This window comes from Natrinema salinisoli, from assembly GCF_020405205.1.
In the GTDB taxonomy this organism is placed as follows: Archaea; Halobacteriota; Halobacteria; order Halobacteriales; family Natrialbaceae; genus Natrinema; species Natrinema salinisoli.
In genome coordinates this window covers 3,715,285-4,162,876 of the sequence record NZ_CP084469.1, presented here as the reverse complement: position 1 = coordinate 4,162,876, position 447,592 = coordinate 3,715,285, and the positions used below count along the sequence as shown (strand labels likewise).

At 65.1% G+C, this 447,592-nt stretch carries 449 protein-coding genes, 5 tRNA genes and 4 pseudogenes (2 of these 458 running past the window's edge); 223 read left to right on the top strand and 235 right to left on the bottom strand.

Going from position 1 to position 447,592, the window contains the following annotated elements:
• A protein-coding gene (locus tag LDB05_RS20675; protein ID WP_226005853.1) for a type II/IV secretion system ATPase subunit crosses the window boundary here: on the bottom strand, positions 1 to 553 show its 5' end (the start). It extends 1,346 nt beyond the left edge of the window; only the first 553 of its 1,899 coding nucleotides appear in the window; it begins with the start codon at positions 551 to 553; the stop codon falls past the left edge of the window.
• A gap of 169 nt (positions 554 to 722) precedes the next feature.
• Between LDB05_RS20675 and LDB05_RS20670 the strand changes: the two genes are divergently transcribed.
• From LDB05_RS20670 to LDB05_RS20650, 5 genes are all read left to right on the top strand, one after another.
• Complete coding sequence (locus tag LDB05_RS20670; RefSeq protein ID WP_226005852.1) at positions 723 to 1,193, top strand: DUF5793 family protein; 471 nt, start codon at positions 723 to 725, stop codon at positions 1,191 to 1,193.
• Between the two features lie 193 nt (positions 1,194 to 1,386).
• Entirely contained in the window at positions 1,387 to 2,559 is a 1,173-nt protein-coding gene (locus LDB05_RS20665; RefSeq protein WP_226005851.1) for an ABC transporter ATP-binding protein, read from the top strand.
• A gap of 111 nt (positions 2,560 to 2,670) precedes the next feature.
• Positions 2,671 to 3,351 carry a DUF998 domain-containing protein gene (locus LDB05_RS20660; protein WP_226005850.1) on the top strand — a complete coding sequence of 227 codons (681 nt, stop codon included), beginning with the start codon at positions 2,671 to 2,673 and terminating at the stop codon, positions 3,349 to 3,351.
• 69 nt (positions 3,352 to 3,420) lie between these two features.
• Positions 3,421 to 3,699 carry a UPF0058 family protein gene (locus tag LDB05_RS20655; RefSeq protein WP_006429684.1) on the top strand — a complete coding sequence of 93 codons (279 nt, stop codon included), beginning with the start codon at positions 3,421 to 3,423 and terminating at the stop codon, positions 3,697 to 3,699.
• A 57-nt stretch (positions 3,700 to 3,756) separates the two neighbouring features.
• Entirely contained in the window at positions 3,757 to 6,345 is a 2,589-nt protein-coding gene (locus LDB05_RS20650; RefSeq protein ID WP_226005849.1) for a DUF7527 domain-containing protein, read from the top strand.
• A gap of 229 nt (positions 6,346 to 6,574) precedes the next feature.
• Here LDB05_RS20650 and LDB05_RS20645 read toward each other — a convergent pair whose 3' ends face one another.
• Complete coding sequence (locus LDB05_RS20645) at positions 6,575 to 6,880, bottom strand: hypothetical protein (protein ID WP_006429686.1); 306 nt, start codon at positions 6,878 to 6,880, stop codon at positions 6,575 to 6,577.
• A 455-nt stretch (positions 6,881 to 7,335) separates the two neighbouring features.
• Between LDB05_RS20645 and LDB05_RS20640 the strand changes: the two genes are divergently transcribed.
• The 3 genes from LDB05_RS20640 to LDB05_RS20630 all read left to right on the top strand — a co-directional run bounded on the left by LDB05_RS20640 (position 7,336) and on the right by LDB05_RS20630 (position 9,578).
• Positions 7,336 to 8,700 carry an adenylosuccinate synthase gene (locus LDB05_RS20640; protein ID WP_226005848.1) on the top strand — a complete coding sequence of 455 codons (1,365 nt, stop codon included), beginning with the start codon at positions 7,336 to 7,338 and terminating at the stop codon, positions 8,698 to 8,700.
• Between the two features lie 77 nt (positions 8,701 to 8,777).
• A complete protein-coding gene (locus tag LDB05_RS20635; protein WP_226005847.1) occupies positions 8,778 to 8,972 on the top strand; it encodes a methytransferase partner Trm112 in 195 nt (64 codons plus the stop codon).
• 15 nt (positions 8,973 to 8,987) lie between these two features.
• Entirely contained in the window at positions 8,988 to 9,578 is a 591-nt protein-coding gene (locus LDB05_RS20630; RefSeq protein WP_226005846.1) for a DUF7524 family protein, read from the top strand.
• A 52-nt stretch (positions 9,579 to 9,630) separates the two neighbouring features.
• On the opposite strand, the gene LDB05_RS20625 is transcribed toward LDB05_RS20630, so the two are convergent.
• The 4 genes from LDB05_RS20625 to LDB05_RS20610 form a co-directional block, all read right to left on the bottom strand.
• Positions 9,631 to 10,038, bottom strand: a complete 408-nt coding sequence (locus LDB05_RS20625) for a hypothetical protein (protein WP_226005845.1) — start codon at positions 10,036 to 10,038, stop codon at positions 9,631 to 9,633.
• A gap of 92 nt (positions 10,039 to 10,130) precedes the next feature.
• Positions 10,131 to 11,303, bottom strand: coding sequence for a DR2241 family protein (locus LDB05_RS20620; protein WP_226005844.1), 1,173 nt, complete (start codon positions 11,301 to 11,303; stop codon positions 10,131 to 10,133).
• Between the two features lie 3 nt (positions 11,304 to 11,306).
• Complete coding sequence (locus LDB05_RS20615; RefSeq protein ID WP_226005843.1) at positions 11,307 to 12,206, bottom strand: CbiX/SirB N-terminal domain-containing protein; 900 nt, start codon at positions 12,204 to 12,206, stop codon at positions 11,307 to 11,309.
• Between the two features lie 95 nt (positions 12,207 to 12,301).
• Positions 12,302 to 12,646 carry a BsuPI-related putative proteinase inhibitor gene (locus tag LDB05_RS20610; protein WP_226005842.1) on the bottom strand — a complete coding sequence of 115 codons (345 nt, stop codon included), beginning with the start codon at positions 12,644 to 12,646 and terminating at the stop codon, positions 12,302 to 12,304.
• Positions 12,647 to 12,822: 176 nt separating this feature from the next.
• Between LDB05_RS20610 and LDB05_RS20605 the strand changes: the two genes are divergently transcribed.
• Both LDB05_RS20605 and aroC read left to right on the top strand, forming a co-directional pair.
• A complete protein-coding gene (locus LDB05_RS20605; protein WP_226007947.1) occupies positions 12,823 to 13,575 on the top strand; it encodes a DUF2797 domain-containing protein in 753 nt (250 codons plus the stop codon).
• A 130-nt stretch (positions 13,576 to 13,705) separates the two neighbouring features.
• Positions 13,706 to 14,857: a chorismate synthase gene (gene aroC, locus LDB05_RS20600; RefSeq protein ID WP_226005841.1), complete on the top strand. Its 1,152-nt coding sequence runs from the start codon at positions 13,706 to 13,708 to the stop codon at positions 14,855 to 14,857.
• 64 nt (positions 14,858 to 14,921) lie between these two features.
• On the opposite strand, the gene LDB05_RS20595 is transcribed toward aroC, so the two are convergent.
• Positions 14,922 to 15,578 (bottom strand): lactate utilization protein, encoded by a 657-nt coding sequence (locus LDB05_RS20595; RefSeq protein ID WP_226005840.1) that lies wholly within the window; start codon positions 15,576 to 15,578, stop codon positions 14,922 to 14,924.
• A 217-nt stretch (positions 15,579 to 15,795) separates the two neighbouring features.
• On the opposite strand from LDB05_RS20595, the gene LDB05_RS20590 reads away from it, so the two are divergent.
• The 3 genes from LDB05_RS20590 to LDB05_RS20580 all read left to right on the top strand — a co-directional run bounded on the left by LDB05_RS20590 (position 15,796) and on the right by LDB05_RS20580 (position 19,651).
• Entirely contained in the window at positions 15,796 to 16,572 is a 777-nt protein-coding gene (locus tag LDB05_RS20590; protein WP_226005839.1) for a PHP domain-containing protein, read from the top strand.
• Between the two features lie 238 nt (positions 16,573 to 16,810).
• Positions 16,811 to 18,712 (top strand): 2-oxoacid:acceptor oxidoreductase subunit alpha, encoded by a 1,902-nt coding sequence (locus LDB05_RS20585; RefSeq protein WP_226005838.1) that lies wholly within the window; start codon positions 16,811 to 16,813, stop codon positions 18,710 to 18,712.
• 3 nt (positions 18,713 to 18,715) lie between these two features.
• A complete protein-coding gene (locus LDB05_RS20580; protein WP_226005837.1) occupies positions 18,716 to 19,651 on the top strand; it encodes a thiamine pyrophosphate-dependent enzyme in 936 nt (311 codons plus the stop codon).
• Between the two features lie 174 nt (positions 19,652 to 19,825).
• Here LDB05_RS20580 and LDB05_RS20575 read toward each other — a convergent pair whose 3' ends face one another.
• On the bottom strand, positions 19,826 to 20,140 hold the full coding sequence (locus LDB05_RS20575; protein WP_226005836.1) for a hypothetical protein: 315 nt from the start codon (positions 20,138 to 20,140) through the stop codon (positions 19,826 to 19,828).
• A gap of 156 nt (positions 20,141 to 20,296) precedes the next feature.
• Between LDB05_RS20575 and lrpA1 the strand changes: the two genes are divergently transcribed.
• The 5 genes from lrpA1 to LDB05_RS20550 all read left to right on the top strand — a co-directional run bounded on the left by lrpA1 (position 20,297) and on the right by LDB05_RS20550 (position 23,403).
• A complete protein-coding gene (gene lrpA1 / locus LDB05_RS20570; protein ID WP_226005835.1) occupies positions 20,297 to 20,725 on the top strand; it encodes an HTH-type transcriptional regulator LrpA1 in 429 nt (142 codons plus the stop codon).
• A 78-nt stretch (positions 20,726 to 20,803) separates the two neighbouring features.
• A complete protein-coding gene (locus LDB05_RS20565) occupies positions 20,804 to 21,286 on the top strand; it encodes an SRPBCC family protein (protein ID WP_226005834.1) in 483 nt (160 codons plus the stop codon).
• A gap of 88 nt (positions 21,287 to 21,374) precedes the next feature.
• Positions 21,375 to 21,983 (top strand): nitrous oxide reductase accessory protein NosL, encoded by a 609-nt coding sequence (locus tag LDB05_RS20560; protein WP_226005833.1) that lies wholly within the window; start codon positions 21,375 to 21,377, stop codon positions 21,981 to 21,983.
• A 117-nt stretch (positions 21,984 to 22,100) separates the two neighbouring features.
• The gene (locus LDB05_RS20555) at positions 22,101 to 23,003 is read left to right on the top strand and encodes a DMT family transporter (RefSeq protein ID WP_226005832.1); all 903 of its coding nucleotides are present in this window, start codon (positions 22,101 to 22,103) and stop codon (positions 23,001 to 23,003) included.
• A gap of 100 nt (positions 23,004 to 23,103) precedes the next feature.
• Complete coding sequence (locus tag LDB05_RS20550) at positions 23,104 to 23,403, top strand: DUF4242 domain-containing protein (protein ID WP_226005831.1); 300 nt, start codon at positions 23,104 to 23,106, stop codon at positions 23,401 to 23,403.
• 67 nt (positions 23,404 to 23,470) lie between these two features.
• Here the strand turns inward: LDB05_RS20550 and LDB05_RS20545 are convergent, their stop codons facing one another.
• The 5 genes from LDB05_RS20545 to LDB05_RS20525 all read right to left on the bottom strand — a co-directional run bounded on the left by LDB05_RS20545 (position 23,471) and on the right by LDB05_RS20525 (position 29,908).
• A complete protein-coding gene (locus LDB05_RS20545) occupies positions 23,471 to 24,811 on the bottom strand; it encodes a cupredoxin domain-containing protein (RefSeq protein ID WP_226005830.1) in 1,341 nt (446 codons plus the stop codon).
• A 30-nt stretch (positions 24,812 to 24,841) separates the two neighbouring features.
• Positions 24,842 to 26,551, bottom strand: a complete 1,710-nt coding sequence (locus tag LDB05_RS20540) for a pyrroloquinoline quinone-dependent dehydrogenase (RefSeq protein ID WP_226005829.1) — start codon at positions 26,549 to 26,551, stop codon at positions 24,842 to 24,844.
• A 6-nt stretch (positions 26,552 to 26,557) separates the two neighbouring features.
• Positions 26,558 to 27,457 carry a hypothetical protein gene (locus tag LDB05_RS20535; protein ID WP_226005828.1) on the bottom strand — a complete coding sequence of 300 codons (900 nt, stop codon included), beginning with the start codon at positions 27,455 to 27,457 and terminating at the stop codon, positions 26,558 to 26,560.
• Between the two features lie 212 nt (positions 27,458 to 27,669).
• Positions 27,670 to 29,598, bottom strand: a complete 1,929-nt coding sequence (locus tag LDB05_RS20530; RefSeq protein ID WP_226005827.1) for an aldehyde ferredoxin oxidoreductase family protein — start codon at positions 29,596 to 29,598, stop codon at positions 27,670 to 27,672.
• Between the two features lie 154 nt (positions 29,599 to 29,752).
• Entirely contained in the window at positions 29,753 to 29,908 is a 156-nt protein-coding gene (locus LDB05_RS20525; RefSeq protein ID WP_226005826.1) for a hypothetical protein, read from the bottom strand.
• A 2-nt stretch (positions 29,909 to 29,910) separates the two neighbouring features.
• On the opposite strand from LDB05_RS20525, the gene LDB05_RS20520 reads away from it, so the two are divergent.
• Entirely contained in the window at positions 29,911 to 30,750 is an 840-nt protein-coding gene (locus LDB05_RS20520) for a DUF8054 domain-containing protein (RefSeq protein ID WP_226005825.1), read from the top strand.
• A gap of 20 nt (positions 30,751 to 30,770) precedes the next feature.
• On the opposite strand, the gene fdhF is transcribed toward LDB05_RS20520, so the two are convergent.
• Complete coding sequence (gene fdhF / locus LDB05_RS20515) at positions 30,771 to 32,954, bottom strand: formate dehydrogenase subunit alpha (protein ID WP_226005824.1); 2,184 nt, start codon at positions 32,952 to 32,954, stop codon at positions 30,771 to 30,773.
• A gap of 219 nt (positions 32,955 to 33,173) precedes the next feature.
• On the opposite strand from fdhF, the gene LDB05_RS20510 reads away from it, so the two are divergent.
• The 3 genes from LDB05_RS20510 to LDB05_RS20495 all read left to right on the top strand — a co-directional run bounded on the left by LDB05_RS20510 (position 33,174) and on the right by LDB05_RS20495 (position 37,067).
• Positions 33,174 to 33,728 carry a hypothetical protein gene (locus tag LDB05_RS20510; RefSeq protein WP_226005823.1) on the top strand — a complete coding sequence of 185 codons (555 nt, stop codon included), beginning with the start codon at positions 33,174 to 33,176 and terminating at the stop codon, positions 33,726 to 33,728.
• Between the two features lie 69 nt (positions 33,729 to 33,797).
• Entirely contained in the window at positions 33,798 to 34,445 is a 648-nt protein-coding gene (locus tag LDB05_RS20505; protein ID WP_226005822.1) for a molybdenum cofactor guanylyltransferase, read from the top strand.
• Between the two features lie 423 nt (positions 34,446 to 34,868).
• Positions 34,869 to 37,067, top strand: coding sequence for a GH32 C-terminal domain-containing protein (locus LDB05_RS20495; RefSeq protein ID WP_226005821.1), 2,199 nt, complete (start codon positions 34,869 to 34,871; stop codon positions 37,065 to 37,067).
• A 23-nt stretch (positions 37,068 to 37,090) separates the two neighbouring features.
• Here the strand turns inward: LDB05_RS20495 and LDB05_RS20490 are convergent, their stop codons facing one another.
• Positions 37,091 to 38,473 carry a glycoside hydrolase family 68 protein gene (locus LDB05_RS20490; RefSeq protein WP_226005820.1) on the bottom strand — a complete coding sequence of 461 codons (1,383 nt, stop codon included), beginning with the start codon at positions 38,471 to 38,473 and terminating at the stop codon, positions 37,091 to 37,093.
• A 355-nt stretch (positions 38,474 to 38,828) separates the two neighbouring features.
• On the opposite strand from LDB05_RS20490, the gene LDB05_RS20485 reads away from it, so the two are divergent.
• From LDB05_RS20485 to LDB05_RS20475, 3 genes are all read left to right on the top strand, one after another.
• The gene (locus tag LDB05_RS20485) at positions 38,829 to 39,791 is read left to right on the top strand and encodes a ring-cleaving dioxygenase (protein WP_226005819.1); all 963 of its coding nucleotides are present in this window, start codon (positions 38,829 to 38,831) and stop codon (positions 39,789 to 39,791) included.
• Between the two features lie 59 nt (positions 39,792 to 39,850).
• Complete coding sequence (locus LDB05_RS20480) at positions 39,851 to 40,774, top strand: 2-dehydropantoate 2-reductase (protein WP_226005818.1); 924 nt, start codon at positions 39,851 to 39,853, stop codon at positions 40,772 to 40,774.
• A gap of 98 nt (positions 40,775 to 40,872) precedes the next feature.
• Positions 40,873 to 42,099, top strand: a complete 1,227-nt coding sequence (locus tag LDB05_RS20475; protein ID WP_226005817.1) for an iron-containing alcohol dehydrogenase family protein — start codon at positions 40,873 to 40,875, stop codon at positions 42,097 to 42,099.
• A 9-nt stretch (positions 42,100 to 42,108) separates the two neighbouring features.
• Here LDB05_RS20475 and LDB05_RS20470 read toward each other — a convergent pair whose 3' ends face one another.
• From LDB05_RS20470 to LDB05_RS20460, 3 genes are all read right to left on the bottom strand, one after another.
• Positions 42,109 to 42,597, bottom strand: coding sequence for a hypothetical protein (locus LDB05_RS20470; RefSeq protein ID WP_226005816.1), 489 nt, complete (start codon positions 42,595 to 42,597; stop codon positions 42,109 to 42,111).
• Between the two features lie 63 nt (positions 42,598 to 42,660).
• Positions 42,661 to 43,716, bottom strand: coding sequence for a DUF2249 domain-containing protein (locus LDB05_RS20465; protein ID WP_226005815.1), 1,056 nt, complete (start codon positions 43,714 to 43,716; stop codon positions 42,661 to 42,663).
• 116 nt (positions 43,717 to 43,832) lie between these two features.
• Complete coding sequence (locus tag LDB05_RS20460) at positions 43,833 to 44,747, bottom strand: hypothetical protein (protein WP_226005814.1); 915 nt, start codon at positions 44,745 to 44,747, stop codon at positions 43,833 to 43,835.
• A 209-nt stretch (positions 44,748 to 44,956) separates the two neighbouring features.
• Between LDB05_RS20460 and LDB05_RS20455 the strand changes: the two genes are divergently transcribed.
• The 3 genes from LDB05_RS20455 (at position 44,957) to LDB05_RS20445 (ending at position 46,851) form a co-directional block, all read left to right on the top strand.
• Complete coding sequence (locus tag LDB05_RS20455) at positions 44,957 to 45,964, top strand: hypothetical protein (RefSeq protein ID WP_226005813.1); 1,008 nt, start codon at positions 44,957 to 44,959, stop codon at positions 45,962 to 45,964.
• On the top strand, positions 45,957 to 46,241 hold the full coding sequence (locus LDB05_RS20450) for a sulfurtransferase TusA family protein (RefSeq protein ID WP_226005812.1): 285 nt from the start codon (positions 45,957 to 45,959) through the stop codon (positions 46,239 to 46,241). The genes LDB05_RS20455 and LDB05_RS20450 overlap by 8 nt, the downstream gene beginning before the upstream one ends.
• 136 nt (positions 46,242 to 46,377) lie before the next feature.
• Complete coding sequence (locus LDB05_RS20445; RefSeq protein WP_226005811.1) at positions 46,378 to 46,851, top strand: redoxin domain-containing protein; 474 nt, start codon at positions 46,378 to 46,380, stop codon at positions 46,849 to 46,851.
• A 33-nt stretch (positions 46,852 to 46,884) separates the two neighbouring features.
• Here the strand turns inward: LDB05_RS20445 and queC are convergent, their stop codons facing one another.
• The 4 genes from queC to LDB05_RS20425 all read right to left on the bottom strand — a co-directional run bounded on the left by queC (position 46,885) and on the right by LDB05_RS20425 (position 49,491).
• Positions 46,885 to 47,622 carry a 7-cyano-7-deazaguanine synthase QueC gene (gene queC / locus LDB05_RS20440; RefSeq protein ID WP_226005810.1) on the bottom strand — a complete coding sequence of 246 codons (738 nt, stop codon included), beginning with the start codon at positions 47,620 to 47,622 and terminating at the stop codon, positions 46,885 to 46,887.
• Positions 47,623 to 47,639: 17 nt separating this feature from the next.
• Entirely contained in the window at positions 47,640 to 48,428 is a 789-nt protein-coding gene (locus LDB05_RS20435) for a 7-carboxy-7-deazaguanine synthase QueE (RefSeq protein WP_226005809.1), read from the bottom strand.
• A 1-nt stretch (position 48,429) separates the two neighbouring features.
• A complete protein-coding gene (locus LDB05_RS20430) occupies positions 48,430 to 48,918 on the bottom strand; it encodes a 6-pyruvoyl trahydropterin synthase family protein (RefSeq protein ID WP_226005808.1) in 489 nt (162 codons plus the stop codon).
• Between the two features lie 216 nt (positions 48,919 to 49,134).
• Positions 49,135 to 49,491 carry a winged helix-turn-helix domain-containing protein gene (locus LDB05_RS20425; protein ID WP_226005807.1) on the bottom strand — a complete coding sequence of 119 codons (357 nt, stop codon included), beginning with the start codon at positions 49,489 to 49,491 and terminating at the stop codon, positions 49,135 to 49,137.
• A 184-nt stretch (positions 49,492 to 49,675) separates the two neighbouring features.
• Between LDB05_RS20425 and LDB05_RS20420 the strand changes: the two genes are divergently transcribed.
• Positions 49,676 to 50,359, top strand: a complete 684-nt coding sequence (locus LDB05_RS20420) for a competence/damage-inducible protein A (protein ID WP_226005806.1) — start codon at positions 49,676 to 49,678, stop codon at positions 50,357 to 50,359.
• A gap of 10 nt (positions 50,360 to 50,369) precedes the next feature.
• Here LDB05_RS20420 and LDB05_RS23450 read toward each other — a convergent pair whose 3' ends face one another.
• Positions 50,370 to 50,498 carry a hypothetical protein gene (locus LDB05_RS23450; RefSeq protein WP_284145781.1) on the bottom strand — a complete coding sequence of 43 codons (129 nt, stop codon included), beginning with the start codon at positions 50,496 to 50,498 and terminating at the stop codon, positions 50,370 to 50,372.
• 159 nt (positions 50,499 to 50,657) lie between these two features.
• On the opposite strand from LDB05_RS23450, the gene LDB05_RS20415 reads away from it, so the two are divergent.
• From LDB05_RS20415 to LDB05_RS20390, 6 genes are all read left to right on the top strand, one after another.
• Complete coding sequence (locus LDB05_RS20415) at positions 50,658 to 51,806, top strand: ATP-NAD kinase family protein (RefSeq protein WP_226005805.1); 1,149 nt, start codon at positions 50,658 to 50,660, stop codon at positions 51,804 to 51,806.
• Positions 51,807 to 51,955: 149 nt separating this feature from the next.
• The gene (locus LDB05_RS20410) at positions 51,956 to 52,987 is read left to right on the top strand and encodes a phosphate signaling complex PhoU family protein (protein ID WP_226005804.1); all 1,032 of its coding nucleotides are present in this window, start codon (positions 51,956 to 51,958) and stop codon (positions 52,985 to 52,987) included.
• Between the two features lie 129 nt (positions 52,988 to 53,116).
• The gene (locus LDB05_RS20405; protein ID WP_226005803.1) at positions 53,117 to 53,302 is read left to right on the top strand and encodes a DUF7525 family protein; all 186 of its coding nucleotides are present in this window, start codon (positions 53,117 to 53,119) and stop codon (positions 53,300 to 53,302) included.
• Positions 53,303 to 53,403: 101 nt separating this feature from the next.
• Positions 53,404 to 53,628 carry a DUF7123 family protein gene (locus LDB05_RS20400; protein ID WP_226005802.1) on the top strand — a complete coding sequence of 75 codons (225 nt, stop codon included), beginning with the start codon at positions 53,404 to 53,406 and terminating at the stop codon, positions 53,626 to 53,628.
• A 131-nt stretch (positions 53,629 to 53,759) separates the two neighbouring features.
• The gene (locus LDB05_RS20395; protein ID WP_226005801.1) at positions 53,760 to 54,194 is read left to right on the top strand and encodes an SRPBCC family protein; all 435 of its coding nucleotides are present in this window, start codon (positions 53,760 to 53,762) and stop codon (positions 54,192 to 54,194) included.
• Between the two features lie 27 nt (positions 54,195 to 54,221).
• Complete coding sequence (locus LDB05_RS20390) at positions 54,222 to 55,067, top strand: carbon-nitrogen family hydrolase (RefSeq protein WP_226005800.1); 846 nt, start codon at positions 54,222 to 54,224, stop codon at positions 55,065 to 55,067.
• 44 nt (positions 55,068 to 55,111) lie between these two features.
• Here LDB05_RS20390 and LDB05_RS20385 read toward each other — a convergent pair whose 3' ends face one another.
• The 6 genes from LDB05_RS20385 to LDB05_RS20360 all read right to left on the bottom strand — a co-directional run bounded on the left by LDB05_RS20385 (position 55,112) and on the right by LDB05_RS20360 (position 60,734).
• Positions 55,112 to 55,255, bottom strand: a complete 144-nt coding sequence (locus tag LDB05_RS20385; RefSeq protein ID WP_226005799.1) for a hypothetical protein — start codon at positions 55,253 to 55,255, stop codon at positions 55,112 to 55,114.
• Between the two features lie 64 nt (positions 55,256 to 55,319).
• On the bottom strand, positions 55,320 to 56,042 hold the full coding sequence (locus LDB05_RS20380; RefSeq protein WP_425498612.1) for a hypothetical protein: 723 nt from the start codon (positions 56,040 to 56,042) through the stop codon (positions 55,320 to 55,322).
• Positions 56,043 to 56,205: 163 nt separating this feature from the next.
• Positions 56,206 to 57,396: a bifunctional sugar-1-phosphate nucleotidylyltransferase/acetyltransferase gene (glmU, locus tag LDB05_RS20375; RefSeq protein WP_226005797.1), complete on the bottom strand. Its 1,191-nt coding sequence runs from the start codon at positions 57,394 to 57,396 to the stop codon at positions 56,206 to 56,208.
• Between the two features lie 233 nt (positions 57,397 to 57,629).
• Positions 57,630 to 59,165 carry an aldehyde dehydrogenase family protein gene (locus tag LDB05_RS20370; RefSeq protein ID WP_226005796.1) on the bottom strand — a complete coding sequence of 512 codons (1,536 nt, stop codon included), beginning with the start codon at positions 59,163 to 59,165 and terminating at the stop codon, positions 57,630 to 57,632.
• Between the two features lie 154 nt (positions 59,166 to 59,319).
• The gene (locus LDB05_RS20365; RefSeq protein ID WP_226005795.1) at positions 59,320 to 59,841 is read right to left on the bottom strand and encodes a hypothetical protein; all 522 of its coding nucleotides are present in this window, start codon (positions 59,839 to 59,841) and stop codon (positions 59,320 to 59,322) included.
• Between the two features lie 83 nt (positions 59,842 to 59,924).
• Positions 59,925 to 60,734 carry an RIO1 family regulatory kinase/ATPase domain-containing protein gene (locus LDB05_RS20360; RefSeq protein WP_226005794.1) on the bottom strand — a complete coding sequence of 270 codons (810 nt, stop codon included), beginning with the start codon at positions 60,732 to 60,734 and terminating at the stop codon, positions 59,925 to 59,927.
• A 181-nt stretch (positions 60,735 to 60,915) separates the two neighbouring features.
• Here LDB05_RS20360 and LDB05_RS20355 point away from each other — a divergent pair, with 181 nt between their 5' ends.
• Both LDB05_RS20355 and LDB05_RS20350 read left to right on the top strand, forming a co-directional pair.
• A complete protein-coding gene (locus LDB05_RS20355) occupies positions 60,916 to 62,052 on the top strand; it encodes a DUF7544 domain-containing protein (RefSeq protein WP_226005793.1) in 1,137 nt (378 codons plus the stop codon).
• A 69-nt stretch (positions 62,053 to 62,121) separates the two neighbouring features.
• Positions 62,122 to 63,264, top strand: coding sequence for an acyl-CoA dehydrogenase family protein (locus LDB05_RS20350; protein ID WP_226005792.1), 1,143 nt, complete (start codon positions 62,122 to 62,124; stop codon positions 63,262 to 63,264).
• An 87-nt stretch (positions 63,265 to 63,351) separates the two neighbouring features.
• On the opposite strand, the gene LDB05_RS20345 is transcribed toward LDB05_RS20350, so the two are convergent.
• The 5 genes from LDB05_RS20345 to LDB05_RS20325 form a co-directional block, all read right to left on the bottom strand.
• Entirely contained in the window at positions 63,352 to 64,113 is a 762-nt protein-coding gene (locus LDB05_RS20345) for a DUF6517 family protein (protein ID WP_226005791.1), read from the bottom strand.
• 157 nt (positions 64,114 to 64,270) lie between these two features.
• Complete coding sequence (locus tag LDB05_RS20340) at positions 64,271 to 65,527, bottom strand: Glu/Leu/Phe/Val family dehydrogenase (protein WP_226005790.1); 1,257 nt, start codon at positions 65,525 to 65,527, stop codon at positions 64,271 to 64,273.
• A 108-nt stretch (positions 65,528 to 65,635) separates the two neighbouring features.
• The gene (locus LDB05_RS20335; RefSeq protein WP_226005789.1) at positions 65,636 to 66,493 is read right to left on the bottom strand and encodes an HpcH/HpaI aldolase/citrate lyase family protein; all 858 of its coding nucleotides are present in this window, start codon (positions 66,491 to 66,493) and stop codon (positions 65,636 to 65,638) included.
• Between the two features lie 201 nt (positions 66,494 to 66,694).
• Positions 66,695 to 68,197 (bottom strand): right-handed parallel beta-helix repeat-containing protein, encoded by a 1,503-nt coding sequence (locus LDB05_RS20330; protein WP_226005788.1) that lies wholly within the window; start codon positions 68,195 to 68,197, stop codon positions 66,695 to 66,697.
• Between the two features lie 504 nt (positions 68,198 to 68,701).
• Positions 68,702 to 68,947 carry a DUF8106 domain-containing protein gene (locus LDB05_RS20325; protein WP_226005787.1) on the bottom strand — a complete coding sequence of 82 codons (246 nt, stop codon included), beginning with the start codon at positions 68,945 to 68,947 and terminating at the stop codon, positions 68,702 to 68,704.
• Positions 68,948 to 69,068: 121 nt separating this feature from the next.
• Between LDB05_RS20325 and LDB05_RS20320 the strand changes: the two genes are divergently transcribed.
• The 4 genes from LDB05_RS20320 to LDB05_RS20305 all read left to right on the top strand — a co-directional run bounded on the left by LDB05_RS20320 (position 69,069) and on the right by LDB05_RS20305 (position 72,315).
• Positions 69,069 to 70,469, top strand: coding sequence for an NAD-dependent succinate-semialdehyde dehydrogenase (locus LDB05_RS20320; RefSeq protein ID WP_226005786.1), 1,401 nt, complete (start codon positions 69,069 to 69,071; stop codon positions 70,467 to 70,469).
• Between the two features lie 103 nt (positions 70,470 to 70,572).
• Positions 70,573 to 71,082 (top strand): MaoC family dehydratase, encoded by a 510-nt coding sequence (locus tag LDB05_RS20315; protein WP_343232881.1) that lies wholly within the window; start codon positions 70,573 to 70,575, stop codon positions 71,080 to 71,082.
• Between the two features lie 5 nt (positions 71,083 to 71,087).
• Positions 71,088 to 71,714: a PH domain-containing protein gene (locus tag LDB05_RS20310; protein ID WP_226005784.1), complete on the top strand. Its 627-nt coding sequence runs from the start codon at positions 71,088 to 71,090 to the stop codon at positions 71,712 to 71,714.
• On the top strand, positions 71,692 to 72,315 hold the full coding sequence (locus tag LDB05_RS20305; RefSeq protein ID WP_226005783.1) for a PH domain-containing protein: 624 nt from the start codon (positions 71,692 to 71,694) through the stop codon (positions 72,313 to 72,315). Before LDB05_RS20310 ends, LDB05_RS20305 begins: the two co-directional genes overlap by 23 nt.
• A gap of 213 nt (positions 72,316 to 72,528) precedes the next feature.
• Here LDB05_RS20305 and LDB05_RS20300 read toward each other — a convergent pair whose 3' ends face one another.
• Positions 72,529 to 72,879, bottom strand: a complete 351-nt coding sequence (locus LDB05_RS20300; RefSeq protein ID WP_226005782.1) for a DUF5658 family protein — start codon at positions 72,877 to 72,879, stop codon at positions 72,529 to 72,531.
• A 214-nt stretch (positions 72,880 to 73,093) separates the two neighbouring features.
• The gene (locus LDB05_RS20295) at positions 73,094 to 74,896 is read right to left on the bottom strand and encodes an acyl-CoA carboxylase subunit beta (RefSeq protein WP_226005781.1); all 1,803 of its coding nucleotides are present in this window, start codon (positions 74,894 to 74,896) and stop codon (positions 73,094 to 73,096) included.
• Between the two features lie 537 nt (positions 74,897 to 75,433).
• On the opposite strand from LDB05_RS20295, the gene LDB05_RS20290 reads away from it, so the two are divergent.
• Both LDB05_RS20290 and LDB05_RS20285 read left to right on the top strand, forming a co-directional pair.
• The gene (locus LDB05_RS20290; RefSeq protein ID WP_226005780.1) at positions 75,434 to 76,606 is read left to right on the top strand and encodes a hypothetical protein; all 1,173 of its coding nucleotides are present in this window, start codon (positions 75,434 to 75,436) and stop codon (positions 76,604 to 76,606) included.
• Between the two features lie 5 nt (positions 76,607 to 76,611).
• Positions 76,612 to 76,863: a DUF8119 family protein gene (locus LDB05_RS20285; protein ID WP_226005779.1), complete on the top strand. Its 252-nt coding sequence runs from the start codon at positions 76,612 to 76,614 to the stop codon at positions 76,861 to 76,863.
• A 10-nt stretch (positions 76,864 to 76,873) separates the two neighbouring features.
• Here LDB05_RS20285 and LDB05_RS20280 read toward each other — a convergent pair whose 3' ends face one another.
• The 14 genes from LDB05_RS20280 to LDB05_RS20215 all read right to left on the bottom strand — a co-directional run bounded on the left by LDB05_RS20280 (position 76,874) and on the right by LDB05_RS20215 (position 90,700).
• The gene (locus LDB05_RS20280) at positions 76,874 to 77,743 is read right to left on the bottom strand and encodes a class 1 fructose-bisphosphatase (protein WP_226005778.1); all 870 of its coding nucleotides are present in this window, start codon (positions 77,741 to 77,743) and stop codon (positions 76,874 to 76,876) included.
• 1 nt (position 77,744) lies between these two features.
• Complete coding sequence (locus tag LDB05_RS20275) at positions 77,745 to 78,539, bottom strand: class I fructose-bisphosphate aldolase (protein ID WP_226005777.1); 795 nt, start codon at positions 78,537 to 78,539, stop codon at positions 77,745 to 77,747.
• A gap of 218 nt (positions 78,540 to 78,757) precedes the next feature.
• Positions 78,758 to 79,492 carry a DUF7409 domain-containing protein gene (locus LDB05_RS20270; protein WP_425498581.1) on the bottom strand — a complete coding sequence of 245 codons (735 nt, stop codon included), beginning with the start codon at positions 79,490 to 79,492 and terminating at the stop codon, positions 78,758 to 78,760.
• Positions 79,493 to 79,675: 183 nt separating this feature from the next.
• A complete protein-coding gene (locus LDB05_RS20265; RefSeq protein ID WP_226005776.1) occupies positions 79,676 to 79,957 on the bottom strand; it encodes a hypothetical protein in 282 nt (93 codons plus the stop codon).
• Positions 79,958 to 80,026: 69 nt separating this feature from the next.
• The gene (locus LDB05_RS20260) at positions 80,027 to 80,299 is read right to left on the bottom strand and encodes a DUF2061 domain-containing protein (RefSeq protein ID WP_226005775.1); all 273 of its coding nucleotides are present in this window, start codon (positions 80,297 to 80,299) and stop codon (positions 80,027 to 80,029) included.
• A complete protein-coding gene (locus LDB05_RS20255) occupies positions 80,283 to 81,452 on the bottom strand; it encodes an XdhC family protein (RefSeq protein ID WP_226005774.1) in 1,170 nt (389 codons plus the stop codon). The genes LDB05_RS20260 and LDB05_RS20255 overlap by 17 nt, the downstream gene beginning before the upstream one ends.
• Complete coding sequence (locus LDB05_RS20250) at positions 81,449 to 82,351, bottom strand: Rossmann-like domain-containing protein (protein WP_226005773.1); 903 nt, start codon at positions 82,349 to 82,351, stop codon at positions 81,449 to 81,451. The genes LDB05_RS20255 and LDB05_RS20250 overlap by 4 nt, the downstream gene beginning before the upstream one ends.
• Positions 82,348 to 83,766 carry a VWA domain-containing protein gene (locus LDB05_RS20245; RefSeq protein ID WP_226005772.1) on the bottom strand — a complete coding sequence of 473 codons (1,419 nt, stop codon included), beginning with the start codon at positions 83,764 to 83,766 and terminating at the stop codon, positions 82,348 to 82,350. The genes LDB05_RS20250 and LDB05_RS20245 overlap by 4 nt, the downstream gene beginning before the upstream one ends.
• Entirely contained in the window at positions 83,766 to 84,803 is a 1,038-nt protein-coding gene (locus tag LDB05_RS20240) for an AAA family ATPase (RefSeq protein ID WP_226005771.1), read from the bottom strand. Before LDB05_RS20240 ends, LDB05_RS20245 begins: the two co-directional genes overlap by 1 nt.
• Positions 84,800 to 85,957, bottom strand: coding sequence for an XdhC family protein (locus LDB05_RS20235; RefSeq protein WP_226005770.1), 1,158 nt, complete (start codon positions 85,955 to 85,957; stop codon positions 84,800 to 84,802). Before LDB05_RS20235 ends, LDB05_RS20240 begins: the two co-directional genes overlap by 4 nt.
• 129 nt (positions 85,958 to 86,086) lie before the next feature.
• Positions 86,087 to 88,570: an aerobic carbon-monoxide dehydrogenase large subunit gene (locus LDB05_RS20230; RefSeq protein WP_226005769.1), complete on the bottom strand. Its 2,484-nt coding sequence runs from the start codon at positions 88,568 to 88,570 to the stop codon at positions 86,087 to 86,089.
• Positions 88,567 to 89,226, bottom strand: coding sequence for a (2Fe-2S)-binding protein (locus tag LDB05_RS20225; protein WP_284145780.1), 660 nt, complete (start codon positions 89,224 to 89,226; stop codon positions 88,567 to 88,569). The genes LDB05_RS20230 and LDB05_RS20225 overlap by 4 nt, the downstream gene beginning before the upstream one ends.
• Complete coding sequence (locus LDB05_RS20220) at positions 89,223 to 90,110, bottom strand: FAD binding domain-containing protein (protein WP_226005768.1); 888 nt, start codon at positions 90,108 to 90,110, stop codon at positions 89,223 to 89,225. Before LDB05_RS20220 ends, LDB05_RS20225 begins: the two co-directional genes overlap by 4 nt.
• On the bottom strand, positions 90,107 to 90,700 hold the full coding sequence (locus tag LDB05_RS20215) for an SRPBCC family protein (RefSeq protein WP_226005767.1): 594 nt from the start codon (positions 90,698 to 90,700) through the stop codon (positions 90,107 to 90,109). The genes LDB05_RS20220 and LDB05_RS20215 overlap by 4 nt, the downstream gene beginning before the upstream one ends.
• A 164-nt stretch (positions 90,701 to 90,864) precedes the next feature.
• On the opposite strand from LDB05_RS20215, the gene LDB05_RS20210 reads away from it, so the two are divergent.
• The gene (locus LDB05_RS20210; protein ID WP_226005766.1) at positions 90,865 to 92,094 is read left to right on the top strand and encodes a molybdopterin molybdotransferase MoeA; all 1,230 of its coding nucleotides are present in this window, start codon (positions 90,865 to 90,867) and stop codon (positions 92,092 to 92,094) included.
• Positions 92,091 to 92,762: a nucleotidyltransferase family protein gene (locus LDB05_RS20205; RefSeq protein WP_226005765.1), complete on the top strand. Its 672-nt coding sequence runs from the start codon at positions 92,091 to 92,093 to the stop codon at positions 92,760 to 92,762. Before LDB05_RS20210 ends, LDB05_RS20205 begins: the two co-directional genes overlap by 4 nt.
• A gap of 104 nt (positions 92,763 to 92,866) precedes the next feature.
• Here the strand turns inward: LDB05_RS20205 and LDB05_RS20200 are convergent, their stop codons facing one another.
• On the bottom strand, positions 92,867 to 93,019 hold the full coding sequence (locus LDB05_RS20200) for an AbrB/MazE/SpoVT family DNA-binding domain-containing protein (protein WP_226005764.1): 153 nt from the start codon (positions 93,017 to 93,019) through the stop codon (positions 92,867 to 92,869).
• Positions 93,020 to 93,076: 57 nt separating this feature from the next.
• A complete protein-coding gene (locus LDB05_RS20195) occupies positions 93,077 to 93,370 on the bottom strand; it encodes a hypothetical protein (RefSeq protein ID WP_226005763.1) in 294 nt (97 codons plus the stop codon).
• 136 nt (positions 93,371 to 93,506) lie between these two features.
• Between LDB05_RS20195 and LDB05_RS20190 the strand changes: the two genes are divergently transcribed.
• Together LDB05_RS20190 and LDB05_RS20185 are read left to right on the top strand one after the other, a co-directional pair.
• Positions 93,507 to 94,361, top strand: coding sequence for a 3-hydroxyacyl-CoA dehydrogenase family protein (locus tag LDB05_RS20190; protein WP_226005762.1), 855 nt, complete (start codon positions 93,507 to 93,509; stop codon positions 94,359 to 94,361).
• Between the two features lie 103 nt (positions 94,362 to 94,464).
• The gene (locus LDB05_RS20185) at positions 94,465 to 95,787 is read left to right on the top strand and encodes an ABC transporter permease family protein (protein WP_226005761.1); all 1,323 of its coding nucleotides are present in this window, start codon (positions 94,465 to 94,467) and stop codon (positions 95,785 to 95,787) included.
• A 30-nt stretch (positions 95,788 to 95,817) separates the two neighbouring features.
• Here LDB05_RS20185 and LDB05_RS20180 read toward each other — a convergent pair whose 3' ends face one another.
• The 3 genes from LDB05_RS20180 to LDB05_RS20170 all read right to left on the bottom strand — a co-directional run bounded on the left by LDB05_RS20180 (position 95,818) and on the right by LDB05_RS20170 (position 99,280).
• The gene (locus LDB05_RS20180) at positions 95,818 to 96,240 is read right to left on the bottom strand and encodes a thiol-disulfide oxidoreductase DCC family protein (RefSeq protein WP_226005760.1); all 423 of its coding nucleotides are present in this window, start codon (positions 96,238 to 96,240) and stop codon (positions 95,818 to 95,820) included.
• The gene (locus LDB05_RS20175; protein WP_226005759.1) at positions 96,240 to 97,856 is read right to left on the bottom strand and encodes an HTTM domain-containing protein; all 1,617 of its coding nucleotides are present in this window, start codon (positions 97,854 to 97,856) and stop codon (positions 96,240 to 96,242) included. Before LDB05_RS20175 ends, LDB05_RS20180 begins: the two co-directional genes overlap by 1 nt.
• A 377-nt stretch (positions 97,857 to 98,233) precedes the next feature.
• Complete coding sequence (locus LDB05_RS20170; protein ID WP_226005758.1) at positions 98,234 to 99,280, bottom strand: phytoene/squalene synthase family protein; 1,047 nt, start codon at positions 99,278 to 99,280, stop codon at positions 98,234 to 98,236.
• Between the two features lie 161 nt (positions 99,281 to 99,441).
• Between LDB05_RS20170 and LDB05_RS20165 the strand changes: the two genes are divergently transcribed.
• From LDB05_RS20165 to LDB05_RS20150, 4 genes are all read left to right on the top strand, one after another.
• On the top strand, positions 99,442 to 100,083 hold the full coding sequence (locus tag LDB05_RS20165; protein WP_226005757.1) for an SDR family oxidoreductase: 642 nt from the start codon (positions 99,442 to 99,444) through the stop codon (positions 100,081 to 100,083).
• A 260-nt stretch (positions 100,084 to 100,343) separates the two neighbouring features.
• Positions 100,344 to 101,996 carry a long-chain fatty acid--CoA ligase gene (locus LDB05_RS20160; protein WP_226005756.1) on the top strand — a complete coding sequence of 551 codons (1,653 nt, stop codon included), beginning with the start codon at positions 100,344 to 100,346 and terminating at the stop codon, positions 101,994 to 101,996.
• A gap of 163 nt (positions 101,997 to 102,159) precedes the next feature.
• A complete protein-coding gene (locus LDB05_RS20155) occupies positions 102,160 to 103,305 on the top strand; it encodes an acyl-CoA dehydrogenase (RefSeq protein WP_226005755.1) in 1,146 nt (381 codons plus the stop codon).
• A gap of 94 nt (positions 103,306 to 103,399) precedes the next feature.
• Positions 103,400 to 103,630, top strand: coding sequence for an antitoxin VapB family protein (locus tag LDB05_RS20150; RefSeq protein WP_226005754.1), 231 nt, complete (start codon positions 103,400 to 103,402; stop codon positions 103,628 to 103,630).
• Positions 103,631 to 103,643: 13 nt separating this feature from the next.
• Here LDB05_RS20150 and LDB05_RS20145 read toward each other — a convergent pair whose 3' ends face one another.
• The gene (locus tag LDB05_RS20145; protein ID WP_226005753.1) at positions 103,644 to 103,943 is read right to left on the bottom strand and encodes a PadR family transcriptional regulator; all 300 of its coding nucleotides are present in this window, start codon (positions 103,941 to 103,943) and stop codon (positions 103,644 to 103,646) included.
• Between the two features lie 31 nt (positions 103,944 to 103,974).
• Entirely contained in the window at positions 103,975 to 104,892 is a 918-nt protein-coding gene (locus tag LDB05_RS20140) for a DUF3267 domain-containing protein (protein ID WP_226005752.1), read from the bottom strand.
• Positions 104,893 to 104,999: 107 nt separating this feature from the next.
• On the opposite strand from LDB05_RS20140, the gene LDB05_RS20135 reads away from it, so the two are divergent.
• Positions 105,000 to 105,296: a DUF7111 family protein gene (locus LDB05_RS20135; protein WP_226005751.1), complete on the top strand. Its 297-nt coding sequence runs from the start codon at positions 105,000 to 105,002 to the stop codon at positions 105,294 to 105,296.
• Between the two features lie 3 nt (positions 105,297 to 105,299).
• Here the strand turns inward: LDB05_RS20135 and LDB05_RS20130 are convergent, their stop codons facing one another.
• Complete coding sequence (locus LDB05_RS20130; RefSeq protein ID WP_226007944.1) at positions 105,300 to 105,572, bottom strand: DUF7410 domain-containing protein; 273 nt, start codon at positions 105,570 to 105,572, stop codon at positions 105,300 to 105,302.
• Between the two features lie 208 nt (positions 105,573 to 105,780).
• Here LDB05_RS20130 and LDB05_RS20125 point away from each other — a divergent pair, with 208 nt between their 5' ends.
• Both LDB05_RS20125 and LDB05_RS20120 read left to right on the top strand, forming a co-directional pair.
• On the top strand, positions 105,781 to 107,205 hold the full coding sequence (locus tag LDB05_RS20125; RefSeq protein ID WP_226005750.1) for a heme o synthase: 1,425 nt from the start codon (positions 105,781 to 105,783) through the stop codon (positions 107,203 to 107,205).
• A gap of 179 nt (positions 107,206 to 107,384) precedes the next feature.
• The gene (locus LDB05_RS20120; protein ID WP_226005749.1) at positions 107,385 to 108,248 is read left to right on the top strand and encodes a hypothetical protein; all 864 of its coding nucleotides are present in this window, start codon (positions 107,385 to 107,387) and stop codon (positions 108,246 to 108,248) included.
• Between the two features lie 134 nt (positions 108,249 to 108,382).
• On the opposite strand, the gene LDB05_RS20115 is transcribed toward LDB05_RS20120, so the two are convergent.
• Positions 108,383 to 109,450, bottom strand: a complete 1,068-nt coding sequence (locus LDB05_RS20115; protein ID WP_226005748.1) for a M42 family metallopeptidase — start codon at positions 109,448 to 109,450, stop codon at positions 108,383 to 108,385.
• A gap of 164 nt (positions 109,451 to 109,614) precedes the next feature.
• Between LDB05_RS20115 and LDB05_RS20110 the strand changes: the two genes are divergently transcribed.
• Complete coding sequence (locus LDB05_RS20110; protein WP_226005747.1) at positions 109,615 to 110,781, top strand: thiolase C-terminal domain-containing protein; 1,167 nt, start codon at positions 109,615 to 109,617, stop codon at positions 110,779 to 110,781.
• Positions 110,778 to 111,170 carry a Zn-ribbon domain-containing OB-fold protein gene (locus LDB05_RS20105; protein ID WP_226005746.1) on the top strand — a complete coding sequence of 131 codons (393 nt, stop codon included), beginning with the start codon at positions 110,778 to 110,780 and terminating at the stop codon, positions 111,168 to 111,170. The genes LDB05_RS20110 and LDB05_RS20105 overlap by 4 nt, the downstream gene beginning before the upstream one ends.
• A 106-nt stretch (positions 111,171 to 111,276) precedes the next feature.
• On the opposite strand, the gene LDB05_RS20100 is transcribed toward LDB05_RS20105, so the two are convergent.
• The 3 genes from LDB05_RS20100 to LDB05_RS20090 all read right to left on the bottom strand — a co-directional run bounded on the left by LDB05_RS20100 (position 111,277) and on the right by LDB05_RS20090 (position 113,870).
• Positions 111,277 to 112,221, bottom strand: coding sequence for an alpha/beta fold hydrolase (locus LDB05_RS20100; protein ID WP_226005745.1), 945 nt, complete (start codon positions 112,219 to 112,221; stop codon positions 111,277 to 111,279).
• 141 nt (positions 112,222 to 112,362) lie between these two features.
• Positions 112,363 to 113,451, bottom strand: coding sequence for a methylmalonyl Co-A mutase-associated GTPase MeaB (meaB, locus tag LDB05_RS20095; protein WP_226007943.1), 1,089 nt, complete (start codon positions 113,449 to 113,451; stop codon positions 112,363 to 112,365).
• A 2-nt stretch (positions 113,452 to 113,453) separates the two neighbouring features.
• Complete coding sequence (locus tag LDB05_RS20090) at positions 113,454 to 113,870, bottom strand: cobalamin B12-binding domain-containing protein (protein WP_226005744.1); 417 nt, start codon at positions 113,868 to 113,870, stop codon at positions 113,454 to 113,456.
• Positions 113,871 to 114,203: 333 nt separating this feature from the next.
• Here LDB05_RS20090 and LDB05_RS20085 point away from each other — a divergent pair, with 333 nt between their 5' ends.
• Together LDB05_RS20085 and LDB05_RS20080 are read left to right on the top strand one after the other, a co-directional pair.
• Positions 114,204 to 114,878 (top strand): HD domain-containing protein, encoded by a 675-nt coding sequence (locus LDB05_RS20085; protein WP_226005743.1) that lies wholly within the window; start codon positions 114,204 to 114,206, stop codon positions 114,876 to 114,878.
• Positions 114,879 to 115,073: 195 nt separating this feature from the next.
• Positions 115,074 to 115,601, top strand: coding sequence for a DUF7332 family protein (locus LDB05_RS20080; RefSeq protein WP_226005742.1), 528 nt, complete (start codon positions 115,074 to 115,076; stop codon positions 115,599 to 115,601).
• A 67-nt stretch (positions 115,602 to 115,668) separates the two neighbouring features.
• Here LDB05_RS20080 and LDB05_RS20075 read toward each other — a convergent pair whose 3' ends face one another.
• From LDB05_RS20075 to LDB05_RS20055, 5 genes are all read right to left on the bottom strand, one after another.
• Complete coding sequence (locus LDB05_RS20075) at positions 115,669 to 116,349, bottom strand: LysE family translocator (protein ID WP_226005741.1); 681 nt, start codon at positions 116,347 to 116,349, stop codon at positions 115,669 to 115,671.
• A gap of 151 nt (positions 116,350 to 116,500) precedes the next feature.
• Positions 116,501 to 117,133 (bottom strand): class I SAM-dependent methyltransferase, encoded by a 633-nt coding sequence (locus tag LDB05_RS20070; protein WP_226005740.1) that lies wholly within the window; start codon positions 117,131 to 117,133, stop codon positions 116,501 to 116,503.
• Positions 117,134 to 117,195: 62 nt separating this feature from the next.
• Complete coding sequence (locus tag LDB05_RS20065; RefSeq protein WP_226005739.1) at positions 117,196 to 121,395, bottom strand: sister chromatid cohesion protein PDS5; 4,200 nt, start codon at positions 121,393 to 121,395, stop codon at positions 117,196 to 117,198.
• A gap of 279 nt (positions 121,396 to 121,674) precedes the next feature.
• The gene (locus tag LDB05_RS20060; RefSeq protein ID WP_226005738.1) at positions 121,675 to 124,155 is read right to left on the bottom strand and encodes a DNA topoisomerase I; all 2,481 of its coding nucleotides are present in this window, start codon (positions 124,153 to 124,155) and stop codon (positions 121,675 to 121,677) included.
• A 166-nt stretch (positions 124,156 to 124,321) separates the two neighbouring features.
• Positions 124,322 to 125,671, bottom strand: coding sequence for an acyl-CoA thioester hydrolase/BAAT C-terminal domain-containing protein (locus tag LDB05_RS20055; protein WP_226005737.1), 1,350 nt, complete (start codon positions 125,669 to 125,671; stop codon positions 124,322 to 124,324).
• A 267-nt stretch (positions 125,672 to 125,938) separates the two neighbouring features.
• Here LDB05_RS20055 and LDB05_RS20050 point away from each other — a divergent pair, with 267 nt between their 5' ends.
• Together LDB05_RS20050 and LDB05_RS20045 are read left to right on the top strand one after the other, a co-directional pair.
• Positions 125,939 to 127,405, top strand: a complete 1,467-nt coding sequence (locus LDB05_RS20050; RefSeq protein ID WP_343232921.1) for an MATE family efflux transporter — start codon at positions 125,939 to 125,941, stop codon at positions 127,403 to 127,405.
• 166 nt (positions 127,406 to 127,571) lie between these two features.
• Positions 127,572 to 128,501 (top strand): sulfide-dependent adenosine diphosphate thiazole synthase, encoded by a 930-nt coding sequence (locus LDB05_RS20045; RefSeq protein ID WP_226005735.1) that lies wholly within the window; start codon positions 127,572 to 127,574, stop codon positions 128,499 to 128,501.
• A 195-nt stretch (positions 128,502 to 128,696) separates the two neighbouring features.
• Here the strand turns inward: LDB05_RS20045 and LDB05_RS20040 are convergent, their stop codons facing one another.
• Positions 128,697 to 130,676 (bottom strand): PKD domain-containing protein, encoded by a 1,980-nt coding sequence (locus LDB05_RS20040; RefSeq protein ID WP_226005734.1) that lies wholly within the window; start codon positions 130,674 to 130,676, stop codon positions 128,697 to 128,699.
• A 244-nt stretch (positions 130,677 to 130,920) separates the two neighbouring features.
• Here LDB05_RS20040 and LDB05_RS20035 point away from each other — a divergent pair, with 244 nt between their 5' ends.
• Together LDB05_RS20035 and LDB05_RS20030 are read left to right on the top strand one after the other, a co-directional pair.
• Complete coding sequence (locus LDB05_RS20035; RefSeq protein WP_226005733.1) at positions 130,921 to 131,811, top strand: NAD-dependent epimerase/dehydratase family protein; 891 nt, start codon at positions 130,921 to 130,923, stop codon at positions 131,809 to 131,811.
• A 120-nt stretch (positions 131,812 to 131,931) separates the two neighbouring features.
• Positions 131,932 to 132,154, top strand: a pseudogene (locus LDB05_RS20030) (IS5/IS1182 family transposase); the annotation flags it as partial.
• Positions 132,155 to 132,314: 160 nt separating this feature from the next.
• Here the strand turns inward: LDB05_RS20030 and LDB05_RS20025 are convergent.
• A complete protein-coding gene (locus LDB05_RS20025) occupies positions 132,315 to 132,563 on the bottom strand; it encodes a hypothetical protein (RefSeq protein WP_226005732.1) in 249 nt (82 codons plus the stop codon).
• A gap of 78 nt (positions 132,564 to 132,641) precedes the next feature.
• The gene (locus LDB05_RS20020; RefSeq protein WP_226005731.1) at positions 132,642 to 133,733 is read right to left on the bottom strand and encodes a hypothetical protein; all 1,092 of its coding nucleotides are present in this window, start codon (positions 133,731 to 133,733) and stop codon (positions 132,642 to 132,644) included.
• 595 nt (positions 133,734 to 134,328) lie between these two features.
• Between LDB05_RS20020 and LDB05_RS20015 the strand changes: the two genes are divergently transcribed.
• The 3 genes from LDB05_RS20015 to LDB05_RS20005 all read left to right on the top strand — a co-directional run bounded on the left by LDB05_RS20015 (position 134,329) and on the right by LDB05_RS20005 (position 138,727).
• Complete coding sequence (locus LDB05_RS20015) at positions 134,329 to 136,938, top strand: AAA family ATPase (protein WP_226005730.1); 2,610 nt, start codon at positions 134,329 to 134,331, stop codon at positions 136,936 to 136,938.
• A gap of 220 nt (positions 136,939 to 137,158) precedes the next feature.
• Positions 137,159 to 137,920 (top strand): DUF7001 family protein, encoded by a 762-nt coding sequence (locus tag LDB05_RS20010; protein WP_226005729.1) that lies wholly within the window; start codon positions 137,159 to 137,161, stop codon positions 137,918 to 137,920.
• A 396-nt stretch (positions 137,921 to 138,316) separates the two neighbouring features.
• Positions 138,317 to 138,727 (top strand): acyl-CoA thioesterase, encoded by a 411-nt coding sequence (locus LDB05_RS20005; RefSeq protein ID WP_226005728.1) that lies wholly within the window; start codon positions 138,317 to 138,319, stop codon positions 138,725 to 138,727.
• A gap of 30 nt (positions 138,728 to 138,757) precedes the next feature.
• Here LDB05_RS20005 and LDB05_RS20000 read toward each other — a convergent pair whose 3' ends face one another.
• From LDB05_RS20000 to leuS, 6 genes are all read right to left on the bottom strand, one after another.
• Entirely contained in the window at positions 138,758 to 139,444 is a 687-nt protein-coding gene (locus LDB05_RS20000; RefSeq protein ID WP_226005727.1) for a class I SAM-dependent methyltransferase, read from the bottom strand.
• Between the two features lie 30 nt (positions 139,445 to 139,474).
• Complete coding sequence (locus LDB05_RS19995; protein WP_226005726.1) at positions 139,475 to 140,374, bottom strand: thiamine-phosphate synthase family protein; 900 nt, start codon at positions 140,372 to 140,374, stop codon at positions 139,475 to 139,477.
• A 99-nt stretch (positions 140,375 to 140,473) separates the two neighbouring features.
• The gene (locus LDB05_RS19990) at positions 140,474 to 141,079 is read right to left on the bottom strand and encodes a DUF420 domain-containing protein (RefSeq protein ID WP_226005725.1); all 606 of its coding nucleotides are present in this window, start codon (positions 141,077 to 141,079) and stop codon (positions 140,474 to 140,476) included.
• Between the two features lie 132 nt (positions 141,080 to 141,211).
• Positions 141,212 to 141,982 carry a J domain-containing protein gene (locus tag LDB05_RS19985; protein WP_226005724.1) on the bottom strand — a complete coding sequence of 257 codons (771 nt, stop codon included), beginning with the start codon at positions 141,980 to 141,982 and terminating at the stop codon, positions 141,212 to 141,214.
• Positions 141,983 to 142,075: 93 nt separating this feature from the next.
• Complete coding sequence (locus LDB05_RS19980) at positions 142,076 to 142,369, bottom strand: HalOD1 output domain-containing protein (RefSeq protein WP_226005723.1); 294 nt, start codon at positions 142,367 to 142,369, stop codon at positions 142,076 to 142,078.
• A gap of 126 nt (positions 142,370 to 142,495) precedes the next feature.
• Entirely contained in the window at positions 142,496 to 145,261 is a 2,766-nt protein-coding gene (gene leuS / locus LDB05_RS19975) for a leucine--tRNA ligase (protein WP_226005722.1), read from the bottom strand.
• Between the two features lie 212 nt (positions 145,262 to 145,473).
• On the opposite strand from leuS, the gene LDB05_RS19970 reads away from it, so the two are divergent.
• Positions 145,474 to 146,088, top strand: a complete 615-nt coding sequence (locus tag LDB05_RS19970) for a cell surface protein (protein ID WP_226005721.1) — start codon at positions 145,474 to 145,476, stop codon at positions 146,086 to 146,088.
• 106 nt (positions 146,089 to 146,194) lie between these two features.
• On the opposite strand, the gene LDB05_RS19965 is transcribed toward LDB05_RS19970, so the two are convergent.
• From LDB05_RS19965 to LDB05_RS19935, 7 genes are all read right to left on the bottom strand, one after another.
• Positions 146,195 to 146,653: an SPW repeat protein gene (locus LDB05_RS19965; RefSeq protein ID WP_226005720.1), complete on the bottom strand. Its 459-nt coding sequence runs from the start codon at positions 146,651 to 146,653 to the stop codon at positions 146,195 to 146,197.
• Positions 146,654 to 147,069: 416 nt separating this feature from the next.
• On the bottom strand, positions 147,070 to 148,938 hold the full coding sequence (locus tag LDB05_RS19960) for a multicopper oxidase family protein (RefSeq protein WP_226005719.1): 1,869 nt from the start codon (positions 148,936 to 148,938) through the stop codon (positions 147,070 to 147,072).
• 429 nt (positions 148,939 to 149,367) lie between these two features.
• Positions 149,368 to 149,440, bottom strand: a tRNA-Gln gene (locus LDB05_RS19955).
• A 40-nt stretch (positions 149,441 to 149,480) separates the two neighbouring features.
• Positions 149,481 to 150,215, bottom strand: coding sequence for an HNH endonuclease (locus tag LDB05_RS19950; RefSeq protein ID WP_226005718.1), 735 nt, complete (start codon positions 150,213 to 150,215; stop codon positions 149,481 to 149,483).
• Positions 150,216 to 150,385: 170 nt separating this feature from the next.
• Positions 150,386 to 151,531 (bottom strand): pyridoxal phosphate-dependent aminotransferase, encoded by a 1,146-nt coding sequence (locus LDB05_RS19945; RefSeq protein ID WP_226005717.1) that lies wholly within the window; start codon positions 151,529 to 151,531, stop codon positions 150,386 to 150,388.
• On the bottom strand, positions 151,528 to 151,962 hold the full coding sequence (gene ribH, locus LDB05_RS19940) for a 6,7-dimethyl-8-ribityllumazine synthase (RefSeq protein WP_226005716.1): 435 nt from the start codon (positions 151,960 to 151,962) through the stop codon (positions 151,528 to 151,530). The genes LDB05_RS19945 and ribH overlap by 4 nt, the downstream gene beginning before the upstream one ends.
• A gap of 138 nt (positions 151,963 to 152,100) precedes the next feature.
• A complete protein-coding gene (locus tag LDB05_RS19935; protein ID WP_226005715.1) occupies positions 152,101 to 152,934 on the bottom strand; it encodes a DUF4097 family beta strand repeat-containing protein in 834 nt (277 codons plus the stop codon).
• A 131-nt stretch (positions 152,935 to 153,065) separates the two neighbouring features.
• Between LDB05_RS19935 and LDB05_RS19930 the strand changes: the two genes are divergently transcribed.
• The 17 genes from LDB05_RS19930 to LDB05_RS19850 all read left to right on the top strand — a co-directional run bounded on the left by LDB05_RS19930 (position 153,066) and on the right by LDB05_RS19850 (position 170,992).
• Positions 153,066 to 154,313 (top strand): 5-(carboxyamino)imidazole ribonucleotide synthase, encoded by a 1,248-nt coding sequence (locus LDB05_RS19930; RefSeq protein ID WP_343232920.1) that lies wholly within the window; start codon positions 153,066 to 153,068, stop codon positions 154,311 to 154,313.
• Positions 154,314 to 154,410: 97 nt separating this feature from the next.
• Positions 154,411 to 155,049, top strand: a complete 639-nt coding sequence (locus LDB05_RS19925; RefSeq protein WP_226005713.1) for an AIR carboxylase family protein — start codon at positions 154,411 to 154,413, stop codon at positions 155,047 to 155,049.
• 282 nt (positions 155,050 to 155,331) lie between these two features.
• On the top strand, positions 155,332 to 155,739 hold the full coding sequence (locus LDB05_RS19920; RefSeq protein WP_226005712.1) for an NADH-quinone oxidoreductase subunit A: 408 nt from the start codon (positions 155,332 to 155,334) through the stop codon (positions 155,737 to 155,739).
• Positions 155,736 to 156,443, top strand: coding sequence for an NADH-quinone oxidoreductase subunit B (locus LDB05_RS19915; protein ID WP_226005711.1), 708 nt, complete (start codon positions 155,736 to 155,738; stop codon positions 156,441 to 156,443). The genes LDB05_RS19920 and LDB05_RS19915 overlap by 4 nt, the downstream gene beginning before the upstream one ends.
• Positions 156,440 to 158,098 (top strand): NADH-quinone oxidoreductase subunit D, encoded by a 1,659-nt coding sequence (locus tag LDB05_RS19910; RefSeq protein WP_226005710.1) that lies wholly within the window; start codon positions 156,440 to 156,442, stop codon positions 158,096 to 158,098. The genes LDB05_RS19915 and LDB05_RS19910 overlap by 4 nt, the downstream gene beginning before the upstream one ends.
• A gap of 1 nt (position 158,099) precedes the next feature.
• On the top strand, positions 158,100 to 159,221 hold the full coding sequence (locus LDB05_RS19905) for a complex I subunit 1/NuoH family protein (RefSeq protein WP_226005709.1): 1,122 nt from the start codon (positions 158,100 to 158,102) through the stop codon (positions 159,219 to 159,221).
• Complete coding sequence (locus LDB05_RS19900) at positions 159,218 to 159,679, top strand: NuoI/complex I 23 kDa subunit family protein (RefSeq protein WP_006181257.1); 462 nt, start codon at positions 159,218 to 159,220, stop codon at positions 159,677 to 159,679. Before LDB05_RS19905 ends, LDB05_RS19900 begins: the two co-directional genes overlap by 4 nt.
• Before the next feature lie 39 nt (positions 159,680 to 159,718).
• Entirely contained in the window at positions 159,719 to 159,991 is a 273-nt protein-coding gene (locus LDB05_RS19895) for an NADH-quinone oxidoreductase subunit J (protein WP_226005708.1), read from the top strand.
• A complete protein-coding gene (locus LDB05_RS19890; RefSeq protein WP_226005707.1) occupies positions 159,988 to 160,413 on the top strand; it encodes a hypothetical protein in 426 nt (141 codons plus the stop codon). The genes LDB05_RS19895 and LDB05_RS19890 overlap by 4 nt, the downstream gene beginning before the upstream one ends.
• A complete protein-coding gene (gene nuoK / locus LDB05_RS19885; protein WP_226005706.1) occupies positions 160,410 to 160,715 on the top strand; it encodes an NADH-quinone oxidoreductase subunit NuoK in 306 nt (101 codons plus the stop codon). The genes LDB05_RS19890 and nuoK overlap by 4 nt, the downstream gene beginning before the upstream one ends.
• Position 160,716: 1 nt before the next feature.
• Complete coding sequence (gene nuoL / locus LDB05_RS19880) at positions 160,717 to 162,765, top strand: NADH-quinone oxidoreductase subunit L (protein ID WP_226005705.1); 2,049 nt, start codon at positions 160,717 to 160,719, stop codon at positions 162,763 to 162,765.
• On the top strand, positions 162,762 to 164,285 hold the full coding sequence (locus LDB05_RS19875) for a complex I subunit 4 family protein (protein WP_226005704.1): 1,524 nt from the start codon (positions 162,762 to 162,764) through the stop codon (positions 164,283 to 164,285). The genes nuoL and LDB05_RS19875 overlap by 4 nt, the downstream gene beginning before the upstream one ends.
• Complete coding sequence (locus tag LDB05_RS19870; RefSeq protein WP_226005703.1) at positions 164,285 to 165,823, top strand: NADH-quinone oxidoreductase subunit N; 1,539 nt, start codon at positions 164,285 to 164,287, stop codon at positions 165,821 to 165,823. The genes LDB05_RS19875 and LDB05_RS19870 overlap by 1 nt, the downstream gene beginning before the upstream one ends.
• 55 nt (positions 165,824 to 165,878) lie before the next feature.
• Positions 165,879 to 167,378 (top strand): DHH family phosphoesterase, encoded by a 1,500-nt coding sequence (locus tag LDB05_RS19865; protein ID WP_226005702.1) that lies wholly within the window; start codon positions 165,879 to 165,881, stop codon positions 167,376 to 167,378.
• Between the two features lie 150 nt (positions 167,379 to 167,528).
• The gene (locus LDB05_RS19860; RefSeq protein WP_226005701.1) at positions 167,529 to 168,347 is read left to right on the top strand and encodes a CBS domain-containing protein; all 819 of its coding nucleotides are present in this window, start codon (positions 167,529 to 167,531) and stop codon (positions 168,345 to 168,347) included.
• Positions 168,348 to 168,462: 115 nt separating this feature from the next.
• Positions 168,463 to 169,203, top strand: coding sequence for an SDR family oxidoreductase (locus LDB05_RS19855; RefSeq protein ID WP_226005700.1), 741 nt, complete (start codon positions 168,463 to 168,465; stop codon positions 169,201 to 169,203).
• Positions 169,204 to 169,291: 88 nt separating this feature from the next.
• Complete coding sequence (locus LDB05_RS19850) at positions 169,292 to 170,992, top strand: acyl-CoA mutase large subunit family protein (protein ID WP_226005699.1); 1,701 nt, start codon at positions 169,292 to 169,294, stop codon at positions 170,990 to 170,992.
• Between the two features lie 22 nt (positions 170,993 to 171,014).
• Here the strand turns inward: LDB05_RS19850 and LDB05_RS19845 are convergent, their stop codons facing one another.
• Complete coding sequence (locus tag LDB05_RS19845) at positions 171,015 to 171,281, bottom strand: DUF7520 family protein (RefSeq protein ID WP_226005698.1); 267 nt, start codon at positions 171,279 to 171,281, stop codon at positions 171,015 to 171,017.
• Between the two features lie 60 nt (positions 171,282 to 171,341).
• On the opposite strand from LDB05_RS19845, the gene LDB05_RS19840 reads away from it, so the two are divergent.
• Positions 171,342 to 171,644: a hypothetical protein gene (locus LDB05_RS19840; RefSeq protein WP_226007952.1), complete on the top strand. Its 303-nt coding sequence runs from the start codon at positions 171,342 to 171,344 to the stop codon at positions 171,642 to 171,644.
• Between the two features lie 16 nt (positions 171,645 to 171,660).
• Here LDB05_RS19840 and LDB05_RS19835 read toward each other — a convergent pair whose 3' ends face one another.
• The 4 genes from LDB05_RS19835 to LDB05_RS19820 form a co-directional block, all read right to left on the bottom strand.
• On the bottom strand, positions 171,661 to 171,921 hold the full coding sequence (locus LDB05_RS19835) for a DUF6684 family protein (RefSeq protein WP_226005697.1): 261 nt from the start codon (positions 171,919 to 171,921) through the stop codon (positions 171,661 to 171,663).
• 51 nt (positions 171,922 to 171,972) lie between these two features.
• The gene (locus LDB05_RS19830; RefSeq protein WP_226005696.1) at positions 171,973 to 172,392 is read right to left on the bottom strand and encodes a DUF7541 family protein; all 420 of its coding nucleotides are present in this window, start codon (positions 172,390 to 172,392) and stop codon (positions 171,973 to 171,975) included.
• 103 nt (positions 172,393 to 172,495) lie between these two features.
• Positions 172,496 to 173,182 carry an HAD family hydrolase gene (locus tag LDB05_RS19825; protein ID WP_226005695.1) on the bottom strand — a complete coding sequence of 229 codons (687 nt, stop codon included), beginning with the start codon at positions 173,180 to 173,182 and terminating at the stop codon, positions 172,496 to 172,498.
• Positions 173,183 to 173,218: 36 nt separating this feature from the next.
• Positions 173,219 to 174,283 carry a polyprenyl synthetase family protein gene (locus LDB05_RS19820; RefSeq protein ID WP_226005694.1) on the bottom strand — a complete coding sequence of 355 codons (1,065 nt, stop codon included), beginning with the start codon at positions 174,281 to 174,283 and terminating at the stop codon, positions 173,219 to 173,221.
• A gap of 151 nt (positions 174,284 to 174,434) precedes the next feature.
• Here LDB05_RS19820 and LDB05_RS19815 point away from each other — a divergent pair, with 151 nt between their 5' ends.
• Both LDB05_RS19815 and LDB05_RS19810 read left to right on the top strand, forming a co-directional pair.
• A complete protein-coding gene (locus LDB05_RS19815) occupies positions 174,435 to 175,745 on the top strand; it encodes a M28 family peptidase (protein ID WP_226005693.1) in 1,311 nt (436 codons plus the stop codon).
• Positions 175,746 to 175,823: 78 nt separating this feature from the next.
• On the top strand, positions 175,824 to 176,630 hold the full coding sequence (locus LDB05_RS19810; RefSeq protein ID WP_226005692.1) for an NAD(+)/NADH kinase: 807 nt from the start codon (positions 175,824 to 175,826) through the stop codon (positions 176,628 to 176,630).
• Between the two features lie 72 nt (positions 176,631 to 176,702).
• On the opposite strand, the gene LDB05_RS19805 is transcribed toward LDB05_RS19810, so the two are convergent.
• Both LDB05_RS19805 and nth read right to left on the bottom strand, forming a co-directional pair.
• Positions 176,703 to 176,963, bottom strand: coding sequence for a hypothetical protein (locus LDB05_RS19805; protein ID WP_226005691.1), 261 nt, complete (start codon positions 176,961 to 176,963; stop codon positions 176,703 to 176,705).
• Positions 176,964 to 177,064: 101 nt separating this feature from the next.
• Positions 177,065 to 177,748: an endonuclease III gene (nth, locus tag LDB05_RS19800; protein WP_226005690.1), complete on the bottom strand. Its 684-nt coding sequence runs from the start codon at positions 177,746 to 177,748 to the stop codon at positions 177,065 to 177,067.
• Positions 177,749 to 177,952: 204 nt separating this feature from the next.
• Between nth and LDB05_RS19795 the strand changes: the two genes are divergently transcribed.
• The 3 genes from LDB05_RS19795 to LDB05_RS19785 all read left to right on the top strand — a co-directional run bounded on the left by LDB05_RS19795 (position 177,953) and on the right by LDB05_RS19785 (position 181,418).
• Positions 177,953 to 178,897 (top strand): hypothetical protein, encoded by a 945-nt coding sequence (locus LDB05_RS19795; RefSeq protein WP_226005689.1) that lies wholly within the window; start codon positions 177,953 to 177,955, stop codon positions 178,895 to 178,897.
• Positions 178,898 to 178,966: 69 nt separating this feature from the next.
• Positions 178,967 to 179,950 (top strand): phosphomevalonate decarboxylase MvaD, encoded by a 984-nt coding sequence (gene mvaD, locus LDB05_RS19790; RefSeq protein WP_226005688.1) that lies wholly within the window; start codon positions 178,967 to 178,969, stop codon positions 179,948 to 179,950.
• 292 nt (positions 179,951 to 180,242) lie between these two features.
• Positions 180,243 to 181,418: an NAD(P)/FAD-dependent oxidoreductase gene (locus tag LDB05_RS19785; RefSeq protein ID WP_226005687.1), complete on the top strand. Its 1,176-nt coding sequence runs from the start codon at positions 180,243 to 180,245 to the stop codon at positions 181,416 to 181,418.
• Between the two features lie 70 nt (positions 181,419 to 181,488).
• On the opposite strand, the gene fen is transcribed toward LDB05_RS19785, so the two are convergent.
• The 4 genes from fen to LDB05_RS19765 all read right to left on the bottom strand — a co-directional run bounded on the left by fen (position 181,489) and on the right by LDB05_RS19765 (position 184,262).
• Complete coding sequence (gene fen, locus LDB05_RS19780) at positions 181,489 to 182,466, bottom strand: flap endonuclease-1 (protein ID WP_226005686.1); 978 nt, start codon at positions 182,464 to 182,466, stop codon at positions 181,489 to 181,491.
• A gap of 6 nt (positions 182,467 to 182,472) precedes the next feature.
• Positions 182,473 to 182,610 (bottom strand): hypothetical protein, encoded by a 138-nt coding sequence (locus LDB05_RS19775; RefSeq protein ID WP_226005685.1) that lies wholly within the window; start codon positions 182,608 to 182,610, stop codon positions 182,473 to 182,475.
• 59 nt (positions 182,611 to 182,669) lie between these two features.
• On the bottom strand, positions 182,670 to 183,218 hold the full coding sequence (locus LDB05_RS19770) for a GNAT family N-acetyltransferase (protein ID WP_226005684.1): 549 nt from the start codon (positions 183,216 to 183,218) through the stop codon (positions 182,670 to 182,672).
• Between the two features lie 321 nt (positions 183,219 to 183,539).
• A complete protein-coding gene (locus LDB05_RS19765; protein WP_425498580.1) occupies positions 183,540 to 184,262 on the bottom strand; it encodes a ZIP family metal transporter in 723 nt (240 codons plus the stop codon).
• 27 nt (positions 184,263 to 184,289) lie between these two features.
• Here LDB05_RS19765 and LDB05_RS19760 point away from each other — a divergent pair, with 27 nt between their 5' ends.
• Positions 184,290 to 185,384 (top strand): DUF7972 family membrane protein, encoded by a 1,095-nt coding sequence (locus LDB05_RS19760; protein ID WP_226005682.1) that lies wholly within the window; start codon positions 184,290 to 184,292, stop codon positions 185,382 to 185,384.
• Between the two features lie 230 nt (positions 185,385 to 185,614).
• Here LDB05_RS19760 and LDB05_RS19755 read toward each other — a convergent pair.
• The 4 genes and pseudogenes from LDB05_RS19755 to LDB05_RS19740 form a co-directional block, all read right to left on the bottom strand.
• Positions 185,615 to 185,685 (bottom strand) — tRNA-Gly (locus LDB05_RS19755).
• Positions 185,686 to 185,860: 175 nt separating this feature from the next.
• Positions 185,861 to 186,805: pseudogene (locus LDB05_RS19750) on the bottom strand (beta propeller repeat protein).
• A gap of 301 nt (positions 186,806 to 187,106) precedes the next feature.
• Positions 187,107 to 187,808 (bottom strand): class I SAM-dependent methyltransferase, encoded by a 702-nt coding sequence (locus LDB05_RS19745; protein ID WP_226005681.1) that lies wholly within the window; start codon positions 187,806 to 187,808, stop codon positions 187,107 to 187,109.
• A gap of 90 nt (positions 187,809 to 187,898) precedes the next feature.
• Positions 187,899 to 188,108, bottom strand: a complete 210-nt coding sequence (locus LDB05_RS19740) for a hypothetical protein (protein ID WP_226005680.1) — start codon at positions 188,106 to 188,108, stop codon at positions 187,899 to 187,901.
• Positions 188,109 to 188,485: 377 nt separating this feature from the next.
• Here LDB05_RS19740 and LDB05_RS19735 point away from each other — a divergent pair.
• Positions 188,486 to 188,557, top strand: a tRNA-Ala gene (locus LDB05_RS19735).
• A 114-nt stretch (positions 188,558 to 188,671) separates the two neighbouring features.
• On the opposite strand, the pseudogene LDB05_RS19730 reads toward LDB05_RS19735, so the two are convergent.
• Positions 188,672 to 188,949 (bottom strand): annotated as a pseudogene (locus LDB05_RS19730) (site-specific integrase); the annotation flags it as partial.
• A gap of 118 nt (positions 188,950 to 189,067) precedes the next feature.
• Positions 189,068 to 189,274, bottom strand: coding sequence for a hypothetical protein (locus LDB05_RS19725; RefSeq protein ID WP_226005678.1), 207 nt, complete (start codon positions 189,272 to 189,274; stop codon positions 189,068 to 189,070).
• A 615-nt stretch (positions 189,275 to 189,889) separates the two neighbouring features.
• On the opposite strand from LDB05_RS19725, the gene LDB05_RS19720 reads away from it, so the two are divergent.
• On the top strand, positions 189,890 to 190,213 hold the full coding sequence (locus LDB05_RS19720) for a hypothetical protein (RefSeq protein WP_226005677.1): 324 nt from the start codon (positions 189,890 to 189,892) through the stop codon (positions 190,211 to 190,213).
• A 25-nt stretch (positions 190,214 to 190,238) separates the two neighbouring features.
• On the opposite strand, the gene LDB05_RS23445 is transcribed toward LDB05_RS19720, so the two are convergent.
• From LDB05_RS23445 to LDB05_RS19700, 5 genes are all read right to left on the bottom strand, one after another.
• Positions 190,239 to 190,367 carry a hypothetical protein gene (locus LDB05_RS23445; protein WP_284145779.1) on the bottom strand — a complete coding sequence of 43 codons (129 nt, stop codon included), beginning with the start codon at positions 190,365 to 190,367 and terminating at the stop codon, positions 190,239 to 190,241.
• A gap of 278 nt (positions 190,368 to 190,645) precedes the next feature.
• Positions 190,646 to 191,041: a helix-turn-helix transcriptional regulator gene (locus tag LDB05_RS19715; protein WP_226005676.1), complete on the bottom strand. Its 396-nt coding sequence runs from the start codon at positions 191,039 to 191,041 to the stop codon at positions 190,646 to 190,648.
• A 346-nt stretch (positions 191,042 to 191,387) separates the two neighbouring features.
• The gene (gene surE / locus LDB05_RS19710) at positions 191,388 to 192,194 is read right to left on the bottom strand and encodes a 5'/3'-nucleotidase SurE (protein ID WP_226005675.1); all 807 of its coding nucleotides are present in this window, start codon (positions 192,192 to 192,194) and stop codon (positions 191,388 to 191,390) included.
• A 47-nt stretch (positions 192,195 to 192,241) separates the two neighbouring features.
• Entirely contained in the window at positions 192,242 to 193,798 is a 1,557-nt protein-coding gene (locus tag LDB05_RS19705; RefSeq protein WP_226005674.1) for a small ribosomal subunit Rsm22 family protein, read from the bottom strand.
• On the bottom strand, positions 193,795 to 194,577 hold the full coding sequence (locus LDB05_RS19700; RefSeq protein WP_226005673.1) for a prephenate dehydrogenase/arogenate dehydrogenase family protein: 783 nt from the start codon (positions 194,575 to 194,577) through the stop codon (positions 193,795 to 193,797). Before LDB05_RS19700 ends, LDB05_RS19705 begins: the two co-directional genes overlap by 4 nt.
• A gap of 163 nt (positions 194,578 to 194,740) precedes the next feature.
• Between LDB05_RS19700 and LDB05_RS19695 the strand changes: the two genes are divergently transcribed.
• The 3 genes and pseudogenes from LDB05_RS19695 (at position 194,741) to LDB05_RS19685 (ending at position 197,593) form a co-directional block, all read left to right on the top strand.
• Positions 194,741 to 195,475 carry a histidine kinase N-terminal 7TM domain-containing protein gene (locus LDB05_RS19695; RefSeq protein ID WP_226005672.1) on the top strand — a complete coding sequence of 245 codons (735 nt, stop codon included), beginning with the start codon at positions 194,741 to 194,743 and terminating at the stop codon, positions 195,473 to 195,475.
• A 319-nt stretch (positions 195,476 to 195,794) separates the two neighbouring features.
• Positions 195,795 to 196,415 (top strand): heme NO-binding domain-containing protein, encoded by a 621-nt coding sequence (locus LDB05_RS19690; protein ID WP_226005671.1) that lies wholly within the window; start codon positions 195,795 to 195,797, stop codon positions 196,413 to 196,415.
• Positions 196,416 to 196,556: 141 nt separating this feature from the next.
• Positions 196,557 to 197,593: pseudogene (locus LDB05_RS19685) on the top strand (NAD(P)/FAD-dependent oxidoreductase).
• 12 nt (positions 197,594 to 197,605) lie between these two features.
• Here the strand turns inward: LDB05_RS19685 and trkA are convergent.
• Positions 197,606 to 198,943 (bottom strand): Trk system potassium transporter TrkA, encoded by a 1,338-nt coding sequence (gene trkA, locus LDB05_RS19680; protein ID WP_226005670.1) that lies wholly within the window; start codon positions 198,941 to 198,943, stop codon positions 197,606 to 197,608.
• 235 nt (positions 198,944 to 199,178) lie between these two features.
• Positions 199,179 to 199,700: an SRPBCC family protein gene (locus LDB05_RS19675; protein WP_226005669.1), complete on the bottom strand. Its 522-nt coding sequence runs from the start codon at positions 199,698 to 199,700 to the stop codon at positions 199,179 to 199,181.
• A 187-nt stretch (positions 199,701 to 199,887) separates the two neighbouring features.
• On the opposite strand from LDB05_RS19675, the gene LDB05_RS19670 reads away from it, so the two are divergent.
• The 3 genes from LDB05_RS19670 (at position 199,888) to LDB05_RS19660 (ending at position 203,439) form a co-directional block, all read left to right on the top strand.
• Positions 199,888 to 200,625 (top strand): NAD(P)/FAD-dependent oxidoreductase, encoded by a 738-nt coding sequence (locus tag LDB05_RS19670; protein WP_226005668.1) that lies wholly within the window; start codon positions 199,888 to 199,890, stop codon positions 200,623 to 200,625.
• Positions 200,626 to 200,722: 97 nt separating this feature from the next.
• Positions 200,723 to 202,837: an IucA/IucC family protein gene (locus tag LDB05_RS19665; RefSeq protein ID WP_226005667.1), complete on the top strand. Its 2,115-nt coding sequence runs from the start codon at positions 200,723 to 200,725 to the stop codon at positions 202,835 to 202,837.
• Between the two features lie 407 nt (positions 202,838 to 203,244).
• A complete protein-coding gene (locus LDB05_RS19660; protein ID WP_226005666.1) occupies positions 203,245 to 203,439 on the top strand; it encodes a hypothetical protein in 195 nt (64 codons plus the stop codon).
• A gap of 21 nt (positions 203,440 to 203,460) precedes the next feature.
• Here the strand turns inward: LDB05_RS19660 and LDB05_RS19655 are convergent, their stop codons facing one another.
• Positions 203,461 to 204,393, bottom strand: coding sequence for a Vms1/Ankzf1 family peptidyl-tRNA hydrolase (locus tag LDB05_RS19655; RefSeq protein WP_226005665.1), 933 nt, complete (start codon positions 204,391 to 204,393; stop codon positions 203,461 to 203,463).
• Between the two features lie 29 nt (positions 204,394 to 204,422).
• On the bottom strand, positions 204,423 to 204,818 hold the full coding sequence (locus LDB05_RS19650) for a DUF5802 family protein (protein ID WP_226007942.1): 396 nt from the start codon (positions 204,816 to 204,818) through the stop codon (positions 204,423 to 204,425).
• 248 nt (positions 204,819 to 205,066) lie between these two features.
• Between LDB05_RS19650 and LDB05_RS19645 the strand changes: the two genes are divergently transcribed.
• Both LDB05_RS19645 and LDB05_RS19640 read left to right on the top strand, forming a co-directional pair.
• Positions 205,067 to 205,831, top strand: a complete 765-nt coding sequence (locus LDB05_RS19645; protein WP_226005664.1) for a hypothetical protein — start codon at positions 205,067 to 205,069, stop codon at positions 205,829 to 205,831.
• Between the two features lie 155 nt (positions 205,832 to 205,986).
• The gene (locus LDB05_RS19640) at positions 205,987 to 206,646 is read left to right on the top strand and encodes an ArsR/SmtB family transcription factor (protein ID WP_226005663.1); all 660 of its coding nucleotides are present in this window, start codon (positions 205,987 to 205,989) and stop codon (positions 206,644 to 206,646) included.
• 17 nt (positions 206,647 to 206,663) lie between these two features.
• Here the strand turns inward: LDB05_RS19640 and LDB05_RS19635 are convergent, their stop codons facing one another.
• Positions 206,664 to 207,308, bottom strand: a complete 645-nt coding sequence (locus LDB05_RS19635; protein WP_226005662.1) for a DUF456 domain-containing protein — start codon at positions 207,306 to 207,308, stop codon at positions 206,664 to 206,666.
• 82 nt (positions 207,309 to 207,390) lie between these two features.
• Between LDB05_RS19635 and LDB05_RS19630 the strand changes: the two genes are divergently transcribed.
• Positions 207,391 to 207,600, top strand: coding sequence for a hypothetical protein (locus LDB05_RS19630; protein ID WP_226005661.1), 210 nt, complete (start codon positions 207,391 to 207,393; stop codon positions 207,598 to 207,600).
• Between the two features lie 114 nt (positions 207,601 to 207,714).
• On the opposite strand, the gene ppsA is transcribed toward LDB05_RS19630, so the two are convergent.
• The 4 genes from ppsA to thiC form a co-directional block, all read right to left on the bottom strand.
• Positions 207,715 to 210,063: a phosphoenolpyruvate synthase gene (gene ppsA, locus LDB05_RS19625; protein WP_226005660.1), complete on the bottom strand. Its 2,349-nt coding sequence runs from the start codon at positions 210,061 to 210,063 to the stop codon at positions 207,715 to 207,717.
• Positions 210,064 to 210,352: 289 nt separating this feature from the next.
• Complete coding sequence (locus LDB05_RS19620; protein WP_226005659.1) at positions 210,353 to 211,252, bottom strand: PhzF family phenazine biosynthesis protein; 900 nt, start codon at positions 211,250 to 211,252, stop codon at positions 210,353 to 210,355.
• A 50-nt stretch (positions 211,253 to 211,302) separates the two neighbouring features.
• Positions 211,303 to 212,649, bottom strand: a complete 1,347-nt coding sequence (locus tag LDB05_RS19615) for an alpha/beta hydrolase family protein (RefSeq protein ID WP_226005658.1) — start codon at positions 212,647 to 212,649, stop codon at positions 211,303 to 211,305.
• Between the two features lie 91 nt (positions 212,650 to 212,740).
• Positions 212,741 to 214,186: a phosphomethylpyrimidine synthase ThiC gene (gene thiC / locus LDB05_RS19610; RefSeq protein WP_226005657.1), complete on the bottom strand. Its 1,446-nt coding sequence runs from the start codon at positions 214,184 to 214,186 to the stop codon at positions 212,741 to 212,743.
• Positions 214,187 to 214,322: 136 nt separating this feature from the next.
• On the opposite strand from thiC, the gene LDB05_RS19605 reads away from it, so the two are divergent.
• Positions 214,323 to 215,021 carry a phosphoribosyltransferase gene (locus LDB05_RS19605; protein WP_226005656.1) on the top strand — a complete coding sequence of 233 codons (699 nt, stop codon included), beginning with the start codon at positions 214,323 to 214,325 and terminating at the stop codon, positions 215,019 to 215,021.
• An 82-nt stretch (positions 215,022 to 215,103) separates the two neighbouring features.
• Here LDB05_RS19605 and LDB05_RS19600 read toward each other — a convergent pair whose 3' ends face one another.
• A complete protein-coding gene (locus LDB05_RS19600) occupies positions 215,104 to 216,564 on the bottom strand; it encodes an MATE family efflux transporter (RefSeq protein WP_226005655.1) in 1,461 nt (486 codons plus the stop codon).
• 148 nt (positions 216,565 to 216,712) lie between these two features.
• Here LDB05_RS19600 and mtnP point away from each other — a divergent pair, with 148 nt between their 5' ends.
• On the top strand, positions 216,713 to 217,573 hold the full coding sequence (gene mtnP, locus LDB05_RS19595) for an S-methyl-5'-thioadenosine phosphorylase (RefSeq protein ID WP_226005654.1): 861 nt from the start codon (positions 216,713 to 216,715) through the stop codon (positions 217,571 to 217,573).
• Here the strand turns inward: mtnP and LDB05_RS19590 are convergent, their stop codons facing one another.
• The 4 genes from LDB05_RS19590 to LDB05_RS19575 form a co-directional block, all read right to left on the bottom strand.
• Entirely contained in the window at positions 217,574 to 218,224 is a 651-nt protein-coding gene (locus LDB05_RS19590; RefSeq protein ID WP_226005653.1) for a DUF8108 domain-containing protein, read from the bottom strand. It lies immediately after the preceding gene.
• 166 nt (positions 218,225 to 218,390) lie between these two features.
• On the bottom strand, positions 218,391 to 219,557 hold the full coding sequence (locus LDB05_RS19585) for a segregation and condensation protein A (RefSeq protein ID WP_226005652.1): 1,167 nt from the start codon (positions 219,555 to 219,557) through the stop codon (positions 218,391 to 218,393).
• A complete protein-coding gene (gene smc, locus LDB05_RS19580; protein ID WP_226005651.1) occupies positions 219,550 to 223,122 on the bottom strand; it encodes a chromosome segregation protein SMC in 3,573 nt (1,190 codons plus the stop codon). The genes LDB05_RS19585 and smc overlap by 8 nt, the downstream gene beginning before the upstream one ends.
• An 85-nt stretch (positions 223,123 to 223,207) precedes the next feature.
• The gene (locus LDB05_RS19575) at positions 223,208 to 223,522 is read right to left on the bottom strand and encodes a DUF7518 family protein (protein WP_226005650.1); all 315 of its coding nucleotides are present in this window, start codon (positions 223,520 to 223,522) and stop codon (positions 223,208 to 223,210) included.
• Positions 223,523 to 223,766: 244 nt separating this feature from the next.
• Here LDB05_RS19575 and LDB05_RS19570 point away from each other — a divergent pair, with 244 nt between their 5' ends.
• From LDB05_RS19570 to LDB05_RS19550, 5 genes are read left to right on the top strand one after another with little or no spacing between them, the layout of a single operon-like run.
• Positions 223,767 to 225,095, top strand: coding sequence for an ABC transporter substrate-binding protein (locus tag LDB05_RS19570; protein WP_226005649.1), 1,329 nt, complete (start codon positions 223,767 to 223,769; stop codon positions 225,093 to 225,095).
• A gap of 28 nt (positions 225,096 to 225,123) precedes the next feature.
• Positions 225,124 to 226,044 (top strand): branched-chain amino acid ABC transporter permease, encoded by a 921-nt coding sequence (locus LDB05_RS19565; protein ID WP_226005648.1) that lies wholly within the window; start codon positions 225,124 to 225,126, stop codon positions 226,042 to 226,044.
• Entirely contained in the window at positions 226,041 to 227,183 is a 1,143-nt protein-coding gene (locus LDB05_RS19560; protein ID WP_226005647.1) for a branched-chain amino acid ABC transporter permease, read from the top strand. Before LDB05_RS19565 ends, LDB05_RS19560 begins: the two co-directional genes overlap by 4 nt.
• A gap of 1 nt (position 227,184) precedes the next feature.
• Positions 227,185 to 227,958, top strand: coding sequence for an ABC transporter ATP-binding protein (locus LDB05_RS19555; RefSeq protein ID WP_226005646.1), 774 nt, complete (start codon positions 227,185 to 227,187; stop codon positions 227,956 to 227,958).
• Positions 227,955 to 228,719, top strand: coding sequence for a branched-chain amino acid ABC transporter ATP-binding protein (locus LDB05_RS19550; protein WP_226005645.1), 765 nt, complete (start codon positions 227,955 to 227,957; stop codon positions 228,717 to 228,719). Before LDB05_RS19555 ends, LDB05_RS19550 begins: the two co-directional genes overlap by 4 nt.
• Positions 228,720 to 229,061: 342 nt before the next feature.
• Here the strand turns inward: LDB05_RS19550 and LDB05_RS19545 are convergent, their stop codons facing one another.
• On the bottom strand, positions 229,062 to 229,775 hold the full coding sequence (locus LDB05_RS19545) for a helix-turn-helix domain-containing protein (protein WP_226005644.1): 714 nt from the start codon (positions 229,773 to 229,775) through the stop codon (positions 229,062 to 229,064).
• A gap of 276 nt (positions 229,776 to 230,051) precedes the next feature.
• Between LDB05_RS19545 and LDB05_RS19540 the strand changes: the two genes are divergently transcribed.
• Positions 230,052 to 230,909 (top strand): SDR family NAD(P)-dependent oxidoreductase, encoded by an 858-nt coding sequence (locus LDB05_RS19540; protein ID WP_226005643.1) that lies wholly within the window; start codon positions 230,052 to 230,054, stop codon positions 230,907 to 230,909.
• A gap of 2 nt (positions 230,910 to 230,911) precedes the next feature.
• Positions 230,912 to 232,936, top strand: coding sequence for an AMP-binding protein (locus tag LDB05_RS19535; RefSeq protein WP_226005642.1), 2,025 nt, complete (start codon positions 230,912 to 230,914; stop codon positions 232,934 to 232,936).
• A gap of 76 nt (positions 232,937 to 233,012) precedes the next feature.
• Here the strand turns inward: LDB05_RS19535 and LDB05_RS19530 are convergent, their stop codons facing one another.
• Positions 233,013 to 233,762 (bottom strand): DUF4897 domain-containing protein, encoded by a 750-nt coding sequence (locus LDB05_RS19530; protein WP_226005641.1) that lies wholly within the window; start codon positions 233,760 to 233,762, stop codon positions 233,013 to 233,015.
• Positions 233,759 to 235,339 carry a DUF4198 domain-containing protein gene (locus LDB05_RS19525; protein WP_226005640.1) on the bottom strand — a complete coding sequence of 527 codons (1,581 nt, stop codon included), beginning with the start codon at positions 235,337 to 235,339 and terminating at the stop codon, positions 233,759 to 233,761. Before LDB05_RS19525 ends, LDB05_RS19530 begins: the two co-directional genes overlap by 4 nt.
• Before the next feature lie 172 nt (positions 235,340 to 235,511).
• On the opposite strand from LDB05_RS19525, the gene LDB05_RS19520 reads away from it, so the two are divergent.
• The gene (locus LDB05_RS19520; protein WP_226005639.1) at positions 235,512 to 236,660 is read left to right on the top strand and encodes a helix-turn-helix transcriptional regulator; all 1,149 of its coding nucleotides are present in this window, start codon (positions 235,512 to 235,514) and stop codon (positions 236,658 to 236,660) included.
• A 69-nt stretch (positions 236,661 to 236,729) separates the two neighbouring features.
• On the opposite strand, the gene LDB05_RS19515 is transcribed toward LDB05_RS19520, so the two are convergent.
• From LDB05_RS19515 to LDB05_RS19480, 8 genes are all read right to left on the bottom strand, one after another.
• The gene (locus LDB05_RS19515) at positions 236,730 to 237,971 is read right to left on the bottom strand and encodes a hypothetical protein (protein ID WP_226005638.1); all 1,242 of its coding nucleotides are present in this window, start codon (positions 237,969 to 237,971) and stop codon (positions 236,730 to 236,732) included.
• Positions 237,968 to 239,245 carry a Glu/Leu/Phe/Val family dehydrogenase gene (locus LDB05_RS19510; RefSeq protein WP_226005637.1) on the bottom strand — a complete coding sequence of 426 codons (1,278 nt, stop codon included), beginning with the start codon at positions 239,243 to 239,245 and terminating at the stop codon, positions 237,968 to 237,970. Before LDB05_RS19510 ends, LDB05_RS19515 begins: the two co-directional genes overlap by 4 nt.
• A gap of 157 nt (positions 239,246 to 239,402) precedes the next feature.
• Positions 239,403 to 239,792 carry a helix-turn-helix transcriptional regulator gene (locus tag LDB05_RS19505; RefSeq protein WP_226005636.1) on the bottom strand — a complete coding sequence of 130 codons (390 nt, stop codon included), beginning with the start codon at positions 239,790 to 239,792 and terminating at the stop codon, positions 239,403 to 239,405.
• Between the two features lie 85 nt (positions 239,793 to 239,877).
• A complete protein-coding gene (locus LDB05_RS19500) occupies positions 239,878 to 240,204 on the bottom strand; it encodes a hypothetical protein (protein ID WP_226005635.1) in 327 nt (108 codons plus the stop codon).
• A gap of 188 nt (positions 240,205 to 240,392) precedes the next feature.
• Positions 240,393 to 241,934, bottom strand: coding sequence for a cytochrome c oxidase subunit I (locus LDB05_RS19495; protein WP_226005634.1), 1,542 nt, complete (start codon positions 241,932 to 241,934; stop codon positions 240,393 to 240,395).
• Positions 241,931 to 243,301 carry a transporter gene (locus LDB05_RS19490; RefSeq protein ID WP_226005633.1) on the bottom strand — a complete coding sequence of 457 codons (1,371 nt, stop codon included), beginning with the start codon at positions 243,299 to 243,301 and terminating at the stop codon, positions 241,931 to 241,933. The genes LDB05_RS19495 and LDB05_RS19490 overlap by 4 nt, the downstream gene beginning before the upstream one ends.
• A 157-nt stretch (positions 243,302 to 243,458) precedes the next feature.
• The gene (locus LDB05_RS19485; protein WP_226005632.1) at positions 243,459 to 244,967 is read right to left on the bottom strand and encodes a permease; all 1,509 of its coding nucleotides are present in this window, start codon (positions 244,965 to 244,967) and stop codon (positions 243,459 to 243,461) included.
• 258 nt (positions 244,968 to 245,225) lie between these two features.
• Positions 245,226 to 245,669: a hypothetical protein gene (locus LDB05_RS19480; protein ID WP_226005631.1), complete on the bottom strand. Its 444-nt coding sequence runs from the start codon at positions 245,667 to 245,669 to the stop codon at positions 245,226 to 245,228.
• Between the two features lie 208 nt (positions 245,670 to 245,877).
• Between LDB05_RS19480 and LDB05_RS19475 the strand changes: the two genes are divergently transcribed.
• The 12 genes from LDB05_RS19475 (at position 245,878) to LDB05_RS19420 (ending at position 261,845) form a co-directional block, all read left to right on the top strand.
• Positions 245,878 to 246,444, top strand: a complete 567-nt coding sequence (locus LDB05_RS19475; RefSeq protein ID WP_226005630.1) for a hypothetical protein — start codon at positions 245,878 to 245,880, stop codon at positions 246,442 to 246,444.
• Between the two features lie 50 nt (positions 246,445 to 246,494).
• Positions 246,495 to 247,505: a TIGR00341 family protein gene (locus LDB05_RS19470; protein ID WP_226005629.1), complete on the top strand. Its 1,011-nt coding sequence runs from the start codon at positions 246,495 to 246,497 to the stop codon at positions 247,503 to 247,505.
• A gap of 30 nt (positions 247,506 to 247,535) precedes the next feature.
• Positions 247,536 to 249,023: a DUF7972 family membrane protein gene (locus LDB05_RS19465; protein WP_226005628.1), complete on the top strand. Its 1,488-nt coding sequence runs from the start codon at positions 247,536 to 247,538 to the stop codon at positions 249,021 to 249,023.
• Complete coding sequence (locus LDB05_RS19460) at positions 249,020 to 250,003, top strand: WD40/YVTN/BNR-like repeat-containing protein (RefSeq protein WP_226005627.1); 984 nt, start codon at positions 249,020 to 249,022, stop codon at positions 250,001 to 250,003. Before LDB05_RS19465 ends, LDB05_RS19460 begins: the two co-directional genes overlap by 4 nt.
• Positions 250,004 to 250,250: 247 nt before the next feature.
• Complete coding sequence (locus LDB05_RS19455) at positions 250,251 to 254,015, top strand: PAS domain-containing sensor histidine kinase (protein WP_226005626.1); 3,765 nt, start codon at positions 250,251 to 250,253, stop codon at positions 254,013 to 254,015.
• Positions 254,016 to 254,160: 145 nt separating this feature from the next.
• Positions 254,161 to 255,657 carry an Asp-tRNA(Asn)/Glu-tRNA(Gln) amidotransferase subunit GatB gene (gene gatB, locus LDB05_RS19450; RefSeq protein ID WP_226005625.1) on the top strand — a complete coding sequence of 499 codons (1,497 nt, stop codon included), beginning with the start codon at positions 254,161 to 254,163 and terminating at the stop codon, positions 255,655 to 255,657.
• A gap of 290 nt (positions 255,658 to 255,947) precedes the next feature.
• On the top strand, positions 255,948 to 256,913 hold the full coding sequence (locus LDB05_RS19445; RefSeq protein ID WP_226005624.1) for an MBL fold metallo-hydrolase: 966 nt from the start codon (positions 255,948 to 255,950) through the stop codon (positions 256,911 to 256,913).
• Positions 256,914 to 257,070: 157 nt separating this feature from the next.
• On the top strand, positions 257,071 to 258,432 hold the full coding sequence (locus tag LDB05_RS19440; protein WP_226005623.1) for an ABC transporter substrate-binding protein: 1,362 nt from the start codon (positions 257,071 to 257,073) through the stop codon (positions 258,430 to 258,432).
• 15 nt (positions 258,433 to 258,447) lie between these two features.
• Positions 258,448 to 259,320 carry a branched-chain amino acid ABC transporter permease gene (locus LDB05_RS19435; protein ID WP_425498579.1) on the top strand — a complete coding sequence of 291 codons (873 nt, stop codon included), beginning with the start codon at positions 258,448 to 258,450 and terminating at the stop codon, positions 259,318 to 259,320.
• Positions 259,313 to 260,404 (top strand): branched-chain amino acid ABC transporter permease, encoded by a 1,092-nt coding sequence (locus tag LDB05_RS19430; protein ID WP_226005622.1) that lies wholly within the window; start codon positions 259,313 to 259,315, stop codon positions 260,402 to 260,404. Before LDB05_RS19435 ends, LDB05_RS19430 begins: the two co-directional genes overlap by 8 nt.
• Entirely contained in the window at positions 260,401 to 261,129 is a 729-nt protein-coding gene (locus LDB05_RS19425) for an ABC transporter ATP-binding protein (RefSeq protein WP_226005621.1), read from the top strand. Before LDB05_RS19430 ends, LDB05_RS19425 begins: the two co-directional genes overlap by 4 nt.
• On the top strand, positions 261,129 to 261,845 hold the full coding sequence (locus LDB05_RS19420) for an ABC transporter ATP-binding protein (RefSeq protein WP_226005620.1): 717 nt from the start codon (positions 261,129 to 261,131) through the stop codon (positions 261,843 to 261,845). Before LDB05_RS19425 ends, LDB05_RS19420 begins: the two co-directional genes overlap by 1 nt.
• A gap of 93 nt (positions 261,846 to 261,938) precedes the next feature.
• Here the strand turns inward: LDB05_RS19420 and LDB05_RS19415 are convergent, their stop codons facing one another.
• On the bottom strand, positions 261,939 to 262,415 hold the full coding sequence (locus LDB05_RS19415) for an acyl-CoA thioesterase (RefSeq protein ID WP_226005619.1): 477 nt from the start codon (positions 262,413 to 262,415) through the stop codon (positions 261,939 to 261,941).
• 102 nt (positions 262,416 to 262,517) lie between these two features.
• Positions 262,518 to 263,312: an N-acyl homoserine lactonase family protein gene (locus tag LDB05_RS19410; protein WP_226005618.1), complete on the bottom strand. Its 795-nt coding sequence runs from the start codon at positions 263,310 to 263,312 to the stop codon at positions 262,518 to 262,520.
• A 139-nt stretch (positions 263,313 to 263,451) separates the two neighbouring features.
• Between LDB05_RS19410 and LDB05_RS19405 the strand changes: the two genes are divergently transcribed.
• The 3 genes from LDB05_RS19405 (at position 263,452) to LDB05_RS19395 (ending at position 265,404) form a co-directional block, all read left to right on the top strand.
• Entirely contained in the window at positions 263,452 to 263,589 is a 138-nt protein-coding gene (locus LDB05_RS19405; protein WP_226005617.1) for a transporter, read from the top strand.
• 159 nt (positions 263,590 to 263,748) lie between these two features.
• On the top strand, positions 263,749 to 265,059 hold the full coding sequence (locus tag LDB05_RS19400) for an NAD(P)/FAD-dependent oxidoreductase (RefSeq protein ID WP_226005616.1): 1,311 nt from the start codon (positions 263,749 to 263,751) through the stop codon (positions 265,057 to 265,059).
• 156 nt (positions 265,060 to 265,215) lie between these two features.
• Positions 265,216 to 265,404 carry a hypothetical protein gene (locus LDB05_RS19395; protein ID WP_226005615.1) on the top strand — a complete coding sequence of 63 codons (189 nt, stop codon included), beginning with the start codon at positions 265,216 to 265,218 and terminating at the stop codon, positions 265,402 to 265,404.
• Positions 265,405 to 265,444: 40 nt separating this feature from the next.
• Here the strand turns inward: LDB05_RS19395 and LDB05_RS19390 are convergent, their stop codons facing one another.
• A complete protein-coding gene (locus LDB05_RS19390) occupies positions 265,445 to 266,161 on the bottom strand; it encodes a metallophosphoesterase (protein WP_226005614.1) in 717 nt (238 codons plus the stop codon).
• Positions 266,158 to 267,204: an archaeosortase A gene (artA, locus tag LDB05_RS19385; RefSeq protein WP_226005613.1), complete on the bottom strand. Its 1,047-nt coding sequence runs from the start codon at positions 267,202 to 267,204 to the stop codon at positions 266,158 to 266,160. The genes LDB05_RS19390 and artA overlap by 4 nt, the downstream gene beginning before the upstream one ends.
• 130 nt (positions 267,205 to 267,334) lie before the next feature.
• Between artA and LDB05_RS19380 the strand changes: the two genes are divergently transcribed.
• On the top strand, positions 267,335 to 268,114 hold the full coding sequence (locus tag LDB05_RS19380) for a DUF7839 domain-containing protein (RefSeq protein WP_226005612.1): 780 nt from the start codon (positions 267,335 to 267,337) through the stop codon (positions 268,112 to 268,114).
• Positions 268,115 to 268,243: 129 nt separating this feature from the next.
• On the opposite strand, the gene LDB05_RS19375 is transcribed toward LDB05_RS19380, so the two are convergent.
• From LDB05_RS19375 to LDB05_RS19355, 5 genes are read right to left on the bottom strand one after another with little or no spacing between them, the layout of a single operon-like run.
• Positions 268,244 to 269,011 carry a proteasome assembly chaperone family protein gene (locus LDB05_RS19375; protein ID WP_226005611.1) on the bottom strand — a complete coding sequence of 256 codons (768 nt, stop codon included), beginning with the start codon at positions 269,009 to 269,011 and terminating at the stop codon, positions 268,244 to 268,246.
• A gap of 6 nt (positions 269,012 to 269,017) precedes the next feature.
• Complete coding sequence (locus tag LDB05_RS19370; RefSeq protein ID WP_226005610.1) at positions 269,018 to 269,197, bottom strand: RNA-protein complex protein Nop10; 180 nt, start codon at positions 269,195 to 269,197, stop codon at positions 269,018 to 269,020.
• On the bottom strand, positions 269,197 to 269,997 hold the full coding sequence (locus LDB05_RS19365; RefSeq protein WP_226005609.1) for a translation initiation factor IF-2 subunit alpha: 801 nt from the start codon (positions 269,995 to 269,997) through the stop codon (positions 269,197 to 269,199). Before LDB05_RS19365 ends, LDB05_RS19370 begins: the two co-directional genes overlap by 1 nt.
• Positions 269,994 to 270,167: a 30S ribosomal protein S27e gene (locus LDB05_RS19360; protein ID WP_097378458.1), complete on the bottom strand. Its 174-nt coding sequence runs from the start codon at positions 270,165 to 270,167 to the stop codon at positions 269,994 to 269,996. Before LDB05_RS19360 ends, LDB05_RS19365 begins: the two co-directional genes overlap by 4 nt.
• Positions 270,168 to 270,172: 5 nt before the next feature.
• Positions 270,173 to 270,454, bottom strand: coding sequence for a 50S ribosomal protein L44e (locus LDB05_RS19355; RefSeq protein WP_226005608.1), 282 nt, complete (start codon positions 270,452 to 270,454; stop codon positions 270,173 to 270,175).
• Positions 270,455 to 270,694: 240 nt separating this feature from the next.
• On the opposite strand from LDB05_RS19355, the gene LDB05_RS19350 reads away from it, so the two are divergent.
• The 3 genes from LDB05_RS19350 (at position 270,695) to LDB05_RS19340 (ending at position 271,840) form a co-directional block, all read left to right on the top strand.
• Positions 270,695 to 270,973, top strand: coding sequence for an HAH_0734 family protein (locus tag LDB05_RS19350; RefSeq protein ID WP_226005607.1), 279 nt, complete (start codon positions 270,695 to 270,697; stop codon positions 270,971 to 270,973).
• A gap of 279 nt (positions 270,974 to 271,252) precedes the next feature.
• Entirely contained in the window at positions 271,253 to 271,705 is a 453-nt protein-coding gene (locus LDB05_RS19345) for a GtrA family protein (protein ID WP_226005606.1), read from the top strand.
• 60 nt (positions 271,706 to 271,765) lie between these two features.
• A tRNA-Met gene (locus LDB05_RS19340) sits at positions 271,766 to 271,840 on the top strand.
• A 273-nt stretch (positions 271,841 to 272,113) separates the two neighbouring features.
• On the opposite strand, the gene LDB05_RS19335 is transcribed toward LDB05_RS19340, so the two are convergent.
• From LDB05_RS19335 to coaBC, 11 genes are all read right to left on the bottom strand, one after another.
• Complete coding sequence (locus tag LDB05_RS19335; protein WP_226005605.1) at positions 272,114 to 272,902, bottom strand: acetoacetate decarboxylase family protein; 789 nt, start codon at positions 272,900 to 272,902, stop codon at positions 272,114 to 272,116.
• 13 nt (positions 272,903 to 272,915) lie between these two features.
• A complete protein-coding gene (locus tag LDB05_RS19330) occupies positions 272,916 to 274,283 on the bottom strand; it encodes an alpha/beta fold hydrolase (RefSeq protein WP_226005604.1) in 1,368 nt (455 codons plus the stop codon).
• Positions 274,284 to 274,472: 189 nt separating this feature from the next.
• Positions 274,473 to 275,003 carry a DUF7974 family protein gene (locus tag LDB05_RS19325; protein ID WP_226005603.1) on the bottom strand — a complete coding sequence of 177 codons (531 nt, stop codon included), beginning with the start codon at positions 275,001 to 275,003 and terminating at the stop codon, positions 274,473 to 274,475.
• 7 nt (positions 275,004 to 275,010) lie between these two features.
• Complete coding sequence (locus LDB05_RS19320) at positions 275,011 to 276,333, bottom strand: ABC transporter ATP-binding protein (RefSeq protein WP_226005602.1); 1,323 nt, start codon at positions 276,331 to 276,333, stop codon at positions 275,011 to 275,013.
• Positions 276,330 to 277,424: an ABC transporter ATP-binding protein gene (locus LDB05_RS19315; RefSeq protein ID WP_226005601.1), complete on the bottom strand. Its 1,095-nt coding sequence runs from the start codon at positions 277,422 to 277,424 to the stop codon at positions 276,330 to 276,332. Before LDB05_RS19315 ends, LDB05_RS19320 begins: the two co-directional genes overlap by 4 nt.
• Positions 277,424 to 278,545 (bottom strand): ABC transporter permease, encoded by a 1,122-nt coding sequence (locus LDB05_RS19310; RefSeq protein WP_226005600.1) that lies wholly within the window; start codon positions 278,543 to 278,545, stop codon positions 277,424 to 277,426. The genes LDB05_RS19315 and LDB05_RS19310 overlap by 1 nt, the downstream gene beginning before the upstream one ends.
• A 3-nt stretch (positions 278,546 to 278,548) precedes the next feature.
• Positions 278,549 to 279,496 carry an ABC transporter permease gene (locus tag LDB05_RS19305; protein WP_226005599.1) on the bottom strand — a complete coding sequence of 316 codons (948 nt, stop codon included), beginning with the start codon at positions 279,494 to 279,496 and terminating at the stop codon, positions 278,549 to 278,551.
• 12 nt (positions 279,497 to 279,508) lie between these two features.
• Complete coding sequence (locus tag LDB05_RS19300) at positions 279,509 to 281,149, bottom strand: ABC transporter substrate-binding protein (protein ID WP_226005598.1); 1,641 nt, start codon at positions 281,147 to 281,149, stop codon at positions 279,509 to 279,511.
• 194 nt (positions 281,150 to 281,343) lie between these two features.
• A complete protein-coding gene (gene hpt / locus LDB05_RS19295; protein ID WP_226005597.1) occupies positions 281,344 to 281,913 on the bottom strand; it encodes a hypoxanthine/guanine phosphoribosyltransferase in 570 nt (189 codons plus the stop codon).
• Positions 281,914 to 282,024: 111 nt separating this feature from the next.
• Positions 282,025 to 282,669, bottom strand: coding sequence for a DUF7344 domain-containing protein (locus LDB05_RS19290; RefSeq protein WP_226005596.1), 645 nt, complete (start codon positions 282,667 to 282,669; stop codon positions 282,025 to 282,027).
• 115 nt (positions 282,670 to 282,784) lie between these two features.
• Positions 282,785 to 283,957, bottom strand: coding sequence for a bifunctional phosphopantothenoylcysteine decarboxylase/phosphopantothenate--cysteine ligase CoaBC (gene coaBC / locus LDB05_RS19285; protein WP_226005595.1), 1,173 nt, complete (start codon positions 283,955 to 283,957; stop codon positions 282,785 to 282,787).
• Between the two features lie 192 nt (positions 283,958 to 284,149).
• Between coaBC and LDB05_RS19280 the strand changes: the two genes are divergently transcribed.
• Complete coding sequence (locus LDB05_RS19280) at positions 284,150 to 285,121, top strand: type IV pilin domain-containing protein (protein ID WP_226005594.1); 972 nt, start codon at positions 284,150 to 284,152, stop codon at positions 285,119 to 285,121.
• Positions 285,122 to 285,127: 6 nt separating this feature from the next.
• On the opposite strand, the gene LDB05_RS19275 is transcribed toward LDB05_RS19280, so the two are convergent.
• The 4 genes from LDB05_RS19275 to LDB05_RS19260 all read right to left on the bottom strand — a co-directional run bounded on the left by LDB05_RS19275 (position 285,128) and on the right by LDB05_RS19260 (position 289,061).
• On the bottom strand, positions 285,128 to 286,456 hold the full coding sequence (locus LDB05_RS19275) for an MFS transporter (RefSeq protein WP_226005593.1): 1,329 nt from the start codon (positions 286,454 to 286,456) through the stop codon (positions 285,128 to 285,130).
• 84 nt (positions 286,457 to 286,540) lie between these two features.
• The gene (locus LDB05_RS19270) at positions 286,541 to 287,104 is read right to left on the bottom strand and encodes a YqaA family protein (protein ID WP_226007940.1); all 564 of its coding nucleotides are present in this window, start codon (positions 287,102 to 287,104) and stop codon (positions 286,541 to 286,543) included.
• A gap of 97 nt (positions 287,105 to 287,201) precedes the next feature.
• Complete coding sequence (locus tag LDB05_RS19265) at positions 287,202 to 287,630, bottom strand: GtrA family protein (protein WP_226005592.1); 429 nt, start codon at positions 287,628 to 287,630, stop codon at positions 287,202 to 287,204.
• Positions 287,631 to 289,061: a sulfatase gene (locus tag LDB05_RS19260; protein ID WP_226005591.1), complete on the bottom strand. Its 1,431-nt coding sequence runs from the start codon at positions 289,059 to 289,061 to the stop codon at positions 287,631 to 287,633.
• 318 nt (positions 289,062 to 289,379) lie between these two features.
• Here LDB05_RS19260 and LDB05_RS19255 point away from each other — a divergent pair, with 318 nt between their 5' ends.
• Both LDB05_RS19255 and LDB05_RS19250 read left to right on the top strand, forming a co-directional pair.
• Positions 289,380 to 290,399, top strand: coding sequence for an N-acetyltransferase DgcN family protein (locus tag LDB05_RS19255; protein ID WP_226005590.1), 1,020 nt, complete (start codon positions 289,380 to 289,382; stop codon positions 290,397 to 290,399).
• Between the two features lies 1 nt (position 290,400).
• The gene (locus LDB05_RS19250; RefSeq protein WP_226005589.1) at positions 290,401 to 291,441 is read left to right on the top strand and encodes a dipeptide epimerase; all 1,041 of its coding nucleotides are present in this window, start codon (positions 290,401 to 290,403) and stop codon (positions 291,439 to 291,441) included.
• Between the two features lie 43 nt (positions 291,442 to 291,484).
• Here the strand turns inward: LDB05_RS19250 and LDB05_RS19245 are convergent, their stop codons facing one another.
• The gene (locus LDB05_RS19245) at positions 291,485 to 292,654 is read right to left on the bottom strand and encodes an outer membrane protein assembly factor BamB family protein (protein WP_226005588.1); all 1,170 of its coding nucleotides are present in this window, start codon (positions 292,652 to 292,654) and stop codon (positions 291,485 to 291,487) included.
• 585 nt (positions 292,655 to 293,239) lie between these two features.
• Here LDB05_RS19245 and LDB05_RS19240 point away from each other — a divergent pair.
• Positions 293,240 to 294,067 carry a response regulator gene (locus tag LDB05_RS19240; protein WP_250160929.1) on the top strand — a complete coding sequence of 276 codons (828 nt, stop codon included), beginning with the start codon at positions 293,240 to 293,242 and terminating at the stop codon, positions 294,065 to 294,067.
• Between the two features lie 122 nt (positions 294,068 to 294,189).
• Entirely contained in the window at positions 294,190 to 295,068 is an 879-nt protein-coding gene (locus LDB05_RS19235) for a hypothetical protein (protein ID WP_226005586.1), read from the top strand.
• Between the two features lie 137 nt (positions 295,069 to 295,205).
• Here LDB05_RS19235 and arsN2 read toward each other — a convergent pair whose 3' ends face one another.
• From arsN2 to LDB05_RS19205, 6 genes are all read right to left on the bottom strand, one after another.
• Positions 295,206 to 295,652, bottom strand: coding sequence for an arsenic resistance N-acetyltransferase ArsN2 (gene arsN2 / locus LDB05_RS19230; RefSeq protein WP_226005585.1), 447 nt, complete (start codon positions 295,650 to 295,652; stop codon positions 295,206 to 295,208).
• Between the two features lie 84 nt (positions 295,653 to 295,736).
• Positions 295,737 to 296,027: a hypothetical protein gene (locus LDB05_RS19225; protein WP_226005584.1), complete on the bottom strand. Its 291-nt coding sequence runs from the start codon at positions 296,025 to 296,027 to the stop codon at positions 295,737 to 295,739.
• Positions 296,028 to 296,179: 152 nt separating this feature from the next.
• On the bottom strand, positions 296,180 to 296,551 hold the full coding sequence (locus LDB05_RS19220) for an ArsR/SmtB family transcription factor (RefSeq protein ID WP_226005583.1): 372 nt from the start codon (positions 296,549 to 296,551) through the stop codon (positions 296,180 to 296,182).
• 153 nt (positions 296,552 to 296,704) lie between these two features.
• Positions 296,705 to 297,151 (bottom strand): AAA family ATPase, encoded by a 447-nt coding sequence (locus tag LDB05_RS19215; RefSeq protein WP_226005582.1) that lies wholly within the window; start codon positions 297,149 to 297,151, stop codon positions 296,705 to 296,707.
• A gap of 77 nt (positions 297,152 to 297,228) precedes the next feature.
• A complete protein-coding gene (locus LDB05_RS19210; protein WP_226005581.1) occupies positions 297,229 to 298,260 on the bottom strand; it encodes a DUF7972 family membrane protein in 1,032 nt (343 codons plus the stop codon).
• 203 nt (positions 298,261 to 298,463) lie between these two features.
• Positions 298,464 to 299,513, bottom strand: coding sequence for a DUF7972 family membrane protein (locus LDB05_RS19205; RefSeq protein WP_226005580.1), 1,050 nt, complete (start codon positions 299,511 to 299,513; stop codon positions 298,464 to 298,466).
• Positions 299,514 to 299,748: 235 nt separating this feature from the next.
• Between LDB05_RS19205 and LDB05_RS19200 the strand changes: the two genes are divergently transcribed.
• Positions 299,749 to 300,258 (top strand): FxLYD domain-containing protein, encoded by a 510-nt coding sequence (locus tag LDB05_RS19200; RefSeq protein ID WP_226005579.1) that lies wholly within the window; start codon positions 299,749 to 299,751, stop codon positions 300,256 to 300,258.
• A 45-nt stretch (positions 300,259 to 300,303) separates the two neighbouring features.
• Here LDB05_RS19200 and LDB05_RS19195 read toward each other — a convergent pair whose 3' ends face one another.
• A complete protein-coding gene (locus LDB05_RS19195) occupies positions 300,304 to 300,663 on the bottom strand; it encodes a hypothetical protein (RefSeq protein WP_226005578.1) in 360 nt (119 codons plus the stop codon).
• A gap of 159 nt (positions 300,664 to 300,822) precedes the next feature.
• The gene (locus LDB05_RS19190; protein ID WP_226005577.1) at positions 300,823 to 301,662 is read right to left on the bottom strand and encodes a PspA/IM30 family protein; all 840 of its coding nucleotides are present in this window, start codon (positions 301,660 to 301,662) and stop codon (positions 300,823 to 300,825) included.
• A gap of 253 nt (positions 301,663 to 301,915) precedes the next feature.
• Here LDB05_RS19190 and LDB05_RS19185 point away from each other — a divergent pair, with 253 nt between their 5' ends.
• The 3 genes from LDB05_RS19185 (at position 301,916) to LDB05_RS19175 (ending at position 304,433) form a co-directional block, all read left to right on the top strand.
• Positions 301,916 to 302,539: an alpha/beta hydrolase gene (locus LDB05_RS19185; RefSeq protein ID WP_226005576.1), complete on the top strand. Its 624-nt coding sequence runs from the start codon at positions 301,916 to 301,918 to the stop codon at positions 302,537 to 302,539.
• A 141-nt stretch (positions 302,540 to 302,680) separates the two neighbouring features.
• Positions 302,681 to 303,583 (top strand): FRG domain-containing protein, encoded by a 903-nt coding sequence (locus tag LDB05_RS19180; protein ID WP_226005575.1) that lies wholly within the window; start codon positions 302,681 to 302,683, stop codon positions 303,581 to 303,583.
• A 73-nt stretch (positions 303,584 to 303,656) separates the two neighbouring features.
• On the top strand, positions 303,657 to 304,433 hold the full coding sequence (locus LDB05_RS19175; protein ID WP_226005574.1) for a YihY/virulence factor BrkB family protein: 777 nt from the start codon (positions 303,657 to 303,659) through the stop codon (positions 304,431 to 304,433).
• Positions 304,434 to 304,450: 17 nt separating this feature from the next.
• Here the strand turns inward: LDB05_RS19175 and LDB05_RS19170 are convergent, their stop codons facing one another.
• From LDB05_RS19170 to LDB05_RS19160, 3 genes are all read right to left on the bottom strand, one after another.
• Complete coding sequence (locus tag LDB05_RS19170; protein ID WP_226005573.1) at positions 304,451 to 306,304, bottom strand: ATP-binding protein; 1,854 nt, start codon at positions 306,302 to 306,304, stop codon at positions 304,451 to 304,453.
• Positions 306,305 to 306,360: 56 nt separating this feature from the next.
• Entirely contained in the window at positions 306,361 to 307,170 is an 810-nt protein-coding gene (locus LDB05_RS19165; RefSeq protein WP_226005572.1) for a cohesin domain-containing protein, read from the bottom strand.
• A 125-nt stretch (positions 307,171 to 307,295) separates the two neighbouring features.
• Entirely contained in the window at positions 307,296 to 307,922 is a 627-nt protein-coding gene (locus tag LDB05_RS19160) for a DUF7344 domain-containing protein (protein WP_226005571.1), read from the bottom strand.
• 419 nt (positions 307,923 to 308,341) lie between these two features.
• On the opposite strand from LDB05_RS19160, the gene LDB05_RS19155 reads away from it, so the two are divergent.
• Complete coding sequence (locus tag LDB05_RS19155) at positions 308,342 to 308,686, top strand: DUF7113 family protein (protein WP_226005570.1); 345 nt, start codon at positions 308,342 to 308,344, stop codon at positions 308,684 to 308,686.
• A 296-nt stretch (positions 308,687 to 308,982) separates the two neighbouring features.
• On the opposite strand, the gene LDB05_RS19150 is transcribed toward LDB05_RS19155, so the two are convergent.
• On the bottom strand, positions 308,983 to 310,260 hold the full coding sequence (locus LDB05_RS19150; RefSeq protein WP_226005569.1) for a DNA double-strand break repair nuclease NurA: 1,278 nt from the start codon (positions 310,258 to 310,260) through the stop codon (positions 308,983 to 308,985).
• 125 nt (positions 310,261 to 310,385) lie between these two features.
• On the opposite strand from LDB05_RS19150, the gene LDB05_RS19145 reads away from it, so the two are divergent.
• From LDB05_RS19145 to LDB05_RS19110, 8 genes are all read left to right on the top strand, one after another.
• On the top strand, positions 310,386 to 310,661 hold the full coding sequence (locus tag LDB05_RS19145; RefSeq protein ID WP_226005568.1) for a hypothetical protein: 276 nt from the start codon (positions 310,386 to 310,388) through the stop codon (positions 310,659 to 310,661).
• 139 nt (positions 310,662 to 310,800) lie between these two features.
• Positions 310,801 to 312,354: an HTTM domain-containing protein gene (locus LDB05_RS19140; RefSeq protein ID WP_226005567.1), complete on the top strand. Its 1,554-nt coding sequence runs from the start codon at positions 310,801 to 310,803 to the stop codon at positions 312,352 to 312,354.
• Between the two features lie 117 nt (positions 312,355 to 312,471).
• Positions 312,472 to 313,992 carry a 2,3-bisphosphoglycerate-independent phosphoglycerate mutase gene (gene gpmI, locus LDB05_RS19135; protein WP_226005566.1) on the top strand — a complete coding sequence of 507 codons (1,521 nt, stop codon included), beginning with the start codon at positions 312,472 to 312,474 and terminating at the stop codon, positions 313,990 to 313,992.
• 33 nt (positions 313,993 to 314,025) lie between these two features.
• Positions 314,026 to 314,487, top strand: coding sequence for a hypothetical protein (locus LDB05_RS19130; protein ID WP_226005565.1), 462 nt, complete (start codon positions 314,026 to 314,028; stop codon positions 314,485 to 314,487).
• A gap of 163 nt (positions 314,488 to 314,650) precedes the next feature.
• Positions 314,651 to 316,384, top strand: a complete 1,734-nt coding sequence (locus LDB05_RS19125) for a histidine kinase N-terminal 7TM domain-containing protein (protein WP_226005564.1) — start codon at positions 314,651 to 314,653, stop codon at positions 316,382 to 316,384.
• A gap of 221 nt (positions 316,385 to 316,605) precedes the next feature.
• Complete coding sequence (locus LDB05_RS19120; RefSeq protein WP_226005563.1) at positions 316,606 to 317,619, top strand: sodium:calcium antiporter; 1,014 nt, start codon at positions 316,606 to 316,608, stop codon at positions 317,617 to 317,619.
• 108 nt (positions 317,620 to 317,727) lie between these two features.
• The gene (locus LDB05_RS19115) at positions 317,728 to 319,020 is read left to right on the top strand and encodes an O-acetylhomoserine aminocarboxypropyltransferase/cysteine synthase family protein (RefSeq protein ID WP_226005562.1); all 1,293 of its coding nucleotides are present in this window, start codon (positions 317,728 to 317,730) and stop codon (positions 319,018 to 319,020) included.
• A 95-nt stretch (positions 319,021 to 319,115) separates the two neighbouring features.
• The gene (locus LDB05_RS19110; protein ID WP_226005561.1) at positions 319,116 to 319,505 is read left to right on the top strand and encodes a DUF7522 family protein; all 390 of its coding nucleotides are present in this window, start codon (positions 319,116 to 319,118) and stop codon (positions 319,503 to 319,505) included.
• Here LDB05_RS19110 and LDB05_RS19105 read toward each other — a convergent pair.
• Positions 319,483 to 319,686 (bottom strand): hypothetical protein, encoded by a 204-nt coding sequence (locus LDB05_RS19105; protein WP_226005560.1) that lies wholly within the window; start codon positions 319,684 to 319,686, stop codon positions 319,483 to 319,485. The two genes, LDB05_RS19110 and LDB05_RS19105, sit on opposite strands and share 23 nt — an antisense overlap.
• A 188-nt stretch (positions 319,687 to 319,874) precedes the next feature.
• Here LDB05_RS19105 and LDB05_RS19100 point away from each other — a divergent pair, with 188 nt between their 5' ends.
• The gene (locus tag LDB05_RS19100) at positions 319,875 to 320,411 is read left to right on the top strand and encodes a DUF5813 family protein (protein WP_226005559.1); all 537 of its coding nucleotides are present in this window, start codon (positions 319,875 to 319,877) and stop codon (positions 320,409 to 320,411) included.
• A gap of 304 nt (positions 320,412 to 320,715) precedes the next feature.
• On the opposite strand, the gene LDB05_RS19095 is transcribed toward LDB05_RS19100, so the two are convergent.
• The 4 genes from LDB05_RS19095 to tmk form a co-directional block, all read right to left on the bottom strand.
• Positions 320,716 to 320,946 carry an Lrp/AsnC family transcriptional regulator gene (locus tag LDB05_RS19095; RefSeq protein ID WP_226005558.1) on the bottom strand — a complete coding sequence of 77 codons (231 nt, stop codon included), beginning with the start codon at positions 320,944 to 320,946 and terminating at the stop codon, positions 320,716 to 320,718.
• Positions 320,946 to 321,704 carry a potassium channel family protein gene (locus LDB05_RS19090; RefSeq protein ID WP_226005557.1) on the bottom strand — a complete coding sequence of 253 codons (759 nt, stop codon included), beginning with the start codon at positions 321,702 to 321,704 and terminating at the stop codon, positions 320,946 to 320,948. Before LDB05_RS19090 ends, LDB05_RS19095 begins: the two co-directional genes overlap by 1 nt.
• Before the next feature lie 166 nt (positions 321,705 to 321,870).
• On the bottom strand, positions 321,871 to 322,101 hold the full coding sequence (locus LDB05_RS19085) for an Lrp/AsnC family transcriptional regulator (protein WP_226005556.1): 231 nt from the start codon (positions 322,099 to 322,101) through the stop codon (positions 321,871 to 321,873).
• 106 nt (positions 322,102 to 322,207) lie between these two features.
• Positions 322,208 to 322,810, bottom strand: coding sequence for a dTMP kinase (tmk, locus tag LDB05_RS19080; RefSeq protein ID WP_226005555.1), 603 nt, complete (start codon positions 322,808 to 322,810; stop codon positions 322,208 to 322,210).
• 103 nt (positions 322,811 to 322,913) lie between these two features.
• Here tmk and LDB05_RS19075 point away from each other — a divergent pair, with 103 nt between their 5' ends.
• The 5 genes from LDB05_RS19075 (at position 322,914) to cofG (ending at position 328,514) form a co-directional block, all read left to right on the top strand.
• Positions 322,914 to 323,834 carry a complex I NDUFA9 subunit family protein gene (locus LDB05_RS19075; RefSeq protein WP_226005554.1) on the top strand — a complete coding sequence of 307 codons (921 nt, stop codon included), beginning with the start codon at positions 322,914 to 322,916 and terminating at the stop codon, positions 323,832 to 323,834.
• Between the two features lie 229 nt (positions 323,835 to 324,063).
• Positions 324,064 to 325,245, top strand: a complete 1,182-nt coding sequence (locus LDB05_RS19070; RefSeq protein WP_226005553.1) for a tubulin/FtsZ family protein — start codon at positions 324,064 to 324,066, stop codon at positions 325,243 to 325,245.
• A 131-nt stretch (positions 325,246 to 325,376) separates the two neighbouring features.
• Complete coding sequence (gene cofC / locus LDB05_RS19065) at positions 325,377 to 326,066, top strand: 2-phospho-L-lactate guanylyltransferase (RefSeq protein ID WP_226005552.1); 690 nt, start codon at positions 325,377 to 325,379, stop codon at positions 326,064 to 326,066.
• A gap of 65 nt (positions 326,067 to 326,131) precedes the next feature.
• Complete coding sequence (gene solA / locus LDB05_RS19060) at positions 326,132 to 327,265, top strand: N-methyl-L-tryptophan oxidase (RefSeq protein WP_226005551.1); 1,134 nt, start codon at positions 326,132 to 326,134, stop codon at positions 327,263 to 327,265.
• An 82-nt stretch (positions 327,266 to 327,347) separates the two neighbouring features.
• Positions 327,348 to 328,514, top strand: coding sequence for a 7,8-didemethyl-8-hydroxy-5-deazariboflavin synthase subunit CofG (gene cofG / locus LDB05_RS19055; protein WP_226005550.1), 1,167 nt, complete (start codon positions 327,348 to 327,350; stop codon positions 328,512 to 328,514).
• A gap of 95 nt (positions 328,515 to 328,609) precedes the next feature.
• Here cofG and LDB05_RS19050 read toward each other — a convergent pair whose 3' ends face one another.
• The 3 genes from LDB05_RS19050 to LDB05_RS19040 form a co-directional block, all read right to left on the bottom strand.
• Positions 328,610 to 328,966 carry a DUF7344 domain-containing protein gene (locus LDB05_RS19050; RefSeq protein ID WP_226005549.1) on the bottom strand — a complete coding sequence of 119 codons (357 nt, stop codon included), beginning with the start codon at positions 328,964 to 328,966 and terminating at the stop codon, positions 328,610 to 328,612.
• A gap of 197 nt (positions 328,967 to 329,163) precedes the next feature.
• Complete coding sequence (locus LDB05_RS19045) at positions 329,164 to 329,679, bottom strand: Lrp/AsnC family transcriptional regulator (protein ID WP_226005548.1); 516 nt, start codon at positions 329,677 to 329,679, stop codon at positions 329,164 to 329,166.
• Positions 329,680 to 329,797: 118 nt separating this feature from the next.
• On the bottom strand, positions 329,798 to 330,022 hold the full coding sequence (locus tag LDB05_RS19040; RefSeq protein ID WP_226005547.1) for a hypothetical protein: 225 nt from the start codon (positions 330,020 to 330,022) through the stop codon (positions 329,798 to 329,800).
• Positions 330,023 to 330,459: 437 nt separating this feature from the next.
• Between LDB05_RS19040 and LDB05_RS19035 the strand changes: the two genes are divergently transcribed.
• Complete coding sequence (locus LDB05_RS19035; RefSeq protein WP_226005546.1) at positions 330,460 to 330,885, top strand: hypothetical protein; 426 nt, start codon at positions 330,460 to 330,462, stop codon at positions 330,883 to 330,885.
• A gap of 24 nt (positions 330,886 to 330,909) precedes the next feature.
• Here the strand turns inward: LDB05_RS19035 and LDB05_RS19030 are convergent, their stop codons facing one another.
• From LDB05_RS19030 to LDB05_RS19015, 4 genes are all read right to left on the bottom strand, one after another.
• The gene (locus tag LDB05_RS19030; RefSeq protein ID WP_226005545.1) at positions 330,910 to 331,362 is read right to left on the bottom strand and encodes a nucleoside deaminase; all 453 of its coding nucleotides are present in this window, start codon (positions 331,360 to 331,362) and stop codon (positions 330,910 to 330,912) included.
• Positions 331,363 to 331,413: 51 nt separating this feature from the next.
• On the bottom strand, positions 331,414 to 332,172 hold the full coding sequence (locus LDB05_RS19025) for an SDR family NAD(P)-dependent oxidoreductase (protein WP_226005544.1): 759 nt from the start codon (positions 332,170 to 332,172) through the stop codon (positions 331,414 to 331,416).
• Between the two features lie 98 nt (positions 332,173 to 332,270).
• Positions 332,271 to 333,284, bottom strand: coding sequence for an agmatinase (gene speB / locus LDB05_RS19020; protein ID WP_226005543.1), 1,014 nt, complete (start codon positions 333,282 to 333,284; stop codon positions 332,271 to 332,273).
• Entirely contained in the window at positions 333,281 to 334,621 is a 1,341-nt protein-coding gene (locus tag LDB05_RS19015; protein WP_226005542.1) for an aspartate aminotransferase family protein, read from the bottom strand. Before LDB05_RS19015 ends, speB begins: the two co-directional genes overlap by 4 nt.
• 243 nt (positions 334,622 to 334,864) lie before the next feature.
• On the opposite strand from LDB05_RS19015, the gene LDB05_RS19010 reads away from it, so the two are divergent.
• Positions 334,865 to 335,830, top strand: a complete 966-nt coding sequence (locus LDB05_RS19010; protein WP_226005541.1) for an NrpR regulatory domain-containing protein — start codon at positions 334,865 to 334,867, stop codon at positions 335,828 to 335,830.
• Positions 335,831 to 335,905: 75 nt separating this feature from the next.
• On the opposite strand, the gene LDB05_RS19005 is transcribed toward LDB05_RS19010, so the two are convergent.
• Together LDB05_RS19005 and LDB05_RS19000 are read right to left on the bottom strand one after the other, a co-directional pair.
• On the bottom strand, positions 335,906 to 336,133 hold the full coding sequence (locus LDB05_RS19005) for a hypothetical protein (RefSeq protein WP_226005540.1): 228 nt from the start codon (positions 336,131 to 336,133) through the stop codon (positions 335,906 to 335,908).
• Positions 336,130 to 337,704 (bottom strand): sodium:solute symporter family protein, encoded by a 1,575-nt coding sequence (locus tag LDB05_RS19000; protein WP_226005539.1) that lies wholly within the window; start codon positions 337,702 to 337,704, stop codon positions 336,130 to 336,132. The genes LDB05_RS19005 and LDB05_RS19000 overlap by 4 nt, the downstream gene beginning before the upstream one ends.
• Positions 337,705 to 337,860: 156 nt before the next feature.
• Here LDB05_RS19000 and LDB05_RS18995 point away from each other — a divergent pair, with 156 nt between their 5' ends.
• A complete protein-coding gene (locus tag LDB05_RS18995) occupies positions 337,861 to 338,502 on the top strand; it encodes a cyclase family protein (RefSeq protein ID WP_226005538.1) in 642 nt (213 codons plus the stop codon).
• A gap of 332 nt (positions 338,503 to 338,834) precedes the next feature.
• On the top strand, positions 338,835 to 339,704 hold the full coding sequence (locus tag LDB05_RS18990; protein WP_226005537.1) for a cupredoxin domain-containing protein: 870 nt from the start codon (positions 338,835 to 338,837) through the stop codon (positions 339,702 to 339,704).
• A 64-nt stretch (positions 339,705 to 339,768) separates the two neighbouring features.
• Here LDB05_RS18990 and cofH read toward each other — a convergent pair whose 3' ends face one another.
• Positions 339,769 to 341,148 (bottom strand): 7,8-didemethyl-8-hydroxy-5-deazariboflavin synthase subunit CofH, encoded by a 1,380-nt coding sequence (gene cofH / locus LDB05_RS18985; RefSeq protein WP_226005536.1) that lies wholly within the window; start codon positions 341,146 to 341,148, stop codon positions 339,769 to 339,771.
• Positions 341,149 to 341,290: 142 nt separating this feature from the next.
• Complete coding sequence (locus LDB05_RS18980) at positions 341,291 to 342,292, bottom strand: potassium channel family protein (protein ID WP_226007939.1); 1,002 nt, start codon at positions 342,290 to 342,292, stop codon at positions 341,291 to 341,293.
• Between the two features lie 240 nt (positions 342,293 to 342,532).
• Here LDB05_RS18980 and LDB05_RS18975 point away from each other — a divergent pair, with 240 nt between their 5' ends.
• The 5 genes from LDB05_RS18975 (at position 342,533) to LDB05_RS18955 (ending at position 345,529) form a co-directional block, all read left to right on the top strand.
• Positions 342,533 to 342,823, top strand: coding sequence for a hypothetical protein (locus tag LDB05_RS18975; protein WP_226005535.1), 291 nt, complete (start codon positions 342,533 to 342,535; stop codon positions 342,821 to 342,823).
• A 138-nt stretch (positions 342,824 to 342,961) separates the two neighbouring features.
• On the top strand, positions 342,962 to 343,981 hold the full coding sequence (locus tag LDB05_RS18970) for a phosphoribosylaminoimidazolesuccinocarboxamide synthase (RefSeq protein WP_226005534.1): 1,020 nt from the start codon (positions 342,962 to 342,964) through the stop codon (positions 343,979 to 343,981).
• Between the two features lie 130 nt (positions 343,982 to 344,111).
• Positions 344,112 to 344,321, top strand: coding sequence for a hypothetical protein (locus LDB05_RS18965; protein ID WP_226005533.1), 210 nt, complete (start codon positions 344,112 to 344,114; stop codon positions 344,319 to 344,321).
• A 76-nt stretch (positions 344,322 to 344,397) separates the two neighbouring features.
• The gene (locus LDB05_RS18960) at positions 344,398 to 344,670 is read left to right on the top strand and encodes a MoaD/ThiS family protein (protein WP_226005532.1); all 273 of its coding nucleotides are present in this window, start codon (positions 344,398 to 344,400) and stop codon (positions 344,668 to 344,670) included.
• Positions 344,671 to 344,728: 58 nt separating this feature from the next.
• On the top strand, positions 344,729 to 345,529 hold the full coding sequence (locus LDB05_RS18955; RefSeq protein ID WP_226005531.1) for a hypothetical protein: 801 nt from the start codon (positions 344,729 to 344,731) through the stop codon (positions 345,527 to 345,529).
• Positions 345,530 to 345,753: 224 nt separating this feature from the next.
• Here LDB05_RS18955 and LDB05_RS18950 read toward each other — a convergent pair whose 3' ends face one another.
• Entirely contained in the window at positions 345,754 to 347,061 is a 1,308-nt protein-coding gene (locus tag LDB05_RS18950; RefSeq protein ID WP_226005530.1) for an acetamidase/formamidase family protein, read from the bottom strand.
• A 404-nt stretch (positions 347,062 to 347,465) separates the two neighbouring features.
• Here LDB05_RS18950 and LDB05_RS23660 point away from each other — a divergent pair, with 404 nt between their 5' ends.
• The 3 genes from LDB05_RS23660 to LDB05_RS18935 all read left to right on the top strand — a co-directional run bounded on the left by LDB05_RS23660 (position 347,466) and on the right by LDB05_RS18935 (position 349,697).
• Positions 347,466 to 347,636 carry a DUF7576 family protein gene (locus tag LDB05_RS23660; RefSeq protein WP_425498611.1) on the top strand — a complete coding sequence of 57 codons (171 nt, stop codon included), beginning with the start codon at positions 347,466 to 347,468 and terminating at the stop codon, positions 347,634 to 347,636.
• 106 nt (positions 347,637 to 347,742) lie between these two features.
• Positions 347,743 to 348,399, top strand: a complete 657-nt coding sequence (locus LDB05_RS18940) for a helix-turn-helix domain-containing protein (protein WP_226005529.1) — start codon at positions 347,743 to 347,745, stop codon at positions 348,397 to 348,399.
• 56 nt (positions 348,400 to 348,455) lie between these two features.
• Positions 348,456 to 349,697, top strand: a complete 1,242-nt coding sequence (locus LDB05_RS18935) for a sensor histidine kinase (RefSeq protein ID WP_226005528.1) — start codon at positions 348,456 to 348,458, stop codon at positions 349,695 to 349,697.
• Positions 349,698 to 349,739: 42 nt separating this feature from the next.
• Here LDB05_RS18935 and LDB05_RS18930 read toward each other — a convergent pair whose 3' ends face one another.
• A complete protein-coding gene (locus LDB05_RS18930) occupies positions 349,740 to 350,690 on the bottom strand; it encodes a formyltetrahydrofolate deformylase (protein WP_226005527.1) in 951 nt (316 codons plus the stop codon).
• Positions 350,691 to 351,067: 377 nt separating this feature from the next.
• Here LDB05_RS18930 and LDB05_RS18925 point away from each other — a divergent pair, with 377 nt between their 5' ends.
• The 4 genes from LDB05_RS18925 (at position 351,068) to LDB05_RS18910 (ending at position 355,761) form a co-directional block, all read left to right on the top strand.
• Positions 351,068 to 351,382 carry a HalOD1 output domain-containing protein gene (locus LDB05_RS18925; RefSeq protein WP_226005526.1) on the top strand — a complete coding sequence of 105 codons (315 nt, stop codon included), beginning with the start codon at positions 351,068 to 351,070 and terminating at the stop codon, positions 351,380 to 351,382.
• A 122-nt stretch (positions 351,383 to 351,504) separates the two neighbouring features.
• Positions 351,505 to 351,756: a phosphoribosylformylglycinamidine synthase subunit PurS gene (purS, locus tag LDB05_RS18920; RefSeq protein ID WP_226005525.1), complete on the top strand. Its 252-nt coding sequence runs from the start codon at positions 351,505 to 351,507 to the stop codon at positions 351,754 to 351,756.
• On the top strand, positions 351,757 to 352,449 hold the full coding sequence (gene purQ, locus LDB05_RS18915) for a phosphoribosylformylglycinamidine synthase I (RefSeq protein WP_226005524.1): 693 nt from the start codon (positions 351,757 to 351,759) through the stop codon (positions 352,447 to 352,449).
• Positions 352,450 to 352,566: 117 nt separating this feature from the next.
• Positions 352,567 to 355,761: a PAS domain S-box protein gene (locus tag LDB05_RS18910; protein WP_226005523.1), complete on the top strand. Its 3,195-nt coding sequence runs from the start codon at positions 352,567 to 352,569 to the stop codon at positions 355,759 to 355,761.
• 10 nt (positions 355,762 to 355,771) lie between these two features.
• On the opposite strand, the gene LDB05_RS18905 is transcribed toward LDB05_RS18910, so the two are convergent.
• The gene (locus LDB05_RS18905; protein WP_226005522.1) at positions 355,772 to 355,936 is read right to left on the bottom strand and encodes a hypothetical protein; all 165 of its coding nucleotides are present in this window, start codon (positions 355,934 to 355,936) and stop codon (positions 355,772 to 355,774) included.
• Between the two features lie 57 nt (positions 355,937 to 355,993).
• Positions 355,994 to 357,094 (bottom strand): archaeosine biosynthesis radical SAM protein RaSEA, encoded by a 1,101-nt coding sequence (locus LDB05_RS18900; protein WP_226005521.1) that lies wholly within the window; start codon positions 357,092 to 357,094, stop codon positions 355,994 to 355,996.
• A gap of 172 nt (positions 357,095 to 357,266) precedes the next feature.
• Between LDB05_RS18900 and LDB05_RS18895 the strand changes: the two genes are divergently transcribed.
• Both LDB05_RS18895 and tgtA read left to right on the top strand, forming a co-directional pair.
• On the top strand, positions 357,267 to 358,232 hold the full coding sequence (locus LDB05_RS18895) for a hypothetical protein (protein WP_226005520.1): 966 nt from the start codon (positions 357,267 to 357,269) through the stop codon (positions 358,230 to 358,232).
• Between the two features lie 348 nt (positions 358,233 to 358,580).
• Entirely contained in the window at positions 358,581 to 360,056 is a 1,476-nt protein-coding gene (gene tgtA, locus LDB05_RS18890) for a tRNA guanosine(15) transglycosylase TgtA (RefSeq protein ID WP_226005519.1), read from the top strand.
• An 81-nt stretch (positions 360,057 to 360,137) separates the two neighbouring features.
• Here the strand turns inward: tgtA and ddfA are convergent, their stop codons facing one another.
• A complete protein-coding gene (gene ddfA / locus LDB05_RS18885) occupies positions 360,138 to 360,458 on the bottom strand; it encodes a DdfA family disk-determining factor (RefSeq protein ID WP_226005518.1) in 321 nt (106 codons plus the stop codon).
• Between the two features lie 170 nt (positions 360,459 to 360,628).
• Positions 360,629 to 361,102, bottom strand: coding sequence for an Lrp/AsnC family transcriptional regulator (locus tag LDB05_RS18880; protein ID WP_226005517.1), 474 nt, complete (start codon positions 361,100 to 361,102; stop codon positions 360,629 to 360,631).
• Positions 361,103 to 361,224: 122 nt separating this feature from the next.
• On the opposite strand from LDB05_RS18880, the gene LDB05_RS18875 reads away from it, so the two are divergent.
• From LDB05_RS18875 to LDB05_RS18860, 5 genes are all read left to right on the top strand, one after another.
• On the top strand, positions 361,225 to 361,581 hold the full coding sequence (locus tag LDB05_RS18875; protein ID WP_226005516.1) for a TRAM domain-containing protein: 357 nt from the start codon (positions 361,225 to 361,227) through the stop codon (positions 361,579 to 361,581).
• Positions 361,582 to 361,755: 174 nt separating this feature from the next.
• Entirely contained in the window at positions 361,756 to 363,507 is a 1,752-nt protein-coding gene (gene arcS / locus LDB05_RS18870; protein ID WP_226005515.1) for an archaeosine synthase subunit alpha, read from the top strand.
• Between the two features lie 688 nt (positions 363,508 to 364,195).
• Positions 364,196 to 364,795 (top strand): HdeD family acid-resistance protein, encoded by a 600-nt coding sequence (locus LDB05_RS18865; RefSeq protein ID WP_226005514.1) that lies wholly within the window; start codon positions 364,196 to 364,198, stop codon positions 364,793 to 364,795.
• An 81-nt stretch (positions 364,796 to 364,876) separates the two neighbouring features.
• A complete protein-coding gene (locus tag LDB05_RS23440) occupies positions 364,877 to 365,008 on the top strand; it encodes a hypothetical protein (protein WP_284145778.1) in 132 nt (43 codons plus the stop codon).
• Positions 365,005 to 365,415 carry a metal-dependent transcriptional regulator gene (locus LDB05_RS18860; protein ID WP_226005513.1) on the top strand — a complete coding sequence of 137 codons (411 nt, stop codon included), beginning with the start codon at positions 365,005 to 365,007 and terminating at the stop codon, positions 365,413 to 365,415. Before LDB05_RS23440 ends, LDB05_RS18860 begins: the two co-directional genes overlap by 4 nt.
• A gap of 59 nt (positions 365,416 to 365,474) precedes the next feature.
• Here LDB05_RS18860 and dpsA read toward each other — a convergent pair whose 3' ends face one another.
• Positions 365,475 to 366,020 carry a DNA starvation/stationary phase protection protein DpsA gene (gene dpsA, locus LDB05_RS18855; RefSeq protein ID WP_226005512.1) on the bottom strand — a complete coding sequence of 182 codons (546 nt, stop codon included), beginning with the start codon at positions 366,018 to 366,020 and terminating at the stop codon, positions 365,475 to 365,477.
• Positions 366,021 to 366,254: 234 nt separating this feature from the next.
• Between dpsA and LDB05_RS18850 the strand changes: the two genes are divergently transcribed.
• Complete coding sequence (locus LDB05_RS18850; protein WP_226005511.1) at positions 366,255 to 367,286, top strand: LLM class flavin-dependent oxidoreductase; 1,032 nt, start codon at positions 366,255 to 366,257, stop codon at positions 367,284 to 367,286.
• A gap of 82 nt (positions 367,287 to 367,368) precedes the next feature.
• On the opposite strand, the gene LDB05_RS18845 is transcribed toward LDB05_RS18850, so the two are convergent.
• The 7 genes from LDB05_RS18845 to LDB05_RS18815 form a co-directional block, all read right to left on the bottom strand.
• Positions 367,369 to 369,060, bottom strand: coding sequence for a bacterio-opsin activator domain-containing protein (locus LDB05_RS18845; protein WP_226005510.1), 1,692 nt, complete (start codon positions 369,058 to 369,060; stop codon positions 367,369 to 367,371).
• Entirely contained in the window at positions 369,057 to 369,521 is a 465-nt protein-coding gene (locus tag LDB05_RS18840; RefSeq protein WP_226005509.1) for a response regulator, read from the bottom strand. Before LDB05_RS18840 ends, LDB05_RS18845 begins: the two co-directional genes overlap by 4 nt.
• A gap of 241 nt (positions 369,522 to 369,762) precedes the next feature.
• A complete protein-coding gene (locus LDB05_RS18835; protein ID WP_226005508.1) occupies positions 369,763 to 371,946 on the bottom strand; it encodes a type B DNA-directed DNA polymerase in 2,184 nt (727 codons plus the stop codon).
• Complete coding sequence (locus LDB05_RS18830) at positions 371,943 to 372,224, bottom strand: DUF8156 family protein (RefSeq protein WP_226005507.1); 282 nt, start codon at positions 372,222 to 372,224, stop codon at positions 371,943 to 371,945. Before LDB05_RS18830 ends, LDB05_RS18835 begins: the two co-directional genes overlap by 4 nt.
• The gene (locus LDB05_RS18825) at positions 372,224 to 372,916 is read right to left on the bottom strand and encodes a P-loop NTPase family protein (RefSeq protein ID WP_226005506.1); all 693 of its coding nucleotides are present in this window, start codon (positions 372,914 to 372,916) and stop codon (positions 372,224 to 372,226) included. Before LDB05_RS18825 ends, LDB05_RS18830 begins: the two co-directional genes overlap by 1 nt.
• A gap of 148 nt (positions 372,917 to 373,064) precedes the next feature.
• Positions 373,065 to 373,928, bottom strand: a complete 864-nt coding sequence (locus LDB05_RS18820) for a VOC family protein (protein WP_226005505.1) — start codon at positions 373,926 to 373,928, stop codon at positions 373,065 to 373,067.
• Between the two features lie 74 nt (positions 373,929 to 374,002).
• The gene (locus LDB05_RS18815; RefSeq protein ID WP_226005504.1) at positions 374,003 to 375,031 is read right to left on the bottom strand and encodes a Cdc6/Cdc18 family protein; all 1,029 of its coding nucleotides are present in this window, start codon (positions 375,029 to 375,031) and stop codon (positions 374,003 to 374,005) included.
• A 1,366-nt stretch (positions 375,032 to 376,397) separates the two neighbouring features.
• Here LDB05_RS18815 and LDB05_RS18810 point away from each other — a divergent pair.
• The 11 genes from LDB05_RS18810 (at position 376,398) to LDB05_RS18760 (ending at position 381,584) form a co-directional block, all read left to right on the top strand.
• On the top strand, positions 376,398 to 377,252 hold the full coding sequence (locus LDB05_RS18810) for a GNAT family N-acetyltransferase (protein ID WP_226005503.1): 855 nt from the start codon (positions 376,398 to 376,400) through the stop codon (positions 377,250 to 377,252).
• A complete protein-coding gene (locus LDB05_RS18805) occupies positions 377,243 to 377,512 on the top strand; it encodes a hypothetical protein (protein ID WP_226005502.1) in 270 nt (89 codons plus the stop codon). Before LDB05_RS18810 ends, LDB05_RS18805 begins: the two co-directional genes overlap by 10 nt.
• A gap of 128 nt (positions 377,513 to 377,640) precedes the next feature.
• The gene (locus LDB05_RS18800) at positions 377,641 to 378,027 is read left to right on the top strand and encodes a DUF7971 family protein (RefSeq protein ID WP_226005501.1); all 387 of its coding nucleotides are present in this window, start codon (positions 377,641 to 377,643) and stop codon (positions 378,025 to 378,027) included.
• Positions 378,028 to 378,092: 65 nt separating this feature from the next.
• Positions 378,093 to 378,443, top strand: a complete 351-nt coding sequence (locus LDB05_RS18795) for a hypothetical protein (RefSeq protein ID WP_226005500.1) — start codon at positions 378,093 to 378,095, stop codon at positions 378,441 to 378,443.
• A 91-nt stretch (positions 378,444 to 378,534) separates the two neighbouring features.
• Complete coding sequence (locus tag LDB05_RS18790) at positions 378,535 to 378,813, top strand: ubiquitin-like small modifier protein 1 (protein WP_226005499.1); 279 nt, start codon at positions 378,535 to 378,537, stop codon at positions 378,811 to 378,813.
• A gap of 73 nt (positions 378,814 to 378,886) precedes the next feature.
• Entirely contained in the window at positions 378,887 to 379,096 is a 210-nt protein-coding gene (locus LDB05_RS18785) for a hypothetical protein (protein ID WP_226005498.1), read from the top strand.
• A 92-nt stretch (positions 379,097 to 379,188) separates the two neighbouring features.
• The gene (locus tag LDB05_RS18780) at positions 379,189 to 379,983 is read left to right on the top strand and encodes an AzlC family ABC transporter permease (RefSeq protein ID WP_425498610.1); all 795 of its coding nucleotides are present in this window, start codon (positions 379,189 to 379,191) and stop codon (positions 379,981 to 379,983) included.
• Positions 379,973 to 380,293: an AzlD family protein gene (locus LDB05_RS18775; RefSeq protein ID WP_226005496.1), complete on the top strand. Its 321-nt coding sequence runs from the start codon at positions 379,973 to 379,975 to the stop codon at positions 380,291 to 380,293. The genes LDB05_RS18780 and LDB05_RS18775 overlap by 11 nt, the downstream gene beginning before the upstream one ends.
• A gap of 56 nt (positions 380,294 to 380,349) precedes the next feature.
• Positions 380,350 to 380,610: a MoaD-like domain-containing protein gene (locus tag LDB05_RS18770; protein ID WP_226005495.1), complete on the top strand. Its 261-nt coding sequence runs from the start codon at positions 380,350 to 380,352 to the stop codon at positions 380,608 to 380,610.
• The gene (locus LDB05_RS18765) at positions 380,611 to 381,024 is read left to right on the top strand and encodes a DUF8048 family protein (RefSeq protein WP_226005494.1); all 414 of its coding nucleotides are present in this window, start codon (positions 380,611 to 380,613) and stop codon (positions 381,022 to 381,024) included.
• 107 nt (positions 381,025 to 381,131) lie between these two features.
• Entirely contained in the window at positions 381,132 to 381,584 is a 453-nt protein-coding gene (locus LDB05_RS18760) for a pyridoxamine 5'-phosphate oxidase family protein (protein WP_226005493.1), read from the top strand.
• Between the two features lie 34 nt (positions 381,585 to 381,618).
• Here the strand turns inward: LDB05_RS18760 and LDB05_RS18755 are convergent, their stop codons facing one another.
• Both LDB05_RS18755 and LDB05_RS18750 read right to left on the bottom strand, forming a co-directional pair.
• Complete coding sequence (locus LDB05_RS18755; RefSeq protein ID WP_226005492.1) at positions 381,619 to 381,768, bottom strand: DUF7560 family zinc ribbon protein; 150 nt, start codon at positions 381,766 to 381,768, stop codon at positions 381,619 to 381,621.
• 175 nt (positions 381,769 to 381,943) lie between these two features.
• The gene (locus LDB05_RS18750) at positions 381,944 to 382,603 is read right to left on the bottom strand and encodes a helix-turn-helix domain-containing protein (RefSeq protein ID WP_226005491.1); all 660 of its coding nucleotides are present in this window, start codon (positions 382,601 to 382,603) and stop codon (positions 381,944 to 381,946) included.
• Between the two features lie 199 nt (positions 382,604 to 382,802).
• Here LDB05_RS18750 and LDB05_RS18745 point away from each other — a divergent pair, with 199 nt between their 5' ends.
• Positions 382,803 to 383,195 carry a winged helix-turn-helix domain-containing protein gene (locus LDB05_RS18745; RefSeq protein WP_226005490.1) on the top strand — a complete coding sequence of 131 codons (393 nt, stop codon included), beginning with the start codon at positions 382,803 to 382,805 and terminating at the stop codon, positions 383,193 to 383,195.
• A gap of 162 nt (positions 383,196 to 383,357) precedes the next feature.
• Here LDB05_RS18745 and LDB05_RS18740 read toward each other — a convergent pair whose 3' ends face one another.
• The 4 genes from LDB05_RS18740 to LDB05_RS18725 all read right to left on the bottom strand — a co-directional run bounded on the left by LDB05_RS18740 (position 383,358) and on the right by LDB05_RS18725 (position 388,570).
• The gene (locus LDB05_RS18740; protein ID WP_226005489.1) at positions 383,358 to 383,954 is read right to left on the bottom strand and encodes a YIP1 family protein; all 597 of its coding nucleotides are present in this window, start codon (positions 383,952 to 383,954) and stop codon (positions 383,358 to 383,360) included.
• 253 nt (positions 383,955 to 384,207) lie between these two features.
• Entirely contained in the window at positions 384,208 to 386,133 is a 1,926-nt protein-coding gene (locus LDB05_RS18735; protein ID WP_226005488.1) for an aldehyde ferredoxin oxidoreductase family protein, read from the bottom strand.
• Between the two features lie 241 nt (positions 386,134 to 386,374).
• Positions 386,375 to 386,563 carry a DUF1328 family protein gene (locus LDB05_RS18730; protein ID WP_226005487.1) on the bottom strand — a complete coding sequence of 63 codons (189 nt, stop codon included), beginning with the start codon at positions 386,561 to 386,563 and terminating at the stop codon, positions 386,375 to 386,377.
• A 111-nt stretch (positions 386,564 to 386,674) separates the two neighbouring features.
• The gene (locus LDB05_RS18725) at positions 386,675 to 388,570 is read right to left on the bottom strand and encodes a bacterio-opsin activator domain-containing protein (protein ID WP_226005486.1); all 1,896 of its coding nucleotides are present in this window, start codon (positions 388,568 to 388,570) and stop codon (positions 386,675 to 386,677) included.
• 106 nt (positions 388,571 to 388,676) lie between these two features.
• Between LDB05_RS18725 and LDB05_RS18720 the strand changes: the two genes are divergently transcribed.
• On the top strand, positions 388,677 to 388,868 hold the full coding sequence (locus tag LDB05_RS18720) for an HVO_0649 family zinc finger protein (RefSeq protein ID WP_226005485.1): 192 nt from the start codon (positions 388,677 to 388,679) through the stop codon (positions 388,866 to 388,868).
• A 293-nt stretch (positions 388,869 to 389,161) separates the two neighbouring features.
• Complete coding sequence (locus LDB05_RS18715) at positions 389,162 to 390,286, top strand: hypothetical protein (protein WP_226005484.1); 1,125 nt, start codon at positions 389,162 to 389,164, stop codon at positions 390,284 to 390,286.
• A 68-nt stretch (positions 390,287 to 390,354) separates the two neighbouring features.
• On the opposite strand, the gene LDB05_RS18710 is transcribed toward LDB05_RS18715, so the two are convergent.
• Positions 390,355 to 390,927 carry an NUDIX hydrolase gene (locus LDB05_RS18710; RefSeq protein ID WP_226005483.1) on the bottom strand — a complete coding sequence of 191 codons (573 nt, stop codon included), beginning with the start codon at positions 390,925 to 390,927 and terminating at the stop codon, positions 390,355 to 390,357.
• 200 nt (positions 390,928 to 391,127) lie between these two features.
• On the opposite strand from LDB05_RS18710, the gene LDB05_RS18705 reads away from it, so the two are divergent.
• Positions 391,128 to 391,403: a PadR family transcriptional regulator gene (locus LDB05_RS18705; protein WP_226005482.1), complete on the top strand. Its 276-nt coding sequence runs from the start codon at positions 391,128 to 391,130 to the stop codon at positions 391,401 to 391,403.
• Positions 391,404 to 391,545: 142 nt separating this feature from the next.
• On the opposite strand, the gene LDB05_RS18700 is transcribed toward LDB05_RS18705, so the two are convergent.
• Positions 391,546 to 392,274 (bottom strand): profilin-fold protein, encoded by a 729-nt coding sequence (locus LDB05_RS18700; protein WP_226005481.1) that lies wholly within the window; start codon positions 392,272 to 392,274, stop codon positions 391,546 to 391,548.
• 152 nt (positions 392,275 to 392,426) lie between these two features.
• Positions 392,427 to 392,732: a hypothetical protein gene (locus tag LDB05_RS18695; RefSeq protein WP_226005480.1), complete on the bottom strand. Its 306-nt coding sequence runs from the start codon at positions 392,730 to 392,732 to the stop codon at positions 392,427 to 392,429.
• A 177-nt stretch (positions 392,733 to 392,909) separates the two neighbouring features.
• On the opposite strand from LDB05_RS18695, the gene LDB05_RS18690 reads away from it, so the two are divergent.
• Positions 392,910 to 393,299 carry a pyridoxamine 5'-phosphate oxidase family protein gene (locus LDB05_RS18690; protein ID WP_226005479.1) on the top strand — a complete coding sequence of 130 codons (390 nt, stop codon included), beginning with the start codon at positions 392,910 to 392,912 and terminating at the stop codon, positions 393,297 to 393,299.
• Between the two features lie 143 nt (positions 393,300 to 393,442).
• Positions 393,443 to 395,023, top strand: a complete 1,581-nt coding sequence (locus LDB05_RS18685) for an acetolactate synthase large subunit (RefSeq protein WP_226007938.1) — start codon at positions 393,443 to 393,445, stop codon at positions 395,021 to 395,023.
• 60 nt (positions 395,024 to 395,083) lie between these two features.
• Here the strand turns inward: LDB05_RS18685 and LDB05_RS18680 are convergent, their stop codons facing one another.
• Entirely contained in the window at positions 395,084 to 395,332 is a 249-nt protein-coding gene (locus LDB05_RS18680; protein WP_226005478.1) for a hypothetical protein, read from the bottom strand.
• Between the two features lie 186 nt (positions 395,333 to 395,518).
• Here LDB05_RS18680 and LDB05_RS18675 point away from each other — a divergent pair, with 186 nt between their 5' ends.
• The 4 genes from LDB05_RS18675 (at position 395,519) to LDB05_RS18655 (ending at position 404,970) form a co-directional block, all read left to right on the top strand.
• Positions 395,519 to 399,493 carry an Eco57I restriction-modification methylase domain-containing protein gene (locus LDB05_RS18675; protein ID WP_226005477.1) on the top strand — a complete coding sequence of 1,325 codons (3,975 nt, stop codon included), beginning with the start codon at positions 395,519 to 395,521 and terminating at the stop codon, positions 399,491 to 399,493.
• Between the two features lie 221 nt (positions 399,494 to 399,714).
• Positions 399,715 to 401,799, top strand: a complete 2,085-nt coding sequence (locus tag LDB05_RS18670; protein WP_226005476.1) for a hypothetical protein — start codon at positions 399,715 to 399,717, stop codon at positions 401,797 to 401,799.
• Positions 401,800 to 402,550: 751 nt separating this feature from the next.
• Positions 402,551 to 403,060 carry a hypothetical protein gene (locus LDB05_RS18660; protein ID WP_226005474.1) on the top strand — a complete coding sequence of 170 codons (510 nt, stop codon included), beginning with the start codon at positions 402,551 to 402,553 and terminating at the stop codon, positions 403,058 to 403,060.
• Positions 403,057 to 404,970, top strand: coding sequence for a hypothetical protein (locus LDB05_RS18655; RefSeq protein ID WP_226005473.1), 1,914 nt, complete (start codon positions 403,057 to 403,059; stop codon positions 404,968 to 404,970). Before LDB05_RS18660 ends, LDB05_RS18655 begins: the two co-directional genes overlap by 4 nt.
• A 279-nt stretch (positions 404,971 to 405,249) precedes the next feature.
• On the opposite strand, the gene LDB05_RS18650 is transcribed toward LDB05_RS18655, so the two are convergent.
• Entirely contained in the window at positions 405,250 to 405,714 is a 465-nt protein-coding gene (locus LDB05_RS18650) for a type IV pilin domain-containing protein (protein WP_226005472.1), read from the bottom strand.
• Positions 405,714 to 406,109: a type IV pilin domain-containing protein gene (locus tag LDB05_RS18645; RefSeq protein ID WP_226005471.1), complete on the bottom strand. Its 396-nt coding sequence runs from the start codon at positions 406,107 to 406,109 to the stop codon at positions 405,714 to 405,716. The genes LDB05_RS18650 and LDB05_RS18645 overlap by 1 nt, the downstream gene beginning before the upstream one ends.
• Before the next feature lie 974 nt (positions 406,110 to 407,083).
• Here LDB05_RS18645 and LDB05_RS18640 point away from each other — a divergent pair.
• The 3 genes from LDB05_RS18640 (at position 407,084) to LDB05_RS18635 (ending at position 407,913) form a co-directional block, all read left to right on the top strand.
• Positions 407,084 to 407,317 carry a hypothetical protein gene (locus tag LDB05_RS18640; RefSeq protein WP_226007950.1) on the top strand — a complete coding sequence of 78 codons (234 nt, stop codon included), beginning with the start codon at positions 407,084 to 407,086 and terminating at the stop codon, positions 407,315 to 407,317.
• A gap of 83 nt (positions 407,318 to 407,400) precedes the next feature.
• Positions 407,401 to 407,532: a hypothetical protein gene (locus tag LDB05_RS23435; RefSeq protein WP_277521060.1), complete on the top strand. Its 132-nt coding sequence runs from the start codon at positions 407,401 to 407,403 to the stop codon at positions 407,530 to 407,532.
• Between the two features lie 114 nt (positions 407,533 to 407,646).
• Positions 407,647 to 407,913: a HalOD1 output domain-containing protein gene (locus LDB05_RS18635; protein WP_226005470.1), complete on the top strand. Its 267-nt coding sequence runs from the start codon at positions 407,647 to 407,649 to the stop codon at positions 407,911 to 407,913.
• Between the two features lie 28 nt (positions 407,914 to 407,941).
• Here the strand turns inward: LDB05_RS18635 and LDB05_RS23655 are convergent, their stop codons facing one another.
• Positions 407,942 to 408,226 carry a DUF7344 domain-containing protein gene (locus tag LDB05_RS23655; RefSeq protein WP_425498609.1) on the bottom strand — a complete coding sequence of 95 codons (285 nt, stop codon included), beginning with the start codon at positions 408,224 to 408,226 and terminating at the stop codon, positions 407,942 to 407,944.
• Between the two features lie 73 nt (positions 408,227 to 408,299).
• The gene (locus LDB05_RS18630) at positions 408,300 to 408,506 is read right to left on the bottom strand and encodes a hypothetical protein (protein ID WP_226007949.1); all 207 of its coding nucleotides are present in this window, start codon (positions 408,504 to 408,506) and stop codon (positions 408,300 to 408,302) included.
• Positions 408,507 to 408,677: 171 nt separating this feature from the next.
• Between LDB05_RS18630 and LDB05_RS18625 the strand changes: the two genes are divergently transcribed.
• On the top strand, positions 408,678 to 408,899 hold the full coding sequence (locus tag LDB05_RS18625) for a hypothetical protein (protein WP_226005469.1): 222 nt from the start codon (positions 408,678 to 408,680) through the stop codon (positions 408,897 to 408,899).
• 193 nt (positions 408,900 to 409,092) lie between these two features.
• Here LDB05_RS18625 and LDB05_RS18620 read toward each other — a convergent pair whose 3' ends face one another.
• From LDB05_RS18620 to LDB05_RS18605, 4 genes are all read right to left on the bottom strand, one after another.
• Positions 409,093 to 409,332: a DUF7563 family protein gene (locus LDB05_RS18620; protein WP_226005468.1), complete on the bottom strand. Its 240-nt coding sequence runs from the start codon at positions 409,330 to 409,332 to the stop codon at positions 409,093 to 409,095.
• 180 nt (positions 409,333 to 409,512) lie between these two features.
• A tRNA-Pro gene (locus tag LDB05_RS18615) sits at positions 409,513 to 409,585 on the bottom strand.
• A 107-nt stretch (positions 409,586 to 409,692) separates the two neighbouring features.
• Positions 409,693 to 410,295 (bottom strand): tRNA (pseudouridine(54)-N(1))-methyltransferase TrmY, encoded by a 603-nt coding sequence (gene trmY, locus LDB05_RS18610; RefSeq protein ID WP_226005467.1) that lies wholly within the window; start codon positions 410,293 to 410,295, stop codon positions 409,693 to 409,695.
• Between the two features lie 67 nt (positions 410,296 to 410,362).
• Positions 410,363 to 410,920, bottom strand: coding sequence for a metal-dependent hydrolase (locus LDB05_RS18605; RefSeq protein ID WP_226005466.1), 558 nt, complete (start codon positions 410,918 to 410,920; stop codon positions 410,363 to 410,365).
• Positions 410,921 to 411,028: 108 nt separating this feature from the next.
• Here LDB05_RS18605 and LDB05_RS18600 point away from each other — a divergent pair, with 108 nt between their 5' ends.
• Complete coding sequence (locus tag LDB05_RS18600) at positions 411,029 to 411,214, top strand: HVO_A0556 family zinc finger protein (protein ID WP_226005465.1); 186 nt, start codon at positions 411,029 to 411,031, stop codon at positions 411,212 to 411,214.
• Between the two features lie 72 nt (positions 411,215 to 411,286).
• Here the strand turns inward: LDB05_RS18600 and LDB05_RS18595 are convergent, their stop codons facing one another.
• From LDB05_RS18595 to LDB05_RS18580, 4 genes are all read right to left on the bottom strand, one after another.
• On the bottom strand, positions 411,287 to 411,445 hold the full coding sequence (locus LDB05_RS18595) for a hypothetical protein (protein ID WP_226005464.1): 159 nt from the start codon (positions 411,443 to 411,445) through the stop codon (positions 411,287 to 411,289).
• Between the two features lie 123 nt (positions 411,446 to 411,568).
• Complete coding sequence (locus LDB05_RS18590) at positions 411,569 to 411,757, bottom strand: DUF8028 family protein (protein ID WP_226007937.1); 189 nt, start codon at positions 411,755 to 411,757, stop codon at positions 411,569 to 411,571.
• 7 nt (positions 411,758 to 411,764) lie between these two features.
• The gene (locus LDB05_RS18585) at positions 411,765 to 411,956 is read right to left on the bottom strand and encodes a DUF7511 domain-containing protein (RefSeq protein ID WP_226005463.1); all 192 of its coding nucleotides are present in this window, start codon (positions 411,954 to 411,956) and stop codon (positions 411,765 to 411,767) included.
• 284 nt (positions 411,957 to 412,240) lie between these two features.
• On the bottom strand, positions 412,241 to 413,356 hold the full coding sequence (locus LDB05_RS18580) for a S1C family serine protease (RefSeq protein ID WP_226005462.1): 1,116 nt from the start codon (positions 413,354 to 413,356) through the stop codon (positions 412,241 to 412,243).
• Positions 413,357 to 413,476: 120 nt separating this feature from the next.
• Here LDB05_RS18580 and LDB05_RS18575 point away from each other — a divergent pair, with 120 nt between their 5' ends.
• From LDB05_RS18575 to rnhB, 4 genes are all read left to right on the top strand, one after another.
• The gene (locus LDB05_RS18575; protein WP_226005461.1) at positions 413,477 to 414,829 is read left to right on the top strand and encodes a tRNA pseudouridine(54/55) synthase Pus10; all 1,353 of its coding nucleotides are present in this window, start codon (positions 413,477 to 413,479) and stop codon (positions 414,827 to 414,829) included.
• Between the two features lie 186 nt (positions 414,830 to 415,015).
• Positions 415,016 to 415,528, top strand: coding sequence for a GNAT family N-acetyltransferase (locus tag LDB05_RS18570; protein ID WP_226005460.1), 513 nt, complete (start codon positions 415,016 to 415,018; stop codon positions 415,526 to 415,528).
• A 140-nt stretch (positions 415,529 to 415,668) separates the two neighbouring features.
• Positions 415,669 to 416,217: a carboxymuconolactone decarboxylase family protein gene (locus LDB05_RS18565; RefSeq protein ID WP_226005459.1), complete on the top strand. Its 549-nt coding sequence runs from the start codon at positions 415,669 to 415,671 to the stop codon at positions 416,215 to 416,217.
• Positions 416,218 to 416,261: 44 nt separating this feature from the next.
• A complete protein-coding gene (gene rnhB / locus LDB05_RS18560) occupies positions 416,262 to 416,954 on the top strand; it encodes a ribonuclease HII (protein WP_226005458.1) in 693 nt (230 codons plus the stop codon).
• 48 nt (positions 416,955 to 417,002) lie between these two features.
• Here rnhB and LDB05_RS18555 read toward each other — a convergent pair whose 3' ends face one another.
• From LDB05_RS18555 to lonB, 3 genes are all read right to left on the bottom strand, one after another.
• On the bottom strand, positions 417,003 to 417,347 hold the full coding sequence (locus LDB05_RS18555) for a hypothetical protein (RefSeq protein WP_226005457.1): 345 nt from the start codon (positions 417,345 to 417,347) through the stop codon (positions 417,003 to 417,005).
• A gap of 123 nt (positions 417,348 to 417,470) precedes the next feature.
• Complete coding sequence (locus LDB05_RS18550; RefSeq protein WP_226005456.1) at positions 417,471 to 418,511, bottom strand: CPBP family intramembrane glutamic endopeptidase; 1,041 nt, start codon at positions 418,509 to 418,511, stop codon at positions 417,471 to 417,473.
• Positions 418,512 to 420,668 carry an ATP-dependent protease LonB gene (lonB, locus tag LDB05_RS18545; protein WP_226005455.1) on the bottom strand — a complete coding sequence of 719 codons (2,157 nt, stop codon included), beginning with the start codon at positions 420,666 to 420,668 and terminating at the stop codon, positions 418,512 to 418,514.
• 330 nt (positions 420,669 to 420,998) lie between these two features.
• Between lonB and LDB05_RS18540 the strand changes: the two genes are divergently transcribed.
• Together LDB05_RS18540 and LDB05_RS18535 are read left to right on the top strand one after the other, a co-directional pair.
• Positions 420,999 to 421,517: a nicotinamide-nucleotide adenylyltransferase gene (locus LDB05_RS18540; RefSeq protein WP_226005454.1), complete on the top strand. Its 519-nt coding sequence runs from the start codon at positions 420,999 to 421,001 to the stop codon at positions 421,515 to 421,517.
• 91 nt (positions 421,518 to 421,608) lie between these two features.
• The gene (locus tag LDB05_RS18535) at positions 421,609 to 422,451 is read left to right on the top strand and encodes an SAM hydrolase/SAM-dependent halogenase family protein (protein ID WP_226005453.1); all 843 of its coding nucleotides are present in this window, start codon (positions 421,609 to 421,611) and stop codon (positions 422,449 to 422,451) included.
• 42 nt (positions 422,452 to 422,493) lie between these two features.
• Here the strand turns inward: LDB05_RS18535 and LDB05_RS18530 are convergent, their stop codons facing one another.
• Together LDB05_RS18530 and thsA are read right to left on the bottom strand one after the other, a co-directional pair.
• A complete protein-coding gene (locus LDB05_RS18530; protein ID WP_226005452.1) occupies positions 422,494 to 422,865 on the bottom strand; it encodes a HalOD1 output domain-containing protein in 372 nt (123 codons plus the stop codon).
• 124 nt (positions 422,866 to 422,989) lie between these two features.
• Positions 422,990 to 424,534 (bottom strand): thermosome subunit alpha, encoded by a 1,545-nt coding sequence (thsA, locus tag LDB05_RS18525; RefSeq protein ID WP_226007936.1) that lies wholly within the window; start codon positions 424,532 to 424,534, stop codon positions 422,990 to 422,992.
• Between the two features lie 189 nt (positions 424,535 to 424,723).
• Here thsA and LDB05_RS18520 point away from each other — a divergent pair, with 189 nt between their 5' ends.
• Both LDB05_RS18520 and LDB05_RS18515 read left to right on the top strand, forming a co-directional pair.
• Positions 424,724 to 425,557: an amidohydrolase family protein gene (locus tag LDB05_RS18520; protein ID WP_226005451.1), complete on the top strand. Its 834-nt coding sequence runs from the start codon at positions 424,724 to 424,726 to the stop codon at positions 425,555 to 425,557.
• A 318-nt stretch (positions 425,558 to 425,875) separates the two neighbouring features.
• Positions 425,876 to 427,237: a GntP family permease gene (locus LDB05_RS18515; protein WP_226005450.1), complete on the top strand. Its 1,362-nt coding sequence runs from the start codon at positions 425,876 to 425,878 to the stop codon at positions 427,235 to 427,237.
• On the opposite strand, the gene LDB05_RS18510 is transcribed toward LDB05_RS18515, so the two are convergent.
• On the bottom strand, positions 427,234 to 428,577 hold the full coding sequence (locus LDB05_RS18510; RefSeq protein ID WP_226005449.1) for a glycerate kinase type-2 family protein: 1,344 nt from the start codon (positions 428,575 to 428,577) through the stop codon (positions 427,234 to 427,236). The genes LDB05_RS18515 and LDB05_RS18510 overlap by 4 nt on opposite strands.
• A gap of 405 nt (positions 428,578 to 428,982) precedes the next feature.
• Positions 428,983 to 430,623 carry a bifunctional phosphoribosylaminoimidazolecarboxamide formyltransferase/IMP cyclohydrolase gene (purH, locus tag LDB05_RS18505; RefSeq protein WP_226005448.1) on the bottom strand — a complete coding sequence of 547 codons (1,641 nt, stop codon included), beginning with the start codon at positions 430,621 to 430,623 and terminating at the stop codon, positions 428,983 to 428,985.
• 177 nt (positions 430,624 to 430,800) lie between these two features.
• Here purH and purB point away from each other — a divergent pair, with 177 nt between their 5' ends.
• Positions 430,801 to 432,186 carry an adenylosuccinate lyase gene (gene purB / locus LDB05_RS18500; RefSeq protein WP_226005447.1) on the top strand — a complete coding sequence of 462 codons (1,386 nt, stop codon included), beginning with the start codon at positions 430,801 to 430,803 and terminating at the stop codon, positions 432,184 to 432,186.
• Between the two features lie 73 nt (positions 432,187 to 432,259).
• A complete protein-coding gene (locus LDB05_RS18495; protein WP_226005446.1) occupies positions 432,260 to 433,039 on the top strand; it encodes a CPBP family intramembrane glutamic endopeptidase in 780 nt (259 codons plus the stop codon).
• A gap of 57 nt (positions 433,040 to 433,096) precedes the next feature.
• Here the strand turns inward: LDB05_RS18495 and LDB05_RS18490 are convergent, their stop codons facing one another.
• The gene (locus LDB05_RS18490; RefSeq protein WP_226005445.1) at positions 433,097 to 433,930 is read right to left on the bottom strand and encodes a DUF8173 domain-containing protein; all 834 of its coding nucleotides are present in this window, start codon (positions 433,928 to 433,930) and stop codon (positions 433,097 to 433,099) included.
• Positions 433,931 to 434,080: 150 nt separating this feature from the next.
• Between LDB05_RS18490 and LDB05_RS18485 the strand changes: the two genes are divergently transcribed.
• Complete coding sequence (locus LDB05_RS18485; RefSeq protein WP_226005444.1) at positions 434,081 to 434,503, top strand: EamA family transporter; 423 nt, start codon at positions 434,081 to 434,083, stop codon at positions 434,501 to 434,503.
• Position 434,504: 1 nt separating this feature from the next.
• Entirely contained in the window at positions 434,505 to 434,921 is a 417-nt protein-coding gene (locus tag LDB05_RS18480; RefSeq protein WP_226005443.1) for an EamA family transporter, read from the top strand.
• Between the two features lie 35 nt (positions 434,922 to 434,956).
• Here LDB05_RS18480 and LDB05_RS18475 read toward each other — a convergent pair whose 3' ends face one another.
• From LDB05_RS18475 to lysA, 4 genes are all read right to left on the bottom strand, one after another.
• Positions 434,957 to 436,030, bottom strand: a complete 1,074-nt coding sequence (locus tag LDB05_RS18475) for a DUF7972 family membrane protein (protein WP_226005442.1) — start codon at positions 436,028 to 436,030, stop codon at positions 434,957 to 434,959.
• Between the two features lie 91 nt (positions 436,031 to 436,121).
• Positions 436,122 to 437,288: a M20 family metallopeptidase gene (locus LDB05_RS18470; protein WP_226005441.1), complete on the bottom strand. Its 1,167-nt coding sequence runs from the start codon at positions 437,286 to 437,288 to the stop codon at positions 436,122 to 436,124.
• Positions 437,285 to 438,115 (bottom strand): diaminopimelate epimerase, encoded by an 831-nt coding sequence (dapF, locus tag LDB05_RS18465; protein WP_226005440.1) that lies wholly within the window; start codon positions 438,113 to 438,115, stop codon positions 437,285 to 437,287. Before dapF ends, LDB05_RS18470 begins: the two co-directional genes overlap by 4 nt.
• Positions 438,116 to 438,119: 4 nt before the next feature.
• Positions 438,120 to 439,469 (bottom strand): diaminopimelate decarboxylase, encoded by a 1,350-nt coding sequence (lysA, locus tag LDB05_RS18460; protein WP_226005439.1) that lies wholly within the window; start codon positions 439,467 to 439,469, stop codon positions 438,120 to 438,122.
• A gap of 174 nt (positions 439,470 to 439,643) precedes the next feature.
• Here lysA and LDB05_RS18455 point away from each other — a divergent pair, with 174 nt between their 5' ends.
• Positions 439,644 to 440,438 carry a hypothetical protein gene (locus tag LDB05_RS18455; protein ID WP_226005438.1) on the top strand — a complete coding sequence of 265 codons (795 nt, stop codon included), beginning with the start codon at positions 439,644 to 439,646 and terminating at the stop codon, positions 440,436 to 440,438.
• A gap of 40 nt (positions 440,439 to 440,478) precedes the next feature.
• Here the strand turns inward: LDB05_RS18455 and LDB05_RS18450 are convergent, their stop codons facing one another.
• The 3 genes from LDB05_RS18450 to dapA are packed head-to-tail and all read right to left on the bottom strand — an operon-like array spanning position 440,479 to position 443,002.
• Positions 440,479 to 441,315, bottom strand: a complete 837-nt coding sequence (locus LDB05_RS18450; RefSeq protein ID WP_226005437.1) for a 2,3,4,5-tetrahydropyridine-2,6-dicarboxylate N-succinyltransferase — start codon at positions 441,313 to 441,315, stop codon at positions 440,479 to 440,481.
• Positions 441,312 to 442,079 (bottom strand): 4-hydroxy-tetrahydrodipicolinate reductase, encoded by a 768-nt coding sequence (dapB, locus tag LDB05_RS18445; protein WP_226005436.1) that lies wholly within the window; start codon positions 442,077 to 442,079, stop codon positions 441,312 to 441,314. Before dapB ends, LDB05_RS18450 begins: the two co-directional genes overlap by 4 nt.
• A complete protein-coding gene (gene dapA / locus LDB05_RS18440) occupies positions 442,076 to 443,002 on the bottom strand; it encodes a 4-hydroxy-tetrahydrodipicolinate synthase (protein ID WP_226005435.1) in 927 nt (308 codons plus the stop codon). The genes dapB and dapA overlap by 4 nt, the downstream gene beginning before the upstream one ends.
• A gap of 355 nt (positions 443,003 to 443,357) precedes the next feature.
• Between dapA and LDB05_RS18435 the strand changes: the two genes are divergently transcribed.
• Positions 443,358 to 444,182, top strand: a complete 825-nt coding sequence (locus LDB05_RS18435; protein WP_226005434.1) for a M48 family metallopeptidase — start codon at positions 443,358 to 443,360, stop codon at positions 444,180 to 444,182.
• An 86-nt stretch (positions 444,183 to 444,268) separates the two neighbouring features.
• On the top strand, positions 444,269 to 444,766 hold the full coding sequence (locus LDB05_RS18430) for a LabA-like NYN domain-containing protein (protein ID WP_226005433.1): 498 nt from the start codon (positions 444,269 to 444,271) through the stop codon (positions 444,764 to 444,766).
• A gap of 133 nt (positions 444,767 to 444,899) precedes the next feature.
• Here LDB05_RS18430 and LDB05_RS18425 read toward each other — a convergent pair whose 3' ends face one another.
• Positions 444,900 to 445,088: a hypothetical protein gene (locus tag LDB05_RS18425; protein WP_226005432.1), complete on the bottom strand. Its 189-nt coding sequence runs from the start codon at positions 445,086 to 445,088 to the stop codon at positions 444,900 to 444,902.
• A 196-nt stretch (positions 445,089 to 445,284) separates the two neighbouring features.
• Here LDB05_RS18425 and LDB05_RS18420 point away from each other — a divergent pair, with 196 nt between their 5' ends.
• From LDB05_RS18420 to LDB05_RS18405, 4 genes are all read left to right on the top strand, one after another.
• Entirely contained in the window at positions 445,285 to 445,773 is a 489-nt protein-coding gene (locus tag LDB05_RS18420) for a PUA domain-containing protein (RefSeq protein WP_226005431.1), read from the top strand.
• A gap of 136 nt (positions 445,774 to 445,909) precedes the next feature.
• Entirely contained in the window at positions 445,910 to 446,755 is an 846-nt protein-coding gene (locus LDB05_RS18415; protein ID WP_226005430.1) for an SDR family oxidoreductase, read from the top strand.
• Between the two features lie 148 nt (positions 446,756 to 446,903).
• Positions 446,904 to 447,293, top strand: coding sequence for a nascent polypeptide-associated complex protein (locus tag LDB05_RS18410; protein WP_226005429.1), 390 nt, complete (start codon positions 446,904 to 446,906; stop codon positions 447,291 to 447,293).
• Positions 447,290 to 447,592, top strand: partial view of a methyltransferase domain-containing protein gene (locus tag LDB05_RS18405; protein ID WP_226005428.1) — the start only. 483 nt of this gene lie beyond the right edge of the window; 303 of the gene's 786 nt are visible here — the first part of the coding sequence; its start codon is at positions 447,290 to 447,292; the stop codon falls past the right edge of the window. Before LDB05_RS18410 ends, LDB05_RS18405 begins: the two co-directional genes overlap by 4 nt.

Below are 447,592 nucleotides of genomic sequence, written 5' to 3'. Positions count from 1 at the left end.
CATCGCGGATCGTCTCTCGGAGCAGCGTCTCGATGTCGCCACCCTCGTCCTCGCGGTACAGCAGGGGATCGCGAACGTCTTCGAACAGCGCCTCGAGCAGGACCGTCTCGTCCTCGCTGAGCGTCGGTTCGACGGTGTGATACCGGTGTTCGTTGGCGTCGTGATCGTAGCCGATCGAAACGAACGAAAACGGGGCGTCGACCCAGTAGCGGTCGACTTCCTCGAGACCGTCCGGGCCGTCGAACGTGACCAGCGGCCCGTGAGCGTCCGGATCGTAGTCGTCGATATCGACGGTCGAGCCGCGGACCGTTTCGACGACACGTCGAACGGCGCGTCGAACGGCGTCGATCGTCGACTCGCCCTGTGGACCACCGGACGCGGCCGAATTCGACTCGGTGTCGACGGCCGCCGTCGGATCGCCGTCGGAGGCCGGTGTCGACTCGGTGTCGGCTGCGGGGGCCGCCTCGTCTCGAGCGGACCCGTCGGCTCCGCTATCGCGTCCGAGGGTACCGTCTCGATCCGCGTCCGACTCGGTGGATGGTGGTGGGTCCATTGCGTACAGGTTTCGTGACACCTCCGGACGCAATCGGCATAAATGGGATGGCCGACCGACGCCCCGATCGGCGACCGGGCGCGGTCGTCTGGTTCGATGACGTCCCTCTCGGGCGGTATCCGTCGTGCGTTACGTTCATACTGCGGGAGTCCGAAGGACGACGTACGGAATGAGGCGCGAGCACTTCACGTTAGACGTTACCAATATCGACTGGGTCGAAACCGGCGGCGAACCCCAGAAACCCGCTGTATCGATCGATTTCACCGGCCCAGCGACGCTGCTCCGCGAGCGCCTGACTGGTCCCGACGGGAACGTTCTCGACGCGAGCGAAACGGACGTCGCCCTTCGTCTCCAGGGGCCGCTCGGGAACGATACCACGGGAGTAGTGAGCGTGACCAACCGCGTCACCGGCGAGTTCATCCTCGAACTCAACGAGGACGCCGAGGACGTCCTCCAGTTCATCCGAGCGGCTCGAGGCTACGGGGAGGACGCCGGCGACGACGAGGGCCGGTACGAGGTGGCACTCACACTCGATGGCGACTCGTTCGTCACTTACGACAAAGGGACCTTTCTCGTCTACGACGAGGAGGGCAGTCTCCTCCGTCAGCACAGTCTGATTCCGAGCGGCGTCGAACTGTAGCTCCCGACGAGTCCACTCCTTCACCTCGCTTCGCTCGTTCAGTCGTGGATTCGTCGAACATCGCAAACCGGAGGGTTTGCTCATCCCCGACGAGTTCCCGCTTCGCTCCCGGCGGTTGGGACCGGATCGGCAATTATAAGTGTTTTAGGCACGCCTAAAGGGAATAGACGGCGGCAGACGCCGGAGTCGATTCATGGCGAGCGAACAACTACTCACGACGACGGCCGAAGGAAGGGATCGAGAACCGGCGACTGGAGACCCCGTTCTCGAACTCGACGGAATCGCGAAGGGCTTCGGCAGCGAAGACGTCATCGGCGACCTGTCACTGTCCGTCCGCGACGGCGAGATTCTGACGCTACTCGGTCCGTCGGGCTGTGGCAAGACCACGACGCTCCGGCTGATCGCCGGGCTGGAGAAACCCGATACCGGACGAGTCCGGCTCCAGGACGAGACCGTCGCCGGTGAGGGTCGCTTCGTACCGCCCGAGGAGCGGGGCGTCGGTGTCGTCTTCCAGGACTTCGCGCTCTTTCCCCACCTGACTGCCCGCGAGAACATCGCCTTCGGGCTGCAAGACTGGAACGAGGCAGACCGCGACGACCACGTCGACGACCTCCTCGAGCTGGTCGGCCTCGCGGATCACGGCGAGGACTATCCAGACGAACTCTCGGGTGGACAACAACAGCGGATCGCCCTCGCGCGGTCGCTGGCCCCCGAACCGGAGATGCTGTTGCTCGACGAGCCGTTCTCAAATCTGGACGTCGATCTGCGGGTCGAGATGCGCGAGGAGGTCCGGCGGATCATCAAGGAGACCGGCGTCACCGCCGTCTCCGTCACACACGATCAGGAGGAAGCGCTGTCGATCTCCGATCGAGTCGCCGTGATGAGCGACGGAGACATTGAACAGATCGATACCCCACAGCAGGTGTTCCAGCAACCGGAATCCCGGTTCGTCGCCGGCTTCCTCGGTCACGCCAGTTTCCTCTCCGGCGACGTCCGCGGCGACCACGTCGACACCGCGCTCGGGCGCGTGCTCCGCGGCGACGTCAACGGGCTCGCCCACCAGTACGACGGCACCGCCGTCGACCTGCTCGTGCGTCCGGACGACGTGACGGCCTACCCCGCCGAGGAATCCGAGGCCGACGGCCGCGTCGTCTACCGACGATACCTCGGTCCGACCGTCCTCTACCGCGTCGAGCTCGACGGCGGCGAAACCATCGAGTGCATGCACAACCACTCCGATCGGATCAACCTCGACGAGCGCGTCGGCGTGCGCGTCACCGCCGACCACGACCTCGCGTGGTTCCCCGCGGATCACCGCGAGGAGCTCGACGAGGACGCCGACGCAACCGCTGCCGGGGCTGACTGATCAACCGGCGACGCACCCGCTCGAGACCCGTCCTCCCCCTCTCGTAACGCGTCGATTCGGTCAGTATTCAAAACAGTCACTTTGATACACAAGCACACTCGAATCAGTGGCATGGCTAATCAGAAACGGATCGCAACGTACCGGGGGACCGCTAATCAGAAGCGGATCGCGACGTACTGTGGAATCGCCGCGGCGCTCGTCTCGCTGGGTGCGATCCTCCTCGCGACGCTCGTCGCTCCACCCGAGACGTTCACCTGGCAGGGGAAAGCGCTCTCGGACATGGGTCGATACGGCGCCCCGACCTTCCCGATATTCAACGGCGGACTGATCCTCAGCGGACTTCTCGGATTCCCCTTCATCTGGCTAACCTGGATCATGAGTCGAAACGCCCTCGAGCGCCTCGGCGTCGCCTTGCTCGCACTAGCGGTCGTCGGGATGATCGGTGTCGGGGTTTTCTTCCTCGATCACACGGCGGTTTACCTCGAGACGAGTCTGCACGGGGTCGCCGCGCTGGCCGTGTTCGGGATCGCGCCGTTCGCGAGCTGGGTCTACGGAACCGGCGCCGCACTGGCCGGGGACAGCCGCCTCGCGATCGCGTCGTTCTGGTTCGGAAACGTCCACCCACTCGCCTGGCTGGGATGGATCTTCTCGGTTGGCGGGACGGCCACTAGCAGCGCGTGGTTCGCTGTCCCCGAGTTCGTCGTCTCCGTTGCCTTCTCCGGGTGGATCGTCTCGCTGGCGTTCACCATCCGGCAACGGGATGACGGGGAACTGGACGCACCGAACCGCTGAGCGCTTCAGGTCGGTTTTGCGACCCGTGGCCACACAACGCTTAAATCGAAACCGTTCGTAACGATGTGTATGCATAAAGACGAACTCCTCGAGCTCCACGAAGAACTCGTCGTCATTATGGAGTACTTCTCGGACCGCGAGGAGGTCGACGAAACGCTGTTCGACCACTACCGCCAGCTCGACGTGGATCCCTCCCACGTCCACAAGTCCAAGAGCGAACACAAACACGCCGTCTTCGTCCTCGGCAACGCGCTGGCCAGTGCGATGAGCGAAGACGAGTTCTCGAGCGCCGGTCGGATCGGCAAGCGCATGAAGGAACTCGCCGAGGACGCCGAATCGAAAATATAGAAAATATAGGTCGTTTCTAGGCGAAACGTATTTGGTGTGGTTCCCGCTTGTTGACGTATGGACTCGCGCACGCAAGAGCGCGTCGAGGAGTGGGACTCTCGCCCCTTCGACGGCGGTTTCGACGGACTCTCCGATCTCGCTGCGGCCGATTTCTCGGGTGCCGTCACCGCAGTCGGCACGTGGCTCTTTATGCTCAACGGCCGGATAATCGGCGTCGTAGACGGCGATATCGAGGACTTCGAAACAGCTTCTGGCACGCAGTACCAGGCCCCGCATCCGTCGCTCCCCTTGCTCTGTGCAATGGAGGAACGCGGCGGCGAGACGCGGGCGAACTACTACACCAACGAGACGCCGCTTCGCGAAGTCGACAACACCCTCCAGAGCGGCTCGTTTACGGGGTACATCGAACTGAGCGAGAACGTGCTCAGCGGCGACTATTACGCCGTCTACTACGGCGGCCGCCGGATGGCAGCGGCCTACATCGGCAACGCCGAACGCCTGCTCACCGGCGACGAAGCCTTCGAGCGAGCGGCCGACGAGGTCGGCATCTACGAAGTTATCGACGTCGACATCACCGTCACCGACGTTCCGGGAACGGCCGGGGGTGCACCCGGCACGAATACCGATTCCGGGGTCGACTCGAGTCCGGACTCGGGATCGTCGGTGGGAACCGGACCCGGCGGGTCCGAGCCCGCCGTGTCCGGTCAGGACGCCGCGGGGACCGACCCGACCGCCGATCCGACGGACGCCGCGATCGATCCGATCGACGTCTCGAGTACCGACCCGGCCGGGAGCGACCCGATCGAGGACGTTACCGTGGACGACGAGTCGGCGCTCACGTCGGACATCGACCTCACGGGCGAGCATTCGGGCATCACCGCGCCGGACGACGACGGGCCCGAACCGGAGCCGACCTCGACCGGAATTACCGAGTCCGAGTCCGCCGCCGATCCCGATCCGGCCCTCGATGCCGATCCCGATTCGATCACGTCGGGCGAGGAGGCCGAACCGACGGACGAACGCTCGACCGAACCGGCGGATAACGCGGCGGATGGGTCCGTTGTCGACGATTCGGCGTCCGCAGCGACCTCGAGCGACGAAACCGGAGCCGAAGCGGACACCGACACCGCTGGCTCGGACGAGACGACCGCCGGAACCGACACCGAACTCGTTTCGGGTTCGAACCCCGATTTCGAGGAGGTCAAGGCGGCGGCCGAGGAACTGGAGCGAAACGACATCTCCTGGGTCGACGACGAAGACGAGGACGACGTCGCCGACGAGGCGACGGACGACAACGCCACGTCGCCGTCCGACGACGCAGCACCGGAGGGCGAGGAGGGAGATCTCGAAGAGCAGTTCGAACGCGAGGAAGCGTGGCGGGAGACGCGACGCATTCCGTCGATCGATCCCGACAACAGCGACTCGTCGGACGCGGCGAACGCCAGCGCGAGCGGCCGTGACGAACGATCGAGTCAGTCGTCGCCGTCGACGGCGAGCGCGGAGTCCGTCGAGTCCCCTCCATCGGGCGCCACGGGGGCCGACTCGAACGCCACAGGGCGAACCGCATCGACCGCGTCGTCGGGTACACAGGAGACTCGATCCCGGACGCAGCCGAGCCAACGGAACGCGGAACGAACCCAGAGCGGAGAACCGGCTGCCGAACAGAGTCACAGCCAGGATCAAAAGCGCGTCGCGGCCCTCTCGGAGAAAGTCGAAACCCTTCAGGAGCAACGCGACGCCCTCGTGGCAAAAGCCGAGGAGCTCGAGGCCGAACGAGATCGACTGCGGTCGGAAAACGACGAACTGTCGTCGACGGTCGAGCGACTCCAGTCTCGAATCGACGAACTCGAGACAGAACTGGACCGCGAGCGCGCCCGCGCGGGAGACGCCGACGCGACGGGAGCGGCCGCGAGCGCCGGAACCCAGCTCTCGCCCCAGCAGGCGCTCTCGGGAACGAACCTCTTCGTCCGATACGCCTCGAAGAGTCAGCCGACCCTCGAGACGGCCCACGACGGCGACGCCGATCGTAGCGAGGTCGCGTCGAACATCCAGCTCGAACACCACACGCAGTTCGACGCGGCCGACGCGGCGGTCAACGGAACGCCGTACGAGGACTTCCTCGCGTCGTCGATGGAGCACCGGTTCGTCGACTGGCTCACCGAGATGCTCCTCTATGAAATCCGCGACACCGGCAACGCGGACGGTCTGGGGGACCTCTACGACGCCATTCCGCGGATCGACCGGGCCGAGATCGGCGCGACCATCTCGCTCGAGGACGACGACACCGAGGACGTCCCCGATCAGGTGACGTTCGACATCGTCGCGTACGACAAGATGGGGAATCCGTTAGTCCTCGTCACGCTCAACGACTCGCGAGAGCCGGCGACGGAAGGGATGCTCGAGCAACTGGAGGAAGCCGCCTCCGCGGTGAAGGCGAACTATCCGGACCTCGCGGCCGCGATCGCCGTCACGTCGAGTTACTTCGAACCCGGCGCGCTCGAGGTGGCCGAGCAGGCGACCAGCGGCGGTCTCCTCAGTCGCGGCTCGAAGCTGAGTTACGTCAACCTCTCGCGCAAGGAGGGGTACCACCTCTGTCTGGTCGAGTCCCGCTCCGAAGGGTTCCACATGAACGTGCCCGAGTTGTAGGTCGTCGAACGGCCGTCTCCGGTTTTTCGGACACCAGTCAACGGGACCAGCACACCGTCCGCATCTACCGAGCGCGCGGCTCGAGCGATTCGACCCACTCGGCGAGAGGCACCCTCGGAGTCGGGCGGGACGCTCGAGCGTGAAAAACGGCGAGAAAACACCTAACAGTCAGTCATACATCGGTCGCTGGTCACGGGGACGGGCGATAGCGTCCGAACCGGACGAGAGACTACCCTTCGATCTCCGCGACGTCTTCGATCTTCATGCCGTCGAGCTTGTCGACGATGTCGTCGATTTTGCCGTCGAGTTCGTCGACGAACTCGGCGGTGCGTTCGGTCTTGATGGCGCCCTGGCTCGAGGGCTCGATCAGGTTCTCTTCCTCGAGGACCCGAAGCGAGTAGCGAACCTTGTGGTGGGGGTAGCCAGTCTCGTTGGACATTTTGACGATCCCGATCGGTTCGTTCTCGATGACCATCTTCAGGACCTGGAGATGACGTTCCAGCATATCGACTTCCTTCTCAAGTCTATCTATCATGGCATTTGTTAACTTGTCGTTGGACCCTTTAAAAGTTACCCTCGGCGGCTGAGTAGTCCACTCTCAACTAGATGTCAGTTCCTGTCAGTAGTTAACGCTTCCGATCGCGGCGATCGACGGGGACGTCGGAGGCGTCGGATTCGGACAGTGACGTGAACCGCGCGCCAGCCCGAGAGAGGTCATTTCGTCGATCATCCCTCAGTCCGGGACTCGGAAACGGGTCGTCGGAGCCGTCTTCATTGACCGTTCTCCCTGCTCGTATAAATATTGGTAGCCATGCCCGCCGCCGTTCGTGGTGAATCGTTTCCCTCCGCCGGCCGTCGAGCCCCGGAGCCAGCGGATCGCCAGCCCCGCTGAGAGGTGAGATTCGATCGCCATCCGTCGACTCGGTCGGTGGTGGCGGCCACCCGTATACCGAAATCTGTTTATCGGCCCGGCAAGAATCCGCCGCTGTTATGACCGTCACTATCGTCGGGTCGCAACTCGGCGACGAAGGCAAGGGTGGTGTCGTCGACCTCTACGGCGACGCCGCCGACGTCGTCGCCCGCTATCAGGGCGGGGACAACGCCGGACATACCGTCGTCCACGACGGTACGAAGTACAAACTGTCACTCGTCCCGTCGGGCGCCGTCCGAGGAAAAGTCGGCGTACTCGGCAACGGCTGCGTCGTCAACCCCGAGACGCTGTTCGATGAGATCGATACCCTCCGCGAACGCGGCCTCGAGCCCGACGTCCGCGTCGCCGAGCGCGCACACGTTATTCTCCCCTATCACCGCGCGCTTGACGGCATCGAAGAGGAAGAGAAGGAGGATCTCGCCGCCGGCACGACCAAACGCGGCATCGGACCGACGTACGAGGACAAGGCCGGCCGGCGCGGCGTTCGGGTAGGCGACTTACTCGACCCCGACACGCTCCGCGAGCGCCTCGAGTACGTCGTTCCCCAGAAGAAAGCCCTCGCCGAGGAGGTCTTCGACAAGGAGACCGGCGAGGAGTTCGATATCGATCACCTCTACGAAACCTACCGTGAGTACGGCGAGCGCCTCGCGGAAGAGGACATGACCGTCGACTGCGGCACCTTCCTTCAGGAGCGAATCGACGCCGGCGACAACGTCATGCTCGAGGGCGCGCAGGGAACGTCCCTCGACATCGACCACGGCGTCTACCCCTACGTCACGTCCTCGAACCCGACCGCGGGCGGCGCGACCGTCGGCACCGGCCTCGGCCCGACCGTTATCGGCGACGGCGAAGTCATCGGCATCGTCAAGGCCTACCTCTCTCGAGTCGGAACCGGCCCGCTGCCGACCGAACTGGGCGGTGTCGAGGATCAGACGCCCGGTTACGACGTCGACCAGCCCGAAAGCGACGACGATGAGGAACTCGCCACGTACATCCGCGACGAGGGCGGGGAGTACGGCACCGTCACCGGCCGCCCGCGACGGGTCGGCTGGCTCGACATGCCCATGTTGCGCCACGCGGCCCGCGCGAACGGCTTTACAGGTCTCGCAGTAAATCACATCGACGTGCTGGCTGGCCTCGAAACTGTCGAGGTCGGACACAGCTACGAGTTCGACGAGGAGGAAATCTTCACGATGCCCCCGACGACCGAACAGTGGGGCCGGTGCGAAGCGACGTTCAAATCGTTCGACGGCTGGCCCGAGGTCGACTGGGCCGCAGTTGCCGAGGAGGGCTACGAGGCGATCCCCGAGAACGCCCGCACCTACCTCGAGTACATCAGCGACGAACTCGACGCGCCGATCTACGCCGTCGGCGTCGGTCCCGGCCGCGGGGAAACCGTCGTCGTCGAGAACCCGTACGAATAGGCGATCACACGCGGTCGCGGGCGACCCGCTCGCGCCGTTCCCGAAACCTTTTGCTGCAGGCGGCAAGCCTACGTAGTATGAAGGAGTCGTTGCTGGACATTCTCTGCTGCCCGCTCGACAAACACGACCTGGAACTCGAGGACGCCGAGTACGACGACGACGAGGTCGTCGGCGGCGAACTCGTCTGTACCGAGTGCGGCGAGGCGTACCCGATCGAAGACGGGATTCCGAACCTGCTGCCGCCGGATATGCGCGAGGAGACCCCGGCCTAATCGGCCTGACAGATCGTGCCCGGAACAGAGGTTACCGTCCACGTCAACCGCGGGACCGCCACCCCACTCGAGGCGACGAGCGAGTCGCTCGAGACGAGCGACTCGTTCGCACTCCTCTTGGAGGGCCACGAGACGCCCGCGCACGTTCACTGTCGCCTCGCCGGCGATCTCGAGCAGGTCGCAACGCTCGGGGAGACGAACTACTACGTCGAACCGGACAGCGTCACCGCCGTTCCGGTCACCGTCACGACCGACAGTCTCGACCGCCCCGTCGCCGGCGATCTCGAGGTCGTGACCGGCTACGGGTCCGAATCGGTTTCGATCGCCGTCACCGCCGTCCCCGGGACGCCGAACGTCGACGTCGACGAGTCGCTCGCCGAACCGGCTCGGTCGGAGCCCGACCCGACGATGCTCGAGCGACTGGTCGGCCCGGTGGCCACAGCGGGCGGGTTCGATCCGGGGACGCTCGTGGTCCTCGCGCTCGGACTGGTGGCGATCGGTATCGCGACGGTGACGACGGCGACGATCGGCGGCCCGATCGCCACGGTGGGGTTAGGAGTCGTCGCCGGCGGCGTTCTCGTCGCGCTGGTTCTGCTACTCCGGTAGCGCATCGCCGACGTCGGCGGTGTCGCCGGGAGTCGGATGACGTCGCCCGCACTCAGGCGACGTCGACGACCGCCCGATAGCGGCGACCGTCGTACCGGCTCGGCGTTTCAAACGACGTTTCGCTGTCGACCTTCGGATCCCGATCGACGTGGCGGGCGATCAGCTGGATGACCATTCGAAACGCCATCGTGATTCCCTGTTGCCCCGGAAGGGAGTCCCAGGTGACGTTTTCTTCGCTGTAGGATCCGGTTCGAGCCGCTTCTGCGACGATATTTTCCTGACTGGGTGCCAGTCCCATTCTGTCGAAATCGAGTCGGTCAGCCACCACGTCGTCGTCGGTCTCGGAGAAGGTGAGCGTATACGTGTAGCCTCTCGTGTCGTCCTCGTCGCTCGAGCACCCGGCAATCGCCGGGAGAGACGTCGTCGCCGTCGCGGTCGTGAGAAATGTGCGACGCTTCACGAACCGAACACGTGTCTACCGGACTACCAAGGTTGTGGCCGGCGGGCGAATCCTCGTGGTCGACCTGCCGACCGGAACCGACGAGACGACGGCTACTCGTCGACCCGCGTCGCTTCGAGGCTGCCGTCGTCGTCGAACCGCTTGGCTCGGAGGTAACGCGCACGGTAGCGGTTTGCACCGTCGTACACGTCGGCCTCGCGGATCTCGTCGATGCGACCGTCCGCGACCGCGTCGATCAGCTCCTCGAGCTGATTCAGCTCGCTGGTCGTCAACTCGAGTTCGTACGTGTGTTCGGTCTCGGACTCGAGGGTCGTACACTTGCGAGCGGCGGCGACCACGAGCGAGCACGGTTCGCGACAGGGGAAGGGGCCGTCACCGCCGTCGGCGTCGAGCTCGTCGCCCTCCTCGTACTGCCACTCCCGGCGGCGGAGACACTGCGAATCGGCGCAGCAGGCTTCGGCCATCCACTCGACCGCCTCCCGCGGGAGTTCGTCGATCACGTCGTAGATCCCCGTCTGTCGCTCGGCCGTCTCGAGCCAGTGGTCGACGTCGAGGGTCCCCTGCAGTTCGCGGTGCCAGTTGGCGACCGTCGCGGGATAGAAGAACTCGACCGTCTCGACGAGGTCGGCTCCCGAGAGCCCGGTGAACGCCCAGCCGGCGGGGAGCGTCGGCGCGGTCTTCAGCGGCCGATAGCGGCCGTCGTCGTCGTAGGTCGCGAGGTCGCGCGCATCGCGGGGGTCGTCGTAGACCTCGAGGTCCGCGATGTCGCTGTCGGCGTCGTCGACGTGCCACAGGTCGTAGACGCGTTCGCCGTCCGGATCGTCGACGTCGACGAAGCGGGCCGTGATAGACAATTGGCCCCACTCGCGGTCGATGCCGTCGCGGAGCGCGTCGTAGCGTTCGGGCACTGCGAGGGGAGCGTCACCGGCGTCCGCATCGCCCTCCCCGCTCTCGCTCCAGGGACCGGTCGTTGCTTCGTCAGTCTCGGCGTCCGCGAGCGGCGCTCGCTCGCACCAGCGGAGGAACGCGCGGCGAGCAGTCCCCTCCCCGCCGATTCGCTCCTGCCAGTAGCGCCAGTTCGTGGCGTACTCACCGGCCGCGTCGAGCGCGCGCCGCAGTTCGTCTTCATCGAGGCCGGTCCACTCGTTCGCCGGCGTCTCGAGGCGGTATCCGTCGTCCGATTCGTCGACGTGCAGGCCGTCGAACGCGATCCCCGAAGATGCGTGGTCGAGCAGCGTCTCGAGGTCGTCCGTCGCCACAGTCACGCGTTAGTCCCCCGCACCCGCTCCCGCGCTCGGTTCCGGATCGGCGACCGAGGCGGCCAGTTCGCGAACCGCCTCGCGAGCGTCGCCGATGTCGGCACCGGCGTCGGCCGCCCGCTCGAGGACGACGTCCGCCATCAGGTCCTCGGTACCGACTGCGCCCGTGTACCAGACTCGGTGGCCGTCGACCTCGGCCGGTACGTCCCATCCGAGCCGGTAGTCCTCGGTCAGGCCCATGTCTTCGGGGATGTCCTCCTGGGTGTGGTAGCCGTCGGCGATGAAGAGCGGCACGACGACGATGTCCTCGCTCTCGAAGTAGTCGGTGACGTCGTCGACCTCCGGCTCCTCGTCCATGAACAGGGCTTTCACCTCGTCGAAGCGGTCGCGCTCGGCGATGCGGTCGCTGTGGTACTCGATGGCCTTCGCGGAGTTCTCGTTTCGGTCGGTTCCGTGGCCGACGACGGAGAGGCCGAACCCCTCGCCGACGTCCGGATCCTCGGTCGCGGTCTCGGCGCGCTGGACGATCACGTCGGTCATCGCGTCGTGGGTCCCGACCGGTCCGCAGTAGTGGATCGTCTTCCCGACGTCTTCGGCCTCGAGTGTAGCCTGTGACGCGCTGGTACCGTCGGACTCCCACTTGTCGGGGTCCCAGTCCTCGAGGCGCAGTTCCCGGGGAATGACCTCCTCGGTGAAGTAGCCCTCGCTGATGAAGAGAGGGACGACGAACACTTCGTCGGACTCGAGGGTGCGGATCACCTCGCGGAAGTGCGGTTCTTCCTTCCAGAACGCCTCGCGGACCTCGTCGAACGCGCCCGTCTCGCGGATGGTATCCGCGTGGGCGTAGGTCGGATCCGAGGCGTCCGGATTCAGGTGCGATCCGTGTGCCGCGATGACCAGCGCTTGCATGGACGGCGCTTAGGATGGAGACGGTATATGGACTTCGCTGCCGGTTCGCGTCGCCGGGTCCGGTGAGGCGCGGGGCGAGCGCCGATCGGGGCCGATCAGGGGGAGACCGACACGTCGGTCCGGGCGTCACAGGTCGTATCCTGTGCCCGCAACTCCGCGATCGCGGTGTACTCGCCGGGGTCCGGATCGGACCACTCGGCTTCGTACGTCGCCGCTTCTCCGGGACCGAGCGTCTTCGAACTGAGTACCTGGGCGAACATGCGGCCCTCGGTAAAGCGCCAGACCTCGTCCGCGTCGTCTTCGACCACGAACTCCGCCTTACACGAGTCCGAAAACTGGAGGTCGACCGCCTCGTCGCTCGTATTGGTGACGGTGAACACGAACATCACCGCGTCTCTGCCGCCGTCTGCCGCCGTCTCGAGTGCTCCCTCGAGGCTCATGGGTCCGTGGTTCGACCCGCTCGCTGATAGGTCTTTTCCGTTCGCTGGCGGCGAAAGAATCGACTCGGTCGTCGTATCCGGCTCGAGCTGGAGAGACATCTCGGTAGCGAGCGACCGATCGCTCCCTCGGTGCCGAGAGCGCTATGCCTATTTGCGCCCAACTCGAACTCGAACCCGTGCAACTGGTCGGCTACCAGCCGAGCGGACGGGGGTCGGCGCTGCTCGTGAGCGACGGCGGCGACGTCGAGGCGCGCCCGCTCGAGCCCGGCGACGAGCTCGCCTACTCGCTGGGCGACCGCCACTGTGCCGGCACCATCGACGACGGCGGACACGTCTCCTGCGACCGACAGTCGACGCCGTACTGCGACTTCCACACCAGCACGTGGGTGTGCGCGCGCTGTACCGGCACCTGCCTGAAAGACGAGATGGACTGCCACGAGGAGCACGCCGTCTACATCGCCGCCTTCGCCCCCGACACGTTCAAAGTGGGCGTCACGAAGCGCCGGCGCCTCGAGACCCGCCTGCGCGAACAGGGAGCCGACCGCGGTACCCACGTTCATACGGTCCCGAACGGCAAAATCGCCCGCGAGCTCGAGGCCGAGATCGCGAATCGACTGGTCGATCGCGTTCGAACCGGCCCGAAGGTCGCGTCGCTCGCGGCCGCAGTCGACGACGACGCCTGGGAATCCGCCCTCGCAGAGTTCGACGTCATCGACCGCTACGAGTTCGATTACGGGATCGATCTCGAGGCCCGACCGGTCCGAGAGACGATGGCATCAGGAACCGTGGTCGGCGTGAAGGGCCGACTTCTCGTCCTCGCGAACGGCGGGACGACCTACGCCGTCGACATGCGCGACCTCGTCGGCTACGACCTCGAGACGGGAGCGACGGACCGGAACCTCCAGTCGTCGCTCGGATCGTTCGGATAGCGCTCTTCTCGTCGGTACCGTTTGCCGATGTGGAGGGTGTCGGAGTCGCTCGAGGAGCCGACGGCGGGCCGCTCGCGGTTCTCGCACGAATCCTGCACCGCTAAGTGTCCGCGTCCCAGAGGACGTGGTAATGAACGGCAACCGCTTCGGTCGCCTCTTTCAGGTGACCACGTTCGGCGAGAGCCACGGGGAGGCGATGGGCTGTACGGTCTCGGGCTGTCCCGCCGGCCTCGAGCTCTCCGAGGAGGACATTCAGGAGGATCTCGACCGGCGAAAGCCGGGCCAGTCGATGATCACGACCAGCCGCGGCGAACCCGACGCCGTCTCGATCAAGTCGGGGGTTCAGGACGGCTACACGACGGGGACGCCGATCGGGTTGATCATCCAGAACAAGGACGCCCGTTCGGGCAAGTACGAGCCCTTCATCACCGCGCCCCGGCCCAGTCACGGCGACTTCACCTACTCCGCAAAGTTCGGCACTCGTAACTGGGGCGGCGGCGGCCGCTCGTCGGCCCGCGAGACCGTCAACTGGGTCGCGGCCGGCGCGATCGCGAAGAAAATCCTTGCTCGAGAGGGGATCGAACTCAAGGCCCACGTCAACCAGATCGGCGACATCGAAGCGCCGGACGTGAGTTTCGAGGAGATCAAAGAACACAGCGAGGAGAACGACGTCCGCTGTGCACATCCCGAAACCGCCGAGCGGATGCAAGAGCGGATCGCGGAGTACCAGGAGGAAGGCGACTCCATCGGTGGCAGCATCTACTTCGAGGCGCAGGGCGTTCCCGTCGGCCTCGGCGCACCTCGGTTCGACTCGCTGTCGGCTCGGCTGGGGCAGGCGATGATGTCGGTGCCGGCGACGACGGCCTTCGAGTTCGGCCTCGGAACGGACGCCGCCGAATGGACCGGCAAGGAGCGAAACGACGACTGGGAGTTCGACGACGATGGCAACCCAGTTCCCGTCGAAAACGACCACGGCGGTATCCAGGGCGGTATCAGCTCCGGCGAGCCGATCTACGGCGAAGTGACGCTCCACGCGCCGACCTCGATCCCCAAGTCCCAGCAGACCGCCGACTGGGAGACGGGCGAACTCAAAGAAGAGAAAGTCATCGGCCGGCACGACCCCGTCCTGCCGCCGCGGGGGGTCCCCGTCGTCGAGGCGATGCTCGCGCTGACGCTGGTCGACTTCATGCTGCTATCCGGTCGGATCAACCCCGACCGCGTCGACGACCAGCCCGGCGAGTACGACACTGACTACCACCCGAGAAATCCGCGCAACGAATAATTCGCAAGTCAGTGCGCTGTTCGGTTTCTGTATTCGACGAGCCTGCGTCCTGAGCCCGACCGAGTTAGTATCCCAGCTGATCGCGGATCAAGACGACGGTCGTGCGCCCCTCTTCGAGTTCCTGTCGGAAGATGAGTTGCTTGGCGATAGCGGAATCGACCCCATAGGCCTCCTGCGCTCGCTCGTTCTCGAGGGGGTAGGCAACCGACTCGAGGCGCTCGAGCGCATCGTCGAGCGTCGGTACGATCTTGTTGACGCCACTGACGATAACGAGGTTGCTCGCAGCAAAGGGATACGCGCCGATTCGACTGCCGGAGCGATCGGCCGCGACGAGTTCACCGGTCTGGGCGATCGCGTTGATGCCGCCGAGGAAGTAGTCGGCAGTCTGTGACTCGCGACGAGCGGCCTGACGCTTCGCATCGTCGTCGATACTCCAGATCTCGTCCGCCAGGCTCTCCCACTCGTGATCGCCCTCGGAGAGGTACTCGGCGAAGCCGATCTCTTCGAGCGTCGTGGAGTGGCCGTTCATCACCGACGCGCCGGTGGGAATCTGTGACTGGACCGTTTCGAGGGCCTCTTCGGCCGAGTCGGCGACGACGACGTCGAAGCCGTTGGCCTCGAGGTTTTCGACGGTTTCCTCGATGGCCGCATCGGTCGGAAGATCGTCGAGCCCTGCGTCGATTTCTGTATCGGCGACGTAATCTGATTTCTGTTGTGACATTTCGGATGTATCTGTACGTTCGTCTGGGGGAGAGACCGACTTAAGCGCTCGCGGATACCGGGGTTAGCTGATTACTCCGGTGTTACTCCGTCCATTCAGCGAGCTATCCGCATCGTCTGACGGGAACGAAAAACACCGTCTCACCGCCCGCGGATCCCACGATTCGGACTTGTTCCGCGAGCAAAACGACTAACACGTCGCCCGTGGTCGACGACGTATGCGGGATTTTCACGTGCACTCGAACTACTCGGACGGCGACTTTCTTAGATCGATGGTTCGGGCCGCGGAATCGGCCGGTCTCGAGGGCGTCGGCTTCGCAGACCACTGCAACGTCGCCCGACGCGAGCGCCCGGAATCGATGCGGAGCGTCTACGGGTTCAATCTCGACCTCACCTACGAACGGCGCAGACGGGGAATCGAACGGCTGCGGGACGACTTCGATATCGAGATCTACGACGCCGTCGAGATGGACTACGATCCCCGCGACGAGGCGGCCATCGATGGTTTTCTCTCGGAGGCGGGCTTCGACTACGCGATCGGGAGCGTTCACGACGTCGACGGACACAACGTACAGATCGCCTCGCACTTCGAAGACATGTCCGAGGCCGAACGCGATGCGGTCGTCGATGGGTACTTCGAGCAGCTCGTCGCGCTCGTCGAATCGGAACTGTTCGATATCGCGGCGCACGTGGACTTGCTCGAGCGGACGCCGCCGTTACGGGGACGGGCGACCGAGGACCACTACCGGCGAGTGGCACAGGCAGTTGCCGACTCGCGGACGGTTCCGGAGGTCAACGCCGGACGAGCGCTGGCCGACTCCGCCGTCGTCCATCCGTCCGAGTCGTTCCTGACCGTCCTCCGCGAACACGACGTCGCCGTGACTGCCGGGACGGATTCCCACGACCCGACCGAAATCCCCGAGCGCGTCGACTTTCTCACCGAATTCTTCGACGAAACCGGGCTCGAGCCGGCTGCACCCGACGGCCTGAAGTGATCATCTCAGGAATTTTGGAGGCGTATTTCACCCTTCGCGAGGGAGAAACGGGCCGTCGGTTCCCCACAGTTGTAGACAATTATGAACGCGTTTCCCTCCAATAGTAATGATCTTTCATACATATTCTTCAATGGATGTCCATTCTTCACGAAAGATCCTTGGTAATCTATAGCAAAGGCTTTAGGCACGGTAGTCCGAAATTCCGGGTACGGTTGGCCCATCGGCCACTGATCCATCTATGAGCGACGAACTCATCTGGCGAATCGCGGGCGGTTCCGGCGACGGGATCGACTCGACGAGCCAGAACTTTGCCAAGGCGCTGATGCGCTCGGGGCTCGACGTATTCACACACCGCCACTATCCGTCGCGGATCCGCGGTGGCCACACGTACGTCGAGATCCGAGCCGCAGACCACGAGGTACAGTCACGCGGTGACGGCTACAACTTCCTGCTCTCGCTGGGCGACTCCTTCGCCCGCAACCCTCAGGAAGAGGCCTACTACGGGAACGAAGAGATCAAACCCCTGTCAGAGAACCTCGACGATCTCCGCGAGGGCGGGATCATCGTCTACGACGAAGGTCTCGTCAGCGAGGAGGACGTCGAAGCGATCGATCTCGAGGCCCGTGCCGAGGAGAACGACTGGCACGTCTTCCCGATGGACCTCCGCGGACTCGCTCGGGAACACGGCCGCGAGGTCATGCGCAACACCGCCGGCGTCGGCGTGACGGCGGCGCTGCTCGACATGGACCTCGAGCACATCGAGGACCTGATGTCGGACGCCATGGGCGGCGACGTCCTCGAGGCGAACCTCGAGATCCTCCACGAGGCCTACGATACGGTCAACGAGGAGTACGAGTTCGAACACGAACTGCGCGCCCCCGAAGGCTCTCACGAGACCGAACAGGCGCTCCTGTCGGGTTCGAACGCGATCGCCTACGGTGCCATCGACGCCGGCTGTCGGTTCATCGCCGGCTACCCGATGACGCCGTGGACGGACGTGTTCACCATCCTCGCCCAGAACTTCCCCGACATGGGCGGCGTCTCCGAGCAGGTCGAAGACGAGATCGCCGCCGCGGCGCTCGCGCTCGGTGCGAGCCACGCAGGTGCGAAGGCCATGTCCGGCTCCTCCGGCGGTGGCTTCGCGCTTATGAGCGAACCGCTCGGACTGGCGGAGATGACCGAGACGCCGCTCGTCCTCGTCGAATCGATGCGGGCCGGCCCCTCGACCGGGATGCCGACGAAACCCGAACAGGGCGACCTCGAGTTCGTCCTCTACACGAGCCAGGGCGACTCCTCGCGGGTCGTCTTCGCTCCCAGCAGCATCGAGGAAGCCTACGAGCAGACCAGGCTCGCCTTCGAAATCGCGTGGGACTACCAGCTTCCGGCGATCGTCATCTACGATCAGAAGCTCTCGGGCGAGAACAAGAACGTCGACGTCGAGTTCTTCGACCGCCAACCGAAGCCGGATCTGGGCTCGACGCTGACGGAGGACGAACTCGCGGAGGCCGCTCACGACGCGAGCGGCAAGTTCAAGCGGTTCAACTACGAGGACGCCGAGAACAACGTCGCCCCGCGGTCGCTGCCCGGCCAGAAGGACGGGCGCTACCTCGCGACCGGGAACGAACACTCGCCCGTCGGCCATATCAGCGAGGACCCCGACAACCGCGTCGCACAGATGACGCGGCGCATCGAGAAGCTCGACTCCATCCGGGAGGAGCTCGACGAGGAACGCGACTCCAATCAGACCTACTACGGCGACGAGACGGCCGACTACGGTATCATCACGTGGGGCTCGTCCCACGGTGCCGTCAACGAAGCCGTCGAACGGCTCAACGAGAACGGCCACTCCGTCAAGGGGGTCAGCGTCTCCGACATGATGCCGTTCCCCGAGGCCGAGATGACCGAGTTCCTCGAGAGCGTCGACGAGGCGATGGTCGTCGAGATGAACGCCACCGCGCAGTTCCGCGGCCTGATCCAGAAGGAACTGGGCCGGTACGGCGAGAAGATGACCAGTCTGCTGAAGTACAACGGCAACCCCTTCGAGCCCGCCGAGATCGTCGAGGGCTACGAGGTCAACGTCGCCGACGAGGACCGCCAGCCGACCGCACAGGTGCGAATCGAACCCGCTGCAGGTGACTGAACTATGAGTGCATTCAACGCCATCGGAGAGGAACGGGAGATCGACCGGGACGAGTTCACGCCCGGCGTCGAACCGCAGCCGACATGGTGTCCTGGCTGTGGCGACTTCGGCGTCCTGAAGTCGCTCAAACAGGCCCTGCCGGAAGTCGGCAAGACGCCCGAAGAAGTGCTGACCGTCACCGGAATCGGCTGTTCCGGTAAACTGAACAGCTACCTCGACACGTACGGCTTCCACACGATCCACGGCCGCTCGCTGCCCGTGGCCCGCGCCGCCAAGCTGGCGAACACGGACCTCGAGGTCATCGCCGCCGGCGGTGACGGCGACGGCTACGGCATCGGTGGAAACCACTTCATCCACACGGCTCGGGAGAACCACGACATGACCTACATCGTGTTCAACAACGAGATCTTCGGCCTGACGAAGGGCCAGACCTCGCCCACGAGCCCGAAAGGTCACAAGTCCAAGACCCAGCCTTCGGGCAGCGCGAAGACGCCGCTACGGCCGCTCTCGCTGTCGCTGACCGCCGGTGCGAGCTACGTCGCCCGCACCGCTGCGGTCAACCCGAATCAGGCGAAGGAGATCATCGCGGAGGCCATCGAACACGACGGCTTCGCTCACGTCGACTTCCTGACCCAGTGTCCGACCTGGAACAAGGACGCGCGGCAGTACGTCCCCTACATCGACATTCAGGAGTCCGACGACTACGACCACGACGTCACCGACCGGCGCGAGGCCGCCGAGATGATGCACGAGACCGAAGACGTGCTCAACGAGGGCACCGTCCTGACCGGCCGCTACTACGTCGACGAGGATCGGCCGTCCTACCAGGAAGAGAAGTCGGCCGTCGGCGAGCTGCCCGAGCAGCCGCTGGCCGAGCGGTACTTCGACGAGGACGCCGAGTGGGAGCGCAGCTACGACCTGCTCGAGCGCCACACCTGAGCAGGCCGACCCGCGTTCCAGCCGTCCCATAGCCGACGGTCGGCGACGCGGCCGCCGATCGTCTCAGCGGTTCGGATTTCGTTTTCGATGCACCGGTTCGGAGAGTTGAGCGGTGCGTTCGGTTCTGTGAGCGCGTCGCTCCATCAGCGTCCTGTGAGGAGCGACCCGGCCCAGTCACTCACCGGCACCCAATCCGCCGGCGAATAGCTTCGAGAGGTAACTCAGGACGAGCAAGACGACGACCAACCCGGCGAGCAGACGGGGCTGGAACCCGTAAATCGTCTCGCGGACGCCGTAGGCGACGACGAGCAGTCCCATGAGTAGGGCCGTGCCGCCGGCCCACCGCGAAACGTGTGCCGGGTCGACCGACTCGTCGTAGTTCGCGTGCAGGTCCGCCCGCCCGCGAAACGCGATCAGGTAGCCCAGACCCAGAATCGCGAGGCCGCACACGATCCAGACGGAACCGCTAATGAGGTTTGGATCGACCATTCCGGTGCCGAATCTGTGCCCAGCGGGAGAATAAGTCCGGCGGTTACGCGACCCAAATCCTCGATTTTCGAGCGCGCCACTCGGCCGCCTACCGTTCGGATATCCGTCGTTTTCGTATACAAAAGATATTTTTCCGCCCGAGCAAAACATACTCTCATGAGTACCCAGGCGACGGAAGATCGTATTCTCGATGTTCTCGAAGAGGACGCTCAGGCGTCCTATGCGGAGATCGCGGAGCGGGCGAACGTCTCGAAACCGACCGTCCGAAAGTATATCAACCAACTCGAGGAGGAGGGCGTCATCGTCGGCTATTCCGCCGACGTCGACCCCAAGAAGCTCTCGAGTCAGACGATTGCGCTGGTCGGAATCGACGTGGCGAGCGAGCGCTACGTCAAGGCGACGAAGGCCCTGAAGGATCTCGACGAGGTCGAGGCGCTGTACAGCTCCAGCGGTGATCACATGCTGATGGCCGAAGTGCGCGCCGAGGACGGCGACGCCCTCGGCGAAACGATCTCCGAGGAAATCCTCGAGATCGAGGGCGTCACCGCCGCGCATCCGTCCTTCCTGCAGGAGCGCCTGAAGTAGTCTCGCACGGAACCGATCCGTCGTCACCCATCGGTGGGATTCACGTTTTCCGGCTGGCCCTCGTACGGAGAGATACAGATGCAGACGTACGAACGCGAAACGACCGTCGATTCCCCGTTCGAAGACGTCTGGGAATTCAACTCGCGGATTTCCGGACTCGAGGCGGTGACCCCCGACTGGATGAACCTGCGCGTCGAACGCGTGATCGGGCCGGACGGCGAGCCGGACCCGGACGTGCTCGAGCCCGGCTCGGAGATCGCCCTGTCGATGCGGCCCTTCGGTGTGGGACCGCGCCAGCACTGGACCTCGGTGATCACGGCTCGCGAGCGCGAGGACGGCTCGGCGTACTTTCGCGACGAGATGGTTCACGGCCCGTTCGATCACTGGGAGCACACCCACACCTTCCACGCCGACGGCGAGCGGACGAGGCTCCGGGACCGCGTCGAGTACGAACTCCCGCTGGGCGGGCTCGGCGATGCGGTCGCGCCCGTTTCGAAAATCGGGTTCGAAGCCATGTTCCGAGCGCGCCACCGGCTGGCGAAGGCACGGTTGGAAGGATGACGGCGGCCTGGCGAGCCGACGAGCAGCAGCCGTCGAATTCGAGAGGTGTACCACGGTCGTTTTGATCGGTGGGCCGCTAACGGAGTGTATGACTGAACGCGAGGGGCTCGAGCGGCGGGGGCTGCTGGGCACGCTGGGCGTGGGGATCGCCACCGGTATCGCGGGCTGTCTCGGCGGTACCCAGTCCGGAAGCGACGAGGACGACACTGACGACGAACCTCCGGCACAGGTGTACGAGCCGACGCTCGAGGACGTCGACGAGCCCCCCGTCGAGATCCCCGACGGACATCGGTGTGCAGTCTGTGGGATGACTGTAAACAACTACTTCGGCAAAGGACAGCTCGTCCACGAGAACGGCTTGGGGGCGGCCTTCGACTCGCCGGGCTGTCTGTTCGCCTACGTCGTCTCTTCGACGCCCGACTCGCCGGTCACCGGTGCCTGGATAACCGATTACGAAACGGGCGACCTGGTCGACGCCACCGAAGCTCACTTCGTTCTCATCACCGACAAAGAGGCCGCCGAGGATCCGATGGGGATCGATCCGCGGCCGTACGCCGACCGCGAGGATGCAGTGGCCTTTCTCGAAGAGTGGGAGGCCGAGGACCTCTCCCCCGAGGAGGACATCGTCGTCGGACTCGACGAGGTCGATCTCGAGCTCGCCTCGATCTACCGCGGAACGCGCCTGCCGGACGAGTAGAACGGACTCCGACCGGCGTCGCGGCCGGCAGCCTCGGCCAGAACAGCGGCCAGCGCCACGGGCCCTCCTCGAGCGGTACCGGAACCAGTTTGACCACGCGAACGAGTGCGATAGGACGTGAACGTCGACCACGAGGTCACGCCGACGCTCGCGCTCGCGTTCGCGGTCTTCGCGGCGAGCACCAGCGCTGTTCTCGTGCGCTGGAGCGCGGCACCGAGTTCGGTGGCGGCCTTCTACCGCGTGCTCTTCACGACGGTGCTCGTCGCGCCGATCGCCCTGACTCGGCATCGTGCAGCCTTCGCGCGGCTGTCGCAACGTGACCTCGCCGGTGCCGTCGTCGCCGGCGTCGCGCTGGCAATCCACTTCGCCGCCTGGTTCGAGAGCCTCTCGCACACCAGCGTCGCCGCGAGCGTTACGATCGTCCAGGTCCAGCCGGTCTTCGTGGCGCTCGGCGCGGGCCTCTTTCTGGGCGAACGGATCAGTCGCGCGACGGTGGTCGGCATCGCCGTCGCGATCACGGGGGCCGCCGCGATGTCGCTGGGCGGTGCGGATCACGCGGCCCTCTCCGGCGCGACGGTGTACGGCAATTCGCTCGCATTGCTGGGTGCAGGGACCATCGCCTGCTACACGCTCGCCGGCCGCTCGATCCGCCAGCGCGTCCCGGTCTTTCCCTACGTGACCGTCGTCTACGGTGCCTGCGTGTTCACGCTGTTCCTCCTCGTGGGTGTGCAGGGTCACTCCTACGTCGGCTACCCCCCTCGAGAGTGGCTCCTCTTCCTCGGGCTGGCCGTCGGTCCGGGCGTCCTCGGTCACACGGTGAGCAACTGGGCCCTCGAACACCTCGAGTCGGTCGTCGTCAGCGTCGCCTGGCTCGGCGAGCCGGTGGGCGCGACCCTGCTCGCGCTCGTCTTGCTCGCGGAGGTTCCCGACGCGATCACGGTCGTCGGCGGTCTCGTCGTGATCGTCGGCGTCGCCGTGACGACGCTCGAGCGGGAGCGTCGCGGCGAGGCGGTGGACTGAGGGGCCTGAACGGGATCGAGCGAGCCGTTCCTGACAGCGGTGATAGTCGTTCGTCCCACTTTCATTACCATGGGGACTGAAGACATGGGTGGTGGAGCCAATGTCCAACCAGGAGCTGACCGACTTCCTGATACTGCGATCGCTCGACGAACCGATTACCGAGGACGAACTCGAGGCCGCGGGCGAACAGTCCGGACGGGCCCTGGAAGAGCTACGAGACGAGGGATTCGGGATCCGCTGGGTCGAGTCCGAGGTGATGACGAACGAAGACGGGCACGTAACGGGGACGTTCTGTCACTACGAGGCAGACGACGAGGAGACGATCCGCGAACACGCGGATCGGGCCGGCCTCCCCGCGACGCGAATCGATCGGCGAGGGGAGCCCCTCCAGGGTGAATAAACGGGAAATCGATCCGGAGATCCGATCCCCGGAGTAGTCGCGACCGGCCGTTTCTGTTTCGCTTCGGCTAGCCTGTCTCGTTACCGCTCGTCTCGTTGCCGTCCGCCGTGATCGTCTCGTTGTCACCCACTTCGTCCGTCTCGTTGCCGTCCGCCGCGACTGTCTCGTTGCCACCTACTCCATCCGTCTCGTTGTCACCCACTTCGTCTGTCTCGTTGCCGTCCGCACCGTCCGTCTCGACTGTCACGTCGCCCGCGTCGGTCGTCGACTCGCCGCTGACGGAGATCTCGCCGACGGCATCGAGTTGCGCCTGATCGAGATAGACGGCCATCTCCTCTTTCGCGACGAACGTGACGGTCTGTGTCTCGCCAACCGCGTCGGTGAAGTCCGATCGGAGGTACGTGTTCCACTCGTTGGTGTCGCCGCCGGTGGCGATCACGAAGTTGTGTCCGGGGAGCGGTTCGTAGTGTCTATTCTCTCCCTCCGGCTCGAGGCGACCGATCGTGTTCTCCCACTCGACGGCGTAGGATTCGCCCGCCTCGAGTTCGAGCGTCGGATTCGTCTCGTCGGCGATCGCGTCGGGATGCTGACCGACCCACTGGCCCTCCTCGAGGCGCATCGAGTAGGTGGCGGTCGGTTCGCCCGGATCGGTGGTCGGCACCGTGACGGTGACTTCCTGATCGTCGCCGTCGATCGTTACCGTGTCCGTAACCCGTTCGTGGCCGTACGTCCAGGCCTCGAGTTCGTACTCGCCGTCCTCGAGCATGTCGAATCGGGCGACCGCCATCTCGTCTTCCGCCTGCTCCGTCGGGTCCGGCCGAGCGGCGATGTTCGAGAACGAGTGCATCCCGTCGATGTAGACCTCCGCACCGAGGGGTTCGCCCGCTTCGTTCTCGACGTGGACTACCAGTTCGTGGACCTCGTCGGGCTGAATCAGCTCGATCGGGCCGCGCATCTGGGCCGGATGGGGCATGCAGAAGTACTCCTCCATCTCCTCGCTCGCGGTGAACTGGAGAGAGGTCGTCTCGCCCTGTTCGGTCAGCGATTCCGTGGTCTCGAGTATCTCGGCGTCATCGTCGACCGCGCTGCCCGCGGTGATGTTGAAGTTGTGCGTCGCGCCGTCGCCGTTCGTCCAGATGACCTCGTGTTGTTCGCCCTCGATCAGCCGGAGCGAGGGGTTGGACTTGGCGTCGATCTCGTGAGGTGCGACGCCGACCCACCCGCCGACGATGCCGAGCATCTGGAACGTTCGCCCCTCGCCGTCGTTCTGCGTCGTCGGAAGCAGGAAGTCGATCTCGTCGCGGTACGCGCTCGCGTTGCCGACGGCAGCTGTTCCGGCGAGCGCCGCCGTCCCTTGCAACAGCCTACGGCGCGAGACGTCGTCGCGTGAACGTTGTTCGTTCGTCATGGTTGTATCGTGTATTCGGTTGGTCGTCTCTCAGTTCTCCATCGAGAACACGGCGAGCGTGTCGCCGCGTGGCCCCTGGCGGAGCCAGCCGCTGCCGCCGACCTGGACGGCGACGTACTGTTTCTCCTCGCCGGGATCGTACCAGCTCATCGGCGAGGCGCTGATCGGCACGTCGAACTGGTGTTCCCAGAGGCGCTCGCCGCTCTCGCCGTCGTAGGCGACGAAATTGCCGTTCTGCGTGCCGTTGAACACGAGTCCCGTCGCGGTCGACAGCGAGCCGCCCCACATGTAGCGTTCCTCCTCGCTCTCGATCCAGTCGCGCCAGACGCGTTCGCCCGTCGCGGGATCGACCGCCGCAAAGGCGGTGATCGCGCCGTTCCACTCGTCGGGGAACTCGCTGGCCGGGTCGTCCAGTCCGCCGCCCCAGTAGGGGTGCCCTTGATCGTACTCCTCGTAGCGCCAGTAGAGATCCTGCGGGTAGTTCTGGTGAACGACGTACACCAGCCCCGTCGCCGGATTGTACGACGGCGGCTGCCAGTCGTTGCCGCCCGGCGCGCCGGGAACGAATGGCGTCCGTTCGTCCTGGCTAATGTGAGGTATCATCTGCCACATATTGATATGCTGGCAGATCTCCTGACTGCGCTCGTGGAGTTGGCCGGACTCGGCGTCCAACATGTAGACCCAACCGGCCTTGTCGGAGCCGACGACCATGTCCATCGACTCGCCGTCGACTTCCACGTCGCGGACCAGAACCCGCGGCGCGGCCGCGTCGTAGTCCCAGACGTCGTGGGGACTGCTCTGGAATCCCCACTCGACACTGCCGTCCTCGAGATTCATCGTGATCGTCCCGCAGGTGGGGAAGTTCGGCCCCGGCCGCACCGTCCCGTCGAAGTCGGGACCGGGGTTGGCCACCGGCGAGTGGAGCACCCCTCGCTCCTCGTCGATCGTCGGCGTCATCCAGCTCGTCCCGCAGCCGTGTTCCCGGCTCGAACCGATCCACTCGTCTTCGGGGAGCGTCGCCGTCTTCCACCCCATCTCGCCGCTTTCGGCGTCGAGACTGGCGATGAATCCCAGAACGCCGTACTCGCCGCCGGCGCTGCCCGTGTAGATCGTCCCGTCGTGGATCACCGGTGCCCACGTCGCGGAGTAGCCCTCTTCGTGGTCGGCCGTGCTCGTGTGCCAGACCTCCTCGCCGGTGTACCGGTCTAGCGCGACGACACCCGAATCGAGCGTCGTCATGTACACCTTGTCGCCGAGAACGGCCGCCCCGCGGTTGTTGTCGTCACAACAGAGTTCGACCCCGATCGGGGGCGCGTATGTGTAACTCCAGAGGACCTCTCCCTCGCGGGGGTCGATCGCCTTCATGTGGTTCGGCCCGTTCGTCTGGTACATGACCGGCGGGTCGCCCGGAACGACGATCGGCGTCCCCTCCATGCTCGAGCCCGTCCCGACCGACAGCTCGTACTCGAGCTCGAGGTCACCGACGTTCTCGGGCGTGATGGTGTCGGCGGGCGTCGCGCGGTGCTGTTCGTAGTTCCCGCCGTACATGAGCCAGGATTCGGGATCGTCGCCCGTGTTGCTCAGCATCTCCTGATTGACGTCGATCTCCGGAATCCGGTCGGTGTCGTGTTGTTCGGTAATCGATTCCTCCGGCCCCCCGACCAGCGTGTAGCCGTCTTCGATCTCTTTCAGTTCGATATCGCGTGCGGCCTGAACGGCCCTGTCGTTGCGTAGTGCCATGGAGGATCACCTCAGTTCGCTCGGCGCGCGCATGTCGTCCGTGATGTAGAAGACGTCGTGCAGCAGGTCTTCCTGACTCACGATCTGAACGGCTGCGCCGGCCGTGAACGCGGCGGTCAACTGTTCGTCCGTGAACCGGCCGTCCCCGGCAAGGTCGCACGCAGCGGTCGCAGAGACGAACAATCCACCCAACATCGCTTTCACGTACCTGACCGCGTCGTCGAGGATTGCATCGGTTATCATCACCTCGTTCTGCCAGAGGTGCCTGTCGAGTCCGTGGATCCACAGCAACGCCCCGCCCATCGCGCGCTGATGGAGCGGCGGGACGGTTTCGGTCTCGAACTCGACCCCGTCCGGAATCTGGTTCGACGGCACCCAGCGGGCGAGGCGCTCGTCGTTGTTCGCGACCGCCGTCAGCAGCGCCGTCTTCTCTGACTCGTCGAACCCGACGTCGTCGAGCGCCGACGACAGGGGGTCTGCGAGGATCAGTTCGCGCGTCGTGGTCTCGATCTGGTCCGCCGTGAACCGCGGCAGGTTCTCGTCGAGACTCTGGAAAAAACCGATCTCGAGCAGGTGGTCGTAGAGACGCCACCCCGGTTCGGAAACCGTCGTATACAGCCCGTCCGGCCCGTCCGGTACCCCGACATCACGCACGGCTGGCAGGCGACCGATTTCGTCCGCGATGTTCTCGCGTTCTCGCTCGAGTACGTCGCGATCGAGTCGGCCGGCCAGATCGGTCCGAATCGCCTCGCCCCGCGAGCCGAACGCCGAGTCGGTCCGCGGTTCGACCTGCCCCGCGAGCAGGTCCCACGTTACGTCCCCGCTTTCGGGCGCGTCGACGCCGAGCGTCGTCGCCAGATCACGGTGTTCCGTGCTCGTCGCGTCTGGTATGGTGTATTCTACCATGGTGTAGGACCACGTGCTACTCCAGTGGCAGATTTGATAATACTTACCAATGATACCCGCATTCAGATACGATATCTAAACCGATATGCTTGAAACAGAAATGAAACTCAGGAAAAGTGTATAGAGATGCGCTAGAAATCAAATTTGTCTAGAGAGCGGCGGTCGCGTCCGCCGTCTGCCGTCCGCTCCGACGCGAGCTCGCCGCCGCGGAGTCAGTCGTCGCCCGATGCAGTCACACCACCCTCGCTGCTGACGCCGGTTCCGGGTCCGACCTCGATCCCGAGGTCGTCGAGTTTCTCGTCGGGGACGACGCCGTCGACCCAGCCCCGGTACTCGTAGTACTCGTCTTTCATCTCCTCGAGTTCGCAGTACTCGCCCTCGCTGGCACCCTGGCCGCGGATGCCGTCCTCTAGGAAGCGCTCGGGCAGCGAGTCGTCGCTCCCGTCGAAGCCGACGAGGTTGTTGTAGTAGCGCTCGAGGTTGTAGACGCGTTCGCCCGCTTCCATGAGTTCGTCTTCGGACACGTCCAGTCCGGTCATGCCGTTGTACTGGAGGACGTACTCCTCGATCCCTTCCGCGAAGGCGTTGAACTTGCAGATGTCGAAGGAGTCGCTGATCGCGTGGAGGTCCTGGAACTGGGCGGTGAGTTCGCCCTTGCCCTCCCACTCGTACGGATCGACCTTCTCCGGGATGCCGAGGATCTCCGCGGCGGGCGTGTAGCCGCGCAGGTGGCAGGCCCCGCGGTTCGAGGTGGCGTAGCCGATGCCCATCCCCTTCATGCAACGGGGATCGTACGCGGCGATGGTCTCGCCTTTCACGTCCAGTCGGGAGTCGTGAGCGTCGAACGCCTCGCCGATCCGTTCCGCACCCTCACCGAGCGTGTGGGCGAGGTCGTCCTCGCGATGGGCGATCCGCTCGATCATGTCGAGCATCTGCTCGGTGTCGCCCCAGTCGATGTCCTCGTCGATGTCCCCGTTCTCGCTCATCTCCATGGCCATCGCGAGGATGTTGCCCGTATCGATGGTGTCCATCCCGAAGTCGTTACACCGGTCGATCATGACGGCGATCTTGTCGCGGTCGTCGTTCGCGGAGTTGGTCCCGAGCGCCCAGGCGGACTCGTACTCGAACGACTCCATGCGGACGTTCATCTCCTCGCCCTTGTGCATCACGTCGACTTCGACTTCCTTCTTGCAGGCGACCGGACAGGAGTGACAGGTCGGCTCGTCGACGAGGATGTTCTCGCGGACGTTCTCGCCGCTGATGCGTTCCGCATCGAGGTCGTGCGGTCGATCCGCTTCGCCCTCGTTGTAGGAATCGCCGGAGGTATAGACGCCGTTTTTCGTCGGATGGCCGTCCATCTCCTCGGTGATGTTCATGAGCACGTTCGTTCCGTACATCGAAAGCCCGCCCTCGTTGGGTGCGGTGACCTCCGACTCCTGGATGGCCTGCATCGCCTGCATGTGCCCCTCTTTGAACGTCTCCTGATCGGCCGGTTTGGGCATTCTGGTGCCCGATTTGACGACGACCGCCTTGAGCTTCTTCGACCCGGCGACACAGCCCGTGCCGCCGCGTCCCGAGGCGCGGTCGTCCTCGTTCATGATGTTGCCGTAGCGGACCAGGTTCTCGCCCGCGGTCCCGATCCCCATGATGCTCAGGTTCTTGCCGTATGAGCCCTCGACCTCCTCTTCGATCGCATCTCGGGTCTCGTGGAATCCCTTCCCCCAGAGGTGGGAGGCGTCTCGGAGTTCCACTTCCCCGTCCTCGACGTAGGCGTAGACCGGCTCGTCGGCTTGCCCTTCGAACAGCAACCCGTCGAAGCCGGCCCACTTGAGCCGGGCACCGGACCAGCCGCCGTGGTGGCTGTCGGTGACCGTGCCGGTCAGCGGCGACTTCGTACAGATGGCGATCCGACCGCTCATCGTTACCTGCGTCCCCGACAACGGGCCGTTCATGAAGGCGAGCAGGTTGTCGGGCCCGAGCGGATCGACGTCCGGTCCCTGATCGAAGACGTACTTCACCCCGAGTCCCCGTGCCCCGATATACTTCTTCGCGTCCTCGTCCGGGATCGATTCGTAGGCGACGTCCCCGTCTGAGAGATCGATTCGTGCGACGCGGTCCTGGAAACCGCCGAGTTCAGTCATGGTTCCTCTGACTCGGACACTTGATTCCGTACTATGTTAATTGTTACCACAAGCCAATAATAGCCTACTGATTCGTTCACTAATACTACTATATTTGAGACATTCGTTTGACGGTACCGAGTCATAAAGCAACGCGAGACACGGTAACCGATCGTCAGCGGCGCGGAACTCGGATCAGCGAGATCGTATCGGCGCGTTCGGACCACCGGTCGGCGGGATCGTACCACTGCGTTCGGACCACCGATCGGCGGGCGTCGCCGGGCGAAGGCGTTTTTTGGTCCATCCCCACGTACCGTGCCGCAGTGGTCATCGGTGATCGACTCCCCCAACGTGCTCGCACGCCTCGAGGAACCCGAATACACCGGTGAAAATCGGTGTTGGCCGTGTACGGCGGTCAACGTCGTCCTCGGGTTCGCTCTGGCGGTCGGTCTCGGCGTCGCAGTCTCCGCCCCCGTCGGCGCTCTCGCGCTTGCAGCGTCGCTCCTCCTCATCCGCGTTCGGGGCTATCTGGTCCCAGGGACGCCGACGCTCACCCGGCGCTATCTCCCCGAGCGCGCGCTCGAGTTGTTCGACAAGTCGCCGGAAACGGGTCCGACGATCGAGACGGTGTCGCCCGACGAGCTGGCGACCGTTCTCACCGCCGCCGGCGTCGCGACCGCTCGAGGCGAGTCCATCCGCCTGAGCCCCGCCTTCGAAACCCGATGGGACGAACGACTCTCGAGCGAGGGCGCAGCGGAGCCGAGTCCCGACGAGGTACGATCGATGCTCGGTGCGGACGAGGTCGACTGTCTCGACGACACATCCTTCGTTATTGACGGCTCCAAGCGGGTTCGATGGGAATCGACCGCGGCGCTCGCCGCCGACGTGACCGCAGCCGCCGAGCTTCGACCCAGGATCGACGGCTGGGACGACCTCGCGGTCGACGAGCGCCGCGACCTCCTGACGGGGTCACGACTGCTCCGCGAGCGCTGTCCGGGCTGTGGGAACGGGGTGAGGACGACGGCGGAGCGCCTCGAGCACTGCTGTCGGCGGCCCCGGATCGGGATTCGCTCGGTCTGTGCGGGGTGTGACCACCCGCTGGTCGAACTCGTCGCGTCCGAATCGAGCGCCGACCCGTGGCTCGAGCTGGCCGGTGTAACTGACGACCTGTGAAACGGAGGCGCGACGAGGCGTCAGTCGTCGTCGGCCGCGGGATCGGCGGTCTCGTCGAGCGGTTCGATATCGACGTCGATCTCCGCGGCGGCGGCCTTGTACTCGGGGATCTTCGCCCGCTCGTCGAGCACGTGGTTCGTGAGCTTGTTCGCCGATGCGGCGGCGAAGTGCGGCGTCGTCCAGACGACGCCCTCCTTGGTGTCCTCGGTGACCTGTGCCTCGAGCGTGATCTCCCCGCGTCGCGAGCGGAGTTGGACGGACTCGCCGTCCTCGATGCCGTAGCGCTCGGCGTCGGCGGGATGGACGTCGACGAAGTTCTCTGGCGTCTGCCGGTTGAGCGTCGGCGATCGCGTGCTCATCGTCCCGGTGTTGTAGTGTTCCTCGAGCCGGGCCGTCGTGAGGATCAGCGGGTACTCGTCGTCCGGCGTCTCGGCGGGCGGCTGGTGGTCGACGCCCTCGATGTGGCCGCGCCCGCTCTCGGTGTCGAACTCGTGTTCGTAGAGGAAGGGATCGCCCTCGTCGCCGGGTTCGTAGCAGGGCCAGTGGAGTCCCTCCTCGCCGAGCAGGTCGTAGGTCATCCCGTGGTAGCTCGGGCAGACTTGCCGGAGCTCCTCGAATATCTCCTCGGGGTCCTCGAAGTCGAATTTCCCGCCGGACTCCGTCCGGCTCTCCGAGGAGCTCCGCTCCTCGCTGCCGAACAGACGCGTTCCGATTTCACTCAGGATCTCGCGATCGTGCTTCGTGTTCTCGTGGACTTTCCCCACGCCGCGCATCCGCTGGACCCGACGATCGGTGTTCGTGACGGTGCCGCCGCGCTCGGCCCAGGTCGTCGCGGGCAGGATGACGTCCGCGTAGTCCGCCGTCTCGGTCATGAATATGTCCTGAACGACCGTGAACTCGAGTTCTTTCAGGCGTTCGGCGACGGCGTTGGCGTCGGGCTCGCTCATCACGGGGTTCTCGCCCATGACGTAGAGTCCCTTGATCGAGTCGCCGGCCTCGTAGGAGATCTCGACGTTCGTCAGGCCGGGCTCGGCCGGGATTTCGAAGCCCCAGACTTCCTCGACCGACTCCCGGGCCTCGTCGTCGTCGACCAGCTGGTAGCCCGGCAGGACGTTCGGCATCGCGCCGACGTCACAGGTCCCCTGAACGTTGTTCTGGCCCCGCAGCGGGTTCACGCCCGTTCCGGGTCGCCCGAGATTGCCCGTGATCAGCGCCAGGTTGATCTCGTTTTGCACGTTGTCGACGCCGCACGTGTGCTGGCTCATCCCCATCCCGGTGAAGATGGCCGCGTTGTCCGCCGTCGCGTACTTCTCCGCCGCCAGTTCGATCTCCTCGAGCGGGACGCCACACTCCTCGGCCGCCGCTTCTTTGTCGAACTCCTCGAGCGTCCCTTTGAGGTGGTCGAACCCCTCGGTCCGTTCCTCGATGAATTCCTCGTCGATCCAGCCGTCCTCGGGGTTCACCTCGTGGTGCTCGAGGATCGTCTTGAGGACGATGTTCAGCAGCGGGATATCCGTACCCGGATTCAACTGCAGGTGCTGATGGCGGTCGGTATCGTCGATCTGGAACGACCGCGTCGTCTTGTTCGCGTGGGGATCGACCTGGATGACGGTCGCACCCTCCAGCACCGCCTGCCGGAAGTACTGGCTGTTGGCGATGGGATGTTGCTCGCCGGGGTTCGCCCCCTGAATCCAGAACACGTCGGCCTCCTCGCGGAGGTCCCGCATGCTGTTCGTCATCGCTCCCGCACCGAGACTCGTGCGCAGCGCCCAGACCGTCGAGGCGTGGCACATCCGCGTGCAGTTGTCGACGTTGTTCGTGCCGTAGCGACGAGCCAGCTTCTGGAGGAGGTAGTTCTCCTCGTTCATCACCTTCGAAGAGCCGAAAAAGCCCATCGCGTCCGGGCCGTACTCGTCGCGAATCCGCTCGAGCTCGCCGACGATGTACTCGTAGGCCTCTTCCCACGAGGCCTCGCGGAACTCGCCGTCTTCCTTGATCAGCGGGTCGGTGAGTCGGTCCTCGTGGTCGACCACCTCTGTCGCGGCCCCGCCTTTGATACAGATGCGTCCCTCGTTGACCGGGGCGTCGCCCCAGGGCATGAACTGGACGTCGCCGGGTTCTTCGCCGGGCTGTACCTTGATTCCGCACCCGACACCGCAGTACGGACAGATCGTCTTGACCGGCTCTCGTTGATCACTGGACATTGTGTCGTCCCTCCAGGTGTCGCACCCGTTAGGCTAACCCCACGACCTGTGCGTGCATGAGGTTTTCTACCATACAAACTGTAAGTAGTATCGAGCGAGAGATCGATCGAGGAAGCGAACGAGCGGCGGCGCGTGTCCACAGGACCCGGTGAAACCGATCTCGGTCGTCCCCCATCGACGGGGAAACGCTGACGGTTTCACGTGTGAAACGTCCGCACGATGGAGCTTACGCCTTCGCTCGTGGACTCCCGGGCCCGCGAGTATCGGAAGGAAGAACCTCTGTACGCGGTCGAACGGGAGCAACTCGAGACCCTCCCGGCCGCGTTCGCGTCGGGCGAGTACGGCCGGCGAGACGCGGCCTGGGTCGTTCGGTGGTACTACCGCCGGTTCCTGGGTGCCTATCCGGACAGGGATCGACGGGACGCGGAGGAACGCTTCTGGAGCAACGACTTCGAAGCCGTCCGGGACGCCATCGCTGGCGCCGTCGGCGCGACTGACGCTGCCGACGGAATCGACCCGCTGACCGATCTCGAGGCAGTCGACGTCCCCGTCGCGTCAGCGTTTCTCATGTTCGTCGACCCCGAGGAATTCGTCGTCGTCGGCCCCCGCGAGTGGGCGGCGCTCCGGGAGGCCGGGGAACTCGCCCGGGACTATCCCGATCCACCGTCGGTTTCCGAGTACGAGACCTACCTCGAGCGCTGCCGATCGCTCGCCGGCCGTCTCGAGTGCGACCTGTGGACCCTCTATCGAGCGCTCTGGCGGCTGTCGAAATGAGCCGCCGTCACCCGTTCCCGCTGGGACTTCGACCGGGTATTTTTCCCATCGGTCCACGAACGGTCGTTCATGTCCCACGAAACCGGCGGAGGGATGCGTACGGGCGTGGTCCTCGCGGGCGGCCACTCGACCCGCTTCGGCGCGGAGGACAAGGCCGTCGCCGACCTCGCCGGGACGCCCATGATTCGTCGCGTTGTCGACCGGATCGAGCCAGTCGTCGACGAGATCGTCGTCAACTGCCGGGAGGAGCAGGTTCCGGCGATCCGAGACGCGCTCGAAGGCGGACCGACCACGTCCTTCGCAGTCGATCCGGTTCCTGACCGCGGGCCGATGGCAGGGATCATGACCGGGTTCCGAGCGGCCGCCGGGGAGTACGCGTTCGTCGTCGCCTGCGACATGCCGTTCGTCGATCCCGCCCTCGTCGAGCACCTCTTCGACCGAGCGGCGGGCCACGAGGCCGCGGTCCCGCGGCTCGACGATCAGTGGTTCCAGACGACTCAGGCTGTCTACCGTACCGAACCGATGATCGAGGCCTGCGAACGCGCCCTCGAGCGAGACGAGCGGCGAGTCGTCGAGCCGCTGTTCGAGCTCGACTACGTCGTCGTCGACGAGGACGAAATCCGCGACCACGCCGCGCTCGAGACCTTCGAGAACGTCAACACCCGCGAGGAGTTCGAGGACGCGACCGAGCGGCTCGAGGGGGAGCGATCCAGCTAGGATTCGAGCACGTCGACCATCGGTTCGTCGGCGACCATCCGCGCCAGCACGACGCGCCTCACGGCCGGCGCTCGCTCGAGAAGCGCCGTCGCGATCTCTTCAGCGACGGCCCGTCGGGCGGCGTCGTCGACCTAGTTGAGCAGCGGGACGACGGTCGCGCCGTCGGGAACGCCTTTCAACCCGCCTCGCTCGCTCGCGAGCACGGGAGCCACGTCCTCGGGTCGGATCGTCTCGCCGCGTTCGCAGCCGGGGACAGGCGCTAATCCTTTGGGTCCGCCGCGGTATCGCTCGTCCGACTCGGCCGTGACGGAGACCCGGCGAAGGCGGTTTCAACGAGTTCATCGAGCCAGTTTCGGTGATGTCGGCGACTCCGCCGCCTCGCACCGGGAGAGTTTTTACTCGCAACACAAGAAATATGAGGAAATGAGCGACGCACCGCGGATCGCATGTCTCTACCTCGAGCAGTGCTCGCCGAGGCAGCGGACGGCCTACGACTGGGCGCGGACGGCCGACGTCGGCACCGTCGACCTGATTTCGATGGCGGCGGTTCGAACGGGTGACGTCGAGCTGGACGACTACGACGTCTGCTGGTGGCATCGCAACGAACGGCTTGCGATCACGGAGCGGGTCGCCGATTGTAGGGAATCGATCGAACCGTTCGTCCGCGACGGCGGCGGATTGTTACTGAGCGTTCATGCGCTCGCTGCGGTCGCGGCATGGGGGATCGATCAGGTTCCACCGGAGCACACCGGCGTCGACGAGCCACCGGGGTCCGGCGGCTACCTTCGGAAATCCATCTACGCCTCCCATCCGCTGTTCGACGGACTCGACGGTCGCCGGCTGCTCACTCACGGTCCGTCGCGCCCGGCACCGTTCGCACGGTATCAGGAACTGTTACCCGAGCGTGCGGACGTCCTCGGTTCGACCGTCGTCGACGATGCCGACGTTCCCGACGAGGCGTCGCTCCTCTCGTGGGCCATCGGCGACGGAACCGTACTCGGCGCCGGTGTTGCACTCTCGTTCGACGGTTCTCCGGACGCGGACGAGACCGACGAGTTCACCGAGACCACGACGCGGCTCGTCGAAAACGCCCTCGGTTATCTCGCGAGTTCCGGCAGCGAAACGGGGACGAACGCGACCACGAACCCGGATTCACGTCCGGGCTCGAGTGACGACCTGCTAACCGGCCGACCGAAGTCCGCCGACGAACTCGCCGCGCATCGCGAGGCCCTCTCGAGCGACCCACACCGGCCGCGCTATCACATCAGCCCGCCCGCGAACTGGCTCAACGACCCGAACGGGCTCGTCGAGTGGAACGGCCGGTACCACGTCTTCTACCAGTACAATCCCGGCGGCCCCTACCACCACGCGATCCACTGGGGCCACGCCGTGAGCGACGATCTCGTCCACTGGCGCGACGAACCCGTCGCGTTGACGCCCTCGCCCAACGGTCCCGATCGCAGCGGCTGCTGGTCGGGGTGTACCGTCGTCGACGACGGTACGCCGACGCTGTTGTATACGGGCGGCCGCGGCCGGCGACAGCTCCCCTGTCTCGCGACCGCGGGCGACGAGGAGCTCCGAACGTGGACGAAACACGTCGAAAACCCGGTCATCGAAAGCGCTCCGGTCGATCCGCCGATCCTCGAGACGGAGCACTGGGAGGCCGAGTTCAGGGACCACTGCATCTGGTCCGAGGACGATCGCTGGTACCACGTCATCGGCTCCGGCGTCCAGGACGTCGGTGGAACGGCCTTACTCTACGTCGCCGACGAGCTGACGGAGTGGGAGTACGTCGGCTCGCTGCTCGTGGGTGACTGGGAGGGGGCCGGCGACGTCTGGGAGTGTCCCGAACTGCTCGACCTGGGCGAGAAGCGTCTCTTGCACGTCTCCAACTACGATACCGTCCTCTACTTCCTCGGAGAGCTCGACCTCGAGACGGGCTCGTTCGAGTCGGACGCGACCGGGATCCTCGACTACGGCGACTTCTACGCGCCCCAGTCCATGGACCTCTCCGACGGGCGGACCCTCACGTGGGGGTGGCTCCCCGAAACGCGGACGGCCGAGGCCCAGTGGGACGCGGGCTGGTCGGGGTCGCTCTCCGTGCCGCGGGAACTCACCCTCGCCGAGGACGGAACGCTCCGCCAGCGGCCGGCCGACGAACTCGTCGACCGACGGGCCGACCGCCTCGGCACCGAAACAGTCGCGCTCGAGGGACCCGACGCCGTCTCGATCGCCGACGGGAGGGCGCTCGAACTCGACCTGGAACTCGACCTCGCCGACGCCGACGCCGTCGAACTGCGGCTGCTCGAGACGCCGGACGGCGAGGAGCGGACGACGGTCCGCTACGACGGCGACTCGGTCGCGATCGACCGAACCGACTCGAGTCTCGACCCCGACGCGGCAAGTGAGGAGCTGTCGATGCCGATCGACGAACCGGGGCCGCTCTCGTTGCGCGTTTTCCTCGACGGCTCCGCGATAGAACTCTTCGCGAACGAGCGGCGGTGTCTGACCGGTCGCGTCTACCCGACTCGGGAGGACGCGACCGGCGCGTCGCTGGCGGCACACGAGGGAGCCGCACGCGTCGAGTGGTCGTGCTGGGAGATGGGATCGGCCTGGGAGTAACGAGCGGCCACGTATCGGGACGGTTACTCCGCGGACGCCGCCGGCGAGTCCGCGCCGGTATCGTAGCCCTCCGTCCCGTCCTCCTGTTCGTCCGTCGCGTCGACTAAATCGGTCAACAGCGGCGGCAACGCGTCGTCACCCGCCGGAAGCTGCCAGTGGTCGAGCGTGCCCCTCACGCGGGTGCGATCGCCCTCGAGCGCGAGCCGAACCGTCGGCGCGAGCGTCCCGCCGAACCGGCTGAACTGTTCCTCGGCGGGAAGTGATCCGACGTCGTCGATGTGCAACGACCCGAGGTCGTAGTAGTTGAAGAAACTCGAGACGAGGATCTCCCCGTCGTGGGGGTAGGCGAGCCACGAATACGCCTGGTAAGGCGCGCTCTCGGGGTTCGTGAGAACGAGCCCCGAATCGTTGAGCGGCCGGTACTCGCCCTGGAGGGAATCGGCGACGAATCCGTAGAGCCCGTCGGGGCCGTCCAGTCCCGGCGCGAACGTGTGCCGATGGCTCGAGAAGAACAGGTGATAGCGGCCGTCGCGGTAGATCACGTGCGGGCGCTCGAGCTCCTGGTTGACGCGGACGGCGTCGACGAGCGGGCGTTCGAACTCCCAGTCGGTCGGATCGCCGGTGGGCGAGGTCGCGAGACCGATCGACCCGTTGAACTCGAGACTCGACGGGTCGTCGTCCTCGAGATCCGCTCGGTCGCGAACGGGGGTGTTCGCTTCGAAGAGGAGGTGCGTCCGTCCGGTCTCGGGGTCCTCGAAGAACCAGGGGTCCCGGAAGGTGTAGATCGGACCGCGGGACTGCGCTTCGGTTTCGTAGCGGTCGCCGTCGGGCGTCAACAGGATCTCGTGGTCGAAGGGGCCGGCGATCCCGAACTCGTCGTCGGTGACGCGAACCCGGCCGCCGGAGGCCGCAGCGATACGCTGCCGGTAGGAAAGCTCCGACTCGCCGCGGTGGCCGGCGGCGGTGTAGAACAGATAGATCTCGCCGCCGGACCGGGAGCCGTCGCCCGCCTCGCCCGCGCCGTCGTACAGTGCCGAGCCGGCCCACTGCCGAGATCCGAGGGGGTTCCCCGCCTCGAAAACCGGCCCGCCGTCGTGCCATCGCTTCCCGTCTCGAGAGTAAAAGTACCGGATCGTGGCGACGTCGTGTCGCTTCCCGGGCAGGCGGTCGGCGGGGGCCGTCAGCGAGAAGACGACCCGCCAGCCGTCGATCTCGGCGATCGAACCGTCGCGGTTGCGGAGAAACCACGTGTCCCAGACGTGGACGTCCGGTGCCGGATCGACCGACGGCGGGTAGATGATGGGGGCAGTCGTCGCCGCCGTCCGTTCGATACGTTCGGCCTGTATTCGGCTCCATCCCGATCGGGTGCCGAAACCCGTCACCGAGACTGATTCACTTCGACGCATGACGTTCACTCCGAATTGAGTAACTATACCAGTTGCTCTCCGGAACGACGGTCGGCCCGAGCTCGAGCCTTCTCGGACGCTGCGTTTCCGGTCGCTGGGACCGGCGTCGCGATGTCCCTGCCCGATTCCTCGAGGACCCGGACGACGCGTTCGACGAGGGTGTTGGTGTTCTCGCTGGTGAGGTGGTCGGTCCGGTTCAGTGATCTGGATACTGACGTCGTCAGCGTCGCGGCGGACGGCGAAGCGGACTCGGAGCCCTCGGGGCGATGGCGACACCACTACCGTGGTAACCCGCGCGTCCCCCGGTGACGCGAACGCGAGCAAACGATTCAAGCGGTGCCTCCCTAGAACAGCTATGTCACTGCACACGCCCGGGCTCCATCACGTCACCGCGATCGCCGGCGACCCGCAGGCGAACGCCGACTTCTACGTCGGCACGCTCGGACTCCGATTCGTGAAGAAAACGGTCAACCACGACGACACGGGCACCTATCACTTCTACTTCGGCGACGGGGAGGGCTCTCCCGGCACGAACATCACCTTCTTCCCGTGGACGGACCAGGGGCGGGAGGGCCGATTCGGTGCCGGCCAGACGCAGACGACCGCCTACGCGATTCCGCCGGAGTCGGTCGACTACTGGCGCGACCGCCTCGAGTCCGAGGGAGTCGACGTCGAGTCGGAAGCCCGATTCGACGAGACGGTCCTCCGATTCGCGGATCCGGACGGGATCGAACTCGAGCTCGTCGCGGCCGACGACGCCGAATTCGACGCCACGCCGTGGGAGGGCGGGCCGGTTCCGACCGAACACCAGCTGCGCGGGTTCTACAACGTGACGCTGGCCGTCGACGGGTTCGGTCCCACCGAGACGATTCTGACCGACGTGCTCGGGTACGAGCGCGAGGGCGGGATCGACGGCCGGCGTCGCTACCGGAGCGCGACCGGTGGTCCCGGCTCGATCGTCGATCTGGTCGAAACCGACGCCGGGCGCGGGCGAATGGGCGTCGGAACGGTCCATCACGTCGCGTTCGTCGCCGAGAGCGTCGAGGAACAGGAACAGTGGCGAGCGGCCTACGCCGAGGCGGGACTGTCCCCCTCGGAGGTCATCGACCGGAAGTACTTCCAGTCGATCTACACCCGCGAACCCGGCGGAATCCTCTTCGAGATGGCGACGACCGGGCCCGGATTCACGGAAGACGAGGCGCTCGACGAACTGGGTGAGCGGCTCGCCCTTCCCGAGTGGCTCGAGGACGAGCGCGAGGAGATCGAAGCGAAACTACCGGCGTTCGACGGCCCGCCCGTCGGCTCGAGCGAGGACTGACTCGCGTCGTCGAGATCCCCCGCCACAACCTCTTTGACCGATCTATCCGTACGACGCGTATGAAATTCGCTGTCTTCGGTGCCGGCGGCGTCGGGGGCTATCTCGGTGCGCGACTCGCCGACGCGGGCCACGATGTCCACCTCGTCGCGAGGGGCGACCACCTCGCTGCGCTCGAGTCCAACGGAATGCGCGTCGAGAGCATCCACGGGGACACGAATGTCGAATTGCCCGCGACCGACGATCCGGCCGACATCGGTCCCTGTGATTACGTCCTGTTCTGCGTGAAGGCCCACGATACGCGAGACGCAGCGGCGGATATCGAGCCGCTGCTCGGCGACGAGACGGTCGTCGTCTCGTTCCAGAACGGTGTGGACAACGAACGATGGCTCGCCGAGGAGATCGGCGAGGAACACGTCGTCGGCGGCGTGGCCTACATCTTCTCGACCATCGGCGACCCCGGCGTCGTCGAACACACCGGCGGCCCGGCCAGATTCATTTACGGTGAACTCGACGGCGAACGGTCGGATCGAGTCGAAGCGCTCGACGCCGCTCTCTCGGAGAGCGAAGGGATCGACGCGGTGCTCGCCGAGGACATCCGCGTCGAGCTCTGGCGGAAGTTCGCGTTCATCTGTGCGCAGGCGGGGATGACCGCCGCGAGTCGGCTTCCGATCGGTGAGATTCGCGAGAGCGACGCGTCGTGGGCGATGTACCGCCGGATCGTGGAGGAGGTCTGTACCGTCGCTCGAGCGGAGGAGGTCGACCTCCCCGACGACACCGTCGACGAGTGGCTCACGTTCGCGCGGGAGCTCGATCCGGAAATGTACTCGTCGCTGCACTACGACCTGACGCACGACAAGCGGCTGGAACTCGAGGCCCTCCACGGCTCCGTCGTTCGGCACGCGGACGACGTCGGCGTCGACGTGCCGATGAACGAAGCGGTTCACGCGATTCTCCGTCCGTGGGCCGACCGGAACGAGCAATAGATCGGCTCCGATTCGCCGGCGCTGATGACGGTGACCGCGGCCGTGAGCGAATCGCCGCAGATCGCGCTTTTAACACGCGGCGATCCGTACGGGAGTCCATGACACGATCCGAGTCGAGCGACCGCGACCCCGCGTTTCGATTCGAGTACGAGCCCGCGACGATCCGATTCGGTACCGGCTGCGTCGCCGACCTCGAGGCCGAACTCGAGGAACGGAATCTCGAGCGAGCCCTGGTCGTCTGTGGCTCGACGGTCGGCAGCACGCCCGAGGTGATCGACCCGGTCAGGACGGGACTGGGCGATCGGCTGGCCGGCGTGTTCGACGAGACGACGCCGAAAAAGCGACTCGCGACGGCGATCGACGGGCGCGAGCGGCTGCGGACGGAGGGGGCCGACGTCCTCGTCAGCCTCGGCGGCGGCAGCAGCCTCGACGTCGCGAAAATCATCAGCACCCTCGCGGCCAGCGACCGCACGGCTGGGGAGGTGGCCGCCGAGTTCGCCGAAACGGGGACGATTTCTGTCCCCGAGGACGGCCTGATTCCGATCGTCGCGATCCCGACCACGCTCGCGGGTGCCGACCTCTCGACCGTCGCCGGGGTCACCGCCGCGCCCGAGTCGGGACTGGTCGACGAGGAAATCGGCGGCGGCGTCTCCGACCCGGGACTGATGCCCGATGCTGCGGTCTACGATCCGGAACTGGTCGCGACCACGCCCGAATCTGTGCTCGCGGGCTCGGCGATGAACGGCTTCGACAAGGGCCTCGAGACCGTCTACGCGAGCAACGCGACGCCGGTGACCGACGCGACGGCGAGACACGGTCTCGAGAAACTCGCGGACGGCCTCCGGGCCTACGGCGACGGCGACCGCGATACCGAGACCTTCGAGACGATCCTCGAGGGCATCGTGCTCGTCCAGTACGGCATCTCGCGACCCGGCGAGACGACGCTCTCGATCGTCCACGCGTTCGGCCACGGCCTGACACGGACGTACGACGTCCAGCAGGGGGCCGCCCACGGCGTCGTCGTCCCGCACGTCCTCGAGTACTGCTTCGAACAGGAGGAGGTAGACGCACGGTCGGGGCTGCTCGCGAACGCGCTCGGCGTCGACGACGCCGCGGATCGCGAGGCTGCGGTCGTCGACGCGGTCACCGAGATCCGGGACGGACTCGGGCTCCCGTCGCGCCTGCGGGACGTCGACGGACCGGAACCCGAGGAGTTCAGCGCGGTCGCGGAGGCCATCCTCGCCGACCCGTTTATGGCGAACGCCCCGCCGGGGCTGGACCCCACCGTCGGCGAAATCGAGGGCGTCCTCGAGGCGGCGTGGTAGCCCGATCGCTCAGCCGTCGCCTCCGCTGGCCGGTGCGTTGGTCTCGACGGCTGTCGGCGGGGACCCGCCGCGCCGAGGCGGCTCGAGACCGGGGTGAAGCGGCGAGCAGAGCCTGACGAGGTAAATCAGCAGGACCGTTCCGCCGGCAGTGAGGACGAACAGGACCGTCGGATCGGCGACGTGGATGGCCTTGAGAACCGTGAAACCGAACCCGCCGGCCAGGAGGGAGACGACCTGCCCGATAGAGGCCCACTCGGGAATCCGCTCGACGAGCGCGGTTCGATAGGAGGTCGCGTAGAGGAAGCCACACCAGACGCCGAGGATCGCCGCCGGCCGGTTCTCGGCGATCCGCGGAAGTCCCACATCGAAATGGACGTATACGGCGAGCGCCGGGAGGCAAATACCCAGCGCGACGAGTTCGCCGCGACGTCCCTCCGGCGACTGCCAGCTTCCGTCCTCGTCTCGAAACCACTCGAGTAGCCGATGCCGGCGGGCCATCGGTTTTCAATTCATGCCCCCGGAAAGTGAATCTTTCCGTCAGATCCGACACCGGTCTCCGGATCAGAACGGCGCACGAGGGCCGCTGGTCTCAGTCGATCCCCTCAAGGAATCGCCCGTCGACGTCGGATCTCCGGAGTCGGCTTTCCCGATCAGCACGCGGAACTCGCCGGGTTCTCGTACCAGGTACTCCCAGCGGAACGCCGGGCCGGCATCGGCGTCGAACTGGTGGTACAGCGGCTTCGGATCGTGGTCGTTTACCAGCACGAACCCCTCGCCGGCCTCGAGGTCGGCGTAGGAGTCGAAGATGCGCTCATGGCGCTCGGCCGGCGGCCGGTCGCGGACGTCCAGTTCGGTCGTCACCGCGAGATCGGCCCCGTCCGCGTCGGCCCCGTCGGCCGCGCCCGGTTCCTTGGTGATGCGGACCCGGACCTCGCCGGGCGATCGGTCCATCACCGCCCACTCGAAGGCGTCGCCGTACTGCTGTTGGAACTCCTGGTGGAGCGGCTTGGGCTCGTGGGGGGCGACGATCTCCATCGCGTCGCCCGCCTCGAGGTTGCCGTACCGGTGGTGGATCGTCGGATGCCAGTCCGGCTTGGGGATCTCGCGGACGTCGAAGGTCGCGGCGACGCCGTCGGCGGATTCGCCCTCGCTTTCGCCCGTTTTCGCGATTTCGACGCGCCACTCGCCCGACTCGCGGCTCTCGTACGTCCAGCCGACGATGTCGCCGTGGGTCGATCGCAGTTCGTGATACAGCGGCTCTGGATCGTGGTCGTTGACCAGGACGAACCCCTGGCCCGGCTCGAGGCGATCGAACGTGTCGGTCAGGACCTCGTGTCGGCGCTTGGGCGAAATCTCCCGGACGTCGAAGTCGGGCGATTCCGCCGCCGACGCGTCCCGTATCGTCACGCGGACCTCCCACGCGTCGGGGCCGTCCCGCTCGACCGTCCACTCGAGGGCCGTCTCGCGTTCGATGCGGTACTGGGCCACGGTCGGGCGGACGTCGGTATCGGCGGTGATCGCCACCGTCTTGCCGGGATCGGCCCGGTCGAGGCGGTCGAACACGCTGTCTCGTCGCTCGGCTCGAGGCTGGTCGCGGACGTCGAGAAGGTCTCCCATCGGAACGAATCGACGGACCGAATTCGAATAGGGGCTCTCCCGAATTTATTCGGCCTCTCATAACCGTCGTGGAGCGTCGACGGCCGGGCTCGCGACGGTGATCGACGGCGACGGTATCACGCCGTCGCCGGGTTCTCGAGCCGAAGCAGGTCGTCATTCGGCTGCGACAGCCGCGGCTCCGTCTCCCGGTGGGGATCGAACGCGCCGTACGCGAAGGCCTGCCAGAGGACGCGCTCGGGATAGGGGCGTTCCGAGAGGTCGACGCCAAGGGCGGCCGCCAGGCTGCGGTCGTCCAGTTCGCCGGTCGCGGTCGGCACAGGAACGGGGTTCGACAGGGTCTCGAGGCCGAGCCCGAACGAGGGAAAGACGGCGGCGTCGGCACCGCGAGCGGGGTGATACACCGTTCGACGACCGGGGTAGCGGACGCGAAGCCGCGGCGTCACGGTTCGGGACTCGCCGTCGGTCGCCAAGCGGACGGACTGGGGCGGCAACTCGACCGTCGTCCGCTCGCCGGGGGCCACCGTCCTCGAGCCGGCGGGCGTCTCGAGGGCGACCCCGTCGGCGTCGACGGACCGGACCGCAATCGAGGGCTCCGAATAGTCACGGACTGCGGCGAGTGTCGAGTCGCCCCCGACCGTCCCGTCGACGACGATTTCGCGGACGGCATCGATACCGGAGACGCTCCCGTCGCCGGTCGTCACGTCCCGCGTCCACAGCGGCGGCGATCGAGCACCGTCGCCGGTGAGCGCGCGGAGGCCGTGGGTCGTCGCGCAGACGCCGGTCCAGTCGGCGGGTGCCGGCCCGTCGGGAGGGAGCACCGACCGCCAGTAGAACACGCGCCGGTCGTCCCGGTACTCGTAGGGGACCGCGTCCGGGAAGAACGCGTCGCCGAACCGATCGGCCTCGGGCGACGGATGCTCGAGGCGGAGTTCGACGTACGGCACCCGTTCCGCGATGGGAGCGGGGCGATCCCGTCGCCCCCTCGTCCACGAAATCGGCGTCGTTGTGTCTCGAGTGTCGGTTCCGGTCATGGCGGTTCGGGCGACCGTAGGCGGCCGGGACGCTAAGGTTCGGAGCCGAACTGGTTCGTCCGTGCGGGTCCGAAGCGGACCGGGTGTCGGGCCAGCCAGCCCGTTGCGGAACCGAACCTGTTCGGCCAGCAGGCGGCTCGAGAGCGAATATGTCCGCGATCAGCCCTTAGTGGCGATCGGCCCAACGACCGGACGGGTGACCCCACAGTATGGCCGGCTCCACGCGACGGTCCGTCGAGACGACCGCGGACGACCTCTTCGACAAGTACACGCTTCCGAAAATCGCGCTCTCGATCATCCTGGCCGCGTCACTTCTCGGCACGGTGGTGACCAGCCGACTCGCCGGCCACGGGGGCCTGGCGGTGGCGCTCGCCAAGTGGGGTTACTTCGTCGCCCTCGGCGTGCTGGCCGGCGGCCTTCTCTGGAAGCACGGCTTCGTCCGCCCGGACGACCTCGAGACCGGGTCCGACGCCTACTGCGCGCGGATGTACGACCGGTTCGATCGGGTCGCGATCGGATCGCTGGTCGTCCTCGTCCCCGGGGCCGCCGTCGCGATCGACCGGTACGCCGTAGTCGTCTCGCGGCCGCTCCCCGTGCTCGTTCTCGGGGCGGCGGTCCTCGGACTCGTCGCGACCGCCGGCATCCAAGCGCTGCGTTCCGCATCGGTCGACGCCCGGTTCCGCGGCCCGCTCGGGCTGGCGGCGCTCGGACTGGCGCTGGGTGCCATCGTCCTGACGGCCGCGCTCGAGGTCGCGGTCCGGGCCGGCGACGGCCTCGCGGTCGGGGTCCGGGTCCTGCATCTGCTGGCATTCGCGGTGTGGGTCGGCGGGGCCGTCTGGAACATCTTCGTCGCCGTCCCGACCGGCCAGGAGTACCCGACGACGGCCGTGATCCGGGCCGCCGGCCAGCAGCTCGAGCGGTTCCGGTGGGCCGTCCGGGTCATCATTCCGACGCTAATCGCGACGGGGCTCTATCAGGCCGTCGACGCCCTCGGCACGGACGTCCCGACCTATCTGGGATCGTTCCTCGGGCTCGCAGTCGCGGCGAAACTCGGCTCGATCGGCGTCCTCGTGGTCATCTTCAAGCTCTGCCCGATGTGGCGGGCGTGTTCGCCGATCGACGGCGTCTGCGATCTCGAGGAGGTGGGCGGTCAACGGGACGGACCGACGACCGACGCCGCCGATCCGACGCCGACGGAGGGGGCCGGCGATGACTGACGCGGCCGTGCCGACGGAGCTGCCGGACGTCGATCCCGACCGGACCGTCGACAACCGCGGGCGCGGCTGTGCCAACGGCATTGCCGCCGTCCAGCGGGCGCTCGAGGATCTACCCGACGAGGCCGTCCTCGAGATCCGGAGTACGGACAAGCGGGCGAAGCGAGAGTACCCGCAGCTGGCGGCACAGACTCCTCACGAACTGCTCGGGATCGAGAGCGAACGTACCGGCCTGCTGACGACGGTTTACACGACGTATCTCCGCGTTCGCGACGCGTGACCGCGGGGGGACGCCGTCGCGATGCGCGAGTGACTCATCACCTGTTCGATCGGTACGCCGTAGAATCGTCCGTTCGGAGCGCAAACCGACTATATTAGCACGTAGCTTTATCCGGTTCGTGACAGACATCTATCCGATGGTCTCCAACGGCGACACCGCGCCGCGGTTCACCGCGACCGTCGGCACGAGCGATCACGAATCGTTCGACCTCGAGGATCGGTTGGGCGACGGCCCGGTCGTCCTCGCGTTCTTCCCGGGGGCGTTCACGCCGCCGTGTACCAACGAGATGGTGGCGTTTCAGGAGCGACTCGACGAGTTCCGAGAGGCCGGCGCGAGGATTATCGGCGTCAGCGCGGACTCACCGTTCTCGCTCGGCGCGTTCCGAGAGGAACACGGTCTCGAGTTCGAACTGGTCAGCGACATGGACCGCGAGGCGATCGAGGCGTACGAGCTCGAGATCGAGATCCCGGACCTCGGCCTGCACGGGATCGCCAACCGCGCCGTGTTCGTCCTCGGCGACGACGGCACGATCACGTATAGCTGGGTCGCCGACGACCCGACGAACGAGCCGGACTACGACGACCTCTTGTCGGCGGTGGACGCGGCCTGAAACGGTCGCGAGGCGACGCCCACGACGCCGGCGCTACTCGTCGACGTACGACGGCCGCTCGGCGTACTCGATCGGATCGCGGACGCCGATGTTCTGGAACGCCTGCAGCCGGAACGCACACGCGTCGCAGGTGCCGCAGGCGGGCTCGTTCTCGCGGTAGCAACTCCAGGTGTGTTCGTAGGGGACCTCGAGGTCCACTCCGCGGTCGGCGATGTCGGTCTTCGACCACTCGACGAAGGGCGCTTCGATCGAAATATCGGTCTCGGGTTTCGTTCCGACGTCGACCACCCGTTCGAAGGCGTCGAAAAATTCCGGGCGGCAGTCGGGATACCCCGAGAAGTCCTCGCTGTGGGCACCGATGAAGACCGCCTCGCAGTCGTTGGCCTCGGCGTAGGAGACCGCCATCGAGAGCAGGTTCGCGTTCCGGAACGGGACGTAGGAAGTGGGGATCTCGTCGCTCTCCATGTCGGCGTCCGCGACGGCCATCTCGTCGTCGGTCAGACTCGAGGCACCGATCGCCGAGAGGTGTCCCGTCTCGATCCGCAGGAAATCGGCGGCGTCGAACTCGTCCGCCAGCCGGCGAGCGCACTCGAGTTCGCGGTCCTCGGTGCGCTGGCCGTAGGAGGTGTGCAGGGCGTAGATTTCGTATCCCCGGTCGCGGGCCACGGCGGCGGCGGTGGCGCTGTCCATGCCGCCCGACAGGAGGACGACGGCGCGTTTAGAAGTCTGTTCGTCGGTCGCGGAATCGGTGGTCGTGGTGGTATCGGTCATCGTAGATCGAGCGGTGGTTACGTTTCGGGCGCGTCGTTCCAGAGGTCGACGTGGAGCCGCGGCGTGTACCGGAAGCCGTACTCCATCGCCAGCTCGGCGACGCGGTTGCGGGTCTCTTCGAGGCGCTCCCGGGTCGCGCCCTCGGGCATCAACAGGACGTCGTCGTCGCTGACCGGGCCGTCTGCGACGTCGCGGAGGTCCGCGAGCAGGTCGAGGATCTCCGGCATGTCTTCGTCGTCGGTCACGACGAACTTCAGCTGGAACTCGTAGGTCTCGACCAGCCGAGCGAGCGAATCCATATCGATCCGGTCGCGCTCGTGGCGCGCTTCCCACTCGCCGTCGCCCTTGGGATCGCGCTCGGCCGTCGGCGTACTGCTCTCCAATTTCGGGCTCACGGAGGCGAGGTCGATCGGCGCGTCTCGGTAGATCGTGCCGTTGGTCTCGACCGTCGTGTGATACCCCCGTTCGTCGAGGGCTTCGAGCAGGCCGACGCTCTCCTCGTGGAGCAGCGGCTCCCCGCCCGTGAGGACCACGTGATCGGCGTCGTGGGACTCGATCTCGGCGAGGATCTCCTCGAGCCCCAGCCACGCGTGGGTCGGCTCCCAAGAGGTGTGATAGGAGTCGCAGAACCAACACCGGAGGTTACAGCCGCTCGTGCGGACGAAGACCGAGGGAACGCCGGCGAGGGTTCCCTCGCCCTGCAGGGAGTAGAACAGTTCGTTGATCGGCAGTCCCGCGGGCGAGTCACCGTCCTCAGCATCGCTGTCGGATCCGGACTCGCGATCGACGGAATCGGAGACGGGCATCTCAGATCTCGCTCCCGCCGCAGAGTTCGCTCGTCTCGCTGACCTGTACTGCGACGTCGGTAACGGTCTCGGGCAGCGCCGCCTCGAGTTTTCGTTCCAGAAGCACGCTCATCACCTCGGCCGTCGGTGGGTGCTCGAGGACGACCACGCCATCGTCGTCCCCCGCCGCTTCGAAGGCCTCGACAAGGGGGTCGTCGGCCTCGAGGAGAAACATATGGTCCCACTCGGAGATCACGTCGGTAATATCACCCTTGTCCGCGACCCACCCTTCCTCCGTCAGCTCGCCCGCGACGGTGACGGCGATCTCGTAGTTGTGGCCGTGGGGGCGCGAACACTTGCCGTCGTGGTGCTGGATCCGATGGCCGGCGCTGATCCGTATCGGTCGGTCGCGTCCGACGTGGAGGATTCGTCGGGTTCCGACGACCGATCCGTCGACGGAACTGGCGTCGACTGTCTCTTCGGTCGCCTGGCTTCCGATGCGTTCAGTCATACTGGAGTATTCCTTCGAGAATACTTAAAGCTGGAGGATCGAGCACGGGGATGTCCGAGCCGTGTCGATCCGTCCTACCGGATCTGGTTAGTCGGGTTTCTGTTTGCGCAGAGGATCTTATGCCAGAATCAGCGAGGTAGTGCAGTTCGTTCGAACACGACTTCGACAGACGGAGGACCGCACGGAGGGGCGACCACGCGGGGTTCGGATTCGGACTCAGTCCTCGAGTTGATCCTGCAACCTGTTCTTGGCCTCGGTGCGGCGTTTCCGCGAGAACGTGGGGACCTCGTCTGAAAAGTCGACTTCTATCTTATCGAGCGTTCGTCGATAGATATTCGTTCGTCGGCCTTCGTCGGAGAGCTGGCGACCTTCGCAGGTCAACAGGCCGGCGTCGACGAGTTCTTCGATCCGGCGATAGCAGGTCGCGATCGGAATCTCGATATCGTCGCTCAGCGCCTGTGCCGACTTCGGCGTTCCAGCCGCACAGAGAATCTCCGCGCTGTATTTACTGCCCAATGCAGAGAGAACCGTCGCCGAATCTGCGTCGTCGTGTTCTGTCCGACTCCGAGACATACTGTCTCCGTTACCAATTATCAGAATTGAATCTTATGGTTACCGAGAGTACTACTTTATATGATAGTCCGCCAAAGCTGTTAATATATTTGACGTATAGATCGGCGGCCGGAGATTGGGATGGAATCGTATCGACACCACCGATGGCGAGACGCATTTGAGGTCCCGGCTCGAACGAATCGGTATGAACGTCGCGGTCGTGACTGTCGGGGACGAACTGCTCGCCGGACGGACGACGGATACGAACGCCACGTGGCTCTGCGAACGGCTCGCCGATCGCGGCGTCACCGTCGACCGCGTGACCACCGTCCCGGATCGGGTCGCCGACATCGCTCGCGTCGTCAACGAGTACCGCGCCGAGTACGACGCCGTCGTCGTCACCGGCGGGCTCGGGCCGACCCACGACGACGTGACCATGGACGGCGTCGCGGCCGCGCTCGGTCGATCAGTCGAAGAACACGACGCCGCCCTCGCCTGGCTCGAGGAGGACGGCTACACCCGCGACGACCTCGCATCGGGGACGGCGGACCTGCCGGCGGGCGCACGAGCGTTGCACAACGAGGCGGGCGTCGCACCCGGTGCGGTCCTCGAGGGCGTCTACGTCCTTCCCGGCGTCCCCTCGGAAATGAAAGCGATGTTCGAGTCGATCGCCGAGGAGTTCACCGGCACCGCGACCTATCGGGACGCGGTCGTTGCAGACGAGCCCGAAAGCGCACTACTCGATCGGATCGCCGAACTCCGCGAGCGGTTCGACGTCTCGGTCGGAAGCTATCCAGGCGAGTCGGTCCGGATCGAACTGAAGGGAACCGACGAGGCGACCGTCACGGAAGCGACCGCGTGGCTCCGCGAGCGTGTCGAATCCCCGTAACGTGGGGCGCTCAGCGGTAGAGGGAGGCCGCCCAGGCCACCGTCACCGCCACCGCGAGAAGGAGCGTTCCCCAGCCGACGGCGCTCATCGGCAACTCAGTTTCCGTCGCGAGAACCGCAGCGTCGATCAGTTCGTTCATGCTCGGGGCTCAGTTCGCGTCCCTCTTAGTCTTTCAGAAACCGAGTGAGTCGCTGGCAGACCCACCCCCGGCCGACGACGAGTCGATCGCGCGTTCCGGAGCCGAGGCCCGCGAACGCGCTGCGATATGGCTTTGCCACTGGCGTCCTCATATCCCGCCATGGAGTCCATCGGTGTCGTCGTGAACCCGATCGCGGGGATGGGCGGTCGGGTCGGACTGAAGGGAACCGACGGAAAACTCGAGGAGGCCCGCCGGCGCGGTGCCGAACCGAGAGCGCCGGATCGGGCGCGCGAGGCGCTGCGATCGCTGCACCGTCGCGCACCCGACGTCACCGTCTACACGGCTGCGGGCGTAATGGGCGAACACGCGGCTCGAGACGCCGGCTACGAGCCGACCGTCGTCTACGATCCCACGGATCGAACGGACCAGTCATCCCCGACCACCACCGACCCCGCGACCGCGGACACGACGGCAGCCGATACGCGGGCAGCCGTCGAGGCGCTGCTCGAGCACGACGTCGACCTCGTCTTCTTCGTCGGCGGCGACGGAACTGCGGTCGACGTCGCCACGGTCATAGAGGAGAACGACGACGAGACCCCGATGCTCGGCGTCCCGGCCGGCGTCAAGATCTACTCGTCGGTGTTCGGCGTGACGCCGGCCGACGCCGGCCGAATCGTCGCCGAGTTCGATCGCGTCGAACCCCGCGAAGTCAACGACATCGACGAGGACGCGTATCGCGAGGGGGAGGTCAGGACGGAGCTTCAGGCGGTCGTCAGCGTCCCGGTCGCACCGGCGGTCCAGTCCGGGAAACAGGTCTCGAGCGGCAGCGTCGACTCGTTGGCCGCGGGGTTCGCACGCGAGGTCGAACCCGGTCGAACCTACGTCTTCGGACCCGGCAGTACGGTCGGCGCGATCGAGACGGTGCTGGGACTCGACCCGTCGCCCCTCGGTGTAGACGTCTGGCGCGCGCGTTCCGAACCGGACGACGGCGGGACAGCGGGGCGCGGAGAACTGCTCGCCCGCGACGCCGCCGAATCGGAGATTCTCGAGGCGCTCACCGACCCGGTAACGATCGTCGTGTCGCCGATCGGCGGACAGGGGTTCATTTTCGGCCGCGGCAATCACCAGATTTCCCCCGCAGTGATCCGGCGGGCGGACGATATCGCGGTCGTCGCTGCCGGCGAGAAACTCGACGACATCGATTCGTTGCGCGTCGATACCGACGACGAGGAGATCGACGACCGACTCCGAGGCTGGCTGCAGGTCAGGACGGGCCGCTTTACTACCCGACTCGTCAACGTCGTCTGAGGCGGTCCGGACGATCTAGGGACTACCCTATAGACCTAATTATTTAAGGAGACGTTCAAGACCGTCACTGAAATCAACCATATAACGATTCGTTCTTTGATAATGACCATATAGTCAAGATTAAGGTCGGGTCGATCCTAGAGCCTCGCATGGAAACGCGGAAAGTGCAACGACTCGGTCCGTCGACGCTCGCCATGACGCTCCCCGCGGAATGGGCGTCCGAACACGGCGTCGAGAAAGGTGACGAGGTCTCGCTCCGGACCAGCGGGAAGGGGACTCTGACCGTCATGCCCGAGTCCGCGAGCTCGGAGGAGACCGAAGCGATCATTCACACCGACGATCTCGACGCCGACGCCGTCGAACGCGCGATCGTCGCCCAGTACGTCCTCGGACGGCGCATCATCCGCATCGAACGCGAGGACGGCGCGCTCGAGTCCGACCACATCAACGCGGTCTACCAGGCCGAAACGCAGCTGATGGGACTGGGCGTCATCGAGGAGACGCCCGAGAGCATCTCGATCCGCTGTTCGGTCGATCCCGAGGACTTCACGCTCGACAACTTACTCGAGCGCCTCGAGCGAACCGGGCAGACGATGCGCGGCGAGGGTATCAAGGCGCTGGCCCACGGCAACCCCGATCTGGCCCAGCGCGCCCTGAACCGCGAACGACAGGCGAACAAGATCTTCGTCCTCCTCCTGCGACTGATCTTCACGGCCTACCAGAACCCCAACCTCGCGCGAGCGGTCGGCCTCAACACCGGCTTCCCGCTGATCGGCTACCGCTCGATCGCGAAGAACCTCGAGTTGACCGCCGACAACGGCGAGGACATCGCCGATATCGTCATCGAGACCGAGGGCCACAGCCTCAACGTCGACAGCTCCGTCATGCGCCAGATCCGAGAGCTGAACGAACTGGTCGACGAGATCACGTCTCGAGCCGTCGAGGCAGCCGTCGAACGCGATTACGACAAGTCCAACGAGGTCCGAGCACTGTTCCACGAGATTTCCGACCTCGAGCAGGAGATCCTCTCGGGGCTCCCGGAGATGGACAACGAGGACCTGCTCCGGGTCCGGGAAGTGCTCGTCAGTCTGCAGCAGACGGCACAGTACGCGATGCGAAACGCCGAAATTGCGGCGAATCTGGCGCTCAACGAGGAGTCCGAGCACACGACGATCAAGTGACAGAGGCGTCGAGAGCCGGGTCACAGCGATAGTCCGCGGCCACCGAGAGAGTGCAGAGAGCCGGGTCGTCGCCCGGCAGTTCGCTCAGGAATGAACGAAGTTAAGACACCCCACACACAACGCTCGAGCATGGCTACTGAATCCGAGGCGACGGACAAGGGCGTCGGACTGACGCTCGCACTGAGCGTGCTCGCGGTGATCGGCGCACTGTTGATGCTAACTGGCGCACCGGACGTGACGGCTGCGTGGGGCTTCGCCGCGGCCGTTCTCTTTAGCTCGCTGGCGGTCGTCGGTATCCATCTCTACTGGGAGTAACGACGAGCAGGGTCACGGATGACCGCCGATCCGCGTCGGACCGCGCCCGTACCGGCCGTTAAGAGTTAAGACCACTGACCACCTAGGCGGACGCACGGACGATGACCGACTACTCCGACGAAGAGCAGCGAATTCTCTCGTATCTCCGCGAGAGTGCCGCCCGCGGCGAGCAGTACTTCCGGTCGAAAAACATCGCGGACGCGATCGGACTCTCGTCGAAACAGGTCGGCGTTCGTCTCCCCCATCTCGCGGAGAAGACGGACGAAGTCGACATCGAAAAGTGGGGCCGAGCACGGTCGACGACCTGGAAAGTAACGATCAGTTGATCGACATCGACGTCGTGGTCGCCCGCACCTTCTCCCCGTCCAGTCTGTACCCCGATCAGCGCCGCTCGAACGAAACGGGCTATCGCCCGCGGTCCACGGTCTTTTTATCCGACAATCGCTCACGTACGGGCATGACTGTACGGGTCGACCGGTCGTTCGACGTGGCGGCGCCGCCCGAGCGGGTCTGGGAGTTCATCGCCGATCCGGAAAACCGCGCCCGGGCGATCAGTGTCGTTCAGGAGTTCTCGGTGGACGATCCGGAGGGACGGCGCGTAACCTGGCAGGTGAAACTCCCGATTCCGCTCGTCCGAAAGACGGTGACCGTAAATACGGAGGACGTCACGCGGAGACCCCCGGAGTACGTCAAATTCGTCGGGAAATCCAAAGTCATGACCGTCACCGGCGAGCACGAGATCGTCGAGACCGACGACGGAACCCGCCTCGAGAATCACTTCGTCGTCGACGGTAAGCTGCCGGGCGTCGAGAAGTTCTTCAAACGCAATCTCGATTCGGAACTCGACAACCTCCAGCGCGCGCTCGAGCGGGACTTGCAGACGACACAGTAACGGTGGTGGGGTGGCGACAGTGTGACGATGAATGACACCGCGAATACCGAACGCAACGCTGGCGACCCGCTCACGCTCGCGCTCGCACAGATCGGGGTGGAGGCCGGCGAGGTCGAGGCGAACGTCGACCGGGCGCTCGAGGCGATATCGCGGGCTGCCGACCGCGGCGCGGACCTGGTCGCGCTGCCGGAACTGTTCAACGTGGGCTACTTCGCGTTCGACCTCTACGCGCGCAACGCGGAGCCGTTCGGCGGCGAGACCTTCACCAGGATCCGTGAGGCGGCGGCCGATCACGACATCGCCGTCCTCGCGGGCAGCATCGTCGAAGACCTCGCGGCGACCGAAACGGTCGCGACGCCCGGGGACGAGGGGCTCGCGAACACCGCTGCGCTGTTCGACGCCGAGGGCGAGTGTCGCCTCGTCTATCGCAAACAGCACCTGTTCGGCTACGAATCCGCGGAATCCCAGCTGCTCGTCCCCGGCGAACGACTCGAGACGGCGACGATCGGGGACTTCACCGTCGGCGTGACGACCTGCTACGACCTGCGATTCCCGGAGCTCTACCGACGATTGGTCGACGACGGCGTCGAACTGGTCCTCGTCCCGAGCGCGTGGCCCTATCCGCGCATCGAGCACTGGAAGACGCTTTCGCGAGCCCGCGCGATCGAGAATCAGGCGTACGTGGCGACGATCAACGGCTCCGGTGAGTTCGAGGACGCCACGCTACTCGGTCGCTCGAGCGTCTACGATCCGTGGGGCGTCTCGCTGGCCTCGAGCGGCGACGAGCCAGCGCTGGTCACGGCCGAGCTCGAGCCGGAAACGGTCGGGGACGTCCGCGAGGAATTCCCGGCGCTACGGGATAGGCGGCTGTAGTACCCGCGGTACCGCGGCCCGTCCCGACGCCGACCGCTGACTTTTTACTTCGCCACGTCTTTGTTGCTGATGCCGGTACAGGCGCTTTTCACGTCTACCCGGCATAGCGCGTCGCTCCGGCCCGTCGCGCGCTCGGTTCCCGGGAACCGAGCGACCACGCCCGCGCCCGTCTCCTCGCCTCGTCCCACTTTTCAGTTCGATTCCGTGCCAGATTGCCGAGAGAGCTTCTCCTCCTCGGAGGCCTCACTCGTTCTAAAACGGAAAGCCCCCGTAGCGGAGATAGACCATGTCGAGAATCAAGAGTAGCTGGAAGAACCCCTGAACGCCCCCGAGCATCGCGTTCTGCTGACCGATCGCGGCGATGACCGAGTGATCCGGGTTCGCCGAGCGCATTTCCCTGTACATTCGGAGTTCGCCGGGCAGCAGGAAGCCGAAGCCTTGCACGGAGAGGATCGTCACGATGCCGAGCGCGACGGCGACCGTCGGTTCGGTCATCGCGAACTCGCCGACGGTGGACGCGACCCAGACCAGCGAGCCGACGGTCGCGAGTGCGAAGGGGACCTGCCAGCGCCGATCGTCCCACGCGTTCAATCGCCACCCGAGGAGCAGGAGGATCGGAATCAGGTTCGCCGCGGTGAACAGTGCCAACCACGGTTCGGCGTGCGGAAAAATTTCGATCCGCTGGGCAAGCGTGATGCCGCCGGCGATGGTGACGAACGCCAGTGACGGGAGCAGAAACGCCGTCTTCGGCGTGAGACGCTGGAAGACGGCCGAGCTCTGTTCGTCGTCGAGCCCGCCGATGACCGGCCCGAGTACGGTCCCGATGAAGATATCGATGCCCGTCCAGAGAATCCCCGCCATCACGTGGATGTAGGTGTGTTGCTCGACCGTTGCGATCGTCAGTGCGTAGCCGAGTGCGGCCACCGGAAGCAACACGACGGCCACGGCGAAGGCCGGATTCGCCTGCTCACCCATTCCCCTGATCGTTCCGCGAACGGTCGCCGTCGACATGTATGCGTGTTAGACTTTACCACTGACAAATAGATGACGGCCGTCGAGTAGCTGCGACCTGATGACCCTCAGTGTGCCAGTAACGAGCTACTCCAGTGCTCGAGGAAGTTCCATTCTCCTCGAATCCTTACCGATCGCGCTCGACGGTTTCGCCGGGGCGAGTTGTCGCACCGGGCTCGAGTTTCAGGCCGGGCGTCAGACTCGTGTTGATACCGGTCTTCGCCCCGTCACCGGCGACGACGCCGAACTTCCGGCGGCCAGTGGTGACGCGCTCGCCCTTGACGGTGAATTTGATAGCCGCATCGTCGTGTCGCAGATTCGCGACGTTCGTCCCCGCACCGAGGTTGACGTCTCGCCCGAGGACGCTGTCGCCGACGTAGGAGAGGTGACTGACCGACGTCCCGCGCGAAACGACGCTGTTCTTGATCTCGACGGCGTGACCGACTTCGGCATCACGTCCGACCAGCGTCGCGCCACGCACGTAGGCGTTCGGACCGACTTCCGCGCCCTCGCGGATCAGCGCCGGTCCCTCGATCACGACGCCCGGTTCGACCGTCGCGCCGTCCTCGACGACGACGCCACCCTCGAGCGTCGCGTCTTCGCTCACGTCGCCGTCGATTCGCCGGTCGAGGTCGGCGAGTTTCCACTCGTTGGCTTCGAGTAATTCCCAGGGGCGGCCGATGTCGAGCCATCGCTCGAGGGTGACGGGGGTCATCTCGTACGCCTCGATGACCCGCGCGACGACGTCGGTGATCTCGTGTTCGCCGCGCTCGCTCGCGGGCACCTCGAGCCACTCGCGGGCCTCGGCCGGGAACGCGTACGCGCCGGCGTTGGCGAGGTTCGTCGGCGGTTCGGCGGGTTTCTCGACGATTCCCGTTACGTAGTCGCCGCCGCTCTCGTCGGTGCTGAGAACGCCGTAATTGCTCGGCTCGTCGACCTCGATCGCGCAGACGGCCGGGCACGCCTCGAACAGCCGATCGATAGCGGCCTGATCGTAGAGGTTGTCACCGTTCAGGACGGCGAACGGACCGTCGAGGTGGGATCGAGCGGCGTTGACGGCGTCGGCGGTTCCGGCCTGCTCCTCCTGCACGGCGTAGGAGACGGGAACGCCCCGGTACTCCGAACCGAAGTAGTCACGAACCGTCTCGCCTTCGTAGCCGATCACGAGGACGACCTCGTCGGCCCCGGCGGTGACCGCCGCGTCGACGGTGTGCGCCACGAGCGGTCGATCGGCGACCGGGAGCATCGGCTTCGGGACCGATTCCGACAGTGGTCGCATCCGTGTCCCCTGGCCCGCCGCGAGAACGACTGCCTTCATGTACTCGCCCCTTCCACGAATCGTCGGATAAGCGATTCGTTCGCGAGTAGAAACTGAGACTCGATCGACACGACGGTACTGATTCGGAGTTCGACACGACTGTCACCGTTCGTCGTCACTTCGCGGGTGAGTCGAGCGGGACCGAGACTCGGTCGTTCGTGGGATCCTAGCCGGTCAGTCCTGGCCGTCACTCGAGCGGGACCGCAGCTTCGTCGCTGACCCGACGGCGCCGGTCAGTCCTCGCTCGAGGTCTTGATATCCGCCGACAGCCCCTGTGCCATCTCGATCTCTTTCGAGTTGTTCAGCGTCCAGGCGGTGCGTTCGGTGACTGCTTCGATGGCCTCGCGCGCGCTGGGGTAGCCGTTACCGGACTTCTTGACGCCGCCGAAGGGGAGCTGGACCTCCGCGCCGATACACGGCAGGTTCCCGTACGCGAGTCCGAGGTCGGCGCGGTCGCGGAAGTAATTGATCTGGCGGTAGTCTTCGGAGATGATCGCCCCGGCGAGTCCGTACGGCGTATCGTTGTGAATGTCGACCGCGTCCTCGATATCGCCCTCGTATTCGATCAGGGCGACGTGGGGGCCGAAACACTCCTCGTTCAGACAGCGCAGGTCGGACTCGTAGTCGATCTCGTAGACGAACGGGCCGACCCAGTGGCCGTCGTCGTGGTCGTCGGGGATCTCGCTGTCCTCGAGTTCGAACCGATCGACGAGGACGTTTGCACCCTCCTCGCGGGCGAGGTCGTTGTGCTGGCGGATCTTCTCGACGTGCTCGGCCTCGATCGCCGGCCCCATGAACGTGTCCTCCTCGAGCGGATCGCCGACGGCGATGTCCTCGGCGATATCGACGAAGCGCTCTTTGAACTCGTCGTAGACGTCCTCGTGGACGATCAGGCGCTCGCTCGAGACGCAGCGCTGGCCGGTCGTCTTGAAGCTCGACATCACCGCCGAGTGGACGGCGAGGTCCAGGTCGGCTTCCTCGGTGATGACGATCCCGTTTTTGCCGCCCATCTCGCAGGCTGCGAGCTTGCCGGGTTCGCCGCCGACCTTGCTCGCGATTTCGTGTCCAACCTCCGCGGAGCCGGTAAAGAGGACGGTGTCGACGCGTCCGTCGTCCGAGAGCGCCGCGCCGGCGTCGCCGAAGCCCTGAACCATGTTGAAGACGCCGTCCGGGATGCCGGCGTCCTCGAACATCTCGGCGATGATCTGGCCGCACCACGGCGTCTGTTCCGCCGGCTTCCAGACGACCGTGTTCCCCTCGACGAGGGCGATCGCCATGTGCCAAAAGGGAATCGCGACCGGGAAGTTCCAGGGCGTGATGCAGCCGACGACGCCCCGCGGTTTACGCCGCATGTACGCGTCTTTGCCCGCGACCTCGGAGGGGACCAGGTCTCCGTGGGGGTGACGGGCGTTGCCCGCCGCCCACTCGACCATGTGCCAGGCCTCGGTGACGTCGGCTTTCCCCTCCGAAATCTCCTTGCCGCACTCCTTCGAGACGATCTCTCCGAGTTCCTCGTGTCGCTCCCGCAACTCGTGATAGATGTCCCAGAGGTACTCCGCGCGGTCGATGTACGACAGGGAGCGCCACTCGTCGAAGGCGTCCTCCGCCGCCTCGAGGGCCGCGTCGACGTCGGCCTCCGTCCCGCGCTGGAAGGTCGCCAGCGTTTTACCCGTCGCGGGGTTCTCGCTCTCGAACGTCTCTTCCGCAGCGTCGGTCCACTCGCCGCCGATGTAGTGGCCGTGTACCTGTTCGGTGATTTGCTGACTCATACTCGGACGGACGACGGGAACTGTGAAAAATCATACTGGTCGTTTACAGATTTCGAGTGAATTACCGAGTTTGTGACACTGTGTCAGCCGATTCGTTCATCGACACCGCTGACCGGTCGACGTATGTACGAATGCGGAGGTGAGCCGCGTTGTCCTATCGATCCTCCTCCTCACCGCGGTCTTTCGTCACGGTCCGGTCGCCCTCCGGCGGGGCCTGCTCGGTATCCGGGTGGCGCTCCCCACCTGACTCGGTCATCTCTTCCTCCGACGGCTCGAGTCCCTCTCCCGTCCGCCCCTCCGCATCCGCGGCCGGTTCGTCGGGCGTCCCCGACGGTGGACCCATGGTCCGCTGCTCGTCGCTGTCGTCCCGATCTTCGGTGCTCTCGGTTCGCTCGATGACGGAATCGGTACCCGCCTCGGCCGGTTCGTCCGGCGACGAACGGTCGTCCTCGAGCCGGATTGCGGTCTCGGTACGCTCGCTCACGGCGCTCGCGTCCATCGGGACGATATCCTCGTCGGTCTCCCACTCGAGGATCGCCCGTATCGTGTCCCTCGTGTCGTCGTTCACGTCGACGTACGCCGTGTGCGGCTCGGTCAGTTTGATGGTCCCGAGGAGGTCGCCGCTCGCGGTTTCGACCCGCTTGCCGACGTCGTCGTCGGTGAACGGTGGGCACATGCGCGAGCGTAGCGCTCCCTCGCGAAAGCGCATGGTGCCTGCACTGGCCTGTCGGACGGTGACCGATCGCCGTCCGATTCCGGCTACCCTCCGCCCAAATCGGCCGCCTTCTCGAGTTCGCTGCGCAACGTCGTCGAATCGAACTCGTGATCGGGGCGGAGCCGGACGAAGTCGAGAAACTCCCGCGCGGAGAGCAACGCGTCGGGATCGTAGGCCGTTGCAGCCGCGTTGACGGCCTCCCGCGGCCCGATGCGGGGCTCGAGGACGGCCAGCGCGCAGGCCAGGTCGTAGGCCGTCGTCTCGTCGACTCGGTCGTCGTGAACGCTGGTCGCGTCGATGAAATAGAACTCGCCGTCACAGAGCAGGATGTTCTCCGCCCGCAGATCGCCGTGAGCGAGCCCGTGGTCGTGAAGGGTTGCGAGCATCGAGAAGAGTTCCGGCGCTCGCTCCGTCACGACGTCGTCGGAGACGTCGCCGAGCGACCGGAACTCCGGCAGGTACTCGAGGACGAGGACGCCGAGCCCGTTGACCTCGAAGGCGTCGATCGGCCGCGGGGCGTTGATGCCGATCTCCTGCATTCGCTCGGTCGCCTCGTACTCGTGTTCGACCATCTCGCGGGGGGTATCGAACCGATCGAAAAAGCCCTCGGTCCCCGAGGAGAACGCGCCGACGTTCCGGCCGGTCGTCAACACGGCGTGAACCAGGGCGTTCTGTCGGGAGACGATCTTGACGAACCACTCGTCGTCGATGACACAGGGCGTCGAGAGCCAGTTGTCCGCCTCGAGGAACTCGACGCGGACTTCCTCGCGGTCGTAGCGATCCGCCAGCGTGCGGACGACACGCTCGATGCGGCTCCACTCGATGGATCCTCGTGCGAGCCGGCGGATGTCCATACCGAACGTATCGCCGGTTGGCGTTAAATGCTCCTCGAAGTGTTACCGGGGAGAGAGATCACGTCCGGCGAGCGTCGTATCCACCGATTCGTTCCGTTAGTACTAGCAAATACTACCGTATCTAAAACTGACTGATACGTAAATAGATAATATTAACAGGGAACGATTTCTATCCGAAAACATGTATGCGACAAAAGACCTGAGTGACGCGATCGACGTGACTCGTGGGTTCCTGGCGGGGGCCAGTTTCTGGACGTGGATCAAACTGGCAATCATCGTCTTTTTCGTGGGCGGCGTCGTGTCCGGAGGACCGCCGACCCCCGGCGGCGGTGGCGGCGAATTCGGCGGCGAGCCGACACCCGGTACCGGTACTGACCCCGGAGCGGCAGTCGGTTTCGGCGAAATGCTGCCGGCACTCATCGTCATCGCGGCCATCGGCCTGACGATCTACCTCGTGTTCGCCTTCAGTGGCTCGCTCCTCGAGTTCGCGCTGCTCGAGTCGCTGCGCTCCGGCGAGGTTCACGTCCGTCGGTACACGAAGCGTAATCTCGAGCTCGGGGTTCGACTCTTCGGATTCCGACTCGCGCTGGGCCTGATCGCGCTCCTCGTGTTCGGCGTCCCCGCGTACGCCTTGTATACGACGATGGAGACCGATTCGGCGGCGTTCATCGGGGCACTAGCACTTCTCGCGATCCCGATATATCTCGTCTACGCCGTCGTCAATCGGTTCACGACCGTCTTCGTCGCGCCGACCATGCTCCAAGAGGACGCGGGAGTCGTCGCCGCCTGGAAGCGGTTCCGGCGGACGCTGACCGCCAACTGGAAGGAGTATCTCGTCTACCTCCTGCTGGTCTGGGTGGTACAGTTAGGATTCGGCATCGCGCTCGGAGTCATCTTTTTCATCGGGTTCTTCATTCTCGCCATCCCGCTCATTTTGATCGCTTTCATTCCAATCATCGGGATCTTCATCATTTTCCTCGCCATTCCGTTCGTTCTCCTGCTCTCTTCACTGATCCAGGTCCCTTTTGTCGTGTATCTACGCTACTACGCGCTGTTGGTGCTCGGTGATACGGACGCGGAACTCGACCTCGTTCCCGACCAGCGAGCGAGGGTTCGCGGCGACGCAACGACGGAGTCCAGCGGATCCGACGACTGGGACTCGAACGACGGCCAGCCCGACGACGACCGACCCGACGACCGCCCCGCCGGCGAGGACGGTGACGACGGGACCGATTCCTGGGGCGGCCCCGATCACTGGGACTCGAGCGATGAGGACGACTCGGACACCGACCGCGACGACGACCGATCCGGCCGGTAGCGACGCGACCACCCTCCGATCGATGCAGTTCTCCGGTGCGTTTATTTCGCGCCTCGGCAAGTATTGCGTATGCCCCTCGAGCTATCCGACGAACACCGGATGATTCGAAAGACCGTCAGGGACTTCTGCGAAACCGAGATCGAACCGATCGCGCAGGAAATCGAAGACGAGCACCGCTTCCCCGCGGAGATCTTCGACCAGCTCGCGGATCTCGATATGATGGGCGTCCCGATCACCGAGGAGTACGGCGGCCTGGGCGGCGATACCCTCATGTACGCGCTCGTCGCCGAGGAACTCGGCCGCGTCTCCGGCGCGATCGGGCTCTCCTACGTGGCACACACCTCGCTCGCGTCGAAGCCGATCGAACTGTTCGGCAGCGAAGCCCAGAAAGAACGCTGGCTCCGGCCCCTCGCGGAGGGCGAGTACCTCGGCGGCTGGGCGCTGACCGAACCGAGCAGCGGCTCCGACGCCTCCGATATGGACACCACCGCGGAGCGAGACGGCGACGAGTGGGTTCTCAACGGGACCAAGCAGTTCATCACGAACGCTTCCGAAGCCGGCTCGATACTCGTGAAGGCCGTCACCGTCCCCGAGGCGGGCTACGACGGTATCTCGACGTTCATCGTCGACCCGGCCGAAGACGACGGCTTCGAGGTGACGACGATCTGGGACAAGATGGGGCTCAACGCCTCGCCGACCTGTGAAATCGCACTCGAGAACGTGCGCCTACCGGAAGACCGCCTGCTCGGCGCGGAGGGCGACGGCTGGGACCAGACGAAGAAGACGCTCGACGGCGGTCGCATCTCGATCGCCGCGCTCTCCACGGGGCTCGCGCAGGGAGCCTACGAGCACGCGAAGCAGTACAGTACGGAACGCGAACAGTTCGGGCAGCCGATTTGCGAGTTCGACGCGATCCGGGATACGATCGTCGACATGCACCGAAAGACCGAGCGGGCGCGACTGCTCACCCACGACGCTGCGCGGAAATACGACCGAGGCGACCCCGTCACGCGAGAGTCCGCCCTCGCGAAACTCGACGCCAGCGAAGCCGCCCGCGAGGTCGCCGAAGACGCCGTGCAGGTGCTGGGCGGCTACGGGTATACGACCGACTTCGCGCCGCAGCGGTTCTATCGCGACGCGAAGCTCATGGAGATCGGCGAGGGAACGAGCGAAATCCAGCACCTGGTCATCGGTCGCGAACTCGGACTCTAACGTTCGCGGCCGCGTTCGGAGACGGTCCGGAGTTGAAAACTGTTCGAATCCGAGCGACGAAGTGACTCTCCGCGAATTCGGTCGGCCTCAGCCGAGGACGCCGTCGTCACTCTCGTTGTCGTCGGTTTCGTTGTCACTGCTTCCGTCGGTTTCGTTGTCACTACTTTCGTTTCCGCCGTCGTCGGACCCGGAATCGCCGGTCGAGGCGTCCTCATCAACCTCCGTCGTCACCGCCTCCGTGACCGTCTCGATGTTCGGCTCCTCCTGATCTCTCGCGTACTGCGGATAGACGCCGATGGTCACGAGCAAGTCTTCGTCGGCCTCGACGGCCTCGGTGATGTGGATGTCGACGTCGACGCTCCGCCCGTCGAACTCGGCGTCCGCGGTAAACATGGAGCGAGTCGTCGTTTGCTCGAGGATCGTAACGTCGGAGTCCTCCTCGTGGGATATGTTGCTGATTTCGTCGTAGTTGCTCCTGACGAGATCCATGAGTTCCTGCGTCGACATCTCTCCGACGGGGTTGAGCTCCTTGCCGACGATGCTCACCTGCGGCGTCGTCAACACGTTGAAGATGGCGCCGCGTCGGCTGCCGAGCGGCCCCATGTCGATCGTCTTCTCGTGTTTGGTCATGTGATTGGTGACGGTGACCGTCTCGTTCGTCGGTCCGACGTCCCGCTCGACCGGGAGCGCTTCGATAGCGGTCTGCTCGTAGCCCGTCTCCTCGCGAGCGGCGGCTTCGACGCCGGCGGGGGACGACTCGTGTTCGGCCAGCCCGAGCATACCCAGACAACCCGATAGCCCAGCGAAACCAGCGGCGCCGACGCCTGCGATGAGGGTTCGTCGTTTCATCTCCCTGCAAATGACGGGGGAGTTGGTAAGTGTTTGTTGGAACGCCGACTGTCTGTCAGACGAGAAGGAAATCGGTGGTGCGAAACGGAATCGCCGAGAGAAACAATGGCTCGAAAGATACCGTCCGTCGGGTCGCCCGAATCGATCGCTCCTCGAGTCAGGGCCAGCTGCCGGCTTCCTCGAACGCGTCGGCGACGCGCTGGATCGCGACGACGTAGGCCGCGGTTCGCGGGTTCTCGAGGTCGTGTTTCTCGTAGGTCTCGACGAGTGCGTCAAAGGCGTCGACGATGACCCCCTCGAGTTCCTCGTTGACGCGTTCCTCCGACCAGGAGAACCGCTGGCGGTTCTGGACCCACTCGAAGTAGGAGACGGTGACACCGCCCGCGTTCGCGAGGATATCCGGGATGACGAAGACGTCCTTGTCCTCGAGCACCGCGTCGGCAGTCGGCGTCAGCGGCCCGTTCGCGGCCTCCGAGATGACGTCAGCCTCGACGTCCTCGGCGAGGTCAGCGTCGATCGCGTTCTCGAGCGCCGCCGGGATCAGCAGGTCGACGTCGAGGGTGAGGACGTCCTCGTTGGTGAGCTCCTCCTCGCTTCCCTCGAAGCCGACGACGCTGCCGGTCTCGTTCTTGTGGTCTTTCGCCGCGACCGGATCGAACCCGTCGGGGTTGTAGATGCCGCCGCTCGAGTCGCTGGCGGCAACGACCGTCGCGCCCATCTGTTCGATCAGTTTGGCGGCGATCCAGCCGGCGTTCCCGTAGCCCTGCACGGCGACGGTCGCGCCCTCGAGGTCCTTGTCGAGGTAGTCGAACGCCTCGCGCGCGGCGAGGACGGTCGAGCGGCCGGTCGCCTCGACGCGGCCCTCGCTGCCGCCCGAGTCGAGCGCCTTGCCCGTAATGACTCCCGGCTCGGTCGTGTTCTCGAGGGTCTCGTAGGTGTCTTTGATCCAGTTCATCTCCCGCTGACCCGTGTTCACGTCGGGCGCGGGAACGTCCCGGTCCTCGCCGATCATCGGGCGGATCTCTTTCGCGAACGAGCGCGTGAGTCGCTCGAGTTCGCTCTCGGAGTAGTCGTCCGGATCGAGGATGATCCCTCCCTTGCCGCCGCCGAGCGGAATGTCGACGATGGCGGTCTTGTAGGTCATCCAACCGGACAGCGCCTTGACCTCGTCCCGGGAGACCCCCGGGTGGTAGCGGATGCCGCCTTTGTAGGGCCCGCGGTCGCCGTTGAACTGGGACCGGAAGGCTTTGAACCGCTCGAGGTCGCCGTCGTCGCGTTCGATCGTGAGATTCGTCTCGAGGACTCGCTCGGGGTGTTTGAGTCGCTCGATGACGTCGCCGCCGATGTCGAGGTACTGTGCGGCCTCGTCGATCTGTGACTGGAGACTTTCGAACGGGTTGGTATCCTCGCTCATACTCGGTTGGTTCCGGCACCCGGGGCATAAGCGTAGCGAATATCTATCATGGGAGGCGATACCTGTTCACTTTAATTATGATATTTACCTTGTATACTGGGCATTCGGTCAGCTTTCGTCGGCAGCCGCGGCCCGTTCCCGAATCCGTTCGGCACGTGCGATCAGCGGCGCGTCGATCATCTCCCCGTCGACTGCGAAGACCCCTCGCCCCTCTGCATCAGCCTCGCGTTTGGCCTCGAGGACGCGGTCGGCCCACTCGCGTTCCTCGGCGGAAGGTGTGAACGCCTCGTTGATCGGACCTATCTGCGCGGGATGAATCGCCAGCTTTCCGTCGTAGCCCAGTTGGATCGCGAAGTCGACGTCCTCCCGCAGTGCGGCCTCGTCCTCGAAGTCGGTGACGAGGGTGTCGATCGCCGCACACTCGTTCGCCGCCGCCGCGAGCACGACGCGTTCCCGCGCGTAGAGTACTTCCGTCCCCTCGGCGGTCCGCGTCGCTCCGATATCCGCCGAAAGGTCCTCCGCGCCGAACGCCAGCGCATCGGTTTCGGGCACGGCCGCGATCTCCGGCGCGTCGAGGATGCCGTCGGCGCTCTCGAGCAAAGCCAGGACGGGCAGGGACGCGTCGTAGTTACCCACTTCGTCGGCGAGTGTCCGAACGTCGTCCGGTGACCCGACTTTCGGAAGCATGAGGCTCTCGAGGGACTCGCTGTGGTCATCGGCGAACAGCGCGTCCAGGTCGTCCGCTCGAGTCGCGTCCGTCGCGTTGACGCGAACGCACACCTCACAGTCGGGATCGAACTCGGGATCGGAAAGCACGTTCCGCACCGCCTCGCGGGCCTCCGTCTTGCGCCGCGGGGCGACGGCGTCCTCGAGATCGAAGACGATCACGTCGGCTCCCGCGTCGGGCGCTTTCCGGCACATTTCGGGTCGGTCACCGGGGGTAAAGAGTACGCTTCTACGGACCATGGTGGTGTGTCGGACAGCCAGGATCAAAACCGTCCGTGTGGCGGCGAGCCGTCACCGCCCGCTCCGTCGGCATCTCTCCGCCCGGCGATACTGCGAGGGTGACGGTGTCGGCCGGATCGGCCTCAAGAGAGGTACGACAGCGTGGGAACGGGCACCCCCGATTTAGAGTGAAACGCGACCGTTCACGACGAGTGAAAACCGCTACGAGGATGCCTTCCACTCCCGCAACTCACCATCGACGACGACGTCGCTGCCGACATCCTCGAACGCGACACCACCGTAGGCGACGCTGCTACCCGGCCCCGCGTAGACGCCCGCGTCGCCACAGTCCGCCGCTCGAGCGGTCGTCAGCGTCGCATCGACGTTCTCTCGGAACCGGAACGCCTGACTCGACGCTCCCTTGGCCGTCACGGTACTCAGCTTCAGGTCGTCCATATCGTCGAAGAGGATCGAGTTCGTGAACTCCCCGTCGACGATGGTGTTCGATATTTCCGCTCCGTCGAACCCGGCCGCGTAGATTCCCGATCCGGCGGCCAGTCCACGGTTGTCGGTCCTGATCGTGACGTTGGTGATCGTCAGCTCCCGTCGGCCGCTCTCGAGCTGTCCGAGCGAGATCCCCCTCGCGTTCTCGATACACGACACGGAGTCGATCGTCAGATCTGCGATCTCGTCACCGGTGTCACCCCTGATCGCCGCGTACAGGCAACCGGTGATGTAGCCGTCTCTGATCGTAATCGACTCGTTGCCGTTCCGGTGCATGTGGACGCCGTAATCGGGGCCGTTCTCCGGATCGATCTCGAAGTTCTCGAGCGTACAGTTCCGCGTCCGCGTCCCGTCGCTTCCGGTCAACAACTCGTCAGTGCCGTCCCAGATGCTGTTCGACGCAATCTCTGACGTCTGGTTGTCGAACTGAATCGGCGCGTTCGATCCGGCATCGCCCCCTCGAGTCGCCCAATAGCCGTCGATAGTGACGTTCTTGGACGACACGACGTCGATGTGATGGTAGTAGATGCGGTCGCCGTAGACGTCTTCTAGTCGAACGTTTTCCGCATGTGCGAGCATGATGCCGTTCGTGTCCGGCGAATCGATTCGAACGTTGCAGATCCCCCAGTTCGATGCGCCATCGTACTCGACTCCGTCGTAGCCCCTGTTGGAGAGCAGGGCTCGTCCCTCTTCGCCGTCGGGACGCGATCCCTCGAAGACCGTCGAACGACCCGCGCCCAGCAGAATCGTATCATCGCCGATCAACGGCGTCCGCTCGAAGACGTACCGTCCGGGCGGGAAGTAGACGATTCCGCCGCCAGCTGACTCGACTTGCGCGAGAAGGTCGTGGACATCCCGACCGACCTCGGTCTCGCCGTCACCCTCGATCCCGTGGGCTTCGACGTTCCAGACGGGCGTTTCCGCGGTGCGCGCGTCGACGAACTCCGCCGCCTCGAAGTGGCTCGTTCCGGGTACCGGCTGATCAGAATTCCCCCGTCCGCTGAAGTACACCCAGTCCTCGTCTGAGGCGTCCCAGCGCCACGTGATTCCCTGATCGGTCGCGTGGTAGAGTTCGTCGTCGTACTCGCCCTCGGCGGGGCGGTCGCCGATCGGTCCCCGAACGATCGCGTGTTCGTCGACGGCCTCGACCGTGTCGGTATGGTCCCACTCCTCGCCTTCCTCGAACGTGCCCAGGTCGAGTCGCGGTGTTCGCTCACCCACGGTTACTCACTCCCGACACCGTATTCGCGCCCGTATTGGGCCCCATAGTCGGTAGTGACCGACGACTCACTTTCCGTACAGCCTGCCAGCAGAAGGGACGTTCCCGAGACCGCGACGAGAACGTCCCGTCGGCGAAGTCCAGAATAGATCATACAGCCAGACTGTCTTACCATAGTATAAATATACTGTCTCGACTGTGGATCGGCCCACTCAGGATTCGAAGTGCGGTTTGCCGTAGAAATCTCGACCACCACCCGGAAGGCCGGGAGGTAGTGACCACCGAGCAGGGCCGGAACGGCAGGTGAGGTCGGATCTGCCAGATCACGCGGTAAGAGCGCGACAGTGAATATCGCTAGCGCAGAGAGTAGCAACTTCGTCCCGATTCTCTCGTTCCGGATCTTTCACTCTGAATCGGGGGAGGGGGTCCTCCGAAAACGAGTGTTGAGCGAAAGACGGTTGGTCCAGGTACGAAAATTCGACCGACCCAAAACCGCGAACTTCGGTTTAGGTAGCTTCGACGAGTTCGGAGTGGCGTCGTGATCGGCGGTCGACGACCGAGCCGCAGTCGGTACAGACGAGCAGTCGATCGCCGTCGGCCGTCATCGTCTCCCAGTCGTCGGTGATCGGGCTCTCGTGGCCACACTCCGGACAGAAGAGGACGGTCTTTCGTCGTTCGGACGGTGGATGCGAGTCGTGCGTTCCCCGCTCGGGCGGCGGCTGCGAATCGTCGTGGTACGTGCGAATTGCCATTGCCGCTGCTATGAACTCGACTGGGATAGGGGTTGTGCGGCACGAACTATCGTGACGGACCGGGGCGTGCCTTTGGTAGGCAGCCCCGCGTACTAAGCAGTTCGTCGTGGTCGGTCACTGCATGTCCATCGAGAGTACCAATCCGGCGACGGGAGACGTCGTCGACAGCTTCGAGGAAACCTCCGACGAGGAGCGAGACGACCACCTCGAGCGGGCGACCGAGACCTTCGAGGAGTGGAGCGAGACGCCGATCGAAACGCGACAGCGGCTGCTGGCGAAGGCCGCCGACATCCTCCGGGAGAGCGAGGACGAGTACGCGGAACTAATGACTGAAGAGATGGGGAAACCCATCGGACAGGCGCACGCCGAGGTCGAGAAGTGCGCGTGGGTCTGTGACTACTACGCCGAGACCGCCGCGGAACACCTCCAGGACGAGGTCGTCGCGAGCGACGAGCGCGCGAAGACGGTCGTCGCCTACCAGCCGATCGGCCCGGTGCTCGCGATCATGCCGTGGAACTTCCCCTTCTGGCAAGTGTTCCGCTTTGCGGCCCCGAACCTCGCAGCGGGTAACGTCGGCCTGCTGAAACACGCCTCGAACGTCCCCGGCTGTGCGCGGGCTATCGAGGACGTCTTCGAGCAAGCGGGCTTCCCGGAGGGCGCGTTCACGTCCCTGCTGATCAGCTCTAGCGAGATCGACGAGGTGATCGAGGACGACAGAGTACGGGCCGTCACCATCACCGGCAGCGACGGTGCCGGTCGAGCAGTCGCCGAGTCCGCCGGGAGCCAGCTCAAGAAGACCGTCCTCGAGCTCGGCGGGAGCGATCCCTTCGTCGTTCTCGAGGACGCGCCGATGGAACAGACCGTCGAGACGGCGGTCCAGGCGCGGCTCATCAACAACGGCCAGTCCTGTATCGCGGCCAAGCGGTTCATCGTGGTCGACGACGTCTACGACGAGTTCGTCGACCGCTTCGTCGACGAGATGGACGCACAGACCGTCGGCGATCCGATGGACGACGAGACCGACATCGGACCGCAAGCCCGCGAAGACCTCATGGAGGAACTCCACGAGCAGGTCGAAGAGACGGTCGAACAGGGCGGCGAGATCGAACTCGGCGGCGCGCCGATGGACCGCGACGGCGCGTTCTACCCGCCCACGGTGATGACGGACGTTCCCGAAAACGCGCCCGCAGACCAGGAGGAACTGTTCGGCCCGGTTGCGACAGTGTTCCGGGTGCCCGACGAAGAAGCCGCCATCGAGAAAGCCAACGACACCCGATTCGGGCTCGGCGCGAGCGTCTGGACGGAGGACCTCGAGCGCGGCGAGCGGGTCGCCCGCCAGTTCGAGTCGGGACTCGCGTTCGTCAACGAACTCGTCAAGTCCGATCCCCGACTCCCCTTCGGCGGCGTGAAGGACTCTGGCTACGGACGGGAACTCTCGCGTCAGGGAATTCGGGAGTTCGTGAACACGAAGACGATCTGGGTCCAGCAGGACGCCGGCGAAGAGCCTGACATGGTCGAATAACGTCGGATCGGTCACCCGAGAGTGCGTCTGCGGCGGTGTCTGCTCTCGAGTACCGAACGAGCGCCGACCCCTCCCACATACCTTTCGAAGAGACGACACGTTTTTGTGCGTACTGCGTGACTCCGAACCTATGACCGGACTGTACTACGAGGAGTTCGAGGTCGGCGAGACCATCGAGCACGAACGCCGGCGGACGATCTCCGAGAGCGACAACCAGCGCTTTTGCGACATGACGATGAACCAGCAGCCGCTCCACCTCGACGCCGAGTTCGCGGCCGACACGGAGTTCGGCGAGCGACTCGTCAACGGCCTCTACACGATGTCACTCGCCGTCGGCGTCTCGATTCCCGAGACGACCGACGGGACCATCGTGGCGAACCTCTCGTACGACAACGTCGAACACCCGAACCCGGTCTTCCACGGGGACACGATTCGCGTCCAGTCGACGGTCACGGACAAGCGCGAGACCAGCGACGGCGAGCGCGGGATCGTCACGATGCACGTCGAGGCGTTCAAGGTGAACGATTCGGACGAACCGCTCGTCTGCGAGTTCGACCGAACCGCACTCTCGCTGAAACGGGAGCACGCTGAGACTGACGAAAACGGGGAGTGACGACGATGAGCACCGAACCCACGGACGATGACGTCGGAGTCGACCTCGAGTGGCTATCGCTAGACGACGGCGAAGACGTGATCTGGGCCGGCGGTCCGGATCGGCGGACGCTCATTCCGGCGTTCGCGATCGGGATTCCGCTCTCGATCGTGCTGATCGGGCTCGTCATCATCGCCAGCGAGTACCTCCGCGTGACGAACACCCACTACGTCGTGACGACCCGCGCGCTGTACAAGAAGACGGGCGTGCTCTCGCGGGACGTCAAGCGGATCGAACACGCGAAAGTCCAGGACATCTCCTACAGCCAGAGCGCGCTGGGGACCCACTTCGGCTACGGCTCCGTCGAGGTCAGTACCGCCGGCGGCTCCGGCGTCGAGATGGCCTTCACGTCGGTGCCCGACCCGAAGGCCGTCCAGCAACGGATCAGCGAGCGGATCAAACGCGAACGCGGCGAGTCGGGGGACGAACGCACGAAAGACGACGTTCTCGAGGAAATCCTCACCGAACTCCGGGCGATCCGGACGGCCGTCGAGGGGAGCGCTTCGGCTCGGTCGAACACCGAGACCCGTACTACTAACCAGCGAAGCGACGGCAGCCAGTCCTACGAGTATGACGAAGACCGATCCATCTGAGCCCGACTCGGAGCGGCCCGAGACCGGAGACGTGCCCATTCCGGGCGGTGAGCCGGCCGCGGCGGAGCCTCGATGGCTCCCGCTCGAGGAGGGCGAACGGATCCGCTGGCAGGGCGGCCCGCGGATCCAGACCGTCTTGCCGTGGGTCGCGGTCGCCCTCGTCGGGACAGCGGTCCTGCTGGCAGCGATCGCTCTCGATGTCTTACCGACCATCGCCGTCGTGGGCGTGGTGCTCGTCGTCGCCCCGGCGCTCTGGCAGTACGCCCGCGTCTCACGGACCGCGTTCGTCGTCACGAACACGGTCGCCGCGACCCGACACGGCGTCCTCGGGCGGACCGTTCGAACCGTCTCGCTCGGGCGAATTCAGAACACGACGGTCGAACAGAACCCGATCGGCCGGCTCGTCGGTCACGGGACCGTCACGATCGAAGCCGCCAGCGGCTCGGAACTCGCCTTCTGGAACGTCGACGACCCGGGAGACATCCGGGACCGGCTCGAGGCCGAACGCGAGCGTCTGACCGGGCAGGAGGTTCCGGGCCGCCGCGACCAGTGGGAAGCGGTCCTCGCCGAGGTCCGGGAGTGGCGGCGGGCGCTCGAGTGAAGTACCTCGGGGTCAAGTGGTTCGAAAGGCCGGAGGCCTTTCGCGGACCTCGCGAATTCTGGCGGGACGTACGTCCCGCTGATCTCGCGGGAGCTTCGCTCAGTCACGAGACGGCAAAGCCGTCTCGAACGACCCCGAGACACTCGCCCTCTTCCACCTGTCGAGTCAGTCGGTCGGACGCTCGAGGCGACCTCCGACAGTTCTCGCGGCGACTTAAACGACGGTCGAGATCGTGTAGACGTTGAGAATCGCGGCAATCAACCACGGACCCGCGAGCCCGGCCGGGACGATCGCCCGATACTCCCGCTCGAGCAGCGGCCGACAGACGAGCCCGACGCCGATCGCGCCCGCCTTCAGGGCGACCATCCCGCCGAAACCGTAGCTCTCGATCGCCCCACGGGCGGCCGGATTCGACTCGGAGAGACCGAGGTGGAGCCCGACGAACGTCGTGGCGATATCGGCGACGAGGGAGAGGAGTACGACCCCCCAGAGCAGTCGCTCGAGGTCGACGGGCGTCACGTCGCCGGGGAGCCGATGGTGAAGGGTTGTGCCCTCGGAACTCATAGGCTCCCCGCCGGAGTCGAACCGGATCGCCGTGCCATCGGGAGCACGCGCCGCTTCCACTCTGTGGGGTTTTGTTATGCCAAGCGTAGCCGCTGCTCCGACGGTGGTAAGGAATGATAACTGGTCGGGATTGTCGGCCTCTCGACCGCTCGAGAGCAATGGATTTCGGACGGATCGACCGAGGCGGTGGGACGGGTCGGTAGAAAGACGCCGATCAGAGTATCGTCCCGTGTTTCTTGTCCGGGAGGGACTTCTCGAGGTCGGCGTAGAAGTCGAAGCGGGCGGCTAACTCCTCGCGCAGCGTGCTCGGTGGGACGATCTCGTCGATGACGACCTCGCTGGCCATTCGGTGGACGTCGATGTCCTCGCGGTACTCCTCCCGGAGCTCCCGTTCCATTCGTTTGCGTTCGTCGGGATCGTCGATCTCGGAGAGCTTGCGCGCGTAGACGGCGTTGATCGCCGCTTCGGGCCCCATGATCGCGATCTCGCCCGACGGAAGCCCGATGACGCTCTCGGGGTCGTAGGCGGGGCCGCCCATCGCGTAGATGCCCGCGCCGTAGGCCTTGCGGACGACGACGGTCTGTTTGGGGACCGTCGCCGAGGAGGTCGCGTAGATCATCTTCTTTCCTTGCTCTAAGATGCCGTCTTTCTCGACCTGGGAGCCGGCCATGAAGCCGGGCGTGTCACAGAGGTAGAGTAAGGGGATGTTGAACGCGTCCGATTTCCAGATGAACTCCGCGGCCTTCTCGGCCGCGTCCGGGAAGATCGCACCGGCGCGATGGGCGGGCTGGTTGGCGACGATGCCGACCGGACGGCCGTCGATCCGGGCGTACGCGGTGAGTATCTCCGGGCCGTAATCGGGACGTAACTCGAAGTACGACCCCGCGTCGACGATTCGATCGATCACGTCGGTCATGTCGTACCCCTTGTTCGGCTCCTGTGGGACGATGGCGTCGATACCCTCCGGAGACTTCGCGGGCGACTTCGGCTCCCGTTTCGGCGGGTCCTCGTCGGCGTTGTCGGGGAGGTAGGTGATCAGCTGGGCGACGAGCTCGCGGGCGTGTTCCTCGTCGGACGCGATCAGGTCGGCCGAGCCCGACTCCTGCATGTGGACCGCCGGTCCGCCGAGTTCATCGAGACTGATCTCCTCGCCGGTAACCATCTGGACCATCCGCGGCGAGGCGATCGCCATCGCCGACATCCCCTCGACCATGATCGTGAAGTCCGCGAAGACCGGCGTGTAGGCCGCGCCGGCGATGGAAGGCCCGTAGAGGACGCAAATCTGGGGCACCCGCCCCGAGAGCATCGAGTGATTGTAGTAGTACTTGCCGATGCCCTCCCGGTTGGCGAAGAATCCGGTCTGCTGGTCGATGCGGCCGCCCGAGGAGTCCATCAGGTAGAACACCGGGTTCCCCGTCTTGAGCGCGCGCTGTTGCATCCGGAGGAACTTCTCGACGCCCTTGGCGGCCATGCTGCCTCGCTTGACCGTGTAGTCGTTGGCCATGACGTGGACGTCTCGCCCCTCGAAGGTGGCCGCCGCCGTGATGAGTCCGTCCGCCGGCAGTCGGTCGTCATCGTCCTCGTCGGTATTCGCACCGTCGGGATGCCAATCGTCGAACGCGGCGAACTTTCCGTCCTCGAAGTGCAACTCGCTGTCCTCGCCGGAAAACCACAGATCGAGTCGATCCCGGACGAACAGCTTTCCGTCCTCCGAGAGCTGGTCTCTGTACTTTTTCGGGCCGCCCTCGAGGATGTCAGCGATCTCGTCCCGCAGTCGTCGCTCGCGCTCCGTCGGTCCGAGGTCGGCGACGCCGGACTCGCCGGCCTCCTCCCCGCCGCCTGCGGACGATTCTCCGCCGGCCGTTCTACCGGATTCCTGCTCGACGTCGTGAACGACCGCCGGGTCCGTCTCGTCGCCGAGATACACCTCTACCGTCTCGCCGACGTGGTCGGCGAGTGCGGCTCCGATCGCCGCCGCTTCGTCGTCGTCGGCACCAGCCGTAATACGAACGCGCATGCTGTTGCCTGCGACGGGCGATCAAATACCGTTTTCGACGAGTAGCGATCGCTCGGGCGAGGCCGGTTCCGACGGATCGGCCGTCGCAGAAGTGTCTACACGGAGTTTCGAAGGCAGAGAGGGGAAGAGGAGAGATCGAGTCCCACCGGATGATCGCCGGAGCTCGCCGCGAGTAGACGAGGAGGGCGGTTTCGCGGCCCCGGTGTGACCCGATCGAGAGGGATCGTCGCCTCCGTGGTCACCAGCACGGAGACAGTACGTACTGAACCGGTGTCCGACACGAACGCTCGCGTTCAGTCGTACAGCTATTATATCGAGGGCGATTCTCCGAGGAACGCTGCCGAATAGTCTCAGTCTCACCGATCCACGCGAAGTCTGTCAGAGCGATCGATCCGGCCGCGAACCCATCGGCGGCACCTGCAGGCAGAATTGCTTTTATCGAATTCATCGTCCATTCCAACGGTTATCGAGCCCGTGTCCGTGAATAGACGGCTTGGCGGAACGGGAAGCACAGCAATCGAACAGCTCTGTCGCGGTATGTCGGGAAGGCACACCGACCGTCTCGTCCAACGGCTCGCAACGCTTCGCGATCGGCTCGAGACGGGAATGGATCGGCGAGAGTTCGTGCGAACCGTCGTTAGCGGCGGCTTCGCCATCGGGATGGCTCGGTGGCTCGGCGTCAACGACTTCCTCGCCGCCGACGACGGGGAGGTCCCTATCGTCACGGCGCTCGTCAGGGATGACCCGGACGACCCGTGGACCGTCCGTGAACGAACGCGGTACGTCCCCGCGGAGTGGTACGCCGCCGTCGAGAAAGCCTTCGAGGTGAACAGGCGATTGGCTCGGTTCGCTTTTACAGGTTACCTGGGCAGCGCAGTCATCCCCGGCGACTACGGGAGCGGGACCGCCACGGTTTCCGTCGGCCTCTCGAGCGACGGTCACTCCGTCGGCGAGCTGCTCGGAGAGTTCGCCGAGGGAATCGACATCGATCCGGAGACGATCATCGACGTCGAAGAGATTCAGGACGGTCCCGAAGCCTACGAGCCCCGCTTCGCCGACAGTCTCGCGGACGGCTCGGTCCCGAGCGGCGTCGCCTGCGAAACCCCCTCGAGCATGGCGACGCTCGGCCCGGCGCTGTACCATCCCGAGAGTGAGCAGCGGTTCTTCGTGACGGCAGACCACGCGTTCGGCGAGGACCGCGATTCGTCCGAGGACGCGCTGTCGTTGCCGCGTCAGGAAGCCGACGCCATCGAACTCGGGGACGTCGTCCACTACCACCCCGTCGAAGACGTCGCCGCCGTCGAACCGAACGGCTGGCTCGAGCCCGCGAGCAGGATCGACGCGCCGTCGCGACCCCGCGTCCGCGGCCAGTTCACCAAGTTCGGGCTCGCCGACCTCGTCGCTCGAGATCGGGAACTCGAGAAGGTCGGGGCCATGACCGGCCACACGACGGGGAAGATTCAGGGCGTCGATGCCGTCACGTGCTTTACCGACGAGTTCTGTCGCCGCGGGCAGATCCGCTGGGGCGGCGAAATGGACCTGACTGACGGCGACAGCGGCTCGGTGAGCTACCACTCCGACCCCAAAGGCGAGGACGGCGACGTCCTCGTCGCGGGGTTCAACAACGCCCGTACCTGGTGGCCCGGACAGAGTTACGTCTGGGGGGTCGGTGCCTATCGATTGACCGAGAAACACGGTTATCTCTTCTGAGACGAATGAGCAACGATACGACACGCGCCACGAAAACGGAATCCGGCCGGGCTCCCGGCACCGCCAGCGCCGCCATCAGCGGTATCGTCCGATTGCTTCTCGACCTGCTCGCCGTCTCGCTGTGGGTCCTCTTCCTAACGCTGCTCTTCCTCGAGACGGGCTGGCCGCAGTGGGCGTTCTACACCCTCCTCGTCGCTGGCGTCGGGGTCTACGTCACCGTAACTGCGGCCTGGATACGATCCGGCACCGAGAACTGATTCGACTCCGCTACGCGAGCGCCGCCTCAAGTCGCTCGATCAGGTCGTCGTTCCCGACGTGAACCGGCGTTCGGTCGTGTAGGTCATCAGGGTCGACGGTAAGCAGCGACTGAGAGCCGTTCGAAGAGCGCCCGCCGGCCCGCTCGACGACGTAGCCGATCGGGTTCCCCTCGAACTGGAGCCGCAGTTTGCCCGTCGGGCGGGACTGGAGGGCGGGATAGCCGAAGGTGCCGCCGTACGTGAGCACCTGATTGACGTCGCCGATCAGCGCGCCGCCGTAGCGGAGTTTGAGCTCCGATTCGATCTCGCGGGCGTACTCGCGGAAATCGTCCGGCCAGTCGGGGACGCGACCGCCGAAGCCGTAGACCACCGGCTCCGCGGGGAGGGTGACGTCGCGTTCGATGAGCGTTCGCTCGCCGCCGGTGAGTTCGTACTCGGAAACGGTCTCGTCGGTGGCGAGCACCAACGTCGTGATCGGGCCGTAGAGGACGTACCCCGCGGCGACGAGGGTGTCGCCACGGGCCGGCAGCGCGGCGTCGTAGACCCCGAAGATCGTCCCCATCGCGTTGTTGGATTTCAGGTTCGACGACCCGTCGAGTGGGTCGACCGCGACGGCGTAGGCCGACGACGTGGCGGGATCGTCGCCGCAGGCAACGACGTCGGCTCGTTCCTCGCTCGCGTACTGGCCGACCCCGTCGATTCCGGCGACCCGATCGCTGAGCAACTCGTCGGCCCAGACGTCGGCTTCCGCCTGCGTCTCGCCGCTGGGGTTTTCCTCGTCGACCGTTCCACGCCGACCGATCAGCCCCTGTCGGATTTCGGTCGCCGTCCGGCTGATCGTCGCCACGACATCCTCGACGACTGGATCGGACACCGTCATCCTATTCGGTCGCCTCGAGCGCCGCGTCGGCGGTCGCTTCCTCGTAGATGACCTCCTCGAGGGCGTCGAGGATCCGGGTCGGATTCTCGCGCTGCCAGACGTTGCGGCCGACCGCGAGCCCGCTCGCACCGGCGTTGACGGCGGACTCGACCGTCGAAAGGAAGTCGTAGTCGGAGGTCTTCGACCCGCCGCTCATGACGACCTTCATATCGCCCGCAGCCTTGCAGGCGTGTTCCATGGCGTCGGAACTGCCGGGATACTTGACCTTCGCGATGTCGGCACCGACCTCGAGGGCGATACGAGTCGCGTAGGAGATGGTGCTCGGCTTGGTATCGTTCTTGAGCCCCTGGCCGCGCGGATAGGACCACATGACGACGGGGAGGCCGTACTCGCGGGCTTTCTCGTGGATCTCTCGGAACTCCTCGTACATCTCGACTTCGTGATTCGAGCCGCTGTAGACCGTAAAGCCGACGGCATCCGCCCCGATCTCGGCCGCGTAGTCGACCGAGCAGTTGATCGCGGAGTCGGGTTCGCCCATCCACATGTTCGACGTGCCATTGAGCTTCAGGAGGAGATTGACGTCGTCCTCGTAACTGGGGTAGTACCCCTCCGCGATCCCCTTCTGGACGGCTATCGAGGTAACGGCGTCGTGGGTCGCCGTCTCGAAGACCGTCACCGGATCGAGTTTCTCCGGTACCTCATCGAAGTCGACGGGGCCGTGCTCGAGCCCGTGGTCCATCGCCAGAATCAGTGACTTGCCGTCGCGAACGATCGGAGAGTCGTCGATCGGGATCATCTGTTAGACGGTCCAACAGGCCGCTATAAATCTCTAATGATCCGGATTATCGAAATTGAGTATAAGAGTAGTAATACCTCCGGATTTCGGGGGACGGCGGTCCGATCCGGATACTCCATCAGTGAGCCGTTCCGGTGTCGAACCCGGCCGCTCGCCGTCGGGCTCGTGACCGAGACTCAACGGCTGCGTCGCTCCGAACGAAGCTGCGTTTCGAACGATCAGTCGACGAGTTCACGCGCGTTGTGCCGCCACGTCCGGACGTGCAGCACGTTGAGATCGAGCGCGTTGGCGACGCCCATCGCGTCCACCGTCGCCAGTCGCTCCGCCGAGCGGATACCGGCCTCGGCCAGTACCTCGGCGTCGTCGGGTCCGACGCCCATGACGGCCGTGATCGGCGTGGGCCTCGGATACGGCCGCTCCGACGGTCGCTCCCGCTCGACTGCGATCGGTTCCGAATGTTCGTACTCGAAGGCCTGCCAGTCCTCGTCGCCGCTGACGGCGATCCACTCGCGTTCGGCGTCACCGAGCCCGCGGACTTCGCTCGAGCGCCGATCGAGATCCCCCTCGCTCTCGAACGACCACGGCAGCGAAAATCGCCGGCGGAGCGTGGCCGCAATCGTTTCGTCGACGCCCGCGTCCAGCAACATCCGGTAGGAGTACTCCTTGTCGGCGACGGTGTCGGGATCGATATCGGCCGCCTCGAGCGCCGCGCGCTCGTCGGCATCGATCCCCGCGTCGCGCTCGACATCAGAGGAACCGTCTGTCTCGCCCTCACCGTCGGCCGCCTCGGCCAGGTCCGTTTCGTCGAACGCGAGCTCGACCCCGTCGTCGACCGGATCGCTGATGTCGCTGACGTCGACAGTGATACCGATGTCGACGATAGTGCTCTCTTCGCCGTCGACGTCGCTAGTTTCCCCCGAACCGATCTTCCCACCAACGTGTTTCTTACTCACGCGATTCACCGAGTCTGTCTTGAACTCACATCCATCGCCCTTGAAGGTTTCTCCGTTCCGTCAGCTACCCACCGCTGAAGCGGTGGGGGGACTTCCGCGCTGAATCGCTGTGATTCCAGCGATTGACGGAACCGCGGCGGCGAGGAGCGAGAGAACGCCTTCGGAAACGAGACTCGCGATTCGCTATGGCTCTCGAGTCCAGCCGACTAACGCCCGAACGGCCAGTGGTGATCCCGTCTCGTCCCGACCGTCCCCGCGACGACCCTCCTCCGTACGCGAGGGTGACGACGACTGCACGGCGTTCTCGAGCGTTCGGCCGACCTCGGGACACCCCTGACAGCAAAAGCGACCCTCGAGCGCCGGATCGGTAATCGGCCGTGTGGCCGGGAGCGAACACAGCGAACAGTTCGAACTCGAGTCGGGCTGGCGGTCGCCGTGGCAGCGACAGTAGTCACTGGAAGTCACTGTACACCCGATCGCACGACACCCGTGCGATCAACGTGTGAATAGTTGCAGTGACTACTATATCGCGGCTCATCGCGTGTTTCGAGTGCCGCTCGCTCCGGTGGTCCGAGCGCCCCACTCGATGCGGTCCCACAGCCGCTCGTAAGCGTAATAGGTCCCGGTTTTCACCAGGTTGGCGGCGATCCCGATGTTGAGCGCGTCGCCGACGTCGCCGACGAACAGCCAGGCGATCGTGACCGTGATACAGAGCATGACGAGCCGGTAACAGACGGTCTTCACGATCACCCGGGACCGGCCCTGAAGCGGCCGGCCAGTGAGGACCGAGCTACTGCGGAGCGACATCGCCCTCCGACTCGACGGTCACGCGGTCGTGAATGTGCCCCTCCCGGGTTCGCAGGTGGCGCGGCGTCCGATCGTTGGAGACCGCCAGTACCTCCGCGACGATACTGTGTGCGATCTGGTAGGGTGAGCCGCCCCCGAGATCGAGCCCGATCGGCGTGTACAGCGACGACAGCGTCGCCTCGTCGAACGTCCGCCCTTCGTCTTTGAACGCCGCGAGCATCTCCTGGAACCGCTTTTCCGGCCCCATCAGGCCGACGTACGGAACGGGCGAGTCCAGCAATCCCTCGAGCGCCAACCGATCGTCGACGAAGTTGTGCGTCATGACGACCGCGTACGTGCGCTCGTCGAGGTCGATGGCGTCGTCGACGGCTCCCGGCGAGGTCGTCAGCGTCTCGTCGGCGTCCGGAAACCGATCGTCGAGGTCGACGCTTCCGCGGAAGCCGACGACGGTGACCCGGAAGTCGTTCTTCGCGGCCAGTTCCGTGACCGGTCCGACGTCGTGACCCGACCCGAACACGACGAGATCCGTCGGCGCAGCGATCCCGTCGATAAAGACCTCGAGCGATCCCCGCTCCGACTCGAGTTCGACGACGTCGGCGCGGCCGCGCTCGGCCAGCTCGCCCGCAGGCCCCGAGAGTTCGGCGGGCCAGTCCGACGCCGGCGCTCCCGTCGGCGTCGTGAGGTCCCCCTCGTCCGGATGGTAGTACGCGCGGTCACCTTCCTCGAGCCGGCCGTTCCGCCCCTCCAGAACGGTGAGGACGGCGACGTTCCGTCCGTCCGCGAAGGCCTCGACGGCCGGCCGATAGGCCTCGGTCAGCGGCTCCAGCAGGACGTCGATGATCCCGTTGCAGCCGACGCCGAGCCCCCAGACGTCCTCGTCGTCCTCCATCAGATCGTACGTCACCAGCTCCGGGCGGCCGCGTTCGCGGACGGACTCTGCCGCCGCGAGCAGTTCGTCCTCGAGGCAGCCGGCCGTAATGCTCCCGACACCCTCGCCCGCGTCGTCGAGGAGCATCTTCGCACCCGGCCGCCGGTACGCGTTCCCCTCGACGTCGATGATCGTGGCGAGGACGTCCGTCCCGTCCGCGTCGAGTCGCTCGTGAATCCGCTGTACTACCTCGGTTTCCGGAACGCTCCAGTTGTTTCGTGTCATTGTCTGGTCTGTAACGAGTCGATATCCCGGTCGTTCACCGCGTACACTTTGCGGACGCCGATGTCGTGCAAGTCCGTCCCGCACGCGCCGGCCTCGACGGCCTCGCGAACCCGGTCGCGGTCGGTCACCGACGCCCCGGCGACGACGTCGACGCCGGCGTCGAACGCCGGTTCAGGAAGCACCGACGCCGTCGCTCCGATCAAGACCACCGTTGCCGACGCCGGCGCGACCTCGAGATACGCCTCGAGCCCGCCGTAGACGAACGCGGAACCCGTGACGAAGATCACGTCGGCGTCCGCCATCGCCGCGCTCGCTTCTGTCGGCGGGAACGTCGTGACGCGGACGCTCTCGGGTGCCGAGATCGTGCCGACGTCCCGCCGTTCGATGACCCGAACGTCGACGTCGGCGAATTTCCGGAACGCCGGACGAAAGAGCCCGACCGTCGCGATTACGTCGACGTCCGGGTCCAGGAGGGCCATCGGATCGCCCGGCTCCCAGTCGACGAACGGCGCCGACAACGCGTTGACCGCCGCGACGCCGAGCGCAGTCTCGACCGACGGTTTCGCCTCCCCGTCGCCGGAACCGCCGGTGGCCTCGCCCGACGAGTCGCTCCGCGGTCGCGTCGCCCACTCGAGGAGCGTGTCGAGGTCGACGCCGTCGGCGGGCTCCTCGAGGGGACCCCTGATCTCCGCGTCCCCGGACGGGCGGTGAGCGAGGCCCGCACTCCGTCGGTCCTCGGGTGTCGTCCCGGCGCCGGCCGCGTCCTCGTCCGCGGGGCCGACGCTCGCTTCCACCATGACCGCCGCCGTACCGATCGTGACGCGCTCGCTGCACGCTCCGTCGAGTGCGCTCATCGACCGGAGACGGTCGACGACGGCCGGGAGGATCGGCTCGATCATTCGGCATCGCCTCCGTCGGTTTCGGCCCCGATCCGCCGCGGATCGTGTTCGTATCCGATCGGCCCGTCGATCCCGCGGCGCTCGAGCTGTCGCGCGGCCTCGGCGAGATCGGCCGGTCCCGCGAAACCGAACAGCCCGTCGACGTACGGGAGACAGGTCGCCATCCCCCGTGAGCTGGGTTCGTAGGCCGGCGAAACCGCCAGCGGATTGAGCCAGACGACCGCGTCGGCCCGGCGGGCCAGCCAGGTGACGCCATCCTCGAGGGTTTCCGGGTCTCCGACGTCGAGGCCGTCGCTGACCACGACGACGACGGTTCGGCGATCCACCGCGTGGGGGTGGCGTCGCCGGAGCGTCTCGAACGCGCCGCCGATCCGCGTCCCGCCGCCCCACTCGATCTCGGCCTCTCGGAGCGCGGTGGCGGGATCGCCGTCCGCACGCTCGAACTCCCTGGTCGCGTCGATCAGGTCGGTATCGAACAGGAAGACCGAGCCTCTGCGAGCGGTGTCCTGTAACCGCTCCGCGACGGCGAGTAGCGTGTCTCGGTCGATGGTATCGAGAACGGAGCCGCTGACGTCGATCAACAGGCAACAGCGGAGTTCGCTCGGGATCGGTTCGCGCGTCGGGAGTTCCATCGCGGTCCCGCCGGTCCCGAGGCTCGCCCGGAGGGCCCGCCGTGCGTCGACGCGGTTGCCGCGCTCGGCCCGCCGGGTGCGCCGTCCCGGGATCGTCGCGAGCGCGGCGACGAACCGGTCGATCGCCGCGCCCTCGCTATCGGACAGCGACGCGCCGTCGGCGGCTACGGGCTCGCGGTCGCCGACGGCGCTATACCGACGCGCGGCGCCGTCGTCGGCGTCGACCGCCATTTCGCCGGTGGCGTGCCGGCGACCGGTCGAAATCCTGACGTCGACGCTCTCAGTCCCCTCGCTCGCGTCGGGTGTCGACGCTTCGGCGTCGGACAGGAACTCGGACTCGGCGTCCGACTCGAGGGTGGCCGCCGGCTCCGTCTCGGACTCGTCGCCGTCGGTCGCGGGACTCCCCTCGTGGGTCGCGATCCGGTCGAGTCCGGTCCGCAACCGGTGCCAGAACGTCGGGAACTCCTCGTCGAAGACCGCACCGTCGTCCGCGCCGGTCAGCAGCGTCGCTCGCAACGCGTCCGCGGCGGGATCCCGGTCGGCGAGACCGACCACGGAGAGCGCGCGCGCTGCCTCGAGCGTTCCGTCCGCCGCCACCGTCGCGCCCTCGCGGCGGAGCCGCCCAACGAACCGAACGAGTTCCGTCAGGGCGTGCTTCCGGGCGCCCTCGAAGTCCGGCACGGCGTCCCCGCTCGCTCGGTCGAGGGCCCGCGCCTCGCGCCGCTCGGCGTCGGCTCGGGAGCCGTCGTCGACGGGGTTCGAGGGGGTCCGGTTTGGAGACATCAGTTGGTCGGTTCGATTCGGTCGTCGGCGGCGGCCGCGGCCGCCTGCAGGCGCTCCAGCAGCTCGGTATCGACGCGCGTGACGTCCTCGACCTCCTTGAGGAGACAGCCGATCGTCCGTTCGATTTCGTCGGTCGAGAGCGATTCGGCCTCGCCGTCGGCTCGAAGCGAGGCGACCGCTCGTGCCCAGTCGAGCGTCTCTGCCACGCCCGGCCGTTTGAGGAACGATTCCTCCCGGAGCCGTTCGACGACGGCACAGACTTCGGCCGCGATCGCCGCGTCGAGTTCAGGAACTTTGCGGGAGACGATCTCGTACTCCGTCTCGAACGACGGCGGTTCCACGTGCAGGTACAGACACCGCCGCTTGAGCGCGTCGCTGAGTCCCCGCGTTCGGTTCGACGTGAGGACGACGATCGGCGGGTTCTCGGTGCTGACCGTCCCCAGCTCCGGAATCGACACCTGATAGTCCGACAGGAGCTCGAGCAGGAAGGCTTCGAAGGCCTCGTCGGCGCGGTCGATCTCGTCGATCAACAGGACCGGCGACCGGTCCCCGCCGGCGGTGAGCGCGCGCAGGAGCGGCCGCTCGAGCAGGAACTCGTCGTCGAAAACGGACTGGGGGCGCTCTCCGTCGGCAGCGGATTCGGAGTCGGAACTGGGGTCAGTGTCCGCGGCGTTCGCCGCGCCCGCTCCGTCCGCCGGTCCGGGCTCGGCCCCGCCACCGACCGTTCCCTCGTTCGACTGCACCGCGAGCAGCTGTTTCGTGTAATTCCACTCGTAGAGCGCGTTCTCGGCGGTGAGTCCCTCGTAACACTGGAGGCGGATCAGCTCGGTGTCGAACCCCTCGGCGAGGACTTTGCCGAGTTCGGTCTTCCCGCTGCCCGGTGGCCCCTCGACGAGCAGCGGCCGCCCGAGCTGTAGGGCGAGCTGGACCGTCGTGACCACGCGGTCGTCGGCGACGTAGTTCTGGCGCTCGAACCGCTCCCGGATAACGGATTCGGACAGCGTCTCGACGGGCGTCCGGGGCGTCTCTCCCGTCATGCCGATTCCATCGCCCCCTCGTCGGTCGTGAGATACTCGTCGGGATCGGTTTGGAAAGAGTCGGCACAGCCGTGACAACAGAAGTAGTACGTCGTCCCGTCGTGGGTGACGCTCGCGGAATCCGCCGGATCGACCGTCATTCCGCAGACGGGGTCGGTGGGCTGCTCGTCGGCCGATGTCGAGTCGTCGACCTCGTCAGTGACACCGGAATCGGTAGCTTCGCTCGTCGATTCGGCGTCCGCGGCCCCAATCCTCCCGTTGTCCGAGCCGGTACTCGAACCGCCCGCGGAGGCGACGATCGTCTCGGTGTCGGCTCTCACGTCGACCAGTTCGGCGAGCAGACTCGTCGCGATCTCCGGCCCGGTGGTCGCCGAGATGTCGACCCCCGCCGGATTGGTGATCGCCTCCCGAACGTCGTCGGGATCGCGATCCAGGAGGGCGGCGGCCCGCTCGACGACCTCCTCCGCGCGGCTATCGCTCGCGACGAGGCCGACGTACGGTGCGTCCGCGAGCACGCCGGCAGCGACGCCGCGTGCGTCGTACTCCCCCATCGAGGCCACGACGACGAGCGGCCCCGCACCGACCGCGTCGGCGATCTCGTCCGGCTCGAGGGTAGACAGCACGGTCGTTCCGTCGGGGACGTCGGCCGTGGTCGCGTCGGGGTCGACGACCGCTATCTCAACGTCGAGTTCGGTCGCCAGCCTGACCAGCGACCGCGTGATCGGCGAGTCGCCGACGACGAGGAGCCGCGTCGTCGGGATCATCGGTTCGACGAATATCTCGAGCGTTCCCTCGCTGTGACACAGCATCGGAAAGGCCGCGAGGCCGGGGCGATCGACGTCGTCGGGATCGGGTGCGAGGCCGATCAGTCGAGGCTCGCCGTCGGAGATGGCCGCTCGCGCCTCGCTGGCGACCCGCGACTGGGCACAGGCCGCACCGCCGACCCACCCGTGAAGGTCGCCGTCCGCCGTTACCAGCGCGCGATCGCCGACGTTCGCGGACACCGGTGGCTCCCGGCGGACGACCGTCGCTCGGGCGTAGGGCTCCTCGCGGTCTCGCAGGGCGCGCTCTCGCTCCGCGAGGTCGCCGTCGGTCGCGACGGCTGCTCGATCGCTGGACGTCTCGTCGGCATCTGGTGGTGTATCTGCCGTCATTTCGGTGGTATCATATCCGCGGTGGCACCTGCGGCACGGGCGGAGGGGCGGCTGGTTTCGACCGACCCGGTATCCCCTCCCTGCGGCCGGTCGGCGTGGTGGCTGTTCGCGATTCGGGGTCCGCTCGAGTCAGTCGTCCGCCGTTCCGTCGCTTTGCTGGCCATCGAACTCGAGGGCGACGTTATCGGCGGGGTCCATCGAGAGCCCCGCTTCGTCGAGCTTCTCCCAGACAGTATCGGGCGTCATGGGCATCTCGACGTGGCTGATCCCGCCGTGTGACATCGCATCGACGACGGCGTTGACGATCGCCGGCGGCGAGCCGACGGTCGGCGATTCGCCGACCCCCTTCGCCCCGATCGGGTGGTGGGGCGACGGCGTGACGGTGTGTCCCGTCTCGAACTCGGGAATCTCCATGGACGTCGGCAGCAGGTAGTTCATGAAGTCGCCGCCGGTGACGTTGCCGTTGTCGTCGAAGGTGACGTGTTCGAGCATCGCCGTCCCGATCCCCTGAGCGAGACCCCCGTGGATCTGGCCCTCGATGATCATCGGGTTGATGCGGTTCCCGCAGTCGTCGACCGCGACGAACTTCTCGAACTCGACCTCGCCGGTCTCGCGGTCGACCTCGACGATCACGATGTAGGAGCCGAACGGGTAGGTCATTTCCGGCGGATCGTAGTAGTTGATCGCCTCGAGGCCGGGCTCCTCGCTCGAGGGGTGATTCATGTACGCGCCGGCGGCGATCTCGGTAATCGAGATCGAGCGGTCCGGCGCGCCGGTGACGTGGAACTGGCCGCTCTCGCGGTCCCAGTCGATGTCCTCCTCGGCGGCCTCGAGTTCGTTGGCCGCGATGGCTTTGGCCTTCTCGCGGACCTTCCGGGAGGCGACGGCGGCAGCCGCGCCGGCGACCGGCGTACTTCGGGAGCCGTAGGTCCCGAGGCCGTAGGGATCGGTGTCGGTGTCGCCGTGTTCGACGGTGATGTCGTCGACGTCCATCCCGAGCTCCTCGGCCACGATCTGCGCGAACGTGGTTTCGTGGCCCTGGCCCTGCGTCTGAACGCCGACCCGGACGGTGGCGTTCCCGGTCGGGTGGACCCGGATCTCCGCGGAATCGAACATTTCGACGCCCGCGATGTCACAGGACTGGCCGGGACCGGCCCCGACCACTTCGGTGAACGAGGAAACCCCGATGCCGAGCAGCTTGTCGGCGTCCTCCTCGATCCGGCGCTGTTGTTCCTCGCGGTAGTGATCGTAGTCGGCCATCTCGAGGGCCTTGTCCAGCGCCTTCTCGTAGTCGCCGGAGTCGTAGTTCCACCCCGTCGCGCTCTCGTAGGGGAACTGGTCGGGCTGGATGAAGTTCTTCCGCCGGACCTCGGCGGGGTCCATGTCGAGTTCGTCCGCGAGTACCTTCACCATCCGCTCGATGAGGTAGACCGCCTCCGTCACGCGGAACGAACACCGATAGGCCACCCCGCCCGGCGCGGTGTTGGTATAGGCCGCCGTCAGCGTCCCGTAGGCCGTGTCGATGTCGTAGGAGCCGGTGAAGATGTTGAAGAACCCGGCGGGGAACTTCGAGGGCTGGGCGACGGCGTTGAACGCGCCGTGGTCGGCCAGCACGTCGGTTCGGACCGCCTGAATCTCGCCGTCCTCGGTCGCGGCGATCTCGCCGGTCATGTCGTAGTCACGGGCGAACCCGGTCGACTGGATGTTCTCCGAGCGCTCCTCGACCCACTTGACCGGCTCCTCTAAGACGTACGACGCCGCGGCGGCGACGACGTAGCCCGGGTAGATCGGCACCTTGTTGCCGAACCCACCGCCGACGTCGGGGCTGACGATCCGGATCTTGTGCTCGGGGATCCCCGAAACCTGCGCGAAGAGCGTCCGGTGGATGTGGGGCGCCTGCGAGGTCATGTGGACCGTCAGCTTGTCCTTGCCGGGATCGTAGTCCCCGACCGCACCGCAGGTCTCGATCGGCGCAGGATGGAGTCGCTGGTAGAGCATGTCCTCCTTGACGGTCACGTCGGCTTCCTCGAAGGCCTCGGCGGTGGCCTCCTCGTCGCCGGTCTCCCAGTCGAGGCAGTGGTTGTCCTCCTTCCCCTCGATGTCGTCCCTGATCACCGGCGCGTCGTCTTCGAGCGCGTTCTCCGCGTCGATAACCGGATCGAGCACGTCGTAGTCGACGACGACCTTCTCGGCTCCGTCTTTGGCCGTGTACCGGTCGGTCGCGATGACGGCGGCGACCTCCTGGGATTGGAACTTGACCTTGTCGTTGACCAGGACGTCCTGCGTGTCGTCCATCAGCGTCGGCATCGTCGCGAGATCGTGCTCGAGCAGGTCCTCGGCGGTGAGGACGGCGACGACGCCCTCGACGTCCAGCGCTCGCGACTTGTCGATGTTTTCGATGCGGGCGTGTGCGTGCGGACTGCGAACGATCTCGCAGTGGAGCATCCCCGGCTTCTTGATGTCGTCGACGTAGTTGCCCCGGCCGGTGATGAAGCGCTGGTCCTCCTTTCGAGTGACTTCCTCGCCCATCCCGCCGCGGCCGTGTCCGCAGTGCTTTTCGGGCTGTGGTCCGCCGTCTTCGGCCTCCGCGAATCGTTCGGAATCGCTGCTCATTCGCGCTCACCTCCGGAAACGGAGTCGTGTTCGCGATCGGTCGTCGGCCCGCCACAGCAGTTCTCGACGCCGCAGTCGAACTCGCCGTCCTCGTCGGTCAGCTCGGCCGGCGTAATCGTCGAGCCGTCGGCGTCCGTGACGACGCCGCCGTCCGCGGCCGCGATCTCCCCTTCCTCGAGTTCCTCGGCCGCGTACTCGATCGAGCGGACGATGTTCTGGTAGCCGGTACACCGACAGAGGTTGCCGCTGATGGCCTCGCGGATCTCCTCCTCGTTCGGGTCCGGATTCTCGTCGAGCAGTGCCTTGCCGGACATGATCATCCCGGGCGTACAGTACCCACACTGCAGGCCGTGTTCCTCGCGGAATCCCTCCTGCAGCGGGTGCAGGTCGTCGCCGGCCTCTGGGAGGTCCTCCATTCCCTCGACGGTCATGAGCTCGCTTCCGTCGGCCTGCGTGGCAAACATGAGGCAGGACTTGATCGGCTTCCCGTCCTTGAGGACGGTACAGGCCCCGCAGTTGCCGGTGTCGCACCCGATGTGCGTGCCGGTCAGGTCCAGTTCCTCCCTGATCGCGTGGACGAGCAGCTGCCGCGGTTCGACGTCGATCGTGTGTTCGGTGCCGTTGACCGTCAGCGTGATTTCTCGCGTGTCTGTCACTGTGATACCCTCCGTTTGACCAGTCCCGCGCGTTCGGCGGCGTCGCCGAGCGCGCGCTGGGTGAGGACGTTTACCATGCGTTCCTTGTAGCCGGCGTCGCCGTGCTCGTCCGATTCGGGGTTGGACTGCTCGGCCGCCAGCTCGCCGGCGCGTTTGAACACCTCGCTGCCGGGCCGCTCGCCCTCGAGGTGGTCCTCGGCGTCGGTCGCCCGGACGTTCGTGATGTCGACGGCCGTGAGACCGATGGTGGCAGTCTCGATCCGCCCGTCCTCGTCGAGGACGAGCCGTGCGGCCGACCCGGCCATCGCGTAGTCGCCGACCTTCCGCTTGAGCTTGTGGTAGGCGCTGCCCTCGCGAGGGGCCGGCGTCGGGACTCGGATCTCGGTGATGAGCTCGTTCTCGTCGAGGGTCGTATCGTAGGGCAAGAGGAAGAAGTCCGCCGCTGGGATTACCCGCTCGCCGTCCGGGCCCTGCGCCACGATTTCGCCCTCGTGTGCGAGCAGGACGCTCCCCCAGTCGCCCTTCGGGTCGGCCTGTGCGATCGCACCGGCGACCGTGCCGCGGTTTCGGATCTGGGGATCCGCGACCAGCGGTGCCGTGTCCGCGAAGCTGCCGTACTGTTCGGCGACCAGATCGGATTCCTCGACGTCCGCGTGGCGCGCGAGCGCGCCAATCCTGAGCCACTCGTCGTCCTCCTCGAGGTAGTCCAGCCCGTCGATGGCGTTGATGTCGATGACGGTCTCGGGAACGGCGAGTCGGAACCGAAGCATCGGTACCATGCTCTGCCCGCCGGCCAGGATCGCCCGATCGTCGAGGCTCTCGAGGAGGCTCACGGCCTCCTCGACGGTATTAGGCTCGTGTGTCTCGAACTGAGCCGGTTTCATAGCATCCCGCGGATCCGGTCCGTGATGCCCGAATCCGTCTCGTCGACGTCGCTCATCTGCGTCTCGATGTCGCTGAAGAAGTTATTCACGATCTTGTTGGCGACCGGGTTGATGACTCGCGAGCCGAGCTGGGCGATGCGTCCCGAGATGTCGGCCTCGGTCCACCACTCGATCCGCGATCCCTCGCCGTTCTCGAGCGGGTGGATCTGCATTCCCGACTCCATGCTGAAGCTACTGCCGCTGGCGGTTCCCGTTCCCGTCGCGGTCATGATGAAGTTCTCCTCGTCGCGTTCCTGGATCGTCACCGACGTCTCGAAGCGAGGCTTGACGCTCCCGACGCCGACCTGCATCAACGCGGCGTACTCCTGGCCCTCGACGAACGCTCGTGCGGCCACGTCTTCCGGATCGGCCTCGGGGAGCGTCTCCGCGTCCTCGTCGGCCTCGTAGTCGTCGTAGCTGAAGTCGTCGTCCATCGGCGTGATGTACTGACAGCCCTTCAGCGAATTTCGGACGGCAATCGGGTCAGAGAGGACGACCCACGCCTTCTCCGGCGGGACGTCCTCGAGTTCGAATTCCCCGTCGAACTCCATTATGACCACCCGCGTCGGAGCCGCGATGGTCGTGTGTCGGTCACCGTCATCTTTTATAACCCTGCACTATGTGCATACTATTTACCACAGTACATGATATCCCCTACCACACAAATAAACATGAGTGTTTGCCGACAAACACGTTTAACCGTTTATTTAGGTTTATGACGAGAGACAAACCCCATGCCGGCGACGATCTGATCGAACTGGATGCGGCGGTCGACCGCGTCAGAGCGCTCCGAACGGAGTGGCTGCCGTCCCTCGAGACGGAACGCGTCTCCCTCGACGGCGTCGCCGGACGGACGCTCGCGGAACCGATCCGCGCGCCGGTCGACGTGCCGGCGCAGAGTCACGCGACGATGGACGGCTTCGCGTTCGACGCGACCGACGAGTATCCCCTGAGACTGGTCGACGACCCGGTATACCCGGAGGACGAACCTCCAGCGCTCGAGTCCGGAACGGCGATCCGGATAGCGACCGGCGCGCCGGTACCCCGGTCGGCGAACGCGGTGCTCAAGCGCGAGGAAGCGACCGTCGACGACGGCCAGCTTACGGGGACGCCAGTCGAGTCGGGACAGTACGTCTACCAGCGGGGCAGTAACGTCAGTGAGGGAGAGGAGCTGTTCGAGGCGGGGGAGCGGCTCGGGGCGAAGGACGCGCTGTTGCTCGGCGATCTCGACGTCGACGACGTCGCCGTCCGCGAACGTATGTCCGTCGGACTGCTCGCGACCGGCACGGAGATCCACGAGGGACGCCACCGGGATCTCGATTCATCGATGCTGGCCGGACTCGTCCGCTCGTGGGGGCACGAGGCGACGTACGAAGGGTCGGTCCCCGACGAGAACGACCGAGTCGAGTCCCGAATCGACGAGCTGGCCGGCGAGTACGACGTCGTCGTCACGACGGGCGGCACGAGCGTCGGCGACAAGGACTACGTAATCCGCACCCTCGCCGAACTCGGCGACGTGCTGTTCCACCGCGTCCGACTCCGGCCGGGTAAACCGATCGCAGTCGCGCGGCTCCCCGACCACAATGCGGTGGCGATCGCGGTCCCCGGAAAGCCCGTCGGTGCCTATCTGGTGACGGCACTCGTCACTCGCCCGTTCTTTACGGGCGACGCGTCGCTGCCGACGGTGTCCGCGCGGATGGCCAGAGACGTCGGGATCGCCACCCCCGGCTTCACCTACGCGATTCCCGTCACGCTGTCGGACGGCACCGCGATGCCGCTGGGCCACGCCGACTCCGCACTGCCGATCTACGGGGAGACGTTCGACCCGAGCGTGCTCTCCTCGAGTACGCGCGCCAGCCGCGCCGACGGGTTCGTGCTGACGGAGGAAGCCGTCGCCGCCGACGAGACGGTCGCCGTCGTTCCGTCCACGGTTCTGGAACAATGACGGAGGAGACGTCCGAGGGGGAACCGGAACGGCCCGCCACCGGCGAACTCCCGATCCTCGAGCCGGCAGCGCTGTCCGGTGAGTCCGGGTCGCCGACGGTCGCCGGCGTGTTGCTCGCCGCCGGGACGAGCACCCGCTTCGGTGCGGCAAACAAGCTGCTGGCGACGGTCGACGGCGAGCCGGTGGTCCGTTACGCCGCACGAACGCTGATCGAGAGCGACGTCGACCCGGTCGTCGTCGTCCTCGGGCACGAGGCCGATCGGGTTCGAACCGCACTCGAGGGGATCTCGGTCGAGACGGCCGTCAACGAGGCCTACGACACCGGACAGGCGTCCTCGCTCCGGACCGGTATCCGGGCGATTCGACGGCACGACGTCGACCCCGACGCCGCCCTCGTCGCGCTCGGCGACATGCCCTTCGTTTCGCCGACGACGATCGACGCGCTGGTGACCGCTTACGCCGCAGACGCCGGAGACGCGATCGCGGCGGCGTTCGACGGGAGCCGCGGCAATCCGGTGCTGTTCGACGAGCGATTCTTCGACGTGCTCGCCGACGTCGACGGCGATATCGGCGGTCGAGAGATACTGCTCGAGGACGATGCGAGCGTGCTCCTGTCTGTCGACGACCCCGGTGTACGCCGTGATATCGACGTGCCCGAGGATCTTTAAGCGGCATTCTCGAGGACAAGTGGGTGGCACTCGAGGACGCGTAGGCGGCGTTCTCGAGGACCCATTGTCACAGAGGGGAGCGCGAACGGACGCTGACCGACGCGCTACTCGGACTCGACTTTCTTGACGACGATCTTCCCGTCTTCGACGTGCCACTCGATGCGATCTCCTTCGCCGACGTCGAGGAAATTACGAACCGGTTTCGGGACCGTCGTCAGGTTCTTTTCCGAGACTTTCGTATCCGTGAGATTGCCCATTACCGGCACGTACACGCCTAGTCGATACATAGTTTACGCTATGGCAAGCGCGACGGATCAGCCGCTCGAGCGCCATCGGTGAGCGCCCCCGTCGGACGCCTTACTGAAGTCCAGGTTGTATCGATCGGATTCGACGAGCACCGGGCCCGGGACGTACCGGTCGTCGGCCCCGTCGACGGGCTCGAGGAGGTTTCGGTCCGCCATCGTCGAGAGGACGTCTCGAACCGTCCCCTCGCGGCCGGGAATCAGATTCGCCTCTTCCATCACGCCGTCGACGTCGACCTGCCCGCGAAGGAACGCCAGCCGGATGGCGGATACCCACGCCGGCTCGCGCTTCGTTTCCCGACACATGAAGGGTACGTCGAGGGCGACGTTGTTATAGTTTCTGACGGGAACGTAAAAGCTGTCTTTCACCATCGACGCTGCTACAGTGGACGGCACCGACAGCCATCGCCAGCCTTACGCCGGTCTTCGGTATACGTGGCGTATGGTTCGCGAGCAGATCGATCGAATCGGCGTCGTCGGCGCGGGAACGATGGGCAGCGGCATCGCACAGGTCGCGGCGACCGCCGGCTACGACGTCGTCATGCGCGACATCGAACGGGAGTTCGTCGAGAACGGATTCGACACTATCGACGACAGCCTCGGACGCCTCGCAAACCGGGGTGATCTCGAGTCGGAGCCGTCGACGATCCGCGATCGAATCGAGGGAACGACCCACCTCGAGGACCTCGCGGAGTGCGACCTCGTCGTCGAGGCCGCCCTCGAAGAACTGGACGTCAAACAGAGCATTTTCGCCGGCCTCGAGCGGGTCTGCGATCCGGACGTCCTGCTGGCGACGAACACGAGCACGCTCTCGATCACCTCGATCGCCTCCGACCTCGAGCATCCCGAGCGAGTGATCGGACTGCACTTCATGAACCCCGTCCCGATCATGGAGGGGGTCGAGGTCGTCGTGGGGGAGAAGACGACCGACGACGCGACCGAACTGGCCCACCGGCTCGCCGAGGACCTCGGGAAGACGACGTGGGAGGCCGACGACAAGCCCGGCTTCGTCACCAACCGCATCCTGATGCCCTGGATCAACGAGGGAATCCGCGCCTACGACGAGGACGTCGCCTCGAAGGAGGACATCGACACGGGAATGGAACTCGGGACGAACGTCCCGATGGGGCCGCTGACGCTGGCTGATCACATCGGGCTCGACGTCTGCCTCCACGCCTCGGAGACGCTCCACGAGGAACTCGGGGACCGATACAAGCCCGCCTACCTCCTCAAGCGGAAAGTCGAGGCCGGCGACCTCGGGAAAAAGACCGGGAAGGGGTTCTACGAGTACGAATGACGGCCGTTTCGACGGCTTTCTCCGTTTGAAAGGGCGGTGCGCGACTTCGCGGATTACTCGAGCGGAGTAAATTATTTATTTTTGATACTCGAGTGTCGATACGATGCGAACAACCCGCCTCGTATTCGCCCTCTGTTGTTGTGCCGCCCTCGGAGTGGCCGGCGTCACCGCCGTCGCCGGCGCACCGCCTCCGATGCAGCTCTGCGGCGTCTGCGGTCCCGGGGTCGCGAACGACGCCGAGATCACCGGGGCGACGGGTCAGGGAACGCTCGATATCTACGTCGACGAGGCCGGCGACTCGCGATGGCACGCTCGCGTGCCCGTCAACGAATCCGCAGCCGAACGATATCGGACGAACGAGACCGCGCTCGAGGCCGCGGTCGACGACGCCTGGGCGTGGTCCCACGCGGCAGAGGGTGACGTTCGGGCCGTCGAGCCGACGCTCGAGGGAGACACGGTCGTCGTGAACTACACCGTGGCCGACGTGGCCAAACGCGGCGTCGGAGACACCTGGCTCCTCGACTACTTCATGACCGGGACCTCGACCGCACGCTACGAGGTCGTGGCCGAGCGAGTGACGATCCACACCCCCGACGGGACGACGATTACGAATCGCGTCTCCGACGCCGACGTCGACGGGAACGCCGCGACGTGGACCGGCGACGAATTCGACGATCAGACGTCCGTCACCTACGGCAGCGGCGGCGTCCTCGACATCGCGAGGGGCTACGCGACGATCGGTCTCGAGGTCGGTCCGACGGCGCTCGTCAACGGGGTAGCCGTCGGGTTCGTCCCCGGCGTATTGATCGGCCTCCTCGGCGTCGTGATCGGTCGTGGCACCGCCGGACGTGCTGCGTACGACGCAACGGCGGGCCGCCTCGGCCTCCAGCGACCGACGGTCGACGGGGTGACGCTCGATCGACTGATCGTTGCCGTCGGTATCGTCGGTGCAGTCGGGCTGCTCGTTTTCGGGGCGGTGACGACCAGTCGGACGTTCCCGCCGGGCGCCGTCGCGTTGTCGTCGCTGGGAGTCGGATACGCGCTGCTCGGAGCGCTCACGTCCCGCTTCGGCGCTCGGTTCGAGACGCGCGGACTGGTCGGCCTCGCGCTACTCGCGACGATCACCGCCGCCGGCTACACCGGACTGTTCGCCGCGGCGGTGCTGTCTCCGTGGGTGTTTCTGTTCGGATTCGCCACCGCACTCTTCGTGCCGATCGGCTACGCATTCGAGCGCGGTCGGCGTCCGGTTGCACTCCTCGCGGCCGTTGCAATCCTTCCTAGCACCGTGCTCGCCCTCGGTGGTCCGGTGAGGGTGAACGTTATGACTGGCGTGATCGTCATCCTCGTGCTTTTCCCGTGGTTCGTCGTCCTCGCGCTGTTTGGCTCTCCGCTCGCGGTGCTCGGACGACGACTGGCGACGACCTGAACGAAGCACCCACGCGAGACGCGAGAATCGTCACTCGAGGAACCGGGCATTGACGTCGACGTCCGCCGGCGGCATCGCACACTGATCCTTTTTGCCGAACCACCGATAGCGGCGGGCGGCGACGAAGTCGTAGCAGACGTCCCGAAACCGACGGGGCAGGAATCGAGAGGGTCCGAGAAGCGCGTAGACGCCGCCGAGACGTCTCGCGATTCGAATGGCCGCGTCCGACTTCACGTAGCAGTCGTCGCCCTCGATCAGGACGATCGACTCGAGTTCGTCGGTCGGGAGGCCGTGCTCGGCGAGCAACGCCGTTCCCACGTCGGACTGCAGCGACGCGAAGCGAAAGATTCCCTCCGTATCCCGCGGGAGGATGAACTGGACGAACCCGTTACAGAGGTTGCAGACGCCGTCGAACAGGATGATCGGGTTGTCGTCAGGGATCGTCTCGCTCATCAGTTACGGTGATTCGGGGCCGGCCCAAATTCAGCGTTCCGATCATGGTCGGCAACCTCCGCCGGACACGACCGTTCGACGACAGTCTTCGTCGTCGGCGTTTCGGCCTCGCCCTCGAGGCGAATCGGCTGTTCCGTGTACGTTAGGGTGACGTTCTCGACGAACGCGTCGGTCTGCGTGCGGGCTCTCTCACACATGTGCGCCGCGAATCGATCGGCGCGGTCGTCGTCGCCGGACAGCGAGTCCATGTACTTGCGCCAGCGGAAACTCGGGAGCGTCTCGGCGGCGTCCGGCGGCGGGGCGTCTCGGAGCGTCGACCCCTGCAAGACGTCGCGGTTCTCCTCGTCGACGACTCCTGCTTCGACCACGTACCAGCCGTAGCTCGCGGGCGGATCGGGAGCGAACATCGTCCACTCGTGCTCCTCGGGATCGATCTCTTCTATCGGTTCGAACGCGTTCGCGACACCGAGGAGCCCGACACTCCAGAGCGCGACGACGAGCAACAGACAGCCGAGGTGGATCGACCAGTACCGTTGCGTTCGTCGCCGAGTCGGTTCCGAGAGCGATGATCCCAGCGTTTGCGGCCGACTCAGCGTACTGGTACGAGCCCGGAACGCTGTGGCACCACGCTCGAGGACACCTACCCGGTCGACGGCAACGCCCGCGACGGACTCGAGGGCGTCCCAGACTCGCGGCGGGAGAAACAGGAGGAGGCCGCCGATCAGGACGGCGGGGAAGAGGCCGACGGCCATCGAGAGCGCCATTCCGACGACCGTCGCGATAAACGCGGTGGCGTACGCGGTTCGGAGGCGACCGGTAAGCACTATCAGGAGCGGTGCGCCGGTCACCAGTCCCGCCCAGATATAGGTCCCCAGGGTGAGGAAGAGCGGATAGTCCACGAGGTGGGTTCCGAGCAGGACCGTCAGCTGATCCTGCCGGAGCGCGTAGTGGAGCGCCTCCCCACTGTGCCAGGTGTCGCCTTCCGCTTTCAGGAGCGCGTTACTGACGAAGACGACGACGACGGAGCCGAGCATCGCAGCCGTCGCGGGCGTGACGATCCGGGGGTCGGTTCCGGATCGGGTTCTGGGTTCCGCATCCTCACTGTCAGCCCCGGACGCATCGGGATCGCCCAGCGCGTCGAGCGCCCAGCGGGTTCCGAGCGGCAGGAACACGGCCAGCAACACCAGCTGGCTGAGGAGCTTGTCGCCCCCGTTCAGGAGGTGCGGATTGCGAGCTTGCACCGAAACGAGCAGGAGCAGGGAGAGAACGGTCGCGGTCCGCGTCCGATAGCCGACGAGGAGTGCCACGGCGGCGATTGCCGCACAGGCGAAGAGAACGGCCTGTGCCCACGGTTCTCCAGACAGGGTGTGAAGCGAGTACCTCGCGGCCGGGTACTGGTTGACGAGCAGCGCCCGCGGAAGCACCCCGTCGTCGGTGTAGAACGTGACGAGATCCCGTGATCGATGGAATACGTCAAACAGTAAAACGAGTCCGAGCACGATGCGAAACGCAGCGAGCGCACGCGTGTCGATACCGAACCGACGGGCGAGCGCGTCCCGTACGCGCGCTCGCAACTGAACTCTCGAGATGGAGGAATCGGTATCGGTCAGTAGCATTGGTCTCGATCGGTCTGTTCTCGAAACCGACGGTCGAAGTGATTCATGGCTTCGGGTGCCGATGGGAACACTCCATCGGGACAGATATCCGTCGGCGTACGGGTCGGCGGTTTCCCTTCAATAGATAGCTCCGTGATATATTCTTTGTGTCTCTCATCGACGGCTCCGTCGGTCACTGCGACGGCTTCGAAGCGATCGTCGCGGATCGCTCGAGGTCACCGTGGACGCCGATCGCGTCTGGGCCGGTGTACTCGGACGGGTGCACCGATGGACTGAAGGAAACAGCAGCAGGGTACGCAGCGTCACACCAGTCGGTGCCGGCTCTCGGGCGGCCGACCGTTCTCGCCGGACGGACTCCGCGTATCAGCACCGACCGGTCATTGATGGAGCGGCTGTTCCGACATCGTGCGCCGGAGTTCCTCGAGTCGCGAGCGAGAGACACCCTCTTCGAACTGCTGGAGGAGGGCGAACACTTCCGCGCGAGACACCTTGACGTCGCCCTCGCGGACGACGTCCTCGGGACGCTCGCGCAGTTCGCGAAGCGTCCCGACCGCGAGGAGGTACGGAATCGCCCACGCGGAGAGTCGGTTGCCGTGCTGTTCCGGTACGATCTCGAGGTAGCGCTGGGCGTCGTCGAGGTAGCGTTCGGCGCGGCCTGTCACCCGCTTGATGACGTTCGTGACGCCACCGTGGTGGGCCTCGTCGGTAACTGCCTCGACGTCGACGTCCTCCGCCGCGAGCCACTCGGCGGGGAGATAGACGTTGTTTTCGTCGTGATAGTCGTCCTGGACGTCCTTCGCGATGTTGACCAGCTGGAGGAGCAGGGCGAACGAACGGGCGTTCTCCCGCATCTCCGTCGCTCGCTCCTGTGAGGTCCCACGGGCGACCAGCCCCGTGATCAGGGTGCCGACGGTCCCGGCAGCGTACCAGCAGTACTCCTCGAGTTCCTCGATCGTCTGCAGCCGCAAGCCGCCCTCGGTAGCGTACCGATCCGTGAACATCGCCATCCCGTCGACGAGTTCGCGGACCGGTTCCCGCATGATTTCGCGGGGCTCCTCGTCGAGCGATTCGAACGTTCGCAACACCCGGGGCGTCTCCGCGACGACCTCCCAATCGTCGTTTCGGTCCTCGGGAATCCACGGCTCGACGTCCTCCATGAAGGCTTCGACCGAACCCGCCGACTCCGGATCGAGCAACCGATCGTACTCCGCGAGTAGTTCGGTCTGCGCGTCCGGCGGAATGTGTCCCGCATCCTCGATCGTGTCGGCAATTCGACAGAGGAGGTAGCCGATACAGATGTGTCTCGCCATCGGCTCCTCGAGCCGATCGATCGTGATCGAAAAAGTCCGCGAAACGCCGTGAACGGCGTCGTAACACCACTCGAGGTCGGCGTCAATTGTGGATTCGGTCTGGCCCGTGGTCATCTACTCGAGATAGTTTAGGTAGCATCCGGGAAAAACGCCGCGGTCGCGGCGTACTCTTCCGATCGGTGTCGAACGGGGGCCGCAGACGGATCGTGTGACCCCCGTCCGTCCCGTCGATAGCCGACGAAATTCGTATGGGATCGGCGGTCGAAGCCGCGCCTATGACTCGAACCGTACTCGTCGCCGGGGCACACGGACAGGTCGGACGACACGTGACGGAATCGCTCGCCGAGCGTGGCGATACCGCTCGAGCGATGATCCGCGAGGCGTCACAGGCCGACGAGATGGAACGACTGGGCGGGGAGCCGGTCGTGGCGGACCTGACCGAGACGGTCGACCACGCTGTCGAAGGCTGTGATGCGATCGTCTTCGCGGCCGGCTCCGGCGGCGAGGACGTCTACGGCGTCGACCGCGACGGAGCCATCCGCCTGATCGACGCCGCGAGTACGGCCGGCGTCGACCGGTTCGTCATGCTCAGTTCGATGGGCGCCGATGACCCCGACGCCGGCCCCGAGCCGCTTCGAGACTACCTGATCGCGAAAGCCGAGGCGGACGAATACCTCCGCAACAGCGAGCTGGTCTCGACGATCGTTCGCCCGGGCGAGTTGACCACCGAATCCGGAACCGGCGAGATTCGGGCGGGGACCGGGCTCGAGCTCGGCTCCGGCGACATCCCCCGCGAAGACGTCGCCGAGACGCTCGTGACCGCGATCGACTTCGAACCCGTTTACGGGGCAACGTTCGAGATCCTGTCCGGTGACGAGTCGATCGAGGCGGCCCTCGAGACGATTGGTTCACAGTGAATCGATGGCGGAGCGGGCTTGGTGTCCAGGTCCATGTCATCCGGCAGAACACCTGATTTGGCTTGCATGGAACGGCCAGATGACCGGCCCCCATCGTGATCCCTCTCACCGCTCTGAAAACGGCCGGGAGATATCTATAATACATTTTATCATTCAGGATTCCACACCCTCGAGAATCGGGGACGACCGTGTCTCCCACGGAATCAGTGGCATATGTATGGAAAGAATAATACAGTCTTTGTGCCACAGTATAAGACGAGATGCCAGCAGGAACAGACCAAACACTTCGGCCGTTTTTGTGGCGAGCGAGCAAGCTGTATTCCGACACAGAGATCGTCTCCCGGAATCACGACGGGATGCAGCGATACACCTACAGCGAGTACGCGGATCGAACGAGCCAACTCGCGAATGCCCTCGACGAGTACGGAATCGAGGAGGGTGACCGGGTCGGAACCTTCTGTTGGAACCACTCCCGCCACTTCGAGACGTATTTCGCCGTGCCGTCGATCGGCGCGCAACTCCACACGATCAATCCGCTCCTCCCCGACGCCCACATCCAGTTCATCGTCGACAACGCCGACGACGAACTGATTTTCGTCGACCAGTCGCTCGCACCGAAGCTCGCGGGCGCCGTCGCCGACGCCGACGACGAGTTCGACGACGTCGACTTCGTCGTCATGGGCAGCCAGCCGGCCGACGACCTCGAGGCGACGCCCTACGAGTCCTTCATCGAGGGCCACGAGCCGGAGTACGACTGGCCCGACGTCGACGAGGAACAGCCCGCAGGGATGTGTTACACCTCCGGGACGACCGGCAACCCGAAAGGCGTCGAGTACACCCAGCAGATGCTCTGGAGCCACACGATGGCCACCCAGACGCCGCAGGGGATCCCGATGGCCGACGACGACGTCGTCATGCCCGTCGTGCCGATGTTCCACGTCAACGCCTGGGGGATGCCGTTCACGGCGACCGCAGGCGGCGCCAAACAGGTCTTCCCTGGCCCCTCGCCCGAACCCGAAGACCTCGCGAACCTCATCGAAAACGAGGGCGTGACGATCAGCGCCGGCGTTCCCACCGTCTGGCTCGGCCTGATGGAGTACTGCTCGGAGAACGACGTCGACCTCTCGACGCTCGACACCGTCATCGTCGGCGGCTCGGCCGCACCGAAGTCGATGATCGAGTGGTTCGACACGCAGGGCGTCGAAGTGCTTCACGCCTGGGGGATGACCGAAATGTCCCCGATCGGCTCGGTCTCGCATCTCAAAGCCGACCTGGAGGACGCCGACTACGACACCCAGCTCGAGAAACGGGGCAAACAGGGGCTCGTAGTTCCGGGACTCGAGTTCAAAGTGATCGACGAGAACGGCGAGGAGATCGCCTGGGACGGCGAGGAGTTCGGCGAGCTGTGGATCCGCGGCCCGTGGGTGACGAAGGAGTACTTCAAGCGGCCCGAAGCGAACGAGGAAGACTTCGAGGACGGCTGGCTCAAGACCGGCGACGTCGTCACCGTCGACGAGGACGGCTACCTCAAGATCGTCGACCGGGAGAAGGACGTGATCAAATCGGGCGGCGAGTGGATCTCGTCGGTCGAACTCGAAAACGCGATCATGGCCCACGACGATGTCGCCGAGGCGGCCGTCGTCGGTGTGCCCCACGAGCGCTGGCAGGAACGACCGGTCGCGTTCGTCGTTCCGGTCGAGGGCGCCGATCGGGAGACGCTCGTCACCGAGATCAACGAGATGCTCGCCGACGAGTATCCCAAGTGGTGGCTGCCGGACGAGATCGAGTTCATCAAGGAAGTGCCCAAGACGGCGACGGGCAAGTTCTCGAAGAAGGACATCCGCGAGGAGTACGCCGACCAGTCCCTCGTTGAAGGGCAGGTTCCGGAAGACGCTGCGCCGGACAGTAACTGAGGCCTCCGGCTTCGATTTTTTGTGGCGTCGCGTTCGTACTGGGAGAGATAGCGGTTCGTCATCGGTCGACAGAGTAGTGCGCAACGCTCCCGTAGCGTGGTACCGAGGGACACGATCGAGGGAAGAGAGAACAGTAAAGGGTCATGATTCCTAATTTCGTGATATGGACTTCGCACTCTCGGCCGAGCAACAGCAGATTCGTGACATGGTCTCGGAGTTCGTCGACGAGGAGGTCGTCCCCGTCGCCGACGAGATCGACCACGAGGACGAGTTCCCCGCCGACCTCGTGAGCGAGATGGCCGATCTGGGACTGATGGGGATGCCGTTCCCGGAGGAGTACGGCGGTGCCGGGCTGGACTATCACTCGTACGCGATCGGCCTCGAGGAGATCGCCCGGGGCTCGGGCGGCCTCGGAACCATCGTCGCCGCCCACACCTCGCTGGCGGGGAACATGCTCTACGAGTTCGGCGACGAGTCCCAGAAGGAGGAGTTCCTGACGCCGGTAGCCGAAGGGAGGGACATCGGGGCGTTCGCGCTCTCTGAGGCCGGCGCGGGCAGCGACGTGCCGGCGATGGAGACGACCGCCCGGAAAGAGGGTGACGAGTACGTCATCGACGGCGGCAAGCTCTGGATTTCGAACGGATCGGTGGCCGACACGGTCACTCTCTTCGCCAAAACCGATCCCGACGCGGGGAACAAGGGCATCTCCTCTTTCATCGTCCGACCCGAGGAAGACGACGGCTTCATCGTCGAGGGGACGGAGGACAAGCTCGGCGACAAGGGCTGTCCGACCGCCGAACTCCGGTTCGACGGCCTCCGGATACCCGAGGACCGGCTGCTCGGCGAGGAGGGCGACGGCTTCGTCCACGCGCTGAAGACCCTCAACGGCGGACGCATTACCATCGCCGCCCGCGGCGTCGGCATCGCCCGCGCGGCCTTCGAGGAGGCCCGCGACTACGCCAACGAGCGCGAGCAGTTCGGCCAGCCGATCGGCGAGTTCCAGTCGATCAAACACAAGCTCGCGGACATGGACACCAAGATCCAGGCCGCGAAGATGCTCATGCACAAGGCCGCCGACAAGAAGATCCGCGGCGAGGACTACATCAAAGACGCCTCGCAGGCCAAGCTCTACGCCTCGGAAGTGAGCCGCGAGGTCGCCAACGAGGGCATCCAGATCCACGGCGGCTACGGCTACACAAAGGACTTCGCCGCCCAGCGCTTCTACCGAGACGCCAAGCTCAACGAGATCTACGAGGGCACCAGCGAAGTGCTTCGGAACACGATCGGCGACCAGCTGCTCGACGAGTAAGCGGTCTGCCGTCGCGTTCGCGCGTTCCGTCGCTCAGCTCGATTTCGGGTACCCACATATTGATTCGGTTGCAGCGCTACCGTTGTCACCAGAGATGTCAGAGCAGGTTCGCCTCGAGGATCGCGTCTACGAACGGATCGAATCGAAGCAACGAAGCGACGAGTCGTTCAGCGAGGCGGTCGAGCGGCTCATCAGCGGCCCGACGCTCGGCGAGCTTCGGGCCGTGTTGGACGAGGAACAGGTCGAACAGATTCGCGACGCGATCGACGACGTCGACCGAGCCGACCTCGAGGAGGTCCGCGAGGTAAGCGAGTGGTTCGAATGATCGCAGGGAGGGATTACGGCGACTCGGCGTCCGTCTCGAGACAGGCCCCCGCCCACTCGTAGTGCTCTCGAACTCGTCGTTCGCCGCCGTCGGTCAGTGCGTACACGTCGTGGAGACCCTCGGTCCGTTTCTCGACGAAGCCGGCGTCGACCAGCGCCGACAGCGAGCCGTAGAACGATTTGGGGTCGAGCCGGTCGTCGTAGTGTGACTCGAGGCGGGATTTGAGCTGTTGGCCGCGCGCTTCGCCGTCCTCGGCGGCCGCGAGCAGGAAACAGACGTCTCGTCGGCGGCCGCTGCGGAGAAACTTGCTCATACGTCGCGGTCGACGCGCACACGCTCGAGCGTTACGGTTCCTCGCGACCGCGGCTGACTCGTCGGCGAACGGTCGTCACGAGCGTCCAGACGAGGCCGCCGAGGGTAGCCAGGACGAGGAGGGCGCCGTCACCGATTTCGAGGAGCGCGCTGCCGCCGGGCTGGCGGTCGTGACGGAAGAGCAGCCAACCCCGGTCGGGGTCGCCGAGGACGACGTCGCCGGAGCCGAAGGCCAGCGAAAGGAATACCGCGAGCAGCGCGTACGCCGCCACCGCGGCGAGGGTTCCGACGCTTCCGGTCACGAATCGCGACAGGAGCGCCATCCCCGGACGTCGGCTGACCGGGCGGTCGCCCGAGCCGTAGAGTCCGAATCCGCGGACCCCGCCGGGCGGGTCGCCCACGCGCACGTCGGCGGGATACTGACACAGGACGGCGGCCATCCAGAGGTCACCGATCGAACCGGCCGCGTTCGCCGCGAGCGGGACGAGCAACAGGGACGTCGGGGCGACGACCATCGCGGCGAGTCCGACGGCAGTGATCACCACGAACGGGGCGAGCAGCGCGACGAGGAGTTGGTTTCGGGTGTAGCTCGCGCCGCTGGTCTCGGCGTAGGCGTACGGTAACACGAAGTACGAGATCCCGATCCCGTAGGTCGGTGACTCGCCGTAGCGGGCCATGAACACGCCGTGGAGCAGCTCGTGGGGAACGACCACGCAGACGAGCAATCCCAGCGAGACGGCACCCCAGCTGAGCACCGTCGGTGGCGAGGACGGCGCGATCACGATCGGCTCGAGCGGAACGCCTCGAAGCCACGCGAGGACGTGCCCGAAGCAGTAGACGAACCCGAAGAACCCCACGGCGGAGACGACGAGCCACTGCAGCGCGACCGATCGCGTCAGTCGAAACGTCGCGAGCGGGCGACTTGCAGTGACGGGCTCCGAACGGCTCACTGGCCGAACCCTCGGAGGCGACCGAAAAATCGGTGTCGATGTTCGCCGTCCCGGCTGTCTCGACCGGAACCGACAGGTTCCCGGTGATCGATTCCCGAGTGCCGACTATGACCGACGATCGGACGGCCGAAGCCAACGGGATCAGGGCGATCTACGACGAAACCGAGACGGAACGAGTCCTCGCGTTCGAACGTGACCCCGGCGAGTACGGCGCGGGCGGGACGGCGGCGATCGCACAGAACATCGACGGGTACGCGATGTTGAAGGTGCGGCCGTCCGCCGACGGCGATGAACTCGAGCGCTACTACGGGTTCGACATGGCGCTCGATCACGCCGGAGAGTTGCTGGGCGTCTCCCCCCACGAGCTCCCAGTGCCGGACGCCGCCGAAGACATGGGAATGTGACCCTCAGACGACGAACGCGGCGGTGATCAGCAGTCCGAAGTAGAGCGCGACCAGAGTACCGAGCGCGTACAGCCGAAACCGCCGCAGCTCCGTGCGTTCTTCGCGAGCGGCCCGCTCGAAGACTGCGCGTTCGCGGTCGGAGAGGCGGTCCGGATGCTCGCGGCCGCGGTGGAGGGACTCGAACCGATCGCGCCGAAACGGTCGGTCGCAGTAGGGGCACCGAGCGGAGGACTGGTCATCGCGGGCGTCGAACGCGGCTCCATCGATAGAGGGGATCGCTTCGGTCGGCTCTTCGACCGCAGACGATCTGGCGCGCGGTTTGCCGGGCACGCGAACGCCTACCACTGGAGACCGGATCGTTCTTTGGTCGGCGCTCGAACACTGTCTCAACAACTGACACTACTCGCGATTGCGATAGCCAGATCGGTGGGAAAAAGCGGGATCCATAAATACGCGGAGTCGAAGACTGTAGACGAGAATAGCCGTGGTAACAGAGTCGTTTCCCCGTCCGATCGGCACGCGCCGTCGCTTCTCCGCACTGCTCGCAGCGACCGCGCTGGGCGTCTACCTGCTCTTGATCGTCGGCGCGACGACGTCGCTGACGAACGCCGCCGCGTCGTGTTCGACGTGGCCGACCTGTCACACCCCGGTCGACCCGCTAAACCAGACGGAACTGGCGATCGCGTGGGGCCACCGGATCGCCGCCGTCGTCGTCGGCCTGCTCGTCGCGATGACGGCGATCGCCGCAGCCCTCGGTGACGTATCGCGTCGCGTCCGAGCGACGCTCGTCGTCGCCGCCGTACTCTACGCCGTTCAGGTCGGCGTCGGTGCCGTCACTGCGACGACGGGGCCCGACGCAATCCTTCCCGGTCTCCACCTCGCGCTCGGGCTCGTGATCTTCACGGGGGTCGTTGTCGCGCTCGCGTGGGACCTCGAGATCGCCACCGGAACCGAGGACGATGCCATCGACTCGCCAGAGCCGATCGAGGAACTCGAGGATGGCCCGGCCGCACCCGAACGGACGCTCCCCACGAGTCGCCTCGCTCGCGGTCGACTCACCGCGGTCGCCTACTTCCGGATGATGAAACCGCGGCTGATGTGGCTGCTCTGTCTCGTCGCCGCCGCAGGGATGGCGCTGGCTGCCGGCGATAGTCTCGAGATCTACACCATCGTCGCGACGCTCGGCGGCGGCGTCCTCGCGATCGGGGCGAGCGGCACGTTCAATCACGTCCTCGAGCGCGACGTCGACCAGAAGATGTCGCGCACTGCGGATCGACCGCTGGCGGTCGATCTGATTCCCGTTCGAAACGCGTTGCTGTTCGGTGCCGCACTGACCGCGGCGTCGCTGGCTGCATTCCTGACGATCAACCGACTCGCCGCGGCGCTCGGGCTGGCCGCGATCGTGTTCTACAGCGTCGTCTACACGCTCCTCCTCAAGCCGAACACGGTCCAAAATACGGTCATCGGCGGCGCTGCGGGCGCCCTGCCGGCGCTCATCGGCTGGGCCGCCGTCACGAACACGATCGGCTGGCCGGGGCTCGCGCTGGCGGGCGTCATCTTCCTCTGGACGCCGGCGCACTTCTACAACCTCGCGCTGGCGTACAAGGACGACTACGCCCGCGGCGGGTTCCCGATGATGCCGGTCGTCCGGGGCGAGACCGTCACCCGGAAGCATATCCTCTACTACATCGCCGCGACGCTCGTGAGTTCGATCGCGCTGGCCCTGCTCACCGACCTCGGCGTGTTGTACGCCGGCACCGTCGTGATCTTCGGCGGCGTCTTCCTCTGGGCCGCGGTTCGGCTCCACTTCGAACAGACGGAGGCCGCCGCCTTCCGGTCGTTCCACGCCTCGAACGCGTTCCTCGGTGCCGTGCTCGTTGCGATCCTGATCGACGCGCTCGCATTCTGAGGGCGTTCGCCGCACGTCGGCCGCAGGGCACGGGACTCGATGACTCCATCCCCGATCTCCTCACTCTCGTCACCCGCGGATCTACCCCGGAAACGACATAAATATTATGAGTACGCGGCGATTATATTTAATTCTAATAATAGAAATTACTAAATATATGACCAGTGATCGATTGTGATATGGATCTGGGGGCGAAAGTAGCGGTCGTCGGGGTCGTCATCGTACTGATCGCAGGGGCAGCGTTCGTCGGGGTAATAGGTTTCAATATGGCTCAGGACGCTGGATCGGGGGAACAAGTAACGAACACTCACGCACAGTCGACGAACCCTGATACAGGGAACGGCAACGAGTCCGACGGTGGGACCGACGGCGACGCCGATGCGACGAGTCCGGAGGGACCCGCCGACGATTCCTCGACGGAGAACGACACTACCGATGCCAGTAGCGACGATTCCGACGATACCAGCACTACTGGCAGCGACGACGGGAACGACAGTACGGACACGGACAACAGGGGGAGAGGTAGTGGGGACGATAGTACTGATACCGGTGACAACAGCGTGGACGACGGAGACGACGATACGGATACTGGTAACGACGGCGGGGACGGAGGGGACGACGAGACGAGCGGTGACGAAAGGGAAGCTTCGATCGCTGTCGGCTCGGCTACCATCGGCTCCGCGGAGCGCACGGAGGTCCCGTTCACCCTCGAGTCGGCCCCCGACGGGATGGCGGGGTTCCGAAGTACGATCACGGTCGACACCGGCGTTGCCACCATCGAGAGCGGGACTATCGCTAACGAGTTCGCCAACATCTCGAACGTCAGCGTGGCCGACGACGGCTCGTCAGTGACAGTCAAGGCCGTCGATGCGAACGAAACCGTCGATAACGGGACGGGGGACGTTCGTCTCGCCACCCTGACGATCGAGGGCGTCGAGTCGGGGTCGACCCGTCTCGAGGTGAGGAGCGAGCGGTTCGAGGACGACGACGGCAATCCGCGTCCCGTTTCGACGACGGACGGCGAGGTAACCGTGAGCTCCTAACAGTCGTTCGATCAGTGGTATCGACACAGTGGGAAGCGCCGAGATCGTCCGCAGACGTCGATCGACGACCGGATTCGATATCGACCGGGCGACAGTCGTGATCGCGGACACTGCGGGACCGACCGAGACGGAACTTACAGCGTGTAGTCGTACTCTCCGTCTTCCGTCGCCAGAAACGCCTCGAGCAGGTCGATGGTCGCCGCGATATCGTCGACGTGAGCGGTCTCGGTGACGGTGTGGAGGTATCGCGTCGGGATCGAGATCGCGCCGACGGGCTTCGCGCCGGCAGTGTGCTGGAAGCCGGCGGTGTCGGTCCCGCCCGCGGGGAGGATCTCGAGCTGGTAGTCGATCTCCTCGTCCTCGGCGATGGACTGGAGTCGTCCGTGGAGTTTCGGATTGGTGATGACGCTCGAGTCCTTGAGCTTGATCGCGGTGCCGTCGCCGAGTTCGGTGACGCGCTCGCCGTCGTCGAAGCCGGGGATATCGTTGGCGACGGTGACGTCCAGCGCGAGCGCGAGGTCGGGGTCGATGTCGACGCCGAGCGCGCGGGCACCGCGGAGGCCGACTTCCTCCTGGACGGTCGCACAGAAGTGGATCGTCACGTCGGGGGTCGTCAGTCGACGGGCGGCCTCGAGCATGGCGAACAGGCAGACCCGATCGTCGAGGGCCTTGCCGGTGATCGTCTCGCCGACGCGTTCGGTCGTCTGCGACATCGTCACGAGGTCGCCGGGCGAGACGCGCTCCGCGAGTTCCTCGTAGGGAAGCCCGGGGTCGACGACGGCATCCTCGACGTCCGGGGTTTTCTCCCGTTCCGTTTCGTCCAGGGTGTGGGGCGGCGGCGAGCCGATAACGGCGGGGATGTCCTCGTCTGCGGCGTGGATCGTCACCCGCTGGGCCTTGAGTACCCGCGCGTCCCAGCCGCCGAGGGCGTCCAGTTCGACGAAGCCGTAGCCGTCCTCGTCGCCGCGGACGTGACGCACCATGAAGCCGATTTCGTCCATGTGGGCTGCCACGGCCACGGAATACTCGCTCTCGCCCTCGAGCGTCCCGACGACGTTGCCCATCGCGTCGGTGCGAACGTGATCGACGGCCTCCTCGAGTTCTCGAACGACGAGGTCGCGAACGCGGTCCTCGTATCCGGGGACGCCGCTCGTCTCCGTCAGTTCGGTCAGGAGCGCCGAATCGAATGGAACGGTTGGCATGCATTGCCGTGTAACGTAATATCATATAAGCGCGTGGAAACGATCCAAGCGCTGCCGCGAACTGTGTCGCCAGTGGTTGTCTCGCGGCCGGATAAGTTCAATTAGTCGACGCTCCGTGTCGCAACCACGGAGTATTAACCGACCGATCTCTTACACGGATATACATGAAAGACGTACGTGTCGCAGGTACGGGGCTGACCCCGTTCGGGAACACTCCCGAGCGCACCAGCCGTGATCTCTTTGCCGAAGCGAGCATCGCGGCCTTCGAGGACAGCGGCGTTCCTCGGGACGATGTCGAGGCGGTTCTGTATGGAAACTTCATGGGCGAACTCGCCGAACATCAGGGCCACCAGGGACCGCTGATGGCCGAAGCGGCGGGCGTCCAGGCCCCCGCGACCCGCTACGAGTCAGCCTGCGCCTCGAGTGGCACCGCGGTCCGCGAAGCGGTCAAACGAATCCGTAACGGCGAGAACGACGTCTTGCTCGTCGGCGGCGCAGAGCGGATGACCAACCTCGGCACCGCGGGCGCGACCGAAGCGCTCGCAATCGCCGCCGACGACCTCTGGGAGGTGCGAGCCGGCGTGACCTTCCCCGGCGCGTACGCGCTGATGGCCCAGGCCTACTTCGACGAGTTCGGCGGCGAGCGCGAGGATCTGGCCCACATCGCGGTCAAGAACCACGCGAACGCCCTGAACAACGAGAAGGCCCAGTACCAGAGCGCGATCGAAGTCTCGGACGTCCTCGAGGCTCCGCCGGTTTCCGAACCGCTCGGCCTCTACGACGCTTGCCCGATCTCCGACGGCGCGTCCGCACTGGTTCTGACCAGCGAGACGTACGCCGACGAGCACGACCTCGAGGCCCCGGTCGCGATCACCGGCACCGGACAGGGCGGTGACCGAATGGCGCTGCACGACCGCGAGCACCTCGCCCGCTCGCCCGCTGCACGCGAAGCCGGCGAGGAGGCCTACGCCGACGCCGGCGTCGACGCGGGCGACGTGGACTTTGCGGAAGTCCACGACTGCTTTACTATCGCCGAAGTGCTCGCGCTCGAGGCGCTCGATCTCGAGCCGATCGGCGAAGGAATCTCGGCAGCCCGCGACGGCCGGACGACGGCGGACGGCGAGACGCCGATCAACCTCTCGGGCGGGCTGAAGGCCAAGGGCCACCCGGTCGGCGCGACCGGCGCGTCCCAGATCGCCGAAGTCACCGATCTGCTGGCCGGCGAGCACCCCAACAGCGACCACGTCGAGGGCGCGACGACCGGCGTCGCCCACAACGCGGGTGGCACGGTCGCGAGTGCGACCGTTCACGTGCTGGAGGTGAACCGATGAGCGACTCCGAACACGTCCCCGACGCCGGTTTCGACGAGTGGCTCGCGGCCGCCGAAGACGGCGAGGGCTACTACCTCGAGTGTGCGAACGGCCACGGCTCCCTGCCGCCCCGTCGGGTCTGCCCCGACTGCGGTTCGACCGACCTCGAGGAGGTCGACCTGCCCGAGACGGGCGAAATCCAGACGTACACCGTCACGCACGTCCCGACGCCGGCGTTCGAGGAGGACGCCCCCTACGCGACGGCCGTCGTCGACTTCGGTCCCGTTCGGCTCACCGGACAGGTCGTCGACGTCGATCTCGAGGACGTCGAAACCGGGATGCGGGTAGCACTCGAGATCACGGTCTCGGAGACGACGGGCGAGCGCGTGATCGGGCTCCGTCGAGCGTAATTCGTCGGCTCGGCCCCGGCGTTCGCGCGCCTTTTTTGCCGGGAGACGCCATTTTCGATCGTTCGACTGCGACAGCGCTGCGAACGCGGAAAACAGGTATTTTCGACTAGTCGCCGGTACCGATATCGGCTCGCGGGAGTTCGGCACGCAGGTACTCGACGAACTTGTCGGGGTGTTCGGCGTGGGGCAACTGGGTCGCGTAGTCGATGACGACCAGATCGAGGTCTGCGGCCTCGGCGAGGTCCCGGCCGTCCCGGAGCGGGACGAGTTCGGCGTCGCGGCCCCAGACGAGCGTGGTCGGGGTTTCGAGGGCGGCCAGCTCCGTCGCGAGGTCGAAGTCGGCGTTGAGGGAGCCGGCGGCGAAGGACGCGGGGGCGTAGCGCGCACCGGGCTGGTGGGCGCTGTCCCAGGCGTAGGTGACTTCGTCCGGGTCGATCCGGTCAGAGTCGTAGTAGCCGTCGCGATCGTAGAAGTACCGGATCGACGGCTTGCTCGCGAGCAGGTTGTACAGCGTCGTCCCAACGATGGGCGTCCGCAGGAGGGTCCGGACCCACGGCCGTTCGTCGGTCGTTTTGGCAGTCGGACAGATCAACACGAGGCGTTCGAACTCGGTCTCGTCGGCGGAGTCGACCGCGAACGCGCCGGTGAGCGACGACGCGAGGACGATCGGCTCGTCGGTCACGTCGGCCGTGAAGTCGCGGAGGAATTCGGCGTACAGCGTCGCGGAGTAGACCAGCGGCGGCCGTTCCGAGCGGCCGAAGCCGGGGAGATCGACCGCGTACACGTGGTAATCCTCGGCCAATCGCTCGACGATCGGCTCGAACTCGTGACTGCTCGCGCCCGTGTAGATCCCGTGAAGGAGGAGCATGTCCGGATCGTTCGGATCGCCGGCGACGGTGTAGGTCGTCTCGATTCCGCGCCAGCGATACGTCCGTTCGATACCGGGGAGGGGGCTCTCGAGGTCGCTCGCCCGTCGCTCGAGGAGGCGATTACCGAGGACCGCACCGCCGACGGTTCCGAGGGCTGCGCCGAGGATTGTTCGGGCTTTCATACGGGACGATAAGTCGCCAACGCTCTTAGGTTTCGGGTTCGGTTCGGATCCCGTGCGAACCGGTCGGCGTAGCGAGGGGGACCCGACGCCCAGCGATCAGGGACCGACCACCCGGCAGCCCCCGTTCCCGGAGACTCGATGCTACTCAGCGCCCGAGTCCGCATCGACGTCGGTCTCGAGGTTCTCGACGCAGGCCTCGACGGGCCCGAGGACGTCGCTGGCGATCGAGTAGGGGTCGGTCTCGCCCCGGCGGACGGCGTCGGCGAGGTCGTCGATCCCGCCGCTCGCTGCGAGTTCGTCCTCGAGCAGGGAGTGGACGTCCTCGCGAAGCAGGGTGCGGATCTCTTCGGCGTAGCGCTGGCGGACCTTCTCGGCGCGGGTGCCGGAGTCGACGAGGTACGTGCGGTGATTCGCGAGTTCGTCGATGAAGGTCTCGACGCCGGTCCCCTTCGTGGCGACCGTTTCGACGATGGGTGGCGTCCAGCTCTCTTCCGAATCGTCTCCGGTGTCGGCATCGCTCCGATCGTCTCCGCCGCCCATCGCGCCGGCACCGTGGTGGCCGTCACCGCCGAGTCCGCCCTCCTCGCCGAGGTGAACCATCTCCCGCAGTTCCTGCACTGTTCGATCCGCGCCGTCCCGGTCGGCCTTGTTGACGACGAAGACGTCGGCGATCTCGAGGATCCCCGCTTTCAGCGTCTGGATGTCGTCGCCGGAGCCGGGCGGGACGAGGACGGCGACGGTGTCGGCCGTGCGGACGATGTCGATCTCGTTTTGCCCGGCACCGACGGTTTCGATGATGATCTTGTCCTTGCCGAAGGCGTCCATCGCCTTCACGGCGTCGGCGGTCGCCGTCGAGAGGCCGCCGAGCGTCCCGCGAGCGCTCATCGAACGCACGAAGACGTCCATGTCGCCGACGGTCGAGGCCATCCGGATCCGGTCCCCGAGGACCGCACCGCCGGTAAAGGGCGAGGAGGGATCGATCGCGATAACGCCGACCGTCTCGCCGCGGTCGCGGTACTCCTCGGCGAGTTTATCGACCAGCGTCGACTTGCCCGCGCCGGGGCTGCCCGTGATTCCGATCACGTCGGCGTTGCCCGTGTGTGCGTACAGCTCCGACACGAGATCGCGGTAGCCCGGCGACCGGTTCTCGATCTTCGAGATGACCCGGGCGAGGGCGCGGTGTTCACCCGCCAGTAACGCCTCGAGGAGCGCTTCGTCGTCGGGATCCATACTCATCGCTGCGGCGCGTTCTCCCGGACGAACTCGATGGTCTCCTCGATCGAAGTCCCGGGCCCGAAGATCGCCGCGACGCCGGCGTCTTTGAGCCCCGCGCGGTCCTCCTCCGGGATGACGCCGCCGGCGAGGACCAGCGTGTCGTCTTTGGCGCCGTACTCCTCGAGCCCGTCCATGATCTTCGGGACGAGCGTGTCGTGCGCACCCGAGAGAATAGAGATTCCGAGGACGTCGACGTCCTCTTGCACCGCCGCCTGAACGATTTCCTCCGGGGCTTTGTGCAGCCCGGAATAGATGACCTCGAAGCCGGCGTCTCGGAACGCCCGCGCGATGACGTGGGCACCGCGATCGTGACCGTCGAGCCCGACTTTGGCGACGAGACACCGAATCGACTCCGCTTCCTGTTCGCTGCTCATACGCACCTCTTCTGGGGCCGACTGTTTGACTTTAACGGACATTGTTGAGAAATAGCCGTCCGTCGGTGTCGTCGGCTGTCGCATATTCGTCCATCGCGAAGTCACCGAGATGGCTATCCGATAGCGCGAGCGGTGAGTGAACGCAGGCCGCATCGGGTGCGGAGAGAGCGGGCGACGGCTCGAGAAGGGGTATGCAGGGCCCGGCGACCGGTAACTTCCGTCCGCTCGTGACTGTCACAGCCGTCCGAAACCGAGACGAACCAAAGGCTAAAGAACGAAACGACCGAACATTCCGTTAATGACTATCGTTCGTCTATTGCGGAGGGATCTATCGTGGGCGTTGAAATAAAAGAAACCCGAGTGAGCGACGCCGAGTTCGAGGAGATGAAGGGGTTCGTCTTCGAGTATCTCGCGGCCAGCGTCGAGAAGGAAGAGGAAGGCGGCCGCATGCGGTGGTATCCCTGGCACTCCGCGGAGTACCGGCACAACCACATCCTCAACGTCGTCGACATCGCGACCGATATCGCCGAGGAAGAGGGCGCGGACATCGACGTCACCCGCGTCGCCGCCCTCTTCCACGACGTCGCCAAACTCGAGACCGATCAGGAACTCCACGCCGAAGCCGGCGCTCGCGTCGCCCGCGAGTACCTCCAGTCCCGCGCCGACTACCCCGAATCGTTCATCCAGCAGGTGTGTCGCGCCATCGAACACCACTCCTATCAGGGCGATCTGACCGACCTCGCGCTCGAGACCCAGTGTCTCATCGAGGCCGACCTGCTCGACAAGGTCGGCGCGAACGGGACCGCACTGATGCTGTTGCGGATGGGCTACGAGGCCCGAACGCACATGGACTGCGACGAGATGGTCGAGCGCGTCCTCGAACGCGGCTACGACGCCGCCTCGCGCGTCCAGAGCGACACCGCGGAGAGCATCGCCCATCAGCGCCTGAAACGCGTCAAATGGTTCAGCGAGTGGCTAGAGGACGAGATCGCCGCGCTGGGCGAGTAAGCACCGGTGGGGAGACGGTCCGACCGGGACCTCCCGGTCGGGGGTGATTCCGAGCGGCCGCTCCGAGGGCAACCGGCCGATTCGATCGGACGGCTGTCACCGATTCTGCCGGTCGCGCGCCGTCCATCGTCTCGGTAGCCGTCACCGCGGCCGGACGGCCAGTGCGTTCATATCGATCTGGGCTCGAGAAGATGTATGGGTGCCTCCCGTCCTTCGAGTGCCATCGCAGTCACGATGCTATGCTGCATCGCTCTCCTCGCCGTCGTGCCGGCCGCGACGATCGCCCAGCAGTCCGTACCCAGCGTTCAGACCGCTGCCGATTCGAACGGCCAGCCCGTATCGACGTGTCTCACTGGGACGGGAACGTCGTTCACCGTCGGATCGTCGAACAGCACAAACATCTGGATCCGACTGCACGCTTCGATACTGACCGGCTCCGGCGGCTCCCTCGGTGCTGAACTCGTCGGGTCGACCAACGGAACGTCGATCATCGAGGTCGCAGCCGGCGTACAGTACGTTGCTGACGGAATCTTTGACTTCCTCACGAACCCCATTGGATCGTTCGACACGGTCAGCGGATTCTCCCTCCGGCTCCCGATGCTCGAGGACGTGAGGACGGGACTCGGTGCCGACGAGCCGCCCCAGTCCGGCGACCAGTCGGCCGAGGACGACGGCGATACCACGGGCACCGAGGACAGCCCCTTCGAGATGCTCAGGTGTTAGCCAGTTTCGGTTCGAGGGGCTGCGAGGGAACGACCGGTAGAACGGACGCTAGTCGACCAGGGCTCCCTCAGGTGAGCCGAAGCGTGCCCAAGACGAGAAAGAGCGCGCCGAACCCGACGAGGACGACGGCGCTCAGCGCAGCGACCGCGGGGGCGAACGCGTCGACGCGCCGGCCCGCTGCAACCAGCGCCGCTGGATAGGCCACGATCCAGACGGCGATCCCCCCGAAGAACCCGAGCAACAACGCCGGAGAGCCGGTCTGGACGACCAGGGTTCCCGCGAGCGCCTGCCCGACCGCCGGCGCGTACGCGAGCACGTCGAGGGTGCCGGGCTCGAGCAGGCCGACGCCGACGGTGAGCCAGAAGCCGATCTGATAGGGGTTGGTCAGGGAGAGGACGAGCGTCTTCCGAAACCCCGTGGCAGCGGTCCGGCTGGCTTCGGTAAACGACGTGGCGGCCCTGGCCTCCCGAACCGCACCGAGGGCGAAGTACAGCATCAGACACCCGCCGGCGAGATAGAGCACGGGGCGGACGATCGGGGCGCGGTCGAGTACGGCGACGATGCCGGCGAGCGTGAGGACGAAGAAGATCGCGTCCGCGAGCATCGCACCGAGTCCGGCCCGAAAGCCGGCCGACCACCCGCGAACGACGCTCTCCTCGGCGATAATCGCATTCATCGGTCCCGGGGGAGCCGCGAGTGCGAGTCCGAAGATCACGCCGGCCAGTGCTGTGATCGGGAGGGAAGCCATGAATTCTGATCCGAAGGAGGCGCGCTGGCGTGAAAAAGACGGTGAGTTCGGCCGAAGCGTACTCGTTCAGTATCAGTCTGCCCACCCGGCCTCCGGGTGTGCGACCGATCGGCCGACCGGAGCCGACCGATCGACGCGACCCACCACCTATTCACGGGGTCCGCTCGACCGGATACGACTGCGTGCCGCCACTCGAGCGACGCGCGACGAGCGTCGCGACTGCGACAGCGCCGTCGCTGCTCCCATCTCCTTCGCCATCGCCGACCGGCCGCCGTCGCTCCTCGTAGGAGAGGATCGTCAGATCCAGACACGCCCGGAGCAGGTCGTTCGACCGGTAGCGGTAGCGATCCGTCGAGGGGCCGGCGACCGGATCGCTCGAGCGGAGGTGATGTTCGTAGACGAGCACGCCGCCGGGGGCGAGCGCCTCTTTGAGGTCCGGCAGGTGCTCGAGGGCGGCGAAGAAGCTCACGGTGATCACGTCGTAGCGCTCACGGCCGGGGTCGAACTCGGCCAGATCGGCGCGGGTCCAGTCGACGTCGACGCCTCGCTCGGCGGCCCGATCGCGGGCGCGCTCGAGTCCGGCCTCAGCGATGTCCACTGCGTCCACGTCGTACCCGTGTTCGGCCAGGAACAGCGCGTTGCGTCCGGTTCCGGTCGCGACGTCGAGCGCGCGACCGTTCGGGAGCGTCCCGATGCGACGCTCGAGTTCGGGAACGGGATCGTCGACGGGATCGAACTCGGCCGCTCCGTACCGCTCGTTCCATCGATCGCGGTCGTCGGTCATGCGGACGACGACGACCGGGAGGCGCTTAATTCGTGTCCAACGAGACGGCCGTCCGAACTGGTCTACGACGATCCGGTTCCGAACCGGGTGAACAGCCTCGAAATCGAATTCCTCCAGGAGGAGTCCGCGTCTCCGATAGCGGTGATCCCGTCGGGTCCGACGAGACAGAGCAGCCCGCTCGCGACGGCGATCGACGTGATCTCCGTGACGCCGTCGATCGCGAGCTCCCACCGTCGAGCGCCGTCGTCGGTCGCCAGGATGGTGACGTGACCGTCGGCGGTCCCCAGACAGACGGTATCGTCGATGATGACCGGATCCGTCGTCGCCTCGCCGAGAGCGACCCGCCAGCGCTCGGCGCCCGTTTTCGCGTCGATGGCGTACACGCTCTCGTCCCCGCTCGCCGCGTAGACGACGCCGTCCGCGACGGCCGGTGAGCCGGCGAACCGGCCCCCAGTGTCGAACCGGAACCGTCGCGAGCCGTCGACCGTCGACAGCGCAGTGAGCGTCCCGCCGCAGCCGACGAAAATCCGTCCGTCCGCGACCGCCGGCGCCGTCCGTACCGTTCCCTCGAGATCGAGCGTCGTCTCCCAGCGCCGGTTCCCGTCGGCAGCCGCGAGCGCGAATACGCGCTCCTCGCAGGCGGCGTAGACGGCGTCGTCGGCGACTGCAACGCCGACGAGGGTCTCCTCGAACGGTGCCGTCCAGACCTCGTGGCCGGTGTCGGCGTCGATCGCGTGGAGGGTCTCGTCGCCAACGTAGACCGTTCCCTCGGCGACGACCGGCGGCGTTCCGACGGTGGCGTCCGTTCGGTAGCGCCAGCGTCGCTCGCCCGTCTCGCGGTCGAGCGCGTGGACTGCGGCGTCACTCCCGACGTAGACGGCGTCGTCGACGACGGCGGGAGCGGTCGTGATCGGGCCGTCCGTCTCGAACCGCCAGCGTTCGCTTCCGTCCTCGAGTGCGATCGCCTCGACGTGGCCGTCGTCGCTCGTGGCCAGAACGGCGTCGCCGACCAGCGCCGGCGGTGCATCGACGGTGCCGTCGATTTCGACGCGCCACCGTTTGGTCGGTCGGCGTTCGAGCGCGCCCCCGTCTCCGACCGCGCCCGTTCTCGCCGGCCCGGCACCAGCCATCGGCCACTCGACTTCGTCGTGTGTGCTCTCTCGGCCGGTCCCGAGACGTTCCGTCGCAGTCGCCGCTGCCCTCGAGACCGACGGGACGGGATCGTCGACAAGCGGTCGCACGGCCGACAGCGAGTCGGCGGCCTCGAGCGCCGTCAGCGTCCGAATCGCACGGGCGCGAACGCGGCCGTCGGGATCGGCGAGACGGGCCCGGAGTTCGGCATCGAGACGGTTCGACGCGTCCTCGAGATGCCCGGTGGCGTCGGCGAGTTCGGACAGCGCAGTCAGGGCGGTCGCCTGGACGTCGGCGTCCGGATCCGACAGCGCTGCGAATAACTCGTCGGTCGCTGTCTCGAGCCCCGCCGGATCGGCCGCGGCCATCGTCGCGAGCGTCCGTCCGGCGGTGGCTCGGACAATCGGGCTGTCGACCTCGAGCCCGGCCGCGATCTCCGAGACAGCCGTCGATCGCAGGTGTTCGGACTCGTCGGCGAGCACCGAGAGCGCGAGGACGGCCAACCCGCCGGCCCACGGGTCGTCCTCGAGTCGATCCCCGAATCCCGAGAGCTGGGACTCGATTCCGTCAGCGTCGCTCGGCGTTTCGCCGCCGCTGACGAGCGAGACGGCGTCGCGCAACCGTTGGTCCCCGATATCGAGCATGGCGGCCAGCGCGGAGCCGTCGTCGCGATCCGTCACCGCGAGCGTTCCGAGCGCCAGCGCCGCGTACCCGCGGACCGCCTCGTTGCCAGCAGCGAGCAAGTCGGTGAGGCGATCCCGGCTGGCCGCGACGTCGTCCGGCGCGGCGGCCGCCAATCTGGCGACCTCACCGATGCTCGACGCGCGATCAGCCCCGTCCGACTCGACCTCCTCGAGCAGGAGCGCCGAGACGGGTCCCCGTTCGGTCCCCGCGACCGTCGTCGTCAACGCCCGCAGGAGCGCTCGTCGCTGGTCGGCCGGCGCTTCCCGCATCCGATCGACGAGCGGCGTCGCGGCCCCGGCGATACACTCCGGCTCCGCTCTGGCGACGTCGGCGAGCGCGGTCGCGACCGCCGCCGCGCGCTCGTCGTCGGCCGAGAGGATTTCGACGAGTACCTCTAGCGGCGTCGGCTCGGTTTCGGCGTTCCCCGCCAGCAGCGTCTCCAGCGTCTCGAGAGCCGCCGCACGGACGGGCGGCGTCGGGTCGATTAGGGCGTCGCAAACGTCACCAACCGCTGCCGTCGTCTCGGCGCCCGTCTCGAGGTCGAGGCGAGCCAGCGCCTCGCAAGCGGCAACCCGGATCGCTTCCTCCTCGGCAGCGGTCTCCGTGGCGGCGACTCCAACCGGTGGCCGACAGGCGCTCCGCGAGGCGGGCGCAACGGTCGTGAGCGTCTCGCGGACCGTCCTGCGGACGCTGCCGTCGGGATCGTCGATCGCGCCGAACAGTCCCTCCAGCGCCGGCCGAACGGCGTCGGGAGACGCGGTCGCGATCCGCTCGAGTGCGAGCGCAGCGTTGTTTCGAACGGTAGGGTCGTCGTCCCCCAGTCGCACGCCGAGCGACGGAACGGCCGCGCGGGCCTCGTGGGGCCGCTCGGCGGCGATCGTGACGAGGTCTCTGGTGGCCGACCGCCGCACTGCCGGGCTGTCGTGATCGAGCCGTCGACGCAGGGAGCGAACCGCCGGATGCGGATCGGCCACCCGCGACTGGGCGATCCCCGCCAGCCTGCGCGCCGCGTCGCCCCGAACCCACTCGTCGCCGTCCTCGAGCCGGTCGATCAGCGCTGTGACGTCGGCGTCGTCGGCGGCGTCCTCGAAAGCGAGTTCGCTCAGCGCGTCGGCCACGCGGTGGCGGACGGGTTCGTGAGGATCGTCGAGTCGATCGGCGAGGGAACGGACGATCGGCCGCACTGCTCCGGGCGCAGTCGTCGAGACGGTCGCGATGGCGCGGGCAGCCTCGGACCGGACCTCGTCGTCCTCGTCGTCGAGGACGCCGGCGAGTTCGGCGACGACGGGAGCGACGGCCTCGGGCGTCGCGTCGGCGACGGCCGCGATGGCCGCAATGCCGTGGCGTCGGATCGGCGGCTCGTCGTCCGCCAGCCGATCGGCGAGCGGTTCGACGGCGGGTTCGACCGCGACGGGGCGCGCCGTCGCCAGCGTCTCCAGCGCGGCGGCCGCATCGACGCGCACCGTCTCGAGCGGATCGGCGAGTCGCTCGACGAACGCGTCGACGGCGGATTCGACCGCGTCGGGCGCGACCTCGGCCACGTTCCGGAGCGCGCCCACGGTTTCCTTGCGGACGGCGGCCTCGGCGTCGAGGCTCGCGGCGAGCTCGTCGACGACATCGCTGACGGAATCGGGACGGTCCGCCGCGACGGCCGCGAGCGTCGCTGCGACGTCGCGACGGACGGCCTCGCGCTCGTCCGACAGCCCGGCCGCGACAAGTTCGACCGACGGCGTGACTGCCGACGGCTCCTCGGCTGCGACGGATCGAATCCCTCGGGCGGCGTGTTCACTGATAGTCGGTTCGTCCTCGAGGCGGTCGACGAGTCGATCGACGGCGTCGAGAACGGCATCGGGATCGTGATCGGCGACGGCCGCGAGGATCGCTGTCGCGTTCTCCCTGACCGTCTCGCTCTCGTCGTCGGTCGCCGCCGAGACGTCGTCGACGACGGCGACGACCGGTTCGGAATGGGCCTCGGCGATCGCAGCGAGCGCGTCCGTGGCTCGGATCCGAACGCGGTCCTCGGCGTCCGTGACGTAGGTCGCGAGTTCAGTCGCAGATTCGGTGACGGCACCCGGATCGTCGGCCGCGATCGATGCGAGCGCGTCCGCTGCATCCCCTCGCACTGACGCTGACCCCTCGAGGCGTTCGGTCAGCGCCGGCACGGCGTCTCGCGTTTCCGCCGGAACGCTGGCGGCGACGGCCGACAGCGCCGCGGCCGCGTGCGATCTGATCGCCGGTTCGTCCTCGAGACAGTCGGTCAACGCCCCGACCGCCGATCGGACGTCCGCCGGCCGATCCGACGCCTCGTTCGCCAGCGTCTTGGCCGCGTACTCCCTGACCTCCGGATCCGCTGCCCGCAGAAACTCCTCGAGTCGATCGATCCCGACGGTGACTTCGACACCCTCTCCCTGCACCGCTCCGTCCGGTATATCGTTCAGCTCAGACATGATCCCTCCCCGGTTCGCGGTGCGTGTGATCGAACCACACGCAATCACGTTGGTGGTTGCCCCACCGCACACACTCAATTGAGTCTACCTCCATGAAAACGAGATCCAAGCGCTGGGGCTCTTGTAATCCGTCTCCTACCGCCCGTCACGTTCGGGCCAGTCAGACACGTACGTTCACCATAGCTTCCACGACCCCTTCTCGGACGGGTGCCGAATTCCAGCGCGAAAGACAGCGTAGGTCGACAGTAGCCGATCCGAAAAACGAGTCTGCGCCTGCGCCTACGCCTTCGCCTGCCAGCCCCGGATGCGATCGGCGCTGACGCCCTCGACGTCGTCCGCAACGGCGTCGGGATCGGCATCGGTCAGGTCGTCGAGGTCCTCGATCCCCGCGTCGGCGAGCTTCTCGACGGTCTTCGCACCGACCCCCTCGAGCGCCTCGAGGTCCGAGCCCGTTTCGCTCTCGCGGGCCTGGAACTCCTGGTAGTTGCAGATCGGGCAGCCCAGTTCCCAGGGCTCGTCGCCGCTGTGGACGACGATCTCGGGGAGCTCGTGTTCCTCGCAGTGCTCGTCGGTGACCTCGATGTCGCCCCGTCGGGGCAGCGGCAGCGAGTACTCGCAATCGGGGTAGCGCGTACAGCCGACGAGCCGCGACCCGCTCTGGAGGGTCTTGACGGCGAGTTCACCGCCGTGCTCTTCTCCACAGTCCGGACACTCGCCCAGCACCGGCCCTTCGCCGGCGTCTTCCGCCTTGCAGAGCGGGCAGCCGTGGACGAACGTCTGGCGGCCCGCGAGCATCTTGACCTCGTTCAGGCCGTGGTCCTCGCACTCCTCCTCGAGGATGAGCGGCTTGCCGGTCGACGGCAGCGGCAGTGTGTTCTCGCAGTCGGGATAGCCGTCGCAGCCGATGAAGTACGAGCCGTGGCGGCTCCGGCGCACGAGCAGATCCTCGCCGCACTCGGGGCAGGGGCCGAGGCGCTTGTCGTCCTTGAGCGACTTGCGCAGGTGGTCGCCGATCTCGTCCCGGGAGTCGCCGAGGTTCGCGAAGATCTCCTCGAGCATCTCGCGGGAGTCGTCGGTCACGTCGTCCAGCGTCGCCTCGCCGCTCGCGATGGCGTCCATGTCGGCCTCGAGCTGGGCCGTCATCTCCTCGCTGACGATGCGATCGGCGTAGTCCTCGGCGGCCTCGACGACGGCCATGGCCAGCCGCGTCGGCCGCGGCGGGTCGCTCTCGACGTAGCCGCGGTCGTAGAGCTTCTCGAGAATGTCGTGGCGGGTCGACTTCGTCCCGATGCCCAGGTCCTCCATGGTCTCGATGAGCCGCGACTGGCCGTACCGGCGGGGCGGCTGGGTCTCCTTGGCCTCGAGTTCGACGTCGGAGAGGCCGAGTTCCTCGCCCTCGTCGACGTCCGGCACGTAGTTCTCCTTCGTGGAGAAGTAAGGGTAGACGTCGTGGTAGCCGGCTTCGACGAGGCGCTTGCCGTTCGATTTGAGTCGGTAGTCGTCGACTTCGGCGACGACCTTGAGGTGTTCCCAGACCGCGGCGTCGGCGACGGTCGCGTAGAACCGGCGCACGACGAGTTCGTAGATCTCCCACTCGTCGTCGCTGATTTCGCCGCGGGACGGGATCTCGCCCGTCGGATGAATCGGCGGGTGGTCGGTCGTCTCCTCGTCGCCCTCCGTCGGGACGATCTCGTCGGCCTCGAGCAGCGACTCCGCGGAGTCGCCCAGCGTTGGATGACCAACGAACTCGTCTAGCAGTTCTTCGGGGTCGAGATCGTCGGGGTAGACGGTGTTGTCCGTCCGCGGATACGTCATGTAGCCGGCGGTGTAGAGATCCTCGGCGATCGACATCGCCCGCTTGGCGGAGTAGCCGATCGCGCTGGCCGCGCGGATGAACTGGGTCGTATTGAACGGCGTCGGCGGCGAATCGGTGCGAGTCCGACGGTTGACGTCGACGACGGTCGCGGCGTCGCGGTCCGCGAGCGTCTCGTAGACCTCGTCCGCGACGGCCTCCTCCCAGACGCGTTCGGCCTCGTTGTCGTCCTCGTCGCGGTAGAAGTACTGGGCCTCGAACGTAGTTTCGTCCTTTTGGAGATCGGCAAAGAGTTCCCAGTAGTCCTCCGGATCGAACGCCTCGATCTCGCGCTCGCGGTCGACAATGAGCTTCAGCGTCGGCGACTGCACCCGGCCGACGGAGATGAAGTCCTCGCCCAGCTGGCCGGCAGAGAGCGAGAGGAAGCGGGTGAGTGCAGCGCCCCAGATGAGGTCGATGATCTGGCGGGCTTCGCCGGCGGCGGCGAGATCGAAGTCGAGCTCGTCGGGCTCGTCGAAGGCGCTCTGCACTTCGTTTTCCGTGATCGAGGAGAACCGAACGCGGCGGATCGGCACCTCCTCGTCGACGTTTCGGACGATGTCGTACGCTTCCTTCCCGATCAGTTCCCCCTCGCGGTCGTAGTCCGTCGCGATCGTTACCCGCTGGGCGCGCCGGGACAGCAATCGCAGCGTCGCGACGATGTTCTCCTTCGTCGCCGTCTTCTCGACGCTTGCGTCGATCAACTCGACCGGCTCGACGTCCCGCCAGTCGGAGTACTCCGAGGGGAAGTCGACGCCGACGACGTGGCCCGACAGCCCCACGCAGCGCTTGCCGCCCCACTCGTAGACGTTGACTCCGTTTTCGCGACTCGAGTCGTAGGTCCCGCCGCTCAGGATGTCTGCGATCCGGCGGGCTGCGTTGTCCTTCTCCGTGATTATCAGCTCCACAACGGATCACCCCCTCGAGCGAGCGGTGCCAGTACCAGCGGACGAGTGTCGGTCATCGTGGCTCGTTACGATTGAGTGTTTGATAACGCTTTCGCCAAAACCGACCGACAGCGCGGGTGTGCGTGCGGTCGCGGGCTCGCGCAGGCGACGCGCGTATTCGTCCGTGCTACGACTGCCGCAGCGTCTCGAGCGCCCGCGGCCAGTACTCGGCGTCTGCCTCCGCGTACCCTGCTGGCGTTCCGCCCATCACGTACTGCTCTGATTCTGCCCGATTGGCGGTCGGGACGTAGGGGTAGTGAATCGCGTGGCCCGCATCCTCGAAGATCAGATGGTCGTACTCGTATTCGAAATCGTGTGCCTCGAGGCGATCGATCGCTAGTGACGACAGTTCGGCGGCGTTCCACAGCCTGTCGTCTCCCCCGGAAACGAGCAACACGGGGCCGTCAATCTCCTCGACGGGGATCGTCGCCGCGTCGATTCGATCCTCGGATGCGGCGTCGAGCGATGCCGCGAACTCCGGTTCGTGTTCGTAAGGCCGCTGTTGATCCCAGACGGACGGGTCGTCGACTTGCGGGACGTACGAAACTGGCTCGCCATCGAGCGTCCAGGTGGATCTGGGAGCGGAGTCCGTCTCCGAATACCCTTGCCAGCCGACCCCGCTCGCGCTGATCCCGACGACGGCACCGGTCGAATCGAACTCGCTCCCGGCCAGCAACGCGAGTTCCCCGCCTCTCGACGAGCCGATGAGGCCGACTCGCGAGCCGGCGACTCGATCGCGCTCGAGGAGCCACGTCGCCGCCTCGTCGACGATTTCGACCGGTACCTCGAAGAGTTCCTCCGGCACGCCCTCGGTACCGAAATACTGGAGCGCGAAGGCGACGAATCCGTTCGCCGCGAGCAACTGTGCCATGCCGAGCAAGGGTTCGCCGCCGGATCCGTGCAACACGACGACGGCAGGCGCGGGTTCCGTCCCCGACGGTTTGAAGATCCGTCCGGCGAGTCGGCCGTCGTCGACGACCCTCGAGCTAACGTAGGGGCTACCGAAAGGACGCGTGATCGTGGTCGAGCCAATGACGTCCCCGTCGGCGATTACCTCCACCGAGAGCTGTTCTTCCGATGAGGAGACGTATATGCTGGAACCGCCGTTTGCTGGTTCCATGCGCTGGATCAACCGCATGGTATCGGCCTTGTCGTAATCGCCCGCCGTCGGGGCGTCGGTGTCGAGGTCGATGGTCCCATCGGTCACCTCGTAGGTCGCACTCGCCGACCAGGTTACACTGCGACGGTCCTCGGCCGTCGCAGCGATTTCGACGGTCCCCGTCGGTAGGCCCTCGATCTCGAGCGTGAACGGCTCGTCGATCAGGACGCTATCGGGATGGTGGAACGTCGGCTCGGGTTCGTCGGTCTGCACGGTCTCCATGCAGCCGCCGACCGATGCTGTAATGCCGGTCCCGAGCGCCTCGAGAGCGCGTCTCCGGGATAGTTCCGTCCGATAGTGGTCCTCGTTTGACACCATCTATAGAACACAGTATGCGAGGTGTGGAATATATTATTTGTGAATATATTTTCGGAAGGATATCGAATATAGGGGCTGTTCCATCTATACGGGGAAGAAACCGGACAAATGAATAATCACAACATGTAGTTCAATGTCGCCAACGGGGACTCGTTGTCACAAGCCGGCAACCCGCGCCCGCGAGCCGAGTCCTTTTGTCGTGTCCGGGCGAGGCTCCGGTGAGAGCCATTCGTGACAACGACGGATCAGGAGCGCTCACGCGTCGACATGACGACGGGGGCGATCTCCCCCAAGCTCCTCCGCCTCGCGTGGCCGCTGGTCCTGGGGAACCTCCTCCAGACCGCCTACAACCTCGCCGACATGTTCTGGGTCGGCCGCGTGAGCAGCGACGCCGTCGCCGCTATCTCGCTGATGTTCCCCCTCTCGTGGCTGTTCGTCTCGACCGCGATGGGGATCACCGCCGCCACGATCGCGCTGGTCTCCCAGTACGTCGGTGCCGGTGACGACCGGACGGCCGACCGCGTCGTCGCCCAGACGATCCTGCTGACCCTTTCCGTCTCGAGCGTCCTCGCCGTCCTCGGCTACGCCGCCCGGCGGCCGCTGCTCTCCCTGATCGGCGCTCGCGGGCAGGTCTTCGTCGAGGCGCTCGCTTACATCGAGGTCATCTTCCTCGCGTTGCCCTTTACCTTCCTCTTCTTCGCGTTCCGGGCCTCGCTGCAGGGCGCGGGCGACACGAAGACGGCGATGTGGCTCGTGTTCGTTTCGGCAGGGCTCAACGTCGTCTTCGATCCGTTCCTCGTGCTCGGCTGGGGCCCGTTCCCGGCGATGGGGACGCGAGGAGCAGCGATCGCAACGTTTTGCTCGCGTGGACTCGCGACCGCCGCGGGGATCGCCATCCTGTTGGACGGCGGGTTCGGCGTTCGACTTCGACCCGGTGATCTCAGGCCCGACGTCGGGCTCCTGAAACGACTGGTCGACATCGGTTATCCGGCCACGTTCGACGGCTGGGCCCGAAGCTTCGCCGCGGTCGCGATGGCCGGGTTCGTCGCCCGGTTCGGGCCCGCACCCACCGCGGCGTACGGAATCGGCATCCGACTGATGTCGGTAACGTGGGCCGTCGCCGGGGCAGTCGGCCAGGCGACCGCGACCGGCGTCGGGCAGAACCTCGGCGCAAAGACGCCCGATCGAGCAGTCGCGGTCGCGCGAACTGCCACCGCGGCGACGATGGTGTTTATTTTCGCCGTCGCGGCCCTCCTGTTCGCGTTCCCAGCAGCGGCCATGAGAATCTTCGTCGCCGATCCCGCCGTCATCACTGAAGGTATCGTCTTTCTCCGGATCACCGCCCCCTTCTGGGCACTGTTCGCCGGCGTGATGGTCATTCAGGGTGCGTTCCGGGGGGCCGGAAACACCCGCGAGGCGATGGTCCTATCCGTCCTCTCGCGGTGGGTCTTCCGGATTCCCCTCGTCGTCGTCCTCGCCTTCTCGTGGTCCGTGACGATTCCCGGTACCGGCGTGACGGTCGCCGCCCTCGAGTGGGGCGTCGAGGGCATCTGGTGGGCCTTCGCCGTCGGCATGATCGCGGCCTTCGTCGTCGCCGTCGCCTGGTTTCGCCTCGGAACATGGACGGAGGGCGTCATCGACGGCGAGAGTGTGGAGACTCCCGGCGGTGGGACGGATCCTCGAGACGGGTCGGCGTCCGGCACCGCGACCGAGACGGATTTCGTCGACGACTGACCCCTCGGAGGTCCGCCGATGGGCGGGACCTCGACGCCCCGACGACGGCGATCCCGACGTTTCCCCTCTCAGACGTATTCGTCCGCGAGAACCCCACGAAAGTTGATTATGTCTCGAACCGTGACGACGATAGACTTAACACTACTTGGTGATACCACCTAGTTGTATGAGCGACTTCGAGCAGTTCAGCCAGGTCGGTGAAGCGGACGTGACTCGTGCGATCGGACAGGAGTGGACCGAGGAGTTCATGGACTTCTCGGACTCGGACGTCATCATCGTGGGCGGTGGCCCCTCGGGGCTGACGGCCGCGAAGGAACTCTCCGAGCGCGGCGTCAAGACGATGGTCGTCGAGAAGAACAACTACCTCGGTGGCGGCTTCTGGCTCGGCGGCTTCCTGATGAACAAGGTCACGGTTCGCGACCCCGCCCAGCAGGTCCTCGACGAACTCGAGGTCGATTACAAACAGTCCCAGGACAGCGAGGGGCTCTACGTCGCGAACGGGCCGGAGGCCTGTTCCGGCCTGATCAAGGCCGCCTGCGACGCTGGCGCGAAGATGCAAAATATGACCGAGTTCACGGACATCGTCATCCGCGAGGACCACCGCGTCGGCGGCATCGTCATGAACTGGACGCCGGTCCACGCGCTGCCCCGCGAGATCACCTGCGTCGACCCGATCGCCGTCGAGGCGGATCTGGTCATCGACGCGACCGGCCACGACGCGATGGCGGTCAAGAAACTCGACGAGCGCGGCGTGCTCGACGCGCCGGGTATCGCGGACGCCGAGGAGTCCGCGACGGGGATGGACCAGACCGGCGACGACTCCTACGGCGCGCCCGGCCACGACTCGCCCGGCCACGACTCGATGTGGGTCGGCAAGTCCGAGGACGCCGTCGTCGAACACACCGGTCTCGTCCACGAGGGCCTCATCGCGACCGGGATGGCGACCGCGACCACCTACGGCCTGCCGCGCATGGGCCCCACCTTCGGTGCCATGCTCGTCTCTGGCAAGCGCGCCGCCCAGGTCGCACTCGACGAACTCGAGGTCGACGCCGAGCCCGTCGAACTGACCTCGCGGGCCGCGCCAGCCGACGACTAAGAACTGCGCGTATCCCGAGAGTCAGCGGACCACGCGAGCCGCGCCAGCCGACGACTAAGAACTGCGCGTATCCCGAGAGTCAGCGGACCACGCGAGCCGAGGAAACCGCCGCCCCCGAACCCCCCGATTCGAACCGCAACGCTTCTCGAGTGCGAAAAAACGACGTGGTGTGGCAAGCGGTTCGCCGCGGATGGCTCACCGTCCGTTTTCGGTGATCGTCACGGTGTACTCGCCCCGGCCGCTGTACCGGTCGACCAGGATGCCGACGTCGGTCTGGCCGTCCAGGGCCGACTCGATGCTCTCGTCGGCGTCGGAGCTGGTCGCCCGGTCGTCGTAGTCTCCGGGCGTCGGTTCACGGCCGTCGTACGTTACGTACAGGTCGAAGTCCGCGAAGTAAGTCGGGCCGTCCAGCACGATTTCGATATTGCAGGGACTGGTCGTGCTCGTCTCGTAGGTGTAGACGTCGCCGTCGTCCCACCACGAGAGCCGCCCGTTCTCCGTGGTGCTCTCGGTTTCGTCGCCGCACTCGCCGCCGCCGTCGTCTTCGACCGTGATCCGTTCCGACGCCGTGTCGCTGTTTCCGTCGTCGTCGGTAACCGTGAGTTCCACGTCGTAGGTACCCGTCGCATCGAACGTGTACTCGGCCGTGTCTCCAGTGCCGACCTCCTCGCCGTCGACGACCCATTCGTAACCGGTGATCGTCCCGTCCGGGTCCGAGGAGCCGCTCCCGTCGAACGTAACCTGTTCGCCCACCGAGGGCGAGGCAGGGATCACCTCGAGACGCGCAATCGGTGCCTCGTCCGATTCCTCCTCGACGGAGACGGTCGCCGTCGCCGTATCGCTGTTCCCGTCGTCGTCGGTCACCTCGAGCCGGACCGTGTACTGGCCGGTTTCGTCGTACGCGTGAGAGACCGTCTCGCCACTCGCGGTCGCGCCGTCGCCGAAGTCCCACTCGTAGCCCGCGATCGTCCCGTCCGGATCGGCGGAATCGGCGCCGTCGAAGGTGGCGGACTCACCGACCGTCACGGCGTTAGGCGCGTCGATCCGCGCCGTCGGCGGCTGGTCGGAGTCCGCCCGCGGGTCCGGGAACGTGTACAGTCCCCCGTTGCCGCTCGCGATCGATTCGTCGCTGGCGATGACTGTCTCGCCCTCGACGGCGACTTCTGCGGTCCAGAACGAAGCACCATCGCCCCGCCAGGAGGCGATTTCCTCGGGTTCCGACGGATCGCTGATATCGTGGACGCGAATGCCGCCCTCGTACCAGGAAGTGTAGACGTAGTCACCGACGATGTCGAGGTTGTGTGAGGTCCGTTCGCCACCCGACGGTTGGGACGGTGGGTCTATCTCAGCGAGGAATTGCGTGTCAGTCTTGTCGGAGACATCCCAGAGCTCGACGCCGAGGTGGCTACGGGATCCGATCTGTTCCTTGCCGATCGCGCAGATGGATGCGTCCGCGTCGAGGGTCACGTAGTGGTCGTTGTTCCCGGATCGCGAACTGCCGTCGCGGACCGTGCCGATCTGGGAGGGGTTGTTCGGGTCCGATACGTCCAGCATCACCGTTCCGTCGTCCCAGTAGCAGAGATAGGCGATCCCATCCTGGATCCAGAGGTCGTGGAGGGTCGACGCGCCGGACAGTCCCCACCGGTTGATTTCGGAGGGATCGTCGCCGCTAACGTCTATCATGACGACCTCGGCCGAACCGTTGTCGATGAGGTAGGCCACGTCCTCGGTCAGATAGGCGTTGTGAATCGCGAAGTCCGTGTCGTGGAACGCGAGCGACGTTGGATTCGACGGATCCGAGACGTCGTACAGGCCCATCCCGTTGACGCTCCCCGTGGAGTTGCCGGGACCGACGACGATCACGCGGTCGCCGTCTTCCTTGACGTCCATGACGCCCGACAGGCCCGTATCCGTCCGCTCTGCGATTACGGACGGGGCGGCGGGATCCGAGATGTCGACGGACACGAACCCCGCGTCGATCGCGACGTACGCGGTTTCCCCGTCGTCGCTGGCGACGGCCTCCGCTACTCCCCCGGATATGTCGACCGAGCCGAGCGGTTCGAACTGGGCACGCACCCCCGCTGCCGTTCCGATTCCGGTGACCCCGAGCGCTCCGAGGGCACCGAGCGATTGCAGGACTGATCGTCGATTCGGCGTCGATTGCTGTGATGGCATGCACCCCCCTGTTTTTCATTTTTATATATAAAATTAAATTTGGTATTAGCTATAGATAAACAGGTGAAACGATTTATTAAGTCGTGGATAACAGCCCTCCGAGCAGGACCGGCCGGATGAACGCCTGCGACACTGGCCGCGATACCGACTCCGGGCGCACTTTTTCGACGTGATCGCTGTCGTCGGGAGGGCACCCGGCGAGGAAATCCCCACCGTTTTCGCGACCCGTGCGTATCGTTCCGACGTGAATCTCGTCGTCACCGGTGCGACCGGCGGTGCGGGCAGTTGGATCGTCGATCACTTCGCGAGCGAGGGCCACGACGTGCTGGGCGTCGACCTCGAGCGCCCGCCGCGCGAGCGCGATAACGTCACCTTTCTCGCGACCGATCTCACCGACCAGGGACGGGCCTGGGAAGCGATCCTCGACCACGAACCGGACTCGGTGATTCACTTCGCCGGAATCCCGAAGATGGGCATCGCGACCGGGACCGAAACGTTCCTGACGAACGTCACGACCACCTACAACGTGTTCGAGGCCGCTGGGCGAGCGGGCGCGGACGTGATCTGGGCCTCGAGCGAGAGCCTCTACGGGATGCCCTTCGCCGCGGAGCCGTTCCTTCCCGATTACCTGCCGATCGACGAGTCCCACCCGATGCGGCCGGAAGACGGCTACGGCACCTCGAAGCTCGTCGGCGAAGAAATCGCCGCGAAGACGGTCCGGCGATACGGCGTCTCGGTCGCCTCGATTCGCCCCTCGTGGATCCAGTATCCGGGGACGTACCCCGTCGCGGACGAACGAGCGTCGTTCGACCCCGAGACGGCCGACCGGAGCGGTAACTTCTGGTCGTACGTCGACGTCCGCGACGTCGTGTCGATCGTCGACGCCGCGCTCGAGGCCGATATCGACGGCCACGAGCCGTACCTGGCGGTGGCCGAGGAGAACTATCTCGACCGCCCCACTGCCGAGGTCATCGAGGCCGTCTTCGGCGACCTGCCCGACGAGTGCGACCTCGAGGGGGACGAGTCGGCGTTCTCGACGGCGAAAGCCCGCGCGGAACTGGGGTGGGAACCTAAACACTCCTGGCGCGAGGCCGAGGACGAAGCGCTCGCGGAGCCCGACTTTTTAGAGAATTAACCGCCAGCCGCCCGGATCTCGTTAACTGAGGATCGGCTCGAGGGATTTAGTGAATCGTCAGATTGCGCCGACTTGATCCGTTACAACTAGGGAATTGAAGTGGGAAACAGCGGATGGTCTCTGCCCAAAATCTCCCGCTTCACTGGGAAAATAGCGAGGTTGTCTAAAAGTGCTGTTGGTAGCCGAGGTGAACCCGCACCCTACGAGGTGGCGGATTCACTGACTACGCCGTCGTGTCGCTGTATTGTCTGCAGATTTACCTGGAGAAATCCTCCCGCGAAGCGCTCGATCTCTCGGCGAGATGCCACAAATACTGGCAGAGATCGGCCTTGAAAATTCGGAATAGATGGTTAGAAGAAGAGTGAATGCAAAACCGTTCTGCATATTGTCTTCTTAACAAATTTCTCCTACGGACCCACAACCATACTCATGACTTGTCATATTATAGAATAGGTATGAATGATAGATAATATTAAAATATTAATAGATATGGAGATTTAACATTATTCAAGCCTATATAAATAATAATTGCTGAAAATTTGTATATACAATATCACCAATACTATTGTAACACTTGCTTCTGCTAATGAATAAATGAGATTTGATCCATCTATTGAAATAAATATATCTGCGATTGTCATGACTGCATAAGCAACAGCACCTCCTGTAATTCCCCCTGCTGCAATGAATAGAAAAGCCCCTATAGCACTCTCGCTCGATTCTTTCTTTTCATTAGTATCTACTTCTTCCATGTTAATACTCCTTGGTCCGTTCACATATATTCTTTGGTCCAGTGGGGAAAATAATGTGTTGTATGGTGTTTTCTAATTCTACAAGGCGAATGGGTTCGATATGTCTATATCGAGGTCACCAGCATTATCAATGAACCATTCGACGAGTTCTCGGGTGGTGTTGATCGGGAATCCTGGTAACGCTGTCTCCCCAACTGCACTCACAATCGTCTCTTGGTCTCTCATATGACCAGGGTGTTTGCCGAATGACCCGATGTCCTCCGATTCATCGAGATAGTGCCCATTTCCGAAGATTCGCATACCGGGCACACAGGTTTCGAACCTCCAAGCATCTGCACAAAAATCAGTATCTTGGTAACCAAATGTGAGATACTTCGATTCCTTTGTGTTGTCCCACACTACGCTTGCTACGGATCCAGTAACTGCTCCGATCACTCCACCTGCTTTACCTGCTACCACTGCACCTGGTCCCGTAATTGATCCTGCTGCGGCACCCAAGCCTGCGCCGACTAGAAGACCTAGGATTGTTCCAAACACAACATTTGAAATCAAATCATCCATAAGGTCTGTCCATTCGACACCGATCCCAAACTGCCAATGAGTCGGAGCTTCCCAGAAATCAGCCTCACAATCTTCCTCCAGGTCGTTCATATACCATTCGGCACGCACGATGTAATCTTCGGCCTCAGTAGGAAGGTCCTGAATCACTCCTTCCCATCCGCCTGGAGCGTGATCCAGAGTGCCAACATCATTTCCATCGAGTTTCCGAATCACTTCTTTCACCTTTTCTGGATCACTTCTCTTCAGGAGCGAAGCATCGTCTGCTTCTGCGGTTTGGGCCCCAACAGCTGGCTCTGTCGCCGGAGTCAACTCTCCTTTGAGTTTGCCTTGCGTCGATTGGACTCCTGCCTCTGAAGTTTCAATCTCGGAAACAAACGCTGCTTCCTCTCCAGTTTCAGTGTCTTCACAAACAGAAAGGATAGCGGTCTTCCCATCGAGTTCAACCGTTTCGACTGTCAGATCGAGATTGCCTTCATCTCGATCGTAATCGTTTGCTCTTGCTTCGTCTCCATTGGTTCCATCAGCAAGTGCTGTACCTGGAATAGCCAGGGATGCAGTTCCAATGCCGATACCACGAAGCCATTTCCGTCTGCCATGGTTTTCAACCATTGCAAATAGTTATTTCCCCTTAACAAAAAAGAACGTTTCGATTTCACCGTCCACTAATAATAATATACTATTCTAATAAAATGCGCGCTGTGAACTAGTTGTGAAAATGGATGAAATATGGAATTATTTTAGGGTTGCTTAGATATTCGTATCAATACAGTCTGATTTTATTCTCAAGCCCAGACCATCGCCATCGAGGAACTCGGGCCAGGCGTGCCGATCGAAGCCATCGACGACGTTGTCACCGCCTACTTCGGGGAACAGGGCGTCGCCGACCTCGACCACTAACAGCGTTTTTGGCAAGTGCTTCGACTTTTACAGTGAAGCGGGGGATTTTAGACAGTGATCATCCCCAGTCTCCCGCTTTTACTCCCAGTCGTACCGGTTTGCCTCGACGTAGTCATGCGATTCACCGGAGGCGTCTCGAGCGAAACCCGCCCGTCAGTCACGGGCCAAATCATTAATTGTTGGCAGGTAGTAACTAAATCCAACCGATACTGTCATTTCGGTCCAGTATGTATCAGTTGGTAATGACGACACACCGAACGGGCCGGGCACACCGTCGGCCCTTGCGACTGGGGGGAGACGAAAACGAATGATTCCGGACACCGTCGAGATCGACCGGATGGTACCGGCCGCGGGAGCGATCAAGCACTCGCTCGAGGCCTACGCGACGGAAGCCGTCGGACCGGATGCAGAGCTCACGAGGCTCCACCGCGTTCTCTACCCGGTGTTCCGGGTCGAATACCGCTACGAACGGGAGAGTCGGCTCCCGTGGGGGGACGAAACTACCCACGGCGTGACATTGCTCGACGGGCTCTGGGCCGACAATCACGCCGCGCTACAGCGGTACCGGTCGGAAACGGACTCGCTCGAGTCCGTGTCGCTCGACGCGTACGACCTGGGGCTGGATCGACCGGGACTCGGCCGGACGGTCCTGCTCGATTTTCAGGTTCCGACCCAGCGAGCGCGCCGGTTGCTCCCGGAGCGGCTCGCTGACGTGGCCGAGTCCCACCGGTTCGACGATCCCGCGTCGATCACGTCGTCGTACGTCGAGGGACTGGTCGACACGTTCGGGCTGCCGTCGGATCTCGATCCCGCGGCGTTCGACGGCATCGCGGACGTGACGCGACTCTATCTGCCGTTCTGGGTCTGTGAAGTGTATCGACCCGACGAGCGCGACCTCATCGGCGTCGTACGAGATCCGGAGGACACACGCGAGGACAACGATTCGCCACACGAGTGGCTCTCCGCGTTTTTCCGCACGGATAAGAGCCGCCTCGCCCGGTACGCCCACACGTCGATTCGGCAGCCGACCGATCCGTCGGGGGCCGACGATTCCGGCTCCGACTCGAGCGATAGCACTGACCCGGACGGACAGACCGGCGACCCCGGGGACGGACGCGACGATAGCGCGTCCGACGCGGCAGAGACAGCGGACGAGCGGTCGACTGCCACCGGCGGAGCCGACGATCGCGGCGAACCGCAATCCGGCAGCTCCGAACCCGTCCAGCCCGAGACCGCGGAGCTCGACGCCGAGACGCTGGTGGACCCGGCCCCGGATCGCTGTTTCGCCGACATCGGCGGCATGGCCGATCTCGAGCAGACGTTACGACGGACCGTCATCGGCCCGGTCGAACGCCCCGACCAGTTCCGGGAGTACGGGCTCGACCCCGTCTCCGGCGTCTTGCTCCACGGACCGCCCGGCTGTGGCAAGACCTACGTGGCCGGTGCGCTGGCCGGGGAACTCGACTATTCGTTCCTCAAGGTGACCCCTGCCGACCTCTCGAGCAAGTACATGGGCAAACCCGCCGAGAACGTCCAGGACGTTTTCGCCATCGCCGAGGCGAACCGGCCGTGCGTGCTCTTTCTGGACGAGATCGACGCCATCGCGAGCGCCCGGGAGGACCAGTCGAGCACGAGCGAACGGGGAATGGTCAACCAGCTCCTGACCGAACTCGAGGCCGTTTCGGACGGCGTATTGGTGCTCGCGGCGACGAACCTGCTCGAAGACGTCGACGACGCGATCCTGCGGACCGGCCGGTTCGACGAGCGGATCGAGGTCCCGCCGCCGGACGCGGCCGCTCGCGAGGAGATCCTCGAGATACACCTCGAGGAGCGACCGGTCGTCGACGATCTGGCGCTCGAGTCCGTCGTCGACCGCACCGCCGGATACGCGGCGAGCGACCTCGAGTACATCGCGACGGACGCGGCGCGCCGGGCGCTTCGAGACGACGACCTGATCGATTCCGAGCACCTGCTCGCCGCCGTCGAGGCCGTCGATTCGAGCGTTCCCGACTGGGCGGGCGGAGCGCTGGGCGACGGGAAGACGATTACCCAGCCCGACGGTGTCGATCTGAGCGCCCGGTCGCTCGTCACCCCGACGGTCGACCGCGGATTCGACGACGTCGGCGGGATGGACGACCTGAAAGAGCGGTTGCACGACACGGTGATCGATCCCCTCGAGAACGCGGATCGGTACGCCGAGTACGGACTGGGCGTCACGAGCGGGCTCCTGCTACACGGCCCGCCGGGCTGTGGGAAGACGCACGTCGCCGGTGCGTTCGCCGGCGAACTCGACTATTCCTTCCTCGAAGTGGCCCCAGCGGACCTGACGAGCAAGTGGATGGGCAAGCCTGCACGGAACGTCGCCGATCTCTTCGAGATCGCCCGCCAGAACGCCCCCTGCGTGGTCTTTCTCGACGAAATCGACGGCATCGCCGGCGCGCGAACCGACGGTGGGAACGCCAGTCAGCGCCAGCTGGTCAATCAGTTGCTCACCGAACTCGAGTCCCTCGGGGACGAGGCGGTCGTGGTCGTCGCCGCGACGAACCGCATCACCGATATCGACGACGCCGTCTTGCGGTCCGGCCGCTTCGACGAGCGGATCGAAGTACCGCCGCCGGACGCGACCGCGCGCAGGGAGATCCTTCGGGTTCACCTCGCGGACCGGCCGGTCGCCGCCGACATCTCCTGGGAAGCGGTCGTCGACGCCACCGACGGATACGCGGCCAGCGATATCGCCCTGCTTGCCGACAACGCGGCCCGGCGGGCGATGCGGGCCAGCGATCGCGTCCGCGAGCGACACCTCCTCGAAGCGGTCGCGGAGACGGACTCGAGCCTTGGCTCGGACAGCGCCGAGACCGGTGGCGACGGTGACGCTGGCGATCAGCGGAATGACGACGATACTTGGTATCACCACTGATCCGGTGAGACGATCGACTTCCGTCCCACGGGCCGTTCCGGACGAATCACCGACTCGAGCGAGCCGCTCGAGTCACTTGGTCGAACCACCGAACCGCAATCCGTTTTAACCACCGAGTAATACAATCGGGATATGACTGCGGGTTGCCCCGACGAACCGTCGATCCGCGCCGCTCGAGGGACCGATCGACCGTTCGAATCGTCTCCACTCAGTACGCACCATGGTCGATAGCGTCGTCCTCTATCGAGCACCGACGACGGTCTGCGACGTCGACGCGATCGCTGACTGGCTTACGGAACGGATCGACGCCGACGTGACCGTCCGCGATCGCTTTTTCGAGGTCCACCGCACCGAAAACCTCCCCGAACGCTTCGCCGAGGCGCGGGTCCCCTCGCCGTACGAGCGCGAAACTGGTAATACGATGCTCGGGACGATCCGCTACGAGGAGCGCGCGCTCGAGCACCCCGAGCGCGAGGGCGGCGTCCTCTACGACGGCGTCCAGATTCAGCGAGCGCTCAATTCCGCGCTTCCCGCGGCGGAACGGGGGCTCGAGACGCTGCACGTCCCGATTCTCGATCGGGCCGTCGGGACCTGGGGCGACCACGACGGCCGCTGGCACAAGCGCGTGAACATCCTCGGGCAGCCGGCGCTGGTCTCGGTACCGGGGCTCTACGAAGCGCCCGCCAAACCCGAGGCCTACTACAAAGAAAAGCAACGTCACGCCCTCCTATCCGGCGACGCGCCGCCGCGAGAGGTCCTCGAGAACCAGGTCGAGGGCGACTTCCTCGTGGAAGACGATCCGCGAACGACCGACGCGCTGCGGGGATACGTCCTGCAGGCGTACCACTACCTCGAGACGGGCGAGGCCTTTTGCGATCGGGAGGTGTGTCGACTGTTCAACGCCCACTACCACGAAGACCTGATCGACGCCCAGCTGCGTGAGCCCGCGTTCTGCAGCGATCATGCGCGGCTGTACGAGTGACAACGGAGCGGCTGATGTGTACGGAAAATGCTCTATCGATTTCAGCTACCGAACTGATATGCGGTGGCGCGCGCTGTCGGCTGTCTGAGCGCTAGCGAAGGCAGCCGACAGCGCGAGGGATGAGTGAGCGAAGCGAGGGGGAACGGAGTGAACCCCTCGCAAGCGAACGAATCGGCTGGGGAGGGCGTGGCGATTCCCTGCCGCCACGATAGCAGGGCACTCTTCTCGAAGGGGGTCGCTCCTCGATCACCGATCCCATTCACGGGTTCATTCGGCATCATTCCCAGATAATTGGCGCAATATCTGTCTTTCCCGCCGCTTCCCTTCCCTGAAGCAGGAGGCAAGAGTACTCGAACCGGTGCGTACTTTTGTCTCAGCCCGCTCGTAAAACATACAATGAGTGCCGAGTTTACCGTCGACGTTCCCGTCCGCTATCGCGACCTCGATCCGCTCGACCACGTCAACCACGCCGTCTACGCCAGCTACCTCGAGATCGCCCGCACCAGCTACCTCCGTGAGGTCGCGGCACTGCCCTCGGAAGAGATCTCCTTCGTCATGGCGAACCTCGAGATCGCCTACGACCGCCCGGTCAGAATGGGCGACGACCCCACGATCGCGCTCTCCGTATCGCGGCTCGGCAATTCGAGTTGCACCATGAGCTACGAGATCCGGGCCGACGGCGCAGTCGCGGCGACGGCCGAAACCACGATCGTCCACGTCGACCCCGAGACGGAGCGACCGAGCCCGATCCCCGACGGGATGGCGCGGCGGATTCGGGAGTACGAGGGGCTCGAGGCGACGGCGTAACCGGTCGGAACGGCGCGGTTATCACTTCCCTCACTCGAGCCGACCACCCGTAAGCCGAACCACGCCGAAGACGTGCGTCTCGTCCGCGACGGCGACGGCGCGCTCGCGGAGGCGGGCGTGTGCGGCGTCGATCTTCTCGTCGAGCCGTACGTGGGGATCGTCCTTGTACCGGAATTTCGTCGTCGGCGGCGTCGAGAGGACGACGATTGCCCGGAAGAGGGCGTTGACCGGCGGGGCGTACCACTCCTGGCTTCGGGCCGCGTTGGCGAGGACGACGGTGCCGTCGGGACCGACGAGATCGCACCAGTCGTCGACCGCGCCCGCCGGGTCCTCGAGCATCCCCACGACGAACGTCGCGAGGACGGCGTCGATCTCGCCGGCTTCTCCTTCGAGACCCTCGCTGCCGACCGGCGGCCGCGTCGCATCTCCCCGCAGGACGTGGACGTTGTCGTACGCCGCGGTGGCCGCACGCGCCCGCTCGAGCACCGGCCCCGTGAAGTCGATCCCGATCACGGTTCCCTCGGGACCGACTCGCTCCCGGAGATACGGAAGGTTCGCACCCGTGCCACAGCCCATCTCGACGACGGTGTCGCCGGGCTCGAGTCGACAGGCGGCGGCCGCCCGTTCACGGAGCCGTGCGATACCGGGGGTTCGGCGTGCGATCAGATCGTAGAGACGCGCCCAACGGCCGTAAAAGTCCTGTGCTGATTCAGACATGACCTGCGTTCACTACCGCCGACCGGCGGCTCAGATGATTGACCGGACCGTGTCCGCGACGGACTCCGCGTCCGGACCGAGTACGTAGATGAGCGGTTCGATCCCCATGCCACCCGTCTGGTACAGGACCGTCGCGTCGGGCTCGTCCTCGATCGCCGCGCCGGCGCTCGAGGCGACGTCGCCCGATTCGTCGAACTCGGCGGCGACGTGACCCCGCTCGGTCAGGTCGTCGATCAGTTCCGGCTCGTACGTGATGTTGATCCCCGCCGAAACGTCCGCGCCGTGGCGGCGTGCGGCCAGCAACACGCGTGCGACGTGCTCGGAGACGCCGAACTCGGGATCCGCAGGGACCGTCATTCGCCCTTTCACGTCGAAGATGCGCCCGGGGACGCCCGCGACGTCGTCGACGTCTTCGGCATCCGGCGTACAGGCGACCAGATTCGAGCCGACCGCGGGGATCAGGTTCGTGAATCCGCTGGCGGTCTCGAGCATGCCCAGCCCGCGCCGGAGCGACGAGAGGACGCGCTCGCTCGTCCGGAGATCGCTCTCGGGGTCGTGAACCCGGAATCCGGAGCCGTGATCGGCGAGCTCCGGCACGGCCTCCTCGTGGAGCTGTGCGAGGAGGTCGCCGCCGGACTCGAGGTCGCGGATCAGGACCTCGATCTCGATCAGGGCCTGCACGGGCGAGATATCACCGGCCGCCAGCCCGGTACCGAGTTCGTCGACGAGCGTCCGGACCCGCTCGTCCTCGGCGATACGGTCGTTGATCGTGACGTCGCCGTGGGCGTACTTCGAGACGGCGCTCTGGCTGATGCCGAGCACCTCGGCGACGTCGCTCTGCGTGAATCCGCGGTCCCGAAGATCGCCGGCGAGAAGCGACCTGATGGTGGGAAGGAACTCGTCTACGACGATTTCTTCGACGAATTGCATTCGTTGCTCGGGAATAGGAACGGCCAGCGGGATAACTTGTCGGTCCCAGCGGTGTGTCTTTCTCGACGTAGGGGAAGGAACGAACCCGAGACGAGTCGGTTAGAAGCCAACTGGACCGATCATCGACGCGAACTCGTAGCTGAAAGCGTGGTTGAGCAGGACGTACGTGACGACTCCCAGGAAGAGACTCAGAATCCACGAGCCCGCGGCGATCCGACCGACTCGAGCGTGGGACGTGTTCCGGAGCTCGGCGGGCGTGTGGGTCACTCCGAGCACCAGCGCGTAGAGGACGACCGGAACCGAGACGATCGAGAGAATGATGTGGATCGCTAACATGATGAGGTAGGGGTAGTAGACCACATCGGGGCCGACGAACTCTTTCGTCCCGCCGCCGCCGACCTTGAGCAGGTAGACGACCAGGAATCCGAGGATCAACACGAACCCGCTACTCATCGCAGCCCGGTGTTTCGCGACCTCGCCGGCGCGGATCCAGTACCAGCCGAGCACCAACACGACCGTCGCAGTGGTGTTGATGACCGCGATCACGTGGGAGAGCAGGTTGACCTGCGCGTTCGTCAAGTCCGGATAGAGCGGGATGTCCAGGAGGAACGTCCCGAGCACCAGCGCGTATCCGACGATCGTCAGGACGATCGTTGCACCGATCGGCTGCTCGCGGAGCCGGCGTCTCGCGTCAGCGGTTGCCATTATCCGACGTTAGGAACACCACCGTATCACCCTTGCTGTTCCAGCACGCTCGCATGGGGAATTAACCGCGGCCCGCATTCGGGACTCGAGTCAGTCCGCGACTCGACGCACCGGGAGTCGAACCGATCCGGCTCAGTTCCGATCGAACGGGAACCGGTTGAGTCGCTCGCGAACGAGCGGTTTCAGTTCGAAGATGTACCGTTCGGTGTCCGCGAAACCGCCTTCGTCGGACCCTTCGTCGGGAACGTGTTGCGTGTAAATGACCTGTTCGACGTCGACGTCGTCCGGGATTTCCTGGGCGACGACGACCCCGTCCACTGCTCGACCCGGCTCGAGTTCGACGTCGGTCCCGACCCATCGCTCCGGGAGGTCGGTGGCGTGGGCAGCGACGATACTCGAGCCCTCGTAGAGGAACCCGTCGTCGCCGATGAAACTCGTGTTCGTCTTGCCCTGCCAGGAGAGGGATCGTGCGCTCGTATTGTGGAGGCGGACGAACGCGACCGTCCGCTCGGTCGCGGCAGTAACGGGGCCGTCGACCAGCGCCGCGAGGTCGACGTCGTGAACCAGCCCGGCGAGCGTCACCGTGAGGTATTCGCCGCTGACCGTCAGTTCGTGGGTGCGATCGCGGTCGTCACTATCGTCGCGCTCGTCCGGGTCGTAGGTGGGCTGTTGACGGCGGTGTGATCCCCGGTGTCCTCGGGTAATCGCACCCCCGTCCGTTTCGCGTTCGCCCGGAACCCGCTCGCCGAGGATCGCTTCGTACGCCTCCGTGATCCGTATAAACTGCTCTCGAGAGCCACCCTGATCCGGATGGTGTTCCTTCAGTAAGGACCGGTAAGCCCGCCGAACTGCCTGTTCGTCGGCATCGACGGACAGTCCGAGGACCTCGTAGTGGCTCTCCATCGTGGCGGTAATCGATCCTTCGTCGAAAAGAGTCTTTCCGTGTTCGTTCTCAGTTGGTCCGTCGAACAGCCGATACCACCTCCCGATACGTTGTCAGTTGCCCCGTTCGTTCCGTTCCTCGAGCGATACCGATCCGTCTCGCTCGACGGTGACGTCGTAGCCACAGAAGGGAAAGGTGACGGTCCCGCCGGGTCTGCTCGCCCCGTTGGATCGATCCGCGAAAAGCGCGTCGAGCGCCGTCGGGTCGGCGACGGCGTGGAGCGACTCGTACTCCGGCGGCGAGACCGTCGTCGGTGGAACGCCTTCCGCCTCGGCGACCGCTTCGATCACTGCCTGGCTCGGCGGCGTTCCGGCCGCTTTATCAATGCTATCCCGTCCCCTCGACATGTATTCGGCCCTTTCGAAGCCGGTCGAATAAAGCTGTCCTTCCGGGCTCAGTCGCACTCGTGGCCGGTCACGGTCGCGGACGCAGACGGACACCGCGGTCGGGTCGAAGGACGCCCGAACGGATGGTCACCTGATGTGAATCGCGGGTTTGCCGGGCCGGGCTCGAGCCGCGTGCTCGTCGTCCGTGCTCGCCTGTCGGACGACGACGTCCGCACCGAACTCGTCGGTGACGAGCCAGGACGCGCGGTCGAGGATCGCCAACTCGCGATCCCCGGTGAGGGTCTGTCCGCTTTCGTCGCCGTCGTGGCCGGCCAGTTCCCCGACGAAGGCGCTGACGGTCTCACGGTCGGCATCGATCACGTCATCCTCGATCACGCGGTCGACCACAGAACCGGCGTCGTCGATCCCGTCGCTCTCCTCACCCGCGTTCCGGCTTGCCAGGTGGGCAGCACGGTACTTCCACTTCGGAGCGACGACCAGTTCGATCCGTTCCGGTTCGTCGATCGCGGCGACGTCGACGATATCTCGCACGTCTTCGAGCGTTCGCTCGATCAGCTGCCGCTCGAGCCGGTAGGACGACGCGTCGTGGGTCGGTTCGGGCCAGTCGGCCTCGACGGCGAGCCCCTCTCCGCGGAGTTTATTCCAGAGTTCTTCGCCGAGGTGGGGTGCCATGGGAGCGATCGATGCAGCGAGCGTGAGCAGTCCTCGCCGGTAGACGTCGCCGTGTGGGTCGTCGTACTCACGATACCGTCGAAGCAGTCGTGCCAGCTCTCGGATCTCGGTCGCAGCTCGGTGGAACCGGAACCGCTCGTACTCCTCGGTGACCGCTGCGATCGTTCGGTCGATCTCTCGGGCCACGTAGTCGTCGTGCTCGCGCCGCTCGACGCGGGGCGTGCCCTCGTCGACGAACTCGGTCGCCATCCGATAGAGCGTTTGCTGGAGGTCGTACGCCCCGCGGACGTTGTTGGCGGTCCACTCGAAGTCCTGTTCGGGGTGGGCCGCCGAGAGCACGAACAGTCGAGTCGTCTCCGCACCGTACTCCTCGGGGGTGACGACGTTCCCCTTCGAACTGGACATCTTCTCGCCGTCGTACAGCACCGTCCCCTGACTCATGAGCTCCCGAATCGGTTCTCGCCGCTCGAGAAGCCCGATATCGGCCAGCGCCTTCGTAAAGAAGCGGGTGTACAGCAGGTGGAGGATGGCGTGTTCGTCGCCGCCGACGTAGACGTCGATCGGCAGCCAATCGTCGGCGAGATCCGTGTCGAACGGTGCATCCGCGAGGTCCGGCGAGAGGAAGCGCAGGTAGTACCACGAGGAGTCGACGAACGTGTCCATCGTGTCCGTTTCGCGGCGCGCGGGCCCGCCGCAGTCAGGACAGGTCGTCTCGCGGAACGACTCGTGGGCCTCGAGCGGGTTGCCCGTGGTCCGAACGAACTCGGGGAGTTCGACGGGCAGCTCCTCGTCCGGCACGAGGACGTGGCCGCAGTCGTCGCAGTGGACGACCGGGATCGGCGTCCCCCAGTAGCGCTGCCGGGAGATCAGCCAATCCCGCAACCGGTAGGTGACGTCTTCCTCGAGCGCATCGTGTGCCGCCACGAGTCGTTCGCCGGCGACCTCGCTCGCGAGCCCGTCGTACTCGCCGCTGTTCTCGAGGATCCCCTCGCCGGTGTAGGCCGGCGTTTCGTCGGTTTCGTCGCCGTTACCGTCGTCGGTTTCGGGGACGATCACGCGCTCGACCGGGAGGTCGTGTTCGCGTGCGAAAGAGCGATCGCGCTCGTTGTGGCCGGGAACGCCCATGACGGCCCCGGTTCCGACGTCCTCGAGAACGTAGCCGGCGACGTAGACGGGAAGTTCCTCGCCGGTCAACGGGTGGATCGCTGTCGCGTCCGTTTCGACGCCCGAAAAGCCGACTTCGTTGGGGTCCTGTTCGCGGGCGGTATCGACGTATTCGGTGACTGCGCTATTGGATTCGGCCAGTTCCCGAGCCAGTTCGTGTCCCGGCGACACCGCGAGGTAGGTCGCCCCGTAGATCGTCTCCGGCCGCGTGGTGAACACGTCGACGGGGTTGCTCCCGTCGGTATCGTCACCGTACCCGGTCACGTCGAACGTGATCCGCGCGCCTTCCTGCCGGCCGATCCAGTTGCGCTGGATCTCGCGAACGCCCTCCGGCCACCCCTCGAGATCGGCGAGCCCCTCGTGGAGCTCCTCGGCGTAGTCGGTGATCGTGAAGAACCACTGATCGAGTTCGCGCCGCCCGACGGGAGTCTCGCAGCGCCAGCAGACGCGGGCGCCGTCGCCGCTCTCCCGATCCGAGGCCTCATCGTGTTCGGCCTCGCTGCTCGCCTGATTCGAGGACTCGCTGCGCTCGTCCTCGCGATCGACGACCTGGGCGTCGGCCAGCACCGTCTCGCAGTCGGGACACCAGTTGACCGTCGCCGCCTCGTACTCGACGAGCCCCGCCTCGTAGAGGCGCTTGAACAGCCACTGGTTCCACCGGTAATACTCCGGCTCGCAGGTGGTGATCTCTCGAGACCAGTCGTAGCCGAAGCCCATGGTCTCGAGTTCCTCGCGCATCCGCCGGATACACGCCTCGGTCCAGGATCGCGGGTCCGTCTTCCGCTCGAAGGCGGCGTTTTCGGCGGGAAGCCCGAAGGCGTCCCAGCCCATCGGGTGGAGGACGTCGTCGCCCTGCATGCGGCGATAGCGTGAGTACGCGTCCGTAATCGCGTAGTTTCTGACGTGCCCCATGTGGAGCGTGCCCGACGTGTAGGGGAACATGCCGAGCACGTAGGTCGGATCGTCGGCGTCGGCATCGAGCGCGTAGACGTCGTCGCGCTCCCAGACGTACTGCCAGAACTCCTGTACCTGCGCGTGATCGTAATGACTCGTCATTGTCGGCGAGGTCCGTTGTCACCCACTGAGTGGGCCGGCTATATCATTGTTCGGCCGTGCGGTCGAGCCGTCCCGCGTCGTGATCGAAATCGTCCGGCTCGACTCGAGCATTGGGGCCGCATACCGGTCCCGTCGCAGCCCCCGGTGCCGCCCGCGCCTACTGTGGGCCGAGATTAACAAAGCGCATCGATCGTCTCCGATCGACTGGTACCATGTCCCGCATTCGAGACGACCTCCCGTCGGCGTTCGCGATGCTGCTCACCATCGCGGCCGTTGCCCTCGCGTTCGGCGCCCTCACGGTCGTTTTCGCCCCGGATATGACGGCCGAAGAGACGGATTCGCCCGCCACAGCCGTGGAGGGCGACGGCGTATCGGCCACGGAACCCACCGAGGGGAGTGACGAGGTCGAGACGACTGCCACCGATACCGATGGCTCGGACTCCGATGGTGACGAGAGCGAATCGCCGTCCGAACCCGATCCACCTACCGACGGCGGGTCGTCTATCGACGACGATTCCGCAGAGCCGCCCGAACCGGAAGCCGAGTCTTCCGACGACCCCGAAGAATCGTCCGAACCAACGGCTGATTCCGACGATGACGATGGCGACGATAGCGACGATGGCGACGACACGCCAGACGACCCCGAAGAACCGGTATCTGACGATGACGCTGACGACCCCGGTATCGACGAATTCGAGCGGATACTCGAGGATGTCGGGCTGACGGACGACGCGGACGAGGACGAGCCTGAAGAGAGCGACCGTGGGGTGCCGGATGACGACGAGCGAGGGCCGCCGGAGGATGCTGGCCCGCCGGACGACGACTAACTGCGAGCGTCTCTCGGCTGGACCCGCTCGATGGGACACGTCCCGTTGAAACCGAACGATATCCGCCGTTGAAACGAGAACGACAACGGGCAGCGATCGGTGGAGATCAGGTTCCCGTGGCCGTACCCCGCGGGACGTCGCGGCCGGCGGTGTACGCGATATACGCCGACAACGCCGCAGCGATGAGGCCCGATACGACGTTACTCCAGGCGAGGCCCTGGCCCACGTCCTCGAGGCCGCTCATCGCGACTTCGCCGCTCATCGCGAAGTGAGAAACGGCCGTCCACAGCGCCAGCAGGGCGACCAGTGACATCACGCCGGTACTCGTCGAGTGGCCGTTGCTGATTCGGTAGTAATTGTAGCCTGCCAGTAGGAAGATCGCGGTACCGATCAACACGTTGTTCCACAGCACCGACGCGGTTTGTTCGTAGAAAACCGGAGAAACGGCAATCCAGAGCCCGATCAGCGAGACGAAACCGCTCAACCACTTCTGACCGTCCGGTTCACCCTGATCGTGGGTGCGCGATTCACCGGTCGTCGGATCGTCGGTCGTGGACTCACTCATAGTTCCCCCGGTCGCTGCTCGCACGGGGACACTGAAAAAGAGCGACGACCGTTCCATTCACTCGGCCGGACATTCGCTCAAGGACCGGTCGTCTGTCGAGCCGTCAACGAGACGTGAGAACGTCCAAAACCCGGTTTTGGGAGGTTCAATGGGTCACTATCAACCCCCATCTAGACCGGGTAATACGTTATTACTCCAGTATAGAATGTGTCGAAATAAAAACCCAAATACGCTGTGAACGAGCAGTTTCGGTCGATTCATCGGGACCGCGTATCAGGAATACTCCCTCTGTGAGACCGAACCGGAACACAGGAGTCCCGGATTCAACCGAACCGACGTGGTCGACAGCGGTGGATCCACCGTTGCCGTCTTCACGCGACCTTGGTGTCGGTGACTCGAATCGGTAGTACCGGGTATTATCTGCCGCCGTCCTGATCGGCGTTCGAATCGCCGCTTCCCCCCGGATTGTCGTCCGCATTTCCTTCGACGACCTCGAACATGCGCATCATGGCGTGTTCTTCGTGCTCGAGGATGTGGCAGTGGAAGGGGTACTTGCCGGCGAAGTCGCCGAACTGCGCGGCGACCCTGACCGTCTCGCCGGGATTGACCCGAACGGTGTCCTTGCCGCCCCGTTCGTTCGGAAGCGGGGGCTGTGGACCCTCGTGGCTGTCGTGGCGCTCGCGTTCGAGAACCTCGAACTCGACCAGGTGGATGTGGATGGGGTGGGTGTGAGCGTCGTCGTTGACGAGTTCCCAGATCTCGGTCGTCCCACGCTGGGGTTTGTACTGTATCTCGTCGCCCCAGGTCCGGTCGTTTAGCTTGTGGATCATAAGGTCGTGCTCGTCCATCCCCATGCCCATCGTCACCTCCCGGGTCGTTTTAGCAGCGGCCGGGTTCGGTCCGGTGCGATTCGGGAGTCGCAGATCGGCCGGGTGGGTGCTGGTGTCAGGTTCGGTGGTCTCCTCGGCCACGCGGATCTGCATGATCTCGTCGATCTCGGGATATTCCATGTCCCCGTGGTCCATCCCACCGTCGCCCATGTCCATGTCGTCGTCACCCATGTCCATGCCATCCATGTCGTCACCGCCGTGATCCATCCCACCGTCGTCGTGATCCATGCCGCCCTCGTAGGGGAACTCGGCATCGTTCCCGACGGTGAACGTCTTACCGGCGTGGTCGGAGAAGTCGACGACGATCTCGGCGCGCTCGAACGGTGCCACTATCAGCGATTCCATGTCGCCGCCGTGCCCGATCGAGACGACGTCTTCCAGGAACCCGTGGTCGGGCGCGACCTGGTACATGGTCGGAACGTCGCCGGACTCGTGTTCGTGGTCGTCGTCCTCGTTCTCGAGACTGAGATCGTACGTTCGGCCGTTGGAGACGTTCGCGATCCGGAATCGGTACTTGCGCGGCTCGACCTCGAGATAGGGCCACACTTTGCCGTTGACGGTAGCTGTATCGCCGGCGAAGTTCGCGACGAACTCGTCGGGGTAATGCAGCGACCCGTCGTCCTCGAACGAGCGATCCGCCAGCACCAGCGGAATGTCGTACTCGTCCTCCGGCAGGTCGAGTTGCTCCTCCGTTTGACTGTGGATTACGTAGGGACCGACCAGGCCGGCGTAGTTGTTGAGCCGGCTGATCCCGCGGGCGTGATCGTGGTAGACAGTCGTCGTACTCGACTGTCGGTTCGGCATTTCTTGGACAGCTCGCTGGAACCGGGGTCCGGTTACCCCGTCCGGGGACGTCCACATATCGGCCTGCCCGTCGCTCTCCGTGGCAGTGTTGAGCCCATGGAAGTGAGTTACCGTCCGCACGTCCGGGACCGGACCGTCGTAATCGACGTAGTTCTCCGACGTCGTTCCCTCGATGCGGTCGTCGATCTCGAACAGGTGGTCGTCCGGCAGCTGACTGTTGTCGAATTCGATCGCCAGTTCCTCGTTCCGGTCGCCCGCCAGCAGCGGGCCCGGGAACTGCCCGTCGAATCCCCAGATCGTCGTGTCGTCGAGGTCCGGGTGGAAGCTGTGCGTGGTCTCTTTCACCTGAATCTCGTGGTAGTCGGCACCGTTTCGCGTGCCGTCCGGCGTTCGTTCCTCCGGGATCGGCAGTTCCTGTTTGTATTTCTCGAGATGCGGTGAGACACCCGCGTCGGACGAGTGCTCTCCGTCCTCTTCCGAGTGATCACCGTCGTGCTCGTCCTCCGCCGCCAGTGCACCGCTCGGGACTGACCCCGCGATACCCAGCGTCGCACTAGCCCGAAGCAACAGCCGCCGCGAAAGGTCCCGCATTAGCGACACCCCCGTTCCGATTCACTCCGATTCGATAGCGCTGACTCCCCTTCGACTGCTACCGCCCTCCCCTCTCTGAATACCATCGCTATACTGTTCGGAAACTATTATATATAAAATCTTTGGCCTATAATCCCCCCTCATTTAGTTGCTGAGCCGCGGTAACGGAACAGAAGTAATCCTTCATTCTACTCGGGCTATGGTTTTACAATAATAGAGCGAATATGGGCTCGGTTTGCAAGAACTGATCGCTAAGAGAGTATGCATCGGTACACTCGCCAGACACAGTGGCTGAATCAGTGATTGACCGTATGCTCGAGTCGTTTGAGGGCCGTATTCGGTCGGGGTTGCTATGGTTCTGATGTGCTTTCGATCGTGGAGAGTACTCATTCGTGCGACAGTCTCCTCAGAAAGATGAAAATTTTGTCATAGTCCCGGGCAGATTCGAACTGCCGTCATGGGCTCCAAAGGCCCATATGATTGGCCACTACACCACGGGACTTCGCCTTCAACTCCGGGTAATCGACAGAGCGGCTTATGAGTTATTGTTTGCGTCGAGAGGAAGAGAGTTCGTCTATCGACTCAATTTCGGCGTATCGATGACAACTTCGGCAGAGACAGATAACGTTATCTAGGGTGTGTGCGAGCTGTGGATCACTGAATTTCCGTACCGGGATAATATGGTGGACATCCGGTTCGTGCCCGATTTCTTCACGGGTACTACCACAGTGTTGGCACGTATGGTCGTCTCGCTCGAGTGCTTCCCGTCTCACCTCTCTCCAACGACCGTTGTACGCGTTTTCAGTGTCTTCCCACTGGTCAGATAACCAACGACTGAGACAGTTTCGACTGCAAAATCGAACCGGTTCGCGTTGTGCTTTAGATCTGAGAACAGTCGAAATTCGCCCACACCACTCGCAAACTTTCTGTACTCGGTCTATCTCGTGGTATTCGTAATAGGGTACTCCGAGGAATTCGTCGGCGTTCTCGACGCACTCTGAACAGTACACACCCTGTTTATCCGACGGATAGAATTCGAACGACGACTCACAGCGGTCGCACGTGGTCGTCTCCGTTCCGCCCTTCCAGTTACCGTTGTGCTCGCCGGCGTTCGGATTGCAGCCGTCGCAATACTCGCGCCGCGCTTTCGGATCGTAGAAATCGACTCCACAGCTGTTACACGTACGGTTCGGAAGCGGATCTCCGTGGACCTTCGTATGATGCTGTCGCATTCCCTGTTCCGTCCGGAGCGCTTTTCCACACGTCGGACAGTCCATGCGACCGTTGGCCGCGGCATCACGTATAAACTCGAGGCGTCTCGTACCGGAACCGAATTCCGAGTCCGGATACCGCCGCCCGAAACGAACCCGGAGCTGATCGCAACGGTAAATCAACGGAAAACAGTCGCAGCCGGCCGGAAAAGCGATCGCGAGCCGCGAAAACCGGCTTACAGGTAGCCTTCCTCGGCCAGTCGCTCGATGCCCTCCTCGAGCCGCTCCTCGCTCGCCGCGTACGAGATCCGCGCGTAGCCGGGCGTTCCGAACGCGCTGCCGGGCACCGTCGCGACGTGGGCGTCTTCGATCGCGCCCTCACACCACGCCTGATCGTCCTCAGCTACCGGGAGCATCATGTAGAACGCGCCCTCCGGCACGGCGACGTCCACGCCGTGGTCGTCGAGCAGGTCCACGACGAGGTCACGGCGCTCTTCGAAGGCCTCCACCATCTCGGTGACGGCGTCCTCGGTCTCGAGCGCCTCGAGCCCGGCGTGCTGGACGAAGTTCACCGCGGAGGAAACGGAGTGGCTGTGGAGCTTACCCGCCTGGTCGATCAGCTCCTCGGGGCCGGCGAAGTAGCCGAGCCGCCAGCCGGTCATCGAGTAGGCCTTCGAGAAGCCGTTGACCGTGACGGTCCGGTCGGCCATGCCCTCGAGCGTGCCCAGACTCGTCGGTTCGACGCCGTAGGTAATCTCCTTGTAGATCTCGTCGCTGATGACGGTGATGTCGTGTTCGACGGCGAGATCGCGGACGCCCTCGAGTGCCGCATCCGAGTAGACGGCACCGGTGGGGTTCGACGGCGAGTTGACGATCAGCAGCTCGGTCTCGTCGGAGACGGCGGCCCCGAGGTCGTCGAGTGCCGGCTCGAGCTGGAACTCCGAATCGGAGAGGTCGACGCGAGTGAGGTCGCCGCCAGCCATCTTCACCATGGCCTCGTAGGAGACCCACGCGGGGTCGAGCAGGACGACTTCGTCGCCCTCGCCGACCAGTGCCTGGACGATCTCGTAGAGTGCCTGCTTCGCGCCGGGCGTGACGATGATCTCGTCGGCGTTGTGATCGAGGCCGTCGTCGGCCAGTTTGTCGGCGATCGCCTCCCGCAGCTCGAGGATGCCGGCGGAGGTCGTGTAGCCGGTGTGGCCGGCGTCCATCGCGTCCTTGCCCGCCTTGACGATGTTCTCGGGCGTGGGGAAGTCGGGCTCGCCGACGCTCAGGTCGACGACGTCTGCGCCCTCGGCCTCGAGTTCGGTGGCGAGCGCGGAGATAGCGAGCGTTGCGGACGGTTCGACTCGGGATACGCGGTCGGTGAATTCCATCGTCATTGTTGGGAATCGGTCGCTGAACTGGGGTTGGGTAGTTCGTCGACGAGACTGAGCGCCCCGTCGACGGCTTTCGCCGCGTTTTCGACGCGTTCGCGCGATTCGGCGGCCGACATGCCGGGCCCGGTCACGCCGAGGGTCACGGGCGTGTCGCGTTCGAGACTCACGTCGGAGAGCCGCTGGGCGGTGGCGTCGGTGATCACCTGATCGTGGTCCGTGTCACCGGTGATGACGGTTCCGATGACTGCGACGGCGTCGACGGCATCGAGGCGCGCGAGTCGATCCGCGGCCAGCGGGGCATCGTACACTCCCGGGACGTGGACCGTCTCGTACACCTCGGCACCCGCGGCAGTGGCCGCCTCGAGTGCCTCCTGCTCCATCTGCTCGGTGATCGGTCGGTTGAATTCCGCGACCACCAGTCCGAGCGTGGTCATAGGCGTGGGGTGGAGAGGGCAGGTAAAAGAGGTACCGTTCTCGGGTGAGCCGACGGGAACCCGCGGAGCCCGACGCCGCGGATCGATCGAGGATTCGCCGTCTCGAGAGACCACGCCTCACCCGGCCGGTTAGCCGTCTCACGCGCCGTCTTCGTTCCGAACGGTTACGCCGCCGTTAGTCGTCTCGACGCGAATACTGCGCGTCCCGTCGCCGAGCGTCATCTCGAACGAGCCGTCGCTCGAGGCGGTTTCGCCGTCGAACCCCTCGACGGCGGTCGCTCCGTTCGTCGTCGAGACGCTGACGGTCGCATCGAGCGAGGGGGGTGCGCGAACGGTGATCTCGCCGTTCGTGCTTTCGGCAACCAGATCACCGCCCCCGCCGCTCTCGAGCGTGATATCGATCCCGCCGTCGGTCGTCGACGCGCGAACGTCACCGCTGACGCCGGCCACCCGAACCGATCCGTTGGTGGTCTCGGTGACCAACCCACCGTCGACGCCCTGAACGTCGATATCCCCGTTGGTCGTGTTCGCTTCCAACTCGCCGGTCACGTCGCGGACGTCGATGTCCCCGTTCACCGTCGCTGCACGTGCGACTCGCGTTCCGTCGGGGACCGTCGCCTCGAGGTCCAGTTTCGGATCGGGACCGAACAGGAACGGCGGCTCCTCGCCCCGTCGTGCGTCGACGGCGAGGCGGCCATCGTCGAGACCGGTCGCCATCGTCATCGATTCCAGGGAGTCCTCGGTCGGCGCGGCCTTGTGGCCGTGAATCTCGATCGCGTCACTTCCCGTTCCCGCGACGGCGACCGACCCGTGTTCGGTCGTGAGCGAAACCGCGTCGACGTCGTCGGGGCCGTACGTTTCCGTAACGGTCTCCGTTTCCCCTCGGCCGGTCGCGAGGCAGCCGGCGAGCGACGCGAGCAGACACACACCGCTACCGGCGAGCACCCGACGCCGCGATATGCTCGATCTCATGTTCGTGTCTGTACGTTGCCATCTATGTATATAATAGCGCCCAGTTTCCGGCGCGATTTCTCTGCACAACGAATTTATACGAGAACGCACGTCGCCTAGGTTCGGCGGTTCGATCCAGAGACAGAGAACCGATCGATCGAGACGAGACAGCGCGTTCGCCTCGAGCGCAGGCCGTTTGGGAATTCTTAACCGCGGGCGACGAGAACCGCCGCGTAATGACGACGCTACGGACGCCGGGACCGACGATCGGCGTAGTCGGAGGGGGACAGCTCGGACGGATGCTCGCCGAGGCGGCCGCGCCGCTGGGCGTCGAGGTGGTCGTGCTCGATCCGACGCCGGACTGTCCCGCGGCGCTCGTCGCCCGCGATCAGATCGTCGCCGGGTTCGACGACGAAGCGGGGATCCGCGAACTCGCCGCGCGCGCCGACGTCCTCACGTTCGAAATCGAACTCGCGGATCAGGACGTAATGGAGCGCGTGAGCGAGGACACCGGAACGCCCGTCCACCCGAAGCCGTCGACGCTGGAGACGATTCACGACAAACTCGTCCAGAAGCGAGAGCTCGAGGACGCCGGCGTTCCGGTGCCGCCGTTTCGCGAAGTCGAGGACGCCGACGACGTCCGCGAGGCGATCGACGACTACGGCGCCCCGGTGATGCTCAAAGCCCGGACCGGCGGTTACGACGGCCGGGGCAACGTCCCCGTCGAGTCGAAAGCCGACGCGGAGGAGGCTCTCGAGTCGGTCGCCGGCCCCGCGATGGTCGAGTCGTTCGTCGACTTCGAGCGCGAGGTGTCGGTCATCGCCGTCAAGGGAGCCGACGAAGTCGCGACCTTCCCGATCGGGGAGAACATTCACGAAGAGGAGATCCTCCGGGAGACGGTCGTTCCCCCGCGCTCGAGCGAGGCCGTCACCGAGCGGGCTCACGCGGTGGCGCGTGACGTCCTCGAGGTGATGGACGGACGCGGCGTGTACGGGATCGAGCTCTTTGAAACGCCAGACGGAAAGATACTGCTCAACGAGATCGCGCCGCGGCCGCACAACTCCGGCCACTGGACGATCGAAGGGGCGCAAACCTCGCAGTTCGAACAGCACGCCCGCGCCGTCCTCGGCTGGCCGCTGGGCTCGACCGAACTGCGCTCGCCGACCGCGATGACGAACCTGCTCGGCGACGTCGACGAAGAGCAGTCCGCACAGTTGGAGGACATCGACGAGATCCTCGAGACGCCCGGCGCGACCCTCCACTGGTACGGCAAGCGCCAGGCCCGGCCGCTGCGGAAAATGGGCCACGTGACGCTCTCGGCGGTCGAGGAGAACGAATCGGTCGAGGATTTGCTCGAGCGTGCGCGCGAACTCGAGGACGCCGTAACCTTCCGAACGTAAACGCCGTGACGTTCCCAACGTAGCGTCGGCTGCGCGGTCACCCGTCGTCCGTCTCGTTTGCTATCGTTTCAAGTCGATCGCCCGACCACCTTCACGCATGAGCGACAGCGTTAGCGACCTGATCGACCGCCTACAGGACGAAGCGAGCCAGGATCGTCCCGCCGAGGAAACGCCCGACGTCGGGATCGTCATGGGGAGCGACTCCGACCTCGAGACGATGATGACCGGCGGCAAGCGCCGCGGAGCCTACGACGCCTTCGTCGACGAACTCGGCTTCGCCGAGCAGACCGATTACGAGAACTCGCCGGCGGAGCAGTTTACCTTCGAGACCTACGTGACCTCGGCCCATCGAACGCCGGACTTGATGACTGTGTACGCCGAAACCGCGGAGGAACGGGGCCTCGAGGTGATCATCGCCGGTGCGGGCGGCAAGTCCGCGGACCTCCCGAACATGACCGCGTCGATCGCGTATCCGTTGCCGGTCATCGGCGTCCCGGTCCAGGAGAAATCGGTCGACAGCGTCATCGGCATGCCGACCGGCGCGCCGCTGGTCGCGGTCGACGCCGGGAAATCGTTCAACGCGGCACTGTCGGCCGCGCAGATTCTCGCTCGCCAGCACGACGAGGTCCGCGATCGACTGGTCGCCTACCACGAGGACTTACGCGAGGGCGTCGGTGCTGTCTCTCGAGAGCTTCACGATAGCGGGACGCCGGCGTTCCGGAACCGCGATCGCTAGGCGGACGCCGGTGAACGTGGCCATCGGCGACGGGAAACTGTTCGATCGAGCGAATTCGCGGGGGTAGCAGGGAAAGCCGTCTCGAGCGTGCGTAGCCCCTGATTTCGGCAGCGAATGATACTCTATTATCGATCCGGTTACGTTCTCCACGAGCAGCTATAGTTTCACGTGATTATTCACGAAGGATGCCTCCCGCAGAACCGCGTCTCGGCCCGTGTTTCCCCGAATAACGAAGAATCAACCCTTATGTGCGTGCGGTCTGAAGCCTCGAACGTTACCGAGATGAATGATTGGATCGCCATCGGGGCGCTGGCGCTCGTCGGAGTGCTGATACCGTTCGGGATGATGACGGTATCGTACCTCCTGCGGCCCACCGTGCCCGAAACGAGCAAACGAGCCACCTACGAGAGTGGCGAGATTCCGACCGGCGGAACGCGCATCCGGTTCAATATCCAGTACTACATGGTTGCGCTGCTGTTCGTCGTCTTCGATATCGAGACCGTCCTGTTGTTCCCGTGGGCGGTCGCCTATCAGGATGCGCTCGCCGCGCCGGAGATCTCGCTGGTCCGCGCGCTCGGACCGATGCTGTTGTTCGTCGCCATCCTGCTCGTCGGACTCGCGTGGGCGTGGCGCACGGGCGCAGTACAGTGGGCACAGACACCGCGCCAGCTGGAAACTGACAGACAATGAGTAGCGAACAACCGCGCAAGCAAATCTACGACAGCACCGCACCGTCGACGGACACCCGGGATTCGCGGATCGGTGAGGGTGCCGACGACCGCTTCAACTCCAAGCTCCGGGAGGCGTTCGGGTCGACCCCGTTCATCCTCACGAAGTTCGACAAGTTCATGAACTGGGTGCGGGGCAACTCCATGTTCATGCTCCAGTTCGGGATCGCGTGTTGCAGCATCGAGATGATGCACACGTACGCGATCAAACACGACCTCGACCGCTTCGGGGCCGGCGTTCCCCGCGCTTCACCCCGGCAGGCCGACGTGATGATCGTCCCCGGGACGATCGTCTCCAAGTTCGGCCCCCGCATGAAGCGGGTCTACGACCAGATGCCCGAACCCAAGTTCGTCGTCGGCATGGGCTCGTGTACGATCTCCGGCGGCCCCTTCCAGGAGGGATACAACGTCGTCAAGGGTGCCGAGGAGATCATCCCCATCGACATCCACGTCCCCGGCTGCCCGCCGCGACCGGAAGCGCTCGTCTACGGCATCGCCAAACTCCAGGAGCGGATCCGCAACGGCGAATCGACGCCCGTCGTGGTCAAGCCGTACGAGCTCGAGGAGTTCGGCGACCTGCCCAAGGACGAGCTCGTCCAGAAGCTCGCGGACGACATCGACGAGGAGGACCTCGTCATGCGCTACAACTGGGCTGATTCGCCATGAGCACGGGACTCGAGCGAGGCCAGCCGTCGATCGAGGTCACGGAAGACGAGCTCGCGGCGCTGATCGGCGATCGCGCGCTCGCACGCGACGACCACCTGAACGCGCCCGGATTCGTCATCCGGCCGGACGACGTGCAGGACGTCCTCACGGATCTTCGCGACGAGGCGGGGTTCGATCACCTCGCCAATCTCACCGCACAGGAGTACGCGGACCGCTACGAGTCGATCTATCACCTCCGAAAGTACGCGGATCCGACACAGGAGGTGTCGGTCGTCGTTCCGACGACCACCGACGAGCCGGTCAGCCAGACTGCCGAGCCGGTCTTCCGAACCGCCGACTGGCACGAGCGGGAGGCGTTCGACCTCGTCGGCATCGACTACGAGGGGCACCCCGATCCGCGACGGATCCTCCTGCCAGAAACCTGGCAGGGTCACCCGCTCTCGCGGGGCTACGATCAGGAGAAACCCCAGCTCGTGACCCTGACCGAACACGCCAACCCGGTCCAGCCGGACCACCACGACGACGAGTCGGACACGATGTTCCTCAACATCGGTCCCCACCACCCGGCGACCCACGGCGTGCTCCACATCGAGACGGTACTCGACGGCGAAACGGTCGTCGACGTCGATCCCGATATCGGCTATCTGCACCGCTGCGAGGAGCAGATGTGTCAGCAGGGGACCTACCGCCACCAGATCATGCCCTACCCCGACCGCTGGGACTACGTCTCCGCCGGCCTGCTCAACGAGTGGGCGTACGCGCGCACGGCCGAGGACCTCGCGGACATCGAGGTCCCCGAGTACGCGCAGGTCATCCGGACGATGGGGGCCGAACTCTGTCGGATCGCCGCGCACATGCTCGCGCTCGCCACGTTCGCGCTGGACGTCTACGGCGACTTCACCGCCATCTTCCAGTACGGCATGCGCGACCGCGAGGTCGTCCAGGACATCCTGGAGGACCTCACCGGCCAGCGGCTCATGTTCAACTACTTCCGGCTCGGCGGGGTCGCCTGGGACCTGCCCGAACCCCGCGAGGAGTTCTTCGAAAAGACGCGGGACTTCCTCGACGGGCTCCCCGCGAAGGTCGACGAGTACAACGACCTGCTGACGGGCAACGAGATCTTCCAGGTTCGGTGTCACGACACCGGGATCCTCGAGCCCGAGGTCGCCAAACAGTACGGCTGTACCGGCCCCGTCGCCCGCGGCTCCGGCATCGACTACGACCTCCGCCGGGACGACCCCTACGGCTACTACGACAACCTCGAGTGGGACGTCGTCACCGAGGACGGCTGCGACAACTACAGCCGCGTCCTCGTTCGCATGCAGGAGGTCGAGGAGTCCGCGAAGATCATCGAGCAGTGCGTCGATCTGCTCGAGGACTGGCCCGAAGACGAGCGGACGGTTCAGAGCAACGTCCCCCGGACGCTCAAGCCGGACGCGGACACGGAGATTTACCGCAGCGTCGAGGCCGCGAAGGGCGAACTCGGCATCTACATGCGTTCGGACGGGACGGACAAACCGGGCCGGTTCAAGATCCGGAGTCCGTGTTTCCACAACCTCTCGGCGCTGCCCGAGATGGCCGAAGGGGAGTACGTGCCGGACCTGATCGCGTCGCTGGGCAGCCTCGACATCGTCCTCGGGGAGGTGGACAGGTAGTATGAGCGGCACGACCGTCACCGGCGCGACCGATGTGACGCCGGCACTACCGGCAGTGCCGCTGCAGGATACCGTCTTGCTTCCCGAGCGGATCGGCGAGCTGACCGGCCTCGACGGGCTCGGACTCGGCGGTGAACTGCTCGCGACCTTCCTCGCGGCCTTCATCGTCGGCAACCTGATGCTCGCGATGACCGGCGTCGCTGGACCGTGGGCGAAACGGAAGATAACCGCCGCCTTCACGGACCGGATCGCCGTCAACCGGCTCGGACCGGCCGGAATCCTCATTATCGTCGCCGACTCCGTGCGGCTCCTGTCGAAGGAGCTCGTCATCCCCGAAAACGCGGATCGGCCGGCGTACGACCTCGCGCCGATCGTCGTCGCGTCGTCGGCGCTGCTCGGGTTCGCCGTCATTCCGATGGGAAGCGGGATTCACCTCGCCGACCCCGAAGTCGGACTCGCGTACGTCTTCGCGGTGTCGGGCATCGCGAGCCTCGGCCTGGTGATGGCCGGCTACGCGTCGGCGAACAAGTACTCGATGCTCGGCGGGCTCCGCGCGGTGGCACAGAACATCGCCTACGAGATCCCGCTGGTCATCACCGGGATGTCGGTCGTGATCTTCGCCGGCACGCTGCAGCTGGGCGAGATCGTTTCGGCTCAGGCGGAGCCGCTGGTGACGATCGCGGGCGTTTCGATCCCCTCGTGGTACGCGCTGGTCAACCCCTTCGCGTTCGTCCTGTTCCTCGTCGCGAACTTCGCGGAAGTCGGCCGCAACCCCTTCGACACGCCGGAGGCACCGACCGAGATCGTCGCCGGCTACCAGACCGAGTACTCCTCGGTCTACTTCGTACTGATCTACCTCGGGGAGTTCCTCCACATCTTCCTCGGCGGTGCGATCATCGCGACGATCTTCCTCGGCGGTCCCGCCGGTCCCGGACCGGCGGCGCTCGGGATCGTCTGGTTCATCATCAAGATCTGGGGCGTCTTCTTCGCGACGCAGTGGCTGCGATCGGCGGTTCCCCGGGTTCGGATCGACCAACTCATCGAGATCGGCTGGAAGGGACTACTCGTCCTCTCCTTCGCCAATCTCATTCTGACCGCGATAATCGTGGGGCTGATAACATGATCGGGATACTCAAATCGATGGCGACGACGATGAAGCACGCACTGGACGGCTCTACCTTCACGGTGGAGTACCCGGAGACCGCACCCGACGTCTCGCCGCGCTTTCGCGGCGTCCACAAGTTCAGTCAGGAGCGGTGTATCTGGTGTCGCCAGTGCGAGAACGTCTGCCCGAACGACACGATCCAGATCGTCACGAACGATCAGCGACAGGGCGAACAGTACAACCTCCACATCGGGCAGTGCATCTACTGCCGGCTCTGCGAGGAGGTCTGCCCCGTCGACGCCATCCTGCTCACGGAGAACTTCGAGTTCACCGCGGACACGAAACACGACTTCGTCTACAACAAAGAGCAGCTGAAAGCCGTCCCGTGGTACAAGGACATCGACCCGCTCGCGTCCCGCGAACCCGATCGGGGCGCGTGGGTCGGTGAGGGAGAGGGAGAGGTCGACTACCAGTAACGGGCTCGCCCGTCCCGCAAACGGGCACTACCAACAAACATGAACTACGAGCTGATCGCGTTCGCGCTGTTCGCCATCGTCACGCTGGCCAGCGCGGTGGGTGTCGTGCTCATGCAGGACCCGTGGCATTCGGCGCTCCTGCTGGGCGTGGCGCTGCTCAGCGTGGCGGTGCACTACGTGATGCTGGCGGCGGAATTCGTCGCCATGATGCAGGTCCTCGTCTACGTGGGCGGGGTCCTCGTCCTCATCACGTTCGCCGTCATGCTGACCCAGCGCGACGACGCCAGCACGGAAGAGGTGGTACAGGCATGACGACCGGTCCGAAACTCCGACTCGGCAAGACGCTCGTGCCGGGACTGCTCGCCGTCGGGCTGTTCGCGGTGATGGCGCTCATCACCCTGAACACGGCGTTCGAGCCGATGTCACAGGGCGGCTTCCCGGACGTCTCGATCACCGCCGAACTCGGCTACGCGCTGTTCGGCTTCGACGAACTCCAGACGATCGGCGGCACGGAACCCTTCCTCGCCGCCGTCCTGCTCGTCGCCGTCGCGCTCGACGCCGCGCTCGACGCCTCGCTCGTCCTCGCGAAACGCGAGGAGGGTGGCGAACCCGTTTCCGCGCTCTCGAGCGCCGGCGAGGCCTCGAGCAGCAGCGAGGGCGCCGAACCGGCAGTCGCAGACGGCGGGACGCGGTCGGAGGGCGGTTCGACCGAGACGGGAGGTGAGGACCGATGACCGTCGACGTGCAGTACTACGTGCTGCTGTCGATGGCAGTGTTCTGTATCGGCCTCTTCGGGGTGCTGACGCGTCGCAACGCACTGTTGTTCCTGATGTCCGTCGAACTCATGCTGAACGCGGCGAATATCAATTTGATCGCGTTCTCGTTCTATCACGGCAACCTCACGGGGCAGTTGTTCGCGCTGTTCACGATGGCGCTCGCCGCCGCCGAGGTGGCCGTCGGACTCGGGATCATCCTGGTGTTGTACCGCAACTTCCGTGACGTCGACGTCACGGTTCCGACGACGATGAGGTGGTAAGATGGCAGGAATAGCAACAGATCCGTTCGGATTCGCACCGGCGATCGCAGTGTTCCCACTCGTGGCGTTCGTGGTCGCGCTTCTCTTCGGCAAGCACTTGCCGAAGAAGGGCGCGCTCCCGGGTATCCTCGCGACGGCGGGTTCGCTCGTCATCTCACTGGTGATGTTCGCGGCCGTCGGCGGCGGTAAGACGCATCACGCGACGCTGTACGAGTGGACGAACGGTGCGGCCCAGAGCGCGACCGGCGTCGAAACGATCGCATTCAGTTTCGGAATCCTGATCGATCCGCTCTCGGCGCTCATGCTGGTGATCGTCTCGCTCGTCGCACTGCTCGTCCACGTCTTCAGCCTCGGCTACATGAACGTCGAAGGCGAAACCGGGTTGCCGCGGTACTACGCCGAACTCGGGCTCTTTACCTTCAGCATGCTCGCGTTCGTCTTCGCGGACAACCTGCTGATGGCGTTCATGTTCTTCGAGCTCGTCGGACTGTGCTCGTACCTACTGATCGGGTTCTGGTTCCGCACGAAGTCGGCACCGTCGGCCGCGAAGAAGGCGTTCCTCGTCACCCGCTTCGGGGACTACTTCTTCCTGATCGGCGTCGTCGCCATCGCGGCGACGTTCGGCACGGTCGGCTTCGCCGGCGAGGAATCGTTCGTCACCGCCGCCGAGACGGCGATCGACAACGAAGCGACCCTGTTCGGCTTCGACGCCCAGACCTGGGTGACGATCACCGGACTGCTCGTCCTCGGCGGCGTCCTCGGCAAGTCCGCGCAGTTCCCCTTCCACACCTGGCTCCCCGACGCCATGGAGGGTCCGACCACCGTCTCCGCGCTCATCCACGCGGCGACGATGGTCGCGGCCGGCGTCTACCTGGTCGCCCGGATGTTCGGCTACTACGCGCTGAGTCCGACCGCGCTGGCGATCATCGCCTTCGTCGGCGGCTTCACGGCGCTCTTCGCCGCGACGATGGGCGTCGTCAAGGACGACGTCAAGCAGGTACTGGCGTACTCGACCATCAGCCAGTACGGCTACATGATGCTCGGACTCGGCGTCGGCGGCTACGTCGCCGGCGTCTTCCACCTGATGAATCACGCCTTCTTCAAGGCGCTCCTGTTCCTCGGTGCCGGGGCCGTCATCATCCTCATGCACCACGAACAGGACATGTGGGAGATGGGCGGCCTAAAGGACAAGGCACCCGTCACCTACTACACGTTCCTCGCCGGCGCGCTCGCGCTCGCGGGGATCGTCCCCTTCTCGGGCTTCTGGTCGAAAGACGAGATCCTCTTCGACGCGCTGATCGTCGGCCTCGAGCAGCCGGTCATCCTCGCGGCCTACGCGATGGGACTGATCGCCGTGTTCTTCACCGGCTTCTACACGTTCCGGATGGTCTTCTTGACCTTCCACGGTGAGCCCCGCTCGGAGACGGCCGAGGACCCGCATCCGGTCGGCTGGGCCGTCAAAACCCCGTTGATCGTACTCGGCGTCCTCGCGGCGCTCACCGGTCTCGCGAACATGGCACCCATCGCCCACGTTCTCGGGGTCGACATCACGTTCCTCGAGTTCTGGCTCGACGGCGAGTACGGTTACGTCGAGGGGCTGACCTACCACGCCTACCACGAGACGGTCGCCTTCGAGGAGGGCGTGATCGGCTCGGAGACGGTCACTATGCTACTGAGCGCGGGCCTGTCGCTGGGCCTCGCGCTGGCCGGCGCGTTCACGGCGCACACGCTGTACAACGTGCCCGAGCCGACCCGCCACACGGCGAAGCTCGGCGGCGCGTACAGCCTCCTGCGGCGCAACTACTACCAGGACGAGTACCAGGTCTGGCTCGCGGAAGGCCTGACGCTCCCGCTGGCTCGAGCGGCCGACCGGTTCGATCAGACCGTCATCGACGGCGTCGTCAACGGGACGTCGACGATCAGCCTGTTCGGCAGCGATCGGCTGAAACGGATTCAGACGGGTATCGTGACTAACTACGCGGCGCTGTTGGTGGGCGGGTTCATCGGCTTACTGCTCGTCCTCGGCTATCTCGGAGGGTGGTTCGCATGATGATAGAAGCGCTCATCGCGGTCGCACTGCTCGGCGCGCTGATCACGTTCGTCGCGCCGAATCGCATCGCCGGCAAGCTCGCCTTCGCCATCAGTCTCGTGCCGGCGGCGATCAGCCTGTGGCTGTTCACCGCCTTCGACGGCAGCGGGAACGCCTTGCTCGATGGCGAGCTGGCGTTCGAATCGCAGCTGGCGTGGCTCGAGATCGGCGACTACTCGATCTCGTGGTTCGTCGGTCTGGACGGTATCAGCCTGCCGCTGGTCGTTCTGACGACGATCCTCTGTACGCTGGCGACCGTGAGTTCGTGGACGCCGATCGACGAACGGGAGTCCCAGTTCTACGGGCTCATCCTGTTCATCGAGGCGAACCTGATCGGCGTCTTCTCGGCGCTCGATTTCTTCGTCTGGTTCATCTTCTGGGAGGCGGTCCTGATCCCGATGTACCTGCTGATCGGTATCTGGGGCGGCCCGCGACGGAAGTACGCCGCGATCAAGTTCTTCGTCTACACGAACGTGGCGTCGCTGGTGATGTTCGGGTCGTTCATCGCGCTCGTCTTCGGGCTCGGCGACTCGGTGACGTCCTTCGCCCTGCCAGAAATCGCGACGGCGATGGTCAACGGCGGGCCCGAGGGACTCTTCGGTCTCGGTGGGACGGCACTCGCGTCCGTCGTCTTCATCGGGATGTTCCTCGGTTTCGCGGTGAAGGTGCCGATCGTCCCCTTCCACACGTGGCTACCCGACGCCCACGTCGAGGCCCCGACCCCGGCCTCGATACTGCTGGCCGGCGTCCTGCTGAAGATGGGGACCTACGCCCTGCTCCGGTTCAACTTCACGATGTTCCCGGACCAGGTCGAGGCCTACGCGGTCCCGATCGCGGCGATCGCGGTGATCAGCGTCATCTACGGCGCGATGCTGGCGCTCGCACAGACGGACCTGAAGCGGATCGTCGCCTACTCGTCCGTGTCCTCGATGGGATACGTCATCCTCGGACTGGTCGCCTACACCCAGTTCGGGATCGGCGGCGCGACCTTCCAGATGATCTCCCACGGCCTGATCTCGGGACTGATGTTCATGGCCGTCGGCGTCATCTACAACGCGACCCACACCCGGATGGTCACCGACATGTCCGGGATGGCGGATCGGATGCCGATCGCGGTCGGAATCCTCATCGCCGGTGCCTTCGGCTACATGGGACTGCCGCTGATGAGCGGCTTCGCCGCCGAGTACTTCATCTTCTTCGGCTCCTTCGGCTCCGAGTTGCTCGCGTACTCGGCCGTGTTCACCTCGCTCGCGATGTTCGGCATCGTCATCGTCGCCGGCTATCTGCTGTTCGCGCTCCAGCGGACGGTGTTCGGACCGTATCGACTCGAAACCGACTACGAGGTGGGCCGTGCGCCCGTGCACGACGTCGCGTCGATGGTCGTGTTGCTGGGGCTCATCATCGCCCTCGGCGTGGCCCCCGACCTGATCTTCGACATGATAACCGACGCAATCGATCCGATCATCGGAGGTGAGCGCTGATGGCGGTCTTCGAGCTCCCCGACTGGATGGCGCTCGCGCCGGCACTGATCCTGGCGGGGACGGCGCTCGTGTTGTTCCTGCTCGACAGCATCGACCCGCACTCGACGAATCGCTCGCTGCTCGCCGGCACCGCGATCGTCGGCTCACTGGCGTCGCTCGCCGTCGCGGTCTGGTACACCGCCGCCGGCGTCGGCGCGACCGGAATCGAGAACCACGGCGTCATCGACGTCATGAACGGCCAGTTCGTCGTCGACCAACTGGCGCTGTACTTCATGATCATCATCGCCGTCGTCACCGCCCTCGTCGCGGTCGCGAGCTACGACTACCTGCGGGATCACACCTATCAGGCCGAGTACTACTCGCTGGTCATCCTCGCCGCGACCGGGATGTCGATGATGGCCGCCTCGAACAGCCTCGTGACGATCTTCATCGCGCTCGAGCTGACGAGCCTCCCCTCGTACGCCCTGGTCGCCATCCTGAAGGACAACCGCGGCAGCGTCGAAGCCGGGCTGAAGTACTTCCTGATCGGCGCGCTGTCGTCGGCGATCTTCGTCTACGGCGTCTCGCTGGTCTACGGCGCGACCGGCTCGCTGCAACTCGAGGCGATCGCCGGGGCGCTCGAAAGCTCCGACCAGAACGTCGTCGAGATGGGCGGCCTCCTCGGACTCGGCATCCTCATGCTGATCGGCGGGATCGCGTTCAAGACCGCGAGCGTCCCGTTCCACTTCTGGGCCCCCGAGGCCTACGAGGGCGCGCCCGCGCCGATCTCGGCGTTCCTCTCCTCGGCCTCGAAGGCCGCCGGCTTCGTGCTCGCCTTCCGCGTGTTCGCGACGGCGTTCCCGCTCGAGGCGACGACCGCCGTGATCGGCGTCGACTGGACGCTCGCCTTCGGCATTCTCGCGATCGTCACGATGACGGTCGGGAACTTCGCGGCGGCGACCCAGGAGAACGTCAAGCGGATGCTCGCGTACTCCTCGATCGGGCACGCCGGCTACGTGCTGATCGGACTCGCGGCCCTCTCGGCAGACGGCGGCGACGCCGTCATGGGGGCCGCCATGATGCACCTGCTGGTCTACGGCTTCATGAACACGGGCGCGTTCCTGTTCGTCGGGCTGGCGGAGTACTGGGGCGTCGGCCGGACGTTCGAGGACTACAACGGCCTCTCGAAGCAGGCGCCCTTCGCCTGCGCCGCGATGGCCGTCTTCATGTTCAGCCTTGCGGGCGTCCCGCCCTTCGCCGGCTTCGCGAGCAAGTACCTGCTGTACACCGCGACCATCGAAGCGGCCGCGGACAACACGATCTTGCTCGTTCTCGCCGCCGCGCTGGTGATCAACAGCGCGCTCTCGCTGTACTACTACTCGCGGCTCGTCAAGGCACTCTGGATCGAGGAGCCGATTCTCGACCGGGAGCGGCTCGCACAGCCGACCGGGCTCTACGCGGCGATCATCGCTGCGGCAGTGCTGACGGTCCTGATCCTGCCAGCATTCAGTCCGATCGCCGACGCCGCGACCGAGGCGGCGACCGCGATCATCGTCTGAGGATCCCGCGGGCGACCCGGTAGCTTTTACCCGCAGGGGTTGCAAGCCGCGACAAATGGTTTTCCGGCTCGTGCTCGGCTGCGGGACGATCTGCCGACAGGTGACGGAGCGGCTGCCCGAGCGCGACGGCGACCGGCGACTCGTCATCACTGACGACGAGACCGTCGTGGAAACGTTGCGCGAGGAAAGCGTGCCGGCTCGCAGTGCCGATCCCGCCGATCCCGACGCGATCGAGAACGTCGATCACCCGGACGTTATCTTCGTCGCCAGCGACCGTACCGACGTCAACCGAGCCGCCCTCGAGGCGGCCCGAGAGCGGTTCCCGGCGGCGTCGATCGTGGGGTATCTGGGCGGCAACGCGACGGCGGCCGACCGACAGCGGTTCGACGAGCTGGCGGACCACGTCGTCGATCCGACGGCCGCCATTGCCGATCGAGTGATCGGCGGAACGGCGATGCCGACGGCCGAATCCGCGATCGAACTCCGGAAGCAGCTCGTTGGGATCGACGGCCGGCTCGCGGTCGTCGCCCACGACAACCCGGATCCGGACGCGATCGCGAGCGCGGTCGCGCTGGTCGCCATCGCCGAGTCGGTCGGCGTCGACGCCGACGCCTGCTATTTCGGGAACATTTCCCACCAAGAGAACCGGGCGATGGTCAACCTCCTCGGCCTGAACCTGCGAAACCTGGACCGAAACGACTCGCTCGGGGAGTACTCGGCCTTCGCACTCGTCGATCACTCTCGGCCCGGTGTCAACGACCAGCTCCCGGCGGATCTCCACGTGGATATCGTCATCGACCACCATCCGCCTCGCGGACCGGTCCCCGGCGAGTTCGTCGATCTGCGCCAGCAGGCGGGCGCGACCAGCACCGTCCTGACCGAGTACCTCGATCACGTCGATCTCGACTTCGATCCGGCGACGGCGACGGCCCTGCTGTACGGAATCCGGGTCGACACGAACGACTTCTCCAGGGAAGTCTCTCCCGCCGACTTTCGTGCCGCGTCGCTACTGTGGCCCCACGTCGATACCTCGCTGCTGGATCAGATCGAACAGCCCTCGCTCGAGGGCGATACTCTCGAGACGATCGCACGAGCGATCAAGAACCGGGTCCAGCGGGATTCGGTCGCCGTCGCCAGCGTCGGTCGAATCGGCGACCGGGATGCGCTCCCCCAGGCGGCCGACCAGTTACTCGCGATGGAGGGCATCGATACGACGCTGGTCTTCGGATTCGCCGACGAGATGGTCTTCCTGTCGGCCCGATCCCGGGCCGCGGACGTCGATCTCGGGGAGACGCTTCGCGACGCGTTCGATCGAATCGGGAGCGCCGGTGGCCACGCCGATATGGCCGGCGCGCAACTCGAGATCGGTATTCTGGGCAGTGCGGACGACGAGGAGGAGATCGAGTCGATCGTCAGCGTCGTCGAGGAGGTCATCACCAACCGATTCTTCGAGTCGATCGACTCGCGGCCGGGAGTCCCGGTCGGCGCCTACACGCAGACCAGCGAGTGGCTGTTCACCCAGCGCGGCGAGCCGGAAGACGGCGAGTCGGCGTAGGAACGCTGGCGCACCGAGCGGGCGCTGACTCCCGGGTTCGTCGATGGGGACGAAATTTCGCGCGACCCGGACGACAGTGTCGGCTCTCGAAGCGAGTCTCCGACCGCGGGGAAGCCAGTACTTTTGCGCGCCGGCCCCGTGTGTCCCACTATGGAGGTCGCGTCGGATCGGACGAAGCCCAAGGTCAAGGACTACATGACACGCGATGTCGCGACGGTATCGCCCGACGAAACCGTCGGGCAGGTCGCGACGCGGATCGCGGAAAGCGAGGAACACAGCGGCTTCCCCGTCTGCGAGCGACGCCGCGTCGAGGGCTTCATCAGCGCCCGCGATCTGTTGCTCGCGGACGACGGCGATCCGATTTTCAAAGTGATGGCGACCGATCTCCTGGTCGCCCACCCCGATATGAAGGTGACCGACGCCGCGCGCGTCATCCTCCGATCGGGGATTCAGAAGCTGCCCGTCGTCGACGACGCTGGCAACCTCGTCGGGATCATCTCCAACGCGGACGTCATCCGCAGTCAGATAGAACGCGCGACGCCCGAAAAGGTCGGCAAGCTGATGCGAACCCTGGAACAGATCCACGAGATCGACCTGACCGAAGAGCGCCGCACCGTCGCGCTCGCTGACCTGACCCCCACACAGGGTCGGGTCTACGCGGACGAGCTCGAGGGCCGGCGATACGAGCTCGAGCGCGGGCTCGCTGAGCCGCTCGTCGTGATAGACAACGGCGGCACTCTCTTGCTGGCGGACGGCCACCATCGCGTGCTCGCGGCCGATCGGCTGGACATCGACGAGATGGACGCCTACGTCATCGTCATCGATCACGAGATCGATCTGGGGATGGCACGGACGGCCGAAAAAGAAGGGCTGGAGCGGATCGACGACATCAACGTCGTCGACTACGCGCGACATCCGCTGGTCCAGACGACGAAGCGACTGCAATCCGACGGCGGCGAGGACGAATAGCGGACCAGAAGGAGGGTATCGGTAGCGCCCAGCGTTATCACAGTCGTTTCCGACGGATAGTCGGCTCGATTGATCGCTGATGAGCGTTTTCCGTGTCCGGGCAGTACCTCGTGCGATGACTGGTTCACACACGTCCGACCGCGTCCTCGTCGCCGGTGGCAGCGGAGCGACCGGCGAGGAGTTACTCTCCGTCCTGCGACCGACCGACCTCACCGTTCGCGCGACGACGCGATCGTACGCGAGCGTCGACACGCTCGAGCGACACGGGGCCGACGAGGTTGCCGTCGTCGATTTTTTCGAGTCCGCCGACGCCGTCAGGGCGGTCGAAGACTGTGATATCGTCTACTGTGCGCTCGGAACGCCGCCGAGCCTGCGTCACGTGACCGGCGGGAAACTGGTCGATCGAACCGGCGTCATCAACCTCGTGACTGCTGCCGTCGCGGAAGGGGTTTCGTACGTCGTCTTCGAGAGCGCGATCGGCGTCGGGAACTCGAAGGCGGGGATGTCCCTGCCGGCTCGGCTCGTGCTTCGGGGCTCGCTCCGGGCGAAAGGAGACGCGGAGACGGCGCTGCGGCGCTCGGGACTGGCGTACACGATCCTCCGCCCCGGAAAACTGACGAACGAACCGCCGACCGGTCAGGTAGTGGTCGGTGAAGGCGGCGATACAGTCTCGGGATCGATCCCGCGTGCAGACGTCGCGCGGGTGATGGCTGCGGCCCCGTTCACGCCCGACGCGCGCAACCGAACGCTCGAGATCGTCAGCCGCGAGGGACTGTCGAGCAGGCCGACTCACCGCGTCGACATCGACTGGGCGGAGGATCTGCACCCGGTCGAACGAGAACGAGAGCGTCTCTGAGTATCGTTATCCGCTCCATAGCGCCCGCGTTCTCAGGACCGATGGTCGCTCCCGAACCTTCATTGCGCTGTCGGCAAATATTACGACCATGTACGACGACGAGGATCTCGAGGAGATCCGTACTGCAGGCGATCGGTGGGAGACGGAGACGCTCGAGCCGACCCTCGACCGTCACGGCGAGCGTCAGGATCGGTTTGCGACCGTTTCGAATCACGAAGTCGATCGACTCTACACCCCCGACGACGTCGGCGATCTCGACTACCTCGAGGACCTGGGATTTCCGGGCGAGGAGCCCTACACCCGCGGCCCGTATCCGGCGATGTACCGGGGACGGACGTGGACGATGCGCCAGTTCGCCGGCTTCGGCACCGCGGAGGAAACCAACGAACGGTTTCACTACCTGATCGACGAGGGCCAGACCGGGCTCTCGGTGGCCTTCGACATGCCCTCGCTGATGGGACTCGATTCGGACGACCCCATGAGCGAGGGCGAGATCGGGAAGGAGGGCGTCGCGGTCGACACGCTTCGAGACATGGAGATCCTCTTCGACGGGATCGACCTCGAGAAGATCTCGACCTCGTTTACGATCAACCCCTCCGCACCGGTGATCTACGCGATGTACGTCGCGCTGGCCGACCAGCGGGACGTCCCGCGCGAACAGCTGCGCGGAACCCTCCAGAACGACATGTTCAAGGAGTTCATCGCCCAGAAGGAGTGGGTGATCCCGCCGGATCCGTCGCTCGATCTCGTGACGGACGTTCTCGAGTTCAGCACGGCGGAAACCCCGAAGTTCCACCCGATCTCGGTCTCGGGGTATCACATCCGCGAGGCGGGCTCGACGGCGGTCCAGGAACTGGCCTTCACTCTCGCGGACGGCTTCGGTTACGTCGAGGACGCGCTCGATCGGGGCCTCGAGGTAGACGACTTCGCACCACGCCTCTCCTTCTTCTTCAACTGCCACAACTCCTTCTTCGAGGAGATCGCGAAGTTCCGTGCGGCCCGCCGGATCTACGCGCGGGTGATGGACGACTGGTACGGCGCCGAGGCCGACGAGTCCAAGCGACTCAAGTTCCACACGCAGACTGCAGGTCAGTCCCTGACGGCCCAGCAGCCGCTGAACAACGTCGCTCGGGTGACGATTCAGGCGCTGGCCGGCGTCCTCGGCGGCACCCAGTCGCTGCACACGAACAGCTTCGACGAGGCGCTGGCGCTGCCGAGCGAAAAGGCGGTTCGGGTCGCGTTGCGGACCCAGCAGATCATCGCCGACGAGTCCGGCGCGGCGGACATCGTCGATCCGATGGGGGGCTCCTTCGCCGTCGAGACCCTCACGAACGAGATCGAGGAGCGGACGATGCGCTACATCGAGGAAATCAAAGAGATGGGCGACGGCTCGGTTCGCGACGGCATCCTCACCGGAATCGAGGACGGCTACTTCCTCCGGGAGATTCAGGACGCCTCCTACGAGTACCAGGAGCGCGTCGAGCGCGGCGAGGAAGTCGTCGTCGGCGTCAACAAGTACACCCTCGAGGAGGACACCAGCCCCGACACCCTCAAGATAGACGAGACCACGGCCGAACGCCAGCTGGGCCGGCTCGAGGAGGTGAAAGCCGACCGGGACGACGCGGCGGTCGAGGACGCGCTCGAGGCGCTCCGCGAGGCTAGCGAGCGCGGCGAGAACACGATGCCCTACATCGTCGACGCGGTGAAGGCCTACGCGACGATGGGCGAGATCATGGGCGTCTTCGAGGAGCAGTACGGGGCGTACAGCGAGAACCTCGGACTGGCCTGAGCGGCGGCAGTTACGTCACCGATTACACGCCGTTTTCGTCGAATCGGGAGAGAACGATGACGACGATCCCGAGCGTTGCGAGGACGCTACCGACGGCGAGGGCTCCGTAGATGGCGAGCGTGAACGGAGTGACGGGGACTGCGACTGCGAGGATGGAGATCTCCTCGAGGCCGGTTCGGCCGGGGAGGGTCGCACCGAGCAGTGCCCCGAAGGCGGCGGTCGCGGCGATGAGCGCGAGGCCGAGGCCGGCGACGGCCCGACGGCCCGCCACTCGCTCGTCGTCGAACACAGTCGGTCGTACGCCGTCCCGAGTGGAGGCTCTTTCGTCGGGCGTCGTTGTAGCAGGTGGTTGTCCCTCGGAATCGAACGGATCGCGAAGAAAGTCGATCCGGGCTCGTTTTTCGGGGGTCCCGAACGAAACGACCGCGACGAGGGCGCAGAGATCGGCGAGCGACCGGGAACGACGGCCCGGGAAACGTTCTTCCGTAAGTGCGGTGTAGCGCCGATAGTGGTTCCCGTGAGTCCCGATAGATCCGAGTCCGACGGGTCGGTGTTCCGGCGACGACTGTCCGAAAAGGAGCTGTTCTTGCTACTGCTGGTCGGGATCGCGGTCATGATGGCGGTGACCGGATTCGTCCTCATCGTCAACTGAGTCCGACGGCCGGCAGCTACCGATCGGACGACGTCTCGGAGGTATCGTGTCGCGTTCGATCGTCGGTTTCGATCACCCTGGCTGCGAGCCAGGTCACGACCCCGAGCGTCCCCATCGTCACCAACAGGATCGCGAACTGGATCGTCGACTGGAGCGGATCGAACCCCCACGGATTGAAGACCGCGAAAACGGCGACGAAGAAGCCGATGATCGCGAACGGGATCAGGTTGACCGCGAGGTCGAGCGTGATTTCCGCGTCGAAGGCGCGTCGGCTCATAGCTGTGTGATGAGTGCGATAGTTCGGGGTATGGTCGGCCGAGTGAGTCGGTCAGTCATCGTGTGGGTCGCTCGGTCGCTGCGTCGGCTCTCGTGCCCGCACCAGACCGGCCCCGACGACCGTCACGAGGCCGGCGAGGACGAGCGCGATGCCGCGACTCGTCAGCCCGGAGAGCGGCTCGAGAGGGGCGATCGGGAGCGTCCCAGTCCCGTGGGCAGCCAGTACGCCACCGACGACGACGAACACCGCGCCGAACGTAGTGACGAGCGTCAACGGCCGGTCGACGTACTCCGCATCCGCCAGAACCCCGGCGACGCTCGCGGCGAACACGACGAGCCCGGCGACGGCGACGGGAACGAGGTCGACGACGATGCCGACCTCCGAGCCGGCGAGCCCGACGGCCACCAGAAGGGGCCACGGCCTCGCGGCGTCGGTCCGCTCAGTCGTCGCCCGGCTCGAGTGGTCGGCCATACTCGGCGTTCCACGTCGAGGGGATTGTATCTGGCCCTACTGACCGTCTCTCGAGAGAGTCTCGAGTACCGGAGTGTTGGAACCGGTGGCCGGACGAACGCCGTCAGGAGTCCGATCGGTTCCACGGGGCCGGCAGCAGGGTCCCGATCGTCTCGATCCGATAGGTCGGCGTCGGTCCGTCGGCATCGGTATCACCGCCGGATACCCAGACGGAGTGCAACCCCGCGTCCGCCGCACCCCTAACGTCCGATTCGAGCGAATCGCCGACGTGAACGGCCGTCTCTGGGATTGCGTCGAGCGCATCGAGCGCGCGTTCGAACGGTTCGGGGGCCGGTTTCGGCGGGACGTCCTGTCCGGCGATGACGATCGTATCAGTCCAGCGCTCGAGTCCGACGGCGTCTATCTTCCGTCGTTGGGCGTCTCGCGCCCCGTTCGTCACGATGCCGACCGCGTACTGTTGGTGTATCGTCTCGAGTACCTCCCGGGCGCGAGGGTACAGTTCCACGTTCGACTGGTCGCGTTCGGCGTCGAACGCCGTCGCCACCGCTCGTCCGAGGGCTGCATCGTGCCCGTTTTCGGCGGCGAGGGCGGCGAAGCATTCAGAGCGAAGCTCGGCCATCGAATCACACCGGCGAGCGAACTCGTCGAACCGGTCGTAGTAATCTTCGACCGAAAAGAGGGGGTCGGTCCCGACTCGGTCTAAGCTGGCCCGTAGTACCTCCCCCGGAGATCGCTCGTATCGAAGGAGAGTCCCGTCGAGATCGAAGAGAACCGTTTCGATGCGTCCCATAGCGTATTGTATATACGAGCGGATGAGTTCTACGCGCTACTCGTCGCGTTCGATGACGAACTCCGTGAACTCGTTCAGCTTCCGGGTCGTCTCCGCGTCGAAGTCCAGCCCGTCGATCGCCGCGCGGGCCTGTGCAGCCAGCTCGAGTGCGCGTTCGCGCGCGTACTCGAGGCTCCCTGCGTCCTCGAGGATCGAGAAGGCCTCGAGGACCTCGTCGTCGGTGTTCTCGTCCGTCTCCAGGATTTCCTGCAGCCGTCGGGCGCGCTCGGGCTCGCTCTCCCGGATCGCGTGGATGACCATGAGCGTCTTCTTGCCCTCGCGGATGTCGTTGCCGAACTCTTTGCCGAACTCGCCGGCCCGACCCAGCGAGTGCTCGACGTCGAGGATGTCGTCGCCGATCTGAAAGGCGACGGCGGTCAGTTCGGCGTACTCCGCGACGGCGTCCTCGACCGCCGGGGGTTGGTCGGTGACGATCGCGGCGAGGCGGGCGACGATCCGACCGAGACAGCCGGTTTTGCACGCACACATCTCGAGGTACTCCTCGGTACCGACCCGGACCTCCCGTTCGTTGTGCCAGGCGATATCCATTCCCTGGCCCAGATGGGTCCGGTTGAGTTCGTACATCAGCATCTCGTAGGCGGCCAGCCGCCGGTCGGCCGGGAGGTCGGCCGGATCCTGCGCGATGATCTTCAGCGGCAGGAAGTACATCGCGTTGCCGACGTTGAGTGCGATATCTCGGCCGTAGATGCGATGCAGTGCCGGTTCACCGCGTCGGATCGTGGCCTCGTCCTCGACGTCGTCGACGATGATCGTCCCGTTGTGTAGAATCTCCGGAATGCAGGCGTAGGGCAGATACTCGGCCGGGTCCGCTCCGAACTCCTCGACGAAGACGAGAAACAGTACCGCACGCCACCGTTTTCCACCCCGGTCGAGCAGATCCCACAGCGGCGTCGACAGCGCTCGCTGAAGTCCGATGGGATCGTACTCGTACGTCGGCACACCGAAGAACGACTCGAGGTAGGCGGCGTCGATTTCGCGTGGAACCAGGTCGGCGATCGCCTCGTCGATGGCCGGCCGCCAGTCGGCAAGCGTCTCCCGCATATCGAGTCCGAGAGGGACCGGCGTAAAAAAGATTCGCAGTTTGTCGTGTCAAACAGTGATAATTACTAACATGCAAAATTTCGAGCTGTGAATAGATCTCGACCTCCACTCGAGCGATACAGTTACACGGCCGTCCATCCACGTTCCAGCCATGACAGCCTGGATCGGTACCGTCTTCGAGAGCGACGTCGGTTGGAACCACCTCGAGGGACTCGTCGATATCGGAAACCGAATGGCCGGGAGCGAGGGTGAGCGGGAAGCCGCCGAGCTGACCCGAGACGCGCTGGCCGACGCCGGCGCGCGAAACGCTCGGCTCGAGCCCTTCGAAATACAGGGCTGGACTCGTGGCGACAGCGCGATCGTGGCGGCCGACACGACGCAGGACTGCATCGCTCTGCCGCGCAGTCCCGACGACCGCATCCGCGCGCCGCTGATCGATCTCGGCTACGGGCTGCCCGCGGACTTCGAGGAAACCGACGTCGAGGACGCGATCGTCATGGTCCGAAGCGACGTTCCCGGCTACTACGATCGGTACCTCCACCGCCGGGAGAAGTACCACCACGCCGTCGAGAACGGTGCAGCGGGATTCGTTTACCGAAACCACGTCGAGGGGTGTCTCCCGCCGACCGGGAGCGTCGGCTGGAAGGACGAGCCGATCGGCCCGATTCCGGCCGTCGGCGTCTCGAGCGAGGTCGGCGCGCGGCTCGGTCGCCGGTTCGACGGCGAATCGGTTACGCTCTCCGTCGAGGCCGACGTCCACCCCGCGGAGAGCCAGAACGTCCGGGCCGAACTCGGACCGGACACGGACCAGCGCGTCCTCGTGACGAGTCACGTCGATGCCCACGATATCGCGGAAGGTGCGATGGACAACGGCGCCGGAACCGCGATGGTAGTCGAACTCGCGAACGCGCTCGCAGAGCGGGAAGACGAACTCGAAACCCGCGTCGAGTTCGTCGCCTTCGGAGCGGAAGAGGTCGGTCTCCTCGGCTCGACGCGGTACGCCGAGGGGGCAGATCGGGAGGCGATCAAAGCGGTGGTCAACAGCGACGGCGTCGTTCGTGACCGAACGCTCTCGATCATCACGCACGGGTTCGACGCGCTCCAGGACGTCGCCAACGACGTCGCAGAGCGGTACGATCACCCGATCGGTACCGTCCCGAAGGTCGGTCCCCACAGCGATCACTGGCCGTTCGTCGAACGGGGGGTTCCGGGCTGTCACGTCAAGTCGATATCGGACGGGCCGGGCCGCGGCTGGGGCCACACGTACGCCGACACGATCGAGAAACTCGAGCCCCGGACCCTGCGCGAACAGGCGATCCTCCTGACCGAGTACGTCGTCGCGCTCGCTCGCGAAGACGTGACGGTCGACCATCGAGAACGCGAGGAGATCGCGGCGGACCTCGAAGCACAGGATCTCGCGGCGGGGATGCGAATTACTGGTGACTGGCCGTACGACGAGTGAGGCGTCCGCCGGAGAGATCGATCGCGCGCGGCGATCGACAACCGTACGCTTTTGAGCGGGCCGTGTGAACTGGCGGCCATGGATGCGGCGTGGAACGCGGGCGACTCCCCCGTCGTCGGCGTCGTCGATCACGAGGCGACCGCGAGCGACGCCAGCGAGATCGGCGACTCCCTCGAGTCGACGGTCACCGACGGGACGATCACGAGCGGCGACTTCGAGGACGTTCTCGCGGCGGAGCCGTCGATACTGGTGGCAGTCGGCGAGTCGACGCTATCGGCGGCCGCTCGTGCCGGCGTCGACGTTCCCGTGCTCCCGGTCGGCTCGATTCCCGGAATCGACGGGGTCGACCGCGACGACGCGCCCGCTGCGCTCGAGGCCGCGCTCGCGGGCCGCGCCGTCCGTCGCGAGCGGTCGGTGCTGGGCGTGAGCCTCGAGGCGGACGGCGACACCGACTCGGCGGAGGCTGCAACGCGAGTGCGTGCCCTCTTCGACGTGACGCTCATCACCGACGAACCGGCCCGGATCTCCGAGTACGGCGTCCGAGATCGCGGTCGGTCCGTCGCGACCTTTCGCGCCGACGGCGTCGTGACGGCCACGCCGGCAGGGAGCCACGGCTACGCGAGCGCAGTCGACGCGCCACACCTCTCGCGGGCCGTCGACGCGGTCGCAGTCTCGCCGATCGGTCCATTCGTCACCCAGACTCGGCAGTGGGTCCTGCCGACCGACGACCTGACGTTCACGGTCGAACGCAACGAGGGCGACGTGACGCTCGTCGTCGACGGACGACCGGTCGGCACGGTCACCGTCGACTCGCGGGTGTCCGTCTCCCTCGCGGGGACGCTCGCGACGCTGATCGTTCCGGACGAGCGACTCGAGGGCGAGTGAGAACGACCGAGAATACCGGTGTCGACGGATGCGTAACGGACCGGAGTCGACCGCCGTCCCTCGACGCTCCCGTTAACTGTTGTGCGGTTCCTCGTCCCGATGATTGTCCGGGTTCTCGTTCTCGAGGGCATCGTCCTCCCGGTCGACCGACCCCTGTTCGATGTCCTGTCGCCGCTGCTCTTCGTCCGCCCGTTCGCGGGCCGCTTTCTCCTCCTCGGTCAGCCCCTCTTCGTCTCGCGCCTCCTCGGGATCGGTCTTCTCTTGGTCAAGCTGGACGTCTCGCCCGTGTTCGTCTTTGCCGGTGTTATCGCGCTCGTCAGTGGTGTCGGACATTGTGATCCCGATCGGGGGTATCGCCGGTTTCTGAAAAGGCGTTGGGCTTGCGAGCGTCGGCGTGACGGATATTTCGGGGACTCTGGCCATCCAGCCGCCAGTTACCAGGCGTCACCGGAAGCGAGGTCGATCTCGCTGTCACCCTTCTCGGAGGGACAGATGTCCGCCAGGACGCAGTCGACACAGTCGGGGTTCTGTGCGGTACAGACCGCCCGCCCGTGATCGATACAGAGGTGTGTAAACTGCTGCCAGTCGTCTTCGGGGACGATCTCGATCAGGTCCTGCTCGATCCGTTCGGGATACTCCTCCTCCGTCAGCCCGAGCCGCCGCGAGAGCCGCTGGACGTGCGTATCGACGACGATCCCTTCGACGATATCGTGGCCGTGCTGGAGGACCACGTTCGCCGTTTTCCGACCGACGCCCGACAGTTCGGTCAGCTCGTCCATCGTATCCGGCACCTCGCCGTCGTGTTCCTCGAGGATCGTCTCGCAGGCGCTGCGGATGTATTTGGCCTTGTTGTTGTAGTACGTTATCGAGTTCAGGTCTTCGGCGAGCTCGTCCTGCTCCGCGTTCGCGTAGTCCTCGGCTCCGTCGTACTTCTCGAAGAGGTGCTTCGTCTCCTCGTTTACCCGTTCGTCGGTACACTGCGCCGAGAGGATCACCGCGATCAGCAACTCCAGTCGGTTCGCGTACCGCAGCGAAATCGTAGAATCGGGGTATTCCGCCTCGAGCCGGTCGACGACCTCGGTGGTCTGCTCCCGGCGGGTCTCCAGTGGGGTTCCCATGCGCATCCGCTAGGCGCGTCGTCGTTTGAGCGTTCGGATTCCGCGCTCCGTCGACCGCGTCGGATATCAGCCCGATATGTTTTCGCCGGTTAGATACTATTATTATGAACGAGAAACTATGATTGAATAACTCATACCAGACAATTCTCGCCGGTCGTCCGGACGCTGCCGAATTCGGCGGAATCGGTTCGGGGGTGATCGACCATGACCATTCAGAACGACACCGGAAACGTCGAGGGGGAATCGTCACGAGACGGGGCCATCGTCGACGCACTGCTGGCCGAACTCAAGGACGATCAGGGTGGTACCAAGCAGGCTGCGCTCAGACGAGCGCTCGACGTCGACGACGCAGCCGGGCTGGGTCCTCAAGACGAATCGACCGACACCGACGACGCCCGCGTCAGCAACGACGTTCGCATCGAACGGTTACAGGCGACCGTCGAGTCGCTCGCCGCCTACACCGATTCGCTCGAGGCGTTTCTCGACGAGAACGGAACGGCCGAAACCGTCCTCGCGGACGTGCAGACGGGACTCGACGACACCCGCGACGAACTCGAGACGCTGTCGGCGTCCGTCGCGGACCTCGAGGCCACCGACGCCGATCACGCGGAGCGCCTCGCCACGACAGAGGCACGCTGTGACTCGATCGAAGACGCAGTCAAGACGCTCGCAGGGCAACTTGCGGACCTCGAGAAAGCCACCGAGGCGGCGGTCAAGACCCTGGACGACCAATGGATCGCCCTCGAAGGACGCGTCAACACGTTCGAGCAACGCCTCGATATCCTCTCCGAGCGGGTCGACGACGCAACGTCGACGGTCAATTCGCGAACCAGGCGGCTCGAATCGGCGCTCGAGGACCTCGAATCGGCGGTCGACGAGCAGTTCGCCGAACTCGATGGCGATCTCGAGCGGGAGCTCGACGCGCTCCGGGACGACCTCTCCGCGACCGACGACGAAGTCGACGCGAAGATCGACCGCCTCGCGTCCCGTTTCGAGGACCGGATCGCCAATCTCGAGGCCGACCTCTCCGACGAGATCATGGAGGTCGAAAAGACGCTGGTCTACACGTCCAACGACCTCGAGGAGGAAATCGAGTCGCTGGCGGCCGAGATCGACGATCTCGAGTCGCAGTCCGGCGACCGGGAGTAGATCCGGCTGCGGACGGGTGTGGACGACGATGCCGTGACATTTAAGCGGTCGTCATCCAGCTATGTGGGTATGAAAGCCACGGCCATGGCCCACCCCATCCAGGGGCTGGTCAAGTATCACGGGATGCGAGACGAGATCGAGCGGCTCCCCTATCACGACAGTATCAGCGTCTGTACGGCCCCCAGTCACACCCGAACGACCGTCGAGTTCTCGATGGACCACGAGGATGACACCTTCATCGTCGACGGCGAGGAACTCGAGGGACGCGCCCACGAACGCGTCGAAGCCGTCGTCGAGAAGGCCCGCTCGAAGTCCGACGCCGCCCACACCGTCTACCCGGTGCGCCTCGAGAGCGAGAACAGCTTCCCGACGAACGTCGGACTGGGATCGTCCTCGTCGGGCTTCGCGGCCGCGGCGATGGCGCTGGCCGAGGCGGCCGAGCTCGACGCCACGAAGCAGGAGATCTCGACGATCGCCCGCGTCGGGTCGGCCTCGGCGGCTCGAGCGGTCACCGGCGCCTTCTCGCATCTCCGAACCGGGATGAACGACGAGGACTGTCGCTCCGAGCGGATCCCGTCGAACCTCCACGAGGACCTCAAGATCGTCGTCGGCCTCGTCCCCTACCACAAGGACACCGACGACGCCCACCGCGAAGCCGCCGACAGCCACATGTTCCAGGCCCGCAACGCCCACATCCACGAGCAGATCGCGAAGATGCGTGATTCCCTTCGCAACGACGATTTCGAGGGCGTGTTCGAACGCGCCGAACACGACTCGCTGTCGCTCGCGGCGACCACGATGACCGGGCCCTCGGGGTGGGTCTACTGGCAGCCCGCCACCCTCGCGGTCTTCAATACGGTCCGCGAACTCCGCGAGGAGGAGGACATCCCGGTCTACTTCTCGACCGATACCGGTGCCAGCGTCTACGTCAACACCACCGAGGAACACGCCGAGGAAGTCGAAGAGGCAGTCTCCGACTGCGGCGTCTCCACGACCACCTGGGACGTCGGCGGTCCCGCGAAACTGCTCGACGAGGACGAGCACTTGTTCTAAAAACCGAAATTTTACTCTGCGGGCTCGCCTACGGCTCGCCCTCGGTAAAATTTCGATCAAAAGCACTCCTCCCTCCGTTCCGAGCGCTTCGCGCTCTCCACATCGGTCGTCGGCCCGCTCGCTCGTTTCACTCGCTCGCGGTCGATAACTGGGCAAGTGCCTGCCCTCCCCCGGGTCGCGGACTCCTCGCGATGCTCGGAGCCCGCTCCCGGCCACAGTTTCGATCGCTGTGCTTCAGTCGCCTCCGTCTTTCTCGAGCACAACTATACCCCTCGAGCCCCTACCCCGACCCATGCACGTCGTCGTGCTCGGAGCGGGGTATGCGGGGCTGACGCTGACGCGCTTGCTCGAGCGGGACCTCCCCGACGAGGTCGACATCACGCTGGTCGACCAGTCGCCGGATCACCTCGTCCAGCACGAACTCCACCGGGTGATTCGCCGGCCGGAGCTGGCCGCGGCGATCACGGTTCCGTTGCCGCAGGTTCTCGAGCGGGCGAGTGTCCGCGTCGCTCGCGTCGAGGCAATCGATCGGGGCGAGCGAGTCGTGTCCCTCTCCTCTGGCTCGCTGTCCTACGACGTCGCGGCGATCTGTCTCGGCGCGCGGACTGCCTACTACGGGCTCGAGGGCGTTCGCGACCACGCGACCCCGTTGAAACGACTCTCGCACGCGAGTCGAATTCGATCGGGAGCACTCGGGGCGCTCAGGACTGACCACTCCCGGATCGTCGTCGGCGGAGCCGGCCTCTCGGGCGTGCAGGTCGCCGGCGAGTTGGCGGCGCTCGCACGCGACGAACACAGCGACGCGACGATCACGATCCTCGAGCAACTCGACAGCGTCGCGCCGAGCTTCGACGAGAACTTCCAGCGGGCGGTTCGGACCGCGCTGGAAGCACAGGCTATCGAAATCCGGACCGGCGCAGCCGTTTCGGGAGCCGACGAGACGCACGTCCACCTCGAGTCCGGCGAGCGGGTTCCCTACGACCAGTTCGTCTGGACGGGCGGCATCCGCGGCCCGGATCCACTCGCGGGCGAGCGCCCGACGGTCGAGAGCGACCTCCGACTGGACGATCGAACCTTCGCCCTCGGCGATGCGGTTCGCGCCGTCGACGCCGACGGGCAGCCGGTCCCGGCGAGTGCGCAAGCGGCCGTCCGAGAGGCGCGGACGGTCGCCGCGAACATCACCGCCCTCGTGACCGACGACCGCGAGTCCGCGGTCGGTACCGGATACACAGCCGAACCTTTCGAGCAGTTCACCTTCGAATCGCCCGGCTGGGTCGTCAGCGTCGGCGACGACGCGGTCGCGACGGTCGGCTCGCGGGTTCTCACGGGACGACCGGCAAAGGCGTTGAAGACGAGTATCGGCCTCGGCTACCTTTCCGGAGTCAGTAACGTCGAAAACGTGGCCGAGCTCGCCTATCGAGAGCTCGTTCCGGAGCGGTTGCAGCGCGACCGGTATAGAAGTCAGTGACAGTCACTGCAAACCGGATCGCACGACTGCGTCGCGAGTAGTGTGTCAATCGCTTCAGGGGCTACGAGAACTACGTCCAGCGATCCAGCCCCGTCTGCGTGACGCTCTCCTCGATGCGTTCGAAGCCGCGTTCGACCTCGCCGGCGTCGACGCCCCACTCGTCGGTGACGTACGCCCGCGCGGCCTCGAGGTCCGGATCGATCGCCGCGTCGAACTCGTACTCGTCGGTGACGTCGGGGTCGCGGAACAGCTGTCTGACGCGGTCGCCGTACTCGATATGGTCTCCGCGGGCCTCGAGGACGTTCCAGAGGTCGCCGTGTTCGGTGATCGCCGAAATCGCCGTCTTCGGGCCGATACCCGAGACCCCCTCGTTGAAGTCCGTCCCGATGAGGATCGCCGCGTCGATCAGCTGCTCGAGGGTGAGTTCGTGGTGGTCGAGGGTGGCCTCGAGATCCATCAGCTCGGGGTCGCCCTTGCTCGTCAGCTGGCGCAGCGTCAGCGGGGAGCCAAAGAGCAGCGCGTCGTAGTCCTCCGAGCCGACGTAGTCGGCGTCACCCCGCTTGACCATGTGAGCGGCCTGCGCCTCGCCCTCCGCGGGCGCTTCGACGACGGGCACGTCGAGCAGCTCCAGGAGCTCGCGGCTGGTCTCCTGGATCGTCGGCGTCAATCGTTGCGTTCGAGACTCGAGCTGGGCGATCGCGACCGCGTCGCCCTCCTCCCGGGCGGTCTCGAGTTGGTCCTCGTAGCTCCGTCGCTGTTCGCGGCGGGACTCGATCTCGTCGTCCTTGAGGACGGATGGGCCGCCGTCGAAGACCATTACCGGCGTGATGTCGTGTTCGAAGAACTTGGGTAGCCCCTGGACGATGCCGACGAGGTTAGCGACCTCGGTTCCGTCGGTAGTCGTGTATTTGCCGCTGTCGGTCCACTTGACGGTCGTCGTCAGGTACCGGTAGAGCCAGTTGTGTGCGTCGACAGCGACGACGCCCTCGATGTCCTCGAAGGGGATGTCCTCGATGACGGCGATGTCCCGAAGTGCAGCGTTTCCCATTGGAGACTACTTGGGAAAGCTGGGATTTGAATCGTTGGCTTCCCGATCCACTCGCTCGTGCTCCGGCTCGAGCACGTCGGCAATGCGCTCACTGGCATCGCCACCGCCGCAGTCGTCGATCACGGACGTTGTCCTGGGCACCATCGAAGGGGTTCGAGTCCCAGTAGGTGTCAGTCTCGACGCCACCGTTCACGTGACGACTGTCATTCAGTTCGAGAGCCCGGCGGCTCGCTCTCACGTCGTGAATCGAGAAACGCCTCCTCCTCGTCGGAAAGGTCACGGTCGCGAAACTCCTCGAGACCGGCCTGATACCGCTCCCGTTCGTCCCACTTCGTGTCCGCATCGGTACTCGGTGCCGGATACTCGAGAACCAGTTCCGCGATCCCGGTCGTCTCGCCGGTGTAGGCGAATCCCGTCCGGTAGAGCGCCTCGTACGCGAAGGGGTTGTTGACCGCGATCCGGAGCCGCTCGTACCCCCGATCGATGGCGCGATCGCGGACCAGCCGACAGAGCCGGGGCCCGATCCCCTCGCCGCGACGCTCGCGATCGACCGTCACGTAGCGCAGCCACAGCGTGTCCGCGTCGGTGCGATCCTCGTTGAACGCGACCGCGCCAACGATCCGGCCGTCGTCCGCTCGCGCCACCGCTTTCCCCGTGTTCGTCATGACGAATTTCCCGGCGTAGCTGAACCGTTCGTGATCGAGTCGGAGTTTCGGTCCGTCCGGCGGCCACTCGAGCAGTTCGTACTCCACGGGACGACTTCGCGACCGAGTCACTACAGTCCACGGTATCGGAACGTTCCGTCCGTCCTGAGATGCCGACTGTGCCATCGACGAAGTCTTGCCCAGTGTCGACGATGCCTCGGAAGAGCGTGCGTCAGGTGCCCAGGTTGGGATACGAGGACGGCAACGCAACGGATCAGCCCATGCGAGTGACACCGACCGATACAGGGACGTAGGAAGTGTCTGTACTCGATCCGAACGACGACTCGGGAGAGGCACAGAAAGCGACGACTGGTCCAAACGTCTTGGCCGGCACTGGACCCGAGTCAGCGGTACGTACACTCTCGAAACTCAGTGCAACATATCGAGGAGAAAGATGAGGAGAAATCCGACGAAGAACAGCGTCGTGGACGTCGGTGTTTCCGGCACCTTCTGGGCTTTGACGAGAAGTTCCTCGGTCACCAGATACAGAAGGGCAGCAGATCCGAACGCGAGTACGAGCGCGATCGGAGCGCCCGTAACGCCGTCGAACACGAGTACCCCGGCGGTCACTCCGCTCAGCAGTAACATTCCGAACCCGGCGGGGACGGCGAGTTTCTTCAGCGTACTCGTCTCCTCCGGGAGTGCTATGACGCCGGTGACGCCGAGAAAGAGGACCTCGATCGCGAGTGCCACTGCGATGAGAACACCCGTGGCCGCCTCCGCGAGGAACGTCACGCCGATCAGGACGCCATCGATCAGCATGTCGATACTCACGGTGATCAGCAGGCCAGCGGCACCCGCCATCTTTCCGCCGATTCCGCGCTTTTCGACGTAGGTACTGAGTCGATGGATGCCGAGCATCGTGGCGACACCGATCGCGAATCCGATGACAACCACAACCGGAGCACGTGTATGGACATCCGGGAGGAGTTCGGCGGCGACGGCGGCGAACACGACGCCAGCCGCGAAGTGCTGGACGTTACTCTCCATTTGCGGTCCTGGCGTACGGTAGACAGCCAGAATCCCTCCGACGAGTGCGGCGACGACCGCCAACATCGTGTACGAAAGCGCTTGAACTAGGGTCCCAACCATTCGACTAGTGATTGTACCTCGAACCGGGTGAATGTACCCACCGTCAAATTCGGGGTGAAGAAATACCCCGCTCGAGAGCCGATCTTTGAATCGTACTTCCTCGACAAGCGTATACACACCCGAAATATAATGGATAACGGACGATCAGTCAGAGACTGGGTCTTGTTCAGCGCGAGCCGCGTGACCGTCACGGGAATACTGGCGCTCATTTGTTTCGTTCTCCTTACGGTTCTCAGTATGCTTCCCATCCCTTTCCAGTCGATATTGAGTGAGGGAGACACGGTCGAGACGCTGTTTCAGACGCTCATCGGTGTTCTCATAACCGGAATGACGCTCGTCGTCTCGATCAATCAGCTCGTCCTCTCCGAAGAATTCGGATCACTGGGTCGACAGCGCGAGCGGATGGATAAATCGATGGCGTTCAGGAAGGAGGCCGAACGAGAGTTTCAATGGACTGGTCCCCCGAAGCCGGAGCGGTTCCTCAGTACGCTCATCAACACGAGCGTCGATCGTGCCCGGACAGTTCAGGAGGCCGTGAACGAGAATTCCGATCACCTCCTTCGGAACCGGGTCGATCAGCTAGTCGACCGGATCGCTACGAGCGCCGACGAAATCACCGACGAGTTGGAAGACGCGCCGTTCGGAGAGTTCACGATAATGCAAGCCGCCCTCTCGTATAATTACTCGTGGAAGATTTACCTCGTTCGTCGACTGTACTGGGAGCATCGAGAGAGTTTGAGCGACGATGAACGAGAGGCAATCGATGATCTGGTCGACATCTTGGAGCTGTTCGGCCCTGCAGAGGAGTTCTTCAAGGCCCACTATCTCCAGTGGGAACTGGTCAATCTCTCCCGACGGATTCTCTATACGGGGATTCCAGCGCTCCTGTTCGCGATCTATGCGGCGCTCTATCTGAAACCTGAAACTGTGTCAGGGACGGTACTCAGCGTCCCCGTACTCGTCTGGATAATCAACGGCGGCGTAACGTTTGCGCTGATTCCGTTCTTTATATTCACTTCGTACGTCCTTCGAACGGCCTCAATCGCGAAGGAATCGGGGGCTATCGGCCCGTTCGTCCTCCACGAATCTGAGCGAGACCCACTTATCGACTGGGACGAGTAACACTTCGCTACGGTCGTTCACTCGTACTCGTTCCCAGATCATTCGCTACTCGGACTGTGACAGATGAGCTTCGCTCGAGTGGACGCTGACGATGCGGAAAACGGTGATGTGCGGACCGGGATTTGAACCACGCGAAGACGGTCGCGTTCGCTCCGCTCACACGTTGGGACTTCTCTCATTCAAATTCCTCTTTCGATTGCTGTCGCTCGCGGATTTGCTCGCGACAGTAATGCGCGGACCGGGATTTGAACCCGGGCCATGAGCTTGGAAGGCTCAGGTCCTACCACTAGACCATCCGCGCGCATCACCGAGTTTTCGTTCCACGTTTAAGGCTCTTCCTTTTCCGTTCGGTCCCCGGCTATCGATTAACCCCGTGTCGATTCCGTTGCCACGCGAAAAATCGCCGTCGCGTTGCTCAGTGGTCGAGTCGCTTCGAGCGAGTCGAATGTGGTCACAGCCGCCGAGGACGTGGCGTCCTATCGCTCGAGGAGCGTTCCGGAGGAGCCGACGGCGATGTCGACGGACCCGGTTGCGACGGCCTTGAGATTCTCGCCGACGGGAGTCTCGTTTCGGACCCACTCGCCCCCCTCGAGTTCGAAGACGGCACCGCCGCTGCCGACGGTGTAGCCGGTTCCACTGTCGGTTTCGATGTCGAACAGGGCAGCGTCGCCGAGGCTCTCGGGGACCCATCGGCTGCCGTCGTAGGCGAAGACGGAGGCGTTACCGCCGCTAACGTAGACATCGTCCGCGGCGTCGCTGTCGAGGCCGTAGTAGGTGACGCCGGCGTCCTCGATCCCGATCGGGTTCCAGGTGACGCCGTCGTCGGTGGCGAAGACCTTCCCGTTCGTGTCGATGACGTGGCCCGCGCCGTCGTCGTAGAACTCGATCGCGTTGAGACCCGAGCCGCTGCCGGGCACTACGTAGTTTCAGGAGCCCTCTTTTCCATTGTCGAAGCTGTAGTGGACGGCACCGGAGTCGTCGGCCACGTACACGTCGGCCTCGCCTGCGGGACCGGTGACGGCGACGTCGTTGAAATTCGACGTGTAGTCGTTGGGAGCCGAGCGGTCGACCAGGTTGCCGGTCGTGACGTCGTACTCGGCGATCGCACCGCTCGCGCCGACGATCCACAGCCGCTCGCCGTCGTCCGTGGTATCCGCACCGTAGAGGTCGTTCCCGTTTCCGGTGGGGCCGCCCTGTACGACGACCTCCCAGCCGTTCGCAGTGCGTTCGATCACTAGTCCACCGCCCGCGACCGCGTGTGGGTTCGTGGACGTGTACGCGACATCGTGGAGCGTGTTGTCGACCGGGGTCTCGACGACCGTCCAGTCGGATTCGGAGGCGGATACCGTCGCGGGAACGGTAGCTGCGGCAAGCGATGCGCCTGCGGCCTTCAGCGCCGAACGTCGGGTGAAGCGCGTCATAGCGCATCCGGGTCTGGCGGCGAGACGTTCATAAAACCTGAACGTACTTAACGGAGTTAACGTCCATTTCGATCGTTTTACTCCATTTTGTTCCGTTCCCAGCAGCTGACACTGGGAGGAATTTCGACCGTCCGACCGGGTTAAAACAGCCGATCCGTTCCGTATGGTAATATACGGCAAGAATTCTGGTCGACACTACCCATCAGTCTCAAAACGAGTCTCGAGTCCGCATCCCACTCGCTCGAGCCGCGGACTGACGTCCAAAACCTGCCGACGCGGTTGTGAGGAGGGCCGATGGCGACTACGCGTCCGACCGCGTACCGGCTACCGTCGCGTAGCAGTTGCCACTCGAGAGCTCCCACTCGCGGAGCGCGATGTCGCTGGCGGTGAGATCGGCCTCGAACTCGTCGGGCGAGTAGATGTGGTAGAAGCGGTCGACCGGCTCGCCGCCGGGGAGGGTCCACTCGACCGTCGTGTCGAACCCCTCGGTCTCGTCGAACCGGTCGTGGGCGGTCGACCACGCGCTGACCAGTGCGCGGCCCTCGGGGGCGAGCACGCGCGCGAGTTCGTCCAGACTCGCCCGCCGGGCAGCCCGCGTCGGCAGGTGGTGGAGCGTCGCGACGTAGACTGCAACGTGGACGCTGTCGGCAGCAAGCGGCAGCGTCGCAGCGTCTCCCTGAACCAGCTCGACGTCGAACCCGCGCTCGAGCGCTCGCTCCCGGCCCGTCTCGAGCAATCCGCGACTGACGTCGAGGCCGACGACGGACTCGAGGTCCGCGGCGAGGAGCTCGGCGTGGCGGCAGTTTCCGCAGCCGAGATCGAGGCCGACGCTGCCGGTGCTCGAGCCGGTCGCGTGGGTCTCGACGAAGGACTCGACTTCCGGCCAGGCGTACTCCCGCGTGGACGCGAAGTGGTCGGCGATCCGGTCGTAGGTGTCGCGTACGTCGGCGCGGCGAGCCTGCTCGTCGTCTCGACTGTGGGTTCGGTCCCGATCCCCGGCCATCGTCGGGTTTCGTCGCGGGACGCGCAAAAAGCGTTCGCAAACCCACCGAGCGGTGGGCGGTCACTGCCGTGTCGATCGGAGACGGCGACCTCAGAGTCGCTTCACTTCGCCGCGAGTGAGCTGACAGCCACACGGCCCGGCCACGTGATCCCGCGGCCCGCGAGACGTAACGGTGATGACCCGCTCGCCACACCGCGGACACGGCGGGAAGATCAGACGATCCCCGGACTCGGCGGCCTCGGAAACGACGGAGTCACCCGTAGCGACGGGATCGGACGAGCGAGGATCGCCGTCCGTCATCGGTGACCACCGTCGAAACCGTTGGCGGGCCGACTCGAGGTGTACCTGTGCTGGCGATACTGCCGTCGTGCGAGACGTTTATGTCGCGGTAGGATGAACTGAATCATGGCTTGCAAACGGGTCGTGTTTGGAAGCCACGTCTCGGGTGTTGTCGCACCCGGGGCATTTCGGCGCATGCCCCCGCGGCGGATTCGGAAACGTCGCTTCCGTTCGAATACTGTCTATACTATAACTTATAGCTACTGGAATTATCGGTAGTCGTGGTTTTGGTCGGGTGCTCGAGGTGCGGCTCGGAAGACGAGTGTGGAGGCGTGACGGGGACTCGAGGAATTCGAGGGGTTTATCTATTCCCGTCGGGAACTGTGAGATGCGTACGAGGGCTCGTAGATCAGGGGTAGATCACTCCCTTGGCATGGGAGAGGCCCCGGGTTCAAATCCCGGCGAGTCCATCGCTGAATTGGCGTTTCAGACCCTCTACTTCGTGAATTCGACTGTTTGAGGGTGTTCTGACGACTACCGGTGAGTCGACGCTTACAGCTGCTTGCTTCTGGGTCATGTTTCTGTTATAGATCTTCGATGAAGTTGCGTCGCTGTTCCATCTTCTCGCGGTCTGTACGCCGGTCGTAGTGGCGCTCGAGGACTTCCGAGGACACGTCACAGCGATCGCTGACGATTTTCTCGGGAAAGTCCTCGCGGAGCCGGTGGGTGATCGACCCTCGCCGGATCGTGTGCGAGGAGAGGCTGCTCGGACACTGTGAGTAGTGGCCGTATTCTTTCGCCTCACAACCCATCGGTTCGCGCTCGTTGGACAGTCTTCAATCGAGGAGAGTTGCGTTGAGCGTTAGGACTGCGAAGACGGGGGGCGATCACCGACACCAAGCGATGCCTTTTGACCGCGAAATTGTAGCGTGCGAGGGACTGACGCCCAAGGATAAATATCGCATGCAGAGAAGTAGATTTCACTCGCGATCACCTAGTATTGGCTTCCCCGGTGGTTCAAGTATTACAGCCAGTGTGTGAATAAGCAAGTAAAATGGAATTCCAAGAAGAATTGCTAAAACGGAAAGTACGATAAATGTCGGAGTAGTATTTCCATCTGCGGTCACAAATATCTGAGCCGCCAAGAGATACGTGATCAGAGCAAGAAACCAATCAGTGCGATCCATATGCGTCGATGGGTCCATATATACTTAGACATTTGTGTCGAAAATATTCTTTTCCCTCAATCTACTACACCGCGTTCGTGATGCTGTGTCTCTTATTTGTCGATTTCTAAATAGTGACTGAGAACCGTCTCGAGATCGTTCTATCCATTCCAATCACACACCAAGAGCGAATCGACGTCGGCAGAGGCGAGTGCGGTCGCCCGGGCTTGCCGGAGATCGTGGAACCCGAGGGGAGAGGGTGCTCTCCGACCTCTTCCATCTCGTCATACAACTGGTCGGTCGCTGATCGAATTTCACTTCAACAGGCTGAGCCGACCGACGGCGACGGCCACTCGAGGACGCTGAAAAACTGCCGGTTCGCTCGCCACGGCACCGGATCCTACCAATGACCGAGCGGACAAAGTTCGAAACGAAAGCGGCGGCCGACGATTTCCGCGCATTGCTATCCGAATTCGGCCGGCTTGCACACCGGTCGAATCGTAATCGCTAACAAACTATCCGGACTGTACAACGAGTTCCAACGGGAGCGGACGTAATCGAAGAGGCCAAGAGAGTTGGATATAACTGCTGAGCATCATGCAATCAAGTCGAAGGGCGATACTCGGGGGAGCAGGTGTGGCGACGATAGCAGCGCTGGCGGGATGCTCCGAAAGTCTTAGCGGGGTTACCGGCGGATTGGAGATCGAAAACGTCGACTCTCGGACCACCTCACTCGGGGATATCGTTCTCACTGTCACGATCACCAACGACAGCGGCTCGTCGAAATCCAGCACGCTGATCGGTCAGGTCGATATCTCCGGGGGAGACACCTATACGAAACGCCGAGACGTGACGGTCACCGGAGACAGTTCGAATACGTTCGAACTCGGGTTCGATATCAGTTTTTCAGATTCGCTCTCTGCCAATCAGTACGAATACGACACGGAACTCGAGGAGTAGAGTCGATCGAGGAGTTCGATTTCGGTCAAAACAGTCCTCTGAACAGTACCAGCGCGACCCCGGAAAGGACGACGAAACTGAGGAATCCGATGAAAACCAGTCCCGCCTGTCGACCGGTGAGCGACTCTCCGTCGAGGAATTCGTTAATGTCCATATCTCGTGATCGGAACTCGTCCGCTTAAACGTGATGGTCTGCCTAAGGAAACAGTCGTGATGGAGGGGGGTGTCCCGAGGGTGGACGAGCGCGCAGTATCAGTTCGGTCGTTCGAATGTGCAAAAGCAGGTCGGTGCTCGAGACCTACTGGTCGCGTCCGATCTCGGGGCTCGCCTGGGGTACGACCGGAAAGTAAACAGCGGCGATCGATTCCGAGCGGCTCGAGCCGAACTACCGGTCAGGAACGGGGCCCATCGCTGGTCGCGGACAGGTCGCTGTTACTCGTTGAGATGCCCACGATAGCCTTTCGGTTCGAATCCGCGCCGACAGATCACGCGCTTTCGACCGACGGTAATCGCGCTGATCTGGTCGTCGTCTTCCATGCGATCGATGACGTCGGCGAGACGGTCCTGGGACCAGCCGGTTTCCTCCCGGACGGTCGATTGGTCGACGCGGCCGCCGCGTTTGACGAGTAATCTGAGAATCTTGTCCTCGTCGGGGAGTTCGCGTTCGTCGACGCCGTATTCGATGTCTTCGGCGTAGCTCAACGTCTCGTCGTCGGCGTCTGTACTCGGTTCATCGGCTGCTGTCGCGGTGGACTCACCCGATGGGGACTCGCTGGTCGATCCGTTCCAGAGAGACGAAAGGCGAGCCCAGAGTGAATTGAATACCATCTGTTAATCACGCTCCGTTGGGACTGTTGTAGCTTGAACGCCCACCTACCTTGCTTTTATGCTCTTCAAATAACATGTTTGGAGTCCGTTGGTTACGCCGTGACTATCGTGACGGTGCGAGGCTCGAATAGCGGCGACCTTGCGACCCGCAAGTCTGTTATCACTTTCTGCGACCGACAGGCTCGTCGACAACCGGAAAGCGGCCCCGTAAAGACACGTGCTACGCGCGTGACACTCCGGTAGTCATCGGTTTCGTCGATTCGAGTCGTCCCGAGAGATCGTTCGTGGCCGCGTCGCGGCTCGGAGAGGAACTCTCGAGCGCTACTGCGTCGGATCGGCGCGGTCCTCAGCCGTCGGTCGGCTCCACGGTCTCACGGTAGGATCTGGCGAGTGCGTCGAGCGCATCGTGGTGGTTCGTCGAATGGGGTGCGGTCAGCGGCGAGACGCTGATGCGCCCCTCGACGACGGCGCGGCGGTCGGTTCCCTCGGGGTCGGGGAGCGAGTCGGGATCCATGTCGTTCCAGACGCGGTCGTGGAGCGTGACGCGTGCACCGTCGCGTTCGGCGTCCATCTCGTAGCGCTTCGAGGGGCGCGTGATTTCGATGGGGGCGGGCTCGCCGTCCGGCAGGGGAACGTTGACGTTGAGATAGGCTGCGTGGTCGAACACGCCCGCCTCGAGCGCGTGCTCGGCCAGATAGCTCGTCACGCGTGTAGCTTCGGCGTACTCCTCGGCCGTCACCTCGACCTCGTCGAACGGCGTGTCGTCGACGGGCACGTACAGCGACGTCGCGATGGCGGGAACGTCGAAGAAGGCGGCCTCGACGGCTGCACTGATCGTGCCCGACCGTCCGAGGACGTATTCGCCGAGGTTCGCGCCCTTGTTACAGCCCGCGACGACTAGGTCGGGGAACGGGCCGAGTTCGGCGAGGCCGGCGACCACGCAGTCGGCGGGCGTTCCGTGGACCGCATATCCCAGTTCTCGCTCGTCGACGTCGACCTCGTGTGAGAGCGACCGGCCGCAGGCGCTTCGGTCGTCGGCCGGGGCGACGACGGTCACGTTGGCGTGGTCCGAAAGGGTATCGTACAGCGCCCTGATACCGGTGCTGTCGATCCCGTCGTCGTTGGTCAACAGGATCTCGAGGTCGTCGCTCATGTCGTGCCGGTTGGCCGGCGTCGCGAAAAGCCCACCGCTTTCCCGTCTCACGCGATCCGATCGACGATCGTCTCTCCGTCGACGACCAGATTGTACGCCCCCTCGTCGTCGTTCCAGAGCGCGAGGACGTTTTCGAACGAACAGACGTCGCCGTAGTCGGCCTCGAGCAGCGGCCGGTTGAGTGCGGTTTCCTTCGTGACGACGGCGTAGTGATCGGTGGCCTCGCTGCCGTCGCTGATCTTGAACAGGGGGTTCGACCGTCCGCTGCCGCGACCGGCGGCCCCATCGTCGGAGAGCGACCGGCTGAGCTTCGCCGCGATCAGATCGATCCGCTCGGTGACGTGGCGCTCCATGTCGGCCATCTTCGCCCACTCGTTCGTCTCGAGCGCCATGTCGATCCGCCGACGGCCGTCGAGCCGAAGCTGCGAGTACGAAAACTGCACGTCGACGTTGACGAACTCGCCCGGCGCGTGCTCGTCGTCGTCGCTCGGCGCGGCCTCGTCGAGCCGCCGCTGCACCGACGGGACCGCCAGATCCGGTCGGACGTCGAACGACCAGCCCCGATCCGAGGGGGTTTCGCCGGGCCAGAGCCGAACCGCGGGGCCGTAAACCGTTACCTCGCCGCGTCGGTAGCGTCTCGGGCTCTCGTCATCCGGCTCGTCGAAATCGACCGCCGACCGCTCCCAGAGTCGCTCGCCCTCGAGTTCCCGTTCGACCTCGCGCAACTGCACGCTCGTGTTCTTGTCCGCGGGCGCCATCGCGAGGAAGGTACCCTCCGGTGCGAGCGTCTCGAGGAGCGATCGCGCGACTGCGATCGGATCGTCGAGTTCGCTCAGGACGTTACAGGCGAGGACGAGGTCGAAGCCGTCGCCCGGTGTGGTCGGATCGAATCCGTCATCGTCGCCGGTGAGAGCGTCACTCGCGTCGAACTCCTCCGCGGTCGTCCTGTGAACCGTCGGGTGGACGTTCCGGCCCGTCTCCGCGAGGAGTTCCTCGAGCACGTCCGCGGCCGCGCTCGGCTCGACCGCGTGGTACTCGATCAGGGCGTCGTCGGGGAGGTAGTCACAGAGCCCGAGGGCGGGGCCGCCCACGCCCGCACCGACGTCGAGGACGCGCAGGTTGCGGCCGAGCAGTCCGCGATCCGCGAGGTCGTCGAGCGCGTACTGGATCGCCGCGTAGTAGCCCGGCAGGTGGTAGATCGCGTACCCCGCCGCGACGTCGTCGTCGTACTCCACGGCTCGGCCGTCGAGATAGTCGGCTTTGAACCGGCGGATCGTCGACCGGAGCAGGTCGCCGGACGCGCCGTCTTCCCAGTTCGGGCCGTAGCGGTCGACCAGCAGGTCCTCGAGTCGACGTTCGTATTCGGTCGGAAACCGCTCGACTGGCCCCCGGCGCGGACCGACCGGGTCGTCGTCGACGGGGACGAAGGTACCGTCGTCGCGCTCGATCAGGCCGAGATCGGCGGCGTCCTCGCGGAGATGTTGTCGAACGACTGCGGGATGGGGGGTTCCCTCGACGTACTCGCAGATCTCGTCGGGGTCGACCGGGCGGACGTTGCGCAGGTACTTCGCGTTCGATCGAATCGATTCTCGTTGATCGGTCATTCGGAATCCTCCTCGGATTCGACGTCGCGTCGATCGTCCCGTTGCTCCTGCCAGCCCGCCGTCGCCTCCCGGTATAGCGCCTCGAGTTCGTCGGCGTCGGCGGCCGCGATCGCGGCAGCGGCGTCGGCGACCGCCTCCGCACCGTCGTATGTTTCCTGAATGTCGGCGTAGACTCGCGGCGTGCCGCCGGTCACCTGTCTGACGAGTTGTCGGAGCCCGTCGTAGATCGGCGTCTCGAACCCGTCGGGAACCGACTCCGCAGCCAGTGCGAAGGAGAGGACGGCGGCGTGGGCGGCCGCCTGTACCGATTCCATGGCCTCGTCGTGGTCGACGGCCGTCGTCTCGAGTAACTCGTTTCCGCGCGCTTCGAGGGCCGCGAGGAGCTCGTCCGTTACCGGCCCCGATCGATCCCGGACGACCGCGATCGAGCCGGGGGCGCGCTCGGGTGCGAAGAGCGGGTGCAGGCTCGCCCGTTCCAGGTCGGGGACGTGACGCCGCATGGCCTCGATCGCGGGTTCCATCACGCCCGAGACGTCGACGACCGCCCGCTCGGCACGCGCTGCTTGCTCGGCGATCGCGTCGGTCACGTGGGTCATCGGGACCGCGAGGCAGACGATATCGTACGTCGTCCCGGCCTCGAGGTCGGTCACGTCGCCCCCAACCCGTTCGGCCGCGGCTGCCGCCACCTCCCGGTCGACGTCGGCGAACGTAACTCGGGCGTCGACGGCCTCCCCGAACCACGTCCCCATCGACCCCGCGCCGACGATCAGTACGTCCATTGCCCGCTTCTACCTGCCGGCGTTGCAAAAGCCGTTCGATCGACCGACTCGCACGACTGTCAGCTCGCTCGAGCGGAACGGGATCGCCACCACCCGCCGACCGCTCGAGAGGGTGCCGGTGAACCGTCGGAATATACAAGTTACCTCCACGGAGTGTTGTCGTATGAACGTCTCCCAGTTGGTTCCCGTCGCGCTCGCAGCTGGGGCTCTTCTCGTCGTCCTGACGTCCTATCCGTATCTGGCGACGGCCATCGCCTACCGGGATCGGGACAACGGGCTCGCGTACATCGTGTTCCTCATGGGAGTCGCGGTCTGGAACGGTCTGTTCGCGGCACAGGTACTGGACCCGCGACCGATGGTGAAGGGGTTCTTCTTCAGCATCGCGACGTTGGGTGCCGTGCTGGCCGGTCTCGGCTGGTTGCTGTTCGCCAGCACGGCGAGCAGCACGCCGTTGCTCCCCTACCGGCGAACGGTCTACCGGGTCGTCGCGCTGGTGGCCGGACTCGACATCGCCCTCGCGATCACGAACCCGGCACACGCGATCTACTGGACCGTGCCCGACAGTTCGCCCGTCTCGTCGGCCTTTACCGTAATCGAACCCGCCGTCGGCTACTGGGTGCACACGACGTTTCTCGTCGCACTGTTCGTGGCCGGCGCAGTGCTCTTCGGACTCGCGTGGCGAAACGAGACGGACGTTCGATACACGGCCGGCTACGCCGTCGCCGGAAGTGCGACGGCCGTCGCGATCCTCGTGAGCGCCGTCTTCCTCGCCGGGACCGCCTCGATCGCCCCGCTGATCGCCGGCAGCCTCACCACGATCGGCTGGGTACAGGCCCAGCAGAAACGGTACCTGACGCTCCCGCGCCCGTACCGCTGGGTCGTGGACTTGCTGCATTGACGGTCCGTTCTCCGCTCTCGATTGGCAGCAAGCGACGGGGTCGGCCGACGTGATTTCAACGCTCGAATCCCACCGTCGGCATGCCGCGAGTCGAAATCGTCGATGCGGAGGCACCCGCCGTGACCACAACGCTCGCAGAGCCGGAAACGGACCGACCAACGTGATTTGGGAGTAGAATTATACTAATTCCGTACTTTCTCGAGACATGAACGGCAGCAGGCGGATCTGACTAGGAGTCGCCGTATTCACCGAACAGCCACGGTGTGAATCGATATCGGTGACGCGAGCGGGACGATTCGAATCCGATTCGACACGATACATGCACGGAATCATATTCGTCGGGCTCAAGGAATTCGTCGTCGACACGTACGACAAATCGACCTGGGACCGAATTCGAGAGGAAGCCGGCGTCGAGGGGAAGCGATACACCCCCGTCGCCTCGTATCCGGACGAGGAACTCCTCGCACTCGTCGAGACCGCCGTCGAGATATCCGGCATCGAGGAACCCCGACTCCTCCGATCGTTCGGTCGATACGTCGTGCCGACGCTCGTAGACATGTACGGCGTCTACATCGAGGACTCGTGGACGTGGCTCGATCTGATCGAGAACGTCGAAGAGACCATCCACCAGGCCCTCCGGACCGGTGACTCGCTGGAGTACGAACCGCCCGCCATCGCCGCGACGCGGATCGACGACGGCGTGGCGCTGGTCACCTACGGCTCCGCGAGGGAGCTGTGTGACGTGGCGATCGGACTGGTCGAAGGAATCGGTGACTACTACGACGAATCGCTCGAGGTCTACGAGCGTCGCTGCATGCACCACGGTGCGTCGCAGTGTGAGATCGTCGCCGTCGATAGCACGACGACTCGACGACGGGCGAACCGGCTGATCGACAGGGAGACGGACCGAAACGAAGCCTCGGTCGGATCGAAACGCTAGTCGACGGACCGAGACGGCTCCCCCGCCGCCACGCGTCGTCGGCAGCTACCCCCCCCCCCCCCTCCGCCACAGGGTGTCGGCTACTACTCCCCTCCGCTGTTTGGGTCGGATTACTTCACGCCACGAGTCCGAACTGCGACCATGACGCGAATCGGAATCGTCGGTGCGGGCGCAGCCGCCGCTGCCGCAACGTACGCCCTCGAGGAGACGCTCGAGGAGCCAGCGATAACCGTCCTCGAGAAGTCCCGCGGGGTCTGTGGCCGCGCCGCGACGACGTCGTCTACGACTACGGCGCGAATTACGTCAAATCCGACGACGAGCGGGTCGTCGAACTACTGACTGAGACGCTGGATACCGAGGGCCTGGTCGACATTACGGATCCGGTCTGGACCTTCGACAGCGACGGCGACGTCTCCGAGGGGGAGGATCGAGACGAGCACAAATGGACCTACCGGCAGGGGCTGACACAGATCGCGAAGCGACTGTTCGCACGCACCGACGCGACCGTCGAACGGGAGACGCGGGTCGAGACGGTGATCCGGACCGACGAAACCGACGACGGCAACTGGCGCCTTGAGGATACCGACGGAGCCCGCTGGGGGCCGTACGACGCGCTCCTGTTGAACCCGCCCGCCCCGCAGACCGCCGAGCTACTGCGATCGGCCCGCTGGGAGGCCGACGTCCGCGACTCGCTCGTCGACGCGATCGACGCGATCCCGTTCCGAACGATCTGGACCGGAGTCTTCCATTATCCCTTCGAACTCGAGCGACCCTACTACGCGCTCGTCAACACTGACAAGGACCACGAGGTGGGCTGGGTCGGCCGCGAGGAGTGCAAACCCGGCCACGTGCCCGACAGCGAGTCGCTGCTGATCGTGCAGGCCAACCACGAGTGGTCGGTCGAGCGCTACGACGAGCCGCCGGCCGTGAACTGCGAGCGCCTCGCGGCCTTGACCGCCGATCTCCTCGACGACGACCGGCTGCGCGACCCTGACTGGACCGACGACCAGGGATGGCGGTACGCCTTGCCCGAGGACGGCGTCGCCCGCGATCCCCTGCAGCTGGCCGAATCCGACGACCTGTACTGTCTCGGGGACTGGGTCGCCGGCGAGGCCCGCCTCCACGCGGCGCTTCGGAACGGTCTCGAGGTCGCCGACCGGGTTGCGAACATCGACTGAATGGACGGGGACTCACACCACCGACGTGACCTCGTCGAGGACCGCGGTATCGACGAAGACGACGACGTGGTCGCCGCCTTCGACGACCGTTCCTCCCCGCGGCGTGATCAGTTCGCCGTCGCGGCTGATCGCGCCGACGACGACCCCGCCGGGCAGGTCGGCCATCGCGTCCCGGATCCGCGTCTCGAAGAGCACGCTGTCGGCGTCGACCTCGATCTCGAGGACCTCCGCGCGATCGGACTCGAGCATCGCGACGTTCTCCGTCGGCTGGTCGCGGGTGAATCGGGTAATCTCCTCGGAGGTGACGAGCCGCGGGTTGACGCCGACGTCGATCCCGACCGTCTCGAAGAGGTCGACGTACTCGCCCGACTCGACGATCCCGATCGTGCGCTCGACGCCGAGACGCTTTGCCAGCAGCGAGACCAATAGATTCCGTTCGTCGCCCTCGAGCGCGGCGACGACGATGTCGGACTCGTCGACGTGCTCCCGAACGAGGAAGTCGATATCGGTCGCGTCGCTCTCCAGAACCAGCGTTCCCGGCAACCGTTCGGCCAGATCCCGGGCTCGTTCCGGATCCTGTTCGACCAGTCGCGGCTCGAGACCCTCCGCCTCGAAGAGTCGGGCCGCCTGATACCCGATTTCGGTGCCGCCCACGATGACGACCTCGCGGGCGTCCTCGAGCGTCGGCTCGGTCGTCAGCGACCCCGCGAACGCCCTGACGCTCTCCCGCGAGCCGATGACGACGACCCCGTCGCCCTCCCTGATGACCGTGTCTCCCTGCGGGATGACGACGTCCTCACCGCGCATCAACGCGGCGAACGTGAGCGATTCGAATCGGTCGGCTTCGGAGACCGTCTCGCCGGCGATCGGGCTGTCCGCCTGGATCTCGAACTCGGCCATCTGAACGAGTCCGTCCGCGAACGTTTCGACGTCGTGTGCACCGGGGAGGCCGGCGATTCGGACGATCGTCTCGGCCGTCTGCAGATCCGTACAGACCATGAAATCGACGCCGAATGCCCCTTTCGACTGCTCCCAGGTCCGGAGGAGGTTCGTCTTCTTGACGCGAGCGATCGTGAACGGGTCGCCGACCGCTTTCGCCGCGCCGCAGACGACGATGTTCGTCTCGTCGATGTCGGTGCTCGCGATGACCAGATCCGCGTCTTCGATGCCGGCCTCGAGGAGCGTCTCGATCGAGGTCCCGTCGCCGCGAATCGCCAACACGTCAGCGGAGTACGTGATCGACTCGACGCGGTCGGGGTCCGTATCGATGACGACCACGTTGTGGTCGTCGTCGAGACTCTCGGCGATATTCGATCCGACTTCGCCCGCTCCGACGACGAGCACTCGCATCAGGATCTCACCCCCCAGTACCGCGGACGGAAACCGATGCCACTCCCGGTCATATCACGAGTGACACCGTCGGACAGTAAGTGGGTTTGCCATGATCGAGGGGGCTGGAGTTCGTTGTTCTCGTGCGGCCCCTCGGACTCGAGAGTACAGGTGAATATGGAACCGACGGATCTGGCCGCATCCGTCGTAGCCGGCGGCGACCGATCGGACGAGAAACTGTACTCAAACGGTACGTTCAGGGCATCTCGTGAACCGTCAACTCGACGTCTCGAGGACGGCCCTCGATGTCCGCGACCAGCCGCTCGACGACGGTTTCGGCCTCTCCGAGCAGTTTCGGCTGGACCTTGTCGACGACCCAGTCCAGCGAGACGAACCGCGGGAGCGAGATGGCGTTTTTGTCCGCCGAGTAAGGATCGTAGACGGCCTCGAAGTAGATCCGACTCGCCGTCTCCGCGTCCGCCGGCGCTGACTCCGGTTCCGGTTCGACGCGCCACTCGCCGCGGGCGTCGATATCGTTGACCAGTTCCCACGTGAGCGACTCGGGCGCAGAAATATCGGTCACTCGCGAGCGGGCGGTGTAACTGAGCTTCCACCAGACCAGCCGCAGGTCGTAGACGGAGCCGACGCCACCGTCCCCGTTGACCCGGACGTCCTTCAGGTGATCCGTGTACCGCGGATACTCCCGGAAGGACTGCACGTACGGAAAGACCTCCTCGGGCGACCGATGGGCGAGCGTACTGAGGAGAATTCTGTCCACACCGGTGGTAGAACGGGTCGGAAAGTAAGGATTGCTATACTATCCGTCTCGATCGCCGCGGAGCCGATCCGTTCTTCTATCGATTCGACGCGCCGGGTAAAAACACGGTCCGTTCCGGTACTCGGAGCGTACGCCGACCCAACGGACACCGGCAACCTTCTATACTCCCGACGGTCAACGAGGTGCCATGCGAGACGTCTGTATCGTCGGCGGTGGCGTCGCCGGCCTCACCGCCTCGGTTTTCACTGCTCGCGCGGGACTCGATACGCTCGTCGTCGACGGCGGAGAGTCCATCCTCGCGCGAAACGCCAGCCTCGAGAACTTCCCCGGCTTTCCGAACGGCGTCGACGCGCGCCGCCATTTGCAACTGACGCGCGAACAGGCGCGAAACGCGGGTGCCGACTTCGAACTCGGGCGCGTGACCCACGCCGAACCGGCCGTCGAGGACGACCTGAAGGCCGGGTTCGTCCTCGAGACGGCGGGGGGCGAGCCACTCGAGGCGCGTCGCGTCGTCGCCGCCTCGTGGCCGAACAGCGACTACCTCGAGCCGCTGGACGTCGGCCGCATGCAGCGGGGGAACAAACACTTCGTGAGCGTCGACGAGGGCGGGCGAACGGCCGTCGACGGGGTCTACGCCGCGGGCCGAATCGCGGACGAACCCCACCAGGCTATCATCGCGGCCGGTCACGGAGCGAAAGTCGCACTCGCAGTCCTCTACGATGCCGACGTTCCCTTCTATCAGGACTGGGTCGTCCCCGAGGGGTACTTCACCGGCCGCGACCGCGAGGTCCCACCGGGCTGTGAAGAGATCGACGCGGCCGAACGGCGGGAGCGGGACGAACGTGCTCGTGAACGCATGCTCGAGGCGTTTTCGTCCCCGCTCGAGGAGGAGCCGACCATGCACCCGAGCGTCGATCGGGACTGACTGGGGACCGACGCGTTTGCAGGCGTTCACAGCGGTCGGACGCCCCCGGTGAGTTAACACGGTTCGTATCGAAGCCCGTACTGGCTGTTTTGAACCCATGAACGGGACGAATCAATCGGATCCGGGTCGCAGTCCCCTCGTCACGGCCGCGGAACGAGCCGCGTTCGGCGTCGCGACGCGATACGTACGGACGAACTATCTCGCGATGCCGGCCGAACGGGCTTATTTCGAGGCGCTCGAGGAGTCGCGCCGCGAGATCCTGCATCGATTCGTTCGCGGGCTGTTGCGCGGCGATCCGGCCGAGCTTCCCGACGTGCAGTTCGTCTCGCTCGAGTCGTCGGCAGCTCGGCCTCTTCCGGACGGGCCCGAACCGCTCTCTGCGCTCGATCGCGACCGGTTGGGACCGGTCGTCGCGTCGCTCCCCGAGGAGTGTCGGCAGGTCGCGTTCGTCCCACTGCCCGCGAGCGAGAGCGCGCTGTGCGCCGGGATCGCGGCGACGCACGGCTACGATCGGTTTCGGTTGACGGGGCCGGTCAATCGCTGGTCGCCGACCGGGACTGTTCTCGAGCGCGTCTCGCACCCGGTCGATCTCGTCCCACCGCTCGAGTGCGAGGGTGCGTTCAGCGACGCGGAGCAGGCCGAGCGGATCCGGGCGGAAGTCGCCGAGAGCGTCGCCAATCTCGCGCTCGCACGGCTCGGGTCGGCCGTTCAGGCGCGTGGCGTTCCGGACGACGAATCGAAATCGCCGCTCGAGGGTATCCCAATCCATATTTCGGCCGCGACGGCCGCCGCGTCGTTCGAACGGATCGTCACCGACGGGCACCCGTTCCATCCCAGTGGCAAGATCCGGCGCGGGATGACTCCCGGTGACGGACTCGCGTACGCACCCGAGTTCACCGACCGGATCGATCTCCGGTTCGTCGCGATCGACCGTGCATACGCCCTCGAAACGCGTACGCCGGGGTTCGATAGCATGACGCGGCGGCTGCTCGAGACGTTCGACGGGCTCGCGGGCGCGCTCGAGCGGGCCGCGCCCGCGACGCGCGATCCGAGCGAGTACGCCGTCGTTCCCGTCCATTCCCTCCAGTACCATCGCACGGTTCCGGATCGCTACGCCGGTCAGCGCGCCGACGGCCGCGTCGTTCCGATCCCCGAGTACGCACGTCCCGCGACGCCACAGCTGAACCTCCGAACGGTGGTGCCACACGGAACCGACCGAACCGGAGACGGCCCGCTTCCTCACTGCAAGCTCGCGATTCCCGTCCAGACGACGAACGTCGTCCGAACGCTGTCGCCGCAGGCCGTGGCCAACGGCCCGCGGGTGACCGCCGTCCTGCGATCGATCGAGCGACGGGAATCGTTCGAGCGGCTGGGACTGCTGGCCGAACCCGCCGCGACGTGTTACTATCCGTCCGGCGGCCCCCACACGAGCGGCGAGGCGTTCGACGACGCCCGCCACCTTTCCGGACTGGTGCGGACGCCGCCCAGAACGCACCCGCTCGTCACGGAGGACACCATGCCGGTCGTGGCCTCGAGCCTCGTCGCCGACTCGCCCGCCAGCGGACGGCCACTCGTCTGCGATCTGATCGATCGATACGGGGCGAACGCGGCGACGGGCACCGGAGAGGTGGCACTCGAGTTCGTCGCCGACTACGCCCGCGTCGTCGTCCCCGAACAGCTCCGACTGCTCTGCGTGTACGGGATCGCCCTCGAAAGTCACCTCCAGAACAGCCTGGTCGTCTTCGACGTCGACGACGCACGCCCGATCGCAACGCTGGTTCGCGATCTGGGCGGGATCCGCGTTCACCGCGACCGACTCGCGGAGCACGGGTTCTCGCTCGAGCCGTATCCGGAGTCGGATCTGGACGCCGACGGGTCGGAAGCGCTCTACCGGAAACTGTACTACGCACTCTTCCAGAACCACCTCGCGGAACTCGTCGCAACGATCGGCCACGAGTCGGGCGTCGACGAGCGGGCCTGCTGGCGGCTGATCCGCGAGCAGTGCGACCGCGCGTTCGAACGGATTCGCGCGGAAGCGGATGTTCCCGAATCGAGGGTTCGCCGCGACGAACGGGCGCTGTTCGGTGAGCGAGCGATTCACAAAGCACTGACCGCGATGCGACTCGGGGGCAAGCGCCACGAGTACGTCACGAGCGACGTGTCGAACCCGCTCTCTTCCGCCGGTCGGAACCGAATCGACGTCTCGGAATAGACGGGCTAATCGATGCAGTCTGGACGGATCTGGCCCGCCCGTCGCGTTCGAAAACGATAGCTGGCAGCTGCTCGTCGATCAGGTCGCCTCGAGGGCGCACGTGGGACTACCGAATCCGCGGTCGGCCGCCTCGGAGTCCGGATATGTCGTGAAATCGTCACCACACTGTTCGCACGTGACGGTTTCGAAGTCGGACATACTCGGCCGAGGTATGGTGATTCGGACCGGAAAACGTATCGGAATCGGTTCAATTCCGCGGCTTATCGACCGCATCGTTCCGGTTTCCCACTGCAACCCGTTTTCGTTCGCGGCACCGTCACCCCACCCCCGAACGGCTCACCAGCGGATCGATACTCATCGAGTAACGGACGACGTTCTTATATAGATGGCGAATGACAACATTGGACATGGACGGTGTCCTGAACGAAACGACAAACAAGATCCACAAGTACGAGTCCGGCCAGTCGGACTTCCAGACGAGCTGTGGGGCGACCTCCCACGTCGCACACGAGCACCTGCGACTGATCACCGTCGAGCAGGCGACCGGCGATAATGACGTGAACAGATGCGGCCGTTGCTTCGACGACGGCGGCGGGTACTAGCGAGCGACGAGGGCACGGCGCTCAGACCACCCGTAACTCGGTCGTCCAGAACGAACGGACTGCATCCTCGAGTGCGGGTTTCGGGTCGCCGGTCGCGTCGACGGCGGCCGTCGCGGTCGGCTCGAGAGCTGATTCTTCGACGAGCGCGTCGACGGTGCCGCGCTGTCCGACGAGGTACAGCGGCGTGTCGGCGGACTCGCCGCCGGGTTCGTACGCGGCGAGGGCGTCTCGACAGCGCTCGAGGTGGTCGTCTATCTGCCCGTCGCGGATCCGCTCGAACCGCGCCTGCGAGAACCCGCCTTTCGAGTGACTTCCCTTCACGTCGCTCTCGAAGCCGCGGTAGTCGACGCGTTCGTCGCCCTCGTAGACCCCGATGGCGAACAGATCGGTTCGGACGAGTGCGACTGCGTGTCGCCCGGTCGGCAGGAACCGCTCGCGCTCGAGCTCGAACCGGTCGCTCCAGGTCGCGTCGCGGTCGGGAGCGATCGGCGGCTCGAGGGTCACCGCGAGCACGCCGGCGTCGTCGACGCAGCAGAGACACGGCGCGGCGTCGTCGACGAGCGTGATCCGATCACCGAGAACGTCCGTCAGGTCGTCGCGAACGGACTCGGATAGTCCGTCCTCGCCCACGCCGACGGTCAACGCCCCTTCGGGACCCGTTCGGAACGAGGCGAGTCGGTCGAGCACCGCCTCGAGGCGAGCACCGCGCAGGAAATCGCGCCGACGGACGGAGACTCCGGATTCGGCGTCGGAACCCCGTTCGAGATCCCCCTCGAGTTGGGCGATCCGGTCCTCGAGCCGGTTGACCCGCTCTTCGGCATCCTGTCTGGCGGTCGCAGCGTCGGCTCGCCGTTCGGATTCCGCCTCGTATCGGTTTCGTAACCGCTCGTTCTCCGCCTCGAGCTCGTCGATTCGGTCCTTGAGCGATGCGCGGCCGAGCAGCTCATCGAGCATCCGGCCGAACACGCGCAGCGCGCGTACTTTTAGGTTCCGGCGTTGGGCAGGTCGTCGTCGGTCGGTCCGACGCTCCCGCCGTCGCGCCACGCGCCGGTGAACGCGAGCAACTGCTGGGCGCGCTCTCGCCTGGCGAGGAAGACCTCCCGAAGCGAGGGCGGGTTCCTGACCTCGGTTCCCTCGAGCATCGATTCCGGGAGCGCGAGCGTGTTCGCCGGGACGTTCGTCCCTCCGTGAACCGGGAAGTGCCGCGACTCGAGCTTCATCACGAGCGGCGTATCGAGGCGCTCGAGCCCGTCACCGGTCGCGTACACCGCCTCGTTGATCCGCTCGTGTTGCTCGCTGTCCATGAGTGCGTGATCCCCGTGGGTGGGCGTCACGTAGAGTCGTCCGAGATAATAGCTTCGCGAGAACACCTCGAACATGCTACTTGGTATCATGGACCGAACAGGTATAACTGTTTGCGGATACGTTTAAATCGTCGCGCTAACAGACCGATCTCTCGAACGCACCGCGCCGATCGGTGATCGGTTGCCGATCGGTTTCGCGATCCGATCACGGAAATTGTGGCCTTCTTGAACGCTCAAAACGGATTTCAACCGCCAGCAGAACCGAGTAAACGGTTCGAACGAAGGTTCGCCTTTTTATTATGTACCGGACAACGAGGAACTCGATGACAACCACTCGGTCGGTCGCCCTCCTCGTAACCCTCACCGTCGTCGGGCTGACGATCGCACCGCTCGCGAGCGGTGCCGTCGTGGGTTCGTTAGTGGCCGAACCAACCCAATCCGACCAATCCGAGACGACAACGACGAACGCGTCCGTCGGGACGTTGATGCAGGCGAACGCGGCCGACACCGAGAACACGGTCGAGTCCGAGATGTTCGACGCAGCGTACGAAACTGCGGACAACGATAGTCGAGCCGCCGTCGTCAGTGATCGAACCGCCGAACTGGACGATCGATTGTCCGAGCTCGAGGCCGAACGCGAAACGCTCCGGGACGAGCGAGAGAACCTCTCCCGTGGCGAGTACCGATCCCGAATGGCGAAGCTGACGGTCGAAATCGCGAGCCTCGAGCGGTCGATCGATAGAACCGCGCATCGGGCCAGCGAGGCTGGCGTCAACGAAACCGAGCTCGAAGAGCTTCGAGGAGACGCACAGTCCATTCGACAGAACGCCTCGGCGGACGCCGGCCCCGGAACCGCAGCGGTCGCTCGAGGACTGTCGAAGTCTAACAAGTCACCCGGCGTCGGCGCCGGACCGCCGGACGACCGCGGTCCATCTGCCGGCGAGGGGGCATCCAAAAAGGACGACACCCGTGGAAACAACGGGGCAACGGGAAACGGCCCTGACAGCGAGGGAACGGGAAACGGCCCTGAGAAAGGATCGACAGGAACGTCGTCCGGTTCGTCGAACGGCGGCCCTCCCGACAAGTAAATCGAACGTCGGACGTCCCGCGAGGACGGTACTGGACGCGTCTGATCCGACCGGTGGTGGCAGCGATTTTTCATCCGACGGCCACGGAACGGAGTCGATAGCTCGCGCCCGGCGAGCAGACACGCTTTTCAGCGGCGATCACTTACCAGCGTTCGATGGACTCCGCCGCGTTGTTGGATTTACTTGGGAACGAAAACCGAAGACGGATCCTTCGGCTGCTCGCCCGCAAACCCTGTTATGTCACCGAAATCTCGGAATACCTCGGCGTGAGTCCCAAGGCGGTGATCGAACACCTCCGGAAACTCGAGGAGGCCGGACTGATCGAGAGCCGCGTCGACGACCAGCGGCGGAAGTACTTCCACATCGCTCGAAACGTCCGGCTCGAGGTGAACGTCTCGCCGTACGGATTCGCGAGCAAGAGCGCCTATCCGGCGAACAGCAGCTTCGACATCACGACGTGTCGACACCTCTCCTTCGACGACTCCTGGGACGAAACCGACGATCTCGACGAACTCCTCGCCGCGCTGGAGGACCTCGAACAACTCGAGAACGAACTCTCACTCGCTCAGCGATGGGTGCAGGGCCGGCTTCACGACGTGCTCGATAGTATTTCCGAGACCGTCGGCGCCGGCCCGGAGAGCCGGATCTACGCCGATCTCCTCGCGAGCGTTCGTACGAAGCCGAAATCCGTCGGCGAACTCAGCGAGGACATCGACGCGCCCCGCGAGGTCGTCGCGGAACTGCTCGAGGTGATGGCCGACAACGGCGTCGTTCGCCGAACGGAGCGCGGCTGGGAGTTGACGACGAGCGGGTAGGAGAGCCGTAACGCGAATCACTCGATATCCTTCGAGAGTCCGTCGCGGAGATCCCGGCCGAAGTAGTAGCCCACGAGGGACGCGAGGAGTCCGACAGTCGCGCCCACCGCGACGACCCGCTGGCCGGAGCCGGCGGCGGCGATGAACACGTGATTGAGCACTGCTGCAACGCCGCCGACCGAGACCCCGGCTGCGCCGACCTCGAGGTAGCGCCGCTTCGAGGCGAGCAGGCCGACGGTGAAGGCGGCGGCGAACATGCCGATCATGCGACCGGCGATCGGCAACACGGTGTCACCGGCCAGCAGGCTGGCACTGAGGACACCCACGAGTGCGAGGAACGCCTTCGGCGAAAAGTACCGTCCGAACGAGAGTCGCGACGTAAGCGGGGAGAGCCACGAGCGCGACGACCCCGTCTCGGTCTCGCCGTCGGAGTCGGCGACGGGTTCGGGACCGTCGGCCGGTCGGTGATCGACGCCGACGGACGAATCACGGAGGTCGCTATCGCCGTCCCGATCCGTCGACCCGTCCACGGACTCGGGCGATCGGTTCCCGGCGTCGACGTCCGAGTCCGAGAGCAGCCGCTCCGTCTCCTCGAGGAGGTCGTCGGTAGCAGGAGCGTCTCGGTCCCGGGTCTCGGTCACCTCGTCCGAGCGGTCGCTCATATGTCAACTGAGGTCAGCCTCCGTCATGGGCCTTTCCCCACGCGGCCGGAGGGTATAGGGGAATCGCAATCCCACTGTGACCATGACCTGGGCCGCGACGGCCGTGTTCGGGCTGTGTTCCGTCGCGACCGGCCTGTTCATCTACGTGCTCGTGGCGAACCTCGAGCCCCAGCCCGAGTATCCGGAATTGATGACTGACCTGCTGCGAGTGCTCGGGCTCGCGATCGCGGTCTGTGCCGTCGCGATCGGGGTCGTCTTTCTCGTCGCCGCCGGACACGCGTACCCGTGGTGACGACATCGCTCGGCGAGGGGTTCGATCCGGAACGGCGACTCGAGGGCAGTCGTAGAAACTGGATCAATCGAACGGAGTGCCACTTCTCCCCGGTAAAAAAACGCCGTCGACCCGTTAGCGAACTGAGTCGAGCAACAGCTTCTGCTCGACCCGTTTGACCTCGTGTTGGACGTCGCGAACGGCGTCGATGTTCGCGGAGATCGACGTGATTCCCTCGTTTGCGAGGAACTGGACCATCTCGGGTTTCGAGCCGGCCTGCCCGCAGATGCTCGTGTCGACGTCGTGTTCTCGGCAGGTCTCGATGACGTCGCCGATCAGGCGCAACACGGCGGGGTGGAGTTCGTCGAAGCGATCGGCGACGTGTTCGTTGTTCCGGTCGACCGCGAGCGTGTACTGGGTCAGGTCGTTGGTCCCGAAGGAAGCGAAGTCGATGCCCGCTTCGGCCATCCCCTCGACGGACAGCGCGGACGCCGGCGTCTCGATCATCGCACCCCACTTTCGCTTCTCGGGATCGATTCCCGCCTGTTTCATGCACTCCTTGGCCCGGTAGATGTCCTCCGCGTCGTTGACCAGCGGGAACATGATCTCGACGTTGTCGTACCCCAGCTCGTAGAGCCGGCGGAACGCCTCGAGTTCGTGGGCGAAGACGTCCTGCCGATCGAGCGAGCGCCGGATGCCCCGGTAGCCGAGCATCGGGTTGTGCTCTGCGGGCTCGTCGTCGCCGCCCTCGAGCTGCCGGAACTCGTCGGTCGGGGCGTCGAGCGTGCGCACGCGGACCGGACGCGGGTAGAACGCGTCGGCGACGCCGCGGATACCCTCCACGAGTTCGGTGGTGTAGGCGTCCGTGCCGTTTTCCTCGATGAACTTCTCGGGCGTCTGATTCAGCGAGAGGATCATGTGTTCCGTCCGCAGCAGGCCGACGCCGTCCGCACCCGTCGCGGCCGCGCGCTCGGCGGCCTCCGGAATGGAGACGTTGACCTTGACTTCCGTCGCGGTCATCGGTTTGACCGGCGACTGCGGCCGGACTTCCTCGACCGGCTCGGTCTCCTCGTCGGGGTCGACCGTCTTCCCCTCGAGCACCGCGCCCTTGTCGCCGTCGAGCGTGACGACCTGCCCGTCCTCGAGGACGGTCGTCGCGTTGGTCGTGCCGACGATGGCGGGGACGCCGAGTTCCCGGGAGACGATGGCGGCGTGGCTGGTCATGCCGCCCTCGTCCGTGATGATGCCCGAGGCTCGCTTCATCGCGGGCACCATGTCGGGCATCGTCATCTCGGTGACGATGATGTCGCCCTCGCTGACCTTCGCCAGGTCGTCGAGTTTGGTGACGATCTTCGCGGGGCCGCTGACCGTCCCCGGACTCGAGCCGAGTCCGTCGACGATGACGTCGCCGGTACCAGTCGCACCTGCGTCCGAGCCGGCACCGGCGCTGTCGGTGTCGGCCGACTGAACGCCGCCGCTGCCGTCGGTCAGGCCCGTCGCAGTGTCGACGCTGCCGGTGGGGTCCGCGGCGTCGCTTTCGTCCTCGTCGATCGTCGTGATCGGGCGGGACTGGAGCATGTAGACGTCACCGCCGACGATCGCCCACTCGACGTCCTGCGGGTCGCCGTAGTGGTCCTCGACGCGTTCGCCGAGGTCCATCAGATCGTCGATCTCGTCGTCGGAGACGACTCGCGCGGTGCGCTTGTCCTCGGGGACCTCCCGTTCGACGGTCTGGCCGGTCGCCTCGTCTTTCTCGTGCATCACCTTCTTTTCGGCGACGGTGACGTCCATCGACCGATCCTCGCGGTCGATGACGTAGTTGTCCGGCGAGACGGCGCCGGAGACGACGGCCTCGCCCAGTCCCCACGCCGCCTCGATGATCATCGTCTTGTCACCCGTCGAGGGGTGGCTCGTGAACATCACGCCCGACTTCTCGGCGTCGACCATCTGCTGGACGACGACGGCGATGTTCACCGCCGAGTGATCGAAGCCCTGCTCCTGGCGGTAGTAGATCGCTCGCTGGGTGAACAGCGACGCCCAACACTCCCGGACGCGGTTCAACAGGTCTTCCTCGGTGACGTTGAGGAAGGTCTCCTGTTGGCCCGCGAACGAGGCGTCGGGCAGGTCCTCGGCCGTCGCCGAGGATCGAACGGCGACAAACGCCTCCCCGTCGCCGACCTCGCGGTAACTCTCGAGGATTTCCTCGCGCAGTTCGTCGGGGAACGGCGTCTCGATGATGAGTTCCTGTGCGCGATCCGCGGCATCGGCCAGCGCCGCCGAGTCGTCGACGTCGACGTCGACGGCCGCGAACAGCTCCTCGTCGATTTCCGCTTCTTCGATAAACGATCGATAGGTCCCGGCAGTCACGACGAATCCCGGCGGAACGGGCAGCCCCGCACCCGTAAGTTCGCCCAGGGAGGCACCTTTACCGCCGACCTTCTCGAGGTCGCCGGAACTGATCTCGTCCAGCCAGAGTACAGCCATCTCTACTGAGATGGTCACCGGAGCGAATAAAGAAGGTTGCGAACAGCGGCGCCCAATCGCAACTCGAAAGCGAATTAATCCCTGTATTTTGCGGCGTCTGCGGGGCGCTTCCGGAGCTGACGGGCCCGGACGAATCGGGGCTTACCGGCTCCGATACGCGACAATCGGCCCGCGACTCGAGGCGACCGAACGAGGCGGCCACAGAAATCGACCCCGTCGAACGCCGCGGCGATGCGACCGACCGGCGGTCACGACCCGCCGGATCCGCTCCCCGAGAACGTACCCTGACTCACGCCTCGAGGATCTCCTCGTCGTCGTCTTCGGGGACGACGATCGAGCCCTCGAGGACGGTTACACCCCGACCGCCCACCCGTACCGCATCGTCGAGGCGCACGCGAACCTGGCCGGGGCGGTCGACGTAGTGCCCCTGCTCGAGCAGGAGTTCCTCGGGCATGTCGTCGTCGAACGCGCCGAAGCGGTCGAGGTACGCGCTCACGGCTCCGCTCGCGGTGCCGGTGACGGGGTCCTCCGGAACGCCCGCTCCCGGCGCGAACATTCGACCGTGGAGAGTCGATTCGGGCTCGAGGGCGTCGAACGTAAAGAGATACACGCCAGTCGCATCGACCGCGTCGGTGAGCGCCTCGATCGCGGCCATATCGGGCTCGGCGTTGCCGACGTCCGAGAGGTAGGTTATCGGGACGATCAGGAAGGGAAGGCCGGTCGAAGACACCGCAAGCGGGATATCGTCGCTCGCGCCCTTGAGCGCGGCCGCGTCGACGCCGAGCGCGTCGGCGACGCGGTCGTAGCCGACCTCGACCTCGCGAACGGTCGGCTCGTCCTGCGTCATCCAGACCGTTCCGTCTTCCTCGACCTCGATATCGAGCGTCCCGACGTTCGTCTCGAGGGTCGTCATCCCCGGCTCGAGACCCTCGTCGGAAAGGTGAGCGAAGCTCCCGATCGTCGCGTGACCGCAGAGGTCGACCTCCTGCGTGGGAGTGAAGTAGCGGATTCGACGGTCGGCCGTCTCGCTCGAGCGGAGGAACGCCGTCTCGCTGACGGCCATCTCGGCGGCGATCGCCTGCATCTGCTCGCTCGAGAGCCCGTCCGCGTCCGGGACGACGCCCGCCGGGTTTCCGGTGAGGGGTTCGTCGGTGAAGGCATCGACCTGCAGGATCCGAGTCGTCTCCATACGACGTGGATCGGGCGACCGGCGTATGAAACCTCGGTCGTCCGATGGCGTTACAGTCCCCCGATCCAATCTGCGAGATCGACGACGACGTCCTCCGCGACGTTGTTCCGGACGAGGTACGCGAACTCCACCACCGGCCGCTCCCCCGGCATGAACAGGTGATCGAGCCCGTCGTACGTCTCGACGGTCGCGTCCGATCCGTCACCGAGTTTCGCCTGCCACCGCTCGAGATCGTCCGCAACGCTGACCTGGAAGTCGCGCTTCCCCTGGAGGAAGGAGAGCGGAACGTCGATCTCCGCCGCGGTGCCGAGGTGGTCGTAAGCCTCGAGGCTCTTCCAGAACGCCCCGGGCTTCCCGAGCAGCGTTTCGTCCGAACCGTACTCGCCGGACCGGATCGATTCGATTTCGTCCGTCCACTGCTCGTACACCGCCGACAGGTCGTCCCACTCGTGGGAGCCGACCGACACCTTGTGCTCGAGTTGCTCGAGCGTCAGTTCGTGGTACGGACGCGCCGGCGCGGCCAGCCCGACGATGCCGGCGAGGTCCCCGTCTCGAGCCGCGATTCGGGGCGCGGCCCGGCCACCGAAGCCGTGGCCGACGACGGCGATCCGATCCGAGTCGACGCCGTCGGTCCCCCGGAGCCGCTCGATCGCGACCAGTGCGTCGTCGACGGTGACGCGATCGAGCGTATACTCGGCGGGCTCAACCTCGCACGCAGGAACGCGCTTGTCGTACCGAAACGTCGCGATCCCCTGCGTGGCGAGCCCCTCCGCCAGATCGGTAAACGCCTGCGTCCCGCCTCGGGCGGCATTTTGGGTGACGGGGCCGGAATCGTGCACCAGAACGACTCCGGGGGCATCGCCCTCGCCCTCGCCGTCCGCAGGCGTCGTGACGGTCCCGGACAGCGAACACCCGTCGACCGCGAGGGTCACGTCCTCGCTGACGACCGCGTTCGAGTCGACGTACGACGGACGTTCGTACTCGTCGGCGATCCCGACGTTGCGGACTTGCGAGTCGCCGTCGACGATGACGCGACAGGCGTGGTCGCCGCGGGCGAACGCCAGCATCAGGTCGACCGCCGTGCGACTGCCCCCCTCGGTCACGGCCGTCTCCGCGATCTCCTCGAAGTCGCCGCCGACCGCTCCGTACCCCAGCCAGATCCGCTCGAGTCGACCGGGATCGCCGTACCGATTCCGACCGTCCGAGGCGAATCGCTCACTGGCTCGTTCGAACCGCTCGTTCGCGAGGTCCTCGACCAACGCCGTCGCTGCGTCCTCGGGACTGTCTGGTCCCGATTCGTCGTTCGTTTCCTGGGCGAGCAGATCGGTACAGCCGGCCACTGTCGACGCCGTCGCCGCCGACACCGCCGCTAGTAGAGTTCGCCGTCGGGGAGTCATCTACCGGACCGACCACAGTCTGTCAGATAAAGACGAGGTCGTTTCTCTGTGACTGTATTCGATCGTGATACGCGGCGGTCGAACTCGCGGCTCAGTCGTCTCCCGGCTCCTCGAGCGGGTCGGCGTGATCGTGATCCGCCATCGGTGGAAGTTCGCCCGACTCGTGCGTTCCGACTGGAGGTCGATTGACTTCCGCAGCGGGGGACGACTCGAGGTCGGTTCGCACGTTGCCCTCGATCGCCTCCATCTCGCCGTCTTCTCTCGCGTCTTGATCGATCCGCATCGAGCAGAACTCGACGCCGCACATCGAGCAGAAGCGAGCTTCCTTGTAGTTGTCACCGGGCAGGGTCTGGTCGTGGAACGACCGGGCGCGGTCGGGGTCGAGCGCGAGTTCGAACTGTTCGCGCCACTCGAACTCGTAGCGGGCTTCCGAGAGGGCGTCGTCCCAGTCGCGCGCGCCGGGACGTTCGTTGCCGACGTCGCCGGCGTGGGCGGCGATTCGATAGGCAGCGAGCCCGTCGCGAACGTCTTCCTCCTCGGGGAGGCCGAGGTGTTCCTTCGGGGTGACGTAACAGAGCATCGCGGCACCAGCCTGTGCCGCCATCGCCGCGCCGATCGCGCTCGTGATGTGGTCGTAGCCCGGCGCGATGTCGGTCACGAGCGGGCCGAGCACGTAGAAGGGCGCGCCGTCGCAGACTTCCTGCTGGCGCTCGACGTTCTCCGCGACCTTGTGCATGGGGACGTGGCCCGGCCCTTCGACCATCACCTGGACGCCGTGGTCCCAGCCGACGCGAGTCAGTTCGCCCAGCGTGTCGAGTTCGGCGTACTGGGCCTCGTCGCAGGCGTCGGCCAGACAGCCGGGTCGCAGGCTGTCCCCGAGGCTGAAGGTGACATCATGCTCGGCAAAAATCTCACAGATTTCGGGGAAGACCTGATAGAGCGGGTTCTGCTCGCCGTTCTCCTCCATCCACCTGGCCATGATCGACCCACCTCGCGAGACGATCCCGGTTTTCCGGCCGTCCGTCAGCGGAAGGTGTTCGGCGAGGATGCCGGCGTGAATCGTCATGTAATCGACGCCCTGCTCGGCCTGTTTCTCGATGATCTCGAGCAGCAGGTCTTTCGTGATATCTTCGGGACTCCCCGCCTGCTTAACGGCCTCGTACAGGGGCACCGTTCCGAGCGGCACCGGCGAGTGCTCCACGTGGGCCTCCCGAATCTCGTCGAGATCGCTCCCGGTGCCGAGATCCATCACCGTGTCCGCGCCGTAGTGGACGGCGGTGTGGAGCTTCTCTAGTTCCGTCTCGAGGTCGCTGGTCGTCTCGCTGTTGCCGATGTTGGCGTTGACTTTCGTCGCGAACTCGCGGCCGATGATCATCGCGTCCAGCGCGTCGTGGTGTCGGTTGGCCGGGATCACGGCTTGTCCATCGGCGACCTGCTCGCGGACGAACTCCGGATCACGGGTCTCTCGCTCGGCAACTCGCTCCATCTCGGCTGTCACCGTTCCCTCGCGGGCGGCCTGGATCTGTGTCTCCACCATGTATAACTAGGTTGTATTACTGAATCATAAACCCTCGCCGGTTTCGTTCCGAACGGTGACGACCGCTCGAGCGGCGCGACCCGTTTCAGCCAACTTAAGGGGACCGCGCTCAAGACATCGGGTAGGTGGCCATCAGATGTCCGATCTACCGGACGATTTCGACTGTACGATCACTAACTGGGACTACATCTACAGCCTGTGTCGGGACGTCAGCGACGACGTTCGCGACGACGAGTTCGAACCGGACGTCGTCGTCGCCCTGGCTCGAGGTGGCTGGTTCGCCGGTCGGTGTCTCTGTGACTTCCTCGGGCTTGACGACCTGACGAGCCTGAAGATGGAACACTACGTCGGCACCGCCGAGAAGTCCGGCGAGCCGACCGTCCGCTATCCGATGCCCGAGGGCAGCGTCGAAGACAAGGACGTGCTCATCATCGACGACATCGCCGACACAGGCGGCTCGATCAAGCGTGCCTACGAGTACGTCGACGATCGCGACGCCGGCGAGGTCCGGACTGCAACCCTGCAGCTCCTCGGAACCAGCGAGTTCCAGCCCGACTACGTCGGCGAACGACTCGAGGAGTGGACCTGGATCGTCTACCCGTGGAACTTCATCGAGGACATGGTCGACCTGATCTCCGGTGCGATGGAGACAGCCGACCAGAAGACCTTCACGAACGAGGAGATCCGCCACTACCTCACGGAACACCACGGCATCGAGCGCATCGAGATGGAGATCGCCCAGCCCGACCGCCTCTCCGAAGTGCTCGCCGAGATGGAACGACGCGAGGTGCTCGAGTCGGTTGATACCGACCAGTGGGCGCTCGTCGACGAATAATCCGTTTCTGCAGGCTGTTTTCGTTCGATCGACATGAGAGACAGCGACGGCAAACTATTCGCGTCAGCGCCCGTTCGGGCAATTACTCGGCAGTTGGTTCGACTTCGGTCGTCTCCGCTGGCCCGTCAGTCGTCGTCTGCTCGCCGTCGTCGTCCGCCTCGACGATCGACTCTTTCCACGTGCCCCGCGTGAACCACGCGACGGCTGCGACCGCGCCGACGATATCACCGACTACGACCCCCGTCCAGATGCCCGTCGGCCCCCACTCGGCGACGAAGAGCAGGTAGTACGTGACGGGAACGCGCACGACCCAGAGCCCGAACACCGCAAACGCGAGCGCCGTCTTCGTGTTGCCGGCCCCCCGGAACCCGCCCTGAATCACCTGAAGCACGCCCATGAAGGCGAAGCCCACCGCGGCGAACCGGAGGTAGGTCACGCCGTAGTCGATCGTCGCCGCTTTCCCCGCCGCATCGGCCGTAACGAATACCGAAACGAACGGCTCCGGGAAGAGGACGGCGAGGAGACCGGCCACGAGCATGACGCCCGCGATCACCACCGCGGCGATCCGGACCGCCCTCGCCGCCCGGTCGGGCTCGCCCGCACCCAGGTTCTGGCCGACGATCGTATCAGTGGCCTGTCCTAGGCCCATCGCCGGGAGAAAAGCGAGCGAAACCAGCCGGTTGCCCAGCCCATAGGCGGCGACAACCGCCGGCGGGAAGGTCACGACCATCGCCGTCATCGCGACCAGCGCCAGTGCCGTCATCGACTGCTCGAGCGCCGTCGGAACCCCCAATCGCGTGATCTTCGCGACGTACTCGCGTCGCGGCCGAAGGTGGGCTGCCCGAATGTCGGGGCCGACGTCGGTGTAGTACAGCAGGTAGAACCCGATCACCGTCGCGATTCCCCGCGAAATGAGGGTCGCGACGGCCGCTCCCTGTACCTCGAGGCGCGGAAGCGGGCCGACGCCGAAGATGAGCAGCGGGTCGATCACGAGGTTGATGACGACGCTGACGAGCATCACCCGCATCGGGGCGCGCGTGCTGCCGTAGCCGCGCATGAGCGCGACGAAGACGAAGAAGCCAAAGAGGAGGGGGAGCCCGAGGAAGAACACTTGCAGGTACTCGGCGGCCAGCGGGATGATCGCATCCTCGGTTTCGGCGTCGGCCGGCAACGCGGCGAGCATCGGCTCGGTCGCCACGAACCCGAGCGCGCTCAGGCCGATGGCGACGAGCGAGACGAACGACAGCGTCTGGCCCGCTATGAGGCCCGCATCGCCGCTCTTCGCACCGGTGTGCTGGGCGATCAAGATCGCGCCAGCCGACGTGAAGCCGGCGCCGATCGAGATCAGGAGGAAGAGGAGCGGAAAGGCGAGGCTCACCGCCCCGACGGCGTCCGGGGAGAGCGCGCCCAGCCAGAAGGTATCGCCAACGTTGTAGGCGACTTGCAACAGTTGGATGACCACCAGCGGCCACGCCAGCCGGATCATCGGCCGAACGAGGGGGCCGTCAGTGAGCCCGCCCGTCGATTCCTCGTCGAACGACATATTCGACCAGTGTTGGCGACTCTATTTGGGTTCTCGTGAAGTGTGATATCGACAACCACTGCCCACCAGAGCTGACGGCGGCGATTTCGAATCGGTCTCGAGAACGGGAACCAGTCCGTTTACGGTACTGGTGCGCCGAAGTGCTTCCATGACCATCGGCGTTATCGGCGGTAGCGGTATCTACGAGGCACTGCCACTCGAGAACACGCGCAAAGAGGAGATTTTGACACCGTACGGCGAGCCGAGCGAGGCGGTTACCCTCGGCGAACTCGGCGGGCGGGAGGTCGCCTTTCTCCCGCGTCACGGGTCGGACCACCAGCATCCGCCGACCGACGCGGCGTATCGGGCCAACATCTACGCGCTCAAGTCGGTCGGCGTCGACCGGGTGATCGCCACGAACGCGGTCGGGAGCCTGCGCGAGGACCTGCCGCCGCGGACGCTGGTCGTCCCCGACCAGATCTTCGACCGGACCAAACACCGCACGCCGACCTTCTTCGGCGACGGCATGGTCGTCCACATGGGCTTCGCCGATCCCTACTGTCCCGAGATGGTTTCTCATCTCGCGACGGCGGCAGAGGAGGCGACGGACGACGGGACGAAAACGCAGGAGGACGGCACCTACGTCTGCATCGAGGGTCCGCAGTACTCCACGCGAGCCGAGAGCGAGTTCTACCGCGATCAGGGCTGGGACATCGTCGGCATGACCGCCATTCCGGAGGCGAAACTCGCCCGCGAAGCCGAGCTGAGCTACGCCACCGTCGCCGGCGTCACCGACTACGACGTCTGGAAGGACGACAACGAAGTCACGCTGGACGAGGTCCTCGAGAACGCCGCGGCCAACCAGGACGCGATCAACGCGGTCGTCGAACGCGCCATCCGAACGATGCCCGACGACTTCGAGAGCGACGCCTGGAGCGCGCTCGAGGGGACGATCAATACCCCACAGGAGGCGATCCCCGAGGAAACGCTCGAGCGCGTCGACCTGCTCGCCGGTGAGTATCTGGACTGATCACTCGAACGCGCGTCTGAGTTCCAGCGCGGTCTCTTCGTCACTCGGGTCGATTCGACGGGCCCGCTCGAGGCGGGGGATCTCGTCGTCGACGTGGGTCGTGACAGTTGCGGACGATTCGGTCTCCTCGTGCGAGTGTTGATTTCGATCGCGATCTCGGTGCCGGTTCGGTTCCGCTGTCGCCGGCCCGCTCGGCGTCGGGTCCGGGTCCGCCGTTCGCTCGGCGTTCGGACTCGAGTCGACGCGGTCCGCGTGGGCGACACAGTCGCCGCAGAAATCGTTCTCTCCCCACTCGAGGGTGTGCAACGGCACGCCGAGGACCACGATCTGTCTGGCGTAGCGGCGATGGGTCCCCGAGTCCGTCCGTTCGTCACAGCGAACGCAGCGGCGGTCGGTCTCGAATCGCTCGTCCTCGAACCGATACTCGATCCCGAACGTGTGGGCCGGATACAGCGGCAGCCGACTCACGAGATGGAGCCCGACCAGCACGACCAGGAAAGACAGCGCCGAGAGCCACATCCCGATCGCCGGGTCGACGACGACTATCGGCCCGACTAACGCCGCCACCAGCAGGGCGATCGGGACGAGCTTGCGGATCACCGCGAACGTCTCGACCCGGCTCCGAAAGAGGACATCGTCCGGCCTCGTCATCGACCCGACGTTTCGCCGGTGCGGGCTAAATGCTTGTGGGCGCTCGAGTCGATGCCACCCGGCCCGCTCTCGGGCACGGACTACCGGACAGCAGCCGTCGACGATAGTGCCCGCCTCGAGCGATCGACCCGTCCCGGGTCAGGATATCGACGCTGGTTTGGAATCCTCAACCGGCGATCGCTTCGCTCGCCTCCGACTCCACCGTCGCGTCTCTGACCCAGAGGTCGCCGAACAGTTCGTCCTGTTCGAGGGTCACTCGGCCCCGATGGGCCAGAAAGAGCAATGCGAGATACGTCATCACGCGTGACCCGCCGACCTCGTCGATCTCGGCGTACAGCACCTCGTCGCGCCCCTTCTCGTACTGGTGTTCGAGTTCGCCTTCCACGTCCTCGATGACCGCCTCGATGTCTTCCTCGTGAGTCGTGTGGGTGACGTCGTCGCTGGTCGGCTCGTCGTCGACCCGGAAGTCGTCGCCGGAGTGGTAGTTCAGCTCCTGAACGCCGCGGTCGTACCCCTTCGGCGAGTCGCTCGTGTCGTAACTGCGCGACTCCTTCCACCAGCTGTCGCGCTCGGCGGTCCGAAGCTCGCGAACGAGTTCGTCCAGCGTCTCCGGCTTCCCCCGGGCGTGTTTCCGCTCGAGGCGGCGCTCCATCTCCGCCTCGAGATTCTCGACGGGATCGAACCCCGGCGGGTACTCCCGCTCGTCGTCGCCGTCCGCGTCCATCGCCCCGTCGTCGGCGAAGGGCGCTTCCCACGGCGGGAGGTCCTCCTCCTCGGGCTCGTCGACCGCGAACAGCTCGTCGCTTTTCATCCGCAGGAGAACGCTCGCGTAGAACAGCGCCCGTCCGGAGGTCCGCAGGTCGACATCGTCCAGCGCGTCGAGGAATTTGTCGGTCACCGCGACGATGTCGATGTCCCACGGGTCGATCTCGCCGTCTTTCGCGAGCTGAACGAGCAGCTCGACCGGTTCGACTTCCTCCTCGTCCTCGTCGGAATCGTCACCATCGGCCGTCTCGACGTCCGTGAACTCGAGGACCGATTCACCGGACTCGTCCCCGAGTTCGCGATCCCTATCGTCGCCGTCGTTCGATTCGGCGTCCGGGCTCGAGTCGCCCGGCCGCTCGCGGTCCTCGTGGCCGGCGATGTTCAGCGGAATCTCGTCACCGCCGTCGGTTCGGAGGGTCCGCTCGGGGGCTCGCGGGTCGCTTCGCTCCCCGCTCGGCTTTGTGGAGTCGCTTCGCGACTCCCGCCGCTCACGGGTCACTTCGTTCCCCGTTCGCGTTTCCGAGGAGCCTTGCGTCGCCTCCGGCTCCTCAGGCTCCTCGCTAGTCATCAGCAGGAACCTCTCCACTACTCAGGTCGATCCCGGTCACCGCACTCACGTTGTCCTGTTGCATCGTCACGCCGATCGCCCGTTCGGAGCGATCGAGCATGGCCGAGCGGTGGGAGACGACGACGAACTGGGCGTCGCCCGCGAGTTCCTCGACCATCTCGCCGACCCGCTCGGCGTTGACGGCGTCGAGAAAGGCGTCGATCTCGTCGAGCGCGTAGAACGGGGCCGGATTGTGCCGCTGAATCGCGAAAATGAATGCCAGTGCGGTCAGTGACTTCTCGCCGCCCGACATCGCGTCGAGGCGCTGAATCGGCTTGTCGCCCGGCTGGGCCTTCATCGTCAGCCCGCCGTCGAACGGATCCTCCTCGTCCTCGAGGTGCAGCGACCCGGTCCCCTCCGAGAGTTTCTCGAAGATCTCGGTGAAGTGGGTGGCGATCGCATCGTAGGCGTCCATGAACGTCTGCTTCTTCTGGGTCTCGTACTGCTCGATCCGGTCGCGGATCCCGTCGGCTTCCTCGACGAGGGTCGCCTTCCCCTCCTCGAGGTCGTCGAGGTCGCTGCGGACCTCGTCGTACTCGTCGATCGCGAGCATGTTCACCGGCTCCATCGCCTCCATGTCCGACTGGAGGATGTCGATCATCTCGAGGACCGTCTCGTGGTCGGGCACGTCCTCGGGATCGTAGTTGCCGACTTCGGACTCCAGCGACTCGATCTCCCACTCGAGGCTGCTCGCGCGTTCCCGTGCATCCTCGAGCTTGCTTTCGACGGTGTTGACCCGATCCTGTTGTTTGTCGCGCTCCGTCCGGGCCTCGGAGAGTTCCTCCTTCAGATCGCTACGCTCGCCTTTCAGTTCGGTGAGCTCTTCCTCGAGTTCCGCGACGGCCTCGCGTTTCTCCTCGAGCCCCTCGCGTTTCGTCTCGATCTCCGCTTCGTACTCCTCGATCCGATCCTCGTGCTCCGCTTTGCGGTTCTGGGCCGCCTCGATGTCGTCGTGGAGGTCCTCGATGGCGTCCTCGGCGTACTCCTTCTCGAGGCTCAACTCGTTGAGTTCGTTGTCGAGTTCCTGAATCCGATCCTCGCGCTCGTCGATTTCGGCCTCGAGTTCCTCGATCTGGTCGGTCAGCTCGGGGATCTTCGAGTCCGCGAGTTCGGTCTCGAGGTCGTCGATCTCGGCCTCGAGTTTCTCGACCGTTGCGGTCTTGGCGTCGATCTCCGCGGAGATCTCGTTCATCCGCTCGTCGACGGATTCCCGTTCCTCGCGGAGGTCCTCGAGATCGTCCTCGAGACGCTCGATCTCCGCCTCGATCGACTCGCGGTCGTCGTCGAGCCCCTCGAGTTCGGACTCGATCGAGCGGACCTCGTCGGCCGCGTCGCTCTTGCGATCGCGGGCGTCGTCGAGGCGCTCCTCGACGCCGCGGAGGTCCTCACGAAGCGCCTCGCGTTCCTCTTGGAACTCCGTGATCTGTTTGGCGACGCGCTCGAGTTGCCCCTCGCCGCCGCCGGTGAAGGAGTAGCGCGAGCCGCCGCCCGACCCGCCGGTCATCGCGCCGCTCTTCTCGACCAGGTCGCCGTCGAGGGTGACCATCCGGTAGTCGCCCATGTACGAGCGGGCGGTCTCGATGTCCTCGACGACCAGCGTGTCGCCGAGGACGTACGAGAAGATCCCCTCGTACTGGTCGTCGAAGTCGACGAGGTTGTACGCGAAGTCGACGACGCCCGGATCGCTGGGGGCCGACGGGAGCCGGCGCTGGCTCATGTCCGTCATCGGCAGGAAGGTCGCCCGACCCGCGTTACGGGACTTGAGGTGCTCGATACACTGCTGGCCGATGACGTCGTCGTCGACGACGACGTTCGCCAGCCGGCCGCCCGCGGCGGTTTCGCAGGCGACCGCGTACTCGCCGGCGACGGTCCCCAACTGCGCGACCGCGCCGTGGACGCCGTCGATCCCCGAGTTGAGGATCGTCGTCACCGCGCGACCGAACGAGGAGTCGCCGCTCTCGCCCGCGTTGGCCTCGAGTTCCGCGTACTCCTGCTGTTTCGCCTGAATGTCGTCGTCCAACTCGTCGATATCCGACTGGAGCCGGCGCTTCTCGCTTTTCAGGTCGTCGACGACCTCGGCGATGTTCTCGCGGTTCCGTTCCGCTTTCTCGAGTTCCCGCTCGAGATCGCTTCGCTGGCTCTCGATCTCGGGGATTTTCTCGCGTCTCTCCTCGATCGTCGACTCCTTCTCCTCGATGGCGTTCGAGCGTCGGCGAGCCTCGTCGAGCAGGCGATCCTGCTCGCGCTGGAGGTCGTTGCGCTCGGTCTTGGCCTCCTCTAACTCCTCCTTGCGCTCCGCGAGGTCGGCCTTGAGCTCGTCGAACTCGGTGTCGACGGCCTCGATTTCGGCCTCGAGCTCGTCGCGTTCGGCCTCGCGTTCCTGAATCTCGCTCTTGATCGAGGCCTTCTCGAGTTTGTGCTCGCGCATTTCGTCCGCGAGGTCGTCGATCGTCTCCTGTTTGCGGTCGATCTGGACGAACGCCTCGCGGCGCTCGGACTCGGCGTCCTCGATCTGGTCCTCGCTGGCCTCGATCTTGTCCTCGAGCCGCGAGATATCGCCTTTGATCTCCTCGATCTCGCTTTTGATCCGGAGCTGTTCGTCCTCGCCCTTGCGCTCGATCTCGGCGTTGAGATCCTCGAGGTCCTCCTGCAGGCGGACGACTTTCCCCTCGCGTTCGTCGAGTTCGCGCCGGAGATCCGCGAGTTCGTCGTTGAGGTCGTCGACCTCGGTCTCGACGGACTCGAGTTCGGCGCGTTTCTCCTCGAGCTCGCTGGCTTTCTTGTAGCCTTCGTACTCCTCCTTCTCGCGGCGGAGCCGGCGGTAGCGCATGGCCTCCCGCCGCTCGTCGGCAAGCTGGTCGAGCCGGTCGCGTTTCTCCTCGATGCGGAGTTCGGCCTCGTCGATCCGTTCCTGGACCGTCTCGAGTTCGCCGAAGGCGTCCTCCTTCTTCGCGTCGAACTCCGCGACGCCCGCGATCTCGTCGATGATCTCCCGGCGGGCGTGGGGCGTCATGTTGATGATCTCGGTGACGTCGCCCTGCATGACGACGTTGTACCCCTCGGGTGTGATGCCCGCCTGCGCGAGCAGGTCCTGAATGTCCGAGAGGTTGACCGAGCGGTCGTTCAGATAGTAGTAGGAGTAGTAGTTGTCCTCGGTCTCCTTGACGCGGCGACGGATGCGGATCTCGTCGACGTCGCCGACGTCCTCGCTGCCCGCGGCGTTGACGACCTGCGATCGCTCGAGCGTGCCCTCGGAGTTGTCGAGGATCACCTCGACGGTCGCCTCGCGGGGGCCGCTCGAGGTGTCGTCGCCCTCGTGGCCGGGGTTATAGATGAGATCGGTCAGTTTCTCGGCGCGGATTCCGCGGGTCCGTGCCAGGCCGAGCGCGAAGAGGACGGCGTCGATGATGTTCGACTTGCCGGACCCGTTCGGGCCCGTCACGACGGTGAAGTCCTCGTAGAACGGGATCTTCGTCTTTCGCCCGAAGCTCTTGAAATCGTCGAGAACGATCGCCTTAATGTACATTCTTTGGACGAAGCCTCCGTATCGCCGTCAGCCGCTGGACGGCCGGTACCGTCTCTCCGGCTCCCGAACGACGGCGGTGTCGCAGTTATGCAACGATGATGTCGTCGCTACCTGAGTCTTCCGTTTCGTCGCCGGTGGTTTCCGTCTCTCCGTCGGCGTCGGCCGCCGCTTCGGCGACGTCGTCCGGTTCGGCTTCGGGCGTTTCGCTCCCGTCGACTGCGGACGTCCCCGTCTCTTCGTTGCGTCGCTCGGGAACGCGCGTCGGCGTGTCCGCGTCGAGCTCGGCCTCGAGCACGCGGATCCGTTCTTTCGCCTCGATGAGTTCGTCCGTCAGCCCTTGGACCGTCGACTCGAGTTCCGCAACCGTCGATTCGAGCTTCTCGACACGGTTGTTCGACATATCAACTAGGGATCCGTCCGGCCACATAAACGTACGTCAGACACAGCTAGTTATTCTGGCAACTTTCGGGACGGGCGGTCGATCGACGGAGGTACATGACGATTCGAACCGCCGTCGTCCCCCGCTTCGGTCGATCGCATTCCGCGATCTCTGCGGACGGTTAACATGTACACATTCGCCTATTTGCAGTGGTAGTGAGTCTCATGTGTATGGTGCGACACCAACTGGACGGTGCATACTAGCTATGACAACTGAACCACTTGCGGGAACGGAATCGAGCGGCATCGACAGGCGAACGCTCCTGAAGACGGTCGGCGGCTCGGCGCTCGCGGTCGCGCTGGCCGGCTGTACGGAACTACTCGAGGGCGAACAGGAGTCGGCGGCGGACGCCGACGTACCGGACGAGCCGATCGAGTCGGGACTGCAAACGTTCACCGAAGGGGCGCCGTCAGTACTCGGTATTCAGGCCGAATACGGAGCGGAAACCGCGGTCCGTCGGATCAACGAGAACGGCGGGATCGCGGGCCGGGAGATGGACCTCGACGTCGTCGAGGAGGGCGGTGCGTATCTCACCAACTACCAGCAGTTCGTCGACGAGGGGAAAGACGTCACCTTCGGTCCGATCTCGAGCAGCGGCCACGCGGAGATGGTCCCGGAGATCGAGGCCCAGGAGGTAATCAACGTCTCGACCGACGGGACGGTAACGACGCTGTACGAGGAAGACTTCCCGGACGTGACCTACTCGTTCCGGTTCCAGAACCACGACGTGATGGAGGCGCTCGCGGCCGTCAATCAGGCGGTCGAGGTTCTCGGCGCGGATTCCATCGACACGTACGCGGGAATCAACCCCAACTACGCGTTCGGACAGGACGAGATGAATCTGTTCTCGCAAGGGATCGAGAAGCTCACGGGGGCAGAGCAGGTGTATAGCGGGTTCCCGGACCTGGGTACCAGCGACATGTCCACCCACATCACCGAGATCAACGGGGAGGAGCCCGACGTCGTCTTCTCGAGTTGCTGGGGCGGTGACGCGACGCTGTTGCTCGAGCAGGGCCACGCCAACGACATGTTCGACAACACCGAACTACTGGTCGGGACGGTCCTGTACGGCTCGGCCAACGATATGGAGGAGGATCTCGTCGACGGTCCGATCTACTCGGGATCGCGGAACTTCTACTGGGGCGAGCCCTCGACCGACCGATGGAGCCCGGCCGCCGACTTGGTCGACGAGGTACAGAGCGAGTACGGGGTCGTGCCGACGGCCCACTTCATGAGCGGCTACGGCGCGGTGACGGCGTGGGCGACGGCAGCCGAGAAAGCAGTCAGCCTCCTCGGTCGCTGGCCCGAGCAGGAGGAACTCGCAATGGTCCTCGAGAATCACGGCTTCTTCACGCCGGCCGGCTACCACACGATGGGGTCGGACCACCAGGGCTACTCCAACGCTCACTTCGGTGAACTGACCTGGTCGGACGAGCACGATGCCGCAGCGCTTCAGGACGTGAACGTCTTCGCCGCCAAGAACGTGTCGCCGCCGCCGGGCGAGATCTCGAGCGATTGGATCGGAAGCTGGTGAGTGACGTGCGAGACGGTATTCAATAATTATGCTCGAACACGTACTCAACGGGCTGTACTACGGCTCGATCCTGTTCATGATCGCGTCGGGGATGACGATCATCTTCGGCGTGCTCGGGATCCTTAACCTCGCCCACGGCGAGTTGTACGCGCTGGGCGCGTTCAGCGCGTTCAGCGTCATCGGCTTCATCGCGGGACAAGTCGCGGCGCCGACCGGCCCAGTGACGGCGATCGTCTTCGGCCTCGTCGTCCTCGCCGGCTCGCTCGCGACCGCCGCCGTGTTGCTGCCGGTCGGCGGCGCGCTCGAGGCGGCGTTCATCAGGCCGATCTACGACCGGGACGAGGTCTATCAGCTCCTGCTGACGTACGGACTGCTGCTGGTCCTCACCGACGTCATGAAGTTCGTCTGGGGGCCGTCGCCGGTCGACCTGGGGGTCTTCGGCGGCATCAACGAGATTCCGACGACGGAGCTCGTCGGCATCAACTATCCCTCGTACAACGTCTTCGTCATTTTGATCGGCGTCGCAGTGTTCGCCTGGCTCGTCTGGTTCTTCGATCGGACGAAGACCGGTCGAATCGTGCGAGCGACGGCGATCAACCGGGAGATGTCGACCGCGATCGGCATCAGTACGGACCGCATGTTCACCCTCGTGTTCGCCATCGGCGCGTTCTTCGCCGGCTTCGGCGGTGCGATGGTCAGCATCGGACCCGGCTCGGCCTCCCTCGGAATGGGACTCGACTGGCTGGTGCTTTCGTTCGTCGTGATCGTCATCGGCGGGCTCGGCAGCCTGAACGGTGCGTTCGTCGGCTCGATTCTGGTCGGCGTCTCCAGTCGCGTCGTGACGCCGTACTATCCGCAGCTCGAGCTGGCCGTTCCGTTCCTCCTGATGGTGCTCGTCTTGCTGCTCAAACCGGAGGGGCTCTACGGGGCGTGGGGTGAGATCCAATGAGTCGCTTCCTCGTCGACCGCGACGGCGAAACGCACGTTCGTCTCGCGGAGGGGATGGAACTGACGAAGAGCCAGGCGGTCCTCGCTGCCGTCGGATTCGTCGCCCTCTTGATCGTCCCCGACATCACGCGGTTCACCCCGCTCTCGTTCACCGCGATCCACCGCGGGATCCTGTTCGGGCTCGCGGCGGTCGGGTTGAACCTCCTCTTGCGCCACACCGAACTCGTCTCGTTCGGTCACGCGGCGTTCTTCGGCGTCGGGGCCTACGCCGCCGCCGTATTAGCGTCTCAGTTCGACGTCTCGAGCGGCCTCCTCTTGCTGCTGGGAGGCGTCCTCGCGGCGACGACGATTTCGGTGCTGATCGGCTACTTCGTCGCCAGCTACCTCGACATCTACTTCGCACTGCTGACGCTCGCGTTCAACCAGGTGCTGTACGCGTTCGTCCTGCAGAGCGGCTACTTCAACTACAGTGACGGGCTCAACGTCCGCCCCGACGGGCTGAACCCGCCCGCGCTGTTCGGCCTTCAACTGAGCTCGACGGGGTACGAGCTGGTCCTGTATTACTTTACGGTCGTCGTGCTCATCGTCTCGCTGCTGGTGATGTGGAAACTCGTCAACTCGCCGTTCGGCAGGGCGTTAGACGCCATCGGGCAGAACCGGACGCGAGCGAGGTTCGTCGGCATCCCGGTCGAAAAGTACGTCTGGGTCGCGTTCGTGATCTCGGGTATCTACGGCGGACTCGCCGGGGGGCTCTTCGCCCTCCTGCAGTTGCACGTCAGCCCAGAGGCGACCCTGTACGCGTTCGTGTCGGGCGAGATCCTCTTCATGGCGATCCTCGGCGGGTTCGGCACGCTCGTCGGCCCCGTAATCGGCGGCGTCGTACTCGTCTACCTGCTGGTCCAGGCACCGTTCTACATCGAGTATTACAACGCCTTGACCGGCCTGACGCTGCTCGCAGTGGTGCTCTTCCTGCCGGAAGGAATCCTGGGATCGATCCCGAAGATCGGCACGGGACTGTCGCGACGCCGTCGCGACCCCGGCCTGCTTCGGGAGGACCTCGCGACGATCGGTTCGTCGCTCCGTCGGGGCGTGTCTCGCGCCGTAACTACCGTCCGAATCATCGTATTCGGGGTCAACTGATATGCTCGAAGCACGAGATCTTCGCAAGGAGTTCGGAGAACTGCGCGCCACGGACGACGTCTCGCTGACCTTCGGCGAGACAGACGGCGAGATGGTGTTCATCGTCGGCCCGAACGGGGCCGGCAAGACGACGCTGATCAACCTGCTGACCGGGCTGCTCGAGCCCGATCAGGGGTCGGTCGTCGTTCACAGGGAGGAAAACGGCGACACTGTCGAGGAAGACATCACGGAGATGGCTCCCGAGGACCGGGTCGGAGAAGGGCTCGTTCGGAGCTTCCAGATCGTCCACGTCTTCGAAGAGATGACCGTTCGCGAGAACGTTCGCATCGCCGTTCTCTCGAAACACGGCAAGACGCTGAGCATGGGCTCGGTCGACGACGGCCACGAGGACGTCGAGCGCGAAATCGACGAGCTGCTCGCGCAGTTCCGTCTCGAGGACGTGCAACACGAGGTGGCCGAGACGCTGCCCCACGGCGATCGGAAACTGCTCGACGTGGCCATGTCGTTCGGCCTCGACCCGACCTATCTGTTGCTCGACGAACCCACTGCCGGCGTCGCGACGCGAGAGAAGGAGTACGTCATCGAGACGGTCGTCGAGGCCAGCGAGGCCGACGGCGTGACGACGGTGACGATCGAACACGACATGGACCTCGTCAAGGAGTACGCGGACCGCCTCGTGGTCCTCCACGAGGGGCGCGTCTTCCGGGAGGGCGATCCCTCCCTACTCGAGACCGACTCGGAACTCCGGCGGGTGCTGCTGGGGGTGGACGAATGAGCGCTCCCGGTTCTAACGACGGGTACGATCCGTCGAGCCCGCTACTCGAGGTATCGAACCTCTCGGCGACCGTCGAGGGGTTCGAGGTTACGCACGGCCTCGACCTCGAGGTCAAGGAGGGCGAGGCCGTCGCGCTCGTCGGTCGCAACGGTGCCGGCAAGACCTCGACGTTCCGATCGATCATGGGGCTCACGCCGGTCGCGAACGGCTCGATCCGGCTGCGCGGCGAGGAGTTGCTCGACATGCGGCCCGAACTGATCCCCAAGCGGGGGATCGGGTACCAGCCGGAGAGTCGCGACCTCTTCACCGGAATGACCGTCGAGGAGAACTTCCGGCTCCCGATCTGGACCGCCGGCGAGGCACGCGGCGTCGAGGACGAGGACGCCCTCGTCGAGGACATCTTCGACCTCTTCGACGAGCTCGAGGATCGACGCGACGCCGAAGTACAGAACCTGAGCGGCGGGCAGGGGAAGATGACCGCGATCGGGCGGGCGCTCGCGCTCCAGCCCGATTTGCTTATCCTCGACGAACCGCTCGAGGGACTGGCCCCAGTCGTCGTCGAGAACGTCAAGTCCTACATTCACGAGATCATCGACCGAGATATCTCGGTGCTGATCGCCGAGTCGAACGCGAGCCACGTTCCGGAGATCGTCGACCGAATGTACGTGATCGAACGCGGCGAGATCGTTGAAAGCGGCGATCCCAAGGCGCTCTCCTCGGACGAGGAGATCCAGATGCTCATGCAGGGCGGCGGCGAGTAATCCGGTCGTCGTCGCGATTTTCTCCGGCGATGCATTCCGTATCCGACGGTATCGCCGCTCGGGTGCTCGGTCCGACACCACAGCAGTCGTGTCGATAAATCGAACTGATCCACAAAGCGTATTATCCCGACACCCAACCGATTCGGTAGGAAGGCGGACAGCGGGTAGGGGTACTCGCAGTTCCTGTCCGCCGATATATCGATCGCACAGGGGCACGTATCGCCGCTGTTCGGTGGCCGCCCCGCGAGGGCAGTGGCTTCACACCGCTCGCCAACTACACGCGCCGCTATCGTACAACGATTCGAAGCCAAGTACGTCGACCAGTCGTTCCGACCGCAGTTCTCAGAGCTGGTCGTCGTCCATCCGCTCGATCGCGCCGAGTACTCCCTCGAGCACCTTTCGCTCGCTCCGGCGGAGATTCATCGAGACGGCCGTCTTCGAGATATCGAAGTGGTCCGCGAGTTCGTCGAGCGTCGTCTCCCGCGGCGTCTCGTAATAGCCGTTCCGAGACGCGACTTTGAACGTTTCGCGTTCGGTGTCGGTCAGCGCTCGACAGCCCTCGAGCAACTGCATCGCGCTCTCGGAATTCTCGAGCAGGTCGAACAGCGTCGACGGGCCGAACTGGTCGCGGTCCTGGACGCTGAAATCGTTGTGTCGCTCGAGCGCCGCGAGCGCTCGATCCTCGTCTTCGTCCGCGTCGAAGCCGACGTGCCACCGTTCTCGTCCGTTCTCGATCTGGAAGGGGCCGGTGATGTAGCCGCCGTTGTTCTGAATCGTCCGCATAGCGTTCGTCTGCTCGATCTTCGTGCCGATCTCCGCCGTGGTATCCCGCTTCGAGAGGATATAACAGTTCGTCATGTTCGGGTGCTCCCGAAGCGCTCGAAGGCCGTCCTCGAGTGCGCCCCTCGACTCCGTCTTGGCGATGAGACGCGTCTCGAGTTTCTCCGCGTCGGTGTCGAGTTGCCACTGGACGGCCGAGAACGCGATGTCGACGTCGTCGGTCGTATCGATGAACGGACAATCGTACTGCCGCATGTCGATATCGAGGTCGATCATCGCTAGGGAGAGAGAGACTGACATACAAGGTCTTAATAGTTGCTATTATAAACTGGAATTCACGTTAGAATGCGGAAGCCATTGATTATATCCTAGTCCAAACGTTAAATAAATAGTCAATTAAGCACTCTAGAACTCGACTTGCGAACGTTCGTTCGATACGACATCATCGACAGTCGTCGACGACATTCCCGCTGACAACCGCCCGATACGACGCCGTTGATATGTTAATGGCGACGTTTTAGCACGTGCATTGCTACCTACTAGCCGTGTAGAATGTCTCAGAATCAAGTGACGCCACCGACGGTGACCCGCGAAAATATACACACGATACCCGACGAGGGGTTTACGGGCCGGAACGTCTGTCTCGTAACGGGTGCGGCCTCGGGTATCGGTCGGGCGACCGCGCTGGCCGCCGCCGGAAACGGGCTTACCGTCGCGGCGACCGATATCGACGACGAGGGCCTCGAGGGAACGATCGACCGCCGCGAAGAGCTCGACCTCGAGGGGACGATCGAATCGATTCCCGGCGATCTCACAGACGACGAAGACCTCGAGCGGATCGTCGACGATGCCGCTCGGCTCGGCGACCTCGCGTATCTCGCGAACGTCGCGGGGATGCAACACATCGATCCGATCGACGAGTTTCCGATGGAGGCCTACGATCGAATGCACGACGTCATGCTCCGTGCGCCGCTCTATCTCTCGAAGCTCTGTATTCCCCACTTTCGGGAGACTAAGGACGGCGAGGGCTGCGTCGGCAACATGTGCTCGGTTCACGGCCACTACGTCACCAGCGACAAGGTCGCGTACAACGTCTCGAAGTTCGGCCTGCGCGGTCTCACGCAGTCGATCGCCGCCGAAGGCGAGGGGAAGATCCGCGCCTTCTCGGTCAGTACCGGCTACGTAAAGACGCCGCTGGTGACGGCTCAACTCGAGGACACCGCCGAACAGCGCGGGATCAGCGTCGACGAGGTGATCGAGGACGTCATGCTCGGCCAGTCCCGCGTCACGGAGATGATGGAACCGATCGACGTCGCCAACCTCTTCCTGCTCGGCTTCTCGGATCTGGGCCGACACCTCGACGGCGGCGACCTGTTGTTTGATGGGGGCATGAGTCTAACCTACGAGTGACTATGCCCGGAAACACAAGCCCCAGTCTCGAGGACATCGACGAGATCGTCCACGAGCCCAGTCAGGAGTTCGTCGAGTCGACGAACGTCTACGACTTCATGCAGACGTACGGGATCGACGATTACGAGGAACTGATCGAGCGGACGACGACGGACCTCGAGGGCGAGCCCGACAGCGGCGTCGACTGGTTCTGGGACGAACTCGTCGACTACCTCGGGATCGAGTTCTACGAGGAGTACGACGAGATCCGGGACGACAGCGACGGGCCGCAGTTCTCCGACTGGTACCCCGGCGGCGAACTCAACATCGCTCACAACGTCGTCGATCGCCACGCCGAAGTCGACGAGGAGCGCCGGAACAAAGTCGCGACCATCTGGGAGGGCGAGGACGGCGACGTCCGGGAGGTGACCTACCACGAACTCCACCGGCAGGCGAATCAGGTCGCGAACGCGCTCGAGGAGCGCGGCGTCGAGACCGGTGACACGGTCGGGCTCTACATGCCGATGGTGCCGGAGGTCGTCTCGATCCTCTACGGCTGTTTCAAAGTGGGCGCGATCGCGGTCCCGATCTTCTCCGGCTTCGGCGTGGACGCGGCCGCGACTCGGATCGCGGACTCGGAGTGTTCCGTATTGTTCACGGGCGACGGCTTCTATCGCCGCGGCGATCCGGTCTTCCTCAAATCGGCGGCCGACGAGGCGATCGCGGAGGCCGGCCACGTCGAACACACGATCGTCTTCGACCGACTGGGCTCGAGCAGTAAAACCAGCGAACGCGAAATCCCGTGGACCGACGCCCGCGACGAGTGGTGGGACGACGCCGTCGCGGAGGCGGACGACGACTACGAGACGAAGTCGCTCGACTCGAGTCAGGAGTCGATGCTCCTCTACTCCTCGGGGACGACGGGCAAGCCGAAGGGGATCGTCCACACCCACGCGGGCGTCCAGGTCCAGTGTCCGAAAGAGGTCTACTTCGGCATGGACCTCAAACCCGCCGACCGGTTCTTCTGGGTCTCGGACATCGGCTGGATGATGGGGCCGTGGTCCCTGATCGGCACGCACACCTTCGGCGGCACCGTCTTCATGTACGAGGGCGCCCCCGACCACCCCGACCCGGACCGCTTCTGGGAGATGATCGACCGCCACAAGCTCACGCAGTTCGGCATCTCGCCGACCGCGATCCGCGCCCTTCGGAAGCACGGGGACGACTGGCTCGAGGGCCACGACCTCTCGAGTCTGCGGATCCTCGGCTCCACGGGCGAACCCTGGGACCCCGAGTCCTGGCACTGGTTCCACGAGAACGTCGGCGGCGGCGACGCCCCCATCATCAACATCTCCGGCGGCACCGAGATCTGCGGCTGCTTCCTGATGCCGATGCCGACCGAGCCGCTCAAGCCCTGCACGCTCGGCGGCCCCGGTCTCGGGATGGACATCGACGTCGTCGACCGCGAGGGGAACTCGGTCAGAGAGGACAACGAACGGGGCTACCTCGTCGCTCGCGACTCCTGTCCCTCGATGACCAAATCCCTCTGGTCGGGCGACGAGCGCTACCTGAACGAGTACTGGTCGACGTTCGAGGACATGTGGGATCACGGCGACTGGGCCCAGAAGGACGACGACGGCTTCTGGTTCCTCCACGGGCGGGCCGACGACACCCTCAACGTCGCCGGGCGCAAGGTCGGGCCGGCGGAGGTCGAAGGCGCGCTCATCGACCACGCGGCCGTCAACCAGGCCGCCGCCATCGGCGCGCCCGACGACACCACCGGGACCGCCGTCGTCGCCTACGTCGTCCTCGAGGACGGGGTCGAGGAAACGGACGACCTCCGGGAGGAACTGCGCGCACAGGTCGGTGAGGAACTCGGGAAACCGTTCCGCCCGCGCGAGGTGCTGTTCGTCGACGAGTTCCCCAAGACCCAGTCGGGCAAGATCATCCGCCGGGCCATTCAGGCGACCTACACCGGCGAGGATCTCGGCGACATGAGCAGCATCGAAAATCCGGGCGCGTTAGAGGACCTCGAGGACGCTCGATAAACGGAAAATCGGGGGCCGTGTTCAGCGGGGACCGAACAGGGCTACTACGGTTCGGTTTCCGTGCGGGGCACCGCCTTCACCGACGGCAGTGTAACCACGCACCGCCAGCGATCGCGATCACTGCCGCACCGAGTCCGAACCCGGGCTGAGAGTCACCGTCGTTCGCCCCACCCGACGGGGCGATGACTGCCTCGAACCCGTCGAGAGAGGTGGTCGCATCCCAGCTGATGTGCCCATCAACACGCTCCGACGGCTCCGGCGTCGACTCCGCGAGCGCGTATCCGTCGGGCAGCTCGAGGACGACCGCCTGATCCGCCGTGAACCCGCTTGTGAACGGTTCCGCGACGGTCAGCCGCCCGTCTTCGGTGGCTGCGAACCCGCGCCAGGTCGCCGAGACGGAGACGACACCGCGATCGGCCGCCTCGTCCGTCTCGAAGGAGACGCCAGTGTTCTCGATCGCCATCTCGCGGTCGGTTTCGTTGGCTACATCGGCCACGACCGTCTGCAATCGCCGTTCAGTGCGGGACTCGAGTTCCCGTCGTTCCGTTTCGTTCTCCTCGAGCGACCGGAAGGCCGCTCGATCCGCCTCGTCGGTCAGGTCGAAGGTGACGGCCACGGTCACCGTCGCGTCGCCGTCGTCCTCGAGGGCGACCACGAACGCCGAGTCCGAGTCCGTCTCCTGTGAGTGAGCGTCGATCGCACTCGCGCTATCGGCCGTTGCGACGACGCTTCCGGTCAGGAGGAGCGCGACCAGCACGACGGCGAAGAGCCGCGACGTGTATGCACCCAGCCGCCGGAGTCGGGGTCGGTTCGATCCTCGATTCATCGATCGTCGTCTTCCGTTTCGTCCTCGTCTTCAGTTTCGTCCTCGTCTTCAGTTTCGTCCTCGTCTTCGTCTTCAGCTTCGAACTCGAACTCGAGCTCGGTCTCGAGTTCCCCCCGAACCACGTCGATGTCGAGTTCGTCCGCATCAGCGGGGAGGGCGAACGAAACCGTGCCGTCGTCCCCGGTCGTACCGACCGACTCGTCGTTTGCGATGACGTTTGCGCCCGACACTGAGCTCCCGTTGAACGTCGCGGAGACGGTCACGGTTCCGTTGTCGATCGTCGCCTCGGCGTCGAACTGCGATTCGGCGTCGTCGTCCATCTCGTCCGAATCGTCGTCGAATTCGAACTCTCGTTCGCCCTCCGCCTCACCGTGTTCAGCCTTGATATCGGCCTCCTCGCGTGGCAGGGTGACGGTGAGTTCGCCGTCGCCGTCCGTCTCGCCGACGGTCTGGTCGTTGACGGTGACCGTCACGTTAGCTGCCGGCTGTCCGTCCGCGAGCACCCGCAGCGTCACTTCTTCGCCGGGTCCTGGCGATCCGGACGCGACCAGAATAACCAACCGCTCGTCGTCATCGTCCTCTTCGTCTTCCCGCTCGTCACTATCGTCGTTATCGTCCTCTTCGTCCTCCCGCTCGTCACCATCGTCGTCATCGTCCTCGTCTTCTTCCGCCCCTCGGGCCTCGATTTCTTCCTCGAGTTCGAAGACGGTTCCCGTTTCGCCGTCGACGCTGACCTCGGCCTCGCCGGTTTCGGTTCCCGTCAGAACGAACTCGAACTCGTAGACGCCGTCGTCGTCGGTTTCGGCCTCGACGAGGCTCCAGCTACTGTTTCCGTCGACGTCGGAGAGGGCGTCGGTCGCTGCGGTGAGCGCCTCCGTCTGGGAGAGCACCAGCGATCCGTTCCCGTCGCGGGGCCGCTCGTACTCACGGCTCCGTTCGCCGTCCTCGTTCTCGACTTCGATCGACAGGCCGCCATCGACCTCGACCTCCGCGTTTCCGCGCGCTTCACCCGTGAACTGCTGGAGCAGCGCGTCGGTTCCGGAGCTCGTGAGCTCGGCCACCGCCGCTCGCTCGTCTGCGAGCTCGGACGGCGTCACGCCAGCAGCGCGACGGTCGACCTCGTCGATCGACTCGAGGCGGTCCTCGAGCGCGTCGTAACTCGAGACGACGCTCTGGGCACGCGCGTTCAGCGACGCGAGTCGCTGGGCGTACGTCGACTCGTCGATGTCGCCGGCCTCGTAGGCCGCGGTGGCTTCCTCGTACTCCGCCTGGAGAGTTTCAGACCGGTTCTCGAGGACCGCCGCACGGTCCGCGATCGCCGTTGCGCGATCGCTATCGTTACCTTGCTCCATGCGTTCCTCGAACACCGTGTTCTCGAAGTCGGTCCGAACTTCGTCGCTCGTCGCGGTGACGACCGTCGACAGCTGTGCGCCGGTCGTCACGGTCACGGTGTCTTCGGTAGTGTCGTCGCTGTTCGTCTCGTCCTGCGCCACCGTCCCGGCGGCGACCGCCGGGCCGAGGACGCTCGTACAAAGCGCGATCGCCAGCAAGGCGATCAGTAGTCGTCGGGGTATCATCCGATCACGCCTCGGAACGTATCAGACATAAACCGGACCGATCGTGGCATCGGCTCCTACCGAATTGCGCGAGTTGGATCCAGTTCGCGCGGTCGTTTGCAGCGATTTGCGGCGGTTTGCAACGTTCAAGACAGTATCCTTATACAACCCCTCTCGAAAATAAGTGGTAACCGTGAGTACAGCATTCGATCGCACCGCCGTGATCCTCGCAGTGATACTCACGCTGGGGGCGGTTCCGCTCGGGACGACGGCGTCGACCGGGCAATCTGAACCGACAGGTATCGACGAAGGGGCCGCGATCACAGCAGCCGAGACACCAGCTGCCGATACGACGGTGACGCGAATCGCACTGGACGAGAACGGCACCGCTCACTGGTCGGTGACCGTCCGGACGCGCCTCGCCAACGACTCCGAAGTGGACGACTACGAGGCCTTCCAGGAGCAGTTCCGTGCCGACCGAGAGACCTACGTCGAGCAGTTCGAACGGCGGATGACCGGCGTCGTCTCGAACGCGGCGGAGTCGACCGATCGAAACATGACGGCGTCGTCGTTTCGGGCGGAGACGTCCATTCAGGAGGTGCCGAGACAGTGGGGAAGAGTCACGTACTCGTTCACGTGGACGAACTTCGGGGCGGTCGACGGCGACGAAGTCGCCGTTGGTGACGTGTTCGAGGGTGGGTTCTATCTCGACGACGACGACCGATTGCAGATCGCCCCGCCGAACGGGTACACGCCGACGGCGACGGCACCGCCACCGGACGAGCGGGACGGCACGACCGTCGTCTGGGCCGGGCCCGAAAGCTTCGCCGATCACCGTCCCACGGTCCGCTTCGAGCCGGCCGACTCGGCCGTCGACAGCGACCGCGAGGGAACGAACTCGTGGGGTCGGATGCCGCTCGTGGTCGGCGGCAGTATCCTGCTCGTTGCGATCGCCGCGATCGCCGTGTCCGTCACGTCGCAACGCGGTTTCCGTCGGCGGTTGCGCTCGAGCCTCCCCGTACTGACCGACGGGGCGACCGACCCCGCCGCGACCGGGACTGACGACGGCCTCGGAGCGGAACGTGACGGCGACGAGTCGGCGGGGACGCCAGCGAGCAGTCCCGCATCGCCGGCGTCCGACCTCGCGACCGACGAGGATCGCGTTCGGACGCTCCTCGAGCGAAACGACGGTCGCATGCGCCAGGCCGCGATCGCCGACGAACTCGACTGGTCGGCGTCGAAGACCTCGCGGGTCCTCTCGGGAATGGCCGAAGACGACGCGGTCGAAAAACTCCGGATCGGGCGCGAAAACGTGATCGATCTGCTCGAAAACGCGGACTGATTCGGTCGGCGGTCAGATGCGAACGCTGCGCCGATCGCCCCCGAGAGGGTTCCGTCGTAGCGATCGCACTCAGTCAGTGCGTTGGGCGTCAGTGTTCGAACGATCCCGCCGATCGCGCTCGAGGATCGTTCCCCCGGCACCGACGGCGACGTCGACGGGGACGGTCCCGAGTCCGCTGTCGACGTCGGCACTCGAGCGGGCGAGCGCGAGGTCCAGGAGCGATTTCTCGGTGGGGGTCTCGAGTTCGGCCCAGCGGACGCTCTCGTTGCGTTCGTAGATTCTCCCGCCGGTCGCGACGGCGACCGCGTCGGCTCCGACGGATCGAATCGTCTGGAGTGCCCCCTGGCCGACGTAGAGCGGGGTCCAGTTCTCGCAGTCGGGGCTGTACCGGTAGGCGATGCCGTCTGCACCGGCGATGAAGACGGACTCCTCGCCCGCCCAGATGTCCTGGAAGTCGACCTGTGCGTTGCGGACGCCGATCCGTTCCCACGCGTTCGCAGCGTCGTCGCCGCTGGGTTCGGTATCCGCCGCGTCGTCGTCGGCGGATTCGTCGGTCGTCGAGCCGTCCGTCGAATCGGCGTTCGTCGATGCGCTATCCGTCGACCCGCCCTCCGGTGGTTCGACGTACGCGCCGCCGCTGGTGTCGACGGCGTAGAACCCGTCCGGCCCGGCGGTTACGCCGGGTATCGTCGATCCGCCGCCGGGTTTGACCACGTCGCCCCAGACGGGACAGCCGTCCTCGACGGTGCAGTCGAGGACCTCCCCGGATCCGTTCGCGATGCGGACCCGCTCCTCGCCCGTCTTTCCGGTGACGGCGATCGCTTCCCAGGTGCTCGTCTTCTCCATGGGTGCGGAATGATCGCTGAGATGGCCGTCAGCTACGTCGTAGAACCCGAGCGCACCGCTGTCGCCGGCGAACCAGAGCCGACAGCCGTCGTCGGTCGTGGCGATCGACCGTAGCGTGTTGTCCGACACGCCCGGCCCACGTTCGAGGAGCGTCCGCCACCCGTCGGGCGTCCGGTGGAGGAAGATGCCGCCCTCGCCGCACGCGTACGGCCCGTCCTGTCCGTGAGCGACGCCGTGCAGGGTTCGTGAGGTCGAGGACTCGGCTGCTATCCAATCGCCCCGACTCCCGTCTCCGTCGCTGCCCTCGCCACGAGCCCGCTCTTCGTCGGTGTTCTCTCCCCCGTCGGATGGGGGGTCGTCGCTGTGCGTTCCGCTCGTCGTACCGTCTTCGTTCGGGTTCATCGGATTGAGTTGCGTGAGCCAGTCGAGCGCATTCGTTTTGGATTCCTCTAGCGGACCGATCATCGAACCACCTCGTGGGCGGCCGCGACGCGGGAGATACCGACGCTGTAGGCGGCCTCGCGCCAGCTCAGGTTACACCGCTCGCGGCGGTCTCGGACGTCGTCGACCGCCTCGGTGAGCGCGTAGCCGAACTCGTTGCTCACGCGGGCGTCACCCAGCCGGTCGCGACCGACGCTCTGGACCCACTCGAGGTGGGCCGCGACCATCGTTCCGGCCGTCGCCAGGACATCCGGGACGACGGTGATTCCGCGATCCTCGAGGACGCGCTGACCGCCGGGAGTAACGGCACCGGTCGCGCCTTCGACGACGATATCAGCGCGAATGGCGTCCGCGTTCTGAGCGGTCACCGCGGTCGCGGGTGCCGCGAGAAGCAACACGTCGACATCCTGCTGGAGGACGTCCTGGGTGCCGATCATCGTTCCGTCGTCGTACTCGGCGAGGGCACTCGGTCGCTCGAGATAGCTCGGGACGAGGTCCGTGTCGAGTCCGTTCCCGTCGCCGGAAGCGGTAAGCCCGGCCTGATCGCTGCACATCGCGACGACGGTGCCGCCCTGGAACTCGAGCAGCCGCGCGGCCGTCGCGCCGAGGGTTCCGGCCCCGTAGACGGCGATCGTCGCGTCCGACAGCGGGCAGTCGTGGTCGGTCTCGAGGACGTCCTGGGTCACGTGCGCGATACTGTCGCCGCTCGCCCTGGGCATCTCCCGGAAGCCGCCGATGGCAGGCGGTTTGCCGGCGACTGCCGCATTACGGGGCCCGTCGACTCGGTCGGCGACGGCATCGACGAACCGTGCCATCGTCCGCTCGTCGGTCCCGACGTCCGGGACCAGGACGTCGCTGTCGGGTCCGACGCCGGTCACGCTGCCCGCGTAGGACCGAGTGAGTCGGACGCGTTCGTCCCGCGAGAGCGTCGTCGGATCGACGGCGATTCCGCCCGCCGCACCACCGAATTGGATGCCGGCGAGCGCGGCGCTGACGGTCGTCGCAGCCGCGAGTCCGGCACAATCGTTGCCGGTCAGTTCGGAGGCGTACCGATGCGGGCCGAGATACGGGCCGCGAACGTCGTCGTGGCGGACGCGGTAGCCGTCGCAGACGCCGAGCGTGCCGTCGTCGCGTTCGAACTGAACCGTGATCCGCTGACGGTGGTCGGGATACAGGATTCGCTGCTCGATCTCGTCGGGTAGTGCGAGCCGATCCGCGGCGGTCGTCGCGTACGTCCACGGGGCATCGAGATCGGGATCTGTTCGACTGAGTTCGTCGCTGGTGGTGTTTCTAGTCATTGTGGATCGAGTACGCACGTCAGGTCGACTGAGCGGGGCGATCGATCGGGACTGCCGACGTTGCAGTAGTCGGATCAGTCGACGCGACCGACCCGCCCGTGATCGAAAGAAAACGACCGTCCGCGACAGTCGCCGGCTGCAACCGCGGACGGCTCCCTCATGGGAGCTCACAAAAGAGACAGCGCCGCTCCCACTCGTAGTGTTCCTCGAGCCGCTCGTTCGCGCGCTCACTCGGTCGATAGGCGTTCGTTCGGCCGTCGACCGGGAGTTTCTCGACGTAGCCTTCGTCGACGAGCTCCGCCAGGTTCTGGTAGAGTCGCCCTTGCGTGATCTCCTCGTCGTAGTAGCAGTCGAGTTTGTCCTTGATAACGAGGCCGTGCGGATTGCGGTCCGCGAGCATCCGAATGACGAACAGTTGGTCGCGTTTGAAGCCGGTCAGATTCGTCAGCGGACGAGGATCCGTGATCTCGTGGGTACGCCGTTCGGTCCGGTCATCGGAGTTCGATTCGCCACCGTCGTCGGTATTCTGTGACGTGTGATTGGACATCGGTTCGGTATCGGCGGCGAAGCCGCCGAAGCTACGCGCGGGGATCGAACCCGCAGCCGGCCGGATCCGGGCGTAGCGAGCGGCTTCAGGGACCGAACTCTTTCCGATGTTCTCGATAGAGAACGGCGATGAACGCTCCCAGCGGGAGCAGGCCGAGGATCACGAGCAAGAGTCCGGCGTAGATGGTGTTGGGAAGTTGCAGTTGAATGATGAAATACGACAGGACGGTGATAGCGCCCGTGATCAACAGCGTGATACACGAGCCCACGAGCCCGAAGCTCAACTGCCGGAATCGCCACTGGAGGTTGTCCGATTGGCGCAACTGTTTGACCAGGACGACGGTCGACGGGATCGTAATCGCGATCAGTTGGATCAGCATCAGTGCGACGTCAGTACTTGGCGTTGTTGACATGGTGGTAATCTAGAGTGTCACGAAGGTGGTCGGACTGCACGCAACTGCGGTGGTCGGAATCGATGCGTCCGTCCGGTCGGCTCGCGGGACGACTGATACCCGTCAGTCGTCGGTTCGATCGGGGGATGATCGGGTTGGCATCCGCCGACCGCGCGGGCGGCGAGCCCGGCCCTCTCACGGGCCGAACTCTACCGCCATTCGCGCGCGTGGGAGGGGCCGTCCTCGAGGTCCCACGGATCCTCGGGAGCGGGGTCGCCGATCCACAGCGACCGTCCGAGGTTCAGGAGGAACGCGAGCTGTCCGGCCGCGATGACGTACGCGCCGACGGTCGCGAGCTGCTGGAGCGGCGCGTAGACCGCCGGATAGGTCGCGACCCGCCGGGGAAGCTGTGCGAGCCCGAGGAGCAGGAGAGCACCGAAGGTCACTGCGACGCCGACGATCGTGAGCCAGCCGTGCAGGCGGGCGAGGCCGGGCTCGAGCCGCCGACCGGTAAGCAGGGGGTACCAGTAGTAGGCGCCGGCGACGAGCGAGAGGCCGACGAAGCCCGCGAGCAGGAAGTGGAAGTGCGCGACGACGTAGTAGGTCCCGGTGTAGCGGACGTTGATCGGGACGACGGCGAGGAAGACGCCGGTGACGCCGCCGACGACGAAGAAGCCGACGGCGGCCAGCACCGCGATCATCGGCGCGCTGTACCGAACTGCACCGCCCCACAGCGTCACGAGCCACGTACACAGCTTCGCGGAGCTAGGCACGGCCACCGCCAGCGTGGTGAACATGAAGACGGTCCGAACCGACGGGCCGACGCCGGTCACGAACATGTGGTGCGCCCAGACGGTGAAGGAGACGACGCCGATCGCGAGCGTCGAGTACACGGACGACCGGCGGCCGAACAGTCGCCGACCGGCGAAGCGCGGGAGGACGTGCCCGACGATTCCCATCGGCGGCAACACCAGCACGTACACCAGCGGATGGGCGAAGAACCAGAACAGGTGCTGCCAGACCAACGGCCCGCCGCCGCCGAGGAGGAACGCGGTGCCGAGCGTTCGGTCGGCGAGCAACAGTGCGATCGCGACCGCCAGCACCGGGAAGGCGACGATCGCCATCCAGCCGGCCGTCAGCACCGTCCAGGTGAACGTGTCGACGTCGAGCCACCGGATCTCGCGACGCCGCTGGATCGTGACGACGAGGTTCCACGCCGTCGCCGTAGTGCCGACAGCGACCAACAGCAGGCCGACGAGAACGGCGTCGACCGCCGGATTCGGTGACAGAACGCTCAGCGGCGGGTAGAGCGTCCAGCCGCTCGCGATCGGCTCGAGTCCGGCGACGCCGAGAATACCGCCGATCGTTCCCGACCGAACCGCCAGCGCGGCCGGCACCTGCAGCCAGAAGGCCCAGACGCCGAGGTTGGGGTAGGCGAGGTCGTCGGCCCCGATCAGCGGGGGCACCGCGGCGTACGCGAAGCCCCAGATCGCCGGCAGCACGAACAGGAACAGCATCGTCAGCCCGTGGGTCGTGAAGAAGGCGTTGTAGGTCTCGGCCGGCCACTGCTCGAGCCCCGGCGTGACGAGCGCGGTTCGGAGGAACAGGGCGTCGAGCCCGCCCCACAGCCCCATCACCAGCGCGAGCGCGAGGTGCCAGCGAGCGAGTCGCCGGTGATCGACGCTCGAGAGTTCCGCGAGCGAATCCCCCGCTCCCTCGAGCGTCCGCCGCGGGGTCGACGATCGGGTCATGCGTCCCGTCCGAACGGGAACGCGCGACCCAGTTCGCGGACGCCGAGCAGGCCGACCGTCGTCGCGACGGTGAATGCCACCAGAGGGTTGACGGCGTAGAGGATCCCGCCGAGCAGCGGCGCGGGAACGACGGCGACTCGAACCGCCGTTCGGATCTCCTCGGGGAGCCGCGGGCCGGGGACCGGGGCCGCTCGAGCGCTCGCGCCGACGGTGGGCCGGAGCGGCTCGATCACGGTGCGAAAGCCGAGGAGTCCGAAGAGGACGGCGACGACGGCGGCGCTGGCCGGTGCGGCCACGAGTGCCATCGGGAGCAGCGAGATGCCGGTGAGGCCGACCGCGAGGAGTATCCGCCGATCGACGCGCGAGGCGAGTGCCGGGGACGCGATGGCACCGACGATGGCACCCGCGCCCTCGGCGAGGACGAACAGTCCGAAGACGGCGGCGGGCGCGAGCGACAGGCCGCCGATCGAGAGCGCGATCGCTCGGTAGTCGACGATCAGGAGGACCAGAAACGGGACGGTCCCCGCGATCGCGACCCGGACGAGCGCGTCGCCGATGACGGCCCAGCGCCGGCGGTCGGGGAGCCGGGAAACGGCACGCCGGACGACCCTGAGCGATGGATCGACGTCGATCGACGCAGTACTCGGTCGATCCTCCCGCTCCGATCGGTCGCCGAAGAGCGATGGGAGAACGCCGACCGTCCCGAGTGCGACCGCCCCGACGATCGCGACCGCAGCGCCGGTCGCGGCGACGAGCGCGAACCCGCCGCGGATGCTGTCGGCGCTCGCGACGGCAATCGTCGCGAACACCGCTGCGGCGACGATACCGAGCGCGCCGAGCACGATGTGCGTCCGCTGGTCGGGTACGAGTCCCGTTCGGTTCGATCGGGCGCGTTCGTCGTCGGCCGAACTCGAGGGGAGCGGCCCGGCGCGGGTGTCCGTCGGCCACAGGCGCTGGGTCGGGCCGCGAACGTGCCACGCCTGGAGGAGGACGACGCCGACAACCAGCCAGCCCAGCGCCGTCAGGGGGGTACCCAGCAGCGTATCGAGCGTCGGCGCGCCGGCCCAGGCGAGCAGGCCGACCGCGGCGAGCAGTGCCGCCAGTACCGCGACCGTCGTCGACTCGAGGGCCGGCGTCGCGTCGCCGCCGAGATCGCCGCCCGAAAACTCTGACGCGGCGACGGCGAGTCCGAGGCCGAGGCTCACCAGCAGGCCGACGACGATCGGCCCGTAGCCGAGCGCCGACAGGAACTCGGGGAGGTAGCGTTCGGCCAGGCGAACCAGCCCGTGGGTCGACACGATCGTTGCGAGGCAGATGAGTCTGACCGGATCGCTCCGTTCGACGGCGTCTCTCGGGTGTGGTGTCATGAGTACTGGAGTGGGAATCAGCGGGGAAGTGGGCGTTTCGAGCGGTCGATCGGAACTTCGGTGGGTGGCATCTCGAGTCGCCGAGACTGCGGTGACGGTCGTCTCAGCCCGTCACTGACGGACCTCGATGGATAGCGGGGACCGGATCACGCGGCCCTCATTTCAGCCCGCGATCCTCGAGCGCGTAGGCGATCCGCTCGAGGGCCTTGTGGACGTGATAGACGACGCCCGCGACGTGGGGCGCGAGTCGATTCCCGATTCGAACGCGCTGGTCGCGCTCGAGGGCGACGTAAACCTGAATCGCGAGGAACGGAATTGCGATCGCGTTGAAGAGGGCCGTGAACGTCCCGGAGATCGTGCCGCCGGCCTCGCCGGGCGGCGGGACGAGGCCGAGCCCGCCGAAGAGGAGCTCGACGACGAGGCCGGCGACGACCGCCGCGAGGAAGAACGTGACGAAGATGACGCCGGCCATCCGGGTGCCGTAGTATCGGCGGTAGGTGCGGACCAGCGGCAAGATGAGCAGGTCCGCGAAGATGAACGCCAGGACGCCCCCGAAAGAGACGCCGTTCTGCCAGAGGACGAGCGCGAACGGGACGTTGCCGACGGAACAGAGGAACGTCAACACCCCGACGATAGCGCCGAGGAAGACGTTCGAGGTGAGTCGCGTGACGCTCCCCTCGGCACCGACGCCGAAGAGCGCGGTCCACCACGAGGTGGGAACGAGCGCGGCCAGCAATCCGGCGATGAGGAACCCCAGCAGGATGTCCCGCCAGAGCATGTCCCACTCCCGGATCGCGTTCGTGGTCGCCGACTGCCAGCGATCGCCCCTGAGGAGTTCCGGGCCGGCGGTGACCGCCTCCCGGTCGGTTTCCGGATCGTACGCGTTCCGACACCCTCCACAGCAGAAGTACTGTCGTTCACCGTCGATGGTTGCCTCGAGCGTTTCCTCGTCGGTCGGCTCCGCGGCCATCCCGCACATCCCACACTCGTTTTCTTCGAGCGCCCGCGCGTGGGTTCTGGCTCGCTCGACCCACGCCTCGGGGACGAACCGGCGGTAGATCACGGCGACGACGAGGATGGCGACGAGTCCGCCGACGATCTCCGCGGCGGCGAACTGCCAGCCCAACAGGAGCGTGACGACGAGGGCGAGCTCGAGCACGAGATCCGTGCTCGCGAACTGGAACGCGCCGAGACTGGACGCGGCCGAAGCGCCTTTCGTGAACAGCGTTCGCGTCGTCGCGACCGCCGAGAACGAACAACTCGAGGAGGACGCCCCGAACAGGGCACCGTAGCCGACCTCCCGCCAGCCGTCGTCGCCGAGGTAGTCAGTTAACTGGTCCTCGTCGACGAACTCCTGTACTGCGCCGGTGATCGTGAAGCCGAGCACGAGCGCCCACCAGGTGTCCCAGGCCATCTCGAACGCGATGACCACGCCCTCGACGACGCCCAGAATGACGGCTCCGAGCAGGCCGACGAGCCGGGCCGCGAGATCGAGACCGCCGCCGTCCGGGGGAGCGATCCCCGGATCGACCGACTGTGCTACCGGAATCCGACCGCCGAGGAACGGTCCGTGATCGATCGCCGTCAGCGCCAGCGATGCGAGCGGACGTCCACCTGCGAGCGCGGGGCTGGACGCGTCGGTGATGGCGTGTAGTACTGAGAGCATAATGGGTGTCGGCGTAATCGCAGCGTGTCGACGAGTAGACGTGTACTGCCCGGAAAGTCGGCGAGCGGACAGTAGCGGCTGTGCTATCGGGCCGGGATGTCATCCGCGCCGGGTGCGCGTCGTCCGGGCCAACCGACAGCAATAACCAATGGCTTGTGACCTATAAATACGGACGAAACCTAGAGAATGTACACCGAGAACGGGTGATCGACCTACGGTTCGATCGGGCTCGGAAACGCTTCGCTTACCCGGTCAGTCTCAGCGGTACAACAACCCGATCTCCCGATGGCGATTGTAGAGGTACGTTACGCAAACCGTTACCGACGACAGGAGAAACGTGAAGACCGCGGTCGCGATCGCGATACCGAAGCCGCCTACCAGCCCGGCGAGAACGCCGAGAGCCAGCGGCGCTGCGATCGCCGCACCGACGTAGACCTGCCTGTCGGGTCTCCAGGTGTCGCTCTCGGTCGCGACGAACTCGCCGTCGCGCCAGATGGCAGGGAGCACGAGCGCGCCCGCAGCGGCGACGAGAATCAAGAGACCGATGCTCCCCAGACTCGAGGCCAGAACCGACCCGCCTCGGGTGAGGCGGGCGAGCGAAACGATCCCGAACAGACTCAAGACGGGATAGCCGATCAGAACGTACCAGTACCACGGCGCACGATCAGTCGAATCGACGGCTGTGAGTGAACCACGTGCCATGACGCATCCGCCGTATGAACCGGCTACTGATAAGCTATCTAGATACGTAAGAAAATTCCACAAAATAATCTAGACATACGTCTAGAGCCCCCGACGAGTCCGTTTCTTTATTCTAAATACTCTCAGTATTATGTCACCTTATCCCGCTGGCACCGCTAGCCGGGATGCACGGTCGGACCGAACTGACGGTTCGATCGCACATAGACAAATGATCGGTAAACATGCCTTCTGTCCGACCAGCGGTGCATCTCTCTCGCGGGAGGTCCACTACGACGAACGCGGCCGTCCGGAGCGCGTTCCACAATCAGACGACCTCTCGCCGAACGCGGCCCTCGAGGAACCACTGACGACGGGGAAACGTCGGTCCTCGAGGCGTGCGCTCGCAACGTACTTCCGGCGGTGTCATCGGCGACACGGTGACGCGAACGACGACCTCTACTGTCGCGCCGCGCTCGTCCTCCGCCGGCTCAAACGAGTGGCGACGGGCGATCAGGAGCGCGACCATATCCTCTGGTACGCGCTGGGCGACCGACTCGCCCGCGACGGGTTCGACGTCGACTGGATGAGCATCCACGCCGAGCCCCGGTGTCCGGACTGTGGCGGACGCCTGACCTACGTCGACGGGCCGGACGGCCCGATCGGCCGCTGTGGCGGATCGTGTACCGGCACCCGTGACGACCGGCTCGTCACGATCCGGGAAACCGTCTGTACGCTGCTCGCTCGAGCATTCCCCGACGAACCCACCCTCGATACCGATGCACTCGCGCTACTGTGACCGACAGCGACGGATATCGCCGGTCGGACTCTCCCACGGAAACGTCGAATATGCGCCTCCTGACGGTGCTTGCCTCCTCACAGTCGAACGCCGACGAGGTGACGGCCATCCTCGAGCGCCACAACCTCGAGTACAGTCTCACCGACCACACCAACGGCGAGAAACGGACGATCACGGTTCCCGCCCCCGAACACGCGATCGAACCGCTCGAGGACGACCTCGCGTCGGTCGGCAACGTCACCATCATCGTCGAAGAACCGATGGCGATCATCGGGAGCGACTGGGACGAGTCCCCGGCCGACGGCCGCCGCGAGTGGCTGTCCTTCGAACGAATTTCCCGGAGCGAGCTGCGGTCGAAAGCCCAGTCACAGCTGCCCTCCCTGGTCATCTTCGCCGCGATGACCGCGATCAGCGGGATCGTCGCCACGACCGGCGTCCTCCTCGATTCGCTTGCGGTCCTGGTCGGTGCGATGGTGATCGCCCCCCTGCTCGGCCCGGCGATGGCCTCGAGCGTCGCGACCGTCCTCGACGAGCGCCAGCTGTTCGTTCGCGGCGTCAAGCTCCAGCTCGTCGGGATCGGCGTCGCGATGTCGAGTGCCCTCGCGTTCGCACTCTTCGCGCGAACGTCGCGGGTCATCACGACCGCGGTCGATCTCGAGGCGAGTCTCGGACTCGGCAGCCACGGCCTGCCCCCATCCCTGCTCGTGACCGTCGCGGTCTGTTCGGGTATCGCCGGCGGCCTCGGGATGGCGACGACCGGGATCACGGATCTCATCGGCGTGATGATCGCCGCCGCGATCATGCCACCGATCGGCGTCATCGGCGTCGGCATCGCCTGGAACGCCCCCGAAGCCGTCATCGGCTCGTTCGTCGTCGTCGCGGTCAACGTCATCGCGATCAACGTCGGCGCGATCGCGACGCTGTGGACCGTCGGCTTTCACCCGACCGATCGCTCCCGGATCAGAACCACCAGAGGCGCGATCCTCAGACGGGTCGTCCTCCTGACCGGACTATTGCTGGTCGCAACGCGTCTCCTCGAGATCGTCTCCGACGGTCTCTGAGTCACTCGCCGATACCGCGCTCAGTATCCCATGACTGACGATCCATCACCGCCAGATTCCGAACGCGACTCCGACTCGCCCCTGCCCTCCGAGGCACGTACCACGTCTGATTCCGGAGCCGACTCCGACACGGACCGCTCGAACGCCGCTGCGAGCACCGATACCAGCAGCGATGACACTGTCACTGACAGCGACGACACCGCCACTGGCAGCGACGAGACAGGTGCCGACGACACTGACGACGACGTCGACGGCGAGGATCACGATACCGAAGCCCATGAGAAGGATCCCGCATCGCTCGGGCTCTCTCTCGTCAGTTCCGTCCTCCGACTGCTGGTCACCGCACTGGTGGTCGGCGGCCGCCTCCTCTGGAGCGGCGTCCGAATCGCATCGCGGTACCTCACCGACACCCAGTCGCGTCGCCGAGCACAGCGGTGGCTCTCGCTCGAGGGCGATCGCCGGGTTATCGTCGGCGGGTTCGTCGCCGGCGTCTTCGCCCTCGCGCTCCTCCTGGGCATCAACGACGTCATCGGCGTCCGCGAGAGCCGGTTCGTCACGACGATGTTCAGTACGATGATCGCGGGTCTGTTCTCCTTCATCCCGATCGTCGTCGCGGTCAACCAGTTGATCATTTCGCGACTGTTCGGAACGCCCGATCGACTCACCGAACGCATCGACGGCGTCCAGGCGTTCCGCACCCGCGTCGAGGCCCAGACCGAGGGCGACGGTATCAGTCCGACCGATCCGGCCCCGTTCCTCGCCCGGCTGGCCGGCACGCTCGGCAGCCGCGCGGACGAACTCGCCACCGAGGCCGGCTGCACGGATCGGAACTCCGACGGCGGGAGCGAGCGCAGCCGAGTAGATACCAACTGGTCCGACGGAACGCCGATCTCCGCCCTCGAGTCGGTCTGCCGCTTCGCCGAACGAACCCGCGAGCACACGGGCGCGCTCTCCTCGCAGCTCACCGGCGAGACGACGTCGGTGTTCGCCGTCGTGTTGCCGACCATCGACCACGACTACGCCGGCGCTGCGAACGAGGCGCGGCGACTCGAGCGCCGGTTCGACGAGGAACTGTCGGACCGAGCGGCGTCGCTGCTCTCGGAGCTCCGCGAACTGTTCGTCACCGCGGACGCGACGCGACAGTACTTCACGACGATCTACCTCCAGCGGGAGCTCGCGCGGCTGTCGCGGCTGATCACCTACAGCGGCACGGGCGCGATCCTGCTCTCGACGCTGGTCATCATGATCTACGCCAGCGGCTACCCCCCGGTCGCCTTCGAGGGGTGGCTGCTCGTGCTCGTGAGCGTCGCGCTCGCGATCGCGTTCAGCCCGCTCGCGGTGCTGTTCGCGTACGTCGTCCGCATCTCGGCGGTTCTCAAGCGGACCTCCGCACCGGGCGCGTTCACCCCGCCGGGTGAGTTCCACCAGTCGTACGATACTCGCAGCGCCGCCCGAGTATCGGACGGCCCGCGGAGCCAGCCGACCGACGCGGACTCCGCGATGCGTGACGACGAATGACGAGTCACGGCTACCACACGTCCCGCCGCGCCCTCCTCGCAGCGATCGGCACTGCGGCCGGGTCGCTGTCACTCGCGGGCTGTATCGACGCCGACAGCGAGTGGGTCGCCGCCGACGTTCCCACCGACGCGACGCTGTACGACGTCGTCCCGACCGCCGTCGGCGCGTACGCCGTCGGCGAGAACGGGACCGTCCTCGCACGCGATGACGATCGCGACGAGTGGACCGTCGAACTCGAGGGCGGCCTCGGCGGTCGGGGCGACGGCCTGCGCTCCGCGGCAGTCACGAGCAACGGGCGCGCGATGTGGGTCGCCGGCGACAGCGGTGCGCTCGGGCTCTACGACGTCCTCGCCGACCGCACGATAGACTTCTCGGCGCCGAAGGGGAAGACGACCTCTTGGACGGCGATCGCAGTCGCCGGGCTGGCCGGCGACGAACGGCTCACCGCCATCAACAGCTCCGGCGAACTCCTGCGCGGTCGCCGCGACGGCCCGACCATCGAGTGGAGCGAGGTGATCGAACCGGGCTCGGGCTCGAGCGTGACGGACATCGACCTCACGCCGCTGGGCTACGGCTACGTCGTCGACACCGACAGCGGCGTCTTCGAGTCCCGGGACGCCGGGGTCTCGTGGAGCCGCATCGGGATCGGCGGCGCGGGCGTCGATTTCGCGGCGGTCGCGGCGACAGACAGCGGCCACGTCTCGGTCGCGGGCGGCAACGGCATCGTCTACACCTACGACGGGCTCGACTGGTCACGGACGACCCTCGGCGAACAGCCGATCGCCGCGCTCGCCCGCGACCGCGACACCGCGCTGGCGGTCTCTTCGACCGGTACGCTCTTCGAACGCCGCTACGGCGACTGGACGACGCTCGTCGACCTCCAACCTGGTAACGAACTGCTCGCGGTCGCGCTCGAAACCGCCCGATCGCCACAGCTCGTCGTCGGCCAGTCGGGAACGATATTCGAGCGGCGGTACTGAGGAGCTGACCGATCTCGAGTCCGCGCGACCGTTTTCGTATCGTCCCGACACCGAGATACCACGGTCTCGGTCTCCGATCTCGAGTCGCCGGCGCACGTACCGATCTCGTTCGCCGACGTTCTCTTTGTTGCTGGGTGGCTTGCATCTCCGATCCGCAGTACCTTGGCGCACTCCACGAACGAGCGCGGTATTCGCTGCAGAGCCGTGACCATCAGGGTTTTATCCTCGATGCCGCTACTCAACGGGCATGAGTAAACGAGCGGATGCCGCAGAGGCGATCTTCTGGGCGGACGAGGTCGACGATTCTGTGGCGATTCAGCGCTACCAGACGCTCGTGAACACGGTCGACGACGGAATCTACCAGCTCGATACCGACGGCCGGTTCGTCGCGGTCAACGATATCATCGTCGAGATGAGCGGCTACGCGCGCGACGAACTCCTCGGCGAACACGTATCGATTCTGCTCGCGGACGACGACGTCGAACGAATTGCGCGCGAAATCGAGCGGAGCGTGGCGAACGACGACCGGCTGACCGAAACATTCGAGATCGCAGCGCGAACTGCCGCCGACGAGACGCGGTACTGTGAGCTGCGGGTGAGTCTGCTCGTCGAGGACAGTGACTTTCAGGGATCGGTCGGGATCGTCCGCGACGTCACCGACAGAAAGCGAACGGAGGAAACGCTCGACGAACACGAGCGACAACTCGAGCGCGAGCGCGACCTGATCGACCGAATTCTCGAGACCAGTCCCGTCGGCGTTCAGGTGCTCGATACCGACGGACGGGTCACGCGAATGAACGAGCGGATCAGAGAAATTCTGGAGATTCCCGAAGACGAAACCGGGGAGTACGATCCGTCGGATCGGACGGTCTACGACGAGAACGGTCGCGAGGTCACGGTCGACGAACACCCCTTCACTCGAACGCTCGAAACTGGTGATCCGGTGTACGAGGAGATACTCCGGGTCGAACTACCGAGCGGCGACTCGCGCTGGCTGTCGGTCAATGCGGCACCCGTCTTCAACGACGCCGGCGAGATCGATCGCGTCGTCACGACCGGCGAGGACATCACCGCACTGAAAGAGCGCGAACGGGAACTCGAGACCGAACTGGACGAGATTTTCGGTCGGATCTCCGATGCGTTCTACGCGGTCGACGACCAGTTCCGGTTTACCCACGTCAACGAGCGGGCCGCGGAGTTCATGGGGCGAACGCGGGACGAGTTACTCGGACGGAACGTGTGGGACGTGTTTCCGGAAGCCGCCGATTCTCCCCTCTCCGACCGATTCCGCGACGCGATGGAGAGCCAGGAACCCGTCTCGTTCGAACGGTATTCCGAGCCCTTCGGAATCTGGGCGGAGGTGAACGCGTACCCCTCCGAAACGGGGCTGTCGGTGTACTTCCGCGACATCACCGAGCGCAAGGAGCGCGAACGCAAACTCAGGGAATCCGAACGCCGCTCTCGGACGCTCGTCGAGCATTTCCCGAACGGAGCGGTCGCACTGTTCGACGAGAAGCTGCAGTACACGACCGTCGGCGGTGAGATAATCGAAGACCTGGAGGACTCTGCTGACGAAATCGTCGGGCAGGACATTCTGGAGCGGTATCCCGAGGAATTGGCCGACAGGCTCGAGCCGAAGTACCGAGCCGCGCTCGCCGGCGAGCGCTCCACCTTCGAGTTCGAGTTCCGCGACCGTCACTGGTACGCACACACCGTCCCCGTCGAAGACGACGAGGGCGACGTTTCCGGGGGGATGGTGATGGTCCAGGATATCACGGATCGAAAGGAGGCGGAACGGGACCTCCGCGAGAGCGAGGCCAAATTCCGGACGGTCACGGAGAACTTGGACGAGATCGTCTGGATGATGACTCCGGACACCGAGGAGTTCCTGTACGTCAATCCGGCCTACGAGGAGGTCTACGGGCGCGACCGCGAAGCGCTCTACGAGGACCCGTACGCGTTCGCGGAGGCGCTCCATCCCGAGGACCGTGACCGCGTCCTCGACGCGTGGGCGAAACTTCCGGAGGAAGAGTACGAGGAAGAGTTCCGGATCGTCCGGCCCGACGGCGAGGTCCGGTGGGTCAACGCGCGGACGGCCGAAGCTAACGACGAGAGTCGCGAGGTGACCCGGATCGTCGGCATCGCCGAGGACGTCACCGAGCGCAAGGAGCGCGAACGCGAGCTCGAGACCCTGTTCGAGGTACTCCCGGTCGGCGTCGTGGTCGCGGAAGCGGACGGCGAGATCGTCGAAGCCAACGATACCGCGCGTGCGATCTGGGGAGGGGACGTGTTCGACGCCAGTTCCGTCGACGAGTACGAACGATACCCAGTACGGTGGGCCGATTCGGGCGAGCGAGTCGAACCCGAGGAAATGACGTTGGCGCGGGTCGTTAACGGGGAAGCGGTCACCGACTCCGACATCTTCGAGATCGACGCCGTCGACGGCGAGCGCCTGATCGTCGAGCTGGAGGGCATGCCGATCCGAGACGAGGCCGGCGAGGTGACACGCGGGGTCGTCACCTTGAGCGATATCACCGAGCGCAGGACGGCCCAGCGACGGCTCGCGGAATCGGAGCGGCGCTACCGAACGTTAGCCGAACACTTCCCGAACGGCGTGGTCGGCGTCTACGACCGCGATCTCCGATACACGCTGGCGGCGGGCGAGAAAATCGGCGACCCGGCGCCGAGCAAAGAAGAAGTCGAGGGGGCGCGGATGCCGGAGCTCTATCCGGACGACGCCGTGGCGGACCTCGAGCCGCTGTTCCGGGCCGCTATCGAGGACGGAGAGACCGGCAGCGTTCAGACCGAGGTCGTCGGTCGCCACTGGCAGGTGTGGGCGACGCCGCTGCGAGACGCCGACGGCGAGATCTTCGCCGGACTGAGCTTCGCTCAGGATATCACCGAGCGCAAAGCGCGCAAACGCGAACTCGAGCGGGCGCTCGATCTGCTCGAGAAGACCGAGCGCATCGCAGACGTCGGCGGCTGGGAGATCGACACGGAGACGAGGGACGTGTTCTGGACCGACCACATCTTCGAGCTCCTGGCGGTAGACGGCGACGAGGAACCGCCACTCGAGGAGGCGATCGATATGTATCACGAGAAGGACCAACCGATCGTCGAGGCCGCCGTCGAGGAAGCGCTCGCGTCCGGGGAGTCTTTCGACGTCGAGGTGCGGGTCCACACGGAAAGCGGCGAGATGCGGTGGCTTCGGCTGCAGGGGGTTCCGGAGACCGACGACGGCCACGTCGTTTCGCTCCGCGGGGCGGCCCACGACATTACCGAGCACAAAAAACGCGAACGACGGCTAGAAAAGGTGATCGAGCGGCTCGAGGAATCGAACGAACGCCTCGAGCAGTTCGCCTACGCCGCCTCCCACGACCTCCAAGAGCCCCTCCGGATGGTGTCGAGCTACCTGCAGCTGCTCGAGAGCCGCTACGCCGACGACCTTGAGGAGGATGCACAGGAGTTCGTCGAGTTCGCCGTCGACGGGGCTGAACGGATGCGTGCGATGATCGACGGGTTGCTCAAATACTCCCGCGTCGAGACGCAAGGCGAACCGTTAGAGCCGGTCGAACTGGGAGACGTCCTCGATGAGGTCCGCGACGACTTGCAGCTAACGATCGAAAGAAGCGGCGCCGAGATCACCGCTGAAGAGCTTCCCCCCGTCGAAGGCGACGCCAGTCAACTCCGACAGGTGTTTCAGAACCTGTTGGAGAACGCCATCGAGTACAGCGGCGACGCCGCTCCGCGGATTCACGTTTCAGCCGAACGCGATGGGCCGGACTGGGTCGTGTCGGTACGCGACGAGGGAATCGGCATCGACACCGAGGACGCGAACCGCATCTTCGACGTGTTCCAGCGCTTGCACAGCCGCGAGGAGTATTCCGGCACGGGGATCGGGCTGGCCCTGTGCGAGCGGATCGTCGAACGACACGGTGGCGACATCTGGGTCGAGTCGGAACCCGGCGAGGGATCGACGTTTTCGTTCACGCTTCCGTCTACTGACGCGTAAATTCCCGAGATGAGCGGTTCGAGGCTACGGAGTACGGATCCACTCGGGGACGGCGCCACTAGACGAGCGAATTTCGCGACCAGCATCGAACGCTCGCGAGCCCGTCCCGTTACGTTTTACCCCCGTGGGGCCGAACCGGTTTTCAATGACTGCCCAGACCGTCCAGCAGGGCGACCTCGTGACCGTCATCGGGCTCGAGGTCCACGTCCAGCTGGAGACCGACACGAAGATCTTCTGTGGCTGTTCGACCGAGCCGAGCGACGAGCCGAACGACAACGTCTGCCCCGTCTGTCTCGGGCTCCCGGGGGCCCTACCGGTACTCAACGAGGCCGCCGTCGAGGCCGCGGTCAAGATCGGCAAGGCGATCGACGCCGACATTCCAGAGGAGACCCGCTTCCACCGGAAGAACTACTACTACCCCGACCTGCCCAAGAACTTCCAGATCACCCAGTACGACGAGCCGATCTGTCAAGAGGGCGAGCTCGAGATCGCCGTCGAGGGGCAGCGCCGGACCGTCGCGATCGAACGCGCCCACCTCGAGGAGGACCCGGGCAGCCTCCAGCACGTGGGCGGCGGTGGCGGCATCGATTCGGCGGAGTACACCCTCGTCGACTACGACCGCGCCGGCACGCCCCTGATGGAGATCGTCACCGCACCGGACTTCCGCAGTCCGAGCGAAGTGCGGGCGTTCCTCGCCGAACTCGAGGAAGTGCTCGAGTACCTTGGCGTCTTCGACGCCGAACGCGACGGCAGCCTGCGGATCGACGCCAACCTCTCGATCATCCCCGAAGAAGATATCGACGGCGACGACACCGACGAGATCGGAATGGACGCGCTCGAGGCCGCGAATCGGACCGAGGTCAAGAACATCTCGAGTCACAAGGGGGCTGAGAAGGCCCTGGCCTACGAGGAGACTCGCCAGAAGAACGCCATCCAGCGCGGGCGGGCGGTCGAGCAGGAGACCCGCCACTGGGACGAAAGTCGGGGAATCACGGTCTCGATGCGCTCGAAGGAAGAGGAGAAGGACTACCGGTACTTCGAGGAGGCCGACCTGCCGCCGCTGCGCGTCTCGAACTGGAAAGACGAGATCGCGATTCCGGAACTGCCCTCGGCCCGCCGCGAGCGGTTCCAGGCGGAGTACGGACTGAGCGAGGAGGCAGCCTCGAAACTCACCTCGACGAAACAGGTCGCGGACTTCTACGAGGACGTCGCCGGCGAGTACGACCCCGACCTCGCGGCGACCTGGGTCGCGGACAACCTGCTGGGCGAACTCAACTACCGCGACATCGAAATCACCGGGATCGAGGGACGGCTCGAGGAGATCAAACGGCTCGTCGAACTCGTCGCCGACGACGAGATCACGGCGAAAAACGCCCGCGAGACGGTATTGCGTTCGATGCTCGACGACGGTCGGACTCCCGACGAGATCGTCGCGGAGGAGGGACTGGGCAAAACCGGCGAGGACGAAGTCCAGCAGGCCGTCGTCGAAGCGATCGACGAGAACCCCGACGCCGTCGACGACTACGAGTCCGGCGACGACGGCGCGATCAACTTCCTCGTGGGCCAGGTCATGCAAAAGACCGACGGCAGTGCGGACCCCGGCGACGTGAATCAGCTACTGCGCGCCGAACTCGAGGGCTAATTCGGACTCTCCAGCAGTTCCTCGTTGATCACGGTTGGCAACTCGTTGATTACGTCGAGTGAGGGGGAGAATACCGACATCTACGACCCGAATCCGTAATCGTAGCGAAGGGTATCACCGATGTCCGAGACCTGAACGGATCGTCCCCGGTTTCGAAACCGTATTTTCCCGCCTGTCGTGAGCCCCATCGCTATTCGATTGCGTCGAATGGCCACCGCCCGCTCCCGTCGATCCGGCCCCTCGTTCCGATACCGCGCGAATTATTAACGCGAAACATGTCGGTAGCGGACATGGACCGCATTTCGCTCGGCAACGACGAATTCGAGGGCCGGAACAACGCCTACGTCCTCGCCGACGACGCCGAAGACGAACTCGCGCTGGTCGATACCGGCATCGCGCTCGAGTCCGTTCGCCGGGACCTCCGCGACGGGCTCGCCGAACGGGGCTACGAGTTCGCCGACGTCGACGACATCGTCCTCACGCATTTCCACGTCGATCACGCCGGGTTGGCCGGCGAGATTCAGGCCGAAAGCGACGCGACGGTCTACGTCCACGAGGCCGACGCGCCACTGGTCGCGCAAGACCCCGACGCCGTCGCCACCGTCGAGGACCGCCGCCGGGAACTCCTCGAGCAGTGGGGCGTTCCCGACGAGGCTCGAACCGAACTCCTCGAATTCCTCGAGTCGGCGGATATCGAAGGGCGCCCGGCCGATCCGACGCCGATCCAAGACGGGGACCGGCTCGACGTCGGGGGTCGAACCCTCGAGACGGTTCACGCACCGGGGCACGCGGCGGGGCTGTGCTGTTTCGAAATCGAACGGGGCGACGAGGCGTTCGTCGGTGACGCCGTCCTTCCGGTGTACACGCCGAACGTCGGCGGTGCCGACGTCCGCGTCGAGCACCCCCTGGAGAAGTACGTCGCCACGTTGGAACGGCTCGTCGATCGCGACTACGACCGCGTCTGGCCCGGGCACCGCGATCCCATCGAGGAGCCGACCGAGCGGATCGAAACGATCCTCGAACACCACCGCGAGCGGACGGAAACGATCCTCGAGATCCTGAACGAGCGCGGGCCGGCCGACGCCTGGACGGTCAGTGCGGAACTGTTCGGCGACCTCGAGGGGATTCACATCGTTCACGGGCCCGGCGAGGCGTTCGCCCACCTCGATCACCTTCGTCATGAAGGTGTCGTAGAATACGAAAACGGAACGTATAGGCTTCAAAAGGAGACGATTGTACTCGAAGACGTTTTTTGACGTTTCGTTCTGACGGCAAAATTGGTCCCAAACTGGTCGACAGCATGCTGAAACTTTACAACTGTGTGTTGTTGTCAATGGGCTTGCTAACTTCCCTCATCTTTATTAAGTGGGAATCGAAAGAGGTGGATGAGAATCGGTAACTCACTGACACACAATGGCTAACGAAGATAACAATAATCTCGAATCGCATAGAACTGGAAACGATTCTGTTGGACGACGGACATTTCTCGGTGCTGCGAGTGCAGGTGCGCTGACGACGACGCTCGCCGGTTGTATGGGTGGGGTCGGCAGCGGCGGGGGTGGCGACGACGTGTTCAAAATCGGCCACCTCGGCCCGACGGAACTCCAGATGGGCCGCGGTGCAGAACGAAGTGCGGAGCTCGCGGTCGCCGAACTGAACGACAACGGTGGGGTTCAGGGGCAAGACGTCGAACTCCTGTCGGAAGACACCGGCGGCTCCCCGTCGGAGGCCGAACGGGTGACGCAAAATCTGGTCGGTTCCGATAACGTCGACCTGCTCGTCGGTACCTTCGTCAGCGAGGTCACCCAGGGAATCATCGACTACATCGCGGAGCGGGACGTGCCGTTCATCATTACGGGCTCCGCCGATCCGGCGACGATTACCGAAAACCACGGACAGGATTACGAACAGTACAAGAACATCGTTCGGACCGGTCCGATCAATTCAGATCTGCAGGCGGAAGGGATGGCCGGCTACGCGAGCCACCTCAACGACCTCCACGGCTTCGAGAACTTCTCGATTCTGGCCGACGACGCCGCCTGGACCGGCTCTTTCCGCGACATTCTCCCCGATCTGATCGAGGAGGACAGCGACCTCTCAGTCGTCCACGAGGACAGAATGGCGCTCGATACGGACAATTTCAATCCGTTCCTCGACGACGCTGCCGACGCAGACGCCGACGTCGTCATGCGGTTCATCGCACACGGCGGTGCGGCGACCTTCACCAGTACCTGGGCCCAGAACGAGTACCCGTTCGCCCTCGAAGGGATCAGCGTCCCCGGAATGTCCCCCGAGTTCTGGGGCGCGACCAACGGCACCTGTCTGTACGAAACGACGTCTCAATCCGGCGCAGGTGGTGTCTCACCCCTGACCGACAAGACGATGCCGTTCGTCGAGGCCTACGAGGAGGAGTTCACTGGCGACGGTCAAGACCCGCCGAGCAAGCCGATGTACATGGGATTCAACTCCTACGATGGAATTCTCTTCTACGCGAAGGCGGTCGAAGAGGCCGGTACCACCGATTACAACAGCGACCTCGACGCCATCGTCGACGCCATGCTCAACACCGAGTTCACCGGTGCTGCGGGCGAGATCTCTCTCTACGGAGAGGATTCGGACTACCCGAACGACCTGAAGGAGTCCAGGAACGAGGACGGCATCATTTCGAACTTCCCGGTCACGCAGTGGCACGAAGACGGGGACGACGGTGTCGTCGAGTGCGTCTACCCCGAACAGGACGCAACTGCAGAGCACGTCGTCCCAGAGTGGATCTAAGCCGAACACGAAGGAATGATAGAGCAATTACTCTCGATACTAGTGGTGGGAGCGATGATCAGCGCGGTCTATGCGCTGATTGCAATCGGATTCACCATGATCTTCGGCGTCGGCGGCGTGTTGAACCTCGCACACGGTGCGTTGATCATGATCGGCGCGTTCACGTACCTCGCAGCCACGTCGGCCGCCGTCCCGCCCTTCGTGGGATTCCTCCTCGCGGTCGCCGTCACAGCCGCTGCATCCTACGCGCTGTACGCGGGACTCGTCAAATACATCGAAGACAACATCGTGATCACGTTCCTCGCGACGGTCGTCGTCGCGTTGCTGTTGACCGAACTGGTCATCATCCAGTTCGGCAGCGCGCCGTCACAGCTCCTTCCCGTGATTTCGGGGAATATATACCTCGAGGCAGTGGGAACCCGGATCCGGTACGTCCAGCTGCTGGCGTTCGTCGTCTCGTGGATCGCGATCGGCTCCCTCTGGTACTACGTGACGAAAACCGACGAGGGGCGATCGATCCTCGCGACGTCGATGAGTACGCGCGGTGCGGAACTCACCGGGGTCGACCTGCAGAAGGTCAAATCTCGAACCTGGCTGATCGCCGGCGCGTTCGCCGGAATCGCCGGCGTGTTCATCGGGACCCTGCAGTCGACCTCACCGCATATGTGGCTCAGCCCGCTCGCACTCGCCTTTATCATCGTCGTGATCGGCGGCATCGGCAGTATCAAGGGGTCCGTCATCGCGGCGTACCTCATCGGCTACCTCGAGACGGCGTCGGTCGAATTCCTCGGGCCGAGCTTCCAGGGGGTCCTGTCCTTGGTCGTCCTCGTCGCGATCTTGCTGCTCAAACCGAACGGTCTCTTCGGGAGGGAGCTCGTCCATGAGTAGCGCAACGGATCGGTTGAACGCTGCGACGAGTCGCGCAACGGACCGGTTGAGCACCGTGACTGGGCCCGTCGATCAGTTGCTCCAGCCGCTGGCGGACGTCTACAACCGTCTGTTCGGTGACTACTTCGGTGAGATGAACGGGCTCCAGTTCGTGTTGATCTTCGGAACGGCCGCCGCGCTGTTGACGGCGCCGTTCTGGGGGAACTTCGGGCTCGTCAGAGCGATGACCGTCGCAGCGATCTGGGCGATCTTCGCGATGAGCTGGGACATCCAGAGCGGCTACACCGGCTACATCAGTTTCGGTCACTCCGTCCTCTCGGGTGCCGCGGGATACACGACCGCGATGCTCATTCACAACGTGAACCCGGAGCTGTCGATGATGATCACGATTCCGGTGTCGATCCTCGCCGCACTCGTGGTCGGGCTACTCGTCGCCCTGCCGTCGCTCCGGCTGACCGGCCCGTACTTCTCGTTGATCACGTTCGTCGCCGTGTTGATCTTCTACCGATTGATCCCTTCCTTCAGCCAATACACTGGCGGGGAAACGGGAATCCAGTCGGTGGAGGTCTTCACGTACGCCCCGGTCGCTCGGTACTACTACATGGTCGTGCCGATGCTCCTGATCGCGGTCGTGCTGACGCTGATCGCCCGCTCGAACATCGGGCTGATCCTCATGTCGATCCGCGAGAACGAAGCCGCGGTCAACGCTGCCGGGATCAACGCGACGAAATTCAAGATCTTTTCGTTCGCGCTGAGTTCGATCCCGATGGGGATCGGCGGCGTGTTGCTGGTCCACTTCAGCGGCGGCGTCGATCCGACGACGTTCATCGTGGTCGACCGGAGTATCGAAATGATCGCGATCGCCGTCCTCGGCGGAATGAGTTCGATCCTCGGCCCGCTCGGTGGGGCCTTCTTCCTCATCGTGCTCCGGGATTACATCCTCACCGATATCGCCAACCTCGGATCGTCCATCCGCTGGACGGTCTTCTGGGCGCTCGTGTTACTCGTGTTAGTGTTCGCCCGCGACGGCGTGTTCCGGAAACTCTGGCACGGTCTCGATCGCCTCGGAGGTGATCGCCGATGAGCCTGCTCGAGGTCGACGGCCTCACCAAGAAGTTCGGTGGGCTGGTCGCCGTCGATGACTTCTCGTTCGACGTCGAGGAAGGCGAAATCGTCGGCCTGATCGGACCGAACGGATCGGGCAAGTCCACGGTGTTCAACTGCATCATGGGCCGCTACGACGTCACCGACGGTTCGATCCAGTTCAACGGTGACGACATCACCGACGACGCGACCCACGAGGTCGTCAACAAGGGCCTCTCGCGGGTCTCGCAGGAGTCGAACCCGATCCAGGAGATGCCGGTGGCGGGCAACATCAAGCTGTTCACGCTCCCGAACAGCATCCGCTCGTTCTACGGCGGCGCGAGCGAGGAGGAGATCTACGAGTACGCCGCCCGCATCGACATCGAGGACAAACTCCACGAGATGCCGAGCGAACTCCCGCACGCGGACGTTCGCCGGCTCGAGATCGCCAAATCGCTGGCGACCGAGCCCGAGCTCATGCTGCTCGACGAGCCCTTCGCGGGGATGAACCAGGCCGAAATCGCGGAACTGGCCGATCAGATCGAGGGATTCCGCGAGGAGGGGATGACGATGATCGTCGTCGACCACAACATGGGCGGGCTGATGGAGCTCGTCGATCGAATCGTCGTCCTCAACAACGGCGACTTCCTCGCGGAGGGAACGCCCGAGGAAATCGCCGAGAACGAACGAGTCCAGGAGGCATACCTCGCTGGGGAGGGACTGTAATGACCGATCCGATACTCGAGGTCGAAGACCTCAACGTCTACTACGGCAAGTCGCACGCACTGAAAGGCGTCTCGCTGTCGATCGACGAGGGCGAGATCTACGGCGTCATCGGGCCCAACGGGGCCGGCAAGACGACCATGCTCAACGCCATCGCCGGCTTCGTCGACTACGAGGGGACCATCCGGTACCGCGGAACGGACCTCGCGACCGTGAACCCACAGCAGATCGTCAGGGACGGCCTGATCTACTGTACCGAGGATCGGGACCTGTTCCCGTTCTTCTCGGTCCACGAGAACCTGCTGATGGGCGCGCAGTTCCGCGAGGACCGCGACGCAGTGCAGGACGACCTCGACATGGTCTACGAACTGTTCCCGCGGCTGGACGAACGCCGCGAGCAGGAAGCCGAGACCATGAGCGGCGGCGAACAGCAGATGCTCGCCGTCGGCCGCGCGCTGATGAGCGATCCCGACATGCTGATGCTCGACGAGCCCACCCTCGGGCTCGCGCCGGTCATCATCCAGGACATCAGCGACGCGCTCGAGCGCCTCTCGGATCAGGGGCTGACCATTCTGCTCGCCGAGCAGAACTCGACGTTCGCGCTGCGCCACGCCGAACGGCTCTCGCTGATCGAAACCGGCGAGATCGAACTGGCGGGCACGTACGAGGAGTTCCACGACAACGAGTACGTCCGCGAAGCCTACGTCGGCGTCCACTGAGGACCCGCCGTTCGGATTCGAATTTTTCGGTGAAAAACGGAGATTCGAGGCGTATAGCGACGGCGCTCGTCGCCGGAGACGGACATCGGTGCCCTATTCGGCCGTCTCGAGCCCGCCCTGGAACGACGCGACGGCGTCCCGGAACTCGTCGGGGATTCGCGTCGGCTCTTCGGTCTCGAGGTCGACGGCGACCTGCGTGACGGTTCCCTCCGCCAGGATCTCGTCGTCGCGCTTTCGCTTCGCCCGGTACTCGTACTCGAGGCTGGCCGATCCGATATCGCTGACTCGCAACTCGTTGACGACCACGTCCTCGAATTCGGCCCCGGTGCGGTAGTTCAGTTCCGTGTTGACGACGTGGATCTGCCAGCCGTCCTCGACCATTCGATCGTAGCCGTAGTCGACCGCCCGGAGGAAGGCCGAGACGGCCTCGTCCTGAAACGTGAAGTACTCGCCGTAGAAGACGATGCCTTGCTGGTCGGTTTCGGCGAACCGGACGCGGTTCTCGAAGACGGGCTGGAATGCGGGCCCGTCGGAGTCTTGATCGGACCCGTTCGTCTCGTGAGTTTCCATATCAGCTACGCCGTCGCAACGTTCAAAACCGTACCGGCCACGGCAAGCGGGCAGGCCCGAAGCACCGAACCAGTCGAAGCGCGTAGGAGCGCCGGGCCCGGGCTATAGTCCCTCCCGCATCGCCTCGAGATCCTCCGCGGCGTGACCGCAGATCACGCGGGCGTCGTGGCGGCGCTCGAGGTCCTCGAGCGTCCGCAGGCTCTCGAGCCAGTCCCGCTTGCTCCAGAGGAGGGTGCCGCCCATCGGGAGTCCGTGTTCGTAGTTCGCCCGCGTGTAGGCCTGATCGCCGGCGAGGATCACCGTGCCGACGTCGTCGAGGTCGAGTTTTACGCCCAGCAAGCCGGGCGTGTGACCGGGGAAGTGGACGAGCTCGAGGCCGTCGAAGAGCTGCCGGCGGTCGCGGTGAACGATTTCCCACGCGAGGTCGCGATCGAAGTCGCCGCGGACGTAGGCGTCGTCGCCTTCGTCGGTCGTGACGCTATAGTAGGCGTGTTTCAGTTCCGCCTCGTGGACGAAAATCGGCGTCTCGGTCCCCTCGAACGCGTAGAGGCCGCCGGCGTGGTCGAGGTGGAGGTGACTTTGGATCACGGCATCGATGTCCCCGAGCTCGTAGCCGGCGTCGGCGAGGTCGTCCTCGAGCGGCCGGAGGTCGGTGTGCTCGAAGGTGGCGTAGAGGTCGTCCGGCCAGTGACCCGAATCGGCATCGGGATGGGAGCCGGTGTCCCAGAGGATCGTCGCCTCGGGGTGATCGATGACGACGTTGTAGACGGGGCCGTCGCCCATCATCGTCTCGGGGTTCGGATCGTCGGCGGTGCCGCGAACGTATCCCTCGATGATATTGTTGACGTCGCTGGTGACCGTGCCGCGATCGATCGGTGTGAGCGTCGCGTCGACCATGGGCCGAACACGGCCGCCGAGCGCTTAATACGTGTGGGAAATAGTGACGTATTCAATATCCGGACCGTGGGATCGAGAGGGGGGTCGGTACTGTGAATGCTTGCCATAGCACTACCCTTCGTCCCATCGACTGGGCGGTATGGTCAAACTCTCGACCCTCGTCATCCTCGCCGGCGTGGTGATGCTCGTGTTCCCGATTCCCCCCGTCGCGACCGCGGTCGGCGGCTTCGCAGTCATCGTCGTCGGGGTTTTGCTCCGCCTCCTGACCGATAAGTGACCGAGTATCGCTGGGTACCGGCAACCAAAAATCCGAGCAGTAACGCGCTCGGAGACTCAGTTCCTCGGTGCCCATTTCAGTCATGCCCTCCTCGAGCGCCGTGTTTCACCTGCACTGTTTGGTCGACGATTTTATTCGCCGCCGCCCGGACGTTCGCCTATGTCCTCGACTCCGCAGGTCGTCGTCGCCGGCGGCGGGTTAGCCGGACTCGTCGCCACCCGCCACCTCGCCGCCGGCGGCGTGGACGCGACGCTGGTAGAACGCAACGAGACGGTCGGCGGTCGGGTCAGAACCATCGAGCGAGACGGGTTTCGGTTCGATCGCGGCTTTCAGGTCCTCTTCACCGCCTATCCGGCCGTGAAACGGGAACTCGATCTCGAGGCGCTGGACCTGCGCCGGTTCGCGCCGGGCGCGACGATCGCCGGTGAAGACGGCCGGTCGACGCTCGCGGACCCGCTTCGGGAACCGGGGACGATTCCGTCGACGCTGACCAGCTCGTACGTGTCCGTCGGCGACGCGCTCCGAGTCGCCCGGCTCTGGCTGGGGATCCGGCGAACCGATCCGGACGAGATATTCACGGGCAGCGACGAGCGGATCGACGAGTTCTTCCGGGATCGCGGCTTTTCGACGGCCTTCATCGAGGGGTTCGTCGCCCCGTTCTACGGCGGCATCACGCTCGATCGATCGCTGGCAACCTCCAGACGCGTTTTCGAGTACACGTTCCGAACCCTCGCTGCGGGCGAAATAGCGGTTCCCGCCGCCGGCATGGAAGCGATCCCGTCCCAACTGGCCGCCCGCGTTCGCGAGACCGGCGGAACGATCGAGACGGGCGTTACGGTCGAGTCGGTCGCGACGGCCGGCGGTAACTCGAGCGCGGCCGACCCTGCTACTGACGCGCCCGTCACGGTCGAGACCGACGACGGGACCGTCGAGGCCGATGCGGTCGTCGTCGCGACCGATCCGCCGGCGGCACGAGAACTCACCGACGTGTCCTCGGTCCCCACGGACGCGCGGCGCTGCGTCACGCAGTACTACGCCGGCCCTGCCGACCTCGACCTCGAGACCGGCCGTCGTCTCCTGTTGAACGCGAGCGAGAAGGGGCCGAACCACGTCGTCCCGCACAGCACGGTCGCGCCCGAGTACGCCCCCGACGACGCGACCCTGCTCAGCGCGACCTATCTCGGAAACCCTGAAGACGACGACGCGGCGCTGGCAGACCGAACGCGACGGACCCTCGAGTCGTGGTATCCCGACGGGCGGTTCGACGAACTCGAGACGCTCCACACCGAGCGGGTGCCGTTCGCACAGTTCGAACAGCCGCCGGGGATCCACGACCGGCTCCCCGACGCTCGCGCTCCCTCGGGTCCCGTCTATCTGGCGGGCGATTACACGCAGTGGTCGTCGATTCAGGGTGCGATGGAAAGCGGTCAAGTGGCGGCGAAAGCCGTGATCGACGATCTGTCGCGCTGAGTCGTCGCGGCTAGCCGATATCCCTCGAGTCGAGCGATTCCGTGTGCCGTCGCGGGGAGTCGGCAGTACTGTCTCGATACGATGACAGTGAGACGAATAGCGGACAAATACTAATTCCGCGGGCCTCGTTAGCCGGACCACGGAGAGAGAACGGCTATGGCCATGGACGAACTCCTCGAGGGGACGTCGCTGACCGGGCGACAGGCGGCGATCATCTTCTTTAGTTTCCTCTCTCTGATCATCATCGCTGCGGTTTTGCTGATCCTGTTCAGTGACTTCTTCAGAAATCTGTTCGTCTTCGCACGGGCGGCCGGCATCGAATACCACGCTCCACTTCCCGCGTAGTCGGCCGTCCCGCGCTCGCGCCCGCGGGGGCGGTCCGTGATTACAGTAACTGCCGACACTCGCCCAGCGGCGGGAACCACAGCGTCTCGCCGCTCGAGTCGTCGACGACGGCGGGGTGGAACGCGTCGGCGGTCCGGACGAGCGGCGTCTGGAAGTCGCGACTGTGCATCCCGTTGACCGTCGATCCGGCAGCGAGCCGCGTAAACGCCGGGAGCACGAGTACGTCCGCACCCTCGTAGCTGTCCGGTCCGTAGAGGAAACACGGCAGTTTGCGGCCCTCGATCGACAGGGCGGGGTGGTCGTGGCCCACGATGTAGCGCTCGGCCGTCGTCTCGGGGGGCTCGTGCCCGTGGCAGACCACCCAGCCGTCGGCCAGCGCGTACTCGTCGCTCGCGTCGCCGTCGAATACCTCCTCGAGCATCGTATCGTGGTTGCCGGGCGTGACGATCAGGTCGGCACCGCTCTCGTCGACGGTCTCGACGAGTCGAGCCACGTCCCGCTCGACCCCGCGCGGGAGCCGCGAAAACGAGTGCAAGAGATCCCCGGCGACGACGACGGTGGCCGGCTCGAGCTCGGCGAGGAGGCCATCGAGGCGGTCGACGACGTCGATCCCGTCGTCGATCGGCGCGTCGACGCGCGAGGCGGCCGCTTTGCCGAGGTGGACGTCCGCGAGGACGAGCGTCTCGGCGGCGGGAACGAAGACGGCACGGTCGTGGAGTGAAAACGGAACGTCGATCTCGACGTCGGTGGCGGTCATCGCTCGGAGTCGGTCTCGGAGGCCGGCACCGCGTCGGGCTCGCCGCTGGTGCCCGACTCCGCGGTCGATTCCGACGCCGACGCAGCCGACGTCGACGTTCCGCCGTCGGCCCGCATCTCCTCACCGAGCGCGTCCGACAGATCGTACTCCGTGCCCGTCAGGATGAACAGCACCTCCTCGAGGGGGTCGAGGACTTCGGGCAGGATGCGGACGACGAGATAGGTGATTCCCAGCAGGGCGATGATCGACAGCGACTGGGCGACGAAGTTGTGGGCGACGATGTAGGACGTCCGGTCGGCGGGTGCCCCCATGAATTCAGTGGCGATATGCACGAGGATGTCCTGTTGGAACCAGCCCCACGGCGAGGCGATCCCGATGAAGACGTTCCGGACGAGATTGAGGAACCAGATAACGCCGACGGCGATCGCGAAGGCCGCCACCTTCCGCTTGAGCGGGGCTTTGACCGCGGAGATGAGCCCGCCGAAGATCGCCATACTGCCGATACCGGTACAGGACATGATGATGTAGGTCGTCCGCCCGGTCACCGTGACGTCGGGATCGAACGCGAAGCGGCTCTGGTACCCGTTCGACCCTTCCTCGATGCCCGGACTGTGCCCCATCAGTTCCATCCCGAAATGGGTCTGCCTGGCGGTCGTCTCGATCAGCCAGGTTTTGACGAACGGAATCGTCTCGGCGGGCAGGTAGATCAACCCCATGAACGCGATCGCCTTCGAAAGCAGCAGTAGCGACTCGCGGCCCTGCACGAGCAGATACCCGGCGTAGACACACAGCGGCAGCGCCGCCAGCGTCAGGAGCGTCTGAATCGGGCTCTTGACCTCGAGGTAGTAGTGGGGAACCATCGTCAGCCAGAAGACGCCGAAGACGACCCACGCCGCTGCGGCGAGATACCGTGCCGGGTCGGCGGCGTCGAGCCACTCGAGGATCATCGCGACGACGAACGCAGCGATCGCTGTCCAGGCCAGCACGTCCCCGAGCGGGATCGAACCAATGCTCACCGCAGTCGTCGCTGGTAGGGCCGGCATACTCACGTAAATCCGAAGGACTCTCACGCTATCAACTTGACGCCTCGGACCGAGCGACTGACTCGAGGACCCGCGAGCGACGATCCGACGACCGCGTACCTTTTTGCATCGCTCGCGAAAAGGCTACCATATGGTCGACGTCCTCGATAACAAGCGGGCCGCGACGCGATTTCGGATCCTCGTCCAGATCGCGGAGCGCCAGCCCGCGGTCAGCCAGGGGGAGATCGCCGGGGAAGTCGGCGTCACGAGCCAGGCCGTCAGCGAGTACATCCGCGAGCTCGTCGACGACGGCCTCGTCGAGAAGGAAGGCCGGTCGCGGTATCGCGTCACCCGCGAAGGCGTCGACTGGCTCTTCAGAGCCGCGGACGACGTCCGCCGGTTCGCGGATCACGTCACCGGCGACGTGCTGGGCGCGATGAGCGAGGACGCCTACATCGCGACCGCCGACATCGAAGAGGGCGAGACCGTCTCGCTGACGGTCAAAGACGGCCTCCTCCACGCCACCCCGGACACCGAGGGGCCGGCGACCGGTATCGCGACGACCGACGCCGAGGCCGGCACCGACGTCGGCGTCACCAGCTTCGAGGGCGTCATGGAACTCGAGCCCGGCTCCGTCACCGTTTTGCAGGTGCCGTCGATCCGCACCGGCGGGAGCCGCGGGATCGACGACGAGACCGTCACCGATGCCTGCGACGACGCCGACGTCGTCGTCGCCGCCGGCGTCGAGGCCGTCGTCGCCTGTCGACAAGCAGGCACCGATCCCGACGTGACCTTCGCCGTCGGCGACGTCGCGGCGGACGCCGCGAATCACGGCCTCGAGGTGACCGCCGTCGCCACGACCGACGCCGTCGGCCGAGTGACCGACGCGCTCCGGGACGCAGACGTTTCCTACGAAGTACTCGAGGGGTGAGTCAGCCGACCGCGATCGACCAGCTACTCGGTTCATCGTTCTGCGACCGATAGCGGCCGCTTCCCAGAAAGAGTCAGAACGGATAGAACCCACATCGATCGAGCCGACGGCAGCGACGCCGTCCCTCCCTCAGCCGATGTAGCGCAGGTCGTCGTCGGTCGGCACGTCCATCTGCTGTTGTTGCTCCATCTCCTGAATCTTGCCGATGACCTCCTCCATCTCGTCGGCTCGCTCGTCCAGAGACTCGTACTCGAGGTCGAATCCGAGCACGTCCTCGAGGACCTCGAGGACGGCCCGAGCGCTCTTCGGGTCGACGAGGTAGCCGCTGGTCTCGCCCATCAGACAGCTGGCCTCGAACCCGCGGCGCTCGCCCAGTCCCAGCAGGAGGCCGGAGACCCCGACGATGCCGCCGGCGGGCTCGTCCTCGCGGAACTCGACGCCCGCGTCCTCGAGGCGCTCGAGCAGCGACTCGTCGCTGACGGCCCCGACGACGGCGTACTCGTCGATGAGCTCGCCGGTCGGGACGCCGCCGAGCGCGTACACCTCGCTCGCGCCGAACTCCTCGGCGACGTCGAGGAAGGCGTCGGTCAGCGTGTAGTGCCCGTCGTTACTCTGAGCCTGATGATCGCCTGTCAACAAGAGGAGATCGCGACCGTCGGACCCCTCGACGGCGTGAATTTCCGCACAGGTCAGCTTCGAGACGCCGTCCTCGACGCTTACCTGCGGCGGGAACTCACGGGAGTAAATCCGACGTACGAGCGTGCTTTCGCCCTCGAGTTCCTCAAGCAGGTGCTCGACGGCGAGGGTGCCGACGTGTCCGACTCCTGGCAACCCCTCGACGAGGACGGGGTCGTCCAGTTCGACCTCGGCGACTGCGTCGATCTCGAGTTCGTCCATACCGTATCAGCGGTTGCGACGTTTAAGAGCGCGTCGGTACTCGCCGTGCGGATCGGTCGGATCGAACGGTGCCGGGGCGCTGTTCGCCGTTTCGGCACCGCAGTCGGGACAGGTGTCAGAAAGCGTATACACCGGGCCGTCGTGGGCCTCGCGCCACGCCGAACACACCCGGATGTCGGATTTCATTATTCGTCGTCGGTGCGGCGCTCGCGGTGGTACTGCCCGGAGCCACCGTGGCCTTCGATCGCGGCGACCGCTCGCTGTGCGCTCTCCTCGAGCTGGGACTCGGCGGTCTTGTAGTTGGGCGCCTGCACTTTGATTCGATACTCGGGTGCGCCGACGTAGCTCACCTCGAGATCGACTTCCTCGGGGACTTCGCCGTTGCCTTCGGCCGCTTCGAGTGCCTCGCGGATCCCGTCGACGCCGCTGTCGGTGGGGTTCTCGAGGTCGACGTAGCCGGTGACGTTGACGTAGGGCACCGAGACGTTCTCGCGGGCCGTGTCGACGATCGCTTCGATCTCGTCGTCGTCGAGATCGGTGTCCTCGAGTGCCTCCTCACCGTGGATCGCGGCCTGCTTGAAGCCCTCGTAGAGCCCGCCGTGGATGGCGATCAGTTCGTTGGCGATGGCGGTGTAGACCTCGTCCTCCATCTCCTCGCCGAAGGCCAGCTCCATCCAGTTGTCGGCCTTCTGCTCGTTTTTCCAGTCCTGGATCTTGTCGGAGCGCTGGTGGTCGTTGACGTCCTTCAGCGAGAGATCGATCTGCTGCGAGCTCTCGTCGACGTCGAGGACCTTGCAGACGGCGATCTGGCCCTCACGGACGTGATCACGGACGTTCTTGATCCAGCCGCTCGCGACTTCGGAGATGTGGATCAGACCGCGCTTGTCCTCGTACTCCTCGAGATCGACGAAGACGCCGAAGTCCTCGATTTCGTCGATCTTGCCGACGACGAGTTCGCCGGGATCGGGCCAGCCGCTGTACTTCATCGTGACTCGACTGTTTCGAGGATCTCGTGTTCGATCTCGGCTTTGCCGCCGGTCGGTCGCACGAGCGTCGTCCCGCAGACGGCACAGGCGACCTCCGAGGAGGCCTTGCCGAAGACGGTCTGTTCGTTCTCGCAATCACTGCATCGAACGCTGTAGAAATTTCCTGCCATTGGTATCACTCCTGGAACTCGAGTCGGCCGGCGCGCCATCCCTCGCGGAGGTGGGCCTTGCCGCATTCGCTGCAGCGGTACTTGAGGTCGGTCTTCTTGGTCGGCTTTTCGCCGCCGGGCACTTTCGAGAAGCGACCGGAGTTCCCGATGGTCGAGCTGTTGCGTCGGGTACGGCGAGCGTCCCATTTCATGCCGGAGGAACGGCCCGTTCGGGACTTCTCGACTTCGTGTTCGTGGTGCTCGTTACAGAACGGACAGTACGTATTGAATCGGCGTGGCATCTGCATGGTTATCTCACTTGCCGTGGGCTAAGATAGCGCCGTTTAAAAAGCGTTTGATAGCCGGCCGTCCCGGTCACCGTACGGGAAAATGACGGCTCGCTCGAGTCGCTCACGTCCGAAACCGTCGGACCGCGATCAGTGACGCCGTCTGCTCGTGCGCGTACTGGCGTCCGCAGGCGGTCGCCGGGATGCTCGAGGCGACGGGTCTCCGAAGCGTTTAATCCGCTCTCCTGTGAAGTCAGGGCCATGAAGCAGCTTATCATCCACGGGGATCCCGGCATTCGGAACGGGGCCATCATCCGATACGAGGGAGACGAGGCGGAATCGGAGGTGGTCTGCTTCGGGATCAACAGAAACGGCGAGTACCACGGGCCCGATCGCGTCCAGCTCTGGTGTACCGTCGGGTCCGAGGACGAGTACGAGGACTACGAGAAGCGAAACTTCACGCCACACTTCCTCGACGTCGATCGCGTCGACGCCGAGGACGTCGAGGTCATCCGCCCGAAGAGCGATCTCGCGATCTAGTATTCTCGTCGGTCGATAACGGAGGCCGGACGCCGCGCTCGGTTCTGGGCGGTAGTTTCGGAGACCACTGACGTGGGTCGTCGGTCGCTTCATTTCACTCGTCCAACTCTTGTCCGAATCTTTATGGTTCTCTGCTGGAAGAATATTGACGAATGCTCGGGACAGGGGGACTGGAGGGGAGCGTATTCCACGATCGCGTTCCAACTATCCATGCAGTAATCGTAAGACCGAAAGTGGTGCCGTCGGCAGTGACCGGTAGGCTCGAGGACGGAGACGACGATGAGTAACTCCCTCCCAGAGACGATCCGAACGCGGGTTCGTGCGCTGTGCTCGACGACGCGGGTCGGACTGTACGTCGGGGTCGGGACCTTCGGTGCGGCCATCGACACTGCTGCGCTCGTATTCCTGGTCGAGGCTATGTCCCTCGGAACGGTCGTCTCAAAGCTCCTCTCCTGGGAGCTCGGTATTGCAGTCATCTTCGTGATCAACGAACAGTGGACGTTCGCGAGCTACGGCGAGGGCGGACTGCGAGCGCTGTGGCGCCGATTCATGCTCTCGAACGTGGTCCGCTTCGGCGGGTTGCTGGTGACGCTGGTAGTATTAATGGTGCTGACCGGGCACTTCGGCGTCGGACTCATGCTGGCGAACGTGATCGGTATCGGAGCCGGGTTCTTCGTCAACTACATCTGTGAGTGCCTTTACACCTGGCAGGTGTATCAGGACCAGCGGTAGAAACCCGCATACGGCTACCGAATCACAACCCTTAACTAGGGCACTCGGGTATGAAGTGATAGCGGGATGGGATAGCCAGGAGATTCCGGCGGGCTCATAACCCGCAGATCGGTAGTTCAAATCTACCTCCCGCTACTTTTCAGGGATTCAACGACGAACGACGGGCATGGCGAGGAGTGAGTGCTGAATCCCTGAAAATAGTGTCGAGTAGATTTGAACCAGACGGCACCCGAACGTAGTGAGGGTGACGGCGTGGTTCAAATCTACCTCCCGCTTTGTTCTGGTGTAAACTAACTCGAGAGCGCTGGCCATAGCAACTCTCCTTCTCGGACACTTCCGAGGCACGTCTCGATAGCAGCTGCAGCCCTGTCCGTCCAATGAGGCCACGAAAGGAGTGAGAGAGGCGTCTTACGAGTCCGCAGCGAGGTAGTCCCGGATCCGGCGCCCCTGCGGGTACGTGAACGTGACCGTCCCGTGGAGAACCGACGGCGTCGAAAGCGGTTCGACCGGGGCGAAGCGCTGGAACGGCGACTCCTCGGGGAACTCGAAGTCGATGCGATCGACCTCGGCCTCGTACAGCTCGCTGACGAAGGGGATCGGGAACTCGAGGAGTTCGCTGACCTGCGCTCGGCCCCCCGCAGGATCCGGGAACTGGCGGTGCGCATAATAGTTGAGGTGGCCGGTGAGCGTGTCGATTTGCTGGTCACCGACGGTCGCTTCGGCCTCGAGAACCGGGTCACCGTCGACCGAGAGCGTCGAGATCAATTGTCCGCCGGCTTCGTCCCACTCACACGACCCGGCGAGACTCGGGATCCCGCCGGCCTCGCGGGTGAACGTTCGCATCTGCGGGGAATCGGTCCAGTAGCCGACCCAGAAGCGGCCGGGAACGGGCATCTCGCCTTGAGCAGTGCTGATCGCGCGGCTGTCGTGGTCCGCGACTTCCACTGTCAGGTAGGTGAGCGTGTACGGCTCGAGGTGACTCGTTCGCTCGGCCGACGGCACCCGATACGTGTTCAGCTGGACGAGGGTGTTCGGGTGGGGCTCGAGCCCGGGCGGCAGTGCGTCCGCGAGCACGTCGGGATCGGCCTCGTAGCCGACGATGAGCATGCGCGCGTTCTTGATCAGCTGGGGCGGCGAGACGGCCGTTCCCTCGGGCATTCCGGTGTACGTCTCGGGGGTGAACTGGTGATCGCTCATGGCTGTGGCAGTGTTACTTGTTCGCTTCCACGCCGAAATCTTCGGGCGCGAAGACCTCGGTGATCGGCTCGTCTCGGACGCCGCGGATATCGTCGAGGACCGGCTCGAGGTAGGCCCGGAACAGCTCCGGACGCTCGCTCATCGGGAAGTGGCCGGTCGCCTTCATCTCGTGGGCGGTCGCGCCGTCGCCGATCGCCGCGGCGGCCTCGCGGGCGGCGGCGGGGTTAGTCAGGTAATCGTACTCGCCGTTCATGAGGTACATCCGGACCTGTGTGGCGTCGATCTGGTCGGCGGTCTCGCTGTAATCGTGGTCCATCGAGTAGTAGTGGAGATCGCCCTTGAGGACGCCGTTGGCTCCTTGTTCGTACAGGTACAGCGTTTCGCGGCGCGCCCACTCCGGCCCGTGGGGAGCCATCAGCCCCCACGTCGCGTGGGAGTTGACGTCGTTCGCGTTGACGTGCGGGTGGTCGAGCCACTGGATGTAGAATCCGGGCGTGAACAGGCCCGCCTCGAGGCCGATCAACGCCCGGAACCGGTCGGCGTGCCAATCCGCGAGTTCGAGCGTGATCGTCCCGCCCATGCTCGAGCCGATGAACACGGGGTCCTCGAGCTCGAGGGCGTCGGCGATCGAGACGATAGTATCGGTGAACCGCTCGGCGGTGAGGTCGTACTGGTCGGCCCACCACGATTCGCTCGACGGTGGAACTGACTTCCCGTGGCGTGGCAGGTCGTAGGCGACGACCCGGAAGTGCTCGGTTATCTCGGGGTCGTTCAGCACGTGCCGCCACTGCTGGTTGTTACACCCGGCCGTGTGCTGGCAGAGGAGCGGGATGCCGTCCGCCGGGCCGGCCGCTTCGTAGTAGATGCGGTGGTCGACCCCGTCGAGATCGATCGTGACGTACTGGCCCGTGATGGGCTCGTCCGTCGCTTCCCGCGGCCGATGGGTGCCTTCAGTGCGCGGTTCGCCGCCGTTGTGGGCCGTCCGCATCAGGTCGAGCGCGCGCTGGAATCCTCGAAAGTTCTGGAAGATCTTCTTGTGGTTGCCGATCAGGTCGAAGTAGCCCTCCTCGCCCTTGACCGCGGTCCGGTAGAAGGAGGCGAACACCTCGTTGTGGTGGGCCGCCGGAACCTCGCTGACGAACTCCTCCCACGCCTCGCGCGGCCCGACGACGCCGAACGACCACGCGTCGTCCAGTCCCGGCGTCCGGACGTCCTGTACCTCGCCATCGTGCATCTCGAGCAGGAAGTGCTCGTCACCGATCCCGACGAGGAAGTCCTCGTCGAACGCGTCGCGACCGTGCTGAGTCATCTCCGGGTCCGCGTTCACGACGTCTCGATACTCGCTCCACCACGCCTCGCTGGCCAGCGTTCGATCTGCCATACGTCGCACTCCATCATCCAGCCTATTAGTGTGGTATGCTAACTATGATCGTTATCTGAACGAGCGGCGCACACGATGCCGAAACGGACGGGGATCGGGTCCCAACGGAGCGAGTAGCGTCGGACGAACGAAACGATACTCGGAGCCGTTCCGTGCCCGAGAAGAGGACGACTCCGGGACGACGGACTCTCAATCCACGATCTCGATCGCGGTACGAGCAGCGAGCCCTCGATCGCTCGCATCGTCACGAGTGACTCGCACGTCGATCGCGTAGCTGCCCGGGTCGACGGGTTCCCACTCGTCGTCCGCGACCTGCACGCGCTGTGGCCACCGGCGACGGAAGCGCTTGCACTCGTTTCGAGCGAAGGAGAAGGCGGCGGGCCGATCGGGAACCGCTCGCGGAACCTGCGAGGCGTTGCGATGGCCGTCGACGGCCCAGTGCCAGCGCTCCGGCGAGTCCGTTCGGATTCGGACCGGGAACGGGATCCGGTTGCGAAACTCGACGGTTATCTCGACCGGTTCGCCGGGCGCGTACCGTCGTTTGTCGGTCGAGATGCTGACGTCGATCGCGCGGTGGCGCACCACCGTCGGCGCGAACGCGTGGCTGAACGCCGCCCAGTCGATCGCTCGCGAACCGCCGTCGTCTCCTCCCGAACGCTCCGGCGCGAACGGATCGTCGTCAGTCCGCTCGAGCGCGGCGGAGTCGTAGATTCGTTTCATTGGGTGTTCAGTCGGTTCTATTGGATGAGATGTCGTCGACGGCTGCTTCGGCGTCGCCCGCGAACCGCTCGTCGAACCGGTGGCAGGCGATCGGATGCTGTGCCGTTCCGTCGGTCAATTTCGGCTCGACCGTCTCGCAGGGCGTCTCGAACGCCGACGCGAGCCGGTCCCGTGCGGCCTCGAGATCGCCGGCAGCGGCGGCCTCGAGCGCGTCCGAGAGAGCGGCGTCCGCGTCCGGATCGCGCAGGTGGTGGGGAATCCCGTGGACTTCCCGGATTCCGTCACCGACGGGTTCGGAGTCGTCGGATCGCGGGAGGAGTGTCTCGGGCTCCGCGTCGGCGTCCGCCTTCGCGAGTCGGGTTCGGAGTCGCATAATAGCACGGAACGAATCGTCCGTCAGGTCGTATTCCGCGGGCGGAACGACCTTCGGACAGCGCGTGTGGAACCGACAGCCCGAGGGGGGATCGGTCGGTGAGGGCACGTCTCCCTCGAGGACGATCCGGTCGCCCTCCCAGCAGGGGTCGGGTTCGGGGATGGCCGACAGCAGCGCCTCAGTGTAGGGGTGTGACGGGGCGTCGAAGACCTCGGCGGTCGTTCCGGTTTCGACGATCTCCCCGAGATACATCACCGCCACCCGATCGGCGACGTGCTCGACCACCGAGAGATCGTGGGCGATGAACAGATAGGAGAGGTCGAACTCGTCCTGCAGGTCGGACAGCAGGTTGAGGATCCGCGCCTGTACCGAGACGTCGAGCGCGGAGACGGGCTCGTCACAGACGATAAAATTCGGTTCGACGGCGAGCGCGCGAGCGATGGCGACTCGCTGGCGCTGGCCGCCCGAAAACTCGCGGGGGTACCGGCTCGCGTGTCCGGCCTGCAGTCCGACCGTTTCGAGCAGTTCCCGAACGCGCTCGTCGCGTCGCTCGGCGGGCACGATATCGTGAACCTCGAGGGCTTCCCCGACGATATCGGCGACCGTCAACTGCGGGTTGAGACTGGCCATCGGGTTCTGGAAGACGTACTGGATCTCGGTCCGAAGCTCCCGGAGTCGCGACCGGGAGCAGCCCGTCACCTCGGTTCCCCGGTAGGTGATCGTGCCGGCAGTCGGCTCGAGCAACCGGACGAGCGTTCGGCCGAGCGTCGTCTTGCCGCAGCCGCTCTCGCCGACCAGTCCGAGGGTCTCGCCCGCGCGGATTTCGAGGTCGACGCCGTCGACCGCTCGAACCGTCTCCGCGCGCCCGAGGAGCCGATCGAGGAAGCCGTCGGCGGTGGTGTAGTGCTTCTCGAGGCCCGCCGCCCGGATCAGGGGCTCGTCGTCGACCGTCGTCACTCCGGCTCACCTCGCTCGGTCCGTTCCCGCTCCCGTTCGTGATACTCGCCGCCCGTCTCGTCCCGTACCTGTACCTCGTAGTCCAGACCGTCCTCGAGGTCGCCGGTGTACTCGAGGCAGGCCGCGAGGTGTGACTCGGGACCCGCGTCGGCCGCCGGCGTCTCCGAGTCCGTCTCGACGAGCCGCGGGTGACGTCTGGCACACGCCGGCTCGGCATAGGGACAGCGGGGGTGAAATCGACAGCCGGTCGGCGGGTCGACGAGGCTCGGCGTCGTTCCGGGAACGGTCGCGAGGCGATCGCTGTCGGCACCGAGCCGGGGGATCGAGGCAAGCAGTCCGACGGTGTAGGGATGCTTGGGATCGTAGTAGAGCTCCTCGACCGGTGCGCGCTCGACGATCTCGCCGGCGTACTGGACCAGGACCCGATCGCACAGCTCCGCGACGATCCCGAGGTCGTGGGTGACGAGCTGGATCGCCGTCTCGGACTCCCGAGCGAGGTCCGCGAGCAACTCGAGGACGCCGGCCTGAACGGTGACGTCGAGCCCCGTCGTCGGCTCGTCACAGACGAGCAGCGCTGGGTCGCAGGCCAGCGCCATGGCGATCACGACCCGCTGTTGCATCCCGCCGGAGAACTCGTGCGGGTAATCGGCGTAGCGCGTCGCCGGCTCCGGGATTCCGACCCGCTCGAGGAGCGCGATCGCCCGGTCGCGGGCGGCGTCGTCGGTGACGTCTTCGTGGGCGCGCACTGCTTCGGCGATCTGTTCGCCGACGGAGTAGACGGGATTGAGCGCCGCGTCGGCGTCCTGAAACACCATCGCGATGTCGTTCCCCCGGAGTTCCCTGAGTTCGCGATCCGAGCACTCGAGGAGGTTCCGGCCGTCGAACCGGATCGCCCCGCTGACGATCTCACCGGGTGACCGGATCAGGCGGAGGAGCGCGAGGCTGGCGACGCTCTTGCCCGCCCCGCTCTCGCCGACCAGCCCGACCGTCTCGCCCGCGCGGATCTCGTAGCTGATGCCGTCGACCGCCCGGACGACGCCGTCGTCGGTGTAGAACTGGACGACCAGATCCTCGACCTCGAGCAGCGCCATCAGCGCATCCGCCTCCGGTCGTCGCTCGCGTCCTCGCGGGGATCGATCGCGTCGTTGATCCCGTCGCCGACCAGGTTGATCGCCAGCACGAACAGGAAGATCGCGAGCCCGGGGAAGACGGTGACGTGCCAGTGGCCCTGCAGGAGCGAGTCGCGACCGCGCGACAGCATCGCACCCCACTCCGCGCTGCCGGGTTCGAGGCCGAGCCCGAGGAAGCCGAGCGCCGCCGCCGCGAGAACGACCGTGCCGACGTTGAGCGTGGCTTGGACGACGACGGGTGCGATCGCGTTCGGAACGACGTGTCGCCGGATGATCGTCCGATCGGGGACGCCGAGCGCGGTCGCAGCCGTCACGTATTCGCGCTCGCGAATCGAGAGGATCTCGCCGCGTAACAGTCTCGCGTAGCCGATCCAGCCGGTAACGGTGAGTGCGAGAACCACCTCCCAGAACCCCCGCCCCGGGATCGGGATCGGATCGAGGATCGGGACGATCGCGATCGCGAGGACCAGGAACGGAAAGGCGTACAGCACGTCGACGATGCGCATGACGAGTTCGTCGATCCGGCCGCCGAAATAGCCCGCGACTGCGCCGAGGGGAACCCCGACGCACAGCGCGAGCAGGACCGCGACGAGGCCGATGCTCAGGGTGTAGCGGCCGCCGACGAGCACCCGGGCGAACTGATCTCGCCCGGCCCAGTCGGTTCCGAACGGGTGGTCCCAGGAGGGCGGGGCGTTCGCCGCGCCGACGAACGGCTCGTGGGGATCGTGCGGAGCCAGCGCGAACGGCTGGAGCGTGATCGTATACTCAGCCGTCGAAACCTCGATCGGTCGTGCGAAGATCGCGAGCACCGCCATGACGGCGATGACTGTCACTCCCAGCATCGCCGTTCGGTTGCGACGGAACCGGCGGACGGCGTCCTCGAGTCGCCGTCTGTCCGGTCCCTCCGCCGTCGTCTCCGTCGCCGCCGCTGCCGTCGGCGAACGCGGTTCGGTCTCGGTGCTCGCCTCCCCCGTTGGAGTACTCGAGGCCTGCGAGTCACCGTCGCGGTCGTCCGATTCCGGCTCGTCGAAGCCGACGATGCGAATCCGGCCGCGTTCGGTAGTGGGATGTCGGTCGCTCATTCGTTAGTATCGAATTCGTGGGTCGAGGAGCGCGTAGACGATGTCGACGAGCAGGTTCGCGAGGACGATCGAGACGCCGATGACCAGGACGGCGGCCTGGATGACGGGGTAGTCTCGCTGCAGGATGGACCGAACCAGCAGCCGCCCCATGCCCGGCCACGAGAAGATCTGTTCGACGACGACGGCGCCGTCGACCAGAAACGCCAGCTGGAGGCCGGCGACGGTCACGACCGGCAACAGGGAGTTCCGCAGGACGTGTTTCAGGATCACCGTCCGCTCGCGGAGCCCCTTCGCGCGGGCCGTCCTGACGTAGGGCGCGTCGAGTTCCTGCCGCATCGAGGATCGCAACAGTCGCGTGACGAGTGCGGCCGAGGCCGTCCCAAGCGTGATCGTCGGCAGGATCATGAACTTCGCCATCGCGAGACTCGCCAGCGGTGCGTCCGGCGGAATGACGCGGAACCAGCCCAGCCGGACGCTGAACACCAACAACAGGATCAGGCCGAGCCAGAAGTTCGGCGTCGCGATCCCGGCGAGTGCCCCGAGCCGAGTGAGTTCGTCGGCCGGCTCGCCCCGCTTGACCGCAGCGACGATCCCGGCCGGCACGCCGATCGCGAGCGCGAGGAGCCACGCCGCCCCGCCGAGTGCGACCGTCGCGGGAAGTCGCCGACCGATCGTCGCCGTGACGCTCCGGCCGGAGATCGGCGAGCGCCCGAATTCGAGCGCGATCGCGTCCCGCAACCACAGCAGGTACTGTTTCCACAGCGGCTCGTCGAGGTGGTACTCGGCTCGGATCGACGCCTCGGTCGCGGGACTGACGGTCCGAAAGCCGACGATCACGTCGATCGGGTCGCCCGGGAGCACGTGGAGAAACGAGAACGTGAGCGCGGTGACGCCGAGCAGGACTGGAACCGTGACCAGCACTCGCGTGAGAACGTATCGACCCAGCGACATTGGTGATCCAGGTCAGGTCGGCTGAACGTACGTTTCGGCGATTCGCTCTTCGAACGCTTCGTCCGTGTAGTCCTCGAGGAGCGGCGAGATCGGGACGTACGCCGGTTGCCCGAGACCGTGATACACGTCCTCGAGAATCGTTTGACGGGGAATCAGCATGTTACACCCCCGGCGGACAAGCTCGTTGGTAAACGGGCCGTGGTAGAGCGGATAGATCACCATATCGAATCCGCCGCCGATCCGGCGATCGACGCCGTACGCGTCGTCGGCCGCCAGGTCGGACAGACTCGCAGACGGAACGCCGGAACTGAAGTCGATATCGCCGACGTCGAGTGCGCCCTGCCGGGACGCAGCTTCGGTGATGATCTCGAGCCGCACCGTCTCGGCCGGTGGCGTCGCGGGGACTGCCTCCGAGCCGCCGAACCAGTAGTCGTCGAACCGTTCGAGCCGCCAGTGATTGCCGGATTGGTAGTCGGCGAACCGGTAGGGGCCGGTTCCGATCGGTTCCGACTCGAGGTCGCGGTCGCCGTCGATGGCCGCCATCGGGACGATCGGAAGGTCGAACAACCGTTTTTCGAAGGGGCCGTACTCCCGCCAGCAGTGAATGTCGATCGTACGGTCGTCGACGATATCGATGGTCTCGTACCAGTCGTAGACGTCGGACTCTCGAGGGGTGCCCTCGTACCGTTCGAACGATCGTTTGACGTGGTCGGCGGTCAGCTCCTCGCCGTTGTGGAACTGCACGCCGTCTCTGAGGGTAAACCGGTAGGTCATCGGGTCGAGCCGCTCCCACTCGTCGGCCAGGACCGGCTGGACCGCGCCGTCGAAGTCTACCCCCGTGAGGCCCTCGTAGACGAGTTGGGTCGCCTGACTCGAGGCCGTATCGTTCATCGAAACCGGGTCGGTGGTCGAGATATCGCTTCCGAGATCGCCGACGAACTCGTCGCCGTCGAGATCCGTATAGACGCCCGCCCAGGGAGCGTATACCGCGTTGTACGTTCCCGACTCGAGCGGGTACGCCTGCCAGCCGCTAATCGCGTCGGCGTTCCAGACGTGCGACGCTTCGCTCACGCGGACGAACGAGACTGGGGAATCGGCGACCAGGTGTTCCTGTAGCTGCCGGTAGATATCGACCCGCTCGTCGAGCTCCGTTTCCTCGAGCCCGTCGTCGATGTAGTCGTCGACGGTGTCGCTGGCGTAGTGGTTGACGTTGAGCCCGTCGGGCGTGTGATTGTCCGAGTGAAACAACATGTTAACGTAGTCGTCGGGATCCCAGCCACCGGTCCAGCTGACGATAAAGAGGGCATTCTCACCGTCGTCGGCCGCCGTGGTCAAGCGCTCGAGGTAGGTCGTCCACTTGTATTCCGAAATCGAGACGTCGAAGAAGCCGGTGTCCTCGAGCGCGACTTCGAGGAGTTCCGCGAATCGGCTCCGTTCGGTGCCCTCGGTGATCGCGATGGTCGTTTCGAACGGCGGTTCGATTTCCGTCGCCTCGAACCCCTCCTGAATCAACTCTTCGGCCGGACCGTCGGCTTCGATGCTGTTGCTGCGGATACAGCCAGCCAGCCCGGTGACTCCGAGCGCTCCTACCCCCTCGAGTAGCGAGCGCCGCCGTAGGCGGCCCCCGTCCCGGCCACCGCTATTCCCCGCCATCGTGGTAAAGTTTACATTGAAATAACATATTCCTTGTGATGGGTATCTCCGATCCGCCCTTCCGCATGGGTGTCTCCTCCCCACCCATCGTCGTATCCGGCTCTCGGCTCCCGACGCGTATAGCTGTTTCACCAACGGCAATAACCGACGGTTGGCGAAAACGCGAGCCGACAGCGAAGCCGTCGTCGATCCGGTTACTGATCGCCTTCCTCGTCGACGATGACGACCTCGCCGTCGACGACGTCGACGTTGATCAGCGTCTTGACGTCGTATCCCGCGTCGTCGACCTTGTTCTCGCCGCCCACCTTCTTGATGACCGCGACCGTGTCGATGACTTCCGCGCCGATCTCGTCGAGCGCTGCGAGCACCGCGGCGAGCGTCCCGCCGGTCGAGAGAACGTCGTCGAGCACGAGCACGCGCTCGCCCTCGCGCACGTCGTTGATGTACATCTCGTTCTCGGAGTAGCCCGTCTTCTGGGAGATCTCGACCTCGTCGTCGAGGCCGTACTGGCGCTTTCGGATGACCGTCAGCGGGATGTCGGTCATCAGCGAGACGGCGGTGGAGATGTGAATGCCCATGGCCGCCGGGGTAACGATCCGATCGACGTCGTCGAGTTGCGCCTTCCGGATGATTCGGATGACGATCTCGCGCAAGAGGGTGGGGTCGAGTTTCGGCACGCCGTCACTGATCGGGTGTACGAAGTAGTGATAGCCGTTCTTCTCGATGATCGGAGCCTCGAGGAGGGACTGCTTTAGCTGATCCATGTCGTGGGTGGGACGGTAGCGGAGTAAAAGTTGACGATACGATCGAGTCGACTGAGCAATGCCACCGCGTCGCAGTCGTCGCGTCAGGTCGGCGGCAGACCGCCGGTAGCGCTACTTGTCGGTGCCGTAACTGAGTTCGGGCGGCTGATCGCCGTGGCCGAGGCGCATGTTCCGTTCGTGATAAATGTGGGCGGCTGCGGTGACCGTGAACGTGGCCGCGATAACGGCCATCCAGGTCAGGTTCGAAACGACCGCCAGCGGATAAATTTCCAGCCACAGGGCGGCGACCAGTGCACAGCTGATCGCGCCGAGGGAGAGGTACAGTTCCCGCCACGCGAACTCTCGGCCGGGAACGATCTCGAGGTAGACGCTGATGTCCCGCGTTCGGTCGGTCGCCTCGATGACGCCCCGGTCGGAGTCGAACCGGAGGATCCCGGCCGTATCCATCTTCGGGAGGTGCGTCTGCTGGAGCGTCGTGTACACCCGTTTTCGCTGTTCGGGGGTGACCCCCTCGAGCGTCGTGTCGTACTCCCAGGCGGCGATCTGTTGGGCCAGGTCGCCGAGCTCGACCGGTCGATCGTCCTGCTTGAGAAACTGCAAGACGTAGCGGCGCCGCTGGTTCCGGAGGAGTTCGAAGATCTCGCCTTTGGGGAGCGACTCGGCCGAGCCGTCGACGTCCTCCTCGGGGTCGGGGTCGGCGCCGTCGGGATCGGTGCCGTCGTCGGCGGCGCGCTGTTGTTGCGCCACGGAGATCACCGCGTGGTCCCGGATCGCTCCGATAAGAGGGTAGTTTCTAGACTCGATCGGAAACTCATTATTTCGGTCGAATGAACCCCACCCATATAACTCTCCTGACGAACTCGCAGCTGGATTAGTTCGTCGGCGTGCTGGATTCGAGTACCGCCGCGATCGACGCGGCGATCTCGCTACCCAGTCCCGCCTTCGACCCCTCGTAGCGAGCGACGTCGCCGGCGTGAACCAGCAGTGCGCTGGTTCGGTCCGCACCCATCACGCTGGCATCGTTCGCGACGACGAACGCGAGATCGGCTCGCTCGAGCGTCGTCCTCGCCTGCTCGATCATCGCCGATTCGTCGCTCGACGTTTCGGTCTTGAAGCCGACGATCGGAAGGTCCGGATGGGCGGATCGAATCTCGTCGATGAGCTTCGGCGTCGGTTCGAGCTCGAGGGTGAGCTCCTGCCCCGAGCGGATCTTCTCGTCGCTCGTCTCGACGGTGTAGTCGCCGATCGCGGCCGCAGAGACGAGCACGTCGGTGTCGTCGCAGGCCGCTCTCGTCGCCCCGAGCATCTCGTCGGCGCTCTCGACTTCGCGGACGTCGGCGTACGGCACGTCGGGGCCGTCGTGGACGAGGGTCACGTCCGCCCCGCGCACGTAGCAGGCGTTCGCGACGGCCCGCCCCATCTTGCCCGACGAGCGGTTCGTAATCACCCGGACGGGGTCGATCGACTCGCTGGTCGCACCGCTCGTGACGACGACGTGATCCCCCTCGAGCGGTCGGTCGCCGGCCGCGCGGGCCACGTCGGCGACGATCGCGTCCTCGCTGGCGATCTTGGCCTTCCCCTCCTCGATGCGCGGATCGACGAACTCGACGCCCCACTCCTCGACGGTCTCGATGGCCTCGAGCACACCGGGGTGGTCGTACATCGGTTCGTGCATCGCGGGGGCGATCACGATCGGCGTGTCGGCACCGAGCGCGGTCGTCGCACACGTGGTCACCGGCGTGTCGTCGACCGCGCCCGCGATCTTGCCCACCGTGTTCGCGGTCGCGGGAGCGATCAGGAGGACGTCTGCCCAGCCGTCGTAGCCGCAGAGCTCGACGTGCTCGACGCTCCCCGTGATCTCCGTGACGACCTCGTTCTCCGTCGCGAACTCGACTGCCCAGGGATGGATAATTCCCCCTGCGCTGTCGGTCATCACCCCGCGAACCGCCGCACCCTGTCGTCGGAGCTCGTGGGCCAGTTCGACCGTCTTGACGGCCGCGATCGATCCGGTCACCCCGAGCGCAACGTTGACTCCCTCGAGCATGTACACTCCACTTCGGAACGGGTCCTTTTAGGAGTACTGTCGGTCGGATGCCCGTTAGAAAACCGAGTCAGCACGAGCGGCAAGCGGTGGTACCCGTACGCGGCAAACTTATTTCAGCTATCTATTGTATTTACGATCTATTCGCCAGAAACATCCCCAAACTGTTAGTTCCCGTATTCGAACAGGTAATCAATGCAGTCGCGTCGGCTTCGATCGGACGAGCGAGCGGTATCGGTAGTGATGGGAACGGTGATGCTCGTCGGAATGGTGTCGATAGTGATGGCGGTTCTCGCGGCGGGGATTCTCGGCGCCGGCGTCTTCGACCAGACGCCCCACGCGGAGCTTATGTATCAGGAAGACGACACCGGAACCGTGGCGATCGGCTTTACCGACATTCGGGGCCTGTCAGCCGGCAACACCGAAATCCGACTTCAGGGAGAAGGAAGCTGTGGCAGCTGGGACGGGAGCGGCGATCTCGAGAAGGGAGATATCACGATCGTCGACGGGGGCGATTGTCCCGATCCGCTCGAGCCGGGAGACGTATTGCAAGTCATCGGCTCCGACACGCTGCTCGATACGTACGAGTTGCGGGGTGTCTCGACCGGTTTCGACCAGTGTGAATCGGAACTCGAGGGCGGAGATCTCACGGTCGAAGACGGCGAAGTGATCGAGTTCGATGTCGTCGGTGACGACGGTGGGCGGACCGATATCGACGTCGAGATCGAAGACGGTGGGGAGCTTATTGGGAAGGTGAAATTGAACGGAGACGGTGGAATGACGTTCAAAGGAGGCAGCATAACTGGTGATGTCGTGACCGAAGACGTGCCAATCGTGGATAATGGACCGGAGATAGATGGAGATATCACGGTTCCGTCCGACGGAACGGGAGATACGCTCGATCTGAAATCGGGAACCGAAATGGACGGCGCGATTACAGCCGCCGAAGAAGACGTAGCCGTCGGAGACGGATCGGTTGTTAATGGACCGATCGAAACGGACGGATCCGTGGAACTCGAAGACGGAACCGTCAACGGAGATATCGATGCGGAGGGACACACGGTAGTTCTCAAAGGCGACTCTCTCGTCGACGGCGACGTAACTGCAGATACGATCGATTGCAAGGACGATTCCGAGATCACTGGCGACGGCTCCAGCGAGTGTTAACGGCTGCTACCGGGCAGTCGAATCGCTTGCCGATGCGGTCACGCTTCGATTCCCGAATGCCTCGAGCGAGACGACGAGCCCTGCCCCGACCAGCACGAGCCCGCCAGCGACGGCGAACGCGGTGAAGTAGTTGACGGTCGCGGCCCAGCCGCCCAGAACGCCGCCGAGACCGCCGCCGATCGCGCCCAGCGCGACGTAGGCCCCGAGTATCTCGCCGCGAGCGCTGGTGGGCGCGAGCCGGGTGACGATCGCCGTCCCGATGACGGCGATGCCGGCCCAGGTGATCCCCACGAGCGTCAGAACGAGAGCGGCGCCACCGAGCGCGGCGGCGCCGCCCAGCATCGTGATCGCGATGGTCGACGGAAATAACACTCCTCGCGCGGCGAGGGTGCCCGACTGCAGGCGGCGGACGTCGTATCGCGCCGAGAGCCGTCCGGCGGCTTCGTAACAGACCGCGGAGCCGAGACTCGAGACGAGATAGAGCGCGAATATCTGGCCCGAATCGAAGCCGACGTCGGTCAGGAACAGCGGGAGCGGTGCCCAGAACGCGGCGGAGCCGGTAAAGAAGAAGAGGCCGGCGACGAAGTACGTCCGCAGCGTCGGGTCGAGTCGCGTCGCGAGCCGTCGCGGATCGATGCCGCGGGTCGTCCAGTAGAGACGGTTGGGTGAGAAGGCGAACGTCGCGCCTTTGACGCCGCGACCCGACTCCGCCAGCAGTCGGCCGATCCGTCGAACGGCGCGGTCGTCCGTGACGTGTGCCGACGGCGCGGGACGCGGGAGCGTCCGTATCGCCAGGAGAGCGCTGACGCCGGCACAGCCCGCGAGCACCCAGAACAGCGCCCGGGTCAGCGTCGCCGCGTCGGCCGCGAGCAGTCGGCTCCCGACGAACGGCCAGATGGTTCCGAGGACGAGCCCGCCGGCCCAGCCGTAGCCCTGATACTTGTTCACCAGACCGATCCGTTCGCTCCACGCGAACTCCGGTGCGTCGTCGACGACGAGCATGGTCAACACGGGGCCGACGGACGCGACGAACAACCAGAGGACCGCGTTCACGACGATAACGGACCTAATCGACGTCAGAAACGGAATTACGGCCAGCGAGCCCGTGACTCCGAGTAGCGTCGCGATGACCAGCGGCCGGCGATTGTCGACCCGATTCGCCACGCGACCGAACGCGATCGCGCCGGGCGCGCCCACGATGGCCGCCGTTGCGGCCAGAATACCGAGCTGTACCGGCGCCGCACCGAGCAAAACGATGTAGAGTGGAACCAACAGCGATGCGCCGCCGAACGCGACCGAGCCGAGGCCCCAGGCAGCGAGCCAGCGATCCGTCATACCATCTGCTCAGTCGCGAACGGGTAAACTGTGGTGATCGTCCGATTCGCGCGAAAGCAGTCGTAATTGAACCGAACGATCCGATCAAAATACCGTCGCGAGGCCACCGAAGAACCCCACCGTCACGACGAGCCGGCCGAGGCTCCCGAGGAACGTGGCCAGGGCGAATCGCGGGTAATCTTCCTCGAGGACGGCGAAGGCGTATATCGAGATCGTGTCGGGGAAGAACGGAACGGAGAGGGCGATCGCGAGCCCGCCGTACCCGTACCGCCGCGCGAGCTGGACCGAGCGCTTCTCCGACCAGGCGAGGATGTCCCATCTGGACCGACGCAACCACCGCGTTATCGGTCCGGACTGTTTGACTTCCTGCCCGAGGTGAAACGCGACCACGCTGCCGGCCGCCTTGCCGGTCGCGCTGACGAGCATGATTATCGTGAGGCGGAGCCACTGCGGAAAGCCGAGATCGAGCGGCGCGAGCAGGACGACCTCGCTGGGACCGGGCAGCGCGAACGCGATCAGAAACGAGTAGACGAAGACGATCCCCATCCCGCCCCAGCCGGTGGCGGACTCGACGAGTGCTTCACCGGGAGCAGCGAGCAGACCGTTCAGTGCCTCTACCACGAGAATCGTCGGGAGCGGAATAGCCATCATTGGTACCTACGTAGTTGGGTGGGCCGTGTTTTTTTCGATCGATCGACGAGCAAAAACGTCTGACGACGTGCTCGGTCGCTACCGGGGGTTGCCGTCACGTTGACCCCCATGTCCATCGCGCGTCGAGTACGTATCGATACACCCCACTGAGAGCGATCGCGATCCCGTTGGCGATGAGATACGGAGCGTGTACCCACTCGACGAAACTGAAGAGGACGGCGAGCTGGATCGGTATCGCCGTTCCGCGGACGACGTTCGTCTTGACCAGCCCCGTGAGATAATCGATAGTGCCGGTGTTCTGGATCGTCTGGAACGTCCACGCGTTGTTGAGAACGTACGAGAGGACAATCGTGATCTCGATGGCGATCATCGCACCGACCAGATAATGCAGCCCGGCGCTGTCGACGAACGCCCACAGCAGTATCATCTGTACCGTCGCAGCGATAACCCCGACGATGACGAACCGTCGAAGCTGGCGTGCAAGCGGCCCGTCGACGAGACTGCGAAGGAACGATCTGATCATCTATCGGTAGCCGAGGGCCGACAACCGCGCCTCGAGGTCCTCGTCGACGTCCCCGTCCTCTTCCGTCGGCTCCGCATCCCGGATCATACTCGCGTGGGCCGCAACGACCGGCGCGAGCGATTCGATCACGTCCCGTTGCTCCGGAGTCGGATCGGTCGCGAGGTTCGTCTGTTGCAGCGGGTCGTCGGGTCGATAGTACAGTTCTGGCTCCTCGGTTTCGACGTTTTCGATGTAGGTCCAGTCACGGTTCCGAGCGCTGACGAGGAGTTCGCCGTCCTCGAGCGACCGCGGGATCGGCTGTTTCGTCACCGACTCGTCCCGGACGGTGACCGAGACGACCGGCTCGTCGGCCGGGGACTCCTCGCCGACGACGCTCGGAACGAGCGTCTCGCCGGTCCACTCGTCCGGGGCCTCGACGTCCATCAGATCGGTTACCGTCGGCGGGATGGAATCGAGTCCGACCTGCTGCTCGACTCGGCCTCCCTCGGAGCCGGGAACGTCCACGATGAACGGGACGTGAATCAGCTCGTCGTACAGCTTGGGATAGTGTGCGAGGTGGCCGTGTTCCTGGAACTCCTCGCCGTGGTCGCCCGCCAGGATGACGGCCGTATCGTCGTCGTAATCGTGGTCCGAGAGGGTCTCGAGGAGCCGGCCGATGCTCGCGTCGACCTGCCGGGCCGTCGCCTGATAGAGCGTTCGAAGGTCCGCGAGCGTTCGGTCGCTGACGTCCCATCCGAGTCCGGTTCGCGTGTGGGCGAGCAACATCTTGTGGGTCCCGAGCCGGTCGTCGGAGACCTCGCGGATGTAGCGTGGTGCGGGAACGTACGGCGTGTGCGTGTCCATGTAGTGGATCCAGAGGAAGAACGGCGAATCCGTCTCCTCGACGAACTCGCCCGCGGCGTGTTCGACGTCGAACATCCGCGACGTGTCCAGAAACGGCCGATCGTCCGTGTTTCCGCGGAGCCAGGAGCCGGCGCGACGGATCGGCGAGGCCGCCAACTGGAGCCACGCTTCGACCGTCGGGTGCGTCGCGAGATACCGGCTGTACACGCTCGAGCCCACGTTCGCGACGAAGGGATCGAACTCGTCGAACCCGTCGTCGTACCCCCAGTGCGTCGTGAGAAAGCCGTTGGCGGCGTTGAATCCGCCGGTCGAAACGCCCGCGTCGGAGACCGTTTCCGCGAGCGTCGGCGAATCTTCGACGCCGATTCGGCCGTTGTCGGCAAACACGGGCCGGGAAGCGAGCATCGACGGGAACGAAAACGGCGTCCAGTTCCCGGTCGCGAAGGCCCGCTCGAAAACGGTGCCGCTGTCGGCGAGGGAATCCATCACCGGTGTGTGCCGATCGCTATCGTACGGGCCGATCGCGTCCGCACGCAGCGAATCGACCGTGACGAGTACAACGTTCGAAACAGACGTATCAGATACCATGCTTTTGATTCCCTCGCTGTTTACTGTCGGCTCGAGATCACGATTCGGTTCCACCGACCGGTGGCGACACGAGCACCGGATAGCGGCCCCGCATCGACCTGTCCGGTCTGGTGAAACACAACGTTGGGACGGAATCGGTGGGTTACCGAAATGAGAGTTTCGGTATTCCTGAACTGATGAAGTTCGGCTGATACGAACTGATTCTCGAATGCACCATACGATCGATCGACGTAATAAAGGCCGCCCTGCTTGCGGTCCACCGCCGACGACTCCGTCACGCAACTGTAGGGTTAAGTAACCCCTCGCCCATGTCCCGGTATGCGTGTCGCCATTCTCGCCCACGAGAAGTTTCCCAGCCAGGCCAAAACCGCCCTCGGCGTTCTCCGGTACGCCGACCACGACGCCGTCGCCGTCCTCGATCGAGAGACCGCCGGACGCCGCGTCTCGGATTCCGTCCCGGACGTACAGGACGCGCCGATCGTCGCCGGAATGAGTGATCTCGAGCCGGACGCGGTCGACACTCTGCTGATCGGGATCGCACCGATCGGGGGCGGCTTCGACGAGAGCTGGCGCGAGGACGTTCGAACGGCACTCGAGTACGGCTGCGACGTGGTATCGGGACTCCACTACTTCCTCGCCGAGGACGAGGAATTCTCCAGATTGGCGGCGGAGAACGACTGCGAGATTCGCGACGTTCGGAACCCGCCGGACGATCTCTCGGTCAGCGAGGGCGTCGCCGGGGAAGTCGACGCCGACGTGATCCTCACCGTCGGCACCGACTGCTCGGTCGGCAAGATGACGACGACGATGGAGCTCGCCCGCGACGCCCGTGCGGCCGGCCACGACGCCGCCGTCATCCCGACCGGCCAGACGGGGATCATGATCGAGGGCTGGGGGAACCCGATCGATCGCGTCGTCAGCGACTTCACCGCGGGCGCGGTCGAGGAAATGATTCTCGAAAAAGGCGACGACCACGACTACCTGTTCGTCGAGGGGCAAGGGAGCATCGTCCATCCGGCGTACTCGCCGGTCACTCTCGGCATCCTCCACGGATCGATGGCGGACGAACTCGTACTCTGCCACGAGGCCGGCCGAGAAGAGATCCACGGCTACGAGTCGTTCTCGCTGCCGTCGGTCCGGACCTGCGTCGATCTCTACGAGAGCGTCGCCGCACCGGTCGCGGAGAGCGAGGTCGTCGCCGGCGCACTCAACACCGCCGGCCTCGAGGACGACGAGGCCGCCCGGGAGGCGGTCGACGACTACGCCAGCGAAATCGGCGCACCCGCCACCGACGTGCTCCGGTTCGGAACCGACGACCTCCTCGAGGTGCTGTGCTGAGATGGGGCTCGAGACGTCGTTCGAACGGCGTACGCTGCCCCTCGAGCACCCCTTCGAGATCGCTCGCGGGAGGACGACCGAAACCGAGGTCGCGTTCATCCGGATCGAAGACGACGACGGGACGACCGGCATCGGCGCTGCCGCACCGTCGTCCCATTACGGGGAGACCGCCGCCACGGTCGAGGCCGTTCTCCCCGACCTGCTCGCGGTGGTAGAAGCCGTCGACGATCCCCACCGCCTCGAGCGGATCGAACGCCGCATGCGCGAGACTGTTCGACGAAATCCGGCTGCCCGGGCCGCAGTGAGCATCGCGCTGCACGATCTCGTCGGCAAACGACTCGAGATACCCCTCTATCGCTACTGGGGGCTCGATCCCGCTGATCCCCTCGAAAGTTCCTATACCATCGGGCTCGACGATCTCGAGACGATGCGCGAGAAGACGGAATCGGCCCTGGACCGAGGGCACGGGACCCTGAAAATCAAACTCGGGACCGACTGCGACGCCGAGATCGTCCGGACGATTCGATCCGTCGCACCGGACGTCAGGCTGTTCGTCGACGCGAACGAGGCCTGGACCCCACGGGAAGCGGTCGCAAAAATCGATCGCCTCGCTGAGTTCGACCTCGCGTTCGTCGAACAGCCGGTTTCCGCCGACGATCCCGAGGGGCTGCGGTTCGTGTACGAGCGGTCGGCACTGCCGATCGCCGCCGACGAATCATGCGTGACGCTCGCGGATATTCCCAGAATCGCGGACCGGTGTGACATCGCGAACCTGAAACTGATGAAATGCGGCGGCCTCCGGGAGGCGAAACGGATGATCCACGCGGCCCGGGCCCACGGTCTCGAGGTCATGCTCGGCTGTATGACTGAATCGAACGCCTCCATCGCAGCGGCGTGTCACCTCGCGCCCCTGCTGGACTACGCCGATCTGGACGGCTCCCTGCTGCTCGCGGACGATCCGTATGCGGGGCCGATCGAAAAGAACGGCGAGATCGCGATCGACGATCCGAATCGGCCGGGAACCGGCGCGGAGCGGCGCTGATAGCCGTCGTCTGTGGGCGGCGACTACGAGTCGAGCCGTCGCGCTACCGTTCTTCGACCGCGTACACCCTGCGGTCGTCGCTTCCGACGAAGACGGCACCGCCGGCCACGGCGGGGCTCGAGACGATCGCGTCGTTCGTCGGAAACCGCCAGCGGTGCTCGCCGCTCTCGACGTCGACCGCGTGGACTGCCCCGTCGTCGCTCCCCACGTAGACCGCGTCGTCGGTCACCGCCGGACCGGTCCGAACTGGTTCTTCGACCCGGAACCTCCACCGGACATCGCCCATCGCGGCGTCGAGTGCGATCACGTCGCCCCTGCGGTCGGCGGACTCGGTGCCACAGCCGACGAAGACGGTGTCATCGTGAACCGCGGGACTGGTATTCGGGAACCCGTCCGTCTCGAACCGCCAGCGTTCCTCGCCGGTGATCGCGTCGAGGGCGTACACGAAACCGTCGCCGCTCCCGAGGTAGACCGTCCCGTCGGCCACCGCTGGACTGCCGCGAACCGCTTCGTCCGTCCCGAACTGCCAGTCGGCCTCTCCACCTCGCGCATCGATCGCGTGGACCGACCCGTCCTCGCTACCGACGTAGACGGTGCCGTCGACCACTGCCGGGGTCGTGTGTACGTACTCTCCGTCCGTCTCGAACCGCCAGCGTTCCTCGCCGGTTTCCGCCTCGAGGGCGTGGACCGTGCCCCAGTTACCCCCGACGTAGACGGTGCCCTCGACGACCGTCGGACTCGAATCGGGGGCCACTTCGTTTCGCCAGCGTTCCGCCCCTGTGGCCGCGTCGATAGCGTACACGAACCCGTCCTCGCTACCGACGTAGACCGTCCCCTCGGTCACCGACGGACTGTGGCGGAACTCTTCACCCGTCTCGAACTGCCAGGTCGTCTCGCCAGTGCCGGCGTCCAGCGCGTACAGACTACCTGCGTCGTTCCCGACGTAGACCGTCCCGTCGGCCACTACTGGACTGCCGCGAACCGTCGCGTCCGTCTCGAGCCGCCACCGTTCGGCGACACTCTCGAGCGGCCCTTCGAGAGACGCGTAACCGACGTTCGCAGCCGTCGCACCGTATGTCGGCCAGGACGCGTCACTCCCAGCGGTCGATCCGGTCTCCGACTCGTTGCTGTCGCCGAGACATCCTGCCAGCCCGAACGCACATGCTACCCCGCCGATTTTCACCACCGACCGCCGGCCACCCTTCCACGCCATCGTTCCTCGTTTCGGAAACAAATATTTAAACTTGATCGTTATTGGTACACGGCTCGTCCCGTCGCTTTTCAAAACCGGATCGGCGATATACTCGGGTGGACTTCCCCGAACACTCCGTCACCAGCGGCAGTACTTGACCATCGGCGCTCTCAGCGTCGCCTCGGTGGCCGGGACCGCGTCAGCGTCGATCGATTCGAATTCACGAGAGGCGATAGTGACGACCGATTCGTCGAGTGCCGTCCGCGTCCGCCCGATCCCGGTCGCGCTCGAGTCGTGACTCGAGAGCCACGGTCACGAGACCGAACCGTCCCGTTCCTCGAACGCTGGGAGTGGAGAGTCCCCTCGAATCGTCTCGAACGGAACCACAGTTCTGTTGAATGAATAACATTTATATATTAAAATGTATATTAAGCTAATAAATCGTATATGAGAGCACAGAGAACTATTTGTGGCGAATATCGAAAGCGATGAGTTACAGAGATCCAACAAAAATTATCAACTGATATGACTTTTAACCTATCTCGAAGTGGTGCCCAAACGGGTTCGGCAGGGCCGAAAACGACCGATACGACCACCCGGTCCGTATTGATCGTCGAAGACGACGAAGAACTCGCGGAACTTCTGACGGTCTGGACGCGAGCTTTCTGCGGGCACAACACGCGGATCCACACCGCGGGTTCGGTCGCCGACGGCCAGGCGAAACTGGAATCGCAGCCGGCAGTCGACATCGTCCTTCTCGATCGGCGACTCCCGGACGGTTCGGGGCGAGAGGTCCTCGAGACGGTCCCGAAAGGATCCGACGTGATCACTCTGATGATCACCGCAGTTGCCCCCGGAACCGACATTATCGAGCTCCCGATCACCGACTACCTCGTCAAACCCATCGACGAGGAAACGCTGGTCAAGAAACTCTCCCTCGTTGAGAAACTCGATACGGCCGATGCCCTCGAGCCGTATACGGCATCACGCAAGGCGAGCCTGCTCGAGTATCACCTCGACAGGCCTGAAGAGGACCCCCTGTTCAGACGCTTTGCGGCCAGATGGTCCTACGACCGGCTCGAAATCGCGGTCGTCGAGGAGCACGCGGTCGTCTACGAACTGTACACCGGCGAGGCGAGCCCGGCCGGGGAGAGCGACATCCACGTCTCGGTGACCGGTACGCTCGCACCGGCGATCGAACCGCTGTTCGAGGCCGGGGAGATCGAAGCGATCGGCGAGCTCATCCCGTCGGGTGAGGATTACGCCTGGGTAGCGGCCGACAGTTCCGAGCCGATCGAGCCGGCCGACGGGATCATCGGAATCTACGGCTTCAGCTGCGAAACCCCCGAACGCTACGTCGACGACGACGGCGGGTGGGAAGACGAACCGACCGATATCGAACTGGCTGCCGTCCTCGAGTCGGCCTTTCACTGAGGACGGCTCCGCCCGTTCCATCAGGGTTTCGACGCCACGTCCGCCAAGCGGTTTCCCCGGGTGACTATCAGTTCGACCGGCAACCGGGTTTCATACCGACGGTCGGTGTGGAACGTGCTGGGATGCACGACAGTGACGACAAATTGCACGTGTCGCGACGGACGCTGTTGCGGGCGTCAGCCGGAACTGCGACGCTTTCGGCGGTCGGGAGCGTGCGAGCCGATGGGGACGACAGTGCGCCCCGGACGACCCACTGGTTCGACGAGAACTGCCCGGAAGCGACCCTCGAGACGGGAATGACCCACTGCGAGGGGGCGAGCACCGAGGGCTGTGCGGACGACCATCCGGCGACGACCGAGCTCCGGTCGGCCGTTCGGGATACCCTCGAGACCAGGTATTCCAACGTGGAGACGCTGCTCGAGGTGGGATACAAGCCGTACTTCGATACGCTCGAGACCGGCGACGATAGCTGGTCGCACTGGCTCAGTCCGGAATTCATCGGCGACGGCGAGCTCCTGGATCCCGAACGGCCGGAATCGGTGCTCGTCGACAACCGGTCCTGGCAACCGATCGGCGTCATGTTCATCGCGACGCTTGACGGAGACTCGGTCGAGCCACCGGCGGTGTACGGCGAGGAGACGTCCGAAGAGCGGTGTTCGCCGTGGCACGCCCACACCGGACTCCCAGGACGATTCGCGTGGTGGTACTACCGCCGGGCGTACGAAGGGGATTTCCAGGACGGTGATCGAGAGTTCCCCTGTCGAACCCCGTGTATGCTCCACGTCTGGACCGTCGACCATCCCGAGAGCGTCTACGCACACGACGCGCCGCCACGGGAGTATCGCGACGTGCCCCCCGCCGACGAACCCGAGTTCGACACCGACGCGGTCCCCGGGGAGGACGAGCTCAACTGGGATGCCCTGCCGGACGAGGTCGTCCCCGAGGAACTGCCGGGGGACTTCGCTCCGGCCGACCGGTTCGGTATCGATCTGGGGCTGTAGCGGTTCTTTCCCGGAGCACAATGCGGTGCGACCGCTCCGCAAGCGGAAGTACGCCGTCAGTCGAGTGGCCGGCTCTCCGTCGTGACTCGAGCGTCCGATTCGAGCCTCCCCGAGTTCCGGCCGATTTCGGCGGGTTATCACTCGAGGTTCTTTTTCAGGCAGATCGCCGAGTTCGGACAGAGATCCGCGAACTCGGTCGTTTGCTGAATGGACTCCGGAACGGCCTCTCGATCGACTGCGTCGTACCCCTCTCGTTGAAAGAACGCCGACGCGGTCGTGGTCAAGAGGTACAGCGTCTCCACCCCGTTGGATCGTGCGCGGTCCTCGAGCGCGCCGACCAGGGCAGTGCCGTACCCCTGACCGCGATTCGATTCCGTCACGACGACCGACCGCAAGAGCCCGTTCGACCCGTATCGTTCGACGCCGCCGACGCCGACGAACGTCGTCTCGGAGAACGCGGTGACGAAACACTCTGGCTTCGTTCGGACGTCCCGATACGGGAGGTCGTTGGCTTTCAACAGCGCTTCGACGCGTTCGACGGTCTCAGCGTCCACCGGTCGGAGCGTTATCGAAACGTCGGTCATACGCTTCCATCGCCCTCCGTTGGCGGTGACTGGGTCGGCCGGTCGTCCCGCTGCCGGCGTCGCTTCTGCGGCGCGAACTGAAGGCTACCGCGAGTCATCGACCTGCGGCCGAGCGATCGTAATCCGGAGCTTCCCGCCCAAATCGACCGAGAACCCCCCACAATCGGAGAGGCAGCGGGCCAGACCGAGGCTGCGTCGCGCGACGAGGAAGAGGGCGACGGTCGCCGTGAGGACAACGATAGCGGCGTGCGGCTGGCTGATGGCCCAGAGCAGGAAGAGCAACGCGGGCACGAGGGCGTAGCTCGCGAGTACGCGTTCCCAGCTGGGTTGCTCGACGGCTGGACGATATCGTGGATCGAACGGTGGACGTGACATGGTGCAGTTGTGTAGGGCAGCGGTGACGGTCGTGGCGGAGCCAGCGATACGTTTCGCAACGGCCTCTCGGTTTCGACGACAGCGGTCGTCAGAGTCGACATGGGAGTGTGGCGACGGTGTTAGTTTTTTGCCGTCGATCGGTAGCGGCGTCGTCAGTCATCGTCGACCGACCTCGTTTCGTCGAGGACGCGGAGCAGCCGCTCGGCGCGCGGCGTCGCGGTGTAGTACCGCCATCGACCCTCTTTTCGCCGGTCGACCAGCCCGGCGCTGAAAAGCCGGGAGAGGGCCTGACTGACCGCACCCTGACTCACGCCGAGGGACGGCTCGAGTTCACAGACGCAGATACCGTCGTCGGCCGCGGCGATGAGCCGAAGCGCTTCGTAGCGGGTATCGTTCCCGAGGGTCGCAAGCGTTTGCACGTCGGCGGCGACCGCATCTTCCGGCAGGGAGTGGCCGGTCGAGCAACAGTCGACCGTCTGCGAGTCGTCCGGTGGAGCCGGCCCGTCGATTTGTCGTTCGCTCATCTTAGCAATTGCTAATATTAGCACCCACTAATATAGATATTGTGGTCGTGACAGTGACAGTTCGAAACGAAGACAGAAGAAACCCTCCGGGCAGACGGTCGCGGTACGCACACCGACCGGACCGCTGTATCACGGCCGGTCGGAACCAGACACTCACTCGAGCCAGCCCTCGATCGCGGCCGCGATCCGGTCGGCCGCATCGTCGGGCCCACACCGATCCGTGTCGATCTCGAGGTCGGCCTCGGGCTCGTCGAACTCCCGGTAGACCACGTGGACGCCCTGCTCATCGATCGAATCCGCACGGCGTCGATTTCGCTCGAGACAGCTCTCGAGGCTCGCGGTGACGAGGACGAACTGCACGTCACCGAGGGTCCGAAACCGCGTTTGCCACGCCCGGCGATAGAAGGTGCCGTCGACCAGCGTGACTCCAGGGTCGGGTGCCGCGGCGACCCGCTCGGCGAGTTGCTCGTAGGTGCGACTCGAGAAGTCGTCGGAGTGGATCACTCGAACGAGGATTCCGTCCTCCTCGAGCCGCGCGCGAACGCGGGTCGCCACGGTGGTCTTTCCCGCACCCGGCGGCCCGCAGATGGCGACGATCACGGCCGACGGTATCCACCGGAGCCATACCAATGGCGCGGATCGGCACTCCTCGATCCGGGGACGGATCAAGCGCGTCGTCACCCCAGATCCTCGTCGCGCTCGGACTGCCGGAGAATGAAGGGGCCCATCGCGAGCGTTCGCTTGGCGACCGTCGCGATCCGGAGAATGTAGACGATGAAGATCACGAACGGCGTGATCCCGATGACGAACCCCGCGCTGGTCAGCCAGACGAGATTGTCGACGCCAAGCGTCTGCCCGGGCAAGACGGTCGCATCGACGTACATCAGCATGATCCCCGTCACCGTGAGCGCGGGGATCGCCGCGTACAGCAGCGCCCGGGAGAGATTGATCAGTTCCCACTGGAAATACAGCGTCTTGAAGTGCTCTCGAGCGGGGCCGAAGAACTTCAGGAGCGTTACCATGTCGTCGATCTCATCGTTGGCATCGTCGGACAGTTCCTCCTGGTGGTCCGCGCGGAGCTTGCGGGCGTCGTAGATCTTCCGCGAATAGTTGAAATTGAGCGCGTTCCAGATCACCTCGAACGTCCCGAACTGGGCGTCCTCGAGGTTCCCCTTGACGGTTTCGGCGTTCTCGGAGAGATCGTCGACGTAGTTGCGGACCTTCTCCTTGAGCTCGTCGCTGTGATCGGGGTTGTCCGTCATCGTCGACTCGAAATCGTTCGCTTCCTCCTGAATTCCATCGACGAGCTCGTAGAGGAAACCGGCTGGCTCGGGCGGCGTTACGTCCTCCTCGAGTCTCTCTTCCAGATCCTGACGGAAGCCCATCGCCTCCTGCATCCGTTCGCGCTGGTCGCCGACCGCGCCGAGCTCCTGGGAGAGCACCAGCTGATTGATCGTGACGACGATCGAGGTCCCCGTGATGATCGACCCGATGAACGCCGAGAAGATCCAGAAGGTGCCGTTGTTGGTCGCGACGATCGTCCGCAGCGCCGGGAGGCCGACCTGACTGAGCCCGACGAGGACGACGAACACGATCCCGAGCACGACCGCCGTGAGCAGCCGACGATCCATCCGAAGCAGGAGATACAGCCGCGGTCCGGTGAGTCGGCCGCCGCCGTTCTCGTCAGCTTCCGAGTCCGAGCTGTCCATTCAGCGATTCGAACCGACGAGGACCGCGAACAAAAGCGTCGGCCCGGAAGGCGACGGGTCAATGAGACGACCCGTACTGGAACCCCGTCGATCGACCCGAAGAATATCCCCCAGTCGGTCGACTCGATTGACCCGATAATGACCGTCGAGAGACGCCAGACCGTCCGACGGCTGCTCGAACGGGTCGACGCTGAGTTCGGTCGTTACCGTTCTTCGCCGTAGGTCACGTCGAACGGTCCTTCGTCGGGATCCTTCTGGGGGATCATCGGACCGACCGACGCGGTTCGGTGCGTGACCGTCGCGGTCCGGAGGATGTAGGAGACGAGCAGCGCGAGCGGCGAGAGGACGACGACGATCAGCACGCTCACGACGTACGGAAGCACTGCGACGTTGATACTCGGGCCCGTAACGTTGGCGTAGAGGAGCCCGATGAGGATCGCCGACAGGATCGACGGGACCCCACAGTAGATCGTCAACTGCGAGAACCGGGTGAGTTCTCGCTGCAAGTAGGTCGTCTTGAACTGCTCCCGGGCGACATTGAACAGCTTCAGGGAGCCGATCAACTCCTCGAGTTGGTCCGTCGCAGCCGGCGACAACGAGTCGGCGTAGTCGTTTCGCAGATGGGTCGCGACGTACAGTTGCCAGGCCTCGTCGTAGTGTATCGCCGCCGAAACGGCCGAAAACGTGCTTATTCCGGCTTTATCGAGCGTTTCACTGACTTCTTCGGCTCGTTCCTCGACGCTGTTCGTGTACTGGAGGACTCTGTGGCGAACTTCCTCGTCGTGATCGGAGACGATATCGGCGAGCGTGACCGCGTCGTGTCGGATCGTTTCGATTATGAGCTCGAGCACTCTCGTCGGCGCAGCCGGAGCCGTGGGAATGCCGGCCTCGGTCGCCACGTTTCGTCGGAACTCGACGACACCATCGAACCGATCGCGCGCTTTGTTCGCCGTGGTGAACTCCTGAGAGAGGATCAACTGGTTGACCGAGACGACCAGCGTCACGAGGGAGAACGTGCCTGCAATCATGCCGCTGGCCACGCGCGTCACGGAGTTCGGGTTCGTAAACGAGACGACACCGAGTTCGTAGAGCCCGACCACGATCACGAAGACGGCGACCGAAACGATCGCCGCGACACCCAACCGGTTGCCTCTGATCAGGAACCACTCACGGAATCGTGTCGCCACGCCCTCACGAGTCCCGACGTCGGCCCCGTAGGACTCGAGCGTCTCGTCGGTCTCGGCGGATCCCATAGCGATACGTTCCACCGACCCGACAATAAGGGACTGCGTTGCACATACCGTCACGCACCGGTCTCGGTCGGTGATCGACGCGATCCTCGAGCGGGTGTGCCGATCGAGTGACGCCGACGGGACGATCAGGATACCGAGAACGGACCCTTCAAGGCCTACACTGAAATGCGTCGACGGTGTGGAACCGATGCATGCACGGTGAGGGAATCAACTCGCGGACGGACGGACGACGGCGATGACCCGATCGGAACCGACGAGCCGACGGCGAGTGCTCGCATCGCTCGGAACCGGGATCGCGATCGCGGCCGCCGGCTGTCTCGGCAGCAACAGTCTCGGCGGACAGCCGACCTACGAGGAGGGGACCGTCAGCGGCATCAACGCCAGCAACGTCTCCAACCGATCGGCAGCGCAGATGTCCACGGCGGCGGCACTCGCCCAGCAGCAACCCTCCAGCGCCGTGACGCCGCTCGAGCCGCTCGAGCTGGTCGACCACGAGTTCGTCGTCGAAGACGGCTATCTCGGCTCGACGATTCAGGGAACCGTCGCGAATACGGGGACCGACAGGATCCAGACTGTGGAAGTACGAACGCGCGTCTACGACGACGCGGGCGACCTGCTCGGTCGGTATCTCGCCAGCACCGGCGATCTCAACGGGGGCTCGTCGTGGGCGTTCCAGGTCATCGTCCTCGAGGCACCCTCGGACGTCGCCAGTTACGATATCACCGTTCTCGGAACCCCCTCGTGACCGCTGGGTCAACAGGTCGTCACGAGCGGGTCGACCGTACCGAAGTCAGTCGTCGGGTTCGTCGACCAGTTCGTCGGCCAGTTCGTCGGCGACGCCCTCGTACACGTCCTCGACGGTCACGGCGAGCGTATACGACTGCCGCCCCTTCCCCGTCGGCGACGTCGCCACCGACTGCGCCTCGTCGACGAGGCCCTCGTCCTCGAGTCGGTACAGCGAGCGGATCACGTCGGCCTCGGTGAGCGTTCCGACGACCTCCGTATCGACGTCGGAGAGTTGCTGCTTGCAGTACTGGCGGAGTTCGTGCGTCTGGACCGGCGTCTCGCCCTTCCGATCGAGCTCGGCGACGCCCAGCAGGACGAACTGATTTGTCATCGAGACAGACCGGAACGGTGACTCGTCACTCATACCGGACACTTGATCGTGAACGATGGTAACCGTTTCTCCTTCTTGCGCAACGAGAACCGGAAATCGAGACCGAATAGTGTCACGGGACCGCATCGAATGGGCTATATCAAACACAAGACATCGAGAGAATAAGACGGGTCGTCGATCGGTAGCTGGTACCTAGGCGTTCTCTTCGTCCTGGAGCTCCGCCAGTTCGGCCTCGACGTCTTCCTGATCCTCGCCCTCGAGCTCCGTCAGCTCGTCCTCGTCGACCTCGGCCGCCGCATCGGCCGCGGGTTCGTCGTCGGTCGCCTCGTCCACATCGCCGCCGACATCGGACTTGAGGGTCTCGAGTTCGGCCTCGACGCCGCTGTCGGTCGAGATCTCCTCGAGTTCGCGATCGATGTCGTCCTTGTCGGACATGACGTCCTCGAACGCACCGGATTCGTGGAGCTCGTCCATCGCGGCCGCGCGAGCCTCCATGTCCTCTGTCTGCTCTTCCGCCCGCTCGATGGCGCGGCCGACGTCCTCGAACTCGTCGCCGGTGGCCGTCATCGCCTCCGAAACGGTCGAGCTCGCCTTCGCGGCCTCGTGGCGGGCCTTCATCGTCTCCTTCTTGGTCCGGAACTCCTCGATCCGCGTCTGGAGTTCGTTCTTCTGTTCGATCAGTTTGTCCTGCTGGCCCTGCAAGTCCGAGATCTGGCGCTCGAGGTCCTCGATCTGGTTCATCTTCGTCTTCTTCTTCTCGAGGGCGCGTCGCGCCAGATCCTCCCGGTCCTGCTGGACGGCGGTCCGGGCCTGATCGTTGTGTTTCTCGACGTTCTCCTCGAGGCGGCGTTTCTGCATCTCGAGGCGCTTCTTCTGCGTGGTGAGGTCGGCGATGCCGCGTTTAACTTGCTGGAGCTGGTCGCGCATCTGTTCGTAGGAGTAGTCCAGCGTTTCGGTCGGGTCCTCGGCCCGGTTGAGCACCGAGTTGAGTTTCGACCGGATGACGTAGGAAGCCCGAGAGAGGATGCCCATACTTGCTACGTATTGGTCGCCGGCCTTAAAAATGTCACTTCAGAGATGTCCGGCAGCGAACGAAACTCGCCGTGGTGGATAGTGATCGGGGACGAAGTGACACGAACACCGAGGACGACGTCGATCGATCCCGGCCCGGGCCGGTGTCCGCCCGCTCTGATCGGCTTCCGGTCCGACTGACTCGAGTGCCGATTCGACGCCCCGAGAGTCGCGGTAACGAGGCTTGATTAGCGGGCGTCCACAACGACGGGCCATGAGCGACGTCCTCATTCCCGGCGCTCGCGACGTTCGGGGGACGCTCGAGGAACCGACCGACGAACCGAGGGCCATCGTCGTTGCCTGTCCGCCCCACCCGCAACACGGCGGCTCGCGAAGCGACCAGCGCCTCGTCGCAGTGTCGGAGGCGCTTCGCGAATCGGAGATCGCCTGCCTGCGATTCGACTACGGGCCGTGGGACGAGGGCACCGGCGAGCGGGAGGACGTCCGAAACGCCATCCGATGGGCTCGCGACGGATACGACGGGGGGGCCGCCGAGGACCTCCCCGTCGGCGTCTTCGGGTATAGTTTCGGCGCGTCGCTGGCCCTGCTCGCGTCGGCGGATACCCATCCCGACGCCGTCGCCGTGCTCGCGCCCACTGCACGGCTCGCCGACGACCTCGACGCGCTGGCGGCGCTGGATTCGATCGACGCCCCGCTCCACGTCCTCTACGGCGAGCGCGACACGACCGTCGACTGGGAGCCGATCGTCGAGCGCGCGCGGGAGCGCGGCGACGAGACCACCGCACTGGCGGGCGACCATTTCTTCCTCGGCAACCGCGACCAGATCGCGAGGGTCGTCGGGGCGTTCTTCGAGCGAACGCTGCTCGAGTCCGTCTGAGCCGGCTACCAGTCGACATCGAACACACTCTGCAGAGCCGGTAAGTCACCCGCAGGCGCGAGAATCGTTTTAATTCCGGGAGCGGAAACCCGCCGATGTGGAACCGACACACGACAGCTCCCGAATCGGCCGTGCGCACCGATGACCGGTGCCGATTCCGGCTCGGTCCAGCGGGCCGAAACGTGGACCGAACTTCACGAACTGGTCACCCGGGACATGTGGATGGCCGACATCGGTCGCCACCGCTCGCCCTCCGTGTTCCGCGGCGTCGAAGACGAGGCCTTCAGCCTCGAAACGTCGATCGATCGCTTCGTCGGCGACTCGGGGGAGTGGCACCTCGAGCCGCTGCTGCTCCGGAACTTCGCTCAGTACGCCAGAAGCGAGATCGACGAACCGCGGTCGGTCTGGCACCTGCTCGCGATCGCCCAGCACTACGGGCTCCCGACGCGCCTCCTCGACTGGTCGTTCTCGCCGCTCGTCGCCGCGTACTTCGCGACCCGGAGCGGTGACACGGACCACGACGGCGCGATCTGGGCCGTCGACTACCGGAAACTCCACGCCGACCTACCCGACCCCTATCGGGACGTCCTCGAGGGGACGGAGACGTACATGCTCGACACGCACCTGCTCTCGAACGCCACCCTCGAGTACGGACTGGGCGAAGACGCGGACGGCGACGAACTGTCACCGGCCCGCGACCTCAACGAGGTGTCTCGCGTGACCGAACTCTGGCAAGAGCGGTGGGCGCCCGAGGACGATCCCGAAGCGCAGTACGTGATGTTCTTCCGACCGCCCGCGATCGACGACCGTATCGTTAACCAGTCGGCCGTCTTCTCGTTCCAGTCCGATCCGCGAATCGTCCTCGATCGGTGGCTGGCGGACCGACCCGACTGCTACCGGAAGATCGTGATTCCGGGCGAGCGCAAGCTCGAGTTCCGCGACAAACTCGACCAGCTGAACGTCAACCATCGAACGCTGTTTCCCGGGCTCGAGGGGCTGGCGACCTGGCTCAAGCAGTACTATCAGCCGCAGTCGACGGAGTGACTCGAGCGACCGAACGGGTGCGTTATTCATCTGCCGGCAGCGGCTTCAACACCGCGACCGTCGTACGGGCCGTATGTCGACTCTCGGGTCCGTCGTGGCGCTCGCGAGGGATCGAAATCTCACGTTCTTGGCGGCGGGTATCGCCTACTACGCGTTCGTGTCGATAATCCCGATCGCGTTGCTCGCCGTGGCAGTCGCGTCGTTCGTCGGCGGACAGGACCTCGCCAATCGCATCACAAGTATGCTCAGTCAGCAGCTCTCGTCGTCGGGACAGCAGCTCGTGACGGAGGCACTCACCAACACGACCGGGCGGGCGGCCGCGTCCGTGGTCGGATTCCTCGCGCTGACGTGGAGCGCCCTGAAGCTCTTCCGCGGCCTCGACCAGGCGTTCGACGAGGTGTACGCCGGCGAGATCGACGCGTCGCTGCTCGAACAGGTCCGGGACGCCATCGTCGCCATCGTCGCCATCGCCCTCGCCGTCGGGCTCGTCGTCGCCGTCGGCATCGCGCTCTCGGTACTGTCGTTGCAGATCCCGTTCGTCAACCTGCTCGGGACGCTCGTCCTGATCGCCGTCCTGGTGATCGCGTTCCTGCCGATCTACTACGTGCTCCCGCCGATCGAGACGTCGGTGACGGGGGTACTGCCGGGAACGATCGTCGCCGCGGTCGGCTGGGTGGTGTTGCAGATCGGCTTTCGGATCTACACGTCCAACGCCAGTCGCTACGCGGCCTACGGCGTGATCGGTGCAGTCCTGTTGTTCGTCACGTGGCTCTACTTCGCCAGCATCGTGTTGCTGCTCGGCGCGGCGGTAAACGCCGTCCGACAGGGGGTTCGCACGGAAACGGTGTAGGGTCCGTCTCCGTCGGTTCAGTCCCGGCCGTGCCGTGTCAGACACTTCGGGAGGCCGATCAGCTCGACGGGCTCGGAGTTGTCCGGCGAGTAAACGACCATCTGCCCCTTCTCCATGTAGGGGACTTTCGACTCGAGATTACTCGGAATGTTCACGCTCTTGATGGCGTCCTCGTCGCCGAGATTCAGGACGACCGTGGTGTTGATCTGCTTGAACACGGCGTCGTGGATGTCCTGCGGGTCCTGCGTGATGAGGAACAGGCCGAGCCGCTCTTTCCGGCCCTGTTTGGCGGCCTCGGTGAACTTGCTGATGACCTTCCCGGCCTGGACCGAGTCGGCGTCGGTCAGGAAGTTGTGGGCCTCGTCCATCCCGAGCACGAGCGGCGTCTCCTTGACTCGGTCGTAATCAGGATCGTTCGAGAGCTTCTGGTCGATGATCAGCGAGGAGACCGCGAGCACGATGGTCTCAGTCGCCCGGCTGTCGTTGATGTGGTAGGTCGGCACCACGGTGAGCCCGCCGGGACGGACGAAGTCGTGAACGAGGTCGGTGATCGGGCGCGCGTCCTGATCGAAGACGTGACCGAACCCGAGCACGCGCCGGCGAACGGCGTCGAAGGTCGCCTCGTGGACTCGACCGGACTCGTCGAGTTCCTCGCGCAACGCGGGGTCATCGAGGAACGTCGTGAACTCCTCGTAGGTGCCGCTCGAGCCGTACTGCTTCCGGAATCGCGGCAGGAGGACGCTGGTGAGCGCGCCGTACTGGTTGTCGTTCAACCCGCTGCCGGCGACCAGCCACGGGTTGTCGTGAACCATCGAGAACGGGATCGTGAACTCGACTTGCTCCGCGCGGTGGTGCCCCGCGGCGTACGACGCCGACCCGACCTTCGGGATAAACGCGGTCGTGTCGTCGTGGCCGCCGTAGGCGATGCCCTCGCGCTCGAGGCGTCGCGCGAAGTCGCTATCGAGGTCGGGGTTGTCGTCGTGCATCTGGGCGTACTCGTCCTGCGGATCGAACTGGACGACCGCGGGGCTGACCTCGCGACCGTCATCCATCGGGTAGGTCCGGTCGTCCGCGAGATACTGCCGCAGGATGTTCTTCGCGCCGTGGGTCTTCCCCGAGCCCGTGCCCCCGGCGATCAGCGAGTGGCGGAAGACGAGCGGATCGCCCGCGTCGTAGTCGTCTTTCAACCGGTAATCGATCGTCGGCGGGGTGGCCGCCGTCCGTACCTTCTCACCGCCGACCGAGAGATGACCGAGGAAGACCCCGTCGTCGGGCATCTTCAGCCCGGTCTTGATCTCCTCGGTGTCGTCGGCCTGCCGGATCACCGTCTGGGGTTTCGGCACGCGGTCCGTCATCCGCCGTTTGAGTTCGCCGTCATCCTCGTACAGCACCGCAACGGGCTCGAGATTCGCGACGAACTTGTAATCGGCCTCGTCGATCTCGTCGCTACGCATCGCCCGCCGCGCGTGGATCTCCGTCGCGTCGTCGGCGTGGTACTGCTGGGCGTACTCGAGGCCGACGATCCGGCAAAAGAGCGTCTCGCCGTCGGGATAGGGAGCGAGCAGGTAGCTCCCGATGCGGACCGACGATCGGTTGCCGCGGGTGACGTACGCCCGGAGGGTCGTCTCGTCTCCGTCCTCGGCGATGCGCAGGCCCTGGGAGACGCAGATCGTTCCGATACCGACGTCCTCGCCACTGGGTTCGACCGGCGTCGGTTCGAACTCGTCCGCGGACTCTCCGCTCGTCGGACCCGTACTCGCCGGTTCAGTGGTCCCCGAGGACGACGGCGAAGAGTCGCCCGCGTCGGTCGACGCGCCGTCTTCGGACCCGGCGTCGCCGTCGAAATCGCCAAAATCTCCCAGATCGCTCATACGAACCTCATCCGGCCCGACCCTCAAACGCGTTTCCCTCCAGTCGGACGGATTGTTTAATCGTGACGACCGTCGCGAACGGTTGCCAAATAAAGCGCCATAAGTAGCACGGCCAGGATCGCGACTCCGCCGGTGAAGCCCGGAACCGGCTCCGAACCGTCTGCGTCTGCCGTTTCGTTCTCCGACCCAGCCGAGTCGTCCCCGGGACTCGAGCCGGCGGACTTCCGGTCGGTCTCGTCGGGGGAAGGGTGGTCGAACGAGCCGAGCGATTCGTTACCGCCGTCGATCGCGACCGTCGCGGACTCGTCGACGACGGCGACGGGCCAGTCGCCGGTGAGATCGACCTCGCTCTCCCCGAACGAGATCGTCGTCGTCCCGGCCGGTGCGTCCTCGGCGATCCGGACGGTCACGGTCGCGATCGTTCCGGTTCCGGTCGTCCCGCCGGCAGCCGGTTCGCGGCGCTGCTCGAGGATCGCCGTCCCCCGTTCGTGGGCGATCGTTTCCGTCGTGCCGATCTCGGTCCCGTTCCCCTCGAGCCAGGAGCCCTGGTCGACGCTGATACGCTCGAGATAGTCGGGGTGATACTGTGCGACGAGCGTAACCGCTTCGACGCCCTCGCCGCCGTGTCCCCCCTGACTCCGGAGGGCGACGTCGATCTCGATCGTTTCGCCCGGCGCGGCCTCGACCGTCGACTGATCGGGCGAGACGATCGCTACCTGATCGATCGCAGCGGCCGTCCCTGCGATGCTCACGACCGAGAGGAAGCAGGCGAGTACGACAGCGATGGCGATACCGACGAGGTCGCGCCTGTCGATCGTCGAACTGTCGACCCAGTGCTCGTCCGCGGCGTCCATTTCGTGATTCATCTAGCCCCTCGATAGCGATCCCTTTACCGGTTCTCGATCGAACGGAACCATCGGAAAAACGAGCGAGCGGACGCGGACCGGCGGTTCGAGAAAACGACTGTGAACGTCGAACGGACGATCGACGACTATCGGACGATCGAGACGGCTCGGTCGAATCGCGTGACTCGCTTGGACCTGGAATCGTAGCCGATGACGCCGACGTCAGCCATCGCCGGCAGGTGGGTGTGATGGAGCGCGATCTTCGCGCGCTCGGCGTCGGCAAACTGGCCACCGGTGCAGGAACCGAGTTCGGATGCGAGATATTCGAGCGAGACGGGACCGTCGGCCGTCTCGAGGATGGAGAGGAGTCGCATCCTGACGGGGTCGACGAGCGTCTCGAGGAGGGTCTCCGCGTTCTCGTCGTCACAGCGGTCGAGCAGGACGGAGAGGTCGCCGGGATGAACCGGCGATCCGTCGAGGAGCGCGATCCCGTCGTCGTTCCAGTCGACGATGTCGTAGTCCTCGAGTCGCGGCAGGTGATTGTGAACGAGACTGATTCGAACCTCGTGTCGCGCTCGACCGTTCGAACCGTCCGTCGCCGGTTCCTCGATCAGTTCCGCCGTCAGTTCCGACAGCGAGAGTCGCGCCTGCCGACGTCCGAGAACCTCGAGAACGCGAAGTCGGCGAGGATGGCGAAGGATCTCGTAACACTCTGTCGGAATTTGGGGGAGTGGGTCAGACGTGTTGCCGCCGAGGTGAGCGTCCGAACTCATTACACACACCAACCGCTGCAATGGGCATAAGCCCATTTCCAAAACGATTTGGTTCGGGAATTCAGCGGTTACCCGTGTAACCACTGAATACCACGCTGACACCGTCGGCAACGGCACATAACGGTTATTTCTTTTGGCTATCTTCATCGGGTGGGCCAGAGGCGGATGTGTGGGGAGGATCATCCAGGCATTAATTTTGAAAATCGGATCAGAGTGATCGATTATGATCGCCGAATAGGCCAGTTACCGGTACTTCCACGGGGGTGAACGAGGCGATCGTAGTCATCGGACGACCGGAATCGGTCGCCGTTCGGATGGGCGGACAAGCGTATCACTCATCCAGACCGAACCCGTTCGGTGTAGCGTCTCTCCCGACCGATGCCACGTCATTTTTGCGTCCGGGAAGCGTACAACGACGTATGTTGCTGGTACGCGGTCGGGCGGGCGGGACGGAACTCACCGGAACGCTGTACGAACGGGGTGAACGGGCCCCGACGTTCCGCGGTGCACCCGACGAAGACGCCGCGTACGTCTGGGTCTGCGACGAGTTCTACGAGGTCGACAGCGGCGGCACGACGCAGCTCGTCGACGGCCGGGAAGTCAACCTCGCCTTCGAGTCGCCCATGCCTCGCGGCTTTGACACCCGGGAACAGGCCCTCGAGGGAGCCAAAGAACACGTGCGAACGCAGTTCGCACGAATCGGCGTCGATCCCGCCGACGTCGTCCTCGAGGTCGAAAAGAACGACGAGTCCGATACTGAGTAACGGGAGCCGCGAACAGTGCTCTCGGGTTCAATTTTTCGTACCGACCGCTGCCGATCCAGTCCCACCGTCAGAACGACGACCCCCTCGTCTCGCTCGATCGCGTCTTCAGACAGGACGGCTCGGTCACCGACGACCGCCGAACGATGCCAATCGCCATCCATACGCGCGCCGGTCTCGAAGCCGTCGACGGAGTCGGAGTACGCCGAGAATCGGCGGCTCCGAACCGAGCTCGCGGCTGGCCGCAGGTTTTCCTGCGTCTCTCGAGTCGGCGGCGAGAACCGTCCACACAGCGAAGGTCAATACGGCTGTTCGTCCCACCGGTGGTCGTCGTACGTCCGATCCTGGGCCGCGTCGAAGCGCTCCTCGAGCGTCTCGCGGAGCGACGCTTTCTCCGAGTTGCTGATCCGGGCGAGTTCGTCGGCCTTGTCGACGATCGTCGGCGGGCCGTGGGCGACGGCGACGTCCTGTAACAGCTGCATCGTGAGCCGCTCTCGGGTTTCCGGATCCTTCGTGAACGCGTAGGGGGCCTCGATCCGGTACAGGAGGTCGTCCCGCGGGTCGTAGATCACGAAGAAGGTAACCTCGTAGGCCTCGCGCTCGAGGCGACGCTCGACTCCGAGCGCGTCGCCCTCGGTCGACAGCGGCTGGTCGACGCCGCCGCGCGACCGGAACCAGTTCGTGTAGGTCAGCGCCGACGTGTCTCGCTCCCAGCGGTCGCCGTCGATATCGTCGACGTACTCGCCGCGCTCGAGGAGGCGGGTGAACAGCGCCGAGTCGTCGCTCCAGGGCACGCTGATATCGACGTTGCGTTTCGACTTGAGCGTCCGCGTGAGCACTCGCGTCGCCGGGTTTTTGACGAAGCCGACGAGCGGGACGTCCCGGTCGACGAAGTTCTCGACCAGTCGGACGTAGTTTTCGAGGACCGTCGTCGGACGGGGGTCCTCGAGCAGGAAGTCGGCGAGGTCGGGGTGCTGGTCGGCCCAGCGCAGCAGGCCCCGGGGGTACAGCGGGCCGTCGAGCACGAGCAGGTCCGCGACCGTTTCGGCGTGGTCGCGGGCGTGCTTGCTCTCGGCGAGGTAGAGTGCGAGCGCGTGGACGACGCCCTCGGCGAAGCGCGGCAGCGGGGGAATCTTGACCGCACGACTCTGACTGTATCCCTCGTCGAACTTGCCCCAGGTCTCGTCGACCATCATGGTCTCGTCGTTCGAGTGGACCGTCATCACGGTCGTTCGAGAGCGATGGAGGTCGAGATCGCTCGGGGTCGCGCTCATCGCGGCCTGCGCGATATCGACGACCAGGCCGTTCTTGAACGTCGTCGGATTGATCGTCCCCGCGTCGAGGCCGTGTTCGGTCGGAAACTCGCTGTCGCGAAGCGCCACCGCCTCGCAGTCGACGACGCGTCGCGCCCGCTCGTCGACCGGCTCGAGGACCGTCCGCCCGTCGAACACCAGCGGGTCGAGGAACTCCTCCCAGACGGTCTCGGCGAAGGCGCGACGGTCCCGCTCGTCGGTCCCGTGGTCGATCCGCCTCGCGAGCCGCGCGATACCGTCGAAGTGGACCGGATCGAGCGTCATGACAGGTGGCTCCCACCCGACCCGCAAAAACCCAGTGGTCGCCGATCGAGGACAGTTAACTCGAGCCCGGGTAAAGAATTATCAGAAAACGTATATATGGATGGAACGAGCGTGTAGATATCTCGATGTCCGAGCGAGAACCGGCAGCGACTACCCGCGAGGACCGTGCGATCAACTGGCGACAGAACAGTTGCGGGGTCACCCTCTACGAGGAGGGAAACCCCGACGCCTGGATCCACGCCCGGTTCGAGGCCGGCGTCTCACCCGAAGACCGACTGTTCATGATCTGTGACGAGTGTGGTGCCGTTTTTGCACAACGAGTAAAACCCGGAAAGGGGACGACGTGCGGCGACTGCGGCGCGATGTTCGAACACGACGATGCGACCCGTTCGTCACACTGACCGGAGCGGACGGTCGTCGTCTTTTCGATCCCACCTCGTGACCGAACGTGTACCGACCGCGATAGGAGACGTTTCAGTAAACAACAAACTTATGACAGTCGATGCGTGATCGGGGAAGAGCGGACGAGCAGATCAGACCATGGCTCAGGCCCTCCCCTTCAACGCACGGCATCGGCTGACGAACGCAGTGGATCGCGCCTCGCAGTCGATTGCTCGCCGGTTCGCCATCGACCTGCGGGCGCTCGCCGCGTTCCGTATCGCGGTCGGCACGCTGGTGATCGTCGACCTGATACTCCGATCGCGGAACCTGACGGCGTTCTACACGGACGCAGGTGTGCTCCCGCTCGAGGCGCTGTTCTCGGATTACTCGTCGGTTTACTCCATCCACGCCGTTTCTGGTGAAGCGTGGGCACAGGGACTCCTGTTTTGCATCGCCGGCCTCTTCGCTCTCGCGATGGTCGTCGGCTACCGGACGAGGGTCGCGACGATCGTCTCGTGGCTGCTGTTGGCCTCGCTACACGTCCGTAACCCGATGATTCTCAACAGTGGCGACATCATGTTGCGAATGCTCCTCTTCTGGGGGATCTTTCTTCCCCTCGGCGAGTGCTGGTCGATCGATGCCCGCCGGCACGAGCAGGATCGGACGACGGTGACCTCCATCGCGACTATGGCAGTGCTGTTGCAGGTGTTGCTCGTGTACGTGATCAATGCCATCCACAAGACCAGAGGCGACGTCTGGATGAGCGGTGACGCGCTCGTCGAGGTGTTCCAGGCCGATCACCTCACGATCCTGCTCGGGAACGTCATCGCGGAACAGTTCCTCCTCCTGCGCGTCTTCTCGTACGTCTGGATGACGCTTCTCTTGCTGTCACCGCTGTTGCTCGTGCTGACCGGCTATCGACGGGCACTGTTCACGTCGTGTTTCGTCGGTATGCATCTCGGTATGATCGTCATGCTCCAAATCGGTCTCTTCCCGCTCATCTCCGTCGCCGGACTGCTCGTGTTCTATCCACCGGTCGTCTGGGACCTGCTCACTGCGCTGGCGACTCGAGTCGGGATCGCATCCGAACTCCGTCGCGGTATGGAACGGGTCCGAGGAACTGCGCCGCGACTCTCCGTCCCCTTGCTTCCGGCGGACCGAGAGGCACTCCCCGCCCTTACTGCTGTTAGGATCCGCGGCCACGTCCTGTTCTCGACGATCGTCCCGTGGCTCTTCCTCTCCCTCGTCGTCCTTTCGAACGCCGCAGCGGTCGATTACACCGAGATTCCCGACCCTGCCGAGGACGTCATCGATACCACACAGATCGATCAGAGTTGGCAGATGTTCGCCCCCACCCCGGTCTCCACGGCCAAGTGGCTCGTCGTCCCCAGTCAACTCGAGAACGGAACGGAAACCGACGTCTACCACCATTCGGCAGTCAACTGGGACAGACCGCCGTCCGTCGATGGAACCTACGAGAACGCCCGGTGGCGAAAGTACATCAACAACATGCGATACGCCGACAACGAGAACCACCGCTCGTACTTCGCCAACTACCTGTGCGGGCGCTGGAACGCGACTCACGAAACCGGCGTCGAGAAGGTTACCGTCTACGGCATGACCGATCGCGCCGCTCCCTACGAGGACCCGGATATCGAGGAGTACGAACTGCTCGAGTACGACTGCTCGGGCGAGTTCGTCCAGAACGACTGACGGAACGCGACGCGACTTCGAGGCGAATTCGCGTGGACCGACACGGAAGCGCAGTTAAATCTCCCGCGTGCCGGCGACAACGACAGCTAATTAGGCGCCGCTGGAAACCGGGTAGGTATGGAAGCTGCGCTGATCGTCCTCGACGGGTGGGGACTCGGTAACGGCGGCAGAGACGCGGTTCAGGCGGCCGAGACGCCGGTGTTCGATCGACTTTCGGATTCCGGATCGGACGGCCGGCTCGAGGTCGCGGGCCGGCGCGTCGGCCTCCCGGTCGGTCAGATGGGAAACAGCGAGGTCGGCCACCTCAACATCGGGGCCGGGCGAGTCGTCTACCAGGAGTACACGCGGATTTCGGACTCGATCGCGGACGGTTCCTTCCGGGAGAACGACGCGATCAACGCGGCGTTCGACCGGGCGAGCGCGAATGACGGCCGCATCCACTTCCTCGGACTCGTCAGCGACGGCGGAGTCCACTCGGATCAGGAACACCTGCACGCGCTGATCGAACTGGCCGGCGACCGCGACGTCGAGGCCGTCACCCACGCGATCACCGACGGGCGAGACACCTCACCGACCGGTGGGCGAGAGTACCTCGAGACGCTCGAGGACGTCATCGCCGAGCACGGCACCGGCGACGTGGCGACGGTCTCCGGCCGGTACTACGCGATGGACCGCGACCAGAACTGGGACCGGACGAACCGCGCTTACGACGCCATCGTGAACCGCGAGGCCGAGTGGACCGCCGACTCGGCCGTCGACGCCGTCAAAGAGTCCTACGATCGGGGCGTGACCGACGAGTTCGTCGAGCCGACGGCGGTCGACGGTCAGCCCGCGCTCGAGGACGGCGACTCGGTCGTCTGGTTCAACTTCCGCTCCGACCGAGCCCGCCAGCTGACCCGGATGCTGGCCGATATTCGGCCCGAGGACTGGGCGGCCACCGTCGAGACCAGTCCGCCGGACGCCGAGGTCGTGATGATGACCCAGTACGACGAGACGTTCGACCTCCCCGTAGCCTACCCGCCGAACCAGCCCGACCAGGTGCTGGGCGAGGTGCTGGCCGACGCGGGCCGAACCCAGCTCCGGATCGCCGAATCCGAGAAGTACGCCCACGTCACCTACTTCCTCAACGGCGGCCGCGAAGTGGAATTCGACGGCGAGATCCGGAAGATCGTCGAGAGCCCAGACGTGCCGACCTACGACCTGCAACCGGAGATGAGCGCGCCCGCGGTGACGGATACTGCGATCGACACGATCGGGTCGGACGATCCGGACGTCCTCGTCCTCAACTACGCAAATCCGGATATGGTCGGCCACACGGGCGATTACGAGGCCGCGATCGAGGCCGTCGAAGCCGTCGACGCGCAGTTGGGTCGACTCGTGACGGCGCTCGAGGACGCCGGCGCACACGTCCTCATCACCGCGGATCACGGCAACGCCGACGACATGGGAACCGAGGAGGACCCACACACCGCGCACACGTACAACGAAGTGCCGCTGGTCTACCTCTCGCCCGACGGAACCGCCGGAGGACGGACGGTTCGAGCGGGCGGGACGCTCGCGGACATCGCGCCGACGATCCTCGAGCTGATCGATCTCGATCAGCCGCCCGAAATGACGGGCGAGTCGCTGCTCGAATAGAGGCGCCCGTTCGATCACATCTGAGTGCGAGCAGTGTTCAGAAAATCGTTCCAGACCGACTCATTCAGACATAATTTCTCATCTTTTTCAGAATTATTATCAACCGTGGGTGCGTACGAATGGCCGTTCGTGACGGTAAACTCCACACCGCCCGAGACACCGACGCCGTCGCGGAGCCAAACGGCACCGCTCGGTATCACGGTTTTCTGTATACTCAGCGGCGTGGCGTCGGTTATCGTAGCAGCCCTCAGTTTCGCTATCGCCGGCCGAGGCGGTGCGTTCGTTCTCCTCGGCCTACTGGTTCTCGTCCTTTCGGTCGCACAAGTAGTCGTCTCGATCGGGCTCTGGACCCTCCAGTCGTGGGCGTGGGCTTGGGCGCTCGTTCTCTACGGACTGAGCGCTCTGCTTCGATTCGTTCAAGGCGACCTGTTCGGCGCGGCGTTTTCGTTCGTGATTCTCGGGTATCTCGTCTCGAAGGAAGAGTACTATCGGTAGCGTCCTCGCAACTGACAGCGACGACGCGGAGTGAGCGGCGACTCGAGAACGGAATCGACCGAGACATGCTACTGAAGAGCCGATCGATATCGATGACGGCCGATCGATCGCGGCGAGAGTCCGGCCACAACACCGAAGGTGATCTACTTACACCCTCGAGTCGATGAGTTCGATTCCGTGGCCGGCGGCCGGGTCGATTCTGTCCGGCCTCGGAACCGTGGTGTTGCTCTGGTATCTCCGCCACCACCGCGGGAAACCGGGCGCGAACTGGTTGCTGCTGGCGCTCGTCGCGCAGGCGCTGTGGTGCTTTTCCTACGGGATCGGGCTGTTGGTCTTCGATCCGACGCTGCGATGGGCGTTCGAAGCGCTGACCTGGACCGGCATCGTCTGGACCGGCGTGCCCTTTCTGGCCTTCGGCCTCGAGTACACCGGCCGCGGGAATCTCGTCAGAACCCCGTGGTTCGGGCTGCTGGTACTCGTCCCGCTGTTCACGACGGTACTGGTCGTGACGAACCCGCTTCACGGGATCGTCTGGACGAACTTCCGAATCGATTCGGTCTTCGGTGCGGCCACGGTCTCCTACGATCTCAACGCGTGGGCCTTCTTCGCGATCATGATCGGCACGGTCTTTGCGGCGTCCGGGACCCTGCTCCTGTTCGATACGGTCGTCAGCTACGGCCCCCTCTATCGGAGAGAGGCGCTCGCAGTCGGCCTCAGTACGCTCCCGCCGGGGGTCGCCCTGCTCGTCTGGCTCTTCGGACTCGGCCCCGTTCCCCAGCTCAACCTCTCCGCGGTCATGTTTCTCCCCCACGTCGTGCTCGACGCCTACGCGTTCGTCGGGGGCAGCATGTTCGCGTACAGCCCGTCAGTCCGGCGAACGGCCGACCGGTCCGCGATCGAGGAGCTCGAGAACCCGTTCCTCGTCGTCGACACGGACGAGCGGATCGTCGACTGCAATCCGGCGGCGGAGACGGTATTCGACGTCACGAAACCGGCCGTCCTCGGGGAGCCACTCGAGCGCGCGACCGAGTTGCGGATCGACGAGACCGACGACCAGGTCCTCACGCACACCGTCCGGGGGGAGCGCCGCACGCTCGCAGTGTCGACGTCGCGGCTTCGAAACGAATCGGACCGGGTCGTCGGACACACCCTCCTCCTGCAGGACGTTACCGACCAGCAGCGACGCGAGCAGCGCCTCGAGATCCTCAACCGGGTGTTGCGCCACAACCTGCGGAACGATCTGACCGTCGCTCGCGGGTACGTCGGTATCGCCGCGGACCGAACCGACGACGACGAACTCACGGAACTGCTCGATGACGTTCACGACGATATCGACGGCGTGTTGCAGATGGGCGAGAAAGCCCGAACCTTCGAACGTGCGATCGGGTCGATGAACCGCCCGTCGACGGTCTTCGCCCGCGACGCGCTCACGTCGGTCGCGGCCGATCTCGAGGCGGAAACGGAGGGACACGTCGAGGTAGTCGTCCCCGAGGATCTCGCCATGCGGACCAACGGGGAGCTGTTCGAACTCGTCTTCGCGAACCTCCTCGAGAACGGGGTTCGCCACACCGACGCCGAGGAACCGCACGTCGCGGTCGAGTTCGACGGCGTCGCCGCCGACCGAACCGGCGTCTTCACCGTCCGCGACGACGGGCCGGGGATTCCGGATCACGAGCTCGCCGTGCTCGAGCGCGGCGAGGAAACCCCGCTGGAACACGGGAGCGGGCTCGGCCTGTGGATCGTCTCGTGGTCCGTAACGGCGCTCGGCGGCGATCTCGACTTCGAGACCGGCGAAGACGGGACGACCGTCACGGTTCGCCTTCCCGGCGTAGTGGAGTCGGAGCCGGCGGACCCTGATGGCACGACGGGGGTCGAGTCACCGGAGCAACAACCATAGCCCGATCGACGAGTTTCGGCCCCTACCCCGATATCGGAACGGTCGGCTCACGAGAGACAGATCAAACGGAGAATGCGGGCTCGGTTCGTACCTCGAGCATCGGGCCGGAGAACGACTATTACTATGCGATTTCACCTACCACCGAACGGGACCCAGCGCCGAAGACCCGATTCGATCGTCGTGTCGAGCGTTTTATTCGATCGCTGTGAGAACCATCGGTCGTGTTCGAGGTCGTCACGCTGCTCCTCATGGCAACCGCCGGGACCGCGGTCGTCTGGAAAGGGAGCGCCTGGCTCGAGGACGCGGCGAACAAACTCGCGGTCGCGTACGGACTGCCGGCGGTCGTCCAGGGGGCCGTGATCGCCGCCGTCGGATCGAGCACGCCGGAACTCGCGAGCGTCTTGCTCGCGACGCTGTTACACGGGGAGTTCGAACTCGGCGTGGGTTCGATCGTCGGCTCGGCGGTGTTCAACCTCCTCGTGATTCCGGGACTCGCCGTGCTCGTCGGCGGCGGGATCGACACGACGCGCGAACTGGTCTACAAGGAGTCGCTGTTTTACATGCTCGCGGTCGCGTCGTTGCTGTTGACGTTCTCGCTCGCGGTCATCTACAACCCCGTCGAGACCGTCGGCGGACCCATACGAGGAGACGTCTCGAGACCGCTCGCCCTGTTCCCGGTCGCGCTCTACGGGCTCTACCTGTTCACGCAGTACCTCGACGCCGCGGAGTCCGACGAGGCGGCCGACGCGTCGATCGCACTCGCTCGGACGTGGTTCTGGTTCGTCGTCGGGCTGGTGTTCATCGTCGTCGGCGTCGAGGCGCTCGTCCGCGCAGCGATCGGGCTCGGCGACGCCTTCGGAACCCCCTCGTTCCTGTGGGGGATGACCGTCGTGGCTGCCGGCTCGAGCCTGCCGGATACGTTCGTCAGCCTCACGGCTGCGAAGGCCGATCGACCGACGGTCACGCTGGCGAACGTCCTCGGGAGCAACACGTTCGACCTGCTCGTCGCCGTGCCGGTCGGCGTCCTCGTGGCGGGGTCCCTGCCGGTGAACTTCGCCCACATCGTCCCGATGATGGGGTTTCTGGTACTGGCGACCATCGTGTTCTTCGCAATTTCGCGGACCGGAATGCAGCTCTCTCGACGGGAAGCGTGGTCGCTGCTGGTGCTCTACGCGGCGTTCGTCTGTTGGCTCCTGCTGGAGAGTCTGCGCATCGTCAGCGTGCTCGAGTTCTGAGAACCGATACGATCTGGCCTCGGCCGACGTCCGACGACGATCGACGGACTTCCTGTTCGAAGGGATTCGTCTAGTGGTTTTACTTAGGCTGCCTGTAAGGAGACGGGTATGAGCGACGATCCCGACTCAGAAGGGCACCGTTTTGCCACGAACAGCATCCACGCCGGACAGGAACCCGATTCCGCGACGGGAGCTCGCGCGCCGCCCCTGTATCAAACCACGTCCTACGAGTTCGAGGACACCGACCACGCCGCCGCACTGTTCGGCCTCGAGGAGACGGGCAACATCTATTCGCGGATCATGAACCCGACGAACGCGATGCTCGAGGAACGCATCGCGACCCTCGAGGGCGGCGTCGGCGCGCTGGCTACCTCCTCGGGAATGGCCGCGTTCGACCTCGCTACCTTCATCCTCGCGGAGGTAGGCGACAACATCGTCTCCTCGTCGTCGCTGTACGGCGGGACCTACACCTACCTCACACACACCGTCGCGAAGCGCGGTATCGAGACGAAATTCGTCGACACGCTGGACTACGAGGCCTACGCGGAGGCGATCGACGAGGACACCGCCTTCGTCCACCTCGAGACGATCGGCAATCCCGCGCTCGTGACGCCGGACATCGAGCGGATAGCCGACATCGCCCACGACCACGACGTGCCGCTGTTCGTCGATAACACCTTCGCGACGCCGTACCTCTGCCGGCCGCTCGAGCACGGCGCGGACCTCGTCTGGAACTCGACGACCAAGTGGATCCACGGCGCGGGCTCGACGGTCGGCGGCATCCTCGTCGACGGCGGGTCCTTCCCCTGGGAGGACGGCGACTACCCCGAGATCACCGAGCCGAATCCGGCCTACCACGGCGTGAACTTCCGCGAGACCTTCGGCGACGCGGCGTTCTCCGTCGTCGCCCGCACCCGCGGCCTGCGAGATCTGGGCAACCAGCAGGCCCCCTTCGACGCCTGGGTCACCCTGCAGAAACTCGAGTCCCTGCCCCTGCGCATGGAGAAACACTGCGACAACGCGATGGCCGTCGCGGAGTACCTCGACGACCACCAGGCCGTCGAGTGGGTCAACTACCCCGGCCTCGAGAGCCACGAGACCCACGACAACGCTCAGGAGTACCTCGAGGGCGGCTACGGCGGCATGATCACCTTCGGACTCGAGGGCGGGTACGAGGCCGCGGAAACGGTCTGTAACGAGGTCGAGCTCTCGAGTCTGCTCGCGAACGTCGGCGACGCGAAGACGCTGATCATCCACCCCGCGAGCACGACCCACCAGCAGCTCACCGAAGAGGAGAAGCTGGCCAGCGGCGTGACCGACGACCTCGTGCGCCTCTCGGTGGGGATCGAAGACGTCGACGACGTCATCGCGGATCTCGATCGGGCGATCGAACAGGTATAGATCGCGGACGGCAGCGAACATCTTCCCCCGACTGTCGTTTCAGTTCGCGGTGACTAGCCCTCGTCGTTAAGGTCACCGCGTTCGACTGGTCACCTATGCCGACCGGATTACTCACCTCGGATGCGTCGGAACAGATCGTCGCGACCTGTCGAACGGCGATCGGCGACAGTCTGCGTTCGGTCACCTACTTCACGCGCGACGACTACGAACAGGTCTACCTCCGCGAAGACCTGGAGCGCGACGCCGACCTCTCGACGTTCATCGGCCACGAGTGGCGCGGCTTCAAGACCACGCAGACCGCCTACGAGGGGTCGGAACTCGGTGCGTACGACTACACGATCCGCGTCTTCGAGAACGGGTTTTTGATCCGCGTGACCAACGACAGCGAGGGCGTCTTCGTCACGACTGACGGGTTGACGGTCAAAGACTTCGAAGAAGTCGCAACGGCACTCGATACGTTCCTCAGCAGCCGCGAGATCTCGTAGGGACGTCGTCGCTCGAGCCGTCGCCATCGTCGGTATCGCCGTCGGTGTCGCTTCCGTCTCGGACCTCCGCCTCGCCGTCGGCGTCCTGTCGACCGATCGGCAGGCCGGACCCGCGATCGCCGTCCGTTCCGAGGAGGCGAGCGAAACGACGGCGTTCCGCAGCGTGTCTATCTAAACTCATGCCGTCGATAGAGGACGGTTTCCCTTGTAGTAATGCGGGCCGTTTCCGAGGGAAACGCGTTACTTCCCGGACGAAACGATGCCGATACCGTCCCGTGGTTTCGACCGCGTAACGATTTCCTACAGATCGATCCCTTTGCCGTCGGGACAGCGTAACACCCTTTTCCGCCACGCCCGTGAGTCCTTCCAATGACCGACCTGCCAGATCCCATCGCTCGGGAACTCGAGTCCCACGACGCGTTCGCCCAAAGCGACGACGGCTTCGATCTCACGACAACGGTCTTCGAGACGACGATTACGGCCGACGACGCGGAGGGGAAACGAGACGGCCGGTTCCACGTCACCGTCTTCCTCCCGACGCTCGACGCCGCCGTGGCCGACGAAGTCGTCGCGACCCCCGTCGAAGACGGCTGGTTCGAAACCCTCGAGCGACGCCTCGCGGACGTCTTCACCGTCGCGCACACGGGCACCCACGATGAGCCCATCATCGAACGCGACGACGAGGAGGTCCGTGTTATCCTCGAATACACCGCCTGGGACGCCGGCGAAGGCGTCGACGACGCCAAGGCCCTGATCGAGTTCGTCGAAGGTACTTTCGCGCAGGGAATCATCCCCGGCTACGAGTATCGCGACGAAGCGGCGACGCTGCTCGAGAACGCCCAGAACACGGGTCAGCAAGCCGCGGACGGTGACGGCGACGGATCCAGTGGCGGCATGCCGTTATAGTTCGCTGCCGAGCGTTTTTTCGGCTGCGATCGCAGTGGTATGGCCGAGAGTGTGGCTCGAGCAGTAGCGAGAGCCACACGACCCGGGGGAGGGCAGGCGATTCACCGTCACTGACCGCGAGCGAACCCGAAGGGTGAGCGAGCGGCCTTTTTTGGTCGAGATTTTTTGCGCGAGGGGTGAACGCAGTGAACCCGAGCGGAAAAAAGGTCGGTGTGAGTGCTTTTAATCGAAATTTTACCGAGGGACGCCGCGCTGTGTGACGGAGTCACCAGCGCGGCAGACCGCAGCGTAAAATTTCGGTTCTTTAGTCCATCGCGATGTACGTCTGCGTATCTTCAACACCCTCGATGCCCTGGATGTGGGTCGCCGCGATCTCCTTGACCGCGGCCGGGGACTCGACGTTGGCTTTCGCGATGAGGTCAACGTCGCCGGCGACGATGTGGGCCGATTGAACGCCGTCGATGGCCTCGATGCTGTCTTTGAGTCGATCCGCCTCGCCCGTGTTCGCCTTGATCATGATGAACGCCGTAACCATTAGTTGACACCTCCAGAATCGGAATCCGTCTCCGAATCTCCCCGCAGTTCCGCCGCCGCGGAACTCGAGCCCGCGCCCGCGTTCGCGGCCGCTCGGGTCGCCGTCTCGCCGACCAGGATCTGTCGCACCTCGCTCAAGACGTCGAAATCGGCGAGGACGACGAGTCGGTCGCCGTCCTCGAGCGAGAGGTCGTCGTTCGGGATCCCGAGGTCCCGATCGCGCTTGCCGAAGGCGAGGACGGTCGCGTCGGCCGGCAGTTGCAGTTCGCTGATCGAGTAGCCGTTGACCGGGGCCTCGGTCGTGATCGTGAGTTCGACGACCTGCAGATGCGGGGCGATGTCGGCGATCGCACGGATCGTCCCGCCCAGGAGGGCGTTTTTGGCGCCGATCGCGCCGAGGCGCTCGGGGTAGACGATCTCATCGACCTGCTCAGCGTACTTGCGGTAGATCCCCTCGCGGTAGGCCTCGTCGATCCGCATCACGGTCCGACAGCCGTAGTGGTTGGCGATCATGCAGGCGGTGAAATTGACGTTGAGATCGCCGGTGAGCGCACCGACGCCGTCGGCCTCCGTGACGCCGGCTTCCTCGAGAACGTCCTCGCGGGAGCCGTCGCCCTCGACGACGGTAAACTCCTGATCGCGGGCGCGTCTGAGCGTCGGCTCGTCGCGTTCGACGATCGTCACGTCGTGGCCTTCGTCACGCAAGACGCGTGCTGTACGCAGACCGACCCGTCCGGCCCCGATAATCACGAACCGCATGCACAGGGGTACGCTCGCCCCGGTGAATAAGTTTGCCCCGGTTTACCATGGGAAGCGTTCGGTCGATCGGTGCCCCTCGAGCGGGGACGTCGCCAGAAGAGTCCGGTTCGAACGCGGCGTCGACGACCGCGGTGATCCGTCCCCAGAGCGCAGCCACGCCGGCGGATTACGCCATGGCGATGTACGTCTTCGTGTCCGTGACGCCGCCGAGCCCCTGCACGCTCGAGGACACCGTCTGGAGCACGTCGTAGACTTCCGGCGCGTCGACTTCCGCGATGATGTCGTAGTTGCCCGCGACGATGTGGGCCTCGGCGACCGACTCGAGGCCGTCGATCTCCGCCAGGAGGCCCTCGGACTTCCCGGCGGCCGTCTTCACCATGATGAACGCGTGGACCATCGGCGGTGTGGTACACTCTGGCACGACTAAAGCCTTTGCCCGAACCGGGCCTCGAACGGCGATGGGTCGATGAAAGAGAGGTGAGAAACGAAGGAGGCGAGGGAAATCACCGCGGATCCGATATCGCCTCGGCCAGCACGTCCGTCACGTCCTCGAGCACCGCGTCGGGCGATTGCGTCGCGTCGACGCGGGCGAACCGACCGGGGTCGCGCTCGATCAGTCGCTCGTAGTTCTCGCGGACCGACTCGAGGTACTCGGCGCGCTCGAACTTGTTCGTCGTTCCCGCGCGCGTAGCCGCGGTCTCGGGATCGAGGTCGAGGTAGATCGTCAGGTCCGGCTCGATCGAGAACGGGCGGTGGACGTCGACGACGTACTCGAGCGGATCGTCGATATCGTGACCCGTTGCCGCCTCGAGCGTCGCGCCCTGATAGGCGAAGCGAGAGTCGGAATACCGGTCGGAGATGACGAGCTCGTCATCGTCGAGAGCTGGTTCGATCACCCGCGAGAGGTGGTCGGCGTGATCTGCGGTGTAGAGGAACAGTTCCGCGAGCGGATCGGCGTCGTCGTCCTCGATCGAGCGGTAGACGGCGTCGCCGTACCACGAGTTCGTCGGTTCCCGCGTGAACGTTGCCTCGGGATAGCGCTCGCGTACGGCCTCCCAGACCGTCGTCTTGCCGCTGCCGTCCAGTCCCTCGAGCGTGACGAGCATAGTCGCACTCGTCGGGACGGCTACTACAATCTGTCGAGAGTCTCGAGCGAGCCTCACAGCGTAGCCGTTTACCTATTTATCGCTGGAGCGTCAGATATCGTGTATGAAGATCCTCGTCGCCGGCGGGACCGGCTTCATCGGCACGAACCTCTGTGCGGAACTGGCCGAGCGCGATCACGAGGTGACGACCCTGTCGCGCTCCCCGACGGATAGTGAGCTCCCCGATGGCGTCGAGTCCGCGATGGGGGACGTCAGCGCCTACGACTCGATCGCCGGTACCGTGGCGGGCCACGATGCCATCGTCAACCTCGTCTCGCTCTCGCCGCTGTTCAAGCCTCCCAGCGGAACGAGCCACGAGGAGGTCCACCTCGGCGGCACCGAGAACCTCATCCGGGCTGCCGAGGAGGGTGATGTCGACAGATTCCTCCAGATGAGCGCGCTCGGAGCCGATCCGAGCGGTCCAACTGCCTACATTCGCGCCAAGGGCAAGGCGGAGGCGGTCGTTCGGGAGTCGGACCTCGAGTGGACGATCGTCCGTCCGTCCGTCGTCTTCGGCGAGGACGGCGAGTTCGTCGCGTTCACGAAGACCCTGACAACGCCGTACGTGACTGGCTTGCCGGGAGGCGGCAAGACCCGGTTCCAACCCATCTGGGTCGGCGACCTCGTACCGATGCTGGCGGACGCACTCGAGGACGAGTCCCACGTCGGCGAAACGTACGAACTCGGCGGCCCGCAGGTCGCCACGCTCGCGGACATCACGGAACTGGTCTACGCGGCCGAGGGGAAAGACGTCACCGTCGTCTCGATCCCGATGGGACTGGCGAAATTCGGCCTCTCGGCCGCCGAATCGTTGCCGTTTATTCCGTTCGGGCTCGATCAGGCCCGGTCGCTCGAGTTCGACAATACCGTCTCCGACAACGACGTGACCGTCTTCGACCGCGATCCCGACTCGTTGACGACGCTCGGTTCCTATCTCGGACTCGAGGAAGCCGCTTCCCCCGAGGAACCGATCGGAGCGGCCTGACTCGGTGTACGGAGGGCGACACACCGCGCTTGCACTCGTCGGACATACGTAGTATAAAAAACACATACGGCCGGAGTAAACACCGATTTCCGAATCGACGTTGGGACTCGAATCCCGCTCCGGTCACGTGATTAGGCGTAATATTACGTTAATTGAGACATTCAGATTAGCACAAGACTTATATCCTCTATCGCTCTGTTACCAATTCAACGGAGCCCCCTGACAAATAATGAAGCTGGCGATGATCGGATTCGGACAGGCCGGTGGCAAAATCGTCGATCGATTCCTCGATTACGACGATCGGACGGGTAGCGGAATCGTCCGCGCGGCGATCGCCGTCAACTCCGCGAAAGCGGACCTCATCGGTCTCGACAACATTCCACAGGAGAATCGCGTACTCATCGGCCAGGCCCGGGTCAAGGGCCACGGCGTGGGTGCTGACAACGAGCTCGGCGCGGAAGTCGCCGAGGAGGACATCGACGAGGTCCAAAACGCCATCGATCAGATCCCGACCCACGAGGTCGACGCCTTCCTGATCGTCTCCGGGATGGGCGGCGGCACCGGGTCGGGCGGCGCACCGGTCCTCGCCAAACACCTCAAGCGGATCTACACGATCCCCGTCTACGGGCTCGGCGTCCTGCCGGGCACGGACGAGGGTGGTATCTACACGCTCAACGCGGCGCGATCCTTCCAGACGTTCGTCCGCGAGGTCGACAACCTGCTCGTCTTCGACAACGACTCCTGGCGACAGACCGGCGAGTCCGTCGAAGGCGGCTACGACCAGATCAACGAGGAGATCGTCCGTCGATTCGGCATCCTCTTCGGTGCCGGCGAGGTCGGCGACGGCCAGGAAGTGGCCGAAAGCGTGGTCGACTCTTCGGAAATCATCAACACGCTCTCCGGCGGTGGTGTCTCCACCGTCGGCTTCGCCTCGGAGGAGGTCGAGCTGAACTCGGGCGGCGGCCTCCTCTCGCGGTTCACCGGCGAAGACGGCGGTGCCGACGACGATCTCGACGCCGCGAACACGACGAACCGCATCACGAGCCTCGTACGCAAGGCCGCCCTCGGCCGCCTCACGCTCCCCTGTGAGATCGAAGGCACCGAGCGCGCGCTACTCGTCCTCTCCGGACCGCCGGAGTACCTCAACCGGAAAGGCATCGAGCGCGGCCGCAAGTGGCTCGAGGAGGAAACGGGCAGCATGGAAGTTCGCGGTGGCGACTTCCCGCGAGAGGAGCCCGAAGTGGCAGCAGCGATCTTGCTCTCGGGCGTGACGAACGTCCCGCGGATCAAGCGCCTCCAGCAGGTCGCCATCGAGGCACAGGACAACATCGACGACATCCAGCAGGAGAGCGAAGAGAACCTCGAGGAACTCGTGGAGGACGACGAAGACGAGCTCGAGCCGCTCTTCTAGGCCCTCGCTCTCGACGGCGCGAGCGGCCACACTCGGGTCGGGGGGCGCGAGATCGCCCGCAGTCGCGGTATGGATTTCGAACGACTCCGACGTGTTTTTGACCGCGCCGACAGTACCGTAACTAGATTCAGATGCGCGTCGTCGTCCCGTTCGCAGCCGAGACGCCGAAGACTCGCCTCGAGTCAGTTCTCACGTCGCCAGAGCGGTCGGCGTTCGCCCGGGCCATGCTCGCGGACGTGCTGTGTGCGATCGTCGAAACCGGCCACGAACCGCTGGTCGTCTCGACCGCGCCGCTGGACCTCGAGACGCTCGCGCTTCCGGGCGAGGTCGCTGCAGCGGCGTCGGTCACCGTCGACGACCGCCCGCTGACGGAGGCGGTCAACGCGCGACTTCCGGGGGGCGACGCGGCAACGACCCCGGACGGGCCCGCTCCCGTCGGCGTCGTCATGGCCGACCTCGCGCTGGCGACGCCGGACGCGCTCGATCGACTGCTGACGTCGACGGCCGACGTCGCGATCGCGCCGGGACGGGGCAGCGGGACGAACGCCCTGCTCGTCCGCCACCCCGAGTTCCGCACGGATTACCACGGTACCTCCTATCTCGACCACCGCGAGATCGCCCGCGAGGTCGGTGCCAGCCTCGAGACCGTCGACTCGTTCCGACTGGGAACCGACATCGACGAGCCGGCGGATCTCGTCGAAGTACTCGTCCACGGCCGCGAGCGCGACCGCGCGCCGACCGTCCTCCGCGAGTTCGGCTTCGATATCGATCGCCTCGAGGGACGGGTCGAGGCGCGACGATCGAACGGCTCGACCGACTGACGTCGGGGTTCGATACCGGCGGCCCGACGCAAACCCTTTGACAACCTGCACCGTCGTGTGCGGCGATGACACGTGACTCGTTCGACGCGATCGTGCTCGGCGTCGGCGGCATGGGGAGCGCAGCCGTCTCTCACCTGGCAGCCCGGGGCGTCGACGTCCTCGGCCTCGAGCGCTACGATATCCCCCACGGCCGCGGCTCGTCCCACGGTGAGACGCGAATTTTCCGACTGACACAGCCGGAACACCCCGATTACGTTCCGCTCGCCCGGCGGGCGCGGGAGCTCTGGCGGGAGCTGGAAGCCGAAGCCGGCGTCGACCTCCTCACGGAGACCGGTTCGGTCCACGCCGGCCCCGCCGACGGTGACACCGTCGCGGACGCGCTCGAGTCCTGCCGAGCCCACGGCCTCCCGCACGAACTGCTGACCGAATCGGAACTCGCAGAGCGGTTTCCTGCCTTCGACCTCCCGGCAGGGCACCGGGCCGTCTACCAGCCCGACGGCGGGTACCTCGACTGCGAGCGGGCCGTGACGACGCACGTGAATCGGGCGCACGACCACGGGGCCGTCGTTCGCGCTCGCGAGCGCGTCTGCGGGTGGGAACCCCGGGAATCCGGCGTCCGAGTGCGGACCGATCGGGACGTCTACGAGGCCGAGAATCTCGTCGTCACGGCGGGCGCGTGGGCGGCCGGGCAACTCGAGGTGCTCGCTGATGCCCTCACGCCGAAGCGACGCGTCATGATCTGGCTCCAGCCCGAAACGCCCGAGCGGTTCGCACCCGAAGCCTTCCCCGTGTTCCGCGCCGACGTTCCGGACGGGAGCTTCTACGGCTTCCCCGTCCACGAGCGACCCGGATTCAAGTTCGGTCGGACGCCTCGCCTCGCCGAAACCGTCGATCCGGACGACTGGCGGGATGAGCCGACCCCGGAGGACGAGACGCTACTCCGGCGGCTCCCCGAGAATCACCTCAGGGGCGGTGCAGGGCCGACGATGGCGATGGAAACCTGTCTGGTGACGGAATCGAACGACGGGCACTTCTACCTCGACACGCACCCGGACTACCCGCACGTCTCGATCGCAGCGGGCTTTACCGGCCACGGCTTCAAGTTCTGTAGCGTGGTCGGCGAAACGCTGGCGGACTTCGTGACCGACGGGGACACCGACAATCCGATCGACGTCCACCGGCTGGCCGGTCGTACGTGAGTTCGCCGGCGAACGGCGACCGGCAAGGTCGCACAGCGAGGAAGTGAAGCGCTTATGTGCCGAGCGACGACAACCAGAGGTAATGTTCCCCGGGGCGAGCGAGTACGGTGTGGACGTCGCGGTCGACGATCGGGCCGTCGAGGACCTCCTCCAGACCAGCCCGAGCGACGTCGAGGCACCGCCATCGCTAACCTTTTCGCGCAACGTGTTCGTCCCGCTCACCACGGCCTGTCGCTACACCTGCACCTACTGTACGTACTTCGACCCGCCGGGGCAGGCCTCCCTGCTCTCGCTCGAGGAGGTCCGCGAGATCTGCCGGCGCGGGGCCGACGCGGGCTGTACGGAGGCGCTGTTTACCTTCGGCGACGATCCGGACGAGCGCTACACCGAGATCCACGACCAGCTCGCGGCGTGGGGCCACGACTCGATTCACACCTACCTGCGCGAGGCCTGCGAGGTCGCGCTCGAGGAGGGACTGCTGCCGCACGCGAACCCGGGCGATCAGACCCGCGAGCAGCTGGCGACCGTCGCGGACGTCAACGCCAGCATGGGCGTGATGTTCGAGACGACCGCCGAGGTCGGGGCTCACGCCGGCCCGCGGCGCAAGGTGCCCGGCCAGCGGCTGCGGACGCTCGAGAACGCGGGGAAACTGGACGTGGCCTTCACCACCGGGATTCTGGTCGGCATCGGCGAGGACTGGCGCGACCGCGCCGAGAGCCTGCTCGCGATCCGCGAGCTCCACGAGCGCTACGACCACATTCAGGAGGTGATTATCCAGCCCGTCGTGGAGAACGAACGCTGGTCCGACGGCTCGCCCGATCTCGCGACGATGCGGCAGGTGACCGCGATGGCGCGCGCCGCCTTGCCTGAGGAGGTCTCCGTGCAGGTGCCGCCGAACCTCGCGCCCGCCGCGGACCTGATCGACTGCGGCGTCGACGATCTGGGCGGCGTCTCGCCCGTCACCGACGATCACATCAATCCCGACTACAAGTGGCCCGCGCTGCGCGAACTCGAGGAGATAGCGGCTTCGGCGGACCTGCCGCTCGGAGAGCGGCTCCCGGTCTACGAGCGGTTCCTGCCACCCGACCTGCGAACGGGCGCGTTCGAGGGGAGGGTGGCCGACGGCGCGGACGGCGACGAACGTGAGTGGATCTCGCCGACGATTCGGGACGCGCTCGAGGCGGCCGATTCCGCCGGCGAGCGCTATCGGGCGGTGCTTCGGGACGAGGCGACGGCCGCCTCGCGCTGAACGTCCATCCGGCACTTTCCCAGCGTCGTGTCTGACCGAGAGTATCGGAGAATCAGTTTTGTCGGATCCGGAACCGGTCGCGTCCGGTCCGCTTCTCAGTCGCTGGCGGCGGTCTGGACGTACCCGTCGGTCCGTGCCGTGTCCTCGAGAAAGCCCTCGACTCTGTCCGGTTCTTCGAGTTCGATCGTGCCCCCGTTCACGTCGAACAGCACGATGCCGGCATCAGCGAGTTTCGGGATGTGTGCGTGATGAAGGGCGGCTTCGACGTCTCTGGAATCGGTACTCGGCTCCGTTCCAGTGTGGTCTCCGTCCCAGGTGGCGATCGCGGCCGCGAGGGTGTCGATGGAGACCGTCTCGGATTCCCTCGTGAGATAATATAGCGCGTAGCGCCGGTACGGGTGCGTCAAGAGATCGAATGTTTCAGTCAGCCGTGACGGATTCTGTTCTGCCATCACGTATCGATTGGTCTAGACCGTCTTAACCTCTTTTTTGCGATAGCTCTACGTATTTCACAATCCTGTGCGGAGGCGGGCGAACAGTTGACTTTCTCAAGCGATCGAGGTGCGTCTATCGTCATGCTCTCGGTAAGCGTTCAATAGGCCAACGACCGCTGGCCGTCCGGAGAGCAATCCGTTGTTACGGTCCGGAGCTACTCTTCGGACTCGCCGATATCGGTGGGTGATTCGGCGTCCTCGCCGGCGACCTCCTGGTGGAAGTGATTCCACGGCTGGACGTGTTCCTCCGCCAGGATATCGCTGCTCACGATCCGCAACCCCAGGTCGTGTAGCTGTTCGGTGCTTTCCTTGACGTCGGAGGTCGCTTCGGCCACGACTTCGACGTGGAGGTTCTCCTCGCCGGCCAGCATCTCTCGGACGTTGACCACCCCCCGTACGCCGAGAGCCTGCTCCGCCATCTTCGATCGATCGGACAGGTCCGTCGAGCAGATGAAGAGGACGCGCATCGGATACCCCGCCGCCTCGTAATCGATTTCCGGATTGTACCCGATAATGATTCCCTGTTCCTCCAGTTCCTTGATCCGATTGTGAACCGTCGTCCCGGTGACGTCGGTTTCCGTGGCGATGTCCGTATCGCTCGCACCGCGCGCGTCTAGATGGAGGAGATGCAGGATCCGGCGGTCGAGATTGTCCAGTGGGTCGTCGACCATGCCATGGGTTTCGTTGGCACATCAATTGAATCGTCTGCCTGAACCGGCCAACAGAGCGGTCGGGGCCGGCAGCCTCGAGTCCCGCTCTCGAACCAGCGGGCTGCGACTCGAGGCCCGGTCAGGTACGCGGCGTCCGATCGAGGGTGCCCGGCAGCACCGAGCAGCCACAGGGTTCGGCGGTCCCGCTGCGCGGGCCGGTGACGGTCACGTTCGTGACCGGCTCACCGCAGACCGGGCAGTCAGGCAGCGAGAGCACCCACGGCTCGGGTGCCTCACTTGTTTCGTCGGGTTCGGTCCGGTCGTCTTCGCTCGAGTCACTACCCGCCTCGTCGGGGTCACTCATCGTGCCCTCCGCGTGTCGTTTGTGCGGGCTCGAGCCGGCGCAATCGCTGCTCGTCGGAGTTGATTCCACTGTCGTTCGGGACGTTTATATCCCGGTAGGATGTATGCGGTCATGCTTTCGAATCCCTTGGCGGGATTGGAAGCAAGTCTCGGGTGCTATGGACACCCGGGGCGTTTCGACGCGCCCCCGCGGTCGCGCGTTCGGAGACTCGCTCCGATTTACTGTTATCGCATTATCATTTATAACTAATGCAAACTATGTCGATATCTATTCGGTAGTAGTTGCTTGAGCAGCTCTGTGGGGAGCGGAGACGACCGGTAGCGCCCGTGAGCACCATACCCCGCGTTTCGCTGGGAAACGGAGGGAGACGGTCGCTCGCTCGAGAAGAGATCGTTCGATAGCAACTATTATTCATGCATCGAGAAGACGTATTGAAAATGAGGGATAGATTCGGACCGACGGGGTATTTTCCGGATCGGTCGCCGACGGGTCTGGAGGTCACGAGCGGTATCGCCGGCGGTGCCTTGGCCGCGTTACAGTTCGTCACCGCGTCGGTGTCGTGGCCGGTAGTTGTCCTCAGATTTCTGGCGACCGCCGTTGCCCTCGGTCCGGCTGCGGCCACGTCACTCGGCAAACGGATCGGTGAGTGGTTTCGCGGAATCGGGGCCCGCGGGCGGGGAACTGCCATCGTTCTGTTCGTCGTCATCGCCGGACTGTTGGTCCTGTCGAGGACGATACCACCTGTGCTGCTCCGCGATGTCTCGACCGGTATCCTTCTCGCCGGCTTTCTCTACACGGTCGCCCATCTGGCGTGGGCCGGTGAAGTGTCCGGCTGGACCACCGATCGAGATAGCACGGACTGAAAGACGTCCGTGTGCGTTTTCTCGCTAAAAATACGCTTCGTGGACCGCGAGCCCCTCGCTCTCGAGCACCGGCCCCTCCACGGTCGTCGACCCGCCGGCTCGATCGACGACCTCCTCGCAGGGGATCTCGATCACGCCGTCCTCGCGCAGTTCCGCGAGCGAGTCGACAGATACGCTGTAGACGACCCGGTCGAGCCCGGCGTAGACGATCGCGCTCGCACACATCGGACACGGTTCGGTGCTGGTGTACATCGTACACGACGCGCGCTCGGCCGGCTCGAGTTCGCTCGCGGCCCACCGAGCCAGCTCGAACTCGGGGTGGGCGGCGATATCGTCGTCCGTGAGGGTCGTGTTCTCGGCCGTCCGGATTACCTCGTCGTCTACGACGAGCAGCGAGCCGAAGGGCGTGTTTCCGTGCTCGACCGCCGACTCCGAGAGCTCGATCGCGCGTCGCACGTAGGATTCGTCCGTCGTCATGACGGAGTCTTCCGTCGCCGGTGCCGAAATACTTCCTCTCGGCGGACCCGATCAGGTACAGGAGAACCCGCCGTCGACGACGAGCGCCTGGCCGGTGATCCAGTCGGCTTCGTCGCTGGCCAGGAACAACATTGCGTTGGCGATGTCTTCGGGCTCGCCGAGTCGCTTGAGCGGATAGTGGCGCGCCATCTCCTCTTTGGTCGCCTCCCACTCTTCCTCGGTCTGGCCCTTCCGTGGCATCGGCGTGTCGGTCACACCCGGACAGACCGCGTTCGCCCGGACGCCGGCCGGCCCGACTTCCGCCGCGACCGTTCGCGTGAAGTTGACGACCGCGCCTTTCGACAGCGAGTATGCTCCGAGTTGCGGCGCGCCGATGACGCCGGCCAGCGACGCGGTGTTGACGATCGCCCCCGACCCCTGCTCCTTGAAGTGGGGGATAACGGCGTGGCAGCCGTTCCAGACGCCCTTGACGTTCACGTCGATGACGCGATCGCGTTCGCCCTCCCCGATCTCCTCGATCCGCATCCGATCGTGGCTGACGCCCGCGTTGTTGACCATGATATCGAGACCGAACTCCGAGACCGCCTCGTCGACCGCCGCGTGAACCGCGTCGGAATCCCGGACGTCCAACTCGAGCGCGGTCCCCCCTTGCCCCGCGGCCTCGACCCGGTCGATCGTTTCTTCAGCCCCCTCGAGATCGACGTCGGCCGCGACGATCGTGGCTCCCTCTCGAGCGAACCGTTCGGCTGCTTCCCGGCCGAGGCCGGAGCCTGCTCCCGTGATAAATGCTGTCTTGCCTTCGAGTCGCATACCCACACATTATCGAGCGGGTGTATAAACGCTGGTCCCATCGGGCGGAACCGCTCGAGGGAGGTGAAATAGAGAACGGAGACGGATCGGCAGTCGGCTTATTCGGCGAACTGGCGCTCGAGCAGCGTCGTCAGCAGATAGGCGGCGAGGTTCGCCGTCTCGTCGGTGGGGTCGTACGGCGGCGCGACCTCCATCAGGTCGGCGGCCCCGACGGCGGGATGTGCGCCGAGCGTTTCGACGACGGCCAGCGCCTGTGAGGCCGAGAGGCCGCCGGGTTCCGGCGTGCCGGTGCCGGGGGCGACCGAAGGGTCGACCGAGTCGATGTCGAAGGTGACGTAGACGGCGTCGGTCTCGGCCGCGGCGTGCTCGATGGCGTCCCCCACGACGTCTCGAACGCCGCGCTCTTCGACGTCGCGAATGGTGTACAGCCCGAGGCCGGTCTCCTCGGCGAACTCGAAGAACTCGGGCGACTCGTAGCCGCGGATGCCGACCTGCGCGACGTGTTCGAAGTCAGTGTGGGGCGACTCCGAGATGTGGTGGGTCGGCGAGCCGTGGAAGTGTTCGCCGAAAACCGGACTTTCGGCTGCGGTGTCGGTGTGGGCGTCAATCTGGACCAGCCCGACGGTCTCGTGCTCCGACCCTTCCGCGAAGCCGCGGAACGCGGGGAACGTACAGTAGTGATCGCCGCCGATGAAGACCGGCATGACGCCCTGTTCGGCCACCGTCGCGACGTGGGCCGTGATCGATTCGGCGGTCGTCTCGAGGTCCGTCGGAAACACCGGCACGTCGCCGCAGTCGACGACGTCGAGGGAGCTGAAGTCGACCTGCTTGCCCGTCCGCATGTTCGTCAGTCCGCCCTTGTAGCCCGAGAGGTAGGCGAGCCAGCCGCTGGCACGGCGGACGGCACGCGGACCGTAGCGCGCGCCCGGTCGATTGCTCACGGAGCCGTCGTAGGGAGCGCCCAGCACCGCGGCGTCCGCGCCCGCGACGTCCTCGACGTCGGTGGGGTCGCTCTTGAGGAACGTGTCGAAGCCGGCGTAGGCGAGTTCGACCTCGCTGCCGGGCGTCGACTCGCGGAACGCCGCCGCGGGGCTCCGGCCGTCTCCCGTCATCGACTCGCCTCCAGTTCGGCGTCGATCGCGTCGCGAATACCGGACACGCCCCGCTCGAGTTGCTCGCGGTCGATCGAGAGCGGCGGCTGCAGCCGCAGGACGTTCTTGTAGTAGCCGCCGACGCCCGCGACGATCCCCTGCTCGCGGAGGTGGCTCCCGACGTGTTTCGCGAACTCGGCGTCCGGTTCGGGCGCGATGCCGGCCGGTCCGGTCCCCCCGCTGGGGTCGACGAACTCGAGTCCCTGCATCAACCCGATCCCGCGCGCCTCGCCGACGACGTCGTAGTCGGCCTCGAGCGCGGCCAGTTCGTCGCTGAGCCACGCGCCCTGCTCGCGGGCGTTTGCGGTGATCTCGTCCTCGAGGCGATCGATCGTGGCCAGCGCGGCGGCGCAGGCGACGGGGTTGCCGCCGAACGTCGAGAGGTGGTCGCCGGAATCGAAGGCGTCCGCGATCTCGGCCGGGGCGGTGAACGCGCCGAGCGGGAGGCCGTTCGCGATCCCCTTGGCCTGCGTGAGGATGTCCGGAACGGCGTCGTAGTGCTCGCTGGCGAACAGTTCGCCCGTCCGGCCGTAGCCGGACTGGACCTCGTCGGCGATCAGAAGCGCGCCGTGGTCGTGCGCGATCTCTTTGAGTCGCTGCAGGTAGCCCGTCGGTGGCACGATGATCCCGCCTTCACCCATTACGGGCTCGACGACGATCGCCGCCAGATCGTCCGCGGTGTGCGTGCCGATCACGCGCTCGAGGTCGGCCGTCGTCTGTTCGACGAACGTTTCGTCGTCGGCGTCCCGGTACGGAGAGCGGTAGCGGTAAGGCGCGGGCGTGTGCGCGACGTCGTTGATCGTCGGGGCCATGTCGGCCTTGTACGCCTTGTTGCCGGTGAGCGCGAGCGAACCGAGGGTACGGCCGTGGAATCCCATTTCGAGCGCGATGACTTCCTTCGAGCCGGTGTACTTCCGGGCGAGTTTGATCGCACCCTCGACGGATTCGGTCCCGGAGTTACAGAAGAACGTTTTCTGCAGGTCGCCGGGCGTAACCTCGGCGAGTCGTTCGGCGAGCTCCGCGGCCGGTCCCTGGGGATGGACGTACGTACAGCCGTGGACGAACTCGTCGAGCTGGTCCTTCGCGGCCTCGACGACGGCGTCGTCGCCGTGGCCCACGTTCGTGACGGCGATCCCCGAGAAGAGATCGAGGTACTCGTTGCCCTCGAAGTCCTCGAGCGTACAGCCCGACGCCCGCTGGACGGGGACGTGCAGGTCCTTCCAGATCGGCATCAGGTACTCCTCGTACTGGTCGGTGATCCCGTCGTTCGTTACGGTCGTGTCTGTCTGGCGTGCCATGGGAGATTGCGTGGCAGTAGTATGCCACCCTTGCCACCTCCTTACGATGACGAGACCAAAAGCTTTGAGGTCTCGAAATTCGCCACGCGGTCAAATTACGACGACAACGGCGACCCGACCGGACTTCGCCCCGGTCGACGACCACAGCATATGCGGAACAATTCTTCCACCTGTTCCTGGGAGCGACGACCGCGGCGGAGGGTCGACAGGGATTTTTATCGGGGGAGGGAAACGATCGAACGGATGGTCCCGAACGACGACCGGCGCACCTACGATCTGTTACGCCTGATCGGCGAACACGAGCCGATCGGGAGTATCCGACTCGTCGAGCAGATGCAACGACACGGCTACTCGATCAAGGGTCGGACGATCCGACTCATGCTGTCCGATCTCGACGAGGCCGGACTGACGGAGAAGGTCGCCGGAAAGGGACGTAAACTGACCGATCGGGGCCGAAACGAACTCCGACGGGGCGACGTCAGCGGCCGTCTCGAGAGCGTCCGCGAGCAAATCGCCACCCTGACGAGCCGGGTCACGTACGATCCGACCGATGACGTCGGCGAACTGGTCGTCGGGACGGTACGGCTCCGCGACGACGCGATCGAACCGGCCTTCGACCGCCTCGAAGCGCTTCACGAGTCGGGCCTCGGCCCGATCCTCGTTTCCGCGACCGGTGATCCGGGCGACGGGATCGAGCTGGCCTTCCCCTCGAGCATCTCGCTGGACGGCGTCTTGCTCTCCCACGGGATCGACTCGCGGCTGATCACGGCGGGACTGGTCGAGTACGACGGCGAGATCAAGCGATATATCGACGCGATCAGCGGCGAGGACGCGACGATGGACGTCATCAGCCTGCTCGTCGAGGCGGGGCGGACCGACGTCGAACGCTACCTCGACGGCGAGACCGGCGTGTTCATCGTGGACAACCGGGAGTTTCCGCTCACGCGCTTCGAGGAAGGGCGGGACCTCGCTGCGGCGACCCGCGACGCGATCGGCGGCGCGATCGACCTCCGTCGGCCGCGCGAGTCGGGGCCGTTTCCCGCCGGCAATCCCAGCTGGGACTTCGCGTCGCTCACGTACGTCGGAGCGAGCGAAACCGCGATTTCCCTCCTCTCCGAACACGGGCTGGGAACCGAGTGGGAATCGCTCGCCGGAATCCGTCCGCGCGGCGAGTTCGAACCGGTGCCGACCGCACGCCGACGGCTCTGAGCGGGTGACGTTCGGGAGAAAACGGAGACAGTTAGTACCGAAAGCGAAGTCGGTCGAAACCGAAATCGGCGGCCGTTACGACGCGAGCAGGATTCCGGCGACGAGGATCACGAAGAACACGACCCACATCGCCAGCGACTGCATCGTGTACGAGCGATCCTCGAGCGGGGTGACGGTAGACAGGGTCCCGCTGTCGTCGTCGAACCCTTGCGTGACGAACCAGTAGACGACCAGCGAGCCGAAGGCGAGTTCGGCGAGCCAGAACACCGCGATCATCACGGTGAAGGCGGTTTGCCCCATCATCGATCTTCACCTCCGGCAGAACCGTGTTCTCCCGTGGCACGGCTCGCTTCGCTCGCCGTACCTCCATCGGTTCGCGCGGCCGATTCCGCGTCGGTCGCGGGTCCGGTCGTCGGCTCGCGCGCGATCGAGTCGAACTCGAACTCGTCCGGGGAGATCGCCGAGACGACCACGGCCAGCGCGGTCGCGAGGAGGTGGCCGACGGCCATGATCTCCCAGAGTTTCAGTGACGGTTCCGTGACGACGAAACCGTAATTCGCCGCCAGCAAGTAGGCCGTCACCAGCTGCGACCCGACGACGCCGGCGATGAAGCCCTCACTCGAGGTGCCCGTCCAGAACAGCGACAGCGCGAACGGACCCACGAGGGCCGTCGCGCCGATGCCGCCGATGAGCAGCAACTGGATGAACCCGAACGTATCGAGTGCGAACACCGTCGCGCCGAAGATAATGACTGCGAAACCGAGCGACGCGACTCGAGCGACCCGGAGCTGATCCTCGTCCGAGGCGTCGGTCGCGAGGTGACGGTAGTAGATGTCCCGCGACGTGAGGCTCGCGATGGCGGTCAGGTAGGAGTCGACGGACGAACCCAGAACCATCAGTGCGATTACCAGGAAGAGGATCGTCGCCCAGCCGGGCAAAAGACCGAGCGCTTCGATCGAGAGGTTCCCCGGTGCGACCTCGGGGAACGCAGCGAGACCGACGAGCCCGATGACGCCGTACATCGCGATCGTCGTGAAGACGCCGATTCCGCCGGCAGTGAGGAATCGGGACGTCTTGTCGCGGCGCACGGCGAAGATGCGCTGCCACGTCGACAGCGAGACGACGCCCCAGACGCCGAGACCGAGCGCGTACGGCAGGAACAGGTCCTCGATCCAGTTGAGGTTCGACGCCGTCAGGAACGGGTCGGCGTTCTCGCCGAGGTTCTCGATCATTCCCTCGTACACCCCCGTCGGGCCGCCCGCCTCGAACAGCAACAGCGGAACGAAGACGACGGTCAGGATGATCGCGCTGACGAACTGGACGAGGTCCGTGGTCATCGACCCCCAGAGCCCGCCGAGCAGGATGTAAATCCCGATCGTCCCCATCAGGATCGCCATCACGACGTTCGGGTCGATCCCCGTCAGCCCGCCGATGACGGTCCCGCCGACGTACAGCTGGATGACGCCGCCGAGGATCATCGTGTACAGAATGACGAAGATCACGGCGACGTGGGCTCGTTTGTCGAACCGCTCGATGAAGTACTCGCTGTAGGTCAGCCCCTGCGGGAAGAGTCGACGCATCCGGAGTGCGAAGGGAATGACGATCAGCGAGGAGAGAACGGCCGGGGCCGCGTACATCCAGATCCCCGCGACACCGGTGAGTCCGACGTACTCGGGAACGCCGAGGATGTCCCCCGCCCACATCCACGTCACGGCGAACGACGCGGTCGTCAGGCCGACCTGTGCGCGCCCGCCGGCCGTGATGAACTCCCTCGTGTCGTCGACGTGTTGCCGTCGGAAAATGAGGTAACTCAATCCGACCATCGCGACCGCCCACGCGCCGAGTAGCGCGTAGCCGATACCGGGACTACTCATCGCCGATCACCTCGAGGACGAACCGGTCAGGCGGGTCCGTCCCATGGGTGGTAATAGGTTGCCACATCCTGCTCACCACATAACGGACACTTCTAATAAATGTTGTGGTGAGGGCTATCACACATCGTTTTACGACGCCGTCCGCTGGGTACCGCTATGCACGTCGATCTGAGTCACCGAATCCGGACCGGGATGCAAACCTATCCCGACGATCCAGCCGTCGTCGTCCGCCAGCACGCGGGCCACGAGGAACACGGCGTCCGCGTCGACGCCCTCGAGTGCGGGAGCCACACCGGCACCCACGTCGACGCGCCCGCACACACGGAGCCGAACGGGAAGACCCTCGAGTCCTACCCCGTCGACCGGTTCGTCTTCGATGCAGTTCGCGTCGACTGTCGCGATCTCGGCGCTCGGGAACCGATTCCGGCCGAGCGGATTCCGGACGTCGACGTCGATCTCGTGGCCCCCTGGACTGGCTGGGACGACCACTGGGAAACCGAGCGGTATCTCGATCATCCGTACCTCTCGTCGGCCGCCGCCGAGGCGTGCGTCGAGCGGGGATTCGACGTCGCAGTGGACGCGCTCAACCCCGATCCGACCCCGACGGAGAACGCCACCGACGACGAGCCCGAGGGGTTTCAGGTCCACCACGCGCTGCTCGGCAACGACCTGCTGATCCTCGAGAACCTGACGAACCTCGGGGCCGTCGGGGACCGGTTCGAACTCCGGGCGTATCCGCTGGCGCTCGCGAGCGACGGCGCGCCGGTGCGGGCCGTCGGAGTCAGTAATATGGAATGACTCTGCCACCCTAACGGACCCTCGAGACGACGCAGTTACTGGTAGACTACCGAGACGATCGCCGACGTTCGATCGAACGGACGGATTCCGTTCGATCTCGTCCTCACTTCGCACCGATTCTCGGGCGACAATCGTCTCTCAACGAACGGTTGTCACGATCTCGCCACAGTATGCTAGTTATTACCATGATACGGCCGACGAGTGATCGACGGAACGCGTGACCGTGCGACGTATCGAGCGGGTGATCCTAGCAGCGTGAAACGATCACGTCGCTATTTGCAGCCGTCACACGATGGGGTCGATGCAGTCGGCGGCAACTGGAGGGACTTACGATGACGTCATCCGAGGCGGAGAGAACAGGGGAATCGTTCCACGAACCGACGAGCGGGTATCTCGACGGGAAGCGACGACCGCTGTTGAAAGCCCTCGGTGCGGGGATCGCGCTCCCGCTCGGCAGCGGGGTCGCAGCCGCCCGAAGCGGTAATGGATCCGATTCGGACGGTACCGCCGATACCGGGCCGAGCGCGGGGGAAATCGATCCGCTGTACGGCTTCGCGACGCCGGACGCCGACGCACTGTCCGATGATCTCTCTCCCGATCACACCGTCGAACTCCACACTGATATGCCCGAAAACCCGGAGAGTCCGGACCGCCCGCCGTTCTTCCACTTCGAGCCGAGCGGCATCTCCGCCGAAACCGGTGATGTCGTGCAGTTCGTCGGCGAATCACCGGACCACACGATTACGGCCTACCACCCTGCACAGGGCTTCCAGCAGCGGGTTCCCGACGGGGTTCCACCGTTCTCGTCGCCGGTACTCAGCGTCGGTAGCGCCTGGCTCTACGAGTTCACCGAGCCGGGCGTCTACGACGTCTACTGCGGGCCACACCACGTTCTCGGGATGAGTATGCGTCTCGTCGTGGGCGATCTCACGGCTGACGACGTGCCGGACTACGAGGATACGTTCGAAGGGAGCGACGACCCACCGTTGCTCGCACCGTTTAGCCCGGATTTCCTCGAGCACGAACTCAACGCGATCAGCGAGACGAACGAGGACTGCGAGTGGCCGTGGCTGACACCACAGGAGGTCCTCGACGCCCCCGTGCTCGATCCGACGAGGATCCGAGAGCAGGGGTCCGTGTCGTTCGCTGACGCGCTCTCCGAGATCGATCGGTTCGCTGAGACGGGGGCGGAACACGACTGAATCGACGACGCAGCGCCGACGGTCCGAATCGGCGTCCACCTGAAAAGAGAGCGGCGTCGGCTGATCAGTCGTCAGCGGGAACCGCGCGCTCATCGCGCTCCGCTCGAGTCAGCAGCGGCGTGCCGTCGGCCTTCGGCCCGAGACGTGGGCCGAAGGGCGGATCGTCGGGATCGATGACGCGGCGTTGCTCGTAGTCGGTCGAGCGCTCGACGGGCACGCGGCCGATCGAGGCGATCATCTCGACGTAGTCCTCGAACGACCGGAACTCGCCGTAGCCGCCGCCCGCGCGCTTGGTGATCTCCTCGGAGAGGATCGTCCCCATGTAGTCGTCGGCCCCACACGAGAGCATCTTCAGCCCCTGCTCGTCGCCGTACTTGACCCACGAGGACTGGATGTGCTCGACGTTGTCGAGGAAGAGCCGCGAGACGGCGATCAGCAGTTCGTCCTCGTCGATGCTCGGGCCGCCGCTCACCACGTCGTGTTCGAACAGCGGCGTGTTCTGGTGGATAAACGAGAGCGGCACGAACTCGGTGATGTTCCCGGTCCGATCCTGCAAGTCGCGGATCCGTTTCAGGTGCATCGCGCGGTGGGCCTCGTTGTCGACGTGGCCGTACATGATCGTCGCCGTCATCCCGAGACCGACGTTGGCCGCGGCCTCCATGGCCTCGAGCCAGCCGTCGGAACTGATCTTGCCGGGGCAGATCACCTCGCGGACCTCCTCGACGAGGATCTCCGCCGCCGTTCCGGGGACGGTATCGAGGCCGGCGTCTTTCAGCCGGCGGTAGACCTCCTCGTAGGACCAGTCGGTCCCCCGGCGGGCGTGGTAAGCCTCTTCGGGGGTCATCGAGTGGACGTGGACGCCGTCGACGCTCATCGCCGACAGCTGATCCGTGTAGGTTCCGGGGCTCGTATCGTAGAGCTCGGGCGGCTTGTAGTTGACCTCCTTCGGGTTCGGGTGGTCGTCGAGGATTTCCCGGTGTTCCTCGTCGAGCGCGAACGCGGGGTGGAGGCCCGAAACGGACGTGACCTCGTAGATCCCCCGGTCGACGGCGTCGGCGACGATCTCGCGGGACTCCGCGGGCGTCTTCGTGAAACCGGCCGTCTCGATCTCCGTGTCGCTCTCGAAGGTGTGGGCGGCGTCCTTGAAGTTACAGAACAGACAACCCACGTTACAGGCCGTCGTGACGTTGTTGTTCAGGTTCGCGATGAAGGTGACCTCCTCGCCGACCTCCTCGGCGCGGCGCCGGTCGGCCGCCTCGAGGACGCGTTCCTTGCGCCGGCGGTCGATCCCCTCGCTCTCGGTCCCCGTCGTGAGTAACTCGATCGCGTCGTCGACCGCGAGTCGGTCGCCGTCGCGTGCTTTCGCCAGTGCGTTCTCGAACGACTGGTCGGTTTCGGGAACGTGTTCGAACGTGAGGTCGGCCTCGGTCACCGGTCGCTCCATCGACGTAACGATACCAGTACAGCGAGAAAAGCATGGTGGATTGTGGATTCACGGACCCGAGAGGAGATCGGAGCGCCCCGTCGCCTGCACTCTCCTCGCGGAGAGGGACCGGCAGGCCACCGATTACGACGCGAGAGACCAGTCACGTCGTTTCCGAGGACGGCCACTGTCGAACGTCGGATTCGACGAGGGCGAGCAATAGCCGTCGACGGTCGTGCAGATCCGCGACGGACGCCTCGAACTCGGCGTCGGCGACGGTCGGGACGTCCGCATCGCGAAGCGCCTCGATATCCGGTGCCGGCGGGGACCGATCCGCCGGCTGGATAAACGCCTCGTGGAGGGTCCCGAGATAACTGTTGACGCTCGCCCGGGCGTTTTTGACGATCGTATCGCTGGGTCGGGTCCGTTCGGGAACGCCGAACCGAAGCAGCGTGAGCGTGTCGTCGAGGAGGGCGACGCTCGTCACCGGTGCCCGATCGGATTGAGCGGTATGGAAGTAATGGAGGACCGGGTACGCCTTGTGGTTCGCCGTGAGCGTATTCAGCTGCGACGTGAGCGCGTTCAGGGAGAGCTCGAGGCCGTCGAACTCGTCGCCGTTCCAGCTCGTTCGAAGGATCTCGTCGCTACGAGTGCCGAGCCCGCTCACGCTGCTGGCGAACGACCGCTTTTGCGTGACGGCATCGAGGACGGAGAGGACGTAGGTGACGCTCAGAGTGACGAAGAGCATTCCACTGGCCGTCGCGAGCGTGGTCGCGATCTGCCACGGGCCGTCTCGCGGAACGAGATCGCCGTTGCCCAGCGTGAATATCGTGTACCCGGTGTAGTACACCCGGTCCGACCAGGAGATCGGATCCCCGCCGACCGTATCGATGAGGGGGTACTCGGCACCCGCGAAGACGAGCGTCCACCCGCCCCAGAGGAGGGCGATCCAGGTCACGAGACCGAAAACGAGGATCACCGGTCCCGAGAGAGTGAGCAGCCGAGCGCCCCGATCGCCGACCCGGCGGAACCCGCTCCAGGTCACCGCCATCAGTCGCGAGGTGAGCGGACCGGCACCCCCCTCGACCCAGAGCGTAGTCCACAGGAGATCCACCACGACGGCGACGAGCAGGAATACACCGAGGACGAACGGAACGGGATTCACGTCATCGCCACCTCGAGACGGAACGAGCCGCCAGTTCGTCGAGGCCATCGGCTCGTGACGGATGCCGACGTGCGACGTGTTGAGTAGGAGTGACAGTGTGCACGCTATCGGGTTCGATTCCGAGTCGGAAAACGTACCGACCGGCTGCTCCCTGCGTTTGGCCTGAGTCGGTCGCTTTCGTCCCCACATCCGTCGAACGCAAGTCTCGGAGTTATCGGCGTGGCCCGAGAACGACCCCCCATGAGTTCACGGACGCCTGAGGAGTGTATCGAACTCGCCCTCGCAGCGGACGCCGCCGAGGGAACGCGGCTGGACGCGATTCGAGAACTGAAGACGGCAAACGAATGCGACGAACTCGAGGGGCTCGTCCGCAACTCGAATCTCGACGAGCAGTATCGCCGGGTCGCCCTCGAGTCGGTCGCGACGTCCCAGTGCGAGTCGACGCTTCGCGAGCTCGTCGACGCGGACTGTCTCGAGGAGCCGCTTCGGGGAGAGGCGGAATCGCTCCTGGCGAGCGTCGACGACGAGTGAGGGCGAGCGCCCTCGAACCGATCGTCGACGCGCTACCCCGGTTTCCGGCCGCCGGTCCGATACTGAAAACTTCTTACGGTCCGGCCACGGCAACTGGGATATGAACTGCGGTGGCGGACACGTCCTGGGGTGTCTCGTATGACGAGTGTCAAAGAGTTCCGGATCGAAGCCGAGGCGACCGACGAGGAACTCGGTCGCGGCGCGTTCGTCTTCACGGACGACTACTCCGTCTTCGACTGGGGGAAGATGCCCGACCAGATCCCCAAGAAGGGGGCGAGCCTCTGTACGATGGGCGCGTTCAACTTCGAACTCCTCGAGAGCGAGGGGATCCCGACCCACTACCGCGGCGTGGTCGAGAACGGAGACGTCGTCGACCTCGCGGACGCCTCCCACCCGCCGTGGGAGATGGCGATCGACCTGACGCAGGTGCCCGACCTGCCTCACGAGGGCCGGGAGTACGACTACGACCACTACCACGACGCGGCCGGCGAGAACTACCTGATCCCCCTCGAGATCGTCTTCCGCAACCGAGTCCCCGTCGGCTCGAGCCTGCGGAGCCGGACCGACCCCGGCGACCACGGGCTCGAGATCGATAGCTGGCCCGAGGAGGCAGTCGATCTCGACGAGCCGATCGTCGAATTCTCCACGAAGTACGAGGAGAGCGATCGGTACCTCGCACGCGAGGAGGCCGACGCCATCGCCGGGAAGGCGGCGATCGACGACCTGGAGTCGCTCGCCCGCGACGTCAACCGGATCATCACCGAGCAGGCCGACGCCGCCGGACTGGTCCACGAGGACGGCAAGATCGAGTGCCTCTACTACCAGGGCGAAATCCGCGTGGGCGACGTCGTCGGCACCTTCGACGAGAACCGCTTCAGCTACGAGGGCACCCAGCTCTCGAAGGAAGTGCTCCGCCAGTACCACAAGCGCACCCAGCCCGAGTGGGTCCAGGCCGTCGACGCCGCCAAAGCCCAGGCGAAACGAGAAGACGTGGCCGACTGGAAGGCGCTCTGTGACGAGGCACCCGAGCCGCTCGAGGACTCGGTCCTCGAGACCGCCAGCGATCTCTACCGTGCCGGCGCTAACGCCTACACCGGGCAGGAGTTCTTCGACGCACCGCCGCTCTCGAGCGCGATCGGCGCGGTTCGGCGCCTCTGAGTGACGCAGATCGTCTCTCGCGATCCACGAATTCGATCCCCTTCCTCCGTGAACAGTGGTATCAGTCCGCAAACCGGACGGACAGAGTAACCCTCATATTGGGGGCCGAGCTACGTCCGGCCGACAGCAAATGACCCCCGCTATCGCCGGCGGAATCGCAGCGAGTATCGTCCTGTTCAACCTCACGACCGGGATCACGGCCGTCGCAGGCGTCATGTTGACGCTATTCGTACTCGCACTGGTCGGGTTCGCCGCCGCACCGCTGTTCTCCTCGGAGTGGATCGGCGAGCACGACGTCGCCTCGACCGGTGCGGGCAGCGTCGAGCCGAGCGACGACTGAGCCTCGAGCGCCCGTTTTCGTTTCGCGACGGCGAATCGGTAGTCAGGTTCTTGTCCCGTCGCACCGCTGCTCAACCATGGAGACGGTAGTTACCGTGTACGGACCCGTCCGGAGTGCGACCGGCGACAAGACGGTGACCCTCGAGTGGGCAGGCGGCACCGTCGCCGACGCCGTGGCGGCAATCGTCGAGTCGTACCCGCGAGCGGAGCCCCACCTCTACGACGACGAGGAGATCCGAGCGAGCGTCAGGGTCTCGATCGACGGCGAGCGCGCGGGGCTCGAGGATCGAGTTCCGGAAGACGCGGCTCTGTCTGTCGTTCCCGCCGTACAGGGCGGTTCCGCGACGTAAAGCGCCGCGAACCCATCGGTCGAACAAATTCATTTCAGCCGGCGATCTACGTCGGAATATGTCCGCCGAGTTGAACCGAACGCACCACCTCGAGTGCGAGGGCTTCACCGAAGAGTTCCAGGCACTCCTCGAGCTGGTCCTTTCCGACACGACGACCGCGATCGTCCGGGTTCGAGAGGACGAGCTGGAGATGGACCCGGACGGCGACGACTGTCGGCGAGTGTGGGACGCCGTTCGGGATCGGCTGGAACGGGTTCCCGAGCGAGACCGGAACGAGGCTACCGCGTGGCGAGTTCCGACGACCACCGAAGCGGGGCAGGAGGCCCTGTTCGAGCTGGTCGCACTGACGGACGGCATCGCCGGCGTACACTTCGTGTTTCAACTCGAGTGCCGCACCGGCGAAAGGCCCGTGCTCGAGGCGATTCCGCATCACTCGGATGCGAGAATCGATGCGACGCTGCTCGATGCTGCGATCCAATCCGGCGAAATCGTCGGCCTGAGCGGGCACGATGCGTGTCTGGTTCCCACCGAGAGCCAGTTCGAGTGGGTCGCCGAGGATCGGCAGTGGAGAATACAGGGCGGCTCGCTCTGCGTAGAGACGCTCGACGGTCAGAAAGCGACGTGCTACGGACTGACGAATCTCGAGCGGGCGACGATCAGTGAGGACGGGACGGTGCTCGCGCTCGGCTGGGAGCCGGGGGAGTTACCGGACGATGCCGTCGGGAAATTCCTCTCATGGATCGCGGATAAACTGTACAATCCGCCGCCGGCGCTGCCCTGCGAGACGGCGGAGCGAGCAACGGCGGTGAAAACCCATCTGCAGGAGTTGCTCGCGGCCTACGACGGACGCGAGATATAGACGATCGGTGATCACGTCGAACTGCCCAACAGGCAAACGGTGGAGTGAACGACACGAGCAGCGTTCGCTGCTATCGCGGCAACAGGGAATAGCCACGCCCTCCCCAGCCGATTCGTTCGCGCCTCACGGCGCTCACTCATCCCTCGCGCAATTTCGTTGCGCGGTTCGCCGTCGGCTCACCGCGCCACAGCGCGCGCCACCGCAAAAGAAGGAGGCCAGTGTGCCTACAGATCGTACTGCTCGCGCACCAGGTGGTCGATGCCGCGGTCCTCGAGGACGGCCATCGGCGCGAGCATGTCGAGTTGGACGACGCCGGGGAGGCGGCCAATCTGGACGCCGCCGGTGAACGTACACCGCGAGCGGACCTCGCCCTCGGTCATGTCGAGCAGTTTCGTCGCGCGGTCGAAGGCGTTCTGCGTGGCGTCGTTGACCGTCGCGCCGGAGCCGACGACCTGGATCGGGCCCATATCGGTTTCGACGTCGACGTCGTGCTCGGCACCGAGTTCGCGGCCCGCCTCGCGCTCCTCGTCGCTGTAGGGTTCGCTGATGAACGGCAGGTCCTCCTCGGGCGGCAGGAGGACCGGTCCGTCGAGCTCGAGGTCCTCGATGACCTCGACGTCCATCGTGACGGATCCGCTCACGTCGGTCGTGTGCAGGGAGAGCTCGCCGTCGCCCTGATTGGCGTGCAGGTCGCCGACGTAGATCCCTGCGCCGTCGACCTTGACGGGACAGATCAGGGTCGCGCCGGGCCGGACCTGCGGGATGTCCATGTGGCCGTCAGTCCGGGCCTCGAGGTCGTCCTCGCTGTCGACGCCGTAGTCGTGCTCGGCCCCGATGAGGAACTGACCGAAGTCGCCGGCGTTGTGCGAGTCGGGCATCGTGACCGGCGGCGTCGTCCCGATGTTTCCGATGAACGGGCGCAGCCGACCCAGCGTGCCGGGCATCTCGCCGGGTTCGTACAGCAGGATGGGGTGCTGGCGGGAGTTCTCGGGGATGTCCATCACCTCGTCGGCGTCTTTCGCGAGCTCGTGGGCGGCGTCCTCGTCGAGAGTGATCCCGACGGTGTTGTCGTCGTCGAAGGCGACGGTGTAGCCGTACTCGAAGCCGAAGGAGGAGGCGTTCGCGCCGCACTCGGCGCACTTGATCGATTCCGGGCCAGTGCCCTCGACGACGGAGTCGGGCCACTCCGTGCCACACTCCGGACAGCGGTGATCGACGAACGGATCGTCGCCGAAGGCCCCCTCGCGCTCGTCCATCGATCCCGTGCTCGTCGCCATGCTCGTCACGTCGACGTCTCGAATGTGGAGCGCGACGGCGTCGCCGACCTCCGCTCCTTCGACCCGGATCGGTCGCGTGACCTCGTGGCCGCCGTGGAATTCTGGTGTGACCATCGGCCCCCAACAGCCCGGCGGGGTGTACGTCCGAATCGTGCCGCCGTCCGCGACGGTTCCCGCCCACTCCTGATCGGGACCGACGAGGCCGAGCGTGTACTGGTCGACGGACAACTCCTGTTGGACTTCTCGTTGTGCCATACCATATCGTGGTTCGTCGCTGGCAGCGATAAGGGTGCTGTTCACGGAACCGATGATGAGCGGGATACCGTCTCGAACGAACGGCAGTTCGGCGTGAAATTATGCTCGAGTCGCCGTTCACCGACGCGCTCGCGGTCGCGCTGACGGCCGGCGAGTCGCCGGACCTGAAATCCCGGCTCATCGATGAGCGGACTCCACTCTTCGAGGGCGTGACGATCGGCCGGGAGAACGTCCGATCGGTGTCGAGCGATCGCGACGACGGGCTCGAGTTCCCGACAGTCGAGGATCGAGCCGCGTTCGGCCTATTGTCCACCGCTTGCGCGGTAAGCGTCCAGTTTTGGGAAGGGTGGCCGAATACGCCGCAATGGATTCGTTCAAGTGGGTCTCGTCCCACCTGTCACCCAATGACTGATTCGACGGACGAGGACTCACCCGACTGCCGATCCTGTGGCGATCCCGTAGGACCGTCTTCCGAACAGCGCGTCGTGACGTCGGTCGAAGACGCCGAGACCGTCTACCGACACTTCTGTAGCGACGACTGCCGCGAGCAGTGGGAGTCGTCGAATTCGGCCTGACGACCGTTCGACGGCGTTGCGCCGACCGCGCCGTGGACTGGTTCGCGCCCCATCTCGGGTGACGCCCCCGAACAGGGCTTTACCGAGCGGGCGTAGCGGTCGAACGATGGCCACCGAAGCGACGTTTACCGTTCCGTCCGACCGGTTTCCGCTGGGGAGCGTGTTCGACCGGCTCCCGGACGTGACGGTCGAACTCGAGCGGGTCATCCCGGCCCGAAACGTGGTGGTGCCGTACGTCTGGGTTCGGGGGACTCGAGTCGACGACATCGAGCGCACGTTTACCGACCATCCGGGCGTGAAACGGATCGAACTCGTCGATTCCGTCGCGGACGAATACCTGTTTCGCGTCGAGTGGTCCCGAGAGTACGAGGGCGTTCTGAGCGCGTTGACGGAGACGGCGATTCCGCTCGTCAGGGCGGTCGGGACGAACCGGCAGTGGACGTTCGACGTCCGCGGAGACGATCAGAGCGACATCGCCGTCTTTCAGAAACGCTGTCGAGAGGACGGCGTTCCGATCACGCTGACGAAGCTCAACGCGCTCATGCCGATCGAGACGGCGACCGAGGCGGCGTTGACCGACCCACAGGTGGAGGCGCTGCGCCTCGCATACGATCGCGGCTACTTCAATTCGCCGCGGGACGTGACGATGGCGGAGCTCGGCGACGAACTCGGCATCACGCAGCAGGCGGTCGCGTCTCGGCTCCGGCGCGGTATCGATCGAGTTCTTGGCGAGGCGCTCGCCAAATCCGAGGAATCTATTTAAGTATGTTGTATACTAAAAATCTCACCTGAACCGTCTCGCCGCTCGTATGAGACGTAGTGGTAGGGAATTCCAGCGGATTCGAATCGTATCTGAGTAGGCTGAGCCGCTGGCACCGCGTCGTTCCCGCGCTCGGGATCGTGATTCTCCTCGGCGCGATCTGGAAATCGATCCACACCCTGAGCAGTAGCGGCATCCTCCTGGAAGCTATCCTCGATTTCGTTCTGATCGGCTCTCTCGGAGCCGTCCTCCTGTACATCTGGCTCTGGTTACCCGGCAGCGACATTCCGGTCAGGTTCTATCCCCGCATCGTGACGCGGGCCGTCGGTGGCGTCGTCGTCATGGCCGTCGTGCTCGTCCTGCGCGTGCTCCATCCCGGCGTCACCGTCGACTTCACGTTCGGGACGCAGGCGGTCCTGCTGGCGATCGGCACGATCGCGGGACTGGGGATCGGCGTCTACGAGGCCCAGACGCTCATTCAGGCCGAAGTCCTCGAGGCGCGAAACGACCAACTGAAACGAACCGAAGAGCGCCTCGAGGAGGCGGTCACCGAACTGGAAGACTCGAACGATCGGCTGGAGCAGTTCGCGTACGCCGCCTCGCACGACTTACAGGAGCCGCTCCGGATGGTGACGAGCTATCTGCGACTCATCGACAATCGGTACGGCGACGAACTCGACGACGATTGCACGGAGTTCATCGAATTCGCCGTCGACGGCGCCGACCGCATGCGTGCGATGATCGACGGCTTGCTCGAGTATTCCCGGGTCGAAACCCAGGGCGATTCCTTCGAAGCCGTCGATCTCGAGGCCGTCCTCGACGACGTCCTCACCGATCTGCAGTTCAAGATCGACGAGACCGACACCGAGATCTCGCGAGAGCCGTTGCCTACCGTCGAGGGAGACGGACGACAGTTCCAGCAGCTGTTCCAGAATCTGGTGAGCAATGCGATCGATTACAGCGGCGACGAACCCCCGCGGATACACGTGTCGGCGACGCGGGATGGGAGCGAGTGGACGATTTCGGTTCGCGACGAGGGAATCGGTATCGATGCCGACGATACCGATCGGATCTTCGAGATCTTTCAACGCTGTCACTCGATCGAGGAACAGGGGGGTTCGGGAATCGGATTGGCGCTGTGCAAGCGGATCGTCGAGCGCCACGACGGGGAAATCCGGGTCGAATCGGAAGCCGGAGCGGGATCGACGTTTTTCGTCGTATTTCCGCACTGTGACGACTCCGCCGACGCGTCCGGTGTCGTCACTCCGCCCGAGAGAACGAATGCGACGGCCCGAAAGTGACGGTCGAACAGAACGGCGGATCGATCGATCGCTGGCGGGAGATTACCGATCCTCGGCGACCGCGCTGCCGATCCCGTCGACCGGCCGATCGGGGGTGAACTCCTCGATCTCGTCGGGCAGGCCGAGCTGGTACTGAGCGCCGTTCTCTCGGACCGAGGTCCGACCGCGGTGGACCGAGACGTCGCCGTTCAGGTGCAACTGGACGGCCTCGAGCAGGGCGTCGGCCTCCAGGGGCTGCCCGCGGCGTTTCATCTCCTCGAGGTCGGCGTCGTCGGGGACGTCGAACGCGCGCTGGGTGATGATCGGCCCCTGATCGAGGTCGGTCGTCACGTAGTGGGCGGTGACGCCCGCGACCCGAACCCCTTCCTCGACGGCCTGCCGGTAGGCCTCCGCGCCGGGGAACGCCGGCAGCAGGGAGGGGTGGACGTTGATGATGCGATCCTCGTAGCGGAAGACGACGTTCGGACTGAGGATGCGCATGTACCGCGCGAGGACGATCAGGTCGACGTCGTACTCCGCGAGGAGTTCGAGGAGCCGCTCCTCGTTTTGCTGCCCGCCCTCGTCGCCGATGTCGTGGAAGGGCACGTCGTAGTGCTCGGCCAGCGGCTGGAGGTCGTCGTGGTTGCCGATGACCACCCCGATGTCCGCGCCGAGTTCGTCGTTGGCCCAGGCCTCGAACAGCGCCTCGAGGCAGTGGCTCTCCTTCGTGACGAGGACGGCGATCTGCTGGGTCTCGCGGTCGGCGGGGAACCTAACCTGGACGTCCAGCCCGAGGTCCTCGCCGAGTTCGTTGAGGTCCTCGCGAAGCGTCGCCTCCGTACAGACCATCTCGGAGGTGTCGACGGCGAGGTACATCCGGAAGACGCCGTCGCGGACCGCCTGGTCGAGGTCCTCGATATTGATCCCGCGCTCGAACAGGAGGCTGGTCACGTTGGCGACCAGCCCGGTGTCGTCGTCTCCGATCACCGTGATTTCCGTCACGTCGGTCGTCACCGCTGCCACCTCCGCTCGAGCGAATATCGATTCATCACGACGGATTGCAGTCCACGGGCGGCTAAAAGTCCTGCTTTCCGGAGAGACGCGTGAGAATCGCCCGCACTACGTTCATTGTGTGTCGAATTCATGCGTAAATTTGTATTCCGAACGCAATGAAGGTGGCGATCACTTCGATTTCGGCTCGGAAGCCGGTCGGCGGTCGTCCGCGAGAGGCGTATGACGGACGCTCGTGATCGACCACCCGCCCGTCCCCGAGACACCTTTATTTTGTCCTACAAACGGATGTAATGTGTCTGACAGGGTTTTATACGCCGGACTGTGGTACGAGCGTTCAGTCACGCAGCGTGACAGTCGCCAGCCGATAGGTGAACACAATGACGGCAACTCACGACGACCACGGCCGATCACGAATCGATCGCGAACGGAAGACGGCGTTCGTCTCACACGACTGGGCGGGCACCGATTCGCTGACGAACACGATCGTCTCGACGGTCGCGGAACTCTCCGGACGCGACCCGACCGACGTCGAGCGACTCTACGACCGGATCGATCCCGAAAGCCTCGAGGCCCTCTTCGCGCCGACGAGGGACACCGTGGCCCGAAACACCGGGCAGGTATCGTTCCAGCTGGACGGGTACACGATCACCGTTCACGCGACGGGAGACATCGTCGTCGCACCAGCGCCGTGATCGGCCGGCAGCGGGCAGCCGGCTCGAAACCGCTGCGTGGACGGTCCCCCTGAATATCCACGAACGTGTATTACGGAGCCAAGGCGAAAGCGTTTTTGAGCACGGTTACGGGGTAACAGGTAATGACCGCCTACACCGCGACGGTGACGGTTCGACTCAAGCGGGGCGTCCTGGACCCCGAGGCCGAGACCACGAAACAGGCCCTCGAGCGGCTGGGCTTCGACCTCGAGGACCTGCGGTCGGCCGACCGGTTCGAGGTCGACCTCGAGGCAGACTCCGCGGACGGCGCACGCGAGCGCGCCGACGAGATGGCCGAACGGCTGCTGGCGAACCCGACCATCCACGACTACGACGTGGAGGTCGCCGAACGGTAGATGACGGTTTCGATCATCCGCTTCGGCGGCTCGAACTGCGACCGCGACGCCGAACGCGCCCTGACACACCTCGACATCGACGCCGAGATCGTCTGGCACGAGGACGGGCTTCCGGACGACACGACGGGCGTCGTCCTCCCCGGCGGGTTCTCCTACGGGGACTATCTTCGGGCTGGAGCGATGGCGGCCCGCTCGCCGATCATGGCCGAGGTCCGCGAGGCCGCGGCCGACGGCGTCCCCGTGCTCGGCGTCTGTAACGGCGCCCAGGTCGGCTGCGAGTCGGGGCTGACCGAGGGCGCGTTCACGACCAACGAGAGCGCGCGCTTCCAGTGTGAGCACGTCTACCTGCGCGTCGAGCGCGACGACACGCCCTGGACCGCCCACTACGACGAGGGCGAGGTCATCGAGGTCCCGATCGCACACGGCGAAGGCCGCTACGAGATCGACGACGAGCGGTTGGCCGAACTCGAGGACGACGGCCGCGTCCTCTTTCGGTACTGTGACGAACACGGCGAAACAAGCCCGGACGCGAACCCGAACGGCTCCAAGCACAGCGTCGCCGGCGTCCTCGGCGACCGCGAGTCCGTCGCGGTGTTGATGCCCCACCCCGAACGCGCGACCTTGCCCGACATCGGCCCGACCGACGGACAGGGGGTTCTCCGCGGCTTCGAATCGGAAGAAACCGGCGTCTAAGCCTCCATACGACTTTTATCCAGAGACAACTGCTCGGAAAACGTGGACGACTCAGTTCGTGAGTCGAGTCGAAGAGTAATAGTGCCGGGACTCCTCGTCACCGACTGAATACAGGGGATGGGCACGAATATCGGACCGACGACCCGGATCGTCGCGGTCGATTCCGGCTCGGGAGGGGCTGTCGAACGCGTTCTCGATGGAACGCACACCACCGTCGACGTCGTCGAGACGGCCGACGCATGTCTCGAGACGCTCTCGAGCGACGACTGCGTCGTGATCGGGGACACGCGATCCGACACGGATCCCGTCGAATGCTGTCGAACGATTCGGGACCGCGGCGTCGAGAATCCGATCGTCGTCTACCCCGCGGACGGCAGCGAAGCGCTTGCGGGTGCGGTCGTCGCCGCGGGGGCCGACGGCTACGTTCCCCGCTCGGAGGGCGTCGAAACGCTGACGAAGCGACTACGCGAATTGACCGCCGACCGCTCGTCCGGCGACCGATCTGCGGACACACCCGCAACCGGCCCGTCGGTTACCGACGCGACACTTTCGGAATCGACGGCCGATCCGACGGATCGCCTCGAGTCGTTCGTCGACCGGTTGCCGCTCGCGGTCGTCGAGTGGACCCTCGAGTACGAAATCCGAGACTGGAATTCGGCGGCGACCGAGCTGTTCGGGTATACCGCCGACGAGGCGATCGGCGACTCCGCCTTCGAGCTGATCGTTCCCGAACACGACCGCGACACCGTTCTCCAGTGGCGAGACCGGATCGTCGACGGCGACTCGGTCTGCTGGGTCAATCCGAACGTCTGCAAGGACGGCACGACGATCACCTGCGAGTGGGTGAACACGCCGCTCGTCGACGACGACGGCGACGTCGTCAGCGTCCTCTCGTTCGTCCGGGACGTCACTGACGAACACACGCGGGCGAGCGCGCTCGAAGCGCTTCAGGAGACGACCCAGGAGTTACTGCGAGCCGAGTCCGCCAACGAGATCGCGGACATCGTGATGACGGCGACCGAGGACGTACTCGATCAGTCCCTCGCCGGGATCCGGCTCTACGACGAGGACAGCGAGACGCTCGAGCTTGCGAGTACCACGACGACGTTCGACGAACACACCGACGAGATCCCGTCGGTCGGCCCGGGAAGCACCATCTTCTGGGAGGCCTACGCGGATCAAATGCCGACCATCGTGGAGAACGTCCCGATGGAGCGCATTCCCTACGACGTCGAGACCGAAATCGGGAACGTACTCTTCCAGCCGCTGGGCGATCACGGGCTGTTTACCGTCGCAGCGTCGGGCGACGAGACCTTCGGCGACGCCGAGATCCACCTGCTCCACGTCCTCGCGTCGACCGCCGAAGCGGCGCTCGATCGGGCGGCGCGCGAACGCGAACTCGAGCGGACGAAGACCGTCGTCGAGGCGGTCGGCGACTGCGTCTACCAGCTCGACAGCGACGGCCGGTTCGTCACCGTCAATGATACCAGGATGGGGGAGATCGACTACGACCGCGACGACCTCCTCGGCGAACACGTCTCGAAGATCCTCACGGACGAGAGCCTCGAACGCGGGCAACGGCAGGTTCAGGCGCTCGTCGACGACGACGAGCAACGAGTCGCGACGTACGAGGTCACGCTGACCGGGCCCGACGGCGAACGGACACCGGGCGAGGTCAACATGGCGCTGTTGCGGTCCGACGGCGAGATCGAGGGGACCGTCGGCATCGCCCGCGACATCAGCGACCGAAAACGGATGGAGCGAAAGCTCGTCGACAGGAAGGCGAAGATCGAAGCCCTTCACGAGGTCGCCTCCCGACTCGACGACTGTACGACCCGCGAGGAAGTCTACGAGGAAACCGTGGAAGCCGCCGAAGACGTGCTCAATTTCGACGTCTGTTGCGTCGACAGCGTCCGCGGAGAGTACCTCGTCAAGCAGGCCATTTCGTCCACGCTCGATGTGGACCTCGATGAAGAGATGCCGATCGGCGATGGGATCGCCGGCAAGACCTATCGCACGCAGCAGCCGTACCGGGTCGACGACATCCTCGCCGACGACGACGCGGCACCGAAAGTCGACGGGCTCAGATCGGTACTGAGCGTCCCGATCGACGATCGCGGCGTGTTTCAGGCCGTTTCCACGGAGCCGTCGGCATTTACGCCGGCCGACACCGACCTGGCGGAACTGCTGCTCTCCCACGTCACCGACGCGCTCGATCGAATCGAGTTCGAAAAGCGCCTGCGAACCGAACGCGATCGATTCGTGGCGCTGTTCGAGAACGTCCCCGACGCCGTCGTCAGCGTCAGTCGGCTCGAGGACGGTCCGATCACCGAGGACGTCAACCCCGCGTTCGAACGGATCTTCGGGTTCGACGAGGCGGAACTCGTCGGCGAACCGCTCGACGACTTCATCGTGCCACCCGACAGAACGACCGAGGCCGACACGCTCAACCGTCGGGGCAGTCACGGCGAAATCGGCGAGGCGGAAGTCAAACGGCAAACGGCGGACGGATTGCGCGATTTCAGACTTCGGGTCGTCCCGATAGAGACGGACGGCTCGTCGGATCGCGCCTTCGGGCTCTACACCGACATCACTGCACAGAAACAACGACAGAAACGCCTCGAGATCCTCAACCGCGTCCTGCGCCACGACCTGCGAAACGGGATGAATATCATCGACGGCTGTGCGGAGCTGCTCGCGGACACCGTCGACGACGATGGGCAGGAGCACGTCGAAACCATTCGGGGCCGAACGAACGAACTCATCGGTCTCGCGGAAAAGACGCGCGCCGTCGAGCGGGTCCTCGACCGCGAGGGGGTCGCGGCAGGCCCGATCGACCTCGCCGACGCCATCGAACGGGCGATCTCCCGCCTCGAAACCGCTCACCCCGACGTCGAGGTCACCGCATCGCTCCCGGACCGACGCTTCGCCCGAGCCGACGAGTACCTCCAGATGGCCCTCTTCCAGGTCCTCGAGAACGCCGTCGAACACAATGACCGACCGCGACCGACCATCGACGTCACGCTGCGTGACGGTCCCGACGACGAGTCACTGACGGTGGCGATCGCCGACGACGGACCCGGAATGCCCGACGAGGAACGGGAACTGCTCGAGGGCGACCGCGAGATCACGCAGCTTCGCCACGCGAGCGGGCTCGGCCTCTGGCTCGTCAACTGGGTCGTCACCCAGGCGGGCGGCCACCTGTCGTTCAGCGACAACGATCCCCGCGGTACCGTCGTCACGCTCGAGGTCCCCCGAGCCGACGCGGAGTCGATCGGATCGGCCTCGGACGAGCCGGCGACGAGCGATTAGGGACGGCTTCTCAACGGCCCCACTCGTAGAACCACCAGCTCGCACCGAGCAGCATGAGCCCCGCCCCCAGCGCGGACGTCGCTGGTTCGGGAAAGACGAACAGGAGGAATCCGACGAGGATCACCACCGCGGGCTCGAGTTCGTTCCAGTACTCGGAGTAGGACGGTAGTCCCATGTCGCCCGTTACCGCGACGGGAGTGAAGTACGTACTCCCGGCACTCACAGCGTGACGCTATCGGGTCAGCGGCTGGTTGAAACTCCGCTCGTGCTCCATGACCGTCTCCCACGTCAGCTCGCACTCGCAGGACACCTGTTCGAAGACCGTGGGATCCTGCCGCAGGTCGAAGTCCTTGATCGCCTTCTGGACGCGGTCGTCACACTCCTGGCAGTTGTGCGGCCCGCGATCGGAGCCGTGGCCGACCGGATCCGAGACGACGATGGCGTCGACGTCCGCCGTTTCCTCGAGGACGTGTGCCACCGACCAGAGCCACGGCGGTCGGTAGCCGTCGTTGAAGTAGAGGTCGTCGACCATCGTGTAGCGCTGGACGTTGCAGGGGTTCATCGAGACGGTGTGACAGCCGTCGACGTCGGCACAGCGCTCGATCGACGAGATCATGTCCGTGACGGCCTCGGACTCGGTGAGGAAGGGCGGCTTCATCAGGAGGTAGGCCTTGATACCGGCCTCGACGTCGTCACCTGCCTCCGCGTCGGCGGTGGCTGCTTCCTCGCAGGCGTCCTCGAAGTCCGCGAAGTCGAAGTACTTGTTCACGCAGTCGTGGCGCACGCGGTCGGTCGCGGTCTCGAGGCCGATCGCGACGTCCGTGTCGATGCCGTGCCGGGTGAAGTCGCCGATCTTCTCGCGGTCGACGAAGTCGGGCAGGGACTCGACGACCATCCGGTCGCGGTCGGCGAAGGTGTCCGCGATCGCCCGGCGGCTCTCCGCGCCGACTTCCCGCTCGTCGAGGAACGAGCCGGAGGTGTAGATCTTGATGAGGTCGGCGGGTTCCTCGGCGTTGTCGGCCTCGTGTGCGAGACAGACGTCGATCTGGTCCATCAGGGCCTCGTGGGTCACGGAGCCGCCGTCGACGCTTTCGGCGACGTAGCCACACATCGTACAGCCGCCGGCGCGGGCCCACCGGCAGCCGCCGGTGTTGAGGATGATCGTCAGACTCGACTTGACGCCGTCGGGGGTGTTGTCTTCGTCGAGCCAGACGCGCGTGGGCTCGTGGGGGTCGTAACTGGCCTCCTTCCGCGAGCGGATCTCCCGCATCGCCTGATTGTGGGCGTCCATGCCCTTGCCCTGCTCGTAGACCTCGGGCGTGGGTTTACTCATTATCGCTCGATAGCCGCCCGATCGGTAAAGACCCGTCGTCCCTGCGCGGGCAGAGCCGTGAGGACGTCTCTCATTGAGTACGAGTGCTCAATGAATATTCGAGTGACAGATTATGATGTAATATCGATAGAAATGATTAATATTACTATCCGTGGGCTGTCGCTACTAGTTGATGTCTGAAGACAACACGAACGGAAATAGTCCAGGAAACAAGCTAACGACTCGACGCGGTGCGCTCGCGGCCTTCGGGACCGGTGCAGCTGCGTTAATTGGTGCAAATGGTACAGCCAGTGCAGCGAGTGCCGAGATAACGATCGCAGTCGATCCTTCTCAGCCGGAAACCGGAAAAGAGACGTCGTTTACTTGCACGAGGGCGTTCGCAGAGTACGATTGGGTTATCGTCGGCCCGAGCGGCTTCGAACAGTACACCGGACGAAGGGTCTCGACCACGTTCGAAGAGGCCGGGGAGTACACGGCGTATCTCACAGTCAACCAATCCAACGGAGAATCCACGTACGTGAGCAAAAGCGGTCAGATCCAGGATCAAGAACCGAGCGACCCAGTTCCGACCGCAAACTTCGAATTCTCGCCGCAGGACCCAGTGTATAATCCCATTACGTTCGACGCGAGCGAATCTACTACTCCCTCCGGCGAAATCGAGAGCTACGATTGGTACGTCCGAAACACCTCCAGGAACTCCGAGCCTCTCTTCGACGATTCCCCGATCAGTTCCGGCGAGACGTACGAAGAAGGCCTCTCAGAGGGAGATAAGTGGCAAGTTGGACTCGAAGTCACCAATTCAGCCGGTAACACCGACCGGGACAGAATAGAGATTACGCCACAAGAAAATCCCGACGCACCGAATCCGGTGGTCAACATCTATCCGGACGAGGTTACCCCACAGAATCCGATAAAACTGGACGCAAGCGAGTCGACGACGCCCGTTGGCACCATCGAGAGCTACGATTGGTCTATCAGGAAATATGAAAACGAGAACAAGATCGGGGAACTCGAGCGGTCCGGGGAAGTCATCGAAGAAAACTGGGAGACCGACGTCCTACACACGTTCACGCTTCGCGTGGAGAATAGTGAAGGCGTGAGTGCCCAGATAAACGATAGCTTTAGACCGGAAGAATAACTCTAGCCGACGCTTCGGTGCTACTATCCGCGAGTGAACGACCAACCGGTTCGGTCCGAGTATCGAGACAGGCCGTTCTCGGATCCGACTCTTTCGAGTCACTGCAGCTCTAATTTTGCATATGTGTGCCGATTCATCTCTGTTCAGACACCGAATACGATCGTCTCGATACCGTGACTCTATGCCGCAACTCGGTTTGCCTGTTATCGATTAGGGACTATCGACCGGCAGTTTCGTCGATCAAGAGCGGTTCTCCCGAAAGGGAATATAGCTGTATAGATGATATGAATCGCAACCACTTCGGACGAAACCGTCACGACTTACGTCCGACGGTCCAACCCAGAGTCAATGCGCGAATCTTTCGAAGTCCGGGACACCGACGCTGGCGGCCGCATCGGGGAGCTTACCGTCCCCCGTGCGGACACCACCGTCGAAACCCCGGCGCTGTTGCCTGTCATCAACCCGAACTTGGACACGATCAGCCCACGCCGGCTTGCCTCGGAGTTCGGCGCGGAGATCCTCATCACGAACTCCTATATCATCCACGGCGACGACGAGCTCCGGGAACGAGCCCTCGAGGAGGGCCTACACGAGTTGCTCGATTTCCCGGGCGCGATCATGACCGACTCCGGCTCCTTCCAGCTCTCCGAATACGGCGAGATCGACGTCACGACCGAGGAAATCCTCGACTTCCAGCGCGAGATCGGCTCCGACATCGCCACGCCCGTCGACATCCCGACGCCGCCGGACGTCTCTCACGAACGCGCCGAGAGCGACCTCGAGACCACACAGGAGCGACTCGAGATCGCCGAGGCCGCCGACACGGGCGACATGCTCGTCAGCGCGCCCGTTCAGGGGTCGACCTACCCGGACCTCCGCGAGCGGGCCGGGCGCCACGCCGACGGGACCGACCTCGACGTCTTCCCCGTCGGTGCGGTCGTCCCGCTGATGAACGACTACCGGTACGACGACATGATCGACGTCGTCGCCGCCGCCAAGCGCGGGCTCGGAGCCGACGCACCCGTCCACCTCTTCGGTGCCGGCCACCCCATGATGTTCGCGCTCGCGGTCGCGATGGGCTGTGACCTCTTCGATTCGGCGGCCTACGCGCTGTACGCGCGCGACGACCGCTACCTGACGGTCCGGGGAACCCGCGCCCTCGACGACCTCGACTATCTCCCCTGTTCCTGTGCCGTCTGTACCGAGTACTCGCCCGACGATCTCCGTGCCCTCCCCGACGGCGAGCGCGAATCCGAACTCGCCGCCCACAACCTCCACGTCACCTTCGCCGAGATCAGACGGATCAAACAGGCGATCCGCGCCGGTAACCTGCTCGAGCTCGTCGAGCAACGCGCCCGCGCCCACCCGACGATGCTCGACGGCTACCGCACGCTGCTCGATCACGCCGCGCAACTCGAGCGCTCGGATCCCGTCTCGAAGGGGTCGTTCTTCTACACCTCCCACGAGAGCGCTCGCCGGCCCGAAGTCGTCCGTCACCACCAGCGCCTCGAGCGGCTGTCCGTCCCCGACTCCCTGCTGCTCACCGAGGGCAACGCACCCCGAAACGGGGAGTTCGACGACTCCTGGCGGATCGAACCACCTTTCGGCCCCTTCCCGCGGGCGCTCTCGAAGAGTTATCCGCTCACCGCCGAAGTTCCGAAGCGGACGGATCGGAGCGCGCTCGAGGCCGCGGCCGACGGCGTCGCCCGCCTCGTCGAGGCGAATCCGAACGCCGCGTTCACCCTCGCTCACGAGGGGTGGCCGGCGGACGTCCTCGAGCGCGTTCCCGGAGACGTCGCGCTCGTCGATCTCACTGCCGAGTGACCGCGGGCCGTCGCCGTCCGTCTCGTCGGTTCGACCGGAGAGTCGGACGCGGGTACCGCGTGGAAACTAATAGACCGTCGATTACGCGCCCGTCGTCGAATCGTTGCCGGCGTCTACCTCCATCGCTCCGACGATCGGCGACCCGTCGATCGTGATCGACACGTCGTCGGCACAGTCGACGGCGACGCGGAGGCCGTCGTAGGTGAACTCGAAGCGGCCGCCGCGGGACCCGCCGCGTTGGGTCGGCGCGAAGAGGGCATCGAGCGCGTCCGGGTCGACCCACTCGTAGAGCGGCGGCAAGTCCGTCGGATCCGCGTTCCGATACGTCGCGGCGGCGGTAACGACGGCAATGCTCACTGGTTCGGTGCCGCTGTCGACGGATCCGCTTGACGATTTGTTCACTCTGTACTCGAACGGACCAGTATATAAAAGGGTAGCGGCGACACCTACGATTTCGAAATTATAAGAGTCAGTATTTATCTATCCTAAATTTCGACCCCATTCTGCATCGTTTTCTCTATTCAAGTGGCGCAGCGGGGAGGATAGTCGAGCGGGAACGGCCGGTCGACGACTCACTCGTCGGCGGCGCTGGCTCCGAAGTGATCGAACGGCTGCAGATACTCCGCCTTGAGCAGTTCCTGTTCGTCGACTTCGATCCCCTGCCGTTGCAGCCGACTCACTGCCGCCGTGATCTCGTCGGTGTCGTCGGCCACGAGGTCGATTCGGAGGTTTCGGTGACCCGTCATCACCTCCCGCACCGCGACGACGCCGTCGACCGCCAGCGCGGTCGCCGCCAGTTCTCCCCGCTCGTGGATCGGAACCGTACACTGAATCACCATGTGCATCGACTTGTCGGTCCGCTCGTAATCGATGACGGGCACGTATCCCTTGATGATACCCGCGTCCTCGAGTCGGCTGATACGGTTCCGGACGGTGTTGGCCGTGACGTCGACTTCTGCGGCGATGTCCGTCGCGGTATTGTGTCGCGCATCCTGCTGGAGGAGGTGCAAGATCCCTCTGTCGACCTCGTCGAGCTCGATATCCATGGCGGACCATCGGGACCGAGCGACAAGCGCCTGCTGGTTCGGCGAGCGATGCCGCGGGCGACTCCGTCGATCGGCCGGGCGGGATCGGAACATCGAAGACCCAGGCGACAACCGGTTGCGGTATGCTCGGGCCAGCAGTACTCGGCGGCGGCGTCCTCGTCGTCCTGGTGATCGGATCGTGGCTGTTCAAACGCGTTCGCGGCGGCTCCGCGTCCGAACGGCAATCGCGAGAACGCCACAACGAGGCACAGGAGCGCGATCCCCCGGTCGATATCGGAGACGTCGAGGAGATCGCGATCACCGAGTTCACCGACCACCACTCCGGCGAGCGGCAGGCGGTCGGCAAGGTCGAAGGGTTCGTTCTCTTCGTCGAGGACGTCCCGGACGCCTGCGAGACGACGGACGTGATTCGGGTCAAGGTCCTCTCGTTCAACCGCGGACACACCTCCGCGACGGCGACCTTCCTCGAGCGGGCGTAACTCGGGTTTCCGGAGCGGTTCTCCGAGCGCGCGACCGTTTCCGAAACGGCTCCTCCGGCACGCGACCGGCCAGCGGTGAGTGCGGACGTCGCGTCGAACCCGAGCGAACGCCGCGCCCGCGCGTCGGGCGGCCGCTATCGACAACCTCTTTCGCCCGCCGCGGCCATATCGAGTATGACCGACTACTTCGAAGTTCACGAGCGCGACGGGGCCGCGCGCGTGGGCGAACTCCGCCTCTCCTCGCCGGTGACGACGCCCGCGCTCGTCGACGACGTCCTCGAGGACGCGGGCTCGCTCTGGAGCGCCGACCGCGACCTCCCCGCAGGTGACGAGTCGCAACTCACTGTACTGCCCCATCGGGCGTTCCCCGGCGGCACCGCCGAGGAAGTCCGGGAGTCGTTCGCCGTCGACGCCCCCGACGTCGAGTATCCCAGCGTCGCGGTCGTCTCGAGCGAGAGCGCCGAGAATCAGGGGACGGACGCCTACGCCGTCTCGAACGTCCAGTCCGTGATGGGCCACGGGGCGGCGCTGGTCGAGGCCGTCGTGAACGTGCGCGAGGCGATTCCCGCCGACACCGCCCTGCTGTTCTCCGGCGTCGCGACGCCGCGGAACGTCGCCCTGCTGGCCTACGCCGGCGTCGACCTGTTCGACGAGACCGCGGCCGTCGTGAAAGGCACCGAAGGCCGTTACCTCACGACCGACGAGGCGTACTTCCTCGAGGACCTCGAGGAACTCCCCTGTTCGTGCCCCGCCTGCCAGCAGCCCCGCGAGGAGTTCACCCGCGAGGACTGCGCCGACCACAACGTCAACGCCCTGGAATCCGAACTGGCGATCGTCCGCCGTCGGATCCGCGACGGTCGTCTCCGCGATTACGTCGAAGGCCAGGCCCGCCACGACCAGTGGCTCACCGCCGCCATGCGCGAACTCGATTCGCAGTGGGGGTATCTCGAGGAACGGACGCCGATTCTCCGCGACGCCCGGATCGACGCCGCGACCGCGGACACGCTCCGCCGGGTCGAGATCCAGCGCTTCGCCGACCGGGTGACGACGCGGTATCGCAACCGCTTTCAGAACCCGCTCGTGCTCGTCCCCTGTTCGGCCGCCAAGCCCTACAGCGAGTCCCAGAGCCACCGCCAGTTCCACGACGCCATCCAGTGGCGCGCCCACCTCGTCTCCATGACGAGTCCCATCGGCGTCGTCCCGCAGGAACTCGAGACGACCTACCCCGCCCAGCACTACGACACCGTCGTCACGGGCCGATGGTCGGAAGACGAGAAACGGTTCGTCAGTACGGTCCTGCAACGGTACCTCGAGCGCAACGACTATCCGGAGATCATCGCCCACGTTCCCGACGAGGGCTACCGCGACATCGTCGAGCGCGTCGAGGCGGCCCTCGATCTGGATATCACCTATACGGTCGACGAACACCCGACCGACGACGAGTCGCTCGCCAACCTCTCGAGTGCGCTGTCGGGCGAACTGAAGTACTCCAAACGCGAGCGCGAGCACAACACCGTCCGCGCGATCGCTGACTACCTGCTGGGCGACGGTGCCGGCGACGAACTCTTCGACGACATCCAGACGACCAGCCGCTATCCCAAGATTCAGGTTCGCGATCCCGATGACACCCAGCTCGCGACGATGGTTCCACAGTACGGGACGCTGTCCTTTACGCTCGCAGGCGCGCGCCGCTGGCTCGAGAGCGACGCCCCGACGAAGCGCGTCGAGATCGACGGCTTCGTTCCCCACGGGAGCGTGCTCGCGCCGGGCGTCGTCGACGCCGACGAGGACATTCGCGTCGGCGACGAGGTGATCGTCGAGGGGCCGAAGGCCTTTGCCGTCGGCCGCGCCGAGATGTTCGGTCGGGAAATGGCCGAGAGCACGCGCGGGATCGCCTGCGAGATTCGCCACGTCGACGAGAAATAAGTCGCCTCGGCACCGGCGGGGGCTACCGTTCGGCCGTATCGCGTCGGGCGTCGGACGGATCGAGGACGGTCGTTCGACAGGACGGACACCGATCGCCGTTCACGAATCCGTTGACGGACCGGCCGCACACGGGACACTGCCAGATTCTCGTATAGAGCGCACCCATCACTGTCTCGCTGTGATTCCGACGAGTCGGAAAGGTGTTTTCCCGTTTCTCGAGTCCCGAAACCGATCGAAACCGAGCGTGCGCAGTGGTGGGGAACGCTGCTACAGTCGGTAGCACAGTCCCGCATTCGGGGGTGTCGGGCCGGTCGGTCGCTCGAGTACCGTGGCTATCGCTCTCCCGAATTCACGGGCGGCCGGCGCGAGTCCGACGGACGGCGTCACCGACCCGGACATTCCTTGAGCAAGTGTTCGTGATAGACGGCCGCCGGAACACGCGCGCCACAGAGCTCACAGTCGCGGTGGTCGTCGCTCTCCTCCGTCACGACTCGACCTGCCACCCCGACCGAAATAACGGCCGCGATTCGCCGGTCGGTCCGTTCGCTTCGTTCGTCCCATTCGTCTTCCTACCCGGCCGAAAGCTGCGATTCGTCCCGGTTTCGGACCGGTCCGTTTCGCGGATTTACTATCAATTCGCGCATTTGTATTATATACTGAGACGACGTACGTAGTATCGGTGAGTTCGATGAACAGCATTTCTGCAAACACTGCACACGCCGAGGGCTACGCTCTCGAGAACGAATGGCGACCCCTCGCGATCGCGGGCGGGATCGTCGGGCTAATTGGGCTACTGGCGATGGCCGCGCCGACGGTCACCGGACTGTCGGTATCGCTCGCGCTGGGACTGCTCCTCGTCGTGGGCGGATTCGTCCACGGCGCGCACGCGTTCACCGCGCGCGGCTGGCGCGGGTCGATCTGGCAGACGGCACTCGCGATCGTCTCGGTGCTCGCCGGACTGGCCGTCCTCGCGGCACCCGCCGTCGCGCTCGTCACGTTGACGCTGGCGCTCGTAGTGTACCTGGTCGTCGACGGTCTCGTCGAACTCGCGACGGCGATGCGGATGCCCGGGTCGGCCGCCCGAACGTCGATCGCCGTCAGCGGCGTCGTCGCGATCGCCCTCGCCGGACTCCTCTGGGTCGGCTTTCCGGCGACCGCGGCCTGGGCGATCGGCCTTCTGGTCGGCGCGAACCTGCTCGTGACCGGTCTCTCGATGGTGGCCATCGCCGTAGCCGCCCGACCGATCGACGACGTGACGCCGCCCGCGACCGAACCCCGCGGCGCGTGATCTCGGGCTCGACCTCGCCGATCGAGTCAGGAGAATCGACTAGCCGCAACTATTTTAATGATTTAGGTTCGCCTAAAACGCATGGACGACGATCTGCCACGGGATCACGGCTCAGCGTGCTCCCACGTCGCCCCGTCGCTCGCCTCCCGGTACGAGACGTGCCACGAGGACCGCCAGCGAGTCGGCCACGGTCACCTCGCTCGAGGCGCATGACGGACGCCTCCCAGTACCTGCTCGTCTGCTATCTCGCCGCGGAAGACGGTGAGGAATCGGTTTCCCCGGGATACGTCGCGGACGAGCTCGACCGGTCGCCGGCGGTCGCGACGGAAACCCTCCAGCGACTCGAGGGGCAGGGCTATCTCACCTACGAACCGTACGACGGGGCGACGCTCACCGCGTCCGGACGGGAGACGGCCGCCGAGCTCTACGAGACCTACGCCGTCCTGTCGACCTTCTTTCGCGACGTCCTCGAACTCGAGGACCCGGAGCGGGAGGCGATGGCGCTCGCGGGGAGCGTCAGCTCCCTCGTCACCGAGCGGGTCGCCGAAACGCTCCTGGAGGCCGAGGACGCCGACTCCGTCGACGTCCCGGCCCGAGCGTCGACGACCGAGAACTGCTAAGCTAGTCGGATCTTCGAAAACCGTCCGAAAGCGGGATTCGAGAGAACAGTCGAACGCCGTCAGTTCGTCGCCGACTCGAGGACGAGCGTGTCGTCTTCGAGGTAGTGCTCGATGTGGTGGGTGTGTTCCTCGATGGTCTCGAGTTGCTCGCGGAGCATCTGGGCGGTCGCGTGATCGCCCAGGCCCTGTGCGAGTTCGATGTGTTCGCGGTAGCTCTCGATGATGTCGCCCATCATCTCGAGGTCGTTCGCGAGCGAGGTTCGGATGTCGTATACGTCCTCGTCCTCGGGCTCGACGGTCGCGTTCTCGGCGAGCGTCGTCATGCTCGCGTGGGGGACGCCGCCGAGGGCCTGCAGTCGTTCGGCGACCTCGTCGGCCGCCGCCTCGACGTCCTCGTAGACCTCCTGGAGGAAGACGTGAACGTCGAGGAACTCCGCACCTTCGACGTTCCAGTGGTGCTTGTGAAGCTGGTGGTAGAGAACGTACGCGTCCGCGAGGTCCCTGTTCAGTGCCTCGACGATCTGTTCCGCCTTCTCGGGCTCGAGTCGTAGCGCGTTCTCCTCGACGGTACCGGCTTCCTGTTGGACGGTCTTCTGCGTGTTCATCACAGTAGCTAGATTGGCGTCCACCCGCATATAAGTTTTCAATTCGGTTATATTTTTTCGTGCGACCTAAAACTCGGCCGTGATCGGTTCGACGACGACGGACTCATCGATCGAACGCCCGCGGCGCGATTTCGGGTCCGGCAGGAGTCGCGTTCCGTCCGACGCGGCGGTCGTGACAGCCTCCGCGAATGACGAATCGAACGGCTATTCAGCGTCCGATTCCGAGCAGCCGATATGGATCTCTCGATCGTCGATCTCGCTCCCGTGCCGGCGGGCGGGAGCGCGACCGAAGCGTACGAGAATACGGTCGAACTCGCGCAACTGGCCGACGAACTCGGCTATTCGCGGTTCTGGGCGGCCGAGCACCACGGGATGGCCGACTCGATCGCGAGCACGACCCCGGAAGTCCTGATCGCGCGCCTCGCGGCCGAAACCGACGAGATACGGGTCGGCTCCGGGACGGTCCTTCTCAACCACTACCGCCCGTTCAAGGTCGCGGAGACGTTCAGTTCCCTCGACGCGCTGGCACCGGGCCGCGTCGATCTCGGCCTCGGTCGGGCGACAGGAATTCCAGCCGCCGACCGCGCGCTGGGAACCGACCGGCAAAAGCGAAATCCCGACGCGGACCACGCCGAGAAGATCGAGGCCGTCGTGAACCACCTCTACGACGGGTTCCCGGACGATCACGCCTACGCCGACCTCCGGCTCCCCCGCTCCGAGGACGACGTTCCGGAAGTGTGGGTCCTCGGCTCGAGCCCCTCGAGCGCGGAAGTCGCCGGTGAACTGGGCCTGCGGTACTGTTTCGCCGGGTTCATCCGGCCGACCCTCGCCGAGCGCGCGTTCGAGACCTATCGCGAGAACTTCGACCCGTCGCCACTCGGCGCCGGCCCGGACGAACCGACCGGCATGCTCGCCATGAACGTCGCCTGCGCCGATACCGACGACGACGCGGCCAGGTTGCGAGCGACCGCCGAGGCGTCCTACCAGCGGATGCAACGCGGCGTCGTCGGCTCGCCCCCGTCTGTCGAGGCGGCAATCGAGGAACTCAGCGGCGTCCCGGATCCCACGCCGAACCCCCTTCCCGATGACGACTGGCCGCGTTCGATTTCGGGGAGCCCCGAGACGGTGGCCGAACTGCTCGAGCAACTTACCGACCGGGTCGGCGTCGACGACGTGATCGTACAGAACATCATCGCCGACCACGACGACGTGCTCCGCTCTCACGAACTGCTCGCGGACGGCGTCGGGATCTGTCGTAGCCACTGAAACGAGTTACACACTGATCGCAACGAAGTCATGCGATCATGTGTGGGTTGACTTTCAGTGGCTACTATAGAAAGCGACCGCATCACTCCCCGAGTACGGCGGTGAAGAACTTCCGCTCGGCCGTCCGGAGGTGCTGGTTGAACGTCGCCGGCGCGATCCCGAGGCGTTCCGCGATCTCCTCGCCGGTACTCCCCCGCGGCCAGTCGAAGTAGCCCGCGAAGAAAGCCGTCTCGATCGCCGCTCGCTGTTTCTCGGTCAGTTCCTCCTCGAGGACGGACGGCACGGACGAACCGGTGCGCTCGCTGCGTTCGGTGGTCCGCTGTGCGAGGTACGTGACGTCGTCGCGCTGGGTGTTGATGAGTTCGATCATCCGGCGGGTGTCCCGGCCCCGCGGGAGTTCGACGACGAATCGAAACTCCCCGTCGGTGATCGTCGCCGATGCGACGTGGCCGCCGTGGGTCGCGATCGTCTCGAACAACGAGACGGCCGCCGGGGCCACGAGTTCGAACTCGAGTTCGTCCCGTCTGACCGAGAGGAAGCGAACGTCGTCGATGCCGTGGGTCCGGTCGACGGCGTCGGCAAACGTTTCCTGCGAGACGTCGCGTGCAGTGCCGTAGGCGAGCAACACCTCGTCGCCGCCGACCAGTTGCTCGAACTCGATCGTACACGATTCGGTCGTCGTGAGCTCGACCAGCGGTTCGGCCATCTCGTCGATGCGGAACTCGAGTTCGACGACGGCGTCGCTGACCAGCGCGTCCTTGCGTTCGATCGCCGTGACCGCGTGCGCGACGACCTCCCCAATCCGAGCGAGGACGCCGGTTTCCGGTCCGTCGAACGCTCGGGACGACGACGAGTAGACGTTCAACACGCCGTAGACGAGGTCCTCGTAGACGATCGGGATCGCCGCCGACGCGTGGTAGTCTCTGGCACGCGCCTGCTCTCGCCACGGCTCGAAATCGGGGTTCGTCTGGATATCGTTCATGACCTGGACCTGTCCGGTCCGGATCGCCGTTCCCGACGGCCCCTGTCCGGCCTCGTCACTCTCGTCGGCGGTGACGTCGATCTCGTCGAGGTAGCCGTCCTCGATACCGGCCGCCGCCTTCGGGACGACGCGATCGCTCCCCGGGTTGACCTCGCCGATCCACGCGAACCGGTAGGCGTCGGACGCGGCGAGGCGATCGCAGACCTGCTGTTCGAGGTCCGCCCGCGTTTCGCTCGTGATCACCGCGTGGGTGATATCGTGCACGATCCGGTTGAGTCGGTTGAGCGCCTCGAGATACTCGCGTTGCTGGCGGCGCTCTCGCTCCTGTTTGGCGCGCTCGATCGCGTGGTGGATCGTCCGGATCAGCAGTTCGCTCGTCACCTCGTCTTTGACGAGGAAGTCCTGCGCACCGCGCTGGATCGCCTCGACGCCGACCTGCTGGTCGCGGACCCCGGTCAGGACGACGATCGGCGTTTCCGCGGCCGCCTCGTGGACCCTCTCGAGCGTATTGACACCCTCACTGTCGGGGAGATTCAGGTCGAGGAGAACGATGTCGGTCGGCTCGGAGTCGATCACGTCGATCCCGTTCTCGAGGCGAGTTTCGCGGGAGATCTCCGGCGTCTGCCCCGTCGCCTCACCGGGATGGACTCGCTGCGCGAGCTCTTCGGTGTCCCGAAGCATCTCCTGAATCAGGCGGGCGTCACCCGGGTTGTCCTCGATGAGGAGGATCTGGAGCGCTTCGGTGGCTGCCACGTCCCCGTCGCCGCCGGTCTGCGTGTCCGATTCGCTCATACGTTATCCGCCTCCGGCGGCAGTCGCACGACCGAAAACCAGAACTTCTCGAAGGCGCGAACGGTTTCGATGAACTCGTCGGGATCGACCGGCTTCGTGAGGTACGCGTTCGCATGAAGGTCGTACGACGTGACGACGTCTTCCTCCGCCCGCGAGCTCGTCAACACGATCACCGGAATCGATCGCAGCGACGGATCGGCCTTCAGTTCCTCGAGGACGTCCTGACCGTCCTTACCCGGCAGGTTGAGGTCCAGCAAGACGAGATCCGGCCGCGGGACGTCGGCGTACTCCCCCTGCTGGGAGAGGAACGCCAGCGCCTCCGTGCCGTTGGAGACGACGTGGAGGTCGTTCTCGATCCGCCCCGCTTTGAACGCCTCTCTGGTCAGGCGAACGTCGCCGGGGTTGTCCTCGACGAGCAGAATCTGTGCCGGCTCGGTCTGGAAAGTCTCTGGCTCACTCATTGGTCGTAACTCTGCGTCTACAGGGGTGACTCCCGATCGGCTCGACGAGGACCCGCTCGAGTTCCGCGATACCTTCCCAATACCGGATGCGAGAACGGCAGGGGCCTACTGAGAAATCGACGGCAGTCATAGTACGATTATAAAATCGGTCGATCGGTGTAAAGGTAGCGCTCAATTCGCTGATGAAACTAACTCTCAGACCAACGTAACGGTCGTGATGAGATGAACGAGCGCACGGCGATCACTCGACGAACGTCGAGAGCCGAACCGTCCGCCCGTCGCGAAGCGAGCGCCGGATTCGGCGTTCGTCCCAGCCGAGCGGCGACACGACGCTCTCGCACGCCCGGACGAGCAGCGTCGCGTAGTAGTCGGCGTCGTACGTTCGTGGCTCCTCGAGGCCGAGCCGGACGCGCTCGGGACCGCGAGCGTCGTCGTCGGTGACGACGTACTCGACGGACTGGCCGGGATGGCGATCGATCCCGCGACGCTCGTATCGCCGGAGTGCCGCCGTGGTATGGGTCCGCTGGCTGTAGTCGGCGAGCCGTTTCGAGACGCGTTTCGTGATCTCGAGATCGGCCGGCTCAACCGCACCCTCGCGAAGGTCTGTCAGTCGGCGGCCGAGCACGTCACAGACCGCCTCGGGGTCGCGTTCGCGGTCCAGCGCCTCGACGAACGCGCGCTGGCTCTCCGCGATAAACGCCGGCGTGCTCCGCTGGCGCAGCTCGATCCCGCGGAACTTGTACTCGCCGCCCGTCCGTTTGCCGAAGTACTTCGTGAGTGCGCCCGCCGACGGGGCCGCACTTCCCGGCGTGTCGCCGCCATCGGCGGCCTCGATCGAATCGCGCAGCGGGACGAAACAGACCCACTCGTAGCTGCCGTCGTGCTCGAGGGGAATCCCCACGGTATCGGAAACCTCGCCGATCACGTCCGACAGGGGGTCCGGGTCGTCGACCCGCGGCGTGACCCAGAGGCTGTCGACGATCCCGTGGACGATCCGCCAGCCCGCGTCCTCGAGGCGGCGTTTCGCCGTCAGCGCGATCTCGCGGGCGTAGGCGTTGATCGCCTCGTGGCACTCGATCCGGCCGAACTTGGCGTTTCGGTATCCCTGATAGCCGAAACAGGAGACGAGCACCCACTTGATCGCGCCCGACTCGGCGCGGAGCCGGGCGGCTTCGTCGTCGGGGAGATCCCCCTCGAGCCGCTGCTTGATCGCGGCCCGGTCCGAAATGAGGGGCTCGAGGACGGCGGGAAGGAAAGCGTCGACCCCGCAGCTGTCGTACTCGAGTTCCGGAACGCGGTGGCCACCGTCGTTACTGACCCTGCAGTCACAGCCGACCGTCTCCGGGCTCACGTCGTGTTCGCAGATGATCCGCGGGTACAGCGAGGCGAAGTCGATCTCGTGGACGTCCTCGTGGAACCCGACCTCGGGTGCGAACGTGAACCCGCCCCGATCGGCCGCGTGCAACGTCTCGACATCCGCGAATCGCTCCGGCTCCCACTTGTTCCACGGCGCGAGCACGCCCCGCTCCCGGCGGGCCAGCCGAATCTGTCGCGAGGTCAGCAGCGTGCCGATGCTCCCCCACGCGGCCTCCTGCAGCGGGCGGCCGGTCCGCTCGACCATGTATCGAATCCCCGCCAGCCCCGACTGGTGCCAGAGGAAGCTGTTCGACGCGTCGATGATCGCCCGCCCGGGAACTCGATACCGCGCCGGCGAGTGACCCACCCGCCCGTAGCTCGCGTACGTGTTCTCGCTCGCCAGCTGGGTCCATCCCGGCTGCCGGCCCAGATGAAACCCCTCGAGCCCCAGCGACTCGGCCCGGCGCTCGAGCAGCGGGACGAGATCGGCGTGGCTCACGACGAGGACGTCCGGATTCCGGCGCTCGAGACGATGGTCGAGCATCCGGAGCGTCTGCTGTTCGTCACCGTCGACGGGCTCACCACCCAGCTCCAGCGCCGAGACGTCGCCGTCGGCCAGCGCCGCGTCGTCGAGGCCGAGCCGAAGCGTTCGCAGATCGCGGTCCGGCGTGGGATCGAGCCCGCGGTCGAGACAGTACCGAAACCCCGGCGCGAGGTCCACGTCGAACAGGCGGAACGTTCCCGGAGCCCGCGTCTCGCGCTCGTGGACGCCCCGGATTTCCCGGGCCAGCGTTCGGACCTCGCCGACGCGCTCGAGGTCGGCGCGCAGGACCTGACTCCGCTCGCCCGCGTGGGCCTCGTGGAGGCTCGTCGCCCACTGCTCGCGCTCCATTGTGGCGACTTTCGGATCGGACGCGAGGCGCTCGTCCAGCTCCGAGAGCGCGTCGTCCGGCCCGGCGACGAACAGCGACGGCGCGTAGTCCGTCACGGTCGTGGACTCGGCACCGCTCTCGGTCAGTCGCCACTGTCGGACGCTCCCATCATCGAACTCGAACGCATAGGGGCTCATGGCGCCTGGTCCACTTCGTTTCGGTCGGTCTCCCGGGCCTCGAGCTCCGCCCGCAACCGCCGCAGTTCGACCTCGTGAGCGAGCAGGAGCGACAGCAACAGGGCCCGTTCCGGCTCCGGCGGATTGGCGTACCCCGCCGCGTCGGCGAACTCGCGCGCCCGGTCGAACAGCCGGTCGAAATCCGACTGGTACTCCCGGCGCAGCGCCCGTCGCATCGGCTCCCAGTCGGACTCGATCCGTCGGAGTGCGTCGCGGTAGGTCGGGTTCGTTCGCCCCATCAGCCGCTCACCTCGAGCAGGCCCCGATCGTGGGCGGCGACGACGGGATCGACCGCGTCGACGGCGCCACAGAGCTCGACCCAGTAGGGGATCGTCGTCTGCCACTGGCTGCCGTGCCAGTACCCCGCCGTCGCGCTCGCCGCGTCCGCCTCCTCGCCCGCCGGCTCGAGTCGGAGCCCTTCGCGCGTCCGAACGCAGTCGATCGCGGTGTCGGCGTACTCGGAAACCGGCCCGGAGCCGGTCGCAGCGTCATCGGCACCGCCGGCGCGCGTCACGAGGACGGGACAGTCGAGCACCCGTCCCAGTTCCGAGAGCGTCTCGAGACTCGCGGCCAACAGGTCCTCGCGCTCCCACGCCGCGAGGTCGTCGTCCCGGTAGAGAGCCGCGACGTTGGGTGCGACGAGGAGGCTCGTCGACGGGTCCGCCCGCCGAGCGACGGCTCGGACCAGCGAGTGGTGCTGGTACGCGGTGAACGCTCGCGCGATCCGCAAGTCCTCGAGTACGCGCGGGCTCGAGGCACAGTCGTACAGTGCGTGGGTCGACGCCGCCGATCGCGCGTCGATCCAGTAGGCCGATCCGTCTCCCCTCTCGCAGTCGGCCAACCGATCACAGACCAGCCGGTGGACGATCCCCGATCGCGGCGACGGGACGTTCAACAGCGTGATCCCGGACTCGAGTTCGAACTGGTGCATACACGAGGCCTCGAGCCAGCGGGGCATAAGCGACGGACGCCGGGTTCCGACAGTTCCGAAAGTCGCTCGAGCGCCGAAATAAGCGCGGAGATCGCTTCTTCGAAGGAAAGTCGCGTTTCCGATACCGATTCCGAAACCGTCCCTGCGGTCACTCCGCCGGCCGCATTCGAATCCGGATGCCGTCCGGATCCGTGATCTCGATGCCGCCGTCGATCGCGGTGACCGACGCGACACCGTCGTCGAAGCGCTCTCGGATCGCATCGATCGCGTCCGCGTCCGGAACGACGAATTCGACCCACGCCAGTCCCAGTCCGTCGCCCGGCGTCGACCGCTGGTTCCACGTGTTCACCCCGATGTGGTGGTGGTAGCCCCCCGCCGCGAAAAAGCACACGCCGGGCGCGAACGACATCGACACGTCGAATCCCAGCCGCTCCGCGTAGAACGATCGGGCCGCGTCGAGCGAGGACACCTCGAGGTGGATATGACCGAGCGTCGTTTCGTCGGGTGCCAGTTGCGAGCCGTTCGAGCCCGCCCCGTCGTCGGCCGCAGCCGCGAGCGCCTCGAGGTCGAGCGGCGCGCCGGCCGCGCGAACGGAGCCATCGTCGGTGCGCGGCCACGCGTCTCGGGGTCGGTCGCGGTAGATCTCGACGCCGTTTCCCTCGGGGTCGGTACAGTACAGCGCCTCGCTGACGCCGTGATCGGAAGCGCCGTCGAGCGTCCACTCCTCGCGAACGCGCTCGAGTGCGGCCCCCAGCGCCCCGCGGGAGGGGACCCTGAACGCGTTGTGGTAGAGTCCGGTCTCCCGCTCGTCGCGCGGCTCGGCGGTCGGATCCACGAGCAACACGAGAAGCGGTCGCTCGCCGGTGCCGAGTGTCACTCTCGTCCCGTCTCGATTCCGGACGCGGAGGCCGACGACGTCGCGATAGAAGTCGATCGTCGCCGCGGCGTCGGCGACGCGAAGCGCGCTCCGACCGGGGCGAGTCTCGTCCGGGAGCGCCGGAGATTGGCTCATACGTCAGTTACGGGCGCGAGCCTCGTAAGTGGCTCTTTTGGCTACCGGTGGCGTCGGCCGTGCTCGAGTCGCCCTTATTGCTCGCCGTCGTCCTCACCGGGCCCGTCGACGAGCCGGTAGGTCCGTCCCCGGCGTTCGCCGACGGCCTCGATCAGGTCGTAGTGAACCATCTTCGTCAAGTAGTTTCGCAGGGTCCGGTGGGTCTTCGGCTCCTCGACCCGCCGCTCGTACTCCGCGTAGAGGTCGCCGGGTTCGATCTCGCCGGCCTCGTCGATCACGTCGTACAGCACCCGCTGGTGTTCGATCAGCCCGTCGATGGTCTTCCGGCGGATCGCCGTCCGCGCGTCGGGGATCGCCGCCTCGAGCGTCTCCTCCGTGATCGACTCCGCCCCCTCCCGATCCGCGCGGCGGGCGGCCGACCGGAGGATGCCGATTCCGACGCGGGCGTCTCCCGACGCGGCGTCGGCGATCGTTCGCAGTTGCGAGTTACCGATCGACTCCGGCTCGAGCGCCTTCGACGCCCGTTCCGCCAGGATCGCGGTGAGTTCGTCGGTGCCGTAGCGGTCGAACCGGACGCGAGTCCCGGCGTGGAGCCGCGAGCGCACCCGATCGTCGAAACTCGCGAACAGCTCCACCTCGCGGTTGGCGATCAACACGGGCGAGACGTGGGGCAGCCGATGGAGGTCGTACAGCGCGGCCGTCTCCTCCAACTGGTCGACCTCGTCCAAGATGACGACGATCGGCTGGTCGTCCATCCGGGAGAGCCGTTCGAACAGTTCGTCTTTCGGCGTCGACCGGTGGACGTCGACCGCTCGGTCGACCGCCTCGAGGACGCTGTAGAGCACGCGAAACCGCGTGTACTCCTGCCAGCAGTTGACGTACGCCACCCGAACCGTCGGCTCCTGTTCGCACAGCTGGGCGAGCGTGTAGCGAGCGATGCAGGTCTTCCCGACGCCCGTCGGCCCGAACAGGAAGGCCGGATCCGGCCGTCCGCCGTACACCAGCGGCTCGAGGGTCTCCGAGAGGAGGGTCACCTCGTCGTGGCGGTGAACCACCTCGCTGGGCACGAAATCCTCGCGCAGGACGCGGCCGTCGACGATCACGTCGCACCGTTCGGTTTCGATGATAATAAACGACGCCGGGCCGTTTCCGATACTTCCGAAACATCGCCGATTTCGTATCGTGGTATTTGATTTATCAGCTTCGAATAGGACGTTTCGACTGGGATACCGGCGGCTGAGCGAGACACCCAATTCGGTATCAAGGGAAGTCGACCGGAGCGCTATCGGAACGACAGTCGCTCTCGGAACTGACCAGGAGCGAGAGCGCACGAGTCGGACGGGGGGCCGGAGCTCGATTCCACCGACCGACGCTCGATTCGATCGAACAGCCGGGTTCGCGACGGCAGTCCGTCAGGTCGACTCGTCCTCGAGTCGGTAAGCTCGGGATCTCGATTGCAACTATCGACCGCGAACGAACGCGGATCGATCGGTACCGTCCCGTCGACCACCCTTTCGAGCGGGACGCCGATGACCACCCGCCTCGCGGATAGCGACGTCGTCAGCGATGTGCCAGCGACTCGGCGCTCGAGTCGGACCAACCGTATCGCAACGACCGTCTTCGTGTGGGGTGTTCACTATCCGGTCATTCGATGTGTTCCGGTCGGGACCTCCCGCGATAATCCGGCCACCGACGAGTGGTCTTCTGAGCCCGAACTGGACAGCGGTTCTAGCGTCTCACTCCGGGGGTTCACGCGTCGGAAACGGGATTTTACGACACACGTAACTCGAGGGTCGGTACGGAAGTGAACTGAACGCCAACCGATACGCGGTGCGAGACGCTACGGACACGGGATGGCACTCGAGCAGCGGTGTTGTCGAAAACCGATCGTCGCTTCACGAGAGGACCGGGCAGAACGAACTCGAGCGACAACGGCGACGGAGTAACACGGATTTTCGACTCGCAATCGAAGTACATGATCGCCCTCCGGTGGTAGTATACTGATCGGCAGGTTGGCTGGGCCGCGGTTCCCGATCGTCGCGATGCGAGTAGTCCTTCCGGGCATCTCGACACTGGGCGCGGAATCGCGCTCACTGGTGTTCGACGTCAGCGCAACGAGATGGAGTCGAAGAGTCAGAGACGATTCCAGGCTTCCAGAAACCACGTCGAGGTCCCGAGAGTCGAGATTCCCGTCGGCGCAGCTACTCGAGCCGTGCGTGTAGCGTCCCGTTTAGCCGGGGACGACCCTCTGATAAATCAAATAAGGCTATATCAATTCCGTCTCCGGCTCGAGCGAACCCCGACCGGACGAAAGAACGAAGCTAATGGAAGATTGGCCGGGAAAACGGCTCTGAGGGCGATTGGGAGGGCTTCGAGACGACAGGAAATCAGTCGCTTCGCCGCGGCGGGTCGCGGATAGCGGCCGATACGGATCGCATACTAATGTCCGCAGTCGGTGGCTGGGTCGGTATGCGTACGCACCCAATCGGGTCGTTCGAAACCGATCTACAGCGCCGCGTCTACGAATACGTCGAGCGTAACGGGGCCGTCACGCCGGCCGAACTGGCGCGGTCGATCGAGGTCGACGGCGGTCGCGCCCACTCGAAGCCCGCCCGATCGGGAACGTACACTGAAACGGTCGCGCCCGCGCCGGACGACCTCCGGTCGTGCATCGAGACGCTGCAGACGGAGGGGTACCTGACAGAGGTCGACGGCAAACTCCGGATCGCGCTCTCGGCGACGACGACCGACCTCGCATGCGCCGACGGCACCGTCACGATCCGGCCGGCCCACGAGGAAGACCGGGACGGTATCGTCGAGACGATGCGGACGGTGGCCGACGACGGGACGTACGTCGTCGCTGCAAACGTCGCGACGGAACTCGAGCGCGAGCCGGCACTCGTCCGGGCCAACGAAGAGCGGTCGCGGGTCTTCTTCGTCGCGGAACTCGGCGAGGAACCGGCCGACGCCGAACCGGACGGCGCGGAAACGGGTGACGACCTATCGATGGCGGACCGCGATATCGTCGGCTGGGTCCACGTCGACGCACCGGAACTCCCGTCGCTCCGTCACACGGCCGAGATCACCGTCGGCGTCGACCCCGAATATCGGCGACAGGGCGTCGGGTCGTCGCTGCTCGAGTACGGGTGCGAGTGGGCGACGGACGCGGGCTATCAGAAGCTCTATCAGAACCTGCCCGCGACCAACGAAGCGGCGATCGAGTTCCTCGAGGAGAACGGCTGGCAGCGCGAGGGCGAACACGAGGGACAGTACTGTCTCGACGGCGAGTTCGTCGACGAGATCATGCTGGCGACGTGGCCCTAGAGCCGAGCGTCGACGGCGGGGTTCGGGGGTTCGTCGTCGGTGATCGCGATACGGGGAAGCGCCCTGCTCGCACTGGCGACGACGAAAACCACATCCTCCCCAGCCGATTGCAGTCCTCGCTCCCGCGGGTCGCTGCGGTCCGCATCCCTCGCACGGTGTGCCGTCGCGACTCGCTGGGAGGCCTCACTCCGTTCGGCCTCGAGCCGCTCGTCGCTCTCCAGCGCGCGCCACCGCAGCGTGGATCACACCGATTCGACTGACGGTGTCTCCCCCGGATGGACCGCGTTGTAAGCGGGACAGGGGCGAACTGCCCGCAGTCGAATAGCTCCGTCCACGTGTCGATCGAATCGGGAAGGTTTTCTTGGCAGTCGGTCGCATATCAGAGTACATGGAGGACATTTCCCTGGGCGTGCCGGAACCGATCCTCGACCAGTTACCGGACAACGACGAGAGCGCGGCGGCGGACATGCAGAAGGCGGTCGCGGGCTGGGAGACGCAGTTCAACCGCATCCTCGAGGAGGCCGACGACGAGCGCGAGGCGGCCGGGCAGGTCCTCGAGGCGATCGATCGCTTCGAGGAGCGCTACGAGACCTACGACGCGTTCGTGCCCGAGTTGCGGGCGTGGGGCCAGTCGCCGATCTACGCGATCGCGTGGCGGACGCTGTACGCGGACGTGATCGCACAGCTCCACGAACACGAGGAGCTCGGCGAGCACCTCGACCGGGAGCGAAACCAGCGGCTGGTCGAGGACGGGATTCGACTGCAGGACCTGTAGCGGCCGTCGGATCCCGTTCTGTCGACCTCCCAAAACGTCAACTTCGCGGACTGCATAGAGACGGCATGAAGTTCGCTGTATCCCGCGCCGGAACGACGCAGATCACTCTGCACGGCGGGTCCGACACGACCGCCTGCAACGAGGCGACGGCGACGCTCGCGGATACTCTCGAGTCCCTCGCGGCCGAAGGACCGATCACCGACTGGGAGATCGAGGACGCGGACGTGTACGAACACCCGACCGCACCGTTCGACCCGTACACGATCGCGCTCGAGTTCACCGTCACAGTCACCGTCGAGGCCGACGACGCCGACGAGGCGACCGAGGTGGGCGCGACCGCGATCGACGAGGCGCTCGACACTGCCGGCGTCGACTCCGTCTCGTACACGTCGTCGCCGGCGGCATCGACGGCCTGAGCGCGGTCCCGAGCGCGGATCGGGGCCGCGAATCGCGGGAATCGCCGACGCCATCGCCCGGACTTATGTCGTCCGAACACGATTGGACGGTATGGAAATCGATCTCCGATTCTTCGCTACCTTCCGTGAGGCCGTCGGCCAGAAAGAGCGAACGCGAACCGTCGACGACGACGCGACCGTCGGCGACGTTCTCACCGCCCTCGAAGCCGAGTACGACGGGCTCGCGGGACAGTTAGTCGAGAACGGGACGATCCGACCGCAGCTGAGCGTGCTGAAGAACGGCCGTAACGTGGTCCACATGGAGGGAGTCGATACGTCGCTGGAATCGGGCGACGTGGTGTCAGTATTCCCGCCAGTCGCCGGTGGATAATCGGCCACCGACGTTCGCAGCGGCGTATATGGATTACCTATAGCTTTTTGTCGGCTGAATAATACTAACGCGTATGTTGGATGCAGTCGTCGAACTGGTACTCGAGCTGGGATTCGACACGCTCCTCGATCGCAACGAGAACAGGACGCTCGTCCAGCAACTCTGTCGGTTCGTCGGCCTCGTGTTCGTTCTCGTCGCGATCGCGCTGTGGGTCGTCAGCGGTCCGCTGTACGGACTCGCTGCGGGCATCGTCGCGCTGGCGCTGCTCCTCTACGGGGCGTGATCGGACGCCGGTGTTCGTCGGAACCGATCGAGGCGACCGCCCTCGGCGGCGATTTCGAGAACGCTTTAGGCCTCGTTCGACTCGAGGCGAACGTGACGCGAACCGACGGCGACGATACGGATCCCAGCCCGGGTGCGCACGCCGACCGAGCGTCGGACGAGCCGGCGGCCGATAGCGGATCGCCAGTAGCGGACGACCGCGAGGCGATAACCTTCGATCGAGCGGGGGTCCGCGCCGGCTTTCTGACCTGTGTCCCGGTCGCGCTCGGCGTCGGCGGCTACGGCGTCGCGTTCGGGATGCTCGCCCGTCGAGCCGGGCTGAGCGTCGCCGAGGCGACGCTGATGAGTGCGACGGTTCTCGCGGGTGCCGCCCAGATCGTCGCCGTCGAACTCTGGGCGGAGCCGCTCCCGGTCGCCACGATCGTCCTCACGACGCTCGCGATCAACCTCCGGTACTCGCTGATGGGGGCTGCGTTGGGTCCCTGGCTCGAGCGGCTCTCGCCGCTCCGAAGCTACGGGAGCCTCCTGCTGATGGCCGACGAGAACTGGGCGCTGACGATGCGCGATCTCAAGTCCGGCAGCGGCCGGGGGGCGTTCCTCCTGGGAACCGGGATCGCGATCTGGTGTTTCTGGGTCGCGTCGACGATCGTCGGGGCGGCCGCCGGCGGCGCGATCGGCGATCCGGCCCAGTACGGCATCGACTTCGTCCTGGCGGCGGTGTTCGTCGCGCTCGCGGTCGACCTCTGGGAGGGGTACTCGACGCTCGTGCCGTGGCTCGTCTCCCTCGCGACCGCGGTCACCGCCGCGGAACTCTTGCCGGGGCGGTGGTACATCCTGCTCGGCGGGCTCGCGGCCGCCGCGGTGGAGGTGGTCCGCCATGGTCGGTGAGGGGGCGTTCGCGCTCGATCCGCTCGTCGTCGGCGTCATCCTCGCGATGACGCTCGTGACGGCGCTGACGAAGGTCGGCGGCCTCTGGCTCCTGCGCCGGATCGAGGTGAGCGAGCGACTCGAGGCGGGACTTTCGGTTCTGCCGGGGGCGATCGTGATCGCGATCCTCGCGCCGGAGTTGGCGACGGGCGGACCGGCGGAGTGGAGCGCGGCCGGTATCGTCGTGCTGGTCATGTGGCGAACGGAGAGCATCCTGCTGTCGCTGTGTGGCGGCGTCGGGGCCGTGGTCCTGTTCCGAGCAGTTGGGTGAACCGCCCCATTACCGGCGAACGTGACTTTATCCGTCCGGCGGTCGAATTCGACGGTATGGTAGCTCGTGTCAGTCGTTCTTTTCGTGGGATCTCCGAACGGCTCGTGGTCCGCTATCTGACGAATCTGGGCGGCGAACAGGTCGCCGAGGATACCGTCGAGGGCGACGGCTGGAGCGCGACCTTTTCGTCGGAGAAAGTCGATATCGGCCCCTCCCTCCAACTGACCGAGATCTCGATAGTGTTCGAGGGCGAGGCGGACACGCTCGATCCCCTCGTCGACAAGTTCGCACAGAAGGCGATGCGCGCAGGTGGGTAGATGGCGGGCGAGCCGATCGAGGGGCAGGTCCTCCTGCTCACCGCGGCCAAGGCGAGCGTGCCGGGGACCCGCCTGCCCGACCTGGTCGAGCGCGCCCAGGTAGCGCTCGGCCCGGCACTCGAGCGGTACCGCCGGGAGTACGAACGGCTCTACGCGGGCGAGGACGTCGAGATATTCCTCGTCGACTGGGGCCACTGGGAGGAGCTCGGCGACGAGATCGACGTGACCGACCGCGAGCTGTCGGCGATCCGCCGGGCACACGAAGAGCAGTTGCTGCGGATCGGTCGGCGGACGGACCGCGAAGACGAGTTCGAAACGGCACTCGAGATCCGGGAACCGGTGGTCATCGGCACTGATAGCGGCGGGACTTCCGAGAGCGCGACGGACGGTGACGACGGCGAGTATCCCGGGTGAGATCGAATGCGACGCGCCGCGGTGCGCTGGCACCGTCGCGGCGACGCTCCTCGCGGTCGATGGCAACTATAAAGATCGTGTTTCACCTTTGGCAAACCACTGAAACGATGGCTATCGACCAGGAAACCGAGATGACCGACGGCGAGATCGACGACTTCCTCAGTCGTCACGAGACGGGGGTGTTGTCGCTCGCGCGCACGGACGAACCCTATGCGATTCCGATCTCGTACGGCTACGACGACGACGAGCGGGAGTTCTACATGCGGATGGTATCGACGCCCGACAGCGAGAAGCGCCAGTTCCTCGAGTCAACGCCGCAAGCGCGGCTCGTCGTCTACGACGAAGTCGACTCGACCTACCGGAGCGTCATCGCCACGGGAGACCTCGAGAGCATCGAGCCCTCGGAGCTGACGCCGGAGCAGATCGCCCAGTACGGCGAGGCGAAGCGGCCGCTGTTCGAGATCTGGGCCGACGGGAAGGACGCGCTGAACATCGAACTCTACCGTCTCGCGCCGGCGACGCTCGGCGGGCGGCGAACGGAAATCGATCGCGAGGAGTGAGAAGGGGAGTCGGAGCGGCGGCCGTGGGGTGGGATTAGTTCGTCTCCTGTTCTGCGACGAAATCCGACGATCCGACCGACGCGCTGCAGACCGGGCAGCCGTGCGATAGCGTGGCCTCACGCATCGATTCGTTGACCTCGATCTCCTGCCCGCACTCCGGGCACGTGAACTCGTATCTACTCATGTCGGGTGGTGAGTCGCGTGAAACTTCAGTCGTCTACCGTATAGCTGTAGGTCCAGTATATATAGGGTTGCGGTTCGATGCCGTCGGTCTGTAGGTCCCGATACGTTCATATAGCTCGAGTCGACGCTCGTCGCCGTCCCGGGACTCGAGTCGCGGCCACCGTGAAGACGATCGGTCACTCGTGATCCAGAATCGCATCCAGCAGCTTCGTCTGGGCCGCCGCGAGGTGTTCGGTGAAGGTCGTCCCGGTAATGTCGAGTTCGGCGGCGACCTCGCCGGCGTTGGCCCGCTTGGGGTGTTCGAAGTAGCCCATCCGGTGGGCCGTTTCGAGGACCTCGGTCTGGCGGTCGGTCAACGTGCTCCGGTCGACGAAGACGAGGTTTCGGTCGTCGTGGTCCTGCTGGGACTGGAGGAGTCGCTGGACGTCGAGGGTCGCGTAGCGCTCGCGCAAGTCACCGATGATCGCCTGTAGGTCCTGCATATCCGGCGCGTGAAAGGTCAGGTGGAGCGAGGCGCCCTGCGTCCGGATATCGATGACGGGACAGTCGTGTCGCTCGATACACTCACAGGGACAACCACAGCCGAGCTCTCGCTGGAATCGGTAGACCGAACTCGAGCCGTAGGCGAAGATCGGCGAGAGATCCGCGTTGACGTCGAGCTCGTCTGGATAGGTCTCGGCCTCGAGCATGAACTCCTCGGTCACGCGCTCGGGTGTGGACGGGTTCGTGCTCCGCGAAACGGACGTGACCCGACCGTCCGTCTCGGCCGACGCTTGCGCGACGACGCAGTCGGGCGGGTCGTCGATTTTTATCTCCGCGCGAATCCCCGAAGCCATTACTCTCTGCTGGGGAGTCCGGGCCCCTAAACCCTGCGTCCGCGATGCGAACCCCGACCGAACGTCTTCGCCCGAGTGACGGCTCGAAAACCCGTGTTAGATCGTCCCACGGCCCGGGTTCGACAACCCCATATAAAGAACCCTGTATTTATTGGGACTCATTTGGAGGGGTCCCGGTCGGTACTAGAAGGTGTAACAGATGTCCGCTACGAACTCTGACGCCCGGACGCGAGGCTGGCACAGCGACGATCAGACCGACCCGCAGGCCGTTCTCACTGCGCTGGACGACGACGCCTGTCGCGCCATCCTCGAGGCGACGACCGAGGAGTCGCTGACGGCGACGGAAGTCTCCGAGCAGTGCGATATCCCGATGTCCACCGCCTACCGGAAAGTCGAACTCCTGACCGAGGCCGACCTGGTCGAAGAGCAGGTCCGGATCAACACCTCCGGGAAGCACGCGACCGAGTACCGCAAGTGCTTCGACGACGTGCTGGTCTCGATCGACGACGGCAACATCGAAATCGAGATGACCACGCCCGACGCCGACGCAGACACCGACGCCGGCGCGTCCTACGCCGTCGCCGACGACTGATCGGTCGGCGGAAGACGCGAATTCCGTCGTCAACACCGATCGGGTCGCAGTATAGCGGACGGCACGATCGGCCGTCGATCGTCTCTTCTCGCGTATCGTGGTTCCCCACCTCGCTCCGAGTTCGCCGGATCGCTCGAGCCGGCGATCACGACCGTCCGCCGATCACGCGACGACGTCGAACAGGAGCATGGCCGGCTGGGTGCCCGTCTGTGAGCCCATATCGAGGACGAACGTGGCGACTACGGCGGCGATGACAAGGATCCCGGGAAGCATGAACACCACTACCGGGAGGGCGGCGGCGATCACGGCTTTTCCGGTCGAGATGTCGTGAAACGTCGACAGTCCCTTGATCTGGAGATACAGACCGTAGAATCCGAGTGCGATGTTGACGAGCGGGAACCACCACAGCCCGTACCGGACGACCGTCGGGAACGCGTACGCCTCGAACGTCTTTGCGATACCTCGTGCACCGAAGAGATACACGACACCGTGAGCGAGTAACGCTTCGACGAGCCCCAGGATCCAGTACGCGATTCCGAATGCCAGGAAAATCACGACACCGATGGCTGCCTCGCCCGGTGCTGTAATGTTCAGCGCTGCAGTGAGCACCGCAGCCGGAAGCATGACAGCGAGGTACGAAATTAGCATGAACGCGATCGGATATCCGATCCCGTGGCTCTCGTTGTACTCCGAAAAGAACGTTCCCGGATCGTTGATCATGTACCCGTTCACGCCCTTCCACTGGTTCAGTAGGCTCATACAACTACATACGAATAGGATTATAATAATGTAACGAATATCTAGAATATCCCGTTTAGAAGAGCTTCGAAGGCTGAAAAGCCACGACCCGAACATACTGGCCGAGATATGACAATTACTAACACCAATATTTGATGTGAGGTGTCCGACGAAATGGATGGACGAACCACCGTCGCACCGCTAATTACTGTCGTCGGTCTGCGACCGTACCAGAGGAAAAATAATCGGTGGAACCGACGGCTCGAGACTACCTTCAGTCGTCGCTCGGTGCCGCCGCGCCGCCGCTGCCACTGACGCCGGTTCCGGGTCCGACCTCGATCCCGAGGTCGTCGAGTTTCTCGTCGGGAACGACGCCGTCGACCCAGCCGCGGTGCTCGTAGTACTCAGCCTTCATCTCGTCGAGTTCGCAGTACTCGCCCTCGCTGGCACCCTGGCCGCGAATGCCGTCCTCGAGGAAGCGCTCGGGCAGCGAGTCGTCGCTCCCGTCGAAGCCGTTGAGGTTGTTGTAGTAGCGCTCGAGGGTGTAGATCCGCTCGCCAGCCTCGAGGAGCTCCTCCTCGGAGACGTCGCGGCCGGTCATCCCGTTGTACTGGTTGACGTACTCTTCGATCCCCTCCGCGAAGGCGTTGAACTTGCAGATGTCGAAGGAGTCGCTGATCGCGTGGAGGTCCTGGAACTGGGCGGTGAGTTGGCCCTTCCCTTCGTACTCGTAGGGGTCGACCTTCTCGGGGACGCCGAGGATCTCCGCGGCGGGCGTGTAGCCGCGCAGGTGGCAGGCCCCGCGGTTCGACGTGGCGTAGCCGATGCCCATCCCTTTCATGCAGCGCGGGTCGTAGGCGGCGATCGTCTGGCCCTTGACCGCGAGCGAGTTCTCGTGGGCGTCCTTCTGTTCGGCGACCCGGCGCGGCCCCTCGGCCAGCAGGTCCGCGAGGTCGCCCTCGCGGTGGCCGATTTGCTCGATCAGATCGATCATCGTCTCGGTGTCGCCCCACTCGAGCTCGCCCACGTCCTCGAGCTTGCCCTCCTCGGACATCTCCATGGCCATCGCCATCATGTTGCCCGCGTCGATGGTGTCGATGCCCATGTCGTTACAGCGGTCGAGCATGACGGCGATCTCGTCGCGTTCGGTGTGGCCCGAGTTCGGCCCCAGCGCGTAGGCCGTCTCGTACTCGTAGGACTCGGTCTCGACGTTCAGCTCCTCGCCCTTGTGCATCACGTCGACTTCGACTTCCTTCTTGCAGGCGACCGGACAGGAGTGACAGGTCGGCTCGTCGACGAGGATGTTCTCGCGGACGTTCTCGCCGGAGACGCGCTCGGCGTCGATGTCGACGCCCTCCGCGTCGCGCATGCTTTCGGTCGACGTGTACTTCCCGTTCTTCGTGGGAAGCCCGTCCATCTCCTCACCGATGTTCATCAGGACGTTCGTGCCGTACAGCGAGAGGCCGCCCTCGTTGGGTGCAGTGACCTCCGACTCCGTGATGGCCTGCATCGCCTGCTGGTGGCCCTCCTTGAACGTCTCCGGATCCGCCGGCTTGGGCATCTTCGTGGTCGACTTGATGACGATCGCCTTGAGGTTCTTCGACCCCATCACACAGCCCGTGCCCCCGCGGCCCGAGGCCCGGTCGTCCTCGTTCATGATACAGGCGTACTTGACGCCGTTCTCGCCGCCGGGTCCAATCGCCATCAGCGAGAGGTTCTTGCCGTAGGATCCCTCGTGTTCCTCCTCGAGTCGATCCCGGGTGTCGTGGACGCCCTCACCCCAGAGGTGGGAGGCGTCCCGGAGTTCGACCTCGCCGTCCTCGACGTAGGCGTAGACCGGCTCGTCGGCTTCCCCCTCGAAGGTCAGGCCGTCGAAGCCGGCCCACTTGAGACGGGCCCCCGACCAGCCACCGTGGTGACTGTCGGTGATCGTCCCGGTCAGCGGCGATTTCGTACAGACGGCGATCCGGCCGCTCATCGTGACCTGCGTCCCCGACAGCGGGCCGTTCATGAACGCCAGCAAGTTGTCGGGCCCGAGCGGATCGACGTCCGGTCCCTGGTCGAAGACGTACTTCGCCCCCAGTCCTCGAGCGCCGATATACTTCTTCGCGTCCTCCTCGTCGATCGACTCGTAGGCGACCTCTCCCTCGGAGAGATCGATGCGAGCGACTCTGTCTTGAAATCCGCCGAGTTCTGTCATAGTAACCGTTCACTCTTGTATAACACCTCTATTGTGTTAGGCGTTCTCAATCAAATGTAACCATAATTCGTTACGCACATCCGAAACGAGTCGATCGACGTATCGCTCGAGGGAATCGACAGTGACGCGAGACCGATCGTCCGTCGTGCCGGAACGTATTGCGGACAGTAACCGGTAGTACTCACGTCTGAGCGGTGGGGAGTCGGTCAGATGGGGAGTGGCCTCCTCGGTGTCGGGGCGGTCACAACAGGAGCGCGACCACCGCGAGGATGATGAAGATCAACACGAAGATCCGTGCGATCTCCATCGAGATTCCGGCGACGCCGCGGGCACCGACGGCGGCGGCGACGATCGCGAGGACGAAGAAGATGATCGCCCAGTACAGGAATCCACCGCCACCGACCTGAAGCGGAGTTGCGAAGGTGAACATAGCGACGACTCCCACGACGAGACATATAAACGCCGGTCACCGTCGAACACAGTTTTCGGCTCTAAGTGGCTGCTACAGGCTTCGAGGCGTGACTGTCATCGCCCCGGGACGCTACGCGTCCCCGAAGAAGGCGCGACACAGTTTCGCCTCGGCCGTCCGCAAGTGTTCGTGGAAGGTCGGCCGCGAGACGCCCATCGACTGGGCGAGTTCCTCCCCGGTCGTCGGCCGGGGCCACTCGAAGTAGCCGCCGAGGTACGCCCGCTGTAACGCGCCGAACTGGCGCTCGGTCAGCGCCTCCTCGAGCCGGGCGGCGAACTCCTGGCGCGTTTCGCCGTCGCGTTCGCGCTGCTGGAAGGAGACGACGTCGGTCCCGTCGTAGCGGTCCTCGACGGCCTCGACGATCGAGCGGACGTTCGCCGATCGCGGAATCTCGAGGGTGAGACGGGCGCGACCGGCCTCGCTTTCGATCGCCTGGGTTCGCACGCCGCGTTCGGAGAGCCAGCCGACGAGGTCGTCATCGCTCGTCAGTTCGACGAGACACTCGTCCTCGCGCTCGACGACGATCCGGCAGTCGACGTCGGCGAGGTCGTCGGCGGCAGCTAGGATCTCGTCGGCGCTCGCGCCGGTGACGGTAAACAGCGAGGCCGTCTCGTCGTCGGTCCGATGGACCGAGCGGCGGTACTCGAGTCGGCAGTCCGCCTCGGCGGAGAGGGCGACGGGAGCGAGGGCGCGGTCGGTCACCTCGAGTTCGACCGCGACGACGGCGTCGGTCGCGAGCATGCGGCTGGTTTCGCGGGCGTTGACGCCGCTCGCGACCGCGCGGGCGAGCGCGGAGAGGATCACCGTCTCGCGGTCGTCGACGGCGCGGTCCCGGTTCATCAGCACCGTCAGGACGCCGTACTCGATGCCGTTGTACGAAAGCGGGAACGCGGCGTACGTCGTTCCGTCGACCGCGTCGACGGTCGACTCGTTCGTCGTGACCGTCTCGACGGCGGGGTGGTCGGTGTCCGTTGCGATGTGCGTGTCGTCCGGTTCGACCCCGGCGCTCGAGCGGACGTCGATCGTGCCGGTCGCGGGGTTTCGCTCGCCGATCCAGGCCCCGTCGTAGGCCTCCTCCGCGGCGATTCGCGCGCAGACCTCGGCCTCGAGCTCCGAGCGGTCAGTCGAGCCGGCGACGACGGCGGTGACGTCCTGGATCAGTCCACCGACCCGATCGAGGATGTACTCGAGTTCCTCGGTGCGGCGCTCGAGCGCGATTTCTGCCTCCTTGCGCGCGGTGATGTCGTTCTGGAAGCCGACGTAGTTGGTCACGCGGCCGTCCTCGTCCCTGACGGGGGCGATCGTCACCTCGTTCCAGAACTCGGTGCCGTCCTTGCGATAGTTCTTGAGTTCGACGGTGACCGGGCGGTCAGCATCGATCGCCGCCGCCATCTCGGCGATCGCCTCCTCGTCGGAGTCGTCGCCCTGCAGGAACCGACAGTTCCGACCGACGACCTCGTCGTACTCGTAGCCCGTCATTTCCTCGTAGGCCTCGTTGACGTACACCAGCGGGTTGTCCTCGAGATCGGGATCCGAGATGGTGATCCCGACGGGCGCCTCCTCGAGCGCGCGGTCTTTGACCAGTCGGTCGCTCGTGCCCGATAGCGAGGGGGTGTCGGTGCCCTCGCGGGCGTCGGGATCGGCACCGTTGCGGTCGAACGTGATCGTCGCCCCGTTTGCCCCCCGATGGATACGCACGCTCTCCCCGTCGTCGAAATCGACCCGTCGGGCGGTGCCGACGGTCGTTTCGTCGATCGCCGCCGCGAGCCGGTCCCAGCGCGCACCGAGTGCAGTCGCCGCGTCCCGATCGGCGTCACCGAGGTCGAACGCCGTCCGGGCGGCCTCGTTCACGTACGTGATCGCCCCGTCGGCGATCGCCACGACCGGATCGACCACGTGCTCGAGGGCCCGGACCGCCGCCGCGGCGTCACCACCGGTGCCACCACGCTCCGTGTCGACATCGTCCATAGTTCCTTCTAGAGAAGGATCCATAAGAACCGTTGTGATTGGCGACCGGGCCACTGACGGCAGCGCAGGCTAGAATGTTATATAATGCCACGGTGTATAATAACATATGTCAGTACATCGATCACCGTTCGAGCGCCTCCGGGAGAAGTTCGACGAGTCGGAGCTACGCTGTCGGTCCTGTGGCTACGTCGACACCGAGGGCGGCTGGCGAGTCACCGCCTCGGGCGGGCGCGTTCGCTATCAGTTCGTCTGCCCGTCGTGCGACGCCGTCGAAACGAGGGAGCTACGGCTCGGGTGACGGTCCCGAGCCGTGCCCGGCGACTCGAGGTCCTGCTCTCGGCCGAGGTTCCGTGACGGGAGTTACACGATCAGCGACTCGATCGTCGGGGCGATGGCCGCCGTTCTATCACGAAACCAATGATTTTCGGCACGAGAGCGCCGTATCGAGTCGAGCGGCCCGATACGGAGACGAGACGACGGTCACGGATCGGCTGTAAACGGTCGATTCAACGCGACAACGGTCGTTTTAGATGCAATAATCCCGTAACAGTCGGCCCGTTTTAGCCCCGCGACGGCGGTACGTCAGCGCGTATGGCTTCACAATCGCGAACACTCGGTGTCGCGTTCGTCGCGTTGCTGGTCGTGCTCTCGGGGGGTCCCGCCCTCGTCGGTGGCACACCGGCAGCCGCGGACGACGACGCCGGAGACATGAGCGAGACGAGCGCAACGATTGCAAACGTCCAGGTCGACACGCTGGAACTCGAGAACGCCACGATCGAGAACGCCACGATCGAGGAACTCGAGATCCAGCAACTGGCCGGGCAGGGCGGTGAAGAGCTCCTGCAGCAACTGAACGAAAGCGACGGGAATCAGACCGCGGACAACCAGTCCGAGGCGAACCAAACTGCGGACAACCAGTCGGATGGGAACCAGACCGCGGACAACCAGACCTCACAGGGCGTGCTGATTTCGAACGCCTCCTTCGAGATGCTGGCGTTCGAGAACGTCTCGATCGAAGACCTCCAGACGGGCGGCGGTATGGACGGTGCCAACGCGACCGACGGCGAGAACGAGTCGTCGGCCAATATCACTCAAGTGATCGGCGAAGGGAGCGACAACGTCACGGTCCAGAACCTGACAATCGAGTCGATGAGCACCGAGCGGATGACGATCAACGATCTGACCGTCGACGAAGACGGCGGGGGAATCCTCTCGGGAATCTCCGACTTCATCGGCGGACTGGTCGGCGGCGACGGCGGCGACGGCGGAGCCAACGCGACCGAGAACGAAAGCGCCCAGGAGATCGACGAACTGACCGTCGAACAGTTCGACGTCGACGAGATTACGGTCGAGTCGATGACCGTCGGCAGCCTCGAGACGCAGGCCGCCGGGAACCAGACGGCCGAGAACGAGACGCAGAACGAAACCGCCGGAAACGAAACGGCGACGGGCGAGAACGCAACCCAGAACGAGACCGCCGAGAACGAAACGGCGATGGCCGGCAACGCGACGCAAAACGAGACGGCGACGGGCGAGACGATCCCGTCGCTCTCTGCAGGATCGATGACGATCGAGAACGTCTCGGCGAACACCGTCACCGTCGGTGACAGCGAACCGCTCGAGGAGTCGGTCGAGCCGCCGGCAGGAAACGAGACCGCCAACGTGACCGAGAACGAAAGCGAAAACGAAACCCCGTCACTCGGCGCACTCGGCTGATCGAAGCGAAGGGGCCGGGGAGACGCGGTGGCGGTTCGATACGGCGCTAACCGCCGATTCCGCCCGGATCACTGGCTGGTATCCGGGCTCCTCTCCTCGTCGAACAGTCGATAGTACGAGAGGGCGAGGACCGTCCGCCCGTCGCGGATCTCGCCGTCGGCGACCGCGTCGGTCAGTTCGTCGAGCGACAGTTCGGTCACGCGAATGCTCTCGTTGTGATCGAGTCGCTGTTCGGCGGTCGGCCGGCAGCCGCGGGCAACGAAGAAGTGCAAGACGGAATCCGCGATTCCGTTGGCCGGTTCGACGGTCACGAGCGGCTCGAGGGCGTCGGCCTCGTGGCCGGTCTCCTCCGCGAGCTCTCGGCGCGCCGCGGCCTCGAGGTCGTCGTCCTCGGGTTCGACGCCACCGACGGGAAGTCCGCGGTTGATCCGGGAGACGGCCTGTCGCCACTCCTCGATACAGACGACGTCGCCGTCGGGGGTGAACGGGAGGATGCAGACGCTCGGCGGTTCCGAGAGGTAATCGAACTCGGCGTCGGCCCCGTCGGGCAGTCGAACGGACTCGTTAACCACGTCGAAGCCGGGACAGGAGTAGGCTACCCGGCGATCGCGAGTGTCCCAGGCGAGCGGATCAGTCGGCATACCGGCCGGTAGGGCGGTCGACGTCAAAAAAACCGCGTCACGAGGGCGGGCTCGAGTTCGGCGTACCGCGGGCCGGGTATCGCCGTGTGCGGTGGCGTCCGTCGTCGGTCCTACGCGGAGCGTTACCGTTCGCACCGGGCCCGTACTGCCTCTATAACAAACCCACAGCACGGTGAACGTCGTCACTCAGAGGGTGATCCATGGACCAGCTAACTGGCTTCCAGCGTGATCTGTTGTACGTGATCGCAGGGAAAGATCGGCCGTCGGGACAAGCGATTCTGGACGACATCAATAGTTACATCGATCAGCCGGTTACGCACGGCCGGCTGTATCCGAATCTCGACACGCTCGTCGAGAAAGAACTCGTCGAAAAGGGGCAACTCGACCGACGGACGAATTACTACGCGTTGACGCCGAAAGGTCGACGCGCATTACAGCGGCGTCAGGAGTGGGTCGACCAGTACGTCGACGTGTAATTCCTCGCCGCGTTCTCTCCGGGAGCCGCTCGCCGATAGCGCCCCGCTTCCGCGTCGCTGCTCGTGATCCGCGGCCGATCTCACCCGGCGTCCTCGAGGCGTCGCTATCGTTCTGAACGGGAGCTGAGGTCGAGATAGACTTCTAGACGTCCTCGAAGCTGATCTCCGCGAGGTCGGCCTCGAGGTCGGCGACGTGGGCGTTGAAGTCGGCGACGAACGCGGGCACGTCGTCGGCGAGCCGGCGGACTTCAGGGGCTGCGGGCGGCCCGTACTGCGAGAGCAGGTAGACGCCGTCCGAGCCGCCGACACGCAGGTAGGAGGCGAGGTCTTCCTCCCACTTCAGCTCCCAGCGGGTCCCCGAGATCGTCGTCGCGTAGGTGCCGTAGTCCCCGTCGTAGCGGTGGAGCTGGCTCGCCATCGCATTACAGACGTCGCGGATCCGCTCGACGATGCGATCCCGCTCGGCGACCAGTTCCGCCGTCGATTCGACCGCGGGGAACTCGCCGGAGACGTCCGCGAGCATCCCCTCGAACGAGCGGACGTACTCGTTGTAGGCCTCGACGAACGCCCCGTAGTCGGCCATCGCCGTCTCGAGGGCCTCGGGTTCCGGCGGCTGCTTGCTCGAGACGACGTACGTCTCCGAGCCCGATTTCGGGTCGAATCGGAGGTACTGGACGTCGCCGGCCTCGTATTTGAGCGTCCAGCTGCCGCCGTCCGTATTGAACGTCTCCTGACCGTAGTCGCCGCCCTGAAAGACGGCGAGTTCCCGCGCGATTTCGCCGGCGTGGGTTCGAACGCGGGCCGCCAGTTCGTCCCGTCGCTCGGCGACGTCGCCCATCTCCTCGACCTCCGTCTCGAGTCCGTCGGTCATTACTCGAGGAAGGGAGCGAGAGGGAGTAACGGTTGCGGATCGGCGATGCCTCTCGGGAGTCCGCTTCCGGACGGGTGACCGCCACGACCGCGGTTTCGAATCGGCGGCGAGTCCGTTCCGCTACCGGTCGGAGAACGGGTATCGGCGGGTGATTACTCGGATTCGTTGGTCGCGTTGGTTTCGTTCGTCTCGTTCATTCCGGTCTCGTTGGTCTCGTTCGTCTCGTTCGTCTCGTTCATTCCGGTCTCGTTGGTCTCGTTGGTCTCGTTATCGACCGGCTCGTCTTCGATATCTTGACCGTTTCCGGTTCCCTCTTCGGCTTCGGTTTCGTCGTCTTCCTCGGTGTCGTTTCCGCCATTTCCACCCGGACCACCACAGCCGGCAACGAGGGCGGTCGAAGCCGCGACACCTGTTAGCTGCACTACTCGCCGACGAGTCACCGGTTGACGATCTGTCATACAGACCTAATCGTTGTCGAGATGCATAAGCCGTCAGCCGACACTTGCGTGGTCAATGTCGTTCTCAGTTATGGACATGTACGCGTACGAGAGCGTAGAGCGGGGAATCAGTACGGTCACATCGGCCGGAGTAGTTAGGCACCACGCCCAAGAACGAGGCCGGCGAACGCGGTGGACGTGACCTCGATACCCGACGACTTCCACGACCTGTTCGAGACGGAAACGTTCGCACACGTCGCGACCCTGACCGAAGACGGGCTTCCCCACGTCACGCCGGTGTGGATCGACTACGACGAGGACGACGACCGGCTGCTGGTCAACACCGAACGCGGCCGCCAGAAAGAACGAAACGTCCAGCACAACCCCGCCGTCGGGGTCAGCATGACCGATCCCGACGATCCCTACCGGTTCCTCTCGGTGATCGGCGAGGTCGACGAGATCACGACCGACGGCGCTCGCGAACACATCGACGAACTCGCCCGGCGGTACATGGACGTCGAGGAGTATCCCAACCCGATCGAAACCGAGCGCGTCCTCTTGCGGATCCGGCCGGACCGGATTCTGTAGGGTCGACGGGAGTGAGCGGGGTGTCGGTCGATCCCTCGAGCGACCGCGACGACGGCTGGAGGCCCGTCACTCGATACTGCGCATACGTGTACGATTCTCTAGATGGTGAGCGATTAATGGACAGCGGTGTGGACGGGACCACCATGCAGACGGCATCCGACCTGCTCGTCACCTGTCTCGAGGCGGAAGACGTCGATCGAGTCTTCGGGGTTCCGGGAGAGGAGATCGAGGACCTGTTGTTCTCGTTGCGGGACTCGTCGATCCGGTTCGTTCCGACGCGCCACGAACAGGGGGCGGCGTTCATGGCCGACGTCCACGGGCGGTTGACCGGCGAGGCGGGCGTCTGCTGTTCGACGCTCGGTCCGGGCGCGACGAACCTGATGACCGGCGTCGCCGACGCGCAACTCGACAAGAGTCCGGTCGTCGCGATCACCGGCCAGGGCGACCGGGAGCGACTGCACAAGGAGAGCCACCAGGCGCTGGACGTCGTCGACGTCTTCGAGCCCATCGTGGCCTGGAACTCCCAGATCGCCGAGCCCGAGATCGTTCCCGAGATGGTCCGGAAGGCGTTCAAACTCGCCGAGTACGAGAAGCCGGGGGCGACCCACCTCGAGTTCCCCGAGGACGTCGCCGCCGTGGAGATCGATGAGGAGGCGATCGAGCGGCGGGATCCGGTTCGGCGGCCCGATCCGGACGACGAGTCGGCCGAGCGAGCCGCGGCGCTGATCGACGAGGCCGAACGGCCGATTATGCTGGCCGGGAACGGCGCGGTCCGGACCCGCGCGTCGGAGCATATTCGCGCCATCGTCGGTCGCGTCGGGCTCCCGGTCGTCGAGACGTACATGGGCAAAGGCGCGATCTCGGACCGCGAGCCGGCGTCGCTGATGACGCTCGATTCGGGGCCCGACGAGGAGGCCGCGCGTGCGATCGAGCAGGCCGATTGCGTCGTCGCGGTCGGCTACGATATCGCGGAGCACGACCCGGCGGGCTGGAACCCAGAGCTCGAGAAGACGATCGTCCACGTCGATTACGAGCCCGCCGAGGTCTATCGCCATTACAACCCGGACGTCGAGATCGTCGCGGACGTCGGCGCGGCTCTCGAGGCCATCGACGACTGCCTCGCCGAGGATGCCTGTACCCTGTGGTGTGGGGACCTCCACGATCGCCTGCTCGAGTCGGTGACGGAGCCGCCGGCAGACGACGATCCGGTAACGGTACGAAACGCGTTGCCGCTGTTGCGCGAGGCGATGGACGATTCGGACGTGCTCGTCTCGGACGTCGGCAGTCACAAGATGGCGATCGCGCAGTCGTTCCCGACGTACGAGCCAAACACCTGCGTGATCTCGAACGGGCTGGCGAGCATGGGAATCGCGGTTCCCGGCGCGCTCGCGGCCGATCTGGCGGTGGAGTCGAACGTCGTCGCCGGGACCGGTGACGGCGGGTTCCTGATGAACGCGGCGGAGCTCGAGACCGCGACGCGGCTGGACTGTAGTTTTACGACGGTCGTGTTCAACGACGACGACTACGGGCTCATTTCCGAGAAACAGGACGAAGACCGCGGCGAACACACCGGGACGGAGCTGACGAACCCCGATCTGGTGACGTTCGCCGAGAGCTTCGGGATCGACGCGTACCGACCCGAGAGCTGGGCGGCGGTCGAAGAGGCGTTCGACGAGGCCGTCCCCTCCGACGAGCTCGCGTTGATCGAGATTCGACTCGAGTGAGCCGGCTCCGCCGAGAACCCGGGCCGCGAGCGGTCGCTCTGACGCGGCCGCGACCGCCGCTCAGACCGTTCGCTGATAGGAACACTCCGGACAGTACAGCGATTGTTTCGTGACGATCACCAGGCTCTCGCCGCACTGGCAGGGCCCACCGATGGACACGTCCGCCGTCGTTCGGACGACGTGTCGAAGCGTGTTCTCGAGCTGGACGAGACGCTGTCCGTTCTCCTCGAGTTCCGCTTCGAGCTGCCGAAGCCGTCTGTGTAGCCGCTGGCGCCGTCTCGCGCCGTCCGGACGGAGTCGTCGACCCATACGTGCGTCATCACCCAGACGCTGGAAGTGTCTTCGGGTCCGACGGCGATCCGGACTGTCAGGACCGGTCACGTGTCCGCTTCAGCCTCCCGGAGGACCGATCCCACCCAGGTCCCGAGCCCCCGGTCGGACGACTGCGACGCAGCGAACACCTACGGGCGGTCTGGGTAACTATTATACGTCCCTGTGTGGTTTTCCGTCGTAGCAGCGTACACCGAAAGAAAGGCGAGGACCGATACCCCGGTCGTCGCCGGCGCTACCGTCGCGAACGATGGCGGCGGCGACGCCGTCGGCGACCCGACCTCCGTCCCGACTCTCATGCAGCACACGCCTCCGTACCGCACCGACCGCGGCCTGTTCTCGACGCGCTATCTCGAGGACGTCCTCCCCGAGACGACCGCGTGGAACGCGATCGACGCGGCCGACCTCCGTGAGACCCACGACGCCGTCAGCGCTTGCTGGGAGCGGAACGCGACGTCGAATCGGACCGACGTCGCTCGAGACGAGTCGGTCGTCCGAGGGGTCGCTCGAGCGCTGAATATGCCGGTCACGGAAGCCGACCGGGGAGAAACGGACGGCGGCTGCGAGACGGATCCGGTCGCAGTCGCTCCCGTCGGGGAATGGGATCACACGCCCGACACGCCCGGTCGAGATGCGGCCGATTGCGGGTTCCGGGTCCCCGATTACCGAATCCACGAGTTCCTGCGGGAAACGCCCGCCCGATGGGCAGTGCTCGCGAACGGACGGCGATGGCGTCTCTATCGCGCGTCGGGGACCCACCGTCCGGACGCCTACTACGAGATCGACCTTCCGGGCGTGCTGGAGCACGGCGACCGCGAGGCGTTCAAATACTTCTACTGTTTCTTTCGCCGCGAGGCGTTTCTCGACGACGCGAACGGGACGTGCTTTTGCGACGAGGTCGCCAGCGAGACCGAGACTTTCGCGGAGGAACTCGCCGCGGACCTCGAGGAAACCGCCGCCGACGCGCTCGCGGTGCTCGCCGAGGGGTTCCGTCGACACCCGGACAACGGCCTCGACGACGAGCCCGACGAGGAGACGCTCGAATTGCTGTCCCGGAGTTCCCGCGTTTACCTGTACCGGCTACTGTTCGGTTTCGCCGCCGAGCGCGAGATCGACTCGCTCGCGGGGACCACCGACCGGGACGAGCGAGCGGACGGCCTCCACTCGCTGAAACGCGAAATCGCGACGGAACTCGACGGGTCGGAGCCGGCGTACCGCCTCGATACCGACGACCTCCAGACGCGGCTCGAGGATCTGTTCGAGCGCATCGACGGGAAACGGACGCCGGACACGTCCGATACGAACGGGGCTCTCCCGACGAACAGCGGCTGGCTGTTCGACACTGCACCCGACGACGACGCGCGTCGAGAGCTGCAATTCCTCGCCACCCACGCGATCGGCGACGCCTTCCTGGCAACCGCGATCGACCGCCTGGCTCGGCGGCCGACCCCGACCGACGGCGACGCCGCGAGGGACCGACCGTTCGTCGACTACTCCTCGCTCGACGCGCGCCAGCTCGGCGATCTCTACGAGGGACTGCTCGAGCGTACGCTCACCGTCGCCGACGAGCCATCGGCACTGGAAGACGGGGGAGCGCCGAGCGGCGTCGACGCCGTCGAGGAGGTGGTGGACGCCGCCGGCGTCTCCCTGACGACGGAACGCGGCGAACGGAAGACCACGGGGTCGTACTACACGCCGGCGTCCGTCGTCGACTACATCGTCGAGCACACGCTCGAGCCCCTGGTGACCGAGATTCGCGAGGACGTCCGAGCGACCCGAAGCGACCGGGAGTTCGCCGCGGCGTTCGCCCGGAACGTGTTCGATCTGAACGTCCTCGACCCCGCGATGGGGTGTGGCCACTTCCTGACCCGTGTCGTCGAGTATCTCGCGTGCGAGGTCCTCGATGCGCAAGCGAGGCAGGCGACTCGAGCGGGGCCGTCGACGATCGAGACGTCGCGCGACATCCACTGGGCGCGCCGGCGGGTCGCCGAGCGGTGTCTGTACGGCGTCGACTGCGACCCGATCGCCGTCGAACTCGCGAGACTGTCGCTGTGGCTCCGAACGCTGCCGGCCGAGCGGCCGCCGGAGTCGCTCGGCCACCACCTGCAATCCGGGAACGCGCTCGTCGGCTGCGACCGCGAGGCGATCGACGAGCTGGTACCGGCGACCCGCGATCCGGACGGAGACGCGACCGGAACAGGATCGGAGACCGCGAGTCGAGGGGAGTTCGAGGGAGGACCCGCGGCGGTCCGGGGAGGCCAGCGCCAGCGCTATCGGCGGCTCGAGGCGATGGCGAACGTCCGAACGGCGCTCGAGTTCGGGCTGGACGGGGTGCCCGACGACGCGTTCGAACGCATGGCAGCCGCAGTGGACGATGCGGACGCGTGGGACCGGCTCGCTCGAGAAGAGTGGTTCGACGACGCCCAGCAGCGGGCCGACGACGAGGGGTACTTCCACTGGCCGCTGGAGTTCCCCGAAATACTCGACGGCTCGGGGGCGAGCGGGTCGGCCGGATTCGACGCCGTCGTCGGGAACCCGCCCTGGGTCGCGACGGCGGGCCGTACCGGCTGTAGCGCGAGTATCGACTCGCGCCTTCGGTCCTATCTCGCGGACGCGTTCGAGACGACCCGGGAGCAGTTCGACCTCTACGTCGCCTTCTACGAACAGGCCGTTCGGCAGTCGCGCGACGGCCGCGTCGGGGTCGTCGTTCCCGATTCGATCCTCGTCCGGGAACAGAACGAACCGATCCGGGAGTTCGTGCTCGGTGAGACGCCGCTCTCGCGGCTCGTCCGGATCGGAACGGCGTTTCCCGGCGTCGAAACGGGTGCCGTCGTCTGTATCAGTGCCGATACTGCGGGCGAAATACGCTGTGCCGATGCGTCTGATCGATCGAGCTTGTCGTCACTGGCGTACGATCGGATTCCCGAGCACGTCTTCGAGGAGCGGGACGCGACGCGGTTCCTGCTCTCCCTCGACGAAGCGGTGCGATCGATCATCGAAACCGTCGATCGACACCCCCCGCTCGAGGCGTTCGCCACCGTCTCGCGCGGCGAAGAGATCGGCAAACGGGACGCGTGTCTGGCGTCGAGCGGGGGGCCGGATAGCCGACCGATCGTTCCCGGGGGTGCAGTGCATCGATACGGGCTCGAGGACGACGCGATCCGCTATATCCGGCCGGAAGACGTGGCGAAACGGGAGGAGATCTATCGGAGCCCGAAGCTCGTCTTCAGGCAGACCAGCGACTCGCTCGTCGGGACCTACGACGATGCGGACCGCGCGACGATCAAGTCGGCATACACCGTCCGCGCTGACTCGGACTCGAGCGACGAGCTCAAACACCTGCTCGGGGTGTTGAACTCGCCGCTCCTGAACTGCTACCACCACTACACCCGCGCCGCGTACCGATCCGTGTTCCCGCAGATCAACCAGTCGACGTTCGACGCGTTTCCGATTGCACTCGATGAGGGGCCGGATCCGGCGCTCGTCGACGCGGTCGACGACCGGCTGGCGCTCACGAGCGAGCGATCGGGGATCTCGCCGGACGTCCTCGAGCACCTGGGCCAGTACGACGACGGCGAAGCGCTGGGCGATCTCGCCGGCTGTCACCGGGCTGCGGGGGTTGCGACGACCAAGCTCACGGCGATGACCGCGGAGTGGCCCGACCTCCGAATCGGTGCCGTCGACGTGACGACGGAGGGATCGTCGGTCGTCGTGTCGGCGACCGTTCGATACAAACCGGACGAGGCGTCACGCGAGACCGATCGGTGGGGGTACGCGGAGACCGAGCCGATTCCGGCACTCGAACTCGCACCCGTCGACGAGGAGCGACGGGCCCTCCTCGAGGCGTTCGTTCCCGCCGCCGTCGACAGGGGACGCGGGTTCGCCGACTTCAGGAAATCCGCGACGAAGACGACCTCGCCGCTCGAGCGCGTCGCCGCCATCACGCTGCCGCGGCTCGCAGACGTCGCGGACGGCCTCCGGGAGTTCGAGGAGGAGCGCGCTCGTGCCGCGGCGCTGGACGAGCGGATCGCGACGATCGACGAGCGGATCGCGGATCGCGTGTTCGACTGCTACGGAGTGACCGGTGACGAGCGAGCGCGAGTTCGCCGCGAGTTCGGCGGCGAAGAGCGGACCCGCTGAGGGTCGTCCGGGTCCGATCCGACGGCCGTCGTGCGATCGATCGTCCGCCGTTTCGGTCGGACTATCGATTCGACGCGGCCCATCGTATCAAAGAAGACACAGTTAGTGACTAAGTCGGACAGAAGGATTATTCTGCGGAGAGACTCATGAAGAGGTATGTCCGAAACGGGGTTCCTCAATAATGTATTAGTGCTGACCGTTCAGCGGAGTCGTGATACGACGTGACCGACGAGACGACGGTCGACCTGGATCGGCGAACGGTCCTCGGCGCGATCGTCGGTCTCAGCGCGACCGGGCTCGCCGGCTGTTCGGCGTTCGAACAGGGCGACGACGGCGAGACGAGCCAGCTCGACGACGAGACGGCTCGCGAGTTGGCGACGCGATTCGCCCCGACGCTGTACTTCGACAGCCGCGAACCGTGGTTCCCGACGGATCCGGAGCCGTACACCAGCGAGCGTGACGGCGAGACGATCGTCGACGGGTTCGACGCCTTCGACGGCTACCACGAGCAATACAGCGACGGCGAGCCGCCGAACCCGACGGTCCTCTACCACGCCGTCGAGTACGAGGAGTCGCCGCTCGCCGTGGTCCAGTTCTGGTGTTACTCGGCGTTCGACCAGTTCACGACCAACTTCCACTGGCACGACTGGGAAGTGTTGCACGTCTTCGTCGATACGGAGACCGACGAGCCCCAGCTGTACGTCGCCAGTTCCCACTCCCGGAAGGTCCCCAACAACGAGTTTCTGGATCCCGACCCCGAGATGGTTCCGCGAATCCTCTCGGAACTGGGCTCGCACTCGAGCGCACTGTCCGTCAACGACGTCGCCGATCGGTTTCAGCGGCTCCCCGACGGGGACCTGTTCGCGGACATCACGAACACGGCGATCGAGGGGATCGAGGACCTCGCCGACTACCCGCTGGCGTACGGCTTGCCGCGGGACGAGGGCTCGCAGCTTCCCTACGTCGTCCCGGAGTACGAGGGCGAGCCGATCTACGAACACGAGAAGTTGCCGTCCGTCACGCAGGAGTCGCTCATCTCGGGCGACATAACCGTCCGATCGCTCGACGCGCTGACGTCGCCGCCGACGGACCTCCCGACCCGCGAAACGGGACTCGTCTTCCAGCACGGCGAGCGGTCGGGCGACGCCGACATCGAGTACGAACTCGTTCCGAGCACCGAGCGCGAACACATCGCGGAGTTCACCGGGCCGCAGTTGAGCTTCGAGTTCGCCGTTCCGGACCTGGTCGAAGACGCGCTCGCCGGCCACCTCACGACGACGGGGACCCCGTGGAGCCAGCCCCGCTACGAGAACCCGGCCGCGGACATCTCGGTCCCCAACCACCGGGCCGAACTGGCCGATCGATACGACGCCATCGGCGACGCGGCCCCGATCAATACCGTCGTCAGCCGCGTCACGGACGCGGTCGCGAGCGAGGACGCTCCCGAGGACGAGGGGCTGACCACGGTCGAGTCGAGCCTCGAGTCGGTCGTCCTCCTCGAGAGCGAGCCCGAGGCGGTCCCGACGTTCGGCGGGGTTGCGGTCGCACAGGACGTGCCGGCCGGCGACCACCGGCTGACGGTCAACGGGGCCGGAAAAGCGCCGCACAGCGAGCGGGTCACCGTTTCGGACGACGGGGCGACGACGGCCGCCGGTGTCGACGGCGAGATTCCGCTGGTCGCTCGCGATCGGGCGACGAAAGTCGAACTCGGCGACGAGTCGGCGTCGACCGATCTCTCGGCGGTCGCCGTCGAGGACGACTTCGCCGGGCGGCTGTACGAGTCGCCGTCGGACGGGACCGACGCCGTCTACGTCCACGACGGCGGGGCCTACACGACCGAGGTGCGAGACGGCGACGACGCCGTCGGTGCGTATCGCGTCAACCCCGATCCGGATTCGGATTCGGGGGTTCGAATCGAGCGACCCGAGACCGGGAAGGCGTCCCTCTCGGAGTTCGTCGCGGAGATCGCCGAGGAGACGCGGGCGGCGGTCGAATCCCGGACCGATGGTGATTCCGACGATGACGACGACGATGACGACGGGTCGTCGAACGCCGTCAACGGGCTCGAGCGCGCCCTCGCGGCCGTCGCCGAGTCCGCACAGCGGGCGGCCGAGCGCGCACGCGACGAGGACCGCGGCAACGCCGACAAGCAACTCGAGGCCGTCCGGGACCGCCTCGAGCGAGTGACGACGCGACTCGCCGAGGCGGAGGGTGAGATTCCGGACTCGCTCTCGAACGCAGCGGCGAACAGACTCGAGCAGGCCGATCGGCGTTCCCAGCAGGCTCGCGACGCCGAGAAGCTCTGACGCTGGGGCGGGTTGTCGCCTCGAGACTGGACGCGGGACGTGGGTTTTCGAAGGGTGGCCGTGTCTCGAGGGGAGAGGGTCGCGTATCGATCGTCGTAGCGACGGACTACCGTACGAACCCGACCCCGAATACTTTCCGTCTGGGGACTGTTGACATGGTACTGCGAGTGAGATCAATCCTGTGACACCAACGAACGAAGACAGGGAGAAGGCGGCTGGGATCTGTAACGACTGCGGCGAACTGTTTACCGTGTGGGCGTGCCAGGACGGGACGGTGCGACCGGTCAGTCCGCACAACGCTTGTTCGTGTCCGGAGCCGGCTCCGCGGGTCGTCGACGAAGAAGAAGTCTTCGAGGGTGAAAAGGGAGGGAGAGAGAATCCCAGACGGAATGGACAGTGACTCCTCGGAGTCCGATCGTAACGTAGAGAAGCGACGACCGCTACTCTCCGGTTCGGCTCTCGCGTATCGATCATACGCTGGCATCTAACCGAGACAGGGGTGTCATTGAGGGCCGCTGTATCAGACACCATTGTACGGAGTGCGAGACCGACGAGCCCGATCGAACAGCTGATCTACGTGATTTCCGCGCCTTCGTCGTCGAATTCTATGGATGAGATATTTGTAATTAACTACGGATATTTGATATTAGATTTTCTACTATCGAAGAAAACAGGAGTCTCGTAGCAAATTTTCGCGCGCTTTCGTCGTATCAACATATTTATTTCACCGACTTCGATATAGAGGATCAGTATGATCGGGCACCGGGTCGTGTCGCTCGTCGTCATCGGAGTTATTACTGCGACGGTATTCACTTCGGGTCCCTTCGTGCCGGTGGACTTTACGAGCCGTGACAGTCCCTGTGAAGGCGGTGCGCTCTCCGACCAGGGGACTGCGGTGGTCCAGTCGTCGTCTCTTCCCGAGTCCGCGACCCTCACCCGCTCCGAGTTCGGGGCCGAGGTCTGGAAGCTATCCGTGCCCGACGCCGACGTACGTACGACCGATATTCGGGGATGCGTACGACTCACGTACGAGATCAGCATCGGTGAACTCGGAATTACGTCCCTGTCGACGACGACAGTGAGCGAGGAGTCGCCGGAACGGACCACACTGTCGATTCCGAAAACGACTGTCGACCCGGACCGCGTCACCGAAGACCAGTACGACGCGGAACTGAGTCTCACCTACCACGGCACGGAAAACGAGACCACCGTCGAACGGACGCTCGTCAGTCGAAATATCACGGTGGAGGTCGAAGAGTGAGCTACCGATCACAGTATCGCGACGCGCTCGACGAATCTACGGGCCGAGCGGGCGTCGTCGCCCGTCGCCTCGGACGGCTCGTGTTCGGGGATTACGGCGGCGGATTCGTCTTTCTGCTCACGTGTACCGCGGCGATGGTACTCTGGCGGACGACCTACTCGATCAACGACAACCTGACCGTCGCCAACGGGCTCGTCGCGCTGAGCGAGGGGCACCTCCACGTGGATACGCCGACGTACGGCGAGACGCTCGAGACGCCGGGGATGGCCGAGTACGACGGAAAGGCGTACCCCCGGAACTTCGCGCACATCGTCTTCGCGCTCCCGTTCCTCTGGGTGCTGGACGGGATCGCTGCGGTCGCGGACGTTCGCATCGCTCTCGCGGCACTGTGGAGTCTCTCGATGTTCGCTACCGTCAGCGTCGGCGGGCGACTGGTGGACCGTCGCGAACTGGGTCATCTCGTCGGCGGTGTCGTAGCTCTCGCCAGTTTCGGCGGCAGCGTGTACGTGGCGACGCCGTTGCTGGTCGATCACCTCGCGTATCTCGCGCTCCAGCTCGCGACGCTCGTCGCCGCCGCCGGATCCGCGGTCGTCGTCTATCGGCTTCTCTCGCGGATCTGTTCGGCTGATATCGGGCTCGCGGCCGGTGTCGCGGCCGGGGTCGCATCACCGGCACTGCTCTGGGCGACGATCCCGAAGCGACACGTTCTGACCGCTCTGTTCGCGTTGCTCACCCTCTTCTGTCTCTACCGAAGCCGAGAGACCGACCGGATCGCGACGTATCGGCGATACAGGGCCGCCGCCTACGTTCCGGTGGGCCTCACCGCGTGGTTGAACGCCGCCGAGGGGATCGTTCTCCTCATCGCTATCGTCGTCGCGGACTTCGTCACTGCACGGGAAAACGGGATCCGAACGCTCGCGACGGTTGCAGCGGGCTTTCTCGTCTCGTTGCTTCCGTTTTTCCTGACGAACTACCTGATCTCCGGCGGTCCGTTCACGCCGCCGCGGATGCTCGACCGGTACGGCAGCGACGCGGTCGGAGCACGGGTGACCGGAGGCGGAACGGCGGGTACGTCGGGCGGTGGGAGTACCGGAGCCGGCGGTGGCGGAATCGTCGATGCCATTCTCAGTAGTTCCATAGGGGACGCCGCAGCGCCACTCATCAGTACCATCGACAGGGCACTGCTCTTCACGCAGTTTCTCTCCCACGGCCTCGAGGCGATCCAGCGGGACCCGAGTCGACTGTACCACACGTTCGTTCGGAGCGGGTATCTCGAGTTTTCATCACCGGGTGCGACTGGGCTCGCGATCAACGTCGCCTTCCTCGAGGCGCTCCCGATCGCGGGCGCACTGGTAGCTGCACCCGTCGTCGCCATCCGGGCCGTAGTCAACAGGGTAATCGGAGGTGCGTCTCCTGCTTTTAGATCTAGACCGGTCTTTGCCGCCGACGTATTTGTCGTAATTTACGGCGTTCTGATCACGCTACTGTACATCTACCGATTACCGCTCCATGCAATGCTCACTGTCCGATACGTGTACCCATTGTTCCCGCTCGCCATCTATGCCATTGCCCGTCTTCGATGGGTGCGTGCGACAGTGTCGGAGCGACCACTGTGGCTCGCGTTTAGCTACGCTGGAACCGTTTTCATCGGCGGACAACTCATCCTTATCGCCGTCGTGATACAGAATTACACTGCCGACGAGACAATACAGGGAATCGCGCTCCTCAGCCTCGCAGTCGCGAGCGGAGCCATGCTGTGGAGTCTCTTCGCGGCGTTCGACCGACTGAATGAGTCCGTTGGTGCGATCCTGTTGGGTTTGGGGAGTGGACTCACTACCATTCTCATGGCCGTGTTTGCGTTTTTGTTTTATGGCCCCACCGACGAATTTGTGCTTCAAATAATACTATAGGACATGGGGTCTAAATTACTATAATACATAGTCAAGCGGCTGTGTCACTCTCTTATTCAAGTGTCAATTTCAGACCACACTATTCTGACACAAGGACGGTTTCACTATAACAATATCCAATCAGTATTCTTACAATTTCAACTCAATTCAGACCACCGGAAATTGATCCGTAAAGCGTGTCGAGGAGGATCTCTATCGATTCATCGACTACAGTCGGGCGTACCTAAGGAGACTCAATTCTTTAGAATGACCGCAGAAAAAATGAGATCCGCTTGTTAATTAGTCCCAGCTCTGGATAACGGTATCCTGATTGTCGAGATCTCCGATGACAGTAATGGATTCGATGGTACCACCACTGCCACTCCAACCGCTTAGATCGCCAGACCCGGGGCTAGATGTGTCGACTGTAACAGAGTTTCCAACGGACCACGCATTACGACTAGATTTGTCTACCTCCTGATCATCGGGTCCGATCCATCTCGTGTCTCCGTTATTATCCGTGGCCCGCACGTAGATGTTGTCCGCTCTATCGATCTGAACTAATTGAGCGGTGACTTCGTCACCGTTCTCGGTGAAGTCGACACCGGCAGCAGCACTTGCACTCTGGCTCTGGCCAAGATCAAGGACAAATGCAGCAATCACAGCGGCTAAAATGACTGTAATTGCCACCATGAGTATCACACCGATAACTGGTGATACTGCTCGGTCATCCTGATCTTCCGTAGATTGTCGACTCGATCTCATCAGGGTTCCCAGCTTGCGACAACCGTCTGCTCTCCTTGGTATGTCCCGACCACAGTCACTGACTCATCACTATGGGAGCAAGTTACTGAGTCACCAACACTGCTCAGAGATTCTCCGTCACAACCTCCCGAATCTTGTTGGATATCCAGGGAAGTACCGTCATCAATCCGATCACTGCTAATATAGGTGATCGTGACATCACCACTACTGGCATCAAATTCGACACCAGCAGCAGCACTTGCGCTTTGGCTTTGACCAAGATCAAGCACGAATGCTGCGATCACGGCCGCGAGAATGACCGTAATAGCGACCATAAGGATTACACCGATAACTGGCGATACTGCTCGTTCGTCTTCGCTTCCGATCAGCTTCGATCTGATTCGTTTTGCGTCCATAGTTTTGAACCACCGTACAGCACCGGCGTGAACGGTAGGAAAACTTATTTCAACCCATCTGATTGGGTCAAGTGGCGCACGGGGCCAGGGGGCCATCTGCGCGCCTGCGCTTTCCGTCCCGTTCGTCGCGGATGCTGATAGTAACCAGAAGATTTAGACCATATATAGGTATGGGATAGTGACAGTCAACATGTCATTAGAGTATCTCGAGACGCTTTCAAACATGATAATCAAGCTATCGTAGAGGGGTTACAGAACGGTCTTGAAGCGCCGCCGTATTGCGATTTACTCCGTTGGCTGGTCAGCAACTATTGCTTTTAATTCTAGGAATGATTCTGCCCTGTGAACAATCCTCAACTCATTCGCACCGACCGTGCCGTCGCCAAACACCCGTGAGAAGTCGTCTATGGGCCTACAGGAAACAGTCGAGGAAGACTCTGCTGTTGACAGATACCGCGCAAAACACTCAGTAAAGAGATTTCAACCACTGTGGCCGCAGTGAATCCAGTGTGAGCAGACACCAAAATACAGATTATCGCTGGCGCGCGCTGACATTGTAAATGGTTTTGTGCCAACATGAGCCGGCAACCGGCTTCGGTCAGGCTCTAGCAGGTACGCGCAGAAGATCGAAGCGCGCCGCACGAAACCTACCTCGGGCAGTAGCCCATGTCACCCAGTACATCGACCCGCTGCGACCTATCTTCCCCATTAATTAGCAGTAGATATAAGTCAATTCATGATAACAATGCAATCGGAAGTCGGTCTCCGAATGCAACCGCGTGGGGGCGCTTCGAAACGCCCCGGGTGTTAGTGGCACCCGAGACCTGGCTTCCAATCCCATCTGGGGATTCGAAAGCCATGACCGCCTACATCCTACCGGGATATAAACGTCCCGCACGACAGTGGAATCAACTCCATCGAACAGCTACAGCTTTGGCCCACAACGGCCGCCCGCGCCGCTCCCGGAGGTCGCGATGACCGACGATCGCGACCCTGCCGACACCGCGCCCAGCGAACAACCCGAGCCACCCGGCGAGACGCAGTACTCGACGGCCACGGCCATGGAGCGGTTCGAGGCCTCCCTCCCCGACTGTCCCACCTGCGGCCGCACCGTCTGGGTCGTCTCCGTCACCGGCCCGCTCGAGGCCACCGCCTCCCCCTGTGGCTGCACGATACCCCCCAGCTCGCTGGAGGGCGACCGTGACTAGCACCGTCCCCACCGCAGTCCCCGCCCCCGATACCGGATCGGCTGCCAGCAACCCGCACCCCGATCGAACCCCCGCCACCAGCAATGCCCGATACCCTCTGCCCGGAGTGTCTGTCCAGCCCCTGTGACGTGACCGATCGAGCGGTCACCGACGACGGACTCCGAACGACCTTCGAGTGCCAGCACTGCGGCCACGTCTGGGTCGTCGTCTTCTGATCGACGGCGCGCTCGAGTATTCGGGTGCCCTCGAGCGGTCCGTTCCCGGCGTGATCGCAGGCTCCGCCACGGGCGGATCCGGATGGACTATGTAGGAATCTGGCAGCGATAGCTGTGAACAACACTCAATCGGTCAGCTTCAAGATTGTTGAGAAAATCGCCGAACGCGAACAGGTGTCACCAGCGGAACTCCAACCACCGATCCACTACGCTATTGATACGGACGCACTCGACTCGCTCTATCAATCAAATACGTCCGATAGGAGACCTGCTAAAGTCGAATTCGAATATAAAGGCTATACGGTAGCTGTCGATAGTACGGGGGATGTGGATGTCAGAGATCAGGTGTCAGCATCGGAACCTGACAAAACGTTCGTGTGACTCACTCTGAGGGCTCAAGATACTGTCTCTATTCGTCAAATACCTCTAACATTTCTTCCAGCCACTGCTGGGCTGATTCATGTCCGTGATATCGGATGGTGTTACTTCGATGATCGAACTCCAGCCACCCTCTTGATTGCAGTTTTGGTAGATGGTTATGTTGGAGCAGAAGTGATAGTTCCTCGTGATTTATATTTGGAACTCGCGTCTCTATGTGAGCGACCAATTGATCGACCGTACTGGTCTTTTCGCTATTGTGATTCTCGAAATAGTGGATCGTCTCTCGCCGGACACTATCACACAGCGTATCCATAAGTTGGTCTATCATCGGTGCCTTATCTGGATAGCATCCCTCGAGAGTCATGTTACGTATTACCATACCGTAGCTAATAAAGGATGTGTAAATAGATAACCATGAAGAGCTCCTCTTTTTCTTGAGTCAGGTAGTACAGTTTTGGCCTGTACTTACCGCCGACTCGAGTCTGCCCACAGCCCACGCAGACAGCGTCGACAGGAATACCGAATCGACCGGCCGCCGAGCTTGCCAGCTCAGCCTCGAGGTCATGATCTCCTCGGTCGGCGTCGACGCTCATACCGGTCCCTCCCGTGCGTAACGAACTGTGCGCGTCCAGTCCGAGTACAGGTCTGCTCTATCCTCAAGCGGGGGTAAACCGCTGTCGGCACCGCTAAACGCGTTACTCATCGGCCTCACCCGTCCCAGTATCTGCGAAAGCTATATTTGTCGATATTTCTAGGAGTAGGGCATGGTGGAACACACTGAGGGAGGCCCTGTGGACGACAGAGATGGGGATTCGGAGAAGACAATGCTCGGTACAATCCTGTCGACGATCCAGCTTCTGCTGATAGCGATGGCCGTGTTCGGGATCGCAGCCTATGGCATGCTGTATTCCTTCCCCCTCCAACCGATGCTGGCTATGGTGGTGACCGGAGCGATCGGGGCCATCCTTATCGAGATTATCCGATAGACCTGCATCGTTGTCATACCGAGCGGTGACACTATTGAAATCGCTAATCTCGTTCGAAGAATGTCCGCCGTCGGCTCGAATCTCTCGATCCTCAAGCGCCTGCCGAACGTCGGTATCGGTCGCTTGATGGGCCGGATGGGCGATGGTCGTTCGACTCTCGACATCGTACAGTTCACTCGCCCGGACGAATCCGCTACGCATCGGCACTACCTCCGTGCCGACCGTGCGATGTCTCTGGATCTGGAACCGAAACGTCGACACCAGCTGCAGAGCCGCGGCTCAGTCGCGCGTAGGTATCGCAGTCGCCACAGCGGTGGGCCCGATCGTCATCGTCACCGAAAACGCGACGGAACTGGTCCGTAACGTGGGCACCGCAGTGCTTGCACGTCGAGTTGTCGACCGACGGCCACGGTGCGACCGTCATGCAGACCACCCCGCAGAGCGGCCGCTACGTGTCAGGAAGTGCGGGAAAAGGGGTTTATATGCAGTGGGCCGGCGCAGATTCGAACCACGGTCGGAGCGAAGCTCCTCCCTGATTCGAATCTGCTTGGATCCATTTCTCCCGCATTACGGACTCCTCGCTCCGCTCGTCGTCGTGAAATGCGGGAGAAAGTGGGCCGGCGCAGATTCGAACTGCGGTTACGGCCACCCGAAGGCCGAAGGATACCAAGCTACCCCACCGGCCCGCACATTCTGAGTGTACGCATCCGTTCGTTTAACGCTTCCGAAAGTCGCCGTCGGATCACCCGAGGGAGGTCCGATTCCTCGAGTCATCGACGGCCCAGAACCACCGTCAAAACCGCTCGTAGCCGTCCGTATCCAGGTAGTGGTGGGCGACGGTGATCGCTTGATCCGCGTGCAGCAGTTCGGGACCGAGCCGAAGCCGTCGGTCGGCATAGTCCTCGAGCAGCGCCGCCTCCTCGTCAGTGAAGTCCCGGTGGTCGGACAGGACGAAGGTCGACTCCGCGAGCGCGTCCGTACCGACGTCGACTACCGCGTCGCCGTCCTCGTGGAGCTGGACGATCGGGCCGTCGTCGGCGATGGCCTCGAGCGTGCCCTCGAAGCCGCGACGGTAGAGTTCGATACCGGGGCTGGGTTCCGCGGGTAGCGCGCCGATTGCATCCTCGCGGTGCTCGAGGGCCTTGCGAACCAGTGCGGCGGTGCTTCGTTCGTCGGGGTTGAGTCGCTGGAGTTCGCGCCCGTCGAAGGTGACGGTGAACTCGTCCTGGGCGATCAGGTGGACGCGGACGTCCTCCCGGATGCCGTGTGAGGTGACGAACGCGGCGGTGATCGAGCGACAGAGCGCGTCGAGGCGACCGGCCCCGCCCGCGAGGTCGTCGAGCGAAAAATCGGGCGTCGTGGGGACGTCGTGACCGATGAGTACGAACTGGCGCATACCGGTGAGAGACGGGCCGGTGGGATAGCCGCCACGGTTCGGTGCCGGGTCGGCCGCCGTTCACCGCTCAGGACCGGCTCCCGAATCGCCGCACGATCGGGGCGGTGACGAGTTCGAGTCCGGGCATACCGTCGCGATACCAGGCGAGGACGGCGACGGCGAACAGCCCGAACTGGACCCACTCGTAGGCCCCCAGGGTGTAGTAGTGGAGGATGGCATCGAGAATCCCGGCGACGGGCTCTTCGGGGGGTTGCTCGAGGACCGGCCACAGGAGGTAGGCGGCGTGGGCGAATTCACCGGAGAGGACCGCGGGCGGAATATCCGCGAGGAGGTGCGAGCCGTAGCCGACGAGGAAGCCGACGCCGATCGCTCGGTGTCGGAGCCGATCCGACACGAGGAGGACGGCCGGGGCGAGGAGGGCGACGACGAACAGCGAGTGTGCGAGGGTTCGACCGCCGGGCAGGACTCCGAAGTTCCACGCGAGGGGTTTGTCGATCAGGTCCGGGATTTGCGAACCGACGGCGAGTGCGATGGCCGGGAGGGTGGACGGCGGCCGATCGAACCGCTGGCGTATGCTGATGGTGTAGAACAAGTAGGCGACGGCGAGGTGTCCCCAGGGCCACATCCCCCGGCAGTACGCCGAAGGGATCCATAGGGGCTTCGACTCGAGCCCATGTCGACGCTGCATAGGCATGGCCAACCGTTTCCCCGATATCGGGTATGGAGTGAGTACATGGCGAAATCAGAGCCGTCGAAGCCCAGCGGGAAACGGCAGTTGTTCGCGATACTCGAGGGCCGGCCCTGCCCGGACTGCGCCGAGGGCGAACTCGAGCGAGGGCGCTACAAGAACAACAGAGCGGTCGTCTGTGACAGCTGCGAAATGCCCCAGGTACAGGTCTGGTCGGCCTCGCTCGAGTAGTCGTCGGGTCGCCGGCGACCGGGACCGGAGTCACTGTCGTCGGCCCGGTCATCGGAGACCGCGACCGCGACGCTATCGCTCGAGCGCACCGATCCACGCGTCGCCGCTGCGAACTGCACACCAGTCGTCGTGTGCATCGTAACACCGCGAGTCCATGGCCTTGCCACAGCGACACCAGTGCTGTGCGTCGCTGGGAACGAGGCGACGGCAGAGCGGACACCGGGTTTTCATGTGTGAGAATACCACACATACCAACTTAGCGCTTTTTAGCCCACTGCTTACCGGTTCGAAATCGCGACTGACAGCCGGCTCGGAGTGACGCGAAACTCCGTCTCGACGAGCTGTGGAGGGGTATCACCGGGATCGAGAGCCGGAATAGTCGTGGCCGACGATGAGGGCGAGAACGTGGATCGACAGGAGCGCGACGAACAGCGACAGGCGCTGCATCGAGTCGATACCGGCGAAGATGACGGGGAGATAGACAATGGGTAGCAGGGTCCCGAGCCAGAAGCCGGCAGCGGTGACGGAGCGGTTCAGATGTATCATGGCACTAGCGCATCGACTCGAGGTCGACGAAGGAATCGTCGTGCGCCGAGATCCAGGCAGTCATCAGTTCGTCCTCGCTGGCCCCGCAGGGAAAGATTGCACACTCGGCCGGGGCGTCGTCGGGTTCGACCGTGACGTGATCGAGTTCGACTGGCGGTTCCTCGGTGGTTGGTGAGTGGAAATCGGCGTCGGTCATGGGGTATCGGGCGACAGCGACTCGCCGTGCAGTGCTATCGGATCTGGTAGTATTGTTATCGAGTATCTAACGCAACCGTTTCCGTCGATAGCGTTCGGTTCCGGCACGATTCGAACGACTCAATCGGGCGAAAAAGAACTCAACGAGTCCTGTCGTGTACGATACCGCTACGGATCGATGCACGCGGGAATCCGGCGACGGGGACGAAGTAACGACCGATTTCGGCTGGCTGTCGACTGTCGGACGATCGACCGTCATCTCCCAGTGGCGTCCGGAACGACGTGCTATCTCGAAACTGACGGCCGGGCGCCGAGCGTGAGCTCGCGGGTGATCGTCCGACCATCCCGTCGGAGACGCATCGCGAGCGTGTCCCCGGGACTGGTCTCGAGCGCGAGATACGTCGAGAGCGCGTGGCGATCGGGGATCGGGTTACCGTCCAGTTCGAGGATCACGTCACCGCCGACGGGGATCGATTCGCCGCGTCGCTGGACCGTCTCCGAGGACGGTCGGAGGACGCCGTCGGCGGCCGAGCCGTCGGCAACGGAGACGACGAGGATGCCGGTCGCTTCGGGAAGGTCGTTGGCCTCGGCGACGATGCGATCGACCGTTCTGAGCCCGATCCCCACGTAGGAGTGATCGTACGAGCCCGATTCGATGAGCGCCGGAACGACGCGTCCGGCGAGCGCCGCCGAGATGGCGAAGGCGATGTTGTCGCCACCGCCGGAGTTGATGACACCGACGACGTTCCCCTCGAGGTCGACGAGCGGCCCGCCGCTGTTGCCGGGGTTGACCGCAGCGTCCGTCTGGATCACGTTCGGGTACGAGAACTGCCGCTGGGGTGCGTTGAGCGTCCGGTCGACGCCGCTGACGATCCCCGCGGACATCGATCCCTCGAGGCCGTAGGGGTTGCCGACCGCGGCGACCTGCTGGCCGACGACGGGGCGGCGCTCGGTCAGGGACAACGGCGTCGCCGCGTCGGGGGCGTGGTCGACCTCGAGGACGGCCAGATCGCTGTAGTAGTCGCGGCCGACGAGCGTCGTGCTCGTCCAGTCGCCGTTGATGTACTGGAGGTCGGCCGCCTCGCCGTCGGCGATGACGTGGTCGTTGGTGACGACGTGGCGGTCGTCGTAGAGAAAGCCCGAACCCTGACCGCGACCTTCGGCACCGGTATCCGGATCCTCGATGCCGAATACGCGGACCTGTGTCACCGATTCGATGATCGCATCGTAGAGGTCAGTAAACGCCGATCCCTCCGCGAGGTTCTCTCGGTCGATGGTGTACGAGGAGTCGCCCTCGATCGAGCTATCGGCCTGGGGCTCGGCACAGCCGGCGACGGCACCGGCGAGGCCGGCGCTCGCGGCGGCGAGAAAAGAGCGGCGGTCCAGTCGGGAATCCTGCATAGCCGGGGGATGGGACCCGACCCATTTGAACCTCCGGGCCGACGGCTGGCGATTTCGGCCACCGGCGGTCGTTCCCCCGAAGGGAAAACGTGTTACCCGCGGCTCCCCGAGTCACGAGACATGATCACGGAAGACGCCCGCGCGTTGCTGGCGACGGGAGCGATCTGCGACTCCTGTCTCGGGCGGCCCTTCGCCGAGCGGAGTTTCGGGCTGACCAACGCCGAGCGGGGCCGAGCGCTGCGCACGACGGTTGCGCTGGCCGACGACGACGACTTCGAGCCCACGGACCCGGCGGACTGCTGGGTCTGCGAGGGGTACTGTGGCACCTTCGACGCCATCGCCGACACGATCGTGGACGCCCTCGAGGGCGTCGACTTCGCCACCTACCAGGTCGGCTCGCGAGTCACACCGCTCGTCGAAGAGAACGAACGACTCCTCCGGGAGGACGCCGGTCTCGAGCCCGACGCCGGCGAGTCGATGAAGCGCGAGGTCAACCGCGAAGTCGGCCGACGCGTCGGCGCGGCGACCGAAACCGAGGTCGACTTCGACCGACCCGACGTGCTCGCGATCGTCGATCTCGAGGGGTTCGACCCGCTCGAGGCCCTCGAGTCAGGCACCGTCACGAGCCACGCGGTCGACGTGCAGATCAACCCCGCGTTCGTCTACGGCCGCTACCGCAAACTCGAACGCGATATCCCGCAGACGGAGTGGCCCTGCCGGGAGTGTGGCGGCAGCGGCATCCAGCTTGGCGACGACGGCGAGGTGGACTGCGAGTACTGCGGCGGCTCCGGCTACATGTACGACACCAGCGTGGAACAGGTCGTTCGACCCCACGTCGTCGAGGCCATGGACGGCGACGAGGGCACCTTCCACGGCGCGGGACGGGAAGACGTCGACGCCCGCATGCTCGAGGGCGGGCGGCCGTTCGTGCTCGAGGTGAAACGACCGCGCGAGCGCGATCCGGATCCCGACGCGCTCGAGGCGGAGATCAACGCGGCCGCCGACGGCTCCGTCGAGGTCGAGGGGCTCCGGCTCGCGACCTACGAAATGGTCGAGCGGGTCAAGGAACACGACGCGAGCAAGCAGTACCGGGCCGACGTCGAGTTCGCGGAGCCTGTCGAGGAGGACGCCCTCGAAACGGCGCTCGCCGAACTCGAGGGGACGACCGTCGATCAGTACACGCCCGAGCGGGTCGACCACCGGCGGGCGGGACTGACCCGCGAGCGAACCGTCTACGGGATCGACGGCGACCTCCGCTCGCCGACCGAGGCCGAAATCCGGATCCACGGCGAAGGCGGCCTCTACGTGAAAGAACTCATCAGCAGCGACGACGGCCGGACCGAGCCGAGTCTGGCGGGCCTGCTCGAAACCGACGCCGAGGTGACGGCACTGGACGTGACCGGCGTCGAGGGGGAGGACGAACCGTTCGAACTCGAGGAGTACTTCCTGGACGAGCCGCGTTCGACCGCGTAGCACTCTCGAGCGGTCGATCCGTCGCCTAGCGGTAGCTCGTAATATGGCATCTTATCCGAAACGGGAGCTGAAACTAGATCGATCGACTCGGTAAGGAAACGTAATTTAACGACCGATTCTGTCGATGTCGTTTGTGGCAGGTTATTTTCAATACGCTTTTTTCGGCGCTCAACGCTTGCGTACCCCGTGGTCGATGTACGAGCGGCTGAATCGGCAGACGCCGAGGCGATGCTCTGCATTCACACTGACGCGCTCCACCACTACGGGGCAGACAGCTACGACGAAGAGGAGCTGCGATACTTGGCTCCGACCGACGCCGAACCCATGGATGTACGCGAACACGTATTCGGGGAAGACCGGTACGCCGCCGTCGCCGAGGACGACGGCGAGGTGATCGGATTCGGCGGCGTGCGTCTCGGCGACGGCTCGCTCCTGGGCGTCTTCGTCGACCCCGAGTACGGCGGAACGGGAGTCGGCGCCGAGATCATCGAGAACGTCGAGTTCCACGCCCGGGAAGCTGGCCACAAGACCCTCACCGTCTTCGCCGCTCTCAACGCCGTCGGCTTCTACGAGGCCTGCGGATTCGACCGTATCGGCCGGTGCAACGCCAACGGCGCCGAGGGACCCGTTGGGACTTACGACTCGGGCAATCTCGAACTGCCCGCGATGGAGATGCGAAAGGGGCTCACCGAAAATTAATCGATCGAAACTCGGATCGGCTAGTCGGAAAGCCAGCGACGGAAACCAGCGTGAGCGATTTCCGAAGCCGTTGGGACGATCGGTCCCCGGTAGCGCATCGCTGACAGTATCGTTTTGTGATACCCTCTCGCAGTAGGACTATGTCACGTGACGACGCACGCGTTCCGTTACTGACCCAGGAGGAGCTCCCGGAGGACTATCAGTATCTCTTCGACGAAGACGTCCTCGGCGAACTGAACCTGTTCCAGTCGATTGGCCACGTTCCGCGGGCGATGCAGGCGTACATGCGCTACGGGACTGCGTTGTGGAACGCCGGCGACCTATCGACGCGCGAACGGGAACTGGCGATCCTGTCGGTCGCCAGAGCCGTCCGGGCGCGCTACGAGTGGCACCAGCACGTCGAACTGGGCCAGAAAGCGGGCATCACGATCGATGAACTGGCGGCGATCGCCCGCGACGATGACTGTCCGTTCCCGGAACGGGAGCAGGCGATTATGCGCTACGCGAGCGCCGTCGCGGCGGGCACCGTCACCGATCCGCTCTTCGAGGCGGCCGTCGAGGTCACCGACACCGAAACCGTCGTGGGACTGACGATGCTGGCCGGCCACTACCTGATGACCGCGCGCGTTCTGAGCGCCCTGGCGGTGCCGATCGACGGCGGCGAGTTCGCCGGGTGGATCCCGGAGTGACCGAGAACGCAACGATTTAGCCGTCGGCGACGGATCCTCGAGGTATGCCTTTCGGCGTCGACGAAGCCGGCAAGGGACCCGCACTCGGGTCGATGTTCGCGGCGGCTGTCCACTGCGAGGATTCCGGCGCCCTCCCGGAGGGAATCGCGGATTCGAAACGACTCGCGCCCGCCCGCCGCGAAGAACTGGCGGCGGCGCTCCACGCGGACGACGGGATCCGGGTCGGCGTCGCCGAGATCACCCCCACGCGGATCGACGACCCGGAGACGGACATGAATTCGCTGGCCGTCGCGGCCCACGCCGAGGCGATCGACGCGGCGCTCGCGGACCTCGAGAGCGACGAGCTCGAGGGCGCTCCCGTTTCCGGGCTCTGTGACGCCTGCGACACCGACGCCGATCGATTCGCTCGTCGCGTCGCCGAAGCCTGTGGGGACCGATCGTCGGACGCGCTCGCAAACGCCCTCGAGATCGACGCGCGCCACGGTGCCGACGACGACTCGCCGCTCGTCGGGGCGGCCAGCATCGTCGCCAAAGTCGAACGCGACGCACACGTCGCTACCCTGGCTGAGGAGTACGGGGAGATCGGGAGCGGTTACCCCGGCGATTCGACCACCCGCGAGTTCCTCGCCTCCTACATCGACGAACACCGCGAACTCCCGCCGTTCGCCCGAGAATCGTGGTCGACCTGCGAAGAGGCGCTCGCCGCAGCGGAGCAGACGGGGCTCGAGCAGTTTTAGCGTTCTACGAAAACGGATCGGCAGATCGGCCGACTGAATCGGCGCGGCTCAGTTCGCGATCCAGACGGCGTACACGTAGCAGCCGACCCCGGCAAAGACGAGGAGCGACGACAACGTGTCGACGGTGATCGACTTCGTAAAAACGGCGACGAACGCGAGCACGCCGCCCGCGATCAGACAGCCCGCACCGACGGTCAGCACCGATCGCGGTCCCTCGCTCCGGTCGTACAGCATCGCCCCGACGGCAATCGCGATGATGCCGAAGCCGAGTTCCACGACGGTGGCCGCCAGCGGATCGTTCGTGATCGTCGCGTAGGCCAACACGACGAAGTACCCCAGAATCAGGGCGGTGATCGCTCGAGACCGAGCCGTCGAGCCGGCGGAGACGTCCATAAATCGAGTCACTCGAGCCCGCCCCTTATAGTAGTCGTTGAAACGATTTACTCACCGCTCGCACTGGAGCGACCAGCACGAACAGTACTGGCCGCTGATTCGCGACCGGGAGTGCAATGACGTTCACCGACTACTATACCGTTCGAGGGTTTCGGCCCACTCGAGCTCGAAGCCTTCGTGGACGACGAACTCGAGGGCGTTCACGAGGTAGTGGGCGACGACGACGACCAGGAAGCTCCCGGTGACGATGAAGACGGCCGCGAGCACGAACCCCAGCGCGCCGGTGACGACGACGCCGACTGACCCCTGCATGCCGTGGCCGACGGCGAAGGCGACGGACGAACCGATCGCGAGCAGCCACGGCGAGAGACCGAAGCCCGCGGCGGGGACGCCGATCAGCGCCGCCCGGAAGAGGAACTCCTCGAAGACGGCGATGATCGGCAAGACGCCGACGAGCAGAATGACCCACTCCCCGATCGAGTCGGGAGAGAGCAGTTCCCGGAGGGCCTCGTCGTGATCGAAGCCGAGATGGGTCGCAGCCGCTGCGGCGAGTTCGTTCGCGACGTAGAGGACGATCCCCGCGGCCGTACCCCACAGCAATCCCGTCCGGAGATAGTCGACGGAGAGCTCGAGGCCCAGCGCCGACGCCGGGATGGCCGTATAGACCACTGCACCGAGCAGGACGAGCGCGAACAGGCCCTGCGAGAAGGCGACGTTCGCGAGGACCATCCCGGTCGACAGCGAGTCCGGATCGACGCCGCGATCGGCCGGCCGTCGGAGTTCTGCGTCCTCGACGGCATTGCCGCGTCTCTCGCTCGAGGCGTCGGTGTCGGCTCTCGTCCGGACCTCGTTGGCGGTATCTGGGGCGGTCGGATCCGATTCCCCGCTCGCGCTCGAGGGAGAATCAGCGGCGTCCACGCTCCGAGAAGCATCGTGATCCGTCGCGATCGAGTTCGCGTCCGAGTCGAACGGCGCGTCTTCCCGCAGGCTCGGATCGGCCGCCTCGTCGACGGAATCCCTCGTCGACGAGTCAGTTCGCGAACCGGCGTCGCCGCCGGAATCGGGTTCGGCGTCGGTAAACGCGGACTGTGTCAGATGCGATAAAACGAGCAGCAACACGAGGACGACGGCCGTGATACCGACGAACGTCGTCCACTGAGGCATTTACTGCGGGCTCGGGTTCGACCCGCCGGCGGAGCCGACGGTGCCCTGGTCGAACGCCGTGCCGGTGATCGACTTGAGCCGATCGACGAGCGAGTCCTTCTTCGGTTCGCCCATCAGGGCGACGTCGAGGACTTCGCTGATGTTCGCACAGGGGATGATCTCGATCATCTCCTCGTACTCCTCTTCGATCATCACGTCCTGTTCGTTCGCCTCGGGGATGATGACCTTCGTACAGCCGGCCTTCGCGGCGGCTTCGATCTTGTGGGTGACCCCCCCGACCGGAAGCACGTCGCCGCGCACCGAGAGCGATCCGGTCATCGCGACCGATTGATCGACCGGGATGTTTTCCAGTGCGCTGATGACGGCGGTCGCCACCGTGATGGAGGCGGAGTCGCCGTCGACGCCCTGTTGCCCGGCCTGGACGAACTGGATGTGGATGTCCTTCTCCGAGAGATCGACGTCGGAGAACTTCTTGATGATCGCGGAGACGTTCTGGACGGACTCCTCGGCCATCTCCTGAAGCTTCCCGGTGGCGATGACCTGCCCGCCGCCCTGTGCGGGGGCGATCTCGGCCATGACCGGGAGCATGATGCCCGAGTCCTCGCCCATGACGGCGAGCCCGTTGACGCGGCCTTCGACGCCGCCTTCGTTGACCTGCAGTTCGTAGTCCTTGCGGCGCTCGATGTAGTCGTCGGCGAGCTGTTGCTCGATCGAGCGCGACCGCTTCTTGGCCTGCAGGACGTCGTCGCGGGTCGTGAACTCCCGATCCTCGGCGCGGGCGATGTCGCCCGCGACCCGGACCAGGCCACCGAGGCTGCGGAACAGCAGCGTGAGGTGGTTCTTGCGGCCCGAGCGGCGTTTCGCCTCGAGGATTACCTCTTCGACGGCGTCGTCGGTGAAGTGCGGGAGGCGGCCGTCGCGTTCGACCTCCTGGGCGATGAAGCGGGCGTACTTGCGCCGCATCTCGGGGGTGTCCTCGATGGTGTCGTCCATGTAGACCTCGTAGCCGTACCCCTTGATCCGGTTGCGGAGCGCGGGGTGCATGTTCTCCATGGCGTCGAGGTTCCCGGCGGCGACCATGATGAAGTCACAGGGGACGGGTTCGGTCTGGACCATCGCGCCCGAGGAGCGCTCGGACTGGCCCGTGATGGCGAACTCGCCCTCCTGGATGGCCGTCATCAGCTTCTGCTGAGTCCGGATGTCGAGCGTGTTGATCTCGTCGACGAACAGCACGCCCTTGTTGGACTTGTGGATCGAGCCCGGTTCGACGCGGTCGTGGCTCGGGGTCTCCATACCCCCGGACTGGAAGGGGTCGTGGCGGACGTCGCCCAGCAGCGCGCCGGCGTGGGCGCCCGTCGCGTCCTCGAAGGGGGCCACGCGCTGATCGCCGTTGTTGACGATCATGTTGGGGACCATCGCGTCCGAGCCGCGAGAGGTGTAGCGGAAGATCAGCCAGATGATCCCCGCCGCGAGGACGCCGAGCAGAATGCTGGCGGGGCTGAGGATCGCGTAGCCGATGACGACCGCGATGATGATCCACATCAGGATCGAGCGCATCTGGTTGCGCTTGCGGGCTTCTTCCTTGTGGGCGTCGATGATCTGTTCGCCCTTGCCGGCGGGGACGGTTCGGACCTTCGGCTCGTTCCCGTCGTCGGGATTGTGGTAGACTAAGACGTCCTGAAGGTCCTCCTTCGGAAGCAGTTGGCTCATCGCCTTCGCCAGCATCGACTTGCCGGTCCCCGGCGAGCCGATCATCATGACGTGGCGACGCTGCTTCGCTGCCTTGATAATGATATCTCGAGCTTCGTCCTGGCCGATGACCTGGTCGACGAGCCGATCGGGAACCTCGATGTCCTCCGTCGAGTCGATCTTGAGCCCGCCCAGGAGGTCGTCCTCGGCGATCTCCTCGTCGACTTCGACCCCCGGATCGACCTCGACCGTGCTACCGAGGTCCTCGACGGTCTCGATGTCGTCGTCCTCCTCCTCGGACGTCGGCTCGAACTCGTCGATCGGATCGTCGACGTCGTGACGACGGTCACCGTCTTCCTCAGGCGGCGACCGGTCTCCCTGACGCTCGGAGCGCTCCGCGGACTCGCCGTCCTCGGGAGCGTCCGTGACGTCTTCGGGAGGGTCGTCAACGTTCGTATCGTTACTCATAGAACTCTGTTCGGTACCTGAGTCGAAGGGATTGCGACTGATATACTTTCTCCATGCGGAGTATGGTGTCAGTTGCTGATACCGGGGCGGACAGCGGTCGACGGGGGGATTCAGGAGACACCGTTCGATTATTTAATACGTTGTTACTAGCGTCGGAATATACGGTCACCTGACCTGTCGAAATCGTGGTGTCCGAGTGTAGCAATAACTACCCCCTTGGCCGACGGATGAGCGCAGTGATCGCTCCCAACGACCGACACTCGGCGTGCCGACGTATCGGATCGCGGGAAACTCGCCACGCTTAAGCGCTGTGCCCGAACAGTTCCCGCTATGACTCGGGGGTTCTACATCGGTCGCTTTCAGCCCTTCCACAACGGTCATCGAAGTATGGTCGAGAAGATCGCCGAGGACGTCGACGAACTCGTCCTCGGAATCGGGAGCGCCGACGACTCACACACCGTCCGGAACCCGTTTACAGCGGGCGAGCGGATCATGATGATCACGAAGTCGCTCGTCGATTCCGATCTCGTAACCTACGCCGTCCCCATCGAGGACCTCGAGCGGAACTCGGTGTGGGTGAGCCACGTCCAGAGTATGAGCCCCGACTTCGACGTCGCGTACTCGAACAATCCGCTGGTCATCCAGCTCTTCCGCGAGGCCGGTATCGAGATCCGTCAGTCCCCGATGTTCAACCGCGAGGTCCTCGAGGGGTCGGAGGTTCGCGAGCGGATGATCACCGGCGGCGACTGGGAGTCGCTCGTCCCGAAGGCCGTCGTCGAAGTCGTCGAGGAGACCGACGGTCTCGAACGCATTCGGATGGTCAGCGACTCGGATTCGAACGAGAACTGACGGGCCGAGTGCCGAGCGATCGGTCCCGACGAGAGACGGCCGATGACCCGAGTCCGCGCCGTCTTTGAGCGAGCACCGCCTACGGTCGAGCATGATTACGCTCGCATCCGACTTCGGCACGCCGTATCCTGCGGCCATGAAGGGAGTCCTGTTGCAGCGGACGGACGCTCGATTGGTCGACGTCGCACACGATTTCCCCCGACAGGACGTCCGAACCGCCGCCTTCTGGCTGCGCGAGGTCTTCCCGTACTTCCCGCCTGCAACGCACCTGGTCGTCGTCGACCCCGGCGTCGGCACCGACCGGGCGGCGATCGTTCTCCGTGCGGGCGATCACGCGCTCGTCGGCCCGGACAACGGCGTCTTGCTGCCCGCAGCGCGGCGGCTCGCGGGCGGCGACGAGGATCGACTCGAGACGTACGTGATCGACGAGCGGACGCTCGGTCCCGCGGATCCGACGACGCCGGCGGACTCCCCGACGGCCTCGAGCGACGGGGAGGTCCCACGGAGCAACACCTTCCACGGACGGGACGTCTTCGCACCCGCCGCCGGTGGGGTTCACGAGACCGATATCGACGCGCTCGGCTCGCTCGAGTGGCTCGAGCCGGACGCAGTTGATGTCGACCTCGAGCTTCCGGACCCCACGTTCGAGGAGGAACGGGCGAGGGGCGAGGTGCTGGTGGTCGACGGGTTCGGGAACGCGATCACGAACGTGCCCGGTTCGTATCTCGACGGGCGAGAGCGGCTGCTGGTAAACGGCGACCCCGTTCCGGTCGGAGAGACGTTCGCGGCCGTTCCCGTCGGCGACCGACTCGCGACCGTCGGGAGCCACGGCTACGTGGAACTCGACGTCAATCAGGGGCGTGGCGACGACGCGTTCGGCCTCGAGCCCGGCGATCGGGTCGTCCTCGAGCCGGCCGGGAATGCCCGTGACTGACGGGGGACGAGTAGTTGTGAGCGGGGGCCTCACCCGGACCCATCAGCCGCTGATTGACGGGAGGTGTCGTCGCGTCGGATCGATCACGATCTCGCCGTCCGACCGGACCGTCACGGCACACTGTGAGAACGTAAAGGAGACCGAACCGTCGCCGACGCGGGGCTCGTCACCTCGCCAGTGGACGAACAGCGCGTTCAACGCGTCCGGTTCGACGCACTCCGAGAGCGCCTCGAGATCGTTCGGCTCGACCCCGAGCACCGACGAGACGGTCATGAGGAGGGCCGTACTCACCGGTTCGTAATCGCCCTCGTCACACCACGTGTGGTACGTCTCCCGATCCTCGTCGTAGTAGACCGTGCGACCGTCGGTGTCGCCGATCGCCGTCAGGGTCTTTCGCGGAGCGGGTCCGGACATAATATATTTGATTGATATGTGTTAACACTTAACATTGATGGCCGGGCGGCATGCTCACCGTTACATCGATGCGGTATCGGTCGAAAAAGTCAGATAGAGAGAACGACTGCTGCGAACAGCGACGTTATTCGGCGGCGATGACGTCGTCGATGCGGGCGATCATCGTGGCGGCTTCCGTCGCACTCTCGACGGCTTCGCGCTTGACGTCGGCAGGGTCGACGACGCCGTGCTCGAAGGGATCGTCGATCGTGACCTCGTCGCCCTTGGTGATCAGCCCGGCTCGACCGTCGGACTCGTGGGCGGACCGAAGGTCAACCAGCACGTCGATGGGATCTCGGCCGGTGTTGGCGGCGAGGGTCCGGGGGACGATGTCGACCGCGTCGGCGAAGGCCGTCACGGCGAGTTGCTTGCGGCCCTCGATACCCGCGGCTTCCTCGCGGATCTTGTCCGCGATCGCGATCTCGGTCGCGCCGGCTCCGGGGACGACTTCGCCGGACTCCAGGGCCGTCGCGACGACGTCGAGGGCGTCGCCGATGGCACGCTCGAGTTCGTCGACGATGTGTTCGGTACCGCCGCGGACGAAGACGGTGACGGTCTCGGCCGCTTGACCGCCCTCGACGAACGCGAGGTCGTCGTCGCCGTAGGTTTCGGTGTGGATCCGGTCGGCCGAGCCGAAGTCGGATTCCTCGAGGTCGTCGAGGTCGCCGACGCGGCGCGCGCCGGTCGCGGACGCGACCTGGCGGGCGTCGCTGTCGCCCAGTCCCTCGAAGACGAGGACGCCCTCGTTGGCGAGCGCGTTGGCGACGCGGTCGTGGACGTCCTCGGTGGTGAAGACGACGTCGGCCCCGCTCTCGGCGACGGTCTCGGCGTAGCCCTCGAGCTCGCCTTCCTCGGCGTCGATGGCGGCGTTGAGCTGGTCGATCGAGTCGATGGCGTACTCTGCGTCGACGTCGCCGGTTCGGACGCCGAGTTCGACGTCGAGAATGGCGATCGACGCGTCTTCGACCTCGCTGGGCATGCCGTCGTGGACGGGCTCTTCGTCGACGATGATCCCGGGAACGAGTTCGGTCGCGTTCGACGACGCACCGATCTGGGTGTGGACGGTGACGTTGTCGCGTGCGACGCCCTCGCCGGTATCGACGTGACGGATCGCTTCGACGACCGTCTCGGCCAGCGACGCGGCGGTGAGTCCGCCGGTTCCTTTACCGGTCATACAGGACTCGGCGACCTGCCGCAGGATCTCGTCGTCGACGTCGGCCTCGTTGACCTGCTCGTCGATCGCCTCGAGGGCGATCTCGGCGGCCTCGTGATACCCTTCGACGATCGTCGTCGCGTGGACGTCCTGCTCGATGAGGTCTTCGGCCTCGCCCAGCAGGTTGCCCGCCAGCACCGCCGCGGTCGTCGTCCCGTCACCGACTTCCTCTTCCTGGGAGTCGGCGACCTCGACGATCATCTGGGCCGCGGGGTGCTCGATGTCCATCTCGTTGAGAATGGTCGCGCCGTCGTTCGTGATGACGACGTCCCCGCCGGAGTCGACGAGCATCTTGTCCATTCCGCGGGGTCCGAGCGTGGTGCGTACCGACTCGGCCACGGCCTTGCCGGCCATGATGTTGGACGACTGCGCGTCCCGACCCTGCGTTCGTTGACTGTCCTCGCTCATAATGAACATGGGCTGCCCACCCATGCGTCGCTGTTGTGCCATCGTTGATCCTCACTACCTATGTCGTTAGCACTTCTATATAACCTTTTCCCTCCTACCACCGCTCCGTCTTGCGATTGCGTGTGAGAGCTACCCACAGGAAGGGGTGCCGAAGAGCCGGTAGCAAGATATAGCTCGACTCGGAACACCACGATGGGAATGCTGGAGCTGGAACACGGGTTTCGCGTCGTCGACATCTCGGCGCGGCTCCCGCCGACCGACGGCGGTGGGGAGAATCGGGGACCGCCGATTACGGCGGACCGACTCGAGCGGGAGATGCATCAGGCCGGAGTCACGAAATCGGTCGTCTTCCCGCCGTCAGATCCGGGAACCAGCTACGTCGCGCCGAACAACGGCGTCGCCAGACGCAGCGTCGACCGGCCGTTCGTGGCGTTCGCCCGGATCAACGGGACCCAGACCCCGGGCCGGAACGCGACCGGGAAGCTCCGCAACGCCGTCAGTCGCCGCACGGAACGCCACACGTCGCCGAGCGACATCGAGAAATACGCGTACGACGACCGGTTTCACGGATTCGTTCTCGATCCCGCCGTCGACGGCTACCCGGACGAGGACGTCATCGCGGCGCTCGAGGACGTCGACCTTCCAGTGATCGTTCGCGGCGGCACCGACGCACCGCCCGAGACGCTCGAGGAGACCCTTCTCGATCGAACCTTCCCCGTTATCGTCGGCCGCTTCGGCGGCCATCCGCTGAATCGGGCGCTGATGGACGAAATGATCGACCTCCTCGACGAGTACGACGACTGCTACCTCGAGACGAGCTTCGTTCGGTACCGCGAACAGCTCGAGCGCGCGCTCATGGAACACCCCGATCGCGTCTTCTTCGGCAGCGGCGCGCCCGCCTGCCACCCCAACGTCGCGGTCATGGAGATACTCACCCTCGACGTGTCGGAGGATCTGCTCCGGCGCGCGTTCTCGAAGAACGCCTGTCGGATAGTCGAGGCGCTCACCGTCCACGCGGACCGGCGAATCTGAGCTCGATCGGGTTTCACTGCGGCGGATCGCGACGCAATTCGACTCTCCCCGTCGAGACGAACACGCCCTCGCTTCCGACCGACGTGTTTGATTATCTCGGTTCTACCGGTAGCGACCACGAGCGACGGTCAGCGGCCGTTCGGAACCCGCGGCAGTGCATGCCCGCAAAATGCTATAATATCTATTATATAATGTGTCTTGATAATATATTGATTCGTACGCTTCAGGACCAATATGCTCCGAAAATACGTGTATCTAATATCAATAATACCGATAGATCGCTACATTAATCATATTTTATGAACCACGGCCGACTGCATGCTCGAAGGATTTCCACTGGTACTGTTGCTCGCCGCGGCGGTGGCCTTTATCATCCTCGCCACGGCGAAACTCGATCTACACGCGTTTCTCGCATTGCTCCTCGCCGCGTACCTGACCGGTCTCGCCGCGGGACTCGACCCCGCCGAAGTCGCGTCGCTCGTGACCGACGGGTTCGGCGGCATCCTCGGATACATCGGGATCGTGATCATCGCGGGGACGATCATCGGCACCTGCCTCGAGCGCTCGGGTGCGGCGATCGTCATCGCGGAGACGATCCTCGATTACGTCGGTGAGGAGTACACGACGCAGGTAATGGCGATCACCGGGAGTTTCGTCAGCATTCCGGTGTTCTGTGACTCCGGATTCGTCATTCTCTCGGGACTGAACCGATCGCTCGCCCAGCGCTCCGGGCTCTCGCTGTCGACGCTCGGTGTGGCGCTCGCGGGCGGTCTGTACGTTACTCACGTCTTCGTCCCGCCGACGCCCGGTCCGATCGCGGCCGCAGGGATCATCGGCGCAGACATCGGCCTCGTTATGCTCGCCGGTATCATCGTCAGTATTCCCATCGTCTTCGTCGCCGCGACGTGGGCCGACAAAGTCGCGTCGAACTATCACATCGATCCGGACCCAGAGATGACGATCGACGAGATCAAAGCCGAGTACGGAACGATGCCCTCGCGTGCGGCCTCCTTTGCGCCGCTGCTCGTCCCGATCGCGCTCATCGCACTCGGTTCGATCGCGGCCTACCCGGAAGCCGAGAATCCGGAGCTCATCACTGGGACGCTCCAGCGCTGGCTGCTGTTCGTCGGCGATCCTGCCGTCGCTCTGCTCGTCGGTGCCTTCATCGCCTTCGCGATCGTCCCTGACTTCGATAGCAGCGTCACCGACGAGTGGGTCTCCGACGGAATAACGAACGCTGCCGTCATCCTCGCCGTGACCGGCGCCGGCGGCGCGTTCGGCGAGGTCCTCTCCGCGCTGCCGCTCGAGAACTTCATCACCGACACGCTCGGCGGCCTCGGTATCGGCCTGTTCGCCGCGTTCGTCGTCGCCGCTGCGATGAAATCGGCGCTCGGTTCCTCGACGGTCGCGATCCTGACGACGGCCAGCCTCATCGCGCCGCTACTCGGTTCGCTCGGCCTGAACACCGAGATCGGCCAGGTGTTCACCGTCCTCGCGATCGGGGCCGGCAGCATGACCGTCAGCCACGCCAACGACTCCTACTTCTGGATCATCACGGAGTTCTCCGACATGGAGACTGAGACGGCCTACCAGGCCTGGACCCTCGCGACGCTGGTGCTCGGCGTCTCGAGTATCCTCTGGATCGTCGTGCTCCGAAACGTCGCCGGAGTAGTCTTCTAGCGAACGACCAGCACCCGCAGGTCGTTCAGGTTCGTCCCGGTCGGCCCCGTGACTATCAGGCCCTCCCGGGACTCGAGATACGGATAGACGTCGTTCTCGGCGAGGGCCGCACGCGCCGCATCGGGGTCCTCGACGGTCGTCCCGTCGGCCACTGCGCCGGCCGCGTCGGTCGCGCCATCGATGCCGTCGGTGTCGACCGCGGCGACCGTGATTCCGCGGTCAGTTCCGACGTCCTGACCGCTCCCGAGCTCGAGCGCCGCGCTCGTCGCGAACTCCTGGTTCGGCCCGCCCGTCCCGTCGCCCCGAACCGTCACCGTCGTCTCGCCGCCCGAGAGGACGACGGCCGGCGGTTCGACCGGCGTGCCCGTCGCCCGGCTCTCCTCCGCGATGGCGACGTGGGTCGCGGCCGCGTCGCGGGCCTCGCCGCGAACGCGCGAGGAGAGCACGAGGGTCTCGTATCCGCGCTCGACTGCCGCGTCGCGAGCCGCCTCGAGCACGGTCATCCCGTCGGCGACGACGTGATTCGAGACGGTCTCGAACGCCGGATCGTCGGCTCCCGGCGTCTCGGCGATCTCGCCGCCTACGCCTCGCTCGAGGCGATCGATGACCGCATCGGGCGCGTCGATTTCGTATCGCTCGAGGACCGCGAGCGCGTCGTCGAAGGTCGATTCGTCGGGCGCGACGGGACCGCTGGCGATCACGCTCAGATCGTTCCCCACGACGTCGCTCAGGATCAACGAGGCGACCGTCGCAGGGGCGGCGCGATGCGCCAGCCGACCGCCTTTCAGTGCCGAGAGGTGTTTGCGGACCGCGTTGATTTCGTGGATATCGGCCCCGCTCGCGAGCAGGGCGTCGGTGGTCGACTGAAGGTCCGCAAGGGACACGTCGCCCGCAGGCGCGGCCATGAGCGCGCTGCCCCCGCCCGTGATCGCCGCGAGAACGAGCGTGTCTTCCGTCGCCGCGTCAGCCGCCTCGAGTAGGGCCCGCGTGCCGTCGACGCCGCGTTCGCTCGGGACCGGGTGATCGCCCTCGCGAACGGTCACGGCCTCCGTTTCGACGGGGTCGTCCGTGACCACGATTCCGCGATCGATCCGGTCGCCGAGGACCGTTTCGAGGGCGACGGCGACGTGTGCTGCGGCGTTGCCACCGCCGAGGACGACGATCTCCTCGTACTCGGCGAGGTCGTACGTTTCGTCCGCGATGCGGAGGTGGTCGCCCTCGATCGCGACGGCGTCGCGGACGACCCGCCGCGGGTGGCCCGCTTCGATGCCGGCTTCGACGCATTCGAGCGCGACGTCGCGACCCTCGCTCGAGGCGAGGCGGTCGCGGCCTTCGATCACTGTCGATCACCCGTTTTCGGTCCCGAGAGAGCGCTGAAACCGGCGTTCGAGACTGCGGCTCGACGGTCTGATCTCGTCTCCTTCATAGACGAGCCGTCTTCCGGGAAACGCTAAAACTAGCGGATTCGAAGTGCGGGTTCTATCGCTTCCCCGCGGCGCAACGCGGACCATCGCCGTGAGCTACCGTTGGTTGCAAACTCAGTCGTGCTTGACCGACCGCTGGCACGTAAACGCCATCGCGGTATCCACCTTTTTTGCGCTTGGGTCGGCTCCGCCGACCACTCGCGTAAAAAATCTGTCTGGCGAAATCGAAGCTTTCGCTGACCTTCGCTCACGCTGTTCGCGAAGAGACCAAAAAAGCCCGCTCGCTCACTCCGTTCGCTCGCGGTCGTTCCACTCTCGCTCTCAGTCGTGCTTGAACGACCGCTGGCCCGTAAACGCCATCGCCATGCCGTGTTCGTCCGCGGCCTCGATCACGTCCTCGTCGTTGACCGAGCCGCCGGGCTGGATAACCGCCTCGATGCCCGCTTCGGCGGCCTCCTCGATGCCGTCCGGGAACGGGAAGAACGCGTCCGACGCCATCACGGCACCCTGGGAGTCCTTCCCCTCCGCGTGCTCGTCGGCCTTCATCGCGGCCAGTCGAACCGCGTCGACGCGGGAGACCTGTCCCATGCCGATGCCGACCGTCTCGGTGCCGTCCGCGAAGAGGATCCCGTTGGACTTGACGTGCTTGAGCGTCTGCCACGCGAAGACCATCGTCTCGAGTTCGTCTTCGGTCGGCTCGCGCTCGGTAACGACCTCGAGGTCGTCGACCGAGATCGACTGGAGGTCGCGCTCCTGAACCAGTCGGCCGCCGACGAGCGGCTTCTCGGTGAACCGTTCGGTGTGGTCGTCGTTCAGTTCACCGACGTCGAGCACCCGGAGGTTCTCCTTCTCGAAGAGGACCTCGAGCGCGTCGTCGGTGTAGCCGGGCGCGACGACGACCTCCTTGAACGAGTCGACGATCTGTTCGGCCGTCGCGGCGTCGCACTCGCGGTTGAGGGCGACGATACCGCCGAAGGCGCTCATCGGGTCCGTCGAGAGGGCCTTCTCGTATGCCTTGGAAAGCGAGTCGGCGGTCGCACAGCCGGCCGGGTTGGTGTGCTTGATGACCGCCGCCGCGGGCTCGTCGAACTCCTTGATCAGGTTGAGCGCGCCGTCGGCGTCGTTGTAGTTGTTGTACGACAGCGCCTTCGCGCCCTCGTTCAACTGGTCGGCGTGGACGACGCTGGCCTCGTCGCAGGTGTAGTCGGTGTAGATCGCAGCGCCCTGATGGGGATTCTCCCCGTAGCGGAGCGTGTCCGCGCGGTCGTCGGAGACCAGCCGACGGGCCGGCAGCCCGTCGTGGTCGTCGCCGTCGGTACTCGCCACGTCGGCGTCGACGGTGACGTCGCCCGCCTCGAGATCCACGTCCATCGCACCCTCCGCGAACCACTTCACGGCGCGCGGATAGGCGCGGAATTCGCACTCGTAGAGGACGCGGTCCTTCAGCGTGTCCTCGTCGTCGCCCTCGTAGACCGGGATCGGCTCCTGCGTGACGATCGGCCCAGCGTCGACCTCGCTCTCGACGACCGCGCCGTTCTCATCCGTCGCGTCCGTGACGACGTGGACCGTACAGCCCGTCACCGAGACGCCGGCCTCGAGCGCGTCGCCCCAGGCGTCCATGCCGGGGAACGACGGCAGTAGCGCGGGGTGGACGTTCAGCGTCGTCGGCGTCTCCTCGAGGAAGGTGTCCGAAAGGATCCGCATGTAGCCGTCCAGACAGACGAGATCGAACTCGTAGTTCGAGAGGGCCTCGAGCACCCGTTCCTCGTGTTCGCGGCGGCTCAGCTCGTCCGCGAGGGGAACGACCTCCGTGGGAATCCCGCGCTCGGCCGCGGCCTCGAGTACCGGCGCGTCCGCGTCGGTCGCGAGTATCACGGCGAACTCGGCTCCGCCCGGCTCTCGGTCGGCGATGTTCAACAGGTTACGCCCTCGGTTGCCGGCCATCCCGGCGATTCGCGTCATGGTCGGACTCGCGCCCGCGAGTGGCAAAGTGGTTGCGGTCTCGACCGCCGTGATATCCACAATCGTGTATTAATACGGCGCGATTCGCGAATAGTTCTGCGAAGGTATGCACGCTCGTGGCGTCGGACGCTCCGGGTTTCGATACGCTTTTGCACCGCGCTGGACAGGTTCGCACCGATGACCGAGACCGACGCCCTGTACGCCGTCTCGCCGCTGGACGGCCGGTACGACGGCCGGACCGCACCGCTGTCGCCGTACGCGAGCGAGGCCGCCCTCATGCGCGCCCGCGTTCGCGTCGAAGTCGAGTACCTCATCGCGCTGGCCGATCTCGAGGTGACCCCGCTCGAGCTCTCCCTCGAGGAACGCGAGCACCTCCGCGGGCTGTACACCAACTTCGCCGAGGAGGACGCCCGCCTGATCAAGACGCTCGAGACGGAGGGCTACGAGGAGTTCGACGCGACGAACCACGACGTGAAAGCCGTCGAGTACTTCGTCCGGCACCGGCTGCCCGACGACAGCGACGCCTCCGCCTGGATCCACTTCGGGCTGACCAGCGAGGACGTGAACAACCTCGCCCACCGACTGCTCGTCCGGGACGCGGTCGACGAGGTGCTCCTTCCGACGCTGTACGACGTGCGGGAGACGCTCGCCGAGATGGCGCGCGACTACCGCGACCTCCCGATGCTGGCCCGCACGCACGGCCAACCCGCCACGCCGACCACATTCGGTAAGGAGATGGCCGTCTACGCCGCGCGGCTCGGCAGAGCGACCGGTCGCATCCGACAGGCGACGGACGAACTCAGCGGCAAGCTCGGCGGCGCATCGGGCACCTACGCGGCCCACGTCGCCGCCTACCCCGACGTCGACTGGCAGGCGTTCGCTCGAGACTTCGTCGAAGGCCTCGGCCTGAAATTCGAACCGCTGACGACGCAGGTCAACCCCTGTGACGACCTCGCGGCGCTGTTCGACGCGTTCCGCGGGGCGAACACCGTCCTGCTCGACCTGGACCTCGACATGTGGCTCTACGTCTCCGACCGCTATCTGGGTCAGGAAGCCGTCGAAGGCGAAACCGGCTCGTCGACGATGCCCCACAAGGTCAACCCGATCGACTTCGAGAACAGCGAGGGCAACCTCTCGAAGGCGAATTCGGACCTCTCCTTCCTCGCTGACTACGTCACCACGTCCCGGCTCCAGCGGGATCTCTCGGACTCGACGGTCAAGCGCAACATCGGCGGCGCCTTCGCGCACTGCCTGATCGCCTACGGGAAGACCGCGTCGGGGCTCTCGAAGGTCGTCCCCAACGAACAGGTCATGCGCGATGACCTCGAGAACACCCCCGAAATCATCGGCGAGGCGGTCCAGACCATCCTCCGACGCGAGGGGCAGGCCGACGCCTACGAGCGCGTCAAGGCCGTGACCCGCGGGAAAGACGTCACCCTCGCGGACTTCCGCGAGATGTTCGACGACCTCGACGTCGACGAGGACGTGCGCGAGGAACTGCACGCGCTGACGCCGACGGGCTACACCGGCGTCGCGAGCGAACTGGTCGACGACCTCGAGTAGGCGACGCTGCGGTGATCGGCGACGGCGCCGACGTGTCACTACCTATTTTTGTCTCTCCCGACAACGTGACGCTGTGTCCTCGAGACGACGGACCGGCCGGGTGGGAGCGCGACTCGAACGCGGTACTCGAGCGATCGGACTCTGCCTCGTTATCGGGCTCCTGGGCTATTTCACCGGGATGGCCGCGGGAACGGGAGCGGTCGGTCACCTCTCGGTACTGGGGTACAGCACGGAAACCGTCGACGAGATCGGGCTCTCGGTGGCGTTCAACGTCGTCGGTGCCGGCGGCACGGCGCTCTCCTATCTGATTATCCGGCGCAGCGGTTTCGACCCGGCGTTCGCCGTCGATTTGCTCCGAATTCGGCGGCCGGATTGGTGGGATCTCGCCTGGGTCGTCGTCGGACTCGTCGGGGCGTTCGTCGTCCTCGTCGGCTACCAGCAGGTCGTGGACCTGATCGAACCGCTCGGGGGGAGCGAGGGGACGACCCATTCCGGGATCGAGGCCGGTCGGGAGTATCCCGCCCTGTTGCTCCTGGGGATTCCGCTCGCGCTGCTGTTGACCGGTCCCGGCGAGGAACTCCTGTTCAGGGGCGTCCTCCAGTCGCGGCTCAACGAAACGTTTCCGACGGTCGTCGCAGTCGGACTCACCGGCCTCGTCTTCGGCGCGATCCACCTGCCCGTGTACGCGGGCACCGAACCGAGCGCGGTGATCGTGAGTCTCGGGACGGTGACGACGCTGGGGTTGTATTTCGGCACGCTCTACGAACTCAGCGGCAATCTGGTCGTTCCAGCGCTGATCCACGGCTGTTTCAACGCGACCGTCTATCTCACGAACTACCTGACCTACGCCTGACCGTCGCCCGCGGTCTTCGGCGCGTGGCTCCCGAACAGCGATCCGCTCGTGTGACTTCTACGGACGCCCGTCTCGAGACGTATCGTCTCCTCGAGCGCCGCCGTCGCTCCGGCTACCGTCGAGCGCGTGGTCGTCTCGCGTTTCGTCGCGGCCGGGCGGGGCCGGCACCCGCTCCGTCTCGGAACGGGAGTCGGTCGGCTGCTCCGGCGTATCGGTTCCGTATTCGACCGGCTCCGGACGGCTCGGTGCTCGGTCAGTCATCTCTCGATCGCCGGCGTGAGTGATCGATGACGCAAGTAGCGGCTCCCCGCGCCACCGTTCGTGTCCGCCGTTGACGATCGCACCGCTGCCGACGACCCCCACCGCGATCGTCACGATGGTTCCGAGGATCGGTACCAGTTGGCTCCCGCCGACGACCAGCGCCCCGACCGCCAGCGACCGCCACAGTGACGAGGATTTGGAGCCGAACCGGCCGACGAGCCGATCGCCGGCGACGATAGTCCCGACACAGCCGCCGACCACCAGCAACGCGGCGCACCCGATCAGTCCCGGCGTGGCCACGATCAAACCGGCCGTGATCAGCGTCGCGTGCTCGAGCGACGTCCCGACGTACAGCGGCAGCGCGGAGCAGACGAGCAGGCCGAAGACGGAGACGAATCCGACTGCGAAGCTCGTATCCGGCCCGGTGACGACGTCGTCCCGAAGTCCCCGCACGGACTGCGGGACGGCGACGAGGAGAACGGCGGCGATGGTTGCGGTGACGACCATCCAGGAGAGCGCGACGCCCGCGGCCTGCGAGAGGGGAGAATCGGCGAGCGGACCGAGAGCGACCGCTGGTACAACGCCGGACGGAAGCGACGGCAAAGCGAGGATGGACTCAGCGAGGACCACGGTTTCGTCCCGAGACAGACAGCAGACTGATAAAAAGGTGCGGTTACGCCATCGAAATTCGAGCGCCGTCACCGCCGTCTCTCGATCCAGTCACCGACGCGAACGGGACGGATCGAGTACTAAAAGTCGATGGTGATACGACGAGTGCGTATGGAGTACCTCCTCTGGGTGCTCGTCGCGCTCGTGGCCTACGGACTGATGGCACCGCTGACGAGCGCCGTGACGGCGGACGTCCCGCCCGCGGTCGCGCTCTTCCTGTCGACGACGATCTTTCTCTGTCTGACGGCCGTCGTCCTCGCCGCGACGGGGACCGGCCGCCCCGCCGATGTAGTGGGCCCCGCAGCGGGAATCGTCTACGTCGCCGGGCTGTTCCTCTCCACGGGCATCCTCGCCTACTACCAGGCGCTCGAGCGCGGCCCGGTGAGCGTCGTCGTCCCGATCTACGGCCTGTTCATCGTCGGGAGTTCGGTCATCGGGATCGCGTTTCTCGGCGAGGAGTTGACGGCCACCCGCGCCGCCGGAATCCTCGTCGCAGCGCTCGCGATCTATCTCGCCGCGGGGGGTGAGGAGTGAGATGCGGCGCTACCTCGGACTGTCGCTGATCGCCTGTCTGGTGTACAGCCTCGTCGCACCGCTGCTCTCGATCGCGATGACGGAGCTGCCCAGCACGCTGGCGGTGTTCCTGTCGAACTCCGTCATGTTCGTGACCGTCGGCCTCGTGATCCGCTACCGCGGTCTGTCGGTGCGACCCTATCTCCGGCACCCCCGCACCCCGTACATCGTCGCGATGGGCGTGTTACTGACGATCGGCCTGCTGACCTACTACCGGGCGCTCGCGCTCGGCCCGGTGAGCGTCGTCGTCCCGATTTACGGGCTCTTCATCGTCGTCAGTTCGCTGGTCGGTATCGTCGCCTTCGAGGAGACCGTCACCGCCCGAAAAGTAGCCGCCATCGGTTTGAGCGTGCTGGCCATCGTACTGATGTCGGTGTAACGCTCGGGAGAACGGCTCCCGCTCGCCGGTAGCAATCAACGCTCTTTCGACTCGACCTCGCTCGCGTCCTCGTACCGAACTGACTCCAGTTGCTCCGTTTCCCGGAGAATGAACGGCCCGATCGCGAGCGTCCGCTTCATCACCGTGAGGACGCGCAGGAGGTACGCGAGCAACACGGCGAACGGGGTGAGCGTGAGCACGTAGAGGGCGCTGACGACGAGGTAGGCCGTGCTGATTCCGGACACCGTTCCGGTGACCTGCGCAGCGTCGAACTCGAGCATCATGTAGGCCGCGATCGCCAGCGCCGGCATCGCACCGTAGAGGACGCCGCGGGAGATGTTGATGATCTCCCACTGGACGTAGAGCGTTTTGAAGTGTTCGCGCGCCGGACCGAAGAACTGCAGCGCTTCGATCAGGTCGTCGAAGGCCGCCGTGGCGTCGGACGAAAGCGACTCGGCGTACTTTTCCCGGAGGGTTCGGGCGGTGAAGATCTTCCACGAGTAGTTGTAATTCAGGATGGGAAGCAGCGTCTCGAACGAACCGAAGTCGGCACCCGTCAGTTCGTCGCTGACGATCTGGCTGTGTTCGATGAGTCCTTCGGTGAACGCGGCGATTTCGTCGAACTCCTCAGAATCGGCGCCACCAGAGACCATGTCGTCGAGGCTCCGTGCTCGCGTCTCGGCCGTTTCGATGAGCGTCTGGAGAAATCGAGCGGGTTCGACCGGACTCACACCGATCGCCGCGGCGTCCTCCACCTCCTCGCGAAAGTCTGTCTCGTTCGACATCCGTTTGCGCTGTTCGCCGAGCGGGCCGATCTCTTCGGCGAGGACGAACTGCGAGATCGACAGGACGAGGGTCACGCTCGTCACGACGGCGATGACCATCGAGCCGAACAGGGACGCGATTCCACCCGTCGATATCAGTTTCCCCGGTTCGCTGGGACCGAACACGTGCAACACGAGGAGGAGGACGTACGTGGTCGCGAGAAAGACGGCAGTGACGAACCAGCGATTCGCACTGATCAGAAACCAGATCTTCACGCGCGTTTCGCCGACGCGCTCGCGCATCGTATCGTCTGGCCGCGGAACAGTCTCCGTGTCACCGCCCATAACCCCGCCGTACACCGACCCGCGGGTTAAATCGTCTGCTACCGACAATCGAACCAGTCGACCGACACGTCGGTCCGGCGATACCCCGTCGTCACTCGAGCAGTTCGGCCACCGTCGCCTCGAGCGCCCGCGCCGCCTCCCGGACGGCGTCGACGCGGACGTACTCCCGCGGCGCGTGTGCGACTGCTCCCTCGTCGTCCGCGAGGACGCCCGGTCCGAAGACGACCGTGGGTGCGTCCGCTGCGAAGTAGGAGGCCTCCGTCGCCGCCGTGAAGGGCCGTACGTCGCCGCCGGCCGCGTCCGCGAGGATATCGACGACCGCTGCGTCGGGATCGGTGTCCCAGGCCTCGAGGAACGGCGTCGGCCGGTCGGTAAAACGGAACTCGAGGCCGACGGCCTCGGGAACGGCGGCCCGCAGGTGGGCCGTCAGTGAGTCGTGGAACTCGTCGGCCGTCTCCGGCGGCACGCTCCGCCGGTCGACCGTCAGCGCGCAGTCGGCCGGCACCTGATTCGTCGCCTCGCCGCCCTCGACCACGGTCGGGGTCAGCGTCGCCGCGCCGAGCTGGGGGTGAGCCGGCGGCGCGTCCGCGCGCTCCCCGAAGGTCCGGATCGCCTCGAGGACGCCCTCGAGGGCGGCGACGGCGTTGGTCCCGGTGTCGGGTTCGGCAGCGTGAGCGTTGGCACCCGTCAGGTGGATGGTCCCCTGAAAGCGCCCCTTCGCGGCCGTACAGACGTCGAGATCGGTCGGTTCGCCGACGATCACCGCGTCCGCGTCTCGGGTGGGCGGATCGTCGCTCGAGACGAGCGCGTAGGCACCCGTCGAGAGCACTTCTTCGTCGGGCGTGATCGCGAGCGTGACGCGGCCGTCGGTCGGTTCGACCCCGAAGAACGCGGAGAGAAGGGCCGCGAGCGGTCCCTTCGCGTCGCAGGAGCCGCGACCGCGGATGACGGGTCCCCCGTCGGCTTCGGCGGCATCTTCGTCGCGCTCGTAGGGGACATGCGGCGAGACCGTGTCGATGTGGGTATTCAAAACGACGTGCGTCTCGGCCTCGCCTTTCGGGACGCCGCGGCTCGCGAGCACGTTCCCGGCGTCGTCGACGCGAGGATCGATTCCGCGGGCTTCGAGCGTCTCGCAGAGATACTCGCGCATCGATCCCACGTCCTCGTGGGAGGGGTGCTGGACGGCGGTCTCGAGGAAAGTGATCGGATCGAACGCGCTACCGACCTCGGTGTCGCCGGAGGATTCGATACCAGTCACGGCTCGACCGGGGACTCGACGGCTACCTCGCCGTCGAACTCGTGTTCGACGGGGCCGGCGAGCGTCGGCCGCCCGCGCTCGTTGAAACTCACGCGGAGATCGCCGCCCGGCGGGCTAACGGAAACCGGGTCGGCGTCGGTGAGGCCGAGGCGACGCGCCGCGACTGCGATGGCGACCGCACCGGTGCCACAGGAGTCGGTTTCGCCCTCGACGCCGCGCTCGTAGGTGCGCTGACGGAAGCCGCCCGAGCCGTCGGGACTCGCGACGCAGACGTTCGTCCCCCGGGGAAAGGCGTCGGCGTAGCGAACCGGCGGCGCGATCTCCTCGAGGTCGACGTCGTCGACGATGTCGACGAAACTCACGGCGTGGGGTACGCCGGTGTTGACGACCGAGACCTCGAGCCCCTCGATCTCTTCTCGAAGGACCGGCTCGTCGGCCAGCACCGGAACCTCCTCGGGGTCGAAGGTGAGCCCGGTCATTTCGATGACGACGTCCTCGCCGTCGCGGTCGGCGCGCAGGGTCCCCGCCTGCGTGTCGATCATCACGCTGTCGGTGCCCGTCCGCTCCATGGCCCACTCGGCGGCACAGCGAGCGCCGTTGCCGCACATGGGTGCCGTCGAGCCGTCGGGCTGGACCAGCGTCATCACGACGCGTGGCGGGTTGAATTTCTCCTCGAGGGCGAGAAAGAGGATCCCGTCGGCACCGACGCCGTCGGTTCGGTCGCACTCGCGTTCCGCGAGCACGCCCCGATCCGGAACGTGTTCGTCCGCGTGGATAATTAGGAAGTCGTTGCCGGTGCCGTGGTACTTCTGGAATGGGACAGTCATCGTGCTATCGTACTGGGTCGTTGTCTGTGTCGTTCGCTCGGGGATGGTCGTTCTTTCGGTTGCCGCGCGAGTCGCTCCGGGCTCCGCGCTCCGGCCGCGTCACGTCGTCGACGGTTTCCCGGCACCGCGAGAGCCGAACGTCGCCGTCCTCGAGGACGACGGATGCGGGTCGGGGTCGGGAGTTGTACTGGTTCGCCATCTCGTAGCCGTAGGCCCCCGCGTTACCGATCCCGAGGACATCCCCACGTTTGCTTACTGGTAGTTCGCGCTCGGTACAGAAAACGTCGCCGCTCTCGCAGATGGGGCCGGCGACGGTCTGGGAAACGATCTCGCGCTCGGCATCGCTCGAGTCGGTTCCGGTCGCGTCGGCCGTCAGGTTCCGGATCGGGTGGTACGCGTCGTACATCGCGGGCCGGATCAGCGTCGTCATCCCCGCATCGACGCCGACGACGGTCGTGTCGCGGGCGTCCTTGACGGTATTCACGTCCGTGAGGAGTACCCCCGCGTCGGCGACGAAGTAACGGCCGGGCTCGATCGTCAGTCGAGCGTCGATCTCGCCGATCGCGTCTCGAGTGGCGTCCGCGACGGACTCGAGGTCCAGCGGGTCCTCGTCCTCGCGGTAGGGGACGCCGAAGCCGCCGCCGACGTCGACGAACTCGAGGCCGCCGACCGCCCTTGCGACGTCTCTGGCAAGGTCACCCATCCGCGCGACGAACTCCCGATGGGCGTCGAGCTGGTCGCTCGAGACGCCCGAACCGACGTGGGCGTGGATCCCGACGACGTCGAAGCCGCGGTCGGCGGCGTCGGTGAGTACGTCGACCGCGCGCTCGGCCGGAACGCCGAACTTTGCAGCAGCGCCCGTCCGCACCTTCTCGTGGTGGCCGGCACCGATCCCGGGGTTGACCCGCAGACAGAGCCGGCCGTCGTAGCCCCGATCCGCGAGGCGGTCGATCGTATCCTCGGAGCCCGCGGCGACCGTCAGCCCCGGATTCTCCTCCCAGGCGTCGACGATCCAGTCGAGGTCGCCCGCGGGCGGGTTCACGGCGGTATAGTGTATTTCCGAGCCCGATGCACCCGCCTCGAGCGCGCGCTGTACTTCCCCGGCGGAGGCACACTCGAGGCCCGCGCCTTCCTCGTACAGGGTCGAGAGCACGTCGCCCAGCGCGTTCGCCTTCACCGCATACAGGATATCGGCGTCGGGAAAGGCGGCCTCGAGTCGCCGGTAGTTCTCCCGGACGCGCTCGAGGTCGAGGACGTACAGCGGCGAGCCGTACTCGTCGACGAGAGTCTGCAGTTCGGCCGCGTCCCACTCGGAGAGGCGGCGGACGGGCGGCGAAGCCCTCACGTCAGTCATTATCGTGTTCAGGTGCCCGTGAGAATTCAACGTTTGGGTTTCGGCCGTCTCTCTCGTTATCGTCGTTGGCCACAGCGGCCGGCAGGCGAGGCGTCGGACATCGCCTGCAGGCAAATACACTCTCGTCGGGGTAGAAACAAAACATTATTTTTCTGTATTGAAGAGGTGGAATCGATGCCTCCCGATCGTCTCCTCCCATCACTTCGCCGTGACCTCGTTTTCGCCGTCGTCGCGCTCGGACTCCTCACTGCTCCCTTGTGGGTCGCCCACCTGTCGGTGGGGGAACGGACGTATCAGTACGAGCGGGTCGAAGTGGTTACAAACGGAACGGACATCGAATACGAAACCGACACCGAACGATTTCCCGGCCCCATCAGCGACGAAATCGCGTGTGCCCCCGCGGCTTCCTTAGAGGTCCGTCCCTGTGCGCTCGAGCAAAAAGTGCTCGACAACGAGACCGTCCCGACGAAGGTCTACTCCAGCCATCCAGGTCCGACTCGAGCGCCAGCGCCGACCGAGGAACGCTACCGATACGTCCGCATCGACGGTGCCATCTACGAGCCGACGTACGTCGCTAACGAGTCGGCACAAGACGAATTCACTCGGTATTATCGCATCGAGCTGGCCCTGAATCAGACCGCGCCCGAACAGGCACTGGAGTCCGTGAGCCGTCGCGCGACGTCGGACACCCTGTCACCGACCGTCGTCGAAGCCGCACGAAACGGCGACGCTCGAGCGTACCGCAGGGTGGACCTTCCGGAAACGCCGGTCCGACTCGAGGACGGGGCGTACTACCGGGTGTATCTAGCCGAGTATGGTGACTCCTCGACGGTGTCGAGCGGTATCTATTTTGTACTGCGATATATCGCCCCACTAGCAGGACTCATTATAACCCTCGACGTCTCGCAGCGCGTCGAGGTGACCCACACGGGCGCGACGGACGCCGCTACCGAGTTCGACACGGAATAGTGACAGCAAGCACACGGAAAACGGACCGCAGCGATAGCCGCTACTCCCGCAGCGCGTCCTCGCGCTCGGTCGCCTCGAGCGTCTCCGTCTCCAGATCCGTCGCGACGACGGCGGGCTTGTACGCGCCGCCCTCGAAGAGGTCGTGGTCGCTGATCGAGGACTCGACGAAGCGGGTGAACGCGCGCCGGTCCGCGGGCAGTTCGCCGTAGATGACTTCCTCCTCGACGAGGTCGTAGACGGGGATGCGCGGCGTCAGGAGCGTGTTCTCGCCGACGACGCTGTTCTCGCCGACGACGAAGCCGCTGGTGACGCGACAGCCGGCACCCAGCGAGACGTTGTCCTCGACGATGACCGGCGCGTCCTCGACCGGCTCGAGCACGCCCCCGATGAGCGTGTTCGCGCCGAGTTTGACGTTGTCGCCGATCTGGGCACAGGAGCCGACAGTGTCACAGGAGTCGACCAGCGTACCGTCGCCGACGCGAGCGCCGATGTTGACGAACGCGGGACTCATCAGGATGCAATCGGAGCCGATGTTGGCGCCGCGGCGGACGACGGTGCCATCCGGCGTGTTTCGGCTCCCGCGGTCGCCGTAGCCGCTCGAGTCCGCGAGCGGCAGGACGTCGTTGTACGTGACGCCGCCGTACTCGCGGGGCTCGGTCGCGCGGAGGCCGAAGTTGAGCAGGATCCCCTGCTTGACCCACTCGTTGGCCTCCCACTCGCCGCCGGATTTCTCGGCGGCGCGGACCTCGCCGTCCTCGAGGGCGTCGAGGAATGCCTCGAGGGTCGCGTGCGCGTCCTCGCCGGCGGTTTCCGCGCTGATGTCGTCGTTCTGTTTGCGCTCCCACAGCTCGTCGATTTCGCTTTCGAGTGTACTCATTCTGCGATCACGTCCGAAAACTCGTACCAGCCCGCCTTCTGTCCGGCGATCCAGACCGCCGCGTCGACCGCGCCCGCGGCGAAGACGCCGCGGTCCTCCGCGCGATGCGTGAGCCGTACTTCCTCGTGGTTGCCCGCGAGGATGATCTCGTGTTCACCCGTAACGTCGCCCGCCCGCAGCGCGTGGACGCCGATCTCGCCGTCTTCGCGTGGCGCCTCGCCCTCGCGGCCGTGCGTGCGCTCGGTGAAGTCGCCGTTCGCTTCGATCTCCTCGAGCAGGCGGTTCGCCGTCCCGCTCGGGGCATCGCGCTTGGCGTTGTGGTGGGTCTCGACCAGTTCGACGTCGTAGCCCGGGAGGTTCTGGACGGCCTCGCCGACGACGTTGACCAGCGCCTGGACGCCGCGGGCGAAGTTCGGCGCGTGGAGGACGGCGACGTCCTCGCTCGCCGCCTCGAGGGCTTCGAACTCGTCGTCGTCGAACCCGGTCGTGCCGGTGACGAAGGCGACGCCGGCGTCGGCACAGGCCAGCGCGTAGTCGGCGGCCGACTCCGGTCCGGTGAAGTCGATCACGACGGTCGGTTCGCGATCGACGACCAGCGAGTCGAATTCGGCCGCGGGCTCGATCTCGACGCCGGCGATCGTCTCGTCGCCCGGCTCCCGGTTGACCGCGAAGACGACCTCGCAGTCCTCCCGGCCCGCCGCGGCGGCGATCACTTCCCGCCCCATGCGGCCAGTTGCGCCTGTGACACCGATCCGCGTCGTCATCGATCACCCTCCGCCGCGTCGGCGAGTTCCGTCTCGTCCCGTTCGAGGTCGGCGAGCACCGCCTCGAGGTCGTCGCGGTACTCGTCTGCCAGCCGGGAAAGCGGCGAGCGCAGTCGGGCGGGCCCGTAGCCGCGGATCTGCATGGCTTCCTTGACCGGGATCGGATTGGTCTCGACGAAGAGTTCGCGGACCAGCGGCCCGAGTTCGTGGTGGAGGTTACGCGCGCGTTCGTAGTCGCCGTCGAGCGCCGCGCCGACCATCGCACAGGTTCGCTCGGGCTCGATGTTCGCCGAGACGCTGATCGTTCCGGTGCCGCCGACGGAGACGACCGGCAGGGTGAGCGCGTCGTCGCCCGAGAGAACCGCGAAGTCCTCGTCCGCCGTGCGTTCGGCGATCTCCCCGATCTGGCCGAGATCGCCGCTCGCGGCCTTGAAGCCCGCGATGTTCTCGTGACTCGCGAGTTCGACTGCCGTGTCGGGCTCGATGTTCCGGCCCGTCCGCGAGGGCACGTTGTAGACGATCTGTGGCAGATCGACGGCGTCCGCGATCGTCCGGTAGTGTTCGATCAGCCCGCGCTGCTCGGGCTTGTTGTAGTACGGCGAGATGAGCAGGAGGCCGTCCGCACCGGCGTCGGCGGCGCGTTCGGACAACTCGAGCGCCTCGCGCGTGTTGTTCGAGCCGGTGCCCGCGATGACGGGGACGTCGTCGACGGCGTCGATGACCGCCTCGACGACCTGGACGTGTTCGTCGTGGGTCAGGGTCGCCGATTCGCCGGTCGAGCCGACGGGGACGAGGCCGTCGACGCCCGCCGCTTCGAGGCGCTGGGCGTCCGCCTGCAGTGTTTCGAAGTCGATACGTTCGTCGTCGTCGAAGGGCGTGCACATCGCCGGAAAGACGCCCGAAAGGTCGATATCTGAACTCATGGGTTTGGTATTCGTTGGGTCGTGTGTCGGTCCCCAATCGGTAGGGTGTATCGGTTCCGATCGGTGGACGAGCAGTAGTCAGCCGCGCGGTAATCGTCGCGTGCGGTCGGATCGTACCCGAAACGGGGTGCCAGCCCGCCACGAGCACACTCACACACGTTTGCGTTTCGGAAAACGAGGGCAGACGCCGCTCGCGACGGGACCACCGGTCGAGCGAGCGACGTGGCGCATACGGGACAGAGGGAACTGAACTGACTTATCCGTTGTGTCTTCGCTCGACGCGAACCACTAATTATGACAACCAGTGACGTACAATTCCACGTAATTTATCCCCAGTCGTTACTTACTACTCCCGATGACAGACTTCGGATTGAAGGTGCGGATGGCGATCGTTGGATCGATCCTGTTCGCGTTCTACATGCTCGTCGGTGGCTTCGGACTGCTCTGGCTCGGCACCGGTGCATGGCCGTTAGTGCTGCTCGGGCTGGTCGTATTGCCCGTTATTCAGTACAAGATCGGGACGTGGTCGGCGACCAGACGCGCCGAGGAGATGCCCGAAGACGGCCAGTACCAGGAAATACATCAGATGACCGACTCGCTGTGTCGGGACATGAACATCAAGAAACCCAAACTGATGGTCATGGACATGGGCGTCCCCAACGCCTTCGCGACCGGGCGGAAGGGCAATGGCGTCGTCGTCGTCTCGACGGAACTCATCCGACTCCTCCAGCGCGACGAACTCGAGGGCGTGATCGCCCACGAACTCGCCCACATCAAGAACCGCGACGTCCTCGCGATGGTCGTCGGGAGTTCCGTCGCGATGATGGTCGGCTGGGTCGCGTACATGGTCTACATCATGAGCAGCGAGCGCGGTATCGGCGGTTTCATCGTCGGGATGATCATCTCGAACATCGCACAAATGCTCGTGATGGTCTTCGTCCTCGCCATCTCGCGATACCGCGAGTACGTCGCCGACGAGGACGCCCGCCAGTACATCGGCAGCGGCGACCCGCTCGCTCGTGCCCTCGAAAAGATCTCGCAGGGATCGCAGGGACGGGAGTCACAGCTCGACGACAGTATGAGCGCGCTGTGTATCTTCAACTCGGAAAAGGGGCTCCTGCAGAAACTGTTCGCGACGCACCCGCCGACCGAAAAGCGCATCCAGAAGCTCCGGAACTGAAGACTGACCGGCGACTGACCGGCGGTCGGTGATGCGACCGAGCCGAACGCCGCGATTTTTTATGGTGGCCCCCGCCATTCTAACCCATGACGGAAATTCATCCCGGTCAGCGCGTCGCCGTCCTCGTCGACGCCCAGAACCTGTACCACACCGCACAGAGCTTGCACAGCCGGAATATCGACTACTCCGCGCTGCTCGAGAAGGCCGTTCAGGACCGCCAGCTCACGCGCGCGATTTCGTACGTGATCCGCGCGGACTCCCCCGAGGAGGAGAGCTTCTTCGATGCGCTGGTCGATATCGGCTTCGAGCCGAAGATCAAGGACATCAAGACGTTCTCCGACGGTACGAAGAAGGCCGACTGGGACGTCGGGATGAGCCTCGACGCGGTGACGCTGGCGAATCACGTCGACACGATCGTGCTCTGTACGGGCGACGGCGACTTCTCGCGGCTCTGTTCCCACCTGCGCCACGAGGGTGTCCGCGTCGAAGTGATGGCCTTCGAGTCCTCGACGGCCGAGGAGCTCATCGAAGCGGCCGATTCGTTCCTCGATCTCGGCGATCGAGGCGAGACGTTCCTGCTCTGAGCGCTCGCCGTGGAGCCGGTGCGTTCCGATCGAGATCGGGCTCGAGAAGAGAGCGGTTCGACGTCGGAGTGCAGTAGTCGCGACTCGGTGCCAACGTAGTCGCGCGACGGCCCCGCATCGAGTGTTGACGGAATCAGTTCTTTCCGTAGCTCGGCTGCCGGCGCTGCGAGAGACCGATTACCAGTGCATACCCCGTGATGAGCAGGATCGCGGCCGTCAGGAGATAGACGAACGGCCCCGTGACGAGCGTGGCCGGACCGGCGAGCGTCAGGGTGCCGAGAACGAGCAGGGCGACCCCGAGACCGATTTGCGTGACGTCCATGCGATGCCGGTAATACTGAATCAACTGTTATAACGTTCACCATCTTGTTCCGCTCAATACGCGACCACATGTCGTGTAAGTAGAATTACCGCTCCGGCGGACGAGCGACGGCAGTCCCCCGTTGCGGAGCGCCGTGGGCGTCGATCCGCGCGGCCAGGTCGAAGGGCTTTCGACCCGTCGTATCGAATCCCAGCCAATGAGCGAGTCAGCAGACGGGAGCGCGGGGTTGCCACAGCTCCGAACCATCGCGGACTACCAGTTCGGATCGGGAGCGGGCGCGGCACTGTTCCCGCCCGACGAATCGCTGACAGTCAAACGGACGACGTCGGGACGACCACAACAGGTCCACGCCGAGGCGGGCCGGATCGTCTCCTTCGGCACCGACGGCCGGTTCACCCTCGGACTCGAGGGCGGCCGTCGTCTCGATACCGCGCTCGCCCATCCCGCCTATCGCGTCGTCGTCGACGACGAGAGCGAGCCGTTCGTCCGCGAGGAAAAGAACGTCTTCACGAAGTTCGTCCTCGAGGTGGGCGACGAGATCAGGCCGGGCGACGAAGTGCTGGTCGTCCACGAGCGCGGCGAGTTGCTCGCGGTCGGGACGGCACGGCTCGACGCCGGCGCGATTCGGGACTTCGAAACGGGGATGGCGGTGAACGTCCGCGAGGGCGCACCTGCGGAAACGTAAGTCGTAGTCGCGTCGCCACCCCGGTTACGTCTCCCCTGCCGTCTCTCCCGGTCGAATCGTCCGTCGAAAACGCCAGTCGGATGTCCGGGTGTTTGACATGGACTATTAGTGACGCGAACGCGAGTGACACGCACGGATGCTACAGAAACCAGATCTGAGCGGCCAGACCGCGTTCATAACGGGGACGACGCGCGGAATCGGGAAACAACTGGCACTCGCGTTCGCCGAACAGGGCTGTAACATCGTCTCGACGGGCAAGACCGTCGACGACTCGGACTCCGATCTCGAGGGAACGATTCACGAGACGGCCGAGGAGTGCGCCGAGAAGGGCGTCGACACGCACGCGATCCAGTTGAACGTGCGCGACGAGGACAGCGTCGATGCGGCCATCGAGGAGGCGATCGACGAGATGGGAGAGATCAACATCGTCGTCAACAACGCCTCGGCAATCCAGATGGGGAACGTCGAGGACATTCCGGCCAACCGGTACGACCTCCTGAACGAGGTCAACGTGCGCGGCACCTACCTCGTCTCCCGAGGGTTCATCAATCACCTGAAAGAGACCGAGGAGGACGCCTGGATCCTGACGAACGCGCCGCCGGTCGAGATCGACCGCGCACCGGGGAAGGCGGCCTACTCCTGGTCGAAGATGGGGATGTCGTTCGTCACGCTGTCGCTGGCCCGGGAACTGGCGGACGACGATATCGGCTGTAACTCCTTCTGGCCGGTGACCGCCATCGATACGCGCGCGACCCGCTACTTCGAGATGGGGACCGAAGACGACTGGCGCACGCCGGAGATCGTCTCCGATACCGTTCTGGAGATGCTGAACCGCGACCCCGCCGAGTTCACCGGAAAGCACATTTACGACGAGGATTTCCTCCGCGAGGCCGGCGTCGAGGACTTCTCGCGGTACAACCTCACCGAGGGAGATCCGGCGCCGATGTCCGCACAGATTTTCGATCCGGACTACTCGCGGTGACGAGTCGCGTCCGAACCCGATGAGGGATCGTCGTTCTCCGCTGGCTGCCGCCAGCGACTCCCGAGCGCCGAACACATCCCACAGACGTCGGATCGTCGCTCCTCGAGGAACGACAAAGTAAAAGGTCGCCCGCGGCGACGTGCCGAGTATGTTTGGAGGAGGCGGCGGCGGACTCAACCCGCGCAAGATGGAGCAGATGATGGAACAGATGGGCATCGACGTCGAGGATATCGACGCCGAAGAGGTCATCATCCGAACCGACGAGTACGACCTCGTGTTCGACGACGCCGAGGTCACCAAGATGGACGCCCGCGGGCAGGAGACGTACCAGGTAATCGGGACGCCCGAAGAGGTCGAGGCCGGCTCCGCCGGCGGCAGCGCCGGTGGCGCTGACGACGGGAGCGATGCGAGCTCGTCGATCCCCGACGAGGACGTCGAACTCGTCGCCACGCGAGCAGGCGTGGGCGAAGACGAGGCCCGCGAGGCCCTCGAGGACAACGACGGCGATCTCGCCGCAGCAGTCGAGTCCCTCGAGTGAGCGGCAACGACACGGCGGACGACACTGACGCGGCCGAGGGCGAGAGCGGCCGCGTCCCGGTCTTGCTCGTCCGTGGCGACCGCGAATATCTCGTCGAACCCGGCGGAGAACAGGGGACCGACCTCGGCGTACTCGAGGTCCCCGAAGACGTATCGTCGGGCGACACGCTCGAGACGCATCTGGGCGACGAGTTTCAGGTGCGCCGACTGCGCGGCCCGGACCTCTTCCATCACTTCGAGCGGACCGGTGCGCCGATGGTCCCCCGCGACATCGGCTTGGTGATCGGCGAGACCGGCATC

Bases quoted from the DNA above. Each gene is read 5' to 3' on its own strand.
- LDB05_RS19985 (WP_226005724.1), bottom strand. From the start codon at position 141,982: ATGGAGAGCCACTACGAGGTCCTCGGACTGTCCGTCGATGCCGACGAA.
- LDB05_RS18685 (WP_226007938.1), top strand. From the start codon at position 393,443: ATGCAGACGGCATCCGACCTGCTCGTCACCTGTCTCGAGGCGGAAGAC.
- LDB05_RS19795 (WP_226005689.1), top strand. From the start codon at position 177,953: ATGACCATTCAGAACGACACCGGAAACGTCGAGGGGGAATCGTCACGA.
- LDB05_RS19695 (WP_226005672.1), top strand. From the start codon at position 194,741: ATGAACGTCTCCCAGTTGGTTCCCGTCGCGCTCGCAGCTGGGGCTCTT.
- LDB05_RS19765 (WP_425498580.1), bottom strand. From the start codon at position 184,262: ATGGTTGGGACCCTAGTTCAAGCGCTTTCGTACACGATGTTGGCGGTC.
- LDB05_RS20335 (WP_226005789.1), bottom strand. From the start codon at position 66,493: ATGGTCCGTAGAAGCGTACTCTTTACCCCCGGTGACCGACCCGAAATG.
- LDB05_RS18790 (WP_226005499.1), top strand. From the start codon at position 378,535: ATGGAAATCGATCTCCGATTCTTCGCTACCTTCCGTGAGGCCGTCGGC.
- LDB05_RS19860 (WP_226005701.1), top strand. From the start codon at position 167,529: ATGGAGGTCGCGTCGGATCGGACGAAGCCCAAGGTCAAGGACTACATG.
- LDB05_RS20110 (WP_226005747.1), top strand. From the start codon at position 109,615: ATGAAAGACGTACGTGTCGCAGGTACGGGGCTGACCCCGTTCGGGAAC.
- lysA (WP_226005439.1), bottom strand. From the start codon at position 439,469: ATGACTGACGTGAGGGCTTCGCCGCCCGTCCGCCGCCTCTCCGAGTGG.
- LDB05_RS20550 (WP_226005831.1), top strand. From the start codon at position 23,104: ATGTCCAACCAGGAGCTGACCGACTTCCTGATACTGCGATCGCTCGAC.
- LDB05_RS19420 (WP_226005620.1), top strand. From the start codon at position 261,129: ATGACCGATCCGATACTCGAGGTCGAAGACCTCAACGTCTACTACGGC.
- LDB05_RS20005 (WP_226005728.1), top strand. From the start codon at position 138,317: ATGAGTGCCGAGTTTACCGTCGACGTTCCCGTCCGCTATCGCGACCTC.
- LDB05_RS19150 (WP_226005569.1), bottom strand. From the start codon at position 310,260: ATGACGCTCGATCCGGTCCACTTCGACGGTATCGCGCGGCTCGCGAGG.
- LDB05_RS19455 (WP_226005626.1), top strand. From the start codon at position 250,251: ATGAGTAAACGAGCGGATGCCGCAGAGGCGATCTTCTGGGCGGACGAG.
- LDB05_RS19870 (WP_226005703.1), top strand. From the start codon at position 164,285: ATGGCGGTCTTCGAGCTCCCCGACTGGATGGCGCTCGCGCCGGCACTG.
- LDB05_RS19970 (WP_226005721.1), top strand. From the start codon at position 145,474: ATGTCCCGCATTCGAGACGACCTCCCGTCGGCGTTCGCGATGCTGCTC.
- LDB05_RS20535 (WP_226005828.1), bottom strand. From the start codon at position 27,457: ATGGTAGAATACACCATACCAGACGCGACGAGCACGGAACACCGTGAT.
- LDB05_RS19895 (WP_226005708.1), top strand. From the start codon at position 159,719: ATGAACTACGAGCTGATCGCGTTCGCGCTGTTCGCCATCGTCACGCTG.
- LDB05_RS18480 (WP_226005443.1), top strand. From the start codon at position 434,505: ATGCGGCGCTACCTCGGACTGTCGCTGATCGCCTGTCTGGTGTACAGC.
- LDB05_RS19615 (WP_226005658.1), bottom strand. From the start codon at position 212,649: ATGACTCCCCGACGGCGAACTCTACTAGCGGCGGTGTCGGCGGCGACG.
- nuoK (WP_226005706.1), top strand. From the start codon at position 160,410: ATGACCGTCGACGTGCAGTACTACGTGCTGCTGTCGATGGCAGTGTTC.
- LDB05_RS19950 (WP_226005718.1), bottom strand. From the start codon at position 150,215: ATGGACTGTCCGACGTGTGGAAAAGCGCTCCGGACGGAACAGGGAATG.
- LDB05_RS19865 (WP_226005702.1), top strand. From the start codon at position 165,879: ATGGTTTTCCGGCTCGTGCTCGGCTGCGGGACGATCTGCCGACAGGTG.
- LDB05_RS18745 (WP_226005490.1), top strand. From the start codon at position 382,803: ATGTCCGCTACGAACTCTGACGCCCGGACGCGAGGCTGGCACAGCGAC.
- LDB05_RS20155 (WP_226005755.1), top strand. From the start codon at position 102,160: ATGGACTTCGCACTCTCGGCCGAGCAACAGCAGATTCGTGACATGGTC.
- LDB05_RS19205 (WP_226005580.1), bottom strand. From the start codon at position 299,513: ATGGGATCCGCCGAGACCGACGAGACGCTCGAGTCCTACGGGGCCGAC.
- LDB05_RS18580 (WP_226005462.1), bottom strand. From the start codon at position 413,356: ATGCAGGATTCCCGACTGGACCGCCGCTCTTTTCTCGCCGCCGCGAGC.
- LDB05_RS19785 (WP_226005687.1), top strand. From the start codon at position 180,243: ATGCACGTCGTCGTGCTCGGAGCGGGGTATGCGGGGCTGACGCTGACG.
- LDB05_RS19315 (WP_226005601.1), bottom strand. From the start codon at position 277,424: ATGGCGCTGCTCGAGGTCGAGGATCTGGTCGTCCAGTTCTACACCGAC.
- LDB05_RS20350 (WP_226005792.1), top strand. From the start codon at position 62,122: ATGCCCCTCGAGCTATCCGACGAACACCGGATGATTCGAAAGACCGTC.
- LDB05_RS20235 (WP_226005770.1), bottom strand. From the start codon at position 85,957: ATGACGGCAGATACACCACCAGATGCCGACGAGACGTCCAGCGATCGA.
- LDB05_RS18955 (WP_226005531.1), top strand. From the start codon at position 344,729: ATGTCCGCCGAGTTGAACCGAACGCACCACCTCGAGTGCGAGGGCTTC.
- LDB05_RS20100 (WP_226005745.1), bottom strand. From the start codon at position 112,221: ATGAAAGCCCGAACAATCCTCGGCGCAGCCCTCGGAACCGTCGGCGGT.
- LDB05_RS19115 (WP_226005562.1), top strand. From the start codon at position 317,728: ATGAGCGACGATCCCGACTCAGAAGGGCACCGTTTTGCCACGAACAGC.
- LDB05_RS20105 (WP_226005746.1), top strand. From the start codon at position 110,778: ATGAGCGACTCCGAACACGTCCCCGACGCCGGTTTCGACGAGTGGCTC.
- dapF (WP_226005440.1), bottom strand. From the start codon at position 438,115: ATGACTGTCCCATTCCAGAAGTACCACGGCACCGGCAACGACTTCCTA.
- LDB05_RS20510 (WP_226005823.1), top strand. From the start codon at position 33,174: ATGGAGCTTACGCCTTCGCTCGTGGACTCCCGGGCCCGCGAGTATCGG.
- LDB05_RS20340 (WP_226005790.1), bottom strand. From the start codon at position 65,527: ATGAGCGAGGATACCAACCCGTTCGAAAGTCTCCAGTCACAGATCGAC.
- LDB05_RS20075 (WP_226005741.1), bottom strand. From the start codon at position 116,349: ATGGCTTCCCTCCCGATCACAGCACTGGCCGGCGTGATCTTCGGACTC.
- LDB05_RS18520 (WP_226005451.1), top strand. From the start codon at position 424,724: ATGCTGGAGCTGGAACACGGGTTTCGCGTCGTCGACATCTCGGCGCGG.
- LDB05_RS19500 (WP_226005635.1), bottom strand. From the start codon at position 240,204: ATGTCAACAACGCCAAGTACTGACGTCGCACTGATGCTGATCCAACTG.
- LDB05_RS20150 (WP_226005754.1), top strand. From the start codon at position 103,400: ATGTCAGAGCAGGTTCGCCTCGAGGATCGCGTCTACGAACGGATCGAA.
- LDB05_RS20470 (WP_226005816.1), bottom strand. From the start codon at position 42,597: ATGGCCCGCCGGCATCGGCTACTCGAGTGGTTTCGAGACGAGGACGGA.
- LDB05_RS20590 (WP_226005839.1), top strand. From the start codon at position 15,796: ATGCGGGATTTTCACGTGCACTCGAACTACTCGGACGGCGACTTTCTT.
- LDB05_RS20560 (WP_226005833.1), top strand. From the start codon at position 21,375: ATGACTGAACGCGAGGGGCTCGAGCGGCGGGGGCTGCTGGGCACGCTG.
- LDB05_RS19485 (WP_226005632.1), bottom strand. From the start codon at position 244,967: ATGCTCTCAGTACTACACGCCATCACCGACGCGTCCAGCCCCGCGCTC.
- LDB05_RS20480 (WP_226005818.1), top strand. From the start codon at position 39,851: ATGAAATTCGCTGTCTTCGGTGCCGGCGGCGTCGGGGGCTATCTCGGT.
- hpt (WP_226005597.1), bottom strand. From the start codon at position 281,913: ATGGATCAGCTAAAGCAGTCCCTCCTCGAGGCTCCGATCATCGAGAAG.
- LDB05_RS20545 (WP_226005830.1), bottom strand. From the start codon at position 24,811: ATGACGAACGAACAACGTTCACGCGACGACGTCTCGCGCCGTAGGCTG.
- LDB05_RS20080 (WP_226005742.1), top strand. From the start codon at position 115,074: ATGGGTGCCTCCCGTCCTTCGAGTGCCATCGCAGTCACGATGCTATGC.
- LDB05_RS18550 (WP_226005456.1), bottom strand. From the start codon at position 418,511: ATGCCTCAGTGGACGACGTTCGTCGGTATCACGGCCGTCGTCCTCGTG.
- LDB05_RS18425 (WP_226005432.1), bottom strand. From the start codon at position 445,088: ATGGACGTCACGCAAATCGGTCTCGGGGTCGCCCTGCTCGTTCTCGGC.
- LDB05_RS19000 (WP_226005539.1), bottom strand. From the start codon at position 337,704: ATGAGTAGTCCCGGTATCGGCTACGCGCTACTCGGCGCGTGGGCGGTC.
- LDB05_RS20170 (WP_226005758.1), bottom strand. From the start codon at position 99,280: ATGACCACGGGCCAGACCGAATCCACAATTGACGCCGACCTCGAGTGG.
- mtnP (WP_226005654.1), top strand. From the start codon at position 216,713: ATGACCATCGGCGTTATCGGCGGTAGCGGTATCTACGAGGCACTGCCA.
- LDB05_RS19830 (WP_226005696.1), bottom strand. From the start codon at position 172,392: ATGGCCGACCACTCGAGCCGGGCGACGACTGAGCGGACCGACGCCGCG.
- LDB05_RS19100 (WP_226005559.1), top strand. From the start codon at position 319,875: ATGACCGACCTGCCAGATCCCATCGCTCGGGAACTCGAGTCCCACGAC.
- LDB05_RS19050 (WP_226005549.1), bottom strand. From the start codon at position 328,966: ATGGCAGAACAGAATCCGTCACGGCTGACTGAAACATTCGATCTCTTG.
- LDB05_RS19220 (WP_226005583.1), bottom strand. From the start codon at position 296,551: ATGAGCGAACGACAAATCGACGGGCCGGCTCCACCGGACGACTCGCAG.
- LDB05_RS19035 (WP_226005546.1), top strand. From the start codon at position 330,460: ATGAGGGATAGATTCGGACCGACGGGGTATTTTCCGGATCGGTCGCCG.
- LDB05_RS18840 (WP_226005509.1), bottom strand. From the start codon at position 369,521: ATGAGTGAGCCAGAGACTTTCCAGACCGAGCCGGCACAGATTCTGCTC.
- LDB05_RS20065 (WP_226005739.1), bottom strand. From the start codon at position 121,395: ATGTCTGAGCTGAACGATATACCGGACGGAGCGGTGCAGGGAGAGGGT.
- LDB05_RS20120 (WP_226005749.1), top strand. From the start codon at position 107,385: ATGGATCTGGGGGCGAAAGTAGCGGTCGTCGGGGTCGTCATCGTACTG.
- surE (WP_226005675.1), bottom strand. From the start codon at position 192,194: ATGAGCGACGACCTCGAGATCCTGTTGACCAACGACGACGGGATCGAC.
- LDB05_RS19330 (WP_226005604.1), bottom strand. From the start codon at position 274,283: ATGGCAGATCGAACGCTGGCCAGCGAGGCGTGGTGGAGCGAGTATCGA.
- LDB05_RS20430 (WP_226005808.1), bottom strand. From the start codon at position 48,918: ATGACTGAACGCATCGGAAGCCAGGCGACCGAAGAGACAGTCGACGCC.
- LDB05_RS19740 (WP_226005680.1), bottom strand. From the start codon at position 188,108: ATGACGGACGGCGATCCTCGCTCGTCCGATCCCGTCGCTACGGGTGAC.
- LDB05_RS19550 (WP_226005645.1), top strand. From the start codon at position 227,955: ATGAGCGCTCCCGGTTCTAACGACGGGTACGATCCGTCGAGCCCGCTA.
- LDB05_RS18800 (WP_226005501.1), top strand. From the start codon at position 377,641: ATGGAGGACATTTCCCTGGGCGTGCCGGAACCGATCCTCGACCAGTTA.
- LDB05_RS18650 (WP_226005472.1), bottom strand. From the start codon at position 405,714: ATGAGATCGAGTCGACAATCTACGGAAGATCAGGATGACCGAGCAGTA.
- LDB05_RS20345 (WP_226005791.1), bottom strand. From the start codon at position 64,113: ATGAAACGACGAACCCTCATCGCAGGCGTCGGCGCCGCTGGTTTCGCT.
- LDB05_RS20230 (WP_226005769.1), bottom strand. From the start codon at position 88,570: ATGAGCAGCGATTCCGAACGATTCGCGGAGGCCGAAGACGGCGGACCA.
- LDB05_RS19005 (WP_226005540.1), bottom strand. From the start codon at position 336,133: ATGATGGGGCAAACCGCCTTCACCGTGATGATCGCGGTGTTCTGGCTC.
- leuS (WP_226005722.1), bottom strand. From the start codon at position 145,261: ATGACGAGTCATTACGATCACGCGCAGGTACAGGAGTTCTGGCAGTAC.
- LDB05_RS19810 (WP_226005692.1), top strand. From the start codon at position 175,824: ATGGATGCGGCGTGGAACGCGGGCGACTCCCCCGTCGTCGGCGTCGTC.
- LDB05_RS19665 (WP_226005667.1), top strand. From the start codon at position 200,723: ATGAACGGGACGAATCAATCGGATCCGGGTCGCAGTCCCCTCGTCACG.
- LDB05_RS18975 (WP_226005535.1), top strand. From the start codon at position 342,533: ATGAGTTCACGGACGCCTGAGGAGTGTATCGAACTCGCCCTCGCAGCG.
- LDB05_RS19745 (WP_226005681.1), bottom strand. From the start codon at position 187,808: ATGGCCGGGGATCGGGACCGAACCCACAGTCGAGACGACGAGCAGGCT.
- LDB05_RS20295 (WP_226005781.1), bottom strand. From the start codon at position 74,896: ATGCGCGTTCGTATTACGGCTGGTGCCGACGACGACGAAGCGGCGGCG.
- LDB05_RS19075 (WP_226005554.1), top strand. From the start codon at position 322,914: ATGAAGATCCTCGTCGCCGGCGGGACCGGCTTCATCGGCACGAACCTC.
- LDB05_RS18450 (WP_226005437.1), bottom strand. From the start codon at position 441,315: ATGAGTACACTCGAAAGCGAAATCGACGAGCTGTGGGAGCGCAAACAG.
- LDB05_RS18950 (WP_226005530.1), bottom strand. From the start codon at position 347,061: ATGGCACAACGAGAAGTCCAACAGGAGTTGTCCGTCGACCAGTACACG.
- LDB05_RS19925 (WP_226005713.1), top strand. From the start codon at position 154,411: ATGAGCGACAGCGTTAGCGACCTGATCGACCGCCTACAGGACGAAGCG.
- LDB05_RS18715 (WP_226005484.1), top strand. From the start codon at position 389,162: ATGGCTTCACAATCGCGAACACTCGGTGTCGCGTTCGTCGCGTTGCTG.
- LDB05_RS18555 (WP_226005457.1), bottom strand. From the start codon at position 417,347: ATGGACGTCTCCGCCGGCTCGACGGCTCGGTCTCGAGCGATCACCGCC.
- purH (WP_226005448.1), bottom strand. From the start codon at position 430,623: ATGACGCGAATCGCCGGGATGGCCGGCAACCGAGGGCGTAACCTGTTG.
- LDB05_RS19155 (WP_226005570.1), top strand. From the start codon at position 308,342: ATGTTGCTGGTACGCGGTCGGGCGGGCGGGACGGAACTCACCGGAACG.
- LDB05_RS19640 (WP_226005663.1), top strand. From the start codon at position 205,987: ATGGACTCCGCCGCGTTGTTGGATTTACTTGGGAACGAAAACCGAAGA.
- LDB05_RS20255 (WP_226005774.1), bottom strand. From the start codon at position 81,452: ATGACACGAAACAACTGGAGCGTTCCGGAAACCGAGGTAGTACAGCGG.
- thsA (WP_226007936.1), bottom strand. From the start codon at position 424,534: ATGTTCATTATGAGCGAGGACAGTCAACGAACGCAGGGTCGGGACGCG.
- LDB05_RS19440 (WP_226005623.1), top strand. From the start codon at position 257,071: ATGGCTAACGAAGATAACAATAATCTCGAATCGCATAGAACTGGAAAC.
- LDB05_RS18565 (WP_226005459.1), top strand. From the start codon at position 415,669: ATGTCACGTGACGACGCACGCGTTCCGTTACTGACCCAGGAGGAGCTC.
- LDB05_RS19805 (WP_226005691.1), bottom strand. From the start codon at position 176,963: ATGTCCGACACCACTGACGAGCGCGATAACACCGGCAAAGACGAACAC.
- LDB05_RS18995 (WP_226005538.1), top strand. From the start codon at position 337,861: ATGCACGTCGATCTGAGTCACCGAATCCGGACCGGGATGCAAACCTAT.
- tgtA (WP_226005519.1), top strand. From the start codon at position 358,581: ATGCGCGAATCTTTCGAAGTCCGGGACACCGACGCTGGCGGCCGCATC.
- LDB05_RS20580 (WP_226005837.1), top strand. From the start codon at position 18,716: ATGAGTGCATTCAACGCCATCGGAGAGGAACGGGAGATCGACCGGGAC.
- LDB05_RS20280 (WP_226005778.1), bottom strand. From the start codon at position 77,743: ATGACGGTGTCCGATCCAGTCGTCGAGGATGTCGTGGCGACGATCAGC.
- LDB05_RS19300 (WP_226005598.1), bottom strand. From the start codon at position 281,149: ATGGCGGGGAATAGCGGTGGCCGGGACGGGGGCCGCCTACGGCGGCGC.
- LDB05_RS19175 (WP_226005574.1), top strand. From the start codon at position 303,657: ATGTCGACTCTCGGGTCCGTCGTGGCGCTCGCGAGGGATCGAAATCTC.
- LDB05_RS19275 (WP_226005593.1), bottom strand. From the start codon at position 286,456: ATGACGGATCGCTGGCTCGCTGCCTGGGGCCTCGGCTCGGTCGCGTTC.
- LDB05_RS19400 (WP_226005616.1), top strand. From the start codon at position 263,749: ATGTCCTCGACTCCGCAGGTCGTCGTCGCCGGCGGCGGGTTAGCCGGA.
- LDB05_RS19725 (WP_226005678.1), bottom strand. From the start codon at position 189,274: ATGGATCGCACTGATTGGTTTCTTGCTCTGATCACGTATCTCTTGGCG.
- LDB05_RS20215 (WP_226005767.1), bottom strand. From the start codon at position 90,700: ATGGAGTTCGACGGGGAATTCGAACTCGAGGACGTCCCGCCGGAGAAG.
- LDB05_RS20405 (WP_226005803.1), top strand. From the start codon at position 53,117: ATGGCTACTGAATCCGAGGCGACGGACAAGGGCGTCGGACTGACGCTC.
- LDB05_RS20290 (WP_226005780.1), top strand. From the start codon at position 75,434: ATGTCGGGAAGGCACACCGACCGTCTCGTCCAACGGCTCGCAACGCTT.
- LDB05_RS20015 (WP_226005730.1), top strand. From the start codon at position 134,329: ATGATTCCGGACACCGTCGAGATCGACCGGATGGTACCGGCCGCGGGA.
- LDB05_RS20425 (WP_226005807.1), bottom strand. From the start codon at position 49,491: ATGTCTCGGAGTCGGACAGAACACGACGACGCAGATTCGGCGACGGTT.
- LDB05_RS19635 (WP_226005662.1), bottom strand. From the start codon at position 207,308: ATGAGCGACCGCTCGGACGAGGTGACCGAGACCCGGGACCGAGACGCT.
- ppsA (WP_226005660.1), bottom strand. From the start codon at position 210,063: ATGGCTGTACTCTGGCTGGACGAGATCAGTTCCGGCGACCTCGAGAAG.
- LDB05_RS23660 (WP_425498611.1), top strand. From the start codon at position 347,466: ATGACTGATTCGACGGACGAGGACTCACCCGACTGCCGATCCTGTGGC.
- LDB05_RS18755 (WP_226005492.1), bottom strand. From the start codon at position 381,768: ATGAGTAGATACGAGTTCACGTGCCCGGAGTGCGGGCAGGAGATCGAG.
- LDB05_RS19185 (WP_226005576.1), top strand. From the start codon at position 301,916: ATGAGCGACGTCCTCATTCCCGGCGCTCGCGACGTTCGGGGGACGCTC.
- nth (WP_226005690.1), bottom strand. From the start codon at position 177,748: ATGGGAACCCCACTGGAGACCCGCCGGGAGCAGACCACCGAGGTCGTC.
- fdhF (WP_226005824.1), bottom strand. From the start codon at position 32,954: ATGTCCAGTGATCAACGAGAGCCGGTCAAGACGATCTGTCCGTACTGC.
- LDB05_RS20655 (WP_006429684.1), top strand. From the start codon at position 3,421: ATGCATAAAGACGAACTCCTCGAGCTCCACGAAGAACTCGTCGTCATT.
- LDB05_RS20260 (WP_226005775.1), bottom strand. From the start codon at position 80,299: ATGTCGCTCCGCAGTAGCTCGGTCCTCACTGGCCGGCCGCTTCAGGGC.
- LDB05_RS19210 (WP_226005581.1), bottom strand. From the start codon at position 298,260: ATGGACAGCTCGGACTCGGAAGCTGACGAGAACGGCGGCGGCCGACTC.
- LDB05_RS20310 (WP_226005784.1), top strand. From the start codon at position 71,088: ATGAGCACCGAACCCACGGACGATGACGTCGGAGTCGACCTCGAGTGG.
- LDB05_RS19235 (WP_226005586.1), top strand. From the start codon at position 294,190: ATGCACGACAGTGACGACAAATTGCACGTGTCGCGACGGACGCTGTTG.
- LDB05_RS19820 (WP_226005694.1), bottom strand. From the start codon at position 174,283: ATGCGGGAGACGCTTGCCGACTGGCGGCCGGCCATCGACGAGGCGATC.
- LDB05_RS20205 (WP_226005765.1), top strand. From the start codon at position 92,091: ATGACGGAGGAGACGTCCGAGGGGGAACCGGAACGGCCCGCCACCGGC.
- LDB05_RS19995 (WP_226005726.1), bottom strand. From the start codon at position 140,374: ATGCAATTCGTCGAAGAAATCGTCGTAGACGAGTTCCTTCCCACCATC.
- LDB05_RS20050 (WP_343232921.1), top strand. From the start codon at position 125,939: ATGACGACGGGGGCGATCTCCCCCAAGCTCCTCCGCCTCGCGTGGCCG.
- LDB05_RS19350 (WP_226005607.1), top strand. From the start codon at position 270,695: ATGAAGCAGCTTATCATCCACGGGGATCCCGGCATTCGGAACGGGGCC.
- LDB05_RS18710 (WP_226005483.1), bottom strand. From the start codon at position 390,927: ATGCCGACTGATCCGCTCGCCTGGGACACTCGCGATCGCCGGGTAGCC.
- LDB05_RS19270 (WP_226007940.1), bottom strand. From the start codon at position 287,104: ATGGCTATTCCGCTCCCGACGATTCTCGTGGTAGAGGCACTGAACGGT.
- LDB05_RS20025 (WP_226005732.1), bottom strand. From the start codon at position 132,563: ATGGAAGAAGTAGATACTAATGAAAAGAAAGAATCGAGCGAGAGTGCT.
- LDB05_RS18750 (WP_226005491.1), bottom strand. From the start codon at position 382,603: ATGGCTTCGGGGATTCGCGCGGAGATAAAAATCGACGACCCGCCCGAC.
- LDB05_RS19890 (WP_226005707.1), top strand. From the start codon at position 159,988: ATGACGACCGGTCCGAAACTCCGACTCGGCAAGACGCTCGTGCCGGGA.
- LDB05_RS18515 (WP_226005450.1), top strand. From the start codon at position 425,876: ATGCTCGAAGGATTTCCACTGGTACTGTTGCTCGCCGCGGCGGTGGCC.
- cofH (WP_226005536.1), bottom strand. From the start codon at position 341,148: ATGGAGCGACCGGTGACCGAGGCCGACCTCACGTTCGAACACGTTCCC.
- LDB05_RS19345 (WP_226005606.1), top strand. From the start codon at position 271,253: ATGAGTAACTCCCTCCCAGAGACGATCCGAACGCGGGTTCGTGCGCTG.
- LDB05_RS19250 (WP_226005589.1), top strand. From the start codon at position 290,401: ATGGGGCTCGAGACGTCGTTCGAACGGCGTACGCTGCCCCTCGAGCAC.
- LDB05_RS18905 (WP_226005522.1), bottom strand. From the start codon at position 355,936: ATGGGACTACCGTCCTACTCCGAGTACTGGAACGAACTCGAGCCCGCG.
- LDB05_RS23440 (WP_284145778.1), top strand. From the start codon at position 364,877: ATGGACGACGATCTGCCACGGGATCACGGCTCAGCGTGCTCCCACGTC.
- LDB05_RS18860 (WP_226005513.1), top strand. From the start codon at position 365,005: ATGACGGACGCCTCCCAGTACCTGCTCGTCTGCTATCTCGCCGCGGAA.
- LDB05_RS19855 (WP_226005700.1), top strand. From the start codon at position 168,463: ATGACTGGTTCACACACGTCCGACCGCGTCCTCGTCGCCGGTGGCAGC.
- LDB05_RS19395 (WP_226005615.1), top strand. From the start codon at position 265,216: ATGGCCATGGACGAACTCCTCGAGGGGACGTCGCTGACCGGGCGACAG.
- LDB05_RS19110 (WP_226005561.1), top strand. From the start codon at position 319,116: ATGCCGACCGGATTACTCACCTCGGATGCGTCGGAACAGATCGTCGCG.
- LDB05_RS18595 (WP_226005464.1), bottom strand. From the start codon at position 411,445: ATGAAAACCCGGTGTCCGCTCTGCCGTCGCCTCGTTCCCAGCGACGCA.
- LDB05_RS19980 (WP_226005723.1), bottom strand. From the start codon at position 142,369: ATGTCGAGGGGACGGGATAGCATTGATAAAGCGGCCGGAACGCCGCCG.
- trkA (WP_226005670.1), bottom strand. From the start codon at position 198,943: ATGCGAGTGCTCGTCGTCGGAGCGGGCGAAGTCGGATCGAATATCGCC.
- LDB05_RS18420 (WP_226005431.1), top strand. From the start codon at position 445,285: ATGAGCGAGTCAGCAGACGGGAGCGCGGGGTTGCCACAGCTCCGAACC.
- coaBC (WP_226005595.1), bottom strand. From the start codon at position 283,957: ATGCTCGAGGGAGTCAACGTTGCGCTCGGGGTGACCGGATCGATCGCG.
- LDB05_RS19245 (WP_226005588.1), bottom strand. From the start codon at position 292,654: ATGGCGTGGAAGGGTGGCCGGCGGTCGGTGGTGAAAATCGGCGGGGTA.
- glmU (WP_226005797.1), bottom strand. From the start codon at position 57,396: ATGAAGGCAGTCGTTCTCGCGGCGGGCCAGGGGACACGGATGCGACCA.
- LDB05_RS20565 (WP_226005834.1), top strand. From the start codon at position 20,804: ATGCAGACGTACGAACGCGAAACGACCGTCGATTCCCCGTTCGAAGAC.
- LDB05_RS20300 (WP_226005782.1), bottom strand. From the start codon at position 72,879: ATGAGTTCCGAGGGCACAACCCTTCACCATCGGCTCCCCGGCGACGTG.
- mvaD (WP_226005688.1), top strand. From the start codon at position 178,967: ATGAAAGCCACGGCCATGGCCCACCCCATCCAGGGGCTGGTCAAGTAT.
- LDB05_RS19430 (WP_226005622.1), top strand. From the start codon at position 259,313: ATGAGTAGCGCAACGGATCGGTTGAACGCTGCGACGAGTCGCGCAACG.
- LDB05_RS18415 (WP_226005430.1), top strand. From the start codon at position 445,910: ATGCTACAGAAACCAGATCTGAGCGGCCAGACCGCGTTCATAACGGGG.
- LDB05_RS19145 (WP_226005568.1), top strand. From the start codon at position 310,386: ATGTCCGAGCGAGAACCGGCAGCGACTACCCGCGAGGACCGTGCGATC.
- LDB05_RS18605 (WP_226005466.1), bottom strand. From the start codon at position 410,920: ATGTGGCCCTGGGGACACCTCGCCGTCGCCTACTTGTTCTACACCATC.
- LDB05_RS20180 (WP_226005760.1), bottom strand. From the start codon at position 96,240: ATGAGCGAGACGATCCCTGACGACAACCCGATCATCCTGTTCGACGGC.
- LDB05_RS20320 (WP_226005786.1), top strand. From the start codon at position 69,069: ATGTCCATCGAGAGTACCAATCCGGCGACGGGAGACGTCGTCGACAGC.
- LDB05_RS20365 (WP_226005795.1), bottom strand. From the start codon at position 59,841: ATGTGCCCACCGTTCACCGACGACGACGTCGGCAAGCGGGTCGAAACC.
- LDB05_RS19560 (WP_226005647.1), top strand. From the start codon at position 226,041: ATGAGTCGCTTCCTCGTCGACCGCGACGGCGAAACGCACGTTCGTCTC.
- LDB05_RS19555 (WP_226005646.1), top strand. From the start codon at position 227,185: ATGCTCGAAGCACGAGATCTTCGCAAGGAGTTCGGAGAACTGCGCGCC.
- LDB05_RS18720 (WP_226005485.1), top strand. From the start codon at position 388,677: ATGTCAGTACATCGATCACCGTTCGAGCGCCTCCGGGAGAAGTTCGAC.
- LDB05_RS20410 (WP_226005804.1), top strand. From the start codon at position 51,956: ATGGAAACGCGGAAAGTGCAACGACTCGGTCCGTCGACGCTCGCCATG.
- LDB05_RS20040 (WP_226005734.1), bottom strand. From the start codon at position 130,676: ATGCCATCACAGCAATCGACGCCGAATCGACGATCAGTCCTGCAATCG.
- LDB05_RS19715 (WP_226005676.1), bottom strand. From the start codon at position 191,041: ATGGTATTCAATTCACTCTGGGCTCGCCTTTCGTCTCTCTGGAACGGA.
- artA (WP_226005613.1), bottom strand. From the start codon at position 267,204: ATGCCGGCCCTACCAGCGACGACTGCGGTGAGCATTGGTTCGATCCCG.
- LDB05_RS19180 (WP_226005575.1), top strand. From the start codon at position 302,681: ATGACCGGTGCCGATTCCGGCTCGGTCCAGCGGGCCGAAACGTGGACC.
- LDB05_RS19915 (WP_226005711.1), top strand. From the start codon at position 155,736: ATGAGTAGCGAACAACCGCGCAAGCAAATCTACGACAGCACCGCACCG.
- LDB05_RS19090 (WP_226005557.1), bottom strand. From the start codon at position 321,704: ATGCGGTTCGTGATTATCGGGGCCGGACGGGTCGGTCTGCGTACAGCA.
- LDB05_RS19360 (WP_097378458.1), bottom strand. From the start codon at position 270,167: ATGGCAGGAAATTTCTACAGCGTTCGATGCAGTGATTGCGAGAACGAA.
- LDB05_RS18830 (WP_226005507.1), bottom strand. From the start codon at position 372,224: ATGGGGCGAACGAACCCGACCTACCGCGACGCACTCCGACGGATCGAG.
- LDB05_RS18430 (WP_226005433.1), top strand. From the start codon at position 444,269: ATGACGGAAATTCATCCCGGTCAGCGCGTCGCCGTCCTCGTCGACGCC.
- LDB05_RS19070 (WP_226005553.1), top strand. From the start codon at position 324,064: ATGAAGCTGGCGATGATCGGATTCGGACAGGCCGGTGGCAAAATCGTC.
- LDB05_RS19480 (WP_226005631.1), bottom strand. From the start codon at position 245,669: ATGGCACGTGGTTCACTCACAGCCGTCGATTCGACTGATCGTGCGCCG.
- dapA (WP_226005435.1), bottom strand. From the start codon at position 443,002: ATGAGTTCAGATATCGACCTTTCGGGCGTCTTTCCGGCGATGTGCACG.
- LDB05_RS19265 (WP_226005592.1), bottom strand. From the start codon at position 287,630: ATGATCAGATCGTTCCTTCGCAGTCTCGTCGACGGGCCGCTTGCACGC.
- LDB05_RS18575 (WP_226005461.1), top strand. From the start codon at position 413,477: ATGATCACGGAAGACGCCCGCGCGTTGCTGGCGACGGGAGCGATCTGC.
- LDB05_RS18700 (WP_226005481.1), bottom strand. From the start codon at position 392,274: ATGACCGACGGACTCGAGACGGAGGTCGAGGAGATGGGCGACGTCGCC.
- LDB05_RS20445 (WP_226005811.1), top strand. From the start codon at position 46,378: ATGGTCTCCAACGGCGACACCGCGCCGCGGTTCACCGCGACCGTCGGC.
- gatB (WP_226005625.1), top strand. From the start codon at position 254,161: ATGACTGCCCAGACCGTCCAGCAGGGCGACCTCGTGACCGTCATCGGG.
- LDB05_RS18760 (WP_226005493.1), top strand. From the start codon at position 381,132: ATGGCTATCGACCAGGAAACCGAGATGACCGACGGCGAGATCGACGAC.
- smc (WP_226005651.1), bottom strand. From the start codon at position 223,122: ATGTACATTAAGGCGATCGTTCTCGACGATTTCAAGAGCTTCGGGCGA.
- LDB05_RS20390 (WP_226005800.1), top strand. From the start codon at position 54,222: ATGAATGACACCGCGAATACCGAACGCAACGCTGGCGACCCGCTCACG.
- trmY (WP_226005467.1), bottom strand. From the start codon at position 410,295: ATGCGCCAGTTCGTACTCATCGGTCACGACGTCCCCACGACGCCCGAT.
- LDB05_RS19280 (WP_226005594.1), top strand. From the start codon at position 284,150: ATGCAGTCGCGTCGGCTTCGATCGGACGAGCGAGCGGTATCGGTAGTG.
- LDB05_RS19570 (WP_226005649.1), top strand. From the start codon at position 223,767: ATGACAACTGAACCACTTGCGGGAACGGAATCGAGCGGCATCGACAGG.
- LDB05_RS20400 (WP_226005802.1), top strand. From the start codon at position 53,404: ATGACCGACTACTCCGACGAAGAGCAGCGAATTCTCTCGTATCTCCGC.
- LDB05_RS20640 (WP_226005848.1), top strand. From the start codon at position 7,336: ATGACCGTCACTATCGTCGGGTCGCAACTCGGCGACGAAGGCAAGGGT.
- LDB05_RS19045 (WP_226005548.1), bottom strand. From the start codon at position 329,679: ATGGTCGACGACCCACTGGACAATCTCGACCGCCGGATCCTGCATCTC.
- LDB05_RS19310 (WP_226005600.1), bottom strand. From the start codon at position 278,545: ATGAGCGACCGACATCCCACTACCGAACGCGGCCGGATTCGCATCGTC.
- LDB05_RS19515 (WP_226005638.1), bottom strand. From the start codon at position 237,971: ATGATCGGTCCGCTAGAGGAATCCAAAACGAATGCGCTCGACTGGCTC.
- LDB05_RS19015 (WP_226005542.1), bottom strand. From the start codon at position 334,621: ATGGCACGCCAGACAGACACGACCGTAACGAACGACGGGATCACCGAC.
- LDB05_RS19390 (WP_226005614.1), bottom strand. From the start codon at position 266,161: ATGACCGCCACCGACGTCGAGATCGACGTTCCGTTTTCACTCCACGAC.
- cofG (WP_226005550.1), top strand. From the start codon at position 327,348: ATGTTCCCCGGGGCGAGCGAGTACGGTGTGGACGTCGCGGTCGACGAT.
- LDB05_RS18485 (WP_226005444.1), top strand. From the start codon at position 434,081: ATGGAGTACCTCCTCTGGGTGCTCGTCGCGCTCGTGGCCTACGGACTG.
- LDB05_RS19025 (WP_226005544.1), bottom strand. From the start codon at position 332,172: ATGCGACTCGAAGGCAAGACAGCATTTATCACGGGAGCAGGCTCCGGC.
- LDB05_RS18725 (WP_226005486.1), bottom strand. From the start codon at position 388,570: ATGGACGATGTCGACACGGAGCGTGGTGGCACCGGTGGTGACGCCGCG.
- LDB05_RS20135 (WP_226005751.1), top strand. From the start codon at position 105,000: ATGACCGACGATCGGACGGCCGAAGCCAACGGGATCAGGGCGATCTAC.
- LDB05_RS23445 (WP_284145779.1), bottom strand. From the start codon at position 190,367: ATGGACATTAACGAATTCCTCGACGGAGAGTCGCTCACCGGTCGACAG.
- LDB05_RS20305 (WP_226005783.1), top strand. From the start codon at position 71,692: ATGACGAAGACCGATCCATCTGAGCCCGACTCGGAGCGGCCCGAGACC.
- solA (WP_226005551.1), top strand. From the start codon at position 326,132: ATGACACGTGACTCGTTCGACGCGATCGTGCTCGGCGTCGGCGGCATG.
- LDB05_RS18630 (WP_226007949.1), bottom strand. From the start codon at position 408,506: ATGAGCGTCGACGCCGACCGAGGAGATCATGACCTCGAGGCTGAGCTG.
- LDB05_RS23655 (WP_425498609.1), bottom strand. From the start codon at position 408,226: ATGGATACGCTGTGTGATAGTGTCCGGCGAGAGACGATCCACTATTTC.
- LDB05_RS20635 (WP_226005847.1), top strand. From the start codon at position 8,778: ATGAAGGAGTCGTTGCTGGACATTCTCTGCTGCCCGCTCGACAAACAC.
- LDB05_RS19540 (WP_226005643.1), top strand. From the start codon at position 230,052: ATGTCTCAGAATCAAGTGACGCCACCGACGGTGACCCGCGAAAATATA.
- LDB05_RS18730 (WP_226005487.1), bottom strand. From the start codon at position 386,563: ATGTTCACCTTCGCAACTCCGCTTCAGGTCGGTGGCGGTGGATTCCTG.
- LDB05_RS19465 (WP_226005628.1), top strand. From the start codon at position 247,536: ATGACTGACGATCCATCACCGCCAGATTCCGAACGCGACTCCGACTCG.
- LDB05_RS19700 (WP_226005673.1), bottom strand. From the start codon at position 194,577: ATGGACGTACTGATCGTCGGCGCGGGGTCGATGGGGACGTGGTTCGGG.
- LDB05_RS20045 (WP_226005735.1), top strand. From the start codon at position 127,572: ATGAGCGACTTCGAGCAGTTCAGCCAGGTCGGTGAAGCGGACGTGACT.
- LDB05_RS19195 (WP_226005578.1), bottom strand. From the start codon at position 300,663: ATGAGTGACGAGTCACCGTTCCGGTCTGTCTCGATGACAAATCAGTTC.
- LDB05_RS18475 (WP_226005442.1), bottom strand. From the start codon at position 436,030: ATGGGCGGTGACACGGAGACTGTTCCGCGGCCAGACGATACGATGCGC.
- LDB05_RS20070 (WP_226005740.1), bottom strand. From the start codon at position 117,133: ATGACCGACGACCGCGATCGATGGAACGAGCGGTACGGAGCGGCCGAG.
- LDB05_RS19835 (WP_226005697.1), bottom strand. From the start codon at position 171,921: ATGAGCCGACGCGCCTTCGACGCGGAAATCACGCTCGACCTCGCGGTC.
- LDB05_RS20175 (WP_226005759.1), bottom strand. From the start codon at position 97,856: ATGCTACTGACCGATACCGATTCCTCCATCTCGAGAGTTCAGTTGCGA.
- LDB05_RS20000 (WP_226005727.1), bottom strand. From the start codon at position 139,444: ATGTCTGAATCAGCACAGGACTTTTACGGCCGTTGGGCGCGTCTCTAC.
- LDB05_RS19305 (WP_226005599.1), bottom strand. From the start codon at position 279,496: ATGTCGCTGGGTCGATACGTTCTCACGCGAGTGCTGGTCACGGTTCCA.
- ribH (WP_226005716.1), bottom strand. From the start codon at position 151,962: ATGACCACGCTCGGACTGGTGGTCGCGGAATTCAACCGACCGATCACC.
- LDB05_RS20115 (WP_226005748.1), bottom strand. From the start codon at position 109,450: ATGCCAACCGTTCCATTCGATTCGGCGCTCCTGACCGAACTGACGGAG.
- LDB05_RS19690 (WP_226005671.1), top strand. From the start codon at position 195,795: ATGCACGGAATCATATTCGTCGGGCTCAAGGAATTCGTCGTCGACACG.
- LDB05_RS18625 (WP_226005469.1), top strand. From the start codon at position 408,678: ATGGTGGAACACACTGAGGGAGGCCCTGTGGACGACAGAGATGGGGAT.
- LDB05_RS19965 (WP_226005720.1), bottom strand. From the start codon at position 146,653: ATGAGTGAGTCCACGACCGACGATCCGACGACCGGTGAATCGCGCACC.
- LDB05_RS20195 (WP_226005763.1), bottom strand. From the start codon at position 93,370: ATGTGTCGGGAAACGAAGCGCGAGCCGGCGTGGGTATCCGCCATCCGG.
- LDB05_RS19225 (WP_226005584.1), bottom strand. From the start codon at position 296,027: ATGTCACGTCCACCGTTCGATCCACGATATCGTCCAGCCGTCGAGCAA.
- purS (WP_226005525.1), top strand. From the start codon at position 351,505: ATGACCGCCTACACCGCGACGGTGACGGTTCGACTCAAGCGGGGCGTC.
- LDB05_RS18795 (WP_226005500.1), top strand. From the start codon at position 378,093: ATGAAGTTCGCTGTATCCCGCGCCGGAACGACGCAGATCACTCTGCAC.
- LDB05_RS20530 (WP_226005827.1), bottom strand. From the start codon at position 29,598: ATGACTGAACTCGGCGGTTTCCAGGACCGCGTCGCACGAATCGATCTC.
- LDB05_RS19585 (WP_226005652.1), bottom strand. From the start codon at position 219,557: ATGACTAGCGAGGAGCCTGAGGAGCCGGAGGCGACGCAAGGCTCCTCG.
- LDB05_RS18660 (WP_226005474.1), top strand. From the start codon at position 402,551: ATGATCGGGCACCGGGTCGTGTCGCTCGTCGTCATCGGAGTTATTACT.
- LDB05_RS19475 (WP_226005630.1), top strand. From the start codon at position 245,878: ATGATCGGTAAACATGCCTTCTGTCCGACCAGCGGTGCATCTCTCTCG.
- LDB05_RS19355 (WP_226005608.1), bottom strand. From the start codon at position 270,454: ATGCAGATGCCACGCCGATTCAATACGTACTGTCCGTTCTGTAACGAG.
- LDB05_RS19875 (WP_226005704.1), top strand. From the start codon at position 162,762: ATGATGATAGAAGCGCTCATCGCGGTCGCACTGCTCGGCGCGCTGATC.
- LDB05_RS18585 (WP_226005463.1), bottom strand. From the start codon at position 411,956: ATGACCGACGCCGATTTCCACTCACCAACCACCGAGGAACCGCCAGTC.
- LDB05_RS19575 (WP_226005650.1), bottom strand. From the start codon at position 223,522: ATGTCGAACAACCGTGTCGAGAAGCTCGAATCGACGGTTGCGGAACTC.
- arsN2 (WP_226005585.1), bottom strand. From the start codon at position 295,652: ATGACCGACGTTTCGATAACGCTCCGACCGGTGGACGCTGAGACCGTC.
- LDB05_RS18865 (WP_226005514.1), top strand. From the start codon at position 364,196: ATGAACAGCATTTCTGCAAACACTGCACACGCCGAGGGCTACGCTCTC.
- LDB05_RS19605 (WP_226005656.1), top strand. From the start codon at position 214,323: ATGTCCGATCTACCGGACGATTTCGACTGTACGATCACTAACTGGGAC.
- LDB05_RS19095 (WP_226005558.1), bottom strand. From the start codon at position 320,946: ATGGTTACGGCGTTCATCATGATCAAGGCGAACACGGGCGAGGCGGAT.
- LDB05_RS20465 (WP_226005815.1), bottom strand. From the start codon at position 43,716: ATGGGAGACCTTCTCGACGTCCGCGACCAGCCTCGAGCCGAGCGACGA.
- LDB05_RS18965 (WP_226005533.1), top strand. From the start codon at position 344,112: ATGACCCCCGCTATCGCCGGCGGAATCGCAGCGAGTATCGTCCTGTTC.
- LDB05_RS18820 (WP_226005505.1), bottom strand. From the start codon at position 373,928: ATGAGCCAATCTCCGGCGCTCCCGGACGAGACTCGCCCCGGTCGGAGC.
- LDB05_RS19425 (WP_226005621.1), top strand. From the start codon at position 260,401: ATGAGCCTGCTCGAGGTCGACGGCCTCACCAAGAAGTTCGGTGGGCTG.
- LDB05_RS19170 (WP_226005573.1), bottom strand. From the start codon at position 306,304: ATGAGCGATCTGGGAGATTTTGGCGATTTCGACGGCGACGCCGGGTCC.
- LDB05_RS18850 (WP_226005511.1), top strand. From the start codon at position 366,255: ATGGATCTCTCGATCGTCGATCTCGCTCCCGTGCCGGCGGGCGGGAGC.
- LDB05_RS20355 (WP_226005793.1), top strand. From the start codon at position 60,916: ATGTATGCGACAAAAGACCTGAGTGACGCGATCGACGTGACTCGTGGG.
- LDB05_RS20250 (WP_226005773.1), bottom strand. From the start codon at position 82,351: ATGATCGAGCCGATCCTCCCGGCCGTCGTCGACCGTCTCCGGTCGATG.
- LDB05_RS20395 (WP_226005801.1), top strand. From the start codon at position 53,760: ATGACTGTACGGGTCGACCGGTCGTTCGACGTGGCGGCGCCGCCCGAG.
- LDB05_RS20585 (WP_226005838.1), top strand. From the start codon at position 16,811: ATGAGCGACGAACTCATCTGGCGAATCGCGGGCGGTTCCGGCGACGGG.
- LDB05_RS20325 (WP_226005787.1), bottom strand. From the start codon at position 68,947: ATGGCAATTCGCACGTACCACGACGATTCGCAGCCGCCGCCCGAGCGG.
- LDB05_RS20020 (WP_226005731.1), bottom strand. From the start codon at position 133,733: ATGGTTGAAAACCATGGCAGACGGAAATGGCTTCGTGGTATCGGCATT.
- LDB05_RS18825 (WP_226005506.1), bottom strand. From the start codon at position 372,916: ATGCACCAGTTCGAACTCGAGTCCGGGATCACGCTGTTGAACGTCCCG.
- LDB05_RS19470 (WP_226005629.1), top strand. From the start codon at position 246,495: ATGCGCCTCCTGACGGTGCTTGCCTCCTCACAGTCGAACGCCGACGAG.
- lrpA1 (WP_226005835.1), top strand. From the start codon at position 20,297: ATGAGTACCCAGGCGACGGAAGATCGTATTCTCGATGTTCTCGAAGAG.
- LDB05_RS19380 (WP_226005612.1), top strand. From the start codon at position 267,335: ATGGTCGACGTCCTCGATAACAAGCGGGCCGCGACGCGATTTCGGATC.
- LDB05_RS20055 (WP_226005737.1), bottom strand. From the start codon at position 125,671: ATGGTGTCAAACGAGGACCACTATCGGACGGAACTATCCCGGAGACGC.
- LDB05_RS20475 (WP_226005817.1), top strand. From the start codon at position 40,873: ATGACACGATCCGAGTCGAGCGACCGCGACCCCGCGTTTCGATTCGAG.
- LDB05_RS20145 (WP_226005753.1), bottom strand. From the start codon at position 103,943: ATGAGCAAGTTTCTCCGCAGCGGCCGCCGACGAGACGTCTGTTTCCTG.
- LDB05_RS19200 (WP_226005579.1), top strand. From the start codon at position 299,749: ATGACCCGATCGGAACCGACGAGCCGACGGCGAGTGCTCGCATCGCTC.
- rnhB (WP_226005458.1), top strand. From the start codon at position 416,262: ATGCCTTTCGGCGTCGACGAAGCCGGCAAGGGACCCGCACTCGGGTCG.
- LDB05_RS19335 (WP_226005605.1), bottom strand. From the start codon at position 272,902: ATGAGCGATCACCAGTTCACCCCCGAGACGTACACCGGAATGCCCGAG.
- LDB05_RS19535 (WP_226005642.1), top strand. From the start codon at position 230,912: ATGCCCGGAAACACAAGCCCCAGTCTCGAGGACATCGACGAGATCGTC.
- LDB05_RS19545 (WP_226005644.1), bottom strand. From the start codon at position 229,775: ATGATCGACCTCGATATCGACATGCGGCAGTACGATTGTCCGTTCATC.
- LDB05_RS19910 (WP_226005710.1), top strand. From the start codon at position 156,440: ATGAGCACGGGACTCGAGCGAGGCCAGCCGTCGATCGAGGTCACGGAA.
- LDB05_RS20540 (WP_226005829.1), bottom strand. From the start codon at position 26,551: ATGGCACTACGCAACGACAGGGCCGTTCAGGCCGCACGCGATATCGAA.
- LDB05_RS20435 (WP_226005809.1), bottom strand. From the start codon at position 48,428: ATGCCCGTCTCCGATTCCGTCGATCGCGAGTCCGGATCCGACAGCGAT.
- meaB (WP_226007943.1), bottom strand. From the start codon at position 113,451: ATGGATCCCGACGACGAAGCGCTCCTCGAGGCGTTACTGGCGGGTGAA.
- thiC (WP_226005657.1), bottom strand. From the start codon at position 214,186: ATGGTGGAGACACAGATCCAGGCCGCCCGCGAGGGAACGGTGACAGCC.
- LDB05_RS19505 (WP_226005636.1), bottom strand. From the start codon at position 239,792: ATGTCCAATCACACGTCACAGAATACCGACGACGGTGGCGAATCGAAC.
- LDB05_RS20245 (WP_226005772.1), bottom strand. From the start codon at position 83,766: ATGTCTCCAAACCGGACCCCCTCGAACCCCGTCGACGACGGCTCCCGA.
- LDB05_RS20370 (WP_226005796.1), bottom strand. From the start codon at position 59,165: ATGAGTCAGCAAATCACCGAACAGGTACACGGCCACTACATCGGCGGC.
- LDB05_RS18735 (WP_226005488.1), bottom strand. From the start codon at position 386,133: ATGACAGAACTCGGCGGATTTCAAGACAGAGTCGCTCGCATCGATCTC.
- LDB05_RS20185 (WP_226005761.1), top strand. From the start codon at position 94,465: ATGCGAACAACCCGCCTCGTATTCGCCCTCTGTTGTTGTGCCGCCCTC.
- LDB05_RS19655 (WP_226005665.1), bottom strand. From the start codon at position 204,393: ATGCTCGATGAGCTGCTCGGCCGCGCATCGCTCAAGGACCGAATCGAC.
- LDB05_RS20615 (WP_226005843.1), bottom strand. From the start codon at position 12,206: ATGCAAGCGCTGGTCATCGCGGCACACGGATCGCACCTGAATCCGGAC.
- LDB05_RS19010 (WP_226005541.1), top strand. From the start codon at position 334,865: ATGGTCCCGAACGACGACCGGCGCACCTACGATCTGTTACGCCTGATC.
- LDB05_RS18645 (WP_226005471.1), bottom strand. From the start codon at position 406,109: ATGGACGCAAAACGAATCAGATCGAAGCTGATCGGAAGCGAAGACGAA.
- dapB (WP_226005436.1), bottom strand. From the start codon at position 442,079: ATGACGACGCGGATCGGTGTCACAGGCGCAACTGGCCGCATGGGGCGG.
- LDB05_RS20380 (WP_425498612.1), bottom strand. From the start codon at position 56,042: ATGGGTGAGCAGGCGAATCCGGCCTTCGCCGTGGCCGTCGTGTTGCTT.
- dpsA (WP_226005512.1), bottom strand. From the start codon at position 366,020: ATGAACACGCAGAAGACCGTCCAACAGGAAGCCGGTACCGTCGAGGAG.
- LDB05_RS19105 (WP_226005560.1), bottom strand. From the start codon at position 319,686: ATGAGTTTAGATAGACACGCTGCGGAACGCCGTCGTTTCGCTCGCCTC.
- LDB05_RS18705 (WP_226005482.1), top strand. From the start codon at position 391,128: ATGGACCAGCTAACTGGCTTCCAGCGTGATCTGTTGTACGTGATCGCA.
- LDB05_RS18835 (WP_226005508.1), bottom strand. From the start codon at position 371,946: ATGAGCCCCTATGCGTTCGAGTTCGATGATGGGAGCGTCCGACAGTGG.
- LDB05_RS19990 (WP_226005725.1), bottom strand. From the start codon at position 141,079: ATGGCAACCGCTGACGCGAGACGCCGGCTCCGCGAGCAGCCGATCGGT.
- LDB05_RS19850 (WP_226005699.1), top strand. From the start codon at position 169,292: ATGTACGACGACGAGGATCTCGAGGAGATCCGTACTGCAGGCGATCGG.
- LDB05_RS19920 (WP_226005712.1), top strand. From the start codon at position 155,332: ATGAATGATTGGATCGCCATCGGGGCGCTGGCGCTCGTCGGAGTGCTG.
- LDB05_RS19435 (WP_425498579.1), top strand. From the start codon at position 258,448: ATGATAGAGCAATTACTCTCGATACTAGTGGTGGGAGCGATGATCAGC.
- LDB05_RS20450 (WP_226005812.1), top strand. From the start codon at position 45,957: ATGACTGACGCGGCCGTGCCGACGGAGCTGCCGGACGTCGATCCCGAC.
- LDB05_RS23450 (WP_284145781.1), bottom strand. From the start codon at position 50,498: ATGAACGAACTGATCGACGCTGCGGTTCTCGCGACGGAAACTGAGTTG.
- LDB05_RS20275 (WP_226005777.1), bottom strand. From the start codon at position 78,539: ATGATCCCGATCGACGACTCTCCGATCGTTCGCGACGGCAAGTCACTG.
- LDB05_RS19375 (WP_226005611.1), bottom strand. From the start codon at position 269,011: ATGGACGAACTCGAGATCGACGCAGTCGCCGAGGTCGAACTGGACGAC.
- LDB05_RS19935 (WP_226005715.1), bottom strand. From the start codon at position 152,934: ATGAGATCGAGCATATCGCGGCGTCGGGTGCTCGCCGGTAGCGGTGTG.
- LDB05_RS20200 (WP_226005764.1), bottom strand. From the start codon at position 93,019: ATGGGCAATCTCACGGATACGAAAGTCTCGGAAAAGAACCTGACGACG.
- LDB05_RS19415 (WP_226005619.1), bottom strand. From the start codon at position 262,415: ATGGAAACTCACGAGACGAACGGGTCCGATCAAGACTCCGACGGGCCC.
- LDB05_RS19815 (WP_226005693.1), top strand. From the start codon at position 174,435: ATGACAGCCTGGATCGGTACCGTCTTCGAGAGCGACGTCGGTTGGAAC.
- LDB05_RS19085 (WP_226005556.1), bottom strand. From the start codon at position 322,101: ATGGTCCACGCGTTCATCATGGTGAAGACGGCCGCCGGGAAGTCCGAG.
- fen (WP_226005686.1), bottom strand. From the start codon at position 182,466: ATGGGAAACGCTGCACTTCGGGACATCGCCGTCATCGAGGACATCCCC.
- LDB05_RS20220 (WP_226005768.1), bottom strand. From the start codon at position 90,110: ATGAAACCGGCTCAGTTCGAGACACACGAGCCTAATACCGTCGAGGAG.
- LDB05_RS19525 (WP_226005640.1), bottom strand. From the start codon at position 235,339: ATGATACCCCGACGACTACTGATCGCCTTGCTGGCGATCGCGCTTTGT.
- LDB05_RS20460 (WP_226005814.1), bottom strand. From the start codon at position 44,747: ATGACCGGAACCGACACTCGAGACACAACGACGCCGATTTCGTGGACG.
- LDB05_RS18895 (WP_226005520.1), top strand. From the start codon at position 357,267: ATGTCTGAAGACAACACGAACGGAAATAGTCCAGGAAACAAGCTAACG.
- LDB05_RS19165 (WP_226005572.1), bottom strand. From the start codon at position 307,170: ATGAATCACGAAATGGACGCCGCGGACGAGCACTGGGTCGACAGTTCG.
- LDB05_RS19705 (WP_226005674.1), bottom strand. From the start codon at position 193,798: ATGACCGATCAACGAGAATCGATTCGATCGAACGCGAAGTACCTGCGC.
- LDB05_RS19160 (WP_226005571.1), bottom strand. From the start codon at position 307,922: ATGAGTTCGGACGCTCACCTCGGCGGCAACACGTCTGACCCACTCCCC.
- LDB05_RS19600 (WP_226005655.1), bottom strand. From the start codon at position 216,564: ATGTCGTTCGACGAGGAATCGACGGGCGGGCTCACTGACGGCCCCCTC.
- speB (WP_226005543.1), bottom strand. From the start codon at position 333,284: ATGACGGGAGACGGCCGGAGCCCCGCGGCGGCGTTCCGCGAGTCGACG.
- LDB05_RS19030 (WP_226005545.1), bottom strand. From the start codon at position 331,362: ATGACGACGGACGAATCCTACGTGCGACGCGCGATCGAGCTCTCGGAG.
- LDB05_RS19445 (WP_226005624.1), top strand. From the start codon at position 255,948: ATGGACCGCATTTCGCTCGGCAACGACGAATTCGAGGGCCGGAACAAC.
- LDB05_RS18910 (WP_226005523.1), top strand. From the start codon at position 352,567: ATGGGCACGAATATCGGACCGACGACCCGGATCGTCGCGGTCGATTCC.
- arcS (WP_226005515.1), top strand. From the start codon at position 361,756: ATGACCGACTACTTCGAAGTTCACGAGCGCGACGGGGCCGCGCGCGTG.
- LDB05_RS18530 (WP_226005452.1), bottom strand. From the start codon at position 422,865: ATGTCCGGACCCGCTCCGCGAAAGACCCTGACGGCGATCGGCGACACC.
- LDB05_RS20285 (WP_226005779.1), top strand. From the start codon at position 76,612: ATGAGCAACGATACGACACGCGCCACGAAAACGGAATCCGGCCGGGCT.
- LDB05_RS19125 (WP_226005564.1), top strand. From the start codon at position 314,651: ATGAGTTCGATTCCGTGGCCGGCGGCCGGGTCGATTCTGTCCGGCCTC.
- LDB05_RS20010 (WP_226005729.1), top strand. From the start codon at position 137,159: ATGGTCGATAGCGTCGTCCTCTATCGAGCACCGACGACGGTCTGCGAC.
- nuoL (WP_226005705.1), top strand. From the start codon at position 160,717: ATGGCAGGAATAGCAACAGATCCGTTCGGATTCGCACCGGCGATCGCA.
- LDB05_RS18410 (WP_226005429.1), top strand. From the start codon at position 446,904: ATGTTTGGAGGAGGCGGCGGCGGACTCAACCCGCGCAAGATGGAGCAG.
- LDB05_RS18960 (WP_226005532.1), top strand. From the start codon at position 344,398: ATGGAGACGGTAGTTACCGTGTACGGACCCGTCCGGAGTGCGACCGGC.
- LDB05_RS20490 (WP_226005820.1), bottom strand. From the start codon at position 38,473: ATGCGTCGAAGTGAATCAGTCTCGGTGACGGGTTTCGGCACCCGATCG.
- LDB05_RS19670 (WP_226005668.1), top strand. From the start codon at position 199,888: ATGCGAGACGTCTGTATCGTCGGCGGTGGCGTCGCCGGCCTCACCGCC.
- LDB05_RS20240 (WP_226005771.1), bottom strand. From the start codon at position 84,803: ATGACGGGAGAGACGCCCCGGACGCCCGTCGAGACGCTGTCCGAATCC.
- LDB05_RS18775 (WP_226005496.1), top strand. From the start codon at position 379,973: ATGGTCGGTGAGGGGGCGTTCGCGCTCGATCCGCTCGTCGTCGGCGTC.
- LDB05_RS18765 (WP_226005494.1), top strand. From the start codon at position 380,611: ATGGCGGGCGAGCCGATCGAGGGGCAGGTCCTCCTGCTCACCGCGGCC.
- purQ (WP_226005524.1), top strand. From the start codon at position 351,757: ATGACGGTTTCGATCATCCGCTTCGGCGGCTCGAACTGCGACCGCGAC.
- LDB05_RS18680 (WP_226005478.1), bottom strand. From the start codon at position 395,332: ATGGGTCGACGACTCCGTCCGGACGGCGCGAGACGGCGCCAGCGGCTA.
- LDB05_RS20420 (WP_226005806.1), top strand. From the start codon at position 49,676: ATGAACGTCGCGGTCGTGACTGTCGGGGACGAACTGCTCGCCGGACGG.
- LDB05_RS18845 (WP_226005510.1), bottom strand. From the start codon at position 369,060: ATGAGCGAATCGGACACGCAGACCGGCGGCGACGGGGACGTGGCAGCC.
- LDB05_RS20595 (WP_226005840.1), bottom strand. From the start codon at position 15,578: ATGTCACAACAGAAATCAGATTACGTCGCCGATACAGAAATCGACGCA.
- LDB05_RS19365 (WP_226005609.1), bottom strand. From the start codon at position 269,997: ATGAAGTACAGCGGCTGGCCCGATCCCGGCGAACTCGTCGTCGGCAAG.
- LDB05_RS19530 (WP_226005641.1), bottom strand. From the start codon at position 233,762: ATGAATCGAGGATCGAACCGACCCCGACTCCGGCGGCTGGGTGCATAC.
- LDB05_RS19495 (WP_226005634.1), bottom strand. From the start codon at position 241,934: ATGACCCGATCGTCGACCCCGCGGCGGACGCTCGAGGGAGCGGGGGAT.
- LDB05_RS23435 (WP_277521060.1), top strand. From the start codon at position 407,401: ATGCCCGATACCCTCTGCCCGGAGTGTCTGTCCAGCCCCTGTGACGTG.
- LDB05_RS18455 (WP_226005438.1), top strand. From the start codon at position 439,644: ATGCCTCCCGATCGTCTCCTCCCATCACTTCGCCGTGACCTCGTTTTC.
- LDB05_RS20485 (WP_226005819.1), top strand. From the start codon at position 38,829: ATGTCACTGCACACGCCCGGGCTCCATCACGTCACCGCGATCGCCGGC.
- LDB05_RS20610 (WP_226005842.1), bottom strand. From the start codon at position 12,646: ATGAGCCTCGAGGGAGCACTCGAGACGGCGGCAGACGGCGGCAGAGAC.
- aroC (WP_226005841.1), top strand. From the start codon at position 13,706: ATGAACGGCAACCGCTTCGGTCGCCTCTTTCAGGTGACCACGTTCGGC.
- LDB05_RS19405 (WP_226005617.1), top strand. From the start codon at position 263,452: ATGGTCAAACTCTCGACCCTCGTCATCCTCGCCGGCGTGGTGATGCTC.
- LDB05_RS20660 (WP_226005850.1), top strand. From the start codon at position 2,671: ATGGCTAATCAGAAACGGATCGCAACGTACCGGGGGACCGCTAATCAG.
- LDB05_RS18990 (WP_226005537.1), top strand. From the start codon at position 338,835: ATGACGTCATCCGAGGCGGAGAGAACAGGGGAATCGTTCCACGAACCG.
- LDB05_RS19140 (WP_226005567.1), top strand. From the start codon at position 310,801: ATGGCTCAGGCCCTCCCCTTCAACGCACGGCATCGGCTGACGAACGCA.
- LDB05_RS18810 (WP_226005503.1), top strand. From the start codon at position 376,398: ATGCGTACGCACCCAATCGGGTCGTTCGAAACCGATCTACAGCGCCGC.
- LDB05_RS19040 (WP_226005547.1), bottom strand. From the start codon at position 330,022: ATGAGTGACCCCGACGAGGCGGGTAGTGACTCGAGCGAAGACGACCGG.
- LDB05_RS19255 (WP_226005590.1), top strand. From the start codon at position 289,380: ATGCGTGTCGCCATTCTCGCCCACGAGAAGTTTCCCAGCCAGGCCAAA.
- LDB05_RS18785 (WP_226005498.1), top strand. From the start codon at position 378,887: ATGTTGGATGCAGTCGTCGAACTGGTACTCGAGCTGGGATTCGACACG.
- LDB05_RS19630 (WP_226005661.1), top strand. From the start codon at position 207,391: ATGACCTGGGCCGCGACGGCCGTGTTCGGGCTGTGTTCCGTCGCGACC.
- LDB05_RS20505 (WP_226005822.1), top strand. From the start codon at position 33,798: ATGTCCCACGAAACCGGCGGAGGGATGCGTACGGGCGTGGTCCTCGCG.
- LDB05_RS20160 (WP_226005756.1), top strand. From the start codon at position 100,344: ATGCCAGCAGGAACAGACCAAACACTTCGGCCGTTTTTGTGGCGAGCG.
- LDB05_RS20455 (WP_226005813.1), top strand. From the start codon at position 44,957: ATGGCCGGCTCCACGCGACGGTCCGTCGAGACGACCGCGGACGACCTC.
- LDB05_RS19650 (WP_226007942.1), bottom strand. From the start codon at position 204,818: ATGTTCGAGGTGTTCTCGCGAAGCTATTATCTCGGACGACTCTACGTG.
- LDB05_RS18600 (WP_226005465.1), top strand. From the start codon at position 411,029: ATGGCGAAATCAGAGCCGTCGAAGCCCAGCGGGAAACGGCAGTTGTTC.
- gpmI (WP_226005566.1), top strand. From the start codon at position 312,472: ATGGAAGCTGCGCTGATCGTCCTCGACGGGTGGGGACTCGGTAACGGC.
- LDB05_RS19590 (WP_226005653.1), bottom strand. From the start codon at position 218,224: ATGACGAGGCCGGACGATGTCCTCTTTCGGAGCCGGGTCGAGACGTTC.
- LDB05_RS20190 (WP_226005762.1), top strand. From the start codon at position 93,507: ATGGTTCGCGAGCAGATCGATCGAATCGGCGTCGTCGGCGCGGGAACG.
- LDB05_RS19490 (WP_226005633.1), bottom strand. From the start codon at position 243,301: ATGACACCACACCCGAGAGACGCCGTCGAACGGAGCGATCCGGTCAGA.
- LDB05_RS19775 (WP_226005685.1), bottom strand. From the start codon at position 182,610: ATGGTGCCCAGGACAACGTCCGTGATCGACGACTGCGGCGGTGGCGAT.
- LDB05_RS20415 (WP_226005805.1), top strand. From the start codon at position 50,658: ATGGAGTCCATCGGTGTCGTCGTGAACCCGATCGCGGGGATGGGCGGT.
- LDB05_RS19905 (WP_226005709.1), top strand. From the start codon at position 158,100: ATGAGCGGCACGACCGTCACCGGCGCGACCGATGTGACGCCGGCACTA.
- LDB05_RS20495 (WP_226005821.1), top strand. From the start codon at position 34,869: ATGAGCGACGCACCGCGGATCGCATGTCTCTACCTCGAGCAGTGCTCG.
- LDB05_RS20645 (WP_006429686.1), bottom strand. From the start codon at position 6,880: ATGATAGATAGACTTGAGAAGGAAGTCGATATGCTGGAACGTCATCTC.
- LDB05_RS18900 (WP_226005521.1), bottom strand. From the start codon at position 357,094: ATGAGTAAACCCACGCCCGAGGTCTACGAGCAGGGCAAGGGCATGGAC.
- LDB05_RS19900 (WP_006181257.1), top strand. From the start codon at position 159,218: ATGATCGGGATACTCAAATCGATGGCGACGACGATGAAGCACGCACTG.
- LDB05_RS19325 (WP_226005603.1), bottom strand. From the start codon at position 275,003: ATGAAACGAATCTACGACTCCGCCGCGCTCGAGCGGACTGACGACGAT.
- LDB05_RS20360 (WP_226005794.1), bottom strand. From the start codon at position 60,734: ATGGACATCCGCCGGCTCGCACGAGGATCCATCGAGTGGAGCCGCATC.
- LDB05_RS19660 (WP_226005666.1), top strand. From the start codon at position 203,245: ATGGACGGTGTCCTGAACGAAACGACAAACAAGATCCACAAGTACGAG.
- LDB05_RS20665 (WP_226005851.1), top strand. From the start codon at position 1,387: ATGGCGAGCGAACAACTACTCACGACGACGGCCGAAGGAAGGGATCGA.
- LDB05_RS18880 (WP_226005517.1), bottom strand. From the start codon at position 361,102: ATGGATATCGAGCTCGACGAGGTCGACAGAGGGATCTTGCACCTCCTC.
- LDB05_RS19945 (WP_226005717.1), bottom strand. From the start codon at position 151,531: ATGACGATGGAATTCACCGACCGCGTATCCCGAGTCGAACCGTCCGCA.
- LDB05_RS19370 (WP_226005610.1), bottom strand. From the start codon at position 269,197: ATGAAATCCGACATCCGGGTGTGTTCGGCGTGGCGCGAGGCCCACGAC.
- LDB05_RS18640 (WP_226007950.1), top strand. From the start codon at position 407,084: ATGACCGACGATCGCGACCCTGCCGACACCGCGCCCAGCGAACAACCC.
- LDB05_RS19565 (WP_226005648.1), top strand. From the start codon at position 225,124: ATGCTCGAACACGTACTCAACGGGCTGTACTACGGCTCGATCCTGTTC.
- LDB05_RS18695 (WP_226005480.1), bottom strand. From the start codon at position 392,732: ATGACAGATCGTCAACCGGTGACTCGTCGGCGAGTAGTGCAGCTAACA.
- LDB05_RS19260 (WP_226005591.1), bottom strand. From the start codon at position 289,061: ATGGTATCTGATACGTCTGTTTCGAACGTTGTACTCGTCACGGTCGAT.
- LDB05_RS19645 (WP_226005664.1), top strand. From the start codon at position 205,067: ATGACAACCACTCGGTCGGTCGCCCTCCTCGTAACCCTCACCGTCGTC.
- LDB05_RS20670 (WP_226005852.1), top strand. From the start codon at position 723: ATGAGGCGCGAGCACTTCACGTTAGACGTTACCAATATCGACTGGGTC.
- LDB05_RS20165 (WP_226005757.1), top strand. From the start codon at position 99,442: ATGACTCGAACCGTACTCGTCGCCGGGGCACACGGACAGGTCGGACGA.
- LDB05_RS18970 (WP_226005534.1), top strand. From the start codon at position 342,962: ATGACGAGTGTCAAAGAGTTCCGGATCGAAGCCGAGGCGACCGACGAG.
- purB (WP_226005447.1), top strand. From the start codon at position 430,801: ATGACCGAGACCGACGCCCTGTACGCCGTCTCGCCGCTGGACGGCCGG.
- LDB05_RS19620 (WP_226005659.1), bottom strand. From the start codon at position 211,252: ATGGAGACGACTCGGATCCTGCAGGTCGATGCCTTCACCGACGAACCC.
- LDB05_RS18540 (WP_226005454.1), top strand. From the start codon at position 420,999: ATGACTCGGGGGTTCTACATCGGTCGCTTTCAGCCCTTCCACAACGGT.
- lonB (WP_226005455.1), bottom strand. From the start codon at position 420,668: ATGAGTAACGATACGAACGTTGACGACCCTCCCGAAGACGTCACGGAC.
- LDB05_RS18875 (WP_226005516.1), top strand. From the start codon at position 361,225: ATGCTCGGGCCAGCAGTACTCGGCGGCGGCGTCCTCGTCGTCCTGGTG.
- LDB05_RS18770 (WP_226005495.1), top strand. From the start codon at position 380,350: ATGGTAGCTCGTGTCAGTCGTTCTTTTCGTGGGATCTCCGAACGGCTC.
- LDB05_RS18535 (WP_226005453.1), top strand. From the start codon at position 421,609: ATGATTACGCTCGCATCCGACTTCGGCACGCCGTATCCTGCGGCCATG.
- queC (WP_226005810.1), bottom strand. From the start codon at position 47,622: ATGACCGATACCACCACGACCACCGATTCCGCGACCGACGAACAGACT.
- LDB05_RS18740 (WP_226005489.1), bottom strand. From the start codon at position 383,954: ATGAGCCTACTGAACCAGTGGAAGGGCGTGAACGGGTACATGATCAAC.
- LDB05_RS20525 (WP_226005826.1), bottom strand. From the start codon at position 29,908: ATGACCACTGCGGCACGGTACGTGGGGATGGACCAAAAAACGCCTTCG.
- LDB05_RS20090 (WP_226005744.1), bottom strand. From the start codon at position 113,870: ATGAGCAGCGAACAGGAAGCGGAGTCGATTCGGTGTCTCGTCGCCAAA.
- LDB05_RS19460 (WP_226005627.1), top strand. From the start codon at position 249,020: ATGACGAGTCACGGCTACCACACGTCCCGCCGCGCCCTCCTCGCAGCG.
- LDB05_RS18940 (WP_226005529.1), top strand. From the start codon at position 347,743: ATGGCCACCGAAGCGACGTTTACCGTTCCGTCCGACCGGTTTCCGCTG.
- LDB05_RS19190 (WP_226005577.1), bottom strand. From the start codon at position 301,662: ATGGGCATCCTCTCTCGGGCTTCCTACGTCATCCGGTCGAAACTCAAC.
- LDB05_RS20210 (WP_226005766.1), top strand. From the start codon at position 90,865: ATGACGAGAGACAAACCCCATGCCGGCGACGATCTGATCGAACTGGAT.
- cofC (WP_226005552.1), top strand. From the start codon at position 325,377: ATGCGCGTCGTCGTCCCGTTCGCAGCCGAGACGCCGAAGACTCGCCTC.
- LDB05_RS18925 (WP_226005526.1), top strand. From the start codon at position 351,068: ATGACGGCAACTCACGACGACCACGGCCGATCACGAATCGATCGCGAA.
- LDB05_RS20575 (WP_226005836.1), bottom strand. From the start codon at position 20,140: ATGGTCGATCCAAACCTCATTAGCGGTTCCGTCTGGATCGTGTGCGGC.
- LDB05_RS19960 (WP_226005719.1), bottom strand. From the start codon at position 148,938: ATGCGGGACCTTTCGCGGCGGCTGTTGCTTCGGGCTAGTGCGACGCTG.
- LDB05_RS19510 (WP_226005637.1), bottom strand. From the start codon at position 239,245: ATGACTAGAAACACCACCAGCGACGAACTCAGTCGAACAGATCCCGAT.
- LDB05_RS18435 (WP_226005434.1), top strand. From the start codon at position 443,358: ATGACAGACTTCGGATTGAAGGTGCGGATGGCGATCGTTGGATCGATC.
- tmk (WP_226005555.1), bottom strand. From the start codon at position 322,810: ATGCTCGTCACGCTCGAGGGACTGGACGGCAGCGGCAAGACGACGGTC.
- LDB05_RS19410 (WP_226005618.1), bottom strand. From the start codon at position 263,312: ATGGTCGACGCGACGCTCACACCGATCGATCGCGGCACGGTCACCAGC.
- LDB05_RS20650 (WP_226005849.1), top strand. From the start codon at position 3,757: ATGGACTCGCGCACGCAAGAGCGCGTCGAGGAGTGGGACTCTCGCCCC.
- LDB05_RS19825 (WP_226005695.1), bottom strand. From the start codon at position 173,182: ATGGGACGCATCGAAACGGTTCTCTTCGATCTCGACGGGACTCTCCTT.